Annotated in this window: 334 protein-coding genes and 11 pseudogenes (2 of these 345 running past the window's edge); 180 read left to right on the forward strand and 165 right to left on the reverse strand. The window is 71.5% G+C overall.

Features of this window, described 5'->3' with window-relative positions; genetic code table 11:
* The 3 genes in view from HYQ63_RS40365 to HYQ63_RS40375 are tightly spaced (at most 10 nt apart) and all read right to left on the reverse strand, a layout consistent with a single transcriptional unit that may run on beyond the window.
* Positions 1–3,013: the 5' portion of a glycoside hydrolase family 38 C-terminal domain-containing protein gene (locus HYQ63_RS40365; protein ID WP_179938910.1), read on the reverse strand. It extends 134 nt beyond the left edge of the window; 3,013 of the gene's 3,147 nt are visible here — the first part of the coding sequence; it begins with the start codon at positions 3,011–3,013; its stop codon lies off the left edge, out of view.
* A gap of 10 nt (positions 3,014–3,023) precedes the next feature.
* Entirely contained in the window at positions 3,024–4,370 is a 1,347-nt protein-coding gene (locus HYQ63_RS40370) for a 6-phospho-beta-glucosidase (RefSeq protein ID WP_179938912.1), read from the reverse strand.
* Positions 4,367–5,116, reverse strand: coding sequence for a DeoR/GlpR family DNA-binding transcription regulator (locus HYQ63_RS40375; RefSeq protein ID WP_179941036.1), 750 nt, complete (start codon positions 5,114–5,116; stop codon positions 4,367–4,369). Before HYQ63_RS40375 ends, HYQ63_RS40370 begins: the two co-directional genes overlap by 4 nt.
* 127 nt (positions 5,117–5,243) lie before the next feature.
* Between HYQ63_RS40375 and HYQ63_RS40380 the strand changes: the two genes are divergently transcribed.
* The 4 genes from HYQ63_RS40380 to HYQ63_RS40395 are packed head-to-tail and all read left to right on the forward strand — an operon-like array spanning position 5,244 to position 11,304.
* On the forward strand, positions 5,244–6,527 hold the full coding sequence (locus HYQ63_RS40380) for an ABC transporter substrate-binding protein (RefSeq protein WP_179938914.1): 1,284 nt from the start codon (positions 5,244–5,246) through the stop codon (positions 6,525–6,527).
* Positions 6,524–7,495: a carbohydrate ABC transporter permease gene (locus HYQ63_RS40385; protein WP_179938916.1), complete on the forward strand. Its 972-nt coding sequence runs from the start codon at positions 6,524–6,526 to the stop codon at positions 7,493–7,495. The genes HYQ63_RS40380 and HYQ63_RS40385 overlap by 4 nt, the downstream gene beginning before the upstream one ends.
* A gap of 18 nt (positions 7,496–7,513) precedes the next feature.
* Complete coding sequence (locus tag HYQ63_RS40390; protein WP_257232477.1) at positions 7,514–8,341, forward strand: carbohydrate ABC transporter permease; 828 nt, start codon at positions 7,514–7,516, stop codon at positions 8,339–8,341.
* Positions 8,341–11,304, forward strand: coding sequence for a glycoside hydrolase family 2 TIM barrel-domain containing protein (locus tag HYQ63_RS40395; protein WP_179938920.1), 2,964 nt, complete (start codon positions 8,341–8,343; stop codon positions 11,302–11,304). Before HYQ63_RS40390 ends, HYQ63_RS40395 begins: the two co-directional genes overlap by 1 nt.
* A gap of 8 nt (positions 11,305–11,312) precedes the next feature.
* Here the strand turns inward: HYQ63_RS40395 and HYQ63_RS40400 are convergent, their stop codons facing one another.
* The 4 genes from HYQ63_RS40400 to HYQ63_RS40415 are packed head-to-tail and all read right to left on the reverse strand — an operon-like array spanning position 11,313 to position 15,495.
* Positions 11,313–12,140 carry a carbohydrate ABC transporter permease gene (locus HYQ63_RS40400; protein ID WP_179938922.1) on the reverse strand — a complete coding sequence of 276 codons (828 nt, stop codon included), beginning with the start codon at positions 12,138–12,140 and terminating at the stop codon, positions 11,313–11,315.
* Positions 12,137–13,126, reverse strand: coding sequence for a carbohydrate ABC transporter permease (locus HYQ63_RS40405; RefSeq protein ID WP_179938924.1), 990 nt, complete (start codon positions 13,124–13,126; stop codon positions 12,137–12,139). The genes HYQ63_RS40400 and HYQ63_RS40405 overlap by 4 nt, the downstream gene beginning before the upstream one ends.
* An 11-nt stretch (positions 13,127–13,137) precedes the next feature.
* Entirely contained in the window at positions 13,138–14,418 is a 1,281-nt protein-coding gene (locus HYQ63_RS40410; protein WP_179938926.1) for a sugar ABC transporter substrate-binding protein, read from the reverse strand.
* A gap of 24 nt (positions 14,419–14,442) precedes the next feature.
* A complete protein-coding gene (locus HYQ63_RS40415; protein ID WP_179938928.1) occupies positions 14,443–15,495 on the reverse strand; it encodes a LacI family DNA-binding transcriptional regulator in 1,053 nt (350 codons plus the stop codon).
* A gap of 191 nt (positions 15,496–15,686) precedes the next feature.
* On the opposite strand from HYQ63_RS40415, the gene HYQ63_RS40420 reads away from it, so the two are divergent.
* Together HYQ63_RS40420 and HYQ63_RS40425 are read left to right on the forward strand one after the other, a co-directional pair.
* The gene (locus HYQ63_RS40420) at positions 15,687–16,388 is read left to right on the forward strand and encodes a pentapeptide repeat-containing protein (RefSeq protein ID WP_179938930.1); all 702 of its coding nucleotides are present in this window, start codon (positions 15,687–15,689) and stop codon (positions 16,386–16,388) included.
* Positions 16,388–17,644 (forward strand): MFS transporter, encoded by a 1,257-nt coding sequence (locus tag HYQ63_RS40425; RefSeq protein WP_179941038.1) that lies wholly within the window; start codon positions 16,388–16,390, stop codon positions 17,642–17,644. The genes HYQ63_RS40420 and HYQ63_RS40425 overlap by 1 nt, the downstream gene beginning before the upstream one ends.
* Before the next feature lie 24 nt (positions 17,645–17,668).
* On the opposite strand, the gene HYQ63_RS40430 is transcribed toward HYQ63_RS40425, so the two are convergent.
* Together HYQ63_RS40430 and HYQ63_RS40435 are read right to left on the reverse strand one after the other, a co-directional pair.
* On the reverse strand, positions 17,669–18,430 hold the full coding sequence (locus tag HYQ63_RS40430) for a metalloregulator ArsR/SmtB family transcription factor (RefSeq protein ID WP_179941040.1): 762 nt from the start codon (positions 18,428–18,430) through the stop codon (positions 17,669–17,671).
* Between the two features lie 84 nt (positions 18,431–18,514).
* A complete protein-coding gene (locus HYQ63_RS40435) occupies positions 18,515–19,021 on the reverse strand; it encodes a DUF664 domain-containing protein (RefSeq protein ID WP_179938932.1) in 507 nt (168 codons plus the stop codon).
* Positions 19,022–19,088: 67 nt separating this feature from the next.
* Between HYQ63_RS40435 and HYQ63_RS40440 the strand changes: the two genes are divergently transcribed.
* On the forward strand, positions 19,089–19,859 hold the full coding sequence (locus HYQ63_RS40440) for a hypothetical protein (protein ID WP_179938934.1): 771 nt from the start codon (positions 19,089–19,091) through the stop codon (positions 19,857–19,859).
* Between the two features lie 25 nt (positions 19,860–19,884).
* On the opposite strand, the gene HYQ63_RS40445 is transcribed toward HYQ63_RS40440, so the two are convergent.
* Together HYQ63_RS40445 and HYQ63_RS40450 are read right to left on the reverse strand one after the other, a co-directional pair.
* Positions 19,885–20,694 (reverse strand): maleylpyruvate isomerase family mycothiol-dependent enzyme, encoded by an 810-nt coding sequence (locus HYQ63_RS40445; protein ID WP_179938936.1) that lies wholly within the window; start codon positions 20,692–20,694, stop codon positions 19,885–19,887.
* An 89-nt stretch (positions 20,695–20,783) separates the two neighbouring features.
* Complete coding sequence (locus tag HYQ63_RS40450; protein ID WP_179938938.1) at positions 20,784–21,665, reverse strand: alpha/beta fold hydrolase; 882 nt, start codon at positions 21,663–21,665, stop codon at positions 20,784–20,786.
* Between the two features lie 127 nt (positions 21,666–21,792).
* Between HYQ63_RS40450 and HYQ63_RS40455 the strand changes: the two genes are divergently transcribed.
* Complete coding sequence (locus HYQ63_RS40455; RefSeq protein WP_179938940.1) at positions 21,793–22,731, forward strand: LysR family transcriptional regulator; 939 nt, start codon at positions 21,793–21,795, stop codon at positions 22,729–22,731.
* A 72-nt stretch (positions 22,732–22,803) separates the two neighbouring features.
* Here HYQ63_RS40455 and HYQ63_RS40460 read toward each other — a convergent pair whose 3' ends face one another.
* Complete coding sequence (locus HYQ63_RS40460) at positions 22,804–25,503, reverse strand: carbohydrate-binding protein (protein WP_179938942.1); 2,700 nt, start codon at positions 25,501–25,503, stop codon at positions 22,804–22,806.
* Between the two features lie 207 nt (positions 25,504–25,710).
* Positions 25,711–26,454, reverse strand: coding sequence for an IclR family transcriptional regulator (locus HYQ63_RS40465; protein WP_179938944.1), 744 nt, complete (start codon positions 26,452–26,454; stop codon positions 25,711–25,713).
* Positions 26,455–26,613: 159 nt separating this feature from the next.
* On the opposite strand from HYQ63_RS40465, the gene solA reads away from it, so the two are divergent.
* Genes solA through HYQ63_RS40525 form a run of 12 tightly spaced genes read left to right on the forward strand, consistent with a single transcriptional unit; the run spans position 26,614 to position 39,655 of the window.
* Complete coding sequence (gene solA, locus HYQ63_RS40470; RefSeq protein WP_179938946.1) at positions 26,614–27,747, forward strand: N-methyl-L-tryptophan oxidase; 1,134 nt, start codon at positions 26,614–26,616, stop codon at positions 27,745–27,747.
* A gap of 43 nt (positions 27,748–27,790) precedes the next feature.
* Complete coding sequence (locus tag HYQ63_RS40475; RefSeq protein WP_179938947.1) at positions 27,791–28,807, forward strand: succinylglutamate desuccinylase/aspartoacylase family protein; 1,017 nt, start codon at positions 27,791–27,793, stop codon at positions 28,805–28,807.
* A complete protein-coding gene (locus HYQ63_RS40480) occupies positions 28,807–29,898 on the forward strand; it encodes an ABC transporter substrate-binding protein (protein WP_179938948.1) in 1,092 nt (363 codons plus the stop codon). The genes HYQ63_RS40475 and HYQ63_RS40480 overlap by 1 nt, the downstream gene beginning before the upstream one ends.
* Positions 29,899–29,926: 28 nt before the next feature.
* A complete protein-coding gene (locus HYQ63_RS40485; RefSeq protein WP_179941042.1) occupies positions 29,927–31,027 on the forward strand; it encodes an ABC transporter ATP-binding protein in 1,101 nt (366 codons plus the stop codon).
* A gap of 3 nt (positions 31,028–31,030) precedes the next feature.
* On the forward strand, positions 31,031–31,969 hold the full coding sequence (locus tag HYQ63_RS40490) for an ABC transporter permease (protein ID WP_179938949.1): 939 nt from the start codon (positions 31,031–31,033) through the stop codon (positions 31,967–31,969).
* Complete coding sequence (locus HYQ63_RS40495; protein WP_179938951.1) at positions 31,966–32,829, forward strand: ABC transporter permease; 864 nt, start codon at positions 31,966–31,968, stop codon at positions 32,827–32,829. The genes HYQ63_RS40490 and HYQ63_RS40495 overlap by 4 nt, the downstream gene beginning before the upstream one ends.
* Positions 32,826–34,220 (forward strand): aminotransferase class III-fold pyridoxal phosphate-dependent enzyme, encoded by a 1,395-nt coding sequence (locus HYQ63_RS40500; RefSeq protein WP_179938953.1) that lies wholly within the window; start codon positions 32,826–32,828, stop codon positions 34,218–34,220. The genes HYQ63_RS40495 and HYQ63_RS40500 overlap by 4 nt, the downstream gene beginning before the upstream one ends.
* A gap of 31 nt (positions 34,221–34,251) precedes the next feature.
* Positions 34,252–35,226 (forward strand): succinylglutamate desuccinylase/aspartoacylase family protein, encoded by a 975-nt coding sequence (locus HYQ63_RS40505; protein ID WP_179938955.1) that lies wholly within the window; start codon positions 34,252–34,254, stop codon positions 35,224–35,226.
* Positions 35,223–36,731, forward strand: a complete 1,509-nt coding sequence (locus HYQ63_RS40510) for an aldehyde dehydrogenase family protein (RefSeq protein WP_179938957.1) — start codon at positions 35,223–35,225, stop codon at positions 36,729–36,731. The genes HYQ63_RS40505 and HYQ63_RS40510 overlap by 4 nt, the downstream gene beginning before the upstream one ends.
* Positions 36,731–37,666: an aldo/keto reductase gene (locus HYQ63_RS40515; protein WP_179938959.1), complete on the forward strand. Its 936-nt coding sequence runs from the start codon at positions 36,731–36,733 to the stop codon at positions 37,664–37,666. Before HYQ63_RS40510 ends, HYQ63_RS40515 begins: the two co-directional genes overlap by 1 nt.
* A gap of 29 nt (positions 37,667–37,695) precedes the next feature.
* Positions 37,696–38,361 (forward strand): haloacid dehalogenase type II, encoded by a 666-nt coding sequence (locus tag HYQ63_RS40520; protein WP_179938964.1) that lies wholly within the window; start codon positions 37,696–37,698, stop codon positions 38,359–38,361.
* 10 nt (positions 38,362–38,371) lie between these two features.
* Positions 38,372–39,655: an FAD-binding oxidoreductase gene (locus tag HYQ63_RS40525; protein ID WP_179938966.1), complete on the forward strand. Its 1,284-nt coding sequence runs from the start codon at positions 38,372–38,374 to the stop codon at positions 39,653–39,655.
* Between the two features lie 50 nt (positions 39,656–39,705).
* Here HYQ63_RS40525 and HYQ63_RS40530 read toward each other — a convergent pair whose 3' ends face one another.
* Positions 39,706–40,515, reverse strand: coding sequence for a DeoR/GlpR family DNA-binding transcription regulator (locus HYQ63_RS40530; protein WP_063734729.1), 810 nt, complete (start codon positions 40,513–40,515; stop codon positions 39,706–39,708).
* A gap of 195 nt (positions 40,516–40,710) precedes the next feature.
* Between HYQ63_RS40530 and HYQ63_RS40535 the strand changes: the two genes are divergently transcribed.
* The 11 genes from HYQ63_RS40535 to HYQ63_RS40585 all read left to right on the forward strand — a co-directional run bounded on the left by HYQ63_RS40535 (position 40,711) and on the right by HYQ63_RS40585 (position 50,981).
* Positions 40,711–42,048, forward strand: coding sequence for an ABC transporter substrate-binding protein (locus HYQ63_RS40535; RefSeq protein WP_179938968.1), 1,338 nt, complete (start codon positions 40,711–40,713; stop codon positions 42,046–42,048).
* Complete coding sequence (locus HYQ63_RS40540) at positions 42,048–43,067, forward strand: carbohydrate ABC transporter permease (RefSeq protein ID WP_257232478.1); 1,020 nt, start codon at positions 42,048–42,050, stop codon at positions 43,065–43,067. The genes HYQ63_RS40535 and HYQ63_RS40540 overlap by 1 nt, the downstream gene beginning before the upstream one ends.
* Before the next feature lie 3 nt (positions 43,068–43,070).
* Positions 43,071–43,952, forward strand: a complete 882-nt coding sequence (locus tag HYQ63_RS40545; protein ID WP_179938970.1) for a carbohydrate ABC transporter permease — start codon at positions 43,071–43,073, stop codon at positions 43,950–43,952.
* Complete coding sequence (locus tag HYQ63_RS40550) at positions 43,949–45,304, forward strand: ADP-dependent glucokinase/phosphofructokinase (RefSeq protein ID WP_179938972.1); 1,356 nt, start codon at positions 43,949–43,951, stop codon at positions 45,302–45,304. Before HYQ63_RS40545 ends, HYQ63_RS40550 begins: the two co-directional genes overlap by 4 nt.
* Positions 45,291–46,304 (forward strand): tagatose 1,6-diphosphate aldolase, encoded by a 1,014-nt coding sequence (locus HYQ63_RS40555; protein ID WP_179938974.1) that lies wholly within the window; start codon positions 45,291–45,293, stop codon positions 46,302–46,304. Before HYQ63_RS40550 ends, HYQ63_RS40555 begins: the two co-directional genes overlap by 14 nt.
* Positions 46,305–46,313: 9 nt before the next feature.
* Positions 46,314–46,511 carry a hypothetical protein gene (locus HYQ63_RS40560; protein WP_179938976.1) on the forward strand — a complete coding sequence of 66 codons (198 nt, stop codon included), beginning with the start codon at positions 46,314–46,316 and terminating at the stop codon, positions 46,509–46,511.
* Entirely contained in the window at positions 46,508–47,539 is a 1,032-nt protein-coding gene (locus HYQ63_RS40565; RefSeq protein ID WP_179938977.1) for a class I mannose-6-phosphate isomerase, read from the forward strand. The genes HYQ63_RS40560 and HYQ63_RS40565 overlap by 4 nt, the downstream gene beginning before the upstream one ends.
* Before the next feature lie 101 nt (positions 47,540–47,640).
* On the forward strand, positions 47,641–48,324 hold the full coding sequence (locus HYQ63_RS40570) for a TetR/AcrR family transcriptional regulator (protein ID WP_179938979.1): 684 nt from the start codon (positions 47,641–47,643) through the stop codon (positions 48,322–48,324).
* Positions 48,321–48,521, forward strand: coding sequence for a ferredoxin (locus tag HYQ63_RS40575; protein WP_179938981.1), 201 nt, complete (start codon positions 48,321–48,323; stop codon positions 48,519–48,521). Before HYQ63_RS40570 ends, HYQ63_RS40575 begins: the two co-directional genes overlap by 4 nt.
* Positions 48,518–49,711 (forward strand): NAD(P)/FAD-dependent oxidoreductase, encoded by a 1,194-nt coding sequence (locus tag HYQ63_RS40580; RefSeq protein WP_179938983.1) that lies wholly within the window; start codon positions 48,518–48,520, stop codon positions 49,709–49,711. The genes HYQ63_RS40575 and HYQ63_RS40580 overlap by 4 nt, the downstream gene beginning before the upstream one ends.
* Positions 49,712–49,745: 34 nt before the next feature.
* The gene (locus HYQ63_RS40585; RefSeq protein WP_179938985.1) at positions 49,746–50,981 is read left to right on the forward strand and encodes a cytochrome P450; all 1,236 of its coding nucleotides are present in this window, start codon (positions 49,746–49,748) and stop codon (positions 50,979–50,981) included.
* A 4-nt stretch (positions 50,982–50,985) separates the two neighbouring features.
* Here HYQ63_RS40585 and HYQ63_RS40590 read toward each other — a convergent pair whose 3' ends face one another.
* From HYQ63_RS40590 to HYQ63_RS40600, 3 genes are read right to left on the reverse strand one after another with little or no spacing between them, the layout of a single operon-like run.
* Positions 50,986–51,234: a non-oxidative hydroxyarylic acid decarboxylases subunit D gene (locus tag HYQ63_RS40590; protein WP_179938987.1), complete on the reverse strand. Its 249-nt coding sequence runs from the start codon at positions 51,232–51,234 to the stop codon at positions 50,986–50,988.
* 28 nt (positions 51,235–51,262) lie between these two features.
* Entirely contained in the window at positions 51,263–52,687 is a 1,425-nt protein-coding gene (locus HYQ63_RS40595) for a non-oxidative hydroxyarylic acid decarboxylases subunit C (protein WP_179938989.1), read from the reverse strand.
* A gap of 35 nt (positions 52,688–52,722) precedes the next feature.
* Positions 52,723–53,304 (reverse strand): non-oxidative hydroxyarylic acid decarboxylases subunit B, encoded by a 582-nt coding sequence (locus tag HYQ63_RS40600; protein WP_179938991.1) that lies wholly within the window; start codon positions 53,302–53,304, stop codon positions 52,723–52,725.
* Between the two features lie 141 nt (positions 53,305–53,445).
* Between HYQ63_RS40600 and HYQ63_RS40605 the strand changes: the two genes are divergently transcribed.
* The gene (locus HYQ63_RS40605; RefSeq protein WP_179938993.1) at positions 53,446–54,363 is read left to right on the forward strand and encodes an AraC family transcriptional regulator; all 918 of its coding nucleotides are present in this window, start codon (positions 53,446–53,448) and stop codon (positions 54,361–54,363) included.
* Positions 54,364–54,382: 19 nt separating this feature from the next.
* Here HYQ63_RS40605 and HYQ63_RS40610 read toward each other — a convergent pair whose 3' ends face one another.
* On the reverse strand, positions 54,383–56,437 hold the full coding sequence (locus HYQ63_RS40610; RefSeq protein ID WP_179938995.1) for a phosphocholine-specific phospholipase C: 2,055 nt from the start codon (positions 56,435–56,437) through the stop codon (positions 54,383–54,385).
* Positions 56,438–56,596: 159 nt separating this feature from the next.
* Here HYQ63_RS40610 and HYQ63_RS40615 point away from each other — a divergent pair, with 159 nt between their 5' ends.
* The gene (locus tag HYQ63_RS40615; RefSeq protein WP_179938997.1) at positions 56,597–57,724 is read left to right on the forward strand and encodes a CapA family protein; all 1,128 of its coding nucleotides are present in this window, start codon (positions 56,597–56,599) and stop codon (positions 57,722–57,724) included.
* 4 nt (positions 57,725–57,728) lie between these two features.
* Here the strand turns inward: HYQ63_RS40615 and HYQ63_RS40620 are convergent, their stop codons facing one another.
* The 5 genes from HYQ63_RS40620 to HYQ63_RS40640 form a co-directional block, all read right to left on the reverse strand.
* Positions 57,729–58,724, reverse strand: a complete 996-nt coding sequence (locus HYQ63_RS40620) for a YbhN family protein (RefSeq protein WP_373689183.1) — start codon at positions 58,722–58,724, stop codon at positions 57,729–57,731.
* Positions 58,725–58,731: 7 nt separating this feature from the next.
* Positions 58,732–59,970 carry a glycosyltransferase 87 family protein gene (locus tag HYQ63_RS40625; protein WP_179939000.1) on the reverse strand — a complete coding sequence of 413 codons (1,239 nt, stop codon included), beginning with the start codon at positions 59,968–59,970 and terminating at the stop codon, positions 58,732–58,734.
* On the reverse strand, positions 59,967–61,433 hold the full coding sequence (mptB, locus tag HYQ63_RS40630) for a polyprenol phosphomannose-dependent alpha 1,6 mannosyltransferase MptB (RefSeq protein ID WP_179939002.1): 1,467 nt from the start codon (positions 61,431–61,433) through the stop codon (positions 59,967–59,969). The genes HYQ63_RS40625 and mptB overlap by 4 nt, the downstream gene beginning before the upstream one ends.
* Positions 61,434–61,547: 114 nt before the next feature.
* Positions 61,548–62,783, reverse strand: a complete 1,236-nt coding sequence (locus HYQ63_RS40635) for an NAD(P)/FAD-dependent oxidoreductase (RefSeq protein WP_218929622.1) — start codon at positions 62,781–62,783, stop codon at positions 61,548–61,550.
* Positions 62,780–62,977, reverse strand: coding sequence for a ferredoxin (locus tag HYQ63_RS40640; protein WP_039940054.1), 198 nt, complete (start codon positions 62,975–62,977; stop codon positions 62,780–62,782). The genes HYQ63_RS40635 and HYQ63_RS40640 overlap by 4 nt, the downstream gene beginning before the upstream one ends.
* A 462-nt stretch (positions 62,978–63,439) precedes the next feature.
* Between HYQ63_RS40640 and HYQ63_RS45760 the strand changes: the two genes are divergently transcribed.
* From HYQ63_RS45760 to HYQ63_RS40655, 3 genes are all read left to right on the forward strand, one after another.
* The gene (locus HYQ63_RS45760) at positions 63,440–65,374 is read left to right on the forward strand and encodes an FUSC family protein (protein ID WP_179939004.1); all 1,935 of its coding nucleotides are present in this window, start codon (positions 63,440–63,442) and stop codon (positions 65,372–65,374) included.
* Between the two features lie 127 nt (positions 65,375–65,501).
* Positions 65,502–65,978 carry a hypothetical protein gene (locus tag HYQ63_RS40650; protein ID WP_257232480.1) on the forward strand — a complete coding sequence of 159 codons (477 nt, stop codon included), beginning with the start codon at positions 65,502–65,504 and terminating at the stop codon, positions 65,976–65,978.
* Between the two features lie 58 nt (positions 65,979–66,036).
* Positions 66,037–66,426 (forward strand): tautomerase family protein, encoded by a 390-nt coding sequence (locus HYQ63_RS40655; protein WP_179939008.1) that lies wholly within the window; start codon positions 66,037–66,039, stop codon positions 66,424–66,426.
* 3 nt (positions 66,427–66,429) lie between these two features.
* On the opposite strand, the gene HYQ63_RS40660 is transcribed toward HYQ63_RS40655, so the two are convergent.
* Positions 66,430–67,920 carry an AlkA N-terminal domain-containing protein gene (locus HYQ63_RS40660; protein ID WP_179939010.1) on the reverse strand — a complete coding sequence of 497 codons (1,491 nt, stop codon included), beginning with the start codon at positions 67,918–67,920 and terminating at the stop codon, positions 66,430–66,432.
* Positions 67,921–68,094: 174 nt separating this feature from the next.
* Between HYQ63_RS40660 and HYQ63_RS40665 the strand changes: the two genes are divergently transcribed.
* On the forward strand, positions 68,095–69,312 hold the full coding sequence (locus HYQ63_RS40665) for a DUF4032 domain-containing protein (protein WP_179939012.1): 1,218 nt from the start codon (positions 68,095–68,097) through the stop codon (positions 69,310–69,312).
* A gap of 40 nt (positions 69,313–69,352) precedes the next feature.
* On the opposite strand, the gene HYQ63_RS40670 is transcribed toward HYQ63_RS40665, so the two are convergent.
* From HYQ63_RS40670 to HYQ63_RS40685, 4 genes are all read right to left on the reverse strand, one after another.
* A complete protein-coding gene (locus tag HYQ63_RS40670; protein WP_123107700.1) occupies positions 69,353–70,111 on the reverse strand; it encodes a thioesterase II family protein in 759 nt (252 codons plus the stop codon).
* A gap of 149 nt (positions 70,112–70,260) precedes the next feature.
* Positions 70,261–71,070: a RimK family alpha-L-glutamate ligase gene (locus HYQ63_RS40675; protein WP_179939014.1), complete on the reverse strand. Its 810-nt coding sequence runs from the start codon at positions 71,068–71,070 to the stop codon at positions 70,261–70,263.
* Complete coding sequence (locus HYQ63_RS40680) at positions 71,067–72,014, reverse strand: RimK family alpha-L-glutamate ligase (RefSeq protein WP_179939016.1); 948 nt, start codon at positions 72,012–72,014, stop codon at positions 71,067–71,069. The genes HYQ63_RS40675 and HYQ63_RS40680 overlap by 4 nt, the downstream gene beginning before the upstream one ends.
* Positions 72,015–72,084: 70 nt before the next feature.
* A complete protein-coding gene (locus tag HYQ63_RS40685; RefSeq protein ID WP_179939018.1) occupies positions 72,085–72,768 on the reverse strand; it encodes a DUF998 domain-containing protein in 684 nt (227 codons plus the stop codon).
* Between the two features lie 232 nt (positions 72,769–73,000).
* Between HYQ63_RS40685 and HYQ63_RS40690 the strand changes: the two genes are divergently transcribed.
* Positions 73,001–74,161: a PfkB family carbohydrate kinase gene (locus tag HYQ63_RS40690; protein ID WP_179939020.1), complete on the forward strand. Its 1,161-nt coding sequence runs from the start codon at positions 73,001–73,003 to the stop codon at positions 74,159–74,161.
* Positions 74,158–75,087 carry a pseudouridine-5'-phosphate glycosidase gene (locus HYQ63_RS40695; protein ID WP_179939022.1) on the forward strand — a complete coding sequence of 310 codons (930 nt, stop codon included), beginning with the start codon at positions 74,158–74,160 and terminating at the stop codon, positions 75,085–75,087. The genes HYQ63_RS40690 and HYQ63_RS40695 overlap by 4 nt, the downstream gene beginning before the upstream one ends.
* Here HYQ63_RS40695 and HYQ63_RS40700 read toward each other — a convergent pair.
* Positions 75,059–75,937 (reverse strand): methyltransferase domain-containing protein, encoded by an 879-nt coding sequence (locus tag HYQ63_RS40700; RefSeq protein ID WP_179939024.1) that lies wholly within the window; start codon positions 75,935–75,937, stop codon positions 75,059–75,061. The two genes, HYQ63_RS40695 and HYQ63_RS40700, sit on opposite strands and share 29 nt — an antisense overlap.
* Positions 75,938–76,005: 68 nt before the next feature.
* On the opposite strand from HYQ63_RS40700, the gene HYQ63_RS40705 reads away from it, so the two are divergent.
* Entirely contained in the window at positions 76,006–77,496 is a 1,491-nt protein-coding gene (locus HYQ63_RS40705; RefSeq protein ID WP_179939026.1) for a PLP-dependent aminotransferase family protein, read from the forward strand.
* A gap of 68 nt (positions 77,497–77,564) precedes the next feature.
* Here the strand turns inward: HYQ63_RS40705 and HYQ63_RS40710 are convergent.
* Positions 77,565–77,960, reverse strand: a pseudogene (locus tag HYQ63_RS40710) (PhzF family phenazine biosynthesis protein); the annotation flags it as partial.
* 137 nt (positions 77,961–78,097) lie between these two features.
* On the opposite strand from HYQ63_RS40710, the gene HYQ63_RS40715 reads away from it, so the two are divergent.
* The 10 genes from HYQ63_RS40715 (at position 78,098) to HYQ63_RS40760 (ending at position 87,456) form a co-directional block, all read left to right on the forward strand.
* Complete coding sequence (locus HYQ63_RS40715) at positions 78,098–78,874, forward strand: GNAT family N-acetyltransferase (RefSeq protein ID WP_179939028.1); 777 nt, start codon at positions 78,098–78,100, stop codon at positions 78,872–78,874.
* Positions 78,875–78,925: 51 nt separating this feature from the next.
* On the forward strand, positions 78,926–79,285 hold the full coding sequence (locus tag HYQ63_RS40720) for an MmcQ/YjbR family DNA-binding protein (RefSeq protein WP_179939030.1): 360 nt from the start codon (positions 78,926–78,928) through the stop codon (positions 79,283–79,285).
* Between the two features lie 152 nt (positions 79,286–79,437).
* Positions 79,438–79,902, forward strand: coding sequence for a hypothetical protein (locus tag HYQ63_RS40725; protein ID WP_179939032.1), 465 nt, complete (start codon positions 79,438–79,440; stop codon positions 79,900–79,902).
* Positions 79,903–80,047: 145 nt separating this feature from the next.
* On the forward strand, positions 80,048–80,302 hold the full coding sequence (locus HYQ63_RS40730; RefSeq protein WP_179939034.1) for a hypothetical protein: 255 nt from the start codon (positions 80,048–80,050) through the stop codon (positions 80,300–80,302).
* A gap of 32 nt (positions 80,303–80,334) precedes the next feature.
* Entirely contained in the window at positions 80,335–81,306 is a 972-nt protein-coding gene (locus HYQ63_RS40735) for a GlxA family transcriptional regulator (protein WP_179939036.1), read from the forward strand.
* Positions 81,303–81,926 carry a DJ-1/PfpI family protein gene (locus HYQ63_RS40740; RefSeq protein ID WP_179939038.1) on the forward strand — a complete coding sequence of 208 codons (624 nt, stop codon included), beginning with the start codon at positions 81,303–81,305 and terminating at the stop codon, positions 81,924–81,926. The genes HYQ63_RS40735 and HYQ63_RS40740 overlap by 4 nt, the downstream gene beginning before the upstream one ends.
* 33 nt (positions 81,927–81,959) lie before the next feature.
* Positions 81,960–82,490 carry a GNAT family N-acetyltransferase gene (locus tag HYQ63_RS40745; protein WP_179939040.1) on the forward strand — a complete coding sequence of 177 codons (531 nt, stop codon included), beginning with the start codon at positions 81,960–81,962 and terminating at the stop codon, positions 82,488–82,490.
* Positions 82,491–82,582: 92 nt separating this feature from the next.
* The gene (locus HYQ63_RS40750; protein ID WP_179939042.1) at positions 82,583–84,091 is read left to right on the forward strand and encodes an ABC transporter substrate-binding protein; all 1,509 of its coding nucleotides are present in this window, start codon (positions 82,583–82,585) and stop codon (positions 84,089–84,091) included.
* Positions 84,088–85,872 (forward strand): ABC transporter permease subunit, encoded by a 1,785-nt coding sequence (locus HYQ63_RS40755; RefSeq protein ID WP_179939044.1) that lies wholly within the window; start codon positions 84,088–84,090, stop codon positions 85,870–85,872. The genes HYQ63_RS40750 and HYQ63_RS40755 overlap by 4 nt, the downstream gene beginning before the upstream one ends.
* A gap of 123 nt (positions 85,873–85,995) precedes the next feature.
* Complete coding sequence (locus HYQ63_RS40760; RefSeq protein ID WP_179939046.1) at positions 85,996–87,456, forward strand: aldehyde dehydrogenase family protein; 1,461 nt, start codon at positions 85,996–85,998, stop codon at positions 87,454–87,456.
* Between the two features lie 4 nt (positions 87,457–87,460).
* Here HYQ63_RS40760 and HYQ63_RS40765 read toward each other — a convergent pair whose 3' ends face one another.
* The 3 genes from HYQ63_RS40765 to HYQ63_RS40775 all read right to left on the reverse strand — a co-directional run bounded on the left by HYQ63_RS40765 (position 87,461) and on the right by HYQ63_RS40775 (position 90,471).
* Positions 87,461–88,543 carry an NAD(P)/FAD-dependent oxidoreductase gene (locus HYQ63_RS40765; RefSeq protein ID WP_179939048.1) on the reverse strand — a complete coding sequence of 361 codons (1,083 nt, stop codon included), beginning with the start codon at positions 88,541–88,543 and terminating at the stop codon, positions 87,461–87,463.
* A gap of 71 nt (positions 88,544–88,614) precedes the next feature.
* The gene (gene sigJ, locus HYQ63_RS40770) at positions 88,615–89,487 is read right to left on the reverse strand and encodes an RNA polymerase sigma factor SigJ (protein ID WP_179939050.1); all 873 of its coding nucleotides are present in this window, start codon (positions 89,485–89,487) and stop codon (positions 88,615–88,617) included.
* Between the two features lie 84 nt (positions 89,488–89,571).
* Positions 89,572–90,471 (reverse strand): LysR family transcriptional regulator, encoded by a 900-nt coding sequence (locus tag HYQ63_RS40775; RefSeq protein WP_179939052.1) that lies wholly within the window; start codon positions 90,469–90,471, stop codon positions 89,572–89,574.
* A 224-nt stretch (positions 90,472–90,695) separates the two neighbouring features.
* Here HYQ63_RS40775 and HYQ63_RS40780 point away from each other — a divergent pair, with 224 nt between their 5' ends.
* The 4 genes from HYQ63_RS40780 to HYQ63_RS40795 all read left to right on the forward strand — a co-directional run bounded on the left by HYQ63_RS40780 (position 90,696) and on the right by HYQ63_RS40795 (position 97,241).
* Positions 90,696–92,078 carry a M20 family metallopeptidase gene (locus HYQ63_RS40780; RefSeq protein ID WP_179939054.1) on the forward strand — a complete coding sequence of 461 codons (1,383 nt, stop codon included), beginning with the start codon at positions 90,696–90,698 and terminating at the stop codon, positions 92,076–92,078.
* 96 nt (positions 92,079–92,174) lie between these two features.
* On the forward strand, positions 92,175–93,491 hold the full coding sequence (locus HYQ63_RS40785; protein WP_179939056.1) for an MFS transporter: 1,317 nt from the start codon (positions 92,175–92,177) through the stop codon (positions 93,489–93,491).
* Positions 93,492–93,553: 62 nt separating this feature from the next.
* On the forward strand, positions 93,554–94,672 hold the full coding sequence (locus tag HYQ63_RS40790; protein ID WP_179939058.1) for a PP2C family protein-serine/threonine phosphatase: 1,119 nt from the start codon (positions 93,554–93,556) through the stop codon (positions 94,670–94,672).
* 31 nt (positions 94,673–94,703) lie between these two features.
* Positions 94,704–97,241: an ATP-dependent Clp protease ATP-binding subunit gene (locus tag HYQ63_RS40795; protein ID WP_179939060.1), complete on the forward strand. Its 2,538-nt coding sequence runs from the start codon at positions 94,704–94,706 to the stop codon at positions 97,239–97,241.
* A gap of 16 nt (positions 97,242–97,257) precedes the next feature.
* Here HYQ63_RS40795 and HYQ63_RS40800 read toward each other — a convergent pair whose 3' ends face one another.
* The gene (locus HYQ63_RS40800; protein WP_179939062.1) at positions 97,258–98,430 is read right to left on the reverse strand and encodes a CapA family protein; all 1,173 of its coding nucleotides are present in this window, start codon (positions 98,428–98,430) and stop codon (positions 97,258–97,260) included.
* Between the two features lie 234 nt (positions 98,431–98,664).
* Between HYQ63_RS40800 and HYQ63_RS40805 the strand changes: the two genes are divergently transcribed.
* Positions 98,665–99,570 (forward strand): SAM-dependent methyltransferase, encoded by a 906-nt coding sequence (locus HYQ63_RS40805; RefSeq protein WP_179939064.1) that lies wholly within the window; start codon positions 98,665–98,667, stop codon positions 99,568–99,570.
* Here HYQ63_RS40805 and HYQ63_RS40810 read toward each other — a convergent pair.
* The 4 genes from HYQ63_RS40810 to HYQ63_RS40825 all read right to left on the reverse strand — a co-directional run bounded on the left by HYQ63_RS40810 (position 99,539) and on the right by HYQ63_RS40825 (position 104,017).
* On the reverse strand, positions 99,539–101,422 hold the full coding sequence (locus HYQ63_RS40810) for a Xaa-Pro dipeptidyl-peptidase (protein ID WP_179939066.1): 1,884 nt from the start codon (positions 101,420–101,422) through the stop codon (positions 99,539–99,541). The two genes, HYQ63_RS40805 and HYQ63_RS40810, sit on opposite strands and share 32 nt — an antisense overlap.
* Positions 101,423–101,559: 137 nt before the next feature.
* A complete protein-coding gene (locus tag HYQ63_RS40815; RefSeq protein ID WP_179939068.1) occupies positions 101,560–101,784 on the reverse strand; it encodes a DUF5988 family protein in 225 nt (74 codons plus the stop codon).
* Between the two features lie 12 nt (positions 101,785–101,796).
* On the reverse strand, positions 101,797–102,567 hold the full coding sequence (locus tag HYQ63_RS40820) for an AfsR/SARP family transcriptional regulator (RefSeq protein ID WP_009720512.1): 771 nt from the start codon (positions 102,565–102,567) through the stop codon (positions 101,797–101,799).
* A 631-nt stretch (positions 102,568–103,198) separates the two neighbouring features.
* On the reverse strand, positions 103,199–104,017 hold the full coding sequence (locus HYQ63_RS40825; protein WP_179939070.1) for a cyclopropane-fatty-acyl-phospholipid synthase family protein: 819 nt from the start codon (positions 104,015–104,017) through the stop codon (positions 103,199–103,201).
* Positions 104,018–104,260: 243 nt separating this feature from the next.
* Between HYQ63_RS40825 and HYQ63_RS40830 the strand changes: the two genes are divergently transcribed.
* The 6 genes from HYQ63_RS40830 to HYQ63_RS40855 are packed head-to-tail and all read left to right on the forward strand — an operon-like array spanning position 104,261 to position 159,568.
* Positions 104,261–111,529 (forward strand): type I polyketide synthase, encoded by a 7,269-nt coding sequence (locus HYQ63_RS40830; RefSeq protein ID WP_179939072.1) that lies wholly within the window; start codon positions 104,261–104,263, stop codon positions 111,527–111,529.
* Positions 111,530–111,571: 42 nt separating this feature from the next.
* Entirely contained in the window at positions 111,572–118,171 is a 6,600-nt protein-coding gene (locus tag HYQ63_RS40835; protein ID WP_179939074.1) for a type I polyketide synthase, read from the forward strand.
* Between the two features lie 42 nt (positions 118,172–118,213).
* Positions 118,214–130,405 (forward strand): type I polyketide synthase, encoded by a 12,192-nt coding sequence (locus tag HYQ63_RS40840; RefSeq protein ID WP_179939079.1) that lies wholly within the window; start codon positions 118,214–118,216, stop codon positions 130,403–130,405.
* A gap of 17 nt (positions 130,406–130,422) precedes the next feature.
* On the forward strand, positions 130,423–142,461 hold the full coding sequence (locus HYQ63_RS40845) for a type I polyketide synthase (protein ID WP_179939084.1): 12,039 nt from the start codon (positions 130,423–130,425) through the stop codon (positions 142,459–142,461).
* A 42-nt stretch (positions 142,462–142,503) separates the two neighbouring features.
* Positions 142,504–154,521 carry a type I polyketide synthase gene (locus HYQ63_RS40850; RefSeq protein WP_179939088.1) on the forward strand — a complete coding sequence of 4,006 codons (12,018 nt, stop codon included), beginning with the start codon at positions 142,504–142,506 and terminating at the stop codon, positions 154,519–154,521.
* 25 nt (positions 154,522–154,546) lie between these two features.
* Complete coding sequence (locus tag HYQ63_RS40855) at positions 154,547–159,568, forward strand: type I polyketide synthase (protein ID WP_179939089.1); 5,022 nt, start codon at positions 154,547–154,549, stop codon at positions 159,566–159,568.
* A gap of 93 nt (positions 159,569–159,661) precedes the next feature.
* Here HYQ63_RS40855 and HYQ63_RS40860 read toward each other — a convergent pair whose 3' ends face one another.
* The 10 genes from HYQ63_RS40860 to HYQ63_RS40905 form a co-directional block, all read right to left on the reverse strand.
* Positions 159,662–160,528 (reverse strand): alpha/beta fold hydrolase, encoded by an 867-nt coding sequence (locus HYQ63_RS40860; protein WP_179939090.1) that lies wholly within the window; start codon positions 160,526–160,528, stop codon positions 159,662–159,664.
* A gap of 162 nt (positions 160,529–160,690) precedes the next feature.
* Entirely contained in the window at positions 160,691–161,101 is a 411-nt protein-coding gene (locus HYQ63_RS40865; protein WP_257232481.1) for an acyl carrier protein, read from the reverse strand.
* Positions 161,098–165,090 carry a type I polyketide synthase gene (locus tag HYQ63_RS40870; RefSeq protein ID WP_179939091.1) on the reverse strand — a complete coding sequence of 1,331 codons (3,993 nt, stop codon included), beginning with the start codon at positions 165,088–165,090 and terminating at the stop codon, positions 161,098–161,100. Before HYQ63_RS40870 ends, HYQ63_RS40865 begins: the two co-directional genes overlap by 4 nt.
* Positions 165,087–166,517, reverse strand: a complete 1,431-nt coding sequence (locus tag HYQ63_RS40875; RefSeq protein ID WP_179939092.1) for an NAD(P)/FAD-dependent oxidoreductase — start codon at positions 166,515–166,517, stop codon at positions 165,087–165,089. The genes HYQ63_RS40870 and HYQ63_RS40875 overlap by 4 nt, the downstream gene beginning before the upstream one ends.
* Before the next feature lie 25 nt (positions 166,518–166,542).
* Positions 166,543–167,010 (reverse strand): nuclear transport factor 2 family protein, encoded by a 468-nt coding sequence (locus HYQ63_RS40880; RefSeq protein ID WP_179939093.1) that lies wholly within the window; start codon positions 167,008–167,010, stop codon positions 166,543–166,545.
* Between the two features lie 50 nt (positions 167,011–167,060).
* Positions 167,061–167,498 (reverse strand): nuclear transport factor 2 family protein, encoded by a 438-nt coding sequence (locus HYQ63_RS40885; protein WP_179939094.1) that lies wholly within the window; start codon positions 167,496–167,498, stop codon positions 167,061–167,063.
* Positions 167,491–173,292: a type I polyketide synthase gene (locus HYQ63_RS40890; RefSeq protein ID WP_179939095.1), complete on the reverse strand. Its 5,802-nt coding sequence runs from the start codon at positions 173,290–173,292 to the stop codon at positions 167,491–167,493. The genes HYQ63_RS40885 and HYQ63_RS40890 overlap by 8 nt, the downstream gene beginning before the upstream one ends.
* 81 nt (positions 173,293–173,373) lie before the next feature.
* Positions 173,374–179,979 carry a type I polyketide synthase gene (locus tag HYQ63_RS40895; RefSeq protein WP_179939096.1) on the reverse strand — a complete coding sequence of 2,202 codons (6,606 nt, stop codon included), beginning with the start codon at positions 179,977–179,979 and terminating at the stop codon, positions 173,374–173,376.
* Positions 179,980–180,026: 47 nt separating this feature from the next.
* Entirely contained in the window at positions 180,027–194,261 is a 14,235-nt protein-coding gene (locus tag HYQ63_RS40900; RefSeq protein ID WP_179939097.1) for a type I polyketide synthase, read from the reverse strand.
* Positions 194,262–194,304: 43 nt separating this feature from the next.
* Positions 194,305–194,898, reverse strand: a complete 594-nt coding sequence (locus HYQ63_RS40905; RefSeq protein ID WP_257232482.1) for a hypothetical protein — start codon at positions 194,896–194,898, stop codon at positions 194,305–194,307.
* Positions 194,899–195,125: 227 nt separating this feature from the next.
* Between HYQ63_RS40905 and HYQ63_RS40910 the strand changes: the two genes are divergently transcribed.
* Positions 195,126–196,508 carry a M28 family metallopeptidase gene (locus HYQ63_RS40910; protein WP_179939098.1) on the forward strand — a complete coding sequence of 461 codons (1,383 nt, stop codon included), beginning with the start codon at positions 195,126–195,128 and terminating at the stop codon, positions 196,506–196,508.
* A 67-nt stretch (positions 196,509–196,575) separates the two neighbouring features.
* Here the strand turns inward: HYQ63_RS40910 and HYQ63_RS40915 are convergent, their stop codons facing one another.
* Complete coding sequence (locus HYQ63_RS40915) at positions 196,576–198,582, reverse strand: M6 family metalloprotease domain-containing protein (protein WP_179939099.1); 2,007 nt, start codon at positions 198,580–198,582, stop codon at positions 196,576–196,578.
* A gap of 291 nt (positions 198,583–198,873) precedes the next feature.
* Here HYQ63_RS40915 and HYQ63_RS40920 point away from each other — a divergent pair, with 291 nt between their 5' ends.
* On the forward strand, positions 198,874–200,505 hold the full coding sequence (locus tag HYQ63_RS40920) for an AMP-binding protein (RefSeq protein WP_218929623.1): 1,632 nt from the start codon (positions 198,874–198,876) through the stop codon (positions 200,503–200,505).
* Positions 200,506–200,583: 78 nt separating this feature from the next.
* On the opposite strand, the gene HYQ63_RS40925 is transcribed toward HYQ63_RS40920, so the two are convergent.
* A complete protein-coding gene (locus tag HYQ63_RS40925) occupies positions 200,584–200,952 on the reverse strand; it encodes an arsenate reductase family protein (protein ID WP_179939100.1) in 369 nt (122 codons plus the stop codon).
* A gap of 137 nt (positions 200,953–201,089) precedes the next feature.
* Here HYQ63_RS40925 and HYQ63_RS40930 point away from each other — a divergent pair, with 137 nt between their 5' ends.
* Positions 201,090–201,374 (forward strand): hypothetical protein, encoded by a 285-nt coding sequence (locus tag HYQ63_RS40930; RefSeq protein ID WP_373689184.1) that lies wholly within the window; start codon positions 201,090–201,092, stop codon positions 201,372–201,374.
* Positions 201,375–201,448: 74 nt separating this feature from the next.
* Here the strand turns inward: HYQ63_RS40930 and HYQ63_RS40935 are convergent, their stop codons facing one another.
* Together HYQ63_RS40935 and HYQ63_RS40940 are read right to left on the reverse strand one after the other, a co-directional pair.
* On the reverse strand, positions 201,449–202,780 hold the full coding sequence (locus HYQ63_RS40935; protein WP_179939102.1) for an MFS transporter: 1,332 nt from the start codon (positions 202,778–202,780) through the stop codon (positions 201,449–201,451).
* Positions 202,781–202,785: 5 nt separating this feature from the next.
* Positions 202,786–203,772 (reverse strand): 2-hydroxyacid dehydrogenase, encoded by a 987-nt coding sequence (locus tag HYQ63_RS40940; RefSeq protein ID WP_179939103.1) that lies wholly within the window; start codon positions 203,770–203,772, stop codon positions 202,786–202,788.
* Between the two features lie 126 nt (positions 203,773–203,898).
* On the opposite strand from HYQ63_RS40940, the gene HYQ63_RS40945 reads away from it, so the two are divergent.
* Positions 203,899–204,786 (forward strand): dihydrodipicolinate synthase family protein, encoded by an 888-nt coding sequence (locus tag HYQ63_RS40945; RefSeq protein WP_179939104.1) that lies wholly within the window; start codon positions 203,899–203,901, stop codon positions 204,784–204,786.
* Positions 204,787–204,790: 4 nt separating this feature from the next.
* On the opposite strand, the gene HYQ63_RS40950 is transcribed toward HYQ63_RS40945, so the two are convergent.
* Entirely contained in the window at positions 204,791–207,790 is a 3,000-nt protein-coding gene (locus HYQ63_RS40950) for a SpoIIE family protein phosphatase (RefSeq protein ID WP_257232483.1), read from the reverse strand.
* 137 nt (positions 207,791–207,927) lie between these two features.
* On the opposite strand from HYQ63_RS40950, the gene HYQ63_RS40955 reads away from it, so the two are divergent.
* The 3 genes from HYQ63_RS40955 to HYQ63_RS40965 all read left to right on the forward strand — a co-directional run bounded on the left by HYQ63_RS40955 (position 207,928) and on the right by HYQ63_RS40965 (position 209,765).
* A complete protein-coding gene (locus HYQ63_RS40955) occupies positions 207,928–208,407 on the forward strand; it encodes a general stress protein (protein ID WP_179939105.1) in 480 nt (159 codons plus the stop codon).
* A 115-nt stretch (positions 208,408–208,522) separates the two neighbouring features.
* Positions 208,523–208,990 carry a DUF6153 family protein gene (locus HYQ63_RS40960; protein WP_179939106.1) on the forward strand — a complete coding sequence of 156 codons (468 nt, stop codon included), beginning with the start codon at positions 208,523–208,525 and terminating at the stop codon, positions 208,988–208,990.
* 73 nt (positions 208,991–209,063) lie between these two features.
* Positions 209,064–209,765 carry a DUF305 domain-containing protein gene (locus HYQ63_RS40965; RefSeq protein WP_179939107.1) on the forward strand — a complete coding sequence of 234 codons (702 nt, stop codon included), beginning with the start codon at positions 209,064–209,066 and terminating at the stop codon, positions 209,763–209,765.
* 30 nt (positions 209,766–209,795) lie between these two features.
* On the opposite strand, the gene HYQ63_RS40970 is transcribed toward HYQ63_RS40965, so the two are convergent.
* Positions 209,796–210,707 (reverse strand): M56 family metallopeptidase, encoded by a 912-nt coding sequence (locus tag HYQ63_RS40970; protein WP_179939108.1) that lies wholly within the window; start codon positions 210,705–210,707, stop codon positions 209,796–209,798.
* Entirely contained in the window at positions 210,704–211,072 is a 369-nt protein-coding gene (locus HYQ63_RS40975) for a BlaI/MecI/CopY family transcriptional regulator (protein ID WP_009720553.1), read from the reverse strand. Before HYQ63_RS40975 ends, HYQ63_RS40970 begins: the two co-directional genes overlap by 4 nt.
* Before the next feature lie 228 nt (positions 211,073–211,300).
* Here HYQ63_RS40975 and HYQ63_RS40980 point away from each other — a divergent pair, with 228 nt between their 5' ends.
* Positions 211,301–211,831, forward strand: a complete 531-nt coding sequence (locus tag HYQ63_RS40980) for a TerD family protein (RefSeq protein WP_179939109.1) — start codon at positions 211,301–211,303, stop codon at positions 211,829–211,831.
* 40 nt (positions 211,832–211,871) lie between these two features.
* On the opposite strand, the gene HYQ63_RS40985 is transcribed toward HYQ63_RS40980, so the two are convergent.
* Positions 211,872–214,955: a CHAT domain-containing protein gene (locus HYQ63_RS40985; RefSeq protein ID WP_179939110.1), complete on the reverse strand. Its 3,084-nt coding sequence runs from the start codon at positions 214,953–214,955 to the stop codon at positions 211,872–211,874.
* 164 nt (positions 214,956–215,119) lie between these two features.
* Here HYQ63_RS40985 and HYQ63_RS40990 point away from each other — a divergent pair, with 164 nt between their 5' ends.
* Complete coding sequence (locus HYQ63_RS40990; RefSeq protein ID WP_179939111.1) at positions 215,120–217,900, forward strand: alpha/beta fold hydrolase; 2,781 nt, start codon at positions 215,120–215,122, stop codon at positions 217,898–217,900.
* Positions 217,897–218,772 carry an ABC transporter permease gene (locus tag HYQ63_RS40995; protein ID WP_257232484.1) on the forward strand — a complete coding sequence of 292 codons (876 nt, stop codon included), beginning with the start codon at positions 217,897–217,899 and terminating at the stop codon, positions 218,770–218,772. The genes HYQ63_RS40990 and HYQ63_RS40995 overlap by 4 nt, the downstream gene beginning before the upstream one ends.
* Positions 218,773–218,784: 12 nt before the next feature.
* Here HYQ63_RS40995 and HYQ63_RS41000 read toward each other — a convergent pair whose 3' ends face one another.
* A complete protein-coding gene (locus HYQ63_RS41000; protein WP_179939112.1) occupies positions 218,785–219,951 on the reverse strand; it encodes an FAD-dependent monooxygenase in 1,167 nt (388 codons plus the stop codon).
* A gap of 992 nt (positions 219,952–220,943) precedes the next feature.
* On the opposite strand from HYQ63_RS41000, the gene HYQ63_RS41005 reads away from it, so the two are divergent.
* From HYQ63_RS41005 to HYQ63_RS41015, 3 genes are all read left to right on the forward strand, one after another.
* On the forward strand, positions 220,944–222,938 hold the full coding sequence (locus HYQ63_RS41005; RefSeq protein ID WP_179941059.1) for a glycosyltransferase: 1,995 nt from the start codon (positions 220,944–220,946) through the stop codon (positions 222,936–222,938).
* On the forward strand, positions 222,935–224,185 hold the full coding sequence (locus HYQ63_RS41010) for an acyltransferase (protein WP_179939113.1): 1,251 nt from the start codon (positions 222,935–222,937) through the stop codon (positions 224,183–224,185). Before HYQ63_RS41005 ends, HYQ63_RS41010 begins: the two co-directional genes overlap by 4 nt.
* A gap of 124 nt (positions 224,186–224,309) precedes the next feature.
* On the forward strand, positions 224,310–224,936 hold the full coding sequence (locus HYQ63_RS41015; protein WP_179939114.1) for an extensin: 627 nt from the start codon (positions 224,310–224,312) through the stop codon (positions 224,934–224,936).
* A 46-nt stretch (positions 224,937–224,982) separates the two neighbouring features.
* On the opposite strand, the gene HYQ63_RS41020 is transcribed toward HYQ63_RS41015, so the two are convergent.
* The 5 genes from HYQ63_RS41020 to HYQ63_RS41040 all read right to left on the reverse strand — a co-directional run bounded on the left by HYQ63_RS41020 (position 224,983) and on the right by HYQ63_RS41040 (position 230,477).
* Positions 224,983–225,882: a lysozyme gene (locus HYQ63_RS41020; protein ID WP_179939115.1), complete on the reverse strand. Its 900-nt coding sequence runs from the start codon at positions 225,880–225,882 to the stop codon at positions 224,983–224,985.
* 195 nt (positions 225,883–226,077) lie between these two features.
* Complete coding sequence (locus HYQ63_RS41025; protein ID WP_179939116.1) at positions 226,078–226,701, reverse strand: TetR/AcrR family transcriptional regulator; 624 nt, start codon at positions 226,699–226,701, stop codon at positions 226,078–226,080.
* 10 nt (positions 226,702–226,711) lie between these two features.
* Positions 226,712–228,886: a xanthine dehydrogenase family protein molybdopterin-binding subunit gene (locus tag HYQ63_RS41030; protein WP_257232487.1), complete on the reverse strand. Its 2,175-nt coding sequence runs from the start codon at positions 228,884–228,886 to the stop codon at positions 226,712–226,714.
* Positions 228,883–229,884: a xanthine dehydrogenase family protein subunit M gene (locus tag HYQ63_RS41035; protein WP_179939117.1), complete on the reverse strand. Its 1,002-nt coding sequence runs from the start codon at positions 229,882–229,884 to the stop codon at positions 228,883–228,885. Before HYQ63_RS41035 ends, HYQ63_RS41030 begins: the two co-directional genes overlap by 4 nt.
* Positions 229,881–230,477, reverse strand: coding sequence for a (2Fe-2S)-binding protein (locus tag HYQ63_RS41040; protein ID WP_179939118.1), 597 nt, complete (start codon positions 230,475–230,477; stop codon positions 229,881–229,883). Before HYQ63_RS41040 ends, HYQ63_RS41035 begins: the two co-directional genes overlap by 4 nt.
* A gap of 84 nt (positions 230,478–230,561) precedes the next feature.
* Between HYQ63_RS41040 and HYQ63_RS41045 the strand changes: the two genes are divergently transcribed.
* A complete protein-coding gene (locus HYQ63_RS41045; protein WP_179939119.1) occupies positions 230,562–231,713 on the forward strand; it encodes an XdhC/CoxI family protein in 1,152 nt (383 codons plus the stop codon).
* A gap of 80 nt (positions 231,714–231,793) precedes the next feature.
* Positions 231,794–233,131 (forward strand): MFS transporter, encoded by a 1,338-nt coding sequence (locus HYQ63_RS41050; RefSeq protein ID WP_179939120.1) that lies wholly within the window; start codon positions 231,794–231,796, stop codon positions 233,129–233,131.
* A gap of 54 nt (positions 233,132–233,185) precedes the next feature.
* On the opposite strand, the gene gndA is transcribed toward HYQ63_RS41050, so the two are convergent.
* From gndA to HYQ63_RS41070, 4 genes are all read right to left on the reverse strand, one after another.
* The gene (gene gndA, locus HYQ63_RS41055) at positions 233,186–234,640 is read right to left on the reverse strand and encodes an NADP-dependent phosphogluconate dehydrogenase (RefSeq protein WP_179939121.1); all 1,455 of its coding nucleotides are present in this window, start codon (positions 234,638–234,640) and stop codon (positions 233,186–233,188) included.
* 469 nt (positions 234,641–235,109) lie between these two features.
* Positions 235,110–235,343, reverse strand: a complete 234-nt coding sequence (locus HYQ63_RS41060) for a DUF5133 domain-containing protein (RefSeq protein ID WP_179939122.1) — start codon at positions 235,341–235,343, stop codon at positions 235,110–235,112.
* A gap of 68 nt (positions 235,344–235,411) precedes the next feature.
* Complete coding sequence (locus HYQ63_RS41065; RefSeq protein ID WP_179939123.1) at positions 235,412–236,227, reverse strand: SigB/SigF/SigG family RNA polymerase sigma factor; 816 nt, start codon at positions 236,225–236,227, stop codon at positions 235,412–235,414.
* A gap of 319 nt (positions 236,228–236,546) precedes the next feature.
* On the reverse strand, positions 236,547–237,206 hold the full coding sequence (locus tag HYQ63_RS41070) for a type III effector protein (protein ID WP_179939124.1): 660 nt from the start codon (positions 237,204–237,206) through the stop codon (positions 236,547–236,549).
* 129 nt (positions 237,207–237,335) lie between these two features.
* Between HYQ63_RS41070 and HYQ63_RS41075 the strand changes: the two genes are divergently transcribed.
* The 3 genes from HYQ63_RS41075 to HYQ63_RS41085 all read left to right on the forward strand — a co-directional run bounded on the left by HYQ63_RS41075 (position 237,336) and on the right by HYQ63_RS41085 (position 238,757).
* On the forward strand, positions 237,336–237,758 hold the full coding sequence (locus HYQ63_RS41075) for an Hsp20/alpha crystallin family protein (RefSeq protein WP_179939125.1): 423 nt from the start codon (positions 237,336–237,338) through the stop codon (positions 237,756–237,758).
* Positions 237,759–237,857: 99 nt separating this feature from the next.
* On the forward strand, positions 237,858–238,253 hold the full coding sequence (locus HYQ63_RS41080) for a DUF2267 domain-containing protein (protein WP_179939126.1): 396 nt from the start codon (positions 237,858–237,860) through the stop codon (positions 238,251–238,253).
* A gap of 66 nt (positions 238,254–238,319) precedes the next feature.
* The gene (locus tag HYQ63_RS41085; RefSeq protein ID WP_179939127.1) at positions 238,320–238,757 is read left to right on the forward strand and encodes a DUF2267 domain-containing protein; all 438 of its coding nucleotides are present in this window, start codon (positions 238,320–238,322) and stop codon (positions 238,755–238,757) included.
* Between the two features lie 345 nt (positions 238,758–239,102).
* Here HYQ63_RS41085 and HYQ63_RS41090 read toward each other — a convergent pair whose 3' ends face one another.
* The 4 genes from HYQ63_RS41090 to HYQ63_RS41100 form a co-directional block, all read right to left on the reverse strand.
* On the reverse strand, positions 239,103–240,026 hold the full coding sequence (locus tag HYQ63_RS41090; protein WP_257232488.1) for a triacylglycerol lipase: 924 nt from the start codon (positions 240,024–240,026) through the stop codon (positions 239,103–239,105).
* Between the two features lie 276 nt (positions 240,027–240,302).
* On the reverse strand, positions 240,303–240,434 hold the full coding sequence (locus tag HYQ63_RS45340) for a hypothetical protein (RefSeq protein WP_257232489.1): 132 nt from the start codon (positions 240,432–240,434) through the stop codon (positions 240,303–240,305).
* A gap of 110 nt (positions 240,435–240,544) precedes the next feature.
* Positions 240,545–241,351, reverse strand: a complete 807-nt coding sequence (locus HYQ63_RS41095; RefSeq protein WP_179939129.1) for an SGNH/GDSL hydrolase family protein — start codon at positions 241,349–241,351, stop codon at positions 240,545–240,547.
* Positions 241,338–241,907: a PadR family transcriptional regulator gene (locus HYQ63_RS41100; RefSeq protein ID WP_179939130.1), complete on the reverse strand. Its 570-nt coding sequence runs from the start codon at positions 241,905–241,907 to the stop codon at positions 241,338–241,340. Before HYQ63_RS41100 ends, HYQ63_RS41095 begins: the two co-directional genes overlap by 14 nt.
* Positions 241,908–241,995: 88 nt before the next feature.
* Between HYQ63_RS41100 and HYQ63_RS41105 the strand changes: the two genes are divergently transcribed.
* Positions 241,996–242,427 carry a nuclear transport factor 2 family protein gene (locus HYQ63_RS41105; protein ID WP_179939131.1) on the forward strand — a complete coding sequence of 144 codons (432 nt, stop codon included), beginning with the start codon at positions 241,996–241,998 and terminating at the stop codon, positions 242,425–242,427.
* Between the two features lie 39 nt (positions 242,428–242,466).
* Here the strand turns inward: HYQ63_RS41105 and HYQ63_RS41110 are convergent, their stop codons facing one another.
* The gene (locus tag HYQ63_RS41110) at positions 242,467–243,102 is read right to left on the reverse strand and encodes an RraA family protein (protein WP_179939132.1); all 636 of its coding nucleotides are present in this window, start codon (positions 243,100–243,102) and stop codon (positions 242,467–242,469) included.
* A gap of 493 nt (positions 243,103–243,595) precedes the next feature.
* On the opposite strand from HYQ63_RS41110, the gene HYQ63_RS41115 reads away from it, so the two are divergent.
* The 7 genes from HYQ63_RS41115 to HYQ63_RS41145 all read left to right on the forward strand — a co-directional run bounded on the left by HYQ63_RS41115 (position 243,596) and on the right by HYQ63_RS41145 (position 250,230).
* Positions 243,596–244,972 (forward strand): MFS transporter, encoded by a 1,377-nt coding sequence (locus HYQ63_RS41115; protein ID WP_179939133.1) that lies wholly within the window; start codon positions 243,596–243,598, stop codon positions 244,970–244,972.
* 17 nt (positions 244,973–244,989) lie between these two features.
* The gene (locus HYQ63_RS41120; RefSeq protein WP_179939134.1) at positions 244,990–245,796 is read left to right on the forward strand and encodes a 5-oxoprolinase subunit PxpA; all 807 of its coding nucleotides are present in this window, start codon (positions 244,990–244,992) and stop codon (positions 245,794–245,796) included.
* 18 nt (positions 245,797–245,814) lie between these two features.
* The gene (locus HYQ63_RS41125; protein WP_179939135.1) at positions 245,815–246,552 is read left to right on the forward strand and encodes an allophanate hydrolase subunit 1; all 738 of its coding nucleotides are present in this window, start codon (positions 245,815–245,817) and stop codon (positions 246,550–246,552) included.
* A complete protein-coding gene (locus HYQ63_RS41130) occupies positions 246,549–247,553 on the forward strand; it encodes a biotin-dependent carboxyltransferase family protein (RefSeq protein WP_179939136.1) in 1,005 nt (334 codons plus the stop codon). The genes HYQ63_RS41125 and HYQ63_RS41130 overlap by 4 nt, the downstream gene beginning before the upstream one ends.
* A gap of 65 nt (positions 247,554–247,618) precedes the next feature.
* A complete protein-coding gene (locus HYQ63_RS41135) occupies positions 247,619–248,416 on the forward strand; it encodes an SDR family oxidoreductase (RefSeq protein WP_179939137.1) in 798 nt (265 codons plus the stop codon).
* 24 nt (positions 248,417–248,440) lie between these two features.
* The gene (locus tag HYQ63_RS41140) at positions 248,441–249,610 is read left to right on the forward strand and encodes a pyridoxal phosphate-dependent aminotransferase (protein WP_179939138.1); all 1,170 of its coding nucleotides are present in this window, start codon (positions 248,441–248,443) and stop codon (positions 249,608–249,610) included.
* A 32-nt stretch (positions 249,611–249,642) separates the two neighbouring features.
* Positions 249,643–250,230, forward strand: a complete 588-nt coding sequence (locus HYQ63_RS41145; protein WP_179939139.1) for a TetR/AcrR family transcriptional regulator — start codon at positions 249,643–249,645, stop codon at positions 250,228–250,230.
* 46 nt (positions 250,231–250,276) lie between these two features.
* Here the strand turns inward: HYQ63_RS41145 and HYQ63_RS41150 are convergent, their stop codons facing one another.
* A complete protein-coding gene (locus HYQ63_RS41150) occupies positions 250,277–251,845 on the reverse strand; it encodes an FMN-binding glutamate synthase family protein (protein WP_373689241.1) in 1,569 nt (522 codons plus the stop codon).
* A gap of 485 nt (positions 251,846–252,330) precedes the next feature.
* Between HYQ63_RS41150 and HYQ63_RS41155 the strand changes: the two genes are divergently transcribed.
* Complete coding sequence (locus HYQ63_RS41155; RefSeq protein ID WP_179939141.1) at positions 252,331–252,972, forward strand: restriction endonuclease; 642 nt, start codon at positions 252,331–252,333, stop codon at positions 252,970–252,972.
* A gap of 11 nt (positions 252,973–252,983) precedes the next feature.
* Here the strand turns inward: HYQ63_RS41155 and HYQ63_RS41160 are convergent, their stop codons facing one another.
* The 3 genes from HYQ63_RS41160 to HYQ63_RS41170 all read right to left on the reverse strand — a co-directional run bounded on the left by HYQ63_RS41160 (position 252,984) and on the right by HYQ63_RS41170 (position 257,337).
* Positions 252,984–253,868, reverse strand: coding sequence for an SDR family oxidoreductase (locus HYQ63_RS41160; protein ID WP_179939142.1), 885 nt, complete (start codon positions 253,866–253,868; stop codon positions 252,984–252,986).
* Positions 253,869–253,935: 67 nt separating this feature from the next.
* The gene (locus HYQ63_RS41165; protein WP_179939143.1) at positions 253,936–255,975 is read right to left on the reverse strand and encodes a CocE/NonD family hydrolase; all 2,040 of its coding nucleotides are present in this window, start codon (positions 255,973–255,975) and stop codon (positions 253,936–253,938) included.
* 84 nt (positions 255,976–256,059) lie between these two features.
* Positions 256,060–257,337 (reverse strand): acetyl-CoA carboxylase biotin carboxylase subunit family protein, encoded by a 1,278-nt coding sequence (locus tag HYQ63_RS41170; RefSeq protein ID WP_179941063.1) that lies wholly within the window; start codon positions 257,335–257,337, stop codon positions 256,060–256,062.
* A 228-nt stretch (positions 257,338–257,565) separates the two neighbouring features.
* On the opposite strand from HYQ63_RS41170, the gene HYQ63_RS41175 reads away from it, so the two are divergent.
* The 6 genes from HYQ63_RS41175 to HYQ63_RS41200 all read left to right on the forward strand — a co-directional run bounded on the left by HYQ63_RS41175 (position 257,566) and on the right by HYQ63_RS41200 (position 262,576).
* Entirely contained in the window at positions 257,566–257,892 is a 327-nt protein-coding gene (locus HYQ63_RS41175; RefSeq protein WP_179939144.1) for a plasmid stabilization protein, read from the forward strand.
* A 147-nt stretch (positions 257,893–258,039) separates the two neighbouring features.
* Positions 258,040–259,239, forward strand: coding sequence for an aromatic acid exporter family protein (locus HYQ63_RS41180; RefSeq protein WP_179939145.1), 1,200 nt, complete (start codon positions 258,040–258,042; stop codon positions 259,237–259,239).
* Between the two features lie 174 nt (positions 259,240–259,413).
* Positions 259,414–260,028, forward strand: a complete 615-nt coding sequence (locus HYQ63_RS41185) for a DNA polymerase ligase N-terminal domain-containing protein (protein ID WP_179939146.1) — start codon at positions 259,414–259,416, stop codon at positions 260,026–260,028.
* A gap of 165 nt (positions 260,029–260,193) precedes the next feature.
* A complete protein-coding gene (locus HYQ63_RS41190; RefSeq protein WP_179939147.1) occupies positions 260,194–260,757 on the forward strand; it encodes a DUF2243 domain-containing protein in 564 nt (187 codons plus the stop codon).
* Positions 260,757–261,584, forward strand: coding sequence for a cytochrome c oxidase assembly protein (locus tag HYQ63_RS41195; protein ID WP_179939148.1), 828 nt, complete (start codon positions 260,757–260,759; stop codon positions 261,582–261,584). The genes HYQ63_RS41190 and HYQ63_RS41195 overlap by 1 nt, the downstream gene beginning before the upstream one ends.
* A 197-nt stretch (positions 261,585–261,781) precedes the next feature.
* Positions 261,782–262,576: a SigB/SigF/SigG family RNA polymerase sigma factor gene (locus tag HYQ63_RS41200; protein WP_179939149.1), complete on the forward strand. Its 795-nt coding sequence runs from the start codon at positions 261,782–261,784 to the stop codon at positions 262,574–262,576.
* Positions 262,577–262,928: 352 nt separating this feature from the next.
* On the opposite strand, the gene HYQ63_RS41205 is transcribed toward HYQ63_RS41200, so the two are convergent.
* A complete protein-coding gene (locus tag HYQ63_RS41205) occupies positions 262,929–263,942 on the reverse strand; it encodes a LacI family DNA-binding transcriptional regulator (protein WP_179939150.1) in 1,014 nt (337 codons plus the stop codon).
* 110 nt (positions 263,943–264,052) lie between these two features.
* Between HYQ63_RS41205 and HYQ63_RS41210 the strand changes: the two genes are divergently transcribed.
* The 5 genes from HYQ63_RS41210 (at position 264,053) to HYQ63_RS41230 (ending at position 272,052) form a co-directional block, all read left to right on the forward strand.
* Positions 264,053–265,207 carry a Gfo/Idh/MocA family protein gene (locus HYQ63_RS41210; RefSeq protein ID WP_179939151.1) on the forward strand — a complete coding sequence of 385 codons (1,155 nt, stop codon included), beginning with the start codon at positions 264,053–264,055 and terminating at the stop codon, positions 265,205–265,207.
* Positions 265,204–266,202: a Gfo/Idh/MocA family oxidoreductase gene (locus tag HYQ63_RS41215; protein ID WP_179939152.1), complete on the forward strand. Its 999-nt coding sequence runs from the start codon at positions 265,204–265,206 to the stop codon at positions 266,200–266,202. Before HYQ63_RS41210 ends, HYQ63_RS41215 begins: the two co-directional genes overlap by 4 nt.
* Positions 266,203–266,205: 3 nt before the next feature.
* Entirely contained in the window at positions 266,206–267,237 is a 1,032-nt protein-coding gene (locus HYQ63_RS41220; protein ID WP_179939153.1) for a Gfo/Idh/MocA family protein, read from the forward strand.
* Positions 267,238–267,341: 104 nt separating this feature from the next.
* On the forward strand, positions 267,342–267,710 hold the full coding sequence (locus HYQ63_RS41225; RefSeq protein WP_179939154.1) for a CU044_2847 family protein: 369 nt from the start codon (positions 267,342–267,344) through the stop codon (positions 267,708–267,710).
* On the forward strand, positions 267,688–272,052 hold the full coding sequence (locus tag HYQ63_RS41230; RefSeq protein ID WP_179939155.1) for a serine protease: 4,365 nt from the start codon (positions 267,688–267,690) through the stop codon (positions 272,050–272,052). The genes HYQ63_RS41225 and HYQ63_RS41230 overlap by 23 nt, the downstream gene beginning before the upstream one ends.
* Positions 272,053–272,073: 21 nt before the next feature.
* On the opposite strand, the gene HYQ63_RS41235 is transcribed toward HYQ63_RS41230, so the two are convergent.
* A complete protein-coding gene (locus tag HYQ63_RS41235) occupies positions 272,074–272,631 on the reverse strand; it encodes an NAD(P)H-dependent oxidoreductase (RefSeq protein ID WP_179939156.1) in 558 nt (185 codons plus the stop codon).
* Positions 272,632–272,729: 98 nt separating this feature from the next.
* Between HYQ63_RS41235 and HYQ63_RS41240 the strand changes: the two genes are divergently transcribed.
* Positions 272,730–273,410 (forward strand): TetR/AcrR family transcriptional regulator, encoded by a 681-nt coding sequence (locus HYQ63_RS41240; RefSeq protein ID WP_179939157.1) that lies wholly within the window; start codon positions 272,730–272,732, stop codon positions 273,408–273,410.
* A 28-nt stretch (positions 273,411–273,438) separates the two neighbouring features.
* Here the strand turns inward: HYQ63_RS41240 and HYQ63_RS41245 are convergent, their stop codons facing one another.
* The gene (locus HYQ63_RS41245) at positions 273,439–274,692 is read right to left on the reverse strand and encodes an MFS transporter (protein WP_179939158.1); all 1,254 of its coding nucleotides are present in this window, start codon (positions 274,690–274,692) and stop codon (positions 273,439–273,441) included.
* Between the two features lie 135 nt (positions 274,693–274,827).
* Here HYQ63_RS41245 and HYQ63_RS41250 point away from each other — a divergent pair, with 135 nt between their 5' ends.
* From HYQ63_RS41250 to HYQ63_RS41260, 3 genes are all read left to right on the forward strand, one after another.
* The gene (locus HYQ63_RS41250) at positions 274,828–275,757 is read left to right on the forward strand and encodes a LysR family transcriptional regulator (RefSeq protein WP_179939159.1); all 930 of its coding nucleotides are present in this window, start codon (positions 274,828–274,830) and stop codon (positions 275,755–275,757) included.
* A gap of 108 nt (positions 275,758–275,865) precedes the next feature.
* On the forward strand, positions 275,866–276,852 hold the full coding sequence (locus HYQ63_RS41255; RefSeq protein ID WP_179939160.1) for a formylglycine-generating enzyme family protein: 987 nt from the start codon (positions 275,866–275,868) through the stop codon (positions 276,850–276,852).
* 171 nt (positions 276,853–277,023) lie between these two features.
* Positions 277,024–279,291, forward strand: a complete 2,268-nt coding sequence (locus HYQ63_RS41260; protein WP_179939161.1) for an arylsulfatase — start codon at positions 277,024–277,026, stop codon at positions 279,289–279,291.
* Between the two features lie 87 nt (positions 279,292–279,378).
* On the opposite strand, the gene HYQ63_RS41265 is transcribed toward HYQ63_RS41260, so the two are convergent.
* From HYQ63_RS41265 to HYQ63_RS41300, 8 genes are read right to left on the reverse strand one after another with little or no spacing between them, the layout of a single operon-like run.
* Positions 279,379–280,176 carry an SDR family NAD(P)-dependent oxidoreductase gene (locus HYQ63_RS41265; protein ID WP_179939162.1) on the reverse strand — a complete coding sequence of 266 codons (798 nt, stop codon included), beginning with the start codon at positions 280,174–280,176 and terminating at the stop codon, positions 279,379–279,381.
* Between the two features lie 5 nt (positions 280,177–280,181).
* Entirely contained in the window at positions 280,182–281,675 is a 1,494-nt protein-coding gene (locus HYQ63_RS41270; RefSeq protein ID WP_218929624.1) for an aldehyde dehydrogenase family protein, read from the reverse strand.
* Positions 281,672–282,553, reverse strand: coding sequence for an ATP-binding cassette domain-containing protein (locus tag HYQ63_RS41275; RefSeq protein ID WP_179939163.1), 882 nt, complete (start codon positions 282,551–282,553; stop codon positions 281,672–281,674). The genes HYQ63_RS41270 and HYQ63_RS41275 overlap by 4 nt, the downstream gene beginning before the upstream one ends.
* Complete coding sequence (locus HYQ63_RS41280) at positions 282,546–283,616, reverse strand: ABC transporter ATP-binding protein (RefSeq protein WP_179939164.1); 1,071 nt, start codon at positions 283,614–283,616, stop codon at positions 282,546–282,548. Before HYQ63_RS41280 ends, HYQ63_RS41275 begins: the two co-directional genes overlap by 8 nt.
* Positions 283,613–284,494, reverse strand: a complete 882-nt coding sequence (locus HYQ63_RS41285; protein ID WP_179939165.1) for an ABC transporter permease — start codon at positions 284,492–284,494, stop codon at positions 283,613–283,615. The genes HYQ63_RS41280 and HYQ63_RS41285 overlap by 4 nt, the downstream gene beginning before the upstream one ends.
* Positions 284,491–285,441, reverse strand: coding sequence for an ABC transporter permease (locus tag HYQ63_RS41290; RefSeq protein WP_179939166.1), 951 nt, complete (start codon positions 285,439–285,441; stop codon positions 284,491–284,493). The genes HYQ63_RS41285 and HYQ63_RS41290 overlap by 4 nt, the downstream gene beginning before the upstream one ends.
* Positions 285,442–285,457: 16 nt before the next feature.
* A complete protein-coding gene (locus HYQ63_RS41295; RefSeq protein ID WP_179939167.1) occupies positions 285,458–286,972 on the reverse strand; it encodes an ABC transporter substrate-binding protein in 1,515 nt (504 codons plus the stop codon).
* A gap of 5 nt (positions 286,973–286,977) precedes the next feature.
* The gene (locus HYQ63_RS41300; protein ID WP_179939168.1) at positions 286,978–288,051 is read right to left on the reverse strand and encodes an isocitrate/isopropylmalate dehydrogenase family protein; all 1,074 of its coding nucleotides are present in this window, start codon (positions 288,049–288,051) and stop codon (positions 286,978–286,980) included.
* Positions 288,052–288,201: 150 nt separating this feature from the next.
* Here HYQ63_RS41300 and HYQ63_RS41305 point away from each other — a divergent pair, with 150 nt between their 5' ends.
* A complete protein-coding gene (locus HYQ63_RS41305) occupies positions 288,202–289,665 on the forward strand; it encodes an amidase (protein WP_179939169.1) in 1,464 nt (487 codons plus the stop codon).
* Entirely contained in the window at positions 289,662–290,429 is a 768-nt protein-coding gene (locus HYQ63_RS41310; protein ID WP_179939170.1) for a FadR/GntR family transcriptional regulator, read from the forward strand. The genes HYQ63_RS41305 and HYQ63_RS41310 overlap by 4 nt, the downstream gene beginning before the upstream one ends.
* Before the next feature lie 43 nt (positions 290,430–290,472).
* Here HYQ63_RS41310 and HYQ63_RS41315 read toward each other — a convergent pair whose 3' ends face one another.
* Positions 290,473–290,934, reverse strand: coding sequence for an Lrp/AsnC family transcriptional regulator (locus HYQ63_RS41315; protein ID WP_179939171.1), 462 nt, complete (start codon positions 290,932–290,934; stop codon positions 290,473–290,475).
* Positions 290,935–291,065: 131 nt separating this feature from the next.
* Here HYQ63_RS41315 and HYQ63_RS41320 point away from each other — a divergent pair, with 131 nt between their 5' ends.
* Entirely contained in the window at positions 291,066–291,299 is a 234-nt protein-coding gene (locus tag HYQ63_RS41320; RefSeq protein ID WP_179939172.1) for an ACT domain-containing protein, read from the forward strand.
* A 94-nt stretch (positions 291,300–291,393) separates the two neighbouring features.
* Here the strand turns inward: HYQ63_RS41320 and HYQ63_RS41325 are convergent, their stop codons facing one another.
* The 4 genes from HYQ63_RS41325 to HYQ63_RS41340 form a co-directional block, all read right to left on the reverse strand.
* Positions 291,394–291,945, reverse strand: coding sequence for a hypothetical protein (locus HYQ63_RS41325; protein WP_179939173.1), 552 nt, complete (start codon positions 291,943–291,945; stop codon positions 291,394–291,396).
* A gap of 118 nt (positions 291,946–292,063) precedes the next feature.
* Positions 292,064–292,588, reverse strand: a complete 525-nt coding sequence (locus tag HYQ63_RS41330) for a DoxX family protein (RefSeq protein WP_179939174.1) — start codon at positions 292,586–292,588, stop codon at positions 292,064–292,066.
* A gap of 143 nt (positions 292,589–292,731) precedes the next feature.
* Entirely contained in the window at positions 292,732–294,069 is a 1,338-nt protein-coding gene (locus tag HYQ63_RS41335) for an MFS transporter (protein ID WP_179939175.1), read from the reverse strand.
* A 133-nt stretch (positions 294,070–294,202) separates the two neighbouring features.
* Positions 294,203–294,709, reverse strand: coding sequence for a metallophosphoesterase (locus HYQ63_RS41340; protein WP_179939176.1), 507 nt, complete (start codon positions 294,707–294,709; stop codon positions 294,203–294,205).
* A gap of 65 nt (positions 294,710–294,774) precedes the next feature.
* Here HYQ63_RS41340 and HYQ63_RS41345 point away from each other — a divergent pair, with 65 nt between their 5' ends.
* Together HYQ63_RS41345 and HYQ63_RS41350 are read left to right on the forward strand one after the other, a co-directional pair.
* Positions 294,775–295,242, forward strand: coding sequence for a nuclear transport factor 2 family protein (locus HYQ63_RS41345; RefSeq protein ID WP_179939177.1), 468 nt, complete (start codon positions 294,775–294,777; stop codon positions 295,240–295,242).
* Between the two features lie 44 nt (positions 295,243–295,286).
* Entirely contained in the window at positions 295,287–295,829 is a 543-nt protein-coding gene (locus HYQ63_RS41350) for a tyrosine-type recombinase/integrase (protein WP_179939178.1), read from the forward strand.
* Positions 295,830–295,883: 54 nt separating this feature from the next.
* On the opposite strand, the gene HYQ63_RS41355 is transcribed toward HYQ63_RS41350, so the two are convergent.
* The 6 genes from HYQ63_RS41355 to manD all read right to left on the reverse strand — a co-directional run bounded on the left by HYQ63_RS41355 (position 295,884) and on the right by manD (position 305,096).
* The gene (locus HYQ63_RS41355; protein WP_179939179.1) at positions 295,884–299,396 is read right to left on the reverse strand and encodes a phosphodiester glycosidase family protein; all 3,513 of its coding nucleotides are present in this window, start codon (positions 299,394–299,396) and stop codon (positions 295,884–295,886) included.
* 150 nt (positions 299,397–299,546) lie between these two features.
* Positions 299,547–299,972 carry a YchJ family protein gene (locus HYQ63_RS41360; protein ID WP_179939180.1) on the reverse strand — a complete coding sequence of 142 codons (426 nt, stop codon included), beginning with the start codon at positions 299,970–299,972 and terminating at the stop codon, positions 299,547–299,549.
* A 22-nt stretch (positions 299,973–299,994) separates the two neighbouring features.
* On the reverse strand, positions 299,995–301,002 hold the full coding sequence (locus HYQ63_RS41365; protein WP_179939181.1) for an NAD(P)-dependent alcohol dehydrogenase: 1,008 nt from the start codon (positions 301,000–301,002) through the stop codon (positions 299,995–299,997).
* Positions 301,003–301,041: 39 nt separating this feature from the next.
* Entirely contained in the window at positions 301,042–302,421 is a 1,380-nt protein-coding gene (locus HYQ63_RS41370; RefSeq protein WP_179939182.1) for an MFS transporter, read from the reverse strand.
* Between the two features lie 33 nt (positions 302,422–302,454).
* Positions 302,455–303,882 carry a mannitol dehydrogenase family protein gene (locus HYQ63_RS41375; RefSeq protein WP_179939183.1) on the reverse strand — a complete coding sequence of 476 codons (1,428 nt, stop codon included), beginning with the start codon at positions 303,880–303,882 and terminating at the stop codon, positions 302,455–302,457.
* Positions 303,879–305,096 (reverse strand): D-mannonate dehydratase ManD, encoded by a 1,218-nt coding sequence (gene manD, locus HYQ63_RS41380; RefSeq protein WP_179939184.1) that lies wholly within the window; start codon positions 305,094–305,096, stop codon positions 303,879–303,881. The genes HYQ63_RS41375 and manD overlap by 4 nt, the downstream gene beginning before the upstream one ends.
* Positions 305,097–305,202: 106 nt before the next feature.
* On the opposite strand from manD, the gene HYQ63_RS41385 reads away from it, so the two are divergent.
* Positions 305,203–305,958 carry a GntR family transcriptional regulator gene (locus HYQ63_RS41385; protein ID WP_179939185.1) on the forward strand — a complete coding sequence of 252 codons (756 nt, stop codon included), beginning with the start codon at positions 305,203–305,205 and terminating at the stop codon, positions 305,956–305,958.
* Between the two features lie 51 nt (positions 305,959–306,009).
* Here the strand turns inward: HYQ63_RS41385 and HYQ63_RS41390 are convergent, their stop codons facing one another.
* From HYQ63_RS41390 to HYQ63_RS41410, 5 genes are all read right to left on the reverse strand, one after another.
* Positions 306,010–308,571, reverse strand: coding sequence for an alpha-L-arabinofuranosidase C-terminal domain-containing protein (locus HYQ63_RS41390; protein ID WP_179939186.1), 2,562 nt, complete (start codon positions 308,569–308,571; stop codon positions 306,010–306,012).
* Positions 308,572–308,684: 113 nt separating this feature from the next.
* Complete coding sequence (nrfD, locus tag HYQ63_RS41395) at positions 308,685–309,671, reverse strand: NrfD/PsrC family molybdoenzyme membrane anchor subunit (RefSeq protein ID WP_179939187.1); 987 nt, start codon at positions 309,669–309,671, stop codon at positions 308,685–308,687.
* Positions 309,671–310,561, reverse strand: coding sequence for a 4Fe-4S dicluster domain-containing protein (locus HYQ63_RS41400; RefSeq protein WP_179939188.1), 891 nt, complete (start codon positions 310,559–310,561; stop codon positions 309,671–309,673). The genes nrfD and HYQ63_RS41400 overlap by 1 nt, the downstream gene beginning before the upstream one ends.
* The gene (gene fdh, locus HYQ63_RS41405) at positions 310,558–313,821 is read right to left on the reverse strand and encodes a formate dehydrogenase (RefSeq protein ID WP_179939189.1); all 3,264 of its coding nucleotides are present in this window, start codon (positions 313,819–313,821) and stop codon (positions 310,558–310,560) included. Before fdh ends, HYQ63_RS41400 begins: the two co-directional genes overlap by 4 nt.
* Before the next feature lie 183 nt (positions 313,822–314,004).
* Entirely contained in the window at positions 314,005–314,853 is an 849-nt protein-coding gene (locus HYQ63_RS41410; RefSeq protein ID WP_179939190.1) for a helix-turn-helix transcriptional regulator, read from the reverse strand.
* Between the two features lie 132 nt (positions 314,854–314,985).
* Here HYQ63_RS41410 and HYQ63_RS41415 point away from each other — a divergent pair, with 132 nt between their 5' ends.
* From HYQ63_RS41415 to HYQ63_RS41425, 3 genes are all read left to right on the forward strand, one after another.
* Positions 314,986–315,744 carry an SDR family NAD(P)-dependent oxidoreductase gene (locus HYQ63_RS41415; protein WP_179939191.1) on the forward strand — a complete coding sequence of 253 codons (759 nt, stop codon included), beginning with the start codon at positions 314,986–314,988 and terminating at the stop codon, positions 315,742–315,744.
* Between the two features lie 169 nt (positions 315,745–315,913).
* A complete protein-coding gene (locus tag HYQ63_RS41420; protein WP_179939192.1) occupies positions 315,914–317,092 on the forward strand; it encodes an epoxide hydrolase family protein in 1,179 nt (392 codons plus the stop codon).
* Positions 317,092–317,781 carry a DUF429 domain-containing protein gene (locus HYQ63_RS41425; RefSeq protein ID WP_179939193.1) on the forward strand — a complete coding sequence of 230 codons (690 nt, stop codon included), beginning with the start codon at positions 317,092–317,094 and terminating at the stop codon, positions 317,779–317,781. Before HYQ63_RS41420 ends, HYQ63_RS41425 begins: the two co-directional genes overlap by 1 nt.
* A 131-nt stretch (positions 317,782–317,912) precedes the next feature.
* Here the strand turns inward: HYQ63_RS41425 and HYQ63_RS41430 are convergent, their stop codons facing one another.
* The gene (locus HYQ63_RS41430) at positions 317,913–319,076 is read right to left on the reverse strand and encodes a transglycosylase family protein (RefSeq protein ID WP_179939194.1); all 1,164 of its coding nucleotides are present in this window, start codon (positions 319,074–319,076) and stop codon (positions 317,913–317,915) included.
* A gap of 1,678 nt (positions 319,077–320,754) precedes the next feature.
* Entirely contained in the window at positions 320,755–321,762 is a 1,008-nt protein-coding gene (locus HYQ63_RS41435) for an Lrp/AsnC family transcriptional regulator (RefSeq protein WP_179939195.1), read from the reverse strand.
* A gap of 136 nt (positions 321,763–321,898) precedes the next feature.
* Between HYQ63_RS41435 and HYQ63_RS41440 the strand changes: the two genes are divergently transcribed.
* Entirely contained in the window at positions 321,899–323,503 is a 1,605-nt protein-coding gene (locus HYQ63_RS41440) for an AbgT family transporter (RefSeq protein ID WP_257232490.1), read from the forward strand.
* A gap of 31 nt (positions 323,504–323,534) precedes the next feature.
* On the forward strand, positions 323,535–324,689 hold the full coding sequence (locus tag HYQ63_RS41445) for a M20 family metallopeptidase (RefSeq protein ID WP_179939197.1): 1,155 nt from the start codon (positions 323,535–323,537) through the stop codon (positions 324,687–324,689).
* 74 nt (positions 324,690–324,763) lie between these two features.
* On the opposite strand, the gene HYQ63_RS41450 is transcribed toward HYQ63_RS41445, so the two are convergent.
* Both HYQ63_RS41450 and HYQ63_RS41455 read right to left on the reverse strand, forming a co-directional pair.
* On the reverse strand, positions 324,764–325,000 hold the full coding sequence (locus HYQ63_RS41450) for a DUF397 domain-containing protein (protein WP_009720660.1): 237 nt from the start codon (positions 324,998–325,000) through the stop codon (positions 324,764–324,766).
* Between the two features lie 5 nt (positions 325,001–325,005).
* A complete protein-coding gene (locus HYQ63_RS41455; protein ID WP_179939198.1) occupies positions 325,006–325,866 on the reverse strand; it encodes a helix-turn-helix transcriptional regulator in 861 nt (286 codons plus the stop codon).
* A gap of 138 nt (positions 325,867–326,004) precedes the next feature.
* Here HYQ63_RS41455 and HYQ63_RS41460 point away from each other — a divergent pair, with 138 nt between their 5' ends.
* Complete coding sequence (locus HYQ63_RS41460) at positions 326,005–326,382, forward strand: hypothetical protein (RefSeq protein ID WP_179939199.1); 378 nt, start codon at positions 326,005–326,007, stop codon at positions 326,380–326,382.
* Here the strand turns inward: HYQ63_RS41460 and HYQ63_RS41465 are convergent.
* Together HYQ63_RS41465 and HYQ63_RS45765 are read right to left on the reverse strand one after the other, a co-directional pair.
* Positions 326,377–328,521, reverse strand: a complete 2,145-nt coding sequence (locus HYQ63_RS41465; RefSeq protein WP_257232491.1) for an aminotransferase class I/II-fold pyridoxal phosphate-dependent enzyme — start codon at positions 328,519–328,521, stop codon at positions 326,377–326,379. The genes HYQ63_RS41460 and HYQ63_RS41465 overlap by 6 nt on opposite strands.
* A gap of 213 nt (positions 328,522–328,734) precedes the next feature.
* A complete protein-coding gene (locus HYQ63_RS45765; protein WP_306664873.1) occupies positions 328,735–331,050 on the reverse strand; it encodes a LuxR C-terminal-related transcriptional regulator in 2,316 nt (771 codons plus the stop codon).
* A 382-nt stretch (positions 331,051–331,432) separates the two neighbouring features.
* Here HYQ63_RS45765 and HYQ63_RS45355 point away from each other — a divergent pair, with 382 nt between their 5' ends.
* The 5 genes from HYQ63_RS45355 to HYQ63_RS41490 all read left to right on the forward strand — a co-directional run bounded on the left by HYQ63_RS45355 (position 331,433) and on the right by HYQ63_RS41490 (position 341,430).
* Complete coding sequence (locus HYQ63_RS45355) at positions 331,433–331,627, forward strand: DUF5999 family protein (protein ID WP_257232492.1); 195 nt, start codon at positions 331,433–331,435, stop codon at positions 331,625–331,627.
* 272 nt (positions 331,628–331,899) lie between these two features.
* The gene (locus HYQ63_RS41475) at positions 331,900–334,803 is read left to right on the forward strand and encodes a LuxR family transcriptional regulator (RefSeq protein ID WP_179939201.1); all 2,904 of its coding nucleotides are present in this window, start codon (positions 331,900–331,902) and stop codon (positions 334,801–334,803) included.
* Between the two features lie 58 nt (positions 334,804–334,861).
* Positions 334,862–337,618 (forward strand): AAA family ATPase, encoded by a 2,757-nt coding sequence (locus tag HYQ63_RS41480; RefSeq protein WP_179939202.1) that lies wholly within the window; start codon positions 334,862–334,864, stop codon positions 337,616–337,618.
* Positions 337,608–340,418 carry a LuxR family transcriptional regulator gene (locus tag HYQ63_RS41485; protein WP_179939203.1) on the forward strand — a complete coding sequence of 937 codons (2,811 nt, stop codon included), beginning with the start codon at positions 337,608–337,610 and terminating at the stop codon, positions 340,416–340,418. The genes HYQ63_RS41480 and HYQ63_RS41485 overlap by 11 nt, the downstream gene beginning before the upstream one ends.
* 403 nt (positions 340,419–340,821) lie before the next feature.
* Complete coding sequence (locus tag HYQ63_RS41490; RefSeq protein WP_179941069.1) at positions 340,822–341,430, forward strand: LuxR C-terminal-related transcriptional regulator; 609 nt, start codon at positions 340,822–340,824, stop codon at positions 341,428–341,430.
* A 45-nt stretch (positions 341,431–341,475) separates the two neighbouring features.
* On the opposite strand, the gene HYQ63_RS41495 is transcribed toward HYQ63_RS41490, so the two are convergent.
* The gene (locus HYQ63_RS41495) at positions 341,476–343,095 is read right to left on the reverse strand and encodes a PucR family transcriptional regulator (protein WP_179939204.1); all 1,620 of its coding nucleotides are present in this window, start codon (positions 343,093–343,095) and stop codon (positions 341,476–341,478) included.
* Positions 343,096–343,308: 213 nt separating this feature from the next.
* Between HYQ63_RS41495 and HYQ63_RS41500 the strand changes: the two genes are divergently transcribed.
* The 4 genes from HYQ63_RS41500 to HYQ63_RS41515 all read left to right on the forward strand — a co-directional run bounded on the left by HYQ63_RS41500 (position 343,309) and on the right by HYQ63_RS41515 (position 348,385).
* Positions 343,309–344,571, forward strand: coding sequence for an aspartate aminotransferase family protein (locus tag HYQ63_RS41500; protein WP_179939205.1), 1,263 nt, complete (start codon positions 343,309–343,311; stop codon positions 344,569–344,571).
* A gap of 109 nt (positions 344,572–344,680) precedes the next feature.
* A complete protein-coding gene (locus tag HYQ63_RS41505) occupies positions 344,681–346,162 on the forward strand; it encodes an NAD-dependent succinate-semialdehyde dehydrogenase (RefSeq protein WP_179939206.1) in 1,482 nt (493 codons plus the stop codon).
* A 154-nt stretch (positions 346,163–346,316) separates the two neighbouring features.
* The gene (locus HYQ63_RS41510) at positions 346,317–346,916 is read left to right on the forward strand and encodes a TIGR03086 family metal-binding protein (protein WP_179939207.1); all 600 of its coding nucleotides are present in this window, start codon (positions 346,317–346,319) and stop codon (positions 346,914–346,916) included.
* 167 nt (positions 346,917–347,083) lie between these two features.
* Positions 347,084–348,385, forward strand: coding sequence for a CAP domain-containing protein (locus HYQ63_RS41515; RefSeq protein ID WP_179939208.1), 1,302 nt, complete (start codon positions 347,084–347,086; stop codon positions 348,383–348,385).
* 12 nt (positions 348,386–348,397) lie between these two features.
* On the opposite strand, the gene HYQ63_RS45360 is transcribed toward HYQ63_RS41515, so the two are convergent.
* Complete coding sequence (locus HYQ63_RS45360) at positions 348,398–349,150, reverse strand: peptidoglycan-binding protein (protein ID WP_257232493.1); 753 nt, start codon at positions 349,148–349,150, stop codon at positions 348,398–348,400.
* 185 nt (positions 349,151–349,335) lie between these two features.
* Here HYQ63_RS45360 and HYQ63_RS41525 point away from each other — a divergent pair, with 185 nt between their 5' ends.
* Entirely contained in the window at positions 349,336–350,577 is a 1,242-nt protein-coding gene (locus tag HYQ63_RS41525; protein ID WP_179939209.1) for an FAD-dependent oxidoreductase, read from the forward strand.
* A gap of 87 nt (positions 350,578–350,664) precedes the next feature.
* On the opposite strand, the gene HYQ63_RS41530 is transcribed toward HYQ63_RS41525, so the two are convergent.
* Together HYQ63_RS41530 and HYQ63_RS41535 are read right to left on the reverse strand one after the other, a co-directional pair.
* Positions 350,665–352,185 carry an amino acid permease gene (locus tag HYQ63_RS41530; protein ID WP_179939210.1) on the reverse strand — a complete coding sequence of 507 codons (1,521 nt, stop codon included), beginning with the start codon at positions 352,183–352,185 and terminating at the stop codon, positions 350,665–350,667.
* A gap of 83 nt (positions 352,186–352,268) precedes the next feature.
* On the reverse strand, positions 352,269–353,276 hold the full coding sequence (locus tag HYQ63_RS41535) for a hypothetical protein (RefSeq protein ID WP_179939211.1): 1,008 nt from the start codon (positions 353,274–353,276) through the stop codon (positions 352,269–352,271).
* A gap of 327 nt (positions 353,277–353,603) precedes the next feature.
* Between HYQ63_RS41535 and HYQ63_RS41540 the strand changes: the two genes are divergently transcribed.
* The 3 genes from HYQ63_RS41540 to HYQ63_RS41550 are packed head-to-tail and all read left to right on the forward strand — an operon-like array spanning position 353,604 to position 357,817.
* Entirely contained in the window at positions 353,604–355,079 is a 1,476-nt protein-coding gene (locus HYQ63_RS41540) for an FGGY family carbohydrate kinase (RefSeq protein WP_179939212.1), read from the forward strand.
* Between the two features lie 30 nt (positions 355,080–355,109).
* Positions 355,110–356,567, forward strand: coding sequence for an NAD(P)/FAD-dependent oxidoreductase (locus HYQ63_RS41545; protein WP_179939213.1), 1,458 nt, complete (start codon positions 355,110–355,112; stop codon positions 356,565–356,567).
* Entirely contained in the window at positions 356,564–357,817 is a 1,254-nt protein-coding gene (locus HYQ63_RS41550; RefSeq protein WP_179939214.1) for an NAD(P)/FAD-dependent oxidoreductase, read from the forward strand. Before HYQ63_RS41545 ends, HYQ63_RS41550 begins: the two co-directional genes overlap by 4 nt.
* Before the next feature lie 33 nt (positions 357,818–357,850).
* Here the strand turns inward: HYQ63_RS41550 and HYQ63_RS41555 are convergent, their stop codons facing one another.
* The gene (locus tag HYQ63_RS41555; protein WP_179939215.1) at positions 357,851–358,225 is read right to left on the reverse strand and encodes an RNA-binding S4 domain-containing protein; all 375 of its coding nucleotides are present in this window, start codon (positions 358,223–358,225) and stop codon (positions 357,851–357,853) included.
* Positions 358,226–358,255: 30 nt separating this feature from the next.
* Between HYQ63_RS41555 and lpdA the strand changes: the two genes are divergently transcribed.
* Complete coding sequence (lpdA, locus tag HYQ63_RS41560) at positions 358,256–359,656, forward strand: dihydrolipoyl dehydrogenase (RefSeq protein ID WP_179939216.1); 1,401 nt, start codon at positions 358,256–358,258, stop codon at positions 359,654–359,656.
* 340 nt (positions 359,657–359,996) lie between these two features.
* On the opposite strand, the gene HYQ63_RS41565 is transcribed toward lpdA, so the two are convergent.
* The 8 genes and pseudogenes from HYQ63_RS41565 to HYQ63_RS45375 all read right to left on the reverse strand — a co-directional run.
* On the reverse strand, positions 359,997–360,146 hold the full coding sequence (locus HYQ63_RS41565) for a hypothetical protein (protein ID WP_179939217.1): 150 nt from the start codon (positions 360,144–360,146) through the stop codon (positions 359,997–359,999).
* Between the two features lie 352 nt (positions 360,147–360,498).
* Positions 360,499–362,217 carry a xanthine dehydrogenase family protein molybdopterin-binding subunit gene (locus HYQ63_RS41570; RefSeq protein ID WP_257232494.1) on the reverse strand — a complete coding sequence of 573 codons (1,719 nt, stop codon included), beginning with the start codon at positions 362,215–362,217 and terminating at the stop codon, positions 360,499–360,501.
* 7 nt (positions 362,218–362,224) lie between these two features.
* Positions 362,225–362,524, reverse strand: a pseudogene (locus tag HYQ63_RS41575) (carbon monoxide dehydrogenase); the annotation flags it as partial.
* A gap of 235 nt (positions 362,525–362,759) precedes the next feature.
* On the reverse strand, positions 362,760–363,185 hold the full coding sequence (locus tag HYQ63_RS41580; protein WP_218929626.1) for a flavodoxin: 426 nt from the start codon (positions 363,183–363,185) through the stop codon (positions 362,760–362,762).
* Between the two features lie 289 nt (positions 363,186–363,474).
* Entirely contained in the window at positions 363,475–363,858 is a 384-nt protein-coding gene (locus tag HYQ63_RS41585) for an NAD(P)H-binding protein (RefSeq protein ID WP_179939218.1), read from the reverse strand.
* A 139-nt stretch (positions 363,859–363,997) separates the two neighbouring features.
* Positions 363,998–364,849, reverse strand: coding sequence for an aldo/keto reductase (locus HYQ63_RS41590; RefSeq protein ID WP_179939219.1), 852 nt, complete (start codon positions 364,847–364,849; stop codon positions 363,998–364,000).
* 159 nt (positions 364,850–365,008) lie between these two features.
* On the reverse strand, positions 365,009–365,716 hold the full coding sequence (locus tag HYQ63_RS45370) for an MFS transporter (RefSeq protein WP_257232495.1): 708 nt from the start codon (positions 365,714–365,716) through the stop codon (positions 365,009–365,011).
* Between the two features lie 55 nt (positions 365,717–365,771).
* A pseudogene (locus HYQ63_RS45375) lies at positions 365,772–366,212 on the reverse strand (MFS transporter); the annotation flags it as partial.
* 161 nt (positions 366,213–366,373) lie between these two features.
* On the opposite strand from HYQ63_RS45375, the gene HYQ63_RS41600 reads away from it, so the two are divergent.
* The 4 genes and pseudogenes from HYQ63_RS41600 (at position 366,374) to HYQ63_RS44100 (ending at position 368,107) form a co-directional block, all read left to right on the forward strand.
* Positions 366,374–366,607: a hypothetical protein gene (locus tag HYQ63_RS41600; protein WP_179939220.1), complete on the forward strand. Its 234-nt coding sequence runs from the start codon at positions 366,374–366,376 to the stop codon at positions 366,605–366,607.
* Between the two features lie 104 nt (positions 366,608–366,711).
* Entirely contained in the window at positions 366,712–367,224 is a 513-nt protein-coding gene (locus tag HYQ63_RS41605) for a sugar ABC transporter ATP-binding protein (protein WP_179939221.1), read from the forward strand.
* A 45-nt stretch (positions 367,225–367,269) separates the two neighbouring features.
* Positions 367,270–367,542, forward strand: a complete 273-nt coding sequence (locus HYQ63_RS41610) for an ABC transporter permease (protein WP_218929627.1) — start codon at positions 367,270–367,272, stop codon at positions 367,540–367,542.
* A gap of 32 nt (positions 367,543–367,574) precedes the next feature.
* A pseudogene (locus tag HYQ63_RS44100) lies at positions 367,575–368,107 on the forward strand (substrate-binding domain-containing protein).
* 222 nt (positions 368,108–368,329) lie between these two features.
* Here the strand turns inward: HYQ63_RS44100 and HYQ63_RS41615 are convergent.
* Complete coding sequence (locus HYQ63_RS41615; RefSeq protein WP_179939222.1) at positions 368,330–368,707, reverse strand: hypothetical protein; 378 nt, start codon at positions 368,705–368,707, stop codon at positions 368,330–368,332.
* A 479-nt stretch (positions 368,708–369,186) separates the two neighbouring features.
* Between HYQ63_RS41615 and HYQ63_RS41620 the strand changes: the two genes are divergently transcribed.
* The 3 genes and pseudogenes from HYQ63_RS41620 to HYQ63_RS45380 all read left to right on the forward strand — a co-directional run.
* Positions 369,187–369,333 carry a hypothetical protein gene (locus HYQ63_RS41620; RefSeq protein WP_179939223.1) on the forward strand — a complete coding sequence of 49 codons (147 nt, stop codon included), beginning with the start codon at positions 369,187–369,189 and terminating at the stop codon, positions 369,331–369,333.
* Positions 369,334–369,350: 17 nt separating this feature from the next.
* A complete protein-coding gene (locus tag HYQ63_RS41625; RefSeq protein ID WP_179939224.1) occupies positions 369,351–369,719 on the forward strand; it encodes a low affinity iron permease family protein in 369 nt (122 codons plus the stop codon).
* A gap of 84 nt (positions 369,720–369,803) precedes the next feature.
* A pseudogene (locus HYQ63_RS45380) lies at positions 369,804–369,902 on the forward strand (transposase); the annotation flags it as partial.
* A gap of 89 nt (positions 369,903–369,991) precedes the next feature.
* Here HYQ63_RS45380 and HYQ63_RS45385 read toward each other — a convergent pair.
* The 7 genes from HYQ63_RS45385 to HYQ63_RS41665 all read right to left on the reverse strand — a co-directional run bounded on the left by HYQ63_RS45385 (position 369,992) and on the right by HYQ63_RS41665 (position 377,428).
* Entirely contained in the window at positions 369,992–370,153 is a 162-nt protein-coding gene (locus HYQ63_RS45385) for a hypothetical protein (RefSeq protein WP_179939225.1), read from the reverse strand.
* An 11-nt stretch (positions 370,154–370,164) separates the two neighbouring features.
* Complete coding sequence (locus tag HYQ63_RS41640) at positions 370,165–371,739, reverse strand: MFS transporter (protein WP_257232496.1); 1,575 nt, start codon at positions 371,737–371,739, stop codon at positions 370,165–370,167.
* A gap of 159 nt (positions 371,740–371,898) precedes the next feature.
* Positions 371,899–374,289, reverse strand: coding sequence for an acyl-CoA dehydrogenase family protein (locus HYQ63_RS41645; protein ID WP_257232497.1), 2,391 nt, complete (start codon positions 374,287–374,289; stop codon positions 371,899–371,901).
* Positions 374,286–374,570 carry an acyl carrier protein gene (locus HYQ63_RS41650; RefSeq protein WP_179941080.1) on the reverse strand — a complete coding sequence of 95 codons (285 nt, stop codon included), beginning with the start codon at positions 374,568–374,570 and terminating at the stop codon, positions 374,286–374,288. Before HYQ63_RS41650 ends, HYQ63_RS41645 begins: the two co-directional genes overlap by 4 nt.
* Positions 374,571–374,585: 15 nt before the next feature.
* Entirely contained in the window at positions 374,586–376,322 is a 1,737-nt protein-coding gene (locus HYQ63_RS41655) for an acyl-CoA dehydrogenase (RefSeq protein WP_179939226.1), read from the reverse strand.
* Entirely contained in the window at positions 376,319–377,155 is an 837-nt protein-coding gene (locus HYQ63_RS41660) for an acyl-CoA thioesterase (protein WP_179939227.1), read from the reverse strand. Before HYQ63_RS41660 ends, HYQ63_RS41655 begins: the two co-directional genes overlap by 4 nt.
* Before the next feature lie 6 nt (positions 377,156–377,161).
* Positions 377,162–377,428 (reverse strand): MoaD/ThiS family protein, encoded by a 267-nt coding sequence (locus HYQ63_RS41665; protein ID WP_179939228.1) that lies wholly within the window; start codon positions 377,426–377,428, stop codon positions 377,162–377,164.
* Positions 377,429–378,362: 934 nt separating this feature from the next.
* On the opposite strand from HYQ63_RS41665, the gene HYQ63_RS41670 reads away from it, so the two are divergent.
* The 11 genes from HYQ63_RS41670 (at position 378,363) to HYQ63_RS41720 (ending at position 392,519) form a co-directional block, all read left to right on the forward strand.
* Entirely contained in the window at positions 378,363–381,395 is a 3,033-nt protein-coding gene (locus HYQ63_RS41670; RefSeq protein ID WP_179939229.1) for an amino acid adenylation domain-containing protein, read from the forward strand.
* A 7-nt stretch (positions 381,396–381,402) separates the two neighbouring features.
* Entirely contained in the window at positions 381,403–382,185 is a 783-nt protein-coding gene (locus tag HYQ63_RS41675; protein ID WP_179939230.1) for a leucyl/phenylalanyl-tRNA--protein transferase, read from the forward strand.
* 103 nt (positions 382,186–382,288) lie between these two features.
* Positions 382,289–382,984 carry an N-acetyltransferase gene (locus tag HYQ63_RS41680; protein WP_179941082.1) on the forward strand — a complete coding sequence of 232 codons (696 nt, stop codon included), beginning with the start codon at positions 382,289–382,291 and terminating at the stop codon, positions 382,982–382,984.
* 51 nt (positions 382,985–383,035) lie between these two features.
* Positions 383,036–384,097, forward strand: coding sequence for a methyltransferase (locus HYQ63_RS41685; protein ID WP_179939231.1), 1,062 nt, complete (start codon positions 383,036–383,038; stop codon positions 384,095–384,097).
* Positions 384,094–385,953 (forward strand): acyl-CoA dehydrogenase family protein, encoded by a 1,860-nt coding sequence (locus HYQ63_RS41690; RefSeq protein WP_179939232.1) that lies wholly within the window; start codon positions 384,094–384,096, stop codon positions 385,951–385,953. The genes HYQ63_RS41685 and HYQ63_RS41690 overlap by 4 nt, the downstream gene beginning before the upstream one ends.
* Positions 385,950–386,612 carry a hypothetical protein gene (locus tag HYQ63_RS41695; RefSeq protein ID WP_179939233.1) on the forward strand — a complete coding sequence of 221 codons (663 nt, stop codon included), beginning with the start codon at positions 385,950–385,952 and terminating at the stop codon, positions 386,610–386,612. Before HYQ63_RS41690 ends, HYQ63_RS41695 begins: the two co-directional genes overlap by 4 nt.
* A 153-nt stretch (positions 386,613–386,765) precedes the next feature.
* The gene (locus HYQ63_RS41700) at positions 386,766–388,367 is read left to right on the forward strand and encodes an MFS transporter (RefSeq protein WP_179939234.1); all 1,602 of its coding nucleotides are present in this window, start codon (positions 386,766–386,768) and stop codon (positions 388,365–388,367) included.
* Between the two features lie 278 nt (positions 388,368–388,645).
* Positions 388,646–389,692, forward strand: coding sequence for a cytochrome P450 (locus HYQ63_RS41705; RefSeq protein ID WP_306664874.1), 1,047 nt, complete (start codon positions 388,646–388,648; stop codon positions 389,690–389,692).
* A gap of 48 nt (positions 389,693–389,740) precedes the next feature.
* Positions 389,741–390,301 (forward strand): pyridoxamine 5'-phosphate oxidase family protein, encoded by a 561-nt coding sequence (locus HYQ63_RS41710; protein ID WP_179939236.1) that lies wholly within the window; start codon positions 389,741–389,743, stop codon positions 390,299–390,301.
* Positions 390,302–390,339: 38 nt separating this feature from the next.
* The gene (locus HYQ63_RS41715; protein ID WP_179939237.1) at positions 390,340–392,088 is read left to right on the forward strand and encodes a fatty acyl-AMP ligase; all 1,749 of its coding nucleotides are present in this window, start codon (positions 390,340–390,342) and stop codon (positions 392,086–392,088) included.
* A 143-nt stretch (positions 392,089–392,231) separates the two neighbouring features.
* Positions 392,232–392,519: a metal-sensitive transcriptional regulator gene (locus HYQ63_RS41720; protein ID WP_179939238.1), complete on the forward strand. Its 288-nt coding sequence runs from the start codon at positions 392,232–392,234 to the stop codon at positions 392,517–392,519.
* A 76-nt stretch (positions 392,520–392,595) separates the two neighbouring features.
* Here the strand turns inward: HYQ63_RS41720 and HYQ63_RS41725 are convergent, their stop codons facing one another.
* Positions 392,596–393,573, reverse strand: a complete 978-nt coding sequence (locus HYQ63_RS41725; protein WP_179939239.1) for a hypothetical protein — start codon at positions 393,571–393,573, stop codon at positions 392,596–392,598.
* A gap of 172 nt (positions 393,574–393,745) precedes the next feature.
* On the opposite strand from HYQ63_RS41725, the gene HYQ63_RS41730 reads away from it, so the two are divergent.
* The 6 genes from HYQ63_RS41730 to HYQ63_RS41750 all read left to right on the forward strand — a co-directional run bounded on the left by HYQ63_RS41730 (position 393,746) and on the right by HYQ63_RS41750 (position 402,527).
* Positions 393,746–394,036, forward strand: a complete 291-nt coding sequence (locus HYQ63_RS41730) for a heavy-metal-associated domain-containing protein (protein WP_179939240.1) — start codon at positions 393,746–393,748, stop codon at positions 394,034–394,036.
* 67 nt (positions 394,037–394,103) lie between these two features.
* A complete protein-coding gene (locus tag HYQ63_RS41735; RefSeq protein WP_179939241.1) occupies positions 394,104–396,353 on the forward strand; it encodes a cation-translocating P-type ATPase in 2,250 nt (749 codons plus the stop codon).
* Between the two features lie 763 nt (positions 396,354–397,116).
* Positions 397,117–398,535 carry a family 2B encapsulin nanocompartment shell protein gene (locus HYQ63_RS41740; protein ID WP_373689185.1) on the forward strand — a complete coding sequence of 473 codons (1,419 nt, stop codon included), beginning with the start codon at positions 397,117–397,119 and terminating at the stop codon, positions 398,533–398,535.
* Between the two features lie 38 nt (positions 398,536–398,573).
* Positions 398,574–400,820 carry a family 2 encapsulin nanocompartment cargo protein terpene cyclase gene (locus HYQ63_RS41745; protein WP_179939242.1) on the forward strand — a complete coding sequence of 749 codons (2,247 nt, stop codon included), beginning with the start codon at positions 398,574–398,576 and terminating at the stop codon, positions 400,818–400,820.
* Positions 400,821–401,113: 293 nt separating this feature from the next.
* Positions 401,114–401,239, forward strand: a complete 126-nt coding sequence (locus HYQ63_RS45390; protein WP_257232500.1) for a hypothetical protein — start codon at positions 401,114–401,116, stop codon at positions 401,237–401,239.
* Between the two features lie 109 nt (positions 401,240–401,348).
* On the forward strand, positions 401,349–402,527 hold the full coding sequence (locus HYQ63_RS41750; protein WP_218929630.1) for a YcaO-like family protein: 1,179 nt from the start codon (positions 401,349–401,351) through the stop codon (positions 402,525–402,527).
* A gap of 63 nt (positions 402,528–402,590) precedes the next feature.
* On the opposite strand, the gene HYQ63_RS41755 is transcribed toward HYQ63_RS41750, so the two are convergent.
* The gene (locus HYQ63_RS41755) at positions 402,591–403,940 is read right to left on the reverse strand and encodes a cytochrome P450 (protein WP_179939243.1); all 1,350 of its coding nucleotides are present in this window, start codon (positions 403,938–403,940) and stop codon (positions 402,591–402,593) included.
* 14 nt (positions 403,941–403,954) lie between these two features.
* Positions 403,955–404,227: a hypothetical protein gene (locus HYQ63_RS41760; protein ID WP_179931911.1), complete on the reverse strand. Its 273-nt coding sequence runs from the start codon at positions 404,225–404,227 to the stop codon at positions 403,955–403,957.
* A 49-nt stretch (positions 404,228–404,276) separates the two neighbouring features.
* On the opposite strand from HYQ63_RS41760, the gene HYQ63_RS41765 reads away from it, so the two are divergent.
* The gene (locus HYQ63_RS41765; protein ID WP_257232501.1) at positions 404,277–405,263 is read left to right on the forward strand and encodes a class I SAM-dependent methyltransferase; all 987 of its coding nucleotides are present in this window, start codon (positions 404,277–404,279) and stop codon (positions 405,261–405,263) included.
* Positions 405,244–405,903, forward strand: a complete 660-nt coding sequence (locus tag HYQ63_RS41770) for a GNAT family N-acetyltransferase (RefSeq protein ID WP_179939245.1) — start codon at positions 405,244–405,246, stop codon at positions 405,901–405,903. The genes HYQ63_RS41765 and HYQ63_RS41770 overlap by 20 nt, the downstream gene beginning before the upstream one ends.
* Here the strand turns inward: HYQ63_RS41770 and HYQ63_RS41775 are convergent.
* A pseudogene (locus tag HYQ63_RS41775) lies at positions 405,857–406,466 on the reverse strand (DUF1062 domain-containing protein). The gene HYQ63_RS41770 and the pseudogene HYQ63_RS41775 sit on opposite strands and share 47 nt — an antisense overlap.
* Positions 406,467–406,728: 262 nt before the next feature.
* On the reverse strand, positions 406,729–407,652 hold the full coding sequence (locus HYQ63_RS41780; protein WP_179941088.1) for a LysR family transcriptional regulator: 924 nt from the start codon (positions 407,650–407,652) through the stop codon (positions 406,729–406,731).
* 128 nt (positions 407,653–407,780) lie between these two features.
* Here HYQ63_RS41780 and HYQ63_RS41785 point away from each other — a divergent pair, with 128 nt between their 5' ends.
* On the forward strand, positions 407,781–408,959 hold the full coding sequence (locus HYQ63_RS41785) for an aminotransferase class V-fold PLP-dependent enzyme (protein WP_179939246.1): 1,179 nt from the start codon (positions 407,781–407,783) through the stop codon (positions 408,957–408,959).
* A gap of 138 nt (positions 408,960–409,097) precedes the next feature.
* Here the strand turns inward: HYQ63_RS41785 and HYQ63_RS41790 are convergent, their stop codons facing one another.
* The 4 genes from HYQ63_RS41790 to HYQ63_RS41805 all read right to left on the reverse strand — a co-directional run bounded on the left by HYQ63_RS41790 (position 409,098) and on the right by HYQ63_RS41805 (position 414,118).
* Positions 409,098–409,817, reverse strand: coding sequence for a dipeptide/oligopeptide/nickel ABC transporter ATP-binding protein (locus HYQ63_RS41790; protein ID WP_179939247.1), 720 nt, complete (start codon positions 409,815–409,817; stop codon positions 409,098–409,100).
* On the reverse strand, positions 409,814–410,824 hold the full coding sequence (locus HYQ63_RS41795) for an ABC transporter ATP-binding protein (RefSeq protein ID WP_179939248.1): 1,011 nt from the start codon (positions 410,822–410,824) through the stop codon (positions 409,814–409,816). Before HYQ63_RS41795 ends, HYQ63_RS41790 begins: the two co-directional genes overlap by 4 nt.
* Positions 410,825–410,894: 70 nt before the next feature.
* Positions 410,895–412,631 carry an ABC transporter permease subunit gene (locus HYQ63_RS41800; protein WP_179939249.1) on the reverse strand — a complete coding sequence of 579 codons (1,737 nt, stop codon included), beginning with the start codon at positions 412,629–412,631 and terminating at the stop codon, positions 410,895–410,897.
* Entirely contained in the window at positions 412,628–414,118 is a 1,491-nt protein-coding gene (locus tag HYQ63_RS41805) for an ABC transporter substrate-binding protein (protein WP_179939250.1), read from the reverse strand. The genes HYQ63_RS41800 and HYQ63_RS41805 overlap by 4 nt, the downstream gene beginning before the upstream one ends.
* A 147-nt stretch (positions 414,119–414,265) precedes the next feature.
* On the opposite strand from HYQ63_RS41805, the gene rpmG reads away from it, so the two are divergent.
* The 6 genes from rpmG to HYQ63_RS41835 all read left to right on the forward strand — a co-directional run bounded on the left by rpmG (position 414,266) and on the right by HYQ63_RS41835 (position 418,213).
* On the forward strand, positions 414,266–414,430 hold the full coding sequence (gene rpmG, locus HYQ63_RS41810) for a 50S ribosomal protein L33 (protein ID WP_009716346.1): 165 nt from the start codon (positions 414,266–414,268) through the stop codon (positions 414,428–414,430).
* A gap of 5 nt (positions 414,431–414,435) precedes the next feature.
* A complete protein-coding gene (locus HYQ63_RS41815; RefSeq protein WP_179939251.1) occupies positions 414,436–414,693 on the forward strand; it encodes a type B 50S ribosomal protein L31 in 258 nt (85 codons plus the stop codon).
* Positions 414,690–415,856, forward strand: coding sequence for a GTP-binding protein (locus tag HYQ63_RS41820; protein WP_179939252.1), 1,167 nt, complete (start codon positions 414,690–414,692; stop codon positions 415,854–415,856). The genes HYQ63_RS41815 and HYQ63_RS41820 overlap by 4 nt, the downstream gene beginning before the upstream one ends.
* 33 nt (positions 415,857–415,889) lie before the next feature.
* Positions 415,890–416,132 carry a 30S ribosomal protein S18 gene (gene rpsR / locus HYQ63_RS41825; protein WP_179939253.1) on the forward strand — a complete coding sequence of 81 codons (243 nt, stop codon included), beginning with the start codon at positions 415,890–415,892 and terminating at the stop codon, positions 416,130–416,132.
* 330 nt (positions 416,133–416,462) lie between these two features.
* Positions 416,463–417,443 carry a permease gene (locus HYQ63_RS41830; RefSeq protein WP_257232709.1) on the forward strand — a complete coding sequence of 327 codons (981 nt, stop codon included), beginning with the start codon at positions 416,463–416,465 and terminating at the stop codon, positions 417,441–417,443.
* A complete protein-coding gene (locus HYQ63_RS41835; RefSeq protein ID WP_179939255.1) occupies positions 417,440–418,213 on the forward strand; it encodes a TIGR03943 family protein in 774 nt (257 codons plus the stop codon). The genes HYQ63_RS41830 and HYQ63_RS41835 overlap by 4 nt, the downstream gene beginning before the upstream one ends.
* Before the next feature lie 74 nt (positions 418,214–418,287).
* Here HYQ63_RS41835 and HYQ63_RS41840 read toward each other — a convergent pair whose 3' ends face one another.
* The 17 genes and pseudogenes from HYQ63_RS41840 to HYQ63_RS41915 form a co-directional block, all read right to left on the reverse strand.
* Positions 418,288–418,680 (reverse strand): SCO5389 family protein, encoded by a 393-nt coding sequence (locus HYQ63_RS41840; RefSeq protein ID WP_179939256.1) that lies wholly within the window; start codon positions 418,678–418,680, stop codon positions 418,288–418,290.
* 49 nt (positions 418,681–418,729) lie between these two features.
* On the reverse strand, positions 418,730–419,713 hold the full coding sequence (locus HYQ63_RS41845; RefSeq protein WP_179939257.1) for an AAA family ATPase: 984 nt from the start codon (positions 419,711–419,713) through the stop codon (positions 418,730–418,732).
* Positions 419,714–420,107: 394 nt separating this feature from the next.
* The gene (locus tag HYQ63_RS41850; RefSeq protein ID WP_179939258.1) at positions 420,108–420,407 is read right to left on the reverse strand and encodes a hypothetical protein; all 300 of its coding nucleotides are present in this window, start codon (positions 420,405–420,407) and stop codon (positions 420,108–420,110) included.
* Between the two features lie 118 nt (positions 420,408–420,525).
* Positions 420,526–421,299 carry a trans-aconitate 2-methyltransferase gene (locus HYQ63_RS41855; protein WP_179939259.1) on the reverse strand — a complete coding sequence of 258 codons (774 nt, stop codon included), beginning with the start codon at positions 421,297–421,299 and terminating at the stop codon, positions 420,526–420,528.
* Between the two features lie 102 nt (positions 421,300–421,401).
* Positions 421,402–422,601 carry an aminotransferase class V-fold PLP-dependent enzyme gene (locus HYQ63_RS41860; RefSeq protein ID WP_179939260.1) on the reverse strand — a complete coding sequence of 400 codons (1,200 nt, stop codon included), beginning with the start codon at positions 422,599–422,601 and terminating at the stop codon, positions 421,402–421,404.
* Position 422,602: 1 nt separating this feature from the next.
* A complete protein-coding gene (locus HYQ63_RS41865; protein WP_179939261.1) occupies positions 422,603–423,931 on the reverse strand; it encodes a pyridoxal-phosphate dependent enzyme in 1,329 nt (442 codons plus the stop codon).
* On the reverse strand, positions 423,928–425,394 hold the full coding sequence (locus tag HYQ63_RS41870) for an alanine racemase (protein WP_179939262.1): 1,467 nt from the start codon (positions 425,392–425,394) through the stop codon (positions 423,928–423,930). Before HYQ63_RS41870 ends, HYQ63_RS41865 begins: the two co-directional genes overlap by 4 nt.
* A gap of 283 nt (positions 425,395–425,677) precedes the next feature.
* Positions 425,678–426,415 (reverse strand): hypothetical protein, encoded by a 738-nt coding sequence (locus HYQ63_RS41875; RefSeq protein WP_179939263.1) that lies wholly within the window; start codon positions 426,413–426,415, stop codon positions 425,678–425,680.
* Positions 426,416–426,479: 64 nt separating this feature from the next.
* Entirely contained in the window at positions 426,480–426,830 is a 351-nt protein-coding gene (locus HYQ63_RS41880) for a hypothetical protein (RefSeq protein WP_179939264.1), read from the reverse strand.
* A 333-nt stretch (positions 426,831–427,163) separates the two neighbouring features.
* Positions 427,164–427,364 (reverse strand): annotated as a pseudogene (locus HYQ63_RS46225) (hypothetical protein); the annotation flags it as partial.
* A gap of 278 nt (positions 427,365–427,642) precedes the next feature.
* Complete coding sequence (locus HYQ63_RS41885) at positions 427,643–427,816, reverse strand: CsbD family protein (RefSeq protein ID WP_179939265.1); 174 nt, start codon at positions 427,814–427,816, stop codon at positions 427,643–427,645.
* Between the two features lie 14 nt (positions 427,817–427,830).
* The gene (locus tag HYQ63_RS41890; protein WP_179939266.1) at positions 427,831–428,217 is read right to left on the reverse strand and encodes a hypothetical protein; all 387 of its coding nucleotides are present in this window, start codon (positions 428,215–428,217) and stop codon (positions 427,831–427,833) included.
* A 26-nt stretch (positions 428,218–428,243) separates the two neighbouring features.
* Positions 428,244–429,068, reverse strand: a complete 825-nt coding sequence (locus tag HYQ63_RS41895) for a hypothetical protein (protein WP_179939267.1) — start codon at positions 429,066–429,068, stop codon at positions 428,244–428,246.
* Between the two features lie 211 nt (positions 429,069–429,279).
* A pseudogene (locus HYQ63_RS41900) lies at positions 429,280–429,645 on the reverse strand (SWF or SNF family helicase); the annotation flags it as partial.
* Between the two features lie 175 nt (positions 429,646–429,820).
* Positions 429,821–430,267: a hypothetical protein gene (locus HYQ63_RS45400; RefSeq protein ID WP_257232502.1), complete on the reverse strand. Its 447-nt coding sequence runs from the start codon at positions 430,265–430,267 to the stop codon at positions 429,821–429,823.
* 307 nt (positions 430,268–430,574) lie between these two features.
* Positions 430,575–431,078, reverse strand: a complete 504-nt coding sequence (locus HYQ63_RS41910) for a hypothetical protein (protein WP_179939268.1) — start codon at positions 431,076–431,078, stop codon at positions 430,575–430,577.
* 694 nt (positions 431,079–431,772) lie between these two features.
* A pseudogene (locus tag HYQ63_RS41915) lies at positions 431,773–432,492 on the reverse strand (hypothetical protein); the annotation flags it as partial.
* Between HYQ63_RS41915 and HYQ63_RS45405 the strand changes: the two are divergent.
* From HYQ63_RS45405 to HYQ63_RS41930, 5 genes are all read left to right on the forward strand, one after another.
* A complete protein-coding gene (locus tag HYQ63_RS45405) occupies positions 432,461–432,619 on the forward strand; it encodes a hypothetical protein (protein ID WP_257232719.1) in 159 nt (52 codons plus the stop codon). The pseudogene HYQ63_RS41915 and the gene HYQ63_RS45405 overlap by 32 nt on opposite strands.
* Before the next feature lie 295 nt (positions 432,620–432,914).
* On the forward strand, positions 432,915–433,115 hold the full coding sequence (locus HYQ63_RS45410; RefSeq protein WP_257232503.1) for a hypothetical protein: 201 nt from the start codon (positions 432,915–432,917) through the stop codon (positions 433,113–433,115).
* Positions 433,112–433,297, forward strand: a complete 186-nt coding sequence (locus HYQ63_RS45415) for a hypothetical protein (protein WP_257232504.1) — start codon at positions 433,112–433,114, stop codon at positions 433,295–433,297. The genes HYQ63_RS45410 and HYQ63_RS45415 overlap by 4 nt, the downstream gene beginning before the upstream one ends.
* A gap of 54 nt (positions 433,298–433,351) precedes the next feature.
* The gene (locus HYQ63_RS45420; protein ID WP_257232505.1) at positions 433,352–433,669 is read left to right on the forward strand and encodes a hypothetical protein; all 318 of its coding nucleotides are present in this window, start codon (positions 433,352–433,354) and stop codon (positions 433,667–433,669) included.
* A gap of 594 nt (positions 433,670–434,263) precedes the next feature.
* A complete protein-coding gene (locus HYQ63_RS41930) occupies positions 434,264–434,617 on the forward strand; it encodes a hypothetical protein (protein WP_179939269.1) in 354 nt (117 codons plus the stop codon).
* 414 nt (positions 434,618–435,031) lie between these two features.
* Here HYQ63_RS41930 and HYQ63_RS41935 read toward each other — a convergent pair whose 3' ends face one another.
* From HYQ63_RS41935 to HYQ63_RS41945, 3 genes are all read right to left on the reverse strand, one after another.
* Entirely contained in the window at positions 435,032–436,075 is a 1,044-nt protein-coding gene (locus HYQ63_RS41935; protein WP_179939270.1) for a LacI family DNA-binding transcriptional regulator, read from the reverse strand.
* Positions 436,076–436,238: 163 nt separating this feature from the next.
* The gene (locus tag HYQ63_RS41940; RefSeq protein ID WP_179939271.1) at positions 436,239–437,621 is read right to left on the reverse strand and encodes an MFS transporter; all 1,383 of its coding nucleotides are present in this window, start codon (positions 437,619–437,621) and stop codon (positions 436,239–436,241) included.
* Between the two features lie 196 nt (positions 437,622–437,817).
* Positions 437,818–438,738, reverse strand: a complete 921-nt coding sequence (locus HYQ63_RS41945; protein WP_179939272.1) for a dihydrodipicolinate synthase family protein — start codon at positions 438,736–438,738, stop codon at positions 437,818–437,820.
* Between the two features lie 175 nt (positions 438,739–438,913).
* On the opposite strand from HYQ63_RS41945, the gene HYQ63_RS41950 reads away from it, so the two are divergent.
* The 5 genes and pseudogenes from HYQ63_RS41950 to HYQ63_RS41970 all read left to right on the forward strand — a co-directional run bounded on the left by HYQ63_RS41950 (position 438,914) and on the right by HYQ63_RS41970 (position 442,497).
* Complete coding sequence (locus HYQ63_RS41950) at positions 438,914–439,063, forward strand: hypothetical protein (RefSeq protein ID WP_179939273.1); 150 nt, start codon at positions 438,914–438,916, stop codon at positions 439,061–439,063.
* Between the two features lie 28 nt (positions 439,064–439,091).
* Positions 439,092–440,012: an NmrA/HSCARG family protein gene (locus tag HYQ63_RS41955; protein WP_179939274.1), complete on the forward strand. Its 921-nt coding sequence runs from the start codon at positions 439,092–439,094 to the stop codon at positions 440,010–440,012.
* A gap of 19 nt (positions 440,013–440,031) precedes the next feature.
* Positions 440,032–440,454 (forward strand): annotated as a pseudogene (locus tag HYQ63_RS41960) (ABC transporter ATP-binding protein); the annotation flags it as partial.
* 647 nt (positions 440,455–441,101) lie between these two features.
* A pseudogene (locus HYQ63_RS41965) lies at positions 441,102–441,914 on the forward strand (IS5 family transposase).
* Positions 441,915–442,191: 277 nt separating this feature from the next.
* On the forward strand, positions 442,192–442,497 hold the full coding sequence (locus HYQ63_RS41970; RefSeq protein WP_179939275.1) for a histone-like nucleoid-structuring protein Lsr2: 306 nt from the start codon (positions 442,192–442,194) through the stop codon (positions 442,495–442,497).
* A 542-nt stretch (positions 442,498–443,039) separates the two neighbouring features.
* Here HYQ63_RS41970 and HYQ63_RS41975 read toward each other — a convergent pair.
* Both HYQ63_RS41975 and HYQ63_RS41980 read right to left on the reverse strand, forming a co-directional pair.
* Complete coding sequence (locus tag HYQ63_RS41975; RefSeq protein WP_179939276.1) at positions 443,040–445,439, reverse strand: FG-GAP-like repeat-containing protein; 2,400 nt, start codon at positions 445,437–445,439, stop codon at positions 443,040–443,042.
* A gap of 405 nt (positions 445,440–445,844) precedes the next feature.
* A complete protein-coding gene (locus tag HYQ63_RS41980) occupies positions 445,845–448,145 on the reverse strand; it encodes an XRE family transcriptional regulator (protein ID WP_179939277.1) in 2,301 nt (766 codons plus the stop codon).
* A gap of 607 nt (positions 448,146–448,752) precedes the next feature.
* Here HYQ63_RS41980 and HYQ63_RS41985 point away from each other — a divergent pair.
* The 4 genes from HYQ63_RS41985 (at position 448,753) to HYQ63_RS42000 (ending at position 451,545) form a co-directional block, all read left to right on the forward strand.
* Positions 448,753–449,544, forward strand: a complete 792-nt coding sequence (locus HYQ63_RS41985) for a DJ-1/PfpI family protein (protein ID WP_179939278.1) — start codon at positions 448,753–448,755, stop codon at positions 449,542–449,544.
* 218 nt (positions 449,545–449,762) lie between these two features.
* On the forward strand, positions 449,763–450,278 hold the full coding sequence (locus tag HYQ63_RS45425) for a hypothetical protein (RefSeq protein ID WP_257232506.1): 516 nt from the start codon (positions 449,763–449,765) through the stop codon (positions 450,276–450,278).
* Entirely contained in the window at positions 450,271–451,044 is a 774-nt protein-coding gene (locus HYQ63_RS41995; protein ID WP_179939279.1) for a phytanoyl-CoA dioxygenase family protein, read from the forward strand. The genes HYQ63_RS45425 and HYQ63_RS41995 overlap by 8 nt, the downstream gene beginning before the upstream one ends.
* 60 nt (positions 451,045–451,104) lie before the next feature.
* Positions 451,105–451,545, forward strand: coding sequence for a GNAT family N-acetyltransferase (locus HYQ63_RS42000; RefSeq protein ID WP_179939280.1), 441 nt, complete (start codon positions 451,105–451,107; stop codon positions 451,543–451,545).
* Between the two features lie 256 nt (positions 451,546–451,801).
* Here HYQ63_RS42000 and HYQ63_RS42005 read toward each other — a convergent pair whose 3' ends face one another.
* From HYQ63_RS42005 to HYQ63_RS42025, 5 genes are all read right to left on the reverse strand, one after another.
* Complete coding sequence (locus HYQ63_RS42005; protein ID WP_179939281.1) at positions 451,802–453,187, reverse strand: aldehyde dehydrogenase family protein; 1,386 nt, start codon at positions 453,185–453,187, stop codon at positions 451,802–451,804.
* Entirely contained in the window at positions 453,184–453,618 is a 435-nt protein-coding gene (locus HYQ63_RS42010) for a cupin domain-containing protein (protein ID WP_179939282.1), read from the reverse strand. Before HYQ63_RS42010 ends, HYQ63_RS42005 begins: the two co-directional genes overlap by 4 nt.
* A 36-nt stretch (positions 453,619–453,654) precedes the next feature.
* Positions 453,655–453,957, reverse strand: a complete 303-nt coding sequence (locus HYQ63_RS42015) for a putative quinol monooxygenase (protein ID WP_179939283.1) — start codon at positions 453,955–453,957, stop codon at positions 453,655–453,657.
* On the reverse strand, positions 453,911–455,026 hold the full coding sequence (locus tag HYQ63_RS42020; protein ID WP_179939284.1) for an Ldh family oxidoreductase: 1,116 nt from the start codon (positions 455,024–455,026) through the stop codon (positions 453,911–453,913). Before HYQ63_RS42020 ends, HYQ63_RS42015 begins: the two co-directional genes overlap by 47 nt.
* Before the next feature lie 150 nt (positions 455,027–455,176).
* Positions 455,177–455,890, reverse strand: a complete 714-nt coding sequence (locus HYQ63_RS42025) for a GntR family transcriptional regulator (RefSeq protein ID WP_179939285.1) — start codon at positions 455,888–455,890, stop codon at positions 455,177–455,179.
* Positions 455,891–456,265: 375 nt separating this feature from the next.
* Here HYQ63_RS42025 and HYQ63_RS42030 point away from each other — a divergent pair, with 375 nt between their 5' ends.
* The 4 genes in view from HYQ63_RS42030 to HYQ63_RS42045 are tightly spaced (at most 20 nt apart) and all read left to right on the forward strand, a layout consistent with a single transcriptional unit that may run on beyond the window.
* The gene (locus tag HYQ63_RS42030; protein ID WP_179939286.1) at positions 456,266–457,912 is read left to right on the forward strand and encodes a GMC family oxidoreductase; all 1,647 of its coding nucleotides are present in this window, start codon (positions 456,266–456,268) and stop codon (positions 457,910–457,912) included.
* On the forward strand, positions 457,909–459,894 hold the full coding sequence (locus HYQ63_RS42035; RefSeq protein ID WP_179939287.1) for an NAD(P)-binding protein: 1,986 nt from the start codon (positions 457,909–457,911) through the stop codon (positions 459,892–459,894). The genes HYQ63_RS42030 and HYQ63_RS42035 overlap by 4 nt, the downstream gene beginning before the upstream one ends.
* Positions 459,891–460,919: an NADP-dependent oxidoreductase gene (locus tag HYQ63_RS42040; RefSeq protein ID WP_179939288.1), complete on the forward strand. Its 1,029-nt coding sequence runs from the start codon at positions 459,891–459,893 to the stop codon at positions 460,917–460,919. The genes HYQ63_RS42035 and HYQ63_RS42040 overlap by 4 nt, the downstream gene beginning before the upstream one ends.
* Positions 460,920–460,939: 20 nt before the next feature.
* Positions 460,940–461,373, forward strand: the 5' portion of a protein-coding gene (locus HYQ63_RS42045; RefSeq protein ID WP_257232507.1) for an SDR family NAD(P)-dependent oxidoreductase. The gene runs 334 nt beyond the window's last position; 434 of the gene's 768 nt are visible here — the first part of the coding sequence; it begins with the start codon at positions 460,940–460,942; its stop codon lies beyond the right edge, outside the window.

The following is a 461,373-nucleotide window of genomic DNA, read 5'->3' on the forward strand; positions in this document are numbered from 1 at the left end:
TGTGCGCGAAGTCCGGGCGGAGGGTGGTGACGGTGCGGCCGCCGAGCGATTCGTAGAGCCGCACCACGACATCGCCGGAGCGGTCGTCGGCCGGTTTGACCGCCTCGATGGCGGCGGCCGGGCCGTCCGTGGTGATCAGCGGGGCGGGGGCGGTGCGGGCGTCGGCCACCCGCAGGGGGAGGTTGAGCGCGTACCCCTCGGCGATCGCGTCCTGCACGGTGGCGCCGGGGAGCAGGGCGTACGTGAAGCGGTGCCTGCCCTGGTCCGCCTCCGGGTCGGGGATGCGCGGGGCGCGCACCAGGCTGAGCCGCACCGTGGTCGTCGTGCCGCCGCCCTCGCGCGTCGTACGGGACACATCGTGCCCGTACGTGGCGTCGCCCAGCACCGCGACCCCGTAACCGGGCTCGCCCACGTGCACCCACCGGTGGCCGTACACCTCGAACCGGGCTGCCTCCCAGCTGGTGTTGGTGTGCGTCGGGCGGTGGACGTGGCCGAACTGGATCTCCGCGGTGGAGCGGTCGGCGTGGATGTCGAAGGGGAAGGCCGCCTTGAGGAGCTTCTCGGATTCGTGCCAGTCGATGTCGGTGGCGATGTCGATACGGCGGCTGCCCGCCCGGACCGTGAGCGTCTGGACGATCCGCGAGCCCTTGCCGAAGGCGCGCTCGACGCGCAGCGCACCGAGCAGCGGGCCCTTCTCGGCGACGGTGACCGACTCGGCGTCGAGGAGGTCGGTGTAGCGCTGCTGGTAGTGCTTGTCGACGTCCCAGGCGTCCCAGCAGTTGGGGAGGTCGGTGTGCAGCCGGAGCAGATTGCCGGGGGCGCCCGGGGCGAAGACCTCGCGGTCGGCGGTGAGGTCGCGCAAGGAGGCGAGCGTGCCGTTCTCGGCCAGTTCGAGGCGGATGAGGCCGTTGTCGAGCACCCGGTCGCCGACAACGACATACCCCGGGTCCGAGCCCGTGGCGAGCGGAGCGCTGCCGGACGCGGGGACCTCGGTGTGGACGGCGACGCGGCCGTCGGAGAGCGGCTGCCCGTCGGCCGTGCCCGCGGGCACGGCGATGACCTCGGCGCGGGGACGCGGACTGGCGTTGTACACATGCGGGCGGGCGTCTCCGCCACCCGGCTCCGCACCCGGAGCACCCGGAGCATCCGGAGCACCCAGAGCGCCCAGCGCCTTCAGGGCCGAGGAGGTGATCTCCGTCAGCTCCGCCGCCACCCTCGCGTACTCCGCCTCCGCCTCCCGGTGCACCCAGGCGATGGACGAGCCCGGCAGGATGTCGTGGAACTGGTGCAGCAGCACCGTCTTCCACAGCCGGTCGAGCCGCTCGTACGGATACGCGTAACCGGGCGCCCGCAGCGCGGCCGCCGTCGCCCACAGCTCGGCCTCGCGCAGCAGATGCTCGCTGCGCCGGTTTCCCTGCTTGGTGCGTGCCTGGGAGGTGTACGTGGCGCGGTGCAGCTCCAGATACAGCTCCCCGGACCACACGGGAGCGTCCGGGTACTCGGCGCGCGCGGCGGCGAAGAAGTCGTCCGGGTGCTCGATGACGACCTTCGCCGAGCCCTCCAGATCGGCCAGCCGACGCGCCCGCTCCAGCATCTCGCGGGTGGGGCCGCCGCCCCCGTCGCCGTGCCCGAACGGCGCCAGCGAGCGCGTACCGCGCCCCTTGTCGGCGTAGTTGCGGACCGCGTGCGCCATCTCCTGGCCGGAGAACTCCGCGTTGTAGGTGTCCACCGGCGGGAAGTGGGTGAAGATCCGGGAGCCGTCGAGCCCCTCCCACCAGAAGGTGTGGTGGGGGAGCTTGTTGGTCTGGTTCCAGGAGAGCTTCTGGGTCAGGAACCACTCGTTTCCGGCGAGCCGCGCCAGCTGCGGGAAGCACGCGTTGTAGCCGAAGGAGTCCGGCAGCCACACGCCCTTGGTCTCGATGCCGAACTCGTCCAGGAAGAAGCGCTTGCCGTGCACCAGCTGGCGGGCCATGGCCTCGCCGCCGGGCAGGTTGCCGTCCGCCTCGACCCACATGCCGCCGACCGGCGCCCACTGCCCGGCCCGTACCGCCTCCTGGATCCGCTCCCAGACCTGCGGATATCCCTCCTTCACCCATGCGTACTGCTGCGCCTGCGAGCAGGCGAAGATGAACTCGGGGTACTCGGCGGCCAGCGCCGTGACATTGGAGAAGGTGCGCGAGGTCTTGCGCTTGGTCTCGCGGATCGGCCACAGCCACGCGGAGTCGATGTGGGCGTGGCCGACGGCCGACACGGTGTGGGCGGAGGCGTGCGCGGGGCGTTCCAGGACACCGCGCAGCGCGTCGCGCACGGCGGCGGCGGTGCCGGACACGTCCTCCAGGTCGAGCCGTCCCAGCGCGCGGTCGATGGCGTGCGCGATCTCGTGGCGGCGCGGCTGGTGTTCGTCCAGCTCCAGCATCAGTTCGCGGAGCACCGCGAGGTCCAGGGCGAGGTGCCAGACGTTCTCGTCCAGCACCGCGAGGTCGGCGCGGGCGAAGGTGTACAGCGGGGCGCGGCCCGCGGTGAGCTTGTCGCCCAGCGGGGTCGGGGCGGCGAAGTCGTCCGCCAGGATGTCGGGGTTGGAGGCCGCCTCGATGAGGTACGCGATCTGCTCGCCGCCCTCGGCCGGACGGGCCACGGCCACGTACTGGTTCTGCGGATTGACGGCCTTCAGCGGGCTGCCGTCCAGGGTGTGGACCAGCGCCTCGGCCTGGTTGCCCGGCCAGTCGCCGACGAAGCCCAGGTCGAAGACGGCCTCGACCCGCCGCCCCGCCCACGCGTCCGGCACCTCGCCCCGGGCCCGGAACCAGGTGGTGCCCCACGGCGGCCCCCACGGAGTGCCGATGGCGAACGGCTCGTACGGGGCGGCCGCGGCCTCCGCGAACGGCACCGGCTCGTCGGGCACCTGCCACGCCTCGAGGGTGAGGGGCACGGTCGCGGCGTGGACGGCCGGCTGGATGCGCTGCTTCAGGACGCGCTCGACGCGCTCCTCGATACGGCGGCGTTCATCGTGCATGACGCGGTTCCTACTTCCGGTTCAGATACGCGAGGCCGGGGTGCCCGCTCGCGTAGCCGTCGACGAGACGGCGGGCGACGGTCACCGAGTCCACGAGCGGATGGAGCGCGAACGCCTTGGCCGCGGTGGCGCGCGAACCGCTCTCGGCGGCGGCCATGACCTCGCGTTCGACGGCCTTGACGGCACACACCAGGCCGGTGGCGTGGTGGGGGAGGGGAGCGACGGACACGGGGCGGGCACCGCATCCGTCGACCAGGCAGGGCACCTCGATGACCGCGTCCGTGTCCAGGACGCCCAGGGTGGCGCCGTTGCGCACGTTGAGGATCAGCGTGGCGCGCTCGTCGCGGGCGATGGCGCGCATCAGGGCGAGCGCCACCTGCTCGTAGCCGCCGGACTCCCGGTCGTGGGTGTCGCGCTCACCGGCGCCCGCCGCCTCCCGGTTCTCGGACATGTAGGTGGCCTCGCGCTCGGCGCGGGTGTGGTCCCAGGTGGCCAGCGGCGGGGCGGCGGGGTCGCGCATCGCCTCGTAGAACACCGCCTGCTGGTCGCGGAGGAACGCCCCGCGGGTCTGCTTGGCCTCCTGGCAGGCGCGCACCGCCTCGCGGTTGAAGTAGTAGTAGTGCAGGTATTCGTTGGGGATCGCGCCGAGCGCGCGCAGCCACTCGCCGCCGAACAGCCTGCCCTCCTCGAACGAGCCGAGGGCGGTGTCGTCGGCCAGCAGCCGCGGCAGCTCGTCGCGCCCGTCGATCCGCAGGGCCCGCAGCCAGCCGAGGTGGTTGAGCCCGACGTAGTCGATCCACACCCGGTCCGGATCGGCGCCGAGGACGCGGGCGACGCGCCGGCCCAGCCCCACTGGGGTGTCGCAGATGCCCATGACCCGGTCGCCGAGGTGGCGGGACATGGCCTCGGTGACGAGCCCGGCCGGGTTGGTGAAGTTGATGACCCAGGCGTCGGGCGCGAGCCGGGCGATGCGCCGCGCGATCTCCGTGGCGACGGGCACGGTGCGCAGCCCGTACGCGATGCCCCCGGCGCCGACCGTCTCCTGACCGAGAACGCCCTCGTCCAGGGCGATCCGCTCATCGGTCGCCCGGCCCTCCAGGCCGCCGACGCGGATCGCGGAGAAGACGAACGCGGCGCCGCGCAGCGCCTCGTCCAGATCGGTGGTGACGGTCAGGGCGGGGGCGTCGGGTATGCCGTCGGCCTGCTCGCCGAGCACCCGGGCGACGGCCGCGAGCCGGGCGGGGTCCAAGTCGTGCAGGGTGACCTCGGTGACGCGGCCCTCCGCGTGATCGCCGAGCAGCGCCCCGTACACCAGCGGCACCCGGAATCCGCCGCCGCCGAGGATCGTGAGTTTCATATCCGCACCACTTCCACTCCGGCCTCCTCGAACGCGGCGCAGGCCGGCAGGGTCGAGGGGGCATTGGTCACCACGGCGTCGAGGTCGCCGGGGTCGCACACCTTGGCCATCCCGGTGCCCGGGAACTTGGCCGCGTCGGCGAGGAGCACCACCCGGTCACAGGCCGCGATCATGGCCCGCTTGACCGGGACCTCGACGACCGTGGTGTCCATGACCTGACCGCCGGGGCGGACGCCGCTGGTGCCCAGGAAGAGCCAGTCGGCGTGCAGCTGGCGCAGGTTGTCCTCGGTGAGGAAGCCGACCAGCGAGCGGTACTCGCGCCGGAGCACCCCGCCGAGCAGCACCAGCTCGATGGCGGTGTCCTCGGCCAGCTCCTCGTAGACCACCAGATTGCTGGTGATCACGGTCAGTCTGCGGCCGTGCAGCTGCCGGGCGAGGCGATAGGCGGTGGTGCCGATGTCCAGCAGCACGGTCTGCCCGTCCTCGACCAGCTCGGCGGCCCGGACCGCTATGGCGTCCTTGTCCGCCACCCGCACCTCGGCGACCTCGGCGAAGGGCTGGTCGCCGCCCTCCACGACCGCGCCGCCGTGCACCCGGGTGAGCAGCCCCTCCTCCTCCAGCTTCAGCAGATCGCGGCGGATGGTCGCGGCGCTCACGTTCAGCTGGGCGGAGAGGTCCGCCACGGCGGCCGGTCCACCGGAACGCAGCGCTCGCAAGATCATCTGATGTCGTCGCTCAGCCAGCACGCCGTGCACAGTACTCGTCATTCTCAATCATTTCTATGCTTGCTTCTGCTCAACTATTGCTCTTTCTGATTGAGGAGCGCACGATTCCGTGCCATACCTTGCACACATTTGAAGGGCGGTGGGAGCGGTGCACCTCTCCCGGAGAGGGCTGCTGCGCGCTGGGCTGGCCACCACGGCGGCCGCGACGCTCGGTGGCACCACGGCGGGCTGCTCGGTACCGAGCGGTTCCACGGGCCGCGACATGACCCTCTGGTACTGGACCGGCGGGCTCAGCGACAAGGTCGTCGCCGATGCCAGGAGGCGCTTCACGGGCGTCTCGCTGAAGCCGGCCCAGATCGGCGGCTACTTCAAGTCCAAGCTGCTGACCACGATGGCCGGCCGCTCGTACGTCCCCGACATCACCGGCCTCAAGGGCGAGGACATGGCCTCGTACCTCCCGAACGCCGGACAGTTCGTCGATCTGCGCACCCTCGGCGCGGAGAAGCTCAAGGACCGGTACCTGCCCTGGAAGTGGGCCGAGGGCTGCACCCCCGACGGCCGCATGGTCGGCTTCCCCATCGACACCGGCCCGGTCGCCCACTACTACATGCCCGCCGTGTTCGATCGGGCCGGACTGCCCACGGACCCCGCCGACGTCGCCAGGGAGATGAACACCTGGGACGCCTACCTCGCGGCGGGCGAGCGGCTGAAGCGGAAGGTCCGGGGCGCCTATCTGCTCATCGACGCGCTCACGGTCTACCAGTACATGCTCGCGCAGAGCACCAAGCGGTACGTCGACGAGGAGGGGCACTTCATCGGCGACCACGAGCATGTGCGCCGCGCCTGGGCCACCGCGATCGAGGCGTACCGGCGCGGGCTGTGCTCGAAGTACCAGTCCGGTACGCCGGACTCCAACGCGGCGATCGAGAAGGGCCTGTTGCCCAGCCAGCTCGGGGCCTCCTGGGCGGCCGGGGATCTCAAGCTGACCGTGCCGAAGACCAGCGGCAAGTGGCGGGTGGCCGCCATGCCCGGTGGCGCCGCCAACAACGGCGGCTCCTTCCTCGCCATCACCAAGTACTGCCGGGAACCCGAGCAGGCCTATCAGATCATCACGTGGCTGGTGAACCCCGCCAACCAGGCCCGCGGTTTCACGGACGCCACCCTCTTCCCGTCCACCCCCGCCTCGTACCGGCAGAAGGCGATGCGCGCGCCGGACCCGTTCTTCGGCGGCCAAGTCACCATCGACGTCTTCGGCCCGGCGGCCGAGAAGGTCCCGGTCGCCTACCACAGCCCCTATGACTACACCCTGGACCAGGTCCTCTCCGACCAACTGCGCGCGGTGAACGCGCTCGACAAGAACCCCGACCGGGCATGGAAGGACGCCATGAGCAAGTGCCGACGCATAGCGGAGCACATGGGGGTGCTGATATGACCGCCGTGCCCGGCCTCGGTGCCCCGCCCGCCGCCCGGAGCGGCACGAAGGCCGCCCACGCGCGCCACAAGCCCCGCTCCATCCTCGGATACTGGCGGCTCTACCTCGCGCTCTCCCCGTTCTACCTGCTCTTCCTCGGCTTCGGCCTCATCCCGGTGGGCTACTCCCTCTATCTCTCGTTCCACCGCTGGGACGGTCTGGGGCCGATGGAGTACGCCGGGCTGTCGCAGTACCGCTATCTGCTCGGCGACGCCCAGTTCTGGCACTCCCTCACCAACACCCTGACCATCTGGGCCATGGCCACCCTGCCGATGCTCTTCATCGCGCTGGTCACCGCGGTGATGCTCAACTCGGCGGTCCGCTTCAAGCAGTTCTACCGCGTCGCCTACTTCCTGCCGAACGTCACCTCCGTCGTCGCCGTCGCGATCATCTTCTCCTCGGTGTTCTCCACCAACTTCGGCCTGGCCAACGCCGTGTTGCAGGGCCTCGGACTGGACCAGGTGGCCTGGCTGAACTCCGCGTGGGGCATCAAGGTCGCCATCGCCGTGCTGATGACCTGGCAGTGGACCGGCTACAACGCGCTGATCTTCCTCGCCGGGCTCCAGACCATCCCAGGCGAGCTGTACGAGGCCGCCCGCGTGGACGGCGCGGGACCGGTGCAGACCTTCTTCCGCATCACCGTGCCGATGATGCGGCCGATCATCCTCTTCGCCCTCATCGTCTCGACCGTGACCGGGCTACAGAGCTTCACCGAACCCCAGGTGCTGCTCTCCAACACCAACAACACCTCGACCTTCGCGGGCGGCCCCGGCAACTCCGGCCAGACGATGGTCCTCTACTTCTTCCAGCAGAGCTTCGACAACAACGACTTCGGCTACGGCGCCGCGATCGCCTGGGCCATCTTCCTCGTCGTCGCGCTCTTCTCGATCATCAACTGGCGCCTGGTGCAGCGCAAGGACAACGCGTAGGAGACCGTCGTGAAAGGCATGAAGGGCACACGCGCCCGAGGGCTGACCCTCCACCTCTCGCTCATCGCCGGAGTGCTGGTCTCGCTCTTCCCCTTCTACTGGACCATCGTCATGTCGACCCGCACGTCGACCGAGATCTTCTCCTTCCCGCCGAAGCTGCTGCCCGGCTCGCACTTCCTGGAGAACGTCCACCACCTCTTCCAGAACATCGCCTTCTTCGGCTCGATGGCCAACACCCTGATCGTCGCGGTCTCCGTGACCTTCCTGGTGCTCTTCTTCGACTCGCTCGCGGCCTTCGTCTTCGCCAAGTACGAATTCCCCGGCCGCAGGCTGCTGTTCGTCCTGATGATGGGCATCTTCATGGTGCCCGCCCAGCTCCAGGCCATCCCGCAGTTCGTCATCATGGCGAAGCTGGGCTGGATCGGCTCCCTCACCGCCCTGGTCGTCCCGGCCGCGGCCAACGCGTTCGGCATCTTCTGGATGCGCCAGTACATGAAGGGCGCCATCCACGACGAGCTGATGGACTCCTCCCGGCTCGACGGCTGCGGCTTCCTGCGGCAGTACTGGCACGTGGCGCTGCCCGTGGTCCGGCCGGGCCTCGCCTTCCTCGGCATCTTCACCTTCATGGGCCAGTGGAACGACTACGCCTGGCCGCTGATCGCGCTGATCAACCCCGACCACGTGACGCTCCAGGTCGCGCTGTCCCAGCTCAACAGCGTCCACGGCACCACCGACTACGGCATGGTGATGGCCGGGGCCCTGCTCGCGCTGCTCCCCCTGCTCGTGGTGTTCTTCATCGGCGCCCGGCAGATCATGGCGGACCTCGGCAAGGGCGCGATCCGCTGATGTCCGTACGCCCCTCCCCGTGGGGAGAGCTGCGGCCGTGGGAGTCCCCCGAGCTGACCTCCTGGCGCCGACTGCCGATGCACGCGGTCGACCGCAGGCCGGGCAGCCTCTCCCTGGACGGCCCGTGGCGCTTCCAGCTGCTGCCCACCCCCACCGCTCCGCCCCGCGACACCTGGACGAGGCTGGAGGTCCCCGGCCCCTGGACGACGCAGGACACCGGCGACATCCCGCGGTACACCAACTGGCGGATGCCGTGGCCGGAGTACCCACCGCACCCGCCCGCCGACAACCCCACCGGAGTGCACGAGCGGGAGTTCCACATCCCGGCCGCATGGGCGGGCCGCCGCATCGTCCTCCAAGTGGGCGCCGCGGAGAGCGTGCTGCTCGCCGAGGTGGGCGGCCGCCCGGTGGGCATCGGCAAGGACTCCCACCTCGCGAGCGAGTTCGACATCAGCCACGCGGTACGCCCCGGGGCGACCGACACCCTGCGGCTGACGGTGGTGAAGTGGTCCGACGCCTCGCACATCGAGGACCAGGACCAGTGGTGGCACGGCGGCATCACCCGGCCGGTCCTCGTGTACGCCACCGATCCGCTGCACCTGGCCGATGTGAGGGTCACCGCCCCGGCGGACGGGCGGCTGCGGGTCGACGTCCAGGTGCGCTCGGCGGACGGCGCGCTGCCCGCCGGATGGCGGGTCTCGGCACACCTCGACGGGGTCGGGGAGCTGGCCGTGGACGGGGAGTACGCGGCCCGCCGCGCCGAGGAGGGGCGGGTGTCGGACTTCCTCGGCGAGGCACGGCTGCGGGCGGCCGTGCCCGGGGTCCGCACCTGGTCCGCCGAGACGCCCGAGCTGTACGGGCTCACCGTACGGCTGCACCGCCCCGACGGGTCGACCGCCGACACCTCGCACCACCGCGTGGGGTTCCGCACCGTCGCGATCGTGGGTCGGGGCCTGCTGGTCAACGGCGAGCGGGTGTTCATCCGGGGCGTCAACCGGCACGATTTCCACCCGCTCACCGGGCGTACGGTCACACCCGCGGAGATGCGCGCCGACCTGGAGACCATCAAGCGCTACGGCTTCAACGCCGTCCGCACCTCGCACTACCCCAACGATCCCGCGCTCCTCGACCTCGCCGATGAACTCGGTCTCTACCTGGTGGACGAGGCGGACATCGAAAGCCATGACCACGCCCATGAGATCGCCGACGATCCGCGCTACCTGGCCGCCTTCACCGACCGGGTCGCGCGCATGGTGCTCCGGGACAAGAACCACCCGAGCGTCATCATCTGGTCGCTGGGCAACGAGAGCGACTACGGCGCCAACCACGACGCGGCCGCCGGGTGGCTGCGCCGCTACGACCCGACCCGCCCGCTCCAGTACGAGGGAGCGGCCAAGACCGGCTGGGCCTCGACGGATGTCGCGAGCGACATCCTCTGCCCGATGTACGCCTCGCTGGACGAGATCACCGCGCACGCCACCTCCGGCGAGCAGACCAAACCGCTCATCCTGTGCGAGTACTCGCACGCCATGGGCAACAGCAACGGCACCCTCGCCGACCACTGGGCCGCCATCGAGGCCACCCCGGGCCTCCAGGGCGGGTTCATCTGGGAGTTCTGGGACCACGGCCTGCTCCAGCGCACCACCGGGCGGACCGCGGGCCGCCCGGCGGGCCGCGGCGGCGAGGGCGCGTACGCCCACGGGGTGGCCGCCGAGGGCTACCGCTGGGCGTACGGCGGCGACTTCGGCGACACCCCGAACGACGGCGCGTTCTGCGCGGACGGGCTGGTCTTCCCCGACCGCACCCCGAAACCCGCCCTGTACGAACACCGCGAACTCGCCGCGCCCCTGCGGCTGTCGCGCGCCCCGGACGGCTCGGTGCGCCTCACCAACGCGCAGCACTTCCGCGACCTGTCCTGGCTGACCGCCGAGTGGCTGCTGTCCCTGGAGGACGCGGGCGCCCGCACCGCCCCGGCGGCACTGCCCTCCGCGCTCCCGCCCGGGGCGTCGGTGCGCCTCGCCCTGCCACCCGAGCTGGTGGACCGGCTGCCCGCGGACGGCGGCGAGGCATGGCTCACGCTGCGGGTCACCACCCGGGGCGACGAGCCCTGGGCGCCGCGCGGCACCGAGGTGTGCACCCCGCAGATCCGGCTCCGCGAGCGGCCCGCGCTCAACGCCGTGGCCGCGTCCGGCCCGGCCGTCCCGGTCGATGCCGAGGGGCTGTTGCGCCATCCGCTGCTGACCTCCCCGCCCGTGCTCAGCCTGTGGCGCGCGCCCACCGACAACGATCTGCTGGGCGGCGCCGCCGACCACTGGCGCACCCTGGGCCTCGACCGGCTGGAACGGCAACCCCGCTCGGTCGGCCGCGACGGCGCCCGGACCCTGGTGCGCAGCGCGTATCCCACCGCCGCGGGCACCGTCGAACACCTCCAGGTCTTCACCCCGCTGCCCGACGGCGGCCTGCTGGTGGAGGAGACGGCCGACCTCCCCGAGGGGCTGACCGACGCCGCGCGCGTGGGCACGGTCTTCGAAACGGTGTGCGGTCTCGACCACATGGAGTGGTACGGCCAGGGCCCCTGGGAGACGTACCCGGACCGGTGCGCGGGCGGGCCGGTCGGACACCACAGCGTCCGGGTGGACCGGCTGTTCACCCCGTACCTCCGGCCACAGGAGAGCGGGGGACGGCACGGGGTGCGCCGCTTCTCGCTGCTGTCGGCGGACGCGGGCGGCGGGCTGGCGGTACGGCTGGACGCGCCGCGGCAGGTGTCGGTCACCCGCCACCGTGCGGCCGAGCTGGCCGCCGCCACCCACCACGACGAACTGGTGCCCCGACCGCGGTGCGTGGTGCACCTCGACGCCGCGCACCGCGGTCTGGGCACGGCGTCCTGCGGTCCGGACACCCTGCCCGGCTACCGGCTGGGGGCGGGGACGTACCGCTGGTCATGGAGCCTCCACCGGCGGTGAAAGGCCCGTCAGGATTTGACGCTTCCGGCCGTGAGCCCGCCGACGATGAACCGCTGGAGCATCGCGAAGACGCACACCACCGGCACGCTGACGATCGTGGCGGCCGCCATCAGCGGCCCCCACGCGGTGCCGGTCTGGCCGACGAACGTGTTGAGCAGCACCGTCACCGGCTGGACCTCGGGGTCGCTGTTCACCGTGATGCCGAACACGAACTCGCCCCAGCCGAGCAGGAAGGAGAAGGCGCCGACCGCGATCAGCCCCGGCCGCATCACCGGCAGCACGATCCGCCACAGCACCCCCGGGAGTCCGCAGCCGTCCACCAGTGCCGCCTCCTCGATCTCGGCGGGCATGGCGCGCACCAGCGGCCGCAGAATGATCACCGCGAAGGGCAGGGTGAGGGTGGTGTCCGCGATCACCAGGCCCAGCAGGGTGTTGTTCAGCCCGGCGTCCCGGAGCACGATGAACAGCGGGGCGGCCAGCACGATGCTCGGCAGCAGCTGCGCCACCAGCAGGGACAGCACCATCGCCGCCGAGCCGCGCATCCGGATGCGCGCCACGGCGTAGGTGAGCGGCACGGCGAGCACCAGGGTCAGCGCCACCACGCCCAGCGAGATGGCGACGCTGTTGAGCAGCGCCTGCCCGAGCATCGGCTTGTCCAGCGCCCGTGCGTAGCTCTCGCCGCTCAGCGGGGTGGGAAACCACTGCGGCGGCGAACTGAGCACCTCGTCGGGACGCTTCAGCGAGGTGGCGATCATCCAGTACAGCGGCAGCAGGAAGAAGGCGGTGATGACGCCCGCGACCAGGGTGAGCAGCCAGGGACGGCGGGGCCGGGTCATGCGGCGGCTCCTTCCTTGCGCAGCCTGCGTACGTACAGCACGGCCACCACCAGCGGTACGAGCAGCAGCAGGGTGCCCGCCGCCGCGCCCCGGCCGAGCTGGAAGAGCTTGAACGCCGACTGGTAGACGTAGAGGGGGAGGACGGTCGTGGAGTCGACGGGGCCGCCGCCGGTCAGCACGAAGACCAGGTCGAAGACCTTGAAGGTGTACACCAGGCCGAGCAGCAGCACCGCCGCCGCCACCGGCCGCATCAGCGGCAGCGTCACATGGCGCAGCCGCTGCCAGGGACCGGCGCCGTCGATGGCCGCCGCCTCGTAGAGGGTGGGGTCGATGGACTGGAGCCCGACGAGGAGCAGCAGCATGTTGAAGGGCACGCCCACCCACACGTTGGCGGCGATGACACCGGGCAGCGCGGTGTGCGGATCGGTCAGCCAGTTGTGCGCCAGCGCGTCCAGCCCGACGGTGTGCAGCAGTTCGTTGTACGCGCCCGAGTCGGCGTCCAGCATCCAGCGGAACAGGGTGCCGCTGACGATGGGCGGCAGCAGCCACGCCACCAGCATCAGCCCCCGGAACAGCCCGGCCAGCGGGAACTGCCGTACGAACAGCAGCGCCAGCGCGAAGCCGATGGTGAACTGGAAGACCAGCGAACCGGCCGTGAACAGCAGGGAGATCCGGGCGGCGTGCCAGAAGGCGCCCTCGGAGACCACCGCGTCGTAGTTGTCTGCCCCGTTGAACGCCCAGTCGCCGGTGACCAGATCACCGATCTCGACCTGGTGGACCGAGGTCCAGAGGTTGTAGACGAGCGGGAAGAGCATGGTCGCGCCGAGGAAGAGCAGCGCGGGCGCCGACATGCCGTATCCGGCCCGGGTGCGGCGCGTGGCGAGGGAGCCGCCACGGCGCCGCCCGCCGCTCGCCGCCGGGCCGCCGGTGAACACCACCGGCTCCCGGACCTTTACGTCTGTGCTGTGCGTGCTGTGGGTCGTCATCGCGATCCCCGCTACTTCGACAGCAGGGGAGTGATGGCGTCCGCCGCGTTCTTCGCGGCAGCCCCGGGGGAGGAGCTGCCGGTCAGGGTGGCCTGCAACGCCTCGGCCATCGCCTTGGACATCTGCGGATAGTGCTCGCCGTACGACCGCGGCCGGGCGTTGCCGAACTCCCGCACGAACACCTTCAGGGTGGGGTCGGTGGCCCAGTCGCCGCTGTCCGCCATGTCGCTGCGCGCGGGCAGCAGCCCCACCGACCCCAGATAGGCGGCCAGTGGCTTCTTCCGCTGGCTGTACTCGATGGCCCGCCACGCCTGGTCGGCCTTGCCGCTGGTCTTGAGGATCACCCAGTTCTCCCCGCCGAGGCAGCTCGCGGGCTCCTTGTCCACCGGGATGGGCACCACGCCCCACTTCACCTTGGACTGCTGCTTGAGGCCGGGCAGTTGCCACGGCCCGTTGATCTGCATGGCCGCGCGGCCGGAGGTGAATTGGTTGTTGACGTCCTGCTGGGTCCAGCCCACGCACTGCTTGGACAGGGCGCCCGCCTTCACCAGCTCCCCCAGATAGGAGAGCGCGGTGGCGCCGCCGGTGGCGAAGGTGTCCAGGTCGCCGCCCGCCGACCACAGGAAGGGCAGGAGCTGGAAGACCCCCTCCTCGGTCTTGATCGCGCTCATCGCCAGCCCGAAGGTGCTGCCCCGGGTCAGCTTGCGGGCCGCAGCCGACAGCTCGTCCCAGGTCTTCGGCGGCTTGACGCCCGCGCTCTCCAGCAGCTCGGTGTTGTAGTAGAGGGCCAGGCAGTTGGCGTTGTTGGGGACGGAGTAGGTCTTGCCGTCGACGACCCCGCTGCTCCACGGGCCCTTGTAGTACGCGTCGGCCTGCCCCCACTCCTTCACCCGGTCGGTGAGGTCGGTGAGCAGCCCCTGCGGGGCGAGGGAGTTCATCGAAGTGTTGTCGATGATCGCCAGGTCCGGCAGGTCGCCGGAGGCGGCCCCCTTGATGATCGCGGGCTCCAGCTCGGCGTAGGGGAAGGTCCGGCGGGTGATCTTCAGCCCGGGGACGCTCTTCTCGATGTCGGCGATCAGGGCCTTGATGCCCGGCTGACGGGCGTCCTCGACGAGGTAGTCCCACCAGACGAGGTTCTTGGACGAAGACCCGCCGCCCCCGCCGCCACAGGCGGTGAGGGGGCCGGCCAGCCCCGCGGCGAGCAGCCCGGAGCCCGATATCCGCAGGAAGGAGCGGCGGCCGAGGGGACTTCTCCCGGCGGTAGCCGGGGGCCTGTTGGCTCGGTTGGCCATGTGCGTCTCCGAGGGGTGAGTCGGTCAGTTGCGATCCGGTGCCGGTCCCGTGCTGGCACGCGGGGTGAGCGGAGGGGTGAGCAGATGCTGCCGGGGCGCCGCGGCCGGGGCGTCCAGCCGCTCCAGCAGCAGTTCCACGGCGAGTCGGCCCATCAGGTCGGAGGGCACGTCGGCGCCCGTCATCATCGGCGTGACGGCCTCCGCCCAGCGGGCCGCCGCCACGCCGGTCACCGAGAAGTCGCCGGGTACGGAACGCCCAGCGAGGCCGAGCCCCCGGTACAGGCCCACCAGCGCCGCTTCGTTGAGCGTCACGACCGCGGTGGTGCGCGGGTCCCGGTCGAGGAGCCGCGCCACCACGGACTGGCCCGAGGCGGCGTCGTCACCGCAGTGGTGGACCTCGCCGGTGAGCCCGAGTTCCGAGGTGGCCCGCAGGAAGCCGGTCCGCCCCCGGAGCGCGGGCACGTACCCGGCGTCGTACAGCTCCCGGGGCCGCCCCACCAGCGCGAGGTGGCGATGGCCGAGCCGCCCGAGATGGCGCACGCACGCGGCGGTCAGCTCCGCGAAGTCCAGATCGACCCAGGACAGCGTGGCCGTGTCCTCGGTGTGCCCCATGGACACGAAGGGGAAGCCCGAGCGGACCAGCGGCTCCACCCGCGGGTCCGGCGCCCGGATCTCCATCAGCAGCGCGCCGTCGACCCGCCGTTCGCCGACCAGCCGCCGGAAGGAGTCGTCGCCGTCGCCGTCGCTGCGCGAGAGCAGGATGTCGTGGTCGTGCGCGGCCGCGGCGTCGACCACGCTGTTGATGAAGTCCAACTGCATGTCGGTGTAGCGGCGGCTGACGGTCGGAAAGACCAGCCCGAGGGTGCGGGTGCGGCCGTGGGCCAGCGCGCGGGCGCTGGCGTTCGGCTGGAAGCCCCGGTCCTCGATGACCTGCTGGATGCGCTGCCGGGTGCGGTCGGAGATCGGCCGCTTGCCGCTGAGCGCGTAACTGACCGTGCTGCGCGACACCCCGGCGAGACGGGCGATCTCGCCGATGTTGACGGGCGGGGGCTGCTGGTCGAACCGGTTCGACACCACTGACGCATACCTCTCGGGAGATCCACGCGTTCGAAATATCGAAGGGTTGCCGGAGACCCGAACCGGCTTGCCTGAACGTAGGAGTGGCTCACACCACATGTCAACGGTCCGGAACGCAGAAGTTGAATGGCACCATCGATCTCGCACACCGCGCGCCCGGGCCGGTGGTGCGCCGGAAATGAGGTTTCGCCATGTCATCCCCGCGTCAGCTCGCCGACCTGCCGTATGCGAGCCATCTGCGCCCGTTCGACGGTCACTTGGCCGTGGACGGGGACTACGACACCGTCCACTTCGACGGCGGGGAGTTCGAGGGGGCCGAAGCCGGACAGGCCCGCTTCCTCGAATCCGCGTTCTCCGCCGTGACCTTCACCGGAGGCCGCTACCGCGGGGCCCGCTTCAACGACGTCTGGCTGGACGGGGTGCGCTGGGTCGGCTCCGACCTGGCCGACGGCGACTGGCTGGACGGCGAGCTGATCGGCTGTGTACTCGCCGGGCTGGAGATGTTCGGCACGGCGATGCACCGCGTGACCTTCCACCGCTGCAAGTTCGAATCGGTCAATCTGCGCACCGCCGAGCTGCGCGAGGTCACCTTCGCGGATTGCCTGCTGCGCGACACCGACCTCGGCGGCGCGAAGCTGACGGACGTCGCGTTCCCGGGATCGACGCTGGACGGGGTGCGATGCGGCAACGCGCGCATGACCCGGGTCGATCTGCGCGACGCCACCCGGCTGGGCATCACCGAAGGCATCGACGCGCTGCGCGGGGCCGCCATCACCGGCAGCCAACTCCTCGAACTGGCACCGCAGTTCGCCCAGTCCCTCGGCGTCACGGTGCAGGAGAGCGGGGCCGCGCTGACGCCCCGCACCGCCAAGCGGCGACGCCCGGGGGCGTGATGGAGGGCGTGACGACCAAACCCGTTCCGTTATGGGCCAACCGGGACTTCACCGTCTTCTGGTGCGGGCAGACCCTGTCCGAACTGGGCAACGCCTTCGCCCTGGTGGCGCTGCCGCTGCTGGTGCTGGACGCCACCGGGTCGGTCGCCCAGATGGGGCTGCTGACGGCGGTCGCGGGCACCGCCTCGATCGTCACCGGGCTGTTCGCGGGCATCCTGGTCGACCGGCTGCCCCGGCGACAGCTGATGATCGTGTGCGATGTGGTCCGGGTGGTGCTCGTCGCCCTCGTCCCGGTCAGCTGGGCCATGGCCGGGCCGCAGGTCTGGCTGCTGTACGTGGTGATGGCGGTCGCCGCGGTCTTCGACATGGTCTTCAAGGTCACCTACGTCGCCGCCGTACCCAATCTGGTGGACGCCGAGCGGATCATCGAGGCCAACGGGCGGCTGACCACGACGAACGCGATCGCCTTCATCGTCGGGCCGATGCTGGCGGGCGGGCTGTCCGGGCTGCTCGGGCCGACGGCGGCGATCGCGGTGAACGCGGCGAGCTTCGCCGCCTCCGCCCTCGCGCTCTCGCTGATCAGGCTCCGGGAGGCGGCGGTGGACGAGGCCACGCCGCCCGCCGCGGCCGCCGGGTGGCGAGCAGCGAAGCGGGAGTTCCTGGCCGGGTTCGTCTTCCTGTGGCGGTCACCGGTGCTGCGCTGGCTCACCGTGCTGCTCACCGGCGTCTCGCTGCTCAGCCTGGGCATGACCGACGTCTTCATCTACCAGATACGGGAGGGGCTGGACGCGGGCGACCGGACCGTCGGCGTCGTGATGGGCGTGGCGGGCGCCGGGACGGTCCTGGCCGCCGTGCTCATCCCGGTGCTGCGGCGGGCCTGGGGGTTCGGAGTGTGCTGGCTGGGCTCGTACACGCTGTGCGGGCTTGCCCTGGGGCTGCTGTCCCGGTCCACCACCGTGCTGGGGACGGCGGTGACGGTGCTGTGCTACCAGTTCGGCATGGCGCTCGCGGGCATCTCCTCGATGTCGCTGCGCCAGGCGGTGACCCCCGACCACCTGCTCGGCCGGGTCACCTCCGCCTTCTGGACGCTGCACAACTCGCTCGCCCCGCTGGGCGCCGCCGGACTCACCGCGCTGGTGGCACGGTTCGGGGTGCGCGGCCCGCTGCTCGGGTCCGCCGCCCTGTTCCTGCTCATCGTGGCGGTCGGGGTGTGCACCCCGATCCGGCAGCGCGCCCCCGGGGTGGCCGCCGGGTGACGGCCGCCCCGGGGCGTGCATCGCTCAGCGCCCCACCAGCCAGGGCTCCCGCGGCAGCGGGCTTCCGGTCTCCAGCAGGGACTTGAGGTTGGACAGCACCGCCGCCCAGCCACCGGCCGCCTCCTCGCGCTCGGCCTCGTCGGCCAGGTTCTCATGGGTCACGGTGAGCCGGACGATCTCCTCGTGCGGCTCGATCTCGAAGGTGACCCGGGACGGGCCTCCGGCGGGCTCCGCGCCGGGGGCCGCCCAGGTGGTCACCAGGCGCTCGGGCGGCACGCTCTCCACGACGGTGCCGACGACATCGGCGATGCCGCTGCCGTCCGTGCGCCGGTGCTCCCACGCCGAGCCGGGCTGCCAGTCGGACACATTGCTGTGGCCCCAGTACGCGGCCGTGAGGTCCGCGTCGGTCAGCGCGTGCCAGACCTTCTCCGGGGTGCTTTCGATGTAGATGACGTAGCTGTACGTCGGCCTCTCGGCCATGGCGTCCTCCGCTTGCCGTTTCACCGCGCCGAGCGCTCTCAGGCGGGGGCGCTCGAACTTGTCGATCCACCGTTCCTGCACCTCATGGAGGGGAACGGGGTTGAGGTAATGCAGTTTTTCCCGCCCCCGGCGCACGACGCTGACCAGGTTGGCGTCCTCCAGGACGGCCAGGTGCTGGGTCGCCGACTGCCGCGTCATCGCCAGGCGCTCGCACAGTTCTCCGAGTGTCTGACCGCCCCGCTCGTGCAGGCGGTCCAGCAGATACCGCCGGGTCTGGTCGGCCAGTGCCTTGAAGACCTTGTCCATCTCCGAACTCACGCCTCACGTTATGCAGGCAAACACCTGCATGTCAACGGCGGCGAAACCGGGCCACGTGGTCCGCCGGACCGCTCAGCGCCTGCCGAGCGTGCCGCGGATGAACGCCGCCTGTCCCACGTGCTGCATGTCGTCCTCGATGACGCTGATCAGCCGCACCCCGAGGGTCACCGGCGGGGTCCACGCCTCGTCCACGACGCGGTCCAGATCGGCGTTGCGCAGCCCGCGCACGTAATCCACCGTCCGCTCGTACACGGCGTCGTGGTACCCGACCAGCACATCGCCCGGCGCCCGGACCTTGGCCACGTCCCTGCTGCGGTGGCCGTAGCCGGTGGCCTCCGGGGAGAACGGCAGCCCGAACCGCTCGTACCAGCCGTCGGTGGTCCAGGTCTGTTCGGTACCGGCTGCGTCGGCGATGTGGTCGTCCTGGACGCGGGTCAGATGCCACACCAGCCAGGCGAGGGAATTCGCGCCGCTGTCCAGGCGCACGGCCAAGTCGTCCGTGGTGAGCCCCCCGACCGCCTCGTGCACGGCGTCCCGCACCCGGCCGAAGGCGTCGGCCAGCAGATCCGCGCTCTTCATGCGTGGCTCCCTCGGTCGTCGTCCCGTCCGTTCATGGTGACATCCGCACACCTTTTATGCTCGGTGTGTGACATCAACAGGGAACCAGGCACTCGCCGACATACTCGACCGACAGGCCGCCCGGACCGAAGGGGAACAACTGCTCAACGCCATCGTGGACTTCGGGGTGTATGTGCCCGTGGACGCGAACGGCTCGGTGATGTTCGTCGGCATGGAGGGCAGCGGCCCGAGCCTGCCCGGATACACCAGCGAAGAGTGCTGCCGGGAGCGGCTTCCGCAGGCCGCCGGGGCGGTGCACTGCGATGCGGCGCGGCTGCTGGACATCGAGCAGCAGACCAAGGTGGCGACCCTGTCGGTGTTCTCCCCCGGGGGCTATGCCGGGGTTCCCATGGAGCTGCTGCACCAGATCCTCCAGCAGCGCGGCCAGCGGCTCCCCGAGGACCGCACGCTCACCCTCAGGTGGTCCACGCATCCGCGCGCGGTGGCCCTTCGCGACGCCCTGCGCGACCGGCTGCTGGACTTCCCCGGTGTCCACGCGGTGTGGATCGGGCACGCCCGGTGGCACGAGACCGGTGTGGAGCAGCTGATGGTGCACATGGCCGTCGGCGCGGAGGCGCCCGAGGGCAGCGCGGACCGGCTGATGAAGTCGCTGCTCGCGCAGCTGCCCGCGTCCGGCGACGCCGACGACGCGGACCTGGCCATCGCCCTGCGGGTGCTGGATCCGGTGGCGGAGGCGGACGCGATCAGCCAGCTCGACGCCATGGGGCTCGACACCGTGCGCGTCGACCAGAGCACGCGACGCGTCGAGGTCATCTCCCAGGAGTACGACCGGGGGTAACCGGGGGTGGGGGACACCCGCGTGGTCACACCGGCGGGACGAGGGTGAAGTAGCGGTCGGCCATCGCCGGGTCGCCCCGCACCCCGTCCAGCCGGTCGGCCGGGATCCGCTGCCAGAGGAAGAGCATCAGGTCCGAGGCGGTTCCGGTCAGTTCGAGGTCGCACGGCCCGGCGGCGTCCCCGTCGAGCAGGGAGAGCCGTACCTCATCGCCCTCGAAGGACACCGTCCACACGCCCGGGCCGTCCGTCTGCCGCAGCCGGAACCGCTCGCCCGCGCCCGGGGGCGCCTCCTTCCAGACGCGCCGGGCCGGGGCCATGACCTCGAACGTCTGGGCGACGGCGTCCGCCGCGAGGGCGGTCTCGACGGGCCCGGGCGTCCCGAGCGCGCTCTCGGCGTCCCAGCGGTGCAGCGCCGCCTCGATGGTCTGCATCCGCCACCAGAACCCGGCGGTCTGCTCCCGCGACCAGGTCCACACCCACTGCCCCGGATCGCCGTTCCGGATGTGCGCCTCCAGCGCCCGGGCCCCGTCGGCGAACCAGTCGACGAGGCCCGGCGGCACCGGTCCGGTGTGCGGTCCGCCCTCCGGCGTGGGCCAGTTCGCGCGGTCCTCGGGGAGGGCGAAGAGCGCCACGTCCGTGACATCCGGCGGCTCGGTCAGCCCCTCCTCCACGATCCGGGCGACGAAGCGGTGCACACCACCCAGATGCAGCACCAGATCGGCCATCGACCAGCCCGGACACGACGGTACGAGCGGCGCCGTACCCCCGTCGGCAGCCCGGCGGGCGGCGGCCTCGAACGCCATGATCTCCCGGTGGAAAGCGGTGGCGAAGTCCATGCGATCACTGTGCCATCGCCGACCGCTCCCGGACACCGGCGGAAACGAGCCGTTCGGCGCGCCGGGCGCGCGGGTGGCGTCAGCCCCGGTCAGCCCCGCCCCGCCAGGAAGGGCAGCACCACGGCGGCCACCTCGTCCGGCACCTCCTCGGCGAGGTCGTGCCCGGCGTCGAAGACATGACCGGTGACGTCGTGGGCCATGAGCCGCATCTGGGCCTCGTTCCGGTCGCCGATGAACGCCGAGCCGCCGAGCGCCAGCACCGGGATGTCCAGCTTCTTCCGCGCCGCCTGCCGGTTCTGTTCGGCGTCCACGAGCATGGCGCGGTAGATGGAGAGCATCGCGCGGATGCCGCCGGGCATGGAGTAGCAGCGCACGTATTCCTCGATCGCGTCGGGAGTGGCGGTGTCGGGGTGGCTGCGCTCGTACTTGATCATGTAGGTGATCAGTTCGCGTTCGTGTCCGGTGATCAGCATCTCGGGCACGTCCGGCTGGAAGTAGAAGCCCAGATGCCACAGGTGCATTCCGCGGGAGACGTTCTCCTCGGTGAGCGCGGTGTGCTCCTCGAAGCCGAATCCGGGGAACAGCGCCTCGGCGAACACCAGGGCGTTGACGTGATCGCGGTGCCGGGCGGCCAGCTGATAGCCGATCACCGCTCCCCAGTCCTCGCCCAGCACGCTGTAGGACTCGTGCCCGAGGTGTGCCATGAGTGCGGCGATGTCGTCGGCCATCGTCGCGGAGTCGTAGCCGCCCGCGGGGCGGGCGGAGTCGCCGAGACCCCGCATGTCGGGGACGACGACGGTGCGCTGCGGCGTCAGCTTCGGGACGAGGTGGCGCCAGTGGTAGCCGGTCTTGGGCACACCGTGCAGCAGCACCACCGCCGGACCGGACCCGCCCATCCGATAGTGCAGGCTCGTTCCGTTGACGGTGGCGCGGTTGGTGCGGACGGAGTCTCCGTGATGGTCGAAAATCATCGCTGAACACCCTCTCTGGCCAGGAGTGGCCTATCGCTCAGGGCGACAGTCCACCGCGGCGCCAGGGCGTCATCCACGGCCATATCTCATGACCGGCCTGTCGATATCGCCTCGATATCATTGCCCCGTGGAAGCACGACATCTGCGGTACGCCCTGGCCCTGGCCGACCACCGCCACTTCGGGCGTGCGGCCGCCTCCCTCGGGATCGCCCAGCCCCCGCTGTCCCAGCAGATCGCCGCGCTGGAGCGGGAGTTGGGCGCCCGGCTGTTCGACCGCACGGCGCGCGGGGTGTTCCCGACGGCCGCGGGCGAGGCGTTTCTCGCCAGGGCGCGCCGGGCCCTGGCCGAGATGTCGGCCGCCGTGTCCGACACGGGCCGGGCCGCCCGGGGCGAGACCGGCAGGCTGCGGCTCGGCTTCATCGGCTCGTCGCTGCTGGAACTGCTGCCGTCGCTGCTCGGCCGGTTCATCCGCGAACGGCCCGACGTGCGCCTGGGGCTGCATGAGATGTCGACCTGCCAGTCGGCGACCGCCCTGCTCGACGGGGAGCTGGACATCAGCATCGGGCGTGGCGCGCCCCGGGGCGCCGGTGCCGAGGACCTGGTGTCGGTCTCGGTCGGCCGGGACCATCTGGTCGCGGTCGTCGGGGCCGCGCATCCGCTGGCCGGGCAGCCGAAGGTGGGCGTCGAGCAGCTCAGGGGGCAGCATCTGATCGTGGCGCCCGAGGACGAGGAACCGGTGGTCGCCGGCTGGCTCGACGCGCTGCTGGGCGACGGGGCCGGGGCGGCGGCCGTGCCGGGCGGCGGGGTCACCGACGCCCGCGATGTGCACACCATCATCGGACTGGCCTCGTGCGGGGTCGGGGTGGGGCTCGGCCCGGCCTGTCTGCGGGTGGCGGCGCGGCCGGGCACCTGGGTGTGCGAGGTGAGTCCGCGCGTGGAACTGCCGGATCTGGTGATGTCCTTCCGCGCCCAGGACCGCTCTCCCGTCCTGGCGGCCTTCCTGGACACGGCCCGGGAACTGTGCCCCGGGGTGAACGAGCGGCTGGAGCGCCTCGGCCGCCGTTGACGGTCGGGGCGCCCCGGCCGCCGTTGACGGTCGAGGCGCCCCGGTCGCGATGAGCGCGGTGGGCCCCGGGCCTCAGTCGCGCAGCGTCAGCCAGTCCACCGCGGCCACCTTCCGCGCACCCGTCGCGACGAGGTACACGTCATGCGTGCCCGTCACCGCGCGCGCGAGCCGCACCGACCGCTCCTGCCACTGGTCCGTGCCGCCCGTGTCCCGCACCGGCAGCGTCGCCACCACGCGGCCCTCGGGGTCGTCCAGCCGCAGTTGCAGCGCACAGCCGCCGCCGCAGCCCGCCGACGCCATCCGCACCGTCAGCCGGTCGGGGGCGTCCGCCCCGAACGACACCTGGCGGAAGCCGACCAGGCCGCCGGAGCCCAGCACGCCGGTCGCCGCGTCGCCGCGCTCGCCACCGCGCACCACCGGGGCTCGCTCGGCCTGCAACGTACCGGCCGCGTCCGGCCCGTCCGCGTACAGCCGGACCTCGTTCACCGCCCACGGGACGTCACCGGCCGCGGTCAGCTCGATCCGCACGTACCGCGCCGTGCGCTGCCCGAAGACCGCGTCCTGGGTGAAGGAGCGGCCTGCGACGCGGGCGACGGGGGCGCCCCAGTCCCGGCCGTCACGGCTGACGGACACCGTGAAGCCGTAAGGGTGGCCCGTGGCGTCCAGCCCGGCGTCGACCGCCAGCCGGGAGAAGGTCTTCGCCGCGCCCAGGTCGAGGGTCAGCGACTGACCGGCGGCCTGGTGGGTGTCCGCCTTCCACTGGGTGGTCTGCACCCCGTCGACGGCGGCCGAGGCGTCACCGCCCCCGGAGAACGTGGCCTTCCACCCGTCGTTGCGCACCCGCGACTCGCACCCGGCCAGGTTGCACCCGGTCGACCAGATCGGCGCCCCGTACTCGTACGCGCCCTGGTCGGGTCCGTCGCCCCGCACCCCGGTGGTCACGCCGTCGACCGTCTCGCCCGCGTCGATGGCGGGGGACCCGGCCCGTGGCCACAGTTCGCCGTTACGGGCGTCGGTGTAGCGGGGATCGGTGGGTGGCAGCAGGTTGTTGCGCACCACGGGGGCCGGGTCGCCCGGTCCGGAGATCTCCATCGGGGCGAGCGCCACGTCGTTGCTGACGTACGTACCGGTGGCGTCCGTCGCACCGCTCAGCCGCACGGCGGTGGAAACCCCCGCCCCGTACGTCGAGTTGTGGTCGCGGTTGCCGAGGCTGACCCCGCTGTGGCCGTTGAAGAAGGTGCCGCGGGTGCCGGTGTTGTACGCCACGTTGTGGTGCAGCAGGAACCGGCTCGAGGAGTTGTCGATGTAGTAGCCGACCTGGCCGTCCGCGTCATGGACGGTGTTGTGGTCGACGCTCGTACCGGTCGCGTCCAGGTTGCAGCAGACGTAGAAGGGGCTGCCGTCGCGGGAGGTGCGCATCGCCTCGGAGAGGTCGTTGTAGGCGATGCGGTTGTCCTTGAAGGGCACCCCGTTGAGCTGCCAGGCGGTGTCGATGCTCGCCCGTCCGGTGCGCCGGACGGTGTTGTGGGTGACGGTCTGCCCGCTGCCGTTGATCTCGATGCCGGGGGTGTAGCTGCCCATCCACCCCACGTCGTGGATGTAGTTGTTGGTGATGGTGTTGCCACTGCCGCGCAGCAGCACACCGGTCCCCGCGGAGTGGCCGATGTCGCTGTCCCGCAGCGTGTTGCCGGTGCCGAGGATCTGGACGCCGGAGTCGAGCACCCGGGAGGCGACGATGTGGCCCTCGCCCGGCGGGATGGCCAGCTCGTCGTCCCGTGGCATGGGCAGGGTGGAGAACTCGGAGATGTAGCGGGCCCGCAGCCCCTCCACCAGCACACCGGTGCTCTTCTCGCCGGTGCGCAGCGAGGTGCCCCACACGCCGAGCCCGCGGACGGTGACATGGGAGCTGTTCGAGAGGTCCAGGCCCCACTTCTCGTATTTCGCGGTCACCGTGTGGCCCGCCATTCCGCCCTTGGGCGGGACCAGATAGAGCCGCTTCTCGCCCGTGTCGTAATACCACTCACCGGGCTGGTCGAGGGTGGCTTTCGCACCCACCAGGTAATAGTTGCGGTAGTTCTGGTCGCCCATGCACAGTGGGGTGCAGCGGTAATTGCCGCCCTTGAAATCGAGGGCGCCGTCCGAGGTGGCGGTCACGGTGCCGGTCTGCTGGCTCCACGGGTTGGACCCGGCCCACAGGTGGACGGTGGCGCCGGTGAGGTCACCGTTCGGCAGGTCGGGGTCGTCGATGTGCTGGTCGGTGGAGGTGCGCTCGGCGACCGCCCAGGACGGATTGAGCGGATCGGGGCCGGAGTCGGGCCAGCGGCCCTCCATGGCGCGGCCGCCGTCGAGGAACAGCGCGTTCTCGTCGCGGGCGAGCGGAAGGTCGACATCGGCGGCGACCAGACCACCGCCCGCGTCCTTCCAGCCGGACACGGTCCGCGTCCCGTCGACGGTGACCGGCCCGTCCCCGTACGCCGCGAGGGTGACCGGGGCGCCCGCGCGGCCCGAGGGCGGGGCGACCCGCTCGCGGTAGGTCCCGCGGTGGATCAGACAGGTGTCCCCGGGCCGGACCAGATCGGTGCAGCGTCCGATGGTGCGCAGGGGATGGCGCGCGCTGCCGCTGTCCCGGTCGGAGCCCGAGGTGGCGACGTGGTACGTACGCCCCTGCTGCTCCTGCCCTCCCTGCGCCGTCGCGGTGCCCGGCAGTGCCGCGGTGAGGACGGCCATGGCCGCGACGGCGGCCATGGATATGCGCCTGAGCGTGGATCTCATCTACCGCCTCCAGTGTTCAGGGTCGACCGAAACCTAGGAGAAACATCGGATGAGGTCAACGGAAGGAGGCGGATTCTCGGGCAGGCTTACGGTAATTCCGCTCGACAGATCCGATGTCTCTCTCGCAGAATCGACTTATTGACAAAGAGGTATTCGCTCGCCGAGCATGCCCCGGATATCTGCTGACATCACAGGCATCGGTGATATTCACTCGAAGCGACGGGCGCTGATCTCCGCCGCGGTGTCGGCCACCAGCCGCCCCCACCGGTCCACCTCGTGCGGGTCGTAGCGGGAGTCGGGCATGGAGATGGCGACGGTCGCCACCGGGGTTCCGTTCCCCGCGACGATCGGCGCGGCGATGGCGCAGACGTCGGGCAGGTACTGGTTGCGATTGACGGCGTAGCCGTCCCGCCGGACCCGCTCGAGTTCCTCGCGCAGCTCCTGCGGATCGGTGATGGTGGCGTCGCCGTAGCGGTCCAGTCCGTCCGCGATGACCTCGTCGACCTCGTCGGCGGGGAGGAGGGCGAGGACCGCGTGGCCGGTGGCCGTGGCGTGCATCGGCGAGGTGTCGCCGACCTGGTGATAGGTGCGCACCGCCTGGGTGCAGTCGACCCGGTCCACCATGACCATGCAGCGCAGTCCGTCCGGGACGGACAGATGGATGGTCTCGTCGACCGCGTCGCGCAGCCGGCACATCGGCTCGCGCGCCGCCGCGAACAGGCTCGACCCCTGGTGGGCGGCCGGGCGGACCGCGAGCACCCGGGCGCCGACCTCCCAGCGCGTGGTGTCGCCCCGGCTGGCGCGCAGCCAGCCCGCCTCGTTGAGCGTCACCAGGGTGCGCTGCACCGTCGACTTGGGCAGTCCGAAGATCTTCGTCAGCTCGCCGACGGTCACCGGCTGGTGCTGGGCGACCGCTTCGAGGATGCGAAGGCTGCGGATCACGCTCTTCATTTCCATCAGGTTTCCGCCATTAAGTTCTGGACTTTTCGCTGTGCGATCCCTTGACCGGCCTCTGGGGCGCTGCGACATTGATGCTGCAATCTAGCACGGCATGCCACATTGTGGAACAGCCGTCCGGGACACCTCTTCACTCCACCCCAGGAGGCATCCGTGGCCACGAGGAAGCGCGTAGCGGTCATCGGCACCGGGACCATGGGCAGTCAGGCCATGTGGCGGCTGGCCTCCCGGGGCGCGGAGGTGACCGGCTACGACCGGTACGCCCCCGGCCACGACCGGAGCGCGGCGGGCGGCGAGACCCGGATCTTCCGCAGCGCCCACTTCGAGGACTCCCGCTACGTACCGCTGCTGCGCCACGCCGACGCGCTGTGGAAGGAGCTCCAGCGGGAGACCGGCCGCGAGCTGCGCCGCCTCACCGGATGTCTGCTCATGGGCCGCACCGGCCACCAGCAGATGAGCACGGTCCTGGAGTCCATCGCCGAACACGGCCTCGACCACGAGGTCTTGGACGCGGACGCGCTCGCCAAGCGCTTCCCCCAGTTCCGCATCGAGGACGGCGACGCCGCCGTACTGGACCGCAACGCGGGGTTTCTGCGCCCGGAGCTGAGCGTGCACACCGCGGCCGCCCGCGCCGAGCGGCTGGGCGCCCGGCTGCACCGCTACACACCGGTGCGGGAGGTGACCCCCGCAGGGGGCGGCGTGGCCGTGCGCACCGACCAGGGCACCGAGACGTACGACTCCGTCGTGGTCACCGTCGGCCCCTGGGTCAACGAACTCCTCCCGGACCTGGAGTGGGAGGTGGACATCCGGCGGCTGATCAACGCCTGGTTCGTGCCCACCACCCACGACTGGCACGGCGCCGAGGCGCCCGCCTTCATCCGCACCGCGCCCACCCACTGCTACGGGCTGCCCTCACCCGACGGCATCTCGGTCAAGCTCGGCCTGTCCCGTGCCCTGCACCGCGCGGTGCCCGACCCGGAGCGGCTGGACCGCACCGTGGAGCCCGAGGAACTCGCGGTCTTCACCGAGCTGACCCGCCGCTACATGCCCGATCTGCACCCCGACCCGGTGCGGCTCTCGGTCTTCATGGAGGGCTACACCGAGAGCAGCCGCCCGCTGGTCGGCCCGTTGCCCGGATGCGAGGACATCGTGCTGCTGGCCGGATTCTCCGGGCACGGCTTCAAGCTCTCGCCCGCCATGGGCGACATCGCGGCCGACCTCGCGCTGGACGGCGACACGCTCCAGCCCATCGACTTCCTGTCCACCCGCGGCCGCACCGCGGCCTGAACCCGCACTTCACACGGCCCGAACCCCTCACGGAAGGTACGAGATGACACTGACCGTCGGCCCGCTGACCGCCGACACCGGCCGCAAGGTCCGGGGCACCGTCCCCGTGGACCTCGGCCCGGTCACCGCCGACCTCCCGGTCACGCTCGTCAACGGCGCCCGCCCCGGCCCCCGCGTCGTGCTCACCGGCGGGGTGCACGGCGGCGAGTTCGCCGGGGTCGACGCCGCCGCGCGGCTGGCCGGTCTGCTGACCCCCGAGGAGGTGTGCGGACAGGTCGTGCTCTGCCCCGTCGCCAACCCTCCCGCCGTCTACCAGGGCCGCCTGGGCGCCTCCCCGCTGGACGGCGTCAACATCAACCGGGTCTTCCCCGGCGACCCGGACGGCGGGCCCACCGAGCGGCTGGCCGCCTGGCTCTTCGCCCATCTGCTGCCCGGCGCGGACGCCTACGCCGACCTGCACAGCGGCGGCATCGACGAGACCCTGTCCGACTTCGTGGGCTACCGTCTCACCGGCGACGCCGCGCTGGACGCCACGGCCCGCGGCATGGCCCACGCCGTCGGCTACCCGGACGTCATCCTCGGCACCGACGCCACCGGCGGCAACAGCCACGCCGCCGCCATCCGCCGGGGCGTGCCCGCCATCCTCATCGAGACCGGCCAGCTCGGCGACCGCGACCCCGCCACCGTACAAACCCTGCTCGACGGAGTGTTCCGGCTGCTGCGCCACCTCGGCACCCTCGACCCGCTGCCGGACGACACCACACCGCGTCCCGCCGTCCGGGAGTGGGTGTGGGCCGCGTCCGTGACCGCCCCGGCCACCGGGCTGTGGTACCCGGAGACCGACCGCGGAGGCGACGTGGCCGAAGGCCAGAGCCTCGGCCGACTGGTCGACCCCGCCGACGGCCGGGAGCACAAGGTCACCGCGCCCGCCACCGGCCGCCTCTTCTACGGGATGCACGGACTCACCGTCGCCACCGGCGCCGAACTCGCCGCCATCGCCACCCCGTACACCGCCACCCCGCTCGACCCGCCCGACCCGCACAACCCGGAGGTGCAGTGATGACAGACCCCCTGATCGGACGCAGAGCGCTGCTGCGCGGGGCCGGTGGCCTCGCCACCGCCACCGCCCTGACGTCACTGGCCGCCTGCGGCACCGGCACCAGCCGCGCCGACAGCGGCGGGAAGAAGACCCTCACCGTCCGCAACAGCGGTGGCACCTACGGGGACGCCAACCAGAAGGCGCTGTACGACGCCTTCACCAAGGAGACCGGCATCTCCATCCGGGTCGTCAACATCCAGTACGCCCAGATGCTCGCCCAGATCAAGCAGGGCAGGCCGCAGTTCGACGTCATCGACGACTCGATGGCCGACTTCATGAAACTCGGCGGTAAGGGCGCCCTCCAGAAGCTCGACCACGACCGGCTGAAGAACTTCAAGAAGGCCCGGATCGCGAGCAAGCTCGTCACCGAATACTCGGTCGGCAAGAACTACTGGGCCAGCGTCATGGCCTGTCGCACCGATGCCTTCGGCGGCCGCAAGCCCGCGTCCTGGGCGGACTTCTGGGACACGGAGAAGTTCCCCGGCAGCCGATCCCTCCAGACCCAGGACGCCGACCTGCCCGAGCTGGAATTCGCCCTGCTCGCCGACGGCGTGCCCATGGACAAGCTCTACCCGCTCGACGTGGACCGCGCGTTCAAGTCGATGGACCGGATCAAGGGGTCGGTGAAGAAGTACTGGGACACCGGCGCCCTCCCCGGAGTGCTGCTCGGCCGCAAGGAAGTCGTGATGACCAGCGTCTGGCAGGGCCGGCTGGACGCGCTGATCAAGGGCGGCAGCCCGATGGCGTACCAGTGGAACGGCGCCCGCAGGCAGTCCAACGGCTGGGGCATCCCCCAGGGCACCGACAAGACCGACGCCGCCTACCGGCTCATCGACTTCTCGCTGCGGCCCGACGTCCAGGCCGCCTTCGCCAAGATCTACCCGATGGGTCCGGTCGTGCCGTCCGCCTACGACCAGCTCTCGGCCGACGTCAAGGCCAACCTCCCCAGCTCGCCCTCCCACCTGGAATCCGGCTTCGACCTGGACGTCGCCTGGTGGATCCAACACGAAGACGCCGTCGCCAAGCGCTGGCTGGAGTGGTCCCGTGCCTGACCTCCACATCGCCGACCCCGCACCCGCCATGACGACCGCGTCCCCGCAGACGTCGCCCACCGGCAAGGCCCTGTCGATCGTGGGGCTCCACAAGACCTACGGCGGCGCCGTGGCCGTGGATTCCGCCTCGATGGAGATAGCGGCGGGGGAGTTCGTCACCTTCCTCGGACCTTCCGGCTCCGGCAAGACCACCACCCTGATGATGGTCGCCGGATTCGTCGAACCCGACTCCGGCACCGTGACCGTCGGCGGACGCGACGTCACCCGGCTCGCCCCGCAGAAGCGCGGCTTCGGCTTCGTCTTCCAGCAGTATCTGCTCTTCCCGCACATGACCGTCGGCGAGAACCTCGCCTTCCCGCTGCAACTGCGCGGCGTACCCAAGGCCGAGATCCGCACCCGGGTGCACGAGGCCCTGGAGATGGCCGGGATGGCCGGCTTCGCCGGGCGCCGCCCGCGCGAGCTGTCCGGCGGACAGCAGCAGCGCGTCGCCCTGTGCCGGGCGCTGATCTACCGCCCGCCGGTGATCCTCATGGACGAACCGCTCGGCGCGCTCGACAAGAAACTCCGCGACCAGCTCCAGGTCGAGATCAAGGCCATCCAGCGCGAACTCGGCCTCACCGTCATCTATGTGACACACGATCAGGAAGAGGCGCTCGTCCTCTCCGACCGCATCGCGGTGATGCGGGACGGCGGCATCGACCAGTTCGACACCCCGCGCGAACTCTTCGAGCGGCCCCGGACCCCGTTCGTCGCCGACTTCCTCGGCGCCGCCAACTTCCTGCCCGGCCGGGTGATGAAGGGCGACGACGACGCCACCCTGGTCCGCCTCGACCACGGCGGACTGCTCACCGCGCGCCCCCACTCCCTCCGCCCCGGCCAGCCGGTCCAGGCCGCCGTACAGCCCGGACGACTCCGTATCTGCGCCCCCGAACAGGGCTTCTGCACGGGCACCGTGGAAACCGTCACCTATGTGGGCACCCTGGTCCGCACCGGAGTACGGATCGCCGAGGACACCCCGCTGCTGCGCCTCGAAGTGCCCGCCGGACGCGCCCCCGTCACCGGCGAGCGGGTCGGACTGACCGCCGACGCCGAGGACATCAACCTCTTCCCGGCAGATACGGACGGCTGAGCCATGGCCGGATCCCTGGTACGCCCCGCCACGCCCGTACGCCCCCACAGCGACCCCAAGCCGAGCCGCCCCCGCGGGCTGCGCCACCGGCTGGTGGGCACCCGCAGGGCCCGCATCGGCCTGCTCAACGCCTCGCCGATCGTCCTCTACCTGCTCGTCCTCTTCGTCTTCCCCATCCTCGGCACCCTGCTGCTCAGCCTGAAGAGCGCCGACGGCGCGCTCACCCTGCACTGGTACGCCGAGGCCCTCAGCGGCGCCAATCTCTCCGTCCTCCTCACCACCCTGCGGATCTCCGCAGAAACGTCCCTGCTGAGCCTCGCCGTCGGCTTCGTCCTCGCCAACGCGCTCTCCCGGCTGCGGCCGATCTGGGCCGGGCTCGTCATGCTGATCGTCGTCGTCCCGCACTTCATCAGCGCCCTGGTGCGCACCTACGGCTGGATCATCCTGCTCGGCGACCACGGCCTGGCCAACCAGTCCCTCACCGGCCTCAAGGTGCCCGGCGCCCCGTTCCGGATGCTCTACAACGAAACCGGCGTGGTCATCGGCACCACCGCCGTGATGCTCCCGTACACCGTCCTGCTGCTGTACGGAGTGATGCGCGGCGTCGACCGGCGGCTGCTCGCCGCCGCGGCCAGCATGGGCGCCGGGCGGGTGCGCATCTTCACCCGCATCTATCTGCCGCTCGTCGCCCCGGGCCTGGCCAGCGCCGGACTGCTCTGCTTCATCCTGTGCCTCGGCTACTACATCACCCCCGCGCTGATGGGCGGCACCAAGCAGACCATGGTGGCCTCCCTCATCAACGACCAGGTGATGAAGCAGGACCAGTGGAACGGGGCGGCCGCCCAGGGCGTCGTCCTGCTGCTCATCACCTTCGCCGGGCTGCTGCTGCTCAAGACCGCCCGGTCCATCGGCGCGGGCGCGCGGAAGAGGAGTGTGTCATGACCGGACTGCGCGGCACCTGGACCGGACGGATCGCGCTCACCGCCGCCGCCACCCTCATCCTGCTCTTCCTGGCCCTGCCGATCATCGTCATCGTCGTCACCTCCTTCGGCGGCGACGCCTTCGGCTCGTTCCCGCCCAGCACCTGGACCCTCGGCTGGTACCGGGCGCTGTTCGCCGACGGAAGCAAATGGCCCGCCGCGCTGTCGCTCAGCGTGCTGGTGGCCTCCATCACCACCGTGTTCTCGGTGATCCTCGGCATCACCGCGGCCACCGCGCTCACCCGCAGCGAACTGCCGCTGCGCTCCGCGGTGTACGCCCTCGTCCTCGGTCCGCTGCTGATCCCGCAGGTCGTCACCGCACTCGGACTGTTCCTGCTCTTCGAACCCGCCGCGATGCTCGGCAGCCCCCTCGCCATCGCGCTCGGCCACACCGTCCTGGCCTCGCCCATCGCGGTGATGATCCTGGTGGCCACCCTGCGCGGCATCGACGAACGGCTGGAGGACGCCGCCGCCAGCATGGGCGCGGGCCGGCTCACCGTGGCCCGCCGGATCACCTTCCCGCTGGCCGCGCCCGGCATCGTCGCGGCCGCCATCTTCTCCTTCATCACCAGCTTCGACGAGTTCTTCATCTCCCAGTTCCTGTCCTCCGCCGGCACCGTGACCCTGCCCGTGCAGGTCTTCAACGCCCTCTCCTACGACGTCGACCCGAGCGTGACCGCGGTCAGTGCCGTGCTCATCGCCATCGCGGTGCTCGCGCTCGTCCTGGTGGGCCTGGTGCGCTGGATCGGCTCGGGGCGTCAGCACGCGCTGCTGTCGGTGGAGAACACCGCCGGACTCGCCCCCGGAGGCGACGCCGTATGACCAGCACCGAAGCCCTCACCCTCACCGGTCCCGCCACCGCGGAGCGGCATCTGCTGCTCAACATGACCGCCAACGGATCCATCGGCGCCCCGGGCCGCGATCTGTTCGTCGTCACCCGTGGCGAGGGCCCGTACGTCCACGATGCCGACGGCCGCCGCTACATCGACGGGCTGTCCGGCCTGTACTGCGCCCAGCTCGGCTACGGCTACGCCGACGAGTTCGCCGAAGCGGCCCGCCACCAGCTCGGCGAGCTGTGCTACAGCCCGCTGTGGTCCAGCTCCGCGCACCCCACCGCGCTCGCCCTCGCCGACCGGCTCGCCGCGCTCGCCCCCGACGGCATCGACTACACCTTCTTCAGCGGCGGCGGCGCCGAGGCCGTCGAAACCGCCTGGAAGATCGCCCGCAAATACCACGCGCTGCGCGGCGAACCGGGCCGCACCAAGGCCATCGCCCGCCGCGGCGCCTACCACGGACTGACGCTCGGCGCCCTGTCCTTCACCGACGACCCCGGCCTCACCCAGCCGTACGGCCCCCCGGCCGTCACCACCCGGTTCATCGCCGACACCAACCGCAGCCGACTGCCCGAACCGCTCGACGACGCCGCCTTCACCGAACTCCTCCTCGCCGACGCCGAAGCGGCGCTCCTGGACGAGGGCCCGGAGACCGTCGCCCTGCTCATCGCCGAGCCCGTGCAGAACCGCGGCGGCTGCGTCCCCCCGCCCGCCGGGTACTGGCAGGGGCTCAGACGCCTCGCCGACCGGTACGGCTTCCTGCTCGCCGCCGACGAGGTGATCACCGCCTTCGGACGGCTCGGCGAATGGTTCGGCGGCGACCGCTACGGCGCCCGCCCCGACCTCATCACCCTCGCCAAGGGGCTGACCGCGGGCTACGCCCCGATGGGCGCCACCATGATCAGCACCGGGGTCGCCGACGTCCTCAACCGCCCCGGCGAGGTTCTCAACCACGGCTACACCTTCGGCGGCCATCCGCTGTGCGCGGCCATCGCCCTGCGCAGCATCGACATCATCGAACGCGACGGCATCCTGGCCGGTGTCCGCGACGGCCAGGAGCACCTCGCCAAGCGGCTGGCCGAGCTGAGCGCGCTGCCGATCGTGGCCGATGTCCGCGGCGAGGGTTATTTCTACGCCGTCGAACTCGCCGGGGACGGCGAGCGCGGCGCCTTCGGCGAACCCCTGCGCGCCGCCCTCGTGCGCGACCTCATCCCGCGTCGGCTGCGCGAGGCCGGACTGCTCGCCCGCGTCTACGACCGCGCCGCCCCGCTGGTGCAGATCGCCCCGCCGCTCATCAGCGACCGCGCACTGCTGGACCGGATCGTCGACATCGTCGGCGCCACCCTGGACGAGGCCGCCACCCACCTCCCCACCGCCTGACCCGCACTCACGGATACGAGGTTTTCCGCCCATGACGACCACCGCCGTCACCCCCTACACCATCGGCCCCGTCACCTGCGCCCCCGGCGACCGCGCCCAGGGTCTGATCCCGGTCGGCGCCCACTCCTACGGCGTCCAGCTCGGCATTCCGCTGCTCGTCGTCAACGGCGCCGCCCCCGGCCCGGTGCTGTGCGTGGACGGCGGCGTCCACGGCGACGAGTACGAGGGCATGGAGGCCGTCCGCCGCGTCGTCGCCACCACCGACCCCGAGACGCTGCGCGGCACCCTCGTCGGCATCCCCTGCGTGAACACCCCCGCGTTCGAGGCCGGAGCCCGCACCAGCGGCCTCGACCACGCCAACCTCAACCGCATCTTCCCCGGCGACGCGGACGGCTCGTACTCGCTGCGGCTCGCCGCCACCTTCGTCGACCAGGTCATCCCCGCCATCGACGCCCTGGTGGACCTGCACACCGGCGGCACCTTCGGGGAGATCGCCCCGCTGACCATCGTCCAGGGCGGCTACGAGGAGCTGGCCACCCCCATCGGCCTCGCCGCCGGACACGAGCTGATCTGGAAGGGCGGCTCCTGGGGCGGTACGGCCCGGCTGTCCACCCTCCAGGCGGGCAAGCCCGCCATCACCATCGAGGCGGGCGGCGGTACGTACCGCGAGGAGATCGTGGACCTCCACCTCGGCTCGGTCCGCAACATCATGCGCCAACTGGGCATGGTCGAGGGCGAGGCAGAACTGCGCACCGGCTACACGGCGGTGAGCGGCACGTTCGCCCGCTCGGCGGACGGCGGCTTCTTCCTCGGCCACGCCGGGCCCGGCGAACAGTGCAAGGAGGGCGATCTGATCGGCACCATCACCGACCACTACGGCACCGTGCTGGAGGAGGTGCGCGCCCCCTGGGACGGCATCGTGCTGTGGGTGCGCCGACTCCGTACCGTACGTCCCGGCGACGAGGTGGTCATCTTCGGCGGTGTCGAGGGGGAGATCCGGCCATGACGGCGGAGTCCGAGACGGGTTCCGCCACCGATGAGCCCGTCACCGAACTGCTCATCGACGGCAAGTCCGTCCTCGCCGCGGACGGCGCCACCTTCAGCGTCCTCGACCCGGCCCACGGCACCCTGATCGCCGAGGTGGCCACGGTGGGCCCGGCCGAGGTGGACCGGGCGGTGGCCGCTGCCCGGGGCGCCCTGGAAGCCGCCGACTGGGCACGGCTGCGGCCCGCCGACCGCGGTCGGCTGCTGTTCCGTATCGCCTCCGAGATCCGGGTCCGGGCCGAGGGCCTGGCCCGGCTGGAGTCGCTGGACGTGGGCAAGCCGCTGAGCCAGGCGCGGGCCGATGTGGAGGCCGCCGCCCGCTACTTCGAGTTCTACGCGGGCGTCGCCGACAAGCTGGGCGGTACGACCGTGCCGCTCGGCCCGGGGCTCCTCGACTACACCGTGCGGGAGCCGATCGGGGTGTCCGGGCAGATCATCCCGTTCAACTACCCGCTCCAGAACACCGCCCGGGGCAGCGCCCCCGCCCTCGCCGCGGGCTGCACGGTCGTGCTCAAGCCGTCCCCGGAGGCGCCCCTGACGCCGCTCCGGATCGGCCGCATCGCCCTGGAGTGCGGGCTGCCGCCCGGCGTGCTCAACGTGGTGCCGGGGGACGGCGAGGCGGGCGCGGCCCTCGCCGGACACCCCGGCATCGACCAGATCACCTTCACCGGCTCGGTGGCCACCGGCATCTCGGTCGCCCGGAGCGCGGCCGCCAACGTGGTGCCCTCGGTGGTGGAGCTGGGCGGCAAGTCCCCGAGCGTGGTGTTCGCCGACGCGGACGTGGACCTGGCGCTGGGCGCGGTGGCGGGCTCGGTGTTCGGCAACGCCGGGCAGACCTGTTCGGCCGGCACCCGGCTGCTGCTCCAGCGCGGCGACGGTTTCGCCGAGGAGTTCACCGCCCGGCTCGTCGCCCACGCCGCGTCGCTGCGGCTGGGGCCGGGCCCGGCCGATCCGGACCTGGGCCCGCTGGTCTCGGCCCGGCAGCGCGACCGGGTCGAGGGCTATCTGCGGCTGGCCCGCGAGGAGGGTGCCGTGGTCCGTACCGGTGGCGGCCGCCCGGCCGATCCGGCGCTCGCCGACGGGTACTTCATCGAGCCGACCGTGCTCACCGGGCTCACCAACGACACCCGCACCGCCCGGGAGGAGATCTTCGGCCCGGTCATCACCGTCATCGAATTCGACGACGTGGCCGACGCCCTCGCCCTCGCCAACGACACCCCGTACGGCCTGTCCTCCTACGTGTGGACCCGCGACATGAACACGGCGCTGCGTCTCGCCGACGGAATCCGGGCCGGGCAGGTCAACATCAACGCGGTGGGCGTGGGCACCGGAGTGGAACTGCCCTTCGGCGGCTACAAACACAGCGGCTGGGGACGCGAGAAGGGCCTGGCCGCGCTGGACAGCTACACCCAGCTGAAGAACGTGTGCATCGGCTTCGGCGCGGTGTCCGGCGCGGGGGAGGGCTGATGCGCTACCGGCGGCTCGGGGACACCGGGCCACGCGTCTCGGTGGTGGGCCTCGGCGGCAACAACTTCGGCTCACGGCTGGACGAGGACGCCACCCGGGCCGTCGTCCATGCCGCGCTGGACGCGGGCATCACCCTCTTCGACACCGCCGACACCTACGGCGGATACGGCGGGGGCGGCCGGGCGGGCGACAGCGAACGGCTGCTCGGCGCGGCCCTCAAGGGCCGTCGCGACACCGTGGTGCTGGCCACCAAGTTCGGCATGGCCATGGGGCCGGAGTACGACCGCTTCGGCCCGCGCGGCTCCCGGGCGTACCTCCGGCACGCCGTGGAGAGGTCGCTGCGGCGGCTCGGCACCGACTACATCGACCTGTACCAGTACCACGAGCCGGACGGCGTCACCCCGGTCGCCGAGACCGCCGCCGCGCTGGAGGAGCTGGTGGCCGAGGGCGTGGTGCGCCACTACGGCTGCTCCAACATGACGGGGCCGCAGCTGGTGGCCGGGTTCGTCTCCACCCAGGTCCGCTACCACCTGCTGGACCGCACCGCCGAAACCGCGCTGACCCCCGCCGCCACCCGGCTGGGCACCGCACTGCTGCCGTACTATCCGCTGGCCAACGGCCTGCTCAGCGGCAAGTACCGGCGTGGCGAACCACCGCCGCCGGGCAGCAGGCTGTCCTGGCGGGAGGGGTGGCTGACCGACGCGGCCCTCGACCGGGTCGAGGCGCTGAGGACTTACGGCGCCGAGCGCGGCCAGCCGCTGCTGCGGGTGGCGGTCGGCGGGCTCGCCGCACTCCCCGGGGTCGGCTCCGTGATCTGCGGAGCGATGACCCCGGAGCAGGCCACCGCCAACGCGGCGGCGGCCGAATGGACACCCGACGCGGCCGATCTGGCCGCCCTCGACGCCATCGTGGCCCCCGGCGAACGGGTGGTCTGACCCACATGACAACCAGTGAGGTGGAGAACATGCGCCAGGTAGTGACCTTCGACGCCTATGGCACCCTCGTCGATTTCGAACTCGTCCCGGCGACCCTGAAGACGCTGGGGGACCGGCTCGATCTGGACGGGCTGGACGTGGACACGTTCATCGACAACTTCCGGGTGATGCGCTTCCAGGCCGTCCTGGAGACCTACCGTCCGTACGACGAGGTGCTGCACTCCAGCCTGGAGAAGGCGATGCGGCTGCACGGACTGGAGTTCCGCACCTCCGACGGTGACGCCCTGGTGGCGGCCGTGTCCGGCTTCGGGCCCTTCCCCGAGGTGCCGGACGCGCTGCGGGCCCTGAAGTCCCGCTATGAGATCGCCATCATCTCCAACACCAACGACGATCTGATCGCGCGGAACATCGAGCGCATCGGCGTGGACTTCGACCATGTGATCACGGCCCAGCAGGCCGGGGCGTACAAGCCGTCCCGGGAGACCTTCGAGTACGCGTACAAGACCATCGGCGTCGACCCGTCCCAGGTCATCCACACCGCTCAGGGCTGGGAGTACGACCTCATCCCCACCCGTGACCTGGGGCTGGCCCGCCGGGTGTGGATCAACCGGTTCGGCCGCCGGGGCAGCACCGCCTACCAGCCCTACGACGAGCTGCCCGACCTGTCCGGCCTGCCCGCCCTGCTGGGCGTGTGAGGAGCAGCGCATGAAGCAGATCCCGTACTGGCTCGACACCGCCCCGCCGTTCCCGGACCGCTCGGGCAAGGAATTGCCCGACGCGGTCGACGTGGCGGTGATCGGCGGCGGTCTCACCGGGCTGTCCACCGCCCTGCACACCGCCCGCAAGGGCGCCGACGTCCTGCTCGTGGAGAAGGACAAGATCGGCTCCGGTGCCTCGGGGCGCAACGGCAGCATGTGCACCCAGGGCATCACCATCTCCACCGGCGAGGCGCGCAAGCGCTACGGGCAGCCGCGCGCCCGCGAGCTGTACGACGCCTTCCGCGAGGCGGTCGACGTGGTCGAGGAGCTGACGGAGAAGGAGGGCATCGACTGCGACTTCACCCGGTGCGGCCGGCTCGGCGTGGCGTACAAGCCCGGGCACTTCGAGCAGAAGAAGGCCCAGCAGCGCGATCTGGCCGAGAACTTCGGGCATGAGACGGTGCTGCTGAGCCGGGACGAGCTGCGCGCCGAACTCGGCTCGGATTATTACCACGGCGCGCTGCTGGACCCGCTCAGCGCCGGGCTGCACGTCGGCAAGTACGTCCACGGCCTCGCGGACGCCGCCGAGCGGGCCGGGGCGCGGATCCACGAGCGCAACGCCGCCACCGCCGTGACCCGCGACCGGGACGGCACCTTCCTGGTGGAGACGTTGCACGGCACGGTCCGCGCGAAGCAGGTGATGGCCGCCACCGACGCGTACACCGACCGGTCGCTTCCGTGGTTCCGCAAGCGGCTGGTGTCCGTCGGCAGCTTCGTCATCGTCACCGAGCCCCTGGGGGAGGAGCTGGCCCGGGAGGTCATCCCGAAGGCCCGTCTCGTGGTCGACTCCAAGAACATCGGCCACTACATCCGGCTCACCCCCGACCACCGCCTCGCCTTCGGCGGCCGGGCCCGCTTCGCCCCCTCCGACCCGGCCTCGGACCGCCGCAGCGGAGCGGTGCTGAAGCGCGAAATGGCCGAGATATTCCCGCAGTTGAGCCATGTGCGCATCGACTACGTGTGGGGCGGGAGCGTCGGGTTCTCCTACGACCGCATCCCGCACGCGGGCCAGGCCGGGGGCGTGTACTACTCCATGGGCTACTGCGGCCACGGTGTCCAGATGGCCACGTACATGGGCCGCGCCATGGCCGAGGTGATGGACGGCCACCCGGAGGCCAATCCGCTGCGCGGCATCGGCTTCCCGAAGATCCCGGTGCCCTTCTACAACGGGACGGCCTGGTTCCTGCCCTTCGCCGGGGCGTACTACAAGGCCAAGGACCGCCTCACGTAGGACCGTGGAAGACCCCCGGGCACCCCGCCGGAGCCGTGCGCCCGGCGGGGTCAGCCGTCCTCGGGGAGGTACGGACCGGCGAGGGTGACCTCGGCCCGGTCGAGGGCGAGGGCCAGCTCACCACTGGGCGGCCGCTCGCTGACCAGCACGTCGATGCGGCTGAGCGGGCAGATCCGGGCCAGCGCCCGGCGCTCGAACTTGGCCGAGTCCGCCAGCACCACGACCCGGGACGCGGAGTCCATCATCTCCTGGATCATCTGGGCCTCCGGGATGTTGGACACCGAAAGCCCCGAGGCGCTGACCCCGCCCACCGCGATGAGGGCGGTGTCCGCGCTCACCCCGGCGGTGTCCGGGAAGCGGATCGGGCCGATGGTCACCAGTGCGGTGGTCCGGCAGCCGCCGCCGAGGACGAACAGATCGCGCAGGGCCTGCACCGGGACCATCCCCGGCACCCGCAGATTGTTGGTGACGATCGTCAGCCCCCGGTGGCCGCCGAGCGCGGCCACCGCCGAGAGCACCGTGGTGCCGCCGTTGACGAGCAGCGTCTCGTTGTCCCGCACCAGACGGGCGGCGGCGGTCCCGATGGCCTCCTTGGCCTCCCGGCGCTCGTTCATCCGGTCCGCCACCGGGCTGTCGGCCGTGGCCAGCTCGCCGCCCGGCACCGCCCCGCCGTGGGTGCGTGCCACCAGGCCGCGCGCGGCCAGATGGTCCAGGTCACGCCGTACGGTGTCCACCGAGACGGCGAACTCCTTCGCCAGCTCCCCGATGGTGGCCTGGCCGCGCTGCTGGATGAAGGCGGTGAGGTCGGCCCGGCGGCGCGCGGGCAGGTTCGCGGCCCGGGTCCCCTCTGCTGACGTCATCGTGTGGCCCCCTTCTCGACGCTGCGCAACACAGCAGATTCTCGCACCATACCGCAAGAACCCGCAGCACAACCCTTGACCGGTGGGGGTGGCCGCCGTAGCTTGCAGCAAAGAGCCGCATAAACCAGCGCTTCTTTGTACGTCTTTCTGCGTACCCCTCCTGCATAGCTTCTGTGCCGCGTCAAGGGAGTCGCCGTGGAGCCACACCCACCCACCCCACCCGAGCCACCGTGGACCCGCCGCCGGGCACTCTCCACCGGCGCCGCAGCCCTCGGCGCGCTCGCCGCCACGCCGCTGCTCAGCGCCTGCGGGGGTGACGAACCGGCCCGGCGGGTGGGCGGCGGTGGCGGCCGGCGGACCGAACTCACCTTCGCCTGCGCGGCGTTCACCGGAGGCGCGGCCGGTATGCAGTCGTTCGCCGACCGCTACAACACCGCCCAGAGCCGCTACCGGGTGACCGTCCGCAATCTGCCGCCGCCCAGTTCCAGCACCGAATGCCATCAGCAGCTCACCCAGCTGCTGGCCCGCAAGGACGGCACGGTCGACGTCTTCGCCCAGGACGTGGTGTGGATCGCCGAGCTGGCCGCCGCGGGCTGGGTGCACCCCCTGGACCGGGACGTCTCCGCAAGCCTGCGGCGCTCCTTCTTCCCCGGTGTGGTCGAGGCGTGCACCTATCGGGGCCGTCTCGTCGCCCTGCCCTGGTACGTCGACGCGGGCGGCCTCTACTACCGCACCGACCTGATGCGCGCACTCGGCCGCAAGCCGCCGACCGACTGGCACGAACTGGCCGACACCGCGGCCGAGATGCAGCACCGCCGGGTGCCCATGGGCTATCTGTGGCAGGCCAAGCAGGCCGAGATCCTCCTCTGCGACCTGGTCGAGTTCATCGCCTCCAACCGCGGCCGCATCATCGACCCCTCGGGCGCGGTCCGCGTGGACAGCCCCGCGTGCGTCGAGGCCGTCCAGTTCATGCGCGACCTGGTGTACCGCTACAAGGTCAGCCCGTCCGAGGTGTTCTCGTGGGACGAGGAGCCCAGCCGCCGCCCGTTCACCGCGGGCCGGGTCGGGATGATGCGGCACTGGAGCTATGTCTACGGCGTGTCCCAGAACCCGGACCAGTCCAAGGTCGTCGGCAAGGTCGACGTCGCCCCGCTGCCCAGTTTCCCCGGCGGCACGTCCTCCTCCTGCCTCGGCGGCTACCAGCTCGGCGTCGCGGAGGGATCCCGCAACAAGGAAGGTGCCATGGACTTCCTGCACTGGCTCGCCGGCACCGAAGCACAGCTCGCCTTCGCGCTCGACTTCGGCAACGCCCCCTCCCGCGTCTCGGTCTACGACGAGAAGAAGCTGGCCAAGGGCCAGCCCGCGATGGTCAAGCTGAAGGAGGCGTTCGGCAACGGAGTGCCCCGCCCGGTCACTCCCCACTACTCCCGGGTCAGCCTCGCCCTCCAGTCCGCGGTCTCCCGCGCCCTGGTCTACGGCGATGTGCGCGGCACCCTCCGCTCCGCCCGGCGCGACCTGGAGGCGATCGTCTGATGGGCCACCTCGCCTTCTTCCACAGAACGCCCGGCCACACCCCGCTGCGCGGCAAGCACCGCGCCCCCTCCCTGGAGCAGCCGCAGCTCACGCCGGGTCAGGAGGACCCGCGCCGCCGCCTCCCGCTGCGCGAGTCCTCGTCCGCGGGCCCGCGCCTGACGGGCATCGTCCTGCTGGCGCCCGCGCTCGCCGCCGTCCTCGCCGTCTCCCTCTACCCGGTGCTGCGCACCCTGTGGCTGTCCCTCCACGACGCGGGTTTCTCCACCGGATCGCACTTCACCGGCACCGCCAACCTGTCCCGGCTGCTCGGCGACGACCTGTTCTGGAACGCCTGGTGGCGCACGGTGGCCTTCGCCTTCGGCACCACCCTGGTGGAGACCGCGCTCGGCATCGGCTTCGCCCTCGTGCTGCACCAGTCCTTCCGCGGCCGCGGCTGGGCCCGCGCCGCCGTGCTCATCCCGTGGGCCATCCCCACCGTCGTCACCTCGCGTATGTTCGGCTGGATCTTCGACGGCCAGTCCGGTGTCGCCAACTACCTGCTGACCCGCCTCCACCTGACCGACGGCTACATCAACTTCCTCGGCGATCCGCACACCGCCCTGGCCACCATCGGGCTCGCCGACATCTGGAAGACCACCCCGTTCATGGCGCTGCTGGTGCTCGCCGCGCTCCAGACCGTGCCGAGGGAACTGGGCGAGTCCGCGAAGATCGACGGCGCCTCGCCCTGGTGCACCTTCCGTTCCGTCACCCTGCCGGTGATCGCGCCCGCCTTGCTGATCGCCGCCCTGATCCGGGTCCTCGACGCCTTCCGCGTCTTCGACCTGCCGTACGTCCTCACCGGCGGCGGACCGGCGGACTCCACCGAGACGCTGTCCACCTTCGGCTACAAGACCCTGTTCTCGGGCCTCGAGCTGGGCTACGGCTCGATGATAGCCACCGCCGCGTTCATCACCGAGGTGCTCATCGCCGCGGGCTTCGCCTACTACCTGAGCCGGCGCTACCGCGCCCTGGAGGGCTGAGCCATGACCGCCATCCCCGCGCCGGTCCCCGCCGCGCCCGCCGCCATCCGGGCCCGCCGCCGGGCCCTGACCCGCCGGGTGCTGTTCCGGGCCGCCGTCACCGCCGTCGTGCTCTGGTCCGTCGCCCCGTTCCTGTGGCAGCTCAGCACCTCGTTCCAGCGGGACCGCGATCTGTCCTCGGTGACCCCGCACTGGCTGCCCATCCCGGGCACGCTGGAGCACTACCGGGCCGTCTTCACCGACTACGAGTTCAGCAAGTACCTGGTCAACAGCGTCATCGTCACGGTCACCGCGACCGCGATCGGACTGCTGCTGGCGGCGCTGGCCACCTATGCGCTCGCCCGGCTGCCGGTGCCCGGCAAGGGCGTGGTGCTCGCCGTCGTCCTCGGCCTGTCGATGTTCCCGCAGATCTCGATCGTCGTCCCGCTCTATCTGGTGCTCAACTCCCTGGGGCTGCTCGACACCTATACGGGTCTCTCCGGTTCGTACGTGGGGCTCGCCCTGCCGCTGATGATCTTCGTCCTGTACGCGCACTTCCGGTCGCTGCCCACCCAGCTGGACGAGGCCGCGGCCATCGACGGCGCGGGGCTGCTGCGCACCCTGCGCAGCGTGATCCTGCCACTCGCGCTGCCCGGGATCGCGGCCGCCGGAATGCTCGGCTTCATCACCAACTGGAACGAGTTCATGCTCGCGCTGGCCTTCACCTCCTCGCCCGAGCACCAGACCGTGCCGGTCGGCATCGCGGGCTTCCAGTCCCAGTACTTCGTCCCCTGGGGCGACATGGCCGCCGCGTCCGTCGTGGTCACCCTGCCGCTGGTGCTGATCGTCATGCTCTTCCAGCGCCGCATCGTCGCCGGCATCACCTCCGGGGCGGTGAAGGAGTGACCTCCCGCACCGGCCTCTCCATCCCGCGCGTCGTCGCCCGCGACGAGCTGTGGGCCGAGCGGTACCGCGCGCTGGCCGACCGGGTCCGCGCCGGGGCCCGGCAGGCCGCACCCGTACTCGCCGGCTTCAGCGCCTGCGTCGACCACGTCTACCGGATGGACCCCGACCGGATCTCCGCCCTCGCCGCTTGGACCACCGCGGCCGGGCCCGCCGGTGAGGTCGCCGCCGAGGTCGTCGGCCGCATCCGGCACGGCCACGGCGGCGAGATCGCCGTACCGTGGCCCGGCGGCACCGGCTGGGTGGGCACGCTGCTCGGCGCGCCCGACCGGGTGCAGCTCGGCGGCACCGGACCGCAGGCCGCCTGGGCGCTCGCCGTTCTCGGCGCGCCCAGCGTCGTCCCGCTGGCCGACCGCAGTGCGGAGCAACTCGCGGTGCTCCACCCCGACGTGACGCTGTGCACGGTCGAAGGCACCGCCCCGGCCGGGCGGCTGACCGGCGCCGACGCACCCGTGACCCGGCCGGGCGGACCGGGGGCGGCCAAACAGCCGCACAGCATCCTGGAGTTCGCCGCGGGCACCCCCGCGCCCGGCCTGCCCGACGGACTGCCCCGCTCCTCGCGGATCATCCTGCGGTTCATGGACGACGGGATCGAGCGCGACGAGTGGTTCGCCGCCCGCTCCGGCGAACTGGCCCGCACCGCCGCGGCGGGGCTGCTGTCCGGCATGAACGGGCTGCCCGAGGACGGCACCGGGCCCGCCGACCGGGCCTGGCTCACCGAGGTCGTCCACACCTGGCGGGACGGCGGACTGCCGCTGCTCCACCTCGAACTCGCCGAGTTCGCCAGCGTCCACGCCCTGCGCGCGGGATGCGACGAGTACGCCCCGCTCGCCGACTCCGTCGGCATGAGCCTGTCCGAACTCGCCGCGCTCGCCGGTCCTTCGGCCCGCACCTCGCCCGTCACGGCCGCGGCCCATTTCGCCACCGCGTACCACCTGGACCGGGTGTGTGTGCACGCGGACGGCTGGGTGCTCGCCGTCCACCGCGGCGATCCCACCGAACAGCGGAACGCGCTGATGACGGGCAGCCTGCTCGCCGCCGCGCGGGCCGCGCGCGGCGCCCCCGCCGCCGACCTGGAGCCGCCACCGGCGGCCGACTACACCGAGGACCGCCCGGCCGACGGGCCGCTGGGGGAGGGGCTGCGCGCGGACTGTGTCCCCGCGCCCCACCTCAGCCACCCCGCGGCCACCATCGGCCTCGGTGACACGTTCGTGGGCGGGCTGCTGCTCGCCCGCTCGCTCCACTCCGGCTGTGCCCCGACCCGTATCCGAAAGGACCCCGATGACCACGCCTGACCTGACCACCGACCCGGGCAAGCTGCGCGGACTGACCCGTGTGACCAGCGAGGACGGATTCTTCCTGATCTGCGCCCTCGACCACCTCTCGGACTTCGCCGAACTGCTCGCCCCGGACCCCTCCACGGTGGGCTTCGCGGACGTGGTCCGGGCGAAGGACGCCGTCATCCGCGCGGTCGCGCCCAGCGTGACCGCCGTGCTCCTCGACGCCCACTACGGCATCGGCCACCTCACCGCGAGCGGCGCCGTGCCGCGGGACGTCGGCCTGATGGCCAGCATCGAGGACGAGGACTACAGCATCCCCGAGGGGCCGCGCCGCACCCGGCACCGCGAGGGCTGGTCCACCCGGCAGATCAAGCTGGCCGGCACCGATGTGGCCAAGCTGCTGTGGTGGTACCGCCCGGACGGCGACCCGGCCACCGTCGAACACCAGCGCCAGGTGGTGCGCGACCTGGTGGACGAGTGCGCGGAGCTGAGCCTTCCGCTGGTCGTCGAGCCCATCTGGTACCCGCTGCCCGGCGAGGACCCGTCCTCGGCGGAGTGGAAGGAGCGCCGGGTCGCGGGCATCATCGAGTCGGCCGTGGAGGCGGACCGGCTCGGGGTCGACATGCTCAAGGTCGAGTTCCCCGGCTACGTCGACACCGAGCAGGGCCGCGAGGCGGCCGCCGCGGCGTGCAAGGAGCTGGACTCCTCGGTGCACGTCCCGTGGGTGATCCTGTCCGCGGGCGTCGGCTACGAGGACTTCCGTACCCAGGTGCGGATCTCCGCGCAGGCCGGGGCGTGCGGCTATCTGGCGGGCCGGTCCATCTGGCGCGACGCCGTCTCCACCCATGACCCGGCCGAGCGCGCCCAGGGCATCGAACAGGCCCGGGGGCGGCTGGACGAGCTGAACGCGGTCATCCGCGAGCACGGCCGCCCGTTCCTCCCGGGACGCTCCCTCGACCAGGCGCTGGACCGCCTGCCCGAGGGCTGGTTCCACGACTGGCACCCCGCCGCCTGACACCCCGTCGTGGAACCCCGGCGGGGAGCGGCGGGCGCCCCTGACCCGCCGCCGCTCCCCGCCTCCGGCCCCGACCCCTCCGGCTCCGACCCCTCCGGCCCCGACCCCTCCGGCTCCGACCCCTCCGGCCCCGACGCCTCCGGCCCCGACGCCTCCGGCCCCGACCCGTCCGTACGGTCGTATCCGACCGGGAGAAGCCCCGCATGATCGCCGCGCCCGCCGCCGCGCCCGTCCCGCTGACGCCGAATCAGCCGCGCTCCTTCTACCGCGACTCCGGCGCCATCGCCCGCTTCCGGCGCACCGCGCCGACCGGCGACGGCTACCGCCCCGAGGACTGGGTCGCCTCGACCACCTCCCGCTTCGCCCGGTCCCCGGCCGGGCTGACCACGCTGCCCGGCGGCCCCCGGCTGGCCGACGCGGTGGCCGCCGACCCTGGCGCCTGGCTGGGGCCGGAGCACACGGCGGCGTACGGGGCCGACACCGGGCTGCTGGTCAAGCTGCTGGACGCCGGTCAGCGGCTGCCGCTGCACACCCACCCCGACCGCGCGTTCGCCCGTGCCCACCTGGGCAGCGCGCACGGCAAGACCGAGGCGTGGTACGTCCTCGACGCCGCACCCGGCGCCGAGGTCCGGCTCGGCTTCGCCCGCGACGTCACCGCCCGCGAGCTGGCGGGGTGGGTCGCTTCCGGTGACGCGGGCGCGATGCTGGACGCCGTCCACCGGGTGCCGGTCGCCCCCGGTGACGCGCTGCTGTGCCCGGCGGGGATGCCGCATGCGATCGGCGCCGGGGTGCTGCTGGTGGAACTCCAGGAGCCGACCGACTTCTCCGTGCTGCTGGAGTGGGAGGGGTTCGCGATCGACGGCGCCGCCGAGGGCCATCTCGGCCTCGGCTTCGACCTGGCCCTCGGCGGAGTCGACCGCCGGGGCCTGTCCGCCGCCGCGCTGGACCGGCTGCGCGGACCGGGCGCGGCGGTCGGCACCGGGAGCGTGCTCCCGGCGGACGCCGACCCCTACTTCCGCGCCGAGCTGTGCCGGGGCGAACCGGCGGCCACGCTGGACGCGGGCTTCTCGGTGCTGGTCTGCCTCACCGGCGCCGGGACGCTGACCTGCGCCTCCGGACCGCCGCTTGAGGTGGCGGAGGGGGAGACCGTGCTCCTTCCGCACGCCGCGGGGCCCACCCGGCTGTCCGGCCCGGTGACCGCCCTGCGCTGTCGCCCGCCCGCGCCCGGGCGCTGATTCCCGCTGGGGAGATCAGTTTCTTCAATCAGTTGCTTTATTTAATTCATGTGTTTTAACGTGGCCTCCACAGCTCAGCACCATCGAGTGAGGAGGCCACCGTGTCCGGTGTCCGGAGCAGAACGGCGCACACCGATCGCGCCGCCGAGACCCGTGAGGCGATCATGGCCGCGGCGGAGCGGCTCTACGCCGAACGCGGGCTGGTCGCGGTGTCCAACCGGCAGATCAGCGAGGCCGCCGGACAGGGCAACGTCGCCGCCGTCGGCTACCACTTCGGCACCCGCGCGGATCTGGTGCGCGCCATCATGGGCAAGCACTCCGCGGCCATCGACGCCATCCGGCAGCGGATGCTGGACGAGGCCCGCGGCAGCCGCGAGGTCCGGGACTGGGTCGCCTGTCTGGTGCGGCCCGCCCCCGAGCACCTGGCCACCCTGGGCGTCCCCTCCTGGCACGCCCGGTTCGCCGTCCAGGTGATGACCGACCCCGTCCTGCGCGCGATCGTCACCGAAGAGGCCCTCACCCGGGAGCCCCTGTGGGAGATCCTCCAGGGACTGGGCGGCTGCCTCGGCTTCCTGTCCGCCGAGACGCGGGCCCAACGCGGCGACATGGCCCGCCAGTTGATCACCCATACCTGCGCCGAACGCGAGCGCGCCCTCGCCGATGGGACCGGTGCGCGACAGCCGTCCTGGGAGGACACCGCCGACGCGCTGACCGACGCCATCACCGGGCTGCTTCTCGCGCCCGTCACACCCCGCCGTTCCACCTCCGAGGAGAACCGCACATGAAGATCACCGTTGATGAGGCGAAGTGCTGCGCCGCCGGCCAGTGCGTGCTGATCGCGCCCGAGGTGTTCGACCAGCGCGACGAGGACGGCATCGTGCTCCTGCTCGACGCCGAGCCCGCCGAGGAGCAGCACGCGGCGGTCCGCGAGGCCGCGGGCGTCTGCCCGACCGCCGCGATACACCTGAGCGGGACCGCGTGAACCCGCCGTCGAGCGTGCTGATCGCCGGTGCCTCCGCCGCCGGGCTCGGCACCGCCGAGTCCCTGCGGCGCAAGGGCTACCGGGGAAAGATCACCGTGCTGGGCGCCGAACCGCACGCGCCCTACGACCGGCCGCCGCTGTCCAAGCAGGTGCTCGCCGGAGCCTGGGAACCCGAGCGGGCCCGGCTGCGGCCCCAGGATGCCCTGGACGCGCTGGACGCCGCGTTCCTCCTCGGCGATCCGGCCGTCTCCCTGGATGCCGCGGCGCGCACCGTCCGTACCGCGTCCGGGCGCGTCCTGACGGCGGACGCCGTGGTCATCGCCACCGGGGTGCGCCCCCGGACGCTGCCCGGGCAGGACGGTCTGGCCGGGGTTCACGTCTTGCGCTCGCTGGACGACGCGGCGGCGCTGCGGGCGGACCTGCTGACCGCGACCCGGGCCGTGGTCGTCGGCGACGGGGTGCTCGGCGCCGAGATCGCCGCCACCGCGCGCACCATGGGCGTGGACGTCTCCCTCGCCGGGCCCCAACCCGCCCCGATGGCCGCCCAGTTCGGGCCCCGCGTCGCGGAGTTGCTCGCCGCTGTCCACGCCGAACAGGGCGTGGCCCTGCGGCTCGGCACCGCAGTCTGTGGCCTGACGGCACATGAGGGCAGGGTCAGTGGCGTACGTCTGGCCGATGGCGAGGTGCTGCCTGCCGACGTGGCCGTGATCGCGGTCGGCGCCGCCCCCGAGACCGGCTGGCTCATCGGCAGCGGCCTGACCCTGGACAACGGGGTGGTGTGCGACGCGTACTGCCGGGCCGCGGACGGGATCTACACCGTGGGCGACGTGGCGCGCTGGCACCACACGGGCATCGGCGCCCTGCTGCGGCTGGAGAACCGGACCAACGCCGTGGAGCAGGCGGCCGCCGTCGCCGGGAACATCCTCGGCGAGGAGAAGCCCTACACCCCGGTCCCGTACTTCTGGACGGACCAGTTCGACGCCAAGATCCATGTGCACGGGCGGCCGGCCCCCGACGCCGAAGTGGCCGTCGTGGAGGGCGCGGTGGAGGACCGCCGGTTCGTCGCCCAGTACCGCCGCCACGGCCGGATCACCGGCGTCCTCGGCTGGAACATGCCCAAGCAGACCCGACTGCACCGCCAGGCCCTGCTCGCCCAACCGCCCGCGGCCGCGATCGCCGTCGGCGCGTGACCGGCCACCCCCGAACGCCCACCGGAGGAAGACCATGACCACCGCACCCGTGGCCGACGACGCGTCGGCCGAGATCCCCCAGTTCCCCCACCCGAGAGCCGCCGCCTGCCCCTTCGACCCGTCCCCGGAGCTGCGCGGCCTGGCCCAGTGGGGCCCGCTGACCCGGGTCCGGTCCTGGGGCGACACCACCCCGTGGGTGGTGACCAGCCACGCCGAGCAGAAGGCGCTGCTCTCCGACCCCCGGCTGAGCGCGGACTTCTCCCACCCCGGCTTCCCCAGCCCCGTCGACCACTCGGGCGGCGAACACGGCGCCACCGACCTGAGCTTCGTCGGGATGGACGATCCGGAGCACGCCCGGCTGCGCCGCATGGTCAGCGGCGCGTTCACCATCAAGCGGGTCGAGGCGATGCGCCCGGTCGTGCAGGGGATGGTGGACGACTTCATCACGCGCATGCTGGCCGGGCCGAAACCCGCCGACCTGGTCCAGGCCCTCGCCCTGCCGGTCCCGTCCCTGGTGATCTCCGAACTGCTCGGCGTCCCCTACGAGGACCACGAGTTCTTCCAGACCAACAGCAAGGTCCTGGTCTCCGCCGTGGTCACGCCCCAGGAGCGGCAGGCCGCCCACGGCAACCTGAACGGATACCTGGACCAGCTCCTGGACGCCAAGCTCACCGAGCCCGGTGACGATCTGCTCTCCAGCCTCGGCAAGCAGATCCACGCCGGTGAGCTGACCCGCCGCGAAGCGGTTGCGATGGGCGTGCTGCTGCTCCTCGGCGGGCACGAGACCACCGCCAACATGATCACCCTGGGGACGCTGCTGCTGCTCGAACACCCCGATCAGCTCGCCCGGGTCCGCGACACCGACGATCCCAAGGTGATCGCCTCCGCGGTCGAGGAACTCCTGCGCTACCTCAGCGTCGTCCACCTCGGACGCCGCCGGACGGTCCTGGAGGACATCGAGATCGCCGGGCGCACCATCCGGGCCGGTGAGGGCGTGATCCTGCTCGGCGAACTGGCCAACCGGGACCCGTCCGTCTTCCCCGACCCGGACCGGTTCGACATCGACCGCGACGCCCGCAGCCACCAGGCCTTCGGATCGGGCACCCACCACTGCCTCGGCCAGCCGCTGGCCCGCATGGAACTCCAGGTGGTCTACCCGACCCTGCTGCGCCGCATCCCCACGCTGCGCCTGGCGACGGATCTGGACCAGGTCCCCTTCAAGTACGACGCGGTGATCTACGGCGTCCACGAACTCCCGGTCACCTGGTAGCCGTTCAGGCTCCGGACGTGAGCAGCGGCGGCACGGCCGGTACCTCCGGCGCGGCGCCGATGTCCTCGGGCGTCATCATGAACTCCTCGGGGTAGGCGTCGCGCCGGGTGCGGCGGGCGGGTTCGCTGGTGCGCCACATGTAGAGGCACCGTCCGCACTGCAACACCTCCCAGACACCGGGGACGGGCGAGCTGAAGATGTGCTCGATCGTCCCGTGGGCGCAGCGCGGGCACAGAGAAGTGGTGTCGGACATCTCGGTCCTTCCGTGTCGTCAAGGGTGTTCAGCGGGCGGCGGCGAGCTTCTGGAGCCGGGTCAGCCACTCGGCCGCCTCCGGCAGATCGCGCACCTGGGTGCCGTAGTTGCCGCGGTGGTCGGGGGAGACGGGGGTGGTGGCGTCGATGACGAGCTTGTCCGTGATGCCGGGTGTGCGGGCCTGCGGGGCGAGTTCGAGCACCGGGAGGCCGGGGACCTGGACCAGATCGCTGTCCGGGTTCATCTTGGTGGACAGCGCCCACATCACCTGCGGCAGGTTGAACGGGTCGACGTCCTCGTCCACCACGATCACGGTGGCGGCGTAGCCGAGCCCGTGCGGGGTGGTCAGCACCCGCATGCCGACGGCCTTGGCGAAACCGCCGTACCGCTTCTTGGTGGAGACGATGACGACCAGGCCGTGGGTGTACATCGCGTTGACCGCCCGCACCTCCGGGAAGTCCCGGGTGAGCTGCTTGTACAGCGGCACACACGTGTTGGCGGCGATCAGGTAGTCCACCTCGGTCCACGGCATGCCGAGGTAGAGGTGTTCGAAGACGGGGTGCGTCCGGTACGAGATCCGGTCGATGCGGATGACCGGCATGGTGCGGCCGCCGGAGTAGTGTCCGGTGAACTCGCCGAACGGGCCCTCGATCTCCCGCTTGCGGCCCTCGATGACACCTTCGATCACCACCTCGCTGCCCCACGGCACGGGCAGCCCGGTGAGCGGGGCCTTCGCGACCGGGGCGGGCGCGCCGCGCAGGGCACCGGCCAGCTCGTACTCGTTCTGGTCGTACTCCATCGGGGTGGAGGCGACGATGGAGATCACCGGTTCGTTGCCGAGCGTGATGGCCACCGGCAGGTCCTCGCCCCGCTCCTCGGCGGTGTGCAGATGCTGCGCGATGTCGTGCATCGGCACCGGCTGGATCGCGAGCCGCCGCCTGCCCTTGACCTCGATGCGGTAGATGCCGACGTTCTGCTTGCCGCTGTGCTCGGGGTCGGCGGGGTCCTTGGAGACGACGGCGGCCTTGTCGATGTAGAAGCCGCCGTCCCCGTCGTTGAGCCGGATCAGCGGCAGCACCCGGAAGATGTCGGCGTCCTCGCCCTCCAGGGTGTTCTCGGCCCACGGCGGGTCCTCGCGCCACTCCGGGGCGACCGGGAAGGTGTCCCAGCGGCGGATGAACTCCTCGACCTGCTCCTTGGTGCCGGTCTCTTTGGGCAGGCCGAGGGCGAGCGCGTGATTGGCCCAGGAGCCGTGCACATTGAGCGCGATGCGCGCGTCGGTGAAGCCCTTGACGTTGTCGAAGTACAGCGCGGGGGCGTGGTCGCCCAGCCGCGGGGCGGCGTTGGCGGCGGCGGCGATGTCCGGCTCCGGCATCACCTCGTCGGGGACGCGCAGCAGCTGGCCCTCCTTTTCGAGGGCTTCGAGGAAGCCGCGGAGGTCGTCATAGGCCATGGGAACTCCTTTCTTACGAAGCGGGGCGCGCGTTCTTACGAAGCGGGGCGCGCGGCGCGCATGCCCGCCCAGCGCTTGGCGGCGGGCGCGGGCAGGTCGAACTGGTCGAGCAGCCGGGCCGTGATGTGGTCGACGATGTCGTCCACCGACCGCGGGTGGTTGTAGAAGGCGGGCATGGGCGGCACCATCCGCACGCCCATCCGGGACAGCGCGAGCATGTTCTCCAGGTGGATGTCGCTGAGCGGGGTCTCGCGCGGCAGCAGGACCAGCCTGCGCCGTTCCTTGAGGACCACATCGGCGGCCCGGGCGACCAGCCCTTCGGCGTAGCCCGCGCGGATCCCGGCGAGTGTCTTCATCGAGCAGGGCGCGATGATCATGCCGTCGGTCCGGAAGGAGCCGGAGGAGATCGTGGCGCCCTGGTTCTCCGGGGCGTGTGTTTCGTCGGCGAGCGCGGCCACCTCGCGGGCGGACCGGCCGGTTTCCAGCTCGATCGTGGTCCGGGCCCAGCGGCTGAGTACCAGGTGGGTTTCCACGTCGGGCAGTTCGGCCAGCGCTTCCAGCAGCCGGATGCCGAACACGGCACCCGTCGCCCCTGTCATGCCCACGATCAATCGCACGGCGGCACGCTCCCTCGATTCGTCCGGTGGCGGGAAACAGGCGGATGACTCTTTCGGTCAGCGGCCGTCGCTGAGCCATCGCGTCCGCACTCCACGCTAGATTCGGAGCAGGCCACCCCAGCCGTACAGCGAGGACGCGCTATGGACAGAAACGGACACACTGAGGTCACCGAGGTCCCGTTCCGGCCCTCCGTGGGTGCACCGCCGGGAGCGGCGGTGCTGGACTTTCCCGGCTTGCTGGCCCGTGCCCGCAGCCATCACCTCGATGTCTCCGCGCCGATGCGGCTCACCTTCCACCAGCTGATCACCGTGCGTTCCGGGGTGCTCCGCTGCTCGGTGGACTTCACCGAGCACGAGCTGACCGAGGGCAGCTGGATGTGGGTGCGGCCCGGGCAGATCCACCAGTTCCGCACCGGTCTCACCGCGGCCGAGGGCGCCGTCGTGCTCTTCCCGCCCGGCTATCTGGACGCCGCCACCGCCACGGCCGCCCGGCTCGACCGGCACACCCGGCAGCTCCCGCTGGTGCCCGAGGGCCCCGCCGCCCACGCCGTACGCGGCGTCCTGGACCTGCTGGAGAGCGAGTACCGGGCGATGGCCGGACCCCTGGAGGCGCATATCGAGGCGGTGCGCCATCTGGTGGCCGTGCTCGTGCTGCGGCTGGCCCATCTGCCGGGCGCGGACGGTGGCGGCGACGCGGGCAGCGAGGCGTTCCGGCGGTTCCGGCGCGCGGTGGAGCGCGACTTCGCCCATACGCACCGGGTGGAGGACTATGCCGCGCAGCTCGGCTACAGCGTCCGCACCCTGACCCGGGCCACCCGTGCCGCCGCCGGGTGCGGCGCCAAGCGGTTCATCGACGACCGGGTGCTGCTGGAGGCGAAGCGGCTGCTGGTGCACACCGATCTGTCCGCCACCGCCATCGGGGAGCGGCTCGGCTTCCCGGACGCCACCGTCTTCACCAAGTTCTTCCGCCGCCGGGCGGGCGAGACCCCGGCGGGGTTCCGGGCCCGCGCCTCGGGCACCGGAGGCCCCGATGCCCGCGCCTCGGGCACACATCCGTGAACCCGAGGCGCGGGACCCTTCAGCCGGTGGCGAGCGCGGGGTCGCTCAGCCCCGCGCGGCCCGTCTCGACATGGCCCGCGAGCCGGCGCACAAAGGCCCGGTCGTGGTCGGACACCACCGTCAGGTCGTACCACTGGTGGCTGCGGCGCAGATCCGCGGTGTGCGTCACCCGCGCGCCCGGGCGCAGCCGGTAGGTGTCCGCCTGGCCGTCGCGGTGGCCGTCCCCGACGGTGAGCCGCACCGTGGTGCGGCCCGGGTTGCTCAGGGTCAGCCTCAGCTGCCCCGTCCTGCCGTCGTGACGTGCGCTCACCTGCGGGCCCTCACCGGTGAGCGATCCCGCGAAGCGCCGTACGAAACCGTCCGGACCGTGCACCTCGACGTCGTAGCGGTCGTTGCCCGGTGCCGCCGCGCTCCACTCGCCGGACAGCCGCTTGCCCGCCTCGACGGTGTACCCCCACGGGCCGCCCGGATGGCTGCGGGAGGTGACGTGGAAGTGGGCGCCCGCCCGGCCGTGGCAGGCGAAGTCGATGCGCAGGCTGCCGTCGCCCGCGGTGGCGTCGGCGGACAGGTCGTACGGCAACGGGCGGGTGGGGCGGCGGCCGGGCTCCTGCCGGGGCAGGGCGGGCTCGGCGGGGACCGTGGGCACGTAGTCGGGGTGCCGGTTGTGGTCCTTCGGGAGGTAGCCGCTGGTGTCCGGCATGGCCGGTACGCTCGGGTCGGTGCGCCCGAAGTCGAACGCGGCCGTCAGATCGCCGCACACCGCGCGCCGCCACGGCGAGATGTTGGGCTCCTCGACGCCGAACCGCCGCTCGATGAAGCGCAGGATCGAGGTGTGGTCGAGGGTCTGCGAGCACACATAGCCGCCCTTGCTCCACGGTGACACCACGAGCATCGGGACCCGCTGCCCCAGCCCGTACGCCCCGGCGACCTGTGACGAGGAGCCGGGGAACAGCTCACCGGCCGTGGTCACGGTCGACGCGCCGCGCCCGGGGGAGGGGGCGTACGGCGGCACGATGTGGTCGAAGAAGCCGTCGTTCTCGTCGTAGGTGATGAGCAGCGCCGTCCGGCTCCACACCTCGGGGTTCGAGGTCAGCGCGTCCAGCACCTGGGCCAGGTACCAGGCGCCGTAGTTAGCGGGCCAGTTGGGGTGCTCGGTGAACGCCTCGGGCGCCGCGATCCAGGACACCTGGGGCAGCGTCCCGGCCTTGACGTCCGCCGTCAGCTGGTCGAAGTAGCCGTCGCCCTTCCGGGCGTCGGTACCGGTGCGGGCCTTGTCGTAGAGCGGGTTGCCGGGCGAGGCGTTGCGGTACTGGTTGAAGTACAGCAGCGAGTTGTCACCGTAGTTGCCGCGGAAGGCGTCCTCGATCCAGCCCCAACTGCCCTTGGCGTCCAGGCCGTCGCCGATGTCCTGGTAGATCTTCCAGGACACCCCGGCCTTCTCCAGCCGCTCGGGGTACGTCGTCCAGCCGTATCCGGCCTCCGCGTTGTCGAGCACCGGGCCGCCGCCCGCCCCGTCGTTGCCGGTGTAACCGGTCCACATGTAGTAGCGGTTGGGGTCGGTGGAGCCCATGAACGAGCAGTGGTAGGCGTCGCAGAGGGTGAACGCGTCGGCCAGCGCGTAGTGGAACGGGATGTCCTCGCGGGTCAGGTACGCCATCGTCGTGGCTGACTTGGCGGGCACCCACTTGTCGTACGCGCCGCCGTTGACCGCGGTGTGGGTGTCGCCCCAGCCGTGCGGCAGGTCCTGGAGGAACTGGAGGCCCAGGTCGTCGGCGTCGGGCCGGAACGGCAGGATGTCCCTCGTGCCGTCGGACTGGTGCCACACCGTCTTGCCGTTGGGAAGGCTCACCGGCCGCGGATCGCCGAATCCCCGCACCCCGCGCAGGGTGCCGAAGTAGTGGTCGAAGGAGCGGTTCTCCTGCATAAGGACCACGATGTGCTCCACGTCCCGCAGGCTGCCCGTGCGGCGGTTGGCCGGTATCTCCGCGGCGCGCGCGATGCTCGTGGACAGCAGGGACATGGCGGTGGTGGCACCGGCCAGTTGCATGAATCTTCGACGGTCCATGGATGTCATGAGAATCCGGTCTCCTGTGGCGTCCGAAGTGGAGCGGGGAACCGGGGCAGTGTCTTCCGCCCGGTCGACGTGCACAACGGCGCCCGGAAGAAACGGCGGAAAAGCCTAGTTGAACCTTCGCCGCGGCAGGCACGACCGGCAACGCATTAACGTGGAGGTATGCGCGGCGAGGCTGTGACGCTGTTCCTCTGCGGCGATGTGATGCTCGGCCGCGGTGTCGACCAGATCCTGCCCCACCCCGGCGATCCGGCGCTGCGGGAGCCGTACATCCGCGACTCCCGGGCCTATGTCGAGCTGGTGGAGGAGACGAGCGGCCCGATCCCGCGGCCGGTCGGCTTCTCCTGGCCGTGGGGAGAGGCGCTGCCGGAACTGGACCGGGCGGCTCCGGACGTCCGGGTGGTGAACCTGGAGACCAGCATCACCCGCGGCGGCGCGTTCGCGCCCGGCAAGGAGATCCACTACCGGATGAGCCCCGCCAACCTCCCCGGGCTGGCCGTGGCCCGGCCCGATGTCTGCGTCCTGGCGAACAACCACGTACTGGACGGCGGACGGCCCGGCCTCGACGACACCCTCGACACCCTGGCCACCGCCGGGATCCGGGTGGCGGGCGCGGGCCGGGACATGAAGGAGGCACGCCGCCCCGCGGCCGTCCCGGCCGGTGACCACCGGCGCGTCCTGGTCTTCGCCTGCGGGACCGCCTCCAGCGGCATCCCGCCCGGCTGGGCGGCGAGCGGCGACCGGTCCGGCGTCGACCTGGTGTCCGAGCACGCGCCCGGTGACGCCGCCGCGCTCGCCCACCGGGTACGGCAGCTCAAGCAGCCCGGCGACCTCGCGGTGGTCTCGATCCACTGGGGCAGCAACTGGGGGTACGACATCCCCGAGGACCAGATCCGCTTCGCCCACGCCCTGATCGACGGCGGCGTGGACCTCGTGCACGGCCACTCCTCCCACCACCCCCGCCCCCTGGAGATCTACCGCGACAAACTGGTCCTCTACGGCTGCGGCGACCTCATCGACGACTACGAGGGCATCGGCGGCTACGAGGGGTTCCGGGACGATCTGCGGCTGCTCTACTTCGCCACGCTGCGGCCGGGCACCGGTGCGCTCCTGGGCTTGCGGATGGTGGTCCTCCGGGCCCGGCGGATGCGGCTGTGCCGCGCCCCGCACGAGGACGCCGTATGGCTCGCCCGCGTCCTCGGCCGTACCGGCTCCGACCTCGGCACCCGTATCGCCCTCGGCCCCGACGATGTGCTCACCGCACACCGCACGGAGACCCGGGCCGCCTGAGCGATCAGAGGACCTTGGAACGCACCAGGGCGCCCAGCACCAGCGCGCCCGGGACCAGCGGAAGCCACAGCGTGATGAAGCGGTAGGCGAGCACCGTGGAGGTGGCGGCCCCGACCGGGGCACCCGCCGCCATCAGCGCGATCACCAGCGCCGCGTCGACCGAGCCGATGCCACCGGGGGAGGGGACCACGGCGGCCACCGCCGAGGCGGCCAGATAGGCGAGCATCACATGCGGCGGCCACACCTCCAGCTCCAGCGCGAGGGCCACCGCCACCAGACCGGCTGCCTGGAGCAGCGGGAACGCCAGCGAACCGCCCCACAGGGCCAGCGCACGGGACGGCCGCAGATGCAGGGAGCGCGCGTCGGCCAGCGCGGTACGCAGGAAGTCACGGATCACCCGGCGCACCCGGCGGATCAGCAGCAGCCCCGCCACCAGAACGGCCGCCCCCGCCACCGCCGCCCACACCACCAGTCCGGCGGTCCGCTCCGGCAGCAGCGGGCCGACGCTCAGCGCCTCCGGGAAGGCGGTGAGCAGCACGAGCAGCAGCGCGATCCGGGTGACGGCCTCCGCCAGGAAGTACAGGGCGAGCGCGGCCGAGGAGCGGGCGGGGGTCAGCCCGCAGCCCGTCATGAAGCGGATGTTGACCGCGCTCGCCCCGATCCCCGACGGCAGCAGATGGTTGGCGGCGCCCGCGGCGAACTGGGTGGCGAACAGCCGCCCGGCCGGAAGCCGTTCCAGCACCGTGCCCTGCCGGGCGAACGACACCGCGACCCAGCCGAGACCCGTCGTCGCGACCGCCGTCAGCAGCCACCACGGGTCGGCAGTGAGCATCTGACGGGCACCGGAACCGATCAGCGACCGGTGCCGGCCCACCCAGACGGCGACCGCGACCAGCGGCACCAGGCACAGGATCTGGCGCAGCGGAAGCCTCCGGTACAGGGGGCGGGACGCGGTGGGCCGGACGGGTGCTGTCTGCCGCACGGGTGCTGTGGGCCGCATCGTTTTTCTATCCCGTCGCCGGGCGCCCGGTCGGGGCCGACCGCGGTGCCGGGGCGGGCGCCAGGGCCGTGCCGGGTGCCGCCTCGCGCAGGGGCAGCGCCAGCAGCAGCCCGAGGCAGATCCACACGTACGCGTTGCTGCCGAGGAAGCCGGTCACGCCGGTGGCGTCGAACCGCCACAGCCACACCAGGCTGCTGCACAGGATCACGTAGATCACCGCGGCGCTCCTCAGCAGCGTCCGGCGCCGCTGCGGTGGCGTATCCGGCCGCAGTCCCGACTCGGCGAGCACGATGAGCGCCGGGATCAGCCACACCAGGTGGTGCACCCAGGTGATCGGGCTGACCAGGCAGGCGGCGATCCCGGTGAGGGCGTAGCCCGCCGGTTCGTCGCCCACGGCGGCCGCCTGCCGCACCCGGTACGCCCACACCGCCAGCAGGGCCAGCACCCCGGCCGCCCAGACGGCCCCGCTGGGCTCGACCGGGGCCACCAGCCGCGCCAGTACGCCCTCCCACGACTGGTTCGATACGTACGACAGCACCCCGATGCGGTCGGTGTCCCACAGCGCCTCGGTCCAGTACACCCGGGAGGCGCCGGGGGCCGCGCACGCGGCCAGCAGCGTGGCGCCCACCGCGGTGGCCGTGGCGACGGCGGCGGCCCGCCACCGCCGGGTGACCGCGAGATAGACGATGAAGATCGCCGGGGTGAGCTTGATGGCGGCGGCCAGCCCGGTTCCGTACCCGGCGAAGCGGCCGTGCCCGGTGGCCAGCAGCCGGGCGTCCAGCAGGACCAGGACCAGCAGCAGCAGATTGACCTGCCCGAAGCTGAAGGTGTCCCGGACCGGCTCCAGCAGCGAGAACAGCGCGGCCGCCACGGTGAGGGTGAACCACATGTTCCAGCCCTGCCGCCGCACGAGCGGCCCGATCAGCCAGGTCAGGACGACCGCCGAGGCGGCCACGTTGAGCAGCATGCTGACGCCGACCGCCTCCGGCCAGCTCAGCAGCGTCATCGGCAGCATGCACAGGGCGGCGAACGGCGGATAGGTGAAGCCGTAGTCCGCCCCGTCCGCCCCGGGCGTGGTGAAGTCGTAGATGTGGCCGTCGCGCAGCCACTGGCCGACGGCCCCGTAGTAGACGCCCAGGTCGAACCAGTCCCGGTGCAGCGGGACGTAGGCCAGGAAGAGTGCCGCGGCCGTGGTGAGCCCGGCCACCAGCAGCAGCCGTCCGCGGGTCGTGGTGGGCCCCGTCATGCCGAACCCTCCGGCCAGTGCGCGCCCTTCGCCGGGGCCAGCGCCTGCCCGGCGGCGAACCCCGGCGCCCACCGCGCGCACCACAGCACGCACAGCGCCAGCGCGCCACCGCACACCGCGAAGGTGAGCTGCCGGGAATCGGGGGCGAAGCCGCTGGGCAGGACGGCCAGCGCGAGCACCCCGCTCACCCCGGCCACCGCACGGCGCACCGCGCCGCCCGGCGCGGCCGCGGCGATCAGGAACAGCCCCCACAGCAGGTACCACGGCCGGATCGCCGGGCCGAGCACGGCCACCGCCGTCAGGCTCAGCCCCAGCGCGTACAGCGGCCCGCGGCGTGGTGGCCGCAGCCAGACGACCACCACCGCGACCGCGGTCGCGAGCAGCCCCAGCGCGTGCCACACCGGGGTGGCCAGCGGCGCCAGCCCGCTGCCGAGCGCGTGCAGCAGGGCGCCGGTGGCCCGGCCGAGTGCGCTGGTCAGCGCCCAGTTGCCGGCGGACGCGGGGGTGGACAGCGCCCCGATCCAGCCGTAGCCGGTGCCGGTGACGGCCGTGGCCACGCCCGTGGTGACGAGCGCGAGCGCGGCCGTGGCGACGAAGACGCCGATACGTCGTCTGCGGCCCGGTATCCGGCGCGCCCACAGCGAGGCCACCGCCAGCAGCCCCAGCGCGGCGGGCGCCTTGACCAGCGCGGCGAGCGTGACCAGGACGGCGCCGCAGGCGGGCCACCGGCCGGTCGCGGCCACCAGCCCGGCGCCGAGCAGCCCCAGCATCACCGCGTCGTTGTGCGCCCCGCCCACCAGGTGCAGCAGCAACAGCGGGTTGAGCCCGCCCAGCCACAGCGCGGCGCCCGGGTCGGTGCCGCAGCGGCGGGCCAGTACAGGCAGGGCGAGCACCATCAGCGCCACCCCGAGCAGCGCCATCAGCCGCAACCCGAAGACGCCCAGGGGGAGTTCGGCGCGCGAGGCGTGCGCGATCGCGCTCTCGAAGGCCAGCGAGACCGGGCCGTACGGGGTGGGCGTGTGCTGCCACACCGGCGCCACTTCGGCCGCGATCGGCTCGCCGAGCCGTACCGGGCCATGGGTGTAGACGTCGATGTTCGCGTGCACCATCGCCCCTTGCGCGAGGTAGCTGTACACGTCCCGGCTGAACAGCGGGGGAGTGGGCAGCAGCGGGGCCGCCCAGGTGGCGAGCGTCACCAGCAGGCTGCGGACCCCGGGCGGTCGCGGACCGCGCACCTCGCGCCCCAGCCACCACCAGGCCGCCACCAGCAACACCAGTCCGAAGTAGGTGCTGACCAAGCCGAGCGCGGCTCTTCCGGAGTCCGGGGTGAGGGCATCCCCCACGGGCAGCGCTCCGGCCGTCGCGCCACCCGCGGCGAGGGCGACCGAGCCCGCGAACCCGAGAAGCCGGCAGTGGTGCGGAGCGATGGCGACACCTTGGACGAGAACACGACGGACCAGCACCCGCCCCACACTTGCCGCGACGTATGGCCGAAACGTGACGTCGCGGTCACCGGCGGCCGACCGGGAGGTGTCGGCCGCGTCACCCACCCGGGCCGGTCACCAGCCCGGGCCGCGTCACCCGCGCGGGCCCGCCGCTCCGGCGAGCGCTCCCACCGGGGGCGCGCTGCCCTCGATCGACGACCAGGGCGCCTTGTCGGCCACCAGCTGACGCAGTTTGAGCACCTCACGCGGGCTGTTCCAGCCCAGCACCCCCACCACCCGCCCCCGGTGGCCGTAGGCGACCACGAAGTGGCGGTTGTCCAGCTCGCCGTGGAGCACGGCGAGTTCGGCGTCGGAGGGAAAGATGCCGTACGCCTGGATGTGGGCGTCGTACTGGTCGGTCCAGAAGTACGGTACGGGGGCGAACGGAACGTCGTCGCCGAGCAGGTTACGGGCGACCGCCTGGGCCTGCTCGGTCGCGTTCAGCCGGTGCTCCAGGCGCATGCGGGCGCCGAAGTGCTCGTTGTACCAGGAGGCGACGTCGCCGGCCGCGTAGATGCCCGGTACCGCCCGGCAGGCGGCGTCGCACTCCACGCCGTTGCTCAGGCACAGCCCGGACCCGGTCAGCCAGCCGACCGACGGTTCCGCGCCGATGGCGACCACGACGAGATCGGCGTGGAGCACCGCGCCGTCGGTCAGTTCGAGCCCGGTGACATGGCCGCCGGCCGAGAGAAACCGGGTCACCCCGGTGCCGCAGCGCATGGACACGCCGTTGTCCCGGTGCAGCTGCCCGACGAGCCCCGCGATGCGGTCGCCGAACTGGCGGCGCATCGGCACCGGACGCGGATCGATCATGGTGACGTCCAGCCCCATCCGGCGGGCCGCCGCGGCGGCCTCGGCGCCCAGGAACCCCGCGCCGACCACCGCCACCGTGGGCCTGCGCTGGAGGTCGTCGCGCAGGGCGAGCGCGTCGTCGAGGGTGCGCAGCAGATGCACCCCGGCCAGGTGGTGGGCGTCGGGCAGGCTGCGCGGGGTGACCCCGGTGGCGATGACCAGGGTGTCGTACGGGACGCTGCCGCCGCCGTCCAGCAGTACCCGCTCGGCGACGGTGTCGAGCCCGGTGGCGGACCTGCCGAAGAGCAGCTCCGCGTCGAGCGCGTCCAGTTCCTCGTCCGTGCGCAGCTTGATCCGGTCGTGTTCCCAGGTGCCCGCCAGGATCTGCTTGGACAGCGGCGGCCGGTTGTAGGGGGTGTGCGGCTCGTCACCGATCAGGGTGAGCCGCCCGCCGTAACCCAGCGAGCGCAGGGTGACGGCGGTGGTGAGCCCCGCCACCGAGGCGCCCACGATGACCACGTTCCCCGGGCTGCTCACGACTCGGCCAGGGCGATCGCCAGACCGGGGCAGACGGCGGCGGCCCGGCGCACCTCGCCGTGCAGTCCGCTCGCCGGGAGGTCGTCGAGGAGGACGGCCACACCGTCGTCGTCGCGCTGGTCGAACACCTCCGGGGCGGCGAGCACGCATTGGCCCGAGGCCACGCATCTGTCCTGATCTAACGTCACGTGCACGGAGTTCTCCACGCTTGGGGTGTCGGGTCGGGCGATGCGGGGCTACCGGAGCAGGGGGGAACGCGCTCACCACGTGAGCCGATTGGTAAACGATCGTTCTGCAAGCGGCGACACGGAGGCTAGTTGGCCTTGCGTGCACAGCACAACACGCTGAGTTCAAAGATGGCCAATGAGGGTCACATATGAGCCTGGCATGTGCACGAACGGATCGGTGTCGCGAATAAACCCGGTCAAAATTCAAAAGTGGCAGGTCAACGACGAGCATCGGCACCATGATCGCGGCCTTCGCCGCCCGACGCGCGGCCACACGCCCCGGCCTCGTCGGTTGTCAACCACCCCCGGCTCACATGGCGGAAACGCGCAGGTTACGAAAGCTCCGCTTCGCTCACGTACCGTCGAAGAGATCGATGCGATGCCACGCGGACCGCACCCACCCCGCGTCACTCGGAACACGGAGGATCTTTGCGCGCGTTTCCCGCCCTGCCCGACTGGCTGACGCACCCCCTGCGCGGGGTGCGGGCCCTGCGCGGCCCCGTGCCGTGGCCCGCGGTGCTGCGCGGAGCGCTCGGCGTGGGCCCGGTGGTGGCGGCGGGAGTGGCCACCGGCAACACGCCCGCCGGGGTGACCGCGGGGCTCGGCGCGATGTTCGCGCACATCAACGATCGCCCCGCCACCCGCCGCACCCGCACCGTGCGCATCGGGCTCCCGGCGCTCGCGGGAGCCTTCGGCCTCTTCACGGGAGCCTGGCTCGGCGCGCTCGGGCTCGGCCCGTGGATCGCCCTCGCGCTGGCTACCGTCGGTCTCCTCTCCGGCGCCCTCAGCGCCGTCGGACCGGTGTGCTCGGCGGCCGGAGTGCAGCTGATGGTGCTCGGCGTGGTGGGGGCCGGAATGCCACTGCCCGAACCCCCGCCGGTGCGGGCGGCGATGCTGCTCGTCGGCGCCACCTGGGTCATCGTGATGGCCTCCCTGCTGCCCATGGTCCACCGGTTCCGCCCGGCGGCCGCCCCCGGGCCCGACGAACGCGGCGCGGTGGCCGCCGTGTACGACGCGCTCGGCGAGCTGATGACGGTCGTCGGCACCGAGGGCGCCCAGGCCGCGCGGCGCCGGCTGACCTCCGCGTACGACACCGCGTACGAAGCCCTCTACGCCCACCGCATCCCCTGGCAGCGCCCCGACGAGGAGGAACGGCGGCTGCGCGACCGGCTGGCGGTGGCCGGAGGGCTGAGCGAAGCGGTGCTGACCCTGCTGTGGGAGAACGAACCCCTGCCCGCCCGGGTCGCCCGCACCCCCGCCCAACTCGCCCGCTCGGTACGCACCGGACTGCCCCCGGGCCGCCTCCCCGCCCCCGAACCCAGCACGGCGGGCAGCATCGCCGTACACCGGGCGGTCCTGCTCGCCGCCCGCGTCTTCGACGGCGAACCCGCGCCCCCGGTCGGCGCCGTCGGCCCCGGCCCCCGGCAGCGGCTGCGCCGGATGCTCGGCCCGGCCGGACGGGAGTACGCGGCCCGGGTCGCCCTGTGCGTCGGCGTGGCCACCGTGCTGGCGCGCTTGCTGCCCAGCGACCACTGGTACTGGCTCCCGGCCACCGCCACCTTCCTGGTCAAGCCCGACATGGGCCCGCTGGTCTCGCGCGCCCTCTCCCGCGCCTTCGGTACGGCGCTGGGCGTGGCCGTCTTCGGCGTGCTCGCCACGCTGCTCGGCCCGATGACCGGAGTGCTCGGGCTGTGGCCGGTCGCGGTGGCGGCGGTGTGCGCGGCGCTCATCCCCGTCTCCGTACGCCACTTCGCGTTCCAGACGGCGGTGCTCACCCCACTGCTGCTGTCCCTCGTCTACCTCGGCGGCGACACCGACCCCGGCTACACCCGGCTCACGGACACCCTGCTCGCCTGCGTGGTCGTGCTCGCCGCGGGCGCCCTGCCCGGCCTCGGCGGCCCGCGCGCCCAGGTGTCCGTCCGCCTCTCCCTCGCCGTCCGCGCCACCCGCGACCACCTGGACCGGGTGCTGACCGCCGAGGCGCCCTACGCCGAGCGGCTGCGACTGCGTCGCGAGGCCTATCGCGCGCTGGCCGACGCGCGCCGCGCGGTGGAGGTGGCCAGCGCCGAACACCCGCCGTTCGGACGGGACTTGGCGGCCTGGGCGCCGGTGGTCTCCGCGCTGGAGGAGATCGTGGACGCCGCCACCGCGTGCGGCGTACGGCTCGACCAGGGCGCGCCGTACCCCGACGCCGAACTCACCGCCCGGCTGCGCGCGGGGCTGTCCGACCTCGCCGACGCCGTCGCCACCCGCCGTCCCCCGACGGACCTGGTCCTGCCCGCGGGGGCGGCGGTGACGGACTGCGCGACCCTCGCGGACGTCACCGCCGGGCTGCGCAGGGCCCGCCGACTGGCCTCGAACTAGCCCTGCACGGGCCCTGTGACACCGCTGTTACGGGAGGCGTGGCTTCCACCACAGCCGGTCGGGCCCGGACCTGGTGGGGTTGCCGGATGGGTGCCTCCCCACTCCAGAGACGGCAGGTGGCGCAGGCGTGATCGTGGGTCTCGGCATCTCCGCAACCTGTGCCCTCGGGGCGCTGATCGCTCTGCTCGGGGTCGTCGCGATGGCGTTTCCGGGCCGGCCCGAGCCCTGGCCGGAGCATCTGATGCGGCGTGCCGCGGGGCTGGCCGCCTTCGCGGCGGCAGCCATCTACTCCCTCGGGCTCTTCGCTGTGCTGTCGTCGGAGCACGAGACCAACAACGGCGCGAACTCAAGTCCGGCTCCGGCATGCCGTGACGGCTTCGCGGCGGACACGGTCCGGCACCTCTCCCACCACCGGTCTTCCTATCTGCCGCTGCGTTTCGACTGCGTCCGCGACGACGGCACCACCTACCCCAGCGAGCCCGACTACGTGTGGATGAACTGGACGACCCTCTTCCTCCTGTTGTCCTGTGCGGCGCTGATCGTCGGTGCGGGCTACGTGTCCGAGTTCCGTGCCCGCAAGGCCGTCGAGCCTCGGCGCCGCTGACTGTACCTACTAGTATGTACAGTCACCTGCCGGGTCCGACCGAAGGAGAACCGCCGCCATGCCATTCGTCCGCATCGACGCGCTGAGGGCCGACAGCGAGAGGCTCGACGCGCTCGGCCGCGCCGTGCACGACGCCCTGACCGAGACGATCGGCTTCCCGCCCGACGACCGGTTCCAGGTCCTGACCAGTCACGACGGCACCAGCAGCACACTGGCTTACGACGACTACCTCGGCGTGCCCCGCGACGACGGCATCGTGTACATCGCGATCACCATGCGCTCCGGCCGCACCCCCGACCAGAAGCAGGCGCTGTACCGGCGGATCGCCGAACTCGCCCACGAGTACGCAGGGACCGAGCCGCGCAACGTATTCATCACCCTGACCGAGAACACGTCCGTCGACTGGTCCTTCGGCTACGGAGCGGCCCAGTACGCGGCCTCGGACTGAGGGTCAGGCCAGGGCGGCCCGGGCGGGCTTCGGGACGTTCCAGAAGTGGTGCATGGCGTACGAGCGCCACGGCCGCCAGCCCTCGGAGTCCTCCAGGAACGCCCCGGCCCGGCTCGCCCCGGCTCGCACCGCGACATCCCCTTCCAGCAGGACGTCCGGGTCGCCCAGCGCCCGCATCCGGATGTAACCGGCCGTCCACGGGCCGATGCCGCGCAGCGCCAGCAGCTCCTTCTCGGTCCGGTCTCGGTCGGCGCCGGTGTCCAGGCGCACCGCCCCGGTGGCGAGCGCGGCGGCCAGGGTGCGCAGGGTCGCGCGCCTGCTCTCCGGCATGCCGAGGTCCGTGAGCGGGCTGTCGGCGAGGCCGTCGGCGTCCGGGAAGAGGTGGGTGAGCCCGCCGCTGGGCTCCGCGAGGAGCGTTCCGTACGCGGCGACCAGCGCGTTGCCCAGCCGCTGCCCCGCGGCGACCGACACCTGCTGGCCGAGCACGGCGCGGACGGCCAGCTCATGCGCGTCGGCCGCGCCCGGCGAACGCAGCCCGGGCCGCGCCGCCACCAGGGGTGCCAGCGTGGGGTCGGCGCCCAGCCGTTCGGCGACCGCGTACGGATCGGCGTCCAGGTCGAACAGGCGGCGGATCCGCTGGGTGGCGGTGGTCAGATCGCGCAGCTCGGTCAGGTGCAGCCGGCACTCCAGCCACCCGTCACCGGGGCGCTCGTCGACCTCCACGACACCGCTGCCGTGCGGCAGCCGCAGGCTACGGCGATAGGTGCGCTCGCCCGGGTCGCCCACGACCTCCTCCACGCCGGTGAGGGCACGGCGGGCGAGATAACCGAACACCTCCGCGGTGGCGTACGGACCGCGGTAGGCGAGCCGCAGCGGCACCCCGGCCGAGGCGGACGCCTGCGCCCGCCGCCCCACCGGCCCGAACCGGGAGGCCCGGCCCGGGCGGGCGGCGCGCAGCTCGGTCGGGGTGGCGGCGTAGATCTCCCGGATGGTGTCGTTGAACTGCCGCACACTGGCGAACCCCGCCGCGAACGCGATCTCGGCGGCCTGAAGGTCGGTCGTCTGGAGCAGTATCCGCGCGGTGTGGGCCCGTTGGGCGCGGGCCAGCGCGACGGGCCCGGCGCCCAGCTCCGCACCCAGCTGCCGCTGCACCTGCCGGGCGCTGTACCCCAGCCGCGCCGCCAGCCCGGCCACCCCCTCGCGGTCGACCACCCCGTCCCCGATCATCCGCATCGCACGCCCGACGGCATCCGCCCGCGCGTTCCACTCGGCGGAGCCGGGCACCGCATCGGGACGGCAGCGCCGGCAGGCCCGGAAACCCCCGCCCTGCGCCGCGGCCGCGGTCGGGAAGAAGCGCACGTTCTTGCGGTGGGGCGTGGTCGCCGGGCAGCTCGGGCGGCAGTAGATCCCGGTGGTGGCGACGGCGAAGAAGAATTCCCCGTCGAAGCGCGCATCACGGCTGCACACCGCCTCGTACATGCTGTCGTCGCTCATCACACCCCTACTGTGCGCCATCCCGTGGCGATGTGCTGGCGGAAAACGGACATGACGCTCAGGGTGTGCTTGATCAGCGCGGGGAGCATGAATGACGGGTTCACGGTCTGCCCGAGACGCCGGTACGGCACGAGTGTCGAGATGGCGCACACCTGTGCCGCACACTGGTGAGTCATGGAGCTCCAGATCACCGCGACCTCGCCCGAGCATCCGGCGTCCCTCCTCGATCTGCCGTGGCACACACCGCTGGAGGAGTGGCCGGACGAGCATCTGGTCGCCCTGCCGCGCGGCATCTCCCGCCACGTCGTGCGGTTCGCGCAGGCGGGTGGCGAGGTGGTCGCCGTCAAGGAGGTCGGGGAGTGGGCGGCGGTGCGCGAATACGGGCTGCTGCGCGACCTGGACCGGCTCGCCATACCGGCCGTGGACGCGCTCGCGGTGGTCACGGGGCGGACCGACGGGGACGGCGAACCGCTGGAGCCGGTGCTGGTCACCCGTCATCTGGAGGGGTCGCTGCCGTACCGGTCGATGTTCGAGACGACCATGCGGCCCAGCACCATCAAGCGGCTGCTCGACGCGCTCGCCGTGCTGCTGGTGCGGCTACACCTGGCCGGTTTCGCCTGGGGTGACTGCTCACTGTCGAACACCCTCTTCCGGCGCGACGCGGGCGCGTACGCCGCGTATCTGGTGGACGCCGAGACCGGGCAGATCCAGCCGAAGCTCACCAGCGGGCAGCGGGAGTACGACGTGGAGGTGGCCCGGGTGAACATCGCCGGGGAGCTGATGGACCTGGAGGCCAGCGGCTCCCTGCACCCCTCGGTCGACCCGGTGCTGTTCGGCCAGGCCATCGAGGAGCGGTACACCGCGCTGTGGCACGAGCTGACCCGGCAGTCCGTCTATCCGGTGGCCAAGCGCCGCTACATCGACCGGCGGGTGCGGCGCCTGAACGACCTGGGCTTCGACGTGGCCGAGATGCAGATCGAGCGCTCACCGGACGGGGACACGGTCACCTTCCTGCCCAAGGTCGTGGACGCGGGCCACCACCAGCGCCAATTGCTCAGGCTGACCGGTCTCGACGCGGAGGAGAACCAGGCCCGCAGCCTGCTGAACGACCTGGAGGCGTGGATGGCCACCCAGGACGACTACGCCCCCGGCGATCCCCTCGGCGCCCGCCCGGAGGTGCTGGCCCACCGCTGGGTGCGCGATAAGTTCCGGCCGACGGTGCGGGCCGTACCCCTGGAGCTGCGCGGCTCAGCCGACACCGCGCAGATCTACTACGAGGTGCTGGAACACCGCTGGCTGCTGGCCGAACGGTGCCAGGGCGACGTGGGCCTGCAAGCCGCCGCCGAGGACTACACCCGCAACGTGCTGGGCGGCGGCCGCCCGCCGGGGTGACCGGCGGACGGACCGGAAGGGCCTTGTGGCGCGGTGCGGTTCAGGGCCGCAGCGCGGACAGCGTCTGCGAGATGGACGCGATGACCCGAGGCGCCTCGTTGTTCAGGTAGAAGTGGCCACCGGTGTAGGTGTGCAGCTCGAACCCGCCGCTGGTGTGCTCGCCCCACTTGCGGGCCTCGTCGACCGTCGCCTTGGGGTCGCTGTCGCCCACGTGCACGTGGATGGGGGTGGCGAGCTTGGGGCCCGGCGTGTAGCGGTAGGTCTCCGCGGCCTTGTAGTCGCTGCGGATCGCGGGCAGCACCATCCGCAGCAGCTCTTCGTCCCCGAGGACCTGCGAATCGGTGCCGCTGAGCGCCTGCATCTCGGCGATGAGACCGTCGTCGTCGCGCAGATGGACCGACTCGTCGCGCTGCGTGGACGGCGCGCGCCGCCCGGAGGCGAACAGCGCCACCGGCACCACGCCCTTCTGCTCCAGGCGCAGCGCCACCTCGAAGCCGAGCGTCGCGCCCATGCTGTGCCCGAAGAGCGCGAGCGGCTTGTCCGTGTACGGCAGCAGCTCGGGCACCAGCGCGTCGGCCAGCTCTCCGATGGTGCTGATGCACTCCTCGGTGCGGCGGTCCTGGCGGCCCGGGTACTGGATGGCGAGTACGTCCACCGCCGGGGCGAGTGCCTTCGACACGGGGAAGTAGTAGGAGGCCGATCCGCCGGCGTGCGGCAGGCAGACGAGCCGCGTCGTCGCGTCCGGCGCGGGATGGAACTGCCTGATCCACAGACTGGTGCCGGTGGGGTTTGCGGTCACCTGACGTCCTTTCGTGCCGCTGATTCTTGCCGCTTGTTCGACAGCGCGCGCTCGCGCGCACGCACACGGATACAAGCCTGCCGGGTCGGCCCGAACGGCTACAACCCCTATTTTTCGGACGCGTTGTTGAGGTGGTGCCCCTAGGAGTCCTAGAGCGGCACCCGTACGGCGGGTCTGCGGCCGGCGGCGCGCACCGTCAGGGCCGCCAGTGCCTCCGGGGCGCCCGCCTGCCCCCGGGCCCCCGGGAACGCGTTGATGTCCACGATCACCGGGCCGTCCGGTCCGCGCAGCACGTCCACCCCGTACACCTCCAGCGCGAACACCGAGCCGACCCGACGCACCAGATCCAGCCATCCGGGCGGTAGATCGTCCAGGGGCAGCGGCAGCGTCAGGCGGCCGCCTTTGCCGACGGACAGCTCGGAGGTGCGCAGCGCGGCGAACACCGTGTCCGCGACGACCCACAGTTTGTGGTCCCAGCCGTCGTTGGGCGTGAAGTCCTGGACCACCACGGGCTCGTCGGGCCATGCGGCGGCAAGCTCCGCCAGGCGTACGGGGCCGTCGACCCGGGCCACCAGGTCGTGGCGGCGGCTGTGGCGGCTCTTGACGACCACGGGGTACCCGAGCCGCGCCGGGTCGAGCCGTCCGAGCGCGGACACCGTGCGGGTTGCCGCGAACGGCAGGCCCGCCCGCCGTGCAAGCGCCGCCATCGCCCTCCGGTCCTGGCAGAGTTCCGTGGCCGCGGCGGAGTTCACCACGGCCGCGCCGCGCGCTTCCAGGGACCGGGCCAGCGCCAGCGCCCGCGGCGTACGTGCCTTCAGCAGGTAGACGTCGGACAGCTCGCCGGGGACGTCCGTGGCCTCCGGATCGACCGCGACCAGCTCATGGCGCGGCGTCAGCAGGGCCGCCGTGTCGGCGAGGAGCTGATGGTCCGGGTCGGCGGTGATGAGACCGACCCTCATCCGGCGCCTCCCACCGTCGCGGGCATCTGCACCGGCACCCGCACCGGTCCGGGCAGGGCGCCGAGCACAGCGCCGGTGCCGGTGCCGGTGCCGGTCCCGGTTCCGGTTCCGTTGTCGTTTCCGGGGCCGGTGGCGCCCCGCCGGGCAAGCTCCAGCACCGCGCGCCCCACCCGGGCGGCCGCGTCCGGAACCTCCTTGAAGCTGGGGAAGTCGTTCACGTCGACGACCACCGGGCCGTCCGGCCCGAGCAGGATGTCCACCCCGTACAGGTCGAGTCCGTACACGGCGCCGACCTCGGCGGCGATCGCGGCCACTTCGGGGGACAGCGTGACCCGCCGCCCCCGTACGCCCCGGTCCGGGCCGATCGGTGAGCCGCGCTCGGTCGCGTACAACTCGCCGCCAACGCAGTACACCTTGAGGTCGATGCCCGAATTCGGCACATAGGGCTGGGCGATCAGCATGCCCTCGCGGGCCAGTTCGGGGCCGAGTGCCGCCAGCCGGCCGGGCGACTCCACCAGCCGCACGGCCCGCCCCGAGCTGCCGTCCGCGGGCTTGACCACCAGCGGGAACTCCGAGTCCGGTAGCTCCGCCAGCGCTTCGGGGCGGGCCGCCGCGTAGGTGGTCGGCACCGGCAGGCCACGGCTGCGGCCGATCGCCGCCGCCAGCGCCTTGTCCCGCACCCCCCGGATGGACCGCGCGTCGTTGACGGTGGTGAGCCCCACCGCGGCCGCGGCCTCCAGCAGCGTCAGACCGGGCCCGCCGGACACGGTCTTGAGTACCCAGGCGTCATGGCTTCCGGCCCGTATCGCATCGGATATCCGCAGCAGCGAGCGGCCGGGCCGCAGGACGTCCACCTGATGGCCCCAGGCGCTGAGCTGACGGATCACCTCTTGCGGCATTCCGTCATGGCGATAGCGCTCCTCCACCAGAAAGCAGAGTCTCATCGGCCTTCTTCCTCATAACCAGACACATCACCCGGGCTGCCGCCGAGCGGGTCCGGCAAGCCGTGGACCCTCAGGATGTCATCACGCGTTCTCCCGTCATTTCCTGCCCCACCCGGTTGGTCCGGCGACGCCGCCGGGAGGCATGCGCGCGGAGGACGGCGAGGGCCATGACGAGCGTCCACAGCTGCGGCGCGAAGGCCGCGACCCGTTCCAGGCCCCCCAGCCCGAGACCGGGATCGTGCCGGGTGAAGAACATCCCTGCCGCGGCCACCGCGAGGGCGCCGATGCCGAAGGCCGCGGCGCGCAGCCTCCCGAACAGGGAACCGCGAGGCGTGCATCCGGCGAGGAGGAGCCCGATGTTGCCCACGCCCATGATGAGGAGCGCACCCAGCACGTGCAGGTCCTCATGGACGTCGGCGGGGACCAGTCCCACCAGGATCCACGCGCCGGAGCTGACGGCGAACAGGATTCGGGCGCTCCACGACGCGCGTCCTCGCCCCCAGTGGACAACGGTCAGCAGGGTCCCGGCGAGCAGCAGCACGCCCTGCGCGGCGAAGGACGCGTTCATGAGGCCGTGCAGGGGTGAACACACGTACCGGGGGCGTGAGTCGTCCCACATGCCGCAGTGCACATTGCCGAGGTCGCTGATGTTGTTGCCGCGCCAGCTGTAGGGCGTACGCCAGTGGGATTCGACGATCAGCTGGACGGCCAGGAACTGCACGGCGTTGACGATCCATGCGACGGCACCGATCACGGCCGCCTTCTGTCTGCGGGTACCCGGACGGGATACGGACTTCGAATTCACGGTCACCTTTCCGCGCTGAGGGAATCGGCAGGGGCAGGCGCAACGCTCGCAGCCGGGATCGGTCCGCACACCACGGTGATGAGTGAAATGCGGCTCCCTCTTCCTCGGGGCCCGGTCCGGCACTTTCGGGGGAGACGTCAAGGTCTGTTTATTCGGCTAAATTTCCTTTATCGTCCTGAGCATGATGCTGACCAGGCGGGAGCGGGAAGTTCTCGCGCTGCTGCGACGGGACCCGCTGGCCGGGGCCCAGGCGATCGCCGACGCCCTCGGCACCACCCGGGCGGCGGTCAATGTCCATCTGTCCAACCTGGGCAAGAAGGGCGCCATCCTCGGGCGGGGCTACATCCTCCGCCAGGAGCACGCGGTGGTGGTCATCGGCGGCGCCAACGTCGACGTCAAGGTGCGCAGCCTGGCGCCGCTCGCGTACCGCACCAGCAATCCGGGCCACGCCCACACCAGCCCCGGCGGGGTGGCCCGCAACGTGGCGGAGAACCTGGCCCGGCTGGGCACCCCGACGCACCTCATCGCCGCCGTCGGCCAGGACCCGGCGGGGGAGCGGCTGCTGAGCGAGATCCAGGCCACCGGGGTGCGGATCGACCACGTCCACCGCGGTGCGCACCCCACCGGCACCTATACGGCGGTGCTGGACGCCGACGGCGAACTGGCCGTGGCCGTCGCCGACATGGCCGCCACGGACGGGCTCGGCCCCGAACACCTCCAGCCCGCGCGCGAACTCATCGGCAACGCGAGCATGCTGGTGCTCGACGGCAACCTCTCCTCCCCGGCGCTGGCCTACGCGCTGGACATCGCGAGCGCCGCCGGAGTGCAGACCGTGATCGACCCCGTGAGCGTGCCCAAGGCGGCGCTGCTCGCCCCGCTGCTCGCCGCCGGGCGCCCGGTCTTCGCCGTCACCCCGAACGTGGCCGAGCTGGGCGCGCTCACCGGCCGCGACACCCTCCGGGACAACGGCGACGATCGCCAGGTCACCGAGGCCGTGGCCGTGCTGCACGAGCGCGGCGTCCAGTACGCATGGGTGCGGCTCGGCGAGCGCGGCTCCCTGCTGAGCGGCGCCGAGGAGGGCGTCACCTTCCTGGACGCTCCACCGGCCGAGGTCCAGGACGTGACCGGCGCCGGTGACGCGATGCTCGGCGCGTTCGTCCACGCCCTGCTCACCGGCGAGGACCCCGTGGCCGCCGCCCGCTACGGCCACGCCGCCGCCGCGCTGACGGTGGCGACCACCGCCACCGTACGGCCCGATCTGACCCCGCGCCTCGTCGAGGACGCGCTCACCCCGCGCCTCGTCGAGGACGCGCGACACGCCCCACCGCGGAGGACGACATGACCACCCCCCATCCCCGGCTGACCCTCAACCAGGAGGTCCGGGAGGCCCTGCGCGACGGTCGGCCCGTGGTCGCGCTGGAGTCCACGATCATCAGCCACGGCATGCCGTATCCGCAGAACGTCGAGATGGCCACCGAGGTCGAGGCCATCATCCGCGCCGAGGGCGCGGTCCCGGCCACCATCGCCGTCCTCCACGGCACCCCGCGCATCGGACTGGACCGCGCCGATCTGGAACTGCTCGCCACCGACCCTGACGTCGGCAAGGTCAGCGTGCGCGACCTGGCCCATGTCATGGCGCGCGGCGGCCACGGCGCGACCACCGTGGCGAGCACGATGCGGCTCGCCTCGCTCGCCGGGATCAGGGTCTTCGTCACCGGCGGCATCGGCGGGGTGCACCGCGGGGCGCAGCAGTCCTTCGACATCAGCGCGGACCTCACCGAGCTGTCCACCACCGCGGTGGCGGTCATCAGCGCCGGGGTGAAGAGCATCCTCGACATCGGTCTCACCCTGGAGACCCTGGAAACCCTGGGCGTGCCGGTGCTCACCCACGGCACCGACGACTTCCCCGCGTTCTACTCCCGGGTGAGCGGCTTCGCCTCCCCGCTGCGGGCCGACTCCCCGGAGGAGATCGCCGCCGTGATGCGCGCCCAGTGGGACCTGGGCCTCCCGGCCGGGCTGAGCATCGCCAACCCGGTCCCGGAGGCGGACGAGATCCCCGCCGAGCGGATCGACGGCATCATCGAGCAGGCCCTCGCCGAAATGGCGGAGGCGGGCATCGGCGGCAAGGACGCCACGCCCTATCTGCTGGGCCGCATCGTGGAGCTGACGAAGGGCGAGAGCCTGCGCACCAATATCGCGCTGGTCAAGAACAACGCCCGGCTCGGCGCGCGCATCGCCATCAACTATGCGGAGACGGCGACGGGTTGACGGCGACGGCCTTGAAGAACGTGTAGTGGAAGGTGCCGTCCGCGGCCGCGGTCCGGTGCAGATCGGTGATGCCCCGGTCCCAGTCGGCGGCCGTGGACACGCCCGCGGCCAGCGCGTCCTCCCGGACGGAGGCCACCATGGCGATGAAGGTGTTGCGGGTGAAACTCTCGGCCAGGCCCGGCCGGGTCCCGTCGGCGTAGACGGTCCGCGGCCGGACCGTGACGTCGTGGAATCCGGCATGGGTCAGCAACGGCTGCAACTCCCGTCCGATCAGGCCGTTTCCGCCCGCCTCGGACTGGAGCCGGTTCAGTCCGCCGATCGCCGCCTGGGCGTACGCGCTGTGCGGGTGGAAGAACGCCGAGCCATGGTCCCCCTCGATGACCGTGACGGTGCCGCCCGGCCGCAGCACCCGCCGCAGCGCGGTCAGCGCCTTCCGCGGGTCCGGCAGGTGTTCCAGCACGAAACACACGAAGAGATGGTCGAAGGCGGCATCGGGGAACGGCAGATCGAACAGATCGGCCCGATGCCACGCGACGTCGGCCCCGGGCACCTGGGCCGCCACCCGCGCGCGGGCCTGCGCGAGCGATGCCTCGGAGACATCGACCGCCACCAGCCGCGCTCCCGGGCTGTTCGCGGCCAGGTGCACCGTCTGGGCGCCGACTCCGCACCCCACCTCCAGCACCCGGCTCCCCGGCGGATACGCCGTGCCGGTGTGCAGCAACTCCGCCAGGACATCGGCCTGATCGCCCAGCCGCCGGGCCTCCTGATCCGAATAGCCGTGGACATAGCCCCGGACATCACTCCGGACATCGCCCTCGACATCACTCTCAACATCGCCGATCGCTGTCATCCCGCGCCCCTCACTCATGGTTCCCGCCAGCACGTGGCACGCGTCGATCCTGGCGTCACAATGGTCCGATGGACAGGTCCAATGAAGGCGCCATCGACAGGTCCAAAGCGCCCGGCGCCGACTTCCTCCAGCTGGACCTCGGCGACGCGCCGCCCGGTGGGCTCGCCGACTGGCTGGCCCAGCGGCTCCGGCGCGCGATAGCGGACGGACGGCTGCCGGTCGGGAGCAGGCTTCCGGCCACCCGGGTGCTCGCCGCCGAACTGCACGTGTCCCGGGGCGTGGTGACCGAGGCGTACCGGCGGCTCACCGAGGACGGGCACGTCGCCGGGCGCGGCCGCGGCGGCACCGTCGTGGTCGCCGCTCCCGTCACGGCACGGGCGCCCGTACGGAAGCCCGCCCCCGCCCCCGCCACGGCACCGGGCGGCCCGTTCGCCACCGAGCCCGGCGCGGACGTGTTCGACGTGCTGCGCGCGGCCCCGGCCCGGATCGATCTGTCGCCCGGCGTCCCCGACCTCACCGCGTTCCCGCGCGCCGCGTGGCTGCGCGCCGAACGCACCGTCCTCGCCGCCCTCACCGCGTCCGACTTCGGCTACGGCGACCCGCGCGGCACCCCGGCGCTACGGCTCGCCATCGCCCACTGGCTGGCCCGCAACCGCGGCATCAGGGCCGAGCCCGACGAGATCGTGGTCGTCGCGGGCACCACCCAGGCCCTCGCGCTGCTCGGCCGGGTGCTCGGCGACGACGGCATCCGCCAGATCGCCGTGGAGGACCCCGGTTCGCTCGGGGTCCGGCAGCATCTGCGCCACACACGGCTGGACACTCCGCCGGTCCCGGTCGACGAGGACGGGATCCGGGTCGACGCGCTGCGCGCCCTGGGGGCGCCCGCCGTCCTGGTCACCCCGGCCCACCAGTTCCCCACCGGCGTGGTGCTCGGCGGCCACCGGCGCCGTGAGCTGACGCGCTGGGCCGACGCGGGCGGGCTCATCGTCGAGGACGACTACGACGCCGAGCACCGCTACGACCGGCCCCCGGTCCCGGCCCTGCGCTCGATGCTGCCGGAACGGGTCGCGTACGTCGGAAGCGTGTCCAAGCTGCTGGCCCCCGCCCTGCGTACCGGCTGGATGATCCCGCCGCCCCCGTACCGCGACGCCATCGTCGAGGCCAAGCGCTACGCCGACCTCGGCAACGCCGCACTGCCCCAACTGGTGCTCGCGCACCTGTTGGAGTCGGGGGCGATGGAACGTCAGCTGCGTCTGCTGCGCACCCGCCACCGCCGCCGCCGGGACGCGATGATCGACGCGATCGGCGCCCGGCTGCCCGGCGCGGTGGTGCACGGCGCCGCGGCGGGACTGCATCTGATGGTCACCTTCGACGCCGGGTTCGCCGACACCGACCTCGCCGCCGCCGCGCTCGTCCGCGGGGTGAAGGCACAGCCGCTGTCCTGGCACAGCCGCCGCCCGCACCGGCCCGGGCTGGTGCTGGGCTACGCGGCGCGCACGTCCACCGAGATCGCCGAAGGCGTGGCCCTCCTCGGCGACGCGCTGCGCACCGTGCGCTGAAGCGGGCGCTGGACGGCCGTTCCGGCCCCGCCGCCGCGGTGGCGCGTCACCGCTCGGGCCAGAGCGAGTCAGGCCGACAGCGAGCGGACCTCGGCGAGGGCGACCCGGCCGCCGACCTCGATGGAGCCGTCCGGCTGGGGGCTGGTGAGGATCTGGGAGCCCTCGCCCTGGGTGATGTTGAGGGCGCGGCCCAGCTCACCGGAGAGCACCAGGGCGGCGGCGCCGGTGGCCTCGTCCTCCACGATCCCGTCGCCGCGGCGCGGGAAGGCGCGGGCGCGCACCCGGCCCGCCGGTTCGTCCTGCCAGGCCCATGCGTACAACCAGCCCTCGCCCTCCGGAGGTGAGGGGAGGGCGTCGACCTCGGCGGGGGTGGCGTACTGCTGGGTGCGCCGCCCGGACGCCGATGCGGGGTGGCCGCCGATCCAGGTGAACTCGCCGTCCTGGCGGGCCGGGACCTCGCCGGCGCTGCGCCGGGAAGCCCCGGCCGTCGTGGAGCGGCTCGGCGGCCTGCTGTCCTGATGGTACGGACGGCCCCGGACCGTCAAGTGACCCCGCCGGTAAACCAGTTGCGGGTGCCGACCCCCGGTGCTGGGGTGACCGGATGGACCTTGACGCAGTACGCGAGCTGTTCGACCGGCAGCTGAGACAGGGCGCGCAGGCCGACGGCCCCGGGACCCGGGTCGAGCGCGTGGACGGGGTGGTACGCCAGACCGGCACCGCCGACGACTGGAACGGCGTCCGCTGGTCGGACCTGGACGCGTCCACGGCGGACGCGGCCATCGCGGCGCAGATACGGCACTTCACCGCCCGGGGGCGCGCCTTCGAGTGGAAGCTGTACGCCCATGACCGGCCCGGCGACCTCGGCGCGCGGCTCGCGGCGGCCGGTTTCGCCGCCGAGCCCGAGGAGGCGGTGATGGTCGCGCCGGTGCGGGATCTGCCCACCGCCGTCGATCTCCCCGAGGGCCTCCGGCTGCTCCGGGTCACCGACGCCGCGGGGGTGGAGCTGATGGTGGACGTCCACGCGCGGGCGTTCGGCACCGACAGCGGCCACCTCAGGCACCGGCTGCTCAGCCGGTTGCGCGAGGCGCCGGACACGGTCGTCCCGGTCGTCGCGATGGCCGGTGACCGGGCGGTGAGCGCCGCGCGTATGGAACTGCCCCCGGATACGGACTTCGCCGGGCTGTGGGGCGGCGGCACCGTGGCGGAGTGGCGCGGCCGCGGCCTGTACCGGGCCCTGATCGCCTTCCGCGCCCGGATCGCCGCCGAGCGCGGCTACCGCTATCTCCAGGTCGACGCGTCCGACCAGAGCCGCCCGATCCTGGAGCGGCTCGGCTTCGTCCCGCTGACCACCACCACGCCGTACGTGTACGGGGGATAGCCGCCCGGCGTTCCCGGTGGCGTTGTCAGTGGTGTGCTCTACGGTCATGCCATGATCACGCCTGACGATGTCCGCCGGATCGCGCTGTCGCTGCCGCAGACCACCGAGAAGATCGCCTGGTCCATGCCCACTTTCCGGGTCGCCGGGAAGATGTTCGCCACGCTCCCCGAGGACGAGACCTCGATGGCCGTGCGATGTCCCAAGGTAGAGCGGGACGAACTCGCGCTCGCCGAGCCGGAGAAGTTCTGGATCGCCGACCACGAGGCGGGCTTCGCCTGGGTGCGGGTGCGGCTTGCCGCCCTGGAGGACCTCGATGAGCTGCGGGACATCCTCGTCGACTCCTGGCGGCAGGCCGCGCCGACCGCGCTGCTCGACGCGGTGCCGGAGTCCGGCGGGGCGGCCTCGGACTGACGCCTCCTCGGCATGCGCCTCCTCGAAATGTGCCGGTATGTACGTTCGAGGAGGTAACCGACACGGGTGAAATACCCGACTCTTTCGGGCTATCGGAGTGCTGGCTTCCGCTCTTCGCGGTTCTCTGGAAGGAGACCAGCGAGGGAGGCCGCATGGTGCACGGCCGCGAGACGAACCGCCGCGCCGGCCCCGGTCGGCCGTGCACCGTCCTGATGGTCGCGCTGCTGGCTATCACCCTGCTGCACGGACTGCTCTCCCTCGGCGTCGTCCATCCGCCGCCGCCTTCCGCGAACCACTGCGGACCCGGCGTCCTGTCCCCTTCCGCGTCGCCCTCCGCGTCGCCGTCCGCGTCGCCGGAGGAGGACGAGCGGAACGACCCGCGTCCGGCCGCCCGCGCCGCCCATGAGCTGGGCCGCCACCCGGCCGGTCATCCCGGGAGCGCCTGCGCCACCTCGGTCCGCTCCCACCGCTCCCTTCCCACGGCGCCCCCGCACCTCGCCGTCGCCGTCGACCGCGCTCGCGCCGCCGACCGTACGGCGGGCACCGCCGTGGCCGGCTCCGCCGACGAGGCCGCGCCCCGTCGGCTCCCCGCCCGGGACGTCGTCCTGCGCTGCTGAGCGGGCCCCGGGTCGTTCCGCATCCCGTACCCTCCCGCATCCCCCGCATCTCCCGTATGTGCCGCCGCACGGGCGGAGCGCGGGTGCGCCACGGCCTGCCCCGGATCAGCCCATCGCCTCGTCCGACCCCCGCAGGAGCCCCCGCATGCCCATCGACGTCTACGCCGCCATGGGTGCACTGGTACGTGCCGAAGCCGCACGCCGGTCCACCGTCCCCGCCCAGTCCGACGCCGCCGCCCCGCCGCACCGAGACCGCCGAGGTGTCCACCCGCGTACCGGCGCGCCGCCCGGTGCCGCCCGGTCGCCCCGTGCGGCCGCGCCCGCCCCGGCGCCGCGCCGCACCGGGTTCCTGTGGTCCCTGCGCACCGCATGGCGCGATGTGTGGGGTATGTGTCGTTGACGCCATGACGGGCGGGATCGCAGCCTGAAGGGGTGAACGAGCGACGCATCGTCTTCGTGATCTTCGACGGGTTCCAGTCCCTCGATCTCACCGGCCCGCATGAGGTGTTCCAGTACGCCGACAAGCTCGCGGGCGGCTACCGCCGCCAGATCGTGGCACCCCGCCCGGGGCCCGTGGCCTCGTCCAGCGGACTGCCGGTGCACGCCGCGCACGGCGTGGCCGACCTCGACCCCGGTGGCATCGACACCCTCGTGGTGGCGGGCGGCACCGGGGTCGACCGGGCGCGCCACGATCCGGAGCTGACCGGGTGGATCGCCGACGCCGCGGCCGGTGCCCGCCGGGTCGCCTCGGTGTGCAGCGGGGTGTTCCTGCTGGCCGCCGCCGGGCTCGTCGACGGGCTCCGGGTGACCACCCACTGGGCGCGCGCGGAGCAGCTCGCCCGGGAACACCCCGGCGTGCGGGTCGACTGCGATCCCATCTTCATCCGGGACGGCCGGGTGTGGACCTCGGCCGGGGTGACGGCCGGGATGGATCTCGCGCTCGCCCTGGTGGAGGCGGATCTGGGGCGGGAGGTGGCGCATGCCGTCGCCCGCGAGCTGGTGCTGTTCCTGCGCCGACCCGGCGGCCAGTCCCAGTTCAGCGTGGGGCTGTGGTCGGCGCAGCCCGCCACCGACTCCCTCCGCGCCGTGGTGTCCGCGATCCACGCCGACCCCGGCGCCCGGCACGGCATCGCCGAGCTGGCAGCATGCGCCGGGTTGAGCCCCCGCCACCTCCAGCGCAGGTTCACCGCCGAACTCGGCACGCCGCCCGCGGCCTATGTGGAGCGGGTGCGCGTGGAGGCGGCGCAGCGCGCGCTCGCCGGGGGCGACGACCCCGTGGAGACCATCGCCCGGCGGTACGGCTTCGGCACCGCCGAGACCCTGCGCCGCGCGTTCCACCGGCACGTCGGCGTCGCGCCGTCCGACTACCGGGACCGATTCCGATCCACCAAGGAGCAGATATGACGACGTACGGGCTGCTGGTCTTCGAGGGCGCCGAGGAACTCGACTTCACCGGCCCCTGGGAGGTGTTCACCGTCTCCTCGATGCTGCGCGACCACGCCGACACCGCCGTGCTCATCGCCGAGCAGCCCGGCGCCGTCCGCTGCAACAAAGGCATGCGGGTGCTGCCGGACCACACACTGGAGGACCACCCGCCGCTGGACGTCCTGCTGGTGCCGGGCGGCAGGGGCACCCGCCGCGAGGTGTCCAACCCGGCGGTCACCGACTGGATCCGCCGCACCTCCGCCGCCGCCACCTGGACCACCAGCGTCTGCACCGGGGCGCTGCTCCTGCACGAGGCGGGTCCGGCGCGCGGGCGCAGGGTCGCCACCCACCATCTCTTCGAGGACACGTTGGAGGCGCGCGGCGACATCACGGTCGTGCGCGACGCGCGGTACGTCGTGGACGGCTCCCTGGTCACCAGTCAGGGCGTCTCGGCGGGGATCGACATGGCGCTGTGGCTCGTCGGCCGTCTGCACGGCGTCGACCACGCCCGCGCCGTACGCCGCTACATCCAGTACGAGCCCGCTCCGCCCTACCTCGCCGACGAGCCGGTCGCCGACCGTGGAGGGGCGGCCGGTTGATGACGCCGGGGGCTTATTGCGTACGCTACGCAGGTGCATGAATTCAGCATCAGGACCGCGACAGCCGACGACCTCGACGCCGCCCGCGGCGTGATGCTCGACACCGTCTACCGCGACTTCGGGACGGGATACGTGCCGCGCTGGCACGCCGACATCATCGATCCCGGCGCCGCCTATCTGCGGTCGCCGCGGCACACCCTCCTGGTCGCGGTGGACGAGCGGGACGGGACGGTCGCCGGGACCGCGGCCCTCGACTCCCGGGGGCCGGCCCATCCGCCCAACCCCGCGTGGCTGGCGGAGCGGTACCCGTCGGGGGAGACCGCCCAGCTGCGCCGGGTGTACGTACGGCCGGAGTACCGCCGCCAGGGGCTGGCCCGCCGACTGGTGCGCGCGCTGCTCGACTTCGCCGCGGCCGACGGGGGTTACCGCGCCGTCTATCTGCACACCGACCCGGGCGTGCCCGGTGCCGAGCCGTTCTGGCGGTCGCTGGGGAAGGCCGTGTGCGACGAGCGGGAGGAGCCGGGGGACAGCCGGGTCCTGCACTTCGAGGTCCCGATGGTCTGACCTCGTCGGCGTGATGGAAATGATTTTCACGTAGTCTCGCTGTTTCCCCTCCGTCTGTTCCCGCTCCGCGCAGCACCTGGAGAACGTGTCCCATGCCCCCTGCCCGTCGTCGGACGGCCGCCGCCCTGCTGCTCGTCCCGCTGCTCACCGGCTGCTTCGCCTCCCCGAACGGCACGGCGTACGACGCGGCGGGCGGCTCCGGCGTGGGCGGCGGCGGGCGGTTGCGGGTCGCGATGGCCTTCCCGCCCGCCGAGCGCTTCTCCCCGTACGGCGCCGACGCCACCCTGCTCAGCCGGCTCGGCGTCACCGAGGGGCTGACCCGCCTGGACGGCAACGGCTCCGCGTCGCCCGCGCTCGCCGAGTCCTGGGCCCGGGAGGGCCGCCGCGGCTGGCTGTTCACCCTGCGCGAGGCCCGGTTCCAGGACGGCACCGCCGTCACCCCGAAGGCCGTCGCGGGCGCCCTGAACCGAGCGGCGCACGCCGACCCGGTGCCCGCCGCGCTCTCCGGGGTCAAGCTCACCGCCAGGCCCGCGGGGGAGCGGCGGGTCCGGCTCACCACCGCGGCCGAGTACCCCGCGCTGCCGCTGACGCTCTCCAGCCCGAGCCTCGCCATCCTGTCCCCGAAGGCGTACGGCGAGAAGGGCGCCCCCGACCCGACCGGCACCGCCACCGGACCCTTCGTACTCGGCCGGTCCGCCGGAGCCACCCGGGCCACCCTGAACCGCTTCGGCGAGTACTGGGGTGGCCTCGCCCACGCCTCCGGCCTCGACGTCCGCTTCATCGCCGACGGCACCGCCCGCACCAACGCCCTGCGCACCGGCGAGGCGGACATCGCCGAGGCCGTCCCGGTCTCCCAGGCGGCCACCCTCGACAAGCCCACCCTCCGGGAAGTGCCCACCGCCCGTACCACCGGCCTGTTCCTCAACACCCGGTCCGGCCCCTTCGCCGACCCGAAGGTCCGTGCCACCGCCCGCGGGGCCACCCAGCCCGGCGTGTTCGCGCGGGACGTGTACGAGGGCCACGCCGACCCCGGCCAGGGCGTGTTCGGCCCCGCCCTCTCCTGGGCCACCGGCAAACAGCCCGCGCCCACCGGGCGCCCCGCGCCCGCCCGCGTCAAGAACACCACGCTCACCCTCGGCACCTACGACAACCGGCCCGAGCTGCCCGAGGCCGCCCAAGTGGTGCAACAGCAGCTGGAGAAGGCCGGATTCACGGTGAAGCTGGAGGTCCGGGAGTACTCCCGGCTGGAGGCCGACGCGCTCGCGGGCAAGTTCGACGCCGTCGTCGCCGCGCGCAACACCATGCTCGACACCGGCGATCCCGTGTCCTACCTCGCCAGCGACTTCACCTGCCACGGCAGCTACAACCTGGCCGGGCTGTGCGACAAGGCCGTGGACCGGGCCGTCGCCGAGGCCGACTCCCGCGCCGACACCGACGAGCGGCACAGCGCCTCGCTCGACGCCCAGACCGCGATCCTCCGCACCGACGCCGTCGTACCCCTGGTGCACCAGCGCATCATCCACGGCGTCCGCACCTCGGTCCGGGGAGTGGAGCTGGACCCGTACGAGCGCACCCTCATCGGCCCCGGTACACACCGTTGACCGGCATACGCCGCACCGCGGCCACCCCCACCGACGGACGCGCCACCGCGCTGAGCGCGCTGTGGCGCGCCGCGCTCGCCCTCCTGCTGCTGTGCGGCATCGGCCTGCTGCCCTGGCTGTCCCGCACCGACCCCGCCCGCACCGTGCTCAAGGCGCGCGCGGCCGACCGCGATCCCACCTCCGAGGCGCTGGACGCCATCCGCCGCGAACTCGACCTGGACGCCGGGCCGTTGCACCTCCTCGGCCAGTGGCTCGGCGGGCTGGCCCACGGCGACGCGGGGACGTCCTGGCTCTCCGGTACGGCCGTGGCCCCCATGGTCGCCCAGGCCCTCGGCTTCTCACTGCTGCTGATGGCCGGGGCACTGACGGTCGCGGTGGCCACCGCCGGTGCGGTGTGCGCACGCACCCTGTGGCTCGGCGCGCGGCGCCGACCGCTGCCACGCGGGGCGGGAAGCGGCGGCGCACTCCTCGCCGCGCTGCCGGAGTTCCTCATCGCCACCGTCCTGGCCGCCGTCATCGGGGTGCGGCTCGGCTGGCTGCCCGCCGTCGGCTGGTACGGATGGCCCTGGCTGCCGCTGCCCGCGCTCGCGCTCGGCCTGCCCGTCGGCGCCGCGCTCGGCCGCATCCTGGACGACGTCCTGCCCGGTGCCTTCGCGGAACCCTGGGTCCGGGCCGCCGCCGCGCGCGGCATCCCCGCCCGGCGCATCGCCCGGCAGGCGCTGCGCCGGGCTGTCCCCGGAGTGCTGCCCAACCTGGGCCTGTTCGTGGTCGGCTTCACCGGCGGCGCGGTCGCCGTCGAGCAGGTCTTCGACATCCCCGGCCTCGGACGGCTCACCCTCCAGGCGGCCCTCGCCCAGGACCTGCCGGTCCTCCAGACCGGAACGCTCGTACTCATCGTGTTCGCCACCGCCGCCGGTGGCCTCGCCCGGCTCGCGGCCCGGCTGCTGCTCGGCCCCGCCCTGCGCGACGGCGAACTGCCCACCCTCCACCGGCCGTCCGGGCCGCCCGCCCGCGCGCTGCCCCTGCTGTACGGGGCCGTCCTGCTGGCCGTCATCGCCCTCGGCGCGCTCCGGGACCCGATGGCCCTGGACACCACCGCCCGCCTCGACGGCCCGTCCTGGCAGCACCCGTTCGGTACGGACGCGCTCGGCCGCGATCTGCTGGCCCGGGTGGGACACGGCGCGCTCACCACCCTCGCCCTCGCCCTCGCGGTGAGCGCCTGCGCCCTGGCCGTGGGGCTGCTGCTCGGCATGGTGCCCCGGCTGGCCGGGGGGCTCGTCGAGACCGCCAACGCCGTACCGCCCGTGCTCGCCGGGCTGCTGGTCGCGGGCACGGCCGGGGCCGGTCCGTACACGCCCGCGCTCGCCGTCGCCGCCGTCGCCTGGGCGCCGCTGGCCGCGCACACCGCCGCCCTGCTGAACCAGGAGCGCGCCGCCACCCACCTCGCCGCGACGCGCGCCCTCGGCGCGGGCCGCCGCCACCTGCTCCGCCGCCATCTGCTGCCCGCCGTGCTGCCGCCCGTCACGCGCCACGCGCTGCTGCGGCTGCCCGCCGTGGCGCTGGCCCTGGCCTCCCTCGGTTTCCTGGGCCTCGGCGCCCAGCCGCCGTCCCCCGAGTGGGGCAGGCTCCTCGCCGAGAACCACCCCTACGCCGAACGCGCGCCCTGGGCCGTGCTCACCCCCGCCGCCGCGCTCGCCCTGCTGGGGGTGGTCGCGGTCACCTCGGCCGGGGGAGTGCGGTGGCCGGGACGGCGGGCGCGGCGGCCGGCCGCCCTCGATTGACACATCTCGAAACGTCGGCGGAGACTGGCGCGCACACGTATCTTGAACCCAAGTTCACCGCTCTTGAACCCAAGTTCACTGCGCGCACAGGCTGTTCGGCACGCGACCACGAAGGACACCGGAATGACCATCACCCGTGACCTGCTGATCGGCGGCAAGGACACTCCGGCCGCCTCGGGCCGCACCGCCGACGACCTCAACCCCTACACCGGCGAGGTGTACGCCACCGTGGCGGCGGGCGGGCCCGAGGACGTGGCGCGCGCGGTGGCCGCGGCCGACGCCGCCTTCCCGGAGTGGGCCGCGGTGGCGCCGTTCGACCGCCGGAAGATCTTCCTCACCGCGGCGGACCTGCTGGAGTCCCGCGCCGCGCAGGCCGCGGAAATCATGCGGCACGAGGCGGGCGGCACCGCGCCCTGGGCCCACTTCAACGTGGCGCTGGCCGCGAACATCCTGCGCGAGGCCGCCGCCGCCATCACCGCTCCGCGCGGCGAGGTGCTCAGCGCCCAGGAGTCCGGGGCGCTGGGGCTCGCCGTGCGGGAACCCATGGGCGTCGTCGCCGCCTTCGCCCCGTGGAACGCGCCGGTCATCCTCGGTGTCCGCTCGGTCGCGGCCCCGCTCGCGGCGGGCAACACCGTGGTGATGAAGCCGAGCGAGGACGCGCCGCTCGCCTGCGGGCTCTTCGTCGCCGACGTCCTGCGCGACGCCGGGCTGCCCGACGGTGTGCTCAACGTCGTCACCAACGCACCCGAGGACGCCGCCGAGGTGGCCGAGGCGCTGATCGCCGACGAGCGGGTGCGGATGGTGAACTTCACCGGATCCACCGGCGTCGGCCGCGTCGTCGGCGCCCACGCCGCGCGCCATCTCAAGCCCGCCGTCCTGGAGTTGGGCGGCAAGAACGCCGTCATCGTGCTGGACGACGCCGACGTGGACTACGCGGTGGACGCCGCCGCCTTCAGCGTGTTCATGAACTCCGGCCAGATCTGCATGTCGGGCGACCGCATCCTCGTCCACGAAAGCCTCGCCGAGGAGTTCACCGAGAAGTTCACCGCCAAGGTCGCCGCCCTGCCCTGCGGCGACCCCGCCGATCCGTCGACCGTGGTCGGCCCGCTGGTCCGCCCCGAGGCGGCGCAGCGGGTGGCGGCGCTCGTACGGGACGCGGTGGCCAAGGGCGCGACCGTGCTCACCGGCGGCGGCGCCCCCGAGGGCTCGGTCCACCCGGCCACGGTGCTGAGCGGGGTCACCGAGGACATGGACCTCTACCACGCCGAGGCGTTCGGCCCGGTGTGCGTGGTCGCCACCTTCACCGCCGACGACGAGGCCATCGCCCTGGCCAATGCCACCGACCACGGGCTGACCTGCGGCATCATCACCGAGAACGGCACGCACGGGCTGCGGGTCGCCCGCCGCATCCGCACCGGGATCGTGCACGTCAACGACCAGTCGGTGGCGGACGAACCACAGGCCCCGTTCGGCGGCATCAAGCAGTCGGGATACGGGCGCTTCGGCGGCCGCTGGGGCATCGAGGCGTTCTCCGACACCCGCTGGATCACCCTGGCCACCCAGCACGCCCACTACCCGTTCTGACCCGTCAGCCGAACCCCGGGAGGTGGCCGACGGCGTCCGGACGGCGGGCGGCGAGCCGCAGGACGCGGAGGGTCGAGCGCACCACCTGCTCCTTGACGCGGGCGGCGGTGGCGCCCCGCAGGACCAGATCCCGCGGGGCATCGTCCGCGCGCACGAACTGGACCAGCCCGTCCCGGCGGCCCAGGCTGACGCACTGGAGCAGATAGCGGAAGGCCAGCGGCTTCGGCTGCCGTCCCCGCGCCTCGGCGATGATCGCGGAGGCGGCGTGCGAGGCGGTCGGCAGGGCGGTGGCGCAGGCCATCCGCAGCGGTCCGGCGAGCGGTGAGGTGACCGCGGCGGCGTCCCCGACGGCGTAGATCCCCGGGCGGGACACGGAGCGCAGGTCGGCGTCCACCAGGATGCGCCCGGCGGGGTCGAGGGCGAGCCCCGCCTCCTCGGCGAGCTCGGTGTTCGCCGTCATCGAAGCGGCCCATACGACCGTGTCGGCGTCGATGTCCGCGGGGTCCGCCACCCGGTGGCCCTCCTCGATCCGCACCCCCAGCGCGGCGAGGACCGTACGGACATGGGCGCGGCCCCCGGGGGAGAGTCCGCCGCCGACCTCGCCCGTGGTGAGCAGCCGTACCCGCCAGTCGCGGTGGCTCTCGGCGAGTTCGGCGGCCAGCTCGATACCGGTGAGCCCGCCGCCGACGACGGCGAGCTCGCCGGGCCCGTCCAGCAGCCGCTTGTGCAGCTCAGCCGCCGTTTCCGTGGTGAAGGCGCGTTCGCCGACATCGGCGGTGCGGCTGCCGAGCGCGTACACCAGGCGGTCGTACGGAAGCCGGCGGCCGTCGTCGGTGTCCACCCGGCGGGCATGAGGGTCGATGCGGGTGGCGAGGGCGGCGATGCGGGTGATGCCGGTGCCCCGCAGCAGAGCCGTCAGCGGGTGCGTCACCTCGGGCCGCCCGGCGGCCCGTTCGTGCAGCCGGACCCGCTCGGTGAAGCGGTCGCTCGGGTCGACGAGGGTGACGTGGGCGTACGGGGCGAGGCGCAGGGCGGCCAGCAGCCCGCCGTAGCCCGCGCCCAGCACCAGAACCTGTTGCTTCTCCATGTCGATGGCCTCCTCACGTGGCGTTCACCCAAGAGACGCCACAGCCCGCCGGGGTGTGACGGTGACGCCGGTCACAGGTTCGGGAGGTCGAGGTGGCGGAGCTTGTCGGGGTTGACGACGACGTCGATGGCGGTGATCCGCCCGTGGTGCACGGTGAACGCGAAGACCACGGTCCGTTCGCCCGCCGGGTCCACGAAGACCAGGCCGGGGGCGCCGTTGACGTCCCGCCGCAGGACGGACATCGTCAGCTCGTCGAAGCCGCGGCCGAGGCGCTGGGCGAACCGGGCCACCTGGTCGTTCCCGAGGATCGGCACCCGGGACGCCACGACCTTCCCGCCGCCGTCCGAGCGCCACACCACCTCCGGGTCGAGGACCTCCATCAGCCCGTCCAGATCGCCGCCCATCACCGCGTCCAGGAAGGCGTCCACCGCGCGCCGGTGCTCGCCGCGGTCCACGGAGCGGCGCGGGGCCTCGGCCCGCACCCGCTTGCGGGCGCGCGAGGCCAGCTGGCGCACCGCCTCGGGGGACCGGCCCACGACCTCGGCGATCTCGGGGAACGGCACCGAGAACACATCGTGCAGGATGAACGCGGTGCGCTCTGCCGGGGTGAGCCGCTCCAGCACCGTGAGCAGGGCCAGCCCCACGGACTCGTCCAGCGTCACCCGCTCCTCCGGCCCGTCGCCCGCCACCACCGGCTCCGGCAGCCACGGCCCGATGTACGCCTCGCGGCGGACCCGGGCGGAGCCGAGCAGGTCGTAGCAGATCCGGCTGACCACCGTGGTCAGATACGCGCGCGGGTCGGCCACCTCGTCCCCGGGCAGCGCCTGCCAGCGCAGCCAGGTCTCCTGCACGGCGTCATCGGCGTCGGCGACCGACCCGGTGATGCGATACGCGACGGCCCACAGCCGGTCGCGCTGCTGCTCGAACTCCGCCAGCTCTGCCATGGCCCGATCCTCTCGTGTCCGCTTCCGGACCCCGGGGACAACGGGCCCGCGAGAGGAGACGTCGCGGCGGCCCGGAGTGTGACATCACGCCGTTTCCAGGCGCAGGATCAGATGGTCGAGGAAGGCGGAGACGGCGGCGGGCAGGGTGCGGCGGGCCATGGACTGGATCTGGACGCTGCGCCGTGACAGCTCGGGGTTGACCAGGGGCACCGCGGCCAGTCCGTCGGCGTCCAGTCTGCCCCGGTAGGTCAGATATCCGGCCAGCGTGACACCGCCGCATCTGCGGACGAATCCATCCAGCGCCCCGGAGTAATTGCTGATGAAGGCGGGCTCGAATTCCAGGCCCTCCGCGGCGACGCAGATATCGAAGAGCTGCCGCACCGTCGTGCCCTGTTCCATGAGGGCCAGGGGATAGGGCAGCAGGTCGGCGAGCGAAATCTCGTCCCGCTCCGCCAGCGGGTGACCGACCGGCATCAGGGCGTGGATCGGATGCGTTTGCGCGTATTCCACCCTGATGCCCTCTTCGGGTCCCAGCGAATAGGTGAGGGCGAGATCCGCGGCCCCGTCCCGGACTTCCTGGGTGGCCCCCGACGGGGAGGTGACCCGGAGCCGGAACCGCACACCGGGATGGCTCTCGCGGAACGTGACGACCGCCTCCGGCAGGACGTCCCGGCCGAAGCCCTCCGAACCGGCCAGCCGGATGGTGCTGCGGTACGGGCCGCCGAGACCGCGCAGGTCGGCGACGATCTGCTCGGACTCCAGCCGACTGCGCCGGGCGTACGCGGCGAGCAACTCACCGGCCTCGCTGAGCACCATGCCCCGGGGCTGCCGCTCGAACAGCGGGACCCCGATGTCGTGTTCCAGCCGGGCGATCCGCCGGCTGATGGCGGAGGCCGCCACATGCAGCCGCGCCGACGCCTGGCTGATGGAACCGGTGTGCGCGACCTCCAGGAAGTAGCGCAGCGAGGTCCCGGACAGATGCATGCCGGGTGACCCTACCCGCCGACCCGCGCACCGGCGAGGCCAGGGGCCGCCTTGCCGCGCGGGCAATGCTGCCTTCTCGGACCGGTAATTGTGCGCCCCGAAGGCGCCTCACTAGCCTGTCGACGTCATACCGGTGTTGTACCGGCATTGTCCCGCCGTCATATGCGTGTCCTGCCGGAATTCATTTTCCCGCCAGGTGAACCCCGCCATAAGGAAGGTCCTCGGTGACGCGTTCCGCAGCAATCCAGCACGCCTGCGACTACTTCGACTCAGGCGCGTTTCTCGAGGATGTGTCACGGCGCGTCGCCCTCCCCACCGAGAGCGGCGATCCGGCGTCGCTCCGCCCTTTGCGTACGTATCTCGAAGAGGAAATCGTCCCGGCCGTCGAACGATTGGGCGCCACCGCCCGCATCGTGGACAACCCGGTCCCCGGATACGGCCCCTTCCTGGTGGCCGAACGCCACGAGGGCGAGGGGCTGCCGACCGTCCTCACCTACGGACACGCCGACGTCGTCCCCGCCCAGGAGGACCGGTGGCGCACCGGCCTCCACCCCTGGCGCCTGGTGGTCGAGGACGAGCGCTGGTACGGCCGTGGCTCCGCCGACAACAAGGGACAGCACACCGTCAACCTGGCGGCGCTGGAGCACGTCCTGCGCGCCCGCGGCGGACGGCTGGGCTTCAACCTCAAGGTGCTCATCGAAACCGGCGAGGAGTGCGGCTCCCCGGGACTGCGCGCCCTGTGCGCCGACCTGCGGGACGACCTCGCCGCCGATCTGCTGATCGCCTCCGACGGCCCCCGCGTCCATGCGGAGCGTCCGACCCTGTTCCTCGGCTCACGCGGCGCCGCCCAGCTCACCCTGCGGGTGAACCTGCGCGAGGGCGCCCACCACTCCGGCAACTGGGGCGGGCTGCTGCGCAACCCCGCCACCGTCCTCGCGGGCGCGCTGGTCACCATCGTGGACGGCCGCGGCCGCATCCTGGTCCCCGCGCTGCTGCCGCCCGCCATCCCGGACCCCGTCCGGCGGGCGCTGGCCGACATCCCGGTCGGCGGCGGCGCCGAGGACCCGGCCATCGACGAGGGCTGGGGCGAGCCCGGGCTGACCCCGGCCGAGCGGCTCGTCGGCTGGAACACCTTCGAGGTGCTCGCCCTCGGCGCCGGAAACCCGGACGCCCCCGTGGGCGCCATCCCCGGGACCGCCGTCGCCCACTGCCAGCTGCGGTTCGTGGTCGGCACCGACGTGACGGACCTCGGCAAGGTCCTGCGCGACCACCTCGACCAGCACGGCTACCCCATGGTCGACGTCGAGGTGGGCCGCGCCATGCCCGCCACCCGCACGGACCCCGACCACCCCTGGGTGCGCTGGGCCGCGGGCTCGGTGGAGCGCACCACCGGCGCCCGGCCCGCCATCCTGCCCAACCTCGGCGGCACCATCCCGAACGACGCCTTCGCCGACGAGCTGGGCCTGTGCACCGTATGGGTGCCGCACTCCTACCCCGCCTGCGCCCAGCACGCGCCCGACGAGCATCTGCTCGCGCCGCTCGCCCGCGAGGCGCTCCAGATCATGGCCGGTCTGTTCTGGGACCTCGGGGACACCGCCCGGACCTGACACCCCCGGACCCGATATCGGCCGGGCCCGATCCCCCCGGGCCCGACACCGCCGCCACACCCCTCCCCGGCCCCGCGCACACCCCTGGAGCCCGCCTTGGACGCGACGAACCCCGGCACCACCACAGCCTCCGAGGCGGCCCGCCCCGCCGCTCCCGACACCCCGGTCAAGCCGCATCGCGTCATCATCGCCGCATCGGTCGGCAACGCCCTCGAATGGTTCGACGTCGCGATCTACGGATTCTTCGCCGCCACCATCGCCAAGCTGTTCTTCCCGTCCACGGACGACACCGTCTCGCTGCTGATGGCGTTCGGCACCTTCGGCATCTCGTACCTGGTGCGCCCGCTCGGCGCCGTCGTCCTCGGCCGGTACGCGGACCGGGTCGGCCGCAAGGCCGCCCTGATGCTGTCGATCAAGCTGATGATGCTCGGCACCCTGCTCATCGCGGTCATGCCCACGTACGCCGCCATCGGCCTGACCGCACCGCTCGGCATCCTGCTGGCACGGCTCATCCAGGGCTTCTCGGCGGGCGGCGAATTCGGCAGCGCCACCGCGTTCCTCGTCGAGCACGCGCCCCGGATGCGCGGCTTCATGGCCAGCTGGCAGTTCGCCAGCCAGGGCATCAGCACCCTGCTCGCGGCCTCCTTCGGCACCCTGCTCTCCAGCACGCTCAACCCCGGGCAGCTGGAGTCCTGGGGCTGGCGGGTGCCGTTCTTCTTCGGCCTGCTGATCGGGCCGGTCGGCTACGTCATCCGGCGCTACGTGGACGAGACCCCGGCCTTCGCCCACGACGAGGACACCGCCACCGGGCACGGGCCGGTGGCGGAGGTGCTGCGCCACCACAAGGGGCGTGTCCTGCTCGCCATCGCCGCCCTCGCCGTCTCCACCGCGATCACGTACCTGATCACCTACATGCCGGTCTTCGCCGTCAAGGAACTCGACCTGCCCGCCTCCACCGGATTCGCCGCGACCATGGTCACCGGCGCCGTCCTCACCGTCGTGACACCCCTGGTCGGCCACCTCTCCGACAAGACCGGCCGGATCCGCGTCATGGCCACCTCCGCCGTGCTGATCCTGCTGCTGATCCGCCCCGTGTTCGCCTTCCTGGTGGCACACCCCGGATTCGGGGTGATGCTCACCGTGATGTTCCTGGTCGGCCTGTTGAAGGCCGGCTACTTCGGGGCGCTGCCCGCGCTGCTGTCCGACCTGTTCCCGCGCTCCAGCCGCGCCACCGGGATGTCGATCAGCTACAACCTCGGGGTGATGCTCTTCGGCGGCACCACCCCCGTCGTGATCGTCTGGCTCGTCGACGTCACCGGCGACAAGCTCGCCGTCACCTGGTATTTGACCGCCCTCGCCGCCCTCAGCCTGGCCGCCGTGGCCATCGCGCGCCGCCGGTTCGGCATCCGCTGACCCGGGGTCCTGTGACGAAACGGGGGTGGCGCGGGAGGCCGGGAGAGGCGTAAGTAGTAGATGTGGATATTCGGCAGGGTCCCCCGGAGCTCGGCCGGCCAGGGCAGCAGGGGAGGCGGGCCCTGGTCGCGATCCCCCTGGCACTCATCGTCCTGATCGTGCTCGGCGATGTGTTCGGCCCCGCGAGCGTCCGCCTCAGCCCGCTGCTGATCGCCGCCCCCGCCATGACCGCGTCCTTCGCCGGACCGCTGCTCACCGGCAGTATCGGCCTGGTGGCCGTGGGCGCCCAGATCGGCATCAACGCCGGGCAGGACCGGCTGACCGCGCCCAACCGGATGGCCGAACTCTTCACCCTGATCCTGGTCTCCGCCCTCATCGTGCTGTTCCGCACCGTGCTCGACCGGCACGCCCGCGAGCTGGCCCGGGTCCGGGCGGTGGCCGACGTGGCGCAGAAGGTCCTGCTGCGCCCCCTGCCCGACCGCGTCGGCCCGCTGCGGATCGCCTCCGTCTACCTCGCCGCCGAGCCGGGCGCGGAGATAGGCGGCGACCTGTACGCGGCGGCCCGCACCTCGTACGGCACCCGCCTGATCATCGGCGATGTGCGCGGCAGCGGCCTCACCGCCGTCGCGGACGCCTCACTGGTGCTCGGCGCCTTCCGCGCCATCGCCCACTGGCCCGTACCGCTGCCCGAACTCGTGGCGCACCTGGACGCCGCCCTGTCCGCGGAGCGCACCGAACCCGCCGACCGGGCGCCCGGGGCGGGGGAGTCGTTCGTCACGGCCGCGGTGCTGGAGATCCCCGACGACCAGCCGGTGGTACGGATGGTCAACTGCGGACACCCGCCGCCCTTCCTGCTGCGCGACGCCACCATCAAGGCCCTCGAAGGGCGCGCCCCCGCACTCCCGCTGGGCCTCGGCCACCTGGCGGCCGGGCGCTACCGGGTCGAGGACTACCCGTTCGAACCGGGCGATCTGCTGCTCCTGTACACCGACGGTGTGATCGAGGCGCGCGACGCCGACGGCACGTTCTACCCGCTCACCGAGCGGCTCCACACCTGGGACGGCGAGGGCCCCCGGGGGTTCGTCGACCACCTGCGCCGCGACCTGCTCGCCCACATCGGCGGCCACCAGGGCGACGACGCCGCCCTGGTCGTCCTCGAACGCCGTCACCCGGAAAGCTGACCGCTGCGCGAACCACCGCTAAAGTGGTGATATGGGCAGCGGGAACGACGGCCCTGACGACTTCGGGCCAGACCCACTCGGCGATTTCCTCGCGCGCTTCCTCGGAACCGGGCCCGGCGGGCAGCGGTCCGACCGCCATGTCGACTTCGGCCGGCTCATGAGCGAGACCGCACGCAACCTCGTCTCCTCCGCCGCGTCGTACGCGGCCGAACACGGCAGCACCGACCTCGACACCGAACACCTGCTGCGGGCGGCGCTCACCGCCGAACCCACCCGCACCATGGTCTCCCGCGCCGGGGCCGACCCCGACCGGCTCGCCGCCGAAATCGACCAGCAGGCGGGAGACGGCCCGCCGCGCGGCTCGGTCGCCGTCACGCCCGCCGTCAAGCGGGCGCTGCTCGACGCCCACGAGATCGCCCGGGCCCGCGGCTCCTCGTACATCGGCCCCGAACACGTACTGATCGCCCTCGCCGCCAACCGGGACTCCACCGCCGGGCAGATCCTCCACGCCGCACACTTCGAACCCCGCAGCGCGCCCCCGGCCGGCCGTGCGGCCCCGGTCCCCGGCGCCGACCAGCGGCCCGTGGCGGACCGCCGCGGCACCCCGACCCTGGACCGGTACGGCCGCGATCTGACCGACCTGGCCCGGGAGGGCCGCGTCGACCCGGTGATCGGCCGCGACGAGGAGATCGAGCAGAGCATCGAGGTGCTGGCCCGGCGCGGCAAGAACAACCCCGTCCTGATCGGCGAGGCGGGCGTCGGCAAGACCGCCGTCGTCGAGGGGCTGGCGCAGCGCATCGCCGACGCCGACGTGCCGGACATCCTGCTCGGCCGCCGCGTCATCCAGCTCGACTTCGCGGGCGTCGTGGCCGGGACCCGCTACCGCGGCGACTTCGAACAGCGCCTCACCGCCATCATCGACGAGATCCGCGCCCACTCCGACGAACTCATCGTCTTCATCGACGAACTGCACACCGTCGTCGGCGCGGGCGGCGGCTCCGAGGGCGGCACGATGGACGCCAGCAACCTGCTCAAGCCCGCCCTCGCCCGCGGTGAGCTGCACGTCATGGGCGCCAGCACGCTCCAGGAGTACCGCCAGTACATCGAGAAGGACGCGGCGCTCGCCCGCCGCTTCCAGCCCATCATGGTCCCCGAACCCACCCCCTCGGCCGCCGTCTCCATCCTGCACGGGCTCCGCGACCGCCACGAGGCACACCACCAGGTCCGCTACACCGACGAGGCGCTGTTCGCGGCCGTTGAACTCGCCGACCGCTACCTCGCCGACCGCTTCCTCCCGGACAAGGCCATCGACCTGATGGACCAGGCAGGCGCCCGGGTACGGCTGCGCTCCAGCGCCCGCGGCACCGACCTGCGCGCCCTGGAGCGCGAGGTCGAACAGCTGACCCGCGACAAGGACCAGGCCGTCGCCTCCGAGCAGTACGAGCGCGCCACCGCCCTGCGCGACCGCATCGCCGAACTCGGCGCCCGTATCACCGAGGGATCCGGCACCCAGTTCCACGGCTCCCGGGTCTCCGAGGTCACCGTCGAGGACATCGCCGACATCGTCTCCCGGCAGACCGGCATCCCCGTCAGCAGCCTCACCCAGGAGGAGCGCGAACGGCTGCTCGGCCTGGAAGAACACCTCCACAAGCGGGTCATCGGCCAGGAGGAGGCCGTCGCCGCCGTCTCCGACGCCGTGCTGCGCTCCCGGGCCGGACTCGCCGACCCCCACCGCCCCAGCGGCAGTTTCCTCTTCCTCGGCCCCACCGGCGTCGGCAAGACCGAACTCGCCCGCGCCCTGGCCGAGGCGCTCTTCGGCAGCGAGGACCGGATGATCCGGCTCGACATGAGCGAATACCAGGAGAAGCACACCGTCAGCCGCCTTGTCGGCGCGCCACCCGGATACGTCGGCCACGAGGAGGCCGGACAGCTGACCGAGGCGGTGCGCAGGCAGCCGTACGCGCTGCTGCTCATGGACGAGGTGGAAAAGGGCCACGCGGACGTGTTCAACATCCTGCTCCAGGTGCTCGACGACGGCAGACTGACCGACGCCCAGGGCCGCACCGTCGACTTCAAGAACACCGTCATCGTCATGACCAGCAACCTCGGCTCCGAGGCCATCACCGGGCGCGGCGCCGTCCTCGGCTTCGGCGGCGGCGACGCCGAGGCCGACGAGGCGTCCCGCCGCGAGCGGGTGCTGCGTCCGCTGCGCGAACACTTCCGGCCCGAGTTCCTCAACCGCATCGACGAGATCGTGATCTTCCGTCGGCTCGCCGACGAACAGCTGCGCCAGATCACCGATGTGCTGCTGGAGGAGACCCGCCGCCGGATGCGCGCCCAGGACATCCCCGTCGACTTCACCCCCGCCGCCGTCGACTGGCTGGCCCGCCACGGCCACCAGCCGGAGTACGGCGCCCGCCCGCTGCGCCGTACGATCCAGCGTGAGGTCGACAACCCGCTCTCCCGGATGCTGCTCGGCGGTGAGCTGCGGCCGCACAGCCCGGTCGAAGTCGACGTGGAGGACGACACGTTGGCGTTCCACATCGAGCAGGAGCCCGCGGCCACCTGACCCGGCGGCCGGACCGTCAGCGCCCCATGGTCAGGCCGTCCTTCTGCGCGCCCCGGCTGAGGACCGCTTCCCGGATGGTGGACAGGGCGTGGGTGTAGTGGCTGTTGCCGGGGCTCTTCTCCAGCGCCCGGGGGAGGTTGACCACGCTGATCGGGTCGTTGTCCACGGCGTGCGGGATGAACTCCGCCTTCGCCACCTGCCACGGCCTGCCCTGCGCGGCGGGCGGTGTGAACGTGAAGCGGGCCGCCGAGCCCATCTGCCCGCGCTCGTCCGGCATCACGCCCGCGACCTGGTCACCCATGCCGTAGACCACCCAGGTGCCGTTGACCTTCTCGTACGCCTGGGGGACATGGGCGTGGGTGCCGATGATGAGGTCGATGTCGCGGCGTCCGTGGCTCCGGGACGCGGTGAGCTTCTTGGCGAGGGACAGCTGGAGCTTGTCCGGCGCCTCCTGCCATTCGGTGCCCCAGTGCGTGGACACCACGACCACATCGGCTCCGGCACGGCGGGCGGCCCGGGCGTCCTCGATGATGCGCTCGGCGTCGATGAGGTTGACGATCCAGGGCTTCCCCTCGGGCACCGGGATGCCGTTGGTGCCGTACGCGTAGGCGAGCTGGGCCACCTTCGCGCCGCCGGCCTCCATGATGGCCGGGGTGGTGCTCTCGCGGGCGGACCGGGCCGATCCGGCGTGCCGGACACCGGCCTTGTCCAGGGCGTCGAGGGTGCGGGTCACGCCCTCCGTCCCGGCGTCCAGCGTGTGATTGGAGGCCGTGGAGCAGGAGTCGTAGCCGAGTCTTTTGATCGCGCCGGCGATCTGCGGCGGGGTCTTGAACGTGGGGTATCCGGTGAAGGGCCCGCCGTTCGCGCCGTACACCGTCTCCATGTGGCAGATCGCCAGATCGGCCTGGGCGACCACGGGCGCGGCACCGATCAGCATGCGGTGGAAGTCGTATCCCTCACCGCCCGAGTCGGCGCGCGCCTGGCGGATGACGGAGGCATGGGCGAGGAGGTCGCCGGTGGCCACCAGCGTGAACTTCTTCTGGGGCTCGGCGCGTGCCACGCGCGCCGTCTCGGAGGGCTTCTGCTCGGCGTGGCCGGTGGCGGGGTCGCCGCCACTGCCGCACGCCGTGGCGGTGGCGAGCAGGGCGGCCGCGAATATCGCCGTTCGGTGGCGTCGGTGAGGGAACACGATTCACTCCGCACTCATGAGGGGCAAATGGGTGGTTTGTCGTATTTATGTGCACGACAGAAGATCACCCAGCGGAGTGGTGCCGAGCTTCACCGGAACGGCAGACCGGAAGCACCCGATGGGCCCTCTCGTTCCGGAGGTGTCCGCGGTGGTGTCCGTGGTGGCACGATGGGGCCACGCACAGCGGCGCGCCGTCCCGTGCGCCCGCGGCGGAACCCTGGGGAGGGACGCTCCATGCAGGCCGGCGAACCCAGCATCACCGCCCGCGCCGCAGCCGCCTTCCGCGCGGCACACCAGCGGCTGGAGGGCGGCAGAGTGTTCAGCGATCCGCTGGCCCTGCGCATCCTCGGCCCGGACGCCGACAATCCGGTCCTCGCGGCGGCGTTCGCCCCCGAGCGGGAGGCCGTCCGGCTGGGCGTGGCCGCCCGCGCCCGCTTCGCCGAGGACGCGGTGGCGGCCGCGGTCGGACGTGGCGTACGGCAGGTGGTGATGCTGGGAGCCGGGCTGGACACCTACGGGTGCCGCGCTCCCCAACGGGCCGCCGGATTACGGGTGTTCGAGGTGGACCACCCCGCCACCCAGGAATGGAAGCGCGACCGGCTGGCCGCCGCCGGGATCGCCATACCGCCCTCGCTGACCTTCGCCCCGGTCGATTTCGAGCGCCAGGGGCTCGCCGATGGCCTGGCGGCGGCGGGCTTCGACCCGGGCCGCCCGGCGTTCTTCGGATGGCTCGGCGTCGTCCCGTATCTGACCCGGGCGGCGGTGCTGGACACCCTCGGCTTCATCGCGGCCCTGCCCGGCGGCTCCGGCGTGGTGTTCGACTACGGAGAGCCGCCCGGCGCGCTGCCACCGGAGCAGCGCGCCGTCCACGAGGCCCGCGCCGCCTGGGCCGCCCAGGCGGGCGAGCCCTTCCTCAGCCACTTCACGCCCGAGGAGATCGCCTCACTGGCGGGCGACCTGGGGCTGACCGTCGCCGAGGACATCCGCTACGGCGAGCTGGCCGCCCGGTACGGACGCGGCGCGGCGGATCCGTCAGCGGAGGCCGGCGCCACGGGGGACGCGGGTGCCAACGGGGACACCGGCGCCACGGGCGACGCGGGCGCTCATCTCATCCACGCCGTGCGGCCACCGGCACGGTGACCCGGCTGGCAGCCAGATCGACGGTCACCTTCGCCCCGGTGGGGTCCTCGAAGTAGAGGAAGTCGGCGTCCGTGCCCGCGAGGACGAGGCCGATCCGGTGGCCGGGCTTGACCTCGTAGTCGTTCGGCAGTGTCTTCCAGGCGATGCGGTAGGACGTGCCCGGGTTCAGCGGTTCGGGAGTGGTCAGCGAGTGCCGGTTCTGCGCGTCCATCCAGCCCCGGGCGATCACCTCGGAGGGGCCGCGCACCGTCACATTGGCCGTCTTCCGGTAGCACGCGTCGTCCGCGGCGGTGCCCTCACCGTGGCAGGACTCCTCGGCGAGCCCGCGCAGCCCGTCATGGATGCCGTTCAGCGGATCGTTGCGCGACCAGTCGATCCGTTCGTCCTCGCCGTAGTCGACCAGCAGCGCGGTGAGGTTCGACGTCGGCTTGTCGAGGCTGACCCTGAGGTCCACGGTGGGGGTGCCCGAGATCCGCGCGCCGGTGCGCAGCGGCGGGGTGAGATACGCCAGCCGCCCGGGCCGGGCGGTGGCGGGGTCGGCGGTGAGGTCCGCCTCGCTCAGCTTGAGATCGGTGAAGGACCCGGTGTCGGTGCCGGTGGCGGGACGGAGCGCCAGCGAGCCGTCGGACTTCGGGTGCAGGGGCGACGGGCTGGTGCGGGCGGGCCAGTCGGCCTGGGTGGTCCAGGTGGTGGGACCGGACTGTAGGTCGACCCGGGGCTCGTCCATGATGCCGTTCCGGATGCCGTACAGCCAGTGGTCGAACCACCGGTGCACGGTGTCGACCCAGAGCGCGCGCCGCCCGGGCCAGTCGAACGGGTCGGTGTGGCCGTAGCGCCCGAGCCACAGCTTGCGCGGTACGCCGCGCTCGGCCAGCGGCTCCCACCAGTCGGCGAACTGGTCGATCCGCACGTTGTAGTCGCTGAGGTCGTGGACGGCGAAGACGCTCGCCCGCACCTTGCTCACCTGGGGAGCCGGGGGTGCGAGGTAGTCGCGCTCCTTCCAGTGGGCGTTGTAGTTGCCGGTGGCGTCGTCCTCGCCCGCTGCCAGCCGGTCGCGCACCGCCTGGCACTTCTCGGGCGGGTCGGAGTCCAGCGAACCGGCCAGCCAGGGGCCGAACCCGTTCCAGTGCTTGGCGCCGTTCGTCCGGGCGAACTCGTACCAGGAGCTGATCCCGGAGATCGGGACGATCGTCTCCAGCCCCTCCACCCCGGTGCCCGCCACGGCGTTCGCCAGCGTCCCCTCGTAGGAGTGCCCGATCATTCCGGTCTTGCCGCTGGACCAGGTGGCCTTCACCTCGCTGCCGTCGGTCCGGTAGGCGGTGGCCCGGCCGTTCAGCCAGTCGATCGCCGAGGTGGCGGCGGCGACATCGGCCTTGCCACCGATGGTCGGACAGCCGTCGGATCTACCGGTGCCGGTCATGTCGACGTCGACGACGGCGTAGCCGCGGGGAACGAAGTAATTGTCGTAGAACAGGGGGAACTTGGCGGGAGAACCATCGGCGGCGTAGGTCTTCTTCTCCGCCTCGAAGCCCCGGCCGACCGTGTCGTTGTACGGGCTGGCCAGCATGATGACCGGGACCTTGAGGCCCCGTTCGGTCTCCCGGGGCCGGATGATGTCCACGGCCACGCGGTCCTCGGCACCGTCACCGTCGCTGTCGGCGCGGGTCTGGACCATGAGGTGTTCCCGTACGGCGTCCCGGTAGGAGAACACCGGCTGGGTACGGCCATGGGTCACCGTGATCGAGGGCCCGGCGGAGGGGCGGGCCGCGGCGGGCCCGGTGGCGATGGCGGCGAGGGACATGGATATCGCGACCGCGACGACCGCGGCACCTCGCCATCGTGAAGTGAGCACACGGTCCTCCTGATCGCATGAGTCCTGCTGAGCGCATGAGGTGCGCTGATCGCAGGGGGCCTGTCCCGCCGAGGGGCGCCGGACCGATGGACAAGCGGTCCGGCGCCCCTCGGCGGAGGTTTTCCGAGCTCCGGCGGCTACTCGGCGATTTTGGTGCGCATGATCCAGCGAAAGACCGCCGGGACGAGATCGCCGTCAACGAGCTCGAAATGCTCGTATCCGTTGCGGTGCTGGATTTTGAGCTTCCGGGTGGCGAGGGACGACCGACCGGTCCGATGCGCCCGGGGGAGATCGTCCGGTCCCCCCTCGAGGATGACCTCGATCGGGGTGCCGTCGGGAAGATACGTGCTCTGTTCCGTCACCTGTTCACCTCTTTACGCGGGAACGTGGAGTTCGAGCCGGTCATCCGAGGTGAGGATGGCCCGCTGCATGTCCTGAAGGGCCCGGCACGGTTCGAGTCCGAGTTCCTCGTTGAGCGTCTTCCGCGCCGCCTGATACACATGCAGGGCATCCGCCCGGCGGCCGCAGCGGTAGAGCGCCAGCATCAGCTGGCGGTGCAGCGCCTCCCGCAGCGGATGCTCGGTGGTCAGCTGGTACAGATCACTTACCAGCTCGCGATGACGACCGAGCATGAGACGCGAATCCGTGAGCATCTCGACACATTCCAGGCGGGCTTCCTTCAGCCAGGTCTGAAAACCCTCGAGAATCGGCCCGTGGCACACATCGTCCAGCAGCGGGTCGCGCCAGAGGTCCAGCGCGCTCTCGAAGCTGGCCGTGGCCTGCTTGTAGCGCCGCTCCCTGAGATGATCGCGCCCCTCGCCCACCAGTCGTTCGAAACAGTGGAAGTCGAGATCATCCGATCCCAGGCGCAGCACGTATCCCGGGGGACGGGTGAGGACCGGGCTTTCGTTCTGGTGGGGCCGGCGCAGGAACTTGCGAATCTGGGACACATACACATGAAGACCCGCGATCGCCCGGCGCGGCGGGCCCTCCCCCCAGATCTCCGTGATGAGTTGGTCGATCGGGACCACCTGATCCGCGCGGACCAGGAGGACGGTCAACAGGACTTCGATCTTCCGCGCCCTGATGGATAATTTGCGCCCTTCCTCGACTACGCGGAGGGGCCCCATGATCTCATATCGCACTGCTTGCCCCGTCCGAGTCGCCGATGCGTGCGGTCATGGGACAGTCGGCGCCGTTGCCGGAAATCCCCGCGAGATTCTTGGTGTTTTCGTGTCCGCCCGGGGGTGGTGCCTGTCTACTGGAGGCGAACGAATGTGCGGGCCTGCGTCGCGTACGTACCGCCGAGCCGCCCGCCTGTGGGAAGTGGACCGGCTGTTTATCGCCGCACGGGGACGGACAGTGCTGCCGGTTCCGCTTACTCACGTCGTTCGCGACTGCCATTACTCACCCCTCTTTATCACGGACCTGCCGGTGATTCAGAAACCGCGAATCCGCAGTTCACTACCCCTGGCAGGTGCCCTTCGTCCTAAGCGAGTCCTATGACTACCCGCCTCACCTAGAGTCCGGATACATGCGCCCTTGAGGCGCCCCCTCGCGGAATGGCGCGCATTTCGATACCGTGTGGAAGATCAGGGTCCGGATATCGTCGGCCTCGAGTAGCGCGGTCAGCGAATGAGAATACGCTGATCGAGTCGGCGGGTTCAAGCACGACATGCCGAAACCCGCTTCCTCTCGGGCCCGTTGATGAGAAGTGGGTAATTGCAGGACTTATGGGGCCGGTCGCCCCGTGGAAACCGGCCCCGAAATCCTTGGTCAAAGCTTGTGGGCCACCACGATGGCGCAACCGGCACTGGGTACCGTGGGCAGCGCCGACTTGGCGGCGTCGAGCACCTCCTGCACGCTGACCCCGTGCCGCTCCTCGAACTCGCGGCGGCACTTCAGAATGCCGTCGATCATTCGGTTGGCGGTGTCCTTGGTGTGCTCGGTGACGTCCGTCAGCTCGTCCAGCAGCAGCCCGGCGTCGCTGATCAGGCCGGGCCAGTCCTGGAGCCGGGTCAGCGAGGTGACCACGTCGGGATCGTTCTCCGGCTGATAGCCGCCCTCGCTCTCGCTCGGCGCGGTCACGTCCGTCAGTACCAGCCGGCCGCCGGGCGCCAGCACCCGCGCCATCTCGCGCAGCGCCGTGGGCCGGTGCATGTGGTTGATGGATTCGAATGCGAGTACGGCGTCGAACGACGCTTCCCCGAAAGGCATGGCCATGGCATCGGCGTATTGGAACGACACCTGGCCGGACATCTGCTCGGCGAGCGCCGCTTCCGTCGCCTGCTTGACCTGGAGCTCGCTGATGGTGATCCCCAGAACACCGGCCCCGGTCGTCGACGCCACCCGCAGCGCGGGCTTGCCGATGCCGCAGCCCACGTCGAGGACCCGGTCTCCCGGCCCCACCCGCAGCCGTTCGATGAGCAGATCGGTGAAGCGGTCCGTCGCCTCCCGCACCGAGCTGGTGTCGGAGGGGCCGTCCCAGTAGCCGAAGTGGAAGTTGTCGTCCCACGCCATCTGTAGCAGCGGTCCGAGCGAACTGTAGTAGTCCGACACCTGGCCGCCTGGCGGCGCGGGTGATGGGGATGTCATGGCACTCCTCCTGTGTGCTCGGCGCTCCGATCGGCCGTCAAGTGGCCACATGGTCCACCTGTTCAGCGATGGTCCGGGGTTCCGGTAACGCGTCTCTAAAGTCACCGGCCGCGGGCTTTTGGTCTGCCTTTAGAACCGCGCCCCACGATGGGCCACGTGCTCGCACCGATCATCAATCCGGAGCGGGAGTGCCTCCCATGACCAACGACATCCCTGCCTACTTCGAGCGCCGTACGTGGTGTGATGGCTAGCGCCCCGCCCACCCGGCCACCTCAGCCCGCGGAGCCCATCGCCGTCGTGGGAATGGCCTGCCGACTGCCCCACGCACCCAGCCCGGCTGCCTTCTGGCAGTTGCTGCGGCAGGGCCGCCACGCCATCACCGCGATGCCTGCCGACCGCTGTCACCCCGGCTCCCCGGCCGAGCCGCTAGAGCCGGAAACTCCGGCTCGTTCGGTCGATTCGGCCACCGGCTGGTCCGGTGGATTCCTGGACCGGGTCGACACGTTCGACGCCGCGTTCTTCGGCATCCCGCCGCGCGAGGCGGTGGCCATGGACCCCCAGCAGCGGCTGATGCTCGAACTCAGCTGGGAGGCGTTCGAGGACGCCGGAATCCGCCCCGAGACGCTGAAGGACACCGCCACCGGTGTGTTCGTCGGCGCGATCTGGGACGAGTACGCGGTCGTGCTGCGCCGCCAGCGGCCCCTGGCGAGCACCCGGCACGCCATGACCGGTGTGCACCGCAGCATCATCGCCAACCGGATCTCCCACGGCTACGGGCTGCGCGGCCCGAGCCTCACCGTCGACACCGCGCAGTCCTCGTCGCTGGTGGCCGTCCACACCGCCTGCGAGAGCCTGCGCCGCCACGAGTGCACCCTGGCCCTGGCCGGTGGGGTCAATCTCATCCTCACCGAGGAGAGCATGGAGGCCGCCGCGGCCCAGTTCGGCGGACTCTCCCCGGACGGCCGCTGCCACACCTTCGACGCCCGCGCCAACGGCTTCGTACGCGGCGAGGGCGGCGGCGCCGTCCTGCTCAAGCCCCTTGCCGCGGCGGTGCGCGACGGCGACCCGGTGTACTGCGTGATCCGCGGCAGCGCCCTCAACAACGACGGCGCCACCGACGGCCTGACGACCCCCGACCCGGCGGCGCAGGAAGCCGTGGTGCGCCTCGCCCACCAGCGCGCCGGAACCTCACCCGGCGACGTCCAATACGTCGAACTGCACGGCACCGGTACGCCCGTCGGCGACCCCGTCGAGGCCACGGCGCTCGGCGGCGCCCTCGGCAGCGCCCGTACGGAGGACAACCCCCTGCCGGTCGGCTCCGCCAAGACCAACGTCGGCCACCTGGAGGGTGCCGCCGGCATCGTCGGACTGCTGAAATGCGTCCTCAGCATCACCCACCGGCAACTCCCGCCCAGCCTCCACTACACGACCCCGAACCCGCGCATTCCGCTGGCCGGTCTCGGCCTGCGCGTCCAGGACGAACTCACCGCGTGGCCACGCCCGGACCGTCCGCTGCTCGCCGGAGTCAGCTCCTTCGGCATGGGCGGCACCAACTGCCATCTGGTGCTCGCCGAGCCACCCGCCCCCGCGGCGGCCACCCCACTCCCGGCGCCTCCCGTCGTCCTGTGGCCGCTCTCCGCCCGGACCCCCGCCGCGCTGCGCGCCCAGGCCGCGCGGCTGCGCGACCACCTCGCCGCCCACCCCGGCGCCGACCCCGCGGACATCGGCCACGCGCTGGCCACCACCCGGACTGCCTTCCCCCACCGCGCCGTACTCCTCGGCGACGGCCACCACCCCGATGAGCTGCCGCGCGGACTCGACGCGCTCGCGCAGGGCACCCAGACTGCCGGACTCGTGCGGGGCCGGGCGGCCGGAGGCGGGCTTGCGCTGCTCTTCAGCGGCCAGGGCAGCCAGCGCCCCGGCATGGGCCGCGAACTGTACGCCGCGCACCCCGTCTTCGCCGACGCCCTGGACGAGGTCTGCGACACCCTGGTCCCGCACCTCGAACTGCCCCTGCGCGACGTCATGTTCGCCGAGCCCGGCACGCCGCAGGCGGCGCCGCTGGACCGGACGTCGTACACCCAGCCCGCGCTGTTCGCCATCGAAGTCGCCCTCCATCGGCTGGTGGCCTCCTGGGGGGTGAAGCCCGACTACGTGACGGGGCACTCGGTCGGCGAGATCGCCGCGGCACACGTGGCCGGAGCGCTCTCCCTCCCCGGCGCCTGCGCCCTGGTGGCCGCCCGCGGCCGGCTCATGCAGGCGGTCGCGGCGGACGGAGCCATGGCCGCGTGGCAGGCCACCGTGGACGAGGCCACCGAACTGCTGGCCGGGCGGGAGGACCGGATCGGCATCGCCGCCGTCAACGGACCCTCGTCCGTCGTGGTCTCCGGGGACCGGGACACCGTCCACGACATCACCGCCGTCTGGCGGGAGCGCGGCCGCAAGGCGCGTCTGCTGAAGGTCAGCCACGCCTTCCACTCCCCGCACATGGACGGGATGCTCGACGAACTGCGCGCGGTGGCAGGCGACGTGGACGTCGCCGTACCGGCCGTTCCCGTCGTCTCCAATGTGACCGGCCGCGTCGCCACCGCCGAACAGCTCGCCTCCCCGGACCACTGGGCCCGCCACGCCCGCGACGCGGTGCGCTTCGCCTCCGGCATGCACACCCTCCGCGCGGCGGGCGTCACCACGTTCCTCGAACTCGGCCCGGACGCCCAGCTGACCGCCATGGCCCGCGAATGCCTCGCTGAGCGCCCGGGACCCGGAGACGGCCCCGAGGACGGTCCCGAGGGCGGCCACGACCAGCCGCGCCCCCTCGCCGTGGCCGCTCTGCGGCGCGACCGGCCGGAGGTACGCACCTTCGCCACCGCCATGGCCGAGGCACACGTACGCGGCACCCCCCTCGACTGGGAGCAGGTCTTCGGCGGACACCGCTCCCGGACGGTCAGCCTGCCGACGTACGCCTTCCAGCGGGAGCGCTACTGGCCCGGGGCACAGCCCACGCCCCCGGCCACGGACAGCGCGGCCGCCGAGTCGCCGCCGACCGGGTGGCTGGCGGAGCTGACGGGCGCGGAGCGCGACCGTGCCCTGCTGGAGACGGTGCGCGACGCCGCGGCCGTCGTCCTCGGACACCCCGGCCCGGACGCCATCGACCCGGCCCTCAGCTTCAAGGACCTGGGCTTCGACTCCCTCGCGGCCACCGAGCTGAGCGACCGGCTGAGCGAGGCCACCGGCCTGCCTCTGCTCGCCACGCTCACCTTCGACCACCCCACGCCGCTGGCCGTCGTCGCCCATCTGCGCACCCGCCTCGGCCGAACCCCGAACGCGCCGACCCCTCTGACCCCGCCACCGGCCACCACACCCCGCACCGACGACGATCCCATCGCGGTGGTGGCCATGAGCTGCCGCTACCCCGGTGGTGCCGACACACCGGAAGCACTGTGGCGGCTGCTGGCCGAGGGCGTGGATGCGATCGGCGCGTTCCCGGGGGACCGTGGCTGGGACCTGGCGGGGCTCTTCGACCCGGACCCGGACCGCCCCGGGACCAGCTATGCCCGCGAAGGCGGATTCCTGTACGACGCGGCGCGCTTCGATGCCTCGTTCTTCGGCATCAGCCCGCGCGAGGCGCTGGCCACGGATCCGCAGCAGCGGCTGCTGCTGGAGACCGCGTGGGAGGCGTTCGAGCGCGCGGGCATCCGCCCCTCCGCGCTCCAGGGCAGCTCGACCGGTGTGTTCGTCGGGGTGACGCCCCAGGAGTACGGTCCACGGCTGCACGAGGCCCCGAAGGGGCTCGACGGCCATGTGCTGACCGGCAGCACGCCCAGCGTGGTGTCCGGACGGATCGCCTTCACCTTCGGCCTGGAGGGGCCCGCGGTGACGGTGGACACCGCGTGCTCGTCGTCGCTGGTCGCCCTGCATCTGGCCGCCCAGGCGCTACGGCAGGGGGAGTGCCGGATGGCCTTGGCGGGCGGAGTGGCCGTGATGGCCGCCCCGGGCATGTTCACCGGCTTCTCCCGTCAGCGCGGCCTGGCCCCCGACGGCCGCTGCAAGCCGTTCGCGGCGGCAGCCGACGGCACCGGCTGGGGCGAGGGCGCCGGACTGGTGCTGCTGGAGCGGCTGTCGGACGCGCGGCGCGACGGCCACCCGGTGCTGGCACTGATCCGCGGCTCCGCGGTGAACCAGGACGGTGCGTCCAACGGGCTGACGGCGCCCAACGGGCCGTCGCAGCAGCGGGTGATCCGCCAGGCCCTGGCCGCCGCCCGGCTGACCCCGTCCGAGGTGGACGCGGTGGAAGCACACGGTACGGGCACCACGCTGGGCGATCCGATCGAAGCGCAGGCCCTGCTCGCCACGTACGGACAGCAGCGGCCCACGAACCGGCCCCTGTGGCTGGGATCCATGAAGTCGAACATCGGCCACACCCAGGCGGCCGCCGGGGTGGCGGGCGTCATCAAGATGGTGATGGCGATGCGGCACGGCCAGCTGCCCGCCACCCTGCACATCGACGAGCCCAGTCCGCACGTCGACTGGAACAGCGGCAACGTGCGCCTGCTCACCGAACCGGTCGCATGGCCGAACGGCGAACATCCCCGACGCGCGGGCGTCTCCTCCTTCGGCATCAGCGGAACCAACGCCCATCTGATCCTGGAGCAGCCCCCCGCCCCGGACACCGTGACCGGCGCCCCGCCCGGGGACGGGCCCACGCCCTGGGTGCTGTCGGCACGTAGCGCGGAGGCCCTGCGCGGACAGGCCCGTGCGCTGACCGCCGCACTGGACACCGATCCCGACACGTCCGACGCGTCCGCCGCGGAGGTGGGCTGGTCGCTGGTCACCACGCGGTCGGTGTTCGCCCACCGGGCGGTGCTGGTCGGCGAGGACCGCGACACACTGACGGCGGCGGCCCGGGCGCTGGCCGCCGGTGACGGCCACCCGGGGCTCGTGGGCCCCGGGGCGGCGCCTCCCGGAGCCGCGGCGGCGGGCGGCCCGGGGCCGGTGCTGGTGTTCCCGGGGCAGGGATCGCAGTGGCACGGCATGGGCGCCGAACTCCTCGATACGTCCCCCGCGTTCGCGGCACGGGTGGCCGCATGCGAACGGGCACTGGCCCCGTACGTGGACTGGTCGCTGACGGATGTGCTGCGCGGCACCGAGGATGCGGCCGATCTGCGCCGGGTCGATGTGGTGCAGCCCGTGCTGTGGGCCGTGATGGTCTCGCTGGCCGAGGTGTGGGCGCGGTACGGAGTGCGCCCGGCCGCCGTCGTGGGCCACAGCCAGGGCGAGATCGCGGCGGCGGTGGTGGCGGGGGCGCTGTCGTTGGAGGACGGTGCGAAGGTGGTGGCCCTGCGCAGCCGGGCGCTGTGCCGACTGGCCGGCGGCGGCGCCATGGCCTCGCTGGGACTGGGCCGGGAGGCGGCGGCGGGCCTGCTGACCGAGCTGGGCGACCGGGCGTCCGCGGTCGTGGTGGCGGTGGTCAACGGGCCCGGATCCACGGTGGTGTCCGGACCGCCCGGGCAGGTGGCCGCCGTGGTGGCGGCATGCCAGGAGAGGGAGGAGCGCGCCCGGTTGATCGAGGTGGACTACGCCTCCCACAGCCCCCAGGTCGACGAGATCACGCAGGAGCTGACCCACCTGCTGGACGGCATCCGTCCGGCCACCTCCGCCGACACCGGTGTGGCGTTCTACTCGACGGTGACCGGCGGCCGTGCCCAGCCATCCGACCTCGACACCGGCTACTGGGTGCGCAACCTGCGGGAGCAGGTGCGGTTCGCCGACGCGGTCGACGCGCTCCTGGCCGATGGCCACCGCGTGTTCATCGAGGCCAGCACCCATCCGGTGCTGACCATGGGGATGCGGGAGTGTTTCGAGGAGGCGGATGCGGATGCCGTCGCCGTACCGACACTGCGGCGTGACCACGGGGGCCGGGCGCAGCTCATGCGCTCGCTGGGGCAGGCGTTCACCGCCGGGGTCGACGTCGACTGGGCCGCCCTGTTCCCGGCCGACCCGTCGCCCCGCACCGTCGACCTGCCCACCTACGCGTTCCAGCGCGAACGGTACTGGCTGGACACCACCACCTCGCGCGGCGGCGATCCCGCCGACCTCGGCCTCACCTCCGCCGACCACCCCCAGCTGGGCGCCGCCGTGGAACTCGCCGACGGCAGCGGCCTGATGCTGACCGGGCGCATCTCCCCGCAGGCACACCCCTGGCTGACCGAGCACGTGGTGGGCGGCGCGGCGCTGGTGCCGGGCGCCGCACTGGTGGAATGGGTGCTGCGGGCGGGCGACGAAGCCGGTTGCGGTGAGGTCGAAGAGCTGGCGTTCCGGGCGCCTTTGGCGCTGCCCGCCACGGGTGGCCTGTGCGTACAGGTGGCGGTGGGCGCCCCCGCCGACGACGGACGGCGCGACGTACGCGTGTACGCCCGCCCGGACGGCGGCGGCACACCCGCTGCGTGGACGTGCCACGCCACGGGCTTCCTGCGCCCGTCCGCACCGGACGAGCAGACGGCCGAGCCCGGGGCATGGCCACCCGCCGGGGCACGACCGGTGGCGACGGACGGGCTGTACGAACGGATCGCCGCCTCCGGCTACGCGTACGGCCCGGCCTTCCAGGGCGTGCGCGCGATGTGGCGTGACGGCGCCGACGTACTGGCCGAGGTGGAGCTGCCGGAGCCGGCCGGAGAACCGTGCGGATACGGCATCCACCCGGCCCTGCTGGACGCGGCCCTGCAACCGGCTCTGGTGACCGACCAGGCACCGGCCGACGAGCGGCTGTGGTTGCCGTTCACCATGAGCGGTGTGGCGCTCTGGGCGGCGGATGCGGCCACCGTACGCGTCCGGCTGTCCCCGCACCGGCAGGGCGCGGACGGCGAGCGCGCGATGCGGGTGGCCGTGTCCGATGCCGCGGGCGCACCGGTGCTCACCATCGACGCGCTCGTGATGCGCCCGGCCGCCCCCGAGCAGCTGCGGCCCTCGGACAGCGATGGCGCGGCCGAACGCACCGCGCCGGTGTCCGGCAACGGCGTACGGGACAACGGCGCACGTGGCAACGGCGTACGTGGTAACGGGGCACGTGCCAACGGGCGGCGGCGCTCCGCGGCCGCCACGGCCGGTGCGCGCTCGGCGGACTGGACCGCACGGCTGAGGGGACTGTCGGCGGCCGAACGGCAACGGGCGGTGCTCCACCTGGTCCGCCAGCACGCCGCCACCGTGCTGGGACACACCGACCCCGACGCGGTGCAGGCCGAGGCCAGCTTCAAGGAGCTGGGCTTCGAGTCCCTGACCGCCGTCGAACTGCGCGACCGCCTCGCGGCGGCCACGGGGTTGCGTCTGCCCGCGGCCCTCATCTTCAGATATCCGACCCCGGAGGGCATCGCACGCCACTTGGTGCAGCGGCTTTCCCCCGAAGGCAAGGTCCCGACGCAGAAGTCGACGGATGCGATGAATATCGCGGAAAGGCTGGAGTCCGCGTCCGCGGATCAGGTTCTTGACTTTATTGACAACGAGCTTGGTGTGTCCTGAATGTACCGGGCGCGACGATCGCTGAAGGCCAGGTGACCCCCAGTGGCGAACGAAGAGAAGCTGGTCGAGTATCTCAAGCGGGTCTCCGCTGATCTGCACGATACGCGGCAGCGTTTGCGTGCGGCGGAGGAGCGCGTTCAGGAACCGGTGGCCGTGGTGGGCATGGCCTGCCGCTTCCCGGGCGGGGTCAATTCCCCGGAGGAATTGTGGGACCTGCTCGGCGCGGGTGTGGACGCGATCGGGGATTTCCCCACGGACCGCGGATGGGATCTGGAAAGCCTCTACCACCCCGATCCCGAGCATTACGGCACCAGTTGCGTCCGCCAAGGCGGATTCGTCGAGGCCGACAAATTCGACGCCGCGTTCTTCGGGATCAGCCCGAGGGAGGCGATGGCGATGGACCCGCAGCAGCGGCTGGTGCTGGAAATCGCCTGGGAGGCCCTGGAGCGGGCCGGAATCGACCCGGCCACCCTGAAAGGCACCCGCACCGGCGTCTACGCGGGAGTGTCCAGCCAGGACTATCTGGCCCGGGCCCCGCGGATTCCCGAGGGCTACGAGGGGTACGCCGTCACGGGCATGCTCACCAGCGTGATCTCGGGCCGGGTGGCCTACACGTTCGGTCTGGAGGGACCGGCGGTGACCGTGGACACCGCGTGCTCCGCCTCCCTCGTGGCCATCCACCTCGCCTGCCAGGCGCTGCGCCAGGGCGAATGCACGCTGGCGCTGGGCGGCGGCGTCACCTCCCTCGCCACACCCGTCATGTTCACCGAGTTCTCCCGGCAGCGGGCGCTGTCGCCTGACGGCCGCTGCAAGTCCTTCGCGGCCACCGCGGACGGCACCGGCTTCTCCGAGGGCGTCGGCCTGGTGGTGCTGGAGCGGCTGTCGGACGCGCGGCGCAACGGCCATCGGGTACTGGCGGTGCTCCGGGGGTCGGCCATCAACCAGGACGGCGCCTCGAACGGTCTGACCGCGCCTAACGACGTCGCCCAGGAACGGGTCATCGGCCAGGCGCTGGCAAGCGCCCAGCTGTCGCCGGGCGATGTGGACGCGGTGGAGGCCCACGGCACCGGTACGAAGCTGGGCGACCCGATCGAGGCCGAAGCGCTGATCGCCACGTACGGCCAGGACCGCCCCGCCGACCGGCCGCTGCTGCTCGGGTCGTTGAAGTCCCAGATCGGGCACACGCACGCGGCCGCCGGCGTGGCGGGTGTCATCAAGATGGTGACGGCCCTGGGCCATGCGGTCCTGCCCGCCAATCTGCACCTGGACGAGCCGACCCCGCATGTGGAGTGGGAAGGCAGCGGAGTACGGCTGCTCACCGAACCGACCGCCTGGCCCGAACTGGACCGGCCCCGCCGGGCAGCCGTGTCTTCCTTCGGGGTCTCCGGCACCAACGCGCATGTGATCCTCGAACAGGCCCCGGAGCTGCCCGAGCAGGCCGAGTCGCGGTCCTTTGAGGGTGTGGTGCCGTGGGTGGTGTCGGCGCGGAGTGCGGAGGCGCTACGAGGCCAGGCGGCGGCGTTGGCGGCACGTGTGGCCGATGCGGAGGTGGGGATTGCCGACGTGGGCTGGTCGTTGGTGACGACGCGGTCGGTGTTCGAGCATCGTGCGGTGGTGGTGGGTGAGGACCGTGCGGAGTTGGTGGCGGCGGTCGAGGCGTTGGCGGCTGGGGAGTCGCATCCGGGTGTGGTGTGTTCCGGTGGTGCTGCGCCGCTGAGCGGTGGTGCGGGTCCGGTGTTGGTGTTTCCGGGGCAGGGTTCGCAGTGGGTGGGCATGGGGGCGGGGTTGTTGGATGCGTCGCCGGTGTTTGCGGCGCGGGTGGCGGAGTGTGAGCGGGCGTTGGCGCCGTATGTGGACTGGTCGCTGACGGATGTTCTGCGCGGCACCGGAGACGCGGGCGATCTGGGCCGGGTGGATGTGGTGCAGCCGGTGTTGTGGGCGGTGATGGTGTCTTTGGCGGCGGTGTGGGCGGAGCATGGGGTGCGCCCCGCGGCGGTGGTGGGCCACAGTCAGGGGGAGATTGCGGCGGCTGTGGTGGCGGGTGCGTTGTCGTTGGAGGACGGCGCGAAGGTGGTGGCGCTGCGGAGCCGGGCGTTGCGCAAGCTGGCTGGTGGCGGTGCGATGGCGTCGCTGGGTGTGGGGCAGGAGGAGGCCGATCGGCTGCTGGCTCGGCTTGGCGACCAGGCCGCGGCGGTGGGTGTGGCGGCGGTCAACGGGCCGTCGTCCACCGTGGTGTCGGGTCCGCCGGAGCAGGTGGCCGCGGTGGTGGCCGCATGCCAGGAGGACGGCGACCGGGCACGTCTGATCGACGTGGACTACGCCTCGCACGGCCCCCAGGTCGACGAAATCCACGAAGAGCTGGTGCATCTGCTGGAGGGCATCCGCCCGATCGACACCTCCGGTACGGAAACCGCCTTCTACTCCACGGTGCACGGTGGCCGCATCGACACCACCGGACTGGACACCGCGTACTGGGTGACCAATCTGCGGGAGTGCGTACGCTTCGCCGACGCGATCGAGGCGCTGCTGCTCGATGGGCACCGGGTGTTCATCGAGGCCAGCACCCATCCCGTGCTGACCGTGGGCATGCAGGAAACCTTTGAGCAGGCGGGCGTCGACGCGACGACCGTGCCGACGCTGCGCCGCGATCACGGTGGTCGGGACCAGCTGGTGCGCTCTCTCGCCCAGGCGTTCAACGCGGGCGTCCCCGTGGACTGGACGACCCTGTTCCCGGCCGACCCCACCCCGCGAACGGTGGATCTGCCGACGTACGCCTTCCAGCACCAGCGGTACTGGCTGGACGGCCTCACCGACCGCGGCGCCGACCCCACCGACCTCGGTCTCGTACCCGCCGGGCATCCGCTGCTGAGCGCCGCCGTGGAGCTGGCGGACGGCGGCGGTCGGCTGCTGACGGGTCGGCTTTCGGCGCGCACCCACGCGTGGTTGGGCGAGCATGTGGTGGCGGGCGCGGTGCTGGTGCCCGGTGCGGCCCTGGTGGAGTGGGCACTGCGGGCCGCCGACGAGGTCGGCGCCGGTGGGGTGGAGGAACTGGCGCTCCAGGTCCCGCTGGTGTTGCCGGAATCGGGCGGACTTCGCCTCCAGATCGTGGTCGGGCCGCCCGGGGCCGACGGGCGGCGCGAGGTGCACCTGTACTCCCGTCCCGAGGGGGACGCCGACTCCACGGCCGGGTGGGTGTGCCACGCGGAGGGCGTGCTGGGCCCGGCCCCGGAGGGCGAGGGCGCGGCGGAAGGGCTGGGCGGCGTATGGCCTCCGGCGGAGGCGGAGCCCGTGGCGCTGGAGGACTTCTACGCACAGGTGGCGGCCTCGGGATATGCGTACGGCCCGACCTTCCAGGGGCTGCGCGCGGTGTGGCGCGACGGGGCGGATCTGCTGGCCGAGGTGGTGTTGCCGGAGGCCGCGGGCGAGCACACCGGGTTCGGTATCCACCCGGCGCTGCTCGATGCGGCGCTGCACCCCGTCCTGCTGACCGGCCAGAACACGACGGATGAGGTGTGGCTGCCGTTCACCTGGAACGGGGTGTCGCTTCGGGCCCAAGGGGCGACCAGCGTACGGGTCCGGCTGTCCCCTGGGGAGTGCGGCGACGAGAGCGAGCGGACCGTGCGGGTGACGGTGGCCGATGCGGTGGGCGCCCCGGTGCTGAGCGCCGACGCGGTGGTGCTGCGCCGCGCGAACGAAGAGCAGCTGAGGATCGCCCAAGTACCTGGCACGGATGGCCTGTTCGCCATGGACTGGACTCCGTTGCCCCACACACCCGACGGCAGCGCTGATGCCACGCGTTGGGCGGCTCTGGGCAGCGAGACCACCCCGGATCTCGACTCGTTGATCGCCGCGCTCGACGGTGGCACACCGGCGCCTTCGGTCGTCCTGGCGTATCAGCCCGCCGGCGAAGCGCCGACCGACGTCGGTGCCATGGCGGCCGATGGGCTGGCGTCGGCGGAGCGGGCCCTGAAGCTGCTCCAGGGCTGGCTGGCCGAACCACGGCTGGCCGAGTCCCGGTTGGCGGTGGTGACGCGCGGAGCCGTACCCGCCGATGAAAGCGGCAGCGTAGACGTGCCCGGGGCCGCCCTGTGGGGTCTGGTGCGCAGCGCGCAGGCGGAGAACCCGGGCCGGTTCCTGCTGCTCGACCTCGAACCGAACGCACCCGTGGCCGATCACGGCAGTGTGCTGAACGCCGTACGGCGAGCCGTGGAGACGGACGAGTCGCAGGTGGCGCTGCGCGCCGGGCAGGTGCTGGTGCCCCGGTTGGTGCGGGCCGTGGGAAGCGCCGGTGACGGCGGTCTGGTGCCCCCGGCGGGACAGCCGGCGTGGCGGCTCGGGGTCGTCGGCGCCGCGACCGTGGACAGTGTGCAGCCCGTGCCGTGCCCGGAGGTGCTGGAGCCCCTGCGCGCCGGGCAGGTACGCGTCGCGGTGCATGCGGCAGGCGTCAACTTCCGTGACGCGCTGATCGTGCTGGGGATGTATCCGGGCGACGCCGTGTTCGCGGGCAGTGAGGGCGCCGGTGTGGTCCTGGAGACCGGGCCGGAGGTGACGGGCCTCGCCGTGGGCGACCGGGTGATGGGTCTGTTCGAGGGCGCGTTCGGCCCGCTGGCGGTGGCGGACGCGCGGACGGTCGTCCCCATTCCCTCCGGCTGGACCTTCCAGCAGGCGGCCGCGGCGCCGGTGGTGTTCCTCACCGCCTGGTACGGGCTGGTCGAGCTGGGCGGGCTGCGGGCGGGGGAGTCGGTGCTGATCCATGCCGCGACGGGCGGTGTGGGTACGGCGGCGGTGCAGATCGCCCGCCACGTGGGTGCGGAGGTCTATGCCACGGCTTCCCCTGGCAAGCACTCGACCCTGGAAGCCATGGGAATCGACCAGGGGCACCGGGCCTCGTCGCGCGATCTGGAGTTCGAGCAGGTCGTACGGGAGGCCACGGGTGGCCGTGGCGTGGATGTCGTACTGAACAGCCTGGCCGGGCCCTTCGTGGACGCCTCCCTGGGGCTGCTGGCCGATGGTGGCCGGTTGTTGGAGATGGGGAAGACGGACATCCGTGATCCGGAGCAGCTCGCGGCCGAGTATCCCGGGGTGCGGTACGAGGCGTACGACCTGATCAGCGATGCCGGGCCGGAGCGCATCGGCCGGATGTTGCGCGAGCTGCATGGGTTGTTCGCGTCGGGTGGCCTGGTGCCGCCTCCGGTGCGGGCGTGGCCGTTGTGCCGGGCGCGGGAGGCGCTGCGGTATCTGAGCCAGGCGAAGCACACCGGCAAGCTGGTGCTGGATGTTCCGGCGCCGGTGGATCCTGAGGGCACGGTGCTGATCACGGGAGGTACGGGGACCCTGGGTGGTCAGGTGGCCGAACACCTCGTCCGTACCTGGGGCGTCCGGCATCTGCTGCTGGTGAGCCGCAGCGGCCCCGACGCCCCCGGGGTCAAGGAACTGGCCATCCGCCTGGGCGAGTTGGACGCCGAGGTACGGATCGCCGCAGCCGACGTGGCCGACGCGACCGCCGTGGCCGAACTCGTCGCTGGCGTCGACCCGGCGCATCCGATGACCGGCGTCATCCACGCCGCGGGCGCCCTGGACGACGCGATGCTTACCGCGCAGTCCCCGGAGCGGCTGGCGCGGGTGTGGGCGGCCAAGGCCACCGCCGCGGCCAATCTGCACACGGCGACGGCACATCTGCGACTCGGCACCTTCGTCATGTTCTCCTCCTTCGCCTCCGATCTGGGCACTCCCAGCCAGGCCAACTACGCCGCTGCCAACGCCTTCTGCGACGCCCTCGCGTCCCACCGCCAGGCCGCAGGTCTGCCGGGGCTGTCGGTGGCCTGGGGGCTGTGGGCGGCCACCAGCGGCCTCACCGCCCGGCTGGACACCGCCAACCTGGCCAGGATCGGCCGCCTGGGGATCACGGCCAACACCACCGAAGAGGGGCTGTCCCTGCTGGACGCGGCCTACCGCCACGGCCACCCCCATCTGCTGGCGCTCAAGCTGGACGCCCGGGCCCTGGCCGCCCAGGACGCCGCCACCCTGCCCACCCCGCTCCGGGCGCTCGCGGCCACCGGCGGCAGCGGCCGAGGTCGGCCGACCGCGGCGGCCGGTGGTCGGCTGACCGACTGGGCCGCCCGGCTCCGCGGACTGCCGTCCGCCGAGCAGCACCGGCTGCTGCTCAACCTGGTGCGCAGCCACGCCGCCACCGTGCTGGGCCACGCCGACCCCACCACCGTGCACCCGGACGCGTCGTTCAAGGATCTCGGCTTCGATTCGCTGACCGGGGTCGAACTGCGCAACCGGCTGGCCGCGGCCACCGGTCTGCGGCTGCCCGCGGCGCTCGTCTTCGACCATCCCGAAGCGGCCGCGCTCGCCGAACACCTGCGCAGCCAACTCGCCCCGGACGACGCCGGGGCCCCGGGCCGGGACGTCCTCCATCCGGTCTTCAACGAGCTGGTCAGGCTGGAGAACAGCCTGTCCGCCGTGGCCGTCGAGGAGCTGGATTCCGGGGCGGTCACGACCCGGCTGGAGACGTTGCTCTCGCGCTGGAAAGCGATGTGCCCCTCGGGCGACGACGGCGGCGCCGTGGAACGGCTCCAGGTCGCGACCGCCGATCAGGTGCTGGATTTCATCGACAACGAGCTTGGCCTGTCATGACCGACGTGGCGCGCCCTTTCGCGGAAGGCCGGGTGACCCTCTGTGCCGCATGCTAACGAAGAGAAGCTGGTCGACTATCTGAGGCGAGTGGCCGGCGACCTCCACGAGACACGTCAGCGGCTCCGCGCCATGGAGGACCGCTCCCAGGAGCCGGTGGCCGTGGTGAGCATGGCCTGCCGGTATCCGGGGGGTGTGCGTACGCCCGAGGACCTGTGGCGGCTCGTCGCCTCGGGCGAGCACGCGATGGGGGAGTTCCCCACCGATCGCGGCTGGGACCTGGGGAGCCTGTTCCACCCGGACCCGGACCATCCCGGCACCAGCCACGCCCGTGAGGGCGGGTTCCTCTACGACGCCGACCGGTTCGACCCCGAGTTCTTCGGCATCAGCCCCCGCGAGGCCGTGGCCGTCGACCCCCAGCAGCGGCTGTTGCTGGAAGTGGCCTGGGAGCTGCTGGAGCGCGCCGGGATCGACCCCGTCTCGCTCAAGGGCAGCTCGACGGGCGTCTACGCCGGGACCGCCCTCCCCGGTTTCGGCACGCCGCACATCGACAGGAGCGCCGAGGGCTATCTGGTGACGGGCAACGCCCCCAGTGTGCTGTCGGGCCGGGTGGCGTACACGCTCGGACTCGAAGGGCCCGCGGTGACGGTGGACACGGCGTGTTCGTCCTCGCTGGTGGCCATGCATCTGGCCTGTCAGGCACTGCGGCAGGGCGAATGCGGTCTGGCCCTGGCCGGTGGTGTGACGGTGATGGCGATTCCGAACGTGTTCACCGAGTTCTCCCGGCAGCGGGGGCTCGCGCCCGACGGCCGGTGCAAGGCGTTCTCCGCGGACGCCGACGGCACCGCCTTCGCCGAGGGCGTCGGCCTGGTGCTGCTGGAACGGCTGTCCGACGCCCGTCGCCACGGCCACCGGGTGCTGGCGGTCATCAGGGGCTCGGCCATCAACCAGGACGGTGCCTCGAACGGCCTGACCGCGCCCAACGGCCCCTCCCAACAGCGCGTCATCACCCAGGCGTTGGCGAACGCACGGCTGTCACCGGCCGAGGTGGACGTGGTCGAGGCACACGGCACCGGCACCCGGCTGGGCGACCCCATCGAGGCGCATGCGCTGCTGACCACCTACGGCCAGGACCGGCCCGACGGAACGCCCCTGTGGCTGGGGTCGGTCAAGTCGAACATCGGTCACACCCAGGGCGCCGCGGGAGTGGCGGGCGTCATCAAGATGGTCATGGCGATGCGGTACGAGACGCTGCCCGCCACCCTGAACGTCAACCGGCCCACCCCACACGTGAACTGGGACGCAGGCGCCGTACGCCTGCTCACCGAACCCGTCGCCTGGCCACGCGGGGAACGCCCGCGACGGGCAGCGGTGTCCTCGTTCGGCATCTCCGGAACCAACGCCCACCTCCTCCTCGAATCAGCACCGGGCCCCTTCGAATCCGCGCCGGACGACCACCCGCCCGCGCGCCCGGCCACCGAGAGCACACAGCCCGGCGGCCGCGCGCTGCCCTGGGTGCTGTCCGCCCGTACCGGCCAGGCGCTGCGCGACCAGGCCGCGGCCCTGGCCGCCCATGCCGACGCCCAGCCGCGGCTGCCCCTGGCCGACGTGGGCTGGTCGCTCGCCAGGACCCGCACCGCCTTCGAACAGCGCGCCGTGATCCTCGGCGACGACCGCGACCAGCTGCTGACGGCCGTACGCGCGCTGGCGGAGGGCCGGACCCACCCCGGGCTGACCCGGGCCGGGGCGGCCCGACCCGGTGCCACCGCGTTCATGTTCACCGGTCAGGGCAGCCAACAGCCCGGTATGGGCGCGGAGTTGTACCGGGGCTTCGAGGTGTTCGCCACGGCCCTCGACGAGGCGTGCACCCATCTGGACCCGCTGCTGGGGCGCTCGCTGCGCGACATCCTCTTCGCCGCCGAGGACACCGACGAGGCCCGCTCCCTGCACCGCACCGGAGTGACCCAGGCGGCCCTGTTCGCCCTGGAGACCGCCCTCTTCCGGCTGGTGGAGTCCTTCGGGATCACCCCCGGATATCTGACCGGACACTCCGTCGGCGAAATCGTCGCTGCTCATGTGGCGGGTGTGCTGTCGCTGCCGGACGCCTGCACCCTCGTCGCCGCCCGGGGACGCCTCATGCAGGCGCTCCCGGCCGGTGGCGCCATGGCCGCCGTCGAGGCCACCGAGGAACAGGTTCTTCCCCTGCTCAGCGAGCACGCGGACCGTCTCGCCCTGGCCGCCGTCAACGGCCCCACCGCCCTCGTGGTGTCCGGTGCCGAGGACGCCGTCGACGAGGTCGTACGCACCCTCAAGGAGCGCGGCCACCGCACCAAGCGGCTGCGCGTCAGCCATGCCTTCCACTCGCCGCTCCTCCAGCCCATGCTGGACGATTTCCGCGAGGTCGCCCGCACCCTCACCTACCACGCGCCGCGCATCCCGGTGATCTCCAACGTCACGGGTGAGGTGGCCGATCCCGACCAGCTGCGCGACCCGGAGTACTGGGTACGCCACGTCCGCGAGCCCGTACGGTTCCACGACGGGTTGCGGACCCTGCGCGCCGAGGGCGTGGTGCGCTACCTCGAACTCGGCCCGGACGCCGTCCTCACCACCATGGCCGAGGACGCCCTCGCCGCAGACGGGACGACGGCAGACGCCGCGACAGCGGGCGGCACGACGGCCGACGGCGCAACAGCCGACAGGACGACAGCCGACGCGACGGCACCGGAGACGGCGCCGGTGTTCGCCACCGCCCTGCGCCACGGCCGCGACGAGCCCCGCACCCTGCTGTCCGCCCTGGCCCGGATGCACATCGACGGCGGCACCGCCGACTTCTCCGCCGCACTCCCGGACGGCGCGGGCCAGGTCGACCTGCCCACCTACCGCTTCCAGCGCGAGCGCTACTGGCGGCCGGTCCCGAACGGCACCGCCGACGTACGCGCCGCCGGGCTCGGCGCCACCGGCCACCCCCTCCTCCAGGCCGTCGTGGAAACACCCGACGGCGAACTCCTGCTCACCGGGCGGCTGTCGCTGAACACCCACCCCTGGCTGGCGGACCACACCATCGCAGGCAGCGTCCCGCTGCCCGGGACGGCCCTCCTGGAGCTGGCCCTGCTCGCCGGTGCGCGGGCGGGCTGCGACGTGGTCGACGACCTCACCCTGGAGACCCCGCTGCTCCTGCCCGCCTCCGGCGCGGTGCGCATCCAGCTGGCGGTTGCCGCCCCCGACGACGCGGGCCGACGGGCGCTCACCCTCTCCTCCCGACCCGCGGACCAGGACGACGAAGCCCCGGGAACCATGGACACCTGGCGCCGCCACGCCGTCGGGCTCCTCGCGGCCTCGGTGGCGCCCGCCCCGGCGGAGCCCCCGGCACCGTGGCCACCGGCCGACGCCGTGCCGGTCGACGTGGCCGACCTGTACCGGCGCCTCACCGAGCAGGGGTACGCGTACGGGCCCACCTTCCGCGGACTGCACGCCGCGTGGCGGCACGGCGAGGACATGCTGGCCGAGGTGCGGCTGGCCACTGAGCAGCGGGGCGACGCCGAGGGCTTCGGCCTGCACCCCGCTCTTCTCGACAGCGCCCTGCACCCGGTGGAGGAGCTGTTCAACGCCGACCATGCGAGCGCCGACGGCACCCCGGGCACCGTCCGACTGCCGTTCTCCTTCAGCGGGGTACGGCTCTTCGCCACCGGCGCCACCCGGCTGCGGGTCCGCATCACCCCGACCGGACCGGACGCCGTCACGCTCACCCTGACCGACGACCACGGCGCCGTGGCCGCCACCATCGAAACCCTCGGGCTGCGTGAGATCCCCGCCGACCGCTGGCGCTCCACTCACACCAACGACTCCCTGTACCGGCTCGACTGGCAGCCCCAGCCCCAACCCCAGCCACTGCCCGCCGGCCAACCGGCCACGGCCGAGAGCTGGGCCATCGTCGGCCCCGACCCCCTGGCCCTGGGCGACGACGGCCCCGAACCCATCTCCGCCCACCCGGACCTGGCCGCGCTCCAGGCCGCCATCGGCGCAGGACTCCCGGTACCGAGCCTCGTCATCGTGCCGTACCCCGGCCGCGACAGCGCGACGTCCGACCCCGACGAGACCCCCGCGCAGGTGCGCGCGGTCGCCCATCACATGCTGAACGCCCTGCGCACGTGGCTGACCGACGAACGGTTCGGTACGGCCCGGCTGGTGATCGCCACCCGTGGCGCGATCGCCGCGACCCCCGAGGACCCGCCCGCGGACCTGACCACCGCACCCCTGTGGGGCCTGGTCCGCGCCGCGCAGGCCGAACACCCCGAGCGCATCCTGCTGCTGGACCTGGACGACGACACGGCCTCCCGCCATGCCCTGCGCACCGCCCTCCCGGCCGCCGTGGCGGCCGGTGAAACCGAGCTGGCGGTACGGGCCGGTGCCGTACGCGTCCCCCGCCTGGTGCGGGTCCGCCCCGACGACGAGGCGCCGCTTCCCGCCCTCGACCCGGACGGAACCGTCCTGATCACCGGCGGCACCGGAGCGCTCGGCCGACTGGTCGCCCGGCATCTGGCCACCGCACACGGCAGCCGGCATCTGCTGCTGGCCTCCCGGCGCGGCCCGGCCGCACACGACATCGACGCGTTCACCGCCGAACTGGCCGACCTGGGCGCGGAGGTGCGGGTCGCCGCCTGTGACGTCGCCGATCCGGACGCGGTGGCCGCCCTGCTGGCCACGATCCCCGCCGCCCATCCGCTGACGGCCGTCGTCCACGCCGCCGGGGTGCTGGACGACGGCGTGGTCACCTCGCTGACCCCCGAGCGGTTCGACGCCGTACTCGGCCCGAAGCTCGACGCGGCATGGCATCTGCACCGGCTGACCCGTGAGATGGCTCCGGCGGCGTTCGTGATGTTCTCCTCCGCCGCCTCCGTCATGGGCAACGGCGGCCAGGCCAACTACGCGGCCGCCAACATGTTCCTCAACGCCCTCGCCGAACACCGCCGAGCCGAGGGCCTGGCGACCCACACGCTGGCCTGGGGGCTGCTGGCCTCGGCCGGTGGCATGACGCACGACCTCGACGACGCCGACCTGGCCAGGATGGCGCGCTCCGGTGTCGCCCCCATCGCGGACGACCACCTGCCGGTGCTGCTCGACACCGCGCTGACCACCCCCTACCCCGTCCTCGTACCGGCCCGCTTCGATCCGACGGCGCTGCGCGCCCGGGCCGCCACGGGGCCACTGCCGCCCGTACTGCGGGCCCTGGTGCCCAGCCCCGCCCGGCGGCCCGCCCAGGACACCGGGGCGGTGTCCTGGGCCGAGCGGCTGGCCGGTCTGCCCGCCACCGAACAGGACCGGGCCCTTGGCGAGCTGGTCCGCGCCCAGGTGGCCACCGTGCTCGCCCATCCGGCACCGGAGGCCATCGAGCTGGGCCGGGCCTTCCAGGAACTCGGCTTCGACTCGCTGACCGCCCTCGATCTGCGCAACCGGCTCAACGCGGCCACCGGGACCCGGGTCCCGGCCACCGTCATCTTCGACTATCCGACCCCCGACGCGCTGGTCGGCTTCCTGCGCGAGAAGCTGATCGGGACCCGCGACGCCACACCGCCCGTGCCCGTGGCCGCCACGGTGGCCACCGACGGCGATCCCATCGCCATCGTCGGCATGGCCTGCCGTTATCCGGGCGGTGTCGGCTCGCCCGAGGAGCTGTGGCGGCTGGTGTCCGAGGGCGTGGACGCGATCGGCGAGTTCCCGGGGGACCGTGGCTGGGACCTGGCGGGGCTCTTCGACCCCGACCCGGACCACCCCGGCACCAGCTACGCCCGCGAGGGCGGATTCCTGTACGACGCGGCGCGCTTCGATGCCTCGTTCTTCGGCATCAGTCCGCGCGAGGCGCTGGCCACCGACCCGCAGCAGCGGCTGCTGCTGGAGACCACCTGGCAGGCGTTCGAGAACGCGGGCATCGACCCGGTGACCCTGCGCGGTAGCCAGACCGCCGTGATCACCGGCGTCATGTACGACGACTACGGCAGCCGCTTCCTGGGCCGTACCCCGGAGGGCGTCGAGGGCCGCCTGATGACCGGCAGCACGCCGAGCATCGCCTCCGGGCGGGTCGCGTTCACCTTCGGCCTGGAGGGACCCGCGGTGACGGTGGACACGGCGTGTTCGTCGTCGCTGGTGGCCATGCACCTGGCAGCCCAGGCGCTGCGCCAGGGCGAATGCACCCTGGCCCTGGCGGGCGGCGTGACCGTGATGGCCACGCCGAACACCTTCGTCGAGTTCTCGCGGCAGCGCGGACTGGCCACTGACGGCCGCTGCAAGCCGTTCGCGGCGGCGGCCGACGGCACGGGCTGGGGCGAGGGCATCGGACTGCTCGTCCTGGAACGCCTGTCGGACGCCCGGCGCAACGGCCACCAAGTGCTCGCCCTGCTCCGGGGCTCGGCCGTCAACCAGGACGGTGCCTCCAACGGCCTGACCGCCCCCAACGGCCCCTCGCAGCAGCGGGTGATCCGGCAGGCGCTCGCCACCGCCCGCCTCACCCCGGCCGACATCGACGCGGTGGAGGCCCACGGCACCGGAACCACGCTCGGCGACCCGATCGAGGCGCAGGCGCTGCTCGCCACCTACGGACGGGAGCGGGCCGACGGGCGGCCGCTGTGGCTCGGTTCCATCAAGTCGAACATCGGCCACACCCAGGCCGCCGCCGGAGCCGCGGGCGTCATCAAGATGGTGATGGCGATGCGGCACGGACTGCTCCCCGCCTCCCTGCACCTCGACGCGCCGAGCCCGCACGTGGAGTGGGAGGACGGCGTACGGCTGCTGACGGAGGCGGTGGAATGGCCGCACGACGAGCGGCCCCGCCGGGCGGCCGTGTCCTCCTTCGGCATCAGCGGCACCAACGCCCATGTGATCCTCGAACAGGCGCCGGAACCGCCCGACATGCCGGTACCGCTCGACACGCCGGAACCGCCCGACACGGCGGAGCCCGCCGCCCACCGGGGCGTGGTGCCCTGGGTGCTGTCCGCACGGGGCGCGACGGCGCTGCGCGAGCAGGCCCGGGCGCTGGCCGCCCACCTCGCCACCGCTCCCGGGGCCACGCCCGCCGAGGTGGGCTGGTCGCTGATCAGGACCCGTACCCTCTTCGACCACCGGGCCGTGGTCGTCGGCGAGAGCCGCGCGGAGCTGCTGGCCGCGGTGGAGGCGCTCGCGGCCGACGAAACACACCCGGGCGTCGTGCAGTCCGGCACCGCCCCGGAACCGCGCGCGGCCGGTCCGGTGCTGGTGTTCCCGGGACAGGGATCGCAGTGGCAGGGGATGGGGGCCGAGCTGCTCGACGCCTCCCCGGTGTTCGCGGAGCGGGTGGCCGCCTGCGAACGGGTCCTGGCGCCCTACGTCGACTGGTCGCTCACCGATGTGCTGCGCGGCACCGAAGGTGTCGCCGATCTGAGCCGCGTCGATGTGGTGCAGCCGGTGCTGTGGGCGGTCATGGTGTCCCTGGCCGCCGTGTGGGCCGGTCACGGAGTGAAACCCGCCGCCGTCGTGGGCCACAGCCAGGGCGAGATCGCCGCCGCCTGCGTGGCCGGGGCGCTCTCGCTGGACGACGGTGCCCGCATCGTGGCCTTGCGCAGCCGGGCCCTGAAGCGCCTCGCGGGCGGCGGGGCGATGGCCTCCCTCGGCGTGGGCCGGGAACGGGCCGATCAGCTGCTCGCCGACCTGGGCGAGCGCGCGGCCGAGGTGGTGGTGGCAGCCGTCAACGGACCCGTGTCGACGGTGGTGTCCGGACCGCCCGAGCAGGTGGCCGCGGCCGTGGCCGCCTGCCGTGAGAGCGGTGGGCGGGCCCGGATGATCGAGGTGGACTACGCCTCCCACAGCCCCCAGGTCGACGAGATCACCGACGAACTCACCCGGCTGCTGGACGGCGTTCGCCCCGTCCAGCAGCCCGGGACGGGCGTGGTCTTCTACTCCACCGTGACCGCGGGCCCCACCGACCCCGCCGGACTCGACACCGCGTACTGGGTGCGCAACCTGCGCGAACAGGTGCGGTTCGCCGACGCCGTACGGGCCGCCCTGGCCGACGGTCACCGCGTGTTCATCGAGGTCAGCACCCATCCCGTCCTGACCGTCGGCATGCAGGAAACCTTCGAGGAAGCGGGTGGCGAGGCCATCGCGGTGCCCACCCTGCGGCGCGATCACGGCGATCTGGCCCAGCTGGTGCGTTCGGTGGCGCAGGCGTTCACCGCCGGGGTCGAGACGGACTGGACCACCCTGTTCCCGGCCGACCCCACGCCCCGTACCGTCCCGTTGCCGACGTACGCCTTCCAGCGCGACCGCTACTGGCTGGACGGAGCGGACGGACGCGGCGGCGACCCCGCCGACCTCGGACTGACCTCGGCGGACCACCCCCTGCTGGGCGCCGCCGTCGAACTCGCCGACGGCGGCACCCATCTGCTCACCGGCCGCATCGGAACCGGTGGCGGCCACGGCTGGCTGGCCGAGCACGTGGTGGCCGGGGCGCCCCTGGTGCCGGGCGCCGCACTGGTCGAATGGGCGCTGCGGGCCGCCGACGAGGCCGGGTGCGCCGTCGTGGACGAACTGACGATGCAAACCCCGCTGATCCTTCCCGAATCCGGCGGGCTGCGTGTTCAGGTGGCGGTGGGCGCGGCCGACGAGGACGGCCGCCGCGACGTGCGCGTCTACTCCCGCCCGGACACCGACACCGATGGAACGTGGCTGTGCCACGCCGACGGTGTCCTCGCCCCGCCGCCCCACGACCGCCCGGCCCCGGAGCCGTCCGGAACATGGCCGCCGCCGGGCGCGGAGCCGGTGGACGCGGACGACTTCTACGCGCGGGCCGCCGCCGACGGATATGCCTACGGGCCCGCCTTCCAGGGCGTACGCAAACTCTGGCGGGACGGCCCCGACGTGCTGGCCGAGGTGACGCTGCCCGAAACCGCCGGTGAGTGCGGCGGATTCGGCATCCATCCCGCGCTGCTGGACGCCGTACTCCACCCGGCCGCCCTGCTCACCGGGCAGCCGCCCGGGCAGGACGACGAGGGCCGGATGTGGCTGCCGTTCACCTGGAACGGAGTGTCCCTGTGGGCCGCCGGGGCGACCACGGTACGCGTGCGGTTGTCGCCGGACGAACGGAACGCGGAGGGCGAAGGGGACGCGGACGGGGGACGGGACGCGGATGGAGAGCGGGCGCTGCGGGTGACCGTGGCCGACGCCGTGGGCGACCCCGTCCTCACGGTCGACTCGCTGGTGCTGCGCCCCGCCCGTGCGGACCAGCTGCGCACCCCGGGCCGACGCGGCGCGGACGGGCTGTTCACGCTGGACTGGATCCCGCTGCCGGGGGCACCGGAGCGGGTGGCCGACGGCGGCGACTGGGTGGTGCTGGGCCCGGCGGAATGGGACACCGCGGGCGCCGTGCGCCACCCGGATCTGGCGTCGCTGCTCGCGGGCGCCGACAGCGGCGAACCCGTCCCCTCGGTGGTGCTGACCGGTGTCCCGCCCGCAACCGCGGCCACTTCGGCCGAGGGCATGGCCGCCGTCCAGCGCACGATGGGCCTGCTACAGGCGTGGCTGGCCGAACCCCGGCTGGCCGACGCCCGGTTGGTGGTGGTGACCCAGGGCGCCGTCTCGGCGGGCGCACCCGACGCGGACGGCCCCGGAACCGATGCCGTGGACGCGGCCGGTGCGGCGGTGTGGGGGCTGCTGGGCAGCGCGCAGGCGGAGAACCCCGACCGGTTCATCCTGCTCGACCTCGACCCCCGTGGCCCGGCGGACGCAACGGGCACCGGTGTGCTGAACGGTGTCCTGGACGGTGTGCTGTGCGCGATGGCGATGGAAGAACCGCAGGTGGCGGTGCGCGCGGGCCGGGTGTGGGCGCCGCGGCTGATGCGCGCAGGGGCCGCCGGAAGCGGTGGCCTGGTGGCGCCGGTGGCGCAACCGGCCTGGCGACTCGCGGTGGAGGGCGCCGCGACCATCGAGAACGTGACCCCGGTGCCCTGCCCCGAGGTGCTGGAACCACTGGGCCCCGGTGAGGTCCGTATCGCGGTCCACGCGGCAGGAGTCAACTTCCGCGATGCCCTGATCGCCGTCGGGATGTACCCGGGCGGCGGGGTGTTCCGGGGCAGCGAAGGCGCGGGCGTGGTCGTGGACATCGGTGCCGGCGTGGCCGGACTCGCTGTGGGCGACCGTGTGATGGGCCTGTTCGAGGGCGCGTTCGGCCCGCTGGCGGTGGCGGACGCGCGGATGGTGGTGCCGATCCCGGACGGCTGGACCTTCCAGCAGGCCGCCGCCGTACCGGTGGTGTTCCTCACCGCCTGGTACGGGCTGGTGGACCTGGCCGGACTGCGGCCCGGGGAGTCGGTGCTCATTCACGCTGCGACCGGCGGCGTCGGCATGGCCGCCGTCCAGATCGCCCGCCACCTGGGCGCCGAGGTGTACGCCACGGCCAGCCCCGGCAAGCATGCGGTGCTGGAGGAGATGGGTATCGACCCGGCACGCCGGGCCTCGTCACGCACCCTCGATTTCGAGACCGAGCTACGGGACGCCACCGGCGGCCGGGGCGTGGATGTGGTGCTGAACAGCCTCGCGGGACCCTTCGTCGACGCCTCGCTGCGGCTGCTCGCCGACGGCGGGCGGCTGTCGGAGATGGGCAAGACCGACATCCGCGACCCGGAGCACATCGCCGCCACCCACCCCGGTGTGCGCTACCGGGCGTTCGACCTGGTGCCCGACGCCGGACCGGACCGCATCGGCGAGATGCTGCGCACGCTCCGCGAGCTGTTCACCGCCGGGGTGATGCGGCCCGCACCCGTACGGACATGGCCGCTGAGCCGGGCGCGGGAAGCGCTGCGGCAGCTCAGCCAGGCCCGCCACACCGGCAAGCTGGTCCTGGACGTACCCGCCGCCGTGAACCCGGACGGCACGGTGCTCATCACGGGCGGCACCGGCACGCTGGGCGGGATCGTCGCCGAACACCTCGTACGCACCTGGCAGATCCGCCACCTGGTGCTGGCCGGCAGGCGGGGCCCGGACGCACCGGGCGCCGCGGAACTGACCGCCCGCCTCGGCGACCTGGGCGCACAGGTGCGCGTGGTCGCCGCGGACGTCACGGACGCGGCCGCGGTGGCGGAGCTGGTGGCGGGAATCGATGCGGAACATCCGCTGACCGGCGTCATCCACGCCACGGGTGTCCTGGACGACGCGGTGCTCACCTCGCAGACCCCGGAGCGGGTGGCCCGGGTGTGGGCGGCCAAGGCCACGGCGGCGGCCCATCTGCACGCGGCGACCGCGGACCTGCGGCTCGGCATGTTCGTGATGTTCTCCTCCGCGGCCGGGGTGCTGGGCAGCCCCGGGCAGGCCAACTACGCCGCCGCGAACGCCTTTTGCGACGCCTTGGCGGCCCGCCGCCGGGCCGAAGGACTGCCGGGCGTGTCGGTGGCCTGGGGGCTGTGGGCCGACGCCAGCGGGATGACCGGCCACCTGGCCGAGGCCGACCTCGCCCGGATGGCCCGTACGGGCGTGGGCGCCCTCGGCACCCGGCAGGGCCTGGCCCTGCTCGACGCCGCCGTCCAGCACGGCGGCCACCTGCTGGTGGCGGCCGACGTGAACCCCCGCACCCTGGCCGCCCTGCCCGCCGAGCGCCTGCCCGCCACCCTGCGGGCACTCGCCACCACCAGTGGCGGTGGCGGCGCCGGACGGCGTACGGCGGCGGCCGCCGGTGCGGAACAGCCCGTCGACTGGGCCGCCAGGCTGGCCGGGCTGTCGGCGGCCGAGCGCCACCGGCTGGTGCTGGGCCTGGTCCGCGGCCACGCGGCCACCGTGCTGGGCCACACCGATGTGGACGCGGTGCAGGCCGAGGCCAGCTTCAAGGAGCTGGGCTTCGACTCGCTGACCGCCGTGGAACTGCGCAACCGGCTCGCCGCCGCCACCGGACTGCGGCTGCCCGCCGCGATGGTCTTCGACTACCCCGAGGCCGCGGTGCTCGCCGAATACCTGCTGGAACGGCTCGCACCCGACGACGCCACCACCGCGGGCCGGGACGGCGTGGACCCCGTTCTGGGCGAGCTGGCCAGGCTGGACCACACCCTGGACGCCCTCGTCACGGACGAAGAGGGACGGCTCAGGATCGCCAAGCGGCTGAGCGGACTGCTGGCGAAGCTGAACGGCGGATCGACCGACGCGTCCGACACGACGGACTTCAGCACCCTCGAATCCGCTTCGGACGACGAGATGTTCGCGCTCATTGACCGTGAACTGCCCTGATGGAGGAGCGAGAACAGATGCCGGGTACGGGTTCGGGTTCGGGTACGGGTACGGGTACGGAAGAGAAGCTCCGTCAGTATCTCAAGCGGGTGACGGCCGATCTGGGGCAGACCCGACAGCGCTTGCGCGAGGTGGAGGAGCGGGCGCAGGAGCCGGTGGCCATCGTCAGCATGGCCTGCCGCTTCCCGGGCGGAATCGCCTCCCCCGAGGACCTGTGGCACCTCGTCGCCTCCGGCCGGGACGCCATCGGGGACTTCCCGAAGGACCGCGGCTGGGACCTGGACGGCCTGTACCACCCGGACCCGGACCACCCCGGCACCAGCTACGTCCGCCGGGGCGGTTTCCTCCGGGGCGCGGACGGATTCGACGCCACCTTCTTCGGCATCAGCCCGCGCGAGGCACTGGCCGCCGAACCGCAGCAACGCCAGCTCCTCGAAGTCTCCTGGGAACTGCTCGAACGCGCCGGGATCGACCCCACGTCGCTGAAGGGCACCCCGACCGGCGTCTACGCGGGTGCCGGAATCCTCGGCTTCGGCACGCCCCACATCGAAAGGAGCGCCGAAGGCTATCTGCTCACCGGCAACACGCTCAGCGTCGTCTCGGGCCGGGTCGCGTTCACCCTCGGCCTCGAAGGACCCGCGGTCACCGTGGACACGGCGTGCTCCTCGTCCCTGGTCGCCATGCACCTGGCCTGCCAGGCGCTCCGGCAGGGCGAATGCACCCTGGCCATGGCCGGTGGCGTCACGGTGATGACCACCCCGCACACCTTCGTGGAATTCTCCCGCCAGCGCGGACTGTCCCCCGACGGCCGCTGCAAGCCCTTCGCGGCGGCCGCCGACGGTACGGGATTCTCCGAGGGCGTCGGCCTGCTGCTCCTGGAGCGGCTCTCGGACGCACGGCGCAACGGACACCAGGTACTCGCGGTGCTCCGCGGTTCGGCGATCAACCAGGACGGCGCGTCGAACGGCCTGACCGCGCCGAACGGCCCCTCACAGCAGCGAGTGATCCGCCAGGCCCTCATCAACGCCCAGCTGTCCTCCGCCGAGGTCGACGCCGTCGAGGCGCATGGCACCGGCACCACGCTCGGCGACCCCATCGAAGCGGATGCGCTGATCGCCGCGTACGGCCAGGACCGGCCCGCCGACCAGCCGCTGTGGCTGGGCTCGCTGAAGTCCAACATCGGACATGCGCAGGGTGCCGCGGGCGTGGCCGGTGTGATCAAGATGGTGATGGCGCTGCGCCACGAGATGCTGCCCGTCACCCTGTACGTCGATGAGCCGACCCCGCACGCGGACTGGAGCGGCGGCGCGGTACGGCTGCTGACCGAGCCGGTGGCGTGGCCGCGCGGCGAACGTCCGCGGCGGGCCGGTGTGTCGGCGTTCGGCATTTCCGGCACCAACGCGCATGTGATCGTGGAACAGGCCCCGGACGTGCCCGAGCACGCTGAACCGCGGCCCGTTGAGGGTGTGGTGCCGTGGGTGGTGTCGGCGCGGAGCGCGGAGGCGTTACGGGATCAGGCGGCGGCGTTGGCGGCGCGAGTGGCCGATGCGGAGGTGGGGATTGCCGAGGTCGGCTGGTCGTTGGTGACGACGCGGGCGGTGTTCGAGCATCGTGCGGTGGTGGTGGGTGAGGGCCGGGCGGAGTTGCTGTCCGGGGTGGAGGCGCTGGCGGCTGGGGAGTCGCATCCGGGTGTGGTGGATGCGGGTGCTTCGCCGCTGAGCGGTGGTGTGGGTCCGGTGTTGGTGTTTCCGGGGCAGGGTTCGCAGTGGGTGGGGATGGGGGCCGCGTTGCTCGATGCGTCGCCGGTGTTTGCGGCGCGGGTGGTGGAGTGTGAGCGGGCGTTGGCGCCGTATGTGGATTGGTCGCTCCGGGATGTTCTGCGTGGTAAGGGGGACGCGGCGGATTTGGGCCGGGTGGATGTGGTGCAGCCGGTGTTGTGGGCGGTGATGGTGTCTTTGGCGGCGGTGTGGGCGGGGCACGGCGTGAAGCCCGCAGCGGTGGTGGGGCATAGCCAGGGTGAGATTGCGGCGGCGGTCGTGTCCGGGGCGCTGTCGCTGGAGGACGGCGCGAAGGTGGTGGCGCTGCGCAGCCGGGCGTTGCGTCAGCTGGCTGGTGGCGGTGCGATGGCGTCGCTGGGCGTGGGCCAGGAGCAGGCCGGACAGCTGCTGGCCCGGCTTGGTGACCAGGCCGCGGCGGTGGGTGTGGCTGCGGTCAACGGACCGTCTTCCACGGTCATTTCGGGTCCCCCGCAACAGGTGGCCGCGGTGGTCGCGGCATGCCAGGAGAACGGCGATCGCGCACGGCGCATCGACGTGGACTACGCCTCGCACGGCCCCCAGGTGGATGAGATCCGCGACGAGCTGATGCGCGTACTGGACGGAGTAGCCCCCGTCGCCGCGCCCTCGGACGACGTGGCCTTCTACTCGACGGTGACCGGCGGCCGAGCCGATACGGCCGGTCTGGACGCCGCGTACTGGGTGACGAACCTGCGGGAGCCGGTGCGCTTCGCGGAAGCGGTGGGGGCGCTGTTGGCCGATGGGCACCGGGTGTTCATCGAGGCCAGCACTCACCCCGTGCTCACCGTCGGCATGGAGGAGACCTTCGAGCGGGCGGGCGTCGACGCGGTGACCGTACCGACGCTGCGCCGCGACCACGGTGGCCGGGAGCAGCTGGTGCGCTCCCTCGCTCAGGCGTTCGTCGCGGGCGTCCCCGTGGACTGGACGGCCCTGTTCCCGTCCGATCCGACACCGTGCACCGTGGACCTGCCCACCTACGCGTTCCAGCACCAACGCTTCTGGATGGCCGGATCGGGCGGGACCGGCGACCCCAGCGGCCTCGGCCTGGTGTCCGCCGGACATCCGTTGCTGGGCGCCGCGGTCGAGCTTGCCGATGGCAGTACGCACCTGCTCACCGGCAGGATCACGACCGGGGGTGGCGAGAGCTGGCTCGGCGACCATGTGGTGGCGGGGACCGTACTGGCGCCGGGCGCGGCGCTGGTGGAGTGGGTGTTGCGGGCGGCCGACGAGGTCGGCTGCGGTGGGGTGGAGGAGCTGGCGCTTCAGGTGCCCCTGGCGCTGCCCGAGTCGGGTGGCTTGCGCGTACAGGTCGTGGTGGGCGAGGCGGCCGAGGACGGGCGGCGGGAGGTTCAGGTGTACTCCCGTCCCGGGGACGTCGACTCCGTAGCGGGGTGGGTGTGCCATGCGGAGGGCGTACTGAGCCCGCCACGTGAGGACACCGGACCGACGGCCGAGGGCTTGCAGGGTGTGTGGCCCCCGGAGGGCGCGCAGCCGGTGGAGCTGGACGGGTTCTACGAGCATGTCGCAGCGGCGGGATATGCGTACGGGCCGTCCTTCCGGGGCCTGCGCGCGATGTGGCGGGACGGCTCGGATGTCGTCGCCGAGGTGACGCTGCCCGAGGCAGCGGGGGACGAGGAAGGGTTCGGCATCCACCCGGCGCTGCTCGATGCCGCGCTGCACCCGGCGCTGCTGACCGCCTCGTCCGAGCGGGAGCAGGGCGACGACCAGGTGTGGCTGCCGTTCGCCTGGAACGGCGTGTCTCTCTGGGCCACCGGCGCCACCACCGTGCGAGTGCGGATCTCCCCGCGGGAGCACGGCGTGGACGGCGAGCGGGGCCTGCGGATGGTGGTGGCCGACGCCGCCGGGGAGCCGGTCCTGACGGTGGACTCCCTGGTGACGCGCCCGGCACGGATCGATCAGCTGCGGGCGGCGGGCACGCGTGGCGTGGACGGGCTGTTCTCGCTGGACTGGACGCCGTTGCCTGCCGTGCCGGTCACGACGGATGACGACGAGTGGGTGGTTCTGGACCTCGGTAACGCGGACGAGGACCTGGAGTCGTTGGTCGCGGCGCTCGATGCCGAAGGGCCGGTCCCGTCCGTCGCCCTCGCCTGCCTTCCGCACTCAGGTGCGGGTGCCGGTGCCGTTGCGGCGGCCGAGGGGCTGGCGCTGGCGGAACGGACGTTGGGGCTGTTGCAGGGCTGGTTGGCCGAACCGCGTCTGGCCGATGCCCGGTTGGTGGTGGTGACGCGGGGCGCGGTTGCGCCCGCTGACGACGACGTCCCGGACGTGGCCGGTGCCGCCGTATGGGGGCTGGTGCGCAGTGCGCAGGCCGAGAACCCGGGACGTTTCCTGCTGCTCGACCTCGCGCCCGGAGCCGATGTCCTCGCGGACCGCGTGCGAGACGCGGTCGCGTGTGCGGTGGAACGGGACGAACCCCAGCTGGCCGTACGGGACGGCCAGGCGCTGGTGCCCCGGCTGAAGCGGGCCGCCAGCGACCAGCCGTCGGCCGTCCCGGGCGTGCTCGACCCGGACGGCACGGTGCTCATCACGGGCGGCACCGGAACCCTGGGCGGACTGGTCGCCGAACACCTCGTCCGTACGTGGCAGGTCGGCCACCTTCTGTTGGCGAGCCGCCGCGGGCCGAACGCCCCCGGGGCACGAGACCTGGCCGACCGGCTGGAAGACCTCGGTGCGCGGGTGCGGATCGTCGCCGTGGACGTCACGGATGCGGCCGCGGTGGCCGAGCTGGTGGCGGGGGTCGACGCGGAGCATCCGCTGACCGGTGTCATCCATGCCGCGGGTGTGCTGGACGACGCGGTGGTCACCTCGCAGACTCCGGAGCGTCTGGCGCGGGTATGGGAGGCCAAGGCCACGGCCGCGGCCCAGCTGCACGCGGCGACGGTGGATCTGCCGCTGGGCGTGTTCGTGACGTTCTCTTCGGCCGCCGGGGTGCTGGGCAGCCCGGGACAGGCGAACTACGCGGCGGCGAACGCCTTCTGCGATGCCCTGGCCGCCCACCGCCGGGTCATCGGCCTTCCGGCGCTGTCGGTGGCGTGGGGGCTGTGGGCCGAGGCCAGCGGCCTGACCGGACAGCTCGCCGAGGTGGACCGGGCCCGGATGTCCCGCTCGGGCATCGACGCGATGTCCACCCCCAAGGCGCTCGCCTTGCTGGATGCCGCGTTCCGGCTCCCGCATCCGTTGGTGGTTGCTGTTGAGCTTGATGTGGCGGGGGTTGTGGGTGGTGATGTGCCTGCGGTGTTGCGTGGGTTGGTGGGGCGTGTTCGGCGTCGGGTGGCTGCGGGGGACGAGCATGTTGCCGGGTTGGCTGGGCGGTTGGTGGGTTTGGATGAGGGGGGTCGGTTGGATGTGGTGTTGGAGGTGGTGCGAAGTTGTGTGGCGGTGGTGTTGGGGTTTGGTTCGTTGGGTGAGGTGCGGTCGGGGGCTGCGTTCAAGGAGTTGGGTTTTGATTCGTTGACGGCGGTGGAGTTGCGTAATCGGCTGTCGGCGGCGACGGGGTTGCGGTTGCCCGCGACGATGGTGTTCGACTATCCGACGCCTCACGCTCTGGCCAGCTACCTGTGCACCCGCCTGAGCGGCGAGACGGCCGCCCCCCACGTGCGGGCCGTGACATCGACGGCCACCGATGAGCCGATCGCGATCGTCGCGATGACCTGCCGTTTCCCCGGCGGGGCCACCTCCCCGGAGGGCCTGTGGGACCTGGTCGCCTCGGGCCATGAGGCGATCGGGGAGTTTCCGACCGGGCGAGGCTGGGACCTGGACGGCCTCTTCCACCCGGACCCCGACCACCCCGGCACGTCCTACGCCCGCAAAGGCGGGTTCCTGTACGACGCCGACGCGTTCGACGCGGGGTTTTTCGGTATCAATCCGCGGGAGGCGCTGGCGACGGATCCGCAGCAGCGTCTGCTGCTGGAGGCGGCGTGGGAGGTGGTGGAGCGGGCCGGTATCGACCCGGTGTCGCTGAAGGGCAGCCCGACCGGCGTTTACGCCGGGGTGATGTACCACGACTACGCCGCCGGGCTCAGCGGCGGCGACGCACGGCTGGAGGGCTACGCCATGCTTGCCAGCTCCGGCAGCGTGGTGTCCGGCCGGGTGGCGTACACGCTGGGGTTGGAGGGCCCGGCGGTGACGGTGGATACGGCGTGTTCGTCGTCGCTGGTGGCGATGCATCTGGCGGCGCAGGCGCTGCGGCAGGGTGAGTGCACGCTTGCCCTCGCGGGTGGTGTGACGGTGATGGCGACGCCGGATGTGTTCACCGGATTCTCGCGTCAGCGCGGCCTGGCCCCCGACGGGCGATGCAAGCCCTTCGCCGCGGCGGCCGACGGCACCGGCTGGAGTGAGGGCGTCGGCCTGCTGCTCCTGGAGCGGTTGTCGGACGCGCGGCGCAATGGCCATCAGGTGTTGGCGGTGATTCGGGGTTCGGCGGTGAATCAGGATGGTGCGTCGAATGGCCTGACGGCGCCGAATGGTCCGTCGCAGCAGAGGGTGATCCGTCAGGCGCTGGCTGGTGCGGGGTTGTCGGCGTCCGAGGTGGACGCGGTGGAGGCGCACGGTACGGGGACGACCTTGGGTGATCCGATCGAGGCGCAGGCGCTGTTGGCGACGTACGGTCAGGAGCGGCCGGAAGATCGGCCGTTGCTACTCGGCTCCATCAAGTCGAATATCGGGCACACGCAGGCGGCCGCCGGTGTGGCGGGTGTGATCAAGATGGTGCAGGCCATGCGGCACGGCGTACTACCCGCCTCGTTGCACATTGATGAGCCGACACCGCATGTCGACTGGGGCAGTGGTGCGGTACGGCTGCTGACCGAGCCCGTGGAGTGGCCGAACAGCGAGCGTCCCCGCCGGGCCGGAGTGTCCTCCTTCGGCGCCTCGGGCACCAACGCTCACCTCATCCTGGAGCAGGCTCCGGATGCCCCCGAGGCGGAGCCGGTGCCCGAACACGGTGGTGTGGTGCCCTGGGTGCTGTCCGCGCGGAGCGCGGAGGCGCTGCGCGGGCAGGCCGCGGCACTGGCCGGGTGCCTCGCGCCGGACTCGCAGGCGTCAACCGTTGAGGTGGGATGGTCGCTGTTGGCGTCCCGGTCGCTGTTCGAGCACCGAGCGGTGGTGCTGGGCGGCGACCGGGCGGACATGGTGGCGGCGGTGGAGGCCCTGGCGGCCGGTGAGCCGCATCCGGGGGTGGTGGGCCCGCCCGCGGGCACGGCCCCGTCCGGGAAGACGGTGTGGCTGTTCAGCGGACAGGGCAGCCAGCGCGTGGGGATGGGCGCGGGGCTGTACGACCGCTTTCCCGTGTTCGCCGCGGCGTTCGACGAGGTCTGCGGCCTGCTCGACCCGCACCTTGAACACCCACTGCGCCAGGTGGCGTTCACCGGCGTGGCCGAGCGGCCGGGGCTGTTGGACCACACGACCTACGCCCAGGCAGGGCTGTTTGCCCTGCACATCGCCCTGGCCCGGCTGCTGGACTCGCTGGGGCTGCGCCCCGACGTGGTGATCGGCCACTCGATCGGGGAGGTCGCCGCCGCCCATATCGCAGGCGTCTTCGACCTCCCCGACGCCTGCCGACTCGTCGCCGCCCGCGCCACGCTGATGGGCGGACTTCCCGAAGGCGGTGGCATGGCCACCATCGCCGCCACATCCGACGAACTCGCCGAAGACCTTGCCGAACACGACGGCCACGTTGGCATCGCGGCCCTGAACACGCCCGGCAACACGGTCATCTCCGGACCCGCCGAACGGGTAGCCGGGATCAGTGCCGCGTGGGCCGCCAAGGGGCGCAAGACCAAGGCCCTGGCCGTCAGCCATGCCTTCCACTCCCCGCTGATGGACCCCATCCTGGAGCCGTTCACCCAGGCCATCGCGGATCTGACGTATCACCGGCCCGCCCTTCCGCTGCTGAGCAACCTCACCGGGGAACCCGCCGACGAGCGCATCGCCACCCCCGAATACTGGGCCCAACACATCCGCCAACCGGTCCACTTCCACCCCGCCATCACCCACATCGCCCCCGAGGCGGGTGTCTTTCTGGAGCTGGGCCCGGACCCGGTCCTGGCCACCGCGACACAGCACACACTCGGCCACGTCACCGCGGGCACCGAACGGCCCAGCTCCCTGGTGGCGGCCACGCTGAGCCGTAAGCAACCCGATGTCCGCGCCTTCGGCCACGCCCTCGCCCAACTCCACACGTCCGGTATCGACGTCGACTGGACCAGCTGGTTCCCGGCCGACCCCGCGCCGCGGACGGTGGAGCTGCCGACGTACGCCTTCCAGCGCGAGCGGTACTGGCTGTCCGCGGCGGGTGGCGTCGGGGATGTCGCCGCCGCCGGGTTGCAGCGTGTGGAGCACGCGTTGCTGCCCGCGGCGGTGGGGCTGGCCGACGGCGGGGTGGTGCTCACCGGCCGGGTCTCGGCCGTCGGCGCCAAGAACTGGCTGGCCGAACACGTGATGGCGGGCGCGGTGCTGGTGCCCGGTGCGGCGCTGGTGGAGTGGGCGCTGCGAGCGGCCGACGAGGCGGGCTGCGGTGGGGTGGAGGAACTGGCGCTCCAGGTCCCGCTGGTGCTGCCCGCGTCCGGCGGGCTGCGCGTACAGGTGGTGGCGGGCCCGGCCACCGAGGACCGGCGGCGCGATGTGCGGATCTACTCCCGCCCCGACCGCGATGCCGAACCGGGCACCGATCCGGGGTGGGTGTGCCATGCGGAGGGTGTGCTGAGCCCGCCGTCCGCCGATGGCGGGGGAGAGGAGCTGTCCGGGGCGTGGCCTCCCGCGGAGGCGGAGCCGGTGGACGTGACCGGCTTCTACGAGCGCGCGGCGGCGGCCGGATACGCGTACGGCCCGTCCTTCCAGGGCGTACAGGCCGTGTGGCGGGACGGTACGGACGTCCTCGCCGAGGTGGCGCTGCCCGAACCCGCCGGTGACCGCGACGGTTTTGGCATCCATCCCGCGCTGCTGGACGCCGCCCTGCACCCGGCGCTGCTCCTCGACCCGTCAGAGCCGGAACGGGACGACACACGGGTGTGGCTGCCGTTCGCCTGGCGGGGCGTGTCCTTGTTGGCCGACGGCGCGACGACGGTCCGGGTCCGGCTCTCTCCCCGGTCGCGGCAGCCGGACGGCGCGGAGGGCGAGCGGGGCCTGCGGGTGGTCGTGGCCGATGCGGTGGGTGTTCCGGTGCTGACGGTCGATGCGCTGGTGATGCGGTCGGCCGACCCGGATCAACTGCGGGCTGCCACGGGGCCCGAGGCGGACGGGCTGTTCACCCTGGACTGGACCCCGTTGCCGACATCACCGGAAGCCCACGGCACCGACGAGCCAGAGGAATCGCCAGCTGCCGGGCACTGGGTGGTGGTGGGCCAGGAGGAACCGTCCCCGATCGGGGAGGGCGCGGTCTGCCATCCGCATCTGGAGTCGCTGATCGCGGCGCTCGACGGCGGCGCGCCCGTTCCCTCGGTGGCCTTCGCCTGCCTGTCCGCGCCTTCCCCGGACCGCGATGTGGCGGATGCCGGACTGGCCCTGACGGGCAGCGCATTGGAGCTGTTGCAGGGCTGGTTGGCCGAGCCGCGGCTGGCCGATGCGCGGTTCGTGGTCGTCACCCGCGGCGCCGTCGCGCTCGACGCATCCGAGGGGGACATCGACAGTGGCGTGAACGCGGCCGGTGCCGCGGTGTGCGGGCTGGTGCGCAGTGCGCAGGCGGAGAACCCGGGCCGTTTCCTTCTGCTCGACCTCGACCCTGCCGGTGAACCGGTCGGCGCGGTCCCCGGCCATGGCATGGTGGACGGCGTACTGCGGGCCATGGCGATGGACGAGCCGCAGGTGGCGCTGCGCGCCGGGCGGATCCTGGTGCCACGGCTGATGCGCGCCGGTGGGGCGAGCAGCGGGGGAGTGGTGGGGCCGGTCGGGCAGCCCGCGTGGCGGCTCGAACTGACGGGCGCGGCGACGCTGGACAATGTGAAGCCGGTGCCCTGCCCCGAGGTGCTGGAGCCCCTGGGCGCCGGCCAGGTGCGGGTCGCGGTGCACGCGGCGGGCATCAACTTCCGCGACGCCCTGATCAGCCTCGGGATGGTCCCGGGCCAGACCGGGCTGGGCGGCGAGGGCGCCGGTGTGGTGGTCGCGGTCGGCCCCGGGGTGACCCGGGTGGCGGTGGGCGACCGGGTCATGGGTGTCTTCGACCGTGCGTTCGGCCCGCTGGCGGTGACGGACGCGCGTATGGTGGCGCCGATCCCCGCCGGGTGGAGTTTCCAGCAGGCGGCCGCGGTGCCGGTGGTGTTCCTCACCGCGTGGTACGGGCTGGTGGAGCTGGGCGGACTCCGAGCGGACGAGTCGGTGCTGATCCACGCGGCCGCCGGTGGTGTGGGCATGGCGGCGGTGCAGATCGCCCGCCATCTGGGCGCCGAGGTGTACGCCACGGCGAGCCCCGGCAAGCACGCGGTGCTGGACGCCATGGGCATCGACGCGGCACACCGGGCCTCCTCGCGCGACCTGGACTTCGAGCACGTCGTACGGAAGGCCACCGGCGGCCGTGGCGTGGACGTCGTACTGAACAGCCTCGCCGGACCCTTCGTCGACGCATCGCTGCGGCTGCTATGCGAGGGCGGCCGGCTCCTGGAAATGGGCAAGACCGACATCCGCGATCCGGAGCGGATCGCGGCCGACCACCCGGGCGTGCGCTACCAGGTCTACGACCTGATCGGGGACGCCGGACCGGACCGCATCGGCCGGATGCTGGCCGAGCTGGGTGCGCTCTTCACGGCCGGGGTCCTGGAACCGCCACCGCTCCGGGCCTGGCCGTTGGACCGGGCGCGGGAGGCGCTGCGCCACCTCAGCCAGGCCAAGCACACCGGCAAGCTCGTGTTGGACATCCCCGCCCCGGTGGACCCCGACGGCACCGTACTGATCACCGGCGGGACCGGCACCCTGGGCGCCCTGGTCGCCGAGCATCTGGTGCGCACGGGGCAGGTCAGGCATCTGTTGCTGGTCAGCCGCAGTGGCCCCGACGCCCCGGGCGCGAAGGAACTCACCGCCCGGCTGGACGAACTGGGCGCGCGGGTACGGATCGAGGCGGCGGACGTCACCGATGCCGCCGCGGTGGCCGCCCTGGTGGCGGGCGTCGACCCGGAGCACCCACTGACCGGAGTGATCCACGCGGCCGGTGTGCTGGACGACGCGGTCGTCACCTCGCAGACCCCGGAGCGGGTGGCGCGGGTCTGGGCGGCCAAGGCCACGGCGGCGGCCCATCTGCACGCGGCGACCGCGGACCTGCGGCTCGGCATGTTCGTGATGTTCTCCTCCGCGGCCGGGGTCATGGGCAGCCCCGGCCAGGCCAACTACGCGGCGGCCAACGCCTTTTGCGATGCGCTGGCCGCCCATCGGCGAGCCCTCGGCATGCCGGGCGTGTCCGTGGCATGGGGGCTGTGGGCCGAATCCAGTGAGATGACCGGAAACCTCACCGAAGCGGATCTGGCACGGATGGCCCGCTCCGGCATCGCCGCGATGGCGAGCGACCACGCCCTCGCACTGCTCGACGCCGCGCTCCAGCACGGCGGCCACCAGCTGATCGCGGCCGATGTGAACACGCGCGTCCTCGCCGCCCAGCCCCCGGACACCCTGCCCGCCGCACTGCGCGCCCTGGTCGCGGCGAGCACCGGTGCCGGGCGTACGACGGAACGGCGTACGGCGGCGGCCGCCGGTGCGCAGCCCGTCGACTGGGCCGGTCGGCTGGCGGGCATGTCCGCCGATGAGCGGCGTCGGGTGCTGCTCGACCTGGTCCGTGGCCACGCGACCACCGTGCTGGGCCACGCGGATGCGGAAGCGGTCCAGGCGGACACCAGTTTCAAGGATCTGGGCTTCGACTCGCTGACGGCGGTGGAGCTGCGCAACAGGCTCTCCGCCGCCACCGGCCTGCGGCTGCCCGCCGCCCTCGTCTTCGACTACCCTGAGGCGGCCATCGTGGCCGACTACCTGCTGGAGCGCCTCGCCCCCGAAGAGGACGGCTCACCGGGCCGGACCGGTGTCGACCCGGCCCTCGGCGAACTGGCCAAGCTGGAAGCCACGTTGGCGCGCCTCGACGTGGCGGACGGCGAGGCCGGGGCGGTCACCGCCCGGCTGGAAAGTCTGCTGGCCGCGTGGAAGGCGACGCGGAACCTGGCGGGACGGGAGACCGCCGCGGAGCGGAAGACCGCCACGGAGCGGCTGGAGTCCGCGTCCGCGGCCCAGGTTCTCGACTTCATCGACAACGAGCTGGGTGTGTCCTGAATGTGCCGGGCGCGACGATCGCTTAAGGCCGGGTGAAACCTCATGGTGAACGTGAACGTAAACGAAGAGAAGCTGGTCGAGTACCTCAAGCGCGTGTCCGCAGACCTGCACGACACACGGCTGCGCTTACGTGAGGTGGAGGAGCGTTCCCAGGAGCCGGTGGCCGTGGTGAGCGTCGCCTGCCGCTTCCCGGGCGGAGTGGACACGCCCGAGGCGCTGTGGCGGCTGGTGTCCGAAGGAGTCGACGCGATCGGCGACTTCCCCACCGACCGTGGCTGGGACCTGGAGGGCCTGTATCACCCGGACCCGGACCACCCCGGAACCACCTATACCCGCCGGGGCGGATTCCTCGACGGCGCCGACCAATTCGACCCCCTGTTCTTCGGCATCAGCCCGCGCGAGGCGCTGGCCACCAGCCCGCAGCAGCGGATGCTGCTCGAAACCGCCTGGGAGGCGTTCGAGCGGGCCGGTATCGATCCCGTTTCGCTGAAGGGCTCCCCCACGGGGGTTTACGCCGGGACGGCCACCACCGGCGGCGCAGCCGGGTCGGGCGACGTGCCCGAGGCGGCATCCGAGGGATACGCGGGCAATGCCCCGAGCCTGCTGTCGGGCCGGGTGTCCTACACCTTCGGACTGGAAGGCCCGGCCGTCACGGTGGAGACGGCGTGCTCGTCGTCGCTGGTGGCCATCCACCTTGCGGTGCAGGCACTGCGGCAGGGCGAATGCACGCTCGCCTTGGCCGGTGGGGTCACGGTGATGTCCACCCCCGAGGTGTTCACCGGCTTCTCGCGGCAGCGCGGTCTGTCCCCGGACGGCCGGTGCAAGGCGTTCGCCGCCACCGCCGACGGCACGGGGTGGGGCGAAGGCGTCGGCCTGGTACTGCTGGAGCGGCTGTCGGAGGCGCGGCGCAACGGCCACCAGGTGCTGGCCGTGATCCGCGGATCGGCCATCAACCAGGACGGCGCGAGCAACGGGTTCACGGCGCCGAACGGACCGTCGCAGCAGCGCGTCATCCGCCAGGCGCTGACCGGCGCCCGGCTGGCCCCGTCCGAGGTGGACGCCGTCGAGGCCCATGGCACCGGCACCACTCTGGGCGACCCCATCGAGGCGGACGCGCTCATCGCCACGTATGGGAAGGACCGGCCCGAGGACCGCCCCCTGTGGCTGGGGTCCTTGAAGTCCAACATCGGCCATACGCAGGGCGCGGCGGGCGTGGCCGGTGTGATCAAGATGGTGATGGCACTACGGCACGAGATGCTGCCCGCCACTCTGCACGTCGATGAGCCGACCCCTCATGTGGAGTGGGACGGAGGCGGCGTACGGCTGCTGACCAAGCCCGTGGAGTGGCCTCGCGGCGACCGGCCGCGACGGGCAGGAGTGTCGTCCTTCGGAATCAGCGGAACCAATGCGCACGTGATCGTGGAGCAGGCCCCGGACGCGCCCGAGGACGAGCCGGTGCCCGAGCGTGGCGGTGTCGTGCCGTGGGTGGTTTCAGGACGGAGTGAGGAGGCTTTGCGGGGCCAAGCGGGCGCGTTGGCGGCGCGTCTGGCCGAGGACCCTGCGCTGATGCCGGTGGACGTGGGCTGGTCGCTGGTCAGGACGCGGTCGGTGTTCGAGCATCGTGCGGTGGTGGTGGGTGAGGGCCGGGCGGAGTTGCTGCCCGGGGTGGAGGCGCTGGCGGCTGGGGAGTCGCATCCGGGTGTGGTGGATGCGGGTGCTTCGCCGCTGAGCGGTGGTGTGGGTCCGGTGTTGGTGTTTCCGGGGCAGGGTTCGCAGTGGGTGGGGATGGGGGCCGCGTTGCTCGATGCGTCGCCGGTGTTTGCGGCGCGGGTGGTGGAGTGTGAGCGCGCGTTGGCGCCGTATGTGGATTGGTCGCTCCGGGATGTTCTGCGTGGTAAGGGGGACGCGGCGGATTTGGGCCGGGTGGATGTGGTGCAGCCGGTGTTGTGGGCGGTGATGGTGTCTTTGGCGGCGGTGTGGGCGGGGCACGGCGTGAAGCCCGCAGCGGTGGTGGGGCATAGCCAGGGTGAGATTGCGGCGGCGGTCGTGTCCGGGGCGCTGTCGCTGGAGGACGGCGCGAAGGTCGTGGCGCTGCGCAGCCGGGCGTTGCGTCAGCTGGCCGGTGGCGGTGCGATGGCATCGCTGGGCGTGGGGCAGGAGGAGGCTGGTCGGCTGCTGTCGGGGCTGGGCGATCAGGCTGCCGGAGTGGGTGTGGCGGCGGTCAACGGGCCGACGTCCACGGTGGTGTCGGGTCCGCCGGAGCAGGTGGCCGCGGTGGTGGCCGCATGCCGGGAGAACGGTGATCGCGCGCGGCTCATCGATGTGGACTACGCCTCGCATGGCCCCCAGGTCGATGAGATCCGCGACGAGCTGATGCGCGTACTGGACGGGGTGACCCCGGTCGACACCTCCGGGACAGCGTTCTACTCCACGGTGACCGGCGGCCGGATCGCCACCAGCAGTCTGGACACGGCGTACTGGGTGACCAATCTGCGGGATCAGGTGCGCTTCGCCGACGCGATCGAGGCGCTGTTGGCCGATGGGCACCGGGTGTTCATCGAGGCCAGCACCCATCCCGTGCTCACCGTCGGTATGCAGGAAACCTTCGAGCGGGCGGGCGTCGACGCGACGACCGTGCCGACGCTGCGCCGCGACCACGGCGGTCAGGACCAGCTGGTGCGGTCTGTCGCCCAAGCGTTCGTCGCGGGCATCCCCGTGGACTGGACGACCCTGTTCCCGGCCGAGCCGACGCCACGTACGGTGGATCTGCCGACGTATGCGTTTCAGCGGAGGCGCTTCTGGGCCGCCGCCGCGGGCGGTCGGGTGGGCGATGTGGCCGCAGCCGGGTTGCAGCGTGTGGAGCACGCCTTGCTGCCCGCCGCCGTCGGGCTGCCCGACGGCGGGTTGCTGCTGACCGGCCGGGTCTCGGCGGGAAGCAGCGGCTGGCAGGCTGAGCACGCCGTCGCGGGCGCGGTGTTGATGCCCGGTGCCGCGCTGGTGGAGTGGGCGTTGCGGGCGGCCGATGAGGCGGGCTGCGGTGGCGTCGAGGAGCTGGCGCTACAAGTGCCGTTGATTTTGCCCGAGTCGGGGAGCCTGCGCGTACAGGTGGTGGTGGGCGAGGCGGCCGAGGACGGTAGGCGCGGCGTACGGGTGTACTCCCGCCCCGACCGCGTCGCCGAGCCGGGCGGCGACCCGGGATGGGTGTGCCACGCGGAAGGCGTGCTGAGCCCGCCGTCCGCCGTTGGCGGGGCGGAGGAGCTGCCCGGCGCATGGCCTCCGGCGAACGCGAAGCCGCTGGACGTCGAGGGGTTCTACGAGCAGGCCGCGGCAGCGGGGTACGTGTACGGCCCGTCGTTCCAGGGGCTTCGGGCAGCGTGGCGCGATGGGCAGGATCTGCTGGCCGAGGTGGCGCTGCCCGAGGCCGCCGGAGACCATGACGGCTTCGGTATCCACCCGGCGCTCCTCGACGCAGCCCTGCACCCCCTCCTGCTGGCCGACCGGTTCGCGGCCGACACCGACCCGGAGGACGAGCAGTTGTGGTTGCCGTTCGTCTGGAATGGCGTATCCCTGCACGCTACCGACGCCGCCACGGTCCGTGTGCGGCTCACCCGCCACCAGGAGAGCGCGGCGGGTGAGCGCGGGCTACGGCTGGTCGTGGCCGACGTCGGGGGTGCTTCCGTGCTCACGGTTGACTCCCTCACCATGCGTCCGGCCGACGCCGAGCAGCTTCGGTCCGTGGGCGGGCGCGACACCGGTGGGCTGTTCACGCTCGACTGGACGCCCCTGCCCGCTGCGCCGGTCACGACGCAGGACGACGGCTGGGTGGTGTTGGGCCGGAACGACGACTCCGGTGGTGCGGTGTGCCACCCGGATCTGACGGCGCTGGCCGCCGCGATGGACGGCGGTACGCCTGCTCCGACGCTGGCCTTGGCGTATCTCCCCGCCGTGTTCGAGCCTGCCGACGACGACCTCGCGGCGGGTGCGACCGACGGTCTCACCGCTGTCGAGCACGCACTGCAATGGGTACAGGGCTGGCTGGCCGAACCGCGTCTGGCAGACGCCCGGTTGGCGGTGGTGACGCGGGGCGCGGTCGCGCATGCCGAGGACGTGGTCCCGGATCCGGCCGGTGCCGCCGTATGGGGCCTGCTGCGGAGTGCGCAGGCGGAGAACCCGGACCGGTTCGTCCTCCTCGACACCGACCCGGATCTCCACACCGAGGTCGCCCATCGCAGTGTGGCCGACGCTGTGGCCCGTGCCGTACGGGCTGATGAGCCGCAGGTGGTCATGCGGGCCGGGCAGTTGCTGGTGCCTCGACTGACCGCGGCCTGCCGCGCAAGCCGTGACGAGTCCACCGCCGAGGGCCCGGAGGACATGTCCGGCGCTCTCGACCCGGACGGGACCGTGCTGATCGTCGGTGGTACGGGCCTGCTGGGCGGCCTGGTCGCCGAGCACCTCGTACGCACCTGGCAGGTCAAGCACCTGGTGCTGGCGAGCCGCCGGGGCCCCGACGCCCCGGGCGCGCCAGAACTCGCCGACCGGCTGAGCGACGCGGGCGCACAGGCGCGGATCGTCCCGCTGGATGTCACGGACGCGGCCGCGGTGGCCGAGTTGGTGGCCGGGATCGCACCGGCACACCCGCTGACCGGTGTCATCCATGCAGCGGGCGTGCTGGACGACGCGGTGATCACCTCGCTGACCTCGCAACAAGTGGCACGGGTGTGGCAGGCGAAGGCCACTGCGGCGGCCCATCTGCACGCGGCGACGGCGGATCTGCCACTGACCATGTTCGTGACGTTCTCCTCGGCCGCCGGCGTGGTGGGCAACGCCGGTCAGGCCGGATACGCGGCGGCGAACGCGTACGTGGACGCGCTGGTCGCCCGCCGCCGTGGTCTCGGGCTGCCCGGACTCTCGGTGGCCTGGGGGCTGTGGGAGCAGTCCAGCGCCATGACCGGCCACATGGCTCAGACGGATCTGACTCGGCTGCGCGGAATGAGGCCGTTGTCGTCCGAGCGCGGACTTGCCCTGCTGGATGCCGCGTTCCGAGTTCCGCATCCGTTGGTGGTTGCTGTGGAGCTTGATGTGGCGGGGGCTGTGGGTGGTGGTGTGCCTGCGGTGTTGCGTGGGTTGGTGGTGGGGCGTGTTCGGCGTCGGGTGGCTGTGGGGGATGAGCATGTTGCTGGGTTGGCTGGGCGGTTGGTGGGTTTGGATGAGGGGGGTCGGTTGGATGTGGTGTTGGAGGTGGTGCGGGGTTGTGTGGCGGTGGTGTTGGGGTTTGGTTCGTTGGGTGAGGTGCGGTCGGGGGCTGCGTTCAAGGAGTTGGGTTTTGATTCGTTGACGGCGGTGGAGTTGCGTAATCGGCTGTCGGCGGCGACGGGGTTGCGGTTGCCCGCGACGATGGTGTTCGACTATCCGACACCCCACGCTCTGGCCACCTACCTGTGCACCCGGTTGGTGGGCGAGACCGTGGTGGCGCGCGGCCCGGCGATGACGGTGGCCGACTCCGGTGAGCCGATCGCGATCGTGGGGATGACCTGCCGGTTCCCCGGTGGCGCGACATCCCCCGAGAAGCTGTGGGAGCTGGTCGCCTCGGGCCAGGACGTGATCGGGGAGTTTCCGACCGGCCGGGGCTGGGATCTGGACGGCCTCTTCCATCCGGATCCCGATCACCCGGGCACCAGCTACGCGAACGAGGGCGGCTTCCTCCACGATGCCGACGCGTTCGACGCGGGGTTTTTCGGTATCAATCCGCGGGAGGCGCTGGCGACGGATCCGCAGCAGCGTCTGCTGCTGGAGGCGGCGTGGGAGGTGGTGGAGCGGGCCGGTATCGACCCGGTGTCGCTGAAGGGCAGCCCGACCGGGGTCTATGCCGGGGTGATGTACCACGACTACGCCGCCGGGCTCAGCAGTGGCGCCGATAGCAAGCTGGAAGGCTACGCGATGCTCGCGGGATCGGGCAGCGTGGTCTCGGGTCGGGTGGCCTACACGCTGGGGTTGGAGGGCCCGGCGGTGACGGTGGATACGGCGTGTTCGTCGTCGCTGGTGGCGATGCATCTGGCGGCGCAGGCGCTGCGGCAGGGTGAGTGCACGCTTGCTCTGGCGGGTGGTGTGACGGTGATGGCGACGCCGGATGTGTTCACCGGGTTTTCGCGTCAGCGCGGTCTGGCCCCTGACGGGCGATGCAAGCCCTTTGCCGCTGCCGCGGACGGTACGGGGTGGGGCGAGGGCGTGGGCTTGTTGCTCCTGGAGCGGTTGTCGGATGCGCGGCGCAATGGTCATCGGGTGTTGGCGGTGATTCGGGGTTCGGCGGTGAATCAGGATGGTGCGTCGAATGGTTTGACGGCGCCGAATGGTCCGTCGCAGCAGCGGGTGATCCGTCAGGCGCTGGCTGGTGCGGGGCTGTCGGCGTCCGAGGTGGACGCGGTGGAGGCGCACGGCACGGGGACCACTTTGGGTGATCCGATCGAGGCGCAGGCGCTGCTGGCGACGTATGGCCAGGAGCGGCCGGAGGATCGGCCGCTGTGGCTGGGTTCGGTGAAGTCGAATATCGGGCATACGCAGGCGGCCGCCGGTGTGGCGGGTGTGATCAAGATGGTGCAGGCCATGCGGCACGGCGTACTTCCCGCTTCACTGCACGTCGATGAGCCGACACCGCATGTCGATTGGGCTGGTGGTGCGGTTCGGCTGCTGACCGAGCCCGTGGAGTGGCCGCACAGCGAACGTCCCCGCCGGGCTGGAGTGTCCTCCTTCGGCGCCTCCGGTACGAACGCACATGTGATCCTGGAGCAGGCCCCGGACGCCCCCGAGGCGGAGCCGGTGCCCGAACACGGTGGCGCAGTGCCCTGGGTGCTGTCCGCGCGGAGCGCGGAGGCGCTGCGCGGGCAGGCCGCGGCACTGGTGGCGCGTCTGGTCGAGGATCCTGAGCTGATGCCGGTGGATGTGGGCTGGTCGCTGATCAGCACGCGGTCGGTGTTCGAGCATCGTGCGGTGGTGGCGGGTGAGGACCGTACGGAGTTGGTGGCGGCGGTCGAGGCCCTGGCGGCAGGGGAGTCCCACCCGGATCTGGTGCACGCGAGTGCTGCGGCACCGGTGAGCGACGCGGGTCCCGTGCTGGTGTTCCCGGGGCAGGGATCCCAGTGGGCCGGGATGGGAGCCGCGCTGCTCGATGCGTCGCCGGTGTTCGCGGCGCGGGTGGCGAAATGCGAGCGGGCGCTGTCGCCGTACGTGGACTGGTCACTCACCGATGTTCTGCGCGGCACCGAGGGCGCGGGGGATCTGGGCCGGGTGGATGTGGTGCAGCCGGTGTTGTGGGCGGTGATGGTGTCCCTGGCGGCGGTGTGGGCCGGGCACGGGGTGAACCCTGCGGCGGTCGTGGGCCACAGCCAGGGGGAGATCGCGGCGGCAGTCGTGTCCGGGGCGCTGTCGCTGGAGGACGGCGCGAAGGTCGTGGCGCTGCGCAGCCGGGCGTTGCGCAAGCTGGCCGGTGGCGGTGCGATGGCGTCGCTGGGCGTGGGCCAGGAGCAGGCCGGAGAACTGCTGGCCCGGCTGGGTGACCAGGCCGCGGCGGTGGGTGTAGCGGCGGTCAACGGCCCCTCCTCCACGGTCATTTCAGGTCCCCCACAGCAGGTGGCCGCCGTGGTGGCGGCATGCCAGGAGAACGGCGAGCGCGCACGGCTCATCGATGTGGACTACGCCTCGCACGGCCCCCAGATCGACGAGATCCGCGACGAGCTGTTCTGCGAACTGGACGGAATCCACCCGAACGACACCTCCGGCACAGGCATCACCTTCTACTCCACGGTGACCGGCGGCCAAGCCGATACGGCACAGCTGGACACCGCGTACTGGGTGACCAATCTGCGGGATCAGGTCCGCTTCGCCGACGCCCTCGAGGCGGCGCTGGCCGACGGCCACCGGGTGTTCATCGAAACCAGCACCCACCCCGTGCTGACCATCGGCATGCAGGAGACCTTCGAGTGCACGGGCGTGGAGGCCGTCACGGTCCCCACGCTGCGCCGCGACCACGGCGACCGGGCCCAGCTGCTCCGGGCGCTCGCCCAGGCGTTCGTCGCCGGAGTCGACGTCGACTGGACGACCCTGTATCCCGCCTCGCCTCGACCCCGGATCGTGGAGCTGCCCACCTACGCCTTCCAGCGTGAGCGGTATTGGCTCGACGGCCACAGCGGTCGTGGGGGTGACCCCGCCGACCTCGGACTGGTCTCCGCGCGGCATGCCGTGCTGGCCGCCGCCGTGGAGCTTGCCGATGGCAACGGCCATGTGCTGACGGGCCGCCTCTCGGCGCGCAGCCATGCGTGGCTGGGTGAGCACGTGGTGGCGGACGCGGTGCTGGTGCCGGGCGCGGCCCTGGCGGAGTGGGCGCTGCGGGCCGCCGACGAGGTCGGCGCCGGTGGGGTGGAGGAACTGGCGCTCCAGATCCCGCTGGTGCTGCCCCCGTCCGGTGGGGTGCGGCTTCAGGTGGTCGTCGGCGCGCCCGGGGACGACGGACGCCGCGATGTGCAGGTGTACTCGCGGCCCGACGGCGATGCCGACCCCGGCACCGCGTGGAGGTGCCATGCGGAGGGCGTACTGAGCCCGCCCGCCGACCGCGCCGACGACGACGCGGCCGCACTGATGGGCGCATGGCCCCCGCCGGGCGCGGAGCCGCTGGAGACCGAGGGGTTCTACGAACGCGTCGCGGCGGCGGGATATGCGTACGGCCCGGCCTTCCAGGGGCTGCGGGCGGTGTGGCGGGACGGCGCGGACGTGCTGGCCGAGGCGGCGCTGCCGGAAGCCGCGGGCGAACACGGTGGCTTCGGCATCCACCCGGCGCTCCTCGATGCTGCCCTGCACCCGGCCCTCCTGATCGACCAGCTCACCACCGGCACGGACACCGAGACCGCCCCTGGCCAGGTGTGGCTGCCGTTCGCGTGGAACGGCGTCACGCTGTGGGCAGCCGAGGCGACCACGGTTCGGGTCCGGTTGTCCCCGTACGAGCAGAGCGCGGACGGCGAGCGAGCGCTGCGCGTGACCGTGGCGGATGCGGTTGGTGCGCCCGTATTGACCGTGGACTCGGTGGCGATGCGCCCGGCGAGCACGGACCAGTTGCGCTCGGTGGACCCCCGTCGTACGGACAGCCTGTTCACCCTCGACTGGACCTCCCTGCCCCTCGCCGTGGACACCACGGAACCGGCCGGCGGCGACGGCCCCTGGGCGGTGCTGGGCACCGATTCCCCGCACCTTGCCGGACCGGGCGCGAATCAACGCGCGAACCACCTCGCGGACCTCACGGCATTGACCGAGGCACTCGATCGCGGCGAGCCGGCCCCGTCGGTCGTCCTCGCCGACGTACGGTCCCCAGGCGTCGGCGACGATACGGCAGCGGAGGGCCTGGCCATCACGGAACGGACGCTGGCCCTGCTCCAGGGCTGGCTGGCCGAACCGCAGCTGGCCGATGCCCGGTTGGTGGTGGTGACGCACGGCGCGGTCACCGCTGACGGCCCTGCCGCGGACGGTGTGCAGGTGGCGGCCGCCGCCGTGTGGGGGCTCGTACGCAGCGCCCAGTCGGAGAACCCCGGCCGGTTCCTCCTGCTCGACCTCGACGGCGAGGCCAACGCCGACACCGTACGGATTGCCGTGACGCACGCCGTGGAAAGGGACGAACCGCAGCTCGCCATCCGCGCCGGGCGGGTTCTGGTGCCCCGCCTGGTCCGGGCCGGTGCCGGTGGCGCGGGGCTCGTGGGCCCGGTGGAGCAGCCCGCGGCATGGCGGTTGGACACCGTCGGTACGGCCACCCTGGACAACGTGCTGCCGGTGCCCTGCCCGGAGGTGCTGGAGCCGCTGGGAACGGGGCAGGTGCGGGTCGCCGTCCGCGCGGCCGGTATCAACTTCCGGGATGTCGTGGTGAGCCTGGGCATGGTTCCGGGGCAGACCGGGCTGGGCGGCGAAGGCGCCGGTGTGGTGGTGGACATCGGCCCCGGAGTGACCGATGTCGCGGTGGGGGACCGGGTCATGGGCGTCTTCGACCAGTCCTTCGGCCCCCTGACGGTCACGGACGCACGGCTGGTGGCCCCCGTACCGGACGGCTGGAGCTTCCAGCAGGCCGCCGCCGTACCGGTGGCGTTCCTCACCGCCTGGTACGGGCTCACCGACCTCGCCGGACTCCGGCCGGGCCAGTCGGTGCTGATCCATGCCGCCACCGGCGGCGTGGGAATGGCGGCGGTGCAGATCGCCCGCCACGTGGGTGCGGAGGTCTATGCCACGGCTTCCCCCGGCAAGCACACGACCCTGGAAGCCATGGGAATCGACCAGGGACACCGGGCCTCGTCACGCGATCTGGACTTCGAGCAGGTCGTACGGGAGGCCACCGGTGGCCGTGGCGTGGACGTCGTACTGAACAGCCTGGCCGGGCCCTTCGCCGACGCCTCCCTGCGGTTGCTGGCCGATGGTGGCCGGTTGCTGGAGATGGGGAAGACGGACATCCGTGATCCGGAGCAGATCGCGGCCGAGTATCCCGGGGTGCGGTACGAGGCGTACGACCTGATCACGGGTGCCGGACCGGACCGTATTGGGCGGATGCTGGACGAGCTGAGTGAGCTGTTCGCGTCGGGCGATCTGGCGCCGCCCCCAGTGCGGGCGTGGCCGTTGTGCCGGGCGCGGGAGGCGCTGCGGTATCTGAGCCAGGCCAAGCACACCGGCAAGCTGGTGCTGGACGTTCCGGCCCCGGTGGATCCTGAGGGCACGGTGCTGATCACGGGAGGTACGGGCACCCTGGGCGGGCAGGTGGCCGAACACCTCGTCCGTACCTGGGGCATCCGGCATCTGCTGCTGGTCAGCCGCAGCGGTCCCGACGCCCCCGGCGCCAAGGAACTGGCCATCCGCCTGGGCGAGTTGGACGCCGAGGTACGGATCGCCGCAGCCGACGTCGCCGACGCGACCGACGTGGCCGAACTCGTCGCGGGCATCGACCCGGCGCATCCACTGACCGGCGTCATCCACGCCGCGGGCGCCCTGGACGACGCCGTCGTCACCTCGCAATCGCCGGAGCGGCTGGCGCGGGTGTGGGGAGCCAAGGCCACTGCCGCGGCCAACCTCCACGCCGCCACCGCACACCTTCCGCTGGCGGTGTTCGTGATGTTCTCCTCGGCCGCCGGGGTCATGGGCAGCCCCGGGCAGGCCAACTACGCGGCCGCCAACGCCTTCTGCGACGCCCTCGCGGCCCACCGCCAGAACCTCGGCCTGCCCGGCGTTTCGGTGGCGTGGGGGCTGTGGGCCGAGGCCAGCGGGATGACCGGCCATCTGGCCGAGGCGGACCTGGCCCGGATGGCCCGGTCCGGCATCGCCGCGATGTCCAGTGACCAGGCGCTGCGCCTGCTGGACGCCGCCTGCTGGCACGGCGATCCTCAGCCTGCGGCTGTCGACCTCGATGTGCGCGCCCTGTCCGCACAGCCCGCCGACGCTCTTCCGGCCCTGCTGCGCGCCCTCACCGCCGACGCCCGCGGGGCCACCGCACGGCGAACCGCCGCCACCGGCGCGCCCGCCGCGGGACTGGTCGGTCGGCTGACGGCACTGACGCCGGAGGAACAACACCGCGAACTGCTCAACCTGGTACGCACCCAGGCGGCCGCGGTGCTGGGACACACCGGCGCCGGGGCGGTGGACAGCGACACCCCGTTCAAGGATCTGGGGTTCGATTCGCTGACCGCCGTCGAGCTGCGCAACCGGCTCGCCGCGGCCACCGGGCTGCGTCTGCCCGCCACGTTCATCTTCCGGCATCCGACGTCCTCGGCCATCGCCGACGACCTGCGCGAACAGCTGTGCCCCGCGGGCGCGGACACCTCCGGCCCCGTCTTCGGCGAGCTGGAGAAGCTGGAGGGGGCGATGGCCCGGTTCGTCCCCGACGACCAGGCCCGCGGCAGGCTGGCGAAGCGGCTGGAGGCGCTGCTGTGGCGGCTCGGCGACGGCGCCCCCGAGGCGGCCGTCGGCCACACCGCGGACGACGAGGCCGTGGAAGCCGCGTCGGACGACGAACTGTTCGCGTTCATCGACCGGGAACTGCCTTCTTGACCACGAGTAGCGTGAGTGAGGACTGATGTCGGGTACGGAAGAGAAGCTCCGCCAATACCTGAAGCGGGTCACGGTGGATCTGGGGCAGGCCCGTCAGCGCGTACGGGACCTGGAGGAGCGGTCCCAGGAACCGGTGGCCGTGGTGAGCATGGCCTGCCGCTACCCCGGCGGGGTGGGCTCGCCCGAGGAGTTATGGGAGCTGGTGTCCTCGGGCGGGGACGGAATCGAGGAGTTCCCCACCGACCGCGGCTGGGACCTGGAGGGCCTGTACCACCCGGATCCCGACCACCCCGGCACCAGCTATGTCCGGCACGGTGGATTCCTGCGCGAGGCCGACCGCTTCGATGCCGAGTTCTTCGGCATCAGCCCGCGCGAGGCGCTGGCGATGGATCCGCAGCAGCGGCTGCTGCTGGAAGTGTCCTGGGAACTGCTGGAACGGGCGGGCATCGACCCCGCGTCGCTGAAGGGCAGCCCGACCGGTGTGTACGCCGGGGTGTCCAGCCAGGACTACCTGTCCCGGATGCCCCGGGTCCCCGAGGGCTTCGAGGGGTACGCCACCACCGGCAGCCTCACCAGCGTGGTGTCCGGCCGGGTGGCGTACACCTTCGGGCTCGAAGGTCCGGCCGTGACGGTGGACACCGCGTGTTCGTCGTCCCTGGTGGCGATGCACCTGGCCTGCCAGGCGCTGCGCCAGGGGGAATGCGAACTGGCGCTCGCGGGCGGGGTCACCGCGCTCACGACCCCGACCGCGTTCGCCGAATTCTCCCGGCAGCGCGGGCTGGCTCCGGACGGGCGCTGCAAGTCCTTCGCCGCGGCCGCCGACGGCACCGGCTTCTCCGAGGGCGTCGGGCTGGTACTGCTGGAGCGGCTGTCGGACGCACGCCGCCACGGTCACCGGGTCCTGGCGGTGATCCGGGGTTCGGCCGTCAACCAGGACGGCGCCAGCAACGGCCTGACCGCGCCCAATGACGTGTCGCAGGAGCGGGTGATCCGGCACGCGCTGACCAACGCCCGGCTCGCCGCCGACCAGGTGGACGCGGTGGAGGCACACGGCACGGGGACCTCCCTCGGTGACCCGATCGAGGCGCACGCGCTGTTGGCCACGTACGGCCGGGACCGGCCGGACGACCGGCCCCTGTGGCTGGGCTCCCTCAAGTCGAACATCGGTCACGCCCAGGCCGCGGCGGGCGTGGCCGGAGTGATCAAGATGGTGATGGCTCTCCGGAAGGAGACGCTGCCGGTCACGCTGCACATCGACGAGCCAACGCCGCACGTGGACTGGGAGGGCGGGGGCGTACGGCTGCTGACCGCACCCGTGGCATGGCCGACGGGCGACCGTCCGCGCCGCGCGGGAGTGTCCTCCTTCGGCATCAGCGGCACCAATGCCCATCTGATCCTGGAGCAGGCGCCCGAGCCGCCCGAGAGCGCAGAGCCACCTGAGAACGCAGAGCCGTCCGAGGCCGCCGAGGCCACTGCGGAGAACGCAGAGAACGCACCGGGCGCGACCGCCGACGTCATCGCGTGGGTGCTCTCCGCCCGCAGCCAACGCGCCCTGCGGGGACAGGCGGCGGCGCTGGCGGCACGGGTGGCGGAGGACCCGCTGCTACCCGTGGCCGATGTGGGCTGGTCGCTCGTCACCACACGGTCGCTGTTCGACCACCGCGCCGTGGTCCTCGGCGAGGACCGGGGCGCGCTGCTGGCGGCCGTCGAGGCACTGGCCGCCGGGGAAGCGCACCCGGGCGTCGTCCACCCCGGTGTCGCCGCCGCGGCGGGCGAGCCGGGGCCGGTGCTGGTGTTTCCGGGACAGGGCTCGCAGTGGGCGGGCATGGGGGCCGGGCTGCTCGACGCCTCACCGGTGTTCGCGGCGCGCGTGGCGGAGTGTGAGCGGGCGCTGTCGCCGTACGTGGACTGGTCGCTCACCGACGTCCTGCGCGGCGCGGAGGGCGCGGCCGAGACGAGCCGGGTGGATGTGGTGCAGCCCGTGCTCTGGGCCGTGATGGTCTCCCTGGCGGCGGTCTGGGCCGGACACGGGGTCACGCCCGCCGCGGTCGTCGGCCACAGCCAGGGCGAGATCGCGGCGGCCGTGGTGGCGGGGGCGCTGTCCCTGGAGGACGGCGCCAAGGTCGTGGCGCTGCGCAGCCGGGCGCTGCGCAGGCTGGCGGGCGGCGGGGCGATGGCGTCCCTCGGGCTGGGCCGGGAGCAGGCGGGCAAGCTGCTGGCCGGGCTCGGCGACCGGGCCGCCGAGGTCGGGGTGGCGGCCGTCAACGGCCCTTCCTCCACCGTGATTTCGGGGCCTCCGGCACAGGTGGCCGACGCGGTGGCCGCCTGCCGGGAAATGGGCGGGCGGGCGCGCCTGATCGACGTGGACTACGCCTCGCACGGCCCGCAGATCGACGAGATCACCGGGGAACTGACCGAGGTTCTGGCCGGAATCCGGCCGAGCGCGTCGAAGGTGGCGTTCTACTCCACGGTCACCGGCGGACGGATCGACACCACCACCCTGGACAGCGGCTACTGGGTGACGAACCTGCGGGAGCCCGTACGGTTCGCCGACGCCGTCGAGGCGCTGCTGACCGATGGCCACCGGGCGTTCATCGAGAGCAGTACCCACCCCGTGCTGACCGTCGGCATGCAGGAGACGTTCGAGTACACGGGCGTCGAGGCCGTCACGGTGCCCACGCTGCGCCGTGACCACGGTGGCACGGCGCAGCTGATCCAGTCCCTCGCCCAGGCGTTCACCGCCGGGGTCGGCGTGGACTGGACCACCTTCCATCCGACAGGACCGGCGGCCCCGCGCGCCGTCGACCTGCCCACGTACGCCTTCCAGCGGGAGCGGTACTGGCTGCCCGACTCGGTGCCGTCCGGCGTGGCACCGAGGGCGGACGAGGACGAGGAGCGGTTCTGGGCCGCGGTCGACGGTGAGGATCTGCGGGCGCTCTCCGACACGCTGCGGCTCCCCGACGGCCATGGCGCGCTGTCCTCATGGGGCACGGTGCTGCCGGTGCTCTCCGCGTGGCGGCGCGAGCGGCGTGAGCGATCCGCCGTGGACTCCTGGCGCTACCGGATCCAGTGGCAGCCCCTCACCGACAACAGTCCGGAGGACGGCGCGCACACCTGGCTCGTCGTCCGCCCGGCCGACGGCGCGCACGACTGGGTGAGCGCCTGCGTCCGGGCGCTCGGCGCGGGCGGCGGACAGGTGGACGAGCTGACCGTCGCCGAGGACACCGACCGGGCGCGGCTCACGAAGCTGCTGCACGAGCGGTACGCCGATGCGACGCCACCGGCCGGTGTCCTGTCCCTGCTGGCGCTCGACACGTCCGCACAGCCCCGGCCCCATGGCGTGGCCACCGGCCTGACCGGCACGCTCACCCTGCTCCAGGCGCTGGTGGACGGAGGCGTCACGGCGCCCCTGTGGTGCGCCACCCGCGGGGCGGTGTCCGTCGGCGACACCGATCCGGTGGCCGTGCCGTCACAGGCCCAGCTCTGGGGGCTCGGCCGGGTCGCCGCGCTCGAACACCCCACCCTGTGGGGCGGATTGCTCGACCTCCCGCCCAGTCCCGACGCGGTGGACCCGGACCGGCTGCGTGCCGTGCTCACCGGGGCGTCCGGCGAGGACCAGGTGGCGCTGCGCGCCTCGGGGGCGTACGGGCGACGGCTGGCCCCCGCCCCGGTCGGCGGCGTTGCGCCCCCGCGGACCTGGACGCCGCACGGCGCCGTGCTCATCACCGGCGACACCACCGGCCCCGCGGCCCACATCGCCCGATGGGCGGCCGACAATGGTGCGAAGCGCGTCATACTGCTGGGCCATCAGGACGGAGACGAAAACGCCGCGCTGAAGGCCGAGCTGGACGCGCTCGGTGCCGAGCTGATGATCGTGGACTGCGCGCCCGGCGACCGGGCGGGTGTCCTCCGTACCGTCGAACGGCTGGTGTCGGAGGGCGGACGGATCGGGACGGTCGTCCACACCGCGACCTCCGGTGCGCTGGCACCGCTGACGGAGCTGACCCCCGAGCGGCTGGCCGATGAGATCTCCGCTCAACTCGCCTGCACCGAAGCGGACGTTGAGGCGGCGTGCGGTCTCGGGCCCGAGGACACCGTCATCTACTGCTCCACCGTCGCGACGGCATGGGGCAGCAAGGACCACGGCTCGTACGCCGCCGCAACCGCCCACCTTGACGCGCTCGCGCAACGCCGACGGGCCGAGGGCCGGGCCACGGTCTCGATCGCCTGGGGGCTCTGGGACCTGTCGGACGGCGGCGATACGCCCCAGCCACTGGCCCCGCACACCGAGCGTTCCCGGCGGCAGGGACTGTCGCCCCTGGATCCACGGTGGGCGCTGAACGCGCTGCGGCAGGTGCTCGACCACGATGATCCGCAGCTGACGATCGCCGATGTCGCCTGGGAACGCTTCGCGCCGCTGTTCACCCTCGCCCGGACGAGCAGGCTGTTCGACACGGTGCCGGAAGCCCGCCACGCCATCGAGGCCGCACAGGAGCCCGCCGCAGGGGAGAACGATCCGGACGGCGCCGCGGCGCTGCGCGAGGAGCTGGCCGCGCTGGACGAGGCCGAACGGACCGGACGGCTGCTCGCCCTGGTACGCGGCCATGTGGCCGCCGTACTGCACTATCCGGCGCCGGAGGCGGTCGACCCGGGCAGGCCGTTCAAGGAGCTGGGCTTCGACTCGATCGCGGCGGTCGAGCTCAGGAACCGGCTGCGAACGGCCACCGGGCTGAGCCTGCCGACGACGGTGGTCTTCGACTATCCGACACCGGAAACACTGGCGGGCTGTCTGCTGGCCCAGCTCGCTCCGGAGGAGTCCGCCACCGCCCACCCGGGGCTCGGACACCTCGACGCGCTGGAGGCGGCGCTGGCCGGAATGGCGGCCGAAGACCCGCGGCGCACCGGACTGGTGAACCGTCTCCAGGGCCTCCTGTGGAAGTACACCGCCACCGAGGACGAGGAGGGGGAACCGGCGGACGAGCAGGATCTCGCCGCCGCCACCGCAGACGAGGTGTTCGCCCTCATCGACCGCGAGCTGGGGACCTGAGCGGCCGGGCCCGGACCCGTTCGCAAAGGAACCGGTTTCGCCAAGAACCCCCCGTACGGGATGCCGTACGGGGGGTTCGCCGTGTGCCGCCGGTCATCGAAGGGCACGGACCTGCCGGACGGTACGGGCCAGGTCGAGCAGATCCTCCGCCACCCGCCGCGGGTGCTGGGCGTGCAGATCGTGCTCCGAGTCCAGGTATTCGCGCATGGCCGCACCGCGCAGCGTGGCCGTGGTGGCCTCGATGCGGGAGCGGATGCGGTCCGCCCACTGCGGGTCCGCGCCCCTGGGGATGGCGGGCATCAGCAGGGTGGGCACCGAGATGGCCGGGTACCAGGGGCTCGGCGGCTCGTCCCAGATGCTGCGCAGCATCGACGTGTGCTGTTCGAGGGTCATACGCCGGGACAGCGAACCGTCCGGATTCTCCCGCATGGTGGCCACGGCCGCTTCGATCGCCGCCGGCGACCAGTCGGGGTGGATGTCCCGGAAGTAGTCGCTCACGCTCTGCACGGTGGCGCCGTCCAGCGCGGGCGGACGCAGCGCGCCCGCGAACGCCTCCCACGAGGGGAAGGCCTTGGCGGGTTCGAGCCAGCCGCCGTCGACCAGGGCCAGCCCCGCCACCAGTTCGGGATGCTCGGCGGTCAGCCGCACCGATACGTTGCCGCCGTAGGAGTGCCCGGCCACCACCACCTCGGACAGCCCGAGGGCGGCGCAGGCCGCCACCAGGTCCGCGACGGCGGTCGGTGTGTCGTACCCCTTCTCCGGGGTGTCGGACTCGCCGTGGCCGCGCAGATCGGCCGCGTACACCGAATGGCCCGCGGCGGCCAGGTGGTCGGCGACCTCGTCCCACATCCGGGCGTTCGAGGCCATGCCATGGACCAGGAGGAAGACGGGGGATGCGGTTCCAGGCCGGTGTCGGAAATGCAATTTCACATCGTCGGTTACGGGCACGGAAAGATCCATAGAGGAATTTTAGCCCGATATCCGCGAGCGCTTCGATATTTGCGGCGGCCAAGTGCCCCCGCATTAGCGGCGCTTAAGAATGCGAGAGATGAGAGAGAAACGCCGACGCCGGGCGGGAGGGGGCTCATCCCCTCCCGCCCGGCGTCGGCGTATCGCGGCGCGCTATGCCGTGGCGCCGTCCCCGCTGTTGACCGCCGCGTACGCCTCGGCGAGATAGTGGCCGAGCCGGGCGGGGGTGGGATATTCGAGAATGGCGACGAGGGGAATTTCCACGTCGGTGAGCGTCATCAGCTTGCGGGTGAGTTCGAGCGCGGTCAGCGAGGTGAGCCCGTTTTCGAGGAAATTGCTGTCGTCGTCGATCGGGGTGGGGGAGAGGATGTCGGCGAGTTGCGTCCGTACGGTCTCCCGCAGGATATCCTCGCGCTCTTCCGCCGTGGCGATGGCCAGCGCCTGGTGCAGGGCCGCACCGTCGAGATGGGCCTCGCTCTGTTCCGTGTGCATCGCGGATCCGTTCGGTTGGGGGTCGGAGGAATCGCCGGGGGTGTTGCCATTGACCGCGGTGAATGCGTTCATCGTTTCTCCCGCCTGGTGTGTGCTTCGTCGATGTCCGCGATGACCACGGACACCGCGTCCTCCACGACCGCCTGCCGCAGCAGGGCGGCCGCCGATCGCGGGGAGAGTGCGGACGTTCCCGGGCTCCGTGGCCGCTCGACGGCGCCGGTGGCCGTGTCGACGCCGTCGACGGCGCCCCAGCACACCGAGGTCGCCGGGACGCCCCGCGCCCGGCAATCCTGCGCGAGCGCATGCAGGTAGGCATGGGCCGGAGCCTGGTTGCCCAGCCCCGGGCCGGGCAGCACACCCACGGCCGAGGAGCTGAGCACAAAGGCCGACAGGTCGCTCTTCAGGCTGAGGGCGCACAGGTTCCGCGCCCCCGCCACCGCCGCATGCCATGTGCGCTCGATGTGCGCGGTGTCCAGTGGGCCGGCCTCATGGAGCGGCGGCACCGCGAGATGCAGTACCGCCGTCAGCGGCGCGTCGGCCGGAAGACCGGCCACGGCGGCGGCGAGCGCGTCCGGATCGGCCGGGTCGACGGTGGCGACGGACACCTGTGGGCCCGAGGCGGCCAGTTCGGCGAGCAGATCGTCGTCCGGGGCCGTGGTGTCGAGGAGGAGCAGCCGGTCCGCGCCCGCCCCCGCCACCCACCGGGCGGTGTGCGCGCCCAGGGCGGTGGCCGCTCCTGTGATCAGCACCGTGCCGTGCGCCGTCCAGCCACCCGGCACGGTGCCGTGTGCCGGGTGGCCCCCCGCGGTGGCGTGCCCGGGTACGTCCCGCACCAGGCGGGGCGTGAAGCAGCAGTCGGCGCGTACGGCCACTTCGCCCTCGCCGTGGAGGCCCGCCAGGACACCCGCCAGCCGCCGCCCGGCCCGCGCGTCGAACCGGTCCGGCAGATCGACCGACCCGCCCCAGCACCGCGGGTGTTCCACCGCGAGGGCTCGGCCCAGGCCCCAGAGCTGGGCCTGCTCCGGGCGGAGCACCGGATCCCCGCGACCGACACCGACCGCGCCGCGGGTGGCCACCCACACCGGGGCCTCGATCCCGGCCCGCTCCACCGCCTCGACCAGCGAGATGGTCGTGGCGAGCGCCGGGCTCCGGCCGTCGTCGGCCGGAGGCCGGGTCTCGTCCAGGGTCGACAGCTCCACGGCCGACAGCGAGAGCACACCGGCGACGAACCGCCCGGTGGCGGCGTCGGATATCCGTTCGGCGAGGGCGCGGGTCGACGGCCCCTCCGGACCGAGTTCGACGACGTCGGCGCCGTGTTCGCGCAGCGCGGCGACAACGGCGTCGGCGGGCGGGCCGCCTGCCGACGCGACCAGCCAGGTGCCGGACAGCCTCGGTGCCACCACCTCGGTCATGGCCTGCCAGGCGATCCGGTGGCGCCACTGCCGCTGCCGCCGCCAGGCGGCCAGCGAGGGCAGGATCTCCCGCAGCAGGCCGTGCCGCTCCGCGGGGACGTCGAGGGTCCGGGTGAGAGCCGCCACGTCCGCGTGCTCCACGGCGTCCCAGAACTCGGTGTCCACCCATGTCTCGGTCACCGGCGCCGCATCCGTCTTCTGGTCGTCCAGCCAGAACCGCTGCCGTTGGAAGGCGTAGGTGGGCAGCGGGACGGTACGCGGTGGTGCGGCGCCGTCGAAGAGGGCGCGCCAGTCGACCGCAGCGTCCGTGGTGTGCAGCCGCGCCAGCGCGTACGTCAGCTCGCGCACCTCGGACCGCTCGGCCCCGCCACCGAACGGCGACAGCACCAGCTGCGCCGCCCCGTCCGCCTGGCCACACCAGGACCCCAGGTGCCAGACCACACCGGCCTCGCCGAGGTTCGGCGCTTCGCGGCGCGGCTCGGCCGTGTCGCGGTCACACCAGTAGCCGGGCGTGGTGATCCGCTCGTCCACGGGCAGTCCGGTGAGGCCGTCCAGGACCGGGACCGCCGGGCGGCGGAGGGACACCGTGCCGATGGCCCGGGGGAGTTCACCGGGTCCGGCCGAGACGAGGCGGCAGGCGTCGGAGAGGCCGAGGACACCGGCGACATGCGCGGCGGCGATCTCACCCGCGAAAGGACCGCCTGCCGCACCGGCCACCGCATCGGGCCGTACCCCGGCCGCGTCCAGCAGCCGGACCAGCGCGATGTGCAGCGCGAACAGCCCGGTTTCCGAGTCCGGCGGCGGACGTTCCCCCGCCACCCCCAGCAGCGCGCACACCTCGTCGAAGGCGGCGGCGAACCTCGGGAAGCGGTCGTACAGTTCGCGGCCCGCCCCGCCGGCGAAGCCTTCCACGGCGTCGAAGCCGCCGAACAGGAACACCGTCCCGCACGGCGCGGCCGCCGCCCCGCCGCTACGGACCGAACCCGGCCCGACCACGGCCGGATGCGGCTCACCGGCCGCCAGCGCCTCCAGCCCCGCCCGCAGCTCGTCCGGCCCCTCGCCGACCACGACGGCCCGGTGGTCGAACACCGACCGCGTCGTGACCAGCGACCACCCCACATCGCGCGGTGACACACCTGCATCCCGGCCCGCATGGGCGGCCAGAGCCCGCGCCTGGCCCCGTAACGCCGCCGCGCCACGCGCGGACAGCACCCAGGGCACCACTCCGGCGTGCGGCACATCGCCACCGTCGGAAACGGGTGAGGGCGCCTGCTCCAGAATCAGATGGGCATTGGTGCCGCTCGCGCTGAAGGAGGACACCCCGGCGCGCCGCGGGCATTCGTCGCGCACCGGCCACGCCGTACGCTCCGTCAGCAGCCGCACCGCGCCCCTGCGCCAGTCCACCAGCCGGGTGGGCCGGTCGATGTGCAGGGAGCGCGGCAGCACCCCGTGCCGCAGGGCCATCACCATCTTGACGACACCGGCCAGCCCGGCGGCGGCCTGGGTGTGCCCGATGTTCGACTTCACCGACCCCAGCAGCAGGGGCCGGTCGGACGGCCGCTCCTGACCGTAGGTGGCCAGCAGCGCCTGCACCTCGATGGAATCGCCGAACGCGGTACCGGTGCCGTGCGCCTCCACCGCGTCCACATCAGCCGCCGCCAGCCCGGCGTTCGCCAGCGCGTCCCGGATCAACTGCTGCTGGGCCGGGCCGTTCGGCGCCGCCATCCCCGTACTGGCGCCGTCCTGGTTGATCGCCGAACCGCGGAGCACCGCCAGCACCTGGTGGCCGTGGCGCCGCGCGTCGGACAGCCGCTCCAGCAGCACCAGACCGGCGCCCTCCCCGTACACCATGCCGTCGGCCGCGTCCGCGAAGGACTTGCACCGCGCGTCGGGAGCGAGCTGCTGCTGACCGGAGGCCACCTGGAACACGCTCGGCGAGTACATCAGGGCCGCCCCGCCCGCCAACGCCAGGTCACACTCCCGCTGACGCAGGGACCGCGCGGCCAGATGCATCGCCACCAGCGACGACGAACACGCCGTGTCCAGGGTGACGGCCGCGCCCCGCAACCCCAGGGTGAAGGCGATCCGGCCCGACGCCACGCTTCCGGCGCTGCCGTTCCCCACGTGTGCCAGCAGGTCTTCCGGGATCTCGCTCAGCCGTGCGGCGTAGTCGTGGTACATCACGCCCGTGTACACGCCGGTGGAGCTGCCGCGCAGCGTCTGCGGATCGATGCCCGCGCTCTCCGTCGCCTCCCAGGCCAGCTCCAGCAGCATCCGCTGCTGCGGTTCGATGGCCGCGGCCTCACGGCGGCCGATGTCGAAGAACTCCGCGTCGAACGCGCCCGCGTCGTAGAGGAAGCCGCCCGCGCGGAGGTACGAGGTGCCGTGGTGGCCCGGGCCGGGATGGTGGAGCCGCTCCAGATCCCATCCGCGGTCGGTGGGAAGGCCGGAGATGGCGTCCCGTTCACCGGCCACCAGATCCCACAGCTGCTCCGGTGTGCGGACGCCGCCGGGAAAGCGGCAGGCCATGCCGACGAGCGCGATCGGATCCCCCCGCTCCGACCGCAGGTCCCGCAGCTGCTGCCGGGCGTCGTGCAGCTCGGCCGTGGTCCACTTGAGGTAGTCGACGAGTTTTTCCTCGTTCGTCATGACAGTCGCCCGGCCACCGTGCTGCGCGGATTCAGATCCACCAGGGCGAGTTCTTCGGGGCGCAGCGGCGGCGCGGTGAGTTCCGGCAGCGGCCGGTCCTGCTGCATCAGCGACAGGAAGCGGCTGGATGCCAGCTCTGACTGCGGGGCGGTCAGGCTGATCACATCGGTCACCACGTCGCACACCGCGGAGGCGCGGATCGCCCGGTCGGAGATGAGGTCGGAGAAGCGCTGCCGCGCCACCACCCCACCGGTCAGCCGCGGATCCGTCACATCCGTACGGCAGTTGACGTACTCGACGTCCTTGGACGCGGCCATGATCCACGGGTCGTCCACCACGGCGCTGACCGCCTGCTGCATCCGCCGGGTCCGCACCGGGTCGTACCCGGAGCGCCCCAGCTCCGCGTCGAGCGCGGCGGCACTGCGCGCGGCGGCGCTCATCCCGTGGCCGTAGATCGGGTTGAACGCGGCCAGCGCGTCCCCGAGGACGAGCAGCCCCTCCGGCCAGGTGTCCAGCCGTTCCGGATACAGCCGGCGGTTGGCGCCGACACGGGACACCGCCACCGACGTCAGCGGCTCGGCCAGGGTGATGAGGTCGGCGACGAGCGGATGGCGCAGCGTCTGCGCGTACGGCAGGAAGTCGTCGTCGTGCGTGGGCAGCCCGGCGCCACGGGTGCAGGACAGGGTCACCATCCAGGTGCCGTCCTCCTGCGGATAGACCACCCCGAAGCGGCCGGGCTCGCGCACCCGGTGGTCGGCGGCCACGTTGACGGCGGGGAATCCGGCGGTGGCGCCCGGCGGCGCCCGGAACACCCGGGTGGCGTACGCGATGCCCGCGTCGACGATGTCCTCCTCGACCGGCGGCAGTTCCAGCGACGACAGCCAGTGCCGCAGCCGGGAGCCGCGCCCCGAGGCGTCGACCACGAGATCCGCTTCCAGGGTTTCGAGGGCCCCGGTGTCCATGTCCCGCACCCGCACCCCGGCGACCCGCTTGCCGTCCCCGGCCAGGTCGAGGATCTCGGCGCGGGACCGTACGGAGACCCGCCCGGCCGCCAGGATCTGGTCGCGGACGATCCAGTCCAGGAACGGCCGGGTGCACATGATGGCGTACTGCCGCGGCGGAAAGCGATGCTGCCAGCCGTGCGAGGTCAGCGTCACCAGGTCCTCGTGGAACCCGACCCGGCGGGCGCCCGCGCCGAGCAACCGGTCGATCGTGCCCGGCAGCAGCGCGTCGACGATACGGGCGCCACTCGACCACAGCACATGGACGTGGCGCGCCTGGGGCGAGCCCTTGCGGTGGCGGGGCCCGTCCGGCAGCACATCGCGCTCCACGACGGTCACGCTCTCCAGATGGCGGGCGAGCACATGGGCGGCCAACATCCCCGCCCAGCCGCCGCCGAGGACAATTCCGCGCTTCGGTTCGGTCATGGTTCTGCTCTCGTCCCTTCACCACTTACATCGGACTGGGGCTGCCCTTGGCCTGGACCATCCGAGCGAGGTTCTGGGTGACGGCCATGAAGTGTGCGACGCCGGTGAGTTCGGGGCCATCACCCACTTTGGTGTCCGTGATGCCCCAGAACGCCTGGGCGTGATGGACCAGACCGTCATCACCGAGCTCAATGACACCGATGATGCTGAAGGTCAGTTTCGTCGGCGCGTAGACCGTGACCGTGGTCGGCACCGCCGCCCGCCGGCCGTCCATCGAGGTGACCGGGCGGCCCGGGGTCTCGTGCACCCGGCATTCGATGGACCACGCGATGTGTTCGCGGAGCGCCTCCTTGCCGATCAGCGGCGGCGCCCCGACCGGGTCCTCGAAGACGATGTCATCCGAGAACAGCGCGAGTACGTCCTCCACATCACCGGCATTCATGCGCCGGGCGTACTCCACCGCCATCTTCTTGAGGGTCGCCTCATCGGCCATGAACGCCTCCTGTGCGCTTCCGCGGTCGCGGGTCCTCGGGTCGCGGGTCGTCACGTCGGGATGCCAATGTCGGACCTCCCCCAGAACTTCTGGAACTCCTGAATGAGGCCACCTGCCCCCGCGCGCATCATCAGCACGTAGTCCCAGGTGATGCGGGCGTCCTCGGGAGTGGCGGGCGCCGTCAGCCAGCCGCGGTCGGCGAACCCCGGCCCCTTCGGGAGGTAGCCCATGGTGGCGGTGACGGGCACCAGCACATGCACACCGTCCTGGCCCGCCACCGGCTCGCCGGGGACCTCGGCGATCCCCGCCGCGGCCAGCTCCTCGAAATGTGTCCGCAGCGCGTCCCGCCCGCTCCGCTGACCCGAGCCGACCGGGTCCTCGAAGGTGACGTCGTCCGCGTACAGCTCCAGCAGCCCGTCCACGTCTGCGGCATTCAGCCGACGGCTGTGCTCGAGGATGAGCTTCTTCCGGCTTCGTTCGTCAATCAACGTGTGCTCCCATGTGCTCTCCGTCGCTCTCCGCGCAACTGCTGTCACCGCGGCCAAGGTCCTGGTCGATGAACTGGAAGATCTCGTCGGTGCTGGCGTCCTGGATGCGGCCGCTCACCGCGGCGCTCTCCGCGGCGCCCTCCGCCGGGGCCGGGCCGCCGTGCAGGGCGTCCAGCTTCGACAGCGTGCTCCGCAGACGTGTGCGCAGCGCGTCCCAGGCCGTCTCGTCCCGGGCGACGGCGAGCAGCGTGCCCTCCATCCGCTCCAGCTCGCCCAGCGCGGGGGTGAGCGGATCCACGTCCCCGGGCGCCAACTCGGTGTGCAGATGCGCGGCGAGGGCGGCCGGGTTGGGCTGGTCGAAGATGAGCGTGGTGGCCAGCCGCAGCCCGGTGACGGCGGTCAGCCTGTTCCGCAGCTCGATCGCGGTCAGCGAGTCGAAGCCCAGGTCCAGAAAGCCGCGTTCGGCCGGAATCCGGCCGGGGTCGGAGTGGCCGAGCGCGGCCGCGGCGTGCGTGAGCACCAGATTGAGCAGCACCCGGTGCTGCTCCTCCCGGGGAAGCACGGCAAGGTGGTCGGCCCAGTCGGTGTGCGCGCGGCCGGTGGCGGCGGTGCGCCGCGCCGGACCGCCACCGGTGAGCGCCCGCAGCGGGGCGGGCAGGGTGAGCGCGGGCTGCCCGGCCAGCGCCCGTACGTCCAGGTCGATGGCGACGAGATGCGGCGCGCCGTGCCGGACGGCGGCGTCCAGCAGCCCCAGCGCCCGCTCACCGGACATCGCCCCGATGCCCGAACGCGCCATCCGGGCCCGGTCCGCCTCGTCCAGGTGCCCGGTCATGCCACTGGCGTCGGCCCACAGGCCCCAGGCCACCGACACTCCCGGCAGGCCCAGGGCGCGACGGTGGGCGGCCAGGGCATCGCAGAACGCATTCGACGCGGCGTAGTTGGACTGCCCCGACGAACCCAGGGTGGCCGCCGTCGAGGAGAACATCACGAACAGGGCCAGCGGCAGCTCCGCCGTCGCCGTGTGCAGATGTGCCGCGGCCGTGGCCTTCGGGTCCCAGACCCGGGCCAGCAGCTCCGGCGTCTGGGAGGTGAGAACGGCGTCGTCCAGCACCCCGGCGGCGTGGACGACACCGGTCAGCGGGTGCGCCGGGTCGACCCCGGCGACCAGGTCCGCCACCTCCGCCGGATCGGTGACATCCGTGGCGGAGATCCGTACCTGTGCGCCCAACTCGCCCAGGCGCTCGACCAGTTCGGGGGCGCCGGTGGCGTCCGGGCCGCGTCGGCTGACGAGCAGCAGATGCTTGACACCCCAGGTGCGCACCAGGTGTTCGGCCACCAGGCGGCCCAGCGTGCCCGTCCCGCCGGTGATCAGCACGGTGCCGTCCGGGTCGAGGACCGCACCGGCACCGGGTGTTCCGGCGGTGTCCGCCGGGGCCGCGCCACCGGCTCCGGCCCGCCCCAGCCGGGGCACCAGGACGCGTCCCGTACGCACCGCCACCTGCGGTTCATGCACATCCACCGCGCGGACGACCGCCTCCGCGGCGATGCCGCTATCGGCACCGGGATCGAGGTCGAGCCCTGGATCGAGGTCGAGCAGAACGAACCGTTCGGGGTTCTCCGACTGGGCGCTGCGGATCAGTCCCCACGCCCCGGCCCCGACCGGATCCACGGTGCTCTCACCGGAACCGGCCGTGGCCACCGCGCCGCGCGTGACCACCACCAGCCGGGCGTCGGCCAGCGCGGCCCGCCCCAGCCACCCCTGCACCAGCCCCAGCAGCCCGTCCACCGCCCGCAACCCCTCGCGGGCATCGGCGACGTCCCCGGACGCATGGCAGGACGTCAGCACGACCGAAGGAGCGGGCGCACCGGCGTCGATCGCCGCGACCAGCGCCTCCAGATCCGGGAAGCACACGACGCCCTCGTCCGTGCCGTCCTTCTCGCCGCCCTCCGCCACCGAGACCGCCAGGCCCAGCGGATCCTCGCCCAGCACCACCCATCCGCCGTCACCCACCACCGACCGCGCCGGTGGCGCGGTGGCAGACTCCGGCAGCGGGGACCAGCCCAGAGTGAACAGCCCGTCCACCCCGCGCCCGGCCGCGGCCGCCCGCAACCCGTCCGCACCGGCCGGGCGAGTGACCAGCGAGTCCACCGTCAGCACCGGTGCACCCACCGCGTCGGCCACCGTCATCCGCAGCGCCTGCCGCTCCTCGTCGCGGGCCAGCCGCACCCGCACACTGGTCGCCTCGGAGGCCCACAAGGACACGCCGTTCCACGCGAACGGCAGCCGCACCCGGTCGTCGTCCTCCTGCCCCTCTGGCCGGTCCATGAGCAGCGACGGATGCAGCGCCGCGTCCAGGAGGGCCGGGTGGATCCCGAACCCGCTACGGTCGCCGGCGGCATCGGGCAGGATCACCTCGGCGAGGACGTCCGCGCCGTGCCGCCAGGCGGCGGTCAGGCCCTGGAACGCCGGTCCGTACCCGTAACCGGCCGCCCTCACCTGCTCGTAGAACCCCTCGACGTCCAGCGGCTCCGCACCCACCGGAGGCCAGGCGCCACCCAGCCCCTCCGCCTGCCCGGGGGTGTCGGCGGGCGGGGCCAGCACACCCCTGGCGTGGCACACCCACTCCCCGTCCACGCCGAGACCCCCGGTGTCCTCGGGGCACGTGTACACCGCCACGTCACGCCGCCCGTCCTCCGCCGCGGCCCCCACCACCACCTGCACCCGCAACCCACCGGACGGGGGCAGCACCAGCGGCCGCTGTAGCGCCAGCTCCTCCACACCGCCGCAGCCCACCTCGTCGGCCGCCCGCAGTGCCCATTCCACCAGCACCGCACCCGGTGCCAGCACCGCGCCCGCCACCACGTGCTCACCGAGCCACGGGTGGGTCCGCGCCGACAGCCGACCCGTCAGCAGACGCGTGGTGCCGTCGGCCAACTCCACCGCCGCACCCAACAGCGGATGGCCCGCGGACACCAGCCCGAGACCGGCCGGATCGCCACCGGGCCCGGATGCGCCGTCGATCCAGTAGCGCTCGCGCTGGAAGGCGTACGTCGGCAGGTCGATGACGCGGGGCGCCGGATCGGCCGGGAACCAACGGGACCAGTCGACATCGACGCCCGCGGTGAACGCCTGGGCCACCGACCGCGCCAGCTGCGCCGTCCCGCCGTGGTCGCGGCGCAGCGTGGGCACCGTGACGGCCCCGACGCCCGCTTCCTCGAACGTTTCCTGCATGCCGACGGTGAGTACGGGGTGGGTGCTGGCCTCGATGAACACGCGGTGGCCGTCGTCCAGCAGGGCCCGTACGGCATCGGCGAAGCGCACCTGCTCGCGCAGGTTCGTCACCCAGTACGCGGTGTCCAGCTCGGCGGTGTCCAACCGGCCACCGGTGACGGCAGAGTAGAACGCCACCCCGGAGCGCGCCGGTTTGACCCCGGCGAGGACATCGGTCAGTTCGTCGGCGATCTCGTCGACCTGGGGGCCGTGGGAGGCGTAGTCGACGTCGATGAGCCGGGCTCGGCCGCCCGCGTCCTGGCATGCCGTCACCGCATCCGCCACGCGCTCGGGTGGCCCGGACACCACCACGGATCCGGGCCCGTTGACGGCGGCCACGCCCACGCCCTCGGCGCGCTCGCCCAGACCGGACAGGAAGCGCTCGGCCTGGTCCTGGCCCATGCCGAGGGACGCCATCGCGCCGCCGCCCGCGAGTTTGCGCAGTGCCTGGCTGCGGAGCGCGACGATTCGGGCGCCTTCGTCCAGCGACAGCGCACCGGCCACCACGGCCGCGGCAATCTCTCCCTGACTGTGTCCGACCACGGCGGCCGGGACCACGCCGTACTCGCCCCACACCGCGGCCAGTGACACCATGACGGCCCACAGCACTGGCTGTACGACGTCGACGCGGCCGAGGTCGGCGGCGTCGGGGTGGCCGCGCAGGACGTCGGTGAGGGACCAGTCCACGTAGGGGGTCAGGGCGTGTTCGCACTCGGCGACGCGGGCGGCGAACACCGGTGAGCTGTCCAGCAGCGCGGCGCCCATTCCGGCCCACTGCGAACCCTGCCCCGGGAACACCAGCACCGGGCCCGTGCCACCCGCGCCGAGGCCACCCGCGGCCGCCGGGCCGCCGGGCTCGACCACCCCGGGATGCGTGTCCCCGGCGGCCAGCGCCATGAGCCCCGCCGTCAGCTCGTCGCGGTCCTCGCCCACGACCACCGCGCGGTGGTCGAACACCGACCGGGTACGGATGAGCGACCAGCCCACCTCGGCGGGCGATACGTCCGCGTCGGCGGCCACCCGCTCGGCCAGCGCCCGCGCCTGACCCCGCAACGCCGCGGCGCTGTGTCCCGACACCACCCACGGCACGACGCCGACGTCATCGGTGTCCGACCGCGCGACGGGCCGCTCCGCTTCCTTCGGCGCCTCCTCCAGGATCAGATGGGCGTTGGTGCCGCTGATTCCGAAGGAGGACACACCCGCGCGGCGCGGACGGTCGTCCGCCGCCCAGACGACCTGTTCGGTCAGCAGCCGCACATCACCGGCGGTCCAGTCCACATGCGGGGTCGGTTCGTCGATGTGCAGCGAGGCGGGCAGCAGCTCGTGCCGCATCGCCATCACCATCTTGATGACACTGGCCACCCCGGCGGCGGCCTGGGTGTGTCCGAGGTTCGACTTGATGGAGCCGAGCCACAGCGGCCGCCCGTCCGGCCGGTCCTGCCCGTACGTGGCCAGCAGCGCCTGCGCCTCGATCGGGTCGCCCAGCGTCGTACCGGTGCCGTGTGCCTCGACCGCGTCCACCTCGCGGGGCGCCAGCCGGGCGTTGGCGAGCGCCTGCCGGATCACCCGCTGCTGCGAGGGCCCGTTCGGCGCGGTCAGGCCATTGCTCGCCCCGTCCTGGTTGACCGCCGAGCCACGGATCACCGCCAGCACCCGGTGACCGTTGCGCCGCGCGTCCGACAGCCGCTCCAGCAGCACCAGCCCGACACCCTCGGAGAAGCCGGTGCCGTCCGCGGCCGCCGCGAACGCCTTGCACCGCCCGTCCGGCGAGAGCGCACGCTGACGGGAGAACTCGGTGAAGCCACCCGGTGTCGCCATCACCGTCACCCCGCCCGCCAGGGCGAGGGTGCATTCGCCCTGCCGCAGCGCCTGCGCCGCCATGTGCGTCGCCACCAGCGATGACGAACACGCCGTGTCCACCGTCACCGCGGGCCCCTCCAGCCCGAAGGAGTACGACACCCGGCCCGACACCACGCTGCCGAGGTTCCCGGTGGCGACATAGCCCGCCGCGTCGCTGGTCGTCTGCCCGATGAGCGACAGATAGTGGTACGAGTCCACCCCCGCGAACACCCCGGTGTCGCTCCCGCTCAGCGCGTCCCTGCCGAGACCGGCGCGCTCGAACGCCTCCCACGCCGTCTCCAGCAGCAGTCGCTGCTGCGGGTCCATCGCCGCGGCCTCGCGCGGGCTGATCCCGAAGAAGTCGGCGTCGAAATCGGCCACATCGCGGAGGAAGCCACCCTCCCGGGCGCTGCTCGTCCCGGCGCGCTCGGGGTCCGGGTCGTAGAGGCCGTCCAGGTCCCAGCCGCGGTCCTCGGGAAAGGACGAGATGACGTCCGCCCCCTCGCTCACCACCCGCCACAGGTCCTCCGGAGAGGCCACGTCACCGGGGAAGTGGCAGGCCATCCCGATGATGGCGATGGGCTCCCGGGCGCGCTCATCGGCCTCGCGCAACTGCCGTTTGGCCAGGCGCAGATCGGCGGTCGCCCGCTTCAGGTAGCTGCGGAGCTTCTCGTCGTCCGTCATGTCACATCAACCCGATCGTCACGGCCGTCTGGATTCATCGGAAGGCATTCGTCGGAAGGCATTCGTCGGAAGGCGGGAAGGTCAGCGGAGACTGTCGTCGAAGGGGGCGTTCAGTTCGCCGTCGAGCACGTGGAACAGCTCCTCGTCGGTGGCCGACTCCAGATCGTCCTCGGCGGGCTCCTCCCCGGCGTCGCCCTCCAGCGGCCCGTCCACCCTGCGCAGCAGCTCCCGCAGCCGCCCGGCGATCCGCGTCCGCTGCGTCGGGTCGTCGGCCACCGTGCCCAGGGCCGCGCCGATGGCGTCCAGATCGGCGAGAAGGGAGCCGGTTCGGGCGGCCCCGGCCGGGGTCAGCAGCTCGGCCAGGAGCCGGACGACCGCGGAGGGCGTGGGGTGGTCGAACACCAGAGTGGCGGGCAGCCGCAGCCCGGTGGCGGCACTGAGCCGGTTCCGCAGCTCGACCGCGGTCAGGGAGTCGAAGCCGAGTTCCCGGAAGTTCTGCGAGGGGTGGATGGACTCCGCCGCGTCGTGGCCCAGCACGGTCGCCGTATGGCCGCGCACCAGCCTGAGGAGCGCCTGCTGGCGGTCCTCCTCGGAGAGCGCCGCGAGCGACTGCGCCGGGTCCGCGGCGGACACCCCGGCCGCTTTGGCGGCGGCCGGCGACGTGCCGCCGCGCACGAGGGTGCGGAAGAGGGCCGGTGGTTCGGTGTCCCGGGCCTGGCGGCGCAGGGCGGCCAGATCCAGACGGATGGGCGCCAGCGTGGGCAGGCCACTGGCGAGGGCGATGTCGAGCAGCGCGAGCCCCTGCTCGGTCTCCAGCCCCACGATGCCCGCCCGCGCCAGCCGGGCCCGGTCGGCGTCGGTCATGTCCCCGGTCATCCCGGTCGCCTGCTCCCAATAGCCCCAGGCCAGGGAGGTCGCGGGCAGGCCCTGAGCATGGCGGTGCTGGGCCAGGGCGTCCAGGAAGGCGTTGGCGGCCGCATAGTTGCCCTGCCCCGCGGCGCCGAGCAGCCCGGCGGCGGCGGAGAACAGCACGAACGCCGAAAGCCCCAGGTTCCGGGTCAGCTCGTGCAGATTCCACGCCGCGTCCGCCTTCGCCCGCAGGACGTCATCGACCTGGGCGGGTGTCAGCGCCTCGATCGTGGCATCGCGCAGCAACCCGGCGGCATGGACCACCGCGGTGAGTCGATGGCGCTCGGGAAGGGACTCCAGCAGCTTGGCGAGGGCCGCCCGGTCCGCGGTGTCACACCCGGCCACGGTGACCTGCGCGCCCAGTTCACCCAGCTCCGCCGCCAGTTCGGGAGCCCCCGGCGCGTCCAGCCCCCGGCGGCTGACCAGCAGCAGCCTCCGTACGCCGTGGCGGGCCACCAGATGGCGGGCGGTGGCGGCCCCCAGGGTGCCGGTGCCACCGGTGATCAGGACGGTGCCCTCCGGGTCGAGGGGCTGGGGAATCGTCAGGACGATCTTGCCGATGTGGCGTGCCTGGCTGAAGTGGCGGAACGCCTCGGGAGCCCGGCGGATGTCCCACACCGTGGTGGGCAGGGGATCCAGTGTTCCGTCCTCGAACAGCGCCGACAGCTCGGCCAGCATCTGCTGGATACGGTCCGGACCGGCACCGCCGACGAGGTCGAACGCACGGTAGACGACCCCGGCGTGCTCGGCGCCGACCTGGGCGGGGTCACGGATGTCGGTCCTGGCCATGTCGATGAAGCGACCGCCGGGCGCCAGCAGGCGCAGCGAGGCGTCCACGAAGTCACCCGCCAGCGCATTGAGCACCACGTCGACGGACCCGGCGACCTCGCGGACACGGTCCTCGAAGTCGAGCGCGCGGGAGGAGGCGATGTGGCGGTCGTCGAAACCACGGGCCCGCAGCGCATGCCACTTGCCGGGGCTCGCGGTGGCGTACACCTCGGCTCCCCAGTGCCGGGCCAGCTGCACGGCCGCCAGCCCGACCCCGCCCGTGGCCGCGTGCAGCAACAGCTTCTCCCCGGAGCGCAGTCCCGCGAGATCGGCCAGCCCGTAGTACGCGGTGAGGAAGGCCGACGGGATGGTCGCCGCCTGCGCGTACGACCAGCCGTCCGGCATCTGCGTGATGAGCCGGCTGTCGGTGACGACCAGCGGCCCGGTGCCGTTGAACAGGCCCATCACCCGGTCACCCACGGCGAACCGGCCGGTGTCCGGGCCCACTTCGACCACCACGCCCGCGCCGTCGCCACCGAGCGGCCGGGGGTCCTCCACCATGCCCAGCGCCACCACGACGTCATGGAAGTTCACCCCGCCCGCGTGCAGCGCCACCCGCACCTCGCCGGGGCCCAGCGGGCGTGTGTTGTCCGGGCAGTCGACCAGGGCGAGATGATCCAGACTGCCGTGTCCGGTGAGGCCCAGCCGCCACGCCGCCGGGCCATCGGGCGGGGTGAGCCGCCTGGCGGCGTCGTCATGGGCGAGCCGCGCCACGTACGCCTGCCCGGCGCGGAGCGCGATCTGCGGCTCGCCCGAGTCGACCGCGCCCGCCACCGCCCGCGGCGAAAGATCATGCTCATCCAGGTCGAGCAGCAGCACCCGGCCGGGGTTCTCCGACTGGGCGCTGCGCACCAGACCCCAGGCGGCGGAGGCGGGCAGGTCATGGATGTCGTCATGGCCGTGGGTAGCCACCGCGCGCCGTGTGACGACGGCCAGCCGGGAGCCGGTGAACTCGGGTGCGACGAGGAAGTCCTGGAGCAGCGAGAGCACGTCCGTGCCGATGCGATGCGTGTGCTCGACCGGATCGGCGTCCGGGGGAGTGGTGACGATGGCGAACACGACGTCGGGCGCCGGCGCGCCATCCGCCACGGCCGCCCGGACGGCATCGAGCCCGGGATGACGAGCGGCGTCGGGCAGGGCGGCGACCAGCGGTTCCGCGGCGGCCCCGAGGACGGCCGTACGGAGCGCCGGGCCACCCTCGGTCCCGCCCTCGGGCAGGGGCATCGGCGCCCAGCTGAGTTGGAACAGCGCGTTGCGGCTCGCGGACCGGGCCCGGCCCAGCCGGGCGTCTTCCGGCACGGGCCGCAGGATCAGATCGTCCACGGTCACCACCGGTGCGCCGACCGGATCGCAGACCTGGAGAGCCAGCCGGTCCGCCGCGGTGGGGGTGATGCGCACCCGCAGGGCGTCGGCACCGGTGGCACACAGCCGCAGACCGGTCCAGGCGAAGGGGAGCAGGACCCGCTGCGCCTCCTCGGAATCGGGGGCGACGTCGAGGGCGCGGGTGTGGAGGGCGGCGTCGAGCAGTGCCGGGTGGATGCCGTACCCGGTGGCGGAGGCGCGTTCGCCCTCGGGCAGCGCCACTTCGGCGTACAGGTGGTCGTCCAGCCGCCATGCGGCGGTGAGCCCCTGGAACGACGGGCCGTAGGCGTAGCCGTGGTCGGCGAGCCGGGCGTAGAAGTCCCGTACGGGCAGCGGTGTGGCGCCCGGCGGCGGCCACGCGCCGTCGAGCGCGAGGGGCGTGACCGCGGTTGAGGGAGCGAGCGCACCGGTGGCGTGCCGCGTCCACGCCGTGTCACCGCTCTCGGCGGCGGGACGGGAGTGGATGGTGAGGGAGCGCTCACCGCCGGGGCCGGGGGCGCCGACGACGACCTGGACATCCACCGCCTCGCCGTCCGGCACGACCAGGGGCGCGGCCAGCGTCAGCTCGGACACCTGGTCACAGCCGGTCCGGGCGGCGGCGTGCAGGGCGAGTTCGGCGAAGGCGGTCCCGGGCAGCAGCACGGTGTCCAGCACCCGGTGGTCGTTCAGCCAGGGGTGGGTCTGCGGGGACAGCCGCCCCGTCAGCAGATGCGTGCCACCCTCGGCCACCTCCACGGCGGCGCCGAGCAGCGGATGCCCGGCGGACATCAGCCCCAGTTCGGCGGGATCGCCACTCGGCCCGCCACGGCGGTCGAGCCAGTAGCGCTCGCGTTGGAAGGCGTACGTCGGCAGGTCGATGACGCGGGGCGCCGGATCGGTGGGGAACCGGCGGGACCAGTCCACCTCGATCCCCGCCGTGAAGGCCTGGGCGATCGCGCGGATCAGCTGGGCGTGGCCACCATGGTCGCGGCGCAGGGTGGGGACGGTGGCGGCCTGGACGCCCGCTTCCTCGAACGTCTCCTGCATGCCGACGGTGAGTACGGGGTGGGTGCTGGCCTCGATGAACACGCGGTGGCCGTCGTCCAGCAGGGCCCGCACGGCATCGGCGAAGCGCACCCGCTCGCGCAGGTTCGTCACCCAGTACGCGGTGTCCAGACCGCTCGTATCGATCCGGCCGCCGGTGACGGTGGAGTAGAACGCCGCCTCTGCCTGGGCCGGTTCGATACCTGCCAGGAGGGTGGTCAGTTCGTCGGCGATTTCGTCGATCTGGGGGCCGTGGGAGGCGTAGTCGACGTCGATGAGCCGGGCCCGGCCACCGGCCTCCTGGCATGCCGTGACCGCGTGAGTGACCTGGTCGGGGGGACCGGACACGACGACGGATCCGGGCCCGTTGACGGCGGCCACGCCGACCCGCTCGGCGTGCTCGCCCCAGCCGGTCAGGAAGCGTTCGGCCTGCTCCTGGCTCATGCCGAGGGACGCCATGGCGCCGCCGCCCGCGAGTTTGCGCAGTGCCTGGCTGCGGAGCGCGACGATTCGGGCGCCTTCGTCCAGCGACAGCGCACCGGCCACCACGGCGGCTGCGATCTCGCCTTGGCTGTGCCCGACGACGGCGGCCGGGGTGACGCCGTAGTCGTCCCACACGGCGGCCAGTGACACCATGACGGCCCACAGGACGGGCTGTACGACGTCGACGCGGCCGAGGTCGGCGGCGTCGGGGTGGCCGCGCAGGACGTCGGTGAGGGACCAGTCCACGTAGGGGGTCAGGGCGTGTTCGCACTCGGCGACGCGGGCGGCGAATACGGGGGAGTCGTCCAGCAGCGCGGCGCCCATTCCGGCCCACTGCGAACCCTGCCCGGGAAACACCAGCACCGGGCCCACCCCCGAGGCAGCGGTGGCCTGGGCGGACATCGCCCCCACCGGCTCGACCACGGCCGGGTGCGAGTCCCCGGCGGCCAGCGCCGTGAGCCCCGCCGTCAGCTCGTCGCGGCTCTCGCCCACGACCACCGCGCGGTGGTCGAACACCGACCGCGTGCTGATGAGCGACCAGCCCACCTCGGCGGGCGATACGTCCGCGTCGGCGGCCACCCGCTCGGCCAGCGCCCGCGCCTGCCCCCGTAACGCCTGAACGCTCCGCGCCGACACCACCCACGGCACCACACCGATGCCACCGGGGGCCGGTCGCGCCGCGGTGTCTTCCGCCTCCTCGGGGGCCTGCTCCAGGATCAGATGGGCGTTCGTCCCCGAGATGCCGAACGCGGACACTCCGGCCCTGCGCGGGCGTTCTTCCCGGGACCACCGGACGGGCTCGGTCAGCAGCCGTACGCCCCCCGAGGCCCAGTCCGCGTGCGGGGTCGGTTCGTCGATGTGCAGCGAGGCGGGCAGCAGCTCGTGCCGCATCGCCATCACCATCTTGATGACACTGGCCGCACCCGCGGCGGCCTGGGTGTGTCCCAGGTTCGACTTGATGGAGCCCAGCCACAACGGCCGGTCCTCCGCCCTCCCCTGCCCGTACGTGGCCAGCAGCGCCTGCGCCTCGATCGGGTCGCCCAGCGTCGTCCCCGTGCCATGTCCCTCCACCGCGTCCACCTCGGCGGTGGACAGGTGGGCGTTGGCGAGCGCCTGCCGGATCACCCGCTGCTGCGAGGGCCCGTTCGGCGCGGTCAGCCCGTTGCTCGCGCCGTCCTGGTTGACGGCCGAACCACGGATCACCGCCAGCACCCGGTGGTGGCGGCGCCGCGCCTCACCGAGGCGCTCCAGGACGACGAGCCCGGCGCCCTCGCCCCATCCGGTGCCGTCGGCCGCGGCGGCGAAGGGCTTGCACCGGCCGTCGGGGGCCATACCGCGCTGCCGGGAGAACTCGATGAACGCCCCCGGGGTGGCCATCACCGCAACGCCACCCGCCAGCGCCAGATCGCATTCGCCCTGGCGCAGCGCCTGACAGGCCAGATGAATGGCCACCAGCGACGACGAACACGCCGTGTCCACCGTGACCGCGGGCCCCTCCAGACCCAGTGAGTACGCCACCCGGCCCGACAGCACACTGCCGAGGTTTCCGGCCCCGACGTAGCCCTCCACCTCGCTGGTGATGTTCCCGATGACCGACAGATAGTCGTGCGAACCGATCCCGGCGAACACACCGGTGTTGCTGCCGCTCAAGGTGTCGCGACGGAACCCCGCCCGTTCGAACGCCTCCCACGCCGTTTCCAGGAGCAGCCGCTGCTGGGGGTCCATGGCCAGCGCCTCACGCGGGCTGATGTCGAAGAAGGCCGCGTCGAATGCGGTCGCGTCGTAACAGAATCCGCCCTGGTCCACATAGGACGTGCCGTATTGCTCGGGGTCCGGATCGAAGAGTTCGTCGAGTCCCCAGCCGCGGTCGGTCGGAAACGCGGAGACGGCGTCACCGCCCCGCGCCACCAGCTGCCAGAGTTCCTCGGGCGAGCGCACCCCGCCCGGATAGCGGCACGCCATTCCCACGATGGCGACCGGCTCCGGCTCGGCGGAATCGACCTCGCGCAGACGCTGGCGGGTCTGGCGCAATTCGGCCGTGACCCACTTGAGGTGATCGAGAAGCTTCTCTTCGTTGGACATCTAGCGCAAGCTCCTTGGCGCGGCGCGGCGGGTGGAGGGCATGGGGCTCACGACTTTCCGAACTCATCGGAAATGAGGTCGAAAATGTCTTCCGCTGTTGCTGTCTCAAGCTCGCTATGAGCCGTGGAACGGTCCGTTTCGTGTTCCGTATCGCTCCACTTGGCCAGCAGCAGCCGCAGTCGGCCGGTGATGCGGCGACGGGCCGCCTCGTCCACGGCGGACGGCTCCGACACCGAATCCCATGTGTCGAGGTCCGACAGCAGCCGCCCCTCGGAGGTCACATCCGTGTCGACAAGTCGCTCGCGCAGGTAGTCCGCCAGCTGGTTGGTCGTGGGGTGATCGAAGATGAGAGTGGGCGGCAGATCGATACCGGTGGTGGCGGTGAGCCGGTTACCGAATTCGACGGCGGTGAGGGAATCGAACCCCAGCTCCTGGAATGGCTGGGCGGGGGGAATGGCGTCCGTGCTGGGATAGCCGAGGATTGCGGCCGCGTGCGTTTGCAGGTGGTGGAGGAGGAGCTGATGCTGCTGGGCGGGTGTGCTGCCGGCCAGTTGTTGCTGGAGCGAGCTGATGGCCGCGGTCGAATCCGGGGTGTCGGCGCCGGACGACGGGGCGGGCATGAGGCGGGTGAGGAGCGGACTCGGCCGTTGCGCCGTAAAGCTCACGGGGAACTTTTCCCAGTCGATATCCGCGACGGTGACGGTGATGTCGTCGTGGTCGAGGGCGTGCTGAAGGGAGGCGACGGCGAGATCCGGGGCGAGCGGATTCATCCCGCGCCGGTTGTAGTAGTCGATGACGGCCTCGTCGGCGGCCATGCCCGCATCGCCCCAGGGCGCCCAGGCGATGCTGGTGGCGGGGAGCCCTTGGAGGCGGCGGTGTTCGGCGAGGGCGTCGAGGTAGGTGTTGGCGGCGGCGTAGGCGGCCTGTCGACTGCCGCCCCAGGAGGCCGCACCGGAGGAGAAGAGGACAAAGGCGCTGAGGTCGTGGTCCTTGGTCAGCTCATGGAGATGGGTGGCGGCGAGCGCCTTGGGCTGAAGGACCTCGTTGATGTGGGTGAGGTCGATCTCCGCGAGCGATGCGTTCTCCGCGATGCCCGCGGCGTGGATGACGGTGGTGAGGGGGCGGTCGGCGGGGATGGTGTGGATGAGGTGGTGGAGGGCGGTGCGGTCGGAGACGTCGCAGGCGGTGACGGTGACGGTGGTGCCGAGGTCGGTGAGTTCTTGGGTGAGTTCGGTGGCGCCGGGGGCGTCGGGTCCGGTGCGGCTGGTGAGGTGGAGGTGGGGTGCGCCGTTGCGGGCGAGCCAGCGTGCGAGGTGGGCGCCGAGTCCGCCGGTGCCGCCGGTGATGAGCGTGGTGCCGGTTGGCTGCCAGGGGACTGCCAGGGCGTCGGTGGCGGGCGCGTGCTCAAGACGGCGGCCCAGGACGGCCGAACGGATCGCCACCTGGTCCTCGGGCTGCCCGGCCGTGAGCAACCCGGCGATGCGGCCGGGAGTGCGGGCATCGATGGTGTCGGGCAGATCGATCAGGCCACCCCAGAGCTGGGGGTGTTCCAGTGCGGCAACCCGGCCGAACCCCCAGATCTGTGCCTGGTGCGGATGAGGGAGCGCATCAGAGGGGACGGCCGCCACGGCGCCCTGGGTGAGGCACCACAGGGCTGCGGGCCACCCGAGTTCATCGAGGGCCTGGACGAGGGCCATGGTCGCGGCCAGCCCCGCGGGAACGGCTTGGTGGTACGGGTGGTGGCTCTCCTCGAGGGCGAGGAGGCTCAGCACACCGACCGGTGCGGTACGTACGCCGACGGCACCCGCGAGCTGCTGGACGAGGGCCCCGCGATGGGCGGTGGCAGTGTCGACGGTGAGTGTCTCGCGCGCCGCACCGTGGGCATCGAGCGCCTGCGCGGCGGCCTGGACGACCGGGTGCTCGGCCAGGCCGGATGGGACGAGCAGCAGCCAGGTGCCGTTGAGGGCAGGGGTGGCGACCGCCTCGGGCAGGTGGTCCCATGCGATCCGATAGCGCCACGAGTCGATGGTGGAGTGCTCCCGGTGCCGTCGCCGCCAGGCCGAGAGAAGAGGGAGGGCGGGGAGCAGGGCATCGATGTCGGGGCTGTTCTTCTCCAGGCGCAGCGTGCTGGTGAGGGCGTCCACATCCTGCGCTTCGATGGCACCCCACAGCTGTGCCTCGGCCGGGTCACGCTGCGCGTCGCGGCCGTCGGGACGGCGAGTGGGCGGGGCGAGCCAGAATCGCTGGTGTTGGAAGGCGTAGGTGGGGAGTTCGACGGTGCGTGGGGCTGGGCTGGCGGGGTACCAGGGTGCCCAGTCGACGGTGGTCCCGGCGGTGTGGAGTCGTGCGAGGGCGTTGGCGAAGGCGTGGGTTTCGGGTTGTTTGTGGCTGAGGGTGGCTGCCACGACGGGGTTGGGTCGGTCGGTGTCTGTGGTGGTGTGGCTGAGTGTGTGCTGTGTTGCGGTGGCCAGGACCGGGTCCGGGCCCAGCTCCAGGAAGACGCCTGTCTCGGGGGCGATGTGGGTGATGGCGGGGTGGAAGTGGACGGGTTGGCGGATGTGTTGGGCCCAGTATTCGGGGGTGGTGATGCGCTCGTCGGCGGCTTCGCCGGTGAGGTTGCTCAGTAGCGGAACGGTGGGCTGGTGGTACGTCAGGTCCGTGATGGCCTGGGTGAAGGGCTCCAGGATGGGGTCCATCAGGGGGGAGTGGAAGGCGTGGCTGACGGTGAGCAGCCGCGTTTTACGGCCGCGTTCGGCCCAGGCCGTGCTGATCTGTGTGACAAGGGCGTCGGGGCCTGAGATGACGGTGTTGCCGGGTGTGTTCAGGGCGGCGATGGTCACGTGGCCGTCGTGTTCGGCGAGGTCTTCGGTGAGTTCGTCGGGTGTGGCGGCGATGGTGGCCATGCCGCCGCCTTCGGGGAGTCCGCCCATGAGGGTGGCGCGGGCGGCGACGAGTCGGCAGGCGTCGGGGAGGTCGAAGACGCCTGCGATATGGGCGGCGGCGACCTCCCCGATGGAGTGGCCGATGACGGCGTCCGGGGTGATGCCGGTGGAGGCCAGGAGCCGTGCGAGGGCGATGTGGAGGGCGAAGAGCCCGGCTTGGGCGTAGGTGGTGTGATCCAGCAGCTCCGCCTGCTCCGGCTCCCGGCTGAAGACGACGTGGCGGAGCGGCTGGTCCAAGTGGGGGTCGAGGAGGGTGCAGACCTCGTCGAAGGCTTCGGCGAAGACGGGGAACCGGTCATACAACGCCGCGCCCATGCCGGGACGTTGGCTGCCCTGACCGCTGAACAAGAACACCGTCTGGCCCGAGACGCTCGCAGCGGCTCCGGGATGTACCACGGCCGGGTGCGGCGCACCGGTGGCCAGGGCCTGCAACCCCTCCGCCATCTCATCCCGGTTTTCGCCAACGATGACGGCGCGGTGGTCGAAGAGCGAGCGGGACGTGAGCAGTGACCAGCCCACCTCCACCGGCGTCGCGTCGTCCTCGGCGCAGACGTGCTCGGCCAGGACCGACGCCTGCCCCCGCAGGGCCTCTGCGCTATGTGCGGACACCAGCCACGGCACGACACCGCCGACGGTGGGAACCGGCGTCACCGAATGGGGAGCTTGCTCCAGGATCAGATGGGCGTTGGTGCCGCTGATGCCGAACGACGACACGCCCACCCGGCGCGGCTGTTCACCCTCTGGCCATGGGACGGGCTCGGTGAGCAGCCGTACGTCACCCTCGGACCAGTTCACGTTGGGCGTCGGCTCGTCGATGTGCAGCGAGGCGGGCAGGAGCCCGTGTCGCATCGCCATCACCATCTTGATCACACCGGCGACGCCCGCGGCGGCCTGGGTGTGGCCGATGTTGGACTTGATGGAGCCGAGCCACAGTGGCCGATCGTGCGGCCGGTCTTGTCCGTACGTGGCCAGCAGCGCCTGGGCCTCGATCGGGTCGCCGAGCGTCGTCCCGGTGCCGTGCGCCTCGACGGCATCCACCTCGGAGGGCGTCAGGCGGGCGTTGGCGAGAGCCTGCCGGATGACTCGCTGCTGGGAGGGCCCGTTCGGCGCCGTCAGCCCGTTGCTCGTGCCGTCCTGGTTGACCGCCGAGCCCCGTACGAGCGCCAGTACCCGGTGGCCGTTGCGACGCGCGTCCGACAGCCGCTCCAGCAGGACGAGGCCCACGCCCTCGCCCCACACCATGCCGTCGGCGGCCGCGGCGAACGGCTTGCACCGGGCATCGGGGGCCAGACCGCGCTGGCGGGAGAACTCGACGAACGCGCCCGGGGTGGCCATCACGGTGACCCCGCCGGCCAGGGCGAGGGTGCATTCGCCCTGCCGTAGCGCCTGGGCGGCCAGATGCATGGCCACCAGCGACGACGAACAGGCCGTGTCGACCGTGACCGCGGGCCCTTCCAGGCCGAACGAGTAGGCCACCCGGCCGGACACCACGCTGCCGATGTTCCCCGTGGCGACGTAACCTTCGACATCGCTTGCCGTATCGCCGGTGAGCGACAGATAGTCCTGGGAGGTCACTCCGGCGAAGACGCCGGTGTTGCTGCCGCTCAGTGCGTCTCGGTCGAGTCCCGCGTTTTCGAAGGTCTCCCACGCGGTTTCGAGGAGCAGGCGCTGTTGGGGGTCCATGGCGAGCGCTTCGCGCGGGCTGATGCCGAAGAACGTCGCGTCGAACGCGGGCGCGTCATGGACAAAGCCACCCTCGCGGACATAACTCGTACCCGAGTGGTCAGGGTCGGGGTGGAAGAGCGCGTTGAGGTCCCAGTGCCGGTCGGTGGGCATCTCCGTGATGGCGTCGTGGTGTGCGACGACCAGGTCCCACAGATCCTTCGGATTCCGCGCGCCACCGGGATAGCGGCAGGCCATTCCGACGATCGCGATGGGCTCGGCGAGCGCGGCCGCGGTGGGCACGTGGGCGGCGACAGCCGTCTGCTGCCCTGTGATGTCGGCACACAGATGGGTCGCGAGGGCGTGCGGTGTGGGGTGGTCGAAGATGAGGGAGGGTGGGAGGTCGATGCCCGTGAGGGTGGCGAGCTGGTTACGGAGTTCGACGGCGGTGAGGGAGTCGAACCCCAGCTCCTGGAATGGCTGGGTGGGGGGAATGGCATCGGGCCCGGAGTGGCCCAGGATCGCGGCCGCCAGGGACCGGATCTGGTGGAGGAGCAGCTGATGCTGCTCGGCGGGGTTGCTGGAATCGAGCTGCTGGCGCAGCGGTGTGACGGCGGACGGAGCGTGGCGACCGTCCGCCGGGTGGACGGCGGGCCCGATGAGGTCGGAGAGCAACGGACTCGGCCGTTGTGCCGTAAAAGTGGCGGGGAACTTCTCCCAGTCGATGTCCGCGATGGTGACGGTCGTGTCGCGGTGGTTGACCGCGTGGTGGAGCGCCGCAACCGCGAGATCGGGGCTGAGCGGCGACAGCCCCCGCCGCCCGTAGAAGGAGAGCGCCGTCTCGTCGGCGGCCATGCCCGCATCGCTCCAGGGGCCCCAGGCGATGCTGGTGGCGGGGAGTCCCTGGCTACGGCGGTGTTCGGCGAGGGCGTCGAGGTAGGTGTTGGCGGCGGCGTAGGCGGCCTGTCGACTGCCGCCCCAGGAGGCCGCACCGGAGGAGAAGAGGACGAACGCGCTGAGGTCGAGTTCCCTCGTGAGTTCGTGCAGATGCGCGGCACCGAGGGCCTTGGACTCCAGCACATGCTGGAGGCGCTCCGGCGGGAGATCGGCGATCAGCTCGGTGTCGGAAGCACCGGCGGCGTGGATGACGGTGGTGAGGGGGTGGGTGGTGGGGATGGTGTGGATGAGGTGGTGGAGGGCGGTGCGGTCGGAGACGTCGCAGGCGGTGATGGTGACGGTGGTGCCGAGGTCGGTGAGTTCTTGGGTGAGTTCGGTGGCGCCGGGGGCGTCGGGTCCGGTGCGGCTGGTGAGGTGGAGGTGGGGTGCGCCGTTGCGGGCGAGCCAGCGTGCGAGGTGGGCGCCGAGTCCGCCGGTGCCGCCGGTGATGAGCGTCGTACCGGTCGGCTGCCACGGAAGGCGGTTCGCGGGCGGCAGGGGAGCGCGGCCGAGACGGCGTGCGTACGTGCCGGTGGTGCGGATCGCGGCCTGGTCCTCGGGCTGCCCGGGCGCGAGAAGCGCGGCGAGACGGTCGGCGGTGTGGTGATCGATGACGGTCGGAAGGTCGATCAGGCCACCCCAGCGACGTGAGTGTTCCAGCGCGGCCGCTCGGCCGAGGCCCCAGGTCTGCGCCTGGCGAGGGCTGGGGAGCGGATCGGCGGGATGGATGGCGACGGCACCCTGGGTGAGGCACCACAGGGGCGCGCCGACCTCGGCGTCACCGAGGGCCTGGACGAGGGCGGTGGTGGCGACGAGCCCGGCGGGAACCGCGGCGTAGGCGGGATGCGGCTCCTGGACGAGCGCGAGCAGGCTCACGATCCCGGTCGGCTCGTCGTCGACGGCGAGCCGGGTGAGTTCTTCCACCAATTCGCCGCGATGAACATCTCGGACGTCGAGAGCGTGGGGGAGGGGAGTGGCGCCGTGCGTGGTGAGCGCGTGTACGACGGTCGCCACGGCGGGGTGGTCGGCCCGGTCGGACGGGATGAGCACCAGCCAGGTACCCGAGAGGGCGGCGGGCGCGACGGGCGCGGGAAGCTGCTTCCAGGTGGTCCGATACCGCCACGAGTCGATGACCGCTTGCTCGCGATGCTGCCGCCGCCAGGCCGACAGCGTCGGCAGCACGGCGCTCAGCATGGGCTGTTGGTCGGCAGGGGAGTCGAGGGTTGCGGCGAGAGATTCCAGATCCTCGCGCTCGACGGCTTCCCAGAACGCCCGGTCGGCTTGCGCGGTCTCTGTGACGGCCGTGGCCCTCTCGGAGGAGGCGAGCCAGAAGTGCTGGCGTTGGAAGGCGTAGGTGGGGAGTTCGACGGTGCGAGGCGTCGGGACAGCGGGGTACCAGGGCGTCCAGTCGACGGTGGTCCCGGCGGTGTGGAGTCGTGCGAGGGCGGTGGCGAAGGCGTGGGTTTCGGGTTGTTTGCGGGTGAGGGTGGCCGTCACCAGGGGGTTGGGCCGGTCGGTGTTTGTGGTGGTGTGGCTGAGTGTGTGCTGTGTTGCGGTGGCCAGGACCGGGTTCGGGCCCAGCTCCAGGAAGACGCCTGTTTCGGGGGTGATGTGGGTGATGGCGGGGTGGAAGTGGACGGGTTGGCGGATGTGTTGGGCCCAGTATTCGGGGGTGGCGATGCGCTCGTCGGCGGGTTCCCCGGTGAGGTTGCTCAGCAGTGGAAGGGTGGGCCGGTGATACGTCAGATCCGCGATGGCCTGGGTGAACGGCTCCAGGATGGGGTCCATCAGCGGGGAGTGGAAGGCATGGCTGACGGCCAGGGCCTTGGTCTTGCGCCCCTTGGCGGCCCAGGCGGCGTCGATTGAGGCCACGCGGTCGGCGGGTCCGGAGATGACGGTGTTGCCGGGTGTGTTCAGGGCGGCGATGCCAACGTGGCCGTCGTGTTCGGCGAGGTCTTCGGCGAGTTCGTCGGGTGTGGCGGCGATGGTGGCCATGCCGCCGCCTTCGGGGAGTCCACCCATGAGGGTGGCGCGGGCGGCGACGAGTCGGCAGGCGTCGGGGAGGTCGAAGACGCCTGCGATATGGGCGGCGGCGACCTCCCCGATGGAGTGGCCGATCACGGCGTCCGGGTGGATGCCGGTGGAGGCCAGGAGCCGTGCGAGGGCGATGTGGAGGGCGAAGAGTCCGGCTTGGGCGTAGGTGGTGTGATCCAGCAGTCGCGCCTGCTCAGGATCCTGGTTGAAGACGACATCCCGGAGCGGCTGCTCCAAGTGGGGGTCGAGGAGGGTGCAGACCTCGTCGAAGGCTTCGGCGAAGACGGGGAACCGGTCATACAACGCCGCGCCCATGCCGGGACGTTGGCTGCCCTGACCGCTGAACAAGAACACCGTCTGGCCCGAGACGCTCGCAGCGCCTCCGGGACACACCACCGCCGGGTGCGGCGCACCGGTGGCCAGGGCCTGCAACCCCTCCGCCAGCTCCTCCCGGTTGTCGCCAACGATGACGGCGCGGTGGTCGAAGAGTGAGCGCGTCTTCAGCAGCGACCAGCCCACCTCCATCGGCGAAGTGTCGTCGTCCGACGTCACCCGGTCGAGCAGGGCCGCCGCCTGACCGCGCAGCGCCTCCGTACTCCGTGCCGACACCACCCATGGCAGGATTCCGCCCGCCTCGGTGACCGGTGGGGTGGCCTCCGGCGCGTCCGGGGCCTGCTCCACGATCACGTGGGCGTTGGTGCCGCTGATTCCGAAGGACGACACAGCCGCGCGGCGCGGCCGTTCGGCCTGTGGCCACCGGACGGGCTCGGTGAGCAGGCGTACCTCACCAGCTGTCCAGTCCACGTTCGGACTCGGCTCGTCGATGTGCAGCGAGGCGGGCAGGAGCCCGTGCCGCATCGCCATGACCATCTTGATCACACCGGCCACACCGGCGGCGGCCTGGGTGTGGCCGATGTTGGACTTGATGGAGCCGAGCCACAGCGGTCGCCCGTCCGGCCGGTCCTGTCCGTACGTGGCCAGCAGCGCCTGCGCCTCGATCGGGTCGCCCAGCGTCGTACCGGTGCCATGTCCCTCCACCACATCGACCTCGGCGGGCGAGAGACGGGCGTTGGCGAGTGCCTGGCCGATGACTCGTTGCTGGGAGGGCCCGTTCGGCGCCGTCAGGCCGTTGCTGGTGCCGTCCTGGTTGACTGCCGAGCCCCGTACGAGCGCCAGTACCCGGTGGCCGTTGCGCCGGGCGTCCGACAGCCGCTCCAGCAGCAGAAGTCCGGCTCCTTCGCCCCAGCCCGTGCCATCGGCCGCCGAGGCGAAGGGCTTGCAGCGCCCGTCGGCCGCCAGACCGCGCTGACGGGAGAACTCGATGAAGGTGGTCGGCGTGGCCATCACGGTGACCCCGCCGGCCAGGGCGATGGTGCATTCGCCCTGCCGTAGCGCCTGGGCGGCCAGATGCATGGCCACCAGCGACGACGAGCACGCCGTGTCCACCGTCACCGCCGGTCCCTCCAGACCGAAGGTGTACGCCACCCGCCCCGACATCACGCTCGGGGTGCCGCCCGCGAGGAGATAGCCCTCGACCTCCTGGGCCGACGAGCTTCCGACCGCGCCGTACCCCTGATAGGTGCCACCCGCGAAGACACCGGTGTTGCTGCCGCTGAGCGTGTCACGGTCGAGTCCGGCGCTTTCGAAGGTCTCCCATGCGGTTTCGAGGAGCAGCCGCTGTTGGGGGTCCATGGCGAGCGCTTCGCGCGGGCTGATGCCGAAGAACGCGGCGTCGAACGCGGCCGCGTCGTACAGGAAGCCGCCCTCCCGCGCATAGCTGGTGCCCAGGCGCTCCGGATCGGGATCGAAGAGCGTGTCCAGGTCCCAGTGCCGGTCGGTGGGCATCGCCGCGACGGCGTCCCGGCCCTCGGCGACCAGCTTCCACAGCTCCTCCGGGGAGCGCACTCCGCCGGGGTAGCGGCAGGCCATGCCGATGATCGCGATGGGCTCGTCATCAGCGGCTACGGAGGACGTATAAGTGGCGGCAGTGGCCTTCTGACCGGTGAGTTCGGCGCGCACATACGTGGCGAGCGCGCTCGGCGTGGGATGGTCGAAGACGAGGGCGGGGGCGAGGTCCAGACCGGTGGTGGCGACGAGCTGATTGCGCAGCTCGACGGCGGTGAGCGAGTCGAAGCCAAGTTCCTGGAAGGGTTGCGTGGGCGGAACCGCGTCGAGACCCGCATGGCCGAGGACGGTGGCGGCGAGGGACTGGATGTGGCGCACCAGGAGCTGCTGCTGTTGGTCCGACGTGGCGGCGGCGAGCTGCTGCCGCAGCGGAGTCACCGCGGCGGAAGGCGCGGCGGGGGCGGTGGTGTCCTCCGCGGTACGCGCCATCAGGGGGGTGAGGAATGGACTCGGGCGCTGCGCGGTGAAGGCGCTGGAGAACCTCTCCCAGTCGACATCGGCCACCGTGACGGTGGTGTCGTCGTGCGTCAGGGCGTGGTGCAGGGACTTGATGGCCAGATCGGTGGTCAGCGGGGAGAGCCCGCGCCGCTTGAGATGAGCGAGCGTGTTCTCGTCGGCGGCCATGCCCGCCTCGCTCCACGGGCCCCAGGCGATGCTGGTGGCGGGGAGTCCATGGACCCGGCGGTGTTCGGCGAGGGCGTCGAGGTACGCGTTCGCCGCGGCGTAGGCGGCCTGCTGCCCGCTGCCCCAGGTCGCGGCGTTCGACGAGAAGAGCACGAAGGCGTCGAGCCCCAGGTCCCGGGTGATCTCATGCAGATGCGTGGCGGCCAGCGCCTTCGAGTGCAGCACGTACTGCAACCGTTCCGGCTCCAGCTCGGCGATCGGGCCGAGGTCCATGGTTCCGGCGGTGTGGATGACGGTGGTCAGGGGGTGTTCGGCGGGAATGTAGTCGATGAGGTGTTGCAGCGCGGCGCGGTTCGAGACGTCGCACGCGGAGATGGTGACCGAGGCACCCAGAGCGACGAGTTCTTCGCTGAGCTGGTCAGCCCCCGGCGCGTCGGGGCCGGAGCGGCTGATGAGATGGAGATGAGGTGCGCCCTCGCGGGCCAGCCAGCGTGCGATGTGGGCGCCGAGCCCGCCGGTGCCGCCGGTGATGAGCGTCGTACCGGTCGGCCGCCAGGGAGCGGGGTTCGCGGACGATGCGGGAGCGGCGTGGCCGAGGCGGCGGGCGTAGGTGCCGGTGGTGCGGATCGCGGCCTGGTCCTCGGGCTGTCCGGGGACCAGCAGGGCGGCGAGTCGACCGGCGGTGTGGTGGGTCACGGTGGCGGGCATATCGATGAGCCCACCCCACCGTTGCGGGTGCTCGAGGGCGGCAACCCGGCCCAGCCCCCAGACCTGGGCCTGGTCCGGGTGGGGGAGCGGATCCGTACGGCTGGTGGCGACCGCGCCCTGTGTGAGGCACCACAGGGGAGCGGTGATATCGGTGTCGCCGAGCGCCTGGAGCAGTGTGACGGTGCCGATGAGTCCGACGGGGACGGCGGAGTGTTCGGTGTGTGCCGCGGTGTCGAGGGCGAGCAGGCTGAGCACACCCGAGATCGGCTCATCCTCGGCCCACTGGGTCAGCTGCTCGGAGAGGGCATCGCGCCGCAGGCCCTCGGCAGGGAGCGTGTGGACGGATGCGGCGGCACCGTGGGACTGAAGCGCCTGGACGACGGTCCGGACCGCGGAGTGGTCCTCCTGGCCGACGGGCACGACCACGAGCCAGGTGCCGTCCAGGGACGCGGCGGTGGCGTCGGGCAGTTGCTGCCAGGTGGTCCGGTAGCGCCAGGAGTCGATGACCGCCCGCTCGCGGTGCTGCCGCCGCCAAGCCGACAGGACGGGGAGCGCGGGCAGGAGCGCGTCGATGCCGGGGCTGTTCTTCTCCAGCTGGAGCGTGCTGGTGAGGGCGTCGACGTCCAGCTCTTCGATGGCGTGCCACAGCTGTGCCTCGGCCGGGTCCGCCCCCGCACTGGCGCCGCTGGTACGGGCATCGGGTGGGGCGAGCCAGAACCGCTGGTGCTGGAAGGCATACGTCGGCAACGTGACAAGCCGCGGCGCCGGGTCGGTGGGGAACCAAGGAGCCCAGTCGACGTCGACCCCGGCGGTCTGGAGCCGTGCCAAGGCGGTGGCGAACGCCCGGACTTCGGGTTGCTTGCGGGTGAGGGTGGCCGTGAGGAGAGGGGTGGTGGGGTGCTCAGTGTGATGGAGGGTGTGTTGGACGGCCGTGGTCAGGACGGGGTCCGGGCCGAGTTCGAGGTACGTACCGGTGTCGGGTGCGGTGTGGGTGATGGCGGGGTGGAAGTGGACGGGCTGACGGATGTGCTGGGCCCAGTACGCAGGAGTGGCGATCTCCTCATCGGCGGGTTGTCCGGTGAGGTTGCTGATGAGGGGGATGGTGGGTGGGTGGTAGGTCAGGTCGCTGATGGCCTGGGTGAAGGGTTCGAGGATGGGGTCCATCAGCGGGGAGTGGAAGGCGTGGCTGACGGTGAGCAGCCGCGTTTTACGGCCGCGTTCGGCCCAGGCCGTGCTGATCTGTGTGACAAGGGCGTCGGGGCCTGAGATGACGGTGTTGCCGGGTGTGTTCAGGGCGGCGATGGTCACGTGGCCGTCGTGTTCGGCGAGGTCTTCGGTGAGTTCGTCGGGTGTGGCGGCGATGGTGGCCATGCCGCCGCCTTCGGGGAGTCCGCCCATGAGGGTGGCGCGGGCGGCGACGAGTCGGCAGGCGTCGGGGAGGTCGAAGACGCCTGCGATATGGGCGGCGGCGACCTCCCCGATGGAGTGGCCGATGACGGCGTCCGGGGTGATGCCGGTGGAGGCCAGGAGCCGTGCGAGGGCGATGTGGAGGGCGAAGAGTCCGGCTTGGGCGTAGGTGGTGTGGTCCAGCAGTCGCGCCTGCTCAGGATCCTGGTTGAAGACGACATCCCGGAGCGGCTGCTCCAAGTGGGGGTCGAGGAGGGTGCAGACCTCGTCGAAGGCTTCGGCGAAGACGGGGAAGCGGTCGTACAGTTCCGCGCCCATGCCGGGACGTTGGCTGCCCTGACCGCTGAACAAGAACACCGTCTGGCCCGAGACGCTTGCAGCGGCTCCGGGATGTACTACGGCCGGGTGCGGCGCACCGGTGGCCAGGCCCTGCAAGCCCGCCGCCAGTTCCTCCCGGTTTTCGCCGATGACGACGGCGCGGTGGTCGAAGAGCGAGCGGGACGTGAGCAGTGACCAGCCCACCTCGACCGGAGAGGTGTCGTCGTCCGTCGTCACCCGGTCGAGCAGGGCCGTCGCCTGGCCGCGCAGCGCCTCCGTACTCCGTGCCGACACCACCCACGGCACCACCCCGCCGACTCCGCCCGCCTCGGCGACCGGTGGGGTGGCTTCCGGCGCGTCCGGTGCCTGCTCCAGGATCAGATGCGCGTTCGTACCCGAGATGCCGAACGAGGACACGCCCGCCCGGCGTGGATGCTCACCCCGCGGCCACTCGGCCGCCTCGGTCAGCAGTCGCAGCTGCCCCGCGCTCCAGTCCACGTGCGGGGTCGGCTCGTCGATGTGCAGCGAGGCGGGCAGGAGCCCGTGCCGCATCGCCATCACCATCTTGATCACACCCGCGGCACCCGCCGCCATCTGGGCGTGCCCGATGTTGGACTTGATGGAGCCGAGCCACAGCGGACGGCCCTCCGGGCGCTCCTGTCCGTACGTGGCGAGCAGCGCCTGGGCCTCGATCGGGTCGCCGAGCGTCGTCCCGGTGCCGTGCGCCTCGACGGCGTCCACTTCGGACGGTGTCAGGCGGGCGTTGGCGAGGGCCTGACGGATCACCCGCTGTTGCGACGGCCCGTTCGGCGCCGTCAGACCGTTGCTGGCACCGTCCTGGTTGACCGCCGTACCCCGGATCACCGCCAGCACCCGGTGGCCGTTGCGCCGGGCGTCCGACAGCCGCTCCAGCAGCAGGACGCCGACGCCCTCGGACAGGGTCATGCCGTCGCTGCTCGCCGAGAACGCCTTGGACCTGCCGTCCGGGGCGAGCCCCCGCAGATCGCTGAAACCGATGAAGGGAGCCGTCGAGGACATCACGGCGACTCCGCCGGCGAGCGCCAGATCGCATTCGCCCTGCCGGATCGCCTGGCAGGCGAGGTGCATGGCGACCAGCGCCGAGGAGCACGCGGTGTCCACCGTGACCGCGGCCCCCTCCAGGCCCAGGGTGTAGGCGACCCGGCCGGACACCACGCTCGCGGAGCTGCCGATGGTGAAGTACCCGGCGGAGCCCTCGGGCACCTGGGAGGCGTCCGTGCAGTAGTCGAGGTGGTCGCAGCCGATGAAGGTGCCGGTCGGGCTGGACCGCAGCGATTCCGGATCGATGCCCGCGTGCTCGATGGCCTCCCACGACGCCTCCAGGGCGAGCCGCTGCTGCGGTGCCATGCCCAGGGCCTCGCGCGGGCTGATGCCGAAGAACGCGGCGTCGAATCCCGCGGGGTCGTCGAGGAAACCGCCCTCGCGGCAGTAGCTGGTTCCCGGGTGCTCCGGGTCGGGGTGGAAGAGGCCGTCCAGGTCCCAGTTGCGGTCCGTGGGCAGTTCCGTGATGGCGTCGCGCTCGGCGGCGACCAGCTCCCACAGCTCCTCCGGGGAGCGCACTCCGCCGGGGAACCGGCACGCCATTCCCACGATGGCGACCGGTTCGTGCCCGGCCGACTCGACATCCTTCAGGCGGCGTTGTGTCTGACGCAGATCCGCCGTCACACGCTTCAGATAGTCGAGAAGCTTCTCTTCATTGCTCGCCATTTGTCGGTGCACCCACTTCCACCCGCTGACCTCGGCAAAACCGCTATGGGCGACGGCAGTCGTAACTGCCGCGCAAGGTACTTCCGTCGGGGAAGGTGAAACTTGTGGCGTCCTTGAAATGTCCTGGACCGAGCACCTGATAGTCGTCCACCACGTCCATCTTCACGCCCTCGGTCTCTCCGGTGGCGCTGGGCGTGACCACCTGGCTGAGCGGCCCCTTGAACACCAGGTGGCCGTTTTTCCAGCCGGGCGAGGAGTAGTTCGCGGAGGATCCCCAGTTGTCGTGGTACTGGACGATGAACTTTCTGCCCACGGGATCCCAGCCGAATGTCGACCGGCCGACCACATGGCCGGGTTCCATGGTCGCGTCGGTGTAGTAGTAATGCCCGCCCATGGCTCGCTTCGTGGTCAGGTACATCACCGTCGCCTTACTGCCCGGCGGGGGTGTGTAGTCGCACTTGTAGGTCCCGAGGAGGAAATCCAGCGCGCGTATCTGGGGCGGTGCGGGCAGCGGGTTCGCGGGAGTGGCGCGCGACGGCTTGCCCCGCGTCTCCGGTTCGGCGTTCACCGGAGTGACTGCGAACGCCACGAGACCCACGGCGACAAGGCCCGTGTGCACTGCCTTCCGGGTACGCATACGCAACTCCCATCGGTAAGGGGGCTGATCGGGCGCTGACCTGCGGCTGAGTCACCCGGCAAGCCCCGGAGCGGATACGGCGACCATCATTTGTGCCGTCCCTAAAGGTGCTCTAACGCGTGGCTTGCCCGCGGTACGTGGCGGCGGCCCGGTCGCCGCGCCCCATTAGCCCAGCTTTAGACCGGCCGCCGAGCATGAAGCGGACGTCGGGACGAAGGAGGATGGCGATGAGCGGCTGGCCGGCGCTGGAGAAGTACGTCGATCGGGCACCCACCTCGAAGGAGATGATGGGCTGGATCGAACTGATCGTCAGCCAAGGCATTCGCCGGGCGGGCTATTCCGCCGACAGCTGGACCGAGGAGTGGGCCGCCGAGCAGTTCCGCGAAACGGGGCTCGAGGACGTCCGGCTGGAACCGCTGGCCACGCCGATCTGGCGGCCGCGGTCCGCCGCCTTCGAGATCTGGCCCGTCGGCCGCCCCGGCGAGGTCACCCGCTTCACCGGACTCGCCCTGCCGTACACCACCCCCACCGAGGGCACCGAGGGGCGGCTGGTGCGTATGGAGGACGGGGAGGTGGGCGGTGGCATCGCCGTCCAGGAAATCGGCTTCACCCAGCTGCCGCAGACGGAGGTGCAGGCCCGGGCCACCGATGCATACGACCCCGAGGGCGTCTTCCCCGACCTCGTCCAGACCGTGCCGTTCGACCTTCCGCATGTGCTGGACTTCGACATCGCCATCAAGGACGGGGCGACCGCGTACGTCGGGCTGCTCACCGGTGTGCCCTGGGAGACCAGCGACTTCTACTGGCCCTATGACGCCGAGCTGCGCTCGATCCCCGGGATCTGGCTGAGCGGGAGCGACGGCGAGCGGGTCCGTGAGCTGATGGCTTCCGGCGCGTGCGAGGGGCGGATCATCTCCGATGCCACCATCACCGAGGAGACCACCCACAATGTGGTGGGCACCCTGCCCGGTGCCTCGGACCACTGGGTGATCATCGGGTCACACCATGACGGACCGTGGGCCTCGGCGGTGGAGGACGCGTCGGGGGTGGCGCTCGTCCTGGCGCAGGCCAGGTTCTGGGCGTCGGTGCCGCAGGAGCTGCGCCCGCACAACATGCTGTTCCTGCTGACGTCGGGCCACATGGCCGGGGCCGCGGGCACCCAGGCGTTCATCTCGGCGCACCCGGAGCTGTTTCCGCAGGTCGTGCTCGAAATGCATCTGGAACACGCCGCGCGCCAGGCCATCGTGGTCGACGGCGAGGTCGTGCCCACCGACGATCCGGAGGTGCGCTGGTGGTTCACCACCCAGGCGCCCGCGCTGGAGCGGCTGGTGGCCGATTCGATCGCGGCCGAGGATCTGCGCCGCTCGTGGATCCTGTCGCCGACCGCCTTCGCGCCGAACCCGGCCACCGATGGCGCGTACTTCTACTACACGGGTGTGCCGCTGGTGCAGCTGATCACCACGCCGATGTACATCTTCGACCCGAGGGACACCCCCGACAAGGTGGACCAGCAGAGCCTGGTGCCGCTCACCATGGGCGCGGCGCGGATCATCGCGGGGACGCACGGCTGTGAGCCGGACACCCTCCGGGTGCCGCTGCCCTCCGACTGAGGAATATGTGAGACCTACGGGGAGCGGCCCGCCGGTTTCCCGGCGGGCCGCCCTCATGTGGCCGTACTCACCGTGTGCGCAGCGCGCACGTGGCCTTGGCCGTCTTGCGCGGGTCGCTCTCGGAGCGGGCGGTGAGGACGACCTTGCCGTGCCGGTCGGCCCCGCTCTTCGCGGTCACGGCCACGCCCACATCGACCGAGGCGCCTGCCGTGGCGGTGGCGAGCTGGTTGGGCAGCCACGCGGACCAGCCCCGGCCGGTGGCCGTGGCCGACAGCCGGTAGACATCGGAGTCCAGATGGGCGCCGGAGCTCCCGGCGCGGCCGGTGTTGGTGAGGTCGAAGGTGCACGTGGCGCGGCCCTTCGAGGGGTGGCCCTTCGCCACGCCGCGGTCCAGGTCGACGCCACGCCGCTGCGGCCCGGAGCCGTCCAGGGACTTGACGGCGATGGTGTACGAGAGCACACCGGACCGGTCGCGCTTCAGGTCGAGGACGTAGAAGTGCAGCCGGTTGGCCTTGTCGATGTACTCGTACTGGCTGCCGGAGTCGGCCCCGGCGTGGAAGAGCGCATCGCTGAGCTGCCGGTAGTCGCCCATGGTGATCTTCTGCGTGGTGCCGTCGGGGCGCTGGAAGTCCACCATGTCGATGTCCTCGGGATGGGCGTCGATCACCCAGGCGAACGGGGCCTGGTCCTTGTTCTTCGTCTTGCTGATCAGTACTCCGTTGTCCGGGGTGAACGAGTCCATGCCCATGCGGTCCACGACCTCGACGGTGTAGTTGTCGTAGCCGCCGCCGTCGCACAGGGGGTCGGTCTTCCGGTCGCAAGACGGCGAGAGATCGCTGCCCAGGGTGATGTTGACGCCCGCGAGCCCCTTCTCGCCCGGGGGCGCGGAACGTGCCGTGACGCGGGCGACGGCCATTCCGGAGTCCGCCAGGGCGTCCCGGTCCAGGCGCAGGACGTTCTTCTCGTCCACGATGCCCAGCTTCAGCTTGTCGCGCAGCACATGCTGGGCGCCCATCGAACCGCCGGCGGTGGCGGGAATCTGCCACCGGGTGTGCGGGCCGCCGGGGCCGTTGAACGAGCCGCGGGAGAGCATGCCCCAGATGCCGGTGTAGGAGCGGCTGAGGGGAGTGCCGTAGGGGTTGTTGTAGTTGTCGCCTATGCCCAGGATGTGGCTGAGTTCATGGGCGTACACGGCCATGCCGGAGCTCTCGGTCTGGAGGGACGAGCCGTCCGTGGCGTTGGGCCAGATACGGGCCGCGGCCTGCCACGACGTCCACGGTACGTAGCGGGTCGCCGCCGCGTTGCTCCCGGTGGAAACGGGCGGGCCCCACATGGCCGGTACGTCCTGCCGGTCGGCGAACTTCATCTGGCCGAACTCCTGCCAGGTGGACGACTCGTCCTGCCCGGCCGTGAGATAGAAGACGAAGTCGAACTTCTTGGTCTCCCCGTCGCCCACGTCGGCGGTCCAGGCCGCCTTCCCGTCGGCCCGGATGTCCATGTCGCAGGTGTCCCCGGCCGGGCAGGCGCCGGGGTTCATCGAGTCCTCCACCCCGTACTGGTAGGACTTCGCGGGCATGCGGTACACACCGAAGGCCGTCAGGTCGACGCCGATGCGGCCACCGGAGTCCTCCATCCAGTACTCGTTGATGGTGTGACCGTTGTTGAGCGCGCCGGGCTTGTTGAGGAAGTCCTCGTAGAACCGGGGCAGACGGTCGCGCGGTATGCCGGAAGCGGACGGCTGCGGGTTGCCGAACAGGGTCGAACCCGCCGGTTGGCTGACCGTGAACTCCTCGTCCGGATAGTCGAGGAGCACCAGTGCGCCCCTGAAGGTGCGCTGGGTGGGTTTGACGTCCGGGTCGGCCCAGCGGGTGCCGGGGACCGCGCGGTAGTCGGCCCACGTCATGTCGTCGGGGTTGCGCCAGCGCTGGGGGTCGATCGGGTCGACGAGCGGCGGCCGGGCGCTCGGCGCACGATCGGGCGTGGCCCCTGCGGGCCCGGCTGCGACGGCGGCCAGGGCGGCGAGGAGCGTGGCGACGACCGTTAATCGGCGGACTCGTCTTCGGCGGAGGAACAAGGCTCACCTCTTGTCCGGAAGTTGTGCTCAGACATGACCAGCCGTGCGAACGGGAGGACTACGGCTGCCACGGTAAGCCGGGGGTCGAGGTGACGCCAGAGTGCCGTTGTGGCCTCCGCGACGGAAACCGGGAGTGTGTCACCGCGCTGACGAGCCGTTGACGAGCCGGAATCCCACCGCACACGGCTGCGGGGCACCACGAAAAGCGCGATAGCGTGTACAGGCCAACGGGAAGGCTGCCGCCGACCTCCCGTATGGCGCGACGTGTGGAAACCAGCCCAAGGAGCCCTCTTGACCAGCCCAGAACAGCGCATGGCTGACCTGCTCAAGACCTTCGGTGAGCCAGCGGCGTGCACCGCGTATCTGCTGTGCGACCGGCATCCGTCCGACGCCGTGGCGTTCACCTTGGTGAGCAAGGACCTGACCAGCCATGACATGACGTTCGCTGAGCTCCGCGACCGCTCGTCGCGCATGGCAAGTGCCCTGGCCGCCCTGGGCGTCGGGGCCGGTGACCGGGTGGCCACCCTGATGGGCAAGTCCGCCGAACTGCTCATCGCGTCCCTCGCCATCTGGCGGCTCGGGGCCGTCCAGGTGCCGCTGTTCACCGCGTTCGCCCCGCCGGCCATCGCGCTGCGCACCATCGGCAACGGCACCAAGGCGGTGGTCACGGACGCCGACCAGCGCCCGAAGCTGGACCCGGAGGCCGGTTTCCCCGGTGAGCGGCCCTGGCAGATCATCACGACCGGCCCGGTCACCGGCACCGACCTCGCCTTCTCCGAGCTGCTGGAGTCGCACGCCCCGCAGCCCGAGCCGGTGGCGGTGGGCGGCGACGCCACCATCGTGGAGCTGTTCACCTCCGGTACCGCGGGCTCCCCGAAGGCCGTGCCGATCCCGCTGAACGCCGTCGCGGGCTTCGTGATGTACCAGGAGTTCGGCCTGGACCACCAGCCCACCGACGTGTTCTGGAACGCGGCCGACCCGGGGTGGGCGTACGGCCTGTACTACGCCATCATCGCGCCGCTCGCCCTCGGCCGCCGCAGCCTGCTGCTGAACAGCCTGTTCTCCGCCGAGGGCACCTGGGACGTGCTGTCCCGCTTCGGCGTCACCAACTTCACCGCCGGGCCCACCGTCTACCGCAAGCTGCGCGCTTCCGGTGCCGCCCCCGGCGACCTGCGGCTGCGCTGCTGCTCCGCGGCCGGTGAACCGCTGCCCCCGGACGTCGTCGACTGGGCGCAGGAGGCGCTCGGCGTCCCCGTACGCGACCACTACGGCCTGACCGAGACCGGCATGGTCATCGCCCACGCCTGGCATTCGGAGCTGCGCACCGACCTCAAGACCGGCTCCATGGGACGCCCGCTGCCCGGCTGGAGTGTGAAGATCCTGCGCGAGGACACCAACTCCGCCGAGGCGGCGACGGGTGTTCCCGGCCGGGTGGCGATCGACATCGCGGACAGCCCGTTGATGTGGTTCAAGGGATACCTGGGCGCGCCGGAGCGCACGGCCGAGAAGTTCAGCCCCGACGGGCGGTGGTTCTACACCGGTGACACCGCGGCGCAGGACGAGGAGGGCGATCTGTTCTTCTCCGGGCGCGGCGACGACGTCATCCTGATGGCGGGCTACCGCATCGGCCCCTTCGAGGTGGAAAGCGTGCTCCAGGAGCATCAGGCCGTGGCGGAGGCCGCCGCGGTGGGCATCCCCGACGACGAGTACGGCGAGATCATCGAGGCCTTCGTCGTCCTGAGCCCCGGGGCCCAGCCGGGCGAGGCGCTCGCCGCCGAGCTACAGCAGGTCGTCCGGGACCGGTTCGCCAAGCACGCGTACCCGCGGCAGATCCACTTCGTGGATGCGCTGCCGAAGACCTCCAGCGGCAAGACGCAGCGCTTCCTGCTGCGTCCGGAGCCGACCACCGGCCGGGGCCGCTGACGCGGCGGACCCCACGGCCATGGGCCCCGGTTCCCGTGCGCGGCACGGGAACCGGGGCCCGACGCCCGCGTACGGGCGTCAGTCCGTGGAGCGCGACAGTGCCTCCCGCACCGCCTCCTCCGTACGCCCCACCACCGCGGAACCGTCGTCGGCGGTGATGATCGGCCGCTGGATCAGCTTGGGGTGTTCGGCGAGCGCCGCGATCCAGCGGTCGCGCGCGCCCTCGTCGCGCGGCCAGTCCTTCAGCCCCAGCTCCTTCGCCGCGGCCTCCTGCGTCCGGGTGATGTCCCACGGTTCGAGCCCGAGCCGGGCCAGTACGCCGCGGATCTCGTCCTGGCTCGGTACGTCCTCCAGGTAGCGGCGGACGGTGTACCCGGCGCCCTCCGCGTCGAGCAGACTGAGCGCGCTGCGGCACTTCGAGCACGCCGGATTGATCCAGATCTCCATGGCGCAACCGTACCGCGAGACCCCTCCCGCAACGCCCCTCGAATCTCGGTCATCTGGTGCCTGACCAGGCTGCTTTGTCAGTGCCCCACCGTAGAATGGAGGCATTGAAAGAGAGCGTGACCGACCGTCCCAGGAGGATGCCGATGGCCACTGCCGCTACCCCTCTTCCGGACCTGCCGAGCTTTACGACCCTGCCGAAGAAGCGCATGCCCGCCGGGCGTCCGCGTGAGTGGTACGAGACCCACAACCGCCGGCTGAAGGCCATGCGCCTGGCCATCGCCCTGCTCAACTCCGGTGTGTACCGCCCCGAGCAGGCGCGCAACCGCAAGATACGCTCCACCGCGGTCCGGATCGGCGTGCACCCGCCGTCCAACGCCACGTGCCGCATGGTGCGCTCGCTCCTTCAGGAGAACGACCGCTGACCGGTCCGGTCCCCGCCGCGCCCTCTTCACCGGGGCGCGGCGGGGACCCCGTCCCCCTCACCCCGACTCCCTTGTCACCCCGCCATCTTCAGGCGCTCGACCTTCGGCAGCAGGAACGCGTAGGTGGCGGCGCCGAGCAGGGCCATACACCCCGCCAGCGTCAGGGGCAGCATGAACGAGTGGGTGATGCCCTTGAGTACGCCGAGCAGCAGCGGGGAGAGGATGCCCGCGATGTTGGCCGCCGTGTTCTGGATCCCGGCGATCGAGCCGACGTGTGCGGCCGTCGGGGCCACGTCGGCGGGCAGCGCCCAGACGCTCGCCGCCGCGAAGGTGGAGCAGAAGTAGGAGACGGACAGCGCGGTCAGCGCCGTGCCGACACCCGGCGAGATGACCGCGAGTGCGATCACCGAGGTGCCCAGCAGCCCGCCGACCAGCGGGATTTTCCGCGCCTTCGTGCGCTCGGTGCCGCGCCGCACCAGCCAGTCGGAGAACAGCCCGCCGCTCCAGCCGCCCAGCATGGACGCGATGCCGGGAATCATGCCGAGGAACCCGAAGGACAGCGCGTCGAGGTGGTATTCGTCCACCAGATAGGTCGGGAACCAGGTGATGAAGAAGTACGCGACGAAGTTGACGCAGAAGAAGCCGAGCATCATCGCCCAGATCATCCGGAAGCGGAACAGGTCCCGCCAGCCGATCCGGGCGCTCGCCGCGGCGTCCTCGGCCGTCTCCTTCTCCTGCCCCGACTCGATGTGCTCCCGCTCCGCGGCGCCGAGGCTCCGGTGCTCCTTCGGGTCGCGGTAGTAGAGCCACCAGCCCAGCGCCCACAGCACACCGAGACCGCCCGCGATGGCGAACGCCCAGCGCCAGCCGAGGCCGGTGACCACCAGGGTGACCAGCGGGATGGACAGGGCACCGCCGACCGCGTTGCCGTTGTTGAAGGTCGCCGAGGCGAAGCTGCGCTCGGAGGCCGGGAACCAGCGGGAGACCACCTTGGCGCTGGAGGGGAAGCTGGGTGCCTCGCCGAGGCCGAGCAGAGCCCGCAGCCCCACCAGCGACGCCACGCCACGGGCCATGCCCATGGCCGCGGTGGCCAGCCCCCACCACAGGCTCGCGACCGCGAGCATGATGCGCGGGCCGACCTTGTCGGCGAGCCAGCCGCCGGGCATCTGGCCGAAGGCGTACGTCCAGAAGAACGCCGACAGCAGCAGTCCGCCGACGCCGTCGGACAGACCGAGGTCATCGGTGATGTGCGGCAGCGCGACGCTGAGTGTGGCGCGGTCGATGTAGTTGATCGTGATGCCCGCGAACAGCAGCCCGAGGACGACGAAGCGGACCTTGCCTACGCGTCCGCCTTGTCTCTTCGGAGCGGTGACCGGGGCCTGTGCGGATGTCTTGCCGAGAGCCATCGCACTCACACCCCCGCAGGTGGCCGGACGCCGCTGACGCCGTTGACCACGTTCCGCGGGGCCTCGCCCGACAGCACCCGGTCCACGCTCTCGACGAGCCGCGCCCGGATGGCGTGGTACGCCTCGACCGTCACCCCGGCGGTGTGCGGGGTGAGCAGCACATCGGAGCGGCCGCGCAGCGGGGAGTCCGCGGGCAGCGGCTCCTCGGCGAACACATCGAGCGCGGCGCCCGCCAGCTGTCCCGAGTCCAGGGCCTTGACCAGCGCGTCCTCGTCCAGGACACCGCCACGTCCGGCGTTGAGGACATAACTCCCCCGGGGCATCCGGGACAGCAGGGCATCGCCGACGACACCACGGGTGGCCTCGTTCAGCGGCATGTGCAGGGTGAGCACGTTGGAGCGGGAGGCGAGGTCGTCCAGGCTCACATACGTACGGTCGGGCTCGGAGGGCACCGGGTCGTGCACCAGGACGTCGCTTCCGAAACCGTCGAGGCGGCGCGCGACGGCGCGGCCGATGCTGCCGAACCCGGCGATGCCGACGGTGAGCGCGGACAGATCGCGCCCGCGCAGCCCCTCGGGCCCCCAGCCACCGCTTTCGATCTTCGCGTGACCCGCCGCGTAGCGGCGCAGGAGGGAGAGCAGCGCGCCGACCGTCCAGTCGGCCACGGCGTCGGTGTTGAAGCCGGGCAGGTTCGCGACCGGTATGGAGCGCTCGGCGGCGGCGAGGTGGTCGACGCCGTCGAAGCCGACGGCCACCGACTGCACGAGGCGGCAGCGCCGCATCCCGTCGAGCAGCTCCGCGGTGATGCGGCGCTCCTTCTCCAGCGGGGCGAGGACGATCGTCGCATCGGCGAGCGCGTCCCGGTGGTCGTGCGGGTCCTCGTCCGGCCCGATCTCGGTGATGCGCAGATCGGGATGGCCGGGCAGCAGCCGACGTAGCTCGTCGGCGCCGAGATCGTTCAGGTGGTACAGGGTCACGAGATGTTCGGACATCACATGCGGCTCCTGGAGTGATGTTGTGGGGCCCTGGGGGGTGGCATGAGTTTTCGCCACGGTTACGATCGCTGTCAACGGTTAACCGAAAACGGATAACGGTTTGCCGAGTGAGGAGTCACGCACATGGACCGTCAGCGCACCGTCGTCACCGCGCTCACCACGCCGTTCACCCCGAGTGGCGATCTCGACCTGGACGCGGCCCGCGCCCAGTACGGCTTTGCCGCCCGCACCACCGGACAGCTGCTCGTGGCCGGAACCACCGGAGAGTTCCCCGCGCTGAGCGAGGGCGAACGGCTGCTGCTGATCGAGACCGCCTTGCAGGAGGCGGGTACCGACGGCGTGATCGCGCACATCGGCGCCGCCGACGCGCACACCGCCGTCCGGCTCACCCGGGCCGCCGTGGCGGCCGGTGCCCGCCGCATCGCCGCGCTCACCCCGTACTACCTGCCCGCGAACGCGGACGAGCTGGAGGCGTACTTCAGCCGCATCCGGCTCGCCGCCCCCGACGCCCAGCTGTACGCGTACCTCTTCCCCGAGCGCAGCGGCCTGACGGTCGACCCGGTGGAATTCGGCAAGCTGGCCGCCTCGTGCGGGCTGGCAGGCGTCAAGCTGAGCGGAACCCCCTCCACCGAGGTGGCCGCGTACCGCGCCGAACTCCCCGAGGGGTTCGAGGTCTACTCGGGCAACGACCAGCGGCTCGCCGACGTCCTGGCCGCCGGTGGCGCCGGAGTGGTCTCCGGCTGCTCGGCCGCCTTCCCCGAGCCCTTCCTCGACCTGGCCGCGGCGCTGCGCGACGACACCACCGACCCGGCCCGGATCGCCGCGCTCCAGGACCTGGTGGACCGCACGGTCGGTCTCCTCGGCCCCAGCATCGGCCGGATCAAGCACGCCCAGACCGCCCGCGGGCTGCCCGCCGGAACCTCCCGGATGACCGTGGGCGACCCGGACCGGGCGACCGCCGCCGACATCGAGGCGCTGGCCGGTGAGGTGTCCGGCCGCCCGGGCGCCTGAGCGATCAGCCCGTCGGCAGCGGCTGCTCCGCCCAGATGCACTTGCCCGTCGGGGTGAAGCGGGTGCCCCAGCGGTGGGAGAGCGCGGACACCAGCTGGAGGCCCCGCCCGCCCTCGTCGGTGTCCGAGGCCCGGCGGATCCGCGGCGTGGTGGGGCTGCCGTCCGACACCTCGCAGATCAGGCTGCGGCTGCGCAGCAGGCGCAGCCTGATGGGGCCCTTGGCATGCCGGACCACATTGCCGACCAGCTCGCTGACCAGCAGCTCGGTGGTCATGGCCAGCTCGTCCAACTGCCAGGCGCCGAGCTGGTCCCGGACGTGGTGGCGGGCCTCCCCGGCGGCGATCGGCGCATCGGGCAGCCGCCAGGACGCGATGTTGTCCGCGGTCATCGAATGCGTCCGCGCCACCAGCAGCGCCGCATCGTCCTGGGTGCGCGACTGCTCGGGCAGCAGGGTGGCGACGAGGGTGTCGCACAGCCGGTCGAGCTGGCCGAGGACACGTCCGTCGCCCTCGTCCACCGCCGAACCGCCGTCACCGGTGGCGCTCGGACGCGGAAGCAGATCCGGCGTCCTGGCCAGCGCGTCGGCCAGGATGCGGGAGAGGTACGCCATGCCGCGGTCGATGTCACGGGTCGCGGACTCGATCAGCCCGTCCGTGCACAGCACCAGGATGCTGTCCTCCGGCAGCTGCACCTCGATCGTCTCGAACGGCGGGGTCGCGGCGCCGAGCGGCGGGTCGGGGGAGAAGCCGGGGGAGTGCACCGTGCCGTCGGGGTGGATGATGGCGGGCGGCGGATGCCCCGCGCACGCGAAGGCGCACACGCTGGTGGTCGGATCGTAGATGGCGTACAGACACGTGGCGTAGAAGTCGTCGCCGAGCGCGCCCACCAGATCGTTGAGGTGGGTCAGCAGCTCATCCGGCGGCAGCTCCAGATCGGCCAGCGTGTGCACGGCGGTGCGCAGCCGCCCCATGGTGGCCGCCTCGGACAGCCCGTGGCCCATCACGTCGCCGATGACCAGCGCCACCCGCTCCCCGGACAGCGGGATCAGGTCGTACCAGTCGCCGCCCACCTCCATGCCCTCCCCGGCCGGCAGATAGCGCGCGGCGGCCGTGACGGCGGGCAGCGCGGGCAGGGTACGGGGAAGCAGCCCGCGCTGGAGCTCCTGGGCGCGGGTGTGCTCGGCGTCGTACAGCCGGGCCCGCTCCAGCGCCTGGGCGACCAGCCCGCTGATCGCGGTGAGCAGCGTGCGTTCCTCGTCGCTGAAGTGGCGCGGCCGGTCGAACGAGACGACGCAGTAGCCGGCCCGGTGGTCCGAGGCCACCAGCGGGAGGAACGCCCACGCCTTCTTCTCGCTCAGCGGCAGATAGCCGACCACCTCCGGGAAACGCTTCGCGTAGTCCTCGGGCGAGGAGATGAACAGCGGGGTGCGGGAGCCGAGGATCTGGACGACGGGCGTGTGGAAAGGGGTCTCCGGCGGCACGGGGATGTTGTCGAGGAAGCTCAGAAACGCGTCCGAGTAGCCGGTGGCACCCACCACCCGCAGTCGCTTGTCCTCGATGAGCTGGCAGATCAGCCCGGTCGCCCCGAACGGCGGCAGCACCCGGTCCGCGACCGCCTTGACCACGTCCTGCGTCGTCAGCGCCTCGGCGAAGGCACTGGTCAGCTCGGCGATCCGGGTGGCGCGCTCGGTGGCGGCGTGTGCTGCGGCCGAGCGCTCGGCGTCCAGCGCCCGGCGGTCGGTGACATCCGTGATGTGCACCGTCATCCCGTCGGGCACCGGGACCAGCCGGACGTGGTACCAGCGGTTGCTGCGCGGCCAGCGGGCATGGAAGTCGATGGGCGCCCGCGCCGCCGCCGCCCGCCGGAACCGCGGCTCCACACCGATCGCCCGCGCCCGCGGAAGGTCCCACAGCACCTGGCCCCGCAGTTCCCCGGAGGCCCCGAGGAAACGCTCGGCCTCGATGTTGCCGAATGTGATCCGCCCGTCCTCGTCGACCACCAGGAACCCGTCGCCCATGTACCGCAGGGCGCGGCTGAAGGCGTCCCGGGAGCGGCGGGTCTCGGTGATGTCCCACAGCGTGCCGACCACCCGGGCCGGAACACCGTCCGTCCGGGCGGCCACGGTCCCGCGCGCCTGCACCCAGCGGTACGCCCCGTCGGGCTGCCGCACCCGGTACTCGACGCTGTACTCGCTGCGGCCGCGCAGCGCCTCCGCGGTGGAGACCGCCTGCACCCAGGGCATGTCCTCGGGGTGGATGGCGCCCAGCCAGGTGTTGACCTGGCCGTCGAAGCTGCCGGGCTCGAACCCCAGCAGTGTCTGCGCCTGGTCGTCGCAGGTCAGGGTGGCGCCGCGGAGATCCCACTCCCAGGCGCCGATCCGCGCCGTGTGCAGCGCCCGCTGCACCCAGGGGCCGGACCGCTGCTCCTCCGGCTGCCGGACCCGGTCGCGGTCGGCGTCCGCGGTGGCCGTCGACAGCAGCCGCAGCCGCCGGGCCAGCCATCCGGTGACCGTACGGGCCAGATCGCGCTGGGCCGCGTCACCCGCCCGCGGTGTGGACGTCAGCACCGACAGCACCGCGAGCGGCGGCCTGCCGTTCATCGGCACCGGGATGGCCGCCATGCACACGCCGGGCGGGATGCTCCGGGCGAGGGGGCCGCCCTCGGCCGGGGTGGCGGCCCAGAGGGCGGCGCCGCCGTGGAAGGCGGTCATCGGAGCGACCGACTCGCCCCACTCGATGCTCTGCCACGCCCTGAGCAGCGGACCGCTGATGCCGCTGGTGGCCACCAGCCGCAGCCCCAGCCCGTCGGGCCTGCGCAGATGCGCCATGCCGCCCAGGCCCTGAAGCCCGGACACCAGATGGTCGAGCGCCAGCCGCAGCAGCTCCGCGTCGCCGAGACCTGCGCTCGCGGCTTCGAGCAGACGCAGCCGGGCCCGCTCCGCCTCCGGGGCATGCTGCTGCGCCGGGGCGTGGTCCTGTGCCGGGTGCCGATCGTCTACACCCACGCGATCACCTGCGCTCTGCGAGGCCCGGACGGACTGGTCCAACCCTCGGGGTCAGTGTCTCTAGTAAGAATATGTCCGCATTTTCAAGCGTTTCACCCTCGATGGCGCTATCAATGCGCCGCGGAGGGAGTTCTGCGATGCCCCAGCAACTGCCGTCGGCGGTCGTCGACCGTCCGGTCGTCGGCTCGTACGCGAACTACGCCGCCGCCCAGCGCGCGGTCGACTTCCTGTCCGACAACAAGTTTGCCGTCGAGCACACCGCGATCATCGGCTCCGACCTGCGCATGGTCGAGACCGTGCTCGGGCGCCTCACCCGCGGTCGCGCCGCGCTCGCCGGGCTGGGCACCGGCGCCTGGTTCGGTCTGCTGATCGGGCTGCTGCTGTCGGTGTTCGCCCAGGGGCCCCACAGCGTGCTGGTGCTGATCCTGAGCGGCATCCTCTACGGCGCGGCCTTCGGCGCCATCGCGGGCTTCGTCGGACACGCCCTGACCGGTGGACGCCGCGATTTCTCCTCCCGGAGCCAGATCGTGGCCGCACGCTATGACGTGGTCGCCGACACCGAGGTGGCCGAAGAGGCGAAGAACATGCTGATCAAGCTGGACTGGCGGGAGGGCTGACCCGCCCGGCCTCCGCCCCCGGCGGCTGACGGGGGTCCCCGTCGTGTACTAATTGCCTTAGCAGTAAGGTGAATGCGACGGGCTACCCATCATCGTCATCGTCGGAGGGCACGGCATGCACGCGAGCGGACGCGTACGAGCGGGCGGTGTCCTGCGACGCCTCCTGTTCGTCGTCCTGCTCGTGCTCGGGGTGCTGATGATGCACTCCATGGGCCACCCCAACGGCGGCTCGGGATCGGGCATGAGCACCTCGGCACACGCCTCCGGTGGGATGCACGAGGCCATGCGGGATGACGCGCCCTCCATGGCCTCTCACGACGACGGGCCCCGGGCCGACGACTCCCGGGCCGTCCCCGCCGTCGCCGCGCACCACACCCCGTCCGCGCCCATGACCGGGATGGACATGGCCTCGCTGTGCGTGGCGGTGCTCGGCGCATGGGTGCTCACGACCGTGCTGCGGGCCGCCCTCGTACGGCGCCGTGGCCCGCCCCCGCCCCGCTCCGCACCGATGGCCGCGGTACCGCGGCCCGCCCCTCCCTCGTCGACGCCCGACCTCACCGCGTTGTCGGTCCTGCGGATATAGGCCGTACCCGCGCCACCCCGCAGAACACAGCACACGGAACACCGACAACACACACGACATGAGGTACATCGGCATGACCAACTTCCAGCACGCACCGCGCCGCCCGCGTGCCCGCCGCCTGGCGCTGGTGGGCATCGTCGCCACGGGTGGGCTGCTGCTCACCGCCTGCGGTGGCAACGACGACATGAAGGGCATGGACCACGGGAGCAAGGACTCCTCCGCCTCCGCGAAGGCCACCGCCACCCCGGCGCCGGGTGGTTTCAATGACGCGGACGTCTCGTTCGCGCAGATGATGATCCCGCACCACCAGCAGGCGCTGGAGATGGCGAAGCTGGCCGACGGCCGGGCCGGGGACAAGCAAATCACCTCCCTGGCCGGGAAGATCGAAAAGGCCCAGGACCCCGAGATCAGGACCATGAAGTCCTGGCTGAAGTCCTGGGGCAAGCCGGTCTCGCCCTCGTCGGACAGCATGCCCGGCATGGATCACGGATCAGGTGGCATGGACCACGGATCGGGTGGCATGGATCACGGATCGGGTGGCATGGACGGCATGATGTCCCAGAAGGACATGGACCGGCTGGAGGCCGCCAAGGGTGCTGCCTTCGACCGCGCCTTCGCGCAGATGATGATCGACCACCACAAGGGCGCGATCACCATGGCCGAGGACGAGCAGAAGAAGGGCCGCAACGCCACCGCCAAGAAGCTCGCCGGTGACGTGATCAAGAACCAGTCGGCCGAGGTGACCACGCTGCGGAAGATCCTCGACCGGCTCTGACGGCTCTGAGTCGCGGCGCCCCGGGGGTGGCTACATCATCCCCGGGGCGCAGCCCACCACCACGGGCAGCAGCGGGAGGGCCACGGCGCCCGTGGCCACCGCGAGCCGGAAGGCGGGATGCGGGCGGTGGTGTGGGCCCAGCATGCGGTGCAGCCGGACCAGGGCGCCGGGGCCACCGGCCGCGAACGCCCCGCGGGGGGTGCGGCTCGCCGCCATCTCGTACAGCGCCCTGGCGAGGGTCTCGCGCGGGTGGCGGCGCAGCGCACGGTCGTCCGCCGCCATCTCCAGGAGCATCGCCGTCTGCTCGCGGGCGGCGCGGGCCAGCGGCAGCCACCGGAAGGCCCTGGCGAACGCCTCGGCCGCGGCCAGCGTCAGATGGTGGCGGCCCGAGATGTGCGCGCGCTCGTGGTCCAGCACGGCGTCGAGCTGGGCGCCGGACAGCACGCGCAGCGCGCCGGTGCTGACGACCACGCGCGGGCAGCGTCCCGGCAGGCAGTACACGGCGGGCAGCTCATGGTCGAGAACGGTGGCGCGCAGCCCCGCGGAGCGGCGGCCGACCAGGTCCAGCACGCCCAGGTGGCGGGAGCGGGCCCGCCGCGCCCGCAGCACCTCGAGGCCGAAGCGGGCGAGCGTGAGCAGCGCCACGAGCAGCGGCAGGACGGCGGCCGGGACGTCGAGGGGGCCGGGCACCGGGGCGCGGGCGTGCCAGGTCAGCCCGCAGAAGTGCACTAAGCCGGACACTCCCGCGTCGAGGTGTCCGGTCGGGACGGCGAGGTGGTACGCGGCCAGCGCCAGCGCGACCGTGAACGACACGGCCAGGCCCTGCCAGGCGGCCACGGCGAGTGCGGGGGAGCGGTGGGGCCAGGCGCTGCGCAGCAGGGCCCGCGGGGCCAGGGTGCCGACCGCGGCCGCGTAGCAGGCCAGGGCGAGCGCCGGGATCACTCCTGGTTCCGCCGCCCGGCCGCCCGCAGCGCCTTGCGCAGGGCGCTGACCTCCTCGGGGCCCATCTGCTCGACGAAGTGGGCGAGGGCCGCGGGGCGGTCCTGGCTGGTGCCCAGCGCGTCCTCCATCAGCGCGGCGGAGTACTCCTCACGGCTGCGTACCGGCGAGTACAGCCAGGCCCGGCCCTCTTTGCCGCGCTGGAGCCAGCCCTTGTTGTAGAGGATGGTGGCCACGGTCATCACCGTGGTGTAAGCGACCGGCCGCTGTGTGTTGATGTCGTCGACGATCTCCCGCACCGTCGCCGGGCGCCGCCACGTCCACAGACGGTCCATGATCTCCGCCTCGAGATCCCCCAGCCGCCGCATGGACGCTTCCTTCCGCCGTCAGACGCTTACCTCCGTTAGTACGGAGGCCCATAGTAGAGAGCCCTCATCGCGGGGTGGACACCGGGGGGAATGCGGGCGGGCCGAGAAGATCGCCGATCATCCGGAGCGCCGGGCGCTCCGCCCCTGGCCAAAGCCTCAACTGGCCTTGCGCACGATAGGATTGACCGGACGCGTATTCAACACGGGTAAGGCGAAAGGGAAGTCTGGATGAGTGGTCTGAACAAGGGGCTCGGGAAAATCGAGGTGGCGCTCAAGTGGGACCCCAGCCCCAGCGGGGAACCGGCCAATGATCTCGACATCGTCGCCGGGACCTACCGTGCGACCGATCCGTACGGTGAACCCGCGTATCTGGTGCACTTCGACAGCCGGTCGCCCGACGGCACCATTTACCTCAACCGGGACAGCCGCACCGGCCAGGGGCTGGGCACCGACGAGGCGATGACCTTGGAGTTCGAGCGGCTGTCGGAGGAGTACTCCCGGGTCGTCGTGGGTGTGGCCATCCAGCAGAACGCCGGGCGGAAGACCTTCGGCGATGTCCGGAACACCAGCGTCCGGATCGTCGAGGGATATACCGAGCTGATGGAAGGCGATTTCACCGGCGTCTCCGGAGCCACAGCAGCCACGGTCGCGGAGTTCACCCGGGACGAAGCGGGGGAGTGGGGAATCCACAGCGTCATCCGCGGATTCACTGTCGACCCGGAAGAATTTACGGATGTGATGGGCAAGGATTATTCCTGACCGCATTTGTGCGCTTTTTCTGTCAGTCGGGCGCACCCCGCTACGGGCCGATGTGAATCATTGACGCCCAGAACAGCGGCCCCGCGTAGCGCCGTTCAGCACGCAGCCGCTGGACCGCCCGGTGCAGCGCGTGCGCCGAGCCTGCCGTCGACCGCGCCGCGCCCAGCGCCCCGTACGTGTCCCGGGCGAGGGCGGGGGTGATCGCGTCCTTCAGCGTCCACAGGCTGCCGATCACATGGCGGTAGCCGCACAGCTGGAACGCCGAGGCGAGCGTGATCACCTCGTCGACCAGGGTGGTGCCGGGCGCGGCGGTGTGGCAGGCGGACAGATAGGCGAACTCCGCCTCGTCCAGCCGCTGGGTGGTCAGATCGTGCACGGTCAGCTCACCGCCGTGCAGCAGCAGCCCGCCCGCCGACGGATCCTCGGGGTCGTACGAGCCGTGGCACGCCAGATGCGCGTACGGATGAGTGCGCAGCGCGGCGAGTACGGCCTCGGGGGTGGCGTCCGCGCCGAGCAGCCGGGACTGCCCGCCCGGCAGCTCGGCCACCGCCGCCAGCTCGTCGTCGACCGCGGGCAGCGGCGGAAGCGCGGCGCCGTCCGCACCGGGCGGGGGCGCGGGCACTCCCACGGCGGCCAGCGCGAGCGGCTTGCCGGACGGCGCCGCCCGGTCCCGGGCGTGCAGCAGGGCGCCCAGCGTCGGGGTGTACGACGACACCACCCGGTCCTGCACATGGCTTCCGTCCGCGGGGCACCGCGCCGCGTGCAGCGGCAGCAGGGCCAGCGGCCCGGTGGGACACCACCACAGCCGTGGCCACTCCCCGCGCTCGGCCCCGGGCCCCACCGGCCGGTCCAGCCCGAGCCGGGTGAGCACGGGGCCCGCGATGTGCACCCACAGCCACTCCAGTGTGTCGTCCATGGTCCGCTGGTGAGTGTCCGCGTCGGCCAGACCCGCGGCGGAGGACAGCGCCGTGACCGCGGCGTGGAAGCCCTCGGAGCGGCGGCTGACCTCAGCCCGGGTGACCCCGGCGAGCGGAAGCACGTCGACGCCGGTCCTGCCGTCGGCGTCGGCGCGCAGCAGCAGGGCGTCACAGCGCAGCTCCGCGATGTTGAGCACCACGACCGGACCCTGCGCGGCCACCGTGCGCAGCCGCTCCCAGTCGAGCGGCCGGTGGAACCGCTCGAAGCCCTCGAGCCGCCGGATCTGGGTCAGGAGGGACGCGAACTCCGCGTTCAGGGCGGCGCGTTGCGGGGCGGTGCCGCGCTCCTCGATCAGCTCGGCGCACACTCGCTCGAACCGCCCGGCCAGCTCGGGCGCCGCCGCGTCCAGTTCGGGGTGGCGGCCGCGCAGCCGCAGCGCCTGGGCCAATAACACGCCACGGCCCTGTTCGAGCCGTACCAGCGCCTCTTCGGGGCGGTCCGCGCTGATCTCGACGGCGGCGGCGCTACAGGCCAGCGACGGCAGCTCGCGCAGCCGCACCTCCCTCGACCGCCGGTCCAGCGCCCGGCCGGTGAGCTTGGGGAGCAGATCGTCCAGCGCGACCCCGAACGCCCGTGTGGCCTCGGGCAGATCACCGAAGTACGCGCCGTTCCGCCCCCAGAGGCAGGCCGCCCTCAGCCGGATGCGAATGTCCTCGCCGGGCGCGAGCGCGGTGGCGCGGAACTGCCGCGTGGCGGCGAGGAGATCTCCCGGGGCGTGGGTCATGCCCGAACGTGCCGTCAGGAGCGCGCCCAGCTCCATGCTCGCCGCCTGCCAGTGCGGGCTGGTGGCCGGAGTCGCGGCGAGCACCGACCGCAGCAGCTCGACACCACGGTCGACCTCGGCGACCTGCCCGGTGTGCTGCCCGCGCGCCCCGAGGGCGACGGCCAGCTTGATCCGCATCACGGGGTGGTCGTGCTGATGGGGCGGGGTGGCGGCCACCGCATGCTCCAAGTGGCGGATGGCCTCGGCCAGTTCCGCCAGTTCGCCGTGCGCCTGGAAGCGTGTGTGCAGTACGGCGGCCAGATTGGTGAGCAGCTGGCCGTGGTGGGGTGACAGGGGAGTGCTGCCCGCCATCGCGCTCCGGGTTGCCGCGGTCGCGGCGTCGAGGTCGGCCGGTTTGCCGGTGTTGACGTACTGGTCGAGGAGGGCGAGGCCGAGCAGGGAGTACGCCGGAGACCGCAGCGCGTCGTCGGTCACGGTCCGCAGGGTGTCCCGTAGGAGGCCGATCGCCTCGGTCAGGTCGCCGAGGTGGCCGGTGGCCTCGAAGCGCATGCGCAACAGGTTGCCCAGACTGATCCGGTGGCTCTCGCGAGCCGGATCGCCGGTGGGCGTGGCGTCCAGCTCCGCTCGTACGTCCGCGATGGAGGTGTCCAGATCGCCCGCCGCCCCCGTGAGGTTGTACCGGGCCATGCGCCCGCCCGGCGTTGCCTCGTCGGCCGCGGAGGCGGGTGGTGCCACTTTGGCCTGCGCCGCGGCCAGCGCGTTCAGCGCCGCGGCGGGCGGCTCCTCGTCGTCGGGGAACGCCGCCACGGCCTGCCGCATCAGCGCGACCGCCGCGGTGATCAGTGTCTGATCCCCGGTGAGATCGAAGAGTGTGTCCAGCACAGAACCCTCGTTGAAGAGGATCCCGGGCGCATCCTTCTCGGGCGCCGTCTCCCGCGTGTGACGGAACATCTCGGCGGCCCGCCACAGCCCGGCCTCGTCCCGGGCGGACGCGCTGGCGGAGAACAGCACGACGGAGATCGCGTGCAGGATCTTCCAGACCGGTGCCACGTGCGCGGTCGTGCCGGCCAGTCCCTCCCTGAGCGCCCGGGGGAGGGCGGCGGGCCGCAGCGCGTGCACGACCGAGAAGAGGAAGCCCGCGGCGAGGCGGTCCTCCGCAGCCTCGGCCTCGGGGGCGTGGGGGCCTCGCGCCAGATGGAAGCAGGCCGCCAGATAGACCGCCTCGATGTCCACCTCGGCCGGGCTCACCTGCGCGGGTGTCAGACGGCCCCGGGCGCGGTCGACGATCCCGGCCATGTTGCGCAGGGTCTCCAGGGACAGCACCGACTCCCGGCTGTCGCCGGAGAACGGGCGGTTGCGGTCGGGATCGGCCATTGCCTCGCGGATCAAACGGCGAAGGTTTTCGTCCAGATAGTCCCCCATGGGCGTCATTGTGACGCGTGCCGCACCTCCGCGAGGGCGGAACGGAGTGATCCGCGGCGTACCGCGTCGGGTGTACGGCGCGTTGCCGGATACTCCTTGAGAAGCAGGACGGAATCCGTCTGATGTCAGCGCCAGTGTCGTCATCTCATGCCTAGGGTTCTGTCATGGATCTCCGAAAGACCCTGCGCGGTCGGCGGCTGCTCGCGACGGTGGCCGCTGTCGCCGTCCTCGCGGGCACGGGCACCTGGGCCACCGTCGTAGCCGCCGACGACCGGCCGGCCGTGCATCGTGCGGACCGGGTGCTGGACATGCCCGGGACGCGTCTGGACACCTCGTACTTCACCGCGGGCCAGGGCCGCCGCCCCGCGGTGCTGCTCGCCCACGGTTTCGGGGGCAGCAAGGAGGACGTCCGGGAGCAGGCCGAGGAGCTGGCCCGGGACGGTTACGCAGTGCTGACCTGGTCGGCGCGTGGCTTCGGCAGATCGACCGGCAAGATCGGGCTCAACGACCCGGACCATGAGGTGGCCGACGCCCGGCGGCTGGTCGACTGGCTGGCGAAGCGGCCCGAGGTGCGGCTCGACGCCCGGGGCGATCCCCGCGTGGGCGTCGCCGGTGCCTCGTACGGCGGGGCGGTGTCGCTGCTCGCCGCGGGGTACGACCGGCGGGTCGACGCCATCGCGCCCGAGATCACCTACTGGAACCTGGCCGACGCGCTGTTCCCGGACGGCGTCTTCAAGAGGCTGTGGGCCGGGCTCTTCTTCACCACGGGCTCGGCCGATCTCTCCGGGGGTCAGCAGGGCCAGGACTCCCAGGGCTCCCAGGACGAGTCCGGCCCGCAGGGCGGCGGAGGAGGCGGCCAGGGCGGTGGTCAGGAAGGCCAGGGCGGCCAGGCCGCCCCGAGCGCCCCGCCCGCCGCGGACGGGCGGAACCAGGGCTGTGGACGGTTCGAGAAGCAGCTGTGCGCGATGTACGAACGCGTCGCGGTCGCCGGGAAGCCGGACGACGCCGCCCGGCGCATGCTGGAGGCCCGCAGCCCGTCCGCCGTGGCCGACCGGATCAAGGTCCCGACGCTGATCTTCCAGGGCCAGTCCGACTCCCTCTTCCCGCTCGGCCAGGCCGATGCGATGGCAACGGCGATCAAGGCCAACGGCGCCCCGGTCGACGTCGACTGGACCGACGGGGGACACGACGGCGGCGACCGCGAGACCGGGCGCGTCCAGGACCGCACCCGGGACTGGTTCGACCGCTACCTCAAGGGCGACCGGGGCACCGACACCGGGCCCGCCTTCCGGGTCACCCGCTCCGGTGGCGTCGACTCCACCAACGGCGCCGTCCAGTTGCGCGGCGCCACCGGCGACCGCTACCCGGGCCTGGAGGACGGCCGCCGGAACGTGGCGCTGCGCGGCCGCGAGCAGTCGTTCGCGAACCCGCCCGGCGGCGGACCGCCGTCGGTCTCCACGGTGCCGGGCATCGCCGCGCTGTCCCAGGCGTCCTCGTTCGGGATCGGCCTCTCCCTCGACGTCCCCGGCCAGTTCGCCCGATTCGACTCCGCACCGCTGAAGCAGCCCCTGCGGATCACCGGGACGCCCGCGGTGAAGGTCCGCGTGCGGGCGGACACCGACGACGCCGTGCTGTTCGCCAAGGTGTACGACGTCGGGCCGGACGGGCAGCAGACGCTGCCCTCCCAGCTCGTCACCCCCGTTCGCGTCACCGACGCGAAGAAGGGGAAGACCGTCACGCTCCGGCTGCCCGCCGTCGACCACGAGGTCATCGCGGGCCACTCGCTGCGGCTCGTGCTCGCCTCCACCGACCTCGGCTACGCCTCCCCGGCCCAGCCCGCCACGTACCGCGTCGCGCTCGCGGGCGACGGCCTGAGCGTGCCGACCGCGCCCGGGGTGCACACCGAGCCCGCCTCGCTGCCGTGGTGGGTGTGGGGGCTGCCACTCGGCGGCGCCGCGGTGGCGCTCGCCCTGCTGCTGACCGGCAGGCGGCCGACATCCGCGCCACCGCCGGACCCCGCGCTGACCGACGTACCGCTCCAGATCACCGACCTCAGCAAGCGCTACGCCAAGTCCGCCGACCGGTACGCCGTGCGCGACCTCTCCTTCCGCGTCGAGAAGGGGCAGGTGCTCGGACTGCTCGGGCCGAACGGCGCCGGAAAGACCACCACGCTGCGCATGCTGATGGGCCTCATCAGCCCGGACGGCGGGGAGATCCGCGTCTTCGGCCAGGCCATCAGGCCCGGCGCGCCCGTCCTGTCCCGGGTGGGCGCCTTCGTCGAGGGAGCGGGATTCCTGCCGCATCTGACCGGACGCGCCAACCTGGAGCTGTACTGGCGCGCCACAGGACGGCCCGCCGAGGACGCGCACCTCGACGAGGCGCTGGAGATCGCCGGTCTCGGCGAGGCGCTGGAGCGCGCGGTGCGCACGTACTCCCAGGGCATGCGGCAGCGGCTCGCCATCGCCCAGGCCATGCTGGGCCTGCCCGATCTGCTCATCCTGGACGAGCCGACCAACGGCCTCGACCCGCCCCAGATCCGCGAGATGCGCGAGGTGATGATCCGGTACGCGGCCGCCGGACGCACGGTGATCGTCTCCAGCCATCTCCTGTCCGAGGTCGAACAGTCCTGCACCCATCTGGTGGTCATGGACCGCGGGCGGCTGGTGCAGGCAGGCCCGGTCGGGGAGATCACCGGCACCGGGGAGAGCCTGCTGGTCGGCCACGAGGGCGAGCTGAGCGACGCCCTGGTCGACAAGGTGAGCGCGCTGCCCGGCATCACCTCCGCGGTGCGCACCGACGCCGGGCTGCTCGTCCTGGTCGACGGCGCCGCCCCGGCGCGGCTGCTGGCCGAGCTGGTGCGGCTGGAGATCCCGGTGACCAGCTTCGGGCCCAACCGGCGCCTGGAGGACGCGTTCCTGACGCTGATCGAAGGAGGATCCGCATGAGCAGTCCCGTGAGCTCCATGAGCTCCGTGACGGAGGCGGCGCCCGGCTACCGGGCGCGCCACACCCTGCCCCTGCGGGTCGAGGCGGTACGGCAGCTGCGCCGCCGCCGCACCCTGGTGATGGGCGTGGTGCTGGCCGCGCTGCCGTTCGTCCTCGTCGCCGCGTTCGCGATCGGGGGTACGCCCGAGGGGCGGGACGACCGGGTCACCCTGATGGAGACCGCCACCTCCTCGGGCGCCAACCTCGCGGCCACCGCGCTCTTCGTCTCGGCGGCCTTCCTGCTGGTCGTGCCCGTCGCGCTGTTCTGCGGTGACACCGTCGCCTCGGAGGCCAACTGGTCCTCGCTGCGCTATCTGCTGGCCGCGCCCGTGCCCCGGGCGCGGCTGCTGGCCGGAAAGCTGGCCGTGGCGCTGGCGTTCAGCGCGGCCGCGATGGTGCTGCTGCCGCTCGTCGCGCTGCTGGTGGGGACGGTGGCGTACGGCTGGGGGCCGCTGCGCCTGCCCACCGGCGGCGAGCTGGGCACGGGCGACGCCCTCACCCGGCTCGCCCTGGTGGTCACGTACATCTTCCTGTCCCAACTCATCACCGCCGCCCTCGCGTTCTGGCTGTCGACCGTCACCGACGCACCGCTGGGTGCGGTGGGCGGCGCGGTCGGGCTGACCATCGTGGGCAATGTGCTGGACGCCGTCACGGCGCTGGGCTCCTGGCGCGAGTTCCTGCCCGCGCACTGGCAGTTCGCCTGGGCCGACGCACTCCAGCCCCATCTGGAGTGGGGTGGAATGCTGAAGGGCACGGCGGTGTCGGTGGCGTACGCGCTGGTGCTCTTCGCCCTCGCCTTCCGCGGCTTCGGCCGGAAGGACGTGGTGTCCTAGGACAGGGTCCGGTCAGTGGTCCTTGAGCGTCAGCGAGTTGACCACCTTGTAGAAGTCATCGGTGTACATGTCCTGGTCGTCCCCGCTGACCTCGGCGTCCATCCGCTCCCTGTTGACCAGGGCCAGCGCCTGGTTGGCGGTCACGAAGTCGCGCAGTTCGCGCTCGTAGGCGGCGAAGGCCGTGGTGTGGTCACCGCCCGCGGCCTTCAGCTCGCCCGCCAGGACGTACGCCCCGACCAGGGCCAGGGAGGTGCCCTGGCCGGAGGCGGGCGAACCGCAGTAGCCCGCGTCGCCGAGCAGCGCCACCCGGCCACGGGACCAGGAGTCCATATGGATCTGGGCGACCGCGTCGAAATGGAAGTCGGGGGCGCCCCACATGTACTCCAGCAGCCGTGGCATCTCCCAGCGCGCGTTCGCGTACCGCTCGGCCACCAGCTGCTTGTGCTCCGAGGGGGTCCGGTCGCCGAGCACCCGCGCGGGCGGTTCGTCCGAGTCGAAGCCGACATAGACCCGCGCCTCGGTGTTGTCGCGGACGCTCATCACCATTCCGCCCCACGCGTCGGCGTCCTCCATCAGGTAGGCCACCTGCCAGCGGTCGAGGCCGAGATAATTCGGCACGGTCCACACTGCCAGGTAACTGCCCAGCGGGCGGAGGAAGTTCTCCTCGGGGCCGAAGACGAGCCGACGGGTGCTGGAGTGCACTCCGTCGGCGGCCACCACGAGATCGAAGGTGCGCGACAGCCCGCTGCGGAAGGTGACGGCCACTTCGCCGGGGCCCTGGGCGAGCGCGGCGATCGAGTCGTCGAAGAGATATTCGATGCCCTTTCCTCCCGCGCCCACGAGAATCGTCGCCAGATCGTCGCGGAGAATCTCGACGTCGGGGGTGTCGAGCCGGCCGCCGCTCGCGGTCCATTCGGTGGTGCTGGACAGTTCCTTTCCGTCGCCGTCGACCGTCGACATACCGCGCAGACCGGTGCTGTGAGCGCGGATCTCCTCCAGGACCCCCATGCGCTCACACACCTCCAGCGCCGTGCCCCGGACATCGATGGCCTGCCCGCCGGGCCGCAGCCGGGCGTACCGCTCCACCACGGTGACCTCGCATCCGTAGCGGTCCAGCCAGTACGCCAGAGCCGGTCCGCCGACGCTGGCACCGGAAATCAGGACTCTCATATTCCGCATCGTGTACTCCCTTTCCGTCCCCCGAATCGCTTCTTCTCGTCAGAGTGAGCGATGCCACCGACGCCGTACCGACGCACCGCCTATGCGGCACCGACAGGACACCGACGGGGCACCGACGGAGCGCCGACAAGGCCGAACGCCGCGGAAGCCACCAGAGCGCAGTGATCGATTAATGAGAGTGTTACCTGATGGTGTTGTGCCGTTCTGTTGTCATCGAAGAGACTGGGGCTTCCGACTGGCCCGTACAAAAGGCCGGTTGGTCGCACTGGTGACGTTCGGTCCTCCCCCCACGATCCGAACAAGGATGGGACCCATGCACACTTCGCTGGAACACGTTCGCGTGTCCCGCGGCCCGGCAAGAGCGGTACGCGCCTGTCCCGGGCAGCGCCGGAGACCTTGCGGCAGCGGACCGGCCACGGCCTCCGCGTAGCAACGCCGAAAAACCCTCACGCGAAGCCTCACCAACGGCGATTCGCCGCTGAACGGCCCCATCATCGGGCAGACAAACGGCCACGCTCGGCATATGCCCCGCGCGGACGGAATTCCGCGTGCCCGCATATGTCCCGTTCGGTGACGCACGACTTGGCAAGGAAGGAACTCCTCAGGTGCTGATTTCGCACCATCCGCGGTCACTCGAATCATCCGAAGCATCGTCCGAAAGAACGTCCGGAGGATCGGCCGAAGCAGGCGCGTCCGGGACGCCCCAGGCCGTCGCCGACGGCCCGAGCGGACATGTGCTGGCGGTCGGCGCGCCCGGCCCGGGCATCGACCGGCTGACCCGGACCCTGGTGTCCGCGGGCCACGAGGTGAGCCACGCCCGGCCCGGCGACGTGGACCGACAGCTCCGGCAGACCCCGCCCGACGCCATCGTCGCCCTCGACGGCAGCGACGACGGACTGGAGGTGATCCGCGAGGTCCGTGCCGCCCCCGCGGGCCGGGCGCTGCCCCTGCTCATGGTCACCACGGACCCCGGACCCACCGGCGTCGCCGACATGCTGCGCGGCGGCGCCGACGACTGCGTACCGGACACCTCCGACCCCGTCGAACTGGCCGCCCGCATCGAGGCCAAGCTGCGCCGGGTCCCGGTACCGGTCGAGAACCTGCTGCTGGACCCGCGTACCGGCCTGTACTCCCAGCCGCACTTCCTGGGCGAACTCGACCGGGAACTCAAGCGCGCCGACGACAGCCGCAGCGGCGGCGTCGTGGCCATGGTCGGTGTCGCCGAGATGGCCGCGCTGGAGGCCCGGTTGGGGCCCCGGGTGCGCCGCGAGGTCGCCGAGCGGCTGGCCGGCGTGGCGGAGAAGCTGGGCGGGGTGTGCGACCGGCTCGGCTGGGACGACGACGGGCGGCTGCTGATGCTGATGCCCGGCGTCGACGAGGACACCGCGCGCAGCACCCTCCAGAAGTTCGCCAACACCGTGGCCGGCACCCGCTTCGTCGTCGCCGACGAGAACGTGCGGCTGACCCCGGCCATCGGCTGGACCCCGCTCACCGACTGCCCCGACCGCGACCAGGCCGTGGACCAGGCCCGGGACGCGGTGGCCGAGTCCATCCGCCACCGGGATCTGCGCCCGGTCAAGTACGCGGCCTGGATGCGTGGCGCGCCCCGCGGACGACGCCGTGTCACCGTGGCGGTGCAGGCCCTGCTCTCGGCTCTCTCGCCCTTATTCGTCCTCGTGCTCGGCGTGGCCATTCCCTTCGTGTTCTACCAGCAGATGTACGAACTGGGCTGGGACGTCGGGTCGGCGGCCTACTGGGTGGTGGTCGGCGGCCTCATCGTCTCCGCGGTGCTCATCGTGCTGGAATGCCTCTTCTCGCTCGACGCCGCGTCCCGCCCCGAGCGGCCCGCGCAGCCGTATCCACCGGCCAGCGCCGTCATCGCCGCCTATCTCCCCAATGAGGCAGCGACCATCGTCGACACCGTCGAATCGTTCCTGCGGCTGGACTACCCCAACGAGCTCGAAATCGTGCTCGCCTACAACACCCCGCACCCGATGCCCGTCGAGGACACCCTCCGGGAGATGGCCCGCCGCGATCCGCGCCTGGTGCTGTTGCCGGTGGCGGGATCCACCTCCAAGGCGCAGAACATCAACGCCGCCGTCACCCGGGTGCGCGGCGACATGGTGGGCATCTTCGACGCCGACCACCACCCGGCCCCCGACGCCTTCAAGAACGCCTGGCACTGGCTGTCCCACGGGTACGACGTCGTCCAGGGCCACTGCGTGATCCGCAACGGTGAGAGCTCCTGGGTCGCCAAGCTGGTGGGCGTGGAGTTCGAGGCCATCTACGCCGTCAGCCACCCGGGCCGCACCCGGCTCTACACGTTCGGCGTCTTCGGCGGCTCCAACGGCTTCTGGCGCACCGACCTGCTCGCCCGCACCCGGATGCACGGCTCGATGCTCACCGAGGACATCGACGCCACCATGCGCGCCCTCCACGAGGGCGCCAAGATCGCCACCGACCGCACCCTCGTCTCCCGTGAGCTGGCGCCCACCACCGTCAAGGCCCTGTGGAACCAGCGGTCGCGCTGGGCCCAGGGCTGGCTCCAGGTGTCGCTCAAGTACCTGTGGCGCGCGATGCGTTCCCCGGCCTTCACCTTCCGTCAGAAGGCGGGGCTGTTCGTCCTCCTCGGCTGGCGTGAGGTGCAGCCGTGGCTGACCCTCCAGATCCTGCCCGTCCTGCTGTACGCGGCCTGGCGCGCGGGTGGCCCCGGCGAACTCGACTGGGCGGTGCCGCTCGGCCTGCTGGCCACGTTGTTCACGCTCTCCGCCGGAGTGGTGCAGGCGCTGTTCGCGTGGCGGCTGGCGATACCCGAACTGCGCCGCCGCAGGGCGTGGTTCTGGCGGTATCTCTTCGTGGCGACCTTCTTCTACAGCCACTTCAAGAACATCGTGGCCCGCCAGGCGCTCCTCAAGGAGGTGCTGCGGGACCAGCAGTGGCGGGTCACCCCGCGGTCCGGCGGCGGCAAGGCGGTGCCCCGCGCATGAGCACCCTGTCCACGGTCAACAACAACACCCACCACCCCGCCGCGCCCACCGTCGTGAAACCGGTGCGGTCCGCGACCTCCCGCCGCCGCAACGGCGAGATCCAGGGCTACCGCGGACTGGCCGCGATGGCCACGGTCGTCTTCCACGTATGGCAGCAGTACTTCACGTACGACCAGGACGGTTCCCACGCCCCGGTGGCCAACCCCTACGCGAACGCGCTCGTCTCGCTCGAGGTCATCGACTTCTTCTTCGTCCTCTCCGCGTATCTGCTGACCCTGTCGTACGCGCGCGCCGCGATCGACGGCGGATCGACCAAACCCGCCCGGGTGTTCCTCTTCCGGCGCGCGATCCGCATCGTGCCGCTGTACTTCCTCGCCATCCTGTTCATCTGGGCGACCCGCAATCCGTCGTTGCCCGGAGAATGGCCGGACCTGCTCCGGCATCTCACCTTCACCCAGGTGTTCGACAAGGAGCAGATCTTCTACACCATCGGCCCGACCTGGTCGTTGTCGCTGGAGATCATGTTCTATCTGGCGCTCGTCGCACTCGGCCCGCTGGCCGCCCGTGCCTGCCGGCGGCTGCGGAGCAGGGCCGCGCGGGTGGCGGTGTGCGCCGCCGGATGCGCGCTGCTGTACATCGGGCCGATGGTCTGGATCGCCGTCGCGCACTACGGGTTCGAGGTGCCGTACACCGAATGGCCGGTGTACTTCGGGCCGCAGGCCCGCTTCGGCGGGTTCGCGGCGGGCATGGGTCTCGCGGTGCTGACCGTCGCCCTCGGCGACCGCGGACGGCTCGGCCCGAAGGCGACGATCCCGCTCCGCGTGGCGCCGCTCGTGGCCCTGTACGTGCTGTCGCTGCTCAGCGCGGACCCCGAGGACTTCGCCACCACCTTCTACCATCCGCTCTCCGCCGTGCTGTGGACCGTGCTGCTGTTCGCCACCCTCCATGTGCGGAAACCGGGGCGGTGGGAAGCGTGGCTGTCGGCCCGGTGGCTCACCGCGGTCGGACTGGCCAGCTACAGCCTCTTCGTCTGGCACGAGCCCATCATGCTCGGCCTCTACGAGGCCGGACTGCTGCCGCCCGCGGGCCAGGAGGGCTTCCCGCTCGCCGTGCTGATCGTGCTGGTGGTGGCGGTGGCCGCGGCGCTGGTGAGCTACTGGGTCATCGAGTACCCGGCGAGCCTGCTGGGCCGGCTGAAGGACGCCAAGGGGCAGTCGCGGGACTTCTATCCGGAAGTGGCGCGCTAGCGACGTGCCACGTTCAGTGCCGGTGTGTCATGGGTTGTCCCCGGTGTGCGGCTCTTCGCACACGGGGGACACGTGACTATGATCTGGCTTGTTCTTGACGTGATAACGGGGAGACATCAGCGATATGGGCCGACACAGCCGCCCCACCCCTGCCCAGCAGGCCCGGGCCACATCCCTCAAGGCAGCCGCCGCCCTCGGGGTGGCCGGGACCATAGCCTTCGGCCTTCACTCCTCGGTCGGGGGCGACAAGTCCACCCAGGCACGCTCCGATGTCCACGCGTCTCCGGAGCAGAAACCGGACATCGATCCCACGGTCGATGACAAGCCGTCGGGCAGCCATCTTTCGCCCTCCGAGTCCGCGAAGCCCCGGCCCATCCCGGACGGGACGGACCACGCGGGCGACACGGGCGGTACGGGCAGCGGCGGTACGGGCGGCGGCGGTACGGAGCCCACCGCGGAGCCCACCCCGTCGCACACGCCGAGCGCGGCCCCTTCCACGCCCGCGCACACCGATGTGGCCACGTCGCCGACCCAGCGTTCCGACCAGACCCCGACCGACCCGTCGTCGCCCTCCCGGGCACCCGACGGCGACCCGACCATTCCCGGCACCCCGAGCGGGCAGCCCAGTGAGACGCCGCAGCCGGGGAACGGCGGTGGCCGGGGGACCGGTGTGGTCGGCGACGTGGTGGATGGCCTCGGCGACACGCTGGACGGTGTGGTCGGTGGCCTGACCGGCGCACTCGACGGCTGACCGCTCGCCGCCCCGCCCCGCCCCGCCCCGGAGCGGGGCGGGGCGGTCACCCCTTGGCCAGCGCCTTCAGCGCGGTCAGGCTTCCGTTGAAGCGGTTGTGGTCCCCCACCACCGGGCCCGTGGAGGTGTACTGCCAGATGGTGTGCGTCTTCCACCCCGCGGGCAGCGCCCCCGGCGAGGCGGCATAGCGCGCCACCCACAGCGGGTTCTTCGAAGCGAAGGCGCCGCTGTTGCCGGTGCAGGACTTCCACCAGCTGGTGGTCGTGTAGATCACCGGATCGCGGCTGGTGAGGGACTTCACCCGGTTGCTGAAGTCCTTGATCCAGCTGACCATCTGAGCCTTCGTCTTGCCATAGCAGGTCCCGCCGTACGGGTTGTACTCCATGTCCAGCACGGGCGGCAGCGTCTTGCCGTCGTCCGACCAGTCGCCGCCGTTGCGCACGAAGAAGTCCGCCTGCTTGCTGCCGCTCGACTTGTTCGGCAGGGCGAAGTGGTAGGCGCCGCGGATCATGCCTTTCTTGAAGGCGCCGTTGTATTGCGAGGAGAAGGCGGGGTTCTTGTACGTCGTGCTCTCGGTGGCCTTGACGTAGGCGAACCGGACGTTCTTGTTCCAGAGGGATGTCCAGTTGACCGAGCCCTGATGGTTGCTGACGTCGACGCCCTCCACCGTCGCGGCGTCGGGAGTGGCCGCCGGAGCCGCCTTCGGAGCGGCCTTCTCGTGCGCGGAGAGGGTCGAGCCCATCCAGTCCCGCTCGGGGTGCGGGACGGACGCGGACTGGGCGGGGCTGGGGGCGGAGTCGGTGTCAGCGTCGGTCGTCGTCGCCATCGCGGGTACGAGCGTGGCGAGGACGGTGGCGCCGACCGCGGCCCCCAAACCGCCGATGGCATACGGCGAACGCCAGCGCGAGGGGGCCCTGTGTGCGCCCTTTCCGGCCTTTAAGGACATCTGTTCCTCCGGAATTGGTGCTCCGTGGGGAGAGCAGTCCGCACCGAAGGTACGCGCGTAGATCAAACATATGGAAGAGATTTTGGAAATTCCATGGGTCCGTCGTGCGGTTGCCGCCGTCACCGCAGCCGATATGGTCGACCATAAAGCGGGATGCCTTGAATTTCCGTCCCGTGCAGGGAATTTCGGAGGAAATCAGCCGTCCGTCGACGTGGCGGAATACCCCGCCACCAGGGCCCGCGCCGAGCGCGTCGCCCGGGCGGCGACATCCTCCACCACCTCGTCCGGATCACCGAACACGCCGTCGAGCAGCAGGGTGGCGTATCCACGGGCCAGCGCCTGCAACGCCTCCAGCAGCGCCACCGCCGCCGCCCCGTGTTCCTCCGGCGCCACCTCGAAGGCGCTCGGTAGCAGCAGGTCCACGAACTCCCGCTTGCTGGTCACCACCTCGGGGTGGGCGGTGCGCACACCGGGGGCGTAGAGGAGTTCGTACCCGCCCCGGAAGCGGGCGGCCGCCCGCACCACGCTGCCCGCCATGGTGGCCAGCCGCTCCTGCGGCGACTCGACCGTGGCCACCGCCTCCAGATAGATGGCCCGCAGCCGCCGCGAGACCTCCAGCGCGGCGGCCGCCAACAGCGCGTCGCGGTCGGCGAAGTGGCGATAGGGCGCGCCGGGGCTGACGCGGGTGCGGCGCGCGGCCTCCGCGACGGAGAAACCGCGCACCCCGACCTCGTCCACGATCTCCAGCGTCACCCGCACCAGCGCGGCGGCGAGATCGCCGTGGTGGTACGTGGCGCGCCCCTTGCATCTGGGTGCCATCCGGGCGACCCTACCCGACCGGTTTTCCCTGCTCCGCCGCCCCCGGCCCGCGCTTTTGGGCCTCGGCGCGCGCCGCCCGCAGGGCCTCACGCGAGCGTTCGACTCGGATCGGCAGATCGCGCACCCGCTGTCCGGTCGCATGGTGGAACGCGTTGGTGATCGCCGCCGCCGCGCCCACGATGCCCAGCTCGCCGATGCCCTTGCCGCGCACCGGATTGGGGGTGTCGTCCTGCTCGTCCAGCCAGACCGCCTCCAGCTTCGGGACGTCGGCGTTGGCCGCGACGTGGTAGCCCGCGAAGTCGTGGTTGGCGAAGTCGCCGAAGACCGGGTCGACCTCGCCGATCTCCAGCAGCGCCATCGACAGACCCATCGTCATGGCGCCCAGGAACTGCGAACGGGCCGTCTTCGGATTGACGATCCGCCCCGCGGCGAACACGCCCAGCATCCGGTCGACGCGGATCTCGCCGGTGTCGGTGTCCACCCGGACCTGCGCGAAGTGGGCGCCGAACGAGTGGCGGGAGAGCGACGCCCGCAGCTCCACGTCCTCGGTGGTGTCGGCCCGCACCTCCAGGCCCCCGTCCGGGACGACGCCGCCGTACGTGTCCAGCTCCGCCAGCAGCGCGTGGCACGCCTTGTCCACCGCCCAGCCCCAGGACGCCGTGCCCAGCGAGCCGCCCGCGAACGGCGCCGGGCCGAGCGAGGCCCGCCCGATCTCCAGCCGCAGCCGCCCGACCGGGACGCCGAGGGCATCCGCCGCCAGCTGGGTCAGCGCGGTGCGCCCGCCGGTCCCGATGTCGACGGCGCCGACCCGCACCGTGAACGTCCCGTCGGCCTCGGCACGCGCCGTCGCCGACGAGGGGAACACATAGTCCGGGTGGTGCGCGGACGCGACGCCGGTGCCCACCAGCCAGCGCCCCTCACGCCGGATGCCGGGCTTCGGATCGCGCAGCGCCCAGTCGAAGCGCGCGGCGCCCTCCCGCAGACACGCCACCAGACCGCGGCTGCTGAACGGCTTGCCGCTGTCGGGGTCGACACCGGTGTCATTGCGGATCCGCAGCTCGACGGGGTCGATCTCCAGCTCGGTGGCCAGCTCGTCCATGGCCGACTCCAGCGCGAACATGCCCGGCGTGTGGCCGGGCGCGCGGAACCACGCCGGGGTCAGCACATCGAGCGGCGCCGTCTTCACCGTCGTACGGACATGGGGCGCCGCGTACATCAGCCGCGTCGAACCCCCCGTCTGGTCCGCGAACTCCACCATCGCGGAGCGCTGCTGCACCACCTCGTGGTCGATCGCGGTCAGCCGCCCGTCGCGCTCGGCGCCGAGCCGGATCCGCTGGATGGTGGGCGCCCGGTAGGGGATCAGCTGGAACATCTGCTGCCGGGTCAGCGCGATCTTCACCGGCCGGCCGAGGTGCTTCGCGGCGAGCGCCGCCAGCACGGTGGGGGAGCGCGGAATGCCCTTGGAGCCGAAGCCCCCGCCGATGTGCTCCGCGACCACCTCCACCGCGCCCTCTTCGAGCCCGAACACCGCCGCCAGCAGCTGGGAGGACATGAACGGGCCCTGGTCGGCGTTGTGCAGCGTCAGCCGGTCCTCGTCCCAGGCGGCGATGGTGGCATGCGGCTCCATCGGGCTGGGGTGCTCGACCGGGGTGGTGTACATGGCCTCGGTCCGCACCGGCGCGGCCGCCAGCGCGCCCTCGGTGTCGCCGCGTTCGACGAACCCGGGGCTGCCGTCGGTCACCTTCTCGGCGATGTGGGCCCGCTCGTCGTCGAAGCGCAGCACCACATCGTGCGGCTCCTGCTCGTAGCTCACCCGCACCGCCGCCGCGCCCTCGCGCGCCGCCTCCAGCGACGTGGCCACCACCGCGGCCACGATCTGGCCGTGGTACGCCACCTCGGGGGACTGGAGCACGAACAGATCCGGGCTCGCCGGTGCCTCCGTGTTCAGCCGCGGGGCGTTGCCGGAGTCCAGCACCGCCAGCACACCGGGCCGGGCCAGCGCCGGGGCGCCGTCGACCTCCGTCACCCGGCCGCGGGCGATGGTGGCCTGCACCGGCCACACATAGCCGACGTCCGGCGTCGGGAACTCATAGGCGTAGCGCGCCGCGCCGGTGACCTTGTCGAGGCCGTCGACCCGGGTCATGGGCGCGCCGACGGTCTGCCGGGTGGTGGTCGCGGTGGTCATGCGCGGTCCTTCCTCGCGACGAGATCGCGGATGACCGCGACGATGAGATCGGTGGCCAGGTCGACCTTGAACGCGTTGTCCGGCAGCGGGCGCGCCTGCGCCAATTCGGCCCGGGTCGCCTCGCGCAGCGTCTCCTCGTCCGTCGCCCCGCCGCGCAGCCGCTCCTCGGCGATCCGGGCGCGCCACGGGCGAGGCGCCACACCGCCGAGCGCGATCCGCACGTCCGCGAGCGTGCCGTCGTCCGCCACCGCCACCGACGCCGCCACGCTCACCAGCGCGAACGCATACGACCAGCGGTCGCGCACCTTGCGGTACCGCATGGCCGCGCCGCCCGGCGGCGGGGGCAGCTCGACGGCGGTGACGAGGTCGCCGTGGCCGAGCACGGTCTCCCGGTGCGGAGTGTCGCCGGGGAGCCGGTACAGCTCCGCCACCGGGACGGTGCGCGTCGCGCCGTCCACCGACCGAATGTGTGCCACCGCGTCCAGCGCGACGAGCGCCACCGCCATGTCGGACGGATGGGACGCCACACAGTGGTCGGAGGTGCCCAGCACGGCCAGATCGCGGTGCGCGCCCCCGATGGCCGGACAACCCGACCCCGGCTCGCGCTTGTTGCACGGCTTGGACACGTCCTGGAAGTACACGCAGCGGGTGCGCTGGAGCAGATTGCCGCCCACCGTGGCCACCGTGCGCAGCTGACCGGACGCGCCCGCCAGCAGCGCCTGCGCCAGCAGCGGGAAGCGCTCCCGTACGCCCGGGTCGCCCGCCAGATCGCCGTTGCGCACGGTGGCGCCGATCAGCACCGAACCGTCGTCGCGGTGCTCGATCCGGTCGTACGGCAGCCGGGACACGTCGATGAGCAGCCCCGGGCCCGCCACTCCGAGCTTCATCAGGTCCACGAGATTGGTCCCGCCGCCCAGATAGGTGGCGTCGGGCCGCTCGGCCATCAGCGCGGCCGCCTCGGCGGCATCGCCCGCACGGGCGTAGGCGAACTCCTTCACCGCACGCCTCCGGCAGCGCTCGCGGACCGGGCGCCCTCGACGCCCTCGGCACCGGCCGCCTCCATGACGGCGTCCACGATCCCGCCGTACGCGCCGCAGCGGCACAGGTTGCCGCTCATGCGCTCGCGCACCTCCGCCTCGTCCAGCCCCGCCACGTCCGGCACACCGGCGGCGGTGTCCTCGGTGACATGGCTCGGCCAGCCGCGCCGCGCCTCGCCCAGCGCCCCGATCGCCGAGCAGATCTGCCCCGGGGTGCAGTAGCCGCACTGGAGACCGTCATGGTCGAGGAACGCCTGCTGCACCGGGTGCAGCCCCTGACCTTCCGCCAGATCCGCGACCCCCTCGATCGAGACGACCTCCCGTCCCTCGGCCGCCACCGCGAACATCAGGCAGCTGTTCACCCGCTCGCCGTCCATCAGCACCGTGCAGGCGCCGCATTGCCCGTGGTCACAGCCCTTCTTGGTGCCCGTGAGACCAACCCGCTCACGCAGCACATCGAGCAGTGTCGTCCGGTTGTCGATGGTCAATGCGTGGTTCGTGCCGTTGATCCGCAAGCTGATGTCGCTACTCGGAGAGCGATGTGAGAGGCTCATACATTGAATGTATCAACCTCTTACATTCGTGGCGAGGTCGTGGCGGGGCCATGACGAAGTTCGTGGCGAGGGGAATGGAGTTCCATGCGAGACGTCGAAGCGGAGATGCACCGATGGTGGCGCGCCGGTGAGCCCTTCGCCCGGGCCACGGTGGTCGCCACCTGGCACTCCTCACCGCTGCCACCGGGGACGAGCATGCTGGTCGGACCGGACGGCTCCGCCGTCGGCAGCGTCTCCGGAGGGTGTGTTGAGGGCGCGGTCTACGAACTGGCCCAGGAGGTCACCGAAAGCGGCACCCCGGTCCTGGAGCGCTATGGCGTCAGCGATGACGACGCCTTCGCGGTCGGTCTGACCTGCGGGGGAGTCATCGACGTCTTCGTGGAGCGCATCGACCCCGCCGCCTTCCCCGAATACGACGACGTGGCCGCGGCGGTGCGCGAGGGCGAGCCGGTGGCCGAGGTCATCTGCGTGGCGGTCGACGGCCCCGACCCGGCCGGGCGGCTCGGCCGACGGCTGGTGGTCCGGCCGGACACCGCCACCGGCTCGCTGGGCTCGGACCGGCTGGACGCGGCGGTCGCCGAGGACGCGCGCGGACTGCTGGCCGGCGGGCGCACCGGCACCCTGCGCTACGGCTACGACGGCACCCGCACCGACGAGGAGCTGACCCTGTTCGTGTCGGTGCATGCCGCACCGCCCCGGATGCTGGTCTTCGGCGCCGTGGACTTCGCGGCGGCCATGGCCCGTATCGGCACCTACCTCGGCTACCACGTCACCGTCTGCGACGCGCGGCCCGTCTTCGCCACGAAGCGCCGCTTCCCCGAGGCCCACGAGGTGGTGGCCGACTGGCCGCACCGCTATCTGCGCACCGAGGCCGAGGCGGGCCGGGTGGACGAGCGGACCGTGGTCTGCGTCCTCACCCACGACCCCAAGTTCGACGTACCGCTGCTGGAGGAGGCGCTGCGGCTGCCGTTGGCGTACGTCGGCGCCATGGGCTCCCGACGCACCCACGAGGACCGGCTGCGCCGACTGCGCGACACCGGGATCGACGAGGGCCTGCTGGCCCGGCTCGCGTCCCCGATCGGCCTGGACCTCGGTGCCCGGACCCCCGAGGAGACGGCGGTCAGCATCGCCGCGGAGATCATCGCCGACCGCTGGGACGGCAGCGGCACCCGGCTGACCTCACTCACCGGCCGCATCCACCGGCCCCACCCGGTCCGCCCGGCGGCCGAGGGCTGAGACGGGGCCACGGCCCCGGCCGCGGACCGTCACAATGGTCCGCGACCGAAGTGGATGGAGTGAGGGAATCAAAAACCGCCGTGGAGACCACGCGAGGCACCGACGACGCCAGAGAACCGCTTCCCGACGACACCCCCGCCACCGCCGACCGGGCAACCGACCCGGACGTCCCGCCGAAGACCGGCTGGCGCCGCTGGGTCATGGACACCCGGCCGCTGCGCCACCGCCCCTTCCGCCGACTGTGGACGTCCACCACGGTCACCGCCGTCGGCAGTCAGCTGACCGCCGTCGCCGTACCCAAGCAGATCTACGACATCACCGGCTCCTCGGCCTGGGTCGGCTACGCGAGCTTCGCGGGACTCCTGCCGCTCGTGGTGTTCGCGCTGTGGGGCGGTGTGGTGGCCGACCGCATGGACCGGCGCACCCTGATGCTGGTCACCAACGCGGGAATCGCCGTCACCTCGCTGCTGTTCTGGGCGCAGTCCTTCGCCGGTCTCGACTCGGTGCCGCTGCTGATCGTGCTGCTCGCCGCCCAGCAGGGGTTCTTCGGGATGAACTCTCCTGCCCGCAACGCCTCCATCGCCCGGCTCGTCCCCGCCGATGAGCTGCCCGCCGCGGGCGCCCTCCAGTCCACCGTCGCCCAGACCGGCATGATCGTCGGCCCGCTGCTGGCGGGCGCGCTGATACCCGTCCTCGGTCTGCCCGTCCTCTACCTGGCCGACGCCATCGCGCTCTGCGTCACCCTGTGGGCCGTCTGGCGGCTGCCCGCGATGCCGCCCCTCAAGGACAGCGGTGGTGGCAGGCCACGGGCCGGATGGCGGGACGTGGTGGACGGCTGCCGCTACATCACCGCCCACCGCGTGCTGCTGCTGTCCTTCCTCGCGGACATCATCGCCATGGTCTTCGGCATGCCCCGGGCGCTCTTCCCCCAACTCGCCTCGCACACCTACGCGCCCTGGGGCGAGGGCTTCGCGCTCGGCCTGCTCTTCGCCGCGATCCCGCTCGGCGCGGTGGCGGGCGGGCTGCTGTCGGGCACCTTCTCCCGGGCCCGCCGCCACGGCCTCATGGTCATCGTCGCCGTGGTGGCCTGGGGCGTGGCCATCAGCGGCGTCGGCCTCAGCTCCAGCCTGTGGTGGGCGGCCGCGTTCCTCGCCATCGCGGGCGTGGCCGACATGGTGTCCATGGTGTTCCGCGGCGCGATCCTCCAGTCCGCGGCCACCGACGACATGCGCGGCCGGATGCAGGGCGTGTTCACCGTGGTGGTGGCGGGCGGCCCGCGCATCGCCGATCTGCTGCACGGCACGGCGGGCTCCCTCATCGGGCCCCGCGCGGCGGTCACCGCGGGCGGGCTGCTGGTCGCCGTAGCGATGCTCGGACTGGCCGTCGCGGTGCCCGACTTCCGGCGCTACACGGCCTGACGGCCGCCCGTGCGCGCGCCTCCATGGGCAGGCGCGCGCACGGGCCCCGGCCTTTTAGGCCTCGCGCTCGCTGCGGTCCTGGCCCCAGAAGGTGTGGAACGAGCCGTCCCGGTCGGTGCGCCGGTAGGTGTGCGCGCCGAAGAAGTCCCGCTGCCCCTGCACCAGCGCCGCGGGCAGCCGCTCCGAGCGCAGCGCGTCGTAGTACGCCAGCGCCGCCGAGAAACCGGGCGCCGGTACACCCAGCTCGACGGAGGTGGACACCACTCGCCGCCACGCGTCCTGCGCCTCGCCCAGCGCCTGCGCGAAGTAGTCGTCGGCCAGCAGCGTGACCGGCTTGTTCTCCTTGCCGTACGCCTCGGTGATCCGGTTCAGGAAGCGGGCCCGGATGATGCAACCGCCTCGCCAGATCCGGGCCACCGCACCCGGGTCGATGTCCCAGCCGTACTCCTGGCTGCCCGCCTCGATCTGGTGGATGCCCTGCGCGTACGCCACGATCTTCGACGCGTACAGCGCCTGCTCGACCTCATCGGCGAACCGCTCCGCCGCCTCGCCCGTGAGCTGCTTGGCCGCGGGCCCGGGCAGCCCCTGCGAGGCTTCCCGCACGTCGGCGTGGCCGGACAGCGAGCGGGCGAACACCGCCTCGGCGATGCCGCTCACCGGAACGCCCAGGTCCAGCGCGGTCTGGACGGTCCAGCGGCCGGTGCCCTTCTGCTCGGCCTGGTCCAGCACCACGTCCACGAACGGCTTGTCGGTCGCGGCGTCGGTGTGCGCCAGCACCTCGGCGGTGATCTCGATCAGGTACGACTCCAGCCGACCGCCGTTCCAGGTGCGGAACACCTCCGCGATCTCGCCCGGCGTGAGCCCCAGCGCGCGCCGCAGCAGGTCGTACGACTCCGCGATGAGCTGCATGTCCGCGTACTCGATGCCGTTATGGACCATCTTCACGAAGTGTCCGGCGCCGTCCGGGCCGATGTGGGTGCAGCACGGGGTGCCGTCCACCTTGGCGGAGATGCTCTCCAGGAGGGGACCGAGGGACTTGTAGGATTCCGACGATCCACCGGGCATGATGCTGGGCCCGTTGAGGGCGCCCTCCTCGCCACCGGAGATGCCGGTGCCCACGAAGTGCAGCCCCCGCTCACGCAGGGACTTCTCCCGGCGCCGGGTGTCCTCGAAGTGCGCGTTGCCCCCGTCGATGATCACGTCGCCCTCTTCGAGGAGCGGTGCGAACTCCTCGATGACCGCGTCGGTGGGCGCACCGGCCTTCACCATGATGACGAGCCGCCGCGGCCGCTGGAGGGCGGCGACGAACTCCGCCGCGGTCTCGGCCGGGACGAAGCTCCCCTCGTGGCCGTGCTCCTCGATCAGCGCCTTGGTCTTGGCGGACGAGCGGTTGTGGACGGCAACGGTGTGCCCGTGCCGGGCGAAGTTACGGGCGAGGTTGCTGCCCATGACGGCGAGCCCGGTGACGCCGATCTGGGCGGTGGGCTGGGTGGAGGACGGGCTGGGCATACGGTGTTCCACTCCTGTCACGCGCATCGAAAACTTGTGCGAGCAGCAACGACGAGGGGGCGGTGAAGCTCCCTCTCGGTCAGCCGGGTTTCGCCCGGTCATAGTTACACGATGTGCTCGACGCCGGGATGTGTGTCCAAAGAATGCGGCCCGAGTGTGTCACTTCTCGCCGTCCGGGATGTGTGCCGGATTGTGGGCTATCCACAAGGTGAGCGCTTGGGCGCGCTGGGACTACCCGGTGCGGGCGGCGGCCTTCTCGCCGTCCCCGCCCTGGTCACCGTCCTGGGCTTCGAGTGGAGACCGCGGTCGGCACCAGCCTGCGGACCGCGACGGTCGACCCACAGCGCATCGCCGTGCGCACGCCGCCCGACGGCCGGGCGGATGACCGGCAACGAACAGAAGGTGCGGTGCCGGCACTGCGAGATGCACGTGATGGGCCCGGCCGGGCGGCCGGGCCCACAGGGGTTTCTCAGGCGTCAGGGACGAGGAGGGAGTCGTCTTCGGTGCGGGCGCCGGGGAGCTGGTGCCGGGCGGCGATCAGGGCGGCGTCGATGTCGCGGGTGCCGGTGGCGGTGCACAGCGTGTAGGCGACGTCGTCGAGTCGCTGCTGTGCCTCCGGGCCGCCGTTCTCGGCGTGCAGGGCGTGGAGGGTTTCGTACTGCTGGACGAGGTCGGCGAGAATCGCGGGGTGGGCCATGAGCATGGTGGGCTCCTCTTTCACATCAGGGGGCGGGGTACGTGCTGGGCCGGTGGGCGCGGCGGCCCGGAGTGTCAGGCGGCGGCCAGCATCGGCGTGCGCTGCGGCTCGGCTTCGACCTGTTCACGAATGGTGCGGCAGCTGCGGGAGATGAGGCGGGAGACGTGCATCTGGGAGATGCCCAGCTCCTCGCCGATGTCGGCTTGGGTCATGTCGTGGAAGAACCGCAGGTACAGGATGTGCTGCTCCCGCTCCGGCAGCCGGTGCAGGCAGGGCTTGACCGCTTCCCGGGCGATGACCGTCTCGTAGCGGGCCTCGGACTGGCCGAGCGTGTCGGCCAGCGAGTAGCCGTCGTCCGAGCCGGTCAACTCGGCATCCAGGGACAGGGAACGGAAGCTGTCCATGGCTTCCATGCCGGTCAGTACGTCCTCCTCGTTCATGCCCGCGGCCTCGGCGATCTGCGCCACGGTCGGGGAGCGGTCGGCGCCTTCGGTGGTGGCCAGCTGCTGGAGGGTGGCGCGGACCTTGTTACGCAGTTCCTGAACCCGCCGGGGAACGTGCACATCCCAGCTGCAGTCGCGGAAGTACCGCCTCAGTTCCCCCACGATCGTGGGGACGGCAAACGACTCGAACGCGTCTCCGCGCTGCGGGTCGTAGCGCTCGACGGCCTTGACCAGGCCCATCGCTGCGACCTGTTTCAGGTCATCGAGGTTCTCTCCGCGGTTGCGGTAGCGGCTGGCGAGACGGTGGGCCATCGGCAGCCACGCCGCGACCAGCTCCTCGACCAGGACCTCCCGCTCGGGCCCATCGGACGCCGCAGCCAGCCGCTCGAAGTCGGCCGCGGTGTCGGGGGCATCGTCGTGACGGTGGCGGGCGCGTGCGGCGCTCATCGGTGTCATCTCTCTCTGCTCCCTGCTCGTCGCCGTTCAGCAGCGCGGGAGCCAGCACGGCACATCTGGGGCCCAGAGCGCGTACGCGCACGGCTCCCGCCAGGTGTGCCTGCTTTCCGAAGCACCTCAATCACTGACTCTTCTAGCCCAGCCCACTGACGTCAAACCGTTGTATTCCAGCTCTTGGCAACTTCCCTCGGATCTGCCACATCGGCGGGGCCGTGGCGAACCAGGTCACCGCGCAACCCCGCGAGGTCGGCGGCGCACGCTGCAATCGTGGTCCGGCCGAACTGAGCAGGCTCTACGGGTGGGCTGTCGGTCAGTCGGGTGGGGGCGGGGCCGTGGCGGGACCTGTGAGGGCGTCGAGTCGGGCGGCGAGGTCGGGGTGGGTGGTGGTCAGGTGGGGGCGGGTGGCGTTGAGGGGGTGGATGAGGTCGGCGGGGTCGTCGTGGGCGAGGGCCGCGTGGAGTTGGTCGAGCGGGTGACGGGCGGCGGTGGGGAGGTCGGTGAGGGCGGTGATCTGGCCGGCGATGCGGCGCAGGTCGGCGGCGTTGCGCCGGGCCCAGGTGGCCTGGGTGCGGTCGGCGGCGCGGCGTTCGCGGGTGGCCTGGACGCGTTGTTCGCCGGTGGTGCCGGCGGGGCCGGGGCGGTTGCGCAGGTAGCGGCGTTCGGCGGCCTGGCGGCTGGCGACGCCGAGGGGATGGGCGAGGTCGGCCCAGCTGGCTCCCGCGTCTCGTGCCGTTTCGATCAGGCCGGTTTCCCATCCGGCGAGCTGCTCGCGGACCTGCCGCAGCAGCAGCAGGGAGGTCAGGGCTTGCTCCGGACCGGGGCCGGGCTCGGCGTCGGGGGCGTCTGAGGTTTCTTGCCGGGCGGCGCGCAGGGCGTCGTCAATGGCGTGCAGGGCCGCCGCGGCGGCGAGGAACGAGGCCGGGCTTCGGGCGTCGGCGCTGGACGGGGTCGGCTGGTCGGCTGCTGTCACGGGCACCTCCCTCGGGCTTGTCATCGTCTGGATGACACCATGTTTGTCATCCATTGGATGACATGTTACAACGGTTTCAGTGAGGCGCATTGGCAGCAACTGCCCGAACCTGCTGGAGGTGTTTTCACGATGTTGATGCGCACTGACCCCTTCCGTGAGCTGGACCGGCTGACGCAGCAGCTGATGGGGCCGGGTACCTGGTCGCGGCCGTCCCCGATGCCGATGGACGCCTACCGCGAGGGCGACCGGTACGTGGTGGCCTTCGATCTCCCCGGCGTCAGCCCGGACGCGATCGACATCGACGTCGAGCGCAACATGCTGACCGTCAAGGCCGAGCGCCGGCCCGTGGCGAAGTCCGACGACGTGCAGATGGACCTGTCGGAGCGGCCGCTGGGCGCCTTCTCCCGCCAGATCGTGCTGGCCGACACGCTGGACACCGAGCACATCGAGGCCGACTACGACGCCGGGGTGCTCACCCTGCGGATTCCGATCGCCGAGCGTGCGAAGCCCCGCAAGATCACCATCGGCAGCCGTAAGGAGATCTCCGGCTGAGCCGGGGCCGATGACGGCCGGACAGCGGCGGAGGACGGGTCGCTGATCTCCCCCTCTCCCGTCCTCCGCCCCCATGGACCGAAGAAGGGGGTGGCCGACGTGGCTCTGCGAGGTGAAGCGTTCCTCGACCAGGTCAAGGAACGCGGCACGTACGACAGCTGGCAGGAAGCCGAGCGCGCGGCCCGTGTGGTGCTCGCCCTCCTGGGCGCACACCTGGTCGGCGAGGTGCGCGCCCAGCTCGCGGCATGCCTGCCGGAAGAATTCGCACTGATCCTCCTCAACCCGCTACAGAGCGCCGAGCCGCTGCCTCCGCAGCGGTTCGTACGCGCGACGGCGGCCTGGATCGAGGGGGCCACCGAGCAGACCGCGGCCTGGGACGTCAGCGCCGTCCTCAGCACCGCCGCCGACGCCGCCGGCGACGACCTTCTGGGGCAGATCCTGCTCCAGCTCCCCGCGGGCTACGACCTCCTCTTCGGCCGCCCCCAGCACACCTGACAGACAGCACACCCGGTGCCCGCACACCGGCACCACCATCCCGACGACAGAAAGGCAACCACCGCAGTGATCTCCGACCCGCGCACACCGCTCCAGCAGCTGCCCGCGATGACGTACGAGCAGATGCTGGAGAAGGTCCGCTACGAGGGCGCTTACCCCACCCAGGAGCGGGCCGAGGAAGCCATCCACCTGGTCCTCGCGGGACTCGGACGCAAGCTGACGGGCGACGAACGCGTCGAACTCGCCGCCCGCCTCCCCTTCGAGGCCGCACGCATCCTCACCGCCCAGATCCCCGACACCCAGCCCCTGACCGGCTGGGCCTTCGTCAAGGACCTCGCGGCCCGAGCCGGCGCCTCCCTGGCCACCACCCGCTGGGACACCGGAGCCGTCTTCGCCGCCGTCGCCGCCCTTGCGGGCCCCGACCTGCTCACCCGCATCCTGCGCCAGCTCCCCTCCGGCTACGCGCTGCTGTTCGGCCGCGCCGAACTCACCCCCGCCGCCTAGACCGGTCGAGTCCTTCCCACAGCCGGCCGGGCGTGTTGGTGACGGTGGCGCGTGCACGGGTTGCAAAGACCCGGACCCACGGGACTCGTGCCGCCCGCGGCCCCCGGTACCGCGCCCGGCGCCGGAGGCCGCAGATACCCGGCCGCGCCCTATCTGGCCCACCACGCCCGGGCGTCCGGCCGCGTCGCGTGCTCGCCGAGGTGGAGCGGGCAGGCTTCGCGGTGCACGGCCGGTGGCCCGGTCCTGGGGCGCGGCGTCGGCCGCGGCTCCCGTGCGGGACGCGACGGGCGAGGTCGTGGCCGCTGTGTCCGTCTCCGGCGGGCCCAGGAGCCCTGTGAGGACCGCTCAGAACGGACAGGTGTCCTGCCAGCGCGTGACCAGGGAGGGGCTGTTCTTGTCCGCTTCCCGCGCTGCACCGCACAGGAACGGGCTGAAGCGGGTGTCGCCGTACAACCAGCGGCTGAAGAACGACACGATCCACTTGCCCTGCTTGGCCTTGTTGCCGTAGCCGGTCATGGGGCAGAGATGGTCGCCGGGAACCTCGATGTAGAGCTTCTCGGCCTGGGACATGGAGTTGTACCAGGGCAGGGCGTAGGTGTTGCCGTGGGCGACGGGGTCGCTCTGACAGGTCATGAAGAAGGTGGGGTCGGTGACTCCGGAGAAGTTCTGGTTCGGGTTGTACGGGGCCAGGGGCACGCCCGCCTTGAAGCGGGAGTCGTCCCGGAGGGCCACCATCACACCGCCGCCGCCCATCGAGTGACCGGCCGCACCGAGCGTGCCGTTCACCTTCCCGTGGATCGGGTTGCCGGAGGCGGAACTGAGCGAGAGCAACTGGGTGCCGGCGGCGCTGATCTGGCGGCCGCGCGAGGCGGGGTCGTCGCTCAGCGTGTGGGTGCCGACGTTGATGACGACGAAGCCCCAGGAAGCGAGGCGGGGCGCGAGCCACTGAAGGTTCTGCTGGGTGCCTTGATAGCCCGGCATCAGCACGACGCCCGGGTACGAGCCGTCGGCCGTCGGGTAGGTGATCGTGCCGGACCCGTACCCGCTCGGGTTGGGAACGGTGTAGGTGGCAGTGGCCAGTGGCCCGTTCGTGGCCTCGAGTGAAGCGGTAGTCGGATTCGGGATCCGTGCGAGGACGGAAGCGTTGCCGGTGGACGAGCCGGTCACGGGCTTGCTCTGGGACTGCCGATCGGCGGCTGCGGTCGGTGTGACGGAGGCGGTCAACAGCGCGGAGGCGAGGGTGGCCGCCAGCGCGATCAGCACGCCCACGGCACGGGGCCGGGACCGGGACCGTAACGGCGAAGTCCTTCTGGACGAACGGCGGATGGGACGCATCGATGGACCTCCAGGGTGCGGCGCGGGTGCGCGCTGCCGGAAGCGCAGCGCGACCGCAGAGTAGATTGCGCTACGGACACACGGAAGCCGGGTTTCTGCCCAGCGGAAGAAAATCGGCGTGCGGAGCATGGGGCGGCTCGCCCAGGGTCCTGTGCGGGCGAATACCTGAACGTGCGCACAGGGCAGACTCTGGAGCGACCGGCTCGGGCTCTACTTGACCGCCCTGGCGAGGAGCCCGCGGACGAAGAAGCGCTGGGCGGCGAAGAAGACGGCCATCGGGGCCGCCATCAGCACCAAGGCGGCGGCGGTGAGCACCTGCCAGCCCTCGCCCCTCGCGCTCATCAGGTTGGCGCGGTTGCGCCTGGAGAGACGGCGCGTGGCGGGATGGGGTGATGTACAGCCTGTTTCGCACCGATCCGCCCGTCTGACGTCGCGCGTCGCGGTCGCGGCCCTTACGTACGGTCCGCGCCCACCCGTACGGGGAGGAGGCGCGGGCGTTTGGCGGTGCGGCCGTCGCCGGTCGAGCGGCCGCGTAGGCGTCGGCCGAGCCAAGGGCCGAGGAAGGCGGCGGCCCAGCGCAGTTCCGCCGCGGTGGCACTCCAGCCGGTGGGTGAGGGGGTGGCGGGAGGGGGCAGGGGGTGTGTCCAGTCGTCGTTGCTGCCCGGGAGCGCGAGGGCGTGGGCCAGGGCGGCGGCGATCCGCTGGTGGCCGAGGGGGCTGGCGTGGAGCCGGTCGGGGCTCCACAGGCGGGGGTCGGTGACCACGGGGTGGTGGCCGGTCTCGGCGACGGTGACCCCGTGACGACGGGCCGCGCGGCGGATCGTTGTGTTGAGGGCGGTGACGCGGGAGCTGAGTGGCCGCGCGAGCGGCGTGATGCGCGCGGGGTCGGGGAAGGTGAGGGTGGCGACGTGGGCTCCCTGAGCGGTGAGCGCGGTGAACATCGCCTCCAGGTGGCCCGCGACCTCGTCGGCGTCGAACTGCGGCCGCAGCAGATCATTGACCCCGGCGACGACGGTGGCCAGGTCGGGCCGGAGCGCGAGGGCGGGGGCGAGCTGCTCGGCGCGGACGTGGCGGGCCAGGCGTCCTCGTACGCCCAGATTGGCGTACGTCACGCCCTTGTTGTGCTGGGCGAGGTGTTCGGCGAGCCGGTCGGCGAACCCGCGCAGCCCCACGGTGTCGTCGCCGTCGCCGACGCCTTCGGTCTGGCTGTCGCCCAGGGCGACGTAGCGCAGGTAGTGCGGGTCATCAGCGTGGGGCATCGGCACCTTCTCTTTCCCGGAGGACGGCGACCGTGCGCTCGCACCAGTCGAGGTTGCCTTGCTCGAAGGCCAGGCCGCGCAGGCAGGTGAGGTAGGGGCCGATGCGCTCGCCGTGGCGCAGGAACTCCTCTTCGGTGCGGTCGCCCCGCATGCCGCGCAGGAGCTTGCCGAACAGGTCGATCTTGTCCTGGGCGAGCGCCGCGCGCTCGGTCAGCCGCGCGATCAGCGTCCGGGTGTCGACGTGATCGGCGGCCTGGACCTTGACGACCAAGTCGTCCCGCATGAAGGACGGTTTGGCGGCGGTGGCCGTGAAGTGGTCCAGTTCGGCCAGGCCGGCGTCGGTGACCTGGAACAGGCGCTTGTTGGGCCGGGTGTCCTGGACCACTTCCCGGCCCGTGATCAGCCCGTCCCTCTCCAGTCGCGTCAGCTCCGCGTACACCTGCTGCGGCTGCGCGTGCCAGAAGTTCGCCACACCGAGATCAAACGCCTTGACCAGCTGGTACCCGCTCAACTCCTCGTCGAGTAGCGCCGCGAGAACCGCGTGCCGCAACGCCATCGGCCCTCCTCCTTGCGTTGTTCCTGCGAACGGCCTCATCATACTCATGAATCTGATTAGTCATATTCATGAGTATGAGGTGGGAGTCATGACCGCAGCCGCACGGTTCCGCGCCGCCGTCGACAACCGCGACCTGGCAGCCCTGGAGGACCTGTTCACGGACGACATCCGCTTCTACAGCCCGGTGAAATTCATCCCCTTCGAAGGCAAGCCCATGGTGCTGGGCCTCTTCGGGGTCCTGCTGCGTACCTTCGAGAACTTCCGCTACGTCGGCCACCACGACGGCACCGCGGAGACGAGCGCCGACGGCAGTGTCTCCTCCTCGGCGGTCCTGCTCTTCCGGGCCGTCGCAGGCGGTAAGGAGATCCACGGCATGGATCTGCTCCACTTCGATGACGACGGCCGGATCAAGGAGTTCACGGTCATGGTCCGGCCACAGTCCGCCGTCCACGCCCTGGGCGAGGCCGTCCTCGCCGGGCTGGTCGCCGACGGCCTCCTTCCGGCCCCCGCCGGTCAGTAAGGGGACGGGCGTTACGCATCACGGCCTCGCATGCCGGTATCAGGCGATCCTGCTCCGCAGGGCTTCGACCTCGGCGTCCAGCGCCGCTTCGCGGGCGACGATCTCACGGACCGACGTGAGCGCTTCGTCGGCGCGGTGTGGCGGAATGACGATGACGCCGTCCCCGTCGGCAGCGATGATGTCGCCGGGGTTCACCACGACGCCGCCGATGGCGACCGGTTCGCCGATCGTGCCCGGTCCGTTCTTGAACGGACCGGCGGGAGTGAGCCCGCGGGCGAAGATCGGGATGCCGAGCTCTTCGATGATTGCGGCGTCGCGGACGTATCCGTCGATGATCGCGCCCGCGGCACCGTACGCGGCGAACCGCTGGGCGAGGTTGTCGCCGATGATGGCGCGGCCGTCGTAGCCGAAGGCGTTGATGACGAGGATGTCACCGGGGCGGATGTGCTCGAGCGCTGCGATCACAGCCTTGTTGTCGCCCGCGACGGTGAGGACCGGGAGCGCTGTGCCAACGGCCTTGGCCCCGTTCCAGATGGGGGTGATGCCCCCGTCGACGATGTTGAGCCGGTCGAGGGCGTCGCCGAGGTTGGCCACGGAGTGCGTGCGGAACTGATCGAGCACATGCCCGTCGACGCGTTCCCACGCGGTGTTCACGCGCACGTTGTCCTGAGTCATCGCGGGCTCCTTCGGGTGGTGGGGGCCATGGGATCCATCCCGTCCCACCTAGAAAATGCGAAAGCTTTCGCGTTTTGCGAGAGACAGTGTGCATCCATCCGTGTCGCAGGACAAGGGGTGATGTGGCCGGATGGGGCTCGTGAGGGGCCCCTCCGGCAGTCAAGGCCGGCCGGGTGGTGGCGGGGGAACCCTGGCGATCCGGTAGGGAAGCGCGATCGAAGCGCAAGGTGAACGCCGGGGCAATGCGAACCCTTGACCGCTCTCAGAATGCGAATCTATTCTCATTCGCGATTCAAGTCGCAACTTTGATGTCGGCGCTGCTCTGCGGCCCTGCACCGTGACGTTCCCTCCGGCATCGAGCCCCCAGGCCCTGTACGGGCGGATTCCTGAACAGCACCGAAGCCACACAACGGCGACTGCCGACGGTGATCACGTTCAGCCCATGATTCTCAGGACGCCGTTCCGGAGTCCGCGACACCGAAAGTGAACGCGAATGACAACGTCAGACCGGCTTGACAGAACATCGGATCGTCACGGGGCAGCGTCGGAACAGTCCGGCGCGACCGCGGTCGATGTCGCCTCCGCCAACGACAAGGTCGTCCGCAAGGCCACCGTCGCCGGCGCGATCGGCTCCTTCGTCGAGTGGTACGACTACGGCATTTATGGCCTGCTCGTCACCTATCTCGCGATCAACATCATGGGGGAGGCCGACGCCGGAAATCTCTTTCTCACCAACGTGGGCTTCCTGGTCAGCTTCATCGCCCGCCCGTTCGGCAGCGTCATCTGCGGATACCTCGGGGACAAGATCGGGCGGAAGAGCCTCCTGGCCGCCCTCCTGGTGCTGATCTCCGCCGCGACCGCGGCCATCGGTCTCATCCCGTCCTCCGCCGTCATCGGTGTCGCCGCACCTGTCCTTCTGGTCCTCCTCCGGGTGCTCCAGGGCTTCTCGGCGGGCGGGGAAGTGGCCGGCGCCATGTCCTTCGTCGGCGAGTACGCCCCGGACGCACGCCGCAACTACATGATGAGCTTCATCGCCGTCGGCTCGTTCGTCGCCCTGATGTTCGGCAGCGTCTTCTCCGCCATCCTCATCACGGCGCTCGGCGAGGACACCATGACCTCCTGGGCCTGGCGGGTGCCGTTCCTCCTCGCCGTCCCGCTCGGTTACGTCGGCTTCTACATCCGCAGCCGACTGGAGGAGACCCCGCACTTCAAAGTGCTGCGCGAGCAGAACACCGTCGTGCGCAACCCGCTGAGGGCCGCTCTGACCTCCCCGCGCCATCTGAAGGCGATCGCACTCACGATCTTCCTCCCCGCGCTCAACGGCCCCGGCTACTACCTGCTGTTCGTCTACATGCCCACCTACTTGAAGACCTCGCTCGGCGCACACAACTTCTCGATGCTGCGGGCGCTCACGGTCACGGCGTTCAGCCTCGTCGCCATCGCGATCTGTATCCCGCTCATGGCACGCCTCTCGGACCGGATCGGCCGCAAACCCGTCCTCGCCTTCTCCGCCCTCGCGATGGCCCTCGTCTCGTACCCGATGTTCCGGCTCATCACCACGGGAGAGTTCGGCCTGGCCTGCATCGGCACCATCGTTCTCGCGATCGCCTTCTCGGGCCACGCCGCCGTGGTCCACACCGTCCTCGCCGAGATGTTCCCGACCACCGTGCGCTACTCCGCCTACAGCATCGGATTCAGCATCTCCACGATCATCTTCGGGGGCAGTGCCCCGCTCCTGATGACCGAGCTGATCGAGTCGACCGGCTCCAACCTGATCCCGGCTTTCGCCTCCATCATCACCGCCCTGATCACCCTGGTCACCGTCGCCTTCCTGCGAGAGACCAAGGGCCAGCCCCTCGCATCCAGCTGAAACACCCGGGAGACACCATGGGAATCAACTCCGTAGCCGTTGTCGCCGACCTCGGTGAGAGCTTCGGCAACTACACGATCGGCGACGACGGCGCTCTGCTCGGCCTCGTGACCTCGTCGAACATCGCCTGCGGCTTCCACGCCGGCGACCCGCGCATCATGGACCGGACCGTCGCCGACTGCGTCGAGCGCGGCATCGAGCTCGGCGCCCACCCCGGATACCCCGACCTCGTCGGCTTCGGCCGCCGGCTCATCGAGGCGACCGAGGAAGAGATCCGCACCGACGTCCTCTACCAGCTCGGCGCACTCGACGCCTTCGCGAGGGCGCACGGTGGCACGATCAGCCATGTGGCCCCGCACGGCCGGATGGGCTCGATCGCGCAGACCGACGCCAAGCACGCGCGGGCCATCACGGACGCGATCGCCGCGTACAACACCGACTACGTCGTCATCTGTCAGCGCGGTCTGCTCGCCGAGGAATCGCGCAAGCGCGGACTCGAGGTCGGCTACGTGTTCCTGGCCGACCGGGGATACGGCGACGACGGCATGCCCGTCTCCCGCTCCCACGAAGGCGGCTTGATCTACGACCCCGAGCTCATCGGCCGGCGCTCGGTCCAGGTCGTGCAGGAGGGCACCATACGCTCGGTCAATGGCAACGTGGTTCCGCTCGGACACGACGCCGACGTCCTGCTCCTGCACGGTGACCACCCTTCCGTCCTCGAGAACGGCACCGCGCTGCGGAAGGCGCTCGGCGCGGCGGACATCCGCGTCGCCGGTCTGCGGGACGTCCTGGCGGAGAAGGCGGAGGTCGCGCTCGCCCGCTGAGGGCGAGCCCACCAGGCGATGACCACAGCACAGTACGGTGCCATCACCGTCGAGCCCTTCGGGGACTCGGCGGTGATGGTAACCATCCCCCATGCCGACCAGGCCATCCGCAAGTCCGGGATCGTCGCCTTCCGCGACCGGTTCCTGGCCCACCGCCCCCACGGCGTGCTGGACGTCGTCTCAGGTCTCGAATCCCTGCTCATCGAGTTCGACCCGTTGCAGACCGCGCTCCAGCACGTGGAGTACGCGGCCCGACTGCTGGCGGCGTGGGCCCCGGCACCGTCGGACGGTCCGGACCACCTGCGGGCGGTCCGGCAGTTCGCCATTCCCGTCGTCTTCGATGACGAGACCGGCCCCGATCTGGCGTCCGTCGCCGACGACATGGGCCTGGCCCCCGCCGAGGTCGTCGAGGCGATCGCGGAGTCCAGCTTCACGATCTCCCTCCTCGGCGCGGCGATGGCCCCGATGATGGACGGACTCAAGGTGCCCAGGCCGGTGCGCCGGCGAGCCGAGCCCCGGACCGACGTCGCCCCCGGGGCGATCATGATCGCCGGTACCAACGCGATCATCCAGCCGTTCCCCGGCCCGACGGGCTGGCGCGTGGTCGGGCGCACCCCGCGCACCATCGTCGACATCTCCCGACCGGACCCCGTCTCGTTCGGCACCGGCGACATCGTGCGCTTCGTCCCCGTCACACGGGACGAGGCCGCCGTCCTGGGGACCGGCTTCCTGTTGCCGGTGGGGGAGTCCGTATGAAGGCCGTGGCGCTCGAGATCACCAGCACCGGCTGGATCACGACGTTCCAGGACCTCGGCCGTCGCGACACGGAGCGGCGCGGTGTCCCCACAGGCGGCGCGGCCGACCAGCACTCGGCGGCCGTCGCGAACCTCCTCGTGGGCAACCCCCGCGGTGCGACCCTGATCGAGAACCTCGGCGGCGAACTGGCGCTCGTACCCGACGCCGACGTCCTGCTCGCCGTGACCGGCGCCCCTGCCCACGTCACCGTGGGCGGCGGGCCCGTCGAGAGCTGGTCTCCGCTGGTGGTACCGGCGGGCCACGAGGTACGAGTCCACGGGGACGTGAGCCGAGGGGCCCGTACCTATCTGGCCGTGAACGGCGCGCTGACCGCGGAGACTCTGCTGGGCAGCGCCGCCCCGGACGCCCGAATGGGGTTCGGGCAGCTCGTCGTCCGGGGCTCGTGTGTCCTCCTGGACACGGAATTCCGGGGGTTCAGCCGTCGGCTGTTCGAAGCGCCGTTGTTCCGGCTTCCGGTTCCGGTCCCGCGCTTCGACGACGGGCCCTGGGACATCGATGTCGTCCCGAGCCATGGGATCCAGGCGATCGCCGGCATCCGTGAGGTGATCGAAGAGGCGACCTACGTCGTCACCAACCGCTCCGACCACGTCGGGCTGCGGCTCGACGGGCCGGTGCTCCACCCGGACACCGACACCGAGATCGTGTCGCACGGGGTGCCCGTCGGCGCCCTACAGATCCCGCACGCGGACGAGCTGATCGTGCTCGGCCGCTACCGGAGCCTGACCGCGGGCTACCCGATCGTCGGTGTCGCCTCGCGGGCGTCCCTGCCCTTGCTCGGGCAGGCCGCTCCGGGGCGGGAGCTGCGGTTCCGCTGGACCGACCGCGAGAGTTCGCTGCGCCGGTTCGCGCGGCGCGAGGCGGAGGTGCGCGCACTGGAACACGCGGCCACGGAGGCGTTCGGTGCTCTCGGCTTCACGGCACCCTTGTCCCGGACTACATGAGAATGTATTCTCATTTAAAAAGTTCATCTCATATCAGTCATGGAGTCAGTCATGGAGGACGAACGGTGACGACGTCGGCCGGCAGGACCGCGCTCATCACGGGAGCGGGCAGCGGGATGGGACGCGAGACCGCACGGCTGCTGGCCCGGGACGGCACCGCCGTAGTGCTCCTCGGTCGCAGGCAGGAGGCACTCGACGACGTCGCGGCCACGATCCGCGCCGAGGGCGGGACCGCCCTCGCCATCGCCGCGGACGTCACCCGCGCGGACGACGTCACACGAGTCCTCGACCGTGTCCGCTCCGAACTCGGGCCGGTCGACGTCCTCGTCAACAACGCGGGCAGCGCCTCGTCGGTGCTCAACCCGCAATGGCTCCCGCACGACGAGTGGCGCCAGGTCCTCGACGTGAACCTCACGGCGGTCTTCCAGCTCACGCAGGCCGTGCTGCCCGACATGCTCGGCCGCGGCACCGGGACCATCGTCACCGTTTCCTCGCTCGCCGCCGTCAACCCCAACCTGCTCGGCGGCGCCGCCTACGGCGCGGCCAAGGCCGGGGTTCGCAACTTCATGACGTTCCTGCACAACACCTTCCGCAACCAGGGGCTGCGGGCGATCACCGTGCTGCCCGGGGAGGCGGACACCCCCATCCTCGACAACCGTGCCCGGCCCCCGGCGCCGGACGAACGCGCCGGCATGGTGCAGCCCGAGGACGTGGCCGAGGCCATCCGCCTCGCCGTCACCCTTCCCCAGCGCGTCGTCCTCCAGGAGATCGTCGTCGCCCCCACGCGCCAGCGCGACACCTCCGCCGACCTCGAGATCAGCCGTTGGGCGGGCGCACCCGCCGACGCCGCACCGCAGGCCTGACCGACCCGCCACCAGGAGGAGCGCATGCCGCCCACCATCACCACGCAGCCGCCCCTGTTCGCCACCGCGGAGGCCGTCGCCCGGATCGCCGCCGCCTCCCGCCGGACGCAGCAACCGCAGTCGCGGGGCGACCTCGTCTCCCTCGCCATGGGCGAACCCGACTTCGACACACCCCACTCGGTGACCGAGGCGGCCCACGCCTCGCTGCGCGCCGGACGCACCCACTACTCACCGCTGCTCGGCGAACCCGCCTTGCGCGAAGCGCTCGCCGAAAAGCTCACCGGTATCGCCGGGGCACCGGTCTCCGCCTCCGACATCCTGATCACCCAGGGCGGAACGGCCGGGCTCGCCGCCTCGATCCTCGGCATCGTCGACCCCGGCGACAAGGTGGTCATCCCCGACCCCACCTACTCCCTCTACGCGGACCTGGTCAGCATGGCCGGAGGCACGGTCGTACCCGTCCCCCTCGCGCCGGACCTGCACTGGGACCTCGACCGGCTTGCCGACGCCCTCACGGACGCCAAGCTCTTCGTCTTCTGCAACCCCAGCAACCCGACCGGCATCGTGCACAGCCGCGACGAACTCGACGCGCTCGCCCAGTTGCTCGACGGCACCTCCACGATCGTCATCTCCGACGAGGCGTACTCCGACCTCGACTACACCGGCAGGCCCTTCACCTCGACGATCTCGATCGACGGCCTGCGCGACCGCACCGTCTACTGCCAGACCTTCTCCAAGAGTTACGCGATGACCGGCTGGCGCGTCGGCTACCTCTGGGGACCGGCGCCGCTCATCCAGGCGTCCGCCCGCATCCACAACACCTTCAACGGCTCCGTGAACACCTTCATCCAGGACGCCGCCCTCGCCGCGGTACAGCGCTGCGACGAAGACATCGCCCGCATGCGCGCCGCGTACGAGCGGCGCGGCGAGACCATGCGCACGGAACTGGCCGCGATCCCCGGCCTCACCCTCAGCGCACCGGAAGGAGCCTTCTACCAATTCCCGCGCTACGACCTCGACGTGCCCTCCGTGGAGGTCGTCGCGGCGCTGCGCACGCACGGCGTCGCCGTCCGGCCCGGAAGCGAGTTCGGAGCCCGGGGCGAGGGGCACCTTCGGCTGTCGTACGCCGCCGGCCCGCAAGCCATCACCGAGGGCGTCCACCGGCTGGCGCGTGGCCTCGCGGCACTTCGGTGAACGCCGTCTCGCAGCTAACGGGGGCTCGACCCATGCGCAGTGACACCGAACGCAACCGCAGGTACCTCATCAAGGCTGCCGCACGACTGTTCGAGAACTCGCCGACGCCGGTCAGTCTGGCCGAGATCGCCAAGCACGCCGAGGTGTCCACCGCGACGGCCTACCGGCACTTCTCCTCCGTCGAGGAGATCCTGCACACCTTCCGCGCCGAAGTGGGCTCCGAACTGCGTGACTTCAGCGCACAGCAGACCACGCGGGGTATGGCGAGGCTCGAGGCGGTATCGCGCTGCTGGGTTTCCCTCGTCCTCGAACACGGCGGCGCGATGGCGCAGATGCGTTCGCACCGCGGCTACCTCGAGCGGCTACGCGAAGGGACCGGCTACCTCGCCCCGCAGGCCGAGGCGCTCGCCGAACCACTGCGGCAGACCACCGAGGAACTCGGCCTCGGAGACCTCGGGGACGAAGCCCTGTACCTGTGGAACGCGTTGTTCGACCCACGCGACATCCTCGACCTCATCAAGAGCGGACGAACCGAGGAGGAGGCAGCCACACGCCTGGTGGCCGCACTGCGCGGCGCCCTGACCGGCTGGTCCACGACGGAGCCGCAATCGGGTGAGTGAGAGATGCCATCACCCCATCCCCGGCCCGCCTTGAGACGGCCGCGGATCAGACCGTGAAACGGCCGGGGTCGGCGGCGGCCCAGTCCTCGGCCCACGTCGCCGGGGGATCGGCGAGCAGTTGCCCGGGGCCCAGCCATTCGTACAGCTCCGCGTGGGAGCGGACGGTGAAGGGGTCGACCCGCGTCCGCAGCATGTGCGGACGCAGCTCGGCGGGGTCATGGACGCCCATGGACGCCATGATCTGGAGAGCGCCGTGGACCGTGGCCCGCTGGAACCTCTCCACACGCGCCGACTTGTCACCCACATCCAGGGCGCGCGCCCGCCGGGGGTCCTGCGTGGCCACCCCGACGGGGCAGGTGTTGGTGTGGCAGCGCTGGGCCTGGATGCACCCGGTGGCGAACATCATCGCCCGCGCCGCGTTGGTGTAATCGGCCCCCTGCACCATCCGCTTGACCATGTCGCTCCCGGTGGCGACCTTGCCGCTGGCGCCGATCCTGATCCGGTCCCGCAGCCCCGTGCCGACCAGCGCGTTGTGCACCGTGATCAGGCCCTCGGTCAGCGGCGTTCCCACATGGTCGGCGAATTCCAGCGGAGCCGCGCCGGTGCCCCCTTCCGCCCCGTCCACCACGATGAAGTCCGGGGTGACGCCCTCGCTCAGCATCGCCGTGCAGACGGACAGGAACTGCCGACGGGACGTGAGGCACAGCTTGAAGCCGGTGGGCTTGCCGCCCGACAGCTCCCGCATCCGGCCGATGAACAACACCAGCTCGCGGGGCGTGGAGAACACCCGGTGGTACGGAGGCGACACCACGGTCCGCCCCTGGGGCACGCCGCGCACCTTCGCGATCTCCGCGTTGACCTTGCTGCCCGGCAGCACCCCGCCCATGCCCGGCTTCGCGCCCTGCGACAGCTTGAGGGAGACACACTTCACCTGGTCATGGGCCGCCTTCTCGGCGAACGTGGCCGCCTCGAAGTCGCCGTCGTCCGTCCGGCACCCGAAATACCCGGTGCCGATCTCCCAGATCAGATCGCCGCCGTGGCGCAGATGGTATTCCGAAAGACCACCCTCACCCGTGTCCTGCGCGAAGCCGCCCTGGGCCGCACCGCGATTGAGAGCGAGGATCGCGTTGGTGGACAGTGAACCGAAGCTCATGGCGGAGATGTTCAACAGCGCCATGTCGTAGGGCTTGGCACAGTCCGGCCCGCCGACCCGGACGGTGGGCGGCTGGTCCGGCGTGGCCTTGGGCACCAGCGACGGCACCAGGAATTCGTACCCCGCGGCGCCCACGTCCCGCTCCGTTCCGAACGGCTCCTCGGCGTCCACGCCCTTCGCCCGCTCGTACACGATGCTGCGCACATCACGGTCGTACGGGCGGCCGTCGTAGTTCCGCTCGATGAAGTACTGCTGGAGCTCCGGACGTATCGCCTCCAGCAGGTACCGCAGGTGTCCGAGCAGCGGATAGTTGCGCAGGACGGAGTGCTCGCGCTGCGCCACGTCCCGTACCGCCACGGTCGTCATGGCCGCGGCCACCACGACCAGAAGCCACCACCACGCCGATACGCGCCACGCGAGAGCCGCGCCGAGCGCCACCGCCAGCGCGGGACCAGTCACCATTACGAGTCTCAGCACGTCCGCACGGCTACCCCACGCGCACCGGTCGATGCGGAGTCACGGTTCAGTGCGCCGTGCACGCTGTTTCCCGGACCAACGGCACGACCCGGTTGCTACTTCCGTCGGGTCGAGCCGGACCGTGCGCGAACTGTGCGCACGACCTGCCGAACGACCGCTATGGCGGTCACTCCGTGGGGACCTCGGCCGAGACGGGACGGGGTGCCCGTCGGGCGCTTCCTCCGGGACATCCCGATGAGGCGCAGTCCCCGGTCCAGGTGGTGCAGGGCGGAAGGCATGGCAGATATCTCCTCGTCAGAATGCCGAAATGGTGTGGGGCCCCGGCTATCGGGTTCCCCTCAGCCGACGCGCCATGCGCGGCGGATACAGCGGCCTGCGACAGCGCTGATCCGCACGGGGTGTGGAGGCGGCGTACCAGGGCAGTCGGCAGTGACGATCTTGATGTCACCACGTGAGGGGGACTGCCACCCATGGCCACTCCCGGCCGTCGGCCGCGCAGCGGGCGTCAGTACGCCTTCAGCCTGCGGAATCTATCGGTCTGCTTCGGGCTGATCGCCATCGTTCTCTTCGCGGTGGGGGTCGCGGTAAGAGCCAGTGGCGGCGCGGCCGAGGACCATCCTGTCGCCGCCGTGGCCATGGGGCTGCTGGCGTTTTTCGCCGTCCTCATGATCCGCCGCCGCCGTGTCGCCCCCGCTCCCTCCGAGGAGGATTCTCTCGGGGAGGCCGACTTCGAGGCGATGGCTCCCGGTGAGTTCGAGCAGGCGGTGGCGGACCTGTGCGAACGGGACGGTTGCCAGGTCATCCGCGTGGCCGGCGGCGCGGGTGACCTGGGCGCGGACGTTATCGCCACCGCCCCCGACGGGCAGCGCCTGGTCATCCAGTGCAAGCGGTACGACCCGAGTCACAAGGTCGGCTCCGAGGACGTTCAGCGCTTCGGAGGAACGTGCTTCGCCGTCCACGACGCTCAGATCGCCGCGGTGGTCACGACCAGCGAGTTCACCGAGCCCGCCGTCGAGTACGCCGCGCAGTGCGGAATCCTGTGTATCGACGGGCAGGAACTCGCCACGTGGGCAAGCACGGGTCCGGCTCCGTGGGCGGAGTGGACGGAGTGACAGGGGTGAATCTAGGGCAAGGGCGTGCCGCCCGTGGCATTGAGGATTTCGGCGGTGACGTAGCCGGCCTGCTGTGATGCCAGGAAGACGTACGCGGGCGCCATCTCGGCGGGCTGGGCCGGGCGCCCCAGGGGGCTCTGCTCGCCGAACTTCGAGGTGTCGGGCAAGGTGGCGGGAATCAGAGGTGTCCACACGGGGCCGGGGGCGACGGCGTTCACGCGGATGCCGCGTTCCGCCAGATTCCCGGCGAGGCCCTGGGTGAACGTGACGATGGCGCCCTTGGTCGTGGCGTAGTCCAGCAGGTGAGGGCTGGGCTTGTACGCCTGGACCGATGTGGTGTTGATGATGCTGCCGCCTTCCGGGATGTGCGGCAGGGACATCTTGCAGAGCCAGAACATGGCGTACAGATTCGTGCGCATCACGCGGTCGAACTGCTCGGTGGTGATGTCTTCCAGCCCCTGCGACTGCGCCATCTGGAAGGCGGCGTTGTTGACGAGGACGTCGATCGAGCCGAAGGCGTCGACCGTGCGGTCCACCAGGGCCCTGCAATCGGCTTCGTCGCGGATATCGCACGCCACCGGAACCGCCCGCCGCCCGGCCTCTTCGACCAGACGCACCGTCTCCTGGGCGTCCTCTTCTTCCTCGGGCAGATAGCTGAAAAGGACGTCCGCGCCCTCCCGGGCGAACGCCAGCGCCACCGCCCGGCCGATCCCGGAATCCCCGCCGGTGATCACGGAATGACGGTTCTCCAGCAGTCCATGGCCCTGGTAGCTGCTTTCGCCGTGGTCGGGCTGCGGCTCCATATCGTCCGTGGCGCCAGGATGCGGCTGGTCCTGTTGGGGGAATTCCGGCTGAGGGTACCGCTTTCCTGGATGATCCTGGTTCTGGTGGCTCATGTGATGTCCTCCCGAGAGGTAAAGGAAACCGGGCGCCCCGGGGGCATTCTCTCCTCCACGGGGTCGCTTACAGGTGATCGCGGGGGAGTGTCTCGTTCCAGGTGCGGGAGAACACCCGCCGGTCGTTTTCGTAGCCGTCCAGCGTGGCGTCCACGAAGAGTTCCGTTTCGCTGGAGCGCAGCACGGTGTGGGTGACGACGCGGACGTCCCAGTCGTCGCGCCGGAAGCGCATGGTCCAGGCCGACTCGCCACTGACCGAGGTGAAGTCGTCCGCGACGGCCGAGTAGCGCTCGTAGGCGCGGCGGTGGACATCGAGCCCGGTGTCCTCGTAGCGCACCGTACCGGCGTCTTTGGCGATCTCCAGCGCGGACCGGTAGCCGACCAGATCGCGTGTGACGTCCCACCGCATCTCCGGTGGGTGCAGCTGCGTGGTGGCGACGGGCGGGGCGCCCTCCGGCTCGCCGAACGGGTGCTGGGGGGCTTCGTCGGGCTCATGGGTTCCGCGCAGCGGCAGGGTGAGGGTGCTGGAGCCCTCGTACACGGTCAGCAGGACCGGCCGCGGCGGTGGCCAGGCGAGGGGCCAGTAGGACGTGGACAGCGACAGCCGGATGCGGTGCCCGGGCGGGAACGCCTGCGCCACGCCGTTGAGCTGCACCGTGGCCCGGTAGCGGCGCCCGGGCTCCAGCGGTTCGGGGGCGCCGATGCCGTCGCGGTGGGTGAGGTTGAGCAGGCCGTAGGTGACACGGGTGGCGCGCCCGTCGGGGGACACGTCGGACAGCCGGGCGGCCACCATGGCCACCGGTTCGCTCACCGACAGCTCCAGTTCGACGGAGGGCGAGCCGAGGATCTCCACGGGCTCGGTGAGGACGTCGGTGTCGAACACCAGCGAGCCCCCGTCCTCCTCGCGCTGGTCGTACGGCAGGTCCGGCGGGGCGTTGTACGAAGCCCACTTTCCGGCGAACTGCCCGACGGACAAGGGCGATTGCACCGTCAGCGCCTCGCCTCGCCCCGCCTCGTCCGACGAAGGCTCACCGGGGGCGCCGATGCGGTGCCGGGTGAGCGGGTGAGCGGCCGGTTCGACGTGCGGGGAGGGCCAGTCGGGTTCGCCGACCCAGCGGCCCGGCCGCTCCTCGTACGACGTGGACGGCGGCACACTGTCCTGCATCCACGCGCGCAGCATGGGGCCGTCCATGGCACCGTTGTCGGCGCCCTTGAGCCAGTGGTCCCACCAGCGCACGACTTCCTGGAGGTAGCCGATGGCCGGGCCGGGCTCGCCCAGGTGCGGGAACTTGTGCGACCACGGACCGATCAGCCCCTTGCGCGGTACGTCCAGGTGGCCCAGCAGCCGTGTGACGGCGTTGGAGTAGCCGTCCGCCCAGCCGCTCGAGGCCAGCACCGGGCAGCGTACGGCCTCGTAGTCCTCGCACACCGACGCGTGGCGCCAGTAGTCGTCGCGGCGCTGGTGGCGCAGCCATTCCAGCACCCAGGGACGGGTCTGCTCCAGCCGCTCGTGCCACATCTCGCGCCAGCGCTCGCCGACCACGACCGGGTCGGGCGGGCAGGTCGCGTACGCGAACATGGTGCCCGCCTCGGCCAGGTTGTCCGACAGCAGCGCACCGCCCATGTAGTGCATGTCGTCGGCGTACCGGTCGTCGGTGAAGGAGGCGATGACGATGGCCCGCAGGCTCGGCGGCTGCCGGGCGGCGACCTGGAGGGCGGCGAACGCGCCCCAGGAGATCCCCATCATGCCGGTCGTGCCGTCACACCAGGGCTGTTCCGAGAGCCAGGCCAGGATCTCCTCGGCATCGGCCTGCTCCTGCTCCAGGTACTCGTCCCGCAGCACGCCCTCCGACTCTCCGGTGCCGCGCAGGTCGACGCGGACACAGGCGTACCCGTGACCGGCGATGTACGGGTGGTGGATGGAGTCGCGCACCGACGTCAGATCGCGCTTGCGATAGGGGATGTACTCCAGCACCGCGGGCACCGGCTCCCCGTCCGAGGACGTGGGACGCCAGATGCGTGCCGACAGGCGGGTGCCGTCGGCCATGGGGATGGTGACGTGGTCTTCTTCCTTGGTCTCGCAGGGCAGGTTGCTCAGGAAACGCATGCGGCCGGCTACTCCTTTCGCTGCGGCACGCCGGACGGGTGCCCGGTGTCGCGGTCGGCACACGGGTCGATCGCGCTACCGGGGTCAGGTGTTCTTCTCGTCCCGGCCGCCCGGTGTGGTCTCCTCGAAGGTGAGGTTCAGGGCCGCGACACACCGGTCGTACTTCTCCCGCAGCTCGTCCTCGCTGTCCCCGCCGGTGAAGATGTGGGCCAGCTCGAAGCTGTAGCTGTCCTGCTGGTCCATCTCCGAGAGCCGCTGGCCCTCCTCCGGCACCACCTCGATCCGCACCTCGGGGATCTCGCGCTCGATGCGCTCGATGTCCTCCCCGGTGGGCACGTGGCGCGCCACTCCGTCGGCGAACCACCGGTGATACCACTTGGCGGCCATCCTGGAGGGGCCCTCGCGCTTCGGCAGGCTCGGGTCCTTGCCCAGCGCGAGGCTGAGCATGCAGTGGTGATTGGGCACCCCGTCGACGTACTCGAACAGCTCGGCGTGCGACTGGGAATGCCGGGGGTTGATCTCCAGCAGATTGATCTCGTCCGTCTGCGGGTCGTAGAAGTACTCGATGCTGAACGTCGCCGAGTCCATGCCGATCTGCCGCATCACCCGCTTCGAGACATCGTGCAGCCGCTGTACCACCGGCTCCGGCAGTGTGGAGGGGTACTGGTGGCGCAGGAAGCACGGGCTGTCGGGGTAGGCGATGGAGTCCAGCGCCCCGTAGACGGTGACCTCACCGCCTCGGACGTAGCCCTCCACCGCCACCTGGATACCGGACAGCGCTTCCTCCGCCAAGCACACCTCGCCGCCCACACCGGCCATCTCCGGCGGGAGCTCCAGCCGGTCCAGGATGTAGTTGAACGGTCGGCCGACCCGGCTGATGCCCTCGCGAATCTCGGCCACCGCCGCGCGGAACTCCTCCTGATCCTTCACACCGAAGGCCAGCTCCGACGAATACGCCAAGGCGGGCTTGAGCCACATGGGGAAACGCACGCCCTCGGGCGGCCGCGGATCCCGCGCCTCCAGATCGACCCGGCCGAAACGGGGATGCTCGTCGATGACCTTCTGCTGCTCCAGCCGACTCCAGTACTTGTGCTCGCACTTGACGACCGATTCCAGGCTCGTGCTGTGCGTGCCGTAGCGCTCGCTCAAGAGCGGCACGAGGGTGCTCACCGGAAAGTCCCAGTAGCCCACGATCGCGTCGATACGGCCGTCGAAGGCGTCCAGAACCTTCTCCGCCTTCTCCATGAGATCGGCCACGGACACCTCACCGACCTGCAACTCCTCAACGGTGAGTAGCGGGTGAAACCGGTACTCCTGCGCATCGGGCACCTCGCGCAGACTGGGCAGATTGGCCTCGTCCATGCCGATCACAAAGATGTTCTTCACGCTCACCGGCTCTCCCTCGGTATTGGCACGATGTCCGGCGGCCCAGTACCCCTCCGCGTGTCATTTACCCCCAGCAGTGACGCGCGAATGGACCGCATGGGAGGACGGCCGGCGGCCCTCGCAGCATGCTGGTTATAAGCGGGAATCGAGGGGCACTCGGACCGCCCGGACCATCAGCGTGATACCGAAAGAAAGGTCGAACAAATGCCTACAGGAGCCAGCCGTAAGTGGGAACGGCAGTACGAACACATCAAGGAAGGCGCGGAGAAACGCGGTACGTCAACAGCCCGTGCCAAGGAAATCGCCTCCCGTACCGTCAATAAGGAACGCGCTCGCTCGGGAGAGGCGAAGTCCGCCAGTAAGACGTCGACGCAGGACCGGAAGTCCGCGCCGCAGCGAGGCGGCGAGCGTTCCCACCGCGGCGCCAAGGGCCCGACCCGCGACCAGTTGTACAACGAGGCCAAGCAGCGTGGCATCGCGGGCCGCTCGAACATGACCAAGCACCAGCTGGCCAAGGCGCTCGGCCGCTGATCGCCACACGGACGCCCGGCGCCCGGGCGCTGGCGTGGTGCTCATCGGTCTCATCTGCTCTGCTCCCTGCGCTCGTTGCTGCCAGCGCGCGTCTCGGCGTTCACCGGTCGGCGAGCACGGCGGAGGACAACGCGAGAGGGGACGACGGTGCCGCACGGCGGGTGGGCGTGGCAGTGGCTGGGGCGGGCCAGGTCCGTGGTGGGACGTAGGCTGCGGGCCCTGGAGATGATCGGCAAGAGCACCCTGGCGGCGGGCGCTTCGTGGTACGTGGCACATGACCTGGTGGCCGCGCAGACCCCCGCATTCGCGCCGTTCTCGGCTGTGCTGATCATGCAGGTGACCGTCTACCAGTCGATGCTTCAGGCACTGCGCTACCTGGCCGCGGTCTGCGCCGGGGTCTTCGTACAGGCCGGTCTGGGCGTCCTGGCAGGACCCGGCCTGATCACGTTCGTACTCGTGGCACTGATGGCTCTGGCAATCGGCCGGTGGCGGCATCTGGGAGCCCAGGGGACCGAGGTGGCGACCGCGGCGTTCTTCGCCTTCTCCACCTATTCGGCGTCTGCCGGTATGAGCCAGAGTGCCGAGCAGCTCGGCCAGATCATCCTCCTGGTCGCGATCGGCTGCACGATCGGCGTGGCGGTCAACCTCCTTCTGTGGCCGCCGATGCGCTACCGCAGCGCCGAGTCCGGCATCCACACCCTTGCGAGGGACCTGTCCGCCCTCCTGGCGGACATCCACCCCGCGTTGCGCGAGCACGGCTTCGACGAAGAGCGGGCCCGGCAGTGGCGGCAGCGCGCCGCCGAGATCGCCTGGCTGGTCAGCCAGGCTCGCGCGGCGCTGCACACCGCGGTCGAGAGCCGCCATTACAACCCCCGCCGGCTGCTGCCCCGCAACAGCCGGTACAAGGACTTCTCCGCGTACCGGGACGTCATCGACGCGCTGGAACGCGTCACCCACCAGCTCGCCTCCCTCACCCGCACCCTCCACCAGTGGCCACAAAACGAAGAGGGCAACGAGTGCAACCGTTTCCTGCGCGACTATGCCGACCTGCTCGAAGCGTTTGCCCACTTCACCCGCCCCTTCGGCGAGATCGACGAGGGTCGGCTGCCGCGCCAGGCAGAAGAGCTGTGTGCGGCCGCCACGACGGTCCAGGACAAGCGTGAGCGGCTGGTCGACCGCGCCCAGAGCTCCTCACTCGCCTTGAACGACCCCTCCCGCCCCTACGGCATCCTCCTGGCGGAAGCCACCCGGCTGACGGAGGAAGCCGAGCACTCCTGCGGCATGCTCCACCACGCCACCGACTGTGCACACAAGACCAGCGGCACGCCGGCAGGAAACACCGCCTGACCGCACCGCAATGGGCCCCGCCGCCACCGGATCGAACTGGCCAGATGCGCATACGCTCGGCGTGGCGGGTACTCGGGCCGCGATGGCCCGATAGGGCCCCGGCATTCCGGGCCGGCCGCTGGTCGGCCGGACCTGACCCCGGTGGGGATGGCCGTGCGTCCGAAGGAGGGAACCATGACGACGACCGACGCCCTTGGGGAGTATCGGCGCAAGCGGAACTTCGGGAGGTCGGCGGAGCCGAAGGGCGGCGCGAGCCGCGACAGGCTTCCGGGCCGGAAGCCCTCCTTCGTCGTTCAGATCCATGACGCGACCACCACGCACTTCGACTTCCGCCTCGAGGTGGACGGCGTCCTCAAGTCGTGGGCCGTCCCCAAGGGGCCCTCCGGCAATCCGCACGACAAACGGCTCGCCATGCCCACCGAAGACCATCCGCTCGAATACGCGGACTTCGAGGGCACCATCGCCGAAGGGGAGTACGGGGCGGGCACCGTCATCCTGTGGGACGAGGGGACGTACCGCAGTACGTCGACGGATCGCCGGGGCAAGGAGATCCCGTTCGCCGAGGCCCTGGAACGCGGTCATGTCTCGTTCCGGCTGAAGGGCCACAAACTCCATGGCGGGTACGCGCTCACCCGCATCCGCCGGGGCACGGACCGGGAAACGTGGCTGCTGGTGAAGAAGGACGACACCCGAGGCTCCCGGCACAGCACCCCCGATCCGGCGAGGGCCCGGTCCGTACGCACCCGGCGGACCCTTCGCCAGGTGGCGGCCGACGCGGATCCCGGGTAGTCCCGAGGTCGATCGCGATGGCTTCCAGGCCGGGGAGCGGGCCCCTCGCGATTCCGCGCGCACACGGAAGGGGGAACTTCCGCCCCCGGCGTGACACCGGCGACCGCGACGGGAAACGCACGGTGACGGATGATCCGCTCACCCCTGGAGGGATGGAGACAGCTGATGGCGACGACTGCTGACGGGGCCTTACCGGAGAGGGAGACGGCCCGCGGTCTTCAACTTCCGGGAATCATCCTGGGGGTCGGGCTCGGAGGGTTCGTCGACGGCATCCTGCTGCACCAACTGCTCCAGTGGCACCACATGCTCACCAGCACGAACCACGACCGCATCGGGGTGAAGTACTACAGCCCGCACTCCGTCTCCGGTCTGGAGATGAACACGGTCTGGGATGGCATCTTCCACACCGTGTGCTGGCTCGCCGTCCTGACGGGCCTGGCGATCCTCTACTCCCGCGTCACCCGCCACCGCCGCCGCGTGTGGTCCTCCCGTGTGCTGTGGGGATGGATCCTGGCCGGGTGGGGCCTGTTCAACCTCGTCGAAGGCGTGCTGGACCACCAGCTGCTCGGAATCCACCATGTGCACGGCGGGCCGCACCAAATGTGGTGGGACATCGGCTTCCTCGTGCTGGGAGCCCTGCTGCTCGTCGGTGGCTACGGCCTTCAGCGGGGCGGGCGCCCCTTCGACCCCGAAGCCCCGGACGTCCGGCAACCCGGACGGCCTGCCTGATGGGCGGCGGCCACCCGCACCCCGGCCACGGTGCGGGCGGCGGCGTCCTGGAGGCCGCGCTGCCCGCCACCCTCGTACTCCTGTGTGTCTGCGGCTCTCTTCGGCTGGCCCATCGGGCCAGGCTCCGCAACCCTGCGCGGGGCTGGAGCCGGTGGCGGTCGGCCTCCTTCGCGACCGGGGCCCTCCTGCTGGCCGTGGCGCTGCTGCCGCCCTTGGCTCCTTTCGCGCACACCGACTTCCGGGGCCACATGGCCCAGCACCTTCTCATCGGCATGTACGCCCCGCTCGCCCTCGTCCTCGGCGCCCCCGTCACCCTTCTCCTGCGGAACCTGCCCGCCGCCCATGGCCGACGGCTGGCCACGGCCCTGCACAGCCGCCCCGCCCGGCTCCTGACACACCCGGCCACCGCGCTGCTGCTGGCCTCCGGCAGCCTGCTGGTGCTCTACTTCACCCCGCTCTACCGCGCCGCCACGAACTGGCCCCCCGGGCACTGGCTGATGCACGCCCACTTCCTGCTGTCCGGCTGCCTCTTCGCCCACGTCATCGCGGGCCCCGACCCTGCCGCCAGGCGACCCGGCGTACCGGTGCGCCTGGTGTGGCTCGGCTGCGCCATCGCCCTCCACGCAGGGCTGTCGCAGCTGATGTACGGCGGGTTCTGGGTCGACATCCCGGCCCCTGCCGCCGAAGTCCAGGGGGCGGCGGAAATCATGTACTACGGCGGCGACATCGCCGAACTCCTGCTGGCCGGCGCGCTCGTCGCCGGGTGGCGCCCCGAGCGCCGAACTGAGTGCCGCCAGACAGCGAGCAGCCACCGCGTCAGCGTGTGATCGGACCCCCGGTCAACCCGTGGGCCACACGATGAGGTTGTTTGCGGGTGCTGGAGCCGGGCAGGCGCATGGTGTGCTTCGGAACAGAGGCACGCCCACGGGAGCAGCTCGGCTGCTCGGGGTGTGCTCTGTTCAGCGCCCCCGGCAGGCGGATTTCTCCCAGGTGCTACCGCCCACGTTCACAGGGAGATCGGCGCATGACTGTCGTACGCACACGGAGCAAGCACTCGCACGATGACGCTCCCGACACCGCCGTCGAGTTCCGGCGCATTGCCACTCTGCCCGAGGGTCCCGAGAAGGAGGCGCTGCGGCAGGAAGTCGTACGGGCCTGGATGCCGATGGCGGAGCGGCTGGCCCGGCAGTTCCGCAACCGCGGTGAGTCCGCGGACGATCTGCGGCAGGTCGCGATGCTCGGCCTGGTCAAGGCCGTGAAGCGGTATGAGCCGGACCGCGGCAGCGCGTTCGCGAGCTATGCCGTGCCGACCATCGTGGGGGAGATCAAGCGCCACTTCCGGGACCACATGTGGGGCGTGCACGTGCCGCGCCGGGTCCAGGAGTTGCGCAACCGTGTGCGCGCCGCCGCCCAGGAGCTCACGCGCACCCCGGACGACCGTTCCCCGAGTGTGTCGGACATCGCCGAGCACACCGGGATGAGCGAGGAGGACGTCCTGCTGGGGATGGAGGCGATGGAGAGCTTCTCGGCGCTGTCCCTGGACGCCGAACTGCCGGGCGCCGAGGACGGCTACTCCCTGGCCGACACCCTCGGCGCACCGGAGCCCTCCTACGACCGGGTCATCCAGCGCGAGGCCCTCAAGCCGAGGCTGCGTGCCCTGCCCGAACGCGAGCGGCACATCCTCTACCTGCGCTTCTTCCGCGAGGAGACGCAGGGCCGCATCGCCGAACAGCTCGGCATCTCCCAGATGCACGTCTCCCGGCTGATCAACCGGACCTGCGCCCGGCTGCACGACCAGATCGAGGCCCCGGCGGCGTAATGACGCCCGACCTCGAAGACGTGGCAGCCGCCCTGGACGCTCGCCGCCTGGCGACCTCGATGAGGTGAAGCAGGCGTTCATGGGGGCCACGTGGCCTCTGGAAGCGGAGGAGACATGACGATCGCAGGCCCGCATCTTGCGGCGGTGGGTGACTCATCATGCACGTCGTGCACGAGCGCGCCGTCATCCGACGAGCACGAACGGCCGGAGACTGCGCGCGAGCGCGTCAACCGGCTCCGGTATCGATCCACCGCTTTCTCTCCGGGCTTCGCATGAAGGATGAGATCGTGGAAGCTGCCGGCCGACTCAGCGCAAGTCCCGACGGCGCGTCGGCTGATTCCCCCCAGGCGGCTCAGACGCCCGCGTCGGGCGCGGGTGGCGCCGTGGTGCCCCGTACTTCGAGGGTCGGCGGCGAGAGGACGGTCTCCGCCGGACGCGCCGGATCCGCGATCCGGTCCAGGAGGTGCTGCGCGGCGCGGCGGCCGACGTCATGGCTGGCGTTGTCCACCGTGGTCAGCCACAGGTGCCGCAGGCGTGACAGGTAGGTGTTGTCGTACCCGACGAGGGAGAGGTCCCGCGGGACCTGGAGGCCGGACTCCTCGGCTGCCGACAGGGCGCCGACGCAGGCGATGTCGTTGAAGGCGAAAACCGCACTCGGCCGCGGCGGGGAGCTGAGCAGTCGGACCATGGCCCGGTAGCCGCCCTCTTCGGTCAGGTCACCCTGCTCGACGAGCGCCGTGTCGGCCAGGCCCTGCTCGCGCATGACCGTCTCGAAGCTGCGCCGTCGCAGCTCGCCGACGACGCCCTGGCCCGCGATGTGGGCGATGCGGCGGTGGCCGAGTCCGATGAGGTGCTCGGTGGCCAGGCGCGCGCCGTGCTCGTCGTCGTTGGCGACGACGTCGACGCGGGGGAGCACCGGTTCGCGGGCGCCCGCCACCACGGTGGGGATGTGGGTGGCCGCGGCGCGCAGCACGTTCGAGGGGGGCAGGGTGCCCACGGCTATCAGTCCGTCGACCCGCAGTTCGGTGAAGGTGCGGGTGAGGTCCTCGCCGAGCCGTCGGTTGAGGTGGCCGTCGGCGAGCAGCATGTGCAGGCCGCTGTCGTGGAGACGGGAGTTCATGCCGTCCAGCAGCTCCACGAACCAGGGGTTGCGCATGTCGTTCAGCAGCACGCCGACCGAGCGGGTGCGGCGCTCGCTCAGACTGCGGGCGGCGGCGTTGGGCCGGTAGCCGAGATCCTCGACGGCGGCCAGCACGGCCTGCCGCTTCTCGGGGCTCACCTGATCGGAGCCGCGCAGCACCAGGGAGACCAGCGATTTCGACACGCCGACCCGTTCGGCCACGTCACGGATCGTCGGGGGTCTCATGGATGGACCGTTCCACAGGCCGGTGGGGGGTGTCAAAGGCATTGACACGAGGGAGGACGGGATTCAGGGTGAGGTGGAGCAAGAATGGAACGGTCCAATGAAGGGCAGTCATGGCCAGCACGCTCGGCGTTGCCGTCGTGGGATTCGGGTGGATGGGCCGGGTGCACACCCAGGCGTACGCCCGTGTCCCGCACCACTTCCCGCACCTGGGCGCACGCCCGCAGCTGATCTCGGTGGCGGAGGCGGTGCCCGGCCGGGCCGAGGAGGCCGCGGCGCAGTTCGGGTTCGCCTCGGCCACCCGCGACTGGCGCGAGGTCGCGCAGGACCCGCGGGTGCAGGCCGTCAGCATCACCGCGCCGAACTTCCTCCACCGCGAGATCGGTGTCGCGATGGCCGAGGCCGGGAAGCACATCTGGATCGAGAAGCCGGTCGGCCTGACCACCGACGACGCCCGCGCGGTGGCCGACGCCGTCGCCGCGGCCGGTGTGCAGGGAGCGGTCGGCTTCAACTACCGCAACGCTCCCGCCGTCGAGGCGGCCCGCGAGCTCATCGCCTCCGGTGAACTGGGCACGGTCACCCACGCCCGCGTCCGTCTCTTCAGCGACTACGCGGCCCACCCGGACGGCGCGCTGACCTGGCGGTACGAGCGGGCGCGCGGGGGCAGCGGAGTGCTGGGCGACCTGGCCTCGCACGGCGCGGACCTGGCCCGCTTCCTGCTGGGCGACATCGCCGCCCTGACCGCCGACACCGCGGTCTTCGTCCCCGAGCGGGCCCGTCCGACCGGTGCCACCGCCGGTCACACCCTGGCCACCGGTGGCGAACGCGGCCCGGTCGAGAACGAGGACTACGTCAACTGCCTGCTGCGCTTCGCCTCCGGCGCCCGCGGTGTGCTGGAGGCCTGCCGGGTCTCGGTCGGCGAGCAGAACAACTACGGCTTCGAGGTGCACGGCACCAAGGGCGCGGTGTTCTGGGACTTCCGCCGGATGAACGAGCTGGGCGTGAGCCGCGGCACGACCTACCAGGACCAGCCGGTCAGCACGGTGCACGTCGGCCCGGGCGCCGGTGAGTACGGCGCCTTCCAGCCGGGCGCGGCGACCAGCATGGGCTACGACGACCTCAAGGTGATCGAGGCGTACCGCTTCCTGCGCTCGATCACCGAGGGCACACCGCACGGGGCCACCCTGGACGACGCCGTGCACAGCGCGGCCGTACTGGACGCCATGACGCAGTCCGTCGACAGCGGAGCGTGGGTGAACCTGGCATGAGCGGCGTACGCATCGGCGTGATCGGCGCGGGCAACATGGGCGCCGACCACGTCGCCACGCTCCATGGCCACGTCTCCGGCGCCGAGGTCACGCGGGTCGCGGACATCGACAAGGAGCGTGCGGCCTCCGTCGCCGGCGCCGTGCCCGGCGCCCGGGCCACGGACGATGCCTACGCGGTGATCGACGACCCGGAGGTCGACGCCGTCGTCATCGCCTCGCACGACACCACCCACGCCGACCTGTCCCTCGCCGCGGTACGGGCCGGGAAGCCGGTGCTGTGCGAGAAGCCACTCGCCCCCACGCTCGAGGAGTGCGTGCGGGTCGTCCGGGAGGAGCGGCGGGCCGGAGGGGGACTGATCTCCCTCGGGTTCATGCGCCGCTTCGACCCCGCCCACACGGAACTCAAGGCCGCCGTCTCCGCCGGGGAGTGCGGCAGCCCGCTGCTCGTGCGCTGCGTCAGCCGGGGCGTGTCCTCCGCGCCCGGCTGCACCGATGAGCTGAGCATCACCGGGTCCGCCATCCATGAATTCGACACCGTGCCGTGGCTGCTCGGCTCGCCCGTCACCGAGGTCAGCTGGCATGCGCCGCGCTCCACGGCGGCGGTGTCCGGCTTCCGGGACCCCCAGCTGATCCTGCTGCACACGGCCGACGGCGCCCTCACCACCGTCGAGGTCTTCCTCAACGCCCGCTACGGCTACGACATCCGCTGCGAGGTGGTGGGCGAACACGGCACCGTTGCCCTCACCCATCCGGCCCGGATCGTGGCGGACTCGGCCCGGACCCGGTCCCGCGGCTACCCCGCCGACTGGCGCCCCCGGTTCGCCGACGCCTACCGGCTCGAACTCCAGGCATGGACCGACACGGTGCGCACGGGAGCCGCGTCGCCTATGGCCACGGCCCATGACGGGCTGGTGGCATCCGCGGTGGCCGGGGCCGTCATCGCGTCCATGGAGGACGGTGGCAGGACCATCCCCGTGCAGGTCCCGGAGGTCTGACCCATGCCCGCCGCTCCCACCACCCTGCCCGCCGCCCGCACCCCGGACCCGATGGACGCCCCCGCCCTGCGCTGGGGCGTCATGGGCACCGGCTGGATCGCGGAGCGTTTCGTCCGCTCCGTCCGGAGGCACACCCGACAGCGGTTCACGGCCGTGGCCTCCCGCGACGCCGCCCGCGCCGAGGACTTCGCGGGCCGCCACGGCATTCCCGGGTCCTACGGCTCGTACGAGGACCTCGCCGCCGCGCCCGACGTCGACGTCGTGTACATCGCCACCGAGCACACCGCCCATCTCGCCTGCGCCCGGATCGCACTGGAGGGCGGCAAGCACATCCTGGTGGAGAAGCCGATCGGCCTGGACGCCGCCCAGGCAGCCGAAATCGCCGAACTCGCCACCGGGCAAGGGCGGTTCTGCGCCGAGGCGCTGTGGACGTTCTTCCTGCCCAAGTTCGACGTCATCCGCCAGATCCTCGACTCCGGTGCCCTCGGCGAGATTCACACCGTGTTGGCGGACCTCGGCGAGCACTTCACCCCCGAACACCGCATCCTGCGCCCCGAACTGGCGGGCGGCCCGTTGCTGGACCTCGGCACCTACCCCGTCTCCCTGGCCACCTGGGTCCTGGGCCCACCGGCGGAGGCGCTGGCCTCGGGGCAGCCCCACCCCGCAGGCGTGAACGGCCAGACGTCGGCGATCCTCCGCGGCCCGCACGGCAGCCAGGCCGTCCTGCACACCACGTTGTTCAGCGACACCCCCACCACCGCCACCATCGCCGGCACCCGGGCCACCCTCAGCCTGCCCGGCCCCTTCTACCAGCCCGGCGACCTCGTCCTCACTCCGTCGGGCAGCGGCAGGCGGATGACGTACACCGAACCGCAAAGCGCCCACGACGCCCTGCACTTCGAGGCCGCCGAGGTGGCCCGGTGCATCGCCGCGGGCCTGCGGGAGACCCCGTTGCGGCCCCTGGAGGATTCGATCGTCACGCTGCGGGCGATGGATGAGATCCGCAGGCTGTGCGGCATCACCTTTGACCAGTAACTCTGGTCCCCGTTTGGCTCGTTCATTTCGGTGACGTCGCGCCCGTCGGCGGATACGGTCTGGTAGGACCGCTTTTTCAGCACCACAGGACGGGTCCCAGCGCCATGACAGCCATCACCACGATCGAACTCGACGACGGCTCACTCCTGCGGGTGGAGACGACCACGCCCACCCCATCCCGCCCGGCATCCGGCGCCCCGTACGAACCCATCGGCAGGCCACGGATGGCAGACGCCGTCGGGGACGCCGCCGACACCTTGCGCAACGCGGTGGACCGGGTGCGCCCGGCCGTCCAGGATGTCGTCGACTCGCTGCGCACGATGTCGTCCCGCCCGGACCGGATCACGCTGGAGTTCGGCATGAAGGTGACCGCCGAGGCCGGTGTGGTCCTCGCCAAAACCGCCGGCGAGGCGCACTTCACCGTGGGAGTCGAATGGGGGCCCGGCGAGCGTGACCGAACCGATGCGCCCTAGTTCTCTGCCGCGTCAGGCCCGGTACGAGCGGGGCGCCGCCCGGGTGTTCGGCTCGGACGGGGTGGTCGCCGGTGCGGGCTTCCTCGTGGCCGACCGGCTGGTGTGCACCTGTGCCCACGTGGTGCAGGAGTCGGGAGGGGGCCGTCCCGAGGGACCGGTTTCCGTGGACTTTCCGCTGCTCACCGGGGCCGACGCGGGAGCCCCGGTCGTCGCCGAGGTGGAATCCTGGAGGCCGGAGGACGACGTCGCGGTCCTGCGCCTGGCCGAGGCGGTGGACGGTACGGAACCGCTGCCGTTCGTGGACGGCACAGGCGATGAGTGGGGCGGCGAGATCCGCGCCTTCGGTTTCCCCGAGGACGCGCCACGCGGGGTGAACGCCACCGGCGTTCTGCGCGGTCGGCAGCGTGCCGACAGGCTCCAGCTCGACCTGGCGGCGCACGGAGTGCCCATCGGGCGGGGGTTCAGCGGGGCCGCGGTCTGGGACGTGACGGGCGGCGCCGTGGTCGGGATGCTGGTCACCCGCGGGCGGTACGGCATCAGCGGCACCGCATATCTGATCCCGGTGGACCGGCTCCTCGGATCGGATGTGTCCCTGCCCTGTCCGTTCCGCGGTCTGGACAGGTTCGAGGAGGGCGACGCCCGGTACTTCCACGGCCGGGAGAACGAGGTGCGCGAGCTGGTGGCGGCGCTGGACTCCCAGCCCCTCACCGTCCTGGTCGGCCCCTCGGGCAGCGGTAAGTCGTCCCTGCTCAGAGCCGGGTTGCTGGCGGACCTGCGGCGTCGTCGCACGCCGTCGGCACTGCGGGTGCCCCAGCCCGCCGACGTATCCGGCGCCACGCCCGAGCACGCCGACGCCTGGGTCGCCGAGGCCGTCACCGCTGTGTGGCACGGTGCGGTGCCCGACACAGCCGCCCGCCAGGAGCGCCTTGCCGCGGTGCGCGAGGCGTGCGCCGGGTCCGAGGCGGAGCGGATCGCCCTGCGGGGCCGACTGTGCGACGAACTCGGGCCGAGGGGCGCCGTGCTCCTTCTCGACCAGTTCGAGGAGTACGCCGCCGACTCGCCGCACGGAGCGCTGCGGGCCTTCCACCTGCTGTCGGCACTGGCGCAGGCCCCCGACCCGGCACAGGGCGGCGGACTGCGCGTCGTGCTGACCGCGCGGCCCGCCACCCTGGAGGCGCTCACCGCGGCCGACACCTCGGCATCGCTGGGCCGTGCGGTGACGTTCCTCGCCCCGATGACCGAGGAGGCGCTCACCCGCGCCGTCGAGGAACCGGTCAGGACCGTGCCCGGGCTCCGCCTCGAGGACGGCCTGATCCGGCGTCTGGTGAACGACGCCGTCGGCGAGCCGGGCTGCCTGCCGCTGCTCCAGTTCACACTCACCCAGCTGTGGCGCCGCCGCGAGGCCAACACCCTGACGCACGCCGCATACGAGGAGATCGGCGGCGTCGGGGGTGCCCTGGCCGCGTACGCCGACACCACCCTCGACCAGTGCCTCGCGCGCAGTGGCACGGCCGAGGACGCCGCCCGTCGCCTCTTCCAGCAGCTCGCCCGGCCCGACGGCCGGGGAGGGTTCACCCGCCGCGCCCTGCCGACCCATCAATTGCCCGCTGAACAGGCGGAGTTGGCGCGCACGCTGGCCGGGCGTCGCCTCCTCGTATGGGATGTCGCGCAACGCGCCGCCGACGAGGGCTCCGGCGGCACCGTGCACGTGGTCCACGAGGCGCTGCTCCGGGAGTGGCCGCGCGTGGCGGGCTGGCTGCGCGACGGCGCCGAGTTCCGCGAGTGGCAGGACCGCACCGCGGGGGACGCCGCCGAATGGGAGGAGCGCGGTCGGCCCGCGGGACTGCTGCCGCACGGGGTGCGCCTGGCCCAGGGCTTGGAGTGGCTGAGTGTCCGCCCCGAAGACCTCACCGACCTCGAACGGGCCTACTTGGAGGCGGGGCGACGGCGGCAGTGGCGGGGGCTGCGACGCCTCTGGGGCCTCACCGGACTCGTCACCGCACTGGCGCTGGTGGCAACGGCACTCGCGGTGGACACCTACCGGGCCCGTCAACGGGACCTGCGCGAGCTGCGCACGGCCGCTGCCACAGAGCTGAGCGAACTGTCCGGCGACACGGCGGAGCGCTCACCGGACAGCGCGTTCCGCTACGCCGCGGGCGCCTGGCAGGCGCGGCACACGCCGGAGGCGCAGCAGGCGCTGTTCGGCCAGTACGTCCGTGCGCACGACGTCGTGTCCTCGCACAGCGGGCTGTGGCGGGGCTCGGCACGGTCGATGAAGGCGACACCGGACGGCCGGACTCTCGTGGTGATCTCCCAGCCGGACGGCAGGGCCGCCTTGGACGTCACGGCCGTCACCGGTGCCCGCGAGGGAGGACCACGCGCGACACGGCTGCGCGGCGTACCCGCCGACCTCGGATTGGGCGGCCTTCAGGACGCGGTCAGCGACGACGGCCGGCGCTACGCGATGGCGACGGCGGACGGGAGCGTCCTGCTCTGGAACCTGACCGATACCGTCCCCCGGCCGCACACCGTGTCCGGTCCGTTGGCCGACCGCGGGGACGCCTACGAGACATCGGTGGACTTCTCCGAGGACGGCAAGCGCCTGCTGCACTTCTTCCGCTTCGAGGAGCCGCGCCCCGAGGACGCCGGACGACGGGCGCTGGTGCGTCTGTGGGACGCGGCAACCGGCCGGAAACTGCCCGTGTCCCAACGGTCCGTGGACCGGCAGGAGCCCCAGGAGCCCAGATCCGCCTGGCTGCTCGGGAACGGGGACCGGCTCGCCGTGACCGCCGGCCGACGGGTGAGCGGCGGGCGGCAGTCACGCTACGAGCGCTCTCTCGATGTTCATGCCACCGAAACCGGCGAACGCGTCCGCCGGGTCTACCGGCAGGCGGACGCCATGGGAGAGCAGCAGGCCGACCGGGGGCGCGGTGTCTGGGTGATGCCGCGGGACGGCGCCGCCCGCTGGTACTCCGTGGTTCCCGGAGCGCATCAGCCGAGCGGCACGCTCGCGGGGAGCATCAGGGGCGTGGACGAGACGGGAACCCACCTCGTCCACGAGAACGGCACGACGTCGGCCCAGCGGGGCGATTTCCGGCGCGTCACGATCCTCGACGCACGCGGCGACCACCGTTACTGGACCGCCACGGTGCCGGGCAAGGCGCAATCCATGGGTGTCGCGGTCGCCGGAAGCGGCCCGGGCCCGCGCACGCTGCTCACCGCCGAGGGCAACTCCCTGCTTCGGGTGCGGGCCGCACCGGCGCCCCCGCCGCTTCAGGCGCGTAACGACGACACGCTGGGGACCACCGATGCCGCCCTCGCCGCGGAACCCGACGGCCCGCGCACCGCACGCCTGTACCGGGGGCGGCTCGAGGTGCTGGGTCCCGGCGTCCAGCGGCGCGACACGCTCCTTTCCGAGCGCGTCCGCAAGCAGAAGGACCTCGCCCTCCGCCTGCTCTGGGTCGCTCGCAAGGGCGCGGACGCGCTGCTGGTCTGGTCCGAGAAGTCCACCACCGCGCTCCTGTACGACGCCGACACCCTGCGCCCGCGCGGGAGGGTCACGTGGGACTGCGGCCGGGCAGGCAGCCCGGTCTGGAACGCGCCGCAGGACATCGTGCAGACGGCCGGAGGTGAACTGGTACTCCTCTGCCGGGGCGGCAGCCTGGTCCGGCTCGACCCGCGCACCGGAGTCCAGAGCGGCGGCCCCGTCCACCTGGAGCGGACCCCGCCGGAATCGGGCGCCATTCCCGAAACAGGCCAGCTCACCCCGAGGCCGGGCCGCCGCGACCACGTGGCGGTGGTCATGGACCCATGGCGGGAGCGCGGCCGGGCCGAGGTGTGGGACGCGCGGCGCGGCACCCGCGTCGCACGGCTCGAAGGCGCCCCGCTCCGCTACAACGGGACGGACTGGCTGGCCTTCACCCCCGACGGCGACCGGCTTGCCGCGCTCGAAGAGGACCGCAGGGTGGCGTGGTGGCGGGTGGACGACGAGCACAGGGAGCCCCGGACCCGTCGTCTGGAGGAGGCCGGGGGACTCCTGGGCGTGGCGGGTGACGGAACCCTCGTCGTCAGCTTCGTGGGGCACATCGGTCTGGTCTCTCCCGGCGGTGAGCTGCTCGGCCGCCTCGAAGGGCCTGCGGCGGAAAGCCCGGCCGCCTGGCGCCTCGCCGGCGGTACGCTGCGCCTGCTCAGCCCCGACGACGACCTGACCCTCCGCCTTTCCCCGGGCCAATGGCACCGGACCGTGTGCTCAGCCCTGCAAGGCCCCTACACCCCCGCCCAGCGCGCCGCCCCGCGTCTGGGGGTGTCTCGGGACATAGAGCCGTGCCCGGGTGACGAGTGACCCATGTCTGCACGGGCTCGGTCAGGCGGCGGCCTCCGCATGGCCGTGCAGGCGCGCGACCACCTCGGTCAGCTGCGTGGCGACTTCGGCGTCATCGGCCGGGTGGGTCTCCGCGAAGCGGGTCACCGAACCGGGGATGGAGAGCTTGATGTCCTCCAGCACCTTGCCACCGGCGATGCCCGCGGCCTTGCGGGTCTCGTCCTGCGCCCACACACCGCCGTACTGGCCGAAGGCGGTGCCGACGACGGCGACCGGCTTGCCGCCGAAGGCACCGGCGCCGAACGGGCGGGACAGCCAGTCGATGGCGTTCTTCAGGACGGCCGGGATGGTGCCGTTGTACTCGGGCGAGACGAGCAGGAAGGCGTCCGCGGACTGCGCGGCCTCGCGCAGCTTGGCGGCGGCGGCCGGGACCTCGTCCTTGACGTCGATGTCCTCGTTGTAGAACGGGATCTCGGCCAGGCCCTCGAAGATCTCCACGTCCGCGCCCTCGGGGGCGAACGTGACGGCCGCCTCGGCGAGCTGGCGGTTGTGCGAACCGGCGCGAAGGCTGCCGACGAGCGCAAGAATACGAACGGACATACGAACTCCACGGTGCTGAAATGTGCCACTGTCATCCGGACCGAGGTCCGTTTAATGTTGTAGCAGCTAACCGGACCACGGTCCAGTTTTCTTGTCCCGTGCTTTACGCTGTTTTCATGTCCAGCGCCCTGCCACCTTTGCCGACGCCACAACAGCCGCTCGGCGAGCCCGAGTTGCTCCAGCTCAGCACCGCCGGGGACGAGCCGTGCCTGCGGGCCGACGCGGCGCGCAACCGGGCCCGGCTGCTGGAGGCCGCCGCCCGGCTGATCGCCGAGCACGGTGCCGCCGGGGTGACGATGGAGGCGGTGGCCGCCGCCGCCCGGGTGGGCAAGGGGACCGTCTTCCGCCGCTTCGGCGACCGCACCGGACTCCTGATGGCGCTGCTGGATCATTCCGCGAAGACGCTTCAGGCCGACTTCCTCGGCGGGCCGCCGCCGCTGGGTCCCGGAGCGCCGCCCGAGGAGCGGCTGCGGGCGTTCGGCGTGGCGGTGCTGCACCGCTCGGCGGAGCAGCTGGACCTGCAACTGGCGGCCGAGCCGGAGCCCGCTCGCCGGTTCGCCCACCCGTCGGCCCAGGCGCTCACCACGCACGTCACGGTCCTGCTGCGGCAGATCACACCCAACGCCGACTGTGATCTCCTGGCCCAGGTGCTGATGGGATATCTCGACCCTGCCCTGGTCCACCACCTGACCCGGCAGCGCGGGATGCCCCTGGAGCGGCTGGAAGCGGGCTGGGCCGACCTGGTCGCCCGGGTGACGGGTACGGAGCCGGGCCCTTGAGCCCACGAACCGGCTGAGCTTTCCGGCCTCAGACGCGATCGATGGCTTCCGCGGCACCGGTGAGCCGGGGCCGGGGCGTGTTCTCCCGGCGCGGGAGCAGCAGCGGGGTCGCCAGGAGGAGGATTCCGGCGGCCGCGACCGCGGTCCGGGGGCTGGTGGCGGCGGCCAGCAGCCCCCACAGGGCGGTCATGGCCGCGATGGCGGCGCTGCTGCTGACCGACCACGCGGTCAGGGTGCGGGCGACCCGGTCGGGGCCGGTGTGGTCGAGCCGGTAGGTGGCCAGCAGGGGAGCGAACAGGCCGCAGCACGTCACCAGGCCGAGCTGAACGGCGATGACCAGCACGATCCCGGGGATACCAGGACCGACGAACGCCAGTCCCACGGGCCAGCACGCACGCAGCGCCCCGGCGGTGAGGAGCATCCTGTGCTGCCCGAACCGGGCGGCGAGCGGGCGCGCCAGGCGGGCGCCGATCAGCCCGCCGACGCAAGGGGCCGCGAACGCCAGGCCGTACTGCCAGGGGGCGAATCCGAGGTCGCCCAGCAGGAGTACGGCCAGCAGCGGCTCGGAGGCCATGATCAGACCGTTGACCACGATCGCGTTGAAGAACAGCGGGCGCAGCCCCGGGTGGGTGAGGATGTGGCGCCACCCTTCGAGCAGATCGCCCGCGCGCAGCCGCCGTGGGCCGGTGCGCGAGGGGCGCGGTTCCGTCCCGCCGATGGCGCGGATGCCCAGCGCCGAGAGCAGATAGCTGACCGCATCGGCCACGATGGTCGTCACCGGGCCGAACATCCCGATCGCGGCCCCGCCGAGGGGCGGCCCGACCACCGTCGCGGTCCATGTCGTGGACTCGAACCGGCTGTTCGCGACGAGCAGGTCCTCCGGCGGCAGGAGCGTTTTCAGATACGCGCCACTGGCGGCGTTGAAGGCGATGTTGGCCGCGGCGACGGCGACGGACACGACGAGGAGTTGTGCGAAGGTGAGCCGGCCGAGCGCGAACGCGGCGGGGACGCTCATCATCGCCGCGAACCGGACCAGGTCCATCGCCACCATGACCGGCCGCTTGCGGCGGAACTCCACCCACGGCCCGAGCGGCACCGCGACCAGGGCCCCCACGGCGCGCCCCGCGGCGGCCAGCGCCGCCACCTCCGCCGGTCCTGAATGCAGCACCAGGACCGCGATCAGGGGAAATGCGCCGAAGCCGAACCCCGTACCGTACGCGCTGACCGCATACGCCGCCCACAGCCACCCGAACCGACGCCCCAGCGCCCGTCTGCCCGCCATGCTCCATGCCCCCTCGCCGCCGACCCGCACCCACCACACGCTGACCGTCGGTATCCAAGCGAGGAGTGAGGGCCGGATCAAACAACCGATCCGCCGCACGACACAACCGGCGGTTGTGCGGATATCCTGCCCGGCGTGGATCTCGACGCCGTGCGCACCTTCGTGGCCGCCGCGGAGGCGGGGCGGTTCCAGGACGCCGCCACCGACCTGGCGGTCACCCAGCAGGCCGTCTCCAAACGCATCGCCACGCTGGAGAAGGCCCTCGCGGTGCGGCTGTTCACCCGCACCGCGAGGGGAGCGAAGCTCACCATCGACGGACAGGCGTTCCTGCCCCACGCCCGCGAACTCCTCCAGGCCGAAGCGCGGGCTGTTGCCTCCGTGTGCCCCGGCCGCCGTGCGCTGCGTGTCGATGTGATCGGCCGACGGCTCGCCCCGGCCGCCACGCTGCGCGACTTCCACCGCGCGCACCCCGAGGCCGAGCTGGACGTCGTGACCCTCGTCGACGTCGACACGGCCATCGACGCCCTCCGCTCCGGCACCATCGACGCGTCCTTCCGCGCCGTCACCATGCCCGGCCGGAAGCTCCCCGACGACATCGGCGCCACCCGCGCCTTCGACGAGCCCGTCCAATTGCTCACCGGACCGGCCCATGAACTCGCCACCGCCCGCGCGGTCATGCCCGCCGAACTCGCCGGATACCGGATCTGGATGCCCGGCCTCGTCCCCGGCACCGAGTCGACGGCCTACTACGACGACCTCGCCACCGCGTTCGGGCTGACCATCGAGATCACCGGCCCCGACTTCGGGACCGAGCCCCTGCTCGACACCGTCGCCGACTCCCGGTCCCTGGCCACCTTCGTCGGCGAACAGACACGCCTCGTCTGGCCCGCCGAGCACGACCTGCGCCGCATCCCCCTGCGCGACCCGACACCGGTCTACCCGCACTCCCTGCTGTGGCACCGCGACAACCCGCACCCGGCGCTCGACGCCCTCCGCCGCCACTTCGACTCCGGCCGGTTCGACCGCTCCGCCGCCGGGACCTGGACACCCGCCTGGGCACACTGAACCGCCGGGCGATCGCCTCGCGGTCCCGGGCCGGACACCCCCGGCGCCTCCGGCCCTGGCGGGACGTACTCTCGAGCCCACGGAACAGCAGCCGCGGTCGGAGGAACGATGTCAGGCGCATGTTGCGCCCCCAGCTCAGGGGGCAGCGACCAGGAGAACCCCGAGCCGTCCACCGCGCCGACGGTCCAGGCCCCGGAGCGGGACCGGGCGCAGGGGCTGCGCGCCATGCTGCGCATCCCCGGGGGGACGTATCTGATGGGAGGCGACGACGCCGACGCGTTCCCCGAGGATGGTGAAGGCCCGGTCCGGGAGGTGCGGATGTCGCCGTTCCGTATCGACGCCACCGCCGTCACCAACCGGCAGTTCGCGGCGTTCGTGCGCGGCAGCGGCTACCGGACCGACGCCGAGCGCTACGGCTGGTCCTTCGTGTTCTACGCACTCGTCCACCCCGGCGCCCGGCGCATGGTGCGCGACGGAACGGTGGCGCAGGCGCCCTGGTGGCTCGCGGTCGAGGGGGCGTGCTGGCGGGCGCCGTACGGCCCGGGGGCGTCATGGACCGAGCTGTCGAACCACCCCGTCGTCCACGTCTCCTGGCGCGACGCCTCCGCCTACGCGGCATGGGCGGGCAAGCGCCTGCCCACGGAGGCGGAGTGGGAGATGGCGGCGCGTGGCGGTCTGGAACGCTCCCGCTTCCCCTGGGGGAATGAGCTGCTGCCCCGCGGGCAGCACCGCTGCAACATCTGGCAGGGGAAGTTCCCGCAGGTCAACACGGGCGAGGACGGATATCTGGGGACCGCGCCGGTCAAGTCCTACCGCGCCAACAACTACGGCCTGTACAACACGTCGGGCAACGTGTGGGAATGGTGTTCCGACTGGTGGAGCACCACATGGCACGCGGCCGACCGCCCGGAGACCCGCCACGATCCGGCCGGTCCTCCCACCGGGGAGGCGAAGGTGATCCGCGGCGGCTCCTATCTGTGCCACGCGTCGTACTGCAACCGCTATCGCGTCGCCGCGCGCACGGCCAACACCCCCGACAGCAGCACCGGTCACATGGGGTTCCGCTGCGCCGCGGACCTGCCCGGCTCCCCCTGACGAACCCCATCCGCCGACCGCCCGCCCGGGCCCCGGACCGGGGGCGGGGGTGGTTGACACAGGCAACGGGAGCGGGCGAAACTGACGCCCAGATTACTGGTAAGGCCAGTTAACTGGAGCCTTTGTCCGGAACCTCCAGGGGTCTGCCGGCCGCGCAAAGGAGCGTTCTGGATGACCAACGCCTCCCCGCATACGCCGTCCGCGAGCGGGACCTTCCAAGGCAAGATCGGCACCACCTACGAGGAGTCGACCCCGTGGTGGCCCGACGAGCAGAAGCTGCCCGAGGACACGCCCAATGTCGTGGTCATCGTCCTCGACGACGTCGGCTTCTCCGACCTCGGCTGCTTCGGCTCGGACATCGACACCCCGGCCATGGACGCCCTCGCCACCGGCGGCCTCCGCTACGCGAACTTCCACACCACCACGCTGTGTTCGCCGACCCGTGCCTCGCTGCTGACCGGCCGGAACCACCACTCCGTCGGCATGCGCATGCTGTCCAACTTCGACACCGGCTTCCCCAGCGGCCGCGGACGGATCACCACGGCCGCCGCGACCCTGCCCGAGGTGCTGCGCGACAGCGGCTTCAACACCATGGCCGTGGGCAAGTGGCATCTGGCGCCGATGGAGCAGACCACCCCGTCCGGTCCGTACACGCAGTGGCCGCTGTCGCGCGGGTTCGAGCGCTACTACGGATTCCTGGAAGCCGAGACGGACAGCTTCTATCCGGAGCTGTTCTACGACAACCACGCCGTGGATCCGCCGAAGACCCCGGAAGAGGGCTACCACCTCAGCGAGGACCTGGTCGACCGGTCGATCGAATTCGTCCGCGACCAGACGTCGGTCACTCCGGACAAGCCCTTCTTCCTGTATCTGGCGTTCGGCGCGGCCCACGCCCCGCACCAGGCTCCCCAGGAGTACCTGGACAAATACCGGGGCCGGTTCGACCACGGCTGGGACGCCGAGCGTGCCACCCGGCACGCCCGCCAGATCGAACGCGGCATCCTGCCGCCCGGCACCGAACTGGCGCCGCGCAACCCCGGGGTCGTGCCCTTCGACGAGTTGTCGGACGACGAGAGGAAGCTGGCCGTACGCCTCCAGGAGGCCTACGCGGCGATGCTCGACCACACCGACCACCACATCGGGCGGCTGATGGAGTTCCTGGAGCAGATAGGCCAGATGGAGAACACCATCACCATCCTGCTCTCGGACAACGGGGCCAGCCAGGAGGGCGGACAGAAGGGTTCGCTCAACCCCACCGCGTTCCAGAACGGCATCCCCGAGGACCTGGCGGAGATGGTCGCGCGGATCGATGACATCGGCACCACGCGCGCCCACGCCAACTACCCGTGGGGCTGGGCGCAGGCGGGGAACACGCCGTTCAAGCGCTACAAGCAGAACACCCACGAAGGCGGTGTCCGCTGCCCGCTCATCGTGCAGTGGCCCCGGGGGCTGCCGCGCACCGGCGAGGTCAGGCAGCAGTTCCACCACGTCAACGACATCGTCCCGACCCTCTTCGAAACGCTCGGTGTGCAGGCCCCCGAGGTCTACAACGGCATCCCGCAACTGCCGATCCACGGCGTCAGCATGGCCTACACCTTCGGCTCGCCGACCGCGCCCACGCGCAAGGAAGCCCAGTACTTCGAGATGTTCGGGCACCGCGCGATCTGGCACGACGGCTGGAAGGCCGTCGCCTTCCACCAGCGCGGCACGTCCTTCGACGAGGACCAGTGGGAGCTGTACCACCACGACACCGACTTCTCGGAGTGCAACGACCTGGCGCGGGAGCGGCCCGAGCAACTACAGAAGATGATCGCCCGCTTCTGGGTGGAGGCGGGGAAGTACGACGTGCTGCCGCTGGACGACCAGGGGTTCGCCTACCGGGCGAAGATTCCGCGCCCCGGCTCGCCGCGCATGCGCACCACCTTCACGTACTACCCCGGCATGGCCCATCTGCCCATTGCCGCGGTGCCACCGGTGATGAACCGCGCGCACCGCATCACCGCACAGGTCGACCGGGCCACCGCGTCGGACGAGGGCGTCCTGGTGTCCCTGGGCAGCATCAGCAGCGGATACGTGCTGTACGTCAAGGACAACCGGCTGGTCTACGAGTACAACTTCCTCGGCACCCGGTACACGGTGACCTCGGAGGAAGAACTCCCCACCGGCCCGGCGGAGTTGACCTTCGAGTTCGTCAAGACCGGCGACATGCGGGGCGTCGGACACCTCTCCGTGTCGGGACGGCCGGTCGGAAGCGAGGACATTCCCCGTGTCCTCCCGCACTTCCTGGGATGGCAGGGCCTAGACATCGGCCGGGACACCCTGTCGCCCTCCTCGCCCAGCTATGAGGGCGAGTTCGCGTTCACCGGGACGCTCGAGAAGGTCGTCTTCACGGTCGCGCCGGACGAAGAGGGCACGGAGCCCTTCGAGCGCATCGACTGATACGCGCATCGACGGATACGGAACCTTGAAGGCCCCTCTTCCGGGTGAACCACCTGGAAGAGGGGCCTGAAGCATGCCCGGCGCCCGTCAGCTGGGCGGCGTGAAGCGCCCGTCGATCGCCGTCCAGCCCCCGTCCACGAAGAGCTGGCTCCCCGTGACGAAGGACGACGCGTCCGACGCGAGGTAGACGACGGCGCCGGCCAGTTCGTCCGGCCGGGACCAGCGGCCCAGGGCGCTCTTGGACGCGTAGGCCTCCGACCACTCCGGCACGGACCTGATCTGCGCGGTCAGCGGCGTGTCCACGACGCCCGGGGCGACGGTGTTCACGCGCACGCCCGACGGGCCCAGTTCGGCCGCCGCCGTCCGCAGCATCTGGACGAGTCCGGCCTTGGTGGCCGCGTACACCCCCTGCCCCGGCTCGACGGCCACCGCGCGGATCGAGCTGAAGCCGATGATGCTTCCCCCGCCGCGTTCGGCCATGCCCCGGCCGAACGCCCGCACCAGGTCGAACGATGCGCGCAGATTGAGCGCCACCACCCGCTCGAATTCCTCCGCGGTGTAGTCGAGCAGGGGCTTGCGCACATTGGTCGCGGCGGTGAAGACGAGCACGTCGACGGGGCCCAGCTCGTCGGCGGCGCGGGCGACCGCCTCGCCGTCGAGCACGTCGAGGGCGTACGGGACGAGGCCCGGTCCCATCGACGCCGACTCCGTGGCCGCCGTCAGATCGCGGTCGGCGCACACGACCGTGGCGCCGTGCGCGGCGAGGGCCAGGGCGCTCTCGCGGCCGATTCCGCTGCCCGCGCCCACCACGACGGCCTTGCGGCCATCGAGCCTGAACAGGCGGGAGTACGCCTCCACCGCATGGGTGTGGTCCTTCGTTTCCATGGTCCTCACGGCTTCGTTGTCGTCGGACGGATCACTGCCATCCGGGTCACGGTGAGCTCTTCGATGGCGAACCTCGGGCCTTCCCTTCCGGCCCCGGAGTCCTTCACCCCGCCGTACGGCATGACGTCGGAACGGAAGCCGGGAACCTCGTTGACGACCACTCCGCCCACCTCCAGGCGGTCGAGAGCGGTGAACGCCGTGTCCAGGGAGCTGGTGTAGACGCTCGCGTGCAGTCCGTAGCGTGAGTCGTTGACCAGGTCGAACGCCGTGTCCAGATCGGGTACGGAGCGCACCGCGACCACCGGGCCGAAGACCTCCTCGTCCCAGACGGGGAGGGCGCCGTCCACGTCGAGCAGCACGGTGGGCTCGATCACCCCGTCGGTGACCCTGCCTCCGGCCACCAGGGACGCCCCGGCCGCCACCGCCTCGTCCCGCCACGCGCACACCCGCTCGGTCGACCGCTTGTCGATGAGCGCCGAGACGCGCGTCTGCGGATCGCGGGGATCGCCCACGGTCACCTGGGCCACCCGCTCCGTCAGGCGGTCCACGAACTCCTTGCGCACCGCGTCCACGACGATGACCCGCTGCACACTGATGCACGCCTGGCCCGACGCGTAGTAGCCGCCGCGCACCACCGCGTCGGCGGCGGCGTCGAGGTCGGCGTCGGCGGCCACCACCAGGGCGGCGTTGGAGCCGAGTTCGAGCAGCACCTTGGTGGGTGCCGCGTCGCGGGCGATCCGGTGGCCCACGGCGGCGGAACCGGTGAAGGACACCGCCCCGATCCGGCGGTCGGTGGTCAGCGCGACGCCCACCTCCGGCCCTCCGGTCACCAGCTGCACCGCGGCTCGCGGCGCGCCGCCGGAGCGCAGGGCCTCGCGGAGGAGGTGTACGAGCCACAGGGTGGCCAGCGGCGTCTGCGGGGCGGGCTTGGCGATGACCGGGCATCCGGCGGCCAGCGAGGGCGCGATCTTGTGCGCGGCGAGCAGCAGCGGGTAGTTGAAGCCCGAGATGCCCACCACCACGCCGATCGGCTTGCGGGTCCAGAAGCCGAGCAGTCCCTCACCCGACGGCAGCAGGTCCAGCGGCACCGTCTCCCCGTGCAGCCGGGCCACTTCCTCGGCCGCCGTCAGCAGGGTCAGCAGGGTGCGGTCCACCTCGACACGGCAGTCGACCAGCGGCTTGCCGGTCTCCAGGACCAGGAGCCGCTCGAAGTCCGCGCGCCGGGAGGCGATTGCCTCGTGGGTCGCGAGCAGCGCGGCCCTGCGGGTGTGCGAGGGGAGCCGTCCGACCTGCTCGCGCAGGGCGACGGCCGCGTCGACCGCGGCGCGTGCGAGGTCGGTGTCCCCGACGGGGGCCCGGGCGACGAGCGTCCCGTCGTAGGGGAAGCGGACGTCCTCGGTGGCGGGTGCCTCGACCCAGCGGTCGCCGATGGGAAGACCCTCGGGGAACTCCAGCACCACGGGGGGTTCGCCGTCGGCGGGTTGGACGTGGGTGGTCACGGTCGGTACTCCCGGTTGAGGTCGGCCGCCGACACCCCGGACAGTGCCTTGCCCAGGGTCGGGACGGCGGCGATCAGCCTGCGTGTGTAGGAATGCTGCGGGTCCTCGTACACCTGCTCCGTGTCCCCGGTCTCCACGATCTGCCCGGCGTGCATGACCGCGACCCGGTCGCACACATGGCGGACCACGGACAGGTCGTGGGAGACGAAGACCAGCGTCAGGGACAACTCGTCGACGAGGTCGGCGATCAGGTTGAGCACCTGGGCCCGTACGGACACGTCCAGGGCGCTCACCGGCTCATCGGCCACGATGATCTTCGGACGGGGGGCGAGGGCGCGCGCGATCGAGATGCGCTGCCGCTGGCCGCCGGAGAACTGGTGCGGATAGCGGTCCGCCGCGTCGGCGCGCAGGCCGACGGCCTCCAGCAGCTCGGCCACCCGCTCCCGGCGGTTCCCGTGCCCCTGGGCGACGAGCGGCTCGGCCACGATGTCGCCCACCCGCATGCGCGGGTCCAGTGAACTCATCGGGTCCTGGAACACGAGCTGGAGCCGCTCGCGGACGAACTTCAGCCGTCTCTCCCGGAGCCCGGTGATGTCCCGGCCGTCGATCGCGACGCTGCCGCTGGTGGGGCGGTCGAGCCCGGCCAGAATCCGCAGCAGGGTCGACTTGCCGCACCCCGACTCGCCCACGATGCCGAACCGCTGTCCCTGGGGGACGGCGAAGCTGACGCCGCGCAGGGCGTGCACCGGGGGGCTGGGGTGGCGCAGCGAGGTGCGCGGCCGCCGGTAGTCGCGGGTGACGTCGCGGACGTCGATGGCGTGCGCGGGGCCGGTCGTCTGCCCGGGTGCGAGAGGGACGCTGGTCGGCTGCTCAGCCACGGCCGGCCTCCTGGTTCGCGGGTGTGCCGGTCCCGGGTGCGCCGCTCTCGGGTACCGGGTGGAAGCAGGCGTAGCCGGAGTCCGGGCCGGTGGAGACCCAATCCGGTCTGGTGGCGCACACTTCGGTCGCCTGGGTGCATCTGTTCCGGAAGACGCATCCGGCGGGGAACTGCCCGGCCGGCGGGACCGACCCGCCGATCGTGACCAGCCGGCCGCGGTCGTCGACCGCGGTCAGGTCGGACGCGCCGATCAGGCCCTGGGTGTAGCGGTGCCGGGGGCGCGTGAAGACCTCCCGGACCGGGCCGGACTCGACCAGCCGCCCGCCGTACATCACCATGACCCGCTCGCAGGCGGTGGCCACCACGGCGAGGTCATGGGTGATGAAGAGCATGGCCGACCTGCGGTCCTGGACGCCGCTCACGATCAGGTCGAGCACCCGCGCCTGCACGGTGACGTCGAGCGCGGTGGTGGGTTCGTCGCAGACCAGGAGCGCGGGGTCGTTCGCGAGGGCGATGGCCAGCACCACCCGCTGCCGCTGGCCGCCGGAGAACTGGTGCGGGTAGGCGTCCGCGGCGGACGCGGGATCGGGAAGCCCCACCTGGGCGAGCAGTTCCACGGCGGCGGCGCGGGCGGATGCCCGGTCGGGCCTGGTCCGGTGGATCAGCAGCACCTCGGCGATCTGCCGCCCGACCTTCATGGTGGGGTTCAGGGCGGTCATGGGCTCCTGGAAGACCATGGCGATCTCCTTGCCCCGCACCCGGGACATCCGCGCCTCGTCGGCCCCCACCAGGTCGTGGCCGACTCCGGCGAGCCGCACCGAACCCGTGGCCCGGAGCCCCTCGGGGAGCAGGCCCATGACGCTCAGCGCGGTCAGCGACTTGCCCGACCCCGACTCACCGATCAGGCCGACCCGCTCGCCGGCCCGGATGGTGAAGTCGACGTCCTCGACGAGCGTGCGGCCGCCCACCGTGACATCGAGGTTCCGCACGGACAGGACATCATCGGCGGAGCCCTGCCCGGAGGCCGGTCCCGTGGCGGGCGCCGTGTCAGGTGCCGGGGTCATCGGTGGTCCTCCAGCTTGGGGTCGAAACGGTCGCGCAGGCCATCGCCGAGCAGGTTGAATCCGAGCACCGCCACCGCGATCGCGACGCCGGGGAACACCGCCAGCCGGGGAGCGATCGACAGCAGCTCCTGGCTCTCCTGCAACATCCGGCCCCAGGACGGTGTGGGGGGCGGGGTGCCGAAGCCCAGGAAGGACAGCGCGGCTTCGGCGAGTACGGCGATGGCGAAACCGACCGACGCCTGCACGATGACGAGACTGCTGACGTTGGGCAGGACGTGCCGCACGGCGATCGCGAACGGCCCGCGGCCCGCCGCCCGCGCGGCGATCACGTACTCGGTCTGCATGACCTGGAGCGTGCCGCCGCGGATCAGCCGGGCGAAATGGGGGATGGACGCGATGCCGATGGCGATCATCGCGACCAGCGTGCCGGCCCCGTACACGGCGGCGAACATGATCGCCAGCAGGAGCGCCGGGAAGGCGAGGAGCAGGTCGTTGCCGCGCATCAACAACTCGCCGAACCAGCGGGGCGCCATTCCGGCGACGATGCCGAGGGGCACTCCGACCAGGGCGGCGACCCCCACCGCCACGAAGCCGACGAACAGTGTGGTGCGCGAGCCCATCAGGATCTGGCTGAACACGTCGCGGCCGAACTTGTCCGTGCCGAACCAGTAGTCCCACGACGGCTCCTGAAGCCGCACCGAGGGGTCGACGAGGGTCGGATCGTGCGGGGTCCACACGAAGGACAGCAGCGCCATGCCGATCACGACCGAGACGATGAGCCCGCCCACCAGGAGGCTGCCCGTGACCGGGCGGCGCCGACGGCGAGTGGCGGCGGGCGCCGCGGGCGCGACGGTGGCTTCGATGTCCGGAGCACTCATGACGTGCCTCCCCTGAGCCGCGGGTCGATCAGCAGATAGACCATGTCCACCAGGAAGTTCACGAGCAGCACCGCCATTGCGATGATCATGACCACGTCCTGCACCACGATGAGGTCCCGGTTGGCGACGCTGTCCAGCAGCAGGCTGCCGAGCCCGGGGATGACGAAGACCCGTTCGATGACGACGGAGCCCACCAGCAGCGTGGCGAGCTGCAACGCCAACACGGTGACTACGGGCACCGACGCGTTCCGCAGGCCGTGCCTCAGCAGTGCCTGCGTCGGGCGGAGTCCCTTGGCGCGAGCGGTGCGCAGATAGTCCTCCCGGAGGACGTCGAGCACGGCGCTGCGCACATAGCGGGTGAGCACCGCAGCCTGCACCAGTCCGAGGGCCAGCGCGGGCATCACCAGCTGTTTGAGGAACAGGACCGGATCCTGCACCGGGGGTGTCCAGCCGTTCGCCGGCAGCCACCCGAGCCCCACCGCGAACACGGTGATCAGGAGGATGCCCGCGAGGAAGGCCGGGACGGCCACGCCGACTTGGGACAGGGCCGAGAGCACGAGCCCGGACGGCTTGCGGTGCCGCACGGCCATGAGGGTGCCCATGGGGATGGCCAGGAGACAGGCGACCACCATCCCGGTGCCGACGAGCCACAGGGTGACCTGGAGGCGGTCGGCGAGCTGCGGGCCGATCGGCGCGTGGGAGATGTAGGAGTTCCCCGGGTCGAAGGTCAGCAGCCCGTGGACCCAGCTGAGGTATTGGGTCACCAGCGGCCGGTCGAGCCCGAACTCCTGGCGCAGTTGCGCCACGGCCGAGTCGGACGCGCTGACGCCGAGGGCGACGCGGGCCGGATCCCCTGGCAGCACCGCCATGAACGCGAACACCAGCACGGAGCTCACGGCAAGGCTGGCCAGGAGGATCGTGATCCGCTGAACCAGACGGACGATCATCGGTAGAGGCCGCCTTTCATGACCGGCCCAGGCCGGTGAGATCCAGTGACTCGGAGACGGCGTTCACGGGCAGGCCGGTGATGTCCTTGTCCGCCACCATCAGGTTGGGCAGCAGGAACAGCCAGTCGGCCGCGGCATCCTTGGACAGCAGCCGGGCCGCCGCCCGCATGGAGGTGATCTGCTGTTCCCGGCTGCCCTGGTCCGCCTTCTTGAGCAACGCGCGGAATCGAGGGTTGTCGTAGTGGGTGTAGTAGCTCTTGTCCCCGAACACCGTCTGCATGTCGCGGGGCTCCACATGGCCGATGATGGACATGTCGTAGTCGGAGTTCTTGAACACGGTGGTCAGCCAGGCGGCGGGGAACTCCAGCTGGTCCAGCTTGACCTTGAACCCGGCCTGTTCGAGCTGGCTCTTGACCACGGTGCCGCACGCGGTGGCGTAGGGCAGCGTCGGTATGCGCAGCCGCAGCGTGCGGTTCGCTTCGCCGGACTCCTTCAGGAGCTTCTTGGCCTTGTCGCGGTCGTACGGATACAGGTCCGTCAGGTTCTGGTACCACGGGTCGGTCGGGGGGACCATGCTGCCGATGAGCTTGCCGCGGCCTGCCCAGCAGGTGTCCATCAGGGCCTTGTGGTCGATGGCGTAGCGGACCGCTTGGCGGGCCTTCGGGTTCTTCATGGGGCCCGAGCCGTTGTTGAGGGAGAGGACCACCTCGCCGTTGGTCGTGCCCTCGATGACCTTGTACTTCGAGTTGTTCTGGAACCGGTACAGGGACTCCGGGGACTGCATCTGGCCGATCACGTTGATGGTGCCCGTGAGCAGCGCGTTGTTCATGGCCGTCGGGTCCTTGAAGTACTTGAGGGTGACCGACGCGAAGTGGGGTTCGCGCCCCCAGTAGCCGTTGCGACGGGCCAGGGTGATCGAGTCGCCGCGGTTCCACCTCTTCACCACGTACGGGCCGGTGCCCACCGGCTCGGTGGCCAGCTTGCGCACGCCGGTCCGGCTGAACATCGCGCCGACGCGGGTGGTCATCCGGTACAGCCAGTCGTTGCTCGGCTGTTTCAGGGTGACCTCGAGTTCGGTGGGCGACACCGCCCGCACCGAGTCCACGACCTTCATCTGGGCCTTCTGCGCCACCGTCCAGGCGGACGCGACGCGTTCGATGGAGAACTTGGCGTCCTCGGCCGTGAACCGTGCGCCATTGCTGAACGTGGCGTCCTTCACCAGGTGGAACGTGTACGTCTTGCGGTCCTTGGACAGGCTCCACGACGTGGCCAGATCGGGCCGGATCTTCCCGGACTGGTCCAGCTTCACCAGCGTCTCGTAGACGTTGTCGAGCAGTGCCTGCGGAATGGCGGCACCTTCGGTCTTGGTGAAGTCGAAGTTGGCGGGCTCGGCGGTGAGGCCGACCTGGAGGCTGTTGCCGGTGTTCTTCCCGACCGCGGTGGACCCGGCCGAGCAGGCTGCCAGCGGCAGGCACGCGAGCGTGGCCGCCACCGTGCCGGGGTGCCGCGCCAGCCGCTTGTGATGTTTCATGCGTCCTACCCCTGGTTTTCGATCGCGTGCAGAACGGCTGATGCGACGTCCGCCGTGGTGGCGTTGCCGCCGAGGTCGGCCGTGTGGTGCCTGGTATCTCGCAAGGCGTCCGCCACCGCGTCGCGGACGCGGCGGGCCGCGCCGGTGTGTCCGAGGTCGTCGAGCAGCATCGCGCCGGAGAGCAGGCAGGCCACCGGATTCGCCACGCCCTTCCCGGCGATGTCCGGCGCCGAGCCGTGGACGGGTTCGTAGATGCCCGGCACCTCCGCGTCCGGCAGGACGTTGGCGCTGGGCGCCATGCCCATACCACCCGCGAGCACCGCGGCGAGATCGGACAGGATGTCGCCGAACAGGTTGCTCGTGAGCAGCACATCGAGGGAGCGCGGAGCCTGGATCATACGGGCGGCCATCGCGTCGACCAGCACCGTTTCCAGCTGGACCTGTGGGTACTGCTCGCCGACCTCGCGCACCACCCGGTCCCACAGCGGATAGCCGTAACGCATCGCGTTGGACTTGGTCACCAGGCACAGCCGCCCCGACCGGCGGCCCGCCAGGGCGAAGGCCTGGTGCGCCGCCCGCTCGATGACGCGGCGGGAGTGCACGGCGACCTCGATCCCGAGATCGTGTCCGCTCCCGGCGTGCGCCACCCCGCCCGCGCCGACGTACTCGCCCTCGGTGTTCTCGCGCACGATCACCAGGTCCACGCCGTCGGTGTCGCGCACCTTGGTGGGAACGCCGGGGAAGGCGCGCACCGGGCGGAGGTTCACGGCGAGGTCGAGCTGCTGCCGCAGGCCGATGATCAGGCCCCAGACCAGCTCGTGCTCCGGTACGTCGGGACGGCCGACGGCGCCGAACAACACGGCGTCCGTCTTCTTGACGAGGTCGGCCGCATCGGGCGGCATCGCCGCGCCCTGCCGGAGGTATCGCTCGCCGCCCCAGTCGAACGAGGTCACGTCGAGCCGGTGGCCATCGGCCTCCAGCGCGGCCCGGAGCGCGGGCACGGTCGCCGCGACGACCTCCGGGCCGATTCCGTCGCCGGGAATGACCGCGAGCCGTACGACTTTGGTGTCCCGCGTCATGGACGCCACCTTCCGCTATGACTGGCCTGACCAGTAAGCTCACTTGCCAGGTACCGTGACGACTGAAGCTGTTCCTGTCAAGGGCTCGAACGCCCCGGGGATCGCCCGGGGGCACCACCCAGCGGTAGCTGGGGGAGAAGGAGAGTGCGGGTGCTCACCGAACAGGCCCTGGCCGCCCTGCCGGCCGTGGAGATGATTGCCGGATTCGCCGACCGCACGCTGTCGCCGGTCCAGGTCCACGACGCCGTCCAGTCGGTGATCGAGGCGCGGGAAGGTGTGCTCAACGCGTTCTGGGTGCGAGATCCGGACGAGTCCCGCAAGGCGGCCCAGGCCAGCGAGGCCCGATGGGCGGCGGGGGAGCCGCTCGGGCTCATCGACGGCGTGCCCGTGACCCTGAAGGAGAACGTCGCCCGCCGAGGCGTCCCCATGCCCTCCGGCAACGCGGGCACCGAGCCGGTCATCCCGGAGGCGGACGCGCCCATCACCGCGCGGGTCCTCGAATCCGGCGGGGTGATACTCGGGTCGACCGTGATGCCGGACTGGGGCATGCTCTCCTCGGGCGTCTCCAGCAGGCACGGCATTTCGCGCAGCCCCTGGAACCCCGACTGGACCACGGGCGGCTCCAGCTCCGGTGCCGGGGCCGCGGCCGCCGGGGGGTACGGCCCGCTCCACGTGGGCACCGACATCGGGGGATCGATCCGGCTGCCGGGCACCTGGCTGGGCCTCGCCACGCTCAAGCCCAGCTACGGGAGGATCCCGCTGGACGCCCCGTACCTGGGGCGCGCCGCAGGTCCCATGACGCGCACCGTGGCGGACTTGGCCCTCTTCATGCGCGTCCTGAGTCAACCGGATCCCCGGGACTGGACGAGCCTGCCGCCGCAGGACATCGACTGGTCGGCGCTGGACGGCGAGGTCCGCGGACTGCGGGTGGGAGTGCACCTCAACGCGGGCTGCGGGGAGTCGTGCGACGCCGAGATCCTCGCCGCGGTGAACCGCGCCGCCGAGGTCTTCGAGGCGGCCGGAGCCGTCGTGGAGCCGGTGGAGCCGTATCTGACCCAAGAGCTCCTGGACGACCTGGACCTGTTCTGGCGGGTGCGGTCCTGGAACGACTTCCGCGCCCTGCCGCCCGAGGCCCGGCTGCGCGTCCACCCCCACATCATCCGGTGGTGTCAGGGCGGGGCGGACGTGCCGGGCACCAGGGTGCTCCAGTGCTACCAGCAGATCATGCGCATCCAGGCGCAGACCGTGGCGGCGACGCTGCCGTACGACCTGGTGCTCTCGCCGGTGGCCCCGGTGGCGGCGTTCTCCGCCGAGCGGCCGATGCCGTTCTCGGAGGACGCGAAGACCATGGCCCACATCGGCTTCACCGCGCCGTACAACATGTCGGGCCAGCCCGCCGCGACCGTCAACTGCGGCCTGACGGCGGACGGCCGGCCCATCGGGGTGCAGATCGCGGGCCGCCGTTTCGACGATCTCGGCGTCCTAAGGGCGGCGGCATGGTACGAACGGAACCGGCCTGCCGAGGCGGTCCCGGCCTGGCCGGACCACGCCCACGGCGCGCCCACGGGGGAGAGGAAGACGACATCGACCACGCCCGAAGGGGAGAAGCCTTGAGCGACGGGGCACAGTTCCGGCAGGTCTCGCCGGTACGGCTCTACCAGCGCATCGTCGAACAGATCGAGCAGGCGATCGCGCGAGGTGACCTGAAGCCCGGTCAACGGCTGCCGAGCGAGCGGGAGTTGGTGACGCAGTTCGGGGCGAGCCGGCCCACCGTGCGGGAGGCCCTGCGCGTGCTGGAGAGCAACGGCCTCGTCCGCTCGCGCCCGGGGGACCCGAACGGCCCGGAGATCCTGCCGTTCTCGTCGGCCCGCCTGACCAAGGAGATGACCCGGCTCGTCCAGTTCGACAACGTGTCGATGGCCGAGTTGATCTCGTTCCGCATGATCCTCGACGGGTCGGCGAGCCTGCTGGCGGCCCGGCTGCGGTCCGAGGAGGAGCTGTCCGCCATGGAACGGACGCTCGCCGTCATGTCGGACGCGATCGAGACCGGGTACGAGGAGTTCAGCAAGGCGGACGTCGCGTTCCACGAGGCGGTGGCGGTGGCCAGCCGCAACTCCCTCATCGAGGTGTGCAACCAGGTGGTCCGGGGCGCCGTCCTCTCGCTGATCTCGGACAAGGTCGCCCATGCGCACAACAGCACGGCGCTGATGCGGGAGTCCCTCCAGCACCACCAGGAGGTGCTGGAGGCGATCCGGCTGGGGGACGGCCCGGCGGCGGCACGCATCTCGCGGCGCAAGCTCTACGAGTACTACGCCGGGTACGTCCCCGAGGAAGAGCGCGAGCCGCTGCTGGCGCTCATGGACGACGAAGAGGACTGAGAACGCCCCCTGCCGTCCCCTGAACGCCCGTGTCCTGACCAGCTCAGGGCACGGGCGTTCCGCGCTGCCAGGAGTCGATGACGATCAGCGTCTTCGTCTGGAGCACACCGACACCCTTGCGGCGCAGCCGGTTGACCACCTTCTGAAGGTCGTCGACGCTGTCGACGTGCAACCGGACGAGTGCGTCCACATCGCCGGTGAGCGTCAGCACCTCGTCGACCTCCGGCAGCGTCGACGCGAACTCCACGATGTCGTGGATATCCGTGTCACCCGTGAAACGCAGCTCGGTGACCGCCTGAAGCCCCTGACCGAGCTTGGCCTGATCCGTCGTGATCGTGTAGCCGGTGATGACCCCCGACTCCTCCAGGCGTGCGATGCGCCGCCGGACCGGCGCCGGGGAAAGCTGCACCAGGCGCGCGATGTCACGAACGGTGCGCCGCCCGTCGGCTCGCAACAACTCCAGGATCTGAAGATCGACCGAGTCGAGGTGTACGGGTGCCGACATGCCGCAAGTGTAAGCAGCGCTTCCCTCAACGATCACTCTCGACGCAGGTGGACTTCTCGACAGGAGCGTGTCGCGCGTCGTTGTGCACACTTCTGTTGTGCACGGATCGGGCCCTTGAAACCGTGTTCCTCATGCCAGCCACCACACAACTGCTGCGACTCGATGTCGTCGCCATGCCCCTGGCGGTCGCCCGGATCGCCTCGATCCTGGCCCATCGCCAGTTCGACGTGCTCACCATGGACGTCGCCGCGCCCGTCGACGGGCAGCGGAGGATCACCATCGAGGTGGACACGGCGGACGAGATCCGGGTGCAGCAGCTCATCCAGTTCCTGAACCGGTCACTCGACGTCGTCAAGGTCGTCTGAGCGCCGGGCTCTCGCGAGGGCGGTTGCCGTACGTGTGAGGGTGCCGTCCGCGCCGGACGGCACCCTCACACGTACGGCGACTACGCCGTGGTGCTCATCTCGGCATCTCGGTGGCGTTGCCGTTCAGCGACCCCGGGCCGTGCGCGGTCCCGTTCACCGGGCCGGTGGCCCGGGCGGGGCGTTCCAGGATTCCGCGGTCGGAGGGCGGCGTGTCCGCGGCGGTGGCGCCGGGCGGCGGGCCGGAGGCCTCGGTGGCGCTGTGGGAGCCGCCCTGGCCGGTGCCGCTGGGTGCGGTCCCGTTGTGGCTGCCGTTGGCGGAAGCGGCGGACCCGTTGATCTTGTCGATCGCCTGCCGGGCCTGTTCACCGGGGGAGCGGGTCGTGGACTGCGCCGAGGGGGACGGCGTGGGCGCGGGCTGGTTCCGCTCCAGCTGGGGCGGCTTGGCGTGGGCGGCGCTCATGGCCTGGGTGCGCAGCCGGTGGCTGACCGCCTCGTCCAGGCTCACCGGCCGGTGCATCTGGGCGGCCAGCCGCCCGGCCTCCTGACCCAGCGCGGAGACCACGTCCCACGGCAGATGGAGCACCAGACGGACTTCGGCATCCCCGTCCGGGAGGGCTTGGATGGGAGGAGTGAACCGTTCACTCATGAGCTGGTCCTCCGTTGGGTTCATCGGTCCGCGCCCCGCCTGCCAGGGCGCATACAGAGCCATACGGAAAACCGCCGCGCCCCGTTCACCGTGAGCCGGTACGGATCGGGGCGCCGCGTCATGAGCGCAGCAGGATCGTGACCGTCGCCAGGATCGCCGCGAGGACGAGCGCTGCCACACCGTAGCCGATCCGCTGCGACCGCAGCCCGGGAATCAGCGCATCGATCGCGATACGGCCCGACCCGCTCAGCGCGAGCCCGGCCGCGCACACGCCGATGAGCAGCGGAAACTCAAAACCGCCGAAGAGACCGAGCTTCCAGGTGGCGGCGACCGCGTTGGCCATGGTGCCCGCCACGGCGGCCCCGGCCAGCGGCGTGAGCAGCCCCACGGCGAGCCCCAGCCCGCCCAGGGTCTCGGTGAGCCCCGCGCAGACGGCCATCAACCGGGGCGCCGGATAGCCGAGGCGGGCGAAGTCCATGGCGGTCCGGGAGATCCCGGGCCCGCCCCACCAGCCGAACAGATGCTGTGCCCCGTGCGCGGCGACGATCAGCCCGACGCCGAGTCGCACCACCAGCAGGCCGGCGTCATGGGCGCGCAGCACGCCCGACGCGTTCCTGGGGGAGGCATGGGCGGGCGTGCCCATCGGGGGAGTGTTCTCATCGCCGTAATACGACATGGCGCCCTCGTCGGGTCGGGGTTCGGTGTGCGGCCACCTCGGTCCGCGGCCACCGAGCCGGATAAGGGATATGTGCCTTATGTTCACTTTGTCGCAACCAGGCCGCGGGTTCAATCCGTGCGCTCGGCGGAGGGGCACAGACCCCGCCACGCCCCGGCGGCGAGTGGCAGCGCGGTGGCCAGGCAGGCCACACCGGCCGCGGTCAGGGACGTCCCGGGGGCCGGAGCGCTCAGGGCCACGCCGAGGCCGCCCGCGGTCGTGATGACCGTCTTGGTCACGCCGGACGCCTCGCCCGCCCGCTCGGGGCCCGCGGCCGCCTGGGTGGCGATGAGGGTCAGCGCCCCCGCCACCCCGAGCGCCGCCCCGCAGCCCGTTGCCGCCAGGACGTAGCCCGGCAGCGACGTCGCCATCGGCGCCGCGCACAGGCCCGCCCCGCCCAGGCCCAGGCACCCCGCCATCGCCCCGGCCGCCCGCGCCGGGGCGATCCGCCCGGCCAGCGGTCCGGCCACGGACATGGCCGCGGCAGGGGCGAGGAAGGCCGCTCCGGCGGCCGCCGCCGACAGCCGCCACGAGCCCTGGAGCGACATCGGCACCACGAAGAGGAAGACCACGGTCGCGGCATTGGCCACCGCACCGGCGGCGGTGAGCGCCACGTAGGCCCGGTTGCCCAGTAGCACCGGGCTCACCAGCGGGTTCGGCGCCGCCCGTTCGCACCGCAGGAAGACCACGAACAGGGCGACGGTCAGGACCAGGGCGGCGGCCGTACGCCCCGACGCCCAGCCCCACACCGGCCCGCGGTCGGTGCACACCGCGAGCGCGGCCACCGCCGCGGTCGCCGCGGCCAGGCCCTTCCCGCCGACCGGGCGCGGCGCGTCCCCGTCCCGGGATTCCGCCGCCCGCGCCGCACACCCCGCCGCGAGCGCGGCGACCGGCACATTGAGCCAGAACACCGCACGCCACGACACGGCCTCGGTCAGCACCCCGCCGACGAACGGCCCGCACGCCGTCGCGACGCCCCCGACGCCGATCGCCCACCCCAGGGCCCGCCCGCGCAGCGCGGGCGGATAGAGGCGCGTCAGCAGGGCCAGCCCCACCGGCATGGCCAGCGCGGCGCCCGCTCCCTGGACGACCCGGGCGCCCACCAGCACCGGCAGCGAGGGGCTGAGCGCACACACCAGCGACGCGCCCCCGAACACGGCGAGGCCCGCCGTGAGCACCGCCCGCCGCCCCAGCACCTCGCCCAGCCGCCCGGCGCCCAGCATCAGCGAGGCCGCCGCCAGCAGATAGCCGCTGACCACCCACGGCAGCCCGCCGCCGGCCCCGAGATCGCGGCCGATCCGGGGCAGCGCCGGATTCAGCGCGAAGGCGTCCAGCTGGACGCAGAACATTCCCAGCGACACGGCGGCCAGCGCCGCGCGCCGTACGGAAGCAGCGCTCCGTACCGTCATCAGTCACTCCTCATCAGCACCACGGAGGGGGACGGGACAGGGGCTGAAGAGGGAAGAAGAGAACTCGACGCGAGGCGAGAGGAACGGGCGGACGGGTCACACCCGGGGGAAACGCCGCGAGGAAACGATGCCTTCAGCGGCGGGGCGGCAGCCGGTGCAGCTCCACGGCGCCCAGCCGACCGGCCTCGATCACGGCCGTCATGAACGTACAGTACGGCTGCCGCCGCCGGTCGGTGGGGGAGCCGGGGTTGAGCAGCCGGAGCCGTCCGTCGGCCGATGTGGAGTCCCACGGGATGTGGCTGTGGCCGAACACCAGCACATCCAGCTCCGGGAACCGCTGTGCGCAGCGCCGCTCACGCCCCTGCGCCGCGCCCGTCTCGTGCACCACCCCGAACCGCAGCCCGCCCAGCTCCGCGTACGCCACCTCCGGCAGCCGCGACCGCAGCTCGGGCCCGTCGTTGTTGCCGTACACGCCGATCAGCCGCCGCGAGCGCGCCTCCAGCAGATCGAGGGTGGCGGTGTCGACCCAGTCGCCCGCGTGCAGGACCACATCGGCGCGCGCCACATGGTCCAGCAGCTCCCGCGGCAGCTCCTTGGCCCGTCGCGGGAGGTGGGTGTCCGACATCAGCACGAGACGCACGCGCCGACCGTACCGTGTGAACCGTCATCCATGGATCACCCGCGAAGCTCATCGAGGGAGAGAATGTGACCGAGCGACCGCCGCTTCCGCCGTTCACCCGGGAGACCGCACTCCAGAAGGTCCGTCAGGCGGAGGACGCCTGGAATTCCCGCGACCCCGAAAAGGTCGCCCTCGCCTACTCCGTCGACTCCCGCTGGCGCAATCGCACGGAATTCCCGCACGGCCGCCCGGGAATCGTCGACTTCCTGACCCGGAAGTGGGCGAAGGAGCTGGAATACCGGCTCATCAAGGAGCTGTGGGCGTACGAGCGCAATCGCATCGCGGTGCGCTTCGCCTACGAATGCCACGACGCGTCCGGAAACTGGTTCCGCTCCTTCGGCAACGAGAACTGGCAGTTCGACGCCCACGGTCTGATGACGCAGCGCCACGCGTCCATCAACGATCTGCCCATCACGGAGGCGGACCGCAAGTTCCACTGGCCGCTCGGCCGCCGCCCGGACGATCACCCCGGCCTGAGCGATCTGGGGTTGTGAACCCTCCGGCAGCATAAATAATGTGCCAAGCGGGAGGTGACGGTGTGACGACGGAAGCTGCCGAGGACCGGTATCCGCGTCCGGTGGTGTCGGCCGCGGAGGCGGAGTGGATCTGGCGGCTGCTGTCCGTGCAGGCCCTGGAGAACGGCGCGAAGCCGGAGACGGTACGGCTCGCGGTGATCGTGGGGCTGGCCCGGGCCAGCGGCGCCCGCTACGGCGGTCTGCTGCGCTGCACCATGGGGTCGCTCGACCTGGACGCGGGGTGGGTGACCATCGAACACGGCAAGCACCGGATCCCGCGCCGCCACGGTCTGGACGCCGGCACGATCCTGGTCCTGCGCCGCTGGCTGCTGGTGCGCAAGGAGCTGTGCGCCGAACTGGAGGGCTCCATCCCGGACGCACTGCTGCTCACCGTGCACCACACCCATGACAACGGCGTGACCGTCGCCGCCGGGCTGCCCATCACCCGGCAGGGGCTGGTGCTCTCGTGGCGCCGCTTCGTCCACCGTACGAACGCGCGGTACGCCGCGCGCCGCCCTCCGTTGCCGACCCGCTTCGAACAGGTCCGCCGGGTCTGGGACACCTGAGTGAGGCCGGTGGGGGCGGGGCCCCGGGCGGGCGTCCCGCCCCCACCGGCCCGTTCACGCCGCGGGAGCCCCGGCCCGGGCCGCGGCCGTGACCGAGAAGCGCGCCTGCGCCGTCGCACCGTTCACGGTCACCGCCAGGGTCGCCGTACCCGGGCGCAGCGCGGTGAGCTTCCCGGTCGCCGGGTCGAACGCGGCGACGTAGCGGGCCGGGTGCCGGGCGCGGGACACCGCGCCGACGTAGACGTGTCGCGAGCCGGTCCAGTCCGCGCTGAGCGGCCCGCCGACCGGCACCGTGCGGGCACCGGCCCCCTCGCCCTGGAGCACCGCCGCCGTGACGTCCGCGTCCTGCCCGGCGCGCAGCTCGGCCGGGGCGGTGACCGTCAGCCCGTCCACGTGGGCGCGGGTCTGCACCGACACCCAGTCGGGCCCGCCGGTCCACGGCGCGTGGCGCGCCGCCGCCCGCTGCCGCGGCGAGACGTGGTCGACGCCCACCATCGACCAGCCGGTGAAGCCGCCCTGGCCGGGCGGGGTGGCCGGGTTCTTGCCCGCGTTGCCGTTGATCAGATACGGGACGCCGTCCACCCGCGAGGCGTGGAAGGTGCCCACGTGGCTGCCGATGAACGCCGCGCCCTTGCCCGTCGTACGGCGGAAGTCGGCCAGCCAGTTCTCCAGCAGCGCGGCCTCCTTGCGGTCGCTCAGCCGGCTGCCCTGCTGCGGGGTGGGGTCGCGCGGCGGGACGTGTTCGATCACCATCACCGAGCCGATGGCCGGATCCCCGGCGGCGGCGTCCAGCTGTGTGCGCAACGCCTTGATCTGCTCGAAGCCGCCGCCCCGGAGCCTCAGGCTCGAGGTGTCGAGCGTGAGGAACCGGGTGCCCCGGTGGTCGAACGTGCGGTGCGCGGGCCCGAATTCGGCCGTGAAGGTGTCGATCGAGCCGCCCATCACCTCGTGGTTGCCCGGCACGTAAGTCCAGGGCAGGTCGTCGCCCAGCTCCTCGGTGAGGACGCGGCGGGCGAAGGCGAGATCGGCGGGGGAACCCTCGTCCACCAAGTCGCCGTTGATGACCAGGAAGTCGGGCTTCGCCGCCTTGATCTCCCGCAGGGTGCGGCGGGCCTGGGCCACGATCGGGCTGTCCGGGGCGCGGGCCACGAACTGGGCGTCCGACATCACCGCGAACCGCCAGTCCCGGTCCCCGGTGCGCGCGGCCGTGGCGATGAGCGGATCGGGGCGTACGTCCTCCTTCGGCAGCTCGACATCGGGCGGGACCCGTGCGGTGAGGTCGTCCAGGGTCACGCCGCCCGTGTACTGGCGGGTGGCGCCCGTCTCGGCGAGGTAGAAGCGGCTCACCTTCAGCGGATACGCGACCCCGGCCGGAACCGCGAAGTCGACATGTCGCCAACCGGTCCAGGTGATGTACGGGCCGCGCAGCAACTGGTTCGAGCCCGCCGCGTCCTTGAGGTGGAGGGTCGGCCACGCCCCCTTGCCGTCGCCCTTGATCCACAGGCCGAACGACTGCGGCTGGCCGTCCACCGCGATCGGCTCCGGCGGGGTGACATAGGCGGCGCGGGTGGCGGTGGACTGGCTGAAGTCGTAGGTCAGCTCCAGCCCGGTGCCGCGGTGCCCGTCGGGCGTGGCCTTCGCCGAACCGGAGGCGCGGGCCTGGCTGAACGTCCACTGCCCGGCGTCGTCGAAGGACGCCTCCGGCTGGTCGGTCAGTCCGGCCGTGACGGCGAGTACGGTGACGGCGTCGCCGACCTCGACCGTGATCCGGCCCGCGGTCCGGTCGCCGCGGGACGTGACGGTGAAGTTCCCCGTCGCCGGGTCCGGGGCGATGTCGAACAGCGCGTGGTCGTATGTCAGCCGGACGTCGGACGGCTCGATGGGCGCGCTGGTGCCGTGCGCATCCAGGCCGACGACCCCGAAGCGGCCGGTGGCCCCGGCGTCGGCGAGCCCGATCAGCCGGGTGGTGGGCTCGATCCGGTCCAGCTCGTCCAGCACGCTCAGCCCGATCGAGCCGCGGGCGGCGCCGCGCCGCGCGACGACCGTGGTGTCGCCGCCGCGGCGCGCGGTGAACGTCCCGTCGGCGCCGACCCGTCCGACCCCGGGGTCGGACGACAGCCACCGCGGCGAGCCCTCGGCCGGGCCGTACGTCTCGTCGTAGCCCGCGGCGGTGAGGCGGCGGGTCAGCCCCGGGAACACCCGCTCCGGGTGGCCGCCCCGGACCGGATCGACGGTGGGCGCCTCGGTCGCCTCGGTCGCCGTCTCCACCCAGAAGCCCCGTAACCGGCCGCTGCCGTCGGGGGCGGTGAAGGCGAGCCCGTTGGGCACGGGGCGCTCGCTGCCGTCGGAGGGGCTGTTCTCCACCCGGCCCGTGTCGCTGCCGGGTTCGCGGGCGAGGAGCGTGGACGAGCCGCCGCCGTCGAGGTTGAGCGCGCTGTAGGAGCCCGCGTCCTTCATCATCCGGCCCAGTTCGGTGAGGGTGACTCCGCCGCTGTCCGCCTGCCGCCCGTCCACGGTGAGGATCTGCATCGTCCGGCCGTCGCGGGAGAAGCCGACGGCCGTGCGCGGCGCCGCGGTGTTGTTGCCCTCGCCCTCGTGGCCGACGGGTTCGCCGTCCACGACGAGGAGTTCACGGCCGCTGACCGCCGTGCGCGGGGCGTCGCCGCTGTCGGTGCGGGGCCGGTACTCCCACGACACCGGGTCGCCGACCGTCAGCCGGGCGAGGGCATCCGCCCCGGTGTCGCGGCCGACCAGCACCGTGGCGCCCTCCGGGATCGCCCCCTTGCCGGGCGCTCCGGCCGCCGTGGTGACCTTGCCGTCCACGACCGTGACCTCGGCGGTGCGCCGCGCCCCGTCCACGGTCTGCGCCCGGTCCGCCTCGCCCCACTGGGCGTTGTACGCGCCGATGCCGCCTCCCGGGACGTTGGCGGCGTTGAGCGCCGCGAGCGGACGCGGGCCGTCCGGGAGGGTCAGCGTGCCGTCGAAGTACAGCTGGAGGACGCGTCCCGCGGCGGCCGGACCGATGCCGACCGCCCTGCCCGAGCCGGAGGCGGCGGAGTTGACGATCCGGCCGTCGCCGATGCCGGTGCCCTCGGGGGCGCCGGTCTGGTTGATGTCGAAGAAGTCACCGTTGATCGCGGCGACCGTGCGGCGGCCCGGCCCGGCGTCGTGCGCCCCCGCGAGCCGGGAGACGGTGTCGCGCCGGGCGACCTTGTCCGGGCGCAGATAGTCGACCTTCGCGGAACTGGTGAGGTCCACCGAAAGGGCGTCGGCCCGCAGCCACTTGTCCGACTCCAGCCGGTCGTACGAGGTCAGCTTCACCCCCGGGGACACCGGGCGCTCCGAGCGGGCGGTCCGGATGCCGTCGCCGTCGACGATGGACCGCGCGCCGGGCGGGGGGTTGACGGCGGGCGGTGGGGCGATCGGCCGCAGCATCTCCGACGAGGAGCGGGGGAGCGGTTCGGGCGCGGGGGTGGTGTCGGCGGCGGACTGGCCGACCGCACCCACGACGAGGGCACAGGCGGCGGCCAGTGCCGCCACGGGTCTGGTGAACGCGACAGGGGACATGGCAACTCCATGGGGCCATGGGACGCGCGTGGTTCCCACGCACAGCGCCCCAAGCATCGCCATGGAGGTGACGGCGCGCCAGAAGGCGTGGACGACATCATGGAGAACACACGCCGCTTGGCCGCCGCCGAGGGGCCCGATGGGCGCGGGTCAGGGCAGGGACACGCCGTCCACGTACACCCACGCGCCCCCTTCGCGCGTGAAGCGGCTGTTCTCGTGCTGCTCGCCCGCGCGCCCGCCGGCCGCGCTGTCTACGCTGTCTACGTAATGTGCCCGGAATTCCACCGTGCCCGCCGAGTGGAACGCACTGCCGTCCGTCGTACCGAGGATCTCCAGCCGCACCCACCGCGGCCCCGGGTCGAGTTCGAGCCGGGGCGGCCGTGTCGTCGAGTGCCAGCTGCGGAGCAGATACGCCTCGTCCCGCACCGCGAAGGCGCTGTAGCGGGAGCGCATCAGCTGCTCGGCCGTGGCCGCTTGGGCCTCCCCCCGGTGGAGGCGGCCGCAGCAGTCGGCGTACGGCGCGGGCAGTCCGCAGGGGCAGGTCACAGGGGTGGTACGGCGGGTGCGTCGGGACATGGGTCCATTGTGACGTCCGCGCTCAGGGCTCGATGACGACCTTCAGCTGCCGGTCGTCGGTGAGCGCCGTGTGCAGCGCGTCGGCCGTCCGTTCCAGCGGGAACCTGGCCGTCACCAGGGACTCCAGGTCGACCCGTCCGGCCGCGGCCAGGGCGACCGCGGCCGGGAAGTCCCCGGCGTAGCGGAAGGCGGTGACCAGCGTCAGCTCCTGCCGCTGCATCCAGGCCAGCGGCAGCGCCGTGACCGGCCGCACCGGATTGCCGACGGCGACGGCCGTACCACCCGGGCGCAGCGCCCGGACGGCGCCGACGAGGGCGGTCTCGACGCCGGAGCAATCGAGGGCGACGTCGAACGCCTGCTCCCGCGGTAGGGGTTCGTGCGCGGTGTCCCGTACGTCGTCCGCTCCCAGGCGGCGGGCGTGGGCGAGCCGGCCGGGGTTGACGTCGGTCACCACGGTCTCGCCCGCGCCCACCGCGCGGACCGCCTGGAGGACGAGCAGGCCGATCGGCCCGGCGCCGGTGATCAGGACCCGGTCCCCGGCCGCGACGCCTCCGCGGCGTACCGCGTGCAGGGCGACCGCGAGCGGTTCGATCAGGGCTCCGGCGGTGAGCGGGAAGTCGGCGGGGAGCGGATGGGCGAACTCCGACGGCACCGCCAGATGGCCCGTGAGCGCACCGTCGGTGGGCGGGGAGCCGAAGCAGTGGCCGTCGGGGCACTGGTTGTAGCGCCCGCCGCGGCAGGCGCGGCAGCGTCCGCAGGGGATGGCGGGCTCGATCGCGACCCGGGTGCCGACGGGGTGGGTGCCGTCGCCCGCCACGACCGTTCCGGCGGCCTCGTGGCCCAGCGCGGTGGGGGAGCGGAGTGCGTTGGGTCCGTTCTCGCCGTGGGCGTAGTAGTGCAGGTCGGAGCCGCACAGTCCCACGGCGCCGATCTCCACCAGGACCTCTCCCGGGGCCGGTTCGGGTATCGGGCGCCGCTCGATGCGCACGTCCTTCGGGCCGTGCAGGACGGCGGCGGTGGCGTCGTTCATCGGGGTGGTTCTCCTGGTACGTACGGAGGTGAAGGGGGCTCAGGCGGCGGAGATCCGCAGGGGTTCGACGCGCTTGATGACCAGGCCGTAGGTGAGGGCGCCGACCACGCACAGCGCGCCGGACAGCACCAGCGGTGCGACGAACGAGTGGTTGAAGAAGCCCAGCAGCAGTCCGGTGGTGGTCGAGCCGAGCACACCGGCCAGGTTGGACGCGAAGTTCTGGATGCCGCCGAGCGAGGCCACGTGGCGCGGGGTGGGTGCCACGTCGGCGGGCAGGCTGGCCACCGAGGCGGCGGAGAAGGCCAGGCTCGCGTAGCTGACGGACAGCAGCGTCAGGGCCCACATGGCGCTCGGGACGAGCACGGCGAAGGCGATGACCGAGGAGAAGAGCATCCCGCACACCAGACAGGTCTTGCGGGCCCGGGTCACCGACCAGCCGCGGCGCAGCAGGGTGTCACTGGTCCAGCCGCCGAGCAGGCTGCCGCCGATGGCGACGAGGCCGGGCAGGGCGCCGTAGAAGCCGAGCTTCAGCAGGTCGAAGCCGCGGGCGTCGACGAGGTAGCTGGGGAACCAGGTGATGAAGAAGTAGATGACGTAGTTGAGGCAGAAGAAGCCGATCATCATGCCCCAGACCGTGCGGTACCGGAACAGGTCACGCCACCGCACCGTGGGCCCTTCCGGCGCCGTGTTCCCGGCGTCCTCGGCGGGGGCCTCCTCCAGCCGGGCACCGCCCGCCGCGACGTAGGCGCGCTCCTCGGCGCTGATCCCGCCGGCCGCCGAGGGCTCGCGGTACGCCTTCAGCCACAGCGCGACCCACAGCAGGGCGACCCCGCCGGTGACCCAGAACGCCATCCGCCAGCCCTGCCACGCGATCAGCGCGGTCACCACCGGGGCGGCGACCGCGGTGCCGGCCCGCGCGCCGTTGTCCCAGACGCTGTTGGCCAGCGCCCGTTCGCGGACCGGGAACCAGCGGGAGACGGACTTGGCGCACGAGGGGTACGCCGGTGCCTCGCCCGCGCCGAGCGCCAGCCGCGCGACCAGCAGGCTGCCGATGCCCCGGACGAAGCCGGTGGCGACGGTGACCAGCGACCAGATCAGCCCGCCGATCGCGAACATCTTCTTCTCGCCGTACCGGTCGATCAGCGCCCCGGAGGGCAGCTGGCCCAGCGCGTAGGTCACGAAGAACATGCTGAGGATCACGCCCTGCCACTCCGGACCGATGTGCAGGTCGTCGGTCATGTAGGGCAGGGAGATGGAGATGGTGGCGCGGTCGACGTAGTTGACGGTCATGCCGAGGAAGCAGAGGAAGACCATCAGCCAGCGGGTGTTGTGCCGCAGGCCGCGCGGGCGGGGTGGCGCGGAGGCGGCCTCGTCCTGGGGTGGTGTGTCGGTGGCGGGGGCGACTCTGGGGGTCTTCAAGGCGGCTCTCCTTCGAAGGGGTGGTGCGTGTGGTCAGCGCGTCCGGGCGCCGGAGGGCAGCTCCGCTGCCACGGAGGTGACCAGGGAGGTGTCGTCCGCGAGGTCGTCGGCGCCCAGCAGGCCGAGCAGGCGGCGCAGGGCGTCGCGCGCGGGCCGGGCGTCCCAGGCCCGGCACAGCGCTTCGGCCTCGGGGTCGTCCAGGGGGTGGTCGCGGGTGACGCGGGCCCACGCGGCGAGGGCCGACACCAGTTCCGGGGTGTCCCGCCCGGCGGCGCGCAGCTCGCGCAGCGGGGCCAGCCACCGTTCGGGGATCTTCAGCGATCCGTCCATGGCGATCTGCCGGATCCGGTGGTGCATGGCGGGGTTGGCGAAGCGGACGACGAGGCTGTCGATGTACCCGGCCAGGTCCAGGCCCTCGGCGGGCGGCAGGCTCTGCGCCGCCTCCGCGCAGTAGGCGCGCACGGCAGCCTCGCCCCAGGGCGTGGCGAGGACGTCGGCCACGGTCTCGCAGCCCTCCGCGAGGCCGCGGTAGGCGATGAGCGAGTGCGCGCCGTTGAGCAGCCGGAGCTTGGCGGACTGGTACGGGGCCACATCGGCGACGAACCGGGCGCCCGCCTCCTCCCAGCGCGGGCGGTCGGTGGCGAAGATGTCCTGGAGCACCCACTGGGTGAACGGTTCGCCGGTCACCGCGCCCTCGTCCGTCACGCCGAGCGCACGGGCCGCCGCCTCGCGGTCGGCGTCGGTGGTGGCGGGCACGATGCGGTCGACGACGGTGGCGGGGAAGGCCACCGATCCGGTCAGCCAGTCGAGGAGGCGATCGCGCTCGTCCCATGCGCTCGCCGCCACGAAGCCCCGTACCAGACGCCGCAGGACCGCGCCGTTGGCCGCCATGTTGTCGCAGGACACCACCGACAGCGGCGCACCGCCCGCCCGCAGCCGGGCGCGCAGCCCCGCGGCGAGCTGCCCGACGACGGTCGCGGGGGCGGGAGCGCCCGCGAGGTCGGCGCGGATCAGGGGGTCCTCCAACGCCAGACCGCCGCCGGACGGGTCGCGCCGGTAGCCCTTCTCGGTCACGGTGAGCGTCACCACGGTCACGTCCGCCGAGGCCAGCAGCTCCCTCAGCCGAGCGGCGTCGTCGGCGGCGTGCAGCACCTCGGTCACCGCGCCGACCACCCGGGTGGCCGGGCCCTCGGGCCGCCGTTCGGTGAACGAGTACAGCCCGTCCTGCGGGCGCAGCGCGTCCACCACCGCCCGGCTGCGCTGGGTGACCCCGGCGATGCCCCATGCGCCGCCGTGCGCCGCCTCGGCGGTCTGCGTGGCGAGGGCCTGGTGGGCGCGGTGGAAGGCGCCGATCCCCAGGTGCACGATCCGCGGGCGCAGTGCGCGCGGATCGACCGGCGGGCGCGAGGCCGCCGGTACGGCGGGCAGGGTGGCCAGGGACAGCCGTTGTGCGGTGCTCACCAGTCGTGCACCGACCCGTCGGTACGGCGGCTCACCGGCAGGTACTTCGGGTCGTACGGGAAGCGGGCGGCCGCCTCCTCGTCCAGCTCGATGCCGAGGCCGGGCGCCTCGGAGGGGTGCAGCGCGCCGTCGCGCAGCTCGTACGTCGGCCGGAACACCTCATGGGTGAGCGGGTCGTGCGCCATGTACTCCTGGATGCCGAAGTTGGGCACGGTGACGTCCAGATGGACGGCGGCGGACATGCTCACCGGCGACAGATCGGTGGCGCCGTGCGACCCGGTGCGCACCTGGTACAGCTCGGCGAGGTTGAAGATCCGCCGCAGGTGGGTGATGCCGCCCGCGTGCACGACCGAGGCGCGGATGTAGTCGATGAGCCGCTCGGTGATGAGCTGCTGGCAGTCCCAGATGGAGTTGAAGACCTCGCCGACCGCGATCGGGGTGGTGGTGGACTGGCGGATCTGCCGGAAGGAGTCCTGGAGTTCGGCGGGGGTGGGGTCCTCCATCCAGAACAGCCGCAGGTCTTCCAGGCTGCGCCCGAGCCGCCCCGCCTCGGTGGGGCTGAGCCGGTGGTGCACGTCGTGCAGCAGGTGGAAGTCGAAGCCGAACCGCTCGCGGACCGCTTCCAGATAGCGCGGCGCGAAGTCCAGGTACGCCTCGGTCGACCACGGCTGCTCCTCGGGGAGGGCGCCGGTGGCGGGCTCGTAGACCGTGGCGACCGTGCCGTGGCGGATGCCGTAGGTCCCGGGGGAACCGGGGACGGCGGCCTGGGCGCGGATCGCGCGGTAGCCCATCTCCTGGAAGTGGGCGACGTCGTCGAGCAGCTCGGGGATGTCGCCGCCGCTGGCGTGACCGTAGACCATGGCCCCGTCGCGGGCCTTGCCGCCCAGCAGGTCGTACACCGGCATCCCGGCGACCTTGCCCTTGATGTCCCACAGCGCGGTGTCGACCGCCGCGATCGCGGTCATGGTCACCGGGCCGCGGCGCCAGTACGCCCCCTTGTAGAGGTACTGCCACATGTCCTCGATGCGGGCGGGGTCGCGGCCGATCAGCAGCGGTACGAGGTGATCCTCCAGATAGGAGGCGACCGCCAGCTCGCGTCCGTTCAGCGTGGCGTCGCCGAGACCGGTCACGCCGTCGGACGTGGTCACCTTCAGGGTCACGAAGTTGCGACCGGGAGAGGTGACGATGACCGCCGCCTCCGTGATCGTGGCCATGCGCGTCTGCTCCTCACTGCGCCGGCTCCGGGGTGGAGCCCGGGCTGTTGGTCGGCTACCATACAAGTACGTCAGCGAGGCGGGTCAAGGGTTCGGAAGGGGTCAGATGGCATCGGCGGAAGGACTGCACGCGGCACGCTCACGGGGGCGCAACACCCGGCAGCTCGTCCACGAAGTGCTGCGCTCGCGCATCGTCGGCCTGGAGCTGGCCCCGGGCTCGGCCGTATCGGAGAACGACCTGGCGGCCGAGCTGGGCGTCAGCCGCACCCCCGTCCGGGAGAGCCTGATCCTCCTCGCCGACGAGGGCCTGGTGGACATCTATCCGCAGATGGGCACGTTCATCTCGCGCATCCGCGAGCGCGATGTGGCCTCCGCCCAGTTCATCCGGGAGGCGCTGGAGTGCGCGGCGCTGCGCGACGCCGTCGGCAAGGCCACCGTGCGCGACGTGGCGGAGCTGCGGGTGCTGCTCACCGCGCAGGAGGAAGCCGACGCGCAGTCCGACATGGCGGGCTTCTTCCAGCTGGACGAGCAGTTCCACCAGCGGCTGATGGCGGTGAGCGGACACGGCTCGGCATGGCCCGTGGTCAGCCAGGCCAAGGCCCAGCTGGACCGGGCCCGGCGGCTCTCGCTGCCCATGACCCAGCAGATGTCGCTGCTGATCGGCCAGCACCGCGACGTGGTCGACCTGCTGGAGGAAGGCGATCTGGACCGGGCCGACGGGGCGCTGCGCTCGCACCTTCGGCTGGTCTTCAGCGATGTGGAGAAGATCCGGGCCAAGCACCCGGAGCTGTTCAGCGACCAGGACGCCCCGCTCCGGCCGCGCCGCGAGGGCACCCGGCGCGCCGCCGCCCGCGAGGACTGACACGGCAGCGGGGCGGGCCCGGTGTGGACCCGCCCCGCGACCTGCCCCGTATCAGCCCTTGGTCTTGATCCGCATGAAGGTGACCGAGTCCGCCGGGAAGGTGTACGTGAAGGTGTTCGCCACCCCGTCGAGCCTCGACCGGACCGGCTTGATCGGCTGGTCGGAAGCGGTGTTGACCGCCTCCGGCGCGCCCTGGAGCGTGGTCAGCCGCGCCGTCCGCGCCACCTTCCGGCCACCCAGGTCGATCCGGGTGCGGGCGGCCGTGCTCTGTGCGTTGACGACCTTGACGATCAGCTCACCGGTGGCCTTGTCCCGCGTCACCACCTGGCGGAACGGCTCGGCCACCTTGTCGTCGGTGAAGCTGCCCCACTTCTTGTCGTCCAGGTACAGCGTCACCTGACGGCCGCGCACCTCGACGCGGGCGTCGTAGGTACGCCCCGTCTCGATCTTCGTGGCGTCCTCGGCCATCGTCTGCTTGGCGCCGCCCACCGACTTCTCCACGGCGGAGCGGGTGTTGCCCCAGCCGCCGAGGTTCCACCAGTAGTAGTTGCCGGTGTCCTTGACCCCGAACGCGATCAGGAAGCCCTCCTTGCCGGACTTCTTCGTCGCCTTCACCTTCAGGTCGTAGTCGCGCCACGCCGAGTCGCCCGCGGTGACCATGGTGTTCTCGGCGGCGGCGTCGGACTGCACGTACGCACCGTCCTGAACCGACCACGATCCCTTGCCCGCGGCCTTGGTCCACTGCCCGTCATCGCCAGAGAAGTCGTCGCTCAGCAGCGTCGAACCGTCCGCGGCGGTCACCTTGACGTCGTCGTACGCCGCGCTCGTGGCCCAGGTCGACAGGCCGACGGCGCCGCTGATCGGCTCGCTGGGGGCAGGGGTGGCGGACGCCTTGCTCGGCACCACCCGGTCCCCCACGTTGTTCATGAACAGCTTCTGCGTCTCGTAGCTGGTCGAGCCCCAGGAGGCGGAGTTGTTGAACCAGATCATGTCGGGCCGCCACTGCGTCGCGTTCTCGTGGGCGAGCAGCGGGGCGTACGAGGCCAGCTTGACGACATCGGCGTTGCGCTCCAGGCCCGTCATGAACGCGGCCTCGGTGAGCGCGTTGTACCACTTGTTGTCCTGCGAGGCGTACTCGCCCAGGAACACCTTCGGGCCGGAGCGGTCGTAGGTGTCGTAGCGCTGGTTGTTCTCCAGGAACCACTGCGGGCTGTTGTAGTAGTGCTCGTCGACCATGTCCACGCCCGCGGCCCGGTTCAGCGCCCAGGCGCGGTCGAAGGTCTGCCCGCTGTCGTCGGGACCGGAGTTGCTGATCACCGTGATGTCGGGGTACTTGGCCTCGATGGCCTTGCGGAACTCGGTGAACCGCGCGAAGAACTCGTCCGGCAGGTTCTCCTCGTTGCCCACTTCCAGATGGGTCAGGCCGAACGGCTTCGGGTGGCCCATCTGGGCCCGCTTCTTGCCCCAGGCCGAGGTCACCGGTCCGTTGGCGAACTCGATGAGGTCCAGGGTGTCCTGGATGTGGCGCTTCAGCAGCGCCGGGTCGTCGGTGGCCTTGTTCTGGCCGCAGCCGGTGACCAGCGCGGGCACCACCGGCAGCGCCATCGCGCCGATGTCCTCGGCGAACTGGAAGTACTCGTAGTAGCCGATGCCGTAGGACTGGTTGTAGCCCCAGAAGTTGGCGTTGACGGCACGCTGCTCGACCGGGCCGACGGTGTCCTTCCACTGGTAGGACCGCTTGCGCGGCCAGTTGGGCGCCTCGTACGCCTCATGGCTGCCGGTGTTCACCAGGCAGCCGCCGGGGAAGCGCAGGAAGCCCGGCTTCAGGGCGGCGATCTTCTGAGCCAGGTCCTTGCGCATGCCGTTCGGGCGGTGCTTGTAGGTGTCGCGGGGGAAGAGCGAGACCATGTCGAGCCGGAGGGTGCCGCTGCCGCCCGCGGCGACCGTGAGCCGTCCGGCGGTGCTGGAGGTGGTGGCGGTGAGGGTGCCGGTGTACTTGGTCCAGCGGTCGCCGCGCACGGTGGCGCGCAGCGGACGCGCGAGCGTGTCGCCGCCGGAGCCGTCGCCGAGGCCGATGGTCAGCGGTGTTCCGGACGCCTGGTCGGTGCGCGCCCACACCGAGAAGTCGTACGCCTCGCCCGCCTCGATGGCCATCCCGGTGGTGTAGCCGGAGTTGGTCACCCCGTACCGGGCCGCCGATCCGCCGGTGCCGTCGAGCGTCAGCCGCAGATAGCGCCGGTTGCGCTCGTTGAGCCGCCCGTCGTCGTCCACGACCTTGGCGTCGCCGGTGCCGCCGCCGGTCGCGGCCTCGGTCCACGCGGTCAGGGGGGTGTACGAGGAGTGGTCGGCGGGGTCGTACTCGAAGGACCGGTTCTGGACCAGCTCGGCGTACAGACCGCCGTCGGCCGCGCGGTTGATGTCCTCGTAGAACACCCCGTACATCGTGTCGTCGATCGCCGGGCCCTTGGCGGACGGGTCGACGGAGAGCGTGTAGTCGGTGGCGTCGGCCGCCGCGTGCGCGGGAGCGCCGGTGGCGGCCGTGGGGACGGCGGTGACGGTACCGGCGAGCAGGGCGCCGATGGTGAGGCCGAGTCTCCAGCGTGTGCGGGGCATGCGTCTCCCGTTCCGAATCGTGTCGTTCGAAATCCCGTACGTCGCTCAGAACTTCGAACGAAAGATATGGGGGAGGGCAGGGCGCGTCAACGCCCCGGACGTCCTCGACCGGATCAACCCTGTGTCTGCTGTGGCTCCCGTGCCGCCAGCCGCTCGCGCTGCGGGACCACGGTGTACTTCGGATCCTCGGCCGACCGCATTCCGGCGTGGAACACACCGAACCGGGTGCACGCCGACGCCGCCAGCAGGGCCGTGCCGCTGAGGACCGCGGCGGTACGGCTGCGGCGGGCCAGCAGCGCCCCGCCCAGCGCGCCCGCCGCGCCGAGCGCCTCGGCGGCGCGCATGAGCCGCCCCGCCGTCCCCTCGCGGTACGTCTCGGCGACGATCCCGAGTCGCCGTTCCAGCGCCCGCGCGGCCGCGGCCTCCAGCGCCGTACCGAACAGCGCGGCACTGCGCGCCGGGGCGTTCTCCGCCACCGGCGCGGCGATCAGCGCCATGCCACCGGCCGCCGCCGCGGCCGAGCCGACGAAGAGGAACGGCAGTTCGCGATAGCCCTCGTGCCAGCCGGGGACCGCGGTGTCGGCCGCCAGCACCGCCGTGTACGACGCGACCGCCGGGCCCAGCGCGGCGGCCACCGCCGTGGCCGCCCGGCCGGTGCGCGGCAGCCTGCCGCCGACGTCCAGGACCGCCGCGGCCCCCGCCGCCGGGCCGTACGCGGCCAGCAGCCAGGAACCGACGCTCATCGGCGACGTCGGCTTGAACACCCGCAGCATGTTGGCGAAGCGCTCGGGGCGCCCGAGGTCATGGACCAGGGCGGCGGCGGACCCCGCGGTGGACACCAGCGACGAGATCTTCAGCGCCCGGGCCATGCGGGGGCGGCCGGTCAGCCCGGCGCCCGCCGCGAGAACCGAACCGGCGCCCGCCAGGCCGCCGAGGAAGAAGTACCCGGCGATGTCCCGGGCCTGCCAGGTGGGCGGGTTGAGGATCGGCTTGCCGTAGTACGAGGTGAACTCGGCCTCCGGCACCATGAGTTGCTCGCCCCGGCGCCCCTTGAACCCCTTGCGCTCCTTGCGCCCCTTGCTTCTCTTGCCGTCGCCCATCAGCGCTTCCCTCCGTTCCGCCCGTGCGCCGCGAACACGGCGGCCACTCCGCCGAGCAGGGTCAGCGCCGCGGCCCCGGCGTGCCGCCACATCGACGGCAGATCGCGCGTGGTGACGACCGGGTCCGGCGGCAGCCCGTACACCTCCGGCTCGTCCAGCAGCAGGAAGAACGCGCCGTCCCCGCCCACCCCGTCCTCGGGGTCGTGGCCGTACAGCCGGGCGCCGGACACGCCCGCCCGGTGCAGGTCCTCCACCCGCGCGGCGGCGCGCTCGCGCAGCTCGTCCAGCGGGCCGAACTGGATGGACTCGGTGGGGCACGCCTTGGCGCAGGCCGGTTCCTGGCCCGCGCCGAGCCGGTCGTAGCACAGGGTGCACTTGAACACCCGGCCGTCCTCCGGGCGTTGGCCGATGACCCCGTACGGGCACGCGGGTACGCAGTACCCACAGCCGTTGCAGATGTCCTCCTGGACCACGACCGTGCCGAACTCGGTGCGGAACAGCGAGCCGGTGGGGCACACGTCCAGACATGCGGCGTGCGTGCAGTGCTTGCACACGTCCGAGGACATCAGCCAGCGCAGACCGCTGTCCCCGTTCCCGCCGTTCTGCCCGTTCTGCTCGATGAAGGCCACATGGCGCCAGGTGGATCCGTCCAGCCCTTGTGAGTTGTCGTAACTCATGCCGGTGAACTCCAACCCGTCCTCCGGGACGGCGTTCCACTCCTTGCACGCCACCTCGCACGCCTTGCAGCCGATGCACACCGAGGTGTCGGTGAAGAAGCCCATCCGCGGCGGATGCCCCTCGTGGCCGGAGTCCCCGGCCGGATCCGGCTCGCTACCGGCCAGCAGATTGCGGCCGATGAGCGAGACTTTCGGCGCCTGCGGGTCGGTCATCCCCGGACCTCCATCCCGGTCAGCTCCGTGATACCGGCGCGCCGCCGGTAGGTGTTCAGCAGGGCGTTCAGCTCCGGGCCGCGGGGGCGGCGGCCCGGGCGGATGTCGGCGGTCAGCGCCTTCACCTCCTGGATGTGGACGTTCGGGTCGAGCGCGATGGCGGACAGCTCGTTGGCCGCGTCGCCGCGCGCGTAACCGTTGGGACCCCAGTGGTACGGCAGCCCGATCTGGTGCACCGTGCGGCCCCCGACCGTCAGCGGGGACATCCGCTCGGTGACCAGCACCCTGGCCTCGATCACCCCGCGCGCGCTCACCAGCGTCGCCCAGCCGGAGTGTTCCAGGCCCAGCTCGGCGGCCAGCTGAGGGGAGACCTCGCAGAACAACTCCGGCTGGAGCTCGGCGAGATACGGCGTCCAGCGGGTCATGCCGCCCGCCGTGAAGTGTTCGGTCAGCCGGTACGTGGTGATGACGTACGGGAAGATCTCGCTGCCCGGGGCGCCGCCGCTGGGATGGAACCGGTTGTGCTCCCGGGAGACCACCTGCCGGACCGGGCTGCGCTGCTGCTCCGGGTGGAGCGGATTGCGCACGGGCGAGTCCTGCGGCTCGTAGTGCACCGGCATCGGCCCGTCCACCAGCCCGGCCGGTGCGTACAGCCAGCCCTTGCCGTCGGCCTGCATGATGAACGGGTCCACCCCGCTGAGCGCGTCCGGCCCCTTCGCGCCCTCCGGCGGCCGGTACGACGGCGCCCGGTCGGGAATGAAGTCCGGGATGTCATGGCCGGTCCAGCGTCCCCGGCGCTCGTCCCACCACACCAGCGCCTTGCGCTCGCTCCACGGCACGCCGGAGGGGTCGGCCGAGGCCCGGTTGTAGAGGATGCGGCGGTTGGCGGGCCAGGACCAGGCCCATTCGGCGGCGATCCAGTCCTGCTCGGTGTGCGGCTTCCGGCGGGCGGCCTGGTTGACGCCGTCGGCGTACACACCGCAGTAGATCCAGCAGCCGCAGGAGGTGGATCCGTCGTCCTTGAGCTGGGTGTACGCGCTGAGCGGAGCGCCGTCCGCGCCACGGCCGTTGATCTCGGCGAGCACGGATGCGGCGATCGGCTCGGCCAGCGGACCATCGGTCGGGTAGTCCCAGGCCAGGTCGAGGATCGCCCGGTCCATGGGATCGGTGGACCCCGCCAGACGCTCCCGGATCCGCCGGCCCAGGTGGTACGTGAACCACAGATCGCTGCGCGCGTCGCCCTCCGGCTCGGTGGCGGGCCAGTGCCACTGGAGCGTCCGGTTGGTGTTGGTGAAGGAGCCCGCCTTCTCGGTGTGGGCGGCGGCGGGGAAGAAGAACACCTCGGTGGCGATGTCCTCGGTGCGCAGCTCCCCGGTCTCGATCTCCGGCCCGTCCTGCCACCAGGTGGCGGACTCGATGAGCGAGAAGTCGCGCACCACCAGCCAGTCCAGCTCGGCCATCCCCAGGCGCTGCATCTTGGCGTTGGCCGACCCCACGGCGGGGTTCTCGCCCATCAGGAAGTAGCCCTTGCACACCCCGTCGAGCTGCGCCAGCACCGTGTCGTAGGTGCTGTGGGAGCCGGTCAGCCGGGGCAGATGGTCGAAGCAGTAGTCGTTGTCCGCGCGCGCCGCGTCGCCGAAGTACGCCTTGAGCAGGCTGACGACGTACGCGCGCATGTTGCCCCAGTAGCCCTTGTCCGTCCTCACCGCCTCGATGAAGGTGTCCAGGTCCTCGTCCTGGTGCGCATGGGGCATGGGGATGTAGCCGGGCAGCACGTTGTAGAGGGTGGGGATGTCGCTGGAGCCCTGGATGGAGGCGTGGCCGCGCAGCGCCTGGATGCCGCCGCCGGGGCGGCCGATGTTGCCCAGCAGCAGCTGGAGGATGCAGGCGGTACGGATGTACTGCGCGCCCACGGTGTGCTGGGTCCAGCCCACCGCGTACACGAACTCGGAGGTGCGGTCCCGGCCGGAGTTCTCCACCAGCGCCCGGCACACCTCCTCGAAGGTCTCGCGCGGAATGCCGCAGGTCTCCTCGACCAGCTCCGGCGTGTAGCGGGCGAAGTGGCGCTTGAGGATCTGGTAGACGCAGCGCGGATGCCGAAGGGTTCGGTCGGTGCGGATGTCGCCCGAGACGGGTGCGCCGCCGGAGCCGTGGACCTCGGCGCGGCCCGCGGTGGCCACGGTGCGGCCGCCCTGGGTGCGCTCGTCGTACAGCTGGTCGGGGTCGCCCTGCGGGGACTGGACCTGGCAGCCCTCGTAGCTCCAGCTGTCGATGTCGTAGTGGCCGGTCTCCTCGTTGAGGCCGGAGAAGATCCCGGCGAGGTCCTCGGTGTCGCGGAAGTCCTCGCCGACGATGGTCGCGGCGTTGGTGTACTCCAGGACGTACTCGCGGAAATCCAGCTCGTTCGACAGGACGTGGTTGATGATCCCGCCGAGGAAGGCGATGTCGGAGCCCGCCCGGATGGGTACGTACAGATCGGCCAGTGCGCTGGTGCGGGTGAAGCGCGGGTCGACATGGATGACCTTGGCGCCCCGGGCCTTGGCCTCCATCACCCACTGGAAGCCGACGGGGTGGGCCTCGGCGAAGTTGGACCCCTCGATGACGATGCAGTCGGAGTTCTGGAGGTCCTGCATGAAGGTGGTGGCGCCGCCGCGGCCGAAGGAGGTGCCGAGACCGGCGACGGTGGAGCTGTGGCAGACCCGGGCCTGGTTCTCCACCTGGACCACACCGAGGGCCGTGAACAGCTTCTTGATGAGGTAGTTCTCCTCGTTGTCCAGCGTGGCGCCGCCGAGGCTGGCCAGCCCCAGGGTGCGGTTCACGCGGATGCCGTCCTGCTCCCACTGCCAGGTTTCGCGGCGGGTGCGGATCACCCGTTCGGTGACCATGTCCAGCGCGGTGTCCAGGTCCAGCGGCTCCCACGCGGTGCCGTGGGGGCGGCGGTAGAGCACCTGGTGGCGGCGGGACTCGCCGGTGGTCAGCTGGAGGGTCGCCGACCCCTTGGGGCACAGCCGGCCACGGCTGATGGGCGAGTCGGGGTCGCCCTCGATCTGCACCACGCGGCCGTCCTTGACGTACACGTTCTGGGCGCAGCCCACCGCGCAGTAGGGGCAGACCGACTTCACCACCCGGTCCGCGGTGGCGGTGCGGGGGCGCAGCTCACGGGTGGCGGCCGAGGAGGCGGCGGCTCCGCGGCCCAGCGGGTCGGTTCCGGTCAGCTGCCGGTAGACGGGCCATTCCTGGACCCAGGTACGCACGCCCATCGCCTGTCCTTCCCGCCGCTCGGGCACCCGCATGGCCGGGTACGGCGCATGGGTTCCCGTCGCGACGGGGTTCACACCCCGCCTGCCGCCGGATGCGCGGGCTATGCGACCCGAAGGTGGGAGACGAGGTCGTCGGCCGCCGGGTAGGGCCGCTCTTCGGGGAGGCGCCCGGCCACCGAATTTTCAGCGGGCGGGCGGGCCGTGTGCCGCCCGGCGCCGGGTGGCGCCGATGGTGCCGAGCAGGGCGAGCGCCTCGGCGCTGGGGCTGCCGGGTTCGGCGTGGTAGATGACGAGTTGCTGGCCGGGCGCGTCCCGGACATCGAACGCCTGGTAAGTGAGGGTGAGCGGGCCGACGTCCGGGTGGTTGAGCTGTTTGGCGTCCCGGGTCTTGCCGCGCACGGTGTGGGCCTGCCACAGGGTGGAGAACGTGGCGCTCTGCTCGGTCAGGGTGTCGATGAGTGCCCGCAGCCGGGCGTTGCCGGGGTCGAGGCCGGTCGCCCGGCGCAGATTGGCCACGGTGGCCTGGGCGGTCCGGTCCCAGTGGGCGTAGAAGTCCCGTCCCGCGGGGGCGAGGAAGGTCATGCGGGCGAGGTTGTCGGCGGGGTCGAAGGGCGAGTACAAGGCGTCGGCCAGCGCGTTGGTGGCCAGGATGTCCAGGGTGCCGCCCAGGACGAAGGCCGGGGTGTGGGGGTAGCCGTCCATCAGCTGGCGCAAGTCCGGGCTGACCACGTCCCGCTGCGCGGCCGGGCGGTCGTTCGGCACCGTCCCGGCCAGCCGGTGGAGGTGGGCGCGGGCATCGGTGTCGAGGTGCAGGGCACGGCCGAGGGCGTCGAGGACCTGGGCCGAGGGATGGCGTTCCCGGCCTTGTTCGAGCCGGGCGTAGTAGTCGGCGTTCACTCCGGCCAGCACGGCGACCTCCTCACGCCGCAGCCCGGCCACTCTGCGCAGGCCGTAGCCGGCCATACCGACGTCTTCGGGCCGCAGACCGGCGCGTCGCATGCGCAGGAAGTCTCCAAGGGTGTTGTCGGACATGCGCCCAGGCTAGGGGGCTCGTGGAGATGCTGCCTGGGTGTGCCACACCCAGGCAGCGAACGTCCTGGTTGCGGCTCCGGCGGGGCGCCCAGACTCGGTGGCGAACAGCGAACGAAACGAAGGGCACCCACCATGAGCGGACGACGACTTGACGGCAAGGTCGCACTGATCACCGGCGCGACGGGCGGAATCGGCACGGCGACCGCCGAACTGTTCGCCCGCGAAGGCGCGCGCTTGATCCTCGCCGACGTGGACCGCGAACCCCTCGGCGCACTGGCGCAGCGCATCGAGGAGACCGGGGCGGAGGTGGTCACCGCCGCGCTGGACGTCTCCTCCGCCCCGGAATGGGACGCGGTGATCACCACCGTGCGCGAGCGGTTCGGCAGGCTGGACGTGCTCGTCAACCTGGCGGGCATCGTGGACTGGCCGGGCATCGAGGACACCGACGAAGACGCGTGGGACCGCGTCATCGACGTCAACCAGAAGGGCAGCTGGCTCGGGATGAAGGCCGCCATGCCGCTGCTCCGCGCCACCGGCAACGCGTCGGTGATCAACACCTCGTCGGTCCTCGGGATCGTGGGCGGCGGAGCGGCCGCCGCCTACACCGCGTCCAAGGGGGCGGTACGGCTGCTGAGCAAGACCGCCGCCGTCGAATACGCCCGCCGGGGGGTGCGGGTCAACTCCGTCCACCCCGGTGTCATCGCCACCCCGATGATCCAGGACATCCTGGACGAGGAGGGCGACGACCAGCCGGACATCGTGCGCACCCCCATGCGCCGCGCGGGCCGCGCCGACGAGGTCGCCTCGGCCGTGCTGTTCCTCGCCTGCGACGAGTCCTCGTTCGTGACCGGCTCCGAGCTCGTGGTCGACGGCGGCCTCACCGCCCACTGACCCGCGGGCCACGCCCGCGGCGGGGGCGGGGCAGTTCGAGCGTCGCCCGCAGCTCCCTCAGCGCCTGCGAGAGCTGTTCGTTGCGGCTCTCCTCGACGTGGATGTGGAGCGCGAGTACGAGCCTGCGGACACGCTCGTACCGCGCGGTGCCGCGTGTACGGTGATCGCCATGTCTGACATCCCGCCCCGTCCCGAGCCATTCCTCCAGCGGACCGACCCCGCGGCGATCGACGACCTGCGCGCGCGGCTGCGGAACACGCGCTGGCCGGACGCGCCCGAGGACGCCGGGTGGTCGCTCGGGACCGACGTGGCCTACCTCCGCGAACTCGTCGCCTACTGGGCGGACGAGTTCGACTGGTCCGCGCAGGAGGCGGCGCTCGCCCGGCTTCCCCGCTTCCGCGTCGGGGTCGGCGGCCTCGGCATCCACTTCGTGCACGCGCGGGCGGCCGCAACGCCGGCCGGGCCCGCGATGCCGCTGGTCCTCGCCCACGGCTGGCCGGACTCGTTCTGGCGATACTCGAAGGTCATCCCGCTCCTCACCGACCCCGGCGCCCACGGCGCCGACCCCGCCGACGCGTTCGACGTCGTCGTGCCGGACATGCCGGGCTACGGGTACTCCGACCGCCCCAGCGGCCCGCCGCTCGACACCGTCGCCGTCGCCGGTCTGTGGGCCGAGCTGATGGGCGTCCTCGGCTACGAGCGGTTCGGCGCCGCGGGCGGGGACATGGGCAGCCATGTGAGCCGCTACCTCGCGCTCGACCATCCCGACCGGGTCGTGGCCGTCCACCGCACGGACGCGGGCGTGCCCGTGTTCACCGGGGACCCGGCGGACCTCACGCCCGAGGAGCGCGCCTGGTTCGACGAGGTGACGGCCTGGCTCGCGGCCGAGGGCGGCTACGGCGCCATGCACCGTACGAAGCCCCAGACCGCCGCCTTCGGGCTCACCGACTCGCCCGCGGGGCTCGCCGCGTGGATCGTCGAGAAGCTGCGGTCGTGGAGCGACTGCGACGGCGACATCGAGCGGAGCTTCACCAAGGACGAGATCCTGACGAACGTCACGCTCTACTGGCTCACCGGAACGATCGGCTCCTCGATGCGCGCGTACCACGCGAACGCCGCCATCCCGCGTGAGCAGCACGCCCGCCGGGTCGAAGTGCCGTCCGGGTTCTCGCTCTTCCGCGGCGACGTCGTCCGCCCGGCGCGGGCGTGGCTCGACCGCATGACGAACGCGGTGCGCGTGACCGAGCCCCCGCGCGGCGGCCACTTCGCGCCGTTCGAGGAGCCCGAGCTGTACGCCGAGGAACTGCGCGCGTTCTTCCGCCCCTACCGGGCGGCGGCGACGGGCTGATGGGCTCCCGCGTCGATGTCGTGGGGGTGGACGCCTGCCCCTCCGGCTGGGTGGCGGTGACGCTGCGCGGTGGGGCGTTCGCCGGTGCGGAGACGGCCGGCGGGCTGAGCGATCTGCTGGCCCGGGTGGGGGACGCGGCCGTGGTCGCGGTCGACATGCCGCTGGGGCTGCTGGAGTCCGGGAGACGCCGTGCGGAGGCGTCGGCCGCCGAGCTGCTGGGAGGGCACCGGTCGCGGGTCTTCCCGGTGCCGCCGCGGCAGGTCTGGGAGCAGCCCGACTACGACGCGGCGAACGCCTGCTGCCGTCGGCTGACCGGCGCCGGGCTCTCCCGTCAGTCGTGGGGGCTGGCCGCGAAGCTGCGCGAGGCCAACGCCCTCCGGGACAGCGGTGACCACCGGCTCCACGAGGTCCATCCCGAGGTCTCCTTCGCGGCCATGCGCGACGGTGCGCCGGTCGCCTGGAGCAAGAAGGGCTGGAACGGCCAGGCCGTACGGCGCCGACTGCTCGAAGACCGGGGCATCGTCCTGCCCGACGACCTCGGCCCGGCCGGGCGGGTACCGTCCGACGACGTGCTGGACGCCGCGGCGGCGGCCTGGAGCGCGCACCGCATCGCGTTCGGTACGGCCGTGAGCCTGCCCGCTCCGCCGGAGGCATCGGACACCGGGCTCCCCATCGCCATCTGGTACTGACGGCCGGAACGAGACAGCGGGAGGCCGCCCGAGCCGTGCCTCGGGCGGCCTCCCTTTCCCCCACCCCCCGGAAATGGTCTTCAGTGGCGCTCGGCCGGAGCCGCGCGCGTGCCGGGGGCGGTCGGCGGGTGTCAGGCGCCGATGCCGTACGGGCGCAGATGGTCCAGGGGGTCGACGTCCGATCCGTAGCGCGGGGTGGTGCGCACCTCGAAGTGCAGATGCGGACCGGTGGTGTTGCCGGTGTTGCCCGACCGGGCGATCCGGCGCCCCGCGTCGACGGTCTGCCCGCTGCGTACCGTCAGCGCCGACAGGTGCGCGTACTGGGTGTACAGCCCGTCGGCGTGGCGGATGACCACCTGGTAGCCGAAGGCACCGGCCCAGCCCGCGGCCACCACGGTGCCCGGGGCGACCGCGTGCACCGAGGTCCCGATGGGCACCGCGTAGTCCACGCCGGTGTGGTGGCCGCTGGCCCACCGCGGGCCGCGCACCCCGTACGCCGCGGTGATCGGGCCGTTGACCGGCGCCGCGAGGCGATGGGACGCGGACTGCCGGGCGGCGTTGCGGGGGGCGGCGGCCGTGCGCTTGGCGGCGGTCCGGTGGGCCTGCCGCTTGGCCGGACGGGCCTTGCCCGAGGGCAGGGCGAGCCGCTGTCCCGGGTGGATCAGGTGCGGGTTGGCGCCGATGGTCCTGCGGTTGGCGTGGTACAGCGCCTTCCAGCCGCCGCTGACGGAGCTGCGGGTCGCGATGCGTGACAACGTGTCGCCGCTGCGCACCGCGTACGACCCGGACCCGGCCGCCCGCCCGGGACTGTGTTTACCGGATGGCTTGACCGTGCGCTTCGGGCGGTGCTGCTTGGTGGGCGGCTTGGCGCTGCGTGCGGCACCGCGGTTCGCCGCCTCGGCGGCGGGCGGACCGGACCGGGACAGCCGGCCGCGGACCGAGCAGACCGGCCAGGCGCCCGGGCCCTGGCCGCGGAGCACCGCCTCGGCCACGGCGATCTGCTGGCCCTTGGTGGCGAGGTCGGCCCGCGGGGCGTACCGGGTGCCGCCGTACGCGGCCCAGGTGTGCTGCGAGAACTGGAGCCCGCCGTAGTAGCCGTTGCCCGTGTTGATGCGCCAGTTGCCGCCGCTCTCGCACGCGGCGACCTTGTCCCAGGTGTCGACCGGGGCCGCCTGGGCGGCGCCGGTGTTGAGGAACGGCAGGACGATGCCGACGCTGCCCGCGGTCAGGACCGCGCACAGCGGGGAGACCCGGCTGGGCGATGCGGGGCGGCGGTGACTTCCTCGTACGGCCATGAGGCTGGTTCCTCTCCACAACGGCTCTCGACGTCGCCCCCGGAAGTCCCGGCGGGCTGTACGAGTACCGCAGCCGGGGGCGGCCGGTCACAAGGCGCAGGGGTGGTCACGGGGCGCCGCGCGCTCCCGGAACCCGCCCCCTGATCGGGTGACGCTCCCTCAGCTGTGCGAGGGAAGGCGCGTGGAGGGACGAGGGGGCGCACGGACAGGCCCGGGGCTGACGTGACGGCCGGGGCGCCGAGCCGTGGATCATCCTCCGTCGCGTGCCGCGCGGGGCCCGCGACGGCGGAAAAAGATTCTTCGGCCGGCACCGGGGGTGCCGCTTTTCCCGAGGATTGGTTTCCCGTTGGACGAGTGGCCGATCATCTTCGCGGGGCGGCCGAATTCCGGGCCGGGGCACGGCGGTTCGGTCCGGACCGGTCCATGGGCGGCCCAATGCGGCGGAGTGCGGCGGTGGGCCGGGGTGGGCGGATCTTGCGGAGCGCTATTGCGTCCGCCGCACTGCCAAGAGACCGATCTTGGCCGGGCGGCGGGACCGGACGGGGAACAGCACGTACCGGTCCGGACCCGCACCGGCCCGGCGAAAGGCGGGATGCCGGGAAGCCGCGAAGCAGGGAAGCGGGGAAGCCGAAGAGGGCGAGCGGGAGAAGGGGAATAGAGGAAGGGCCGGTGAGAGGCGAGGCGGCAATACGGGCGGAGAACGGCGGGTCGCTGCCGGTAATAGGCCCGGCCTTCGGGTCGAAGACCTCTTCCTTGTAGCCGTCCCAGGTCACGAAGCTCGGCGCCGGCTCGACGGCGGGCACGCCCCGGCGGCGGCGAGGACGAGCGCCGGTAGGCGGTGATGTCGGGGAGGATGAGGTCCGGCCGTTGCCCTTGTCCGGGTACTCGGCCGCCGCCGCGGGAGCCGGGGAACGGCCGCGGGGGAGGGGGCCCTTTCCGACGTCGGCCTCGACGTCGGCTTCGGTGCCCGCCTGGCCGTCGGCCGGGCGTCGTCGCCCCCGGCGAACCCCGCGGCCCGTTCCGGCCCGGCACCACCGCTGCCCATCGGCCCGGGATACGGTGCGCGGCGACCGAAGAACCCCGGCCACAACTCCCGCGCCCCTCACCCGGCATTGGCCCGGCGCCAAGGGCATGGGTCACCCCGGACAACTCGAAGGCTGACAGGCGGACTTGACGTGCCGTTTGCCCAATCTCCCGCCGCCCATCGCCTCCCGGACCGCCCGCGTACCGCGCCAGTTCTCCGAAAATGGGGGCTGCCCCGCGGCGGCCGGGAACTGGCGGAGAATCACGCGGCCCCTGTATAGCGGGGAGCGTGCCGACGCGCATATCATTGCCTCACATCGACTTCATCACGGTAGATCGCTCGCAGGAGCGGTTCCGAATAATCACCTCCTGACCCCGGATCGCCGGGAGCCTCCGTGACGCCGATGCCGTCATTTCCGTACGGCACCGCCCGTCGCATCGAGGAATCCTCGCGACGGCGGTCCGTACCCCAGGATGTGCAGCGCGCCTACGGTGCGTGCCGGGCGTCACCGGCCGTGCGCCGTCGGCCTTCTGGCGTACCCGGCGGTGCGCCGCGCCGCTGGACGAACGACCGGGGGCGCACGGCGCTCCGGGCCGTGCCCTCGGACGCCGGTCGGCCCCCTCGGCCCCCGGCCCCTGCCCCGCTCCCGGGGCGTCAGCCCGCGGTGACGAGCCGTCCGTCCTCGCGGCCGATCCAGTAGCGGCGCAGCACGTCGAGCATCACCGACACCTCGCAGGCGGTGATCCCGGGGAAGGCGGCCAGGTCGTGCGTGAGGAAGGCGGCCAGCCCCTCCTCGTTCCGGAACACCCCGTGGTGGATCACCGACGAGGTGCCCGCGACGATCGACACGTAGCGCGCGGAGGGGTGCCGGGCGAGGGCGTCGGCCACCTGCTGGATGGCTCCGGGGGCCGCGTGCAGTTCGACCACCACCTCCAGCGCGTACCCCAGCAGCGCGGGCTCGATCTCCACCCGGGGCCGGACCAGTCCCCGCCGCAGCAGCGACTGGGTGAGCCGGTAAGCGGTCGAGCGGCTGATGCCGAGTGCGCGGGCCACTTCGGCGGCGCTGGCCCGGCCGTCGTGGCGCAGCAGTTCGACCGCGCCCAGCTCCTCGGTGCTGAAGTCGGCCACGGTGGCAGATTCGGCGGGTTCGTCCAGGGGTTCGGCCACCTCCCGCAGCGCCCGCAGCTGGTCGTCGCCGAGCCTCCGCAGCCGCCAGGAGTCGGACTTGGTCGAGGCCCGCAGTACCAGTTCGGTGCGGGCCGACAGGACCCCTGGAACGGACGGGATGCGGCTCATCAGCAGCTCCCGAGCCCCGGCGCGGCGCGTGGCGTGCAGGGAGCAGTAGACGTCGGCGCGTCCCGTGGTCGTCGCCACGAACGGGACCTCGGGCAGTTCGGCGAGCCGACCGGCCACCTTCCGCGCCTGCCCCGGGACGGTGGCCACCCAGATGTGCATGGGAGTGCCCTCGGCCAGCATCGGCCATTCCACCTGCCCGATCACCCGCAGCAGCCGCTCGTCCGCGAGCCGGGTCAGCCGGCGGCCGACCGTGCTGGCCGAGCTGCCGAGCACATCGGCGAGCGCGCTGAGCGGGGCCCTCGGGGCCACCTGGAGGGCGGCCACCAGGTCGAGGTCGGCATCGTCCAGCGGGGAAGTCTCCGGCATGGAACGAATCTATCGTGCGATTGGTGCTCTATCAGTGAATCATTCTTGCGTTACAAAGCTTTTACTTGCCTCATTCCGCCACCGCCTCTCTAATGGACGACCACGCTTGCGTCATCCGACGAAGGAAGTGCGGCCGGTGAGCTCGAACGACACCACCACCACGCCCGACAACACACCACCCGGCACGCCGCCCGGGGCGCCCGCGGAGGGCTCCGCGGCGCTGTCCCGTCTGCTCCGGGTGCTCGGCGCCATCGAACGGTGGGGCAACAAGCTGCCCCACCCCTTCTGGCTGTTCGCCATCCTGAGCGCACTGCTCGCCGTGGTGAGCTGGGGACTGGCCTCCGCGGACGTGTCCGCGGACAATCCGGCCGACGGCAAGACCGTGGTCGTCCGCAGCCTGATCTCGGTCGACGGCGTGCGCTCGATGATCACCGACGCGATCACCAACTACGCCACCTTCCCGCCGCTCGGCACCATCCTCGTGGTGATGCTCGGGGTCGCCGTCGCCGACAAGTCGGGGATGCTCACGGCGATGCTGCGGGCCGGTGTCTCCCGCGTCCCGGCGCGCTGGATGACGTTCGCGCTGGCCTTCACCTCGATGGTCGCCCACATCGCCTCCGACGCCGCCTACGTGGTGCTCGTCCCCCTCGGCGGCCTGGCCTTCCGCGCGGTCGGACGCAGCCCGGTCCTCGGGATCGTGGTGGCCTTCGTGGGCGTGTCCGCCGGGTACGACGCGAGCCCGCTGATCACACCGATGGACGCCGTGCTCTCCGGACTGACCACGGCGGCCGCGCACACGGTCGACCCCGGGTACACCGTCACCCCGCTGGCCAACTACTTCTTCTCGATCGCCTCCTCCGTGGTCCTGGCCGCCGTCATCACCCTCGTCACCGAAAAGGTGTCGGCCAGGCAGGTGGCGGCGCTGCCGCCCGACAGCGGCGAGACCACCACGGAGGACGACGCCGACCCGGTCGCGCTCGACCTGCGCCCCGAGGAGCGGCGCGGACTGCGCCGCAGCGGGCTGGTCTTCCTGCTGTTCCTCGCGGCGATCGTGGTGGCCATGATTCCCGCCGGGTCGCCGCTGCGCGGCGAGGGCGGCAGCATCGTCGAGTCGCCCGTGCTCTCCGGGATCGCCGTGGTGCTCGGAGTGCTCTTCGCGCTGCTCGGCACGGTGTACGGGCGCGCGGCGGGCACCGTACGCGGCAGCCGCGACATCCCCGACTTCATGGCACAGGGCATGCGGGAGATGGCGCCGATCCTGGTGCTGTTCTTCGCCATCTCCCAGTTCCTCGCCTACTTCAAGTGGACGGGCGTGGGCCAGGTGCTCGCCATCCGGGGTGCGGATCTGCTCAAGGACCTCGGGGTGACGGGGCCGGTCGCGTTCCTGGGCATCGTGGTGGTGTGCACGGTCATCAACCTGGCGATGACCAGCGGATCGGCCATGTGGGCGCTGGTCTCCCCGGTGTTCGTCCCCATGCTGATGCTGCTGGACGTCCCGCCGGAGGCCACCCAGGCGATCTACCGCATCGCAGACTCCTGCACCAACGCCATCACCCCGATGAGCGCCTACTTCGTGATGGCGCTCGGCTTCCTCCAGCGCTACCGGCGCTCCGCGGGCATCGGCACCCTCGCCTCGCTGACCCTGCCGCTGTCCCTGGCCATGCTGGTGACCTGGACCCTGCTCTTCTACGCCTGGTGGGCGCTGGGCATTCCGCTCGGCCCCGGCGCTCCCGTCCGCTGAGCCACCGAACCCCTCCCGGAAGGACCCCTTGATGACGCTCTCCGACATCGCCGCCGCGACGGAGCGGGCACTGCCCGAGATGACCGACGACCTGCGGACGCTGGTGGAACTGGAGACGCCGAGCGACGACAAGCACCTGCTGGACGCCGGGCTCGCCGCGATCCGCGGCTGGCTGGTGGCGCGGCTCGGCGAGCCGGACGAGACGGAGCGCCACGACTGCGGCCCGCACGGCGACGTGCTGGCCGTCACCTACCGCGGCACCGCGCCCGGCACCGCGCTGCTGCTGTGCCACTACGACACGGTCTGGCCGGCCGGGACCCTCGCCGAGTGGCCCTTCGAGGTGACCGACGGCAAGGCGAGCGGACCGGGCGTCTTCGACATGAAGACCGGCCTGGTGCAGGCCGTATGGGCGCTGCGGCTGCTGCGCGAGCTGAAGCTGCCGCATCCGACCGTCCGGCTGCTGCTCAACGGGGACGAGGAGATCGGCAGCCTGTCCTCCCGGCCGCACATCGAGCGGCTGAGCGACGGCGTCCTCGCCACCCTGGTGTTCGAGGCGGCGCAGAACGGGGCGCTCAAGACCTCGCGCAAGGGCGTGGGGCTGTTCGACGTGACCGCGCACGGCGTCGAGTCGCACGCCGGGCTCGACCCGCTGGCCGGAGCCAGCGCGATCCACGCCCTGGCCGAGGCCATCCCGCACATCACCGCCCTCGGCGCCCCGGAGCGGGGCACCACCGTGAACGTGGGACTGATCAGCGGCGGCACCGGCCGCAACGTGGTCGCCGCGCAGGCGCGCTGCGGCATCGACATCCGGATCGCCGAACCGGCCGAGATGGCGCGCATCGACGCCGCGTTCGGCGCCCTCGCCCCCGCCGACCCGCGGGTGCGGCTGGCCGTCAGCGGCGGATGGAACCGGCCGCCGATGGTTCCGAACGAGCCGTCCCGGCAGCTGTTCAAGCAGGCCCACGCCATCGCGGCCGAACTGGGCTGGGAGCTGGAGGAGACCGCGGTCGGCGGGGCGAGCGACGGCAACTTCGTCTCCGCGCTCGGGCGGCCGGTCCTCGACGGCCTCGGCGCCCTCGGCTCCGGCGCCCACGCCCGCCATGAACACACCCTGCTCGACGCCGTCCCGGCGCGCACCGCGCTCGCCGTCGGGCTGCTGACCGCCCTGGCGTCCGACGCCTCGTAACGCGGGCCGCACAACGCCGCCGCCCGCCGCCGTGACGGTCACTCACGGCGGCGGGCGGCGGCGTTGCGAACGGGTCAGGAGACCAGGAAGTCGGCCTTGCCCTCCTTGGCGCCCTGGATGAACGCGGTGATCTCGCTGCGGGTGTAGATGAGCGCCGGACCGTCCGGGTCCTTGGACTGACGGATCGCGACCCGGCCGTCGTCCAGCTTCATGACCTCGACGCAGTTGCCGCCGTTGCCACCGCTCCACGGCTTGCGCCAGCCTTCGGTGCCGAGGTCGGTGGCGCGCATGCCGTTGTAGATGCGATCCATGCAGATCAGAGCTCCTTGCGGAAATCGCGGAGGATTTCCTTTGTGCGTCGTGCGGTTGCCGCCTGGGCCGCCATGCGGTCCATGGCCTCCAGGTGGGAGGCCACCTCGATGCGTTCATCGAGGTAGACGGCGCCGGTGAGGTACTCGACGTAGACCATGTCCGGCAGTTCGGGAACAGCGAAGCGGAAGAGGACGAAGGGCCCGTAGGTGCCCGGATGGTGACCGGTGGCGAACTCCGAGATCTGCAACGTCACATGCGGCATCTCGGTGCTCTCCAGCAGCCGGTCCACCTGTCTGCGCATCACCGAAGGCTCGCCGACGGGTCTGCGCAGCACGGTCTCGTCCATCACGACCCACAGCCGGGGCGCCTCCGGGCGGTTCAGCAGCGACTGGCGCTCCATGCGCAGCGCCACATGCCGCTCGGCCTCCTCGGGCCCGGCCTTGCCGATGGCGCCGGTCTGCATGACGGCGCGGGCGTAGTCCTCGGTCTGGAGCAGACCGGGGACGAAGTGCGGCTCGTACGCCCGGATCATCTCGGCCGCGCCCTCCAGGCTGACGTGCACGCTGAACCAGTCCGGCAGGATGTCGTGGAACCGCTGCCACCAGCCGGGTCGGTTGGCCTCCTCGGTGAGGGAGATGAACGCTTCCAGCTCCGAGCCGATGACGCCGTAGGAGTCCAGCAGCATCCGCACATAGGGCACCTTGAGGGCGACCTCGGCGGTCTCCATGCGACGGACGGTGGCCGGGGCGACTCGTAGCACCTGCGCGGCCTGTTCGCGCTTGAACCCCGCCTTCTCGCGCAGCTCCTGGAGACGCTTCCCGAGGACGACCTGGCCCACGGTCGGGGCCGACCGCGGTTCGCTCACCTTGCTACCTCCCCTGCCCCCGTGACTGATGCCCGAAGTCTGCCATGTCCAGTGAGGCCCGGACACACTGCACAAGCAACTCTGCACAATTCAGAGTGTTACTTGCCATGTGTGCGCGGCCGTCGGGATAGTTGCTTCATGATCCCGTTACTGAGGCCGCCGCTATCGAGCTACGACGCGGTGGGGGTGGCCGAGCGGTACGGGCCCGCGGTCATGGAACGGCTGCCCCGGGTGGGCTGCGTCCTGGCCGCCGGCGGCCGCTGGTGGTGGATCGTGCCGTCCCGGTCGGACGTCGGCGTCAACTGGCCCTCGGCGGCCGTCTACGCGGTCGGCGCCGTGCCGACCGGCCCGCCGCCCGGGCGGCGGACCGGCCGGGCGGCCGAGGGACCGCGGGTGGTGCACTCACCGGACGACGGAGTGCCCTACACCCACCCGCTGGTGCTGCACATCGCCGTCTGCGCGGTGGCCGGGGTGTCCCCGGCCTGGCCGCGCGAGGACCGGCGTTCCGGGTCATGACGTGCCGTCGTCCGTCTGGAGGTACGCGGCCGGGCGCGGGTAGCGCATCAGCGCCGGCCCGGAGCCGTCCGGGTCCTTGTCGGCATCGGCGGGCCGGGTGGGCCGGGCCGGGGTCGAGGCCCTCAGCTCGGCGGGGTCGTAGTCGATGACCTGGGTCTGCTCCGCCGGGGCCGGCTCCGGCACGGCGTTCTGCTCGGGCCGGAAGAGCGGGATCTGGTCGAGCGCCGTCTGCTCCGCGGGCGAGGGCCCCTGGATGTACCCGGCCATCGCGCCCTGCGCCTGGGCCTGCGGCTGGACGACCGGGATCTGGCCGGTCTCGGCCTGCGCCATCTGCATCTGCGCGCTCTGCGCCTGCGGGGTCTGGACCTGCGGGTTCTGGGCCATCTGGAGGTAGGGCGCCTGGCCCTGCGCCGCCTGGGGCTGCGGCGCCTGGGCCTGCTGCATCTGCCCCATCTGGGGCTGCTGCATCGCCGCCTGCTGCATCTGCTGCTGAGCCTGAGCCATCTGCTGGGCCATCTGCTCCATCGGCTGCATCGGCTGCATCTGTTGCATCGGCTGCTGGGGCATCTGCTGGGGTATCTGCTGCTGCATCGGCGCCTGGTACAGGGGCGTCTGGACCGGGGGAGTGGCGACGTACGCGGGCGCCAGCTCGGCGGGCGGCTGCGACGCGGACGGCGACTGCCCGGACGACACCGACTGCCCGTACGGGTCGGACTGCTGCCCGTACCCGTCCGGGGCGATGCCCTGCGGCGCGGGCAGGGCGTCCGCCGAGTACAGCTGCTGCTGCGGAGCCTGCTGCATCTGCTGCATTTGCAGGATCTGCTGCATCTGCTGCGGGGTCTGCTGGGTCGGCGGCTGGGGTTCGGGGGCGACGGGGGCCGCGGGCAGCTGCGGCATCTGCTGGTACTGGTAGTCCAGCTGCTGGGCCGGGCCGGAGTAGAGCGGCGCCTGGAGGTCCCAGCCGCGCTGCTGGTCGTAGGAGACCTGGGGGGCGTAGTAGGAGGTGCCGTAGAGCACGGTGCTCAGCCCGGTCAGCAGCCGCTGCACATCCGGCTGGGAGCGCACCACCAGTCGCATGAACTGGCTGCTGCTGCCCAGCTTGTTGCCGCATTCGCGGACCAGGACGCCGTGCTGGGTGAGGAGTTGGTCCCGCACCCAGGCGCCGTCCGTGCCGCCCGGCAGCTTGACGAAGACGAAGTTGCCCTGGGAGGGGAAGACCGTCATCCCGGGGAGCCCGGCCAGCTGGGTGGTCATCTCCTGCCGGTCGCGGCTGAGCATGCGCAGGCTCTGCACGTACTCCTGCCGGTACCGCTTGAGCATGAAGACGATGACCTCGGCGAAGGAGTTCAGGTTCCACTTCGGCAGCCGGGAGCGGATCTGCACGGCCAGCGCCGGATTGGCGACGAGGTAGCCGAAGCGGACGCCGTGCAGTCCGAAGCTCTTGCCGAGGCTGCGCAGGACGATGACGTTGGGCCGCAGGATCGCCTCGTCCACGACGCTCGGATACGCCTCGGCGTCGGCGAACTCCAGGAAGGACTCGTCGATCACCACCAGGTCCAGATCGGACAGCGCGTCCATGAGGCCGATGACGGCCTGGCGCGACAGCAGCCCGCCGTCGGGGTTGTTGGGATTGCAGATGACGGCGACCCGCGAGCCCCGGGACCGGACGAATTGGACGAACGCCTGCGGGTCGAGCGCGAATCCGCTCATCTCCGGGAGCTGGAACATGTCGACCCGCTTGCCGGTCTCCATCGGCTGGTCCGTCCACCGGCCGAAGGTGGGAATCGGCACCGCGAGGCTTTCCTTCACCAGCAGATGGTCGATCCAGGTGATCAGCTCGGTCGAACCGTTGCCCATCGCCATGGTCTGCGGCTGTAGGCCCAGCACATCGGCCAGTTCGGCGGTGATGGTGTCCGCGGAACTCGGGTAGTACGTGAGGATCTCCCGCAGCCTGACCGCCATCACGGCGAACATGGCGGGGGTGGGGAAGTACGGATTGCAGGGGATGCAGAAGTCCACAAGCTCCTGTCCGCCACCCGTGATCCCGGCGCGGTTGAGCGCGAAGAAAGACGGGCTGTGGGCGGTGCCACGGAAGAGTTCCATGGCATCACCGGAATTGCCGACTGCGGCAACAGTCACGGCGGGACCTCCTCGGTCGCAAGGGGTCGTGCAATCACGACCGTTGCGGCTCGTCCCTCGAGCCTGACGCATGATCCCAAAAACGTGGGGGACCTGAGGATTTTCGTGGGGTGTGCGCGAAACCAAGGGACAGGTGTGCCCTGATCGAATAAAATTCCGCCTCTCGCTCATGCTGTCGCCCGCTCTTTCGGAGCGGCGGTGGCGGTCGGAGCGTCAGGCGGGGTCGTCCGGCGGACGCTCGCCGTCGGTGAGGGCGGCCCGGTCCTGGTGCGCTACCCACACAGCTACCTGAGCACGCGAGCTGAAACCAAGTTTGCTCAAAATGTGCTCAATATGGCCCTCGGCGGTGCGCTGTGCTATCACCAGCGCGGCGGCGATCTCCTTGTTGCTGAGCCCCTGCGCGACGAGCTGGGCGATCTCGGTCTCCCGGGGTGTCAGCGGCGACGGCCGCTCGGGTGCCGCCGCCTCCCCGCTGGGCAGTTGGTCCTCCAGCGCGTAGACCAGCGCCTGGTCGTAGGGGAGCCGGGCACCCTGTTTGACGGCCGCGTTGTACGCCGGTCTGCCCAGCGCCCGGGCCACGTCCGCCTCGCACTCGTCGTGGTAGTGGACCAGGTGTCCGTAGCCCGACAGCGAGGCGCCGATCGACTGCCAGACGGTCCGTGCGATGCCCAGCAGCCGGGCCGACCGCCGGTAGTCCCGGTCGGTGGCGGCGATCCAGGCCAGCACCTCCAGGTTGACCCCCACCCCCAGCGGATCGTCGAGCGAGCGGTTGAAGGTCAGGCTGTCCCTCTCCAGGGCGGTCGCGCGGGCGGTGTCGCCCTGGCGCCACACCTCCACGCCGAGCGCCATCATCGTGTACGCCCGGTGCCAGCCCTCGCCGTAGGCGTCGCACACTTCGAGGGACTCCTCGCCCAGCGCGACGGCGCGCGGCGAGTCGCCGATGAAGGAGTGGGCCAGGGAGAGCCGGATGAGGGCCAGCGCGAGCCCGACCGGGTCGCCGGTGGCCCGGTGGCGGGCCACCGCCTCCTCGTAGAGCGCGATCGCGGACGGGGCGTCACCCCGGTACATGGCGACCATGCCGGAGTAGAGCGCCGCGTACGCCAGGACCGGGGCCAGGCCGAGCCGTTCGCCGAGGGCCCGGCTCTCCTCCAGCATGGCCGCGGCCGCCTTGGTGTCGGACTGGATGATGGCCAGCCAGCTGTTGGTCCACAGCGCGCGCGCCCGCACCTCGGTGGGCTCCGGGCAGGAGGCGAGCCCCTGGTCCAGCCAGCGCCGCCCCTCGCCGAGGTAGTAGCTGGTGATCCAGTGGTAGAGGAGGTCGGCCGCGATCCCCAGGCCGCAGGCGGTCTCCTCCGGCTCCGCGAAGCTGGACTCCAGGGCGCTGCGCAGATTGGCGTGCTCCAGCTGGAGCCGGGTGAACCACTGCACCTGGGCCGGGCCGAACAGCGCGGCGCGCGCGTCGGCCGCCAGCTGCCGGTAGTAGTCGCGGTGCCGCCGCAGCCGGTCGGGCTCCTCCCCGGCGGCGGCGAGCCGTTCCCGGCCGTACTGGCGCAGCGTGTCCAGCATCCGGTAGCGCACCGTGGTGCCGTGCTCCTCCCGGAGCAGCACCGACTTGTCCACCAGCTCGGTCACCAGGTCCAGGACGTCCTCGCGGGCGATGCCGTCGCCCGAGCAGACCGCCTCGGCCGCCTCCAGGTCCAGGGTTCCTGAGAACACCGAGACCCGGGCCCACAGCAGCCGCTCCCGCTCGGTGCACAGGTCATGGCTCCAGTCGATCAGCGCCCGCAGCGTCTGGTGCCGGGGGAGCACCGACCGGGAGCCGGTGGTCAGCAGCCGGAAGCGGTCGTCGAGGCGGTCCAGCAGCTGCTGGACGGACAGGGCGCGGAGCCGTACGGCCGCCAGCTCGATCCCGAGCGGAATGCCGTCCAGCCGTCGGCACACCCGCTCCACGGCGTCCCGGTTGGCGTCGGTGACGGCGAAGCCCGGCAGGATCGACCCGGCCCGCTCGACGAACAGCCGCACCCCGTCGCACTGGGCCAGCGCCGCGGTGGACAGCCGCGGCCCGGTGGCATCGGGCAGGGCCAGCGCCGGAACGGCGAGGGTCTGCTCACCGGCGGTGCCCAGCGCCTGCCGGCTGGTGGCCAGGATGCGCAGCCGGGGAGCGGCCCGCAGCAGCCGGTCGGCGAGCAGCGCACAGCCCTGGATGAGGTGCTCGCAGTTGTCCAGGACGAGCAGCGCCTGCTTCTCGCGCAGATGGTCCACGAGGACGTCCAGTGGCGGCCGGGCGGACTGGTCCCGGACCTCCAGGGCCTCGGCCACGCTCTGGGCGAGCAGATCCGGGGTCTCCAGTGCGGCCAGTTCGACCAGCCAGACCCCGTCGGCGAACGCCCGGCGCGCGTCCTCGGCGACCCGCAGCGCCAGCCGGGTCTTGCCGACCCCGCCCACCCCGGTGAGGGTCACCAGCCGGGAGGCGGACAGCATCCGCCGGGCCTCGGCCGCCTCGTGCCGACGCCCCACGAAAGTCGTCACCTCGGCCGGCAGCCTGCCTGTCTGCCGCCCGGTCGGGGTGCTCGTCGCCACCGCACCCATTGATGCCTCGCACCGGCCTCGGGCGGGCGGGAGTCCCCGCTCGGCCCGAACGGTCACTGTCCAGGCTATGCCCGAGGGGCGGCCCCCACAGCCCGGCGACGCCCCTCGTAGCTCCCTCGGCTCCGTCGTCGCCTCTCTCGCGGCGTCACCGACGGCGAGCGGTGGTCGCCCGGGGTGACCGGTGGGGGCCGGGGCGGGGTGCCAGGGGCGGATCAGGTAGCCATCCGGGGAGATCTCCCCTCCTCGCGGTCCGGTCCGCCGTCGCATCCTGGTGTCTGTGCAAGTGCTCCGCCGAGATCCGGCGGAAGATCGAAGGTTCGCCATGTGCCTCCATCAGCCCCCGTGTCCTCCCGCCGACGCCCCCGACCACGATTCGGCGCGTCTGGTGGCCACCCACCCCGAGCAGGGGTGGAGCCTGCTCTGCAACGGAGTGGTGATCTTCGCGGACACGGGTGAACTGCTCCCTGACGGGCGCGTCATCCCGGCGCCCCGTGCCTGCCCCGACCAGGCGGGATGAAGTACGACGAAGGGAGAAGCGATAGAGAACTCCACGCCTCGTACCCACACAGTGATACGGAACGGCCCGGGGACGGAACGGTGAACGCCCTCACCACACCTTCCGCCTCCGGGCCACTGCGCGTCCATGCGCGTCTGTGGAGGACTCTGCGCGTCTCCGTGGGTCTTCGCGATCGGCGTTGATCGCCAGGATGCTGTTCGTGTAGCCTGATGATCGCGTCGAGTAATTTACTTGTGCGAATTTGACACCATCGGGGGTGCGAGGGGGCCGCTGTGCTGGACCGGGCCAACGATTCCGGTTTACCCAGCCTGCTGGTCGGCCGCACCAGTGAGCTGACCGTGCTGACCAGTCACGCGGAGGCCGCCTGCGCCGGGCGGTCCGGCCTGGTGGTGCTCTCCGGACCCGCCGGAATCGGCAAGACCAGCCTGCTGCGCGCCTTCCTCGACGGCGACACCTGCCGGAAGATGACCGTTCTGCACGGCACCTGCGGCCAGGTCGTGGCCGGTTCCGGTTACGGCGGCGTACGCGCCCTCTTCGGTCCGCTCGGGCTGACCGCCGACGACGCACACGACTCCCCACTGCTCCAGGGCAGCGCCCGCCGCGCCCTGCCCGCGCTCGCCCCCCGCCCCGGTGACGAGGAGCCGCCCTCGCCCGCGACCGCCTACCCCGTGCTCCACGGGCTCTACTGGCTCGCGGTGAACCTCATGACGCAGGGCCCGCTCGTGCTCGTCCTCGACGACGCGCACTGGTGCGACGAACGCTCGCTGCGCTGGATCGACTTCCTGCTGCGCCGCGCCGACCACCTGCCGCTGCTCGTGGTGCTCGCCCAGCGCACCGAGGCGGAGCCCGTCGCGCCCGCCGCGCTGGCCGACATCGCCGCCCAGCCCCGCTCCTCGGCGATCCGGCTCGGCCCGCTGACCGACGCCGACGTGGCCGAGCTGGCCCGGCAGATCTTCCCGCTCCCCGTCGCGCCGTCCTTCGTCGAGCGCGTGGCCGCCGTCTGCGGCGGCAACCCCCTCACCGTCACCCGGCTGCTGCACGAGCTGCGGGCCAAGGGGGCGCGGCCGGACGACACCGGGATCCGCGAGATCGCCGAGGTCGGCCAGTACGTGGTCGCCCAGTCGGTGCACGCGCTGTTCGAGCGCCAGCCCGGCTGGGTCCGGGACGTGGCCACCGCGATCGCCGTGCTCGGCGAGGAGGACCCGGAGCACATCGGCGCCCTCGCCGCGGTGCCCGCAGCCCGCGTCGAGGAGGCCGTGACGCTGCTGCGCGGCGCCGAGATGGTGGCGCCCGACCGCCCCGACCTCGCCCATGACGTGGTGCGCTCGGCCGTGCTCGACGCCGCCGGGGCCGACGCGCTGGCCGGTCTCCGGGCCCGGGCCGCCCAGCTGCTCAGCGACGTCGGCCGGCCCGCCGAAGAGGTCGCCAACCAGGTGCTGCTGGTGCCCGGCACCCCCCAGCCGTGGATGCGCTGGGTGCTGCGGGAGGCGGCCGCCCAGGCCACGAACCGTGGCGCGCCCGAGGCCGCCGCCCGCTATCTGCGCCGGGTCCTGGAGGCCGAGCCCGACAGCGTGTCCGCCCATGTCCAGCTGGCCGGGGCGCTCGCGGAGACCCACCCGGTGGAGGCGATCGGGCTCCTGAAGGACGCCCTCGACCTCACCGCCGACCTGCGGGCCAAGGCGCCGATCGCCGTCCAACTCGCCATGACCTGCCTGACGGTGCAGCAGTCCCCGGCCGCCGTACGGACGCTCGGCGGCGTGCTGGACGCGCTGGAGGCCGAGTTGGGGCCCGACTCCGAACCCCGCGACCGCGAACTGGTCACCCTCGTCCGGTCCGCGCTGCTGATCAGCGGATGCGACGAGAAGGCGACGCTCACCACCGTCCGGGAGCGGTTCGCGCACCTCGCCGAACCGGCCGGGGACACTCCCGCGCAGCGGCAGCTGCTGGCCATGATGACCGTGCTCAGCGCGATGGAGGGCACCTCAGCGGAGCGTACGGTGCGGCAGGCCCGCCGCGCCCTGCACCCTTCGGGAGTGGCGCTCGGCAACTGGTCGCTGCTCTTCTCCGCGTTCACCCTGGGCCTGGCCGACGAGGTCGAGGACGCGATGGAGGCGCTGGACCGCTCGCTGCGGTACGGCCAGGAGAACGCCGCGGTGTGGTCGTACGTCCTCACCCTCTCCACCCGGGCCCTGATGCTGCACGGCCTCGGGGCGATGCCGGACGCCCTGGCCGACGCCCAGACCGCCGTCGAGATCACCAGCCATGAGCGGTGGGGCGGCCATATGACGATGCCTCAGATCGCGCTGGCGACCGTCCTGATCGACCGGGGCGAGCCCGAACGCGCCGAGGAGCTGCTGGGCCAGGTCACCCGGCCGAACCTGGACGGGTTCGTCATGGAGTACCACTGGTACCTGATGGCCCGCGCCCGGGCCCGCTGGGCGCTCGGCGACGGCCGGACCGCGCTGCGGCTGCTGCTCGACTGCGGCTCGTCCCTGGAGGAGACCGGATTCGCCAACCCGTGCTTCATCCCCTGGTGGGCCGAGGCGGCATGGGTGTACGCCGCCGAGAAACGCGCCGACGAGGCCCGGGAGGTCGTCGACCACGGCACCGAACTCGCCCGCCGGTGGGGCACCCCGCGCGCCCTCGGACTCGGCGCGCTCGCCCGCGGCATGACCACCCGCGGAGAGACCGGCATCGGCCTGCTCACCGAGGCCGTCGCGCACCTGTCGGCCTCACCCGCCCGCGCCGAGCACGCCCGGGCCGAATTCATGCTCGGTACCGCCCTGCTGGACGCCGGGGACTCCCGCGGCGCCCGCGAACACCTGCGCGCCTCCGCCGACCTCGCCCAGAGCTGCGGCGCGCTGGCGCTCGCCAAGGGCGCCCGGCGACGGCTGGTCGCCGCGGGCGGCCGGATGCGCGAGATCACCGGCTCCCCGGTGGACCTGCTCACCGGCACCGAGCGCAAGGTCGCCACCCTGGCCGCGGCCGGGGCGGGCAACCGGGAGATCGCCCAGTCGCTCTTCGTCACCGTACGCACCGTCGAGACGCATCTGACCAGCGTCTACCGGAAACTGGGGCTGACCCAGCGGGCCGAACTGGCCTCGGTGCTGCGCACGCAGAGTGTTCCGCACCCCCAGGCTCCGGCCTGGGTGTCCGCGGCACGCGGCCGTGGCTGAGTGCGACGTCCCGGCGCTTCTCCGCACCCCCGATATGTGATCGGCATATAGTCACTCCATGCAGCTCAACGGGCTCCCGTTCCCCGGCCGCGAACGAGAGCAGGCGGTGCTGGCCTCGGTCGTCACCGACCTGGAGGCAGGTCGTCCGGCTGTCGTCACCGTCTCCGGACGGCCCGGCTTCGGCCAGGGCCCGCTGCTGCGCTGGACGGCCGAACTCGCCGAGGAGCGGGGGCTGCGCGTCCTGCGCGCCCAGGCCACCCTGGGCGAGAGCAGACTGCGCTACGGCGTGGTGGAACAGCTCCTGACCACCATGGACGGGCTGACCGACAGCTCGCTGGGCGCGCTGGCCGAACCGGAACGGGACGACCGCCTGCCCGGCCTGGCCGAACTGCTGCGCAGCGCCCGCGACCGGCCGACCCTGGTGGTCGTCGACGAGGTGGAATGGCTGGACCCGGACTCCCGGCGCTGGTTCGGGGCCCTGGTGCGGCGGCTGCCCGGGATGCCGGTGTCGCTGCTGGCCAGCAGCAGCGGCGTCAGCCACTGGGGCTGGTGCGGCGGTGACCCCTTCCCCGGACCGGTGCCCTCCCGGCAGCTCGCGCTGTCCGCGTTCACGCTGCGGGACGTCGCCACCCTGGTGACGACCGTGTGCGGAACGTCCGGGCAGGAACCGTTCAACGCCGCCGCGTGCGAGATCAGCGCGGGCAACCCCATGGTGCTGCACGAGGCGCTGCGCCAGTTCACCGCCCTCGGATGGGTGCCGGTCGCCGAACGGGTCCCGGAGCTGCGTGCGCTCATCGAGGCCATCTGCGGCGAGTACGTCGCCCGCGCCCTCAGCGGACTGTCCGACACCGCCGTCGCCGTGGTGCGCGCCCTGGCCGTCTGCGGTGAACTCCTCGACCTGCCTCAGCTGTACGCACTCGCCGGACCCCGCGCGGCGAGCGAACCGGGCCTCGGCGCGGCGCTGGAGGCCAGCGGCCTCGCCACCGCCTCCGACACCGGGATGCGGCTGTGCTGCCCGGAGGCGCGGAAGTGGATCCTGGAGGAGATGACCGCCGCCGAACGGGCCGAACTGCACGCCCGGGCCGCCGAACTCGCCCACCGGGCGGCCTTGCCCGACGAGGACATCGCCCGGCTGCTGCTCGACGCCCGCCCGCTCGGCGAACCCTGGGCGATCCACGTGCTGCGCCGTACCTGCGCCGCCATGCTCCGCGCCGGCCGCCCCGACCGCGCGATCGCCTGCCTCTCCCGAGCCCTGGAGGAGCCGCTGGACCCGGCCGAGCGCGCCCAGCTGGGCCTGGAGCTGGGCGCCATCGAGGTGCTGACCGCCCCCGAGGCGAGCGACCGGCGGCTGGCGGAGATCGTCCGGAGCGGCGGCGACGCACCCGCCCGAGCCCGGGTGCGCGCCGCCGACCTGGGACTCACCCGCGGCGGTGTGGAGAGCCTGCGGTCCGCCGTGGCACACGCGCTGCCCACCGCCCACGGCGCCGAACGGGAGGCCCTGGCCGGGCTGTTCCGGCTCACCGAGCGCGGCCGCCCCGACGACGCCGACCTGCTGCTGCCCGAGATCCCCCCGCTGCCCGCCCGCCCCACCGACCCGGCACAGGCCGCCGCCCGCGCCAGGCAACTCGCCCTGCACGGTGAGGACCTGCCCACCGCCAGGGCGCTGGCCCGGCTCGCGTTCACCGGCGAGCCCGGCAGCGACGTACTGATCCTGCCCCGGATCACGGCCGGGCGGATCCTGCTCCTGACCGACGACCTGGACGAGGCCGAGGCGCGGCTGGACGCCCTGCACGTCGACTTACGGCGGCGCAACGCCCGGGCCGCCGCCGCACTCGTGCTGGCCGTCCGGGGCGAACTGAACCTGCGGCAGGGGCGGCTCGACGCGGCCGAACGGGACGTCGCCGCCGCCGGGCGCGCACTGCCCCACACCCACTGGCATCCGTACCACGTCTCCTATCTGACGGGGCTGCGGATCACCGTCGCCCTGGACGGCGGTCGCGTCGACGAGGCCAGGGAGCTGGCCGACGCGCCCGCTCCGGTCGGCGCACGGGACAGCGTGTCCTTCGGCCATCTGCTGTTCGCCAGGGCGATGGTGGCCTCCCGGGACGGCCGGCTGCCGGAGGCGCTGGAGCTGTTCCGCGCCTGCGGCAGGCGGCTGCTGCGCCACGACCGGGCCAACCCCGCCCTGATGCCCTGGCGTTCGATGGCCGCCGGGGTGTGCCACGCGCTCGGCGACCACGAGGAGGCACAGCGGCTGAGCCGGGAGGAGATCGCGCTGGCCCGGCGGTGGGGCGCGGCCGGCACCCTCGGCGTGGCCCTGCTGGGCGCCGGGCGGGTGGCCCGCGAGGCCCGCGCCCACCGGCTCCGCGAGGCCGTGCACAGCCTGCGCCCCACCGCGGCCCGACTCGCCTACGCCGGGGCGCTGATCGACCTGGCCACCACCGAACTGGACGCGGGGAACCGGCAGGCCGCCGCCCCCCTGGTGGCCGAGCTGTTCACGTTCACCACCACCCACAGGCCCTCCAGCCGACTGGCCGGGCGGGTGCGTACGCTCGCCGAACGGCTGGGCCAGTCCGCCGCGCCCGGACCCGGACCGCACCCCGCCTGGGCGACGCTGACCGAACCCGAGCGGCGCACCGCCACCCTCGCCGGACTCGGCCACGGCAACCGGGAGATCGCCGAGATGCTGTCGGTGACCCGGCGCACGGTGGAACTGCGGCTCAGCGGCGCGTACCGCAAGCTGCGCATCGGCGGGCGCGCGGAACTCCACGCACTGGTGCGGGCAACGGAGGGATACGGCACGGATGTTGCATGAGCGGGACACCGAGGCGGCACAGGTCAGGGACGCCCTGAAGGCCGCCGCCGCGGGCACCTCGTCGCTGCTGCTGCTCACCGGCCCGCTCGGCATCGGCCGGACCGCGCTGCTCCAGCGGTTGCCCCAGCTGGCCGGGGAGGACGTCCGCGTCCTGCGCGCCAACGCCGCACCGATGGAGCAGGACTTCGCCTTCGGCGTGGTCCGTCAGCTCTTCGACAGCCTGCTGACCGGAGCCCCGCCCGAGCAGAGCGAACGATGGCTGCGGGACCACGGCGACTTCGCCCGCATGGTCCTCGCCGACGACACCCTGCCGCTGGGCGAGTCCGGCTCCGTCAGCCCGTCCGAGACGGTGCTGAACGGACTGCGCTCCCTGCTGGCCGACGTCGGCGCCGACCACCCGCTGCTGATCCTGGTGGACGACCTCCAGTGGGTGGACGCCCCCTCGCTGCGCTGGCTCGCCTACCTGGTCAAGCGGCTGCACGGGCTGCGCGCCGTCCTCGTCTGCGCCCTGCGCGACGGCGATCCGGGGGCCCGGCGGCTGACGCTGCGCGAGATCACCGACTCCGCACAGCGGGTGCTGCGCCCGGCGCCGCTGTCCCTCGCGGCCGCCAAGGCGATGGTCCTCGACCAGTTCGGCGAGCCGGGCGACGAGGACTTCGCCCGCGCCTGCCACGAGATCTCCGCGGGCAACCCCCTCTTCCTGAGGTCGGTCCTGGTGACGCTCGCCGCAGCCGGCCACAGCCCCACCGCCGGGCACGTCGAGACGGCCCGCCGGCAGCGCCCCGCCCAGCTGCGCGAGTGGCTGGCCGGTTGCATGCGCACCCAGCCGCAGCCGGTACGGGACCTGGCCGCGGCGATCGCCGTCCTCGGCGACCAGGGCGAACCCGACCTGATGGCCCGGCTGGCGGGCCTGGACCCGATCGGCTTCGCCGCCGCGCTGCGCGTCCTCGGACAACTCGGCCTGCTGGCGGCCGAGAAGGAGCCGCGCTTCCTCCACCGTGTGGTGCAGGACGCCGTCGAGTCCTCGATGACCGTCGCCGAGCGCGACCGGCTGCACGACGCCGCCGCGGCCCTCCTCTACCGCAACGGCTCCTCCGCCGAACTGGTCGCCGCCCAGCTGATGGCCGTCACTGCCTCACAGCACCCCTGGGCGGTCGAGGTGCTGCGGGCCGCGGCCGACACCGCGTTGCGCCGGGGCGCGCCGGACATCGCCACCCGCTATCTGCGGCGCGCGCTGCTGGACGCCGCGCTGTCCGGCGAGACCCGCGGGCGGCTGCTGATCGACCTGGCCACGGCGGAGCGCGGATGGGACCCGGCCGCGTGCGAGCGCCACATTTCCCAGGCGATACCCCTGCTGACCACGCCGCGGCAGCGGGCCGCCGCCGCCCTGCGGATCTCCCCGACCGTCGTGGGGGTGGCGCCGCCCGCGGTCCTCGACCTGTTCCACCAGGTCGCCGAGGACCTGGGGCCCGCGGCCGCCCTCGACGGCTCGGCGCGTGACGTGGCCCTGCGGCTGGAGGCGCGGCTGTGGTACGCCGGGTACGAGGACCCGGCGGAGCTGGCCGCGGCCGTGGAGCGGCTGTCCGCGCTGGGCGAGGAACCGCCGCTCGGCTCGACCGCCGAACGCGAGCTGGCCGTCGTGCTGCTCGATGCCGCGATGCTCACGACCCGGCGGCCGGCCGCCGAGGTCGCCCGGCTCGCGGGCCGCGTCCTGGAGCGCGAACCGGCCACCGCGGACCGGGTCCACTCACCGCTGCCGCTGGTCGCCGTCGCGATGGTCGCCGCCGATTCGGTACGGGGCATCAACTCCTGGCCGGAACCCGAGCGGCACTCCGCGCGGCAGGACGTCACGGCCGTCGACGCGCTCGTCCACGCCGAGCAGGCGCTGATGCTGCTCGCGCGTGGCCGGGTGGCCCGGGCCCGGGAGCCCGCCGAGCGCGCGATGCGGCTGGCCGGGGCGCACTGGTCGGAGGCCGGGATCCTCGCCACCGTCGCCCTCACCGGCGTCGCCCTGGAGCTGGAGGACAGCGAACTGGTCGAAGGACTGCTGGACGAGGCCGGGCGGCGCCGGTCCGCCAGCCTCGCGCTCACCGCCTCGCTCCAACTCCTCAAGGCGTCCCAGGACGCCCGGTACGGCCGCTGGACCAGCGCGCTGGACACCCTGCTCGCCTGCGGCCGACAGCTGGAGGCGGCGGGCTGGCGCAATCCCGTCCTCTTCCGGTGGCGGCCCTGGGCGGCCGCACTCCAGCACCGCATCGGAGACTCCCGCGCGGCGCTGGCGCTCGCCGAGGAGGAACACGCCCGGGCCGAGGCCTGGGGCGCCCCCGTCGCGCTGGGCCGCGCCCTGCGGCTCAAGGGCCGGCTGTGCGACGGCGCCCGGGGCACCAATCTGCTGCGCGAATCGGCCGACGTGCTGCGCGCCTCGGCCAACGAACTCGAACTCGCCCGCTCGCTCACCCTGCTGGCCCGGCGGCTGGACAACGGTCCGGAGTCGGTGGCCATGCTGCGGGAGGCCGGAGCCCTCGCCGCGGCCTGCGGCGCGCCCTGGCTGGTCGAGCAGGCCGAGCAGGGGCACGGTGCGCCCGCACCGCGGCCCGAGGCCGCGCTGACCCGTACCGAACGCACCGTGGTCTCCCTGGCCGGTGGCGGCCTCACCAACCAGGAGATCGCCGACCGGCTCGGCGTCACCTCCCGCGCGGTCGAGAAGCACCTCACCCACGCCTACCGCAAGCTGGACATCTCCGGCCGCCGCCAGCTGATGGAGGTCCTGCCCCGCCTGGATTCGGAAATCCTGCGTTAACGGCGCTAATTCAACGCGTGTCCAACCGGCGTCTGCCCGGGCTTCCCGGCATGGCCCCGTACCGGCCGGGGGAGGGTGCGATCCGGGCAAGTTCCCCAGGTCGGCGAACCCACCGTACCGACCACCGAAACCCTGCGGTGCGGACCGAACCTCCGAGGTGCGGTACCACAGGATTGGGCGACGCCACCCTGCTGACGTTGACTCATGCGTGGGGATCTCCCTAGTCTCCATTCCGTAAAAAGCATTCGAATTGAATAGCCGCGGCATTCATCCCCGGTCATTCGTATTCGGTCATTGATGAACAGGAAGGGATGGCAGTCCCTTGGCAGTTTCCGCTCTAGCAGATTCGGCTCGGCCAACCCCCAACGAGCTCGAATGTGACCAGATCGAGTACGCGGATCTTCTGCGCCAGTTCGACCAGCCGGGGGCGTGTGTCGTCTGTCTCGACCCGTCCCTGACGGTCCAGCAGGCGAACCAGGAGTTCTTCCGGCAGTTCGACGACGACTCCTCCATGAGCGTCTTCGGCCGCGACTTCTGCGACCTGGCACACCCCAGCGCCCGGCAGGCGCTGCACCATCAGCTCTCCCGGCTGGCCGACGGCACCCGCGACCGGTTCGCCTCCCAGGTGGTCGTCGTCGGAGCCCAGGGCACCGCCTTCACCAGCGCGCTCACCGCCGTCGCCGTGCGCGAGGGCACCTCGCACGTCGCCTCGCTGCTGGTGGTGCTGCGGCCCGTGGCCGGCGGCCAGGAGCTGGACATGGTGACCAGCCGCAAGAAGATCCTCAGCGAAATCGAGGCGCGCATTCTGGAAGGCATCGCGGCCGGACACTCCACCATTCCGCTGGCCTCCCGGCTCTATCTCAGCAGGCAGGGCGTCGAATACCACGTGACGCGTCTGCTCCGTAAGCTGCGGGTTCCCAACCGGGCGGCCCTGGTCTCCCGCGCCTATTCCGTGGGCGTTCTCAACGTGGGCTCCTGGCCGCCGAAGGTCGTCGACGACTTCGTGAAGTGAGCCACCGGCTCCCCGTGACGCGGCGGCGTGCGGCCCGCCGCCACGTCACGGGGAGCCGGAGCCATGGGCGAGCCGCAGCACGCTGAACGCGGTGAGCGCCACATGCAGTTGGGTGCGCTGTTCGCCCGACTCCAGATCGCAGCCGAGCACCCGCTCGATCGCGTGCAGCCGCTGGTAGAACGCCTGCCGTGACAGGCTGGCGCGCTTGGCGGCCACCGTCTTGTTGCCCGCCGCGTCCAGATAGGCGTGCAGGGTCGTCACCAGATCGGTGCCATGCCGCTCATCGTGCTGCACCAGCCGGCCGAGCTGCCGTTCCACGTACTCCTGCACCCGCATGTCGTCGCGCAGTGCGTACAGCAACTGCCGCAGCCCGATATCGCTCAGCTCATGGAACGGCTTGTCCGGCGTGCCGGGGACGGCGGCGTCCGCGACCCGCGCCGCCTGCTGGAACGAGCGCGCGGTCTGCGACAGGTCCGACACCTCGCAGCCCACGCTGACGACCGCGTCCGGATGCGACTCCCGTACGGAACGGCTCAGCCGCTCCACCAACGGCCGCCAGGGCGTGGCCGGATGGAACGCCAGCAGCACCCCCAGATGATCGCCGGGCACCGCGCCGATCAGCACCGCGGCACCGGCCGCGGCCATCTCCTCGGTCAGCCGGTCCTCCAGCTCCCCGGCCTCCTCGCCGCCCAGCCCCCGGGCCAGGGTCACGAGCGCGACGATCAGCCGCCGCCCCATGACCCGCATGCCCAGCGCCTCGGCCCGGGCCCGTGCCTCCCCGGCCGAGCGGCAGCGCTGCTCGACCAGATCCAGCAGCAGCGTGCGCTGGGCGCGCCGCTCCCACCGGGTGTGCTGGGTCAGCCGGGCGATGGTCAGGGCGGTGGCCGTGCGCTCCAGCACCATCGCGTGCTCGGGACCCACCGCCGGGGCGCCCGCGGCGTCCGGCAGCATGACCAGCCGCCCCCAGCGCTCGCCCCGGTACTCCACGGCCGTCACCAGCCAGTTCTCCGGGCCGCGCAGCTCGGTGCGGTCGGGCGAGGGCGTACCGCGCGACCGCCGCTCCCAGCCGGTCAGCACCCCCTCGACGCCATGCCCCGGCGACCCGCAGATGACCGCCCGGTGGACCAGGTTCTCCAGCACCACCGGGTGGCCGCTCAGCTCGGCGGCCATCCCCACGACCTCGTCCGGCTCGGCGCCGCGCAGGGTCAGCGCGGTGAAGGTGTCATGGACGTCCTGCGCCCGGCGCAGGGTCTCGATCTGGTTGCCGATGATCATCGAGTGGACGATCTGGGTGACCTCCACGAAGTTCACGTTCCGGGACAGCAGAACGAGCGGGAAATCCCGGGCCCGGCAGGCGTCCACCAGCTCCGACGGCGGCTCGTGGTACCGCCGGACCAGCTCGATGACCAGGCCCGCGGCACCGATGTCCGCCAGCTCCTCCACATACCGGCGCACCAGCGCGGGGTCCTCCGGCAGCGGCATCCCGGTGGTGAGGACCAGTTCCCCGCCCTTGAGGAAGGACGCCGGGTCGAGCAGTTCGGTGATGTGGACCCAGCGGACCGGACGGGACAGCTGATCATGGCCGGACACCACCTCCGGTTGCCCGGCGGCCAGTACCGGCAGCCGCAGCGCGTCGCCGAGGGTGAGCGGAGCGGAGCCGTTCATGCAGGCCACTCTGACAAGCCGGCCGACCGGGCGCAACCATCGATCACGGGTCTCCTTGACAAAGTGTCCACCAGGTCCCGGTTGACACAACGTCCATCCCGATCACCTGCCCGCGACACAATGATCATTGTCTTTCCCCGGTCCGCTCCCGCACGCTCGTAGAGTCCCGAAGCAGTCCGGTCCACCGCCGTTCCGTGGGTGTTGGGAGAGATCATGACCAATCTGTCGCCGCAGCTCCGCCAAGCCACTCCGGTGGTCGCCGTCCGCGGAGAGGGGGCCTACCTCCACGGCGAGGACGGACGGCGCTATCTGGACTTCACCGCGGGCATCGGCGTCACCAGCACCGGGCACTGCCACCCGAAGGTCGTCGCCGCCGCCCAGGAGCAGGTCGGCACCCTCATCCACGGTCAGTACACGACCGTCATGCACAAGCCGCTCCAGCGGCTGACCGCCAAGCTCGGCGAGGTGCTGCCCGAGGGCCTCGACAGTCTGTTCTTCAACAACTCGGGTTCCGAGGCCGTCGAGTCCGCGCTGCGCCTCGCCCGCCAGGCCACCGGACGCCCGAACATCCTGGTCTGCCACGGCGGCTTCCACGGCCGCACCGTCGCCGCCGCGTCCATGACCACCTCCGGGACCCGCTTCCGCTCCGGCTTCTCGCCCCTGATGAGCGGCGCCGTGGTGACCCCGTTCCCCACCGCCTACCGGTACGGCTGGGACGAGGAGACCGCGACCCGGTTCGCGCTGAAGGAACTGGACTACGTCCTCCAGACCATCTCCTCGCCCGACGACACCGCGGCGATCATCGTCGAGCCGGTGCTGGGCGAGGGCGGCTACGTACCCGCCACCGAGGGCTTCCTCCAGGGGCTGCGCGAGCGGGCCGACCGCCACGGCTTCCTGCTCATCCTGGACGAGGTCCAGACCGGCGTCGGCCGCACCGGACGGTTCTGGGGCCATGACCACTTCGGGGTCCGCCCCGACATCCTGATCACCGCCAAGGGCCTGGCCAGCGGCTTCCCGCTGTCCGGCATCGCCGCCTCCGAGGAACTGATGGCCAAGGCATGGCCCGGTTCCCAGGGCGGCACCTACGGAGCCAACGCCGTCGCCTGCGCCGCGGCCGCGGCCACCCTCGACGTCGTACGCGAGGAGAACCTCGTCGCCAACGCCGACGCCATGGGCGCCCGGCTCCGCTCCGGCCTGGAGGACGTCGCCGCGAAGACCCCCGCCATCGGCGACGTACGCGGCCTCGGCCTCATGCTGGCCAGCGAGTTCGTCACCGAGGACGGCGAACCCGACCCGGCGACCGCGGGCCGCGTGCAGCGCGCCGCCGTGGAGGAGGGACTGTTGCTGCTCCTGTGCGGCGCCTGGAACCATGTGGTCCGGATGATCCCCGCGCTGGTCGTCGACGAAGCGGCGATCGACGAGGGACTGCGCGCCTGGTCCGCCGCCGTGAGCGCTGGTACGTCCGGCACGGACTGACGCGGCCGCGCGCCGCCCATCAGCGGCCGCGCGCCGCCCATCACCCACGGGAACCCCGGCCGCCGCCCGCCACCTACGCGGGCGGCGGCCACAGAAGGAGAATGCCGCCATGTCTGCCCTGCCCACCCCTTCGTTCCCCGCAGCGGGCGACGTCCTCGCGACGGTGCCCAAGAAGCTGTACATCGCCGGGACCTGGTCCGACGCGGCCGGCGGCCTGACCATGCCGGTCGACGACCCGGCCACCGGCGAGGTGCTGTGCGACGTCGCCGACGCGAGCCCCGCCGACGGACAGCGCGCGCTCGACGCCGCCCTGGACGCCCAGGAGAAGTGGGCCGCCACCGCGCCCCGCGCCCGCAGCGAGATCCTGCGCCGCGCCTACGAACTCATCATCGAGCGCGCCGACTCGCTCGCCGCCCTGATGACGGCCGAGATGGGCAAGCCGCTGGCCGAGGCGCGCGGCGAGGCCGCGTACGCCGCCGAGTTCTTCCGCTGGTTCTCCGAAGAGGCCGTCCGCATCGACGGCGGGTACGCCACCCTGCCCGACGGCAAGAACCGCATGCTGCTCATGCGCCGCCCCGTCGGCCCCTGTCTCCTCGTCACCCCGTGGAACTTCCCGCTGGCCATGGGCACCCGCAAGATCGGCCCGGCGATCGCCGCCGGGTGCACCATGGTGCTCAAGCCCGCCCCGCAGACACCGCTGTCCTCGCTCGCCCTCGCGGGCATCCTGGAGGAGGCCGGGCTGCCCGCCGGGGTGCTCAACGTCTTCACCACCTCCCGGGCCGGTGAGGTCGTCGAACCGCTGCTGACCGGCGGCCACATCCGCAAGCTGTCCTTCACCGGCTCCACCCAGGTCGGCCGCGTCCTGCTCGGCCAGTGCGCGCCCGCCGTGGTCCGCACCTCCATGGAGCTCGGCGGCAACGCCCCCTTCATCGTCTTCGACGACGCGGACCTCGACGTCGCGGTCGAGGGCGCCATGACCGCCAAGATGCGCAACATGGGCGAGGCCTGCACCGCCGCCAACCGCTTCTTCGTCCACTCCTCCGTCGCCGCCGACTTCGCCGACCGCCTCGCCCGGCGCATGGGCGCCCTCGAGGTCGGCCCCGGCAGCCGCCCCGGCGTCGACGTCGGCCCGCTGATCGACCGGGCGGGCCGCACCAAGGTCGAGGAACTGGTCGCCGACGCCGTCGCACGCGGCGCCGAGGTCCTGGTCGGGGGCAGCACCCCCGAAGGCCCCGGCTGTTTCTACCCGCCGACCGTGCTCACCGGCGTCTCGCCCGCCAGCCGGCTGATGGAGACCGAGATCTTCGGCCCGGTCGCCGCCATCCTCACCTTCGAGGACGAGGACGAAGTCGTCGCCACCGCCAACAGCACCGAATGGGGCCTGGTGGGGTACGTCTTCACCCGCGACCTCAACCGCTCGCTGCGGGTGAGCGAACGGCTGGAGGTCGGCATGGTCGGCCTCAACACCGGCCTGGTCTCCAACCCGGCCGCCCCCTTCGGCGGCGTCAAACAGTCCGGCCTCGGCCGCGAGGGCGGGCGCGTCGGCATCGACGAGTTCCTCGAGTACAAGTACATCGCCACCCCGGCCTGACGTGTCCTCCATCGCCGCCGGGCGGGCTGTACACCAGCCCGCCCGGGTCCCCGGGGCCGGGGCTCGGGTCCGGGCGGGAGGGCCGGTCCCCGGCACGAGCCAGGCGGCCGATTCCCGCCAGCACACCGCCTCCGGTCCCCGGCACGCTGGGGCCATGTCTCACCCCTTCGTCGGCATCATCGACCGCTATCTGCTCTCCGGTTCCGAGTTCACCCGCAGGCTGCGCACGGTACGGCCGGACCAGTGGACGGCACCCACCCCCTGCGCGGAATGGGACGTCCGGCACCTCGTCAACCACATGACCCGGGGCAACCTCAACTACATCGCTCTGCTGGACGGCGGCTCGGCCGCCGACTTCCTCCGGCTCCGGGACGAGGACGCCCTGGGCGACGATCCGGTGGGCGCGTACACCCGCTCGGTGCGGGACTGTGCCGCGGCGTTCCGGAGGCCCGGCGCCCTCCAGCAGATCCTGGACTACCCCCTCGGCCCGGTGACCGGTGAACAGGCCCTCGCCGTCCGGACCACGGATTCGACCATTCACGCCTGGGACCTGGCCCGGGCCCTCGATGCTCCCGAGGAACTCGATCCGGGGCTCGTCGCCTGGGTCGAGGAGCACCTCGCCGACATCTACGCCGGCTTGGCGGAGTCGCCCGTCTCCGCCGACACCACCCACCGCTTCTTCGCCGCCCCAGGGACCCCGCCCCCGGACGGGGAGACCCGGCAGGCCCGGCTGCTGCGGCTGATGGGCCGCTGAGCGCGCTTCAGCCCGTCCGGCGTTTGAGGACCGGGGTCCGGGGCGGAGCCCCGGTTGCGGGAAGGGGCGGGTAGGGAAAGGCCCCCGCCCAGAACACCGGGACAGCCCGGGAACCGCCGCCGGGGGCGAGCCGTTGGCCTGATGGGTACGGCACGAGGAGGGGACCCATGGCCGAGTTGGTGCCCGGCGGCAACCAACCGCTGCCGGACGGCACGCTGACCATCCGCGTCCCAGGCCCCTTCGACCTGTCCGCACTGATCACCGGCGATGACGGGCAGGTCGCGGGCGACGCCGACTTCGTCTTCTTCAACCAGCCCACCGCCCCCGGCACCCGGGTCGACGGAGACACCGTCACCGTGCGGCCCGGGCAGCTGCGTCCCGGCGCCAGCCGGGTCACCGTCGTCGTCAGCCCCGCCGACCCCGGCACCCCGCTGGGGCGGCTGCCCGCGCCCGTCATGAGCGTCACCGGGAACGGCGGCGGCGCTCCGCTGGCACGTTTCGCCCCGCCGCGCCCCGGGCCGGAGACGGTGCTGCTGCTCGCCGAGATCTACCGGCGCGGCACCCGGTGGAAGGTGCGGGCGCTCGGCCAGGGGTACGCGGACGGGCTGGCCGGGGTGGCGCGCGACTTCGGCGTGGACGTCGCGGACGACGGCACCGCGGACCACCCACCCGCGCCCCAGCCCCCGACGCCCGGTGACGACGGATTCCTCGGGCTCGTCAACGCCGCCCGGTCCCGGCACGGCGTACCACCCGTGACCCTCGACCCGCGGCTGACGCGGGCCGCCGAGGCCCATGCGGCGGCCATGGCCGCCCACGGCGCGCTCGGCGCGGAGAGCCCCGACGGGACGTCGCTCTTCCACCGGATCGCGGCCAGTGGTTACGCCCCGCTCACGGTCGCCGAGCACCTGGTCTCCGGGCCGCGCACCCCGGACGGGTTCGTGGACTACTGCCTGTCCGGTGGGGAGCGCGGCGGCCCGTTCCGGGACCCGGCGGTCACCCATGTGGGCATCGGCCGGGCATCCGGCGCCGGAGACGTGTTCTGGACGGCGGTGTGGGCGCGGCCCTTCACCCCGGACGGGCTGCGCCGCCTCGCGTCCGAGGTGATCGCGCTCACCAACGCCGAGCGCGCCGCCGCCCGGCTGGCGCCGCTGGCCCCCGACCCGCGGCTGACGGCAGCGGCGCAGGCGCACAGCGACGACATGGTCGCCCGCGACTTCTACGACCACACCAGCCCCGAGGGCCGTCAGCCCTGGGACCGGGCCGCCACCGCCGGGGCCACCCACCCCGGGATCGGCGAAAACATCGCGTGCGGACAGCGCGGCCCGGCGGAGGTGGTCCGCGGCTGGATGAACAGCCCCGGCCACCGTGCCAACATCCTCAAGCCCGACTTCACGCACATAGGTGTCGGCTACGCCACGGGCAGCCGCGCCGGTACGTACTGGACCCAGGTCTTCGGCGCGAGCCGATAGAGGCGACAGCCGTCAGGTGATGGTGCCGGTACGGGACTCCAGGTCGCGCCGCGTGGCGTCGCCGTACACCCCGTCCTCGTCGCCGCGGATTCCGTACCACAGCTGGAAGCGGGCCACGGCCTCGGTGAGGGTCTGGTCGTACCGGCCGTTGACCTGTCCGCCCCGATAGACGTCGGGAATCTTCAGCAGACGCGTCTGGAGTTCGGAGACCTGCGGACCGCTGTCCCCCTGGCTCAGCACACCGGCTTGGCTCCCCGGCGGCGCCGGGACCGCCGTGGTGGGGGCGGCGGACGCGGTCGGCGAGCGGCCGGCGTCCGAGGCCGTGGGGCCGCCGCCCGGCGAGGCGACGTTGATGGCCGCGCCGCCGGGGAGGAGCAGGACGAGCGCGAGGGCGACGCCCAGCCCGACCCCCGCGACGATCAGCACGGCGGTGCGGGGGTGGCGCCGTACGGGCTCGGGCGGCGGGGCAGCGGGCTCGGGCGGCGGGTTCACGACCCCCCAGGAGTCGGACGCCGAGACCCGGGCGTCGATCTCCTGGGTTTCGTCCTCGGCGAACCGGCGCGCCTCCGGAGGGAGCGCTTCGCCCGCTCCGCCCACGTCACCCGTTCCCCCCGGGGGCCGGAACAGATGCAGGTCCTCCATCCATTCCTCCACCGGCCCGTCCACGTCCTCGCCGGACTCCGGATCCGGCCCCGCACGGAAGATCGCGGTCGGCTCGATCACGTGACGCCCGCCCATCCGGTCAGGATCGGTTTCGGCTGCCATACAGACCTCCTTGTGCCCCACGCCGTTCAGCGGGGGATACGGACGGAAGTCCGGGAAGACTCAAGCCGATCGCCATCCGGCGATCGCGGAGCCGTGACGTTCACCCGACTGCTGCGCCCGGTGCCGGGCGTCCGGAGGGAAACGATACGGAGCGGCCCCGGAAGCACCCCGAAGGGAGCACATCGATGGAGCGGACCACATGTTGCGTGGTGGGCGGCGGTCCCGCCGGGATGGTCCTCGGGCTGCTGCTGGCCCGGGCGGGCGTGGACGTCACCGTCCTGGAGAAACACGGGGACTTCCTGCGCGACTTCCGCGGCGACACCGTGCATCCCAGCACCCTGGCACTGCTGGAGGACCTGGGCCTGGCCGAGCGGTTCGCCGCCCTGCCGCAGCGTCATGTCCACTCCGTCCAGCTGCCGATCGGCGCGGACGGCGAGCTGTTCACCGTCGGCGATCTGAGCGCGCTGCCGGGCCCGTACAACTACGTCGCGATGGTGCCGCAGTGGGATCTGCTGAACCTGCTGGCGGACGAGGCCGGGAAGGAGCCGTCGTTCCGGCTCCGGATGAACACCGAGGCCACCTCCTTCATCGAGGAGCGCGGCCGGATCACCGGGGTGCGCTACCGCACCGCCGACGGCGACTCTGGTGAGCTGCGGGCCACCCTCACCGTGGCCTGCGACGGCCGCGGCTCGCTGGCCCGGCAGCTGCCCGAGCTGGGGCTGCGGGAGTTCACCTGCCCGATGGACGCCTGGTGGTTCCGGCTGCCGCGGCACGAGGGCGATCCGAGGGGTCTGGTGGGCAACGTCGGCGACCGCTTCGTGACCGCCATGATCGACCGCGGCGACTACTGGCAGTGCGCCGTGCTGATCCCCAAGGGCGCCGACGCCACCCGCCGCGCGGGCGGTCTGGACCGGTTTCTGGCCGCGTTCGCGGAGGCCACCCCGTGGATGGGCGACCGCGAGCCGGAGCTGCGCTCCTGGGACGAGGTGAAGCTGCTGGACGTACGGCTGGACCGGCTGCGCCGCTGGCACCGCCCCGGGCTCCTGTGCATCGGCGACGCGGCGCACGCCATGTCGCCCGTCTTCGGCATCGGCATCAACCTCGCCGTCGAGGACGCCGTCGCCGCCGCCCGGCATCTGGCCGGACCGCTGCGCGACGGCACGGTGGGCCTGCACGCCGTCCGCGCCGTCCAGCGCCGCCGCTGGCCCACCGCCGCGGGCACCCAGGCGCTCCAGCGCATCGCCCACGCGCGGGTCATCGCGCCGCTGCTCGAGGGGCGGTCACCGTTCGGCGACGGCAGGAAGCCGCTGCGGCTGGCGGAGGTGCTGACGAGGGCGCCGTGGCTCAAGCGGGCCCCGGCGTACTTCCTCGCGTACGGCGCGAAGCGCGAGCGGCCCCCCGTCGCGTCGCTGCTGCGCGGGGATTGATGGCCGCGCACGACGGCGGGGCCGGGTGCGCAGAAACGTATCTGCACACCCGGCCCCGCCGCATTGCGGTTCCGAAGAGCCCTCGGCTCAGACGATGCCCTCGGCGATCTCCGCCTCCTCCCGGGCGGACCCGTAGGCGGAGGGCGTGTTGTACGAACGGCGGGCGACGAACCACCAGACGGTGGCCAGGATCAGCACTGCGGCCAGCGCGATCGACGCGTAGTTCATCGAATCGACCGTCACCGGGCTGGACTGCGGCAGGCAGAACAGCACCGTCACCAGCGCCACCCACACCACCGCCACCCAGCCGATCGGCTTGCTCCAGCGGCCCAGATGCCACGGCCCCTTTTCGAACCGGTCCCCGGCGCGCAGCCGCAGGAAGACCGGGATCGCATAGGCGGGCGTGATGCCGATGACGTTGATGGCCGTCACCGCGCCGTACGCGGTCTCCGAGTACAGGGACGGCAGCGCCAGCAGACATGCCACCCCCACCGACAGCCACACCGCGAGCACCGGGGTCTGGGTGCGGGAGCTGACCCGCTGCCACAGCCGGGAGCCCGGCAGCGCGCCGTCCCGGCTGAACGCGAACACCATCCGGCTGGCCGCCGCCACCTCCGCGTTGCCGCAGAACAACTGGGCGGTGATGACGATGAGCAGCATGGCGGTGGCGCCGCCGGTACCGAGCGCGTCGATGAGGATCTGTGCGGGCGGCACCCCGGTGGCGCTCTCCTGCGTCCCGGCGTAGTCCTGGATGGCGAACGTCAGCCCCGCCAGCAGCACGAAACCGGCCACCCAGGACACCCAGATGGCGCGCACGATGCCGCGGGCGGCGGACACGGAGGCGTTGGACGTCTCCTCGGACAGATGCGCCGAGGCGTCGTAACCGGAAAAGGTGTACTGGGCGAGCAACAGGCCGATGGCGGTTACATAGAGGGGATTCGACCAGCCGGTGTTGTTGACGAACTCGGTGAACACGAATTCCGGCGACTGATGGTGGGACGGAATGATCGCCAGCGCCCCGACGATGATCGCGACTCCCGCCAAGTGCCACCACACGCTGACCGAGTTGAGCAGACTGACCAACCGCACTCCGAAGAGGTTCAGTGTGGCATGCAGCAACAGAATGCAGACGAAAATCACCATGGTCGAGCGCGGGGTGGGTTCGATTCCCCACTGCAAGTTGAGGAGAGCTCCGGTGAACTGGGCCGCGCCGTAGTCGATACCGGCGATCGCGCCCAGCAGCCCCAGCAGATTGAGCCAGCCGGTGTACCAGCCCCAGGCGCGCCCGCCGAGCCGGTCGGCCATGTAATAAAGGGCGCCCGAGGTCGGATACGCGCTGGTGACCTCTGCGAGCGCCAGGCCCACGCACAACACGAACAGCCCCACACCGGCCCAGCCCCACAGCATGACCGAGGGGCCGCCGGTGTCCAGCCCGAACCCGTACAGGGTCATGCAGCCGGACAGGATGGAGATGACGGAGAAACTGATGGCGAAATTGCCGAAGCTGCCCATGCGGCGGGCCAGCACCGGCTGATATCCCAGCTCGCGCAGTCTCTGTTCTTCGTCCCGCTGCGGTGTGGAAACCGAGCGCGACCAGGGCGTGGACATGAACGTACCTCCGGAAGGGAAAACGGGGACGGTCAGCAGAGGTGGGGAAAAGAGGCGGGCAATGCGGGGGGTGAGGGGACGGCTCAGCCGCCGTAGCCGGGTCTGTTTCCGCGGGCGCCCGCGAGACAGCGGACCCGGGCGCGCAGGAACATCTCCTCGGCCTGTGTGCGGTCATTCGCGTCGGACGTGCGATAGGCCCAGGGGAGCGGGGTGAAATACGGACCCAGCGCCTCGAAGACCCGGGCCGCTTCGGTGAATTGCAGCGCACCCCACAGGGCGTGCGCCAGATGGTTGAGGTCCAGCAGCGAGCTGGTTTCCCGGTCCGCGTGGTCGAACCACAGGCGCAGCGCCCTCTCGGCGTCCCGCGCCGCGTCCTCGGTGGCCCAGTGCAGGTCCAGGGCCTTCTCGTAGCCCCGTTCCTCGCGGTACCGCTCCACGTGGACGTACAGCGGCAGCACGTGCAGCGGGGAGCCCTCGGGTGCCCCCGAGACCACCCACTGCACGAAGTTGACCGCCTCGGCCAGCGAACCGCCCGCCCGCCGCGCGTACACGAACTGGAGCATCCGGTGGTACGCCTCGCGGTTGTACGGATCGCGCCGGTCGGCCTCCGCCAGCAGCCCCCACGGGCCGGGGAAGAGCAACGGCCCCGGCGGGTCCGCCCGGTGCTCCGGCAGCCGCTGCTCCTTGTCGAGCTGGGCGAGCGCCAGCAGACACACCCAGGGGACCGGGTCCGCCGGGGAGTTGTGCGCGGCCAGCTGGCAGGACTCCCACGCCTCCCGCCACAGCTCGTGGGTGCGCTGGTGCCCCTCGCGATGGGCGCGCATCGTCCGCTCCACCACCACCCGGGTGTGCATCACCAGCGCCGCGACGCTGTGCGGCTCCTCGGCCCGCCACGCCTCCACCACGTTGGACCCGGCCGCCACCGCGGCCAGCACCTGGGTGCGCTGCGTCCACTGGGCCCACGTCGGGGTCTCGGCCAGCAGGTCGCGCATGGATATCCAACGGCCCGTGCGCACGTCCTGAAGCGCGATGCGCAGTCCGCTGTCGTAGCCCGCCGGGTGGTAGACGGGGCGGAACACTTCCTCGGGCATCGGATGACTTTCGGACGGAGCGTGATGGACCGGGCGCGACGGATTCCAGGGCCTGACGAGTGGATGCCCGGGATCCTATAGCCATCCCGCCATGACTCAAGGGGGTCAGGGTCCGCATCCGGCGCGGGACCCGCGGGCGGTGTCCGGCAAGCGAACTCCGGACATGCGGTCTTGACGCGGCCTCGTCGCTGCACCACCCTTTCAGCCAAGATCTCCCGCCACGACCGAACCACCACCGAACGCCGCCCCGCCGAAGACCGCACCGCAGAAGACCGCATCGCCGAAGAACCGCCCCCACGCGGAACGACCCCCACCGAAGAACCGGACATGCTGCCTGACGAGCGTCCCCACCGCACATCCGCCGGCCCCGCGACCGGAGCGGTGCTCGCCGTCGACCAAGGCACCTCGGGCACCAAGGCGCTGGTCCTCTGCCCGGAGCGCGGTGTGCTCGGCTCCGCCGAGGTGGCCGTCCACCCGCGCCATCTCGCCGGCGGACTGGTCGAGGTCGATCCCGCCGAACTCCTCGCCTCGGTCGTCGACGCCGGACGCCAGGCCCTCACACGGGCCGGTGAGCCGGTTGTGGCGGTCGGCCTCGCCAACCAGGGCGAGACGGTGCTGGTGTGGGACCCCGCGACCGGCGCCCCGCTGACCGATGCCCTGGTGTGGCAGGACCGGCGGGCGGAGACGGTGTGCGCGGACCTCGCGGAACACGCCGACACCCTGCGCGAACTCACCGGACTGCCCCTCGACCCGTACTTCGCGGCGCCCAAGATGGCCTGGCTGCGCCGCCACCAGACCCGCGAGGGCGTCGTCACCACCAGCGACGTCTGGCTGATCCACCAGCTCACCGGAGCGTTCGTCACCGACGCGGCCACCGCCGGGCGCACCGGGCTGCTCGACCTCGACCGCGTCGTCTGGTCCCCGGAAGCCCTGGACGTCTACGGCCTGACGGCCGAACAGATGCCCAGGGTCGTCGACGCGGACACCATGGCCGGTACCACCACCGCCTTCGGCGGCGAGATCCCGCTCACCGGACTCCTGGTCGACCAGCAGGCCGCCCTGCTGGCCCAGAGCGTCACCGAGTCCGGCGCCGCCAAGTGCACCTACGGCACCGGCGCGTTCCTGCTCGCCCAGACCGGGCCGCGGCCCCGCCGCGGCACCAGCGGCCTGGTGAGCTGCGTGGCCTGGCGGCTCGGCGGAAACACCAGCTACTGCCTCGACGGGCAGGTGTACACCGCCGCCTCCGCCGTGCGCTGGCTCACCGGCCTGGGTGTGATCGGCGGCGCCCAGGACCTCGACCCCGTGGGCGGCACCGTCCCGGACACCGGGGGAGTGACGTTCGTACCGGCGCTCGCGGGACTCGCCGCACCCTGGTGGCGCGGCGACCTCCGCGGCTCGGTGACCGGCCTCGGCCTCGACAGCACTCCGGGCCATCTGGTGCGCGCCCTGTGCGAGGGCATCGCCGCACAGGTGGCCGAGATCGCCGACGCGGCCGCCGCCGACCTGGGCGCACCGCTCACCACCCTCCGCGCCGACGGGGGCCTCACCCGCTCCGCGCTGCTCATGCAGGCCCAGGCCGACCTGTTGCAGCTGCCCGTCGAAGTGTCCGCCCTGCCCGACGTCACCGCCCTCGGTGTGGGCGCCGTCGCCCGGCTCGGCCTCGACCCCGGGCTGACGGTCGAGCAGGCCGTCCCGGAGTGGAAACCGGCCGCCGTGTACATACCGCGGATCAGCGCGGACGAGGCCGCCGAGCGCCGGGCAGGATTCCGGTCGGCGGTGGCCGCACTGCTGACCCGCCACTGAGCAACCCCACCAGGAGCCAAGGAACCCAGCATGACCGTAACGACCACGGGTGGCCTTCCCGGCGAGGTCTACGACGCGGCCATCATCGGCGCCGGGGTGGTCGGCACCGCCATCGCCCGCGAACTCGCCGCGCACCGGCTGCGCATCGCCCTCGTGGAGGCCTCCGACGACGTCGGCGACGGCACCTCCAAGGCCAACACCGCGATCCTGCACACCGGTTTCGACGCCACCCCCGGCACCCTGGAGGCCCGGCTGGTGCGCGAGGGCTACCGGCGGCTGAACACCTTCGCCGCCGAGACGGGCATCCCGGTGGAACCGCTCGGCGCCCTGCTCGTCGCCTGGGACTCCGAACAGCTCGCCGCGCTGCCCGCCCTCGCGGAGAAGGCCGTACGCAACGACTGCCACGACACCCGGATCCTCGACGCGGACGAGGTGTACGCGCGCGAACCGCATCTGGGACCCGGCGCCCTCGGCGCCCTCGAAGTCCCCGGCGAGAGCATCATCTGCCCGTGGACGACCACCCTCGCCTACGCCACCCAGGCGGTGCGCGCCGGAGCCGACCTGCACCTCAACTGCACCGCCGGAGCCATCACCACGGTCGGCACAGGCAGCGCGGACACCACAGACGGCGACCATGTAATCGCCACCAACCGCGGCCCGTTGCGCGCCCGCTACCTGGTCAACGCCGCCGGACTGCACTCGGACGAGATCGACCGGCGGCTCGGCCACACCCAATTCAGCGTCACCCCGCGGCGCGGCCAGCTCATCGTGTTCGACAAGTTCGCCCGCGGCCTGGTCGGCCACATCCTGCTGCCGGTGCCCACGGCACGCGGCAAGGGCGTGCTGGTGGCGCCGACCGTCTTCGGCAACGTCATGCTCGGCCCCACCGCCGAGGACCTCGACGACAAGCACGCCACCGGCTCCTCGGCCGCCGGGCTGTCCCTGCTCCGCGACAGGGGCGCCCGCATCATGCCGGAGCTGCTGGACGAGGAGGTCACCGCGGTCTACGCGGGGCTGCGGGCCGCCACCGAACACGCCGACTTCCAGATCCGCGCCCACCCCGAACAGCGCTACGTGGCCGTGGGCGGCATCCGCTCCACCGGGCTGACCGCCTCGATGGCCATCGCCGCCCACGTCCGGGACCTGCTCTCCGACTGCGGCCTCGACCCGGGCCCCGCGCGAGAACTCGAACCCCCGCGGATGCCGAACATCGGCGAGGCGTTCCCGCGCCCCTACCAGCGCGCCGACCTCATCGCCGCCGACCCCGCCTACGGCACCGTCGTCTGCCACTGCGAGCGGGTCACCCGCGGCGAGATCCGCGACGCCCTGCGGGCCACCGTCCCCCCGGGGTCGCTCGACGGACTGCGGCGCCGCACCCGCGCGCAAAGCGGCCGCTGCCAGGGCTTCTACTGCGGAGCCGCCGTACGCGCCCAGTTCGACGAGGCCCGCGCCACCCCCGCCGCCGCACGGGCGGAGGCCCGCCGATGACCGCCGCCGACCGCACGCCGCGCACGGTGGACGTCCTGGTCATCGGCGCCGGACCCGCCGGACTCGCCGCCGCCACCCGGCTGGCCGAGGCCGGAGTGGACACCGTCCAGGTCATCGACCGCGAGCAGCACGCCGGTGGCATCCCCCGCCACTGCCACCACACCGGATTCGGGCTGCGCGATCTGCACCGGGTGCTCAGCGGCCCCGACTACGCCCGCCGCCACATCGCCGCCGCGCTGCGCGCCGGGGTCAGCCTGCGCACCGGCGTCACCGCCACCGGATGGGCCGGACCGCGCACCGTGGACGTCACCGCGCCGACCGGGCTGGAGCGCATCACGGCCGGGGCCGTCGTCCTCGCCACCGGCGCCCGCGAACGCCCCCGCAGCGCCCGGCTGGTGCCCGGCACCCGGCCCGCGGGCGTTTACACCACCGGGCAGCTCCAGCAGGCCGTCCACGTGCACCACCAGAGCATCGGCCGCCGGGCGGTCGTCGTGGGCGCCGAACGCGTCGGCTACTCCGCCGTCGACACCCTCCACGGCGCCGGGGTCGAGGTCGCCGCCATGGTCACCGGACTGCCCCGCCACCAGACCCACCCGGCGCGCGCCCTCGGCGCCCGGCTGCGCCACGAGGTGCCGCTGCTCACCGACACCACCGTGACCGGGCTGACCGGCCGCGGCCGGCTGACGGGTGTCCGCGTCGGGCACCGGGACGGCCGGACCGCGACCATCGGCTGCGACACCGTGGTGTTCACCGGCGACTGGATCCCCGACCACGAACTGGCCCGCAGCGCCGGAATCCCCCTCGACCCCGGCACCCGGGGGCCGGAGACCGACGCCGGATTCCGTACCCGCGAACCCGGGGTCTTCGCCGTGGGCAATCTGCTGCACCCCGTCGAGACGGCCGCCACGGCCGCGCTGGACGGCCGGTTCGCCGCCGGTCCCGTGCTGCGCCATCTGGCCGGTGAGCCGTGGCCGCAGGCCCCGCTGCCGGTCCGCACGGACGCGCCCCTGCGCTGGGTGGCGCCGGGCCGGATCGCCCCGGACGGCCCGCCCCCGCCGTTCGGCCGCTTCATCCTGCGCACCGCCGCGTTCCTCACCCGGCCGGTGCTCGTGGTCCGCCAGGACGGCCGTACGCTGCACCGGCAGCGCGTCCCGCGCACCGTGGCCCCGGGCCGCCCGCTCCATCTGTCCGCCGACTGGATCGCCCGGGCCGATGCGCACGGCGGCCCGGTACGGATCGGCGTGGAGTGACCGGCGCGGGCAGCCCCCGGCGCCACGGCGGTGTCACAGCCCGCGCAGCCGCTCCATCTCGCGCCGGTCGCGCTTGGTGGGGCGGCCCGCGCCACGGTCGCGCAGCCCGATGGGCACGGTCTGCTCCCGCGGCGGCGGAGGCGGGCTGTTGTCCACGTAGCACTCCGCGGCCACGGGCGCCCCGACCCGCTTGCGTACGATCCGCGACACCACCACGACCCGGTCCCGCCCCGCGTGGCGCAGCCGCACCTCGTCACCCGGCCGCACCACCTGGGCGGGCTTGACGCGCTCCCCGTTGACACGGACGTGCCCGGCCCGGCAGGCCGAGGCGGCGAGCGAACGCGTCTTGGTGAGCCGCACCGACCAGATCCAGCTGTCGACCCGAACGGACCCCTCGTCTGAAGCCATACCCCGACTCTAATGTCTAAGGTGCGACGCATGAGCGCACATTTTGACGTCGTGGTCCTGGGGGCGGGGTCGGGCGGCTATGTGGCGGCGATCCGCGCCGCGCAGCTGGGCCTGCGCACGGCCGTCGTCGAGGAGCGGTTCTGGGGCGGCGTCTGCCTGAACGTGGGATGCATCCCGTCCAAGGCCCTGCTGCGCAACGCCGAGCTGGCCCATCTGCTCACCCATGAGGCGGGGACCTTCGGCATCCGGGTGAACGGCGAGCTGAGCCTCGACTACCGGGTGGCGTACCAACGCAGCCGGAAGGTCGCGGACGGCCGGGTCAAAGGCATCCACTACCTGATGAAGAAGAACCAGATCACGCAGTACGACGGGCGGGGCACCTTCACCGACCCCCACACGCTGCGGGTCACGCTCGCCGACGGCCGCGTGGAGGCCCTCACCTTCGACCACTGCATCATCGCGACCGGGGCCGGTGCCAATCTGCTGCCCGGCACCTCGCTCAGCGAGCGGGTGGTCACCTACGAGGAGCAGATCCTCGCGCCGGACCTGCCCGGCAGCGTCCTCATCGCGGGCGCGGGCGCCATCGGCGTCGAATTCGCGTACATCATGCACAGCTACGGGGTGCAGGTGACGCTCGTGGAGTTCCTGGACCGGATCGTCCCCCTGGAGGACGAGGACGTCTCCGCCGAGCTGACCCGCCGCTACCGCAGGCTCGGCATCAACATCCTCACCTCCACCCGGGTCGAGGCGATCAACGACACGGGCCCCGCCGTCAAGGTCATGGTGACCACCGGCGGCCAGCGCCAGACCCTCCAGGCCGGGCGGGTCCTCCAGGCGCTCGGCTTCCGGCCGCGGGTGCAGGGATACGGGCTGGACCGCGCCGGGGTCCGGCTGACCGACCGGGGCGCCATCGACGTCGACGGCCGGTGCCGCACCAGCGTGCCGCACATCTTCGCGGTCGGCGACGTGACCGCCAAGCTGATGCTCGCCCACGCCGCCGAGGCGATGGGCATCGTCGCGGCGGAGACCATCGCCGACGCGGAGACCATGGAACTCGACTACGTGATGATTCCGCGGGCCACCTTCTGCCAGCCGCAGATCGCCAGCTTCGGCTGGACCGAGGCCCAGGCGCGCGAACGCGGCTTCGACGTCAAGGTGGCCACCTTCCCCTTCACCGCCAACGGCAAGGCCCACGGACTCGGCGACCCCGGCGGCTTCGTGAAGCTCATCAGCGACGGCCGCCACGGCGAACTGCTCGGCGGCCACCTCATCGGCCCCGAGGTCACCGAGCTGCTGCCGGAACTGACCCTCGCCCAGCAGTGGGACCTGACGGTCCACGAGGTGGCCCGCAACATCCACGCCCACCCCACGCTCAGCGAGGCGGTGAAGGAGGCCGTACACGGCCTCGCGGGACACATGGTCAACATGTGACCGTCCAGTTTCATGTCCGGACTCGATCAGGAGCAGGTCGGTACCGCTCTCTTCCAGGTAGTCGGTGATGGTGTTGACGTGAGCAGCAGACCGCCGGGGGCCGCACCGAGCTGGGGCGTTTCCTGCGTGCCTGCCGGGAGCGGCTGACCCCCGCCGAGGCTGTTCTCACGGTCGGCTGCGGGTTGCGTCGCACGCCCGGGCCTGGCCACCGCCTGATCACGTACTACTCCGAGCCAGGCACGGCCGACTACGACGCGGTGGTCCTCCTCGACATGACCGCGCACGAGCCTTCCACGAAGCAGGCGGCATAAAGGGGCGAGCCTTCGGAGAGCACGCCGGATCAGGCTTCGCCATCCTGACTGCCGTCAGCCCGCTGGTCGGCCCGGCACCCGCCCAGCGCGACCGCGAGCGCCACGTCCAGCAGGAGGAAGGCACGCCAGGTCTGCTGGGAGGTGCGCTGTGGTGCGGGCGGTAGGCCCGAGCTGCGCATGACTCATTTGAAGATCTTCCGAGCCACGACGCGTGAGTCGTGGCTCGGAATCACCTCGCATCCGGTGTGTGGCCGGGCAGAGCGACGAGGGTGATGCCAGGAGCCAGTTCGGTATCGCCGTCGACGGGTGACAGCCTTTGCTCGGCGCGTTGCCACGCGGGGCGCATACCGGGGGCGACGTCGAAGAGCCGCCGGTGCCAGGTGACCGGATTCCGGGCGAAGTCCAGTTCGCGCTGCTGAACGACGACTCGGGCAACGTTGGGGAACAGATGGTTGTTGGAGCTGTGGTCCCATAGGACAGCGGCTCCAGGGTTGGGCAGCGGTGCGTGTGCACCGCTGCCCGGAGCGTGGCTCAGAGCAGGGACTCGGCGGTGATGGGCAGGTCGCGCACCCGTCGGCCCGTGGCGTGGAAGACGGCGTTGGCGATGGCGGGTGCCACCCCGACCAGGACGACCTCGCCGAGGCCCTTGACACCGAGGGGGTCGGCCTCGGTGTCCTCGCCGTCGACGTAGATCGCCTTCAGGTCGGGGACGTCGGCGTTGACGGGGACCAGGTAGTCGGCCAGGTTGGCGTTGACGATGCGTCCGTCGCGGTGGTCGGTGACCGTGTGTTCCAGCAGGGCCATACCGATACCGCCGACCATGGCGCCGATGGCCTGACTGTCGGCCAGCTTGGGGCTGATGATCCGGCCCGCGTCGAAGACGCCGAGCATGCGCCGCACACGCACCAGGCCCAGGCGGGCGTCCACACCGACCTCGGCGAAGACTGCCCCGTAGGCGTACATCGAGGACCGGGACTGCCCCGGGGTCCAGGAGCCGAGGGCTTCGAGGTGCGTGCGGTTGTTGCGGGTGAGGAGCTGGCGGTACGTCTCCCCGCGTGCTGGGTTGTCCCTCACGTGCAGTCGGCCGCCGCGCACCACCACGTCCTCGGCGCTGACGCCGTACAGCGGTGAGTCCTCGTCCTCGACGGCGAGTTCGATCGCCTGCTGTCGTAGTTTGTCGCAGCCGTCCCGGACGGTGGATCCAACGCTGGCCATGGTCAGCGAGCCGCCGTGGAGCGGGGCCGTGGGCATGTTCGTGTCGCCGAGCCGGAAGGTCACGTGGCGGACCGCGAGGCCGAGGGCGTCGGCGGCGACCTGGGTCATGGACGTGTAGGTGCCTGGGCCCATGTCGCTGGTCGCGGACTCGACCAGGGCGGTGCCGTCCGCGTCCAGCCGCACGCTGACCTGGGCCGGGGCCCGCAGGGTGTCGTAGAGCGCGGTGGCCATGCCGGTGCCGACGAGCCAGTCGCCGTCGCGGGTGGAGCGGGGCGTGGGGTTGCGGCGGTTCCAGCCGAACTCGCGGGCGCCGGTGGTGTAGCACTCGCGCAGGCGCCGGGTGGAGAACGGCCGCCCGCTGGACTGGTCATTGTCGGGTTCGTTGCGTTGCCGCAGCTCGATCGGGTCGATGCCGAGCTTGTGGGCGAGTTCGTCCATCGCGCTTTCGATGGGGAAGGCGGCGGTGGAGTAGCCAGGGCCGCGCATCGGGGTGGGGGTGTTCACGTCCAGCGGCACGGTCCGGTGCATCTGGGCGACGTTGGGGGTGGTGTAGAGCATCTGCCCCGGGGAGAGGACGCCGCGCTCCGCGAACGTCTCGTACCGCGACGTCTCGGCGCGCAGATCGTGGACCATCGCGGCCAAGCGCCCGCGGCGGTCGCTGCCCAGGCGCACCTTGTAATCGTACGACGGCCGGTAGCCCACTCCGTAGTACAGCTGCTCGCGCGTGAGGACGAGCTTGACCGGGCGGCCCGTCTCGCGTGCGGCGAGGGCCGCGATGGTGATGTGCGGCCAGGCCCGTGCGGAGTTTCCGAACGCCCCGCCGACGAACGGCGAGATGACGCGGATGGACTCCGCCGGAATGCCGAAGTTGGCGGCGAGTTCGTCCTGCGGGCTCTGTACCCAGCGGATGGAGTTCGTCGCCCTTGGCCAGACCCTCGACGGTGGTGACGTCGGCGCCCTCCAGGCGGACCGCCAGGGTGAGGCAGGAGTTGACCCGCCGCCCGTCGACCAGGACCGTGCAGGCCCCGCAGGCACCGGCGTTGCAGCCCTTCTTCGAGCCGGTCAGGCCGAGGTGCTCGCGCAGCAGGTCCAGCAGCGAGGTCCGGTTGTCCACCGTGACGCTGTGCCGCCGGCCGTTGACGGTCAGACTGACGCGGCTGCTGGGCACCGTCTCGGCGGCAGCGGACACCTCGGCGCCGAGCAGCGACGTACCTGCGACCAGCCCGCCCGCCGCGATCACGCCGCCGGCCACGGAGGTCGTCGCGACGAAGGTACGACGCGACGGTGCCGACGGGGGCTGGGTGGGGGGAGACGCGGCTGACTCGGAAGTTTCGGCAGACATATTCGCTCTCTCGACACGAGGAAAGATGGGGGACTTGCTGATCGGTGTGGGCCCACGACGGAGTGTCGCCCTTGCCTCTCACGGCATTTCGGCTTTCGCTCAGCCTGGCGGGCCAACTGGCTGTGTGACAGGTCGTGTTGTGCCGGGGAACGAACAGCCAGGGTGTGACAGGGCCCCTCTCCGACCTGTTTCCCAGGGCACGGCGCTGTCAGACTGACCCGTTTGAGAAACGGGGTCAGCCCCGGAGAACGCCGATGCGCCGCAGCCATGATCGGACTTCGGTATCGGCTTCCCGGACTTCCTCGCCGCGTACCGCGAGCCCTTCCCCGATGGTCGCGCCCGGGCAGGACGCCGCGTAGTCGCGCTCGGTGGTGCCCAGCCCGCTCATCGCATACGTCGTGACCGGATGGACCGTCTTGCCGCGGAAGTCGTACCTCTCGGCGAAGGTCGACATGATCATGGGTGCTCTGACGTTCCAGATAGGGCTGCCCAGCAGCACCGCGTCGTAACCGTCGATCGAGGGCAGGGGGCTGGCGATGGCCGGCCGCGCATCGGCATTTTGTTCGCGGACGTTGCGCGCGACCGTCGCGTCATAGTCGTCGGGGTAGGGGTCGACGGCTTCTATGCGGTGCACGTCGCACTCGATGCTCTCGCTGATCATTCGGGCGAGTGCTTCGGTGTTTCCGATCTGGAGATTGGTGCGCCCGCCGTAAAAGTAGTTCTCGCCCGGCCGGGAGAAGTAGGCCAGCAGGACCCGCTTCCCGGGTGAGGCCGTCGAGGCAGGTCGCTCAGCGGACTCCGGCGCGTCCCACGTGTCGGGGACGTGGAACAGCCGGCGATCTGAACACCGGTCATGATGGTGGCTCCTCCCAGAAGTGCGCCATGAAGGAGGGCGCGTCGCCCCAGCGCGGCGGGTTCGCCTTTCCCGGCGCCGAATCCGCTCCCCGTCATCAGCCGGTCCCGCGAAGGGGGCGTACGTCGGCGATCTGGTCGCGGGCGATCCCGCCGTCGGCCGTACCGCCCTGTCCCAGGACGAGGCGTCGCTGGGTGGGGCCGGCGTGGTCGAACCAGCCGGGCCGGACAATCGTGTACGGCAGGCCACTGGCCCGCAGGAGGTGTTCGGAGCGCCGCTGCCACGGGGTGGCGCCGGGGATGTCGCTGCGCGTGGCGTAGATGGAGGTCATCAGTGCCACCCGCGGCCGGGCGCCGTCGAGGGCCGCAGCATGTTGCGCACGCCGCAGGCCGTGTCGCTGTGCGGCGCGCACGGCGATCCGTCCGATGCCGCCGGTCGCGCCGACCAGGAGCACGTCGGTGATGTTCTGCTTCTGGGACATGATGAGGGCCTGGTCCGTGAGGTGGGTGCCGCGTGAGGACGGCGAGGCGGAGATCCTCTCGCGCGGGTGCCTCGGTCCGGGCGGGTGCAGGCACCCGCACGCGAGAGTTCTGGAGCGGTGTTGCCCCCCGTCTGCCAGGTCAACCGTCCAGACGCCGCGCGCTGAGCCAGCTGACCATCTCCGGGGCGCGGTGGTCGAAGAACAGCGAGCCACCGGTTTCCAGGGTGGCGATGGACACCATCTGGTCGTCGGTGAGCTCGAAGTCGAAGACGTCGATGTTCTCCGCCATGCGCTCGGGGCGCACCGACTTGGGGATCGCGACGACGCCGCGCTGGGTCAGCCAGCGGAGCACGACCTGCGCCACGGACTTGCCGTGCTTCTCACCGATCCCGCTCAGGACCGGGTGGGTGAAGATGTCGTTCTTGCCTTCGGCGAACCCGCCCCACGACTGGATCTGGACCCCGTGCTCGCGCATGAGCTCCTGGTCGGCGGTGCGCTGGAAGAACGGGTGGGTCTCGATCTGGTTGACCGCGGGCTTGACCTCGTTGTTGATGACGAGGTCGAGGAGCCGGTCGGGGTAGAAGTTGGACACGCCGATCGCCTTGACGCGGCCCTCGCGCTGGAGGTCCTCCATGGCGCGCCACTGGCCGTACACGTCGCCGTAGGGCTGGTGCATCAGGTAGAGGTCGAGGTGGTCCAGGCCGAGCTTCTTCAGCGAAGTCTCGAAGGCGCGCTTGGTGTTCTCCTGCGCGGGCGCGTCCTGGACCCACAGCTTGGTGGTGACGAACAGCTCCTCCCGCGGGACGCCGCTGTTCTTGATCGCGCGGCCGACGGCCTCCTCGTTCTGGTATGCGGCGGCGGTGTCGAGCAGCCGGTAGCCGGCTGCGAGGGCGTCGGTGACGGCCTGCTCGGTCTCCTCCGGCGGGATCTGGTAGACGCCGAAACCGAGGATCGGCATCTTGACGCCGTTGTTGAGGGTGACGGTTTGCATGGGATCTTCCTTCTGTGTGGGACGGGGTGGGACAGGTGACCGGTCAGCGTTCGAGCAGGCGCGGGCCCGCGTCGGTGGCGGTGGCCGGAACCCGATGACGTGCTTGAGTACGCAAAAGCGCGGTGGCCACGACGCTCACCGCGACGGTTGCCGCGGTGATCAGCAGACTGGTGTGCAGGCCGGAGCGAACTCGGCCCGGTCGGCGACCAGTGCGCCGAAGGCGGCGACGGCCAGGGCGCCGCCGAGTTGGCGTGCGGCGTTCAGCACGCCGCCGGCGACGCCGGCCCGCTGTGCGGGCACGTTCTCCAGCAGCAGCGCCATCAGCGCGGTCACGGCCATCGCGCCACCGGCGCCGATGGGCACCATCAGCAGCACCGACAGCCACACCTGCGCGCCGGTGGGCACCGCCACCATCGCCGGCAGACCCGCGGCCATCAGGAGCTGGCCGCTGATCACGGGTATCCGCGCACCGAACCGGGTGGCCAGGCGGGCGGCGACGGGGCTCATGAAGGAGGTGAGTACGGTCATCGGCAGGAATCCCGCACCGGTGGCGAGCGCGCTCAGCCCGTGCACCTGCTGAAGGTACAGACCCAGCAGCAAGATCATGCCGTAGAAGCCGACGTTCAGCGCGAACCCGATGGCGACCGAGAGCGACATCGTCCGGGAGCGCAGCAGGGGCAGCGGCGTCATCGGATGCCGCCCACGGGCCTGCGCCACGCCGAAGACGACGGCCGCCACGACGGACAGCGCGAAGGCGGCCAGGACCCGCGCGGCGCCGAACCCGTCGGCACCGGCCTCGATGACCGCGTACGTCAGCCCGCCCATGGCGGCGACGGCGGCCACCTGGCCGGTCCAGTCGAAGGGCACCTCCTGCCGCGGCGACCGATCCGCTCACGCCCCACAGGGCGATCGCCCTCGCTCGGGCCACCGGGTCGGGGAAGGTCTCCCGCAGCAGGGCGAGGGAGGACGGAACGACCATCGCGGCCCCGGCTCCCTGCACCAGTCGCGCCGCGACCAGAATGCCCGGATTCGGCGCCATCGCGCACACTGCGGACGCCACGAAGAACAGGCCCAGGCCGCCGGCGAACGCCTGGCGGGCCCCGATACGGTCGCTGATCGCGCCGGCGGACAGCAAGAACGCGGCGAAGGCGAGGGTATAGCCGTCGACCACCCACTGCAGCCCGGTCATCCCACTGTCGAAGCCGCTTCCGATCGAGGGCGGGGTTACATTCACGATCATGGCGTCCACCAAGATCGTGAAGAAGCCGAGCAGTACAGCGGCCAGCGCCGGACGCGCACTGGGCCTGTGCTGTGCCGGCAGACCGACCGCACCGACCTGGAGCGGTGAAGTAGGGGCGGACATGGGCAAGGGACGATCTCCTGCACTGGAGAAGCCGGGGTGCTGACAGAAATCGAGCCTCGCGCGTTTCCGGCCCCGGTGGCAGGCCGGGCTGTGCGGGGGAGCGGTGTTCGGGGTAATGACAGGGCCTCCCACAGGCCTGCCACGCGGGTCAGCGCGGGGCGATGCGAGCGGCGGGTCAGACCGTCGAAGGCGTCCCCGCCGCCCTGCTCGCCCGCGAACCCGTCGACCAACTCGTCCACGGGCACGCCGGACCCCTGTCCGACTGGTCGGCGCTGCCCCTCCTGCGGCAGATCGCGGAGCTTCTCAGCGGCCGGTCCCCGTCCGGCCCGGACGACCTGACCCGGGCCTTCGCCCGCGCGGCTCTGCCGGCACACGACGGGAGAGGGAGGCGTTAGGCCATGTCCACAGCCCAGGACAGGCGAGCCGGCCCCGCCTGTGTGCGCGAGGGCACCGCTGTGATCGCCGACCGTGGCACCGACGCACGCACGGCCTCCCCGGGATGAGCGTGCTCGACAACGGCACGCTGCCCCGGCTCCCCCCATTCAGCGTCGGCGGGTGGCTGCGCAACCGCCGACGCGCCGACGATGTGGGCGAGGTGATGGCCTCCGTACGGCTGCAGAGCCGAGGACTCGGCCAGCACGTCGGGACTCTTTCAGGCGGCAACCAGCAGAAGGTCGTGCTCGCCTGGTGGCTCACCGGACACGTCAAGGACCTGCTGCTGGACGGGCCGACCCGGGGTGTGGACATCGGCGCCCGCACCGAGATCTACCGCATCGTCGGCAACCTCGGGGCCGCCGGCGTGACCATCGTCATGGCCTCCTCGGACATGGCCGAAGTCCTCGGGCTCGCGCACCGCGTGCGCGTCATCCGCGGCGGCGTCATCGCGCGCACCTTGGACCGAGCCACGCTCTCATCTCCTGATGCCCAGCGCCGCATCTTCCGACTCGCGGCCGGTCTCGACCGCACCACCCCTTCCGCCGGCGCTCCGCTCAGCCAGGACGGCACATCGTGACCACTCTCCAGCATTCCAAGACCGACGCCCAGGCCGGCCCAGACCGTGGTCATCCTCACCGGTGGCATCGACCTGTCCGTGGGCAGCGTGATCGCCGTGAGCGCCATGTCCGCGGCGTCGGTTGTCGCGAACCATCCCGAGCGGCTCTGGCCCGCCCTGCTGACCGGTCTGGCCGTCGGCCTGACCGCCGGATCCATCAACGGTGGACTCGTGGCCTGGCTCAGGGTGCCGCCGTTCGTGGCCACCCTGGGCATGCTGACGGCGGCCTCGGGCATGGCGTACGTCATCGGCGACGGGGCACCGATCAACTCGTGGTGATGATCGTCGGCATCATCGTGCTCGCCCTGGTGATGCGGTACACGGCCTACGTCAGCACCCAGGCGGATCAGGTCGACCAGCTGATCAGTGCCAAGGTGGACGCCATCATCATCGTGCCGGTCGAGGCCAACTCGCTCAGTCCGCAGATCACCCAGGCCAAGGCGAAGAAGATCCCGGTGCTGGCGGCGAACACGACGCTGAAGAACTCCTCCGATCTGGCGGCCACCGTGCTTCCTGACGATGTCAAGGCCGGGCAGCAGGAGATGGAGATGATGGCGGACGAGCTCGGCGGCAAGGGCAACATCGTGATCCTGCAGGGCCCCTCGGCTCGTCCCCCGAGCTGGACCGCACCAACGGCATCCAGAACGTGCTGAAGAAGTACCCGGGCATCAAGGTCCTCGCCAAGGACATCGCCAACTGGGAGCGGGACCAGGCCGTCGACAAGGTAAAGATCTGGATGTCCAGCTTCGGCGACAAGATCGACGGGATCGTTTCCGAGAACGACGACATGGGCCTCGGCGCCGTCCAGGCGCTGAAGGAACGCCGGAAGAAGATCCCGGGCTGATACCGAACTCGACGACCGGCACCTCGCCGCGTGGACAGCCTCGTCGGGCCACCCGGCGACTCTCGGTCTCCTACACCGTTTTCTGCTGCGATCACTGGACGGTCCACGAGGTGGCCCGCAACATCCATGCCCACCCCACGCTCAGCGAGGCGGTGAAGGAGGCCGTACACGGCCTCGCGGGACACATGGTCAACATGTGACAGTCCAACCCCGTGACTGTCGTCACTCGATCCAACGGGCAGCGGCCTCGTAGGTAGTGGCTGGGGTGCTGTTGAACGCGATGGCCGCACCGGGTGCGTGCCGCCGAACCAGGTTGATTACTTGCTCGAGGAGTTCAACTTGATCGTCTGAGTGCCGTAGGCCACCGCCGACGGTGACGCACTCCCACGGATGGGCTCGCAGCGCATTCCCGACGACCGCTTCCACGTCGTCACTTCCATCCAGGCTGATCAGGCAGGTCTCGACGCCCACGCCATGTTCGGCGAACTTGGTCAGTCCCGCCTCGATCGCCTTGGCTACCGGCTCGGGATCCCACAGCCCGGGCACCCGATACGGATCAAGCCCGATGACGAGGACGCGGGGTGAAGCAATGGTGTCCATGTCCGGACGATACGCGTCGAACAACCCGTGAATCAGGAGGTGACGCTCAAGCCGCGTGACACCCCGATCCACAGGCCGTGACTATCTCTCATTGCAGTCACCCCAATGACTTTGTCATGAAGTTGTCCATCGAGGGCGTGGACCTGCGGTGATGTGGCAGTACCCGTGGCTGACCTGCACAGATGGGTTTTCCGCGTCTTTCAGGGTGGTGCCGGGTCATGCGGGCGATTCTCCCCACACGGTACATCCAGCGGGCCAGCGCGAACCGCTGGTCGAACTTGAACTTCGTGTACTCCTACCTCTCGCGGATCTGCTCCTGGTGTCCCAGCGGTGCTCTTTCGTGCCGTATCCGGGTCCCTCTCCAAGCAGGTGCATGCTCTGCGGAAGGCGGGGTAGGCACGGCCACATCAGAACGTAGTACCGACCATTGGGAGAACGTAGTGTCGACGGCCACCGGATCGGCGGACTCTGCTGACCGTATGGCACACCTGGAGCACACCGTCCGGTCTGCCCTGGAGCAGGCGGAGTCGGATACGGGTGACGGGCTGCACGCCCTGTGGCGTGGGCGGCTCGTCGATGTGTTCGACGGGTCTCTGGGGGCCCCTGCCGACCGGGTGGCCTCGTGAGGACGGCTGGAGACCTCATGGCGCCTCAGCACCCCGCGCACCGTGACGGCGACCGGCCGGGCTGGTTCACGCGCCTGGCGGAACACGCTTCAAACTTCACCAGCTCTCCCGCCTTCTTCGGTGTGTGCCTCGTTCTGGTCGCCGGCGCGATCACCGCGCACATACTGAAGCTGCCCACGCCGTGGCTGCTGATGGTGGGCGAGGCGATGTCCGCTGTGTCGCTGCTGCTTCTGGCACTGCTGAAGAACTCCGAACGGCGTGCAGAGCACGCCATCCAGCGCAAGCTCGATGCCATAGCCGCCGCTCTGCTGGAGATCCAGCGACAAGAACCGGGAGCGGCGAGCGAGGAACTCCGCCAGGCCATCAGCATGGAAAAGCAGAGCTGACCACGCTCGGGATGGCTACCAGCCCCGTGAGGCCGGCTTCACGAGGACGCTGCTTGGGCGGTGGTCGAGCCGTTGTTGCCGCCGATGGGCCGCGCCCGGGGCAGGTGGCGCGATCACCGCCAGGTCCTTGAGGGCATCGTGTTCAAGTGGCGCACCGGTGTGCCCTGGAGGGATCTGCCAGAGCATGGAGAAGCCGCCACTGATGGTGAACTGGTTCACCATCAAAAGTCGCACGCTGCGTTCGTGCGTGCGGACCTGTGCGGCCGTGCCCTTCACCGGACCTCCTCGGGAGTGGCGGACAGGGTGAGCGGGTCGACGACCTCAGTGCAGCGAGTCCAGTGGGTGACTTCCATTTCGTCGCTGCACACCAAACCGTCCATGTTGCCGAGCTGCGACTCGCCAAGGACCACCGCCCGGACCAGCTCGTCCGACAAGTCCGCCTGACCTACACCGCGGTCACGCGGTCGGTGGTGGGGCGAATGTCGGGCATTGCGCTGCGATGGAGATCCTTGGTCCGGATCACGAGGAAGCCGATGAGGGCGGCGATGAAGCCGAGGGCGGCGCAGACGTTCATGGCGCTGTGGAAGGCGGCCATGTAGGCGTCCTGTCCGGCGCTCAGCATCTGGTCGCGCATGGCGCCGCCGCCTTCTTGGGCCACCGCTTCGAGAGAGCCGGAGCTGATGGCTTGGGCAGCCTCGTCGGCTTTGTCGTGGCCGAGTTGTCCGCCGACTTCGGAGTTGGTGAAGCTGTCGGCGACGCGGTTTTGGAAGAAGGCGCCGACACCTGCGATGCCGACGGCGATGCCGACTTGCTGGAAGGTTTCGTTGATGCCTGAGGCGACGCCGGATTTGGCGGGTTCGGCGACCTCGACGGCGACGGCGGCGCGGGCGGGATTGAAGATGCCCATGCCGAATCCGGCGATGACGAACGCGGGGACGAGGACGGTCCAGGCGGAGTCGGCTTTGGTCATGTTGAGGAAGAGGAGGCCTGTGGCCATGACGGCAGGGGCGGTGCCGAGGAGGATACGGAAGGGCACCTTGCCGATGAGGCTGCCGCTGATGGCGCCGGTGACGAACATGGCGATGGTCAGGGGCAGGAAGCGCAGGCCGGCTTCCCAAGCGTCCATACCGAGCATGTTCTGTAGGTAACTGGTTTCGAAGAAGATCGAGGGCAGGGCTCCGGCGTTACCGATCATGGCAACGAGGGAGATGCCGACGAAGGTGGGATTGCGGAAGAACGCGAGGTCGAACATGGCGCGTTCGCCCATGCGGCGTTCGATGGCCAGGAACAGCCCGAGGAAACCGATGCTCGCGGCGTAGAGAGTGAGGGTGAAAGCACTGGTCCAGCCTTCTTCGGGGGCGCGGATGGTGGCGAAGACCAAGGCGCCGAGGGCGATGCTGAACGTGACCAGGCCCGGCCAGTCGGTGGGGTGAGCGCGGCGGTTCATCGACTCACGGACACGGAATATGCCGATGAGGAGGGCGATGACCCCGATGGGAACGTTGAAGTAGAAGATCCAGCGCCAGGACAGGGAGCTGGTCAGGGAGCCGCCGATGAGGGGTCCGGTGGCGACGGCGAGGCCGACGGCGGCGCCGAAGACGGTGAAGGCGGTGGCGCGCTCCTTACCGTGGAACTCGTGGCTCAGCATGGCGGGTCCTACGGCGAACATGATGGCGGCGCCGACGCCTTGGATGGCTCGGAACGCACTCAGGGCGGTGGCGTCGCCGGCGAGGCCGCAGGCCAATGAGGCGATGGTGAAGACCGCGAAGCCCACTTGGAAGACCTTCTTCCGACCGTGGCGATCGGCGAGTGAGCCCGCGGCCACCAGGAAGATCGCCAGTGTGAGGGCGTACGCGTCGAAGACCCACTGGAGGTCGGCGAAGCTGCTGCGCAGTGACTCGTGGATGTCAGGAAGTGCGACAGCCACCACGCTGAGGTCGAGCATCAGCATGAATGTGCCGAGCGCGACGATCCCGAGTGTCCACCACCTCGTGGGCGATGGCGCTCGTTCTGCGGACATGCGAGGCCCCTCCATTGCTGGATTCATGGGTGATTCGGAAAGGGTGACCGGAAGGGGAGGCCCTGCTCGGTTCGGTGAGTGCTTCTGCGAGGGCGGCCCGGGATGCGGGATCCGGGCCGCCGTGCGCACGTGTTCAAGCACCGACCAGGGCCGATATGGTTACGGGCGCCGCGCCGCGGTGAGGCGGATGCCGAGTACGGCGTCCTCCCACACCGTTCTGACGAGCCCCAGCCCCGCCTCCTTCAGCAAGGCCTCGACGTCCCCCTCTGCCGGCCCTGTCCAACCGGCGAGTTCGAGTTCGAGGCGTGCTGCCGCCGCACCGATCGGGTGCTTCGGCGGAAGGGGGTTCGGCAGGACGATCCAGCCGCCGGGTACCAATGCCGCCGCGCACGCGGTGATGGCCCGCCGCAGACCGGCGGTCGGCAGCCCGGCGGTCGGCAGCCACGCGAGGGCGAGCCTGTCGTGTTCCTCGAAACCATCGAGGTCGCAGGCCCGGGTCTCCACCAAGACGTCGCCGGTCGCGTTCGGGGCCGGCTGCCGCGGCTCCAACGCGAGTATCGACGCGAAGGGGATGTTCCGCGCCAGCGCAACCGCGGACCTGCCGCCGTCACCGGCAGCGCATCCCACCCGTGCGCCGGGAGTGACCAGCAGATCCGCCAGTCCTTCCAGTCTTCCGAGCGAGGAGTTGACCAGGACATCGCCGAGCGCCGGGGAGTCGTCACCGCATCCGGCCATCAGCTCCCGCCCCGCGGCCGGCTTCCCCGTACGCAGTTGCGCGGCGCGGGCCAGCGCGCGACGCAGCCGCGTGGCGAACGCCGAGGTGCGGGGGCCGCCAATGAGTACCTGTTCCAAGCGCTGGTCAATGGTGTAGCGACCATGGGTGTCCGTCTGGACGAGTGAGGCACCGGCCAAGACTTTGAGGAGGTCGCGCGTGAAGTCCTCGGGCAGGTCCGCGGCCGCTTCCTTCACCGTGCACGGTCGCAGCAGACGCGCGAGCAGACCTGTTTCCTGAGCAATGGCGCACGCGAGCCAGCTCCACGCGACCCAGGCCACGCCCTCGAGGCGTCCGTGGAACAGTCCCTCCGGCCCCCGGGGCATGGCGTCGGGTGCCTGTCCGGACCGGACGGCTTCCGCCATGGCGTGAGCCCGGTCGAGAAACGCGACCAGCTCGCTGTGCCGGTCCGGATCCATTCCCGTCGACTCGAGCTCGGCTGCCGACACCACCGACCACGCGGCTTCGGCGAACTCTCCGGCGGGATCCTCGACGACGGCTTCGGCCGCGTGCAGGGCCCACCAGGAGTCCGCCAGCTTGGCGACGGAGAGTTCGGCGGCATCCTCGCGTACGCGCTTGCCCTCCAGACCGACGATGGTGCGCTGCCCCAACTGCATGAGCAGCAGTTCCTGGGAGCCCTGACCGCCGATCATCCCCAGCACGTTGCGCATGAAGCGCTCCCACGGGAACGTGCTGATGTAGCCCTCACCGCCCTGGAGGTTCATCACCAGCTGGCCGATGCGCACCGCGCTCTCGGCAGCGTGGTGCTTGGCGACGGTGGCGAACTCGTCGAAGAACGCGTCCCGGTCCGGTGAGCGGGTGCCGTCCAGCGCACGGTGGACGGTTGCTCGGGATGCCTCGAGCAGCATGCGCATCTCGCCGATGGAGCGCTCGACGTTCGGGTAGTCAAGTACGCGGCGCCCGCTGCGCCTACGTGAGGACAGCGCCTCGATACAGTTTTCGACCACGCCTTGCAACGCGCCGGTGATGCCACACGCGGTCATGATCCGGCGGCCGCGCGCGTACGTGTTGAACCTGCTCAGCGCGTCGGCATGCCACACCTGCCGCCACCCGGGCACGCGTACATCGTGCAGAACCACCTGGGCCAGGCCCATGGTGCGCAGCCCCATCGTTTCCAGGGGTATGACCGCGACGCCGGGGTCGTCCTTCTCGACCACGAACGCGAGTACGTCGTTGGAAGCCTCGTCGCGAACGAACATGACGAACAGGTCGGCCGCCAGACCGCCGGTGACGAAATGTTTGGTGCCGTTCAGCACCCACTCCTCCCCCTCGAGCCGCGCGGTGGACTCGTAGTCGTAGGGGTCTTTGCTCTCGTAGGCGCCCAGCGCGACGAAGAGCCGGCCTGCGACGAGGTCCGGGACATAGCGCTCGATGAGCTCCTGTCCGTCGCTGGACAGGAGCACCTCGGCGATCTCGACGGTGGTGTCGACGAGCACGGAGAAGCCGGGGTCGAGTGAGAGCCGGGCGAGTTCCTCGACCACGACGCCCCACTCGAACTTGTCCCGCCCCGCGCCACCGACGTGGGCCGGCAGGGAGAACTGGAGCAGCCCGATCTCGGCCGCCCGCGCAAGGAGGTGCTTGTCGACCAGACGCCAGTCACGTTCGCGGAAGTACGCGCCCGGGTTGACTGTCTCCAGTACGAAGCCTCCGAAGCGGCGCCGGGCCTCACTCCGGATCTGCTCGACCTCCGCCTCCAGCGTGCGGTGGCCCTGGTCAAAGGCGTGCGCCATGTTGGCCTGCTGTGTTTGTGACGTCACGCTCCGGCCTCCTGCGCGGCACTGGTCGCGGCGGCGTCGCTTTCCAGCTGGTGGACCAATTCCCCGAGTGTCTCCTCGCCGAGGAAACGCTCGAGTGAGATGAGGGCGCCGAAGCGCTCCTCCAGGTCCGCGGAGAGCTGAGCCGCGGTCAGCGAGTCCATGCCGAGTTCGCCGAGCGGCCGGTCGAAGGGGATCTCCTGCTGATTCGTGCCGAGCAGTTCCGCGATCAGCGATGAAAGCCAGCTGCCGACGGGCTCGGTGATGGCGTTTGCGGTGGTGATGGCGTCCTCCTGGGTTCAGGCCGGCGTCGGCTCTCGGTGCTGCGCCGCGAGGCGCAGCGGGACGAGAGAGAACGCCTGGTCGTCGTCGTCGAGATCTGCGAGTCGTCGCACCAGCTGGTCTTCCGCTTCCCAGTCGGGCTCGGCGGGCGAGCCGAGCCGGGCCAAGACGCGGCGCAGCGCTACCGAGAGCCAGGCTCGGTCGGTGGCCAGGCCACCGAGGGCGTGCCGGCGTTGGATCCAGGTGTGCAGACAACAGGCACCCGCGTGAACCAGGCAGTGCCGACGCGCCGCGTCATACGCCTCGGCCGTCCGTTGCGCGCCGATCCTGCGGAACGTCTCTCGCGTCTGGTCGCGGGCGGCGCGCAGCAGGCGCGCGAGCGCAGCGAGTTCCGGGTCGTCGTCCAGCGCCCCGGCCGCGTCATCAAGGAGGTCGGTCACCTCATCGACGCCGCCGTAGGTGATCGACGGGCGATGGTCGCGTGGCGAGGGCGGTGACATGGGCTGCTCGCCGAAGCCGAACAGCAGTGCCGGAGACAGCTCGGGACCTGCCTCGCGGGTGCCGAGCCGCCGCACCCCGTTGGCCAGTTGGGCACGAATGGTGTCCAGCTGGACCAGCTGCGTGCCCTCGAACACCGGGGTGATGGCGATGTCGCGCGCCAGCTTCTGGAAGGCCCCGTGCGCGACGCCCTCGCGCAGGTAGGCGCGTGCGCTCAGGACCTCACCGCAGTCGTTCACGGCATCCACGCAGAAGGCCGGAACCACATACTTGGCCACCGCGGACCACAGCGGCATCCGCTGCCGTGCCACGTCGAGCGCGCGGGCAGCGGCCAACTCGGTGCACTCCGCGACCAGTACGTCGGCGAAGGCACGCGCCAGCAGCGAGCGGACCGGCGCGATCTCGAGCGACGGACTTCCGTACAGCACGCGCGACCGTGCGTGGCGCAGCGCGATCCGCAGCGCGGTGTCAGCGGCGCCCAGGCTGGTCCCACCGACCATCGTCCGGGTGAACTGGAGCATTCCGGTGACCATTTCGACGCCGCGGCCCTGTCTGCCGAGGACGGCATCGGCGCCGACCCGGCAGTCATCGAGGATGAATCCGCTCAGGTCATGCCCGCGTAGCCCATGGGTGGGTACCTTCGGCAGTCGCTTCACCGCGTCGTCATCGACTGCGGCGAAGTCGACCAGGAACAACCCGAAGGACGGCTCCGACGCCGCGAGCACGGTGGCGAATGAGGACCGCTGACCGTTGCCGACCAGCCACTTCTCCCCATCCAGCACGTACCCGTCGGTGATCGCGGTGGCCCGGGTGCCGGTGGCCAGCAGATCACTGCCGGCCGCCTTCTCGCTGATGGCGGCCGTGCCCCAGGCGCCTTGCAGTATGAGCTCGGCGACCCTGCTCCGCTGTTCTTCGTCGCCCCACAGCCATATCGGCATCGCGGCGAGCAGGGTCGATCCGAATCCGATCGTGACGGCCAAGTCCCGGCGTGACGCCGCCCGCACCACGCCCAGCATGGACTCGAACGAGGTGAGCCGGCCCCCTTCGGAGCCGGGCACGATGTGTTGGTGCAGGCCCGCTGCCCAGGCCGCCTCATAGGCCGCGGTGGGCTCTGCTTCGAGCTCGTCCGCGCGCACTCCGCCGGCCAGCGACATGCCGGTGCCCGGATCGAATGGGCAGCCCAGTGCCTGCTCGAACTCTGCCGCCACGTCGAACGTGGACAGGTGGGACGGCGACGGGTCTTCCCCGATGGTCATGTGCGCTCCACGATGATCGCGTATGGACTGTCGTCCTCGTCGACGGACTCCAGCGCATGGACGAATGCGATGCCCTCGCCGTGGCGGTAGACGGTGGTGCGGACCTGGAGCAGATCCCACAGCTGGCCGGTCCGCAGCCACGTCGCGTCGATCTGGCGGATCCCGTCGGACAAGGCGTCGCGCAGTTCCGGGATGTTCGTGCCGTGCCGCCGGACGAACTCTTCCCGTGCTCCGCCGGCGAAGCCGAGGGACTCGGCCCAGTACCACTGATCGGCCACCTCGCAGTGGTGGCGGTGGATGCGGAAGCTCGGCAGATCTCCGGTACTCGACGCCAGGAGTTCACCGTCCCGTTCGAACTCTGCCCTCAGGGCGCGCACAGGGGACCGGTACGGGGTGCGCTCGACTTCGTCGTCGTGGAAGGCGGTGACGAGTGAGCGGGGGAGTGGGGCCGGTGTGCCGGAGAGCGCCGAGTCGCCGCTGAGGTGCAGCGGGACCGACGCGGCGCGCGTGCGCACCGCCACTCCCGCGGGGCCGGAGAGCGTCGTCTCGAACTCCAGCTGGGAGGCGTGCGGTCCACGTACCCGGGCAGCGACGTCGACGGTGACAGCGTCGGCGTCGCGGAACCGCAGCGGCTTCTCGTACTCCAGTTGCCATGCCCACAGGACGAGTCCGACCCGGTGCTCCGACACAAGCCTGCGGTGACTGCACACGTGATCGCGCACCCAGTGGGTGCCGGCCTGGAATCCGAGTCTGCCGACGGTGGTGACCTGAAGCTGGGTGGGAGCGAACATGCCCGCGTCGAGCACGACTTCGTAGGTGGAAGTGCGCGGCATCGGGGCCTACCCCCCGGACACCGCGGTGACGATGTCCACCCGGTCGTCCTCGGTGGCCTTCCGGTCCAGCTCGCTTCGGGAGAGCCGTTCGCCGTTGAGAGCGATGAGGTGCGTCGAGCGGATGCTTCCCTCGCGGTCCAGGAGCACCTCGGCGAGGTTGGGGTAGCGCTCGGTGAGAGCTGTCAGGCCATCGCGCACCGTGGCGCCGCCGACCTCGATGTCGTTCTCGTAGTTGGTGAATCGGAGCAGAACGCCTCTGACCTTGACGATCATCGCCTGGACCTTTCTCTGCCTGGGTGGTGGTTGATTCGTGTCACGTTGGCGACAGACCGGCCCACGTGACAGCAGCCGGAGAAACCCAAGCTCCCCGTTGATGCAGGAACCTATACCCCTACCCCCTACGGGAAGCAAGCGCTGTAGGTGTCGTGCATGTGAATGCGGCGTGTGCGTCTCTGATCACCAGTTCGACCGCGCTTCCCTCCCGTTCATCTTCAAGCGGCGCGGTCTGAGGGGATTTCGTATACGGAGCCCGGCTCCCCTTACCTTGATATGCCAGCTCAGGCGCCGAAAACGGCAATGCGTGCCAGGGGCGAGGTGTGCTCCGCGGATGCCGGCGTCCATCCGGGCGGGGGCAGTTACCGGTCCATACACCATTTCTCCACAGCGAGTTCCGCCGCCGTGCCGCGCTCAACTGTCCCCATTGACACGGGCTACCCCCATGGGGTTTCCTCAACGGCGTTCGATGCGGTGGCCACACCAACCGCAACAGTGCACAGCGAGGGCCCTGACTGATTGCCAAGTGGAGCAACCGGGGCCATCCACACCGGTGAAGCGCGACCGCGCAGGAAGCCTTCGCCGTTCACCGACGCAGCGACGTCGGTAGGCACAACATGGGGGAATCGATCACGCATGAACCAGTCATGCCGAGAACTTGCAGAAACCGGCGCCTCAATCCACCGTGTGAACGCGACGATCGCTTCGCCGGTCGGTCCCCTGAGCAAGCAGTCGAGCTCGTAGCGGGAATTCCCAGACGATGAGCAGGCGCGGTCCGGCATTCCCCTAGTGGCTGGACGCGCCTAGCCGAATACCTTCGTTCCTCCTTTCACACTCCGGAGCTCGCGCAATCTCCGGCGTGCAGTCACCACGTCCGAAAACACGTTGACGACCCCTTCAGCGTTCTCCACACCCGCAATGGAGCAGAGGACTCATGGACTTGACCGGGAAGCTATTCGCGCACAATCGTTTCGCCGCCGTGGCGGCGGTACGACGGAATGCGACAGCAGTGGAACACGACGGCCATCGGATCAGCTACGCCGAACTCGACCAGCGTGCGAACCTGCTCGCTCACCGATTCCAGGATCTCGGGGTCAAACGCGGGTCCGTGGTCATGACCCACCTTGAGCGTTCGATCGACCTGATCGTGTCGCTCCTTGCGACTCTCAAAGCAGGGGCGACGTACCTGCCGGTGGAGCCCGGAGTTCCGGACGACCGGCTCGCCACATACGTCAAGGAGACCAGCTGTGCCGCCGTCGTCACCCGCCCCGAGTACGAAGACCGCTTCGCCGGCCTCTCGGTGCCGACTCTCAGCGCGGTCGCAGCCACCGTCGCCGGGTCGCCCACCGGCCCTCCCGGCATCACCGTTGATGCCTCGGACACCGCCTACATCGTCTACACCTCAGGCTCCTCCGGCACGCCGAAGGGCGTGCAGGTGAGCCACGCTTCGCTCGGCTACCTCTGCCAGAGCGTGAACGAGCGCTATGGCATCGGCCCGGATGATCGTGTCCTTCAGTTTGCCGCGCTCTCTTTCGACACCTCCATCGAACAGATCCTGGTCCCACTGGTCCACGGGGCGACGCTCGTCCTGCCCGAGTACAACTGGGCGCCGAGCGAGCTGGCCCACAGGCTCGCCTCGCTCGGCGTAACGGTCATGGACCTGACCCCGCCCTACTGGCGGTCGTTCCTTGCCGAACTGGCGCAAAGCCCGACCGAGTTGCCGGTCCGGCTCACGATCGTCGGTGGCAGCGCGGTGCATGCCGCCGACTGCGACGCCGCGCTGCGCCTCATGCCGAACTCCCGGCTCGTCAACGCCTACGGGTTGACCGAAACGACGATCACGTCGTGCACCATGGAGATCACCCCGGAGTCGCTTCCTCCCCAGGGACCGGCCCCGATCGGACGACCACTGCCGCAGACCGCCGTTCACGTGCTGGACCAGGACATGAAGCCGGTCCCGCCCCAGCAGCGCGGAGAGATATACATCGGCGGGCCCGGCGTCGCCCAGGGCTACCTCGCCGAGCAGTCCCCGGCCAAGGCCCGTTTCCTCGTCCTGCCCGGATCAGCGGACGAAACCACGCGCGTGTACCGCACCGGCGACCTCGGTCGCTGGACGGCGGAGGGCAACCTCGAGGTCGTCGGACGGGCCGACCGGCAGATCAAGATCCACGGATTCCGCGTGGAGCCGGCCGAGATCGAGGCAACCCTGTCGGCGCACCATCTGATCGACGACGTCGCGGTGACGGCCTTCAGTGCCAAGGGTGAGTTGCAGGTTGCCGCCTACTTCACCGCGAGCGGCACTCCGCACCGGCTCGAGCCGGCCGAGCTGCGCGCCTTCGCTGCCGGCCGACTGCCCACGTTCATGATCCCGGCGAAGTTCATCCAGCTGGACACGATGCCGATGACGAGGCACGGCAAAATCGACCTCGCCGCGCTGCCCGACCTGTCGCAGGAACTCACCGTCGCGCCCAGGGCCGACATCGATGTTCCGGCCGCCAGCATGGTCGAGCGCGCCGTCGCGGGCCTGTGGCGCCAGGTGCTCGACGTGGACTCGGTCGCGCCTGACGACAACTTCTTCAACCTCGGCGGGAATTCGATTCTGGCGGCCGAACTGCTCGCCAAGGTACGGGCGTCACTCGGCGTCCTGATCACACAGGTCCGCCCTCTCATCCGGCTCCTCCTCGACGACGCGACCCTGCGCAGCTTCGCGTCAGCAGTGGAGTCGGCCCGGGCCGGCACGCTCGACACCGACAGCGCGTCGCACGTCGACCTCGAGGCCGACACGGCTGTCGGGGTGCCGATCCAGCGGCAGCCGGCGGATTCCCCCTCATGGGCGGACCCGTCCCACGTATTCCTCACCGGCGCGACGGGGTTCCTCGGGATCTATCTGCTGCGTGAACTCCTGGCGACCACCAGCGCCACCGTGCACTGCCTGGTACGCGCCGCGGATGCCGACCAGGCGAGGGAACGCATCAAGGACAACGCGCTGCACTACATGAAGGACGGTCTGGAGCCCTACTGGGCCGAGGGGCGGATATCGGCTGTTCCTGGCGACCTGGGCGAGCCTCAGTTCGGCCTGCCGGACGAGGAATTCGACCACTTCGCCCAGGTCATCGACGTCATCCATCACCCTGGCGGGCTGGTCAACTTCATCTACCCGTACTCCCATATGCGCGCGACGAACGTCGAGGGCACCCGCGAGATCATCCGGATGGCCGGCCGCTACCGGAACATCCCCGTCCACTACGTCTCCACCATGGCGGTGGTCTCCGGTTTCGGGACCGCCGGAGTCCGGCACGTCACCGAAGAGACGCCACTCGCCCACGCCGACCATCTTTCCGTCGGCTATGTGGAAAGCAAATGGGTCGCCGAAGCGCTTCTTCAGAACGCCGCCGAAGAAGGCCTGCCGGTCGCCATCTACCGCGCCGCCGACATTTCTGGCGACCAGACGACCGGTGCCTGGAACACCGCAACTGAGATGTGTGCGATGAAGCGGTTCGTCGTCGACACCGGGACCTCGCCGATCGCCGAACTCCCCCTGGACTACACGCCAGTGGACTGCTATGCGGCAGCGCTGCTGCACATCGCCTCGAGTCGGCTGCCCGCCGGGGAGGTCTACCACCTGACCAATCCCGGCAAAGTGAATATCTCGCTCCTTGCCGAGAGGCTTCGCGCCCACGGCCACACGATCCGCGAAGTCCCCTGGGAACAGTGGCTGGAACGCATCGTCACGACTGCCGTGGAACAGCCGGACCACCCCATGACACCCTTTGCACCGCTCTTCATCGACCGGTGCTCCAGCGGCACCATGAGCGTCGCCGAGATGTACCTCGAAACAACGTTTCCCACCTTCTCGCAAGAAAACGTGAAGGCCGCATTGCGCGGCAGTGGAATCGATATTCCGCCCGTGGACAGCGCGATGCTCGACCGCTACATCGAATACCTGACCTCCATCGATTTCCTGTGAGGTGAACATGATCCGGACACAGGCTCGGACCGAGTCGATGTGGGATTCGGTGGATGTCGGCGCGGGACCCGCTGAACAGCCCATCGCCTTCGGCGGAGACCTCGCGCCCCAGAACCTTCTTGCCGCCTATCGGCGGGGCCTGTACCCCTTTCCGGTGGACACGGCCGAAGCGGCAATCGTCAATGAGCTCACCTACGAGGCCGAGGTCGAAGCCGGGCGTGTGAAAATCGTGCCCGGCTGCGCGGACCCCTTCTCGATCTCATGGTGGTCCCCGGACCCGCGGCCCGTGATTCTTGTGGACCAGGCCCGGATCCAGCGCAGCCTGCGCCAGCAACTGCGCAACAGGACGGACTGGACCACGACGGCAGACGTCTGCTTCGAAGAGGTGGTCCGTCAGTGCCGGGTCGGCCGCGTACAGCGCTGGTTGACCGACGAGCTGCTGCGGGGCCTGTGCCTCCTGCACAGGCAAGGCCACGCCCACAGCGTCGAGGTCTGGGACGGCGACGAGCTGATCGGCGGGACCTTCGGCATCAGGGTCGGGGCGGTGTTCAGCGCCGACTCCCAGTTCACGCTGCGCAGCGGGGCGGGCAAGACGGCGGTGGCCGACCTGACGCGCCGCTTCGCCGAGGCGGGCGGGCTCGCGATCGACGTCCAGCGCGACGGTGACCATGCCCGGCTCGTCGGCGCCCGCCCCCTGCCCAGGTCCCGGTATCTCGATCTGCTGGCCACCCTCGATGAGAACCGGCCGCTCGCCACGCGGAAATTGCCCGCCGGCCGCCTTGCCGAGTGATTTCACCCCACCCGTGCCTGCCTCTGGGAGACATGCTGTGCCCATCACCAGTACGGATCTGCATGTGGTCAGCCTCGCGGAGAGGCCTGACCTGGAAGAGGCCATGATCTCGATGGAGTCGTCGTGGCCGGCCTACATCCGCCCCGATGGCCTGCTCGTCGAGTGGGCCTTCGACCGGCATGCGGAGCACCAGCTCGTCGTGGTCGATGAGCGGGAGCAGGTCATCGCCCGCGCCGCCGGGGTGGCTCTCGCCTGGGACGGCGACCCCGGTCACCTGCCCGACACCGGGTGGGACGAGGCACTTCGGCAGTGCCTGTCCGACACGTACGCCGACCGGGAATTCACCACGCTGTGCGCGCTGGAGGTCGCCGTCCTCCGCGGCCACCAGTCGCGGAACCTGTCCGCGAGTGTTCTGCGGGCCGTCACCGACCACGCGCGCGGGAAAGGGTTCCGCGATGTCGTGAGCCCCGTCCGTCCCAGCCGCAAGCACGAACACCCCGAACTGCCGATGGACGAGTACCTCACATCTCTCCGGCCCGATGGCCTGCCTGCGGACCCCTGGCTGCGCGTCCACGTCAGGGCGGGCGGCGAGGTGCTGAAGGTATGTCCGGCGTCCATGACCATCTCCGGAAGCCTCGCCCAGTGGCGCGAGTGGACCGGCCTGCCTCTGGACACCAGCGGTCCGGTGGAAGTGCCCGGAGCGCTGACGCCATTGACCGTGAGTCTCGAGCACAACTACGCGGTGTACGTCGAACCCAACGTTTGGGTCAGGCACCGGCTCACCGGCTCGAGTCTTTGACACCCCTCTTCGACGCATCACGAGTGGTACCGACGACAAGGAGTACGACCGATGAGCAGCACAACTCCTCACAGCGCGCCCTCGACCGACAAGTTGAACCTGCGCGCGGCTCTGATCGAGCGGATCGGCGGTTACATGATCGCGCACTCGATCGGAGTCGCCGCGGAACTCGGCCTCGCCGACCTCATCGGTTCGGGGTCCCGTCACTGCGGCGAACTTGCCGCCGAGACGGAGACCCACGAGCCGTCACTGCGGCGGCTGCTGCGGCTGCTGGTCGCCGGCGGGATCGCGGCGGAGCCGGAGCCGGGATGTTTCGCGCTCACTGACCTCGGCTCCCAGCTGCGGGCCGATTCCCCGGACTCGCTGAAGAACTTCGCCCGGATGTTCTGCGACCCTCTCTTCTTCACCTCGTGGCAGGGCCTGCATCACACCATTTCCCGTGGCGAGCGCGCTTTCGACCACACGTACGGGACCGGGGTCTATGACTACTTGGCCCAGCACCCCGAGACGAGCATGCTGTTCAACGAGGCGATGAGCGAGGAGTCCAGGCACTCGGCCGAGCAGATCGCCTCGGGGTACGACTTTCCGGAAGCCGGGACGGTGGTGGACCTCGGTGGCGGCGACGGCACCCTCCTCACCGCGATCCTGCGCGACCGTCCCGGGCTGCGGGGCATCGTCTTCGACAGCGCCAGCGGTGTGGCGGAGGCGCCCGCGACGCTGAGCAAGGCCGGCCTCACGGACCGGTGCGAGGCCCTGGCCGGCGACTTCTTCCAGTCCGTCCCGGGCGACGGCGACATCTACATCATCAAGAGCGTGTTCCAGGACTGGGGCGACGAGGAGTCCCGCGCCATCCTGCGGACCTGTCGCGCCCATATGCCCCAGTCCGCCACGCTGCTGATCGTCGGCACCGTGCTTCCCGAGACCGCCGACACCAGCGCACCGGTCATGTTCCTCACCGACGTCAACATGATGGTGACGACCGGGGGCCGCGAGCGGACCGAGAGCGAGTTCCGCGCGATGCTCGAGGAGACCGGCTTCACGGTGCGGTCGGTCGGCGACGGGGACGCCGGACCCTTGTCGATCATTCGGGCCGTCCCCACGTCCGTCGCATGACGACGGAACCTGTGGCGGACCGCCAGGTGGATCAGCCGGAGTCCTCGCGTCCGAGGCAGCCAGGGTTCGCCGGCGAGTTGTTCCTGGGCAGGGTGAGGACTGATCTTCTCGCCCTGCCCGGGGGCGACCCGCGCCGTCTGGACCCCGTGGAGGAGCGGTTCCTGTCCCGGCTCCGTGCCTTCTGCGAGAAGGACGTGGACAGTGCGGAGATCGAGAGCACGGACCGGATCCCCGACCACATCATCGAAAAGCTCAAGGATCTCGGGGCGCTGAGCATCAAGATTCCCCGGCAGTACGGTGGGCAGGGGCTGTCCTCCCGTTGTTATCACCGTGCTCTGATGCTCACCAGCACGACACACCCGGCACTGAGCGAGCTGCTCGCGGCTCACCAGGCCATCGGTCTTGCCCAGCCCCTCATCCTGTTCGGGACCGATGCGCAAAGGCGGGAGTTCCTCCCCCGGTGCGTCAGGGAGATCTCGGCGTTCGCTCTCACCGAGGCCGACATCGGCAACGACCCGTTCCGCATGCACACCACCGCCGTCTACGACCCGGCCTCGGACAGCTACCTCCTGGACGGCGTGAAGACATGGGTCACCAACGGGGTCATCGCCGACCTCTTGGTCATCGTGGCTGTCGTCGCCCCTTCGGACCGGGATGCCGGGGGGATGACCACGTTCATCGTCGAGGCCGACTCGCCGGGGGTGACGGTCGAGCACCGGAACTCCTTCCTCGGCCTGCGGGGGCTGGAGAACGGCTGCATCCGCCTGCACCGCGTCGCCGTCCCCGCGGGCAACCGGATCGGCGAGGTCGGCGCGGGCTTGGAGGTCGCTCTCGCCGCTCAGGACACCGGCCGTCTCTCACTGCCGGCCGTGTCCGCGGCCGCGGCGAAGTGGAGCCTGTCGGTGGCACGCCGGTGGAGCACGGCCCGCGTCCAGTGGGACCGGCCCATCGGCGAGCTGGACGCGGTGGCCGGCAAGCTGGCGTTCATCGCCGCCACCGCGTTCGCCCTCGAGGCGATGGTCGAGGTCACCGGCCGCCTGGCGGAGCAGGGTGACAGCGACACCCGGCTTGACGCGGAACTCGCCAAGCTGTTCGCCACGGAGAAGGTCTGCATGGTCGCGGACGAGCTCGTCCAGATACGGGGCGGCCGAGGGTACGAGAGGGCCGATTCGGCGATCGCACGTGGCGAGAAGGGAATCCCGGTCGAGCAGTTGCTGCGTGATGTCCGGGTGGGCCGCATCTTCGACGGATCCAGCGAGGCGCTCCGTGATTTCCTGGCCCAGGACCTCCTCGCGTTGCACCGCGCGTCAGACACCCGTACAGCCGAGCCTTCCGGCAGCCAACGCCCCTCTGCCGACTCCGTGGACGGCGCTTTGAGCACGCACCTCGCGTTCGTCGAGCGGATCTCCGGACGCCTGGCGCATCAGCTGGCTCTCGTTGCGGACGAGCCGCACACCGAACGTGAGCGTCAGAGGTTCCTCGGCCGGGTCGTCGACATCGGCGCCGAGCTGTACGCGATGAGCACAAGTTGCGTCTACGCGACCGCGCTCGACGGTGCCGGTGACACCACGACCGCGCTTGCCGATGCTTTCTGCCACCAGGCCCGGCTGCGCATCGAGGAACTTCTCGACCGGCTCGACGACAACACCGACGACAAAGACCGCGACGTGGCCGGGCGTGTGATGCGCGGTCACTGCGCCTGGCTCGAGGAGGGAGTGGTCGACCCTTCCACCGACGGGTCGTGGATCGCCGAGACGAGGCACGGACCCGCGAAAGGACCGAACCTGCGGCGAGCCGTCCCGCCGACGTCCCGTACCCGGGAGGCCGCCCGCGCACCAGAAGGGGAAGCCCTGTGAACACCACCACTGATGTCCTCCACTCGGCACGGGAGCAGACAGCGCCGCACAGGGGGCCCAACCGGTTCGTCGATCTGCTGGAGGGCGGCCATGTCCCCAAGGAGCGGCTCGGCCGGCTTGCCGGGGAGCTGTATTACCTCGTGGCCAGCGACCGGCGCAGCTTCGCTTTGCTGGCTTCCCGCTTTCCCTCTCCTCCCGCCGGGGATCTGTACCTGACCCTGGCGCAGAGCGGAGGACAGGCGCTGGAGCTCCTCATGGATTTCGCGGCCGCGCTCGGGATGGGCGCCGAGGAGCTGCGTGGCCACGAACCGTGGCCGCTGGCGCAGGCGTATCCGGCGTTCCTGTCGCAGTCCGCGCTGTGCGGTGCCTCCAGCGACGTCGCGCTGGCGCTGCTGGTGAATGCGCAGGAGTCCGGCGAGACCTACACGCGTGTGGCCGACGCGCTGGTCGCCCGGTACGGGTTCGCGGAGGAGGCGCTCGGTCACTTCCGGTACTTCGCGGATACGCCGCAGCCCGTTCTGGACCAGGCGGCGGTCACGCTCGAGACGGGACTGGCCGGCGGGGACGATCCGGCTGCCGCCGTTCGGTGCGCCCGGATGGTGTGCGCCTTGGAGGGCGAGTTCTGGAACTGCCTCGCCCAGGGGCTGGAACTCGGCTGAGTTCAGGGGCGCGTGGCAGAGGGGGCGGTTCGCTTGACAGGTATACCCCCCATCCGTATGTTCGCTACGCCTACCCCGTAGGGGTATAACCCCCAATGGATCGACGCCTCGAGCGCCGGCGTGTCGCCGGCGTCAATGAGGAGAGGAGTGCCGATGTCCTCGGCCGGAAACCCCCCGCAACGCGCCGGGAGTAAGGAGTGGGCGGCGCTGGGCCTGTTGGTCCTGCCCGCTCTGCTCCTGTTCATGATGCTGACCATCTTGTTCCTGGCCAGCCCGTATCTCGCCGCCGACTTGAAACCCAGCAGCACCGAGACGCTGTGGATCCTGGACATCTACGGCTTCCTCATGGCAAGCCTGCTCGTCCTGATGGGGACCGTGGCCGACCGCTTCGGGCACAGGAACCTCCTGGTGATCGGAGCCGCCCTCTTCGGCATCTTCTCCGCGCTGGCCGCGATGGCGGACTCGCCGGTGATGATGATCGTCTGGCGTGCGGTGCTCGGCATCGCGGCGGCCATGCAGATGCCGGCAACGCTCGGCCTGATCTTCTCGATGTTCCATGACCCCAAGCAGCGCGGTGTTGCGATCGGCACCTGGGCGGCCGCGATCTCCGCCGGTGTCGCGCTGGGCCCCCTGCTGTCCGGACTGCTTCTGGAGGCTTTCTCCTGGCGGGCGACGTTCCTGGTCGCGGTTCCGGTGATGGCCGTCGTGGTGATCGGTGGGCCGTTGCTGCTGCCGCGTCACCAGGGCGCCCAGGGCAGCAAGCTCGACCTGTTCAGCGCGGTGCTGTTGCTGGCGACCCTGCTGCCGTTCATCTACGGGATCAAGTCGTTCGCCACCAGTGACTCGCCGATGCTCTCGACCGCGGGCGTCGTGATCGGACTGACCCTGGGAGTCTGGTTCATCCTTCGTCAACTCCGTTCCCCGGCACCCCTGCTGGACGTGCGCCTGTTCACCAACCGGACCGTCGGCGGGGCGCTCGGCGTGTTCATCCTGGCGGCCACCGGCCTCGGCGGCGTGTACCTGATGTTCACGCAGTTCCTTCAGCAGGTGAAGGACCTGTCGCCCCTCAAGACCGGGTTCGCGATCCTTCCCGCGGCCCTCGTGCTGATCGCCGTCGCCACCCTGTCGCCGGTCATCGCCCGAAGGGTGCGCCCGGGTTACGTCATCGCCACCGGCCTGGCCGTGCAGGTGATCGGCTATCTGCTGTTCACCCAGGTCGACAGCGCGACCGGTCTGCCGATGCTCATCGCGGGCTTCGTCGTTCTCTACCCGGCGGTGTCCCCGTCCATGGCCCTCACCACCGACCTGGTGGTCAGCTCGGTCCCGCCGGAGAAGGCAGGCGCCGCCGGCGGACTCGCCTCCACCGTCAACGACCTGGGCATCTCCCTGGGCGTCGCCATCGTCGGCAGCATCGGCACTGCCGCCTACAGCAGCGGGCTCGCCGACAAGCTGCCCGAGGGCCTGCCCGCCAAGGACAAGGCGGCTGCGGAGGAGAACCTCTCCGGCGCCGTCGCCGCCGCGCAGAACCTGCCCGACCACCTCGCCGAACCACTGCTGCGCGTGACGAAGGACGCCTTTGCCAGCGGGCTCAGCATCGGGTCGGCCACCGCGGCCGTGATCGCCGCGGCCGGAGCGATCATCGCCGCCCTCACACTCCGCCATGTGCCCCCGACCGGTGCTGCCGCGCCGGGGTCGCACGGTGGTGAGGCGGACCCGGCCGAGTCGGCCGCGTCCGCCGGAGGCGGCTCGAAGTAAGGACGTACGACAACAGATCAGTGGGCCGGAGGCGGCGGCTGGGACAGCCATGCAGCTGCACAGCCGCCGCCTTCACAACTCGTGGGAGGCACATGATGATCGACTTCAGCGCGGACACCGTCGAGACGATCGAGAGCGTCGGTGGAAAGTGCATGTACGAACAGGTGACGCGCCTGCGGGAATCGGGTCCCGCTGTTCCCGTGCAGCTGCCCGAGGGCGTCGGGGCCTGGTCGGTGTCACGGGGTGATGTCGTCAGGCGCCTGCTGACACACCCAGGCGTGTCCCGGAACCTGAAGGAGACCGTCCCCAGCTATGTGCCCGGGTCCGTTCCCTGGCTCTCGCCATGGGTCGACGTGGAGTCCATGGCCACCACCGACGGCAGCGCACACGCGCGGCTGCGGAAGCTGATCACGCCGGCGTTCACCCCGCGCCGCGTGGAGAAGCTCCGTCCCCAGGTCGAGGCGATCGTCGCCGAACTCCTCCACGACCTCAAGCAGCGGTCCGGTGACGAAACCGTGGACCTGCACAAGGAATTCTCCTACCGGGTTCCCACCCGGGTGATATGCGACCTCTTCGGTGTGCCCGAGGACCAGCGGCCCGAAGTACTCCGCGCCTTCCGCATCGTCGCCATGACCGATGTGTCCGAGGAGGAGTCCGTCGCCGTCTACGAGGACCTCGAAGCGGCGATGCGCCTTCTGATCGAGACCAAACAACGCATGCCGGGCGACGACCTGACCAGTTTCCTGATCGCGGCACGTGAGACCGGCGAAGCGCCCTTGAGCAGCCACGAGCTGATCTCCACGCTGCTGCTGATGATCGGCGGGGGAAGTCAGACCACCATCAACCTCATCGACCACACGGTCCGCGAGCTCCTCGCGCGGCCTGCCCAACTCGACCTTCTGCGGGCCGACCCCGGACGGTGGGACGACGCGATCGAGGAATCCCTGCGCGTCCACTGTCCGGTCATGCATCTGCCGATGCGCTGGGCGACGGAGGACATCGACCTCGGTGAAGGGGTGGTGATCCGCGCCGGCGACGCGATCCTGATCTGCTACGGGGCCCACGGCCGAGACCCGGGTGTGCACGAGGATCCCGGGACTTTCGACGTCAACCGCGAGAACAAGGACCATCTCGCCTTCGGGCTCGGCGCCCACTTCTGCCCCGGCTCGCACCTCGCGCGGCTCGAGGCCAGGGTGGCCCTGCCCGCACTGTTCGACCACTTCCCGAACCTCACCCTGGCCGTCGCACCCGAGCACGTCCAGCCCGGGCAGACCTTCATCGGCAACGACATCGTCGCGCTGCCCGTCCACCTGCGGCACACGTAGCGGCGCCCACTTCCGTCACCGCACGTCACGACAGAGAAAGGTCCGCATGTGACCGTCGACAGTCTGGCCGTCAGGACGAAGCAACTGCTGGACACCGCCCGGTATCTGAACCTGGCCTCCGTCGGTGAGGGTGGCGACCCCTGGGTCACCACCCTGGAGTACGTCTGGTTCGCCGACCCCCTGCGTTTCGTCTTCGGGTCGGCCACCAGTTCCCGGCACAGCCGTCATATCCGTGCCCGGCCGCAGGTGAGTGGCTCCCTGTTCACCACCGACAGTGCCGGTGCAGGCGCGGCAATCTCCTCGGTCGACGGCGCCCAGTTCACCGGCCGCTGCACCGAGATCTCCCCCGACCGGCTCGACGAGTACTACGCGCGTTTTTACGAGACCGTGTTCCCGGACCCGCGGCAGCGTGCCGAGTGGCAGCTTCCGGCGGCGCTGCTGCAGTCGCCGGCTCCGCACCGCCTCTACCTGGTCGAGGTCGAGCGCTGGTGGCTCGTCGACACCCGGACATGGGCCGAAGACCGCATCGACCGCCGTATCGAGATGCCGCTCGACGCGCAGACGCCGGCTCAGCCGTCCCTCTGCTCGCACGCCCGGACGACCTCCTGACCCTTCTGCCCGAACCCGAGAACCGCAGGGGAACATCCATGACAAGTACAGGCTTGAGCGGTGTGCGTGCAACCAGGACGTTCGCACACGCTCTGCACGAGCAGGCAATACGGTCACCTGATGTGGTCGGTTTCCGGTTCGTCGCCGATGACGAGTCGGTCGAAGAAGTCACCTATGCCGAACTCGATACGCGCGCGCGGACAGTGGCGGCCGGACTCCTCGAGAACGCCGAAGGCCGGGATGATCCGGCGCTCCTGCTGTTCGCGCCCGGCCTGGACTATCTGACCGGCCTGTTCGGGTGCTTCTACGCGGGTGTTCCCGCGGTCCCGGCCTTCCCGCCGGATCCGACGCGTCTTTCACGCACGCTGCCGCGGCTCGCGGCAATCATCGAGGACACCGGCTCCGCCGTCGTTCTCACCACGACGGACATCAAGCCGTTCATCGAGCAGTGGCTCGAGACCACGTTGGGGCGCGCACCCCGGGTGTTGGCGACGGATGAGCTCGACAGCGGGGGCACGGGGATCGAGCCGACAGCTCCCCGGGGACTGCCGGCGCTGCTCCAGTACACCTCGGGTTCGACATCGCTGCCGCGTGGCGTTGTGCTGACTCACGCCCAGCTGATGGACAACTGCCGTGACATCGGTCGTGGTTTCGGTATCCACGCGGACAGTTCGGGCGCCCTGTGGCTGCCTCCGTATCACGACATGGGGCTGATCGGCGGCATCCTCACCCCGCTGTTCTTCGGTATCCCCGCCACCCTGACCTCACCGGTGACGTTCCTTCGCCGACCGCTGTCCTGGCTGCGCATGGTCTCGCGGCAACGAGCGACGATCACCGGCGGACCGAACTTCGCGTACGAGCTGTGTCTGCGGCGTGCGACGGACGAGGATGTCGAAGGGCTGGACCTGTCCAGCATCGAGGTCACCTTCACCGGAGCCGAGCCGGTGAGGGCACGGACCATGGCGCGCTTCGCCGAGCGATTCGGTGCGTGTGGTTTCCGAGCAGAGTCGTTCTATCCGTGCTACGGGCTCGCCGAGGCGACACTGTTCGTGACCGGCGGTGCGCCGTTGGGCGGCTGGCGCTCGGTGCAGGTCGCGAGTGAGCCCCTCGACGTTGACGGACACGCCCGGCCGGCAGTTGCGTCCGAGCCGTCGAGGCAACTGGTGAGTTGCGGGCGGCCTGGTCCCGACACTCGGCTGCTGATCGTCGATCCCGACTCCCGTGAGCCTTTGGACAGCGGCAAGGTGGGTGAGATCTGGGTCGCCTCGCCCAGTGTCGCGGAGGGCTACTGGCGCAGGCCCACCGAGTCCGGTGCGACGTTCGGGGAGAAGACCGCGGCCGGGGAAGGCCCGTTCCTGCGCACCGGCGACCTCGGCTTCTTGCGGGACGGCGAACTGTTCGTGACGGGCCGCATGAAGGACCTGATCGTGATCAACGGCCGGAACTACCATCCTGCCGACATCGAGCTGGTCTGTGAGAACTCGGTTCCGGGAATCCGCCGCAACTGCGGTGCAGCGTTCTCGATCGAAGACGCCGAGAAATCGACAGAACGTCTCGTTTTGGTCTACGAGGTGGATCCCGGCAGCGACAGACCTCATCAGGACATCATCGATGACATCCGCCGGACGGTTTCGATGGGGTGCAGCGTTCCCCCGTATGCGGTGGTGCTGATTCCGCCCCGGGCGATCCACAAGACCTCGAGCGGGAAGGTGCAGCGCTGGATGGCGCGCCGTTGTTACCTGGCCGGTGAGTTCGAGGAGCTCGCCCGATGGGAAGCGGCCTCGTAAGGGACGTGCCTTCGGGTCCCTGTAACTTACCTACGACAGATTTGTATTGTTCCGGCGACACGCTCCCATACGACCGGAGGGTATCTTTTAGGGGGAGGTCGCGCTGCGCTGTGGCACCGGCCGGGAAGGAAGGACCAGGAGCCATGGCTGGCCAGAATCAGAAGACGCACAAGGACGAGGTGATGATGCGGCTTCGCCGTATCGAGGGCCAAGTCCGTGGCTTGCAGCGGCTGGTGGAGACGGACACTTACTGCATCGACATTCTCACGCAGGTGTCGGCGACGACGCGCGCCCTGCAGTCGTTCGCTCTCCAGATGTTGGACGAGCACATGGCCACCTGTGTGAGCAGTGCCGTCGCCGAGGGCGGCGACGAGAGGGACAAGAAGCTGAAGGAGGCGTCCGACGCCATCGCGCGGTTGGTGCGGAGCTAGTCCCTGTACAACCCCCTTGCGTGGAGCCCCGGGCGGATCTGCCTGGGGCTCCACGCTGGCGTCCGGGGCGTGCGGATCAGTGCTGGTGGTCGCCTTCGGAGTCTTCGGGATTCTGGCTCTCGGCCGGTTCCTGCACGCTGCGGTCGGCGTCGACGGTGAAGCTTGCCGTGTGCACCTTTCCCTGGTGCTGGAAGTCGAGGAAGAGCCGGTAGGTGCCCGCGCTGGGCGCGGTGGCGGTGAAGGAGATGGTGGGGCCCGGCTTGGTCTTGCCGTCGCCGGGGGTGCCGTTGGGATGCACGTGCAGGTAGGCGAGGTCTCCGGAGCGCAGGGCCACCAGGTGGCCGTAGGCGCCGAGGTAGGGGTCGAGGTCGGTGACGGAGCGTCCGTTCTTGGCGACCTTCAGCTTGAGCTCGCTCGCGGCCCCCGGACGCAGTTGGCCGTCGAGGGTGACGGTGTAGCCGTCGACTTTGGCGACCTTCGCGGGTGCGGGCAGCGGGGCCGGGCGATAGGAACCGGAGACAGCGAGGTCCGTGCCCAGGGTCAGGCCTTTTGTGCCCTTGCCGGCGGGGGTGAAGTCAGCGAACAGCCGGTAAGTGCCGGCTGTGGGGAGGCCGGCTTTGGTGCTCCAGGTGCCGTCCGATGACCGGGTGGGGTGCAGGTGCCGGAAGGTGCCCAGGTCCCGGGAGGCAAGAATCAGGTGGAGTTCCTTGCCGTGTTCGCGTTTGAAGGCGGTGACCTTCCGGCCTGCGCTGTCACGGATGGAAAAGCGGAGTTCGGACTTCTTCGCTGCGGGGATGCGCGGGGTCTCCAGGTTCAGGCTGTAGCCGTTCTCCGCGATCTGGAGACCGCCCGGTGGCGTGCTCTGGCCGTTCTCGGCGTGTTCGCCGTGCTCGCCTTCCTTGTTGTTCGGGGCGTTGCTGCCCTCATGTTCGGCATGGGCTGCTGGGTCGGCCGAGGTGCCGATCGGAACGACCACGTCGCCCACCCCGTAGGCGGCTCCGAAGGTGGCGGCGAGCGCGACAGCGAAGGCAGTGATTTTCAGGGGGGTGTTCATCGGTTCTCCTTGGGCGTCCGGCGTCTGCCACGGACCGAGCTTATACCCCAGTAGGGTATGCACAAGCGTGGTCGACTCACTTGCCAGCGGTAGGGGGTGGGGGTATACAGTCGGATGCAGATACCCCCAAGGGGTATTGACTTCGTTACGTCTGTGATTCCCAGGAGGAAGCATGTCCGACTGCTGCACGCCCGACGGAAGCTGCTCGACCGGTGCCACGCAGAGCGCGACGGCCACAGCGGCCGACGGCGTCTCGACGGTCTACACGGTGACGGGCATGACCTGTGGCCACTGCAAGTCTGCTGTCACCAAGGCCGTCAGCGAGATCAACGGCGTGCTGGGCGTCGAGGTCGATGTCGATGCCGGCCGCGTCGCCGTGACCACCAGCGGGGAGCCTGACGACGCCGCGTTCGCGAAGGCCGTCGACGAGGCGGGCTACGAGCTCACCGGCCGCGCCCTCTGAGCCCCCTCCATGCTGCTGGGCCCGCAAACCCCCGTGCGGGCCCGGCTTTCCCTCTTGAGGAGCATTGATGACGAATCTCACCGAAACCGGCGAGGTCGAACTCGCCATCGGTGGCATGACCTGCGCCTCGTGCGCAGCGCGGATCGAGAAGCGGCTCAACCGCATGGACGGGGTTGAGGCGACCGTCAACTACGCGACCGAGAAGGCGAAGGTCAGCTACCGCGGCGAGAGCGTGACCGTCAAGGACCTGATCGCCACGGTGGAGGCGACCGGCTACACCGCCGAACAGCCGGCCCCGCGGCGCAGCGAGCCCGCCGCCGAGGAAGCGAGGGCGGAGGAGGAGGCCGGCGAACTGCGCCCCCTGCGTCAGCGGCTGGTGACCACCGTGGTCCTTGCGGTGCCGGTGATCGCGATGGCCATGGTTCCCGCGTTGCAGTTCGAGTACTGGCAGTGGCTCTCGCTGACGCTGGCCGCACCTGTGGTCACCTACGCGGCCTGGCCCTTCCACCGCGCGGCCTGGATGAACGCCCGGCACGGTGCGGCGACGATGGACACCCTGATCTCGGTGGGAACTTCGGCCGCCTTCCTGTGGTCGCTGTGGGCGCTGTTCTTCGGTACCGCGGGCACCCCCGGCATGACGCACCCCTTCGAGCTGACGATCGCCCGCAGCGACGGCGCGGGCAACATCTATCTGGAGGCCGCCGCCGGCGTCACCGCCTTCATCCTGGCAGGACGCTACTTCGAGGCGCGATCCAAGCGGATGGCGGGTGCGGCGCTCAGGACCCTGCTCGAACTCGGGGCGAAGGAGGTCACAGTCCTGCGGGACGGGGGAGAGTTCACGATCCCCATCGCCGACCTGCACACCGGTGACCGCTTCCTGGTGCGTCCCGGGGAGAAGATCGCCACCGACGGTACGGTGGTCGAGGGTTCGTCGGCCGTCGATGCCTCGATGCTCACCGGGGAGTCCATGCCGGTGGAGGTCGTCGTCGGGGACAGCGTCGCCGGTGCCACCCTGAACACCAGTGGACGGCTCGTTGTCGAGGCTACCCGGGTCGGTGCCGACACCCAGCTCGCCCGGATGGCGAAGCTGGTGGAGGACGCGCAGAACGGAAAGGCCGCCGCGCAGCGGCTCGCCGACCGGATCTCGGCCGTCTTTGTCCCCATCGTGATCGCCCTCGCGATGGGTACGTTCGGCTTCTGGCTGGGCAACGGGGCCGGTCTGACGGCGGCGTTCACGGCCGCTGTCGCCGTGCTGATCATTGCCTGCCCGTGCGCCCTGGGCCTTGCCACCCCGACAGCCATCATGGTGGGCACCGGCCGCGGCGCCCAGGTGGGCATCCTCATCAAGGGACCCGAGGTGCTGGAAACCGCCCGCAAGGTCGACACCGTCGTACTGGACAAGACCGGCACCGTCACCACCGGCCAGATGACCCTGGTCGCGGTGCGGACCGAGGAGGACGAGGCCGAAGTCCTGCGCCTGGCGGGCGCTTTGGAGAACGCCTCCGAGCACCCGATCGCCCGCGCCGTCGCCGAGGGCGCCATACGGAAGGTCGGCGCGCTCCCGGCCCCCGAGGACTTCGCCAATGTGGCCGGTCTGGGCATTCAAGGGGTCGTCGAGGGCCATGCGGTGCTCGTGGGTCGCCAAAAGCTGCTGGACGAGTGGGAGATCCGCCTGCCGGCCCACATGGAACGGGCCAAAGCGGAGGCGGAGGCCGCCGGGCGGACCGCGATCGTGGTGGCCTGGGACGGCGAGGCACGGGCCGTACTGGAGGTCGCAGACGCGATCAAGGAGACCAGTCCTGAGGCCATCAACCGGCTGCGCGCCCTCGGCCTCACCCCGATCCTGCTCACCGGTGACAACAAGGCGGTTGCCGCCACCGTCGCGGCGGAGGTCGGGATCGACAAGGTGATCGCCGAGGTCATGCCCGAGGACAAGGCGGATGTGGTCAAGCGTCTACAGGAGGAGGGCCACAGTGTCGCCATGGTGGGCGACGGCATCAACGACGCGGCCGCACTCGCCCAGGCCGACCTCGGTCTGGCGATGGGGACAGGGACGGACGCGGCCATCGAGGCGAGCGACCTCACCCTCGTTCGAGGGGATCTGCGGACGGCGGCGGATGCCATCCGTCTGTCACGCAAGACTCTGGGAACCATCCACTCGAATCTCTTCTGGGCCTTCCTCTACAACGTGACCGCGCTGCCGCTGGCCGCGGCGGGCCTGCTGAACCCGATGATCGCGGGCGCCGCGATGGCCTTCTCGTCGGTCTCCGTGGTCGGCAACTCACTCCGGCTGCGGCGCTTTTCCGCCCAGTCTTGAGGTCCGCTCCTCAGCCTTATCTGCGGCGTGCCACGTGGTGACGGGTGCCCTCCGACAACAGAAGCCGGAGGGCACCCGTCGTGTGATGGGCCACCTCGCTCATCGCTCGGGGCCTGAGACACCGCGCCCCGGCGTCAGGGCTCATCTGCCGACCGGGGTGTCACAGCAGTCGGCGCGCCCGGGGGCTGCGCGGCCCTGGCCCTCCAGCCTTGCGGCAACTGCCTGGAGGAGCGCCACCGCCACCATGCGGACCAGAGGGTCAGATGCTGCGCGTCGGGCAAGACGTATGGCGCGGGGTACGGGACTTTCCCGGACTTCGTGTGGCATGGGCGCTGTCACCTTCTCCGCCGTCGATAACACGCTTTCCTCGGTAGAGACTCACAGAGCACCATACCCTACTGGGGTATAGTGCTCGGATGCTCCGTGAGGTGCGAGCGCCCTTGTGCCGTTCAGAAATGCGTCGCTGCTGGTCGTAGGCGGCCTGGCGGGATCTGCGGGCGGGCCGGGTACCCCCGGCGGCATCCAGGACCCGGCAGACTCATCGGATATCTGTCGCGTGGACGTGCGCAATGGAGCCAAAGTGAACGCTGCGGCACAGGGCGCACGAAGGCCCATCAACTCTCCCATTGACACTCCCCGTTGATTAATAAACAGGGCTTGTTAGCGTCGGGGGACGGATGATCAAATGATCTTGATCCCGAAACGGCCCTACCAGGCTGTTGCTGTCGCTCTGCTCCCGCTCTGAAAGATGGATGGCGCCCTCATGTCCATGCCGTTCGACCCGACTCCTTCCAACCAGGACGCCCAGAACCCGCAGCTGAGCTTGTCTACGGCGGCCGCGCGGAATCTGGCGAGTACGACCAAGACCGTTCCGCAGATGCAGGGGATCTCCTCGCGGTGGCTGCTGCGGCTGCTTCCGTGGGTGCAGGTCTCCGCAGGTACGTACCGGGTGAACCGCCGGCTCACCCACACCCTCGGCGACGGCCGGGTCGAGTTCGTGGCCACGGGTGCGGACGTGCGAGTCATCCCGGCTGAACTGCGTGAACTGCCGCCACTGCGGGCCTTCGAGGACGAGGAGGTACTGGGTGCGCTGGCGGAGCGCTTCACACAGCGAGAGGTAGCCGCCGGGGAAACAATCGTGGAGGCCGGTCGTCCGGCTGATGAAATCGTTCTGATCGCGCACGGCAAGGGCAACAAGCTGGGTACCGGTAAGTACGGTGATCCGACGGTGCTCGGTGTGATCGCGGACGGGGACTACGTCGGCGAGGGGTTGCTGACCGGCTCGAACGACGAGTGGGAGTTCACGCTGCGGGCGGTCACTGCCTGCACCGTTCTGAGCCTGACGCGGGAGGCGTTCGAGGAAGTCCAGGGCCGGGCGGAAGGCCTGCGCACGCACCTGGAGGCGCTCCGGTCCGCTCCCCACCTGTCGCGGAACAAGCAGGGCGAGGCGGCCATCGACCTGGTCTCCGGCCATGCCGGGGAGCCGGCGCTGCCCGGTACCTTCGTCGACTACGAACTCAGCCCCCGCGAATACGAACTGAGCGTCGCCCAGACCGTACTCCGTGTGCACAGCCGCGTTGCCGATCTCTACAACGAGCCCATGAACCAGGTCGAGCAGCAGCTCCGCCTCACCGTCGAGGCGCTGCGCGAGCGGCAGGAGCACGAGCTCGTCAACAGCCGCGAGTTCGGGCTCCTCCACAACGCCGACTTCAAGCAGCGCATCCGTACGCACAGTGGCCCGCCCACCCCCAACGACCTCGACGAGCTGATCTCGCGGCGGCGGAAGACCCAGTTCCTGCTGGCCCATCCGAAGGCGATCGCGGCCTTCGGCCGGGAGTGCAACAAGCGTGGGCTCTACCCGCAGGGCGTGGAGCTGGAGGGCCACCAGGTGCCCGCCTGGCGCGGCATCCCGATCCTGCCCTGCAACAAGATCCCGGTCAGCCCCACCGGGACCAGCTCCATCCTCGCGATGCGAACGGGTGAAGAAGACCAGGGCGTCGTCGGTCTCCACCAGGCCGGCATCCCTGACGAGATCGAGCCCAGCCTCAACGTCCGTTTCATGGGCATCAACGAAAAGGCCATCATCTCCTACCTGGTAAGCGCCTACTTCTCCGCGGCGGTACTCGTCCCGGACGCGCTCGGCGTCCTCGAAGACGTCGAAATCGGCCACTACGACAACTAAGCCGGACGCAATCGCTGCCAGGAAAGGGCCGGGCACCAGTGACACAGCCGTTTGAACTGCCGGACTTCTACATGCCGCACCCCGCGCGCCTGAACCCTCATCTGGAGGAGGCACGGCAGCACTCGAAGCGGTGGGCTCGCGACATGGGCATGCTCGAAGGCTCGGGAATCTGGGAGGAGCGCGACCTCGACGCGCACGACTATGCACTGCTGTGTGCCTACACCCACCCCGACGCGTCAGGCCCGGCCCTTTCCCTGGTGACCGACTGGTATGTGTGGGTCTTCTTCTTCGACGACCACTTCCTCGAGGTCTTCAAGTACGCGCAGGACCGGGAGGGGGGCAAGGCGTACCTCGACCGCCTGCCGCTCTTCATGCCGGCCGACCCGGCGGCGGACATGCCCGAGCCGACGAACCCGGTCGAGGCCGGGCTGGCCGACCTGTGGGCCCGTACCGTGCCGAGCATGTCGGCGGACTGGCGGACCCGGTTCGCCGAGAGCACCGAGAACCTCCTCAACGAGTCGTTGTGGGAGCTGTCCAACATCAACGCTCACCGCATCGCCAATCCCGTCGAGTACATCGAGATGCGCCGCAAGGTCGGCGGCGCCCCTTGGTCGGCAGGTCTGATCGAGTACGCGATCGGGGCCGAAGTGCCCGCGCCGATCGCCGCGTCACGGCCGATGAAGGTGCTGCGGGACAGCTTCTCCGACGCCGTGCACCTGCGGAACGACCTCTTCTCGTACCAGCGCGAGGTCGAGGAGGAGGGCGAGAACAGCAACGGCGTGCTGGTCTTCGAGACCTTCCTCGGCTGCGGTACGCAGGAGGCCGCCGACGCCGTCAACGACCTGCTCACCTCCCGCCTCCAGCAGTTCGAGAACACCGTCTTCACCGAGCTCACCCCGCTCTTCGCCGAGACCGGCCTGCGCCCGGACGAGTGCGCCGACGTCCTCGCCTACGTCAAGGGGCTACAGGACTGGCAATCGGGCGGCCACGAGTGGCACATGCGTTCCAGCCGCTACATGAACGGGAACGCGACCGAGGAGAACGCGGGTCCGTCAGGGCTCGGGGGCTTCGCGTTCCTCCCGAGCGGACTGGGCACCTCGGCGGCGAATATCGGGCTGATGACCACCGGTCGAGCCGAGGCCGGCCGGCTCCGGAGCTTCACCCACGTCCCCCACCAACGAGTGGGGCCCTCGCAGCTGCCGGACTTCTTCATGCCGTTCACCACCCGGCTCAGCCCGCACCTGGACGGCGCGCGCCGGAACGTGGTCGAGTGGGGTCGCCGGATGGGCATGCTCGAAGCCCAGCCCGGCATACCCGGCTCGCACATCTGGAACGAAAACAAGCTCGCCGGCTTCGACTTCCCCTTGTGTGCGGCCGGCATCCACCCCGATGCCTCACCCGACCAACTCGACCTGACCTCTGGCTGGCTGACCTGGGGAACGTACGGGGACGACTATTTCCCCGTCGTCTTCGGCCGCAGCCGGGACCTGGCAGGAGCGAAGGCGGCCAACAGCCGGCTCTCGGCCTTCATGCCGGTGGACGGCTCCCCGCCGCCCGCCCCCGCCAACGCGCTGGAGCGTGGCCTGGCCGACCTCTGGGCCCGTACGGCCGGCCCGATGACGCCGCAGGGCCGCCGCACCTTCCGTACGGCCATCGAGGACATGACGTCCAGCTGGCTGTGGGAACTGGCCAACCAGGCGCAGAACCGCATCCCCGACCCCGTCGACTACATCGAGATGCGCCGGATGACCTTCGGCTCGGATCTCACCATGAGCCTGTGCCGGCTGGCCCACGGACAGCAGATCCCGCCTGAGATCTACAGCAGCGGTCCCATGCGCTCCCTGGAGAACGCCGCCGCCGACTACGCCTGCCTCCTCAACGACGTCTTCTCCTACCAGAAGGAGATCGAGTACGAGGGCGAGGTGCACAACGGCATCCTGGTCGTCCAGAACTTCTTCGACTGCGACTACCCGACCGCCCTCGCGATCATCCACGATCTGATGACCTCGCGGATGCGTCAGTTCCAGCATGTCGCGGAGCATGAACTCCCCGTCCTCTACGAGGATTTCCAGCTGGGCCCGGACGCCCGTCGCATACTGGACGGCTACGTGCGCGAGCTCGAGAACTGGCTGTCGGGCATCCTCACCTGGCACGAGGGCTGCCACCGCTACAAGGAGGAGGACCTGCGCCGCGATCTCCTCACCAGCCCGCAGCGCCGCCTCGACATCCCCACCGGCTTGGGAACCTCGGCCGCGCAGATCCCTCTGCTCACCGGGCGGCGGTGACGCATCGGGGACCGGCGCACGTCAGAGGGTGACGTACCCAGCCCATAGGCGATCTCGCCGCATGCCCGTCGGCTCGGGGCCGCTCCCGGCCGCGTCCCGAGCCCACGGGTACTCGCCGAGCGTGTCACGGCTTCCGGAACCGAGGCGGCTCCAACATCGTCACGCCACAGATGCGGAACCTCCAATCAAGGAAGCCGGGGTGGTGGACACCATGAGTCAGCCGTCCGTAGCCTGACAACGCGGTTGATCCACAACCGCGTTCAGCTGGCAGTCGTAAGAGGGAGGTACACGTCATGGGATCTGCCATCGACGACATGGGGATCGTGCAGCAGCCGACGGACACGGCACTGACGGAATCGGAAGCGGTGCTCGTCGGCGAGTTGGACAAGACGGCAGGTGCCGAGGCTGAGGACACCTGAGGTGGCGGCCGGTAGGGGAGGCCAGCACGGTTGTCAGCAGTCGGTAAATCGGCTCACGACCGGGCCCTCCCTACCGGCCTTCCCCAGTAGCGGACAGGTTCCGTCCGCCGTGGAACAGGCCGCCCGGCACCTGGGACTGCGTCCGTGCTGGCAGCGGATGGCCCATGAGGGCCCCGTGGAGGTGTGGTCGTGCGAGCTTGTCGACGCGTCCGGCACGATCGCCCCCGGAGCGTCCGGCATCGGCAAAGGGCCGACCCCGGCACAGGCGCGAATCCGCGCGCTGAGCGAGGCGCTGGAACGCCACGTCACCGGCCCGGTGAGCCTGCGGCGCAGTGCTGTGCATCTGGTATCGGCCGAGCTGCTGGGCAGCAGCACGATGAGGCAGGAGGCCAGCAGTCCGCTACTGACGCAACTCCGCGGCGATCAACTCGCCTGCTATACCTACGAGTCGCTGCTGGATGGCCACGAGCAGAGCATCCCGGTCTTCCTGGGTGCTCCCTGGTATGCCGGGCCCGACGGGCGGGGCCTGCGCGAAAGCGTCGGCGACACGACGGACTACCGCGCGTTGTCGCGCTACTCCGTCAACTCCGGTTACGGGCTCGCACCCACCCTCGCTCAAGCCACCCTCCACGCCCTGCTGGAAACCGTCGAGCGAGATGCGTGTTCGCTGCTGACCATCCGCACCTTCCTGTCCGGGCAACCCCCCGCCGTTGTGGACCCGCAGAGCTTGCCCGATGATCTGGCCGCTCTTCACGCCCATGTGCGAAACGAGGCCGACGCCACCGTTCACCTGATCGACGCCACCAGCGATCTGGAGATCCCCACGGTCGTTGCCTACGTTCTTCCGCTCGACGGCCGCCCCTGCCTCCGGGGGCAAGCTGCCTCGCTCAGCTCACACGAAGCAGTCACCGGGGCACTCAACGAACTACTTGAAGCCGTCCACGTCCGTCGGCACGGCATGGACCACCCCACGCGGCTGGAGGCGCTCGCACGCTACCCGGCCCTGCACCGTTGCGCCCGCTTCGATTTCACGGACGCGCTGGCACACGCCCGCAGCACGGCGTTCCGTGAACGCTCGTCGCCCGTGAACCCGCAGGCCCGGTTGGACGAGGTCCTGGCCCGCCTTGCCGAGCACGGTTTCACTCCGTACCGCCGCCGCGTAGCCGTGCTCCGGGAAGGCATCAGTACGGTGCACACGATGGTGCCGGGCCTGGAGCGGTTCTTCACCGTCGTCAAAGGCGCACTCGTCCTTCCCGGCCCGCGCGGCCGAACCCGACAGCAGGGGTAATCCACCAGGACGGTCCGGGCGGAGCCCGTCCCTCCCGCAACGCTCAGCGGACGGTACTCCGCTTCATGCGGCACCTTGCCGCGGCCGTACCCGCAGGAGGAGGCGGCGCGGATGCAGGATGGCGCTGTGCGGAGCCGGACGCGCATCGGACCCCGGGGCGCTGCGCAGCTGCCACCGGTGGGTGATGGTCGCGAGGGCGAGGGTGGCCTCGACTATGCCGTAGCGATCTCCTATGCATTTGCGTGATCCCGCGCCGAAGGGCAGGTACGCCCCGCGGGGAAGACGGCCGACGTGGTGCGGCAGCCACCGGTCGGGGTCGAACACGTCAGGATCTGCGTAGAAGCGGGAATCCCAGTGCACCGCGGCACTGCTGAAGATGACCGTGCTTCCGGGGCGCAATTCGTGTCCGCCCAGCCGGGTGGGGGTGGTGGTCACCCGCGTGAGCAGCCAAGCGGGAGGATAGAGGCGGAGCGCCTCGGTCAGTACGCGGGAGGTATAGGGAAGTCGGGCCACATCGCTCCACTGCGCCGGCCCGCCGTCGAGTACCCCGTCCACCTCCTCGTGGACCCGGCGCTCGGCGTCGGGGTGCTGGGCCAGGAGGTGCAAGGCCCAGGCGAGCGATGCCGCGACGGTGTCCGAGCCGGCGATGAGCAAGGGGAGGACCTGCTCATCGATGTCCGCGTCGGACAGCCGGCCGTAGCCCTCCTCCTGCCGGGCGGCGATCATGGCGGAGAGGATGCCGCCGTCCTCGCCCCGATCATGAGCGCTCTCGGCCATGAGGCGGTCGCGGGCGTGCAAGAGATCCTGCATCACTTGCCGGAGCCGACGGACCAGGGGCAGCCGGAGCTTTTCAAGGCACTGTGGCAACAGCAACCGTGGCAGGAAACTCCCCATCGCGGCCGCCATACTGCGCCGGAACTCCTCCACCGAGCCAGGGTCGACGCTGGTACGGAACAGCGTGCGGCTGACCGTACGCAGTGCCATGTCAAACAGTGCGGGGAAGGCGTCGATGACCTGGCCGTCCCGCCAAGAGGCTGTCATGGCGTTGATCTCGTCCACCATGACCTCGCTGTACTGCTCCAGCCTGCTGCGATGGAAACCCGGCTGCATCAGCCGGCGCTGCCGAAGGTGATCCCGGTGGGGACACAATGGCAGGCCGTTGCCCGCCAGCGCGCGCGCCTTGTCATACATCCAGCCGCCCTTGTCGAACGTACGCTCATCCGTCAGGACCTGCCACAACAGCTCCGGATGGCACGGGACGTACGCGCGCAGCGGGCCCAGCCGGATCGTCACCAGATCACCATGACGGGCGAGAGAGGCGGTGAAGTCCAGCGGGCGCCGCAGCAGCGCCCAGCCATGACCGACGAGCGGAAGCGCGCCCGGGGCGGCTGCGGCAGTGAAGATGCGGGTCATCGGTGGCGGTTCCCTCATGGAGTCGTGGATGAAGTGCCGAATGCTGTACGGGAGGGTGAGGCGCGGCGCGGGGAAGGCCATACCCCCGAGCCGTCCGCCCGCCGCACGCAGCAGTCCGGCACATGCCGACGCTCCCGCTCGCCGCCATGCCAGTGCAGCCACAACAGCTGCCAGGCGATCCCCGCCGCTTCGAGGTCGAAGTCCATCAGAACAAGTCCGTCGCGCGCCAGCCACGACTGGAAGCCGACCTGATGAGCGCCCCATGTCCGCATCACCGATGCGGACATGGGGTGAGGCCATCTGAGCTGACGGAGCGGACGCTGTTACGGTCGATTGGTGGACACGCAAGAACACGATGTAAAGCTGGCCGGCGTCGCTGAGACGACTTTATGGACGCTGTATCACCGCGCGCTCGATGCCCGTGACCCGAACACCGCGCTGAACGACCCGAAAGCGGTGGAGCTGGCTGACTCGATCTCCTTCCCCTTCGAAAGCCGCTTCGGCTCCGGCAATTGGGGCCAGGCCCAGGGAACGGGGTTGCGTGCCCGCTGTTTCGACACTGAGGTGCGCCGCTTTCTCGCCGACCACCCCGAGGGGACCGTGGTCTCGCTGGGCGAGGGGCTGGAAACGCAATTCTGGCGGGTGGACAACGGCAGCGTCCGCTGGCTGAGCGTTGACCTTCCCGACGTGGCCGCTGTCCGGAAGCGGTTGCTTCCGGACACGGACCGCCGCCGTACCCTGGCCTGTTCGGTGACGGATGGGTCATGGTTGGCCGAGGTGGACGATGCGCGGGGGCTGCTGATCACGGCTCAGGGCGTGCTGATGTACCTGTCGCCTGCCGAGGCACACGCTCTGATCGCGGCGTGTGCGGACCACTTCCCCGGTGCGGCGCTCGTGTTCGACACACCGCCTCAGTGGGTCACCGGCCGTACGGTACGACGCCAATGGCGTTATCCGGCCGGTTACCAGCCGCCCCCCATGCCCTGGGGCATGACCTCGGCGGAGGAGGAGAAGCTGCGGGGGCTCCCGAAGGTGGCCGGGGTGCGCAGCGTCCGCGTCCCGCGCGGGCGGGGCCTGGTGTGCGGGCTGCTGCTGCCCGCGCTGTCCTATGTGCCGGGGCTGCGTTCACGGAAGCCACTCTGGGTCACGCGAGTCGACTTCCTGGCGGATGAGGAACGCCCGGCGGAAGCCGACGCGGCACAGCAGGATCAGCAGATACGTAACGCTCCCGCCCACCCCCCCCGGAAAGTGACCGTTGATGAGCGCGCCTCCGCAGGAAATAAGCTACACACATGGACAGCCGGTGCTGCTGGAGAGGAATGACCTCCGGCTAAGGGAGTTCACATCCGACGACGTTGACGGTGTGCTGGATATCTTCGGCGACCCCAGCACCACACTCCAGTTCGGGATGAAGTCCTTCCAGCGGAGTGAGGCAGCGGATCTGGTGGAACAGGCAGCCGAGAGCGCGCGACAGCGCCCGCGTACGCAGTACAGGCTGGCCGTCAGCCAGATCAGCACGGGCGGACTCCTCGCCACCGTCAAACTTTTCCTCGCGCCGCCGTCCGAGGGTGCGATCGTCCGGGTAGGACACCGCAGTGCAGAGTTCGGCTGTGCTTTCCGGTCCGACATGACCCACAGGGGCCTGAGTGTCGAAGTCGGCCGTCTCGTGGGCGCGTTCGCCTTTGGTCGGCTCGGCCTGCACCGGATCTGGGCAGGTTTCATGCCCTCCAACGTGGCCGCACAGCGGGCCGCGGAGAAGTCCGGGCTGACGTACGAGGGAACGCTGCGCGACTACTGCTGGACAGACGGCACTTGGCACGACCTGGCAATCTGTTCGATCCTGGAAACCGACTGGCAGCAATCGGAGTCCGATCCCCTCCCCGGTGGCCTCACAGCCGAGATCCACACCGCCGCCCCTACTGATCGTCACATCTTGCCGGGATGTGCGGTTCAGGAGCAGTGAAGCCAGCTCCAGAACGCACGGCGTCCGCCCAGCGAGCGTCGCAGGGCGGACGCCGTGTAGGTGCCGGCACGAGGTTCCCCTCGGCCAGCAGTCTCTCGACCTCGGCTCGCGAAAGCCGAAGCCTTCGGCGATCAGTCGCGCCGGCCGCACAGGTATCCACGCCGCACAGCGGGCCGAGACCTGGCCAACACCGGCACAGGCGCCCACCGGCCGCGGTGTGTCCGGTGCGGCGGCGGACCGTACGGCGACTGCCAGGCCGGCCGCTCGGTTCGACCCGAGCCGCCCACGTCGCGGCGCCGTACGACCGGGTCCTGGAGCAGTTCGGCTACCGGACCGGGGTCGTTGTCGTACAGCAGGTGCAGGAGCTCGGGTTGTACGGAACGCGCGTTCATCCGCTCCAGGACAGTGAGTTTGGTGGTGTCCCCGCACCCGGTGCACAGCGCGAGGAGCCAGGCGTTGAGGAGCTTGTGGTTCGCAGTGACGCGGAATTGACCGTTCGCCCGGAAGTGCTCGGACGCGCACGTGTTGCAACGGCGGAGAACGATCGGCAGGCAGGTGGGCACGACCGCCCAGTTTTTGGACACAGAGTTCCACCGGTTCCAGTGAGAAGACCGCAGCGAAAAGGAGCACGGCGCACATGTGCGACGCGCGACGGATCAGCGCTTGGGGAGTCTCACTTGGTGTACAACGGCGTGTCCTTGGCAGGGTGACTGTGGGCGGGAGCACGGTAATGGCACACGGGAGTGCGGCTCCACTGATTTTCGGGCGGTGGCGTTGCCTGGCGGCGGGTGCCCGCACCACCCTCGGCCCACCGCGGTGGCCGTACTACCGGCTGTCGTTCCCCAGATGCCGGCCTGCCGCTGTTTCCACTTCCTGCACCGCATGGCGCAGGCTCGACATGACAGCGCGGACCAGTGGATGGTCGTTCGCGGAAGCACGGACCGTGGCGAGGATCGTACGCCGGTGGGTGGGTGCGGGTTCGAGGAGGGTGACGTCGGGGGCACGGTCGAACCACAGGAGATCGGGCAGGAACGCCACGGCGTGGCCCTGGGCTGCCAGCCGGGCGTGTACCAGCATGTCGGCGGACTCGAAGGCGACATCGGGCTCGAAGCCGGCCGCGTGGCACAGAGAGACGGTCCACTGTCTGGCCGGGGTGCCGACGGGCTCCATCGCCCAGGAGTGCTGAGCCAATTCCGACAGTGACCGCACAGTGGGGTCGCGGACCGCCAGCCGCATCGGCTCTTCGCCCAGTACGTGGTGGCTCAGTTCAGTGGCCTGGGGCGGGCGGGGATGGCCGGGGAAGGTCTCGTCGATGACGAGGTCGGTATCGCGTGCGAGCAGGGCGGACAGCGCGGTGTCCGGTTCGTCCTGGGTGACCTCGACCCGTATGCCCGGGTGCGTCTCGCGCAGCCAGGTCAGGGCGGTGGGAACGAGGGTGAGCATGGCGGTCTGGAAGGCAGCCACCCGCAGGGTGCCGGTGAGCTCCTTGAGCGAGGCGGCGATCTCCGTCTGGGCCCGGTCGAGCTGGTGCAGCACCGTCTCGGTGTGGGCGACCAGGATCTCGGCCTGGGGCGTCAGCCGCACCTTGCGGCCGTCCCGCTCCAGCAGCGGTGCGCCGACCTCGGATTCCAGCAGGGTCAGCTGTTGCGAGACGGCCGAGGGGCTGTACGACATGGCCGCCGCGACCGCAGCCAGGGTGCCTCGGTGCTTCAGCTCCCGCAGCACCTCCAGACGGCGCAAGTTGTACATGCCCACCACCCGATCCATCAAATTCTTTGACCTATCACATCCAGAAACATTCACTTTACTAAAGGATGGTGGTTTGGGAGCGTGAAAGCACCAGGCAACGCCGCACACTTTCGGATGGGACACAAGGCATGCACATCGAAGCGCTCCGCCGACAGACCCCGGGCAGCTCGAACCGGATTCACCTCAACAACGCGGGCGCCGGTCTGCTGTCGCGGCAGACCCTCGAAGCCATCACCGCCCATCTGGAGCTGGAGGCCGCCGTCGGCGGCTACGAAGCCGCAGACCAGGAGCGAGACCGGATCGAGGCCACCCACACGCACATCGCCCAGCTCATCGGCGGCCGGCCCGACGAGATCGCGCTGTTCGACAACTCCACCCACGCCTGGAACGCCGCGTTCTACTCCATGACGTTCAAGCCGGGCGACCGCATCCTGACCGGCCGCTCCGAGTACGGCAGTAACGTCCTCGCTTACCTGCACATCGCCCAGCGCACCGGCGCAGAGATCGTCGTCGTCCCCAACGACGCGTCCGGACAGCTCGACACCACCGCCCTGGCCGACCTGATCGACGACCGGACCAAGCTCGTCGGCATCAGCCACGTCCCCACCAGCGGTGGCCTGGTCAACCCGGTGGCCGAGATCGGCCGCATCACCCGCGCCGCAGGCGTGCCCTTCCTCCTCGACGCCACCCAGTCCGTCGGCCAGTTCCCCGTCGACGTCACAGAGGTCGGCTGCGACATGCTCACCGCCACCGGCCGCAAGTTCCTGCGCGGTCCGCGCGGGACCGGGTTCCTGTGGGTGCGCCCTGAAGCGCTGGACTATCTGGAGCCGCCCGTCAACGAGGTCGCCGCCTCCACCTGGGACGGAAAGCGCGGCTTTACCTGGCACGACGGCGCCCGGCGCTTCGAGACCTGGGAAGCCAGCTTCTCCAACGTGCTCGGCCTGAGCGCCGCCGTCCAGCAGGCCCTGGAGATCGGCATGGACCACATCGGCCGACGCGCGACCGAACTGGGCACCTATCTGCGCGACCACCTGAGCGCCCTGCCCGGCGTCACCACATACGACCTCGGCAGGCAGCGGTGCGCCATCGTAACGGCCAAGATCGACGCCGTGCCCACCGCTGACGTCGCCGCCGCGCTCGCCGCGCACAGCATCAACGTCAGCACCACCGACCCGATGCAAACCCAGTTCGACACCGAGGATCGGGGAGTCCACCCGCTGGTGCGGCTCTCGCCCCACTACTACAACACCGAGGCTGAACTCGACCGCGCCATCGAGGTCTTCGCCAAGCTCGCCGCAGCAAGCTGATCACAGGGGCCGCGCCCGCGGTGTTCAGGATGTAGTCGCGGACGCCCGCGGCTTGGCCGGTCCGATGGCACCGGCTGGAGTTGCGGTCAGGAAGGAGGGTGACCGCGAAGGACCGCTGTGCCAACTCACGGGTGAAGGCTACGCAGGGCCGTTGTCGAGTGCGGTGAGGCTCAGCTCGCGGGCAGGGCGGGTCTCGACGATCCGACCCTGCCGCATCACGGCGACGCGGTGTGCGAAGTGGCGTACGAGCGCGAGGTCGTGGCAGATGAACAGGTACGCCAGTCCCCGGCCATCCTGGAGGGCGGTGAGCAGGTTCAGCACGCCCGCGCGCACCGACGGGTCGAGCGCCGACACCGGCTCGTCCAGCACCAGCAACCGGGGCTCACCGGCCAGCGCCCGCGCGATTCCGACGCGCTGGCACTGCCCGCCGGACAGTTCGTGTGGCAGGCGGTCGCCCAGCGAGACGTCGAGGCCGACCGTCTCCATCAGCTCCTCGATCCGGCCGGGTGCCGGTGGCCTCCGTTGTACGCGCAGTGGTTCGGCGATCGCGTCACGGACCCGCAATCGGGGGCTGAGCGAGCCGTAGGGGTCCTGGAAGACCGGCTGGAACCGGGGCCGCAGCGGGCGCAGCTCGCGCTCCCGCAGGCCGGTGAGCTCCTGCCCCTCGAAGCGTACGCTCCCGCTGTCCGGGCGGCGCAGGGCGAGCGTGGCCAGGGCGGTGGAGGACTTTCCGCATCCCGATGGGCCGATCAGTGCGAGTGTTTCCCCCGCGTGGATCTCGAAGGAGACCTGGTCAACGGCGGTGTGGCGGCCGTAGCGGACGACAAGGTCCGTCACCTTCAGCAGTGGGGCGCTCATGCTGTCGCCTTCCGTGAGAAGAGTCCGGTCGCCGGCACGGGAAGGTCCGTCGAGCGGTGGCAGGCGGCCAGCTGTCCCGGTTCCCCGGCGGCGGCCAGTGCGGGCTCCTGGTCCGCGCAGTCCTGCCGGGCCAGCGGGCAGCGCGGTGCGAAGGCGCAGCCACGTGGAAGGTCCGTCGGCGACGGAGGGGCCCCGGCGATCGACGGCAGCCACCGGTCCGCCACGTCCACCTCGGCGGGTGGCAGTGAGGCGATCAGGCCCGCGGTGTACGGGGCCCGGGGTGCGCGGAACACCGGCTCCACCGGGCCCGATTCCACGGCGCGGCCCGCGTACATGACCACGACCCGGTCTGCGTGCCGCGCGACGATCCGCAGGTCATGTGTGATCAGCACCAGTGCCGCGCCGGTCGCTTCGCGGGCCGCCGCCAGGGCCTCCAGCACCTGGGCCTCGATCGCCGGGTCCAGTGCGGTCGTCGGCTCGTCGGCGATGACCAGCTCCGGCTCGTTCACCATCGCCATGGCGATCACCGCTCGCTGTCGCATACCGCCGGAGAACTCGTGCGGATATGCCCGCGCTCGCCGCGCGGCGTCCGCGATGCCTACGCGGTCCAGGGCTGCCACGGCGCGAGTCCGGGCCTCCTGGCGGGAGGTCTTCGCGACGGACCGCACGGCCGCGGTGATCTGGTCGCCGATCGTGTGGACCGGGCTGAGCACGGTCAGCGCGTCCTGCGGCACGAACGCCATCCGGCGGCCCCGCACGCCCGCGTACGACGCTCCCATCAGCTCGTGCCCGCGCAGCCGTACGCTGCCGGTGACGCCAGCCCCGTGCGGTGGCATCCCGAGGACCGCCCGCGCGGTCAGGGACTTCCCGGCTCCCGACTCCCCGACAAGCGCAACGACTTCGCCTTGGTGCACTTCGAACGACAACCCCCGGACAGCGGGTATGGCGTGGCCCCCGTCTCTCAAGGTCACGTGAAGGTCGCGCACTGCGAGGAGTGGTTCGGGCATGGGCGGTCACCTTCGGTGCGGAGGGTGCGGCGGGTGCGGATCGGATAGGCATGCGGCGCGGGCGGAAACCTCACGGGCCGGTGTTGCGGCGCGGGCGCAGGCCCGCGGTCGACAGGGAGACCGCCAGCCCGGCCAGCAGGGCGAGGGCGAGTGCGGGCGCGAGGGCGGCCCATGGGGCTCGCTCGACGTACAGCCGTGATTCGTCGAGCATGAGGCCCCATTCGGGAGCGGGGGGTTGGGCGCCGAACCCCAGGAAGCCGAGCGAGGCCAGGGCCAGCGCGATTCCGGGGAGCCGCAGTACCGCGTGGCGGGCGACAGGACCGGCGACTGCGGGAAGTATGTGCCGGGTGAGAATCCACAACGGCCGTGCGCCGATGGCCCGTTGCGCCGTCAGATAGGCCGCTGCGCGCGTCTCCACCACCAGCGCCGCCGCATGCGCGGCCAGCGGGGGCCAGGAGACGAGGGCGACGGCAAGCGATGCTCCCGCCGTGCCGGGGCCGAGGACGGCGGCGACGAGGATGCCGACGACGACCGGGGGCAGGGCGTTGGCGATGTCGGCGGCGCCGGTTGAGACGTTCGGCAGGAAACCGAAGGCCAGCGCGAACAGATACGAGACCACGCACACGGCGACGGCCACCCCGACGGTCGCGGCAGCTCCGTGCCCCAGCCGGGACAGCACGTCGCGGCCGAGGGCGTCGGTGCCGAGTGGATGGGCGAAGGACGGCGCGGCCAGGCGGCCGGCGGTGTCCAGCCGGTACGGGTCGCCGAGCAGCCCCCAGCCGATGGCGGCCGTCAGGAGCGCTGCCAGCAGCACCGGTATCGCCCTGCGCAGCCGTGTCGGCTCGGCGACGACGGGCGCGGGCAGGGCCAGCGCCGCGTCCTTCAGTCCCGGCCCGAGCAGTCGGCCGCGTACGAGATGTGCCACTGCGCCGGAAGCCAGCCCGAGCGCGAGCAGGGCGAGCACGGTGCCCTGCAACAGCGGCAGGTCCTGGGACTTGGCGGCGCCGAGCGCAGTGCGCCCGAGGCCCGGCACGGCGAAGACGGTCTCGACGGCGACGGCGCCCCCCGTGAGGCCGACCGCCACCAGGCCGAGCTGCGGCACCAGCGCGGGCATGGCCCGCCGCAGTGCCGCGCAGGCGATCCGGCCTCCTGCAACCCCCGAGGCCCGCCACAGTCCTGCCCACCGCTCACCGAAGGCGGCGGGCAGCGCGTCGTCGACGAGCCTGCCGACGATGCCTCCCGCCGGGATACCCATGGCGAGGGCGGGCAGCACCATGTTCACGGGGCCCTGCCACCCGGAGGTCGGCAGCCAGCCACACCACACCCCGAGCACGATCAACAACACCGTCGCCAGCAGGAATTCGGGCACGGCGGCCAACATCGCGGCCACCGCGCCACCGCCCCCGCGCACCGTGCCCCGCGCGCCCCGCACCAGCGCCGGAGCACACACGGCGGCGGCGACCAGCAGTGCCACCATCAGCGACGCGCCCATCAGCGAGAGGGAGACGCCGAGGCAAGCGAGTACCGACGGCAGGACGTCGGCTCCGGAGACCCAGGACGTCCCGAGGTCCCCGCGCACCAGCCCGGCCGTCCAGTCGCCGAGCAGCGCCAGGGGCCCGGCGTCCAGTCCGAGATCCCGCCGTACGGCCGCCAGCGCCTCGCGCGTCGGCTCCTGTTCGGCGGATCGGGCGCGCAGCACGGTGAGGGCCGGGTCCCGGCCGGAGAGCCACGGCAGCAGTCCGACCGAGGCGGTGACGGCGGCCAGGGCACCCGCCCGGGTCAGGCCGGCCCGTAGGGCGGCGCTCACTTGACGTACGTCTCGTTGGTGACGAGTTCACGCTCGCGCGGGTCCTTGGCGGAGCCCACGACGTCGGTCGCGTCTCCCTGGATGACCCGTTCGTGCAGCATGGGGATCGCGGCGTCGGTGTTGAGAATCGCGGTCTCGGCCTTCAGGATCGCCGCCCGCCGGGCATCGCCGGCCGCGGTGGCCTCGGCCTTTCGTACGGTGGTGTCGACGCTTTTATCGTTGAGCTGGGAGATGTTGAAGGAGCCGTCGCCGGCGAAATCGCTGTGCAGGTATGCGGCCGGGTCACCGGAGTCCAGCACGGTCGCCCGGGAGAGGATGAAGGCGTCGAACTTCCCCTTGAGCGCGTCGGATTCGATGTTGGCGTACTCGCGCACCTCCAGCTTCACCTTGAAGCCCGCGTCCCGCAGCTGCTGCTGGAGCACGGTGGCGACCTCGGGCAGCTCGGCGCGATCGGTGAAGGTTCCGATGGTGATGGACCGGCCACCCGGGTCACCGGCCTTGGCCGTCTTCGTACGGCCGTCCCGCCCCTTGGCCGCCCAGGGCAGCGCCGGACCCAGCAGCCCCCGCGCGACATCGGCGCGGCCCTCGTAGACGCCCTTGACCAGCGCCTTGGCGTCAATGGCCCGACGCGCGGCGGCACGCAGCGCCGGGTCGGCGAAGGGGCCGTGCTCGGTGTTGAGATAGAGGGTGTTGGTCCGGGGCATGGGGACCTCGCTGATCTGGCCCTCGTCCAGCAGCGCCGCCTGGGAGACGGGTACGGCCTCGACGATGTCGGCATCGCCGCTACGCAGGGCGGCGGCGCGCGCGGCTCCGTCGGGCACGAAGGTGACGTCGATGCCTGCGGCCTTGGCCTTGCCACCCCAGTAGTCAGCGTTGCGGTCGAGGGTGGCCGAGGTGGTGCCGTTCACCTTCTTCAGGACGAAGGCGCCGGTGCCGGCGCCGACCGGGCTGACGGTCTTCCCCCGGTACGCCTTGGCGGCGAGGATCGACAGTTGTGGGGAGGACAGTCGCTGTGGGACGAGCGGGTCCGCGTCGGCGGTGGTGACGGTGACGGTGCTGCCGCCGCTCGCCTTCACCTTCATGTCGACCCCGTCCAGGATGCGCGGCTTGGGTGCGGCCTGGGTGGCGGCGTTCAGGGACCGTACGACGGCCTGGGAGGTGAGCGCTGACCCGTCGTGGAATTCCACGCCCTGGCGGATGGTGAACGTCCACGTCTTGTCGCCGGTCCGCCGCCACTTCGTGGCGAGGGCCGGCCGCGCGTCGCCGTCCTTGTCGAGGGTGACCAGGGTCTCGGCGGTGCTCCAGCGCGACAGCTTGAAGGCGTCGTCGCTGAGCGGGGACAGGGCGGACCGCGGCGGCTGCATCATCGCGACGCGGATGCGCTTGCCCTCGGAGGTGGATGGTGCGCTGGAGGAGAAACACCCGGTGAGCAGAAGCGAGGAAGCCACGGATATCGCGGCAATGGGCAGGGTCTTGGGCAGGTTCACAGGAGTCTTCCCGAGGGCGGCGAGCTGAGAATTTACCTGTCCTTGAACCTAGCACACGATAATCATTGCCATCTGCCTCTGAAGAGAGGGCGTAGGTAGCCAGCAGCTTGATGAAAATGAAAACCAAGTTTATGTATGCTGTGGCTCATGGCACGCAATGAGCTACGCCCGATCATCAAGCTGAGGTCCACCGCGGGTACCGGCTACACCTACGTGACCCGCAAGAACCGGCGGAACGACCCCGACCGGATGGTCCTGCGCAAGTACGACCCGGTCGTGGGCCGCCACGTCGACTTCCGAGAGGAGCGCTGACCGCCATGAAGCCCGGCATCCACCCCGCCTACCGGTCGGTCGTCTTCCGCGACCGCTCCGCCGACTTCGCCTTCCTCACCCGCTCCACGGCCACCAGCGACAACACCGTCGAGTGGGAGGACGGCAACACCTACCCGGTCATCGACGTCGAGACCTCTTCGGCGAGCCACCCCTTCTACACCGGCACCCAGCGGATCATGGACACCGCGGGCCGCGTGGAGCGCTTCGAGCAGCGCTACGGACGCGGACGGAGGGGCCGGTGAACGGGGACGAGACACGGCTGCCCGTCGCGATCGTGGGCGGACTGCACGCCGATGCCCGCCGGGCCGCCGTCGAGGAGATCCTGCGCACGGTGCCCGGCGCCGTCGCACTGCACCACGACCTGTCGGCCGCGACCGACCGTGCCGTGCACCGCACCGTACGGGACGCCACCGGCCTGCTCGACAGCGGCGACGCGCCCCTGGTGAACGACTGCGCGTGCTGCGCACTCCGTGAGGACATGGTCCCGGAGCTGCTGCGGCTGGCCGCGGGCGGCGGCCACCGGCTGGCCGTGGTCGAGCTGTGGGACTCGGTCGAGCCCCAGGCGATGGCCGCCGTCATCGCCGCCGAGGGCGCGCCCCTGGCGCTGACCGGGGTGGCCACCGCGGTCGACCCGGCGCTGGTGTTGCCGTACCTGGCGAACGGCGACGACCTGGTGGATGTCGGCCTTGCCGCCGCCCCGACGGACCAGCGCACCATCGCCGACACCTTCGCCCGGCAACTCGAATACCCGACCGTGATCGCCGTCGTCGAGGGCACATCGGTCGACGAGCTCCCCGACGACGGGGACCACGCCCTGCTCGCCCAGCTCACCCCAGGCGCACGGCAGGTACGTCTCGGTGAAGATGCCCTGGGGCCCGGCCTGTTGGCCGGATTCGATGTGGAGGCGGCGGCCGCCCGTCAGCACCCCGCCTGCGCGCTGCTGCCCCAGGAGAGCGACGAGCACGGCGTGTCCACCCTCGTCTGGCGCCGCGAACGCCCCTTCCACCCCGGGCGGCTCTACGATGCGCTGGAAGATCTGAGCTGTGCCGCCGCCCGCAGCCGAGGCCGTTTCTGGCTGGCCGACCGGCCCGATGTCCTGCTGTCCTGGGACGCCGCGGGCGGTGCGCTGTGCGTGGAGTCGGCCGGGCCGTGGCTGGCCGCGCTGCCCGACGCCGCCTGGGAGATGGTGCCGGCCGAGCGTCGTGTCGCCGCCTCGCTGGACTGGCACCCGGAACACGGCGACTGCTGCCAGCACCTCACCTTCACCTCACCCGAACTCGACCGCGACGGTCTCCTCGCCCTGCTCGACTCGTGCCTCCTCACCGACGCCGAGTACGCGGCGGGCCCGGACGGCTGGAAAGAGCTGCCGCGCGCGTTCGATGAACTGCTCGCCCCGGTCGCCTGACCGCGTATCACCCCGCACCGAAAGGACTCGCCCATGGCCCGCCGCGCCACCTCCGACCGGCGGGGCGCCAAGCGCCCACGCGTCAATCCGCTCGACGCCGCCGGCATCACCTATGTCGACTACAAGAACACCGATCTGCTGCGGAAGTTCATCTCCGACCGCGGCAAGATCCGCAGCCGCCGGGTGACCCATGTGACGCGACAGCAGCAACGGCAGATCGCCCGTGCCATCAAGAACGCCCGCGAGATGGCCCTGCTTCCGTACGGCTCCCGATAGCCGCCGCGCCCGGCCGGGGGTCAGCGCGTATCGCGGTGTTCGATGTGGTGGACGGCCTGGTCGAGGAGTCGGGCGACGACTGCCGCGCGCAGGGGGGCTTGCGAGGGTTGCCGCAGCAGCAGCCCCCGGGGGACGACCAGGGTGCACGGCCGGTCGCGGGCGGCGCCGATCGTCGCCGCTAAGGTGAGCTCCGCACGCCGCCGTGGCGTAGGACCTTGTGGGGGAGACGTGAAGGACAGCGATGTCGACATAGCGCCGACGCTTCGCGAACGCGGCGACGGCGACCGGGCGTCGCCGCCGCGCCACGATGGAGCCGACCGAGCCGATGGGATGGGCACGGCGGTCCGCGTCGCCTCGCACGCGCTGATCGCGGGCGCTCCGGTGGTGGTGCTCGGCGGTGCCGCCCTTGTATGGGGGCCGGATATCACCGCCGCGCTCGACCACCGTGCGGTGGCGGCGTGGCGGACGGTTTTCACCGCGATCGTCATCCAGGGCGTGCCGTTTCTGCTGCTGGGCACCCTGGTGTCGGCCGGCATCAGCGCGTTCGTCCCGGCGCGGGTCTTCACCCGGGTGCTTCCGCGCAACCCGGCGCTCGCGGTGCCGGTGGCGGGCGCGGCCGGGGCAGTGCTGCCGGGCTGCGAGTGCGCCTCGGTGCCGGTGGCGGGCAGCCTGATGCGGCGCGGGGTGACCCCGGCGGCGGCACTGGCGTTTCTGCTGTCGGCCCCGGCGATCAACCCGATCGTGCTGATCGCGACCTATGTGGCCTTCCCCGGCAACCCCGAGATGGTCGCCGCCCGCCTCGTCGCCTCGCTGCTCACCTCCGTTGCCATGGGCTGGCTGTGGCTGCGGGTGGGCCGCGAGGAGTGGCTGCGCCTGCCGAAGGGGCCCACCGGGCACACCCCCGGCGCCGGCCGTGCGGAGGAGTTCCGGGTCTCCCTCCAGCATGACTTCCTGCACGCCGGGGGCTTCCTCGTGGTCGGCGCGGCGGCCGCGGCCACTTTCAACGTCGCGGTGCCGCACTCCGTACTGCGGCTCTTCTCCGACTCCCCGTGGCTGTCGGTGGCCCTGCTGGGGCTGCTCGCGGTGCTCCTCGCGGTCTGCTCCGAGGCCGACGCGTTCGTCGCCGCCTCGCTCACCGGCTTCTCGCCCACCGCCCGGCTCGCCTTCATGGTGGTCGGCCCGATGGTCGACCTGAAGCTGATCGCCCTACAGTCGGGCACCTTCGGGCGCGCCTTCGCGCTGCGCTTCTCGTCGGCCACCTGGGTCACGGCGATGGTGAGCAGCGCCGCGGTGGGGTGGTGGCTGCTGTGAAGCGCAACATCCAGGTGCTGCTGCTCCTGTTCCTCGGCGTCGGTCTGCTGCACATCTCCCTGCTGAGCGATCTGTATCTGCGCTACGTCCGCCCAGGGCTTCAGCCTGCTCTCATCGCATCCGGTGTGCTGCTCATCGTGCTCGGCGCGGTCAGCGCCGCGCGCGACGGCTTCCCCTTCAACCGCCCCCGTGCGCACCACGATCAAGACTCCGATCATGGCCACGGTCACGGACATGCGGGCGGCCCGCGGGTCGCCTGGCTGCTGTACGTACCGGCCCTGACCATTCTGTTCCTGGCGCCGCCCGCCCTCGGCTCGTACACCGCCGCCCGCGACGACGCCAAGGCCCCCACCGCCCCGAAGCCCTCCGCGCCCGGCAGCAGCCTCTTCCCCGCCCTGCCCGCCGGTCAGGCCGTCGAGATGTCGCTGAACGACTTCACCTCCCGTGCCGTCTGGGACACCAGCGGCACCCTGAAGGGCCGCACCGTCCGCCTCACCGGATTCGTCACCCCCGGCCGCCACGGCACCTGGTACGTCAGCCGCCTGGCCATCAGCTGCTGCGCCGCCGACGCCACGGTGCGCAAAGTGCGGGTACACGCGGCCGCGGCGCCGCCCGCCGACGCGTGGGTGACCGTCACCGGCACCTGGCACCCCACCGGCGAGGTCGGTACGGACGGCGCCGCCCCGGCGCTGGACGCCACCGCCGTCCAGCGCGTTCCCGAGCCGAAGGACCCCTACAACGACGTGGTGGCCACGGGGGGCCGTAGCTGAAGGCGCAGCCGCACGCGTCAGCCCCAGGCTGGTGGCCTGGGGCTGACGCGTGTCGATGGGCTCGGGGTGGAATTTCAGCAGTCGCGGAATTCGGGGGACTGGTTGAGGATCTGGGAACGCGTGGAGACGAACTTCGCGTAGCTGCGTCCGTCTTCGGTGCCGGGCCGGAACGCCGCCACCCGGTGGCAGTTCATGAAGGCCAGAGTGATGCCGAAGTGACGTTCCAGGCTGCCGCGGATGGCATCGCTGGCCAGCGCTCGCAGCAGCTGCCCGCGTTCGGCCTCCGATGGAGGCGGGGTCTGGTTGTCGGTGAAATCGGCGTCGCCCTCGCGGAGCTCGTCCGCCAGACCGGCGATGAGGTCATAGGCGTACGGCAGCGACGCACGGACGGTGGCGACGAAGTCCCGTTCCTGGATCTCGCCCTGTTCGGCCTGGGCGAGGAGCTCCGGTGCGACGTTCAGTGACATGGCGGTGCGGTGTCCAATCAGTCGACTTGCGGATGGCCGGGCGCGGTGTTCAGTTCGATACCGTGGTGACGGCGGTGAGCGGCTCGGACAAGGCTGCCGGTCCGTGCTGGAAGCCGGGGTCGACCTGGGCGCTCAGGTCCTGTCCGGTGGCCTGATCGGCCCAGGCCCGGGCGTTGCGCAGATGGAACTCGATCGCCTGCCTCTGGAACTTCTCCCAGTCCTTGGTGCGGAAGTCCACGGCGGTGCGCAGTTCCTCCAGCGCCAGGCGGTGCTCGGGTTCCAGGTCTCCGGTGTGACGGCCCTGTTCGCGGGCGCGGACCCAGTCGGAGTGGCCGAAGCAGACCAGCAGGTCGTCGCCGACGTGCTCTTTGAGGAAGAGCCGGTCGTCCTCGCTGGTCACCTTGTTGCCGACCACGGCGAGTGGCACGCCGAACTCGGCGGCGTGGTCCTTGTACTGGCGGTAGACGGACACACCCTTGCGGGTGGGTTCGGCCACCAGGAAGGTGATGTCGAACCGGGTGAACAGCCCGGAGGCGAAGGAGTCGGCGCCGGCGGTCATGTCGACCACGACGTACTCGTCGGGGCTGTCCACGAGGTGATTCAGGTAGAGCTCGACGGCGCCGAGCTTGGAGTGGTAGCACGCGACACCGAGGTCCTCCTCGGCGAACACACCGGTGGTCATCAGCCGGACTCCCGCGATGTCCCGGACGTGGCGGTCGTGTACCGGGTTGGGTTCGACCGGCCGCAGCAGCCGGGAGCCGCGCCCCGGGGGAGTGGTCTTGACCATGGCGTCGGCGGAGGCGATACGGGCGTTGTCGCCGCGCAGATACTCCTTGATCTCGCCGAGGCGAGTGCTGAGCGGGATGACCTCGCGCAGCTCGTCCTCGTCCAGTCCCAGGGCCGCCCCCAGATGCTGGTTGATGTCGGCGTCGATGGCGACGACGGGGGCACTTGAGCGGGCCAGGTGCTGGGCGAAGAGGGCGGAGAGCGTGGTCTTACCACTCCCGCCCTTGCCGACGAACGCGGTGCGCATGGCGGCGCATCACCTCCAGGTGAATATGAATGTCATGTGCGAGCTTGAAGGCTTCCTGGTGCGCGACCGCCATGTCAAGTCGCCATCACCGGAGGGGAGATGTGTGTGGGGCGCGCCCGGCGCCGGGCGGCCCGGAGCGCGTCGCCGAGGTCATCGATCTGGTCGGGGCGAGTGCATGCGCACACCGGCCGATCGGGGAGTGTTCCGGAGGTCAGCAGCGGCGGCTGGTCGGGCCTGCGCCGCCGAAGCCACCCAGGCGGTCGGCCGGACTGGCGTCGTCTACCCCGTGACGCCTCACCGTGCGGCCCCAGCGGGGCCGCACGGTGACATCGGAGAAGGAAGGGGACAACGTGACGACGCCGTCACGGCTCTGACCGGCACGCGGCGGTAGCGATCAGTGGTCGTCCCAGTGGTCCTCGTGCTGGGCGTGGCGGTGTCCGTCGTGGACGTAGTCCACATGGTCGCCGTGCGGTATGGCGACGTGTCCGCAGTCGGCATGGTGCCGGTGGTCGTGGCCTTCGTGGATGTCGTGCCCGGTGGGCTCGCACTCGTCTACGTGGTCCTCGTGCGTCCGGTGCAGGTGGCCGTCGTGCACATAGTCGATGTGGTCGGCGTGGGGTACGGCGACGTGGCCGCAGCCGCTTCCATGCTGGTGGTCGTGGTCCGTGTGGGGAGTGTGGGTGCTGGTGGTCATGAAATACCTTCTTTCTCCCCCCTCCACATGATGCGCGTTCCCCTCCACATGGTGCGTCCGGGGCGCCGCTGGCGCCATACCTCGGCTGAGGCAGATGCGGCCCGTGATGCGTCGTGGGCTATCGGACGGCCACGAGGACGTGGCTGTTGCCGAACTGCCAGACAGGGCCGGTCTGTGTGAAACCTGCCTGTCGCAGTAGCTTGACGTGGAGGGACAGCGGTAGGCCGTTGTGGCCGCCGCTTCCGCCTCCGGGGGGCGCGGCCGGTTGCCCTCTGCGGCGCTCGGCGAGCAGGCCGGACAGCTCCGGATCCTTCGCGGTGGCCGCCCACCAGGACTCCCAGTCCTCATGGGTGAACGCGCGCAGCCGCTCGGACCGCCGGTGTCCGACATGGGCGGCGATCCGCGTCGGCTGGGTGTCGTCCGGTGGGAAGTGGTCGGCATTGACGAGGACGCCGCCGGGGCGCAGCAGGGCCGCGAGATGCTGATATGTCCGCCGCAGGGAGCCCTCGGCGAGGTAGTGCAGCGCCGTCGTGGAGACGGCGGCATCCAGCGGGCGGTCCAGGCCCAGTGCGTCGGTCCATCCCGGCTCGCCGATGACCGTCTCAACGTAGCGGGCCGCGTCGGCGTGGCGGGTACGGGCGAGCTCCAGCAGCAGCGGGTCCATGTCCACCGCGACGATTTCCGCCTCCGGCAGCCGCCCGGCCAGCCGTGCGGTGAGCGAACCGGGGCCGGAGCCGAGGTCGACGACCAGCGGACGCGCTTGGCCCGCCGTAACCTGCTGTACGACGTCGGCGATCACGGTGAACCGCTCGTCGCGGTCGACGGCATAACGTTGCTGCTGGCGATCCCAGCGTCGTACCCATCGCTCGGCCGCGGCCCTGCTCAGCCCCATCGGGTCGTACCACCTCTGCCGTTTCCGTACCTGTCTGCCGACAGCCCGAACCTACAGGTGGAAACGGTTTCCATTCACATCTGGCTCGCGTTTTCACTCGTTTCACTGAAGGGCGTGGAGCACGTCGAGCAACCTGTCGATCTCCTCGGGGGTGTTGTGGACATGCGGACTCACTCGCACGGAGCCGGTCTTCTCGCCCGCGCTGCCCTGGCAGTGGCTGTCCGAGCGGACCATGAAGCCGTGGCTGAAGAGGATGAACCCCAGGTCGCCGGAGGCGATCTCGCGATGCCGGAAGGCGACGATGCCCTGGCGCCGCTGTACGGCCGAGTCCGCGGCGAGGCTGGTCTGACAGCCCAGGACCTCGTAGGCATTCAGGTGCCGCAGCCCATCGGTGAGCCGGGCCGCCAGGGCGACCGTCCAGCGCTCGATCCTGCCGAGGCCCGCCGCGTCCAGCCAGTCGAGCGCGGCCATCAGCGAGGCGATGCCGACGGTGTTCGGGGTGCCGCTCCAGCCGCCGGGCCGGAACGCAGGACCACGCGCCTGACGCGCCCACACCGCCCCCGACCCCGGCAGGGCCAGCGCCTTGTGCCCGGAGAACGCGACGAAGTCCACGTCCAGGTCGGCGACGGATACCGGCAGATGTCCCACGCTCTGGGCGGCGTCCAAACAGATGACCGCCTCCGGGCCCACTGCCTGGCGGATGCGATGGACGTTCATGTCCGCGCCGTAGACATGGTGGACGTGAGTGACCGCGACGAACCGGGTCCGGGGCCCGGCCAGTTCGGCCAGGACGCGGTGGTCGTAGTCGCCGGAACCCGCCTGGTACGGCATCGGGACGACCCGGACGCCCACGCCTTGGCGGGCCAGCAGCCGTTGCGCCTCCAGCCAGGGAGTGATGTTCGCCTGATGGTCCGCTTCGGGCACGACGACCTCGTCCCCGTCGGCGAGGTACGCCGGAAGCCAGTCGCGGGCGATGCTGCTCAGCCCTTCGGTGGTCCCGCTGGTGAAGTGCGTGGACGACCGCTCGGGAGCCGGGTCGTGCAGGAATTCCTTGACCCGGTCCCGGGCGCGCTCGACCAGCGCCGTGGTCCGGTTGGCCCAGGGGTAGGTGGCGCGCCCGGCGTTGGCGTTGCTGGTGGTGAGGTACGTCCAGGCGGCGTCGAGCACCGCCTGCGGCTTCTGCGAGGTGGCCGCGCTGTCCAGATAGACCAGCTCCGGATTGCCGGTGACAATCGGGAACTGGGCGCGCAGACCGCTCTGCCACCCCTGCGAGTCGGCCAGCTCCTTCGGTATGGCGGTCATGTCAGTCCCGTACGAGCGGTGCGTCGGCGTCGCGCCAGGCGATGATGCCGCCGGCGAGGCTGCGCACATCTGGGTGGCCCATCCGGGTCAGCAGCGCGGCGTATCGCGCGGACTGCTCACCCACCGGACACGCCAGCAGCACCGGCCGACTGCGGCTGAAGGGCAGCCCGCCGTGCACCAGCTCCTCGAACAACTCATCGACGATGTTCACCGAGCCGTCGATGTGCAGCGCGGCGTACGCGTACGGGCTGCGCAGATCGACCACCAGCGGCCCCTCCCGGTCGAGCCATGCCCGGGCATCCGGGACCGAGATGGCCGGGGCGGCGCGCACCTCGGCGTCGGACAGATCGGCGAGGGAGTGCGTTCGGCGCGGCCGGCCCAGCAGCTCAGGGCGTCGCTGCCGGACGTAGCTCAGATAGCTCTCCACCCGGTCGCAGACGATGAACACGGCGGTCCTGCGGCCGTTCTCCTCGGTCGGCTCGTCGTCGTACGCACGCAAGTGGCGCACGGCACCCATGTACGCCGCGCCGCCGGTGGGCCCCGCCATGATGCCGCAGCGGCGGTTGAGGACGAGCATCCCGTCAATGGCCTCGTCCGCGCCGACGGACTCGATGGTGTCGTAGGTGCCGGGGTCGAACAGGCCGACCTCATGCACCTCGTCCAGAGTGCGGATGCCAGGGATGAAGTCGGACTTGGCCGCGACGAGCCCGACGACCTTCACCCGTGGGTCATGCTCGCGCAGCACATGGGCGACGCCGGTGGAAGAGCCCGCGGTGCCCACGCAGGCGACGAACCAGTCCGGGGCGTTGCCGTCCAGATCTTTGACGATCTCCGGGCCGGTGCCGGTGATGTGGGCCTCGGTGTTGCGGGCGTTGAAGTACTGGTCGGTGTGGAGATGGACGCCGCCGGAATCGGCGAGCGTGCGGTGGAAGAGGGTGAGCGGATCGTCCGTCGCGGTCGGATCCAGGCATTCGCTCTGCCCCGGCAGCTCCTCGATCTCCGCGCCCAGCAGGAGCAGCAGGTCCTTGATCTCCGGTATTCGCATCCGGTTGGTGACGCTCTTGAAGGACAGCCCGTGCAGCCCTGCGATGACGGCCAGTGCCTTGGCCGTGTTGCCGCTGGAGAGCTCCACCACCTGGCTGCCGGCCTCGACGGCGGCGGCCAGATGCGGCCGTGCCATGTTCCACGCGGCCCGGTCCTTGACCGAGCCGAACGGGTTGAGCAGCTCCAGCTTGGCGTACAGGTCGATGTGGCGCAGCCCGTGCACAGCCGGGTCGATGCGGACCAGCGGGGTGTTCCCGATGGCCTCTGTGATGCTGTCGTACCTCACTGCGATCCCCCAGGAGGTGTGATCGGCCAGTACTGCTCGTCCAGGCACCAGCGCCACTCGCCGTCACCGTCCTGCCAGGCGGCGACCTTGCGGGCGACGGGCTGCCGTTGCGCGTGTGTGGCGTGGAAGTCCATGCAATACGCCGCGGTGTTCACGAACGCCATCAGATCGCCGGGTGCGGGGCGGTGCGGCAGGAACACGATCCTCCGCGTGATCAGGTCGGACTCCAGGCACAGGCTTCCGAAGAGATGGACCGCCACGGGGCCCGAGCTGTCGGCTGTGCCAGGTCCGCGCCGAAGGAGGACGGGATCCATGAGGACGCCGTGCTCCTCCAGCCCGATGTCACCCGCCGTGGCCGCGAGCCGCACCCACAGCGGACCGGCGCCGACGTCCCGGGTCTCGATGACCTTCGCCAGGGTGAGCCCGCACTGGTCGAGCAGCGCGCGGCCGGGCTCGGCATAGAGGTCGTAGAGGTGCTCCAGGAGCAGCGTGGCCAGCTTCCGGCCACCGAAGGCCATGGCCGGACGGGACAGCAGATCATCCAGATACCGCTCCCCGGCCACCGGACGGTACGCCGGGTACAGTCCCAGCGTGCCGCGCAGCGTACCGCCCTCCTCGCGCAGCCCGTAGCCGTGCCCGCCCCACGTCAGGGGCGGGCGGCAGCCCAGGACGGCGTTCGCGAGCTCGGTCGTGTACTGCTCCCACTGAGTGCGGTTGGCGAGGTAGTTGACGCCGAATCCGCCGCCGATGTCCACGGCCCGCGGGGCCAGGCCCCGGGCGCGGCACTCCTCCAGAGCCATCAGGCAGCCTTCGAGGGCGACCGCCTTTTCGGCCAGGGACGTGGTGTCGAGATGGTAGGCGACGCCTGTCAGCTCCACCGCGTCGCCGTACCGCTCTACCGTCTTCAGCGCGGCGTCCAACTCTCGTACGGGCGAACCGAAACGGCTGCGTCGGGTCAGTACCTTGACGCCGGACGACTCGAAACCCGACAGCCGCAGCAGCACCCGGACTCGCGGCAGCCCCTGCGTGCGCACCAGCGCCGCGAGCTGGTCGAGCTCGGCTGGCGAGTCGAGGCTCACGGTGACTCCGGTCCGGGCGGCCAGCCACAGGAACTCCGGCTCCTTCGGCCCGGTCGCCATGATCAGGGCCGGGGCGGCCCCGCAACTCAGGGCGTGCTGTAGCTCGCCGAGCGAGGCGACGTCCACCCCCGCGCCGGTAGCGGCCAGGCGCCGCAGCAGGGCACTGGAACGGTTCGCCTTGTGCGCGAAGAAGGTCTGGCCCGCCAGATGGTGCTTGCGTAACACCGCCCGGAACCGGTCCACGTTCTCGGTGATCTGGTCGGGAAGCACCACGCCCAGCGGTGAACCCAGCGCATCGGTAAGGCTGTGCACGAGGCCGGACGACTCCAGCAGCGATCCCAGTCGCGGCCCCAACTGCGGCTCCAGGTACAAGGCGCCGCCCATGCGGAGGTCGCCTCCTCCCCCCTCAGCCTTCGCGGCAACTCCACAAACCCCTCCGGGAGCATGTCCACCCTTCAAGATATTTACGCCGGGTCGGCGTTACGCGGATCCGTAGCGGAGCGGGGTGTGGCCGGTTGGGCAGCGCGTGGGGCCTGGTGCAGCGCTGCGGGGCGCCGGCCCGGGGTGGCCGATGGCGTCCGCTGGGCGCCCGAACGTCGGGCTGTCCCCCGTACGCGTACTACGGGGGACAGCCCTTTGGACGTGCGCGTTCACCGGCGGGCGACGCTCACACCGGCGGGTTGCACATCCGCAGGGTGGCCGTCGAGGTGACCGTGGTGCCGCCGACGACGGCAGTCGCCTGGTAGGTGGTGTTGATGATCTGCAGTGGAGTGAGGTTCACCGTGAGGGTGGCGGTGCCGGTCGCGTCGGTCGTCGCCGTCCCCACGGGCACGCCGCCCACGAGGAACTGCACAGGGATGCCTGCGGTCGCAGGCGTCACCGTGGCCTTCAGGGTGGTCGGGAAGAGGGTCGGGTTGGACAGGTTGATCCGCCAGCAGGCGGGGAGGGCCTGGAGCGCCCCCGGAGGTGTCGTCCCGGGCAGCACCACGATGGGGAGCGGAACGGATGCTGTTCCGGTGCAGTTGCAGGCGGTGCCTGCGGGGGTGGCGGTGACGGTGGCGGTGGCTGTGGTGGCTCCGGCGGTGGGGAAGGTGACCGTGGCCGAGGCCAGGCCGGAGGCGTTGGTGGTGGCGGTGCCGAGCGTGCCACTCGGAGTGGTGAAGGTGACCGTAGCGCCGCTGACGGGCGCGCCGTTGCACAGCACCAGGGCCTGGAGAGTGGTGGGCTGACCCGCGGTGACCGCACCGGCCGGAGGCAGAAGCACCACCGTGCACAGGCTCGTGGTGACCGGGACGAAGGCGCACGCGGGGCAGGTCCCGGCAGCCGGTACGAAGGTGGCCGTCACCGACTGACCCGAGGTCAGCAGCACCCCGAGATCGACCGGGGTCACGACGCCGTTGGTCACGGGCGTCGATACCGTTCCTCCGCCGGACAGGGTGTACTGGATCGTGCCGTTGAGTGAGGCGCTGTCACCGCCGCAGGTGAGGGTTGTGCTGGCCTGCGTGGTCGTGCCCGTGGTGGTCAGGGTGGTCGAGATCGTCCCAGGGGGGTGCGGGGGTGACCGTGACCGGAACGACCTCGGCGCCGGTGATGGTGGCGCCGCTCGTGTACACCACGGTGATGGTCTGGGCGCCGGACCCCACGGCCGTGAAGGTGACCGGAGGGGTGGTCCCGTCAGCGGCGACGGTCGCGGACTGGGTCTGGCCGTCGTAGGTGAAGGTGGCGGTGTCTCCGGCGCTGACCCCGGCCGGGGTGGAGGTGACCTGGACCGTGAACGTGCTACAGGCCACAGGCGAGGGGGGAGTGATGGCGACTGGCATGGCGCAGCCCCTTCGAGTCAGGGTGGCGCGGGGCTGCCACTCGCTGTCGGGGTGCCCAAGGGAACGGAGCAGAGAACGTAAAAACGATCTACGTCCTGGCCCCGACAGGGAGATGGGCACCCCACAGTCGGTAGGACCAGTACAGCTACCGTCGGCGACGATTCACCACACCGGGCGCAGGAAACCACCCAATTGGCCTAGCGATCTGGCCGGGAAGGTTCACCGGTTGCCTCGTCATGCCGCCTTGGTGATGGGGCTGCCTATCCAACAAACGCGTGTCTTGCTGCGAGTGCGAGTGCGGGCGCGGGCGCGGGCGCGGCGCCTCCATCGAACGGAGTAGATCATCGCTGCTGCGGCCGGCAGGGCGATCCACGGCTTGCCGCGCAGCAGGGCGATCAGGCAGGCCAACGGAAGCAGCCCGTAGGGCAGGAGCCGTGTCCGCGTTCCGGGACCTTGCGCCCACGGGTACCAGCCGCAAAGGTGGAAGGCGATGGCATGCTGGCCAGGATCGATGTGCGGTGCCCAGTGCCACACTATGCACGTACGGCACCAGCGCCTGACCGCGCGGGCCCGGCCGCCGTCGCCGAACCATCCCGTGGCCGGTGCTGCGACCAGCGCGGCGCCGGTGGCCGGCGCGGATGCTCCGCGGATGAGCGGGCCGATGCGGCGCGACCGGGAGCGCCGTGGCGTTCTCGACATGGGGGTGACTCTTATTCCGGTGGAGACGTACCTGACGAGTTGACGCCTCAACGTCGCCACGGCCCCCGAGAGGTTGCCACCCCCAGCCGCGTCCTGTGATCGTCTACCGCGGATCAGTGCCGGAAGGCGTCCTTGATCTTCGAACCGGACTGCTTGGCGTTGCCCTTCATCTTGCCGCCGCGTCCTTCCGCCTGCATGCGGCGGCTACCGGTGACCCGGCCGAGCGCCTTTTTGGCGCTGCCTCGGACCGCTTCGGCCGTGTGGGCCATCTTCTTCCCGACATTCATGAGTCACTGCCTTCCTATCGATGGGCGGTACGGTGCCCGAACAGATGCGGTCGGCCACGGCGCCGGGTGCCGCGGGCGGACTCGTCGTCCGCGGGCTCGCGTCTGCCAGCCACCTCATCGCGATCCCGGGCGACCGGCGCGGCCTCCCGGCGGGGCCGAGTGAGCCCTTGGCGCGCGGCGTGCCTGCGGCGCACGGCGGCCATCATCAGGCTCAGCCCGAGCAGGGCGGCGGCCCCGATCACGATCCCGGAGAGGAACACCGTTCCGGTGTAGCCGGCGCCGTTGAAACCGAACACAGAGAAGCCTTCGGTGAGCGCGTGCCCACCGCCGAGGTTGCCCAGCACGCCTACCACGCCGATGACAGCCGCCGCGGCCAGGATGATGAGCCCTATGAGCAGCATGTCGCTCTCCTCCTTGCCTTGAGAACCTATGTGTCAAATGAAAGGTTGCGGTCCACGCCCGTCTCGCCGTCGTCCGCGGTTCGACCTCGCAAGGCCCGCATGGCCTCCGTCACCGAAGCCGCCTCCGAAGTCGCCCCCGTTGCGTAGCCGCCTCCGTAGTGAACGGCGTCGTAGTAGCCGGGGGTCATGGACTCGCCCAGGAATGTTTCGAGCAGCAACCCGGGCAGCAGCATCGACCCGTACTCGCCGAAGTACCCACCCGCCCAAGGGCCGTGGGTCGGACCGGCGTCCCAATAGCGGCGCCGTTCGCCGCCGACGGAGACGGCGCGGGCGTCCGGTTCTCGTCCGTCGTCGATGCGCATGGCGTCCGCGGCGCATGCCTGGATCGTCCACCGGCTGCCGCCCTCTCCCGGACGCCGGGCCGCGGCGGATCTCGCTTTGGCCGTCTCGTACGCGTCCAGGGCGCGACCGCAGTAGTCCACCAGGTCCGGCGCGGACGCCGGGTCGGACGGGTCGGAGCCCGTCTGGCTGCGCTTCTCGCCGTAGGCGCTGATGTCCTCTTCGACCGCGCCGCGTACCTGCTCAAAGCCAGCCCGCTCCCGCTTCCGGCGGTGCTTGTGGCCGCGCCGCGTCAGGTACAGGCCGCCTCCGCCGAGCGCGGCCGGGACGGCCAGGAACACCACCGCGCCACCCACTGACGGGCCGCTGGAGCCACGGTCGCCCTCGACTCCGTGGTCGCCCCCGCCGCCGGTCCGCGCCGCCACATCGGCCACGAACCCGTCCAGGACCGCCGGGAGGTCACCGTGGTGCCGGCCGAGGCTGCGCCGCAGCGTGTGGGCGATCTTGCTCACGCTGGTTTCAGCGTGAGCGGTACCCCCGGCCGTGAGGAGTGCCCCCGCCAGAGGGACGAGTACGGCCGACGCGAGTGTGACCGGGCGCCACGGTTTGGTGGTCACGAGGGTCTTTTACCCGCAATCGGGGTGTACCTCACATAACTGTTGATTCTGGTGTGTCCCCCCGACCGGGTGGGGCCACCACCACGGCGCCCGGGCGGCGCCCCGGTCAGCAGGAGGCGAGCACCGCCAGCACCGCCGCCGGGTCGTGGCCCGCCGGTCGGCCCGGCCACCACTGGCCCCGGTCTTTGCGGTACGGCCACCAGCGCCCGTCGCGTCCGTAGCGCACCTGGGCGTCGGTGCCCACCGCCGTCCAGCGGTTGCCCGTGGCGCGTAGCCGGGGCGCCCGCTCGCCTTCCTCCCAGGTGGTGGCGAGCTGTGCGCGGGCGCGGGCCAGGGCCTCCAGCACCGTGAGGGCGGTGGCCCCGCCGTGCTCCCAGGCCCGTACGGCGCGGGCCAGGTCTATGCGGTCGCGCCCGCAGCCCGCCGCGAGCCGGGCGGCGACCTCCGCCGGGGGACCGGCGGCGGTCAGCCGCGGATACTCACCGCGACCTGGTCCGGGCCGAGCCAGCCGGCGAGGCAGCGTTCGATGGGGGCCCGACCCGAGCGGTCGCATCCCCAGTGCCCCCGGGAAGCGCAGATCCCGCCGTGAGCTAGCGCGCGCCCTCGCCTTGTCGGAGCTGGCCCAGCACCACGACCGCTTCCTGCGGTTACTTGATCGCTTCTGGATAACCGAGGAGCCGGGTGTCTCGCTTGATGATCTGCTGAACGGGATGCGGCCGGTCACACTGAGAGAGATCCGTATCCCGGTGCTGGCCTGGTTCCGCTGACCATGCACTTGACGTGGAGCGACCCCGGCAGGTGTAGCGAGCATCGGCGATCGCGAAGGCTCGCCTGAGCCCCTCTACCAGCGCCGGGTCGATGTGGCGGAGCCGCGCCCGTTCGTCACGGTGGAGCAGGCGGGAGGAGCCGGCCGGGTCGATGCGGCGCTGTACCGCCTGGACGCTGGTCAGGGTCCCACCGATCTTCGCCTTCGCGATCGGCGTTGTCGGATGGTCGGCGAAATGCTGCTGCACTTCGTCGAACGAGGAGGTGCCGCGCAGGTCGATGATCCGGCGCAGTACTGCGCGGGCCCCAGGTATCAGCGAGGCGATCATCCGGAAGCGTGCTTGCTCGCTCCAGCCGTCCCCGATGTCGTTGCCGCTCAGGTTCTGCGGGTCGGGGCGAGGGTCGGCAGCTGGTGGTTCCGGCCCATCGGCAAATGTCGAGGTAGACGGGGTGCCGGGTTCGCCGCGCCAGCTGTCGGTGGTACACGGCGGCGAGGCCCGTGTGCCAGGCCGCCGCGTTCCACGGTCGTTCTGCTCGTCTCCGTACGCCCCCGGCTCGCCGGGGGCGTACGGAGACGCCGAGGCGTCACCGCGGTCCCGTGAGCCGGGGGTTCCGGATGTCGCCTACCAGTAGAGGTCAGTTGGGAATGGAATCCCTGTAAGTGGCCGTGAAATACCACAGTTGTTCAGTGGTCGAAAAGTTCCTGACCAGTGCGGCCTCAGTCCACTCCAGTCCGAAGTCATCCCTGAGTCCCAGCCCGGCCGCACGGTTCAAATACGGGGCGATATTCACCAAATGGGTGCCTCCTCCTGACCAGTCGGAGCGAAAGCACCACTTCTGTCGATCCGAGTCGTCGGGCTCTTTGAGGAGGGGCTGGCTGGCGGGAGAGATTTTCGGCTCATCGCTGCCCACGTCCAGACGGAAGGTTTTGCCACCTTGAGTTATCTCAACGTGACCAACCGTCCACTCATCTTCCTCTCCGATTTTCCGCGTCGTCCACCGCTGCGGGTAGTTGTCATAAGTCGCGTAGCGAACGCTGCATATGAGTGCTCCGTCGAAACACCTGCCTCCTTGTACCGTGAGACGGCTCCCATTGAGGCGGTTCACAATCAGGTTCGGCTCACCCTCATACAAACCCATAACTACTCCCTAACTCTCGTCGTTCACCTACTCCGAGGACGTCTGCGCGGAGTACGGGGAGGTAAAACTTCCACCGACACCCGGTTCACTCATACGGATGAAATTATCGAACCACGGTTGCATGATGTCCGTTCCTGCTGTGGCCCACTTGGTCATCGACGCCCGTGCCGCGCCAAGGCGCTGTGGCCAAGGCCGAGAAGCGGTCGGTTGGCGCTCGCGACCCCGGGAAGCCCCCGGGAACTGCTCCGCGTGACGCGGGGCCGGGCGGGCGGATAGCTGTCACCATCGGCCGCCGGGCAGGCCCTGCTGGGGAGGGCTGTCCAGTCGGCGGGCGTCACTCGTCCGCTCATCTGCCGGCCTTTGCTCCCGAGGAGGAGTTTCCGCGCACTGAACAGGTCCTCGCCGCGTTCCGGATGAGGCGGGTCTGATGGACGTCGTGGCTGGAGTTGGGGCCCGGGCATCCCGCGTGGCGCCGTTGTCATCGATAGGGGTGATGCGGGCGTACTCGGCTGCACAGCGCCGGGCGGCATGGGCAGCCTTGCCGCATTCGTATCGTCACCGTGGGGGGAACGTCGACGGCCGGATTTCGTGACGCTCCCTGTCCGCGACTGCGGTGCTGGACGTCGGGGGAATCGACCGCAACGCAGCTGGCCCGCACTCCGGGTGGGAGTGCGGGCCAGCTGCGTCGTGCAGATCAGGCTGCCTTGAGAGCGGCGATGTGCCGGGCGCGTTCCTCCAAGTCGCTGACTCCGGCGACGCTGCGGTAGGCGGGGAGCGCCTTGGGCATCGTCTTCAGGTGCTCGTCGCCCCGGGCTGAGGAGAGAGTCACGTGCTCGTCGAGGAAGGTGTTCCAGGTCTGGCAGGCTGCCTCGATGTGCCGCATGCGGAGCTGTCGTTCGGCGATGACACCGAGGCAGTGCAGGCGGCCTTGCCGCTCCAGGGGGTCCCGCGCCCGGTTCGAACGACGCAGAGACGTGATCGAGCCGGCCTGGTCGCCCAGGTGCCAGCGCACATGCGCCTCGTGGAAGAAGTAAGCGGCCTGGTCGTAGCCGCCGACGGCGTCCCGCCGGTCGTCGGCGCGTGAGAGCGCCGTCTCCGTTTCACGCAACCCGGTCAGGGCGGTGTGCCGGTCTGTGCCGGTCATCGCGGCGGCAGCGGCCTGTTGGCCGCGCAGGAACGCGACCAGGCGCGGGCCTGCGGCGGGCGCGGCCCCAGCCGCCGCGTCGGCCAGTTCGAGGGCCTTCGGCCCGTGCCCAAGGTGGGAGGCTTGCAGGCTCATGCCGCGCAGGGTGCGGCAGTAGGTGACGTGGTCCTCGGCGGCGCCCGCGAGTTCGAGCGCTCGCAGGTAGTACTCCTGGCCCAGGCCCTGTTGGTTTTCGTACATGGCCATCCAGCCCGTGGGGTACACGAAGTCTCGCCCCAGCTACGTGCACAGGCTCGGGGCGGACCGGTGCGCGCCCGGTGACCGGGAGGAAGCCGTCGGCGTGCTGCGGCAGGTCGTCGTCCAACTGCATCGGCTGCGGGCCCGGGTGCTGCCGTAGTCTCCCCGGCGCGTGCTGGCGTACGGCGACCTCAAGCCCGAACACGTCCTCTTCCCCGACGGGCCCGACCAGGCGCCGGTGTTCATCGACCCCGGCCTTCTCCTCACCGGGACGGCGGTCGACGCCGCGAAGCTGATCAGTCGGACCGTGCTGGACCTGGCCGCAGCCCGGCCGGGTCCGGAGACGGGAAAGCACCTGGTGCACGGCATCGACGCCTTCGCAGCGGTACGGATGGGCGGACTGCCGTCAAGGCCCCCGCCGTACCTGGCTCAGGGAGCTGCTGGCGCTGTGGCCGATGGACAGCGTCAACATCCTCACCACCTATCTGTCGGCGCCCGCCGAACTGCCGCTGCCGGCCCAGGGCACGGCCCTGGCCGAGCGCGCGGTCGAGGTGTGCCGGATGGCCGAGCGGATCAGCACCGACCTGGCAGCTGCAAGCGACACCGGGGCCGTGTGGGACAGCGCCCTCGGCCACGCACAGGCGGTCGCCGCGTGACGCCGGCACCGGTGGACACCGTCGGCGTGGTCGGCGCCGGAGCGGTCGGGCAGACGGTCGCCGTGGCGCTGGTGCCCTCCGGCATGACCGCGGCGGCCAACGCTCCCGTCATCCGTACGCTCACGCCCTTCCTGCGCGGCTACGCGGGAACCGTGCTCGTGGTCACCACCCCGTCGACCTGATGACCCGGCTCTTCGCCGAGACCTCCGGCTGCCCTCGGGTGTACCGGCATCGGCTTGCGGAGGTACGCAGCGCACTGCGCACCCGCCCCGGACGGATCAGCAAGGGCGTGGGCCGCACCCGCCGGAGCCGTCCTGTCCGCCCTGCGCAAGGCCCTCGCCCTGGCCGACGGCACCGAGGAACTGACCGCCCGCCACGGCGACGACTGGTGCGGAATTCCGCTGCGGTTCGCCGCAGGCCAACCCGTAGCGTGCCTGCCCGACCTCGACGCGGACGAGGACGCGCAGCTGTCCGCGGCAACCACCAAGCTCCGTACCACCTACCAGGCGTTACGGCTATCCAGACCCACACCGACCCGACTGGAGACGACGTGAGTACGCCCACCGCAACCCGGCTGCATGCCCCGGACGCGAGCGTGACCGTCCTGAGCAACACCCCCTTCGTCACCGACTGGTCCCAGCGGTACTTCGGCCCCTGGTGGAACACGTTCGAGGTCCCCACCCAGAGCCTTCGCACCGGGCCTCTGGCGCACCGTCGACGTCGACGAGCTGCATACACCGACCTGGCCACACAGGTGGCCGCATGCCCCCACGAAGAGGTCACCTACGCCAAGGCCAGGCTGCTCCTCACGCGCGAAACAGCACGGCTGTTTTTAACCTCGATGCCACATGTCAGGGCTGGCATGGCTCTTGTAGGGGCCGAAGGCCCCCTGAGCAATTGGTGACGGTGCATACGGCCAACTGGACCAGTTGCGAATGACGACCCGTAGGCCGCGCCTTCTCCTTGGACTATCGGATCTTGATCCGACAAGACGAGGACACCAACGAAAGAGATCCCAAGTGAAAGCACTACGATTCTCCACCCCCCTGGCGACGGCCGCAGTCGCAGTTCTCCTCACCGCCGGAGGCGCCCACGCTACGGATGCTCCACCCTATCCCGTGACATCCACGACGGAGTCCTGTCCCGTCGTGGATAAGAAAGGCATGGACAGCAGCCACTGTGCTGAGGGCATCGTGATCAACATTGAGAACAACGTGAACACAGGAGGGTCGGACGGCAACCAAGGCTTCACCGGGTGGGAAGTAGTCGGAAGCTTCAATAATCTTGTTGAGCCCGGTGATGCCGCACAGACGATCGTGGAATGCCCAGAGGGCAAGAAGGTCATCGGAGGAGGTTTCTTCGGTAGCACCGGCGCGATCAAAACCATCCGGTCTTTCCCTCAAGGGGCGGAGTTCGAAGCTTGGATCGTCTTCGTCGTAAACGAAGGGATGGGCCTGGGCTCATACGACGCCTACGCGATCTGCGCCAACGTCAACAGCTGACAGGGCCCCGCCCAGGCTGCCCGGAACAAGCGTCAGAGCCCGATTTCTCAACCCTCGCGTCGGCGCCGTCGGTACGCTCAAGGAAGATGACGTCCCAAAGCCGTCTTGGTGACCGCCAAGACGGCTTTGGCCAAAACCCGAACGACAAGTCAGCCTGGAGGACCTGCTGCTCTCTCAGGTGCAGTAGCGGCCCGTCGCTGCTCGCGTTGCTGTCCTCTCGGCCCGGTGTGCTGCCTGAGTGCTGCCGGACCCGTGCAAGGCTCTTGTGCCCGCCGGTGCCGGGCGGATTCGTTTCCCGCTCGTGCGCTGGGTGCTCGCTCCGCGTACGACGTGGCAGGCGCGCCGCCTGGCGGCCGACTTCGGCCGAATCGAGCCGGGTGTCTGCTGGCTGGCTCCTTCCGTCGTTGCGAGTGGTCAGGCTGCGCGCACGGTGGTGCGGCGGGGGATGAGGGTGGGGGCAAAGGTTCGGGATTCGGTGGGTACTCCGGTGATGAGGTCGATGAGCTGGTCGACGGCTGTCGTGGCGATGGCGTCGAAAGGAACGCGGACCGTCGTCAGCGGTACGGGCAGCCGGGCGGCCAGGGGGATGTCGTTGTAGCCCACCACCGATAGGTCGTCGGGGATGCGCAGGCCCGCGCGCTGGACCGCGGAGAGGACGCCGATGGCCGTGTTGTCGTTGACCGCGAAGACCGCTGTCGGCCTCGGGACGAGGTCGAGCAGGTGGCGGCCCGCGTCCTCACCGCTTTCCATGCTGAAGCTGGAGGGCAGGATCACCTGTTCGTCGACAGGGAGCCCGGCTTCCCGTAGCGCGTCCTCGTAGCCGGCGCGGCGGCCCAGTGCGCTCGAGGCGTAGGCGGGGCCGGCGACCAGGGCGATGTGTCGGTGGCCCAGGTCGGTGAGGTGTCGGGTGGCGAGATAGCCGCCCAGGTGGTCGTCGCCGACCGCGGCCGGGCTGCCGCCGTGGGCCCGCAGTGCCAGGACGTGCGCAACACCCTTGTCCGCCAGGTCCTTGCAGAAGCCGCCGTCGGTACGGGCGGTGGTGAGGATCAGACCGTCGACGCGGCGCTGGAGCAGGACGTCGCCGCTCTCGTGTTCGCGGGTGGGGTCGTCGTGGGTGGTGGCGACGAGGGTGTGGTAGCCGCGTTTGAGAGCGGCGGTGGCGATCTCCTCGTAGAGCATGGCCATCACGGTGTCGGTGAGCCGGGGTACCAGCACGCCGATGGTGTTGGTCTGCTGACGGCGGAGGTTGGACGCCACAGGGTTGGGCGCGTAGCCGATGGTGTCGGCGACGTCACGGATCCGAGCGGCGGACGGGCTGCGGTAGAAGCGGTGCTCGCGGTTGAGGGCGCGTGACACCGTGGAGGGGCTGACGCCCGCGGTCCGTGCCACGTCGGCGATGGTCGGCGGTTTGCCCCCGGTGGTCGCAGGCGCGGAGTCCCCGGCCTCGGGCCTGTCCATCGTCCTGGTGTCCCCTCTTCCGGCTGGTCGACACGACAAGCCTACCTACTGTGCAACCCGAAGAGAAAACGATTGCACAACGGGGTGTGCGCGGCTTTCACCGGACGCTTCTGTGCCGCCCGCGGACGACGCCGTGGGCGGCACAGGGCGGTGTGACGATTTCTCAGGGTGACAGTTCCTCCAGAACTCTGCCCTTGGTTTCGATGGCGAAGACCGTGGTGACCAGGCCGCCGACGAGTGCCACGGCGGCGAAGGCAGTGAACACGTAACGGATGCCGAGGTCCGCGACGACCCAGCCCACCATCAGCGGGCCGATGGACGAGCCCGCCCGCAGCCACGCACTGCCGAAGCCGGTGCCGATCGCGCGCAGCCGGGTGGGGTACAGCTCGGCGGAGTAGAGGTACAGGGAGAAGGAGACGGTCTGCAGGATCGCGTACGCGATGGGGGCGAGGACGACGACCTGGGTCGCGGTGGTGGCGCCCAGTGCCGTGAGGACGAGGAGCGGCACGGTGGCGACGAAGAAGGCGACGGCGTACCAGCGTTTGCGGCCGACCTTGTCGATCAGCAGCGCGCAGATGACGGAGGCGACGACGCCCACGCCCGAGGTGATCCAGCCGTAGGCGAGGCTGGTCTCCAGAGGGAGGTGGAAGACCTGCTTGTAGAGGGTGGGCAGCCAGGTCACCAGGCCGTTGTTGATCATGTAGACACACACCCACAGGACCCAGATCATGAGGGTCCGCTTGAGGTAGATGCCTTTGAAGAGCTCGCGCCAGTCCGAGCGGGCCGCGGGCAATGTGTCCACCGGGCGGACGACCGGCTCGGGCAGCGGCAGGCCCTGCTTGGTGGCGTCGGTCTCCAGTTTCCGTACGACGGTGTCGGCTTCCTCGTGGCGGCCCCTGGCGGCGAGCCAGCGGGGGGACTCGGGCATGAGCCAGCGCAGCGGGATGGCCAGGACGGACGGGATGAGGCCGACGATGAACAGGGCCCTCCAGCCGAAGACCGGGACCAGGAAGTAGGCGGCGATCCCGGCGAACATCAGGCCGGCGGGGAAGATGACCTCGTACATGAGGAAGAAACGGCCGCGCTTGCGGGCCCCGATGAACTCGTTGATGTAGGCGCTGGCCACCGGTACCTCGCCTCCGGTGCCGACGCCCTGCACGAATCGGAAGATCATCATGGACGTGCCGCTCCAGGCGAAGAGGCACGCGATGTCCATCGAGACGAACAGCACGATGGTGATGAGCAGGGTGTGCAGGCGACCGATCTTCTCCGCCAGTGCTCCGAAGACGAGTGCGCCGACGAGTTGGCCCAGGTATCCGGCCGAGAGGATCAGGCCGACCTGGGAGGAACTGAGGTTCCACTCGTCCACCAGTTGCGGCATGGCGAACGCGATGGCCAGGACGGTGTAGGCGTCGAAGAAGGTGGCGCTGCCGACGATGACTCGGATCAGGGTCAGGCGGCGTGTGACGGGAAGTCGTTCGAGGCGGGCCACCAGCGCGGCGTTCGCGGCCTTCGCTGCTCCTCCGTCGGCGACAAAGGTTGTCATGTCTGTCGTTCCTCGCCGTTGCGGGGGTGCCGGCCGTGGAGAGCGGTGCGGGCCGGCGGATGGGACACAGGATCGGCAGCTGCTGCTGCCGATCCTGCCAGGCCCGGCGGAGAGACTCCGGCCGGGCGGAGACCACATAGGGTCCTGCGGTCGAGCGGTGGGGAGCGGGCTCAGCCGGGCAGGGGCGGAGCGCCGATCAGATGAGCTGGGCCTGCTTCAGGGCGAACTCGATCTCGGCGGCGGCCCGCTCGCCGAGCGGCTGGAGTGGCTGGCGGACGGTGGCGTCCCTCAGGACCCCGCGGGCCTTCAGGCCGATCTTGAGCGCGACGGTGCCCTCCATGTGGGAGCCGCGGTGGTAGACGGCCTTGGTCACCGGCAGCAACCGGTCGTGGACCTCCCGGGCCTTCGCATAGTCCTTGGCCTTGCCTGCGGCGATGAGGTCGACCAGCGGCTCGGGGGCGAGGCCGCCGTAGCCGACCAGGGCGCCGTCGACGTCGAACATGGTGTGCAGCAGGTACTCGTCGTGGCAGGTGAGGATCTGCAGGTCGGGGAAGTGCTCGCGCAGGACCGGGATCTCCGTGTCCCAGCGGCGCATGTTGCGCACGCCGTTCTTGGTGGCGACGGTGCCCGGCTGGGCGGCGATCTCCAGCTGGGTCTCGAGGTCGTAACTGGCCTTGGTGGCGTCCGGGTACTGGAAGAGGATGTTCTCCAGGCCGGACTCCTCGTGGATGGCTCGGTAGCGCTCCTGCGGCGCACCCTTCTGGAACCCGAAGCGCAGCCAGCCGTGCGAGGGGTAGACCAGCGCGCCGGTCGCCCCGGCGTCCGCCGCCCGCTTCGCCTCGAGGGCCGCGGTCTTCGTGCCCTCGGTGGTGATCCCCGCGATGATCGGCACCCGGCCCTCGACCGCCTCGACAAGGGTGCGGATGAGCGCGACCTGCTCCTCGGGCGTCAGGTACGTACCTTCGCCAGCATGACCCAGGCACACCAGCCCCTTCACGCCCTGCACGGAGACCAGCCAGCGCGCGAGATCGGCGTTGGCCGCGTGGTCGACCTCGCCGTCGGCAGTGAATGCGGTGACGGGGGCGGGGACGAGGCCGCGCAGATCCATGGGTTTCATGACACACACTCCTTGTGCAATCGATGGCGGAATCGATTGCACAACCGTCGTCGGCTGCACGTCAAGGGGTTGGGCACCGGAAAATGGCGCGGTGGCAGGTGTAGGCGACCGTCGCGGAAGGCCATGTCAACCGGATCACCAAAGGCTCAAGCGCCAGACATTTGGGCGCGCAGGATTGAACTCCGCCGCAAACGAGTCCTGTTGGCGCAACTCATTGCCACCGGGCGCCCGGCGCGCGGCCTTCGACACCGTCGCGTACAGCCGCATCTCCGCCGTCCCGCGCCCCTTCCGCGCCCCGGAGGCCGCCGAGGTCGAGGAGGAATAGGCCTGACGGCCGGGTAGTTGCGATCGGCATGACCAACATCAACAAAACCGTCGTCATCCTGGGCGCCACGGGACAGCAGGGAGGATCGGTCGCCGCGGCGCTGCGGGCCGACGGCTGGGCGGTTCGCGCGGTCGTGCGCGATCCGTCCGGCCACCGGGCCCGGTCCCTCTCCGCCACCGGCGTCGAGACCGTTCGCGGTGACCTCGGCGATCCGGAGTCGCTCCGCGCGGCGTTCTTAGACGCCCATGGCGTCTTCAGCGTCCAGCCGAGCTCAGGCCAGGCCGGCGCCGACGTGACCGACGAGGACGAGGTCCGCTTCGGCACGACGGTGGCCGAGATCGCCGAGCGCTGCGGCGTCGCCCACCTCGTCTACAGCTCGACGGTCGCTGCGGGGCCGACACCGACGGGCATCGGCCACCTCGACACCAAGAGCCGTGTCGAGGCCCATGTCCGGAATCTGGACATCGCCAGCACCATCATTCGGCCGGCCACGTTCATGGAGATCCTGATGCTCCCCGGAATGGGCCTCGACCGGGGACACTTGTCCTTCCTGATGCGACCCGACCAAGCCATGCAGTTCATCGCGGTACGCGATATCGGCCGGATCGTCGCCGCGGTCTTCGGCTCACCCGATCGCTACGCCGGCCGCACCGTGGAGATCGCCGGTGACGCTCTCACCGGCAAGGCGCTGGCCGAGCACCTGACCCAGGCCGCTGGTCGGCCGATCAGCTACAGCCGCCTGCCCGCGACGCTGCTGGCGCAGGATGAGGTCCTCGGCAAATCGGCAGCACTCGTCGACAACGGCAGGCTGGTGGGCAACGCGAACCTCGACGCGTTGCGCGCGGAGTTCCCCTTCCTGCTGCGCTTCGACCGCTGGCTGGCGGGCCCTGGTGCGGGCCTCCTCGAGGAGGCGCTGCGTCCCGCGGGCACGGGCATCGCTCTGCGCTGAACGAGGCCCTGTGTGCGACGCCGGCCGCAGGTTCACGGCCCTGTCCGGTGGCGAGCGTCAACGTATGCTGCTGGCAGGGGTGTTCGCTCAGGACCCGGACGTTTTGGTGCTGGACGAGCCGACCAACCACCTCGACATCCGCCACCAGGTCGAGCTGCTCACCCTGCTGCGTGCCCAGCGCCGCACGACACTGGTGTCGCTGCACGACCTGAACGCGGCCGCGTCCGTCTGCGACCGGCTGCACGTGCTGCACGGCGGTGCCGTGGTCGCCTCCGGCCGGCCGCGTGACGTCCTCATGGCCGAGCTGATGGCCGAGGTGTTCGGCGTGCGGGCGGCAGTGGTCGACCACCCGCTGGCGGGCGACCCGCTGATCGCCTTCGACCACCGGGGCCCGGCAGGCGCCGAGGCGGCTGTGGTGTGGGGGACACACACCCCTGTATGACGAGGGGCTGGGCGGGAGCGCGCTCCTACCTCGCCCGGTGACGGCGCCGCAGTCGAGACACCGCGTTCGAGCGGCCATTCGGCGCCCAAAAATGACGATGGGGGGTGAAAGAGCGACACAGTACGGTTCCGGCTCGGAACGGCCCGAACGCATACCGGTGGGGGAGGACCGCTGGATGCTGGTGGCCGCGGCGGGTCCGCCGCCGGCTGGGCGCATTTCGGGGGCCACCGGCCCGGCAAGCCCGCCCGCCACGTAGGACAGCGCGAACAGGACACCCAGCAGGACGACGAATCCGAGGACTGGCCCGGCAGACCGAAGGCGTCCGGAGATGTTGAGGAGAGGCGGCCGATTCCGGTCGGCAGGAGAAAAGGTCATCGCCGCTCCAGTACGCCGGGAGAGACGAGAAGGCGGGACATATATCCGCGCGGCCTGGTAATGGTGGCATGACCCGCCGGTCGTGACGGACACACGCGCTTCCGGGTCTGCTGTGAGGTTTTCTCTTCCGTCGTTCCGGAACTCCCGCCGGTTCCGTCACGACTATCTCAGAGGGCGGTTCGTGATTTTTTGAGTGGTTCTGCTGTCACCTGATGGTGTGGGTGCGGGCGGAATCTGCCGGTTCGCAGTCGCTGATCTGTTGATGTGATCGGGTGAGTGAACGCAAGCCGTACCCGAGTGACTTGTCGGACGAGCAGTGGTCGTTGATCGAGCCGGTGATCACCGCGGCGCGTACTCGATGCGGGAGATCGTGAACGCGATCCTTTACCAGGGCCGGACCGGCTGCCAGTGGACTTATTTCCCCCATGACCTGCCGCAGAAGAGCGCGACGTACTACTACTTCGCCGCGTGGCGGGACGACGGGACCGACCAGGTCATTCATGAACTCCTGCGATGCCAGGTGAGGGAGAGGTCCCGCCGATTAGAGGATCCGACTCTGGTGGTGCTGGACACGCAGAGCGTCCACGCGGCCGCCGGGGTCCCCCGCCTCCACGACGGGCAAGGATCCGGCGAAGCGGGTGCCGTGCCGCAAGCGGGGGCTGGCCGTGGACGTGCTCGGGCTGGTCATCGCAGTCGTCGTCCTCGCCGCGAGCACGCATGACAACGCCGCGGGCATCGCTCTGCTGGACCAGGTGTTCGAGAACGCCGGTGGCACCGTCGAGAAGGTGCTGGTCGACCAGGGCTTCAAGAACCAGTTCGCCGCGCATGGCGCCGGTCTGGGCATCGATGTCGAGGTCGTCGCGCGGAACCCGCAGGAGACGGGGTTCGTGCCGCAGCCGAAGCGGTGGAGGGTCGAGCAGACCTACGGGATCCTGAGGCTGCAACGGCGCCTGGTCCGCGATTACGAGCACCGGCTGGCCTCCTCGATCTCCCGCGTCTACTGGGCGATGACCCACGTCATGGTCCGCCGCCTCACCGGCGCGAACGCCACCACCTGGCGCGAACCGCAAGCGGTGACCGCGTGAACATCCAGCCCCCTGCTCGACGCGCTCGACATCCAGGAGAACGCCGCCCGGGCCCTGGCCGACGACCTCCGCACGCAGATCGGTGAACTGCAGGACCGGCTGCGGGAGGTTGAGACCCGCCTCGATCATCTGGCGATCACCCGGAAGACCGTCACCGGCCTTACCGACCGGCTCCCGGCCGGCCCGCCGGACCTGCCAGAGCACCCGGACTATCCCCGCATCCTCGCCGTGTTCAACGAGGCGACCGGACCGCTGTGGGCCTCACGACCAGCGATCCATGCCCCACCCTCACCGGGAACGGACATCAACTCATGAACCGCCCTCTAAGGTCGGCAAGCTGGAGAGCGAGCTCGCCCGCGCCAGGCAGGTACTGCGGCAGGTGAGGAACGGCAAGCCCGCCGCCCCGGGCCCGGCCGCGCCGGCCCCGATCGCCAAGCGGCGGACCAAGGAGGAGCTCGCGGCCATCCGCACGTGGGCCCGCGCCAACGGTCACCAGGTCGCCGATCGCGGGCTGCCCGCCCGTGCGGTGCTGGACGCCTACGACGCCGCCCACCGCACCACGGAGATGGCTGAGGCAAGCTGACATGTCCAGGCGCCGGGCCGAACGGCGAGGGCTGCGCTTGTGGCCCGTCGGTACCGTCCTGCGCTGTCCTTCGCCACCGCGAGCGCTGTGGCAGCCGGCCGGGGCCGGTGCCCTGGCGGTGGTCCACCGCCGCCAGCGGGTCGATGAGGACCACGCCTCAGCATCGCCTGCACATCGGGAGGGGCGTGCGGAACAGGACCTGCCACGGAAGGCACCTCGCCGCGCGGCCGGTCCCACCGCCTGGTTGCACGGCTTTCGCCGCCTGCGGATCCGTGGGGAGTGACGCGATGACATCTACGAAGCCTTCCTCCGGCCTCGCCTCGCCGCCTGCCTGCTCACCCACCGCCCCGTACAGCGCCTTTGTCAGCGGGAGGGCTTCGATCGGGATGGGACGGTGAAGGTCCTGGCCGAGGCGGTTCTGTCGACTAGTCTAGTCGGCCAGGACTTTCACCGTTTCATTCTGTATGTGGTGCTGATTTCAGCCCTGCTATGGGGTAGGGAGGGATCCAGTGTCACAGTCCGTGGTTATTTGCCCACTCATGTTAGACGTTGCCTCCCAGGTTCAGCCAACAGCGGATGGCTCCCCCGTCGTATATCACGACGTAGTCGGTCTTCCCGTCGCCACTGATGTCGCGGAACGTGGACTTGTCAGCTGGGTAACCCGTCGCGTTGACGAAGTTCTCCTTCTTCGTGAAGCGGCCGGGGGCCGCGGGGTTGTTGCGGTCCCAGTTGTTGATGTAGGCGTCGACCGACCCATCGCTTTGCACCATGAGGTAGTCCGCCTTGCGGTCACCGTTGACGTCGGCGAGACGTAGATAGTGCCGGGATCCGCCGGAGACGCCAGGGGCCCAGTTCAAGTACTCTTCCCGTTCCCCATTGGGACCGCTCCAGCGGTATGCATGGATCGCGCCGCTTTCACCCACTCGCAGAAGATCGTCATGACCGTCACCATCGATGTCAGCGAAGCGGATGGAATCGCTGGGGATCCCACCGTAGTCCAGGCCGTAATACCGCTGGTGCGCCCACCTGATGACCCCGTCAACGACGCCCTCGTTCCTGGACCAGCGGACATGGTGGACCGGCCCGCTCGTTAACTCTCCCGACTCGTCCAGCAGGAACACGCGGTCGTCTCGGCCGTCGCCGTCGACGTCGGCGAACCGGTCCGTTCGCTGGAGCGGGGGGATATCGGCTGCGGTGGCGTAGTTCACCTCGACCCAGTTCGGCTGGCCCGGTTCTCCGGGCATGTTGAGGGCAGCCCGCGCCGTTTCCCGACTGTCGGACAGACGTACGTAGTCGGCCCGGTTGTCCCCATTGAGCTCGACCAGGTCGGTCTTGCCCTCCGGAGACTCCATGCCGGGCGCGATCGTTCCAAGGGCCCGCCAGCCCGGACCGGCTTTGCTCCCTACCGGGCACTCCTGTCCGTTGCCCGGGACGGGTTCCTTGATCCAGCCACGGGTGGCCGCTCTCCAGATCTCGTTGTAGAAGACGTCTGCCATTTTCCGGTAGCCGTTGTCATTGGGGTGCGAGCCGTCGACGTCAGCGGTGGTCACCATGCTCATGTCCGCCAGCAAGACATGCTTGCCTTGATCCTGCCGATCCTTCACCACGCCAGGGACCCGCGCGTTGTATGCGTCGATCCTGGGCTGCATGCCGTCCTTGGTGGAGGGAATGAGGGTGGCGACGAGGATGACCGCCTCCGGTGCGTCCTCGAGAATCTGATCGATCAGCTTGCCGAGCCGGTCCGGCGCGGTTGCCAGTTCCTCCTGCTGGTTCATGTCGTTCGTCCCGGCGTGCAGCGTCACAACGTTGGGCCGGTACGAGGGCACCGTACAGTCCACCCGGTTCCTGATCTCGTCAATCAGTTCACCGGAAACTCCGTCATGGTCAGGGTCGGCGACGCTGCCCGACCGCTGGTCGCCCACAAAATCTCTCTTCCATATCTTTCCGTCGATGTTGATCGACCCTAGCTCGCCGTTTTCGAGCGCCGACGGTGTCAGATCATTCCAAAGCGGAAGCCGGTAACCGCTTTTGTGGCTGCTGTTCTCGCCGACAGCGATCGAATCACCCGCGGGATCCACCACGATGTTGCCGCCGAGCAGTGGCTGCTCCACCTCGCCCCGGGCCTGCAGTCCACCGATCTGCACGGGAAAGTGATCCGAGCCGGCACCATGGAGTCGATACGCCCGGTGATCGATGATTTCGTCAGAAGATATTGCGTAATCCAACTCGCCCCCGCTCTGGTGAGTGGCCCGCCGAGTGTGATAAAAGTACCCCTCCACCTCTGGGTCGCCGGAAGCGTGTGCCAGATTGCCCGGGGTGCGGTTGAAGTCACCAGCCACCATCCAGTTGTAGACGACCCCAGCGGCCCGCCCCCAAGCTGTGACCTGATTGGCGATCTCCCGGACCATGTGCGGAGAGTCCGTACCACAGCGGGACAAACCGTGGAAGCTGAAGTACCAGTGGGCACCGAACCGCACGCCCAGTGCTGTACGACCTCTAGCACGCGGGTTCACGACCACCGCGACATCATCCGGTTCGTCATGGGTCACTATGGCGGTGTTGACCCGGCCGCCCGTGCCGCGACCGCCATTGTCATCGGTCTGCACAAAGTAAACGTGATAGGGATTCGGCTGCCTGGTGCTGCTTTCCGGCGCCCAATAGGTGTGCGTGACACTGTGACCTCCGATGACCTGGACGTCAGGGTCCGGAAAATCTTCCCGAGGAGTAGACGGTGGGCTGGCGCCAACCTCCTGCAGCATCATGATCTGAACCTGCTGCATGTATCTTCTGACTGTGGTTTGCCACTTTCCGCCGCTCCCGTCGCCAGCATTCTCCCCCTGCATATTCCAGGTGATGAATGGTGTCGACGAGAAGGGGAGGTTGACGGCGTACCCGGGGGTCGGGGCCGGTTCGGCGATCACCAACAATGTCGCGCCGATCACTACCGCCAGGACCGAGCCAAGCAGGCGCTTGAACCCCCGGCGCCCGCTGTCCGCTCGCCCCCTTCCCACCCCAGGTCGTAAGTGACCCGTATCTGGCCCCGTGTAAAGACCTGACATGCATTTCTCCTTACCGAGTCCGGCCGAAGAGCCGCGCACTGGGCGCCTCGCTATCGAATCAGTACCGGCCGCGTACCACCAGGCAGAACGACAGGCAGAACTGCCGCCCGCGCGACCGGCGGAACTGCCTGCTGGGGGCCGTGTGCACGCTCTTCCGCACGCATCGGGGGAGGACGGCGGCACTGCGGCAGGCCGCCGGGCGCCGCGGGACGGGCAGCCGTACGGGCACGCGCCCGAACGCCAGACCGGCGCGCGGCGGAATCGGTCCGGCGGGACGTACCGCGCCGCTCAGTCCGCTGGCCGGTGCGGCCGCGACCCGTCCGGCGACCATCCCTCCGTTTGGCAGGCGGCGGCTTCCCGGCGCAGCGCGTCCGCCTCCTGGGTCTCAGCCATCGACTCGTGCAGGTCCGCTGCTTCCAGGAATGCGCGCCCGGCCTCCCGGGCATCCCCGAGACGCCGCAGGGCCCAGCCCAGCCGCGCCAGATAGAGCGTGGCGAAGGAGGACAGTTCGAAACGTCGCAGCACCGGCAGTGCCTGCCGGAAGTGGTCGACTGCCTCCGACCACTGCCCGAGGGCTGCGCGGGCGGTGCCGATCCTGCCCAGGGTAAGCGCGGTACTGGCCTCCCGTACGTACGGGGAGCCGCCGAACTGCGGGTCACGGAGCACCGTCAGCAGCGCGCGGTGCTGTTCCAGTGCCTCCTGCGGCCGGCCGAGGCACAGCAGACTGTCCCCCCACACCGCCATGGCCTGCGGGTAGCCGTCGTCGTCTCCGGCGGCCCGGAAGTACGCGGCGGCCCGCTCGGCGTACTCGGCACAGTTTTGCCAGTCCTGCGAGGCCAGCGCCGCGCTGGCCGCGTACACCAGTGCCCACCCTTGCTGGCCGGGTGCCCCGGCCGACTCCGCCAGGTCGTGCGCGCGCAGCGCTGTCCGCAGGCTGTCCGCGTGGCGCCCCTCGCAGTCGGTGAGCGCCCAGGCGAGGTAGTTGAGATGCACGGCCTCCAGCCGGGCGTCGCCGAGAGCGGCGGCGGCGCGGGAGGAGAGACCGAACACCTCGTGCCAGTGCCCCCAATGCACCCAGCGGTCGGAGAACCAGTGCATCGACTCGGCTACCTCGACCACACGCACGTGCTCGCCATCCCGGGCCGCCGCGTGGAGGGCCGCCAGCCATGCCAGGTGCTCAAGCTGTAGCCAGCTGGCCGCCTCCGCGGCCGTGCCGAGCGCCACCGGCACGCTCTGCCCGGCCGGTGACTGCTCGTCACCGGGTTCGAACCAGCGTCCCGCCGTCGTAGCCGTCTCCAGTAGCCAGTGGTGCATCCGTTGCCGGGCCGCCGTCCGGGCCTCCTCCGGTTCCTCCGCCGTCAGGCGCGCGTGCGCGAACAACCCTACGAGGTCGTGGAAGCGGTAACGGTCGACGAACGGCGATGCCAGCAGGCCGAGTTCGACCAACTCCTCCAGGGCATCCTCGGCCTCTTCCGGGCGCAGCCCGGCGAGCACTGCCGCCAGCGCAGGGCCGAACTCAGTTGCGGGCGCCAGCGCCAGCAGACGGAAGGTCCGCCGGGCGACGGGGGAAAGCTGCTCGTACGAAAGGGAGAAGGCGGTGCCCACGTGGACGTCACCGGCCGCCAGGGCGTCCAGGCGCCGTTCCTCGTCCTCCAGCCGGCGGGCGAGCTGCCTGGTCGTCCACTCCGGCCGGCTCAGCAGCCGGTTGCCGGCCAGGCGCAGCGCCAGCGGCAGGTTGCCGCACAGCCGCGCAACGTCCCGCAGCGCCTCGGGATCGGACTTCGCGAGAGCGTCGCCCACGATGGTGTGCAGCAGCCGTACGGCGTCGTCGGGCGACGGGTGCGTGAGCGGCAGGCGGTGGACCCCGTCAAGTCCGGCCAGCGGACGGCGACCGGTGATCAGGGTCAGGGTCGGCCCGTCGCCCGGGAGTAGCGGCCGGACCTGCGCCTCGTCGGCGGCATTGTCCAGCACCAAGAGACAGCGCCGTTCGCGCAGCAGGGCCCGTAAGTGACCGGCGCGTTCGTCCTCGTCCGACGCAATGCGGCGTTCCGGCACGCCTAGCGCCCTCAGCAGCCGTGACAGCGCGGCTCCGCTGTCCAGCGGGGTGCGCTCCATCCCGCGCATGTCCACGAAGAACCGGCCGTCGTCGAAGAGGGGAGCGAGACGTCCCGCGGCGTGGATCGCCAGCGTCGTCTTGCCGATCCCGGCGGTGCCCGTCACGGTCGTCACCACCGCCGTGCCGGCCGCGGCCCGGGCAGCGTACTCCTGTAGCGCCCCCAGTTCGAGTTCCCGACCGCTGAAGTCCCCTATCACACGTGGAAGTTCACACACGCCGAGGGCCGGAGCGGCGGGCCGGGGGCGCCCGCGGGCGGCGGCGGCCCGCAGCGACTCCCGGGCGGACCCCGGCAGCGCGAGCGCCCGGGCGAGCGCCTCCACGGTCCGATTCTGGGGGCCCCGGCTCACGGCCCGCTCCATGTCGCTGATGGTGCGGACGCTGACACCGGAGGCGCTCGCGAGCTGCTCGATGGTCAGCCCGGCCGCGCGCCGGTGCGCGCGCAACAGGTGGCCGAAGGATTGCGTCTGGGGCACCGTGTCTCCTTGGTCTGGCGTGCGGCGGAAGCCAGCCCGTGCCCCGGAAGCGAGCGCAACGAACGGTCCCGCCGGAACATGCTCCTCAGGTTGGGCCACCGGCCTGAGCAGTTCGCCACAAGCCCGACAGTTCCTCTCTCGGCCCGCCCGGTGCCCTTGGACACCACGCCAGGGTAGAGCCCAAGGCTCCTCAAGACCGGGGCATCGGAAAGATCCCTTGCTGTCGACCTGCAGATCCCCATCACACGCCGCACCGATACCGTCTGCGACCACACCCGGCAGATCAACCGGCTCAGGGCATAGCTCCGGGAGATCAGGGGGCCGGTCAACCCGTGCCTGGTGGCTCCACCAATGTGGAATCGACGGCCGATGAGCGTCTGGATCGCGCCAGGGTCCAGGTCTGGTCCGTCCAGGCGTGCGCGACCGCTCCCTTGACTAACTCCTCACGAACCGCCCTCTTAGAATGCCTGTCCGCTCCCTACCGACCCTGCCGGGGAAATCGTCCATCGAACCGAACCCTGAATCCCGGGAACTCGACCGTGGTGTGGCCCGACTACTGATTGTGCCGGCACCCAGCCGGTGGTGATCACAGAGAAGGGAGTCCTTCATGGCAGGTGTGAACCGTAGCCGTCGCACGGTGCTCCAGGCAGCCGCGGCAAGTGGACTGGGGGTGGGGATGGTGACGACCGTCGGGGCGTCGACGGCCCGGGCGGTGGCGCCGGAGGCCGGTGGCCCGGCAAGTGGACGAACCGGTGCGGACTCGGTGCGCGTGGCAGTGCTGCTCTATGACCGGTTCACCGCGCTCGACGCGGTCGGGCCGTACGAGGTGCTGTGCCGGGTGCCGCGGGTGACGGTGACCACGGTGGCCGAGAAGGCCGGGCCTATCCGTACCGACACCGGCGAACTGACCCTGGTGGCCGAGCGTTCCCTCGACAGTGTGGAGCGGGCCGATGTGCTGCTGGTGCCGGGAGGCGGCGGCACCAAGGCGGTGATGGAGAACACCGTCGTACTGGACTGGATACGCCGCATCCACCGGCGGTCGGTGTGGACCACCTCGGTGTGCACGGGTTCGCTGATCCTGGGCGCGGCCGGGCTGCTGCGCGGTCTGCCCGCCACCACCTTCTGGGCCGCCCGCTCCTACCTGGCGGACGCGGGCGCCGAATACACCCCAGGGCGGTTCGTCGAAGCGGGGAAGATCATCACCGCGGCGGGGGTCTCCGCCGGTATCGACATGGGCCTGCACCTCGCCGCCCGCCTCTCCGACGAGCAGGTCGCCCAGGCGATGCAGCTCGCCGTGGAGTACGACCCGGATCCGCCGTTCGACACCGGCAGCCCGGAGAAGGCGGGCCCGGAGCTTCAGCAGCTTGCGCTGCGGCTGCTCGCGGACGCCGAGAGGTAGCGGGCGGCCGGGAACCGCAGCATTTCCGTGTCCGACTGACTCCTTCGAGGCCCGTCTCCACAGGGGCCATTCGTCAGGAGGTTGAGGGGTGGGCTGCGGAAGGCTCGTAAGCGCGGGAGGCGATGGGGGGCGATGGGGGGGGGAGTAGCCGGTGAAGCCGTCCCCCCATCGCGCGGAATGGAATCGTCGTTCTGCTGACGTGTGCGATGACGTCCTCGATGATGCAGCGCTTCCTCCTCGGCGCGCTCGGACCTCGCCTGGTGGATGACGTGGGCATTTCGCGTACTGTCCTGGGTCCGACGACGACCGCCGTCACGGGGCCGGTGTGGCCGGTGAAGCCGGTGCTGGAGGAGGAGGGGGCGGCTCAGGAGGGTGGCCGATTGGCCCGCGAGTTGCCGGGACAGGCTGGCCTGTTGCGCGCTTGCCGCGTGGCGCCGCTGTTGCTCGCTGGATTGGTACTGGTTTCCGGCGACGATGCCCGCGGTGAGGGCCAGGACGAGCAAGACGGACAACGTGCCGGTGAACTGGCGCAGGCCTCGGGCGGTGTGCGCGCGGCAGCGCGCGTCCAGGGTGAGCAGGTGAGCGCGGGCCAAGTGTGTGGTCGCGTGACCGCAGGGCGGTTGCTTCCGGTCTCGGAGGGGGCGGGAAAGGGCTCGGTGACCACCCGACAAAGCCGGTGCGGGGAATGTCGGGTGATCGGGGCCGGTGTCGCCGCACGATGGGGGCATGGATGACACGACCTTGGTATCCCGCTTCCTCCGCGACGGCTTCGTGAAGCTGGAGGGTGCCGTCGCGCCGCGCGTGGCAGCGGACTGCGCGCGGCTGCTGTGGCGGGAGACGGGCGTCGCCCCGGACGATCCGGCGACGTGGACGCAGCCCGTGCACTGGGTGGCCGGCATGGCGCAGGGGCCGTTCGCCGCCGCGCCCAACTCCCCGTCCCTGCACCGCGCGTACGACTTGCTCGTCGGCGCGGGACGCTGGGAGCCGCGCTACTCGCTGGGTACGTTCCCGCTGCGCTTCCCGCACGAGGAGGAGCCGGACGACGCGGGCTGGCACATCGAGGGGAGTTATCTGCCGGAGGGCGAGAGCTGGTACTTCACGAATCTGCGTTCCCGGGGCCGGGCGCTGCTGATGCTGTTCCTGTTCAGCGAGGTCGGTGAGGAGGACGCCCCGACCCGGATCCGGGTCGGCTCACACCTCGACGTGCCGAAGGTGCTGGAGAAGTACGGGGAGGACGGGGCGAGCGGGCTGGCCCTTGCGCCCGATCTGGTGGCGGCGTCCGACCACCGGCCACTCGCCCTCGCCACCGGGTCCCCGGGCGACGTCTTCCTGTGCCATCCGTTCCTGGTGCACGCGGCGCAACCGCACCATGGGGTGCGGCCGCGCTTCATGGCCCAGCCGCCGCTGATGCCTGCCGCGCCGTACGAACTGGAGCGGGCCGACGGCGCGTACTCACCCGTGGAGATCGCGATCCGACGGGGCCTGGGACAGCACACCTAGGGGGTGTTTCGGAAGTGGATCGGTAATACCCGGGGGCGCCTTCGCTCCTATACTGCGTAGATGCAGTCGACGATGATCGTGCGTGCCGTTGAGCAGGATGCGGAGCCCCTGACCGCGCTGGTTCAGGGGTCCGGCGCTTACCGAGGGCCGTCTTCCGGCTACCGGGTCACCGCCGATTACATCGCTCGGCACCAGGTCTTCACGGCCGTCGACCCGGCTGGGCGGTTGCTGGGCTTCTACGCTTTGGTGCTGGATCCCCCGGAGCTCGACCTGATCTTCGTGGCGGATGACGCTCAGGGGATGGGCATCGGCCGTCTCTTGGTGGAGCACATGGTTGGCCGGGCCCGGGAGGTCGGGTTGACCGACGTGCGTGTCGTTTCCCATCCCCCGGCCGAGAGGTTCTACCGCCATTTGGGAGCCGAGCGGGTGGGAACGGTTGCGCCTCTGCCGCCGAAGGTGGCCTGGGAGCGACCGGAACTGCGGTTCACCGTCGCCCGGTGAGGTGCGGCCGGGGCCGCGGAGCAGTCATAGCCACTCGTTGATGGCCGCGGCGAGGACGGTTCGCCTCGTAGCGGACCGCGAGCTTGTCTTGCCATGGGAGGTCGGGTTGACGGCCGGTGGAGACCAGGTCGAAGTAGCCGGCGCCGACCCCGCGCTGGTGCTTGACGGCGGTGAAGCCGTGCTGCTGGGCGGGACCTGTCTGCCGGTGTGGTGGCAGACAGGTCATCGGGCGGTGCCCGGCAGGGGCGTCAACCCGTCAGGCAGTCACCCAGTAGGTGCGGGTGTTGGTGAACTCGCGGATGCCGGCGGCAGCCAGTTCGCGGCCGTAGCCGCTGCGTTTGGTGCCGCCGAAGGGCACGCGCGGATCGGAGGCGACGATCGCGTTGACGAAGGCCGCCCCGCTGGTGATGCGGCGGGCGAGGGCGACGCCGCGGGCGGGGTCGGCCGTCCAGACGCTCAGGCCGAGCCCGTACGCCGTGGCGTTCGCGAGTCGGACGGCGTCCTCGTCGTCCCGGGCGACGGCGATGGCGGCGAGCGGCCCGAAGGTTTCCTCGTCGAAGGCCGCCATCCCTGGTCCGGTGTCGGCCAGGACGGTCGGCTGGTAGAAGTAGCCGTCGCCGGGCAGGGCCTTGCCCCCGGTGAGCAGACGGGCCCCGGCCGCGAGGGATTCCTCGACCTGCCGCTGGATCGCCGCCCGCAGGTCGTCCCGGGCGAGCGGGCCGACCTGGGTGTCCCGGTCGCGCGGGTCACCGACGCGTAGCGCTTCGGCACCGGCCACGAAGGCGGCGGTGAAGGCGTCCGCCACGGAGGCGCTGACGATGAATCGCTTGGCGCACACGCAGCTCTGGCCGGAGTTGGCGAAGCGGGCCCGCACCGCGGCCACCGCGGCTGTCTCGACATCGGCGTCGTCCAGGACCACGAAGGCGTCCGAACCGCCCAGCTCCAGAACGGACTTCTTGGCCGCGCGCCCGGCCGCGGATCCGACGGCCGCGCCCGCCCGGTTGCTTCCGGTCAGGGTGACGGCGGCGACGCGTTCGTCCTCGATGAGCCCCGCGGTGACGTCGGGCACGGCGCCGTCGCCGATCACGAGTGTGGTCACCAGGTGCTCGGGGAAACCGGCTTCGACGAAGAGGTCCTGGAGGGCCAGCGCGCTGCCGGTGACGTTGGACGCGTGCTTGAGCAGGATGCCGTTGCCCGCCACCAGCGAGGGGATGGCGAAGCGCATGACCTGCCAGACGGGGAAGTTCCACGGCATGACCGCCAGCACCAGCCCGGCCGGTTCGTACGCCACCCAGGCTTGCGCTCCGTCGACCTCGACGCGCTCGTCGGCGAGGATGCCGGGCCCCTGCCGGGCGTAGTACTCGGCCGTCACCGCAGACTTCTCGACCTCTCCCTCCGCTTCCCCCGTCGGCTTGCCCATCTCCGTGACGGCCAGGGAGGCCAGGTGGTCCTTGCGCGCACGCAGGGTGCGGGCGAGGCGGCCTGCGCGGGCTGCCCGCTCGGCCACCGGGACGAGGGCCCAGGCGTGGTGTGCGGCATGCGCCCGGGCCACGGCGGCCTCGATGCGCTCCGCGTCCCAGCCTTCGTACGTGGCTATCGCCTCTCCCGTTGCCGGGTTGACGGTCGTGATGGTGTCGCTCATGCGGTGGGTGCCCCTCCCTTGTCGTGTTCGGAAAGGTGCGCGAAGGTCTCGCCGGTGGCGGTGATGGTGCGGGTGACGTCCCGGCCGCCGTAGACCCAGTAGATGCGCATGACGCCCGCGCCGCGGTTGAGGAACCGGTGCGGGACACCGGCCGGGACCCAGGTCGCCTGGCCGGCCTCCAGATCGAAGAACTCGCCGTCGATCTCCGCGGTCGCCTCGCCTTCGAGGATCAGCACCGACTCCTCGACGTTGTGGCTGTGCAGGGGCAGTCCCGTACCGGGCTGGAAGACGGTCTGGCCGGTGGTGATGACGGCCGTTTCGGAGTTCCACTTGCCGACGTAGGGGATGGTGGCGACGCCTCCGCCGCGGTCGAAGCGTTCGACCTCGTCGGGGTGGATGAGCAGGTTGGGTGCCGCGGGCTTGGTGCACATGGCGATGGGCTTTCCGTTCTCGGGGAGGGCGTGCGGTCAGGAGTGGTGGAAGAGGCGGCGGGAGAGCGTGTTGACCTGGCTGCCCGGGACGACGTATTTCCTGGCGGCCTCACGCCAGACCTTGAAGTGCGGGGCGGCGCGATGGGCCTCGACGGCGGCCTCGTCGTCGTAGATCTCGTGGAACACGAAGTGGTGGTCGTCCGCCAGATCGCATACGACGTCGAAATAGCGGCAGCCGGGCTCATCGGTGAAGGAACGCCCGGCGTTCGCCTCGATGGCCGCGAGGAAGTCGTCACGGCAGCCAGGGACGACCTGGAGCGAAACGGTCAGCGCGATCATGAGCGAATCTCCTCGGAGGTGGCGGTGGGGGTGGGCAGGGGACACCGGTGGCCTCGGCGATGCTCGCCAGAGAGGCCCAGGTGTCATCGGCAACCGTGATGCCCTCGGTCCGGAGGCGCTCGGCAGTCCGGATCTCCGGCTCGCCCGGGACGAAGATCTCGGCGGTGCCCGGGGCGGTGGGGGCTGCCTTGGTCTCCTCGATCAGCGTCTCCATCCGCCGCTCGAACTCGGCGGGATCGGCCATCGACCGAATGTCGACGCAGATCAGCAGATGACCGACGCCGCTGCGGCCGGTCGGCTGGTAGGGGCCGACGACCGAAGCGCCGAAGGCACTGCCGGTCAGGACACCCGCCAGCACGTCGAACATGAAGGAGATGGCATAGCCCTTGTGGCCGGCCATCGGCAGGATCAGGCCCTCGATGGCCTGGCGCGGATCGGTGGTCGGCACGCCGTCCGCGTCGGCCGCCCAGCCCTCGGGTATCGGCTCCCCGCGCTCCTTGGCGTGGTAGATCTTCCCGCGCGCCACGGCGGTGTTGGCGATGTCCATCACGACCGTGCCGTAGCGGCCACCCGGTGCGGCGATCGACCAGGGGTTGGTGCCGACCCGCTTCTCCCGTCCGCCCCACGGTGCCATCGCCGGGCTGGCGTTGGTGGCCAGCAACGCCACACAGCCCTGCTCGGCGGCCTTGCGGGTGAAGTACGCGGCCGTCCCGAAGTGGCCCGAGCCGCGCACCGCGACCGCACTGATCCCGTGCCGGCCGGCGCGCTCCACACCCCAGGCCACGGCGCGGTCGGCGAGCACCTGGCCGAGACCGTCGCGGCCGTCCACGACGAGGACGGCGCCGTTGTCGCTCACGACGTCCGGGGTGGCGACCGCCGCCGTCGCGCCACTCGCGATACGGCCGAGGTACCACGACATGCGCAGCATCCCGTGGGACGGATGCCCCCACAGTTCCGCCGTCACCAGAGTGTCCGCGAGCAGATGAGCGTCCGCGGGCGGAACGCCGTGGGCTTCGGAGGAGGCGGCGGCGAACCCCAGCAGATCGGCGGCGCCGACGGTGTACGGCATAAGAACGGCCCTCGTATCAGCTCGTGTATTCACTCCTGTATACAGCACATGCCCTGCGGAAACCACAGGCATGGTGAGCGCGGATGGTCTCCCGCGATGTCCAGACGGACGTCAGAGCTGCACGTCAGAGCTGCACGTCAGAGCTGCACGTCAGACCTGCACGTCGGACCCGAAGGCCAGATCCTCGCTCGTCAGGCTGTCGATGAGCGCCTGCAAGGTCTGCGCCAAGTGGTGCCGGCAGGCCGCCTTCGCCGCTCGGGCGTCTCCCTGCGTGATCGCCTTCAGCATCGCGCGGTGCTCCTCCAGCGACGTCAGCATGCGCCGCGGACCGCTGTGCGAGATGTTCCGCAGGCGCACGGTCTGGCTGCGCAGATCACGGATGGTGCGAGCGAGATACGGATTGCGGCACGCCGCGATGACCGCCTGATCAAAGCCCTCGGTCAGCTCGTAGAACTCCTGATACGACCGAACTTGCGCGGCGGTGTCCAGCGCGCGGAACGAGGCGTCGAACTCCTCCAGCCGCTCCCTCAGCTCGAGGAACGGAATCAGCACGCGCTCGTCGGACGCCCCTGCCGCCGTGACCGCCGCGACGGCCCGGGGTTCCAGCAGCATCCGGAACTCGAACAGCGCGCGCACGCCGCCCAGTGAGATGGTGGCCACCCGGGCCACCTCACCCGGCACGAAGTCGACCAGCCCCTCCTGGGCCAGTCGCCGGATGGCCTCCCGTACCGGCGTACGCGAGGCGCCCAGCTCCTCGCCCAGCTGGATTTCGCTCAGCTTGGCCCCCGGTCGCAGCCGCAGCGCCTCGATATCGCCCTTGAGTTGCTCGTAGACTGCTTCGCTCTTACCAGTCGCCCGGGCCATGAAACTCCTTGCCGATCCTCCGCACACACTTCTGTATACAGGTTAGCGGGCTGACCGCATGCCTGTGGGGCTCGAACATGCCGCTGGCCCCTGCGGGGCGCTGACCTGCGTGAACGTTCTGTCGACTGGTTTTTCGCGCGGGTCACGCGGTGGTCACCCGCGTCATGTCAATGCCCGTCCCGAGCCTTGCCGCTGTTCCGTTCGGGGCAGTACGCTCCCCGCAGAACTGAAGTTGGTTCAGCGGCTCCCGGACTCCTCGGGATGGCCGTCCACGTTTCAGAAGACGCGGCATCCCCGGCCACGGGCGGGCTCTCGGCACTGCCTCGCTGGAGGAGTCGGCCGTGGGAAGGGCGTATGGATGAAGGTGGGGGCACCATGACGCCAACAGTGGAAGCCGACTGGGTGGTCGTCGGCGGCGGTAGCGCCGGGAGCGTGCTGGCGGCCCGTCTGAGCGAGGATCCGGCCAGCGAGGTCGTGCTGCTGGAGGCCGGGCGCGACTGGCGGTCCGCCGACGCCCCACCGCAGCTGCGCAGTATGAACGGCTGGCGGGCGCTGGACGAGACGGCCTGCGCGGAGTTCCAGTGGCCAGGTCTTACGTCACGGCGCAGCCGCGCGCAGGCGCCACGGGCGCATGTGCGTGGACGGGGCCTCGGCGGTTCGTCGTCGGTCAACGGCATGATCGCCTTCCGGGCCATGCCGGACGACTACGACCGGTGGGCGGCGTACGGCTGTCCCGGCTGGTCGTACACGGACATGGCGCCGTACCTGCGACGCATGGAGAGCGACGCGGACTACGGCGACCGCCCTCACCACGGCGATCACGGCCCCATACCGGTGCAGCGGCTCGGCCGCGAGGACTGGGGCCCCGCCGACCACGCGCTCGCCGAGGCCGCCCTGGGACGGGGCCACGCCTGGTGCGACGACCACAACGGGCCGACGGGGACCGGTGTCTCGCCGTACGCCATCAGCTCCCGCGACGGTGCGCGCGTCACGACCAACGACGCTTACCTCGAGCCGGCCCGACAGCGCCCCAATCTGCGGGTGTTCGGCGGCGCGACGGTGGACACGGTGCTCATCGAGGGCGGCCGGGCCGGGGGGGTACGACTGCGCCGGGGGAACGACTGGACGGAAGTCCGTGCCCAGCACGTCGTCCTCTGCGCCGGAGCTGTGCACTCCCCGGCGATCCTGCTGCGGTCCGGCATCGGGCCGAACGGCCCGGTGGCGGCGCTCCCGGTCGGTGAGGGGATGCAGGAACATCCTCTGGCGCTGTTCTGGCTGTACGCCCGGCCCGGAAAGCAGCCCGACATCGATGCCCGGCAGACCAACTGCTGTCTGCGCTACTCCTCCGGACTGGCGGGAGCGGGTGAGAACGACATGATGATCGCCTCGATCAACCAGACGCTCGCCCTGCCGGACCCCGGCTACTCCCATCTCGTCGCGAAAGGCGCCGGCGGAACCTGGGGCGGCGCAGGTGGCGGCCACACCTCGGGCGGTCCTGGCCTGCTCTGTCTGTGGGCGAACCAGCAGTTCTCGCGCGGCGTGCTGCGCCTGGCCTCCGCGGACCCCGACGTGCATCCGGTGATGGACCAGGACCTGCTGAGCGACCGCTCGGACCTCGTCCGGATGCGTGATGGCGTCAGGCACTGCGTGGAGTTGCTGCGCAGCGGACCGTTCGATACCGCCTTCGAGCACATCGCCATCGACATCACCGGCCGGAGCCTCGACGAGCTGTCCGACGACGCGACGGTCGACCGCTGGCTGATGGAGACCATCGGCGACACCGGCCACATCTGCGGAACCTGCCGCATGGGCGCCCCCGACGACCCCCGTGCGGTGGTCGATCCGTCCGGCCGCGTCCTCGGCCTCGACGGGCTCTGGGTCGCCGACGCCTCCATCTTCCCGGAGGTGCCGCGGGCCAACACGAACCTGCCGACCATCGCCGCCGCGGAACGGCTGTCGGACCTCATCCGCGGACGCGTCGCGGGCGAGAGCGCCGTCACCCCGGCGGAGTCACGATCATGATCGATGCCGGAGGGTTCATGGCCGCGTCACATCTTCCGGCGGCCGCCGCGCCGCTGGCCGTCGGTTCGTTGACGCTGCGGAACCGACTGGTCGCTACGGCCCACGCCAGCGGTTTCGTACGGGACGGGCTGCCGCTCGGCGGCGACGCCGAGTACTGGGGGCGTCTGGCGGCCGGTGGCGCGGCGCTGCTGATCTGCGGCGGTACGACGGTGGCAGCGGAGTCCGCGCCGCGGCAGGGAAACATCCTTCAGCTCCATCGTCCGGAGGCGGTCAAGGCACTGCGGAAGCGGGTGAAGGCCATTCACGCCGAAGGCGCCGTCGCCGTCTGCCAGCTCGTTCATCTGGGCCGGGAGACGCTCGGTGCGCAGTCGTACTACGCGCCGGTCGCTCCCTCGGCCGTCCGCTCTCCCCGTGAGCCGACGGCGCCGCGCGCGCTGCTCGGTAACGAGATCGACGAGGTGGTCGAGGCGTTCCGCGTAGCGTCCGCCCATGCCCTGGAGGCCGGCTTCGACGGCATCGAACTCCACGCCGCCCATGCCTATCTGCTGGAGCAGTTCCTCTCGCCGCGCACGAACCCGCGCCGTGACGGGCTCGAGGTACTGGAGCGGGTGATCGCCGCGATGCGCGAGCTGTCGGCCGACGCATTGCTGGGCATCCGTTTCAGCGTCGATGCCTCGGAGGACGTGGCGCTGACGCCGGACGAGCTGGCCGTCCTGCTGCCGGCCGTGGATCCGCTGGTCGACTACGTCAACGTCACCGTCGGGGTGCGGACCACGTACGTCCGTGACATGGCCACCGAACGCCCACCGGTGCTGGACGATCTGGCGCGTCTGCGGCCGCTCGTCACGCGGCCGCTCGTGGCGTCCCACGCCTTCCGTACCGCGGCCGCGATCGGCGACGCCTTGGCGGCCGGTGCCGACCTGGTGGGGATGGCGCGCGCACTCATCGCCGACCCGGACCTGCCGCGCAAGGCGCTCACCGGACGTGCGACGGAGGTCCGGCCCTGTGTGGCCTGCAACGAGGACTGCCGGACGTTCGACCCGGTGCTGCTGTGCGTGGTCAACCCGGACCTCGCACCGCCCGGCGAACCACGTCGGCCCGCCGCACCGCTGGTGCGCGCGTGGGACCCGGCACGCGCCACCGGACAGCGCGTCGCCGTCGTGGGGGCGGGACCCGCGGGCCTGGAGTGCGCGCTGAGTCTCGCCCACGCCGGGGTGGCGGATGTCGTCCTCTTCGAGGCCGCCGACCGGCTGGGCGGACAGCTCACCACGGCGGCTCTGGCGCCCCACCGCACCGGTTGGGCCGCGCTGCTCGCCTTCTACGAACGGGGGCTCTCCGCCGCGAGTGTCGACGTACGTCTCGGGCAGACCGCGGAGCCGGGCGCCGAACTCGAAGGATTCGACGCCGTGGTGCTGGCCACGGGCGCGGTGGAGACATCACCGCTGCTGGAGACGGGGGCCATGGCCTCGTCGACCGCGCTGGCGCGGGGAGTTCCCTCGCTGGCCGGTGCCGCGCATGTGCTCGTGGCCGACGACGGGTTCGGCTGGTGGCCGGGGTGCGACGTCGTAGAATTGGCCGTAGCCGCGGGAGTTCCCCGCATCACCTTCGTCACCCCGGGACCGGCCTTCGCCGGGGCGATCCCGCCCGAGAGCCGCGTCCAGCTGCTGGAACGTCTGTCGGGCACGTGCAAACTTGACATCCTGCCGCTGTGCACGGCGACCGGTGTCAGTCCCAAGGGCGTCACCCTCGCTCACCGCATCTCCGGAGGGACCACCACCGTGCCCGCGGACCGTGTCGTCGTGGTGGGGGAGCGCCGCCCGCACGGCGCACTGGACTGTGCCGCCCCCCTGGTACTGACGGTTGGCGACGCCGTGGTTCCGCGACGTGTGGCGCACGCGATCGCCGAGGGGCGGGAGGCCGCCGTCAGAATCACCACCGCCGTACGACACCGTATGACGCCCGGCACGGTGGTACCGGCATGATGCGGACCGGACGGGAGATCCGGGTCAGGACATACCCGGCCGGCAGCGTCAGCCCGGACGACTTCGAGGTGGTCGAGGTGCCTGTGCCCCGGCCCGGGCCGGGGCAGGTGCTCGTACGCAACACGTGGACATCGGTGGACCCCGGCCTTCGGCTGAGGCTACGTCCCGACGCACCCTCCGGCTATTTCGTCGCCTTCGCACTCGGCCGCGCCATGGACGGCATCATGACCGTGGGGGAGGTGGTGGAGTCCCGGGCCGAGGGTTTCGCCCCGGGCGACGTCGTGTGGCACGCCCAGGGCTGGCGCGAGTACGCCGTGGTGGACGCGGGTGCCGAGCAGCTCAGCGGACTCGGCACCCTGACACGCCTGGACGTCGATGAATGCGAGCCGCAGTGGTATCTCGGCCCGCTGGGCGGTATGGGGTTGACGGCCTACGCCGGTCTGCACGTCGTTGACGCGCTACGAGGTGGGGAAACGGTCTGGGTCTCGGCTGCTGCGGGGGCGGTGGGCAGCTTGGCCGTGCAGATCGCACGGCTCATGGGCAACCGGGTAGTGGCCAGCGCGGGCACCGACGACAAGGTCGACTGGCTGCGCGACCGCTTGGGCGCCGACGCCTTCAACTACCGGGCAGGGAGCATCGAGGCAAGGCTGGGGGAATTCGCGCCCGACGGAATCGACGTCTACTTCGACTCCGTCGGGGGGACCCACCTCGAGGCCGCCCTGTCGCACCTGAGGAGGGGCGGGCGCGTCGCGATGTGCGGCTCGATCTCGGAGTACGAGTCCGGCTCGGCCGGGCCGCGGAACCTGTTCCTCGCGGTGTCCAAGGACCTGACCCTTCGTGGGTTCCGCGGGAGCAGCAACCTGCATCTCATGGGGCAGATGCGGCGCCAGATGACGGGGTGGCTTCGCAGCGGCGAGCTGGATTATCGCGAGACCGTTTTCGCGGGCTTGGAGTCGGCTCCCCATGCGCTGACGGAGATGATCGCCGGCCGAACGGCTGGAAAGACGCTCGTCAGCCTCGGCTGACTCGATGAATGAGGTGTGCTGTGCCAGCGGTGGATGAACGCATCAGGGACAAGGTCGTGTGCGTGACCGGCGCCACCGGGGGTCTGGGTGCGGCCGCGGCCGCCAGACTCGCGGAGGAGGGTGCCCACCTTGTGCTCACCGACCTCGACGAGCAGGCGTGCACTGCCCTCGCCGCCGAGTTGCAGGGCACGCTGGGACGGCATGTGACGGCGCGGCTCGACGTGGCCGAGGAGTCGCAGTGGATCGACGTGGCGAGCTTCATCCGGAGTGAGTACGGCCGACTGGACGGGCTGGTCAACAACGCTGCCATCGGCAGCATCGCCACGGTCGAGGACGAGACGATCGAGCACTGGGAGGCGGTCATGTCGATCGGTTCCACCGGGGTCTGGCTCGGCATGAAGCACCTTGGCCCGCTCATCGCCTCCTCGGGAGGCGGATCGATCGTCAACGTGTC

The organism is Streptomyces sp. Rer75, assembly GCF_013414305.1.
Taxonomy (GTDB): Bacteria; Actinomycetota; Actinomycetes; order Streptomycetales; family Streptomycetaceae; genus Streptomyces; species Streptomyces himastatinicus.

What these genes read in the sequence shown, in the direction of transcription:
- HYQ63_RS40370 (WP_179938912.1), bottom strand. Translation starts at nt 4,370, where the DNA reads ATGAAACTCACGATCCTCGGCGGCGGCGGATTCCGGGTGCCGCTGGTG.
- HYQ63_RS40385 (WP_179938916.1), top strand. Translation starts at nt 6,524, where the DNA reads ATGACCGCCGTGCCCGGCCTCGGTGCCCCGCCCGCCGCCCGGAGCGGC.
- HYQ63_RS40390 (WP_257232477.1), top strand. Translation starts at nt 7,514, where the DNA reads ATGAAGGGCACACGCGCCCGAGGGCTGACCCTCCACCTCTCGCTCATC.
- HYQ63_RS40395 (WP_179938920.1), top strand. Translation starts at nt 8,341, where the DNA reads ATGTCCGTACGCCCCTCCCCGTGGGGAGAGCTGCGGCCGTGGGAGTCC.
- HYQ63_RS40400 (WP_179938922.1), bottom strand. Translation starts at nt 12,140, where the DNA reads ATGACCCGGCCCCGCCGTCCCTGGCTGCTCACCCTGGTCGCGGGCGTC.
- HYQ63_RS40405 (WP_179938924.1), bottom strand. Translation starts at nt 13,126, where the DNA reads ATGACGACCCACAGCACGCACAGCACAGACGTAAAGGTCCGGGAGCCG.
- HYQ63_RS40410 (WP_179938926.1), bottom strand. Translation starts at nt 14,418, where the DNA reads ATGGCCAACCGAGCCAACAGGCCCCCGGCTACCGCCGGGAGAAGTCCC.
- HYQ63_RS40420 (WP_179938930.1), top strand. Translation starts at nt 15,687, where the DNA reads ATGTCATCCCCGCGTCAGCTCGCCGACCTGCCGTATGCGAGCCATCTG.
- HYQ63_RS40425 (WP_179941038.1), top strand. Translation starts at nt 16,388, where the DNA reads ATGGAGGGCGTGACGACCAAACCCGTTCCGTTATGGGCCAACCGGGAC.
- HYQ63_RS40430 (WP_179941040.1), bottom strand. Translation starts at nt 18,430, where the DNA reads ATGGACAAGGTCTTCAAGGCACTGGCCGACCAGACCCGGCGGTATCTG.
- HYQ63_RS40435 (WP_179938932.1), bottom strand. Translation starts at nt 19,021, where the DNA reads ATGAAGAGCGCGGATCTGCTGGCCGACGCCTTCGGCCGGGTGCGGGAC.
- HYQ63_RS40445 (WP_179938936.1), bottom strand. Translation starts at nt 20,694, where the DNA reads ATGGACTTCGCCACCGCTTTCCACCGGGAGATCATGGCGTTCGAGGCC.
- HYQ63_RS40450 (WP_179938938.1), bottom strand. Translation starts at nt 21,665, where the DNA reads ATGATTTTCGACCATCACGGAGACTCCGTCCGCACCAACCGCGCCACC.
- HYQ63_RS40460 (WP_179938942.1), bottom strand. Translation starts at nt 25,503, where the DNA reads ATGAGATCCACGCTCAGGCGCATATCCATGGCCGCCGTCGCGGCCATG.
- HYQ63_RS40465 (WP_179938944.1), bottom strand. Translation starts at nt 26,454, where the DNA reads ATGAAGAGCGTGATCCGCAGCCTTCGCATCCTCGAAGCGGTCGCCCAG.
- HYQ63_RS40475 (WP_179938947.1), top strand. Translation starts at nt 27,791, where the DNA reads ATGACACTGACCGTCGGCCCGCTGACCGCCGACACCGGCCGCAAGGTC.
- HYQ63_RS40480 (WP_179938948.1), top strand. Translation starts at nt 28,807, where the DNA reads ATGACAGACCCCCTGATCGGACGCAGAGCGCTGCTGCGCGGGGCCGGT.
- HYQ63_RS40485 (WP_179941042.1), top strand. Translation starts at nt 29,927, where the DNA reads ATGACGACCGCGTCCCCGCAGACGTCGCCCACCGGCAAGGCCCTGTCG.
- HYQ63_RS40490 (WP_179938949.1), top strand. Translation starts at nt 31,031, where the DNA reads ATGGCCGGATCCCTGGTACGCCCCGCCACGCCCGTACGCCCCCACAGC.
- HYQ63_RS40495 (WP_179938951.1), top strand. Translation starts at nt 31,966, where the DNA reads ATGACCGGACTGCGCGGCACCTGGACCGGACGGATCGCGCTCACCGCC.
- HYQ63_RS40500 (WP_179938953.1), top strand. Translation starts at nt 32,826, where the DNA reads ATGACCAGCACCGAAGCCCTCACCCTCACCGGTCCCGCCACCGCGGAG.
- HYQ63_RS40505 (WP_179938955.1), top strand. Translation starts at nt 34,252, where the DNA reads ATGACGACCACCGCCGTCACCCCCTACACCATCGGCCCCGTCACCTGC.
- HYQ63_RS40510 (WP_179938957.1), top strand. Translation starts at nt 35,223, where the DNA reads ATGACGGCGGAGTCCGAGACGGGTTCCGCCACCGATGAGCCCGTCACC.
- HYQ63_RS40515 (WP_179938959.1), top strand. Translation starts at nt 36,731, where the DNA reads ATGCGCTACCGGCGGCTCGGGGACACCGGGCCACGCGTCTCGGTGGTG.
- HYQ63_RS40520 (WP_179938964.1), top strand. Translation starts at nt 37,696, where the DNA reads ATGCGCCAGGTAGTGACCTTCGACGCCTATGGCACCCTCGTCGATTTC.
- HYQ63_RS40525 (WP_179938966.1), top strand. Translation starts at nt 38,372, where the DNA reads ATGAAGCAGATCCCGTACTGGCTCGACACCGCCCCGCCGTTCCCGGAC.
- HYQ63_RS40530 (WP_063734729.1), bottom strand. Translation starts at nt 40,515, where the DNA reads ATGACGTCAGCAGAGGGGACCCGGGCCGCGAACCTGCCCGCGCGCCGC.
- HYQ63_RS40540 (WP_257232478.1), top strand. Translation starts at nt 42,048, where the DNA reads ATGGGCCACCTCGCCTTCTTCCACAGAACGCCCGGCCACACCCCGCTG.
- HYQ63_RS40545 (WP_179938970.1), top strand. Translation starts at nt 43,071, where the DNA reads ATGACCGCCATCCCCGCGCCGGTCCCCGCCGCGCCCGCCGCCATCCGG.
- HYQ63_RS40555 (WP_179938974.1), top strand. Translation starts at nt 45,291, where the DNA reads ATGACCACGCCTGACCTGACCACCGACCCGGGCAAGCTGCGCGGACTG.
- HYQ63_RS40565 (WP_179938977.1), top strand. Translation starts at nt 46,508, where the DNA reads ATGATCGCCGCGCCCGCCGCCGCGCCCGTCCCGCTGACGCCGAATCAG.
- HYQ63_RS40575 (WP_179938981.1), top strand. Translation starts at nt 48,321, where the DNA reads ATGAAGATCACCGTTGATGAGGCGAAGTGCTGCGCCGCCGGCCAGTGC.
- HYQ63_RS40585 (WP_179938985.1), top strand. Translation starts at nt 49,746, where the DNA reads ATGACCACCGCACCCGTGGCCGACGACGCGTCGGCCGAGATCCCCCAG.
- HYQ63_RS40590 (WP_179938987.1), bottom strand. Translation starts at nt 51,234, where the DNA reads ATGTCCGACACCACTTCTCTGTGCCCGCGCTGCGCCCACGGGACGATC.
- HYQ63_RS40595 (WP_179938989.1), bottom strand. Translation starts at nt 52,687, where the DNA reads ATGGCCTATGACGACCTCCGCGGCTTCCTCGAAGCCCTCGAAAAGGAG.
- HYQ63_RS40605 (WP_179938993.1), top strand. Translation starts at nt 53,446, where the DNA reads ATGGACAGAAACGGACACACTGAGGTCACCGAGGTCCCGTTCCGGCCC.
- HYQ63_RS40610 (WP_179938995.1), bottom strand. Translation starts at nt 56,437, where the DNA reads ATGACATCCATGGACCGTCGAAGATTCATGCAACTGGCCGGTGCCACC.
- HYQ63_RS40615 (WP_179938997.1), top strand. Translation starts at nt 56,597, where the DNA reads ATGCGCGGCGAGGCTGTGACGCTGTTCCTCTGCGGCGATGTGATGCTC.
- HYQ63_RS40620 (WP_373689183.1), bottom strand. Translation starts at nt 58,724, where the DNA reads ATGCGGCCCACAGCACCCGTGCGGCAGACAGCACCCGTCCGGCCCACC.
- HYQ63_RS40625 (WP_179939000.1), bottom strand. Translation starts at nt 59,970, where the DNA reads ATGACGGGGCCCACCACGACCCGCGGACGGCTGCTGCTGGTGGCCGGG.
- HYQ63_RS40655 (WP_179939008.1), top strand. Translation starts at nt 66,037, where the DNA reads ATGCCATTCGTCCGCATCGACGCGCTGAGGGCCGACAGCGAGAGGCTC.
- HYQ63_RS40660 (WP_179939010.1), bottom strand. Translation starts at nt 67,920, where the DNA reads ATGAGCGACGACAGCATGTACGAGGCGGTGTGCAGCCGTGATGCGCGC.
- HYQ63_RS40665 (WP_179939012.1), top strand. Translation starts at nt 68,095, where the DNA reads ATGGAGCTCCAGATCACCGCGACCTCGCCCGAGCATCCGGCGTCCCTC.
- HYQ63_RS40675 (WP_179939014.1), bottom strand. Translation starts at nt 71,070, where the DNA reads ATGAGGGTCGGTCTCATCACCGCCGACCCGGACCATCAGCTCCTCGCC.
- HYQ63_RS40680 (WP_179939016.1), bottom strand. Translation starts at nt 72,014, where the DNA reads ATGAGACTCTGCTTTCTGGTGGAGGAGCGCTATCGCCATGACGGAATG.
- HYQ63_RS40690 (WP_179939020.1), top strand. Translation starts at nt 73,001, where the DNA reads ATGATGCTGACCAGGCGGGAGCGGGAAGTTCTCGCGCTGCTGCGACGG.
- HYQ63_RS40695 (WP_179939022.1), top strand. Translation starts at nt 74,158, where the DNA reads ATGACCACCCCCCATCCCCGGCTGACCCTCAACCAGGAGGTCCGGGAG.
- HYQ63_RS40700 (WP_179939024.1), bottom strand. Translation starts at nt 75,937, where the DNA reads ATGACAGCGATCGGCGATGTTGAGAGTGATGTCGAGGGCGATGTCCGG.
- HYQ63_RS40705 (WP_179939026.1), top strand. Translation starts at nt 76,006, where the DNA reads ATGGACAGGTCCAATGAAGGCGCCATCGACAGGTCCAAAGCGCCCGGC.
- HYQ63_RS40715 (WP_179939028.1), top strand. Translation starts at nt 78,098, where the DNA reads ATGGACCTTGACGCAGTACGCGAGCTGTTCGACCGGCAGCTGAGACAG.
- HYQ63_RS40720 (WP_179939030.1), top strand. Translation starts at nt 78,926, where the DNA reads ATGATCACGCCTGACGATGTCCGCCGGATCGCGCTGTCGCTGCCGCAG.
- HYQ63_RS40725 (WP_179939032.1), top strand. Translation starts at nt 79,438, where the DNA reads ATGGTGCACGGCCGCGAGACGAACCGCCGCGCCGGCCCCGGTCGGCCG.
- HYQ63_RS40730 (WP_179939034.1), top strand. Translation starts at nt 80,048, where the DNA reads ATGCCCATCGACGTCTACGCCGCCATGGGTGCACTGGTACGTGCCGAA.
- HYQ63_RS40740 (WP_179939038.1), top strand. Translation starts at nt 81,303, where the DNA reads ATGACGACGTACGGGCTGCTGGTCTTCGAGGGCGCCGAGGAACTCGAC.
- HYQ63_RS40750 (WP_179939042.1), top strand. Translation starts at nt 82,583, where the DNA reads ATGCCCCCTGCCCGTCGTCGGACGGCCGCCGCCCTGCTGCTCGTCCCG.
- HYQ63_RS40760 (WP_179939046.1), top strand. Translation starts at nt 85,996, where the DNA reads ATGACCATCACCCGTGACCTGCTGATCGGCGGCAAGGACACTCCGGCC.
- HYQ63_RS40765 (WP_179939048.1), bottom strand. Translation starts at nt 88,543, where the DNA reads ATGGAGAAGCAACAGGTTCTGGTGCTGGGCGCGGGCTACGGCGGGCTG.
- sigJ (WP_179939050.1), bottom strand. Translation starts at nt 89,487, where the DNA reads ATGGCAGAGCTGGCGGAGTTCGAGCAGCAGCGCGACCGGCTGTGGGCC.
- HYQ63_RS40775 (WP_179939052.1), bottom strand. Translation starts at nt 90,471, where the DNA reads ATGCATCTGTCCGGGACCTCGCTGCGCTACTTCCTGGAGGTCGCGCAC.
- HYQ63_RS40795 (WP_179939060.1), top strand. Translation starts at nt 94,704, where the DNA reads ATGGGCAGCGGGAACGACGGCCCTGACGACTTCGGGCCAGACCCACTC.
- HYQ63_RS40805 (WP_179939064.1), top strand. Translation starts at nt 98,665, where the DNA reads ATGCAGGCCGGCGAACCCAGCATCACCGCCCGCGCCGCAGCCGCCTTC.
- HYQ63_RS40825 (WP_179939070.1), bottom strand. Translation starts at nt 104,017, where the DNA reads ATGACATCCCCATCACCCGCGCCGCCAGGCGGCCAGGTGTCGGACTAC.
- HYQ63_RS40830 (WP_179939072.1), top strand. Translation starts at nt 104,261, where the DNA reads ATGGCTAGCGCCCCGCCCACCCGGCCACCTCAGCCCGCGGAGCCCATC.
- HYQ63_RS40845 (WP_179939084.1), top strand. Translation starts at nt 130,423, where the DNA reads ATGCCGGGTACGGGTTCGGGTTCGGGTACGGGTACGGGTACGGAAGAG.
- HYQ63_RS40850 (WP_179939088.1), top strand. Translation starts at nt 142,504, where the DNA reads ATGGTGAACGTGAACGTAAACGAAGAGAAGCTGGTCGAGTACCTCAAG.
- HYQ63_RS40855 (WP_179939089.1), top strand. Translation starts at nt 154,547, where the DNA reads ATGTCGGGTACGGAAGAGAAGCTCCGCCAATACCTGAAGCGGGTCACG.
- HYQ63_RS40860 (WP_179939090.1), bottom strand. Translation starts at nt 160,528, where the DNA reads ATGGATCTTTCCGTGCCCGTAACCGACGATGTGAAATTGCATTTCCGA.
- HYQ63_RS40865 (WP_257232481.1), bottom strand. Translation starts at nt 161,101, where the DNA reads ATGAACGCATTCACCGCGGTCAATGGCAACACCCCCGGCGATTCCTCC.
- HYQ63_RS40870 (WP_179939091.1), bottom strand. Translation starts at nt 165,090, where the DNA reads ATGACGAACGAGGAAAAACTCGTCGACTACCTCAAGTGGACCACGGCC.
- HYQ63_RS40875 (WP_179939092.1), bottom strand. Translation starts at nt 166,517, where the DNA reads ATGACCGAACCGAAGCGCGGAATTGTCCTCGGCGGCGGCTGGGCGGGG.
- HYQ63_RS40880 (WP_179939093.1), bottom strand. Translation starts at nt 167,010, where the DNA reads ATGGCCGATGAGGCGACCCTCAAGAAGATGGCGGTGGAGTACGCCCGG.
- HYQ63_RS40890 (WP_179939095.1), bottom strand. Translation starts at nt 173,292, where the DNA reads ATGACGGACGACGAGAAGCTCCGCAGCTACCTGAAGCGGGCGACCGCC.
- HYQ63_RS40895 (WP_179939096.1), bottom strand. Translation starts at nt 179,979, where the DNA reads ATGTCCAACGAAGAGAAGCTTCTCGATCACCTCAAGTGGGTCACGGCC.
- HYQ63_RS40900 (WP_179939097.1), bottom strand. Translation starts at nt 194,261, where the DNA reads ATGGCGAGCAATGAAGAGAAGCTTCTCGACTATCTGAAGCGTGTGACG.
- HYQ63_RS40905 (WP_257232482.1), bottom strand. Translation starts at nt 194,898, where the DNA reads ATGCGTACCCGGAAGGCAGTGCACACGGGCCTTGTCGCCGTGGGTCTC.
- HYQ63_RS40910 (WP_179939098.1), top strand. Translation starts at nt 195,126, where the DNA reads ATGAGCGGCTGGCCGGCGCTGGAGAAGTACGTCGATCGGGCACCCACC.
- HYQ63_RS40925 (WP_179939100.1), bottom strand. Translation starts at nt 200,952, where the DNA reads ATGGAGATCTGGATCAATCCGGCGTGCTCGAAGTGCCGCAGCGCGCTC.
- HYQ63_RS40930 (WP_373689184.1), top strand. Translation starts at nt 201,090, where the DNA reads ATGCCGATGGCCACTGCCGCTACCCCTCTTCCGGACCTGCCGAGCTTT.
- HYQ63_RS40935 (WP_179939102.1), bottom strand. Translation starts at nt 202,780, where the DNA reads ATGGCTCTCGGCAAGACATCCGCACAGGCCCCGGTCACCGCTCCGAAG.
- HYQ63_RS40940 (WP_179939103.1), bottom strand. Translation starts at nt 203,772, where the DNA reads ATGTCCGAACATCTCGTGACCCTGTACCACCTGAACGATCTCGGCGCC.
- HYQ63_RS40945 (WP_179939104.1), top strand. Translation starts at nt 203,899, where the DNA reads ATGGACCGTCAGCGCACCGTCGTCACCGCGCTCACCACGCCGTTCACC.
- HYQ63_RS40955 (WP_179939105.1), top strand. Translation starts at nt 207,928, where the DNA reads ATGCCCCAGCAACTGCCGTCGGCGGTCGTCGACCGTCCGGTCGTCGGC.
- HYQ63_RS40960 (WP_179939106.1), top strand. Translation starts at nt 208,523, where the DNA reads ATGCACGCGAGCGGACGCGTACGAGCGGGCGGTGTCCTGCGACGCCTC.
- HYQ63_RS40965 (WP_179939107.1), top strand. Translation starts at nt 209,064, where the DNA reads ATGACCAACTTCCAGCACGCACCGCGCCGCCCGCGTGCCCGCCGCCTG.
- HYQ63_RS40975 (WP_009720553.1), bottom strand. Translation starts at nt 211,072, where the DNA reads ATGCGGCGGCTGGGGGATCTCGAGGCGGAGATCATGGACCGTCTGTGG.
- HYQ63_RS40980 (WP_179939109.1), top strand. Translation starts at nt 211,301, where the DNA reads ATGAGTGGTCTGAACAAGGGGCTCGGGAAAATCGAGGTGGCGCTCAAG.
- HYQ63_RS40985 (WP_179939110.1), bottom strand. Translation starts at nt 214,955, where the DNA reads ATGGGGGACTATCTGGACGAAAACCTTCGCCGTTTGATCCGCGAGGCA.
- HYQ63_RS40990 (WP_179939111.1), top strand. Translation starts at nt 215,120, where the DNA reads ATGGATCTCCGAAAGACCCTGCGCGGTCGGCGGCTGCTCGCGACGGTG.
- HYQ63_RS40995 (WP_257232484.1), top strand. Translation starts at nt 217,897, where the DNA reads ATGAGCAGTCCCGTGAGCTCCATGAGCTCCGTGACGGAGGCGGCGCCC.
- HYQ63_RS41000 (WP_179939112.1), bottom strand. Translation starts at nt 219,951, where the DNA reads ATGCGGAATATGAGAGTCCTGATTTCCGGTGCCAGCGTCGGCGGACCG.
- HYQ63_RS41005 (WP_179941059.1), top strand. Translation starts at nt 220,944, where the DNA reads ATGCTGCGCGGCGGCGCCGACGACTGCGTACCGGACACCTCCGACCCC.
- HYQ63_RS41010 (WP_179939113.1), top strand. Translation starts at nt 222,935, where the DNA reads ATGAGCACCCTGTCCACGGTCAACAACAACACCCACCACCCCGCCGCG.
- HYQ63_RS41015 (WP_179939114.1), top strand. Translation starts at nt 224,310, where the DNA reads ATGGGCCGACACAGCCGCCCCACCCCTGCCCAGCAGGCCCGGGCCACA.
- HYQ63_RS41020 (WP_179939115.1), bottom strand. Translation starts at nt 225,882, where the DNA reads ATGTCCTTAAAGGCCGGAAAGGGCGCACACAGGGCCCCCTCGCGCTGG.
- HYQ63_RS41025 (WP_179939116.1), bottom strand. Translation starts at nt 226,701, where the DNA reads ATGGCACCCAGATGCAAGGGGCGCGCCACGTACCACCACGGCGATCTC.
- HYQ63_RS41030 (WP_257232487.1), bottom strand. Translation starts at nt 228,886, where the DNA reads ATGACCACCGCGACCACCACCCGGCAGACCGTCGGCGCGCCCATGACC.
- HYQ63_RS41040 (WP_179939118.1), bottom strand. Translation starts at nt 230,477, where the DNA reads ATGAGCCTCTCACATCGCTCTCCGAGTAGCGACATCAGCTTGCGGATC.
- HYQ63_RS41045 (WP_179939119.1), top strand. Translation starts at nt 230,562, where the DNA reads ATGCGAGACGTCGAAGCGGAGATGCACCGATGGTGGCGCGCCGGTGAG.
- gndA (WP_179939121.1), bottom strand. Translation starts at nt 234,640, where the DNA reads ATGCCCAGCCCGTCCTCCACCCAGCCCACCGCCCAGATCGGCGTCACC.
- HYQ63_RS41060 (WP_179939122.1), bottom strand. Translation starts at nt 235,343, where the DNA reads ATGCTCATGGCCCACCCCGCGATTCTCGCCGACCTCGTCCAGCAGTAC.
- HYQ63_RS41065 (WP_179939123.1), bottom strand. Translation starts at nt 236,227, where the DNA reads ATGAGCGCCGCACGCGCCCGCCACCGTCACGACGATGCCCCCGACACC.
- HYQ63_RS41075 (WP_179939125.1), top strand. Translation starts at nt 237,336, where the DNA reads ATGTTGATGCGCACTGACCCCTTCCGTGAGCTGGACCGGCTGACGCAG.
- HYQ63_RS45340 (WP_257232489.1), bottom strand. Translation starts at nt 240,434, where the DNA reads ATGAGCGCGAGGGGCGAGGGCTGGCAGGTGCTCACCGCCGCCGCCTTG.
- HYQ63_RS41095 (WP_179939129.1), bottom strand. Translation starts at nt 241,351, where the DNA reads ATGCCCCACGCTGATGACCCGCACTACCTGCGCTACGTCGCCCTGGGC.
- HYQ63_RS41100 (WP_179939130.1), bottom strand. Translation starts at nt 241,907, where the DNA reads ATGGCGTTGCGGCACGCGGTTCTCGCGGCGCTACTCGACGAGGAGTTG.
- HYQ63_RS41105 (WP_179939131.1), top strand. Translation starts at nt 241,996, where the DNA reads ATGACCGCAGCCGCACGGTTCCGCGCCGCCGTCGACAACCGCGACCTG.
- HYQ63_RS41110 (WP_179939132.1), bottom strand. Translation starts at nt 243,102, where the DNA reads ATGACTCAGGACAACGTGCGCGTGAACACCGCGTGGGAACGCGTCGAC.
- HYQ63_RS41115 (WP_179939133.1), top strand. Translation starts at nt 243,596, where the DNA reads ATGACAACGTCAGACCGGCTTGACAGAACATCGGATCGTCACGGGGCA.
- HYQ63_RS41120 (WP_179939134.1), top strand. Translation starts at nt 244,990, where the DNA reads ATGGGAATCAACTCCGTAGCCGTTGTCGCCGACCTCGGTGAGAGCTTC.
- HYQ63_RS41125 (WP_179939135.1), top strand. Translation starts at nt 245,815, where the DNA reads ATGACCACAGCACAGTACGGTGCCATCACCGTCGAGCCCTTCGGGGAC.
- HYQ63_RS41130 (WP_179939136.1), top strand. Translation starts at nt 246,549, where the DNA reads ATGAAGGCCGTGGCGCTCGAGATCACCAGCACCGGCTGGATCACGACG.
- HYQ63_RS41140 (WP_179939138.1), top strand. Translation starts at nt 248,441, where the DNA reads ATGCCGCCCACCATCACCACGCAGCCGCCCCTGTTCGCCACCGCGGAG.
- HYQ63_RS41145 (WP_179939139.1), top strand. Translation starts at nt 249,643, where the DNA reads ATGCGCAGTGACACCGAACGCAACCGCAGGTACCTCATCAAGGCTGCC.
- HYQ63_RS41150 (WP_373689241.1), bottom strand. Translation starts at nt 251,845, where the DNA reads ATGGTGACTGGTCCCGCGCTGGCGGTGGCGCTCGGCGCGGCTCTCGCG.
- HYQ63_RS41155 (WP_179939141.1), top strand. Translation starts at nt 252,331, where the DNA reads ATGGCCACTCCCGGCCGTCGGCCGCGCAGCGGGCGTCAGTACGCCTTC.
- HYQ63_RS41160 (WP_179939142.1), bottom strand. Translation starts at nt 253,868, where the DNA reads ATGAGCCACCAGAACCAGGATCATCCAGGAAAGCGGTACCCTCAGCCG.
- HYQ63_RS41165 (WP_179939143.1), bottom strand. Translation starts at nt 255,975, where the DNA reads ATGCGTTTCCTGAGCAACCTGCCCTGCGAGACCAAGGAAGAAGACCAC.
- HYQ63_RS41170 (WP_179941063.1), bottom strand. Translation starts at nt 257,337, where the DNA reads ATGGACGAGGCCAATCTGCCCAGTCTGCGCGAGGTGCCCGATGCGCAG.
- HYQ63_RS41175 (WP_179939144.1), top strand. Translation starts at nt 257,566, where the DNA reads ATGCCTACAGGAGCCAGCCGTAAGTGGGAACGGCAGTACGAACACATC.
- HYQ63_RS41185 (WP_179939146.1), top strand. Translation starts at nt 259,414, where the DNA reads ATGACGACGACCGACGCCCTTGGGGAGTATCGGCGCAAGCGGAACTTC.
- HYQ63_RS41190 (WP_179939147.1), top strand. Translation starts at nt 260,194, where the DNA reads ATGGCGACGACTGCTGACGGGGCCTTACCGGAGAGGGAGACGGCCCGC.
- HYQ63_RS41195 (WP_179939148.1), top strand. Translation starts at nt 260,757, where the DNA reads ATGGGCGGCGGCCACCCGCACCCCGGCCACGGTGCGGGCGGCGGCGTC.
- HYQ63_RS41200 (WP_179939149.1), top strand. Translation starts at nt 261,782, where the DNA reads ATGACTGTCGTACGCACACGGAGCAAGCACTCGCACGATGACGCTCCC.
- HYQ63_RS41205 (WP_179939150.1), bottom strand. Translation starts at nt 263,942, where the DNA reads ATGAGACCCCCGACGATCCGTGACGTGGCCGAACGGGTCGGCGTGTCG.
- HYQ63_RS41210 (WP_179939151.1), top strand. Translation starts at nt 264,053, where the DNA reads ATGGCCAGCACGCTCGGCGTTGCCGTCGTGGGATTCGGGTGGATGGGC.
- HYQ63_RS41215 (WP_179939152.1), top strand. Translation starts at nt 265,204, where the DNA reads ATGAGCGGCGTACGCATCGGCGTGATCGGCGCGGGCAACATGGGCGCC.
- HYQ63_RS41220 (WP_179939153.1), top strand. Translation starts at nt 266,206, where the DNA reads ATGCCCGCCGCTCCCACCACCCTGCCCGCCGCCCGCACCCCGGACCCG.
- HYQ63_RS41225 (WP_179939154.1), top strand. Translation starts at nt 267,342, where the DNA reads ATGACAGCCATCACCACGATCGAACTCGACGACGGCTCACTCCTGCGG.
- HYQ63_RS41235 (WP_179939156.1), bottom strand. Translation starts at nt 272,631, where the DNA reads ATGTCCGTTCGTATTCTTGCGCTCGTCGGCAGCCTTCGCGCCGGTTCG.
- HYQ63_RS41245 (WP_179939158.1), bottom strand. Translation starts at nt 274,692, where the DNA reads ATGGCGGGCAGACGGGCGCTGGGGCGTCGGTTCGGGTGGCTGTGGGCG.
- HYQ63_RS41255 (WP_179939160.1), top strand. Translation starts at nt 275,866, where the DNA reads ATGTCAGGCGCATGTTGCGCCCCCAGCTCAGGGGGCAGCGACCAGGAG.
- HYQ63_RS41260 (WP_179939161.1), top strand. Translation starts at nt 277,024, where the DNA reads ATGACCAACGCCTCCCCGCATACGCCGTCCGCGAGCGGGACCTTCCAA.
- HYQ63_RS41265 (WP_179939162.1), bottom strand. Translation starts at nt 280,176, where the DNA reads ATGGAAACGAAGGACCACACCCATGCGGTGGAGGCGTACTCCCGCCTG.
- HYQ63_RS41280 (WP_179939164.1), bottom strand. Translation starts at nt 283,616, where the DNA reads ATGACCCCGGCACCTGACACGGCGCCCGCCACGGGACCGGCCTCCGGG.
- HYQ63_RS41285 (WP_179939165.1), bottom strand. Translation starts at nt 284,494, where the DNA reads ATGAGTGCTCCGGACATCGAAGCCACCGTCGCGCCCGCGGCGCCCGCC.
- HYQ63_RS41290 (WP_179939166.1), bottom strand. Translation starts at nt 285,441, where the DNA reads ATGATCGTCCGTCTGGTTCAGCGGATCACGATCCTCCTGGCCAGCCTT.
- HYQ63_RS41295 (WP_179939167.1), bottom strand. Translation starts at nt 286,972, where the DNA reads ATGAAACATCACAAGCGGCTGGCGCGGCACCCCGGCACGGTGGCGGCC.
- HYQ63_RS41300 (WP_179939168.1), bottom strand. Translation starts at nt 288,051, where the DNA reads ATGACGCGGGACACCAAAGTCGTACGGCTCGCGGTCATTCCCGGCGAC.
- HYQ63_RS41315 (WP_179939171.1), bottom strand. Translation starts at nt 290,934, where the DNA reads ATGTCGGCACCCGTACACCTCGACTCGGTCGATCTTCAGATCCTGGAG.
- HYQ63_RS41320 (WP_179939172.1), top strand. Translation starts at nt 291,066, where the DNA reads ATGCCAGCCACCACACAACTGCTGCGACTCGATGTCGTCGCCATGCCC.
- HYQ63_RS41325 (WP_179939173.1), bottom strand. Translation starts at nt 291,945, where the DNA reads ATGAGTGAACGGTTCACTCCTCCCATCCAAGCCCTCCCGGACGGGGAT.
- HYQ63_RS41330 (WP_179939174.1), bottom strand. Translation starts at nt 292,588, where the DNA reads ATGGGCACGCCCGCCCATGCCTCCCCCAGGAACGCGTCGGGCGTGCTG.
- HYQ63_RS41335 (WP_179939175.1), bottom strand. Translation starts at nt 294,069, where the DNA reads ATGACGGTACGGAGCGCTGCTTCCGTACGGCGCGCGGCGCTGGCCGCC.
- HYQ63_RS41355 (WP_179939179.1), bottom strand. Translation starts at nt 299,396, where the DNA reads ATGTCCCCTGTCGCGTTCACCAGACCCGTGGCGGCACTGGCCGCCGCC.
- HYQ63_RS41360 (WP_179939180.1), bottom strand. Translation starts at nt 299,972, where the DNA reads ATGTCCCGACGCACCCGCCGTACCACCCCTGTGACCTGCCCCTGCGGA.
- HYQ63_RS41365 (WP_179939181.1), bottom strand. Translation starts at nt 301,002, where the DNA reads ATGAACGACGCCACCGCCGCCGTCCTGCACGGCCCGAAGGACGTGCGC.
- manD (WP_179939184.1), bottom strand. Translation starts at nt 305,096, where the DNA reads ATGGCCACGATCACGGAGGCGGCGGTCATCGTCACCTCTCCCGGTCGC.
- HYQ63_RS41385 (WP_179939185.1), top strand. Translation starts at nt 305,203, where the DNA reads ATGGCATCGGCGGAAGGACTGCACGCGGCACGCTCACGGGGGCGCAAC.
- HYQ63_RS41390 (WP_179939186.1), bottom strand. Translation starts at nt 308,571, where the DNA reads ATGCCCCGCACACGCTGGAGACTCGGCCTCACCATCGGCGCCCTGCTC.
- nrfD (WP_179939187.1), bottom strand. Translation starts at nt 309,671, where the DNA reads ATGGGCGACGGCAAGAGAAGCAAGGGGCGCAAGGAGCGCAAGGGGTTC.
- HYQ63_RS41400 (WP_179939188.1), bottom strand. Translation starts at nt 310,561, where the DNA reads ATGACCGACCCGCAGGCGCCGAAAGTCTCGCTCATCGGCCGCAATCTG.
- fdh (WP_179939189.1), bottom strand. Translation starts at nt 313,821, where the DNA reads ATGGGCGTGCGTACCTGGGTCCAGGAATGGCCCGTCTACCGGCAGCTG.
- HYQ63_RS41410 (WP_179939190.1), bottom strand. Translation starts at nt 314,853, where the DNA reads ATGTCCGACAACACCCTTGGAGACTTCCTGCGCATGCGACGCGCCGGT.
- HYQ63_RS41415 (WP_179939191.1), top strand. Translation starts at nt 314,986, where the DNA reads ATGAGCGGACGACGACTTGACGGCAAGGTCGCACTGATCACCGGCGCG.
- HYQ63_RS41420 (WP_179939192.1), top strand. Translation starts at nt 315,914, where the DNA reads ATGTCTGACATCCCGCCCCGTCCCGAGCCATTCCTCCAGCGGACCGAC.
- HYQ63_RS41425 (WP_179939193.1), top strand. Translation starts at nt 317,092, where the DNA reads ATGGGCTCCCGCGTCGATGTCGTGGGGGTGGACGCCTGCCCCTCCGGC.
- HYQ63_RS41430 (WP_179939194.1), bottom strand. Translation starts at nt 319,076, where the DNA reads ATGGCCGTACGAGGAAGTCACCGCCGCCCCGCATCGCCCAGCCGGGTC.
- HYQ63_RS41435 (WP_179939195.1), bottom strand. Translation starts at nt 321,762, where the DNA reads ATGCCGGAGACTTCCCCGCTGGACGATGCCGACCTCGACCTGGTGGCC.
- HYQ63_RS41445 (WP_179939197.1), top strand. Translation starts at nt 323,535, where the DNA reads ATGACGCTCTCCGACATCGCCGCCGCGACGGAGCGGGCACTGCCCGAG.
- HYQ63_RS41450 (WP_009720660.1), bottom strand. Translation starts at nt 325,000, where the DNA reads ATGGATCGCATCTACAACGGCATGCGCGCCACCGACCTCGGCACCGAA.
- HYQ63_RS41460 (WP_179939199.1), top strand. Translation starts at nt 326,005, where the DNA reads ATGATCCCGTTACTGAGGCCGCCGCTATCGAGCTACGACGCGGTGGGG.
- HYQ63_RS45355 (WP_257232492.1), top strand. Translation starts at nt 331,433, where the DNA reads ATGTGCCTCCATCAGCCCCCGTGTCCTCCCGCCGACGCCCCCGACCAC.
- HYQ63_RS41480 (WP_179939202.1), top strand. Translation starts at nt 334,862, where the DNA reads ATGCAGCTCAACGGGCTCCCGTTCCCCGGCCGCGAACGAGAGCAGGCG.
- HYQ63_RS41485 (WP_179939203.1), top strand. Translation starts at nt 337,608, where the DNA reads ATGTTGCATGAGCGGGACACCGAGGCGGCACAGGTCAGGGACGCCCTG.
- HYQ63_RS41495 (WP_179939204.1), bottom strand. Translation starts at nt 343,095, where the DNA reads ATGAACGGCTCCGCTCCGCTCACCCTCGGCGACGCGCTGCGGCTGCCG.
- HYQ63_RS41500 (WP_179939205.1), top strand. Translation starts at nt 343,309, where the DNA reads ATGACCAATCTGTCGCCGCAGCTCCGCCAAGCCACTCCGGTGGTCGCC.
- HYQ63_RS41505 (WP_179939206.1), top strand. Translation starts at nt 344,681, where the DNA reads ATGTCTGCCCTGCCCACCCCTTCGTTCCCCGCAGCGGGCGACGTCCTC.
- HYQ63_RS41510 (WP_179939207.1), top strand. Translation starts at nt 346,317, where the DNA reads ATGTCTCACCCCTTCGTCGGCATCATCGACCGCTATCTGCTCTCCGGT.
- HYQ63_RS41515 (WP_179939208.1), top strand. Translation starts at nt 347,084, where the DNA reads ATGGCCGAGTTGGTGCCCGGCGGCAACCAACCGCTGCCGGACGGCACG.
- HYQ63_RS45360 (WP_257232493.1), bottom strand. Translation starts at nt 349,150, where the DNA reads ATGGCAGCCGAAACCGATCCTGACCGGATGGGCGGGCGTCACGTGATC.
- HYQ63_RS41525 (WP_179939209.1), top strand. Translation starts at nt 349,336, where the DNA reads ATGGAGCGGACCACATGTTGCGTGGTGGGCGGCGGTCCCGCCGGGATG.
- HYQ63_RS41530 (WP_179939210.1), bottom strand. Translation starts at nt 352,185, where the DNA reads ATGTCCACGCCCTGGTCGCGCTCGGTTTCCACACCGCAGCGGGACGAA.
- HYQ63_RS41535 (WP_179939211.1), bottom strand. Translation starts at nt 353,276, where the DNA reads ATGCCCGAGGAAGTGTTCCGCCCCGTCTACCACCCGGCGGGCTACGAC.
- HYQ63_RS41540 (WP_179939212.1), top strand. Translation starts at nt 353,604, where the DNA reads ATGCTGCCTGACGAGCGTCCCCACCGCACATCCGCCGGCCCCGCGACC.
- HYQ63_RS41545 (WP_179939213.1), top strand. Translation starts at nt 355,110, where the DNA reads ATGACCGTAACGACCACGGGTGGCCTTCCCGGCGAGGTCTACGACGCG.
- HYQ63_RS41550 (WP_179939214.1), top strand. Translation starts at nt 356,564, where the DNA reads ATGACCGCCGCCGACCGCACGCCGCGCACGGTGGACGTCCTGGTCATC.
- HYQ63_RS41555 (WP_179939215.1), bottom strand. Translation starts at nt 358,225, where the DNA reads ATGGCTTCAGACGAGGGGTCCGTTCGGGTCGACAGCTGGATCTGGTCG.
- lpdA (WP_179939216.1), top strand. Translation starts at nt 358,256, where the DNA reads ATGAGCGCACATTTTGACGTCGTGGTCCTGGGGGCGGGGTCGGGCGGC.
- HYQ63_RS41565 (WP_179939217.1), bottom strand. Translation starts at nt 360,146, where the DNA reads ATGCGCAGCTCGGGCCTACCGCCCGCACCACAGCGCACCTCCCAGCAG.
- HYQ63_RS41580 (WP_218929626.1), bottom strand. Translation starts at nt 363,185, where the DNA reads ATGATCAGCGAGAGCATCGAGTGCGACGTGCACCGCATAGAAGCCGTC.
- HYQ63_RS41585 (WP_179939218.1), bottom strand. Translation starts at nt 363,858, where the DNA reads ATGTCCCAGAAGCAGAACATCACCGACGTGCTCCTGGTCGGCGCGACC.
- HYQ63_RS41590 (WP_179939219.1), bottom strand. Translation starts at nt 364,849, where the DNA reads ATGCAAACCGTCACCCTCAACAACGGCGTCAAGATGCCGATCCTCGGT.
- HYQ63_RS41600 (WP_179939220.1), top strand. Translation starts at nt 366,374, where the DNA reads ATGCGAGCGGCGGGTCAGACCGTCGAAGGCGTCCCCGCCGCCCTGCTC.
- HYQ63_RS41605 (WP_179939221.1), top strand. Translation starts at nt 366,712, where the DNA reads ATGAGCGTGCTCGACAACGGCACGCTGCCCCGGCTCCCCCCATTCAGC.
- HYQ63_RS41615 (WP_179939222.1), bottom strand. Translation starts at nt 368,707, where the DNA reads ATGGACACCATTGCTTCACCCCGCGTCCTCGTCATCGGGCTTGATCCG.
- HYQ63_RS41620 (WP_179939223.1), top strand. Translation starts at nt 369,187, where the DNA reads ATGGCACACCTGGAGCACACCGTCCGGTCTGCCCTGGAGCAGGCGGAG.
- HYQ63_RS41625 (WP_179939224.1), top strand. Translation starts at nt 369,351, where the DNA reads ATGGCGCCTCAGCACCCCGCGCACCGTGACGGCGACCGGCCGGGCTGG.
- HYQ63_RS41640 (WP_257232496.1), bottom strand. Translation starts at nt 371,739, where the DNA reads ATGTCCGCAGAACGAGCGCCATCGCCCACGAGGTGGTGGACACTCGGG.
- HYQ63_RS41655 (WP_179939226.1), bottom strand. Translation starts at nt 376,322, where the DNA reads ATGACCATCGGGGAAGACCCGTCGCCGTCCCACCTGTCCACGTTCGAC.
- HYQ63_RS41660 (WP_179939227.1), bottom strand. Translation starts at nt 377,155, where the DNA reads ATGCCGCGCACTTCCACCTACGAAGTCGTGCTCGACGCGGGCATGTTC.
- HYQ63_RS41665 (WP_179939228.1), bottom strand. Translation starts at nt 377,428, where the DNA reads ATGATCGTCAAGGTCAGAGGCGTTCTGCTCCGATTCACCAACTACGAG.
- HYQ63_RS41670 (WP_179939229.1), top strand. Translation starts at nt 378,363, where the DNA reads ATGGACTTGACCGGGAAGCTATTCGCGCACAATCGTTTCGCCGCCGTG.
- HYQ63_RS41675 (WP_179939230.1), top strand. Translation starts at nt 381,403, where the DNA reads ATGATCCGGACACAGGCTCGGACCGAGTCGATGTGGGATTCGGTGGAT.
- HYQ63_RS41680 (WP_179941082.1), top strand. Translation starts at nt 382,289, where the DNA reads ATGATCTCGATGGAGTCGTCGTGGCCGGCCTACATCCGCCCCGATGGC.
- HYQ63_RS41685 (WP_179939231.1), top strand. Translation starts at nt 383,036, where the DNA reads ATGAGCAGCACAACTCCTCACAGCGCGCCCTCGACCGACAAGTTGAAC.
- HYQ63_RS41690 (WP_179939232.1), top strand. Translation starts at nt 384,094, where the DNA reads ATGACGACGGAACCTGTGGCGGACCGCCAGGTGGATCAGCCGGAGTCC.
- HYQ63_RS41700 (WP_179939234.1), top strand. Translation starts at nt 386,766, where the DNA reads ATGTCCTCGGCCGGAAACCCCCCGCAACGCGCCGGGAGTAAGGAGTGG.
- HYQ63_RS41715 (WP_179939237.1), top strand. Translation starts at nt 390,340, where the DNA reads ATGACAAGTACAGGCTTGAGCGGTGTGCGTGCAACCAGGACGTTCGCA.
- HYQ63_RS41720 (WP_179939238.1), top strand. Translation starts at nt 392,232, where the DNA reads ATGGCTGGCCAGAATCAGAAGACGCACAAGGACGAGGTGATGATGCGG.
- HYQ63_RS41725 (WP_179939239.1), bottom strand. Translation starts at nt 393,573, where the DNA reads ATGAACACCCCCCTGAAAATCACTGCCTTCGCTGTCGCGCTCGCCGCC.
- HYQ63_RS41730 (WP_179939240.1), top strand. Translation starts at nt 393,746, where the DNA reads ATGTCCGACTGCTGCACGCCCGACGGAAGCTGCTCGACCGGTGCCACG.
- HYQ63_RS41735 (WP_179939241.1), top strand. Translation starts at nt 394,104, where the DNA reads ATGACGAATCTCACCGAAACCGGCGAGGTCGAACTCGCCATCGGTGGC.
- HYQ63_RS41740 (WP_373689185.1), top strand. Translation starts at nt 397,117, where the DNA reads ATGTCCATGCCGTTCGACCCGACTCCTTCCAACCAGGACGCCCAGAAC.
- HYQ63_RS45390 (WP_257232500.1), top strand. Translation starts at nt 401,114, where the DNA reads ATGGGATCTGCCATCGACGACATGGGGATCGTGCAGCAGCCGACGGAC.
- HYQ63_RS41755 (WP_179939243.1), bottom strand. Translation starts at nt 403,940, where the DNA reads ATGACCCGCATCTTCACTGCCGCAGCCGCCCCGGGCGCGCTTCCGCTC.
- HYQ63_RS41760 (WP_179931911.1), bottom strand. Translation starts at nt 404,227, where the DNA reads ATGTCCGCATCGGTGATGCGGACATGGGGCGCTCATCAGGTCGGCTTC.
- HYQ63_RS41780 (WP_179941088.1), bottom strand. Translation starts at nt 407,652, where the DNA reads ATGTACAACTTGCGCCGTCTGGAGGTGCTGCGGGAGCTGAAGCACCGA.
- HYQ63_RS41785 (WP_179939246.1), top strand. Translation starts at nt 407,781, where the DNA reads ATGCACATCGAAGCGCTCCGCCGACAGACCCCGGGCAGCTCGAACCGG.
- HYQ63_RS41790 (WP_179939247.1), bottom strand. Translation starts at nt 409,817, where the DNA reads ATGAGCGCCCCACTGCTGAAGGTGACGGACCTTGTCGTCCGCTACGGC.
- HYQ63_RS41795 (WP_179939248.1), bottom strand. Translation starts at nt 410,824, where the DNA reads ATGCCCGAACCACTCCTCGCAGTGCGCGACCTTCACGTGACCTTGAGA.
- rpmG (WP_009716346.1), top strand. Translation starts at nt 414,266, where the DNA reads ATGGCACGCAATGAGCTACGCCCGATCATCAAGCTGAGGTCCACCGCG.
- HYQ63_RS41815 (WP_179939251.1), top strand. Translation starts at nt 414,436, where the DNA reads ATGAAGCCCGGCATCCACCCCGCCTACCGGTCGGTCGTCTTCCGCGAC.
- rpsR (WP_179939253.1), top strand. Translation starts at nt 415,890, where the DNA reads ATGGCCCGCCGCGCCACCTCCGACCGGCGGGGCGCCAAGCGCCCACGC.
- HYQ63_RS41830 (WP_257232709.1), top strand. Translation starts at nt 416,463, where the DNA reads ATGGGCACGGCGGTCCGCGTCGCCTCGCACGCGCTGATCGCGGGCGCT.
- HYQ63_RS41840 (WP_179939256.1), bottom strand. Translation starts at nt 418,680, where the DNA reads ATGTCACTGAACGTCGCACCGGAGCTCCTCGCCCAGGCCGAACAGGGC.
- HYQ63_RS41845 (WP_179939257.1), bottom strand. Translation starts at nt 419,713, where the DNA reads ATGCGCACCGCGTTCGTCGGCAAGGGCGGGAGTGGTAAGACCACGCTC.
- HYQ63_RS41850 (WP_179939258.1), bottom strand. Translation starts at nt 420,407, where the DNA reads ATGACCACCAGCACCCACACTCCCCACACGGACCACGACCACCAGCAT.
- HYQ63_RS41855 (WP_179939259.1), bottom strand. Translation starts at nt 421,299, where the DNA reads ATGGGGCTGAGCAGGGCCGCGGCCGAGCGATGGGTACGACGCTGGGAT.
- HYQ63_RS41860 (WP_179939260.1), bottom strand. Translation starts at nt 422,601, where the DNA reads ATGACCGCCATACCGAAGGAGCTGGCCGACTCGCAGGGGTGGCAGAGC.
- HYQ63_RS41870 (WP_179939262.1), bottom strand. Translation starts at nt 425,394, where the DNA reads ATGGGCGGCGCCTTGTACCTGGAGCCGCAGTTGGGGCCGCGACTGGGA.
- HYQ63_RS41880 (WP_179939264.1), bottom strand. Translation starts at nt 426,830, where the DNA reads ATGCCAGTCGCCATCACTCCCCCCTCGCCTGTGGCCTGTAGCACGTTC.
- HYQ63_RS41885 (WP_179939265.1), bottom strand. Translation starts at nt 427,816, where the DNA reads ATGAATGTCGGGAAGAAGATGGCCCACACGGCCGAAGCGGTCCGAGGC.
- HYQ63_RS41890 (WP_179939266.1), bottom strand. Translation starts at nt 428,217, where the DNA reads ATGCTGCTCATAGGGCTCATCATCCTGGCCGCGGCGGCTGTCATCGGC.
- HYQ63_RS45400 (WP_257232502.1), bottom strand. Translation starts at nt 430,267, where the DNA reads ATGATCGCCTCGCTGATACCTGGGGCCCGCGCAGTACTGCGCCGGATC.
- HYQ63_RS41910 (WP_179939268.1), bottom strand. Translation starts at nt 431,078, where the DNA reads ATGGGTTTGTATGAGGGTGAGCCGAACCTGATTGTGAACCGCCTCAAT.
- HYQ63_RS45405 (WP_257232719.1), top strand. Translation starts at nt 432,461, where the DNA reads ATGGCCATCCAGCCCGTGGGGTACACGAAGTCTCGCCCCAGCTACGTG.
- HYQ63_RS45410 (WP_257232503.1), top strand. Translation starts at nt 432,915, where the DNA reads ATGGACAGCGTCAACATCCTCACCACCTATCTGTCGGCGCCCGCCGAA.
- HYQ63_RS41935 (WP_179939270.1), bottom strand. Translation starts at nt 436,075, where the DNA reads ATGGACAGGCCCGAGGCCGGGGACTCCGCGCCTGCGACCACCGGGGGC.
- HYQ63_RS41940 (WP_179939271.1), bottom strand. Translation starts at nt 437,621, where the DNA reads ATGACAACCTTTGTCGCCGACGGAGGAGCAGCGAAGGCCGCGAACGCC.
- HYQ63_RS41945 (WP_179939272.1), bottom strand. Translation starts at nt 438,738, where the DNA reads ATGAAACCCATGGATCTGCGCGGCCTCGTCCCCGCCCCCGTCACCGCA.
- HYQ63_RS41955 (WP_179939274.1), top strand. Translation starts at nt 439,092, where the DNA reads ATGACCAACATCAACAAAACCGTCGTCATCCTGGGCGCCACGGGACAG.
- HYQ63_RS41970 (WP_179939275.1), top strand. Translation starts at nt 442,192, where the DNA reads ATGCCCCACCCTCACCGGGAACGGACATCAACTCATGAACCGCCCTCT.
- HYQ63_RS41985 (WP_179939278.1), top strand. Translation starts at nt 448,753, where the DNA reads ATGGCAGGTGTGAACCGTAGCCGTCGCACGGTGCTCCAGGCAGCCGCG.
- HYQ63_RS45425 (WP_257232506.1), top strand. Translation starts at nt 449,763, where the DNA reads ATGATGCAGCGCTTCCTCCTCGGCGCGCTCGGACCTCGCCTGGTGGAT.
- HYQ63_RS41995 (WP_179939279.1), top strand. Translation starts at nt 450,271, where the DNA reads ATGGATGACACGACCTTGGTATCCCGCTTCCTCCGCGACGGCTTCGTG.
- HYQ63_RS42000 (WP_179939280.1), top strand. Translation starts at nt 451,105, where the DNA reads ATGCAGTCGACGATGATCGTGCGTGCCGTTGAGCAGGATGCGGAGCCC.
- HYQ63_RS42005 (WP_179939281.1), bottom strand. Translation starts at nt 453,187, where the DNA reads ATGAGCGACACCATCACGACCGTCAACCCGGCAACGGGAGAGGCGATA.
- HYQ63_RS42010 (WP_179939282.1), bottom strand. Translation starts at nt 453,618, where the DNA reads ATGTGCACCAAGCCCGCGGCACCCAACCTGCTCATCCACCCCGACGAG.
- HYQ63_RS42015 (WP_179939283.1), bottom strand. Translation starts at nt 453,957, where the DNA reads ATGATCGCGCTGACCGTTTCGCTCCAGGTCGTCCCTGGCTGCCGTGAC.
- HYQ63_RS42020 (WP_179939284.1), bottom strand. Translation starts at nt 455,026, where the DNA reads ATGCCGTACACCGTCGGCGCCGCCGATCTGCTGGGGTTCGCCGCCGCC.
- HYQ63_RS42025 (WP_179939285.1), bottom strand. Translation starts at nt 455,890, where the DNA reads ATGGCCCGGGCGACTGGTAAGAGCGAAGCAGTCTACGAGCAACTCAAG.
- HYQ63_RS42030 (WP_179939286.1), top strand. Translation starts at nt 456,266, where the DNA reads ATGACGCCAACAGTGGAAGCCGACTGGGTGGTCGTCGGCGGCGGTAGC.
- HYQ63_RS42035 (WP_179939287.1), top strand. Translation starts at nt 457,909, where the DNA reads ATGATCGATGCCGGAGGGTTCATGGCCGCGTCACATCTTCCGGCGGCC.
- HYQ63_RS42040 (WP_179939288.1), top strand. Translation starts at nt 459,891, where the DNA reads ATGATGCGGACCGGACGGGAGATCCGGGTCAGGACATACCCGGCCGGC.